The following is a 459081-nucleotide window of genomic DNA, read 5'->3' on the forward strand; positions in this document are numbered from 1 at the left end:
TCGATCGAGCCGCCATAGGCGTCGGTGCGCTTGTTGGTGCCATCCTTGGCGAACTGCTCGAGCAGATAGCCGTTGGCGCCGTGGATCTCGACGCCGTCGAAGCCGGCCTCCAGCGCGTTCTTCGTGGCGCGCTTGAAATCGTCGATGATCCCGGGAATCTCGGAGAGCTCGAGCGCGCGGGGCTCGGAGACGTCGGCGAAGCCGCCGTTCACGAACGTCTTGCCCTTGGCGCGGATCGCGCTCGGCGCGACCGGGGCTGCACCACCCGCCTGCAGATCGACATGCGAGATGCGGCCGACATGCCAGAGCTGGATGTAGATCTTGCCGCCGCGCTCATGGACGCGGTCGGTGACCTTGCGCCAGCCGGCGACCTGGTCCTTGGTGTAGATACCGGGGGTGTCCTGGTAGCCCTGGCCCTGCTGCGAGACCTGGCTCGCTTCGGTGATCAGGAGGCCCGCAGAGGCGCGCTGGGCGTAATAGTCGGCGGCCAGCGGGCTCGGCACGAATGTGCCCGGCGCGGCGCGGTTGCGCGTCAGCGGCGCCATCACCAGTCGGTTGGCCAGCGTGATCGGGCCGAGCTTGTAGGTCTCAAACAATTTGGTCGGGCGGCTCATTGGGGTGCTTCCAGGCGGTGAGAGGTCCGGAACACTTGTGCATTGCGTCAATCGGCGCAAGAGACGAGCCATACGGAAAGTGCAGGCGAGCTACGCGGCGGGGCCCGCGTAGCATAATTCATGTGCGATTTTGGTCACGACAGTGGATTGCGACTACCGCGGCCCTGCAAATCAGTTCGTGCCCATGAAATCTCGCTTGCCGATCTCGACGCCGTTGTGGCGCAAAATGCCGTGGGCGGTCGTGGCATGAAAATAGAAATTCGGCAGCGAGAAAGCGCTCAGGAATTGCTGCCCCTTCATGGTGATGGATTTGTCGGGGCCGGCCGGAAAGGTGACGTCCTTGGTCTCGGCGCCCTCGAACTGCTCGGACTTGAAGGACTTCACATAGTCGATGGTCTTCGCCAGCCGCTGCTTCAATTCCGCAAAGCTGGTCTCGGTGTCGGGCGTCGAGGGCACTTCGCTGTGGGTCAGCCGTGCGCAGCCCTTGGCGGCGAAATCGCTGACCAGCTGGATCTGCCTCGACAGCGGCAGCATGTCCGGAAACAGACGGGAGCCGAGCAGGACGCTGGGGTCGATCTTCTTGGCCGCGCAATGCGCCTCGGCTTTGGTGAGCAGGCCGGTCAGGCTGTTCAGCATCTGCAAATAGGCGGGGACGACGGCGTCGTAGAAGGACATGTGATGCTCGCTCTCGTGTGGGAAATCTCAGGAGAAAACCTGAGCCACTCACATGGGAGCCTCATGGAAAAATACAATCGCCGGATCTGACTGTGCAGTGCGAAAATTCTACCTCACCGTCCCCGCCGGCTGCGCCTGCGCCGTGCCGCCGCGCATGCGGGCGAGCAGCTCGGCGGTCGGCCAGGAATCGGCCGGCAAGCCATGCTTGATCTGGATCGCCTTGATGGCCGCGCGGCTCTGCTGGCCCAGCACGCCGTCGACCTTGCCGACATTGAAGCCGGCGCGCACCAGCAGCTGCTGCAACTCCTTGAGCTCGTGGAACGGCAGTTGCGACACCGGTTGGGCGGGCTTGCGCATGGGGGCGGCGCCCGCAATGCGCGAGGCGAGATAGCCCGCCGTGGTCGAATAGATCAGCGAGTTGTTCCACTCGGTGTAGGCGGCGAAATTCGCATAGGCCATGAAGGCCGGGCCAAAGCGCCCCATCGGCAGCAGCACGGAGGCCGCGAGATTGTCGTTCGGCAAGGGACGGCCGTCGGGATAGGTCACCCCTAACTGCGCCCATGTCGAGCGTGGCTCTCGCACCGTAAGATCGGTCTTATCCCACGGCAGGTTTTGCGGCACCTTGACCTCTTCCAGCCACGGCTCGCCACGCCGCCACTTCAAGCCGTTGGCGATGTAGTTCGCGGTCGAGCCGATCACGTCGGCTGGCGAGCGCAACAGGTCGCGCCGTCCGTCACCGTCATAGTCGACGGCGTAGTTGACGTAATGCACGGGCAGGAACTGGGTCTGGCCGAGCTCGCCGGCCCAGGAGCCGATCATCTCGTCGGGATGTAGATCGCCGCGGTCGATGATCTTCAGCGCGGCGATGGTCTCGCCCACGAACATCTCTGAGCGCCGGCAGTCATAGGCGAGCGACACTAGCGATTTCAGTGTCGGCAGATTGCCCATGTTGGCGCCGAAGTCGCTCTCCAGCCCCCAGAACGCGGCGATCACCGCCGGCGGCACGCCATATTCCTTCTCGGCGCGCGCGAATGCGGCAGCGTATTTCTTGATGTGCTGCTGGCCGTTCTGCATGCGATAGGGCGCGGCCATGCGGCCGGCGAATTCGGTGAAGAGCTGGCCGAACACGCGCTGGCCGCGGTCGCGGTTGACGATGCCCTGGTCGTAGACGAGATAGGGCGAAGCCTCCGCAATCGTCCGCTGCGACACGCCGGCGGTCACGGCCTGTTGCTTCACATCGGCCAGGAAGCGATCGAAGCTCGCGCCATTGTGGCACGACGCCGCGCGCGGCGAGGGTGCGGCCGCCTTGGGAGCAGCGGGGACCGTGGGCCGGCCGGGAGGGGGAACGAGTTGCTGCGCCGATGCTGCGGAGAACGACAAGAAAATTATCGTAAGCGCAGCGATCGCGCATCGGGTCTTGGACATCCAGCTCACCGGTTCGGGGCCATTGGCGATTCGTATGGTAATGCGCCAACCGCCGTCGATAAAGAGGTGGCATATCTACTCCGACGCATGGTCCAGCGTCAGGGCTGAGCGTCGTTCCGAGGTATCTCGGGAGAGGGATGCCTTTCCCCGGCCTTCGTCTAGCCGAACAGCCGCAACAGCAGCGCCTTGCCGACGGGGATGGCCCTGATCCCCCGGTAGGCGCGCACATATTCACCGGCGTAAAAGGCCCTGATCGCATGGACGCGGATATCCATGCTTTCTTCAAAGCGCACTGCAAATCCATTCCTCGTCCGTCGCACCACGACGCTGGCGATCGAACGGCCATAGATTTGGCATTCAAGCTTGCTGCCGATCGCGGGTGGATCGGGGTCGATAAGGCGGGCGCCGCTGATGGATATATCGCCGAGCCGGGCCAGGTACGATTTGCCGCCCTGATGCACTAGAATCGGCTCGTTGCGGTTGAAGCGCTCCGCCTTGCGTTTGCGCGGCTGCTCGATGCAGACGAAGCAGACGACAGTGAGGATAAGGGCGTTGTAGAGGCTCCATGCCAGCGCCAGCCCGCCATAGGCGATGCTTTCGCCGCGCAGATGCAGGATGAAGGCATAGGCGATGGCCGCGAGCGTGATGATGAGAGCCCCTCCATATAGCCGGAGCAGCGGCCACTCCACGAATTTCCGGCCGCGCTCGCCGCCCTTGGCCGTGACCTTGAACTTGTGTCCTTTCGGCTTCAACAGGCCGGTCGCGACCGCCTTGAGCACCGCGGGCGCTGCAACGAGCTGCGAGACATCCGTCATCATCGCAAGCGAACGGCCGCGCGACAGCCAGGCCATGGTGAGCCCATGCCAGACGTAGAACGGCAGGAAGTACCGCAACAGCTCGGAGAGGTCGGCCTGCACCGCCTTGATACCGAAAAGCAGGAACAGCCAGGGCACCACCAGCCCGAACATCTTGGTCCCGTAGACGGCCGTCCAGCTCATAAAGGCATCGACCAGCGACAGCCGGTCGATGAACGGGAGTTTCGAATGACGCGACAGCGGTCCGCTACGGCCGCGCACGATTTGCATGAAGCCGAGGCACCAGCGCCCGCGCTGGGTGATGTATTCCTTGAGCCCCTCCGGCGCGAGGCCGATGGTCAGTCGCTCGTTGAGATAGATGGTGTTGAAGCCGAGCTCTTTCAGCCGCAGCGTGACGAGATAATCCTCGGTCACCGAGTCAGTCGGAAAGCCGCCGATCTGCATCAAGGCGCCGTAACGGATGAGGGACGATGTGCCGCAGCAGAAGGCGACGCCCCAGGCGTCCTTTGCCGGCATCAGGATGTCGAAAAAGAAGCGCTGCTCGTCAGGCCAGACGTCGGTGGCGCCCAGATTGCTTTGGATCGGATCGGGGTTGATGAAATGCTGGGGCGTCTGCACGACTCCAATGCCGGCGTCGTCCATCAGGCTGATGGTCCGACTGAGGAAGTCGGGCCGCGGCACGAAATCGGCGTCGAGAATTGCGATGAAGTCCGGCGGCTGCGGCAGTTCGCTGACATGCCTGAGCGCATGGTTGATGTTACCCGCCTTGGCATGCCGGTTGTCGGTGCGCGCGAGATAGCGGCAGCCGAGCTCCTGCGCGAGGCGCCGCAACCACAGGCGACGTCCGTCGTCGAGCACCCAGACGCGGTAGTTGCCGTACTCCATCCCGGTCGCGCCGATGATCGTCCGCTCCAGGATCGATTTGTCCTCGTTGTAAGTGCAGATGAACATGTCGATCAACGGAGCTGCGGGATCCCTGGCGCGGTTGTCGACCTTCGCCGCGCCCGAACGGTCGATGGTTCGGCTGAGGAAGAGCATCGACAGCGCGACTGCGATCAGAGACGCGGATTCCGCCAGCATGAAGGGAAGGCCGATCAGGAAGTCCGCGGTCAGTCCGGGCGGCGGTACGGTCTCGGTGACGCGCCAATGGAAGTAGCGCAGCAACAGGACGAACGACACGCCGGTCAGCAGCGAACGCGCCGGCGTGTTCTCGCGCCTGAGAAGCGGCACCACCGCCATGAATGCACCGAGCGCAAGAAAGCCGGGCGCCAGCGCCGCCATCATGGCGCCGCCTCGCGCCGGGAGAAGATCACGCGGCCGGTCCGTCCCACCGTGCAGTCGTGCGCGGCGGCGTCGGCAGGCGCCACCGTCACGCGGTAGGGCTCCTTGCCTAGCGCGTCAGGATTGATGGCGAGATTGGCCGGGGCGCCCGCGGCCCCGGTCAGGTTGACGACGGTGCCGGCGATCGGGACCCCGCCGTCGTTCGGCTCGAAAGTGGTGCGATCGCCAAGCTGCAGCCGGTTGTATACGCTCTCGGTGACATTGGCCGTGATCACGGCACCGCTGCAGTCCAGCACCTTGAGCAGGGGCTGGCCGATCTGCACGTCTTCGCCCGGCGAGGTCATCATTTCCCAGACCCGGCCGGTGACCGGGGTTCTGATGCTGGCCTCGGAAATGTCGGCGAAGCGGATCTCTTCGACGATGATCTCGTTGCCGAGCCAGGCGATCTCGGTGTCGGTGTGCACCAGATCGGCCTCCAGGTCCTTGGCGCGCAGGCGCATCTCCTCCTCGCGCTGGACGGAGCTCGGGCGGTCGTTGTAGCTGTCGCCGAGGAACGAGCCGCTCCTTGCCGCACGCAGCTCGACCTGTGCGGCGTCCAGCCGCTTGCGCGTGCCGAGCTCGGTCTGCTGCGCGACCGACAGCTCGCGGGTCAGCCGCGACAACTCGACCGTGGATACGTTGCCGGATTTCGCGAGTGACGACGCCCGATCGACCGCGGCGTTTGCTTCCTCTCGCCGCGCGGCGGCGGCCTCGATCGAGGTCTGGATTTCGGCGATGCGCGCTTCGAGCTGAAGGACGCGTCCGTCCTTGAACAATGCGGCCTGCCGGGCGAGGTCCTGCTGGGCGGCCCGGGGCGGTCTCGAGCTTGGTTGCGAGGCTCGGCCGCTCGTTCTCCAGTCGCGATTTCTGCCGTCGAAGATCGTCGAGTCGCGTGCGATCGCCGCGCGAATTCACGACACGCAGCACAACCATGCCGGCGTCAAGATGTGCCTGGTCCTTCATCGCAGCGGGGGCTGCGGCAACGCGTCCGCCGATCGGCGCACGCAGGGTGACGAGGCGGGAGTTCAGCACGGCCTCGACGCTGGAATTCTGCCACATCGCGCGCAGCGGCAGCCAGCCGAATATGGCGATGACGGCGAGCCCCGCCGCGATCTTCAAGCTCCGCTGCAAGAGGATCCGGCCTTGCGGAGGACCCGTAGGTTCGACCCGGGCGGCAGGCTGCCGTGGGTGCTTCTCATCGGCAAGCAGCTCCTCTTGCAGCGCTTGCTGCAGGCCCTTCGCGTCTGCGGAACCGGCCGCTTCGGATGCATCGTGAACGGGAGCGGCCTGCGACCGGTCCATCATGGCAGTCACCTGGCTGAGGGGAGGTCATGGAACGGACCAATGCGCGAGCCGCGCTCCCGTGCCTGCGTCTGCGGACTTAGTCCGGCGTACGCTTTCCAATGTGCTGGACTCTTGCGTGTAGTTTTATATGAATACGCGTCAAGGTTTAATTATGCGTCGCCGCGACGCAGTCGCAGCCCTTGCAGCGGGGGGCCAACTTCATAACTCAAGCTCGTTCTGAATCCTTGGCTCAAATTGGCAGCTGGGATCGGCTGCACTGGCTTATGCGTCAGCAACGGGATGTCGCCATGAACTACCTTCGTACCGCAATGCTTCTCGCAGGCCTCACCGCCCTGTTCATGGGCGTCGGCTATCTGATCGGCGGCGCCTCCGGTGCCATGATCGCACTCGTCATTGCCGCGGCGACCAATCTCTTCACCTACTGGAACTCCGATCGCATGGTGCTCTCGATGTACGGCGCCCATGAGGTCGATCGTTCGACTGCGCCGGAGCTGGTCGGGCTGGTCGCGGAACTTGCGGGCCGGGCAGGCTTGCCGATGCCGCGTGTGTTCCTGATGGACGAGGCACAGCCGAACGCGTTCGCGACCGGACGAAACCCGCAAAATGCCGCGGTGGCCGTCACCACCGGCCTGATGCGCCAGCTCAGCCGCGAGGAGCTCGCCGGCGTGATCGCGCACGAGCTCGCCCATATCAAGAATCACGACACGCTGCTGATGACGATCACTGCGACCATCGCCGGCGCGATCTCGATGCTGGCGCAGTTCGGCATGTTCTTCGGTCACCGCGACAACAACAACGGCCCGGGCATCGTCGGCTCGATCCTGATGATGATCCTCGCGCCGATTGGCGCCATGCTGGTGCAGATGGCGATCAGCCGCACCCGCGAATATGCCGCCGACGATCTCGGCGCACGCATCGCGGGACAACCGATGTGGCTGGCCTCTGCGCTGGTCAAGATCGAGGGGGCCGCGCATCAGGTGCCGAACTACGAGGCGGAGCGAAACCCTGCGACTGCGCACATGTTCATCATCAATCCGCTGTCGGGCCATGGCGTCGACAATCTGTTCGCCACCCATCCCTCGACGCAGAACCGCATCGCCGCGCTTCAGCAACTCGCGGCCGAACTCGGCGCGCGGGCGGCGCCGTCGCTCGGCGCCAACGAGAATTATCCGCCGCGCAGCCCCTGGGGACGGTCGTCCTCGCGTGGGCCCTGGGGCTGAACCGGAACATGCGGCACTTTTGCGGGCGGCTTTGTGACCTGGCGCACACAGGATCGTCGGAGCCGGTGTTAACACCCGGGCGAGACACTTCCTTCGAAAGGGGATGCGTGACCGGCTCGCTGCCGGCCACCGTCGAAGATGACCAGAGCTGCCGTACCTTTCCTGATCGTCCTGTGCGTGCTTGTCGGCCTGTCCATGCACACGGTCGTCAATTGCGGCGACGAGGACGATCCCGACATTTGCTCGGCCGTGATCGGCTTCTCGCCGCTGCGCGGCGCGCTGATCGCGTTTGCCTATGAGGGACGCGGGCGGATCGCGCTGCGCCATGGCGACTTCAGGCGGGCGATTGCCGATTTCGACGAGGCGATCCACCTCAATCCGAACCGCGCCTCGCTCTATCGCGACCGTGCGCTGGCGCGCCGTCAGAACGGCGATCTGGAGCTCGCCATCGCCGACTATGACGAGGCGATCGCGCATGATCCCAAGCTTGCAGCGCCCTATCACCAGCGCGGTCTCGCGCTTGCCGCCACCGGGGATCTCGATCGCGCCATCCTGAGCTACAACACGGCGGTCCGCCTCGACCCCTCGGATGCGCCCGCCCGCCTCGACCGTGGCCTTGCGTTCCTCGCTCGTGGCCAGGCCGACGACGCCCGCGCCGATTTCGAGGCGGCGCTGGCGCTGCCGGCGGGCAAGGACGGTCGCTCGCACGAGGTCGCACGTGCCAGGCTCGCCGAGCTTTCGAATGTCGAGCCGACCCAAATCGCCGCGCCGAGACAATGAGAAGGGGCCTTTCCTCTCGCCGTTCTTACCGGGAAAGGTGAAGGGCGCCGGCGGCGACTATTTCGCCTTCTTCGCGTTGGCCTTCTTCGCCTTCTTCGCCGGCTTGTCCTTAGCCTTCTTCTCCGCCTTCACTGCAATCGGCGTACTGGCGGCAAGCCGCATCGATCGCGCGTAGCTGTCGGCGACGTTGTCGGCGGACATCTGCAGGCGCTTGGCGGCGGCGGTGGCCTGCTCCATGGTGGCTTTGGCCATCATCTTGAAGCGCTCGGCGGTCTCCTTGCCCTTGGCCTTGGCCGCAAGGCCGTTGAAGCGATCCCGCCGCTCCTTGGCGCGGGTCATCAGGCCCGTATGCAGCTGTCTGGCCAGTTGCCGGATCACGACATCCAGGTCGGCGTCCGCCATGTTGTTCTATCCTCTTCGAAAAACGGTATCGATGCGGGCGGGACTATGCAGATCGGGCCCCGCCTTGGCAATTCCCGCCGAGACGTCATCCGCAGCTTCCGGTCTGCAAAAAACAAAAAAGCCGCGCTAGTTGCGCGGCTTTTCTGATGTCTCCGTGGGGCGCCTCACTTCAGCGAGGCGACCGGGCCATTTGCCGCCGCCGGCTCCGGGTCGAAACCGAACACGCCGACCAGATATTTGTAATAGTCCGGCATCTTCTCCTTGAGCGTCTCGCGGGATTTCGGATCGTGGAATTCGCTCTTTCCGGCCAGGAAGATGCTGGCGGTCACGGCAAAGAATTCCATGGGATTCTTCAACGCATAGGACTCCTTGGGCAGCAGATCCTTGGATTTAGCGAGGGCGAAATAGGCGATCACGCCCTTGTTGGCGTAGCCGTCCGGCAACAGCCGCGCGTGATAGGCGTGCAGGAGTTCATGCAGCAGCACGGCCTCCTTTTCGTACCGCATCATGTCCGGCCGCAGCATGATCACGCCGAGGCCCGAATCGACCGCGAGGTCGACGGCGTTCGGATTGGTCCAGCGCTGCTTGTCGTGGTCCCAGACCGTCAGCGTCCGCGGCACGCGGCGTTCGACGTTGGGGGCGACACGGCCGTAGCAGGCGGTGGCGGCGCCTTCGTCGAGGCAGGCGAGCTCGCTGGCGATGATCGGCACGGTGCGGAAGAAGCGCAGCACGCGCGGCGACAGGCCGGCCGCCTCGACCGAGTCGATCTGGCTCTTCAGATTGGCGGTGAGCTTGTCGACATCCTTGCGGTCGGAGTTCTCCGTGAGGTCGAACATGTAGCCGCGATAGCTCTGGAAGCCCGGCGGCAGCGGCTGCGCTGGGTCGGCATCGAGCGATCCGGCTCGGGATGGATTGGCGAAGAGCGCGCCGACAATGGTTGCGGTCAGCAGCAACGCAATGCGCATGATGAACCCCCTGATGTCACTTCGCTCGGCAGGATAGGCCACCGTTGTTTGCGAAAAGTGAGTGGGGCGAGACTATGGCACCGATGTTGAGGCGTGCTTAATCGTTGGTTGCAGATCGCAAAGGCGGATTAGGAAGGCGTTAACCAGCGCTGGGCGATGAGGCCGCGCGTGGCGCAGCCTCATCTGCAAAAGTCTGCTCAGTAGTCATAGCCCGGACGGCCGGGATAATATTGGCGATTGCAGGTCCTGCGCCCGCGATCATAGGCAGCGGCGTCGCCACGGGAGAGCGCACTGACATATTTCAGACAGCGCACGTAGTTGTCGTTGCCGAGCCAATCGAGACTCCCGGCAGCGGCGGGTGTGAGCTGGGCCGAGCCGCCGAGCGCCGCGATGGCGATGAGAGCGGAGTAGATCGAAAGTGTGCCGGTCTTCATGTCCGTATTCCCTTGCGGCTGCCCGATGCAGCCGGCCTTGACGCAACCATGCATCAAGCGACAGGGAATAACTGTGATGGCCATCACTCATGCTCTCCGCATCGCAAGCGTGCTGGCAAACGATTTTGCCGTCCTCACAACTCCCGCGCATTCGAGAAGGCGAAGCTCGATACCCTTCGCGTCGTCTCGTCCAGGATCAGCGTGCGCGTGATCGGCGGCTCGGCGCGCTGGGCGCAGTTTTCGCGCTCGCAGAGGCGGCAGTTGACGCCGATCGGAGTGCCCTCGGTCTTCTCGAGGTCCATGCCGGCGGCGTAGACGAGGCGTGAGGCGTGGCGGATCTCGCAGCCCAGGCCGATGGCGAAGCGCGGCTGCGGCAGCGGATGCGGTGCCACCGGACGGCGCACCATCTGCGCGATCGAGAAATAGCGCGTGCCGTCGGACAGCTCGATGACCTGCTTGAGCAGGCGATCCGGCGTGTCGAAGGTCGAGTGCACGTTCCAAAGCGGGCAGGTGCCGCCGAATTTCGAGAACGGGAACGTGCCCGAGGAAAACCGCTTCGAGACGTTGCCGGCATTGTCGACGCGCAGCAGGAAGAACGGAATTCCGCGCGCATTCGGCCGCTGCAGCGTGGTGAGGCGATGGCAGACCTGCTCGAAGCCGGAATTGAAGCGCTGCGCCAGCAAATGGATATCGTAGCTCAAGGCCTCGGCCGCGGCCAGGAACGCCGGATAGGGCATCATCACGGCCGCCGCAAAATAGTTGGCGAGCGTAATGCGGAACAGTCGCCGCGGTGCGTCGTCGAGCGGGCCGGCGCGGCCGATGATAGTCTCCAGATGTTGCGCGCATTCGCCGAGGCCGAGCTGGAAGGCGAGCTGGAAGGCGCGGCCGGGCGAGTCGACCAGCTCGGATATCAGCAACTGGCGGCGGTGACGGTCGAAACGCCGCAGCGTCTCGCGCATCACGTCGACGGGCATGACGCGGGTCTGGATCGAATGCTTTTCGCGCAGCCGGGCGGCGAGCGCGGCATAGAGTCCTTCGGCCGGCGCGTTCAGTTCGTCGCGCAAGGTTTCGGCAGCCTGTTCGAGCTCCGGAAAATAGTTGCGGTTGGCCTCGATCAGCTCGCGCACGCGCTCGACCGGATTGGCCTCATAGCGCGTGCCGACATCGCGGTCGGCCATCTGTGCCGCGGCCAGCGTCTCGCCCTGGCGCGCCTCGGTATAGGCCGCGTAGAGCCGCTGCAGCGCGTGGGTCACGCCCGGGCAAAGCTCGGCGAGGTCGCGCAACTCCTGCTTGGGCACATCGATCTGGCGGAACAGCGGATCGGAGAAGATCTCGTTCAGTTCCGCGAAGAAACGGTCCTCGTCGGCTGTGGCGAGGTCACGCAGGTCGAGGTCGTAGGTCTCGGCCAGCCGCAGCAGGATCTGCGCGGTCACCGGGCGCTGGTTGCGCTCGATCAAATTGACGTAGCTCGGCGAGATTCCGAGCCCCTCGGCCATCTGGGTCTGCGACAGCCCCAATTGCTGCCGGATCCTCCGGAAGCGCGGGCCGACGAACAGTTTCTTCCCGGACTCGGCGGCCATTGTCGGGTCTCCAGCAGCGTCAAGGACAGTCTTGCTGTCCTATATTGTTACAAGATTTACAAAATAACATCTATTACATGTTCTGATGTTACATGACATCACCATTCAATTACAAGCCTACTATACGAACTTCCCTTTCTCGCGTTTAGCTCTCGACACGCATCTCGCAATGCACTGTCAAAAATGTCGATGACAAGCCTGTTGCTTTGTCGTCCGCGAAAGGATCAATCACATGAACTACCAGCCCCGCGGCATCAGCACCCTCCAGGGTCCGTCGTCGTATCAGGACGAGGTCAAGGCGGCCCAGGCGCTCCTCGAGACCCAGCCGACCTGGAACGGCGTGTCGGCCGAGGCCGTCGCGCGCATGCGCCTGCAGAACCGCTTCAGGACCGGCCTCGACGTCGCCCGCTACACCGCGGCGCTGATGCGGGCCGACATGGCGGCCTATGACAAGGACCCGACCAAGTACACGCAGTCGCTGGGCTGCTGGCACGGCTTCATCGCCCAGCAGAAGCTGATCTCGGTCAAGAAGCACTTTGGCGGCAAGACCGATCGCACCTACCTGTATCTCTCGGGCTGGATGATCGCGGCGCTGCGCTCCGAGTTCGGGCCGCTGCCCGACCAGTCGATGCACGAGAAGACTTCGGTGCCGGCGCTGATCGAGGAGCTCTATACCTTCCTGCGCCAGGCGGATTCCCGTGAGCTCAACGACATCTTCCGTTTGCTCGACAAGGCCCGCAAGGAAGGCGACAAGACCCGCGAGCAGGAGCTGATCGCGAAGATCGACAACTTCCAGACCCATGTCGTCCCGGTCATCGCCGACATCGACGCCGGCTTCGGCAACGCGGAAGCGACCTATCTGCTCGCCAAGAAGATGATCGAGGCGGGTGCGTGCGCGCTGCAAATCGAGAACCAGGTCTCGGACGAGAAGCAGTGCGGTCACCAGGACGGCAAGGTCACCGTGCCGCATGAGGTCTTCATCGCGAAGATCCGTGCCTGCCGCCACGCCTTCCTCGAGCTCGGCGTCGAAGACGGCGTCATCGTGACCCGCACCGACTCGCTCGGCGCCGGCCTGACCCAGCAGATCGCGGTCAGCCACAAGCCCGGTGACATCGGTGACCAGTACAACAGCTTCCTGGATTGCGAGGAAATCACCGCGGAGAACGCCCGCAACGGCGACGTCATCATCAACCGCAACGGCAAGATGATGCGTCCGAAGCGGCTGCCCTCGAACCTCTACCAGTTCCGTCCCGGCACCGGCGAAGACCGCTGCGTGCTCGACAGCATCACCTCGCTGCAGAACGGCGCCGACCTGCTCTGGATCGAAACCGAGAAGCCTCATATCGAGCAGATCGCCAAGATGGTCGACCGCATCCGCAAGGTGATTCCGAACGCGAAGCTGGCCTACAACAACTCACCGTCGTTCAACTGGACCCTCAACTTCCGTTGGCAGGTCTACGATGCGATGAAGGAAGCCGGCAAGGACGTCAGCAAGTACAACCGCGCCGAGCTGATGAAGCCGGAATACGACGATACGCCGCTGGCGCAGGAAGCCGACGAGCGTATCCGCACCTTCCAGGCGGATTCGGCCAAGCGTGCCGGCATCTTCCATCACCTGATCACGCTGCCGACCTATCACACGGCTGCGCTGTCCACCGACAACCTCGCCAGGGAATATTTCGGCGACCAGGGCATGCTCGGCTACGTCAAGAACGTCCAGCGTCAGGAGATCCGTCAGGGCATCGCCTGCGCCAAGCACCAGAACATGGCCGGCTCCGACATCGGCGACGACCACAAGGAATATTTCGCCGGCGAGGCTGCCCTGAAGGCGGGCGGTGCGCACAACACGATGAACCAGTTCGGCTAACGCATCACGTTATCCAAGAGGAGACTGACAATGACCAAAGGCAGCAATTTCTGGGTGATCGGCGGCGAGTTCGGTTCGATGAACTTCCACAAGCTCGTCGAAGGCTCGGCCCAGGTGCAGGGTCCGTTCAAGACCCGCACGGAAGCCGAGGACGCCTGGCGCACTGTCTCGGAAGAGAACCGCCACAAGGCCGGCGTCCGCTTCTCCATCGTGGAAGAGCCGTCGCGCGTCTCGGCCTGAAGGGCCCGATTGGCGACCTGAATTAAGAAGACGTCCAAGGACGGATGGTCCCATCCAGGCTCTGCCTGGGTGGGACCGTCTGTTTTTGGCACAGGTCAATCGTCTGTGGGTGCCGTAAGTCTCTGGAATTGCGGACCCTTTGCGGAGGGTTTGGTTGCTGATAGGTTAATGGAGAAAAGTCGAGGACGAGGCCGACAATGTCAGAGCCCGAAACCAGCGGGACCCATCCCGGCCAGCCGCGCCCGGTGCGGCTGCGCGACGCGCTGCTGCGCGCGCGGATCGAGGCCGCCGACCGGACCGGCGTCGTCGTCGATCTCAGGGACGCGGAGGTGGCGCGGCTCGAGATCCTCAACGACGCGCTCGATCCCCTGTTCGCGCAGGTGCCCGACAGTATCGACCTGTTCGACCGCGGCATCAGCCAGGGCGATACGCCGAGACTCTGGATCGACGTCGTCGCCCACATCGTGATGGGGCGCGACAAGCGGATGTACCGCTTCGTCCAGGACACCCGCTTCGGCCGCATCGTGCTCGCCGAATCGCATGACACCGTCGTCCTCGTCGAGGCCATCACCGATTATGTCGCGCGCCGCATGGTCGAGCGCGAGCAGGCCATGGTGGTTCCGCCCGAACCGAAGCCCGAGGTCGCGCCGCCGCCCCGCCGCTCGCGCCTGTGGCCGTTCGTGTTCGGCTTCGTGTTCGGTGCCGCCGCCTTGTTCGGCCTCGCCGTGCTCGCGGCCCTGCGGAGCTGGTGACCAGTTGCTCTGTCCTTCCACGCGAAGCATGAGCCCGGAATCCATCGGGCGGAAGCGCATGGCGACGCATGGATTCCGGGCTCGCGCCTGTCGGCGCGCCCGGGAATGACGGCGAACTAAATCAACCTCACATGCTTGATCTGCCCGATCTGAAATTCCGTCCCGAGGCTCCGCACCGTCTGCTCACAGCGCCAGCCGGCATTGTCCTTCTCGATTCTGAACAGGTTATACGCCGCCGCCGGGTAGTGGCCGTGCGCGAGCGCGGAGGCGGAGGGCACGCCGAGCGCGGGAATGTTGCCGTTGGGACCTTCGAACCACATTGTCGAATGAATGTGGTCGTGCCCGTGCAGGATCAGCTCGACGCCGTGGCGCTTGAGCAGCGCCAGCAGTGCGGCCGAATCTGTCATCCGCTTCTGCCGCGCTTCGGACTTGAGGGGATGGTGGACCAGCAGCACGCGAAAGACGTCCTCGGCCGCGAGCCGCTCGAGCACAGTTGCGAGGGCGGCGAGCTGATCGGGTCCGAGCGTGCCCGTCGCCATCAGCGGCAGGGTCGGCACCGCCGTGGACAGGCTGATCAGCGCGAGCGGCCCGCGCCGCCGCACGGATGGGAAGCCGGTGCTGCCGTCGTCGCCGGCGAGATAGGGCGCAAACGTCTCACTGAAGCGATGCGAGGTGGCGCGGACATAGGCGTCGTGATTGCCGGGAATCGTGGTGACGCGGTCGGGCGGGCCGACACCCTCGAGCCAGGCGCGGGCAGGGGCGAACTCGGCTTCCAGCGCGAGGTTGACGAGATCGCCTGTCACCGCGATGTGGTCGGGCGCCTGCGCCTTCATGTCGGTGACCAGCGCGTCGAGCACCTCACGGCGCTGGTACTTGTGGCGGTTGAGCGTCCAGTTGACGTAGCCGAGCACGCGCTTGCCGGCGAGCTCGATCAGCCGCGGCTGCGGCAAGGGCGCTAGATGCGGATCGGACAGATGGGCGAGCGTGAAGGGGGCCGATATGTTGGGAGTCATGGCGCGCGATTGCCTCGCTATTGCTTTGCTGTAATGGCAAGCTCGCGAGGCCAGTGCAAGCGGGGCCGGGACAGCAGCCTCAAGGAAGCCTGATGGGAGATCGTCTGAACCGCGTTCGACGGAAATTCGAGCCGCTGCTGCTGCGATTCTTCCACGCCTATTTCCTCGTCGTCCGCGGCATGACGCTCGGCGTCCGCGCCGTAGTGCTGGATGCCGAGAATCGGGTGTTTCTGGTCAGGCACAGCTACGTCAGCGGCTGGCACCTGCCCGGCGGCGGCGTCGATTTCGGCGAGACCATGGAGCAGGCGATGCGGCGCGAGCTCAAGGAGGAGGGCGATATCGACCTCACCGGCGAGGCCGTGCTGCACGGTATTTTCCTCAACAGCCACGTCTCCCGCCGCGACCATGTCGCCATCTACGTGGTCAGGCAGTTCAGACAGGATCGCGTGCCCGCGCCCAACCGCGAGATCAGCGAATGCGGGTTCTTCGCGGTCACGGCGTTGCCCGAGGACACCACGCGAGGAACGCGGCTGCGGATCGCCGAAGTGCTGGACGGCGGGCCCCTGATTGCGACGTGGCGCTGAGGGTGGCGTGTGCTAGTAAGCAGCCCGAAAGAGCATCACCGGATGAAGATTGCCAAGTTCGCTTTCGGCCTGATCTGCCTTGCGATCCTCGCCAGCAACATCGTCACGATGTCGCGCTGGAGCGAGGCGCGCGGGGTCTATGACGACATCTGCTATCTCAGGCAGGCGCATCTGTTCCAGCGCCTCGGCATCGGTGGGCTCAACACCAATGCCGCGTTGGACTACGATCATTATTTCGAAGGCAAGTTGAAGGAGATCGCGTTCGCCGAATGGCAGGATCCGATCCGCTGGCCGTGCCACAATCCGATGCCGAGCGGCAAGATCGTGATGCAATATCCGCCGGGCACCGGCTTTCTGCTGGCGCTGTTTCCTGAGGGGCACCAGGTGGTGCCGCTCTACGTTGCCGCGAGCCTGATCGTCTGCGGCCTTGCGCTATCAGGCATTGCCATGGCGCGCACGCTGCCGTCGGTCTTCGGCGCGGGCCTGTTCGGCGCGCTCGCAATCTATCTCATGATCAATCCGGCGAAGGCGAGCTATTCGGTCGCGCCGACCATGGCGCTATGCGCCGTCGCGGGCTTCCTCACGGCGCTGTGGCTGACCAGGGATAAACGCAGCGCGCTGTTGATTGCGCTGATCGGCGTTCTCCTGGGCGCGTCCGTCAATTTCAGATTGCCGAATGCGCTGCTCGCGGCCGGCTATTTCATCTATCTCGGCATTGCCTTCCTGAAGGTGCGGACGCCGTCAGCGTTCGTGCAGGGGCTCGGCCTCGGCCTCGGCGTTCTCGTCGGCATGGCCCCGACCTTGGTCGCCCAGGCCGTCAACGCCGGCAGCCCGCTGGCCACGACCTATGGCAGTGCCGACGTGGTCGCGCCGGCCTTCGACTTCGCCGTGTTCGGCCATTATCTGCGCGACATGCAGTTCGTGCTGATCGTGCTGGCGATCGGCTCCGCAGCCTGGCTCTTGAGGGTGGGCGAGGGCAGCGTGCGTCAGGTGGCCATCGTCGTCGCCGGCAATCTCATCGTCAACCTCGTGTTCTTCCTCAGCCATCCGATCTTCACGCCCTATTACATCGTGCCGATTGCGATGCTCTCGCTGTGGAGCGTCTCGTTCGCCTGGCTGATGCAGCCGGCGCAGGCGCAGCAGGCCGCGGCGCTCCGGCGCGAGCCGGCAAGCCTCGGAGTGCCGTCGCGATGACCTCAACGCAACTTCGCATCGCGGTGCTGGTGCCCTGCTACAACGAGGAAGCGGCGGTCGCCACCGTCGTTGCCGATTTCCGCAAGGCGCTGCCGTCGGCAGCGATCTACGTCTATGACAACAATTCCCGCGACCGCACCGCGACCGTCGCGCGCGAAGCGGGCGCGATCGTGCGCAGCGAGCGCCGGCAGGGCAAGGGCCACGTCGTGCGCCGCATGTTCGCCGACGTCGAGGCCGACGTCTACGTGCTGGTCGACGGCGATGCGACCTATGATGCGCCGAGCGCATCTCGCATGATCGACCGGCTGCTCGATGATCATCTCGACATGGTGGTCGGTCTTCGCGTCGATCAGGTCCAGGCCGCCTACCGGCTCGGCCACCGCACCGGCAACCGCATGCTGACCGGCTTTCTGGCGTCGACCTTCGGTCACGCTTTCAAGGACATCCTGTCCGGCTACCGCGTGTTCTCGCGCCGCTTCGTCAAATCCTTCCCCGTCCTCTCCGACGGCTTCGAGATCGAGACCGAGCTCGCGGTCTATGCGCTGGAACTGTCGCTGCCGGTCGCCGAGATCGAGACCCCCTATTACGCGCGCCCCGAAGGCTCGTTCTCCAAGCTCAACACCTGGCGCGACGGATTTCGCATCCTCGGCACCATGGTGAAGCTCTACCGTTCGGAGCGGCCGTTGCGCTTCTTCACGGTGATCGGAGGCCTGTTGGCGCTGGCGGCGGTGATCCTCGCGATCCCGATCGTGATTACCTTCATCGAGACCGGCCTCGTGCCGCGCCTGCCGACCGCCGTGCTGTCGATGGGCTTGATGATCATGGCCCTGCTCTCGGTGTCTTCTGGGCTCGTGCTCGACACGGTGACGCGAGGGCGTCGGGAGATGAAGATGCTGGCCTATCTGTCCCAACCGACCTTGAAAAGCAGCTGAGCGCCGTCGCTGCCCGATGGACCGCGCTGCGTTCAGGTGCTATCCCGCGAATTGACATGACCGATCTCTCACTGACCATCCTCCCTGAAGCCGCCGGCGACGCCCAGTCGATCGAGCGGCTGCACGAACGCACCTTCGGTCCCGGCCGCTTCGTGCTCAGCGCCTACCGGATCCGCGAGCACGTCGACCATGTGCTCGAATTGTCCTTCACGGCCCGCATCGGCACGCTGCTGGTCGGCTCGGTCAGGCAATTGCCGGTGCTGGTCGGCGAGACGCCGGCGCTGCTGCTCGGCCCGCTCACGGTCGAGCCGCCGTTCCGCGGCCGCGGCGTCGGCCGTCTGCTGATGGAGCGCGCGCTCAAGGACGCGAAGGCGAAAGATCACCGCCTCGTGCTGCTGGTCGGCGACGAGCCCTATTACAGCCGCGTCGGCTTCAAGCCGGTCCCGAAGGGCCGCGTCACCATGCCCGGCCCGGTCGACGCCGCCCGTATCCTGGTGTTCGAGCTCGTCGACGGCGCCTTCGAAGGCGTGTCGGGCCCGGTCGGCCCCGACTGGAGCAAGGCGCGGGCAGGGTAGTCCGGTTCGTAGCCCGGATGAGCGAAGCGACATCCGGGACATCTGCGCCGCAGATGCACCGCCCCGGATATCGCTGCGCTCATCCGGGCTACGAGGCATTGTATTTGGAGTACGACAGCGGCTCCGCAAACTCCGTCATTGCGAGCGGAGCGCGCAGCGAAGCAATCCAGAATCTCTCCGCGGAATGATTCTGGATTGCTTCGTCGCAAGAGCTCCTCGCAATGACGGTGTACCGGGGCCCGTAGGCCCCGGCTTGATCACCGTCAAAACTTGAAGTTCGCGAACGCCCTGACGCCGATGCCGGGCATCAACACCTCATCCTTGGTGTAGGATACGGAGTTGCGGATGTTCTCGTTGAGAAGATTGTTGCCGACGATGCCGGCCATCATCTCGCGCGCACCGAACCAGTTGCGGTCGAGCTTGGTCTTGTAGCTCACCTCGGCCTTCAACAAATTATAGCCCGCCGTCGGCGTCTCCGCGATCACAGCAACGTTGTTCTGTGCGAAGGCGTGCAGCAGGTTGACGCGCATCAGCCAGTTGTCGTCGCGCCAGAACACGCCGCCGCCCATCCGCATCGGCGGAATCCGCGGCACGTTGGTGCCGTCGCTGAAGGTGGCGCGGACGAAATCGAACTGGTTTTCGATGCCCCAGATGCCGCCCTGGAACGCGCCGACGTCGAGCTGCGACTGGAACTCGCCGCCGCGGAAATTGGCATTGCGCTGCGAATACACGGCCTGATTCAGCTCCGCGCCCGGATTGCCGCAGGATGCGAAGTCGTCGTCGCAGGACACGCCGGTGAGGCGGCGGTAGATGAAATTGTCGAAATGCGTGTAGTAGACGGTCGCCTCGAAGCGGAACGGCCCCGTCGCCCTGCGCACGCCGAGCTCGACCGATTTGGCGGTCTCGATCGTGAGGTTTGGATTGCCGATGTCGAAGGTCGCAGTCGCATCGTGGCCGCCGCGGGAAAACAGCTCGGCCGCCTTCGGCGCGCGCTCGACATATTGCGCGGTGATGCTGCCGACCATGCCGCCGGGCAGGTCCTGCAACAGGCCGATGCTGCCGCTCTTCGGCGTGAACGACGGATTGCGCGCGATGCCCGCCTGCGGCGTGCCGTCGGGCAAATAATCGGCCGGGAAGTCCGGCGTCGTGCCGTGCAGCTCGACATGCTCGATGCGACCGGCGATCTGCGCCCGCGTCGCCTCGGTAAACTTGAACTCGTTGAAGGCGTAGCCGGCAACGCGGTTGCTGTTGTTCGGATCCCATAGGCCGTTGAACAGCGTGCCGGGATTGTCCGGGCTCGGCGCGCTCAATTCCTGATGGCCGACCTGGAAGCCCAGCGCCGTCGTCACTTCGGCGAAGCGCGCGTTGAACGGCATCAGCTGCACCTCGGTGCGGATCTCCTGCTCCTTGTTGGTGAAGGTCTGCCTGATACCGTCGCTGTTGAGGTCGGCTGGATCGGCAAGCCCGATCTCGTTGTGCCGGTAATCGGTCGCACCGGCCCAGAAGCGCACCGCGTCGATCGCGGCGGCGTCGGGATGGTACTCGCCCTTGACGTTGATCTTGGTCTGGTGGCCGCCGATCCGTGTCTGGTGGTCGGCGCCGTCGATGCCGGGGATGTGGTAGAGCGAGTCGTTCTGGGTGATCGACGCGCCGATATAGCCGCCCTGAAAGAAATAGGAGCCGCCGATCGAGGCGCCGTCCGAGCGCGTTGCCGAGTTCGGCTGGCGGCCGTTCACGGCGCGCGTCTGGTCGTTCAGATAGGGATAGCTCGGGATGGAATAGTCCGAGGTCGTGCGGCCATAGGCGTCGGCGTGGAAGGCGAAATTGCCGCCGCCGGTGTCGAGCAGCACGCCGCTTTCGACGCCGCGGTCTACCGAAGAGAACGCGGTGCGGGTCTCGGCGGTTACGCAAGGCGACGTCGCGGCGCTCGCGAGCGGAGCTTTGGTCGGCAGGCCGTAAGCCTGGAATGACGGCGCGCAGGCAGGTAGCGCGTCCGGAATCCGGTTGTTGGTGGCGCTGACGACGCCGCCGATCGAGGTCGAGCCGTAGCGCAGCGCGGCGGGCCCGCGCACCACTTCGATCTGGTTGGTCGCAAGCGGATCGATCGGAACGAAATGATCCTCGCCGAGATCGGAGGCGCCGCTCGCATTAGTGCCGTTCTCGACGATGCCGACGCGGTTGACGTCGAGACCCCGGATGATCGGCCGGCTCGATGCCCCGGGCGCGAAGCTCGATCCGGTGATGCCGGGCTTGGAGAACAGGAGATCGCCGAGCTGTCCGCCGCCTTCGCGGCGGATCTCATCGTTCGGCACCACCGTGACCGTCGCGAACTGGTTGGTCACGACTGACAGCACGCCCTGCTGGGGCGCGGCGGGCGCGGAGGCTGCCGGCGCTGCTTCCGCCGTTTGCTCGCGGTTGCGCACCCGCGCGGTCCGCGTGCCGCGGCCGGGATTGCGGGACGGCACCACCGCTCTGCGCACGATCGGGCTCGGCGCCGTCACGGTGACGGCGGGAATCTCGGTCGACGATTTGTCTTGCGCAGGCGTTTGGGCGAAAGCGGGCGTGGCGGCGGCACCGAGCAGGAGCAGGCTTGCTCCGCCAAGACGCTGCGCGCGTCGCGATTGAAATGACATGGTCCTGATTCCAGTCAGGCGCCGTCCGCATGATTGTGTGCTGATCGGAGGCGGCCTGCCGTCGCGGCGCGACGGAATTCGACTTCAACGTCTCCCGGGCACTCTGAGCCCGGGCGTGATCAAGCGATGTTGAGAGTCAGGACGCGGGAGGGGCGCGCGGCTGGAACGCGGTGCGGGCCGATTTGAGATGAAGGAATTCGGCATCGGTGGTGCGGTAGAGCAGCTCGATCGCCTGCGGCAGCAGCAGCACGGGCGGCGTTGCCGATATGACGGTGCCCGCCATCGCGACCACGGCGCAGATTGCGCAATTGTCCTCGCCCGGGTGCTCGCGGTCGGGGCCTGAGGGCGATTGTTTCTGGACCGCGGCACGGTCGTTCGCAGCGCCGCTCTTGGCACTGTTCTTAGTGCTGTCCTTGGCGCCGTCGGTCTGCTGGAACGACGCCTGGACAAGCGGCGTGGCCTGGGCGAACCAGTGGCTGTGGCCGAACGTCAGCGCGAACTGCACCAGCAGCGCGAACAACGCGAGCCGGGCGCCGTGCCTGATATTCGACCGGAACCACTTCATCGGAAAACGCCACCCCGCATCGCGAGATATCGCGATGTAACAATATAACATCGCCCGATCGGTCTGCGGATGTCAATCGCACACAGACCGGCCGGCGCCGGTGGCGGGCCGATGTGTCGTTCGAGCAACGGAGCGAGATCAGCGCCCCTCGCGCACCCAGGTCGCGGCGAACGCACCGAGCAGCAGCAATAGCCCGATCAGGCCGGCGAAGATCGGCAGCACGCCGACGCCCTTGACGACGCTGGCGTCGCGCATCCGCACGCCCATCCAGCCGTCGCCGGCAAACACGCTGGCCGAACGCACCGGCAAGATGCGCGGCAGCTCGACGCTGGCGCCATCGACCACGCGCACGGCGTTGCCGCCGGTCGCCTGCGTCAGCGGCTTCAACGTATCGACGGTCGAGGTGACCTCCGAAAACTCCTTCGGGTTGGTCGGGCCAACATTGATCAGCGCCTTCAGCGTGCCGTCGGTGGCCTGCCACAGGCCGAGCTCGCTTGCGGGAAGGCTGGCGCGCCATTCGCCGGGGTCGCCGGGGCTCAGCGTCAGATCCTGCGACACGCCGGACGGCGAGGTCACGCTCACCGGCTGGACGCTGTCGGCCATGGTCTGGCGCACCACGACGAGGTTCTTGCCTTGCACCTGGAGGCGCAGCGCTTCTTCGTCGAGGTCCGGCTGCTTCATCAGCCAGTGCGACATCCGCCGCAGCAGATCCAGATGCGGGCCGCCGCCCTCATAGCCGCGCGCCCACAGCCAGATGTGGTCGGAGAGCAGAAGCGCGACGCGGCCCTCGCCGAAGCGCGAAAGGAACAGCAGCGGCTTGCCGTCGGCTCCCGTCATCACCGGCGGGTTGACGGAATTGCGGGTGTCGACGGTGCGGAAGAAACGGCTCCAGCGCGGCGGCTCGGAGGCCGAGCCTTCCAGCCCACGCGTGACGGGGTGGCGTTTGCCGACATCGGACAGATGCGCATAGAACGGCTTCTCGGTGACGCCGACCGGTTCGGCAGGCAGCACCGAATCCAGCGGCGTACGCCAGATGCTGGTGTTGGAGGCGTAGTCGGGGCCGGCCGAGACCAGCACCGCGCCGCCGCCGCGCACATAGCGCGCGATGTTGTCGAAATAGGCGATCGGCAGCACGCCCTGGCGGGCGTAGCGGTCGAAGATGATCAGCTGGAATTCGTTGATCTTCTGCTGGAACAGCTCGCGGGTCGGAAACGCGATCAGCGACAATTCGTTGATCGGCGTGCCGTCCTGCTTCTCCGGCGGACGCAGAATGGTGAAGTGCACGAGATCGACGCTGGCGTCGGACTTGAGCAGATTGCGCCAGGTGCGCTCGCCCGAATGCGGCTCGCCCGAAACCAGCAGCACGCGCAGCTTGTCGCGGACGCCGTCGATGGCGACGACCGCGCGGTTGTTCACGGCCGTCAGCTCTCTCTCGAGCGGCGAGGCCTCGATCTCGACGATGTTGGGACCGGCATGCTTGATGTCGACGTCAACGCTCGCGGCCTGGCCGCTCGAGAGCGTGCGTTCATTGATGACCTCGCCGTCCCGGCGGATCGTGACCTTGGCGCGCTCGCCCGTAACGCCCTGGTCGTCGAGCCGGTAGCTGATGGTCTGGGTCTGGCCGACGATGCCGAAGCGCGGCGCCGCCGTGATCGCGATGCGCCGGTCGCGCTCGTCCTTCTGGCCGGTGATCAGCGCATGCACCGGCGCCTGGAAGCCGAGCGCGGCGGCGTTCGCCGGAATGTCGTGGACGCGGCCATCGGTGATCAGGAACGCGCCGGCGACGCGGTCGACCGGCACGTCCGACAAGGCTGAGGCGAGGGCGCCGAACAGCTTGGTGCCGTCGGTCTCGCCGTCGGCCTGTGCGGCCTCGACGACGCGCACCTCCAGCCCCTTGATCTTCTTCAGGCCGTCGACCAGCGCTTCCTGCGCTTGCGCAGCTTCGCGATTGCGGTTGCCGAAATTCTGGCTCGGGCTCTTGTCGACGACGACGGCGGCCACCGAGGTGAGGGGATCGCGGTCCTCGCGGGTGAAGGAGGGATTGGCGAGCGCCAGCAGGAACAGCGCCAGCGCGGCCACGCGCACCGCCGCGCCGCGCGCGCGCGCCACCAGCAGCACGATCGCGATGACGACGATCGCGGCGAGCGCGATCCACAGCACGATCGCGGGGACAAGCGGTGTGAACGCGATACCGTAGTTCATATCGATCCTATTGCCCCAGCCGTTCGATCAGCGCGGGAGCATGCACCTGGTCGGCCTTGTAATTGCCGGTCAGCGTGTACATCACGATGTTGGCGCCAGCGCGGTAGGCGAATTCACGCTGGCGCGTGTCTCCGCCGGTCACCGGCAGCATGGCCTGGCCGTCGGGCCGCACCGCCCAGGCGCCGGCAAGGTCGTTCGAGGTGATGATGATCGGCGAGACGCCGTCGCCGCCGCGGGCCGGCCGCTGCGCGTTGTCCTCGTCGTCGTCGCGCGGCAGGGCCTCGACCCAGGTCTGGCCGGTGACGAAGCGGCCGGGGAAGTCGCGCAGCAAATAGAAGGTCTTGGTTAGCACGTGCTCGCGCGGCACCGGCTCCAGCTCGGGCACGTCGAGCGACGACAGGATCTCGCGCAGCGTCTGCATCCCCGGGGTCTGCGCGGCGCCGTTGGCGCCGGGCGGCGCTTCGATCGCGTCGCGGGTGTCGAACAGCACGGTGCCGCCCTGCTTCATGTAGGCGTCGATCTTGTTGATGGCGTCCTGCGGCGGCTTGGGCGCGCCCGGCACGATCGGCCAGTAGATCAGCGGGAAGAAGGCGAGCTCGTCGCGCGCGGGATCGATGCCGACGGGATCGCCGGCTTCGAGTGCGGTGCGCTGCGCCAGGAACAGCGTCAGTCCTGATAGCCCGGCCTTGACGATGGAATCGACGTCGGCATTGCCTGTCACGACATAGGCGAGGCGGGTCTGCGACGTCGCCTTCATCGCGAAATCGTCCGTAGCGCTGTCCGCGCGTGACGGCGCGGGCGAGAGTGAGGCGAACAGCAGGCCGAGGACGATCATCGCGGGCGCCGCACGGCGCCGCAGCAGCGCGGCGATCCCGCCGCCGAGCACCGCGACGATGATGGCGTCGACCAGGAATAGCGCCAGCGCCGTCGACAGCAGCCAGCCGCGCAGGTCCCGCGGCTCGGCATTGGTGTAGGTGGCGTGCCGGGCGCGCAGGCCCGTGGTATTCAGCGCGGCGATGCGGTCGGCGCTGGCAAGCGTGTTCACGGCGAGCGGTCCTTCGGCCGGGCCATAGAAGCCCGGCGGATGATCTGACGTGGCGCGGTCGCGGTAATCCGCGGGCAGCGGCTTTGCGGTGGCCGGCGGCGGCCCGAAGGCGCCGAAGCCGTCGAGGATGTGCAGCGGCGCCACCGTCTCAGCGGTCGCCTCGCCGGCGACGCCTGCGCCGGGCTTGGAGGTGTAGCCGGACATGTCGACCACCCGCCGCAGCATTTCGACGAAGGTGCCTGACATCGGCAGATCCGACCAGCGCATGTCGGCGCTGACGTGGAACAGGCTGACCAGCCCCTTGCCGCGATGCTCGCCGGTCACCAGCGGCGTGCCGTCTTCCAGCGAGGCCCAGCTCTTGGTGGCGAGCACCGCATCGGGCTCGGCCAGCACCTGACGGCTCACGGTCACGTCCTTGGGGACCACGACGCCGGCAAACGGGCCGTCGGCGGCAAAGGAGGCCAGATGCTGCGGCTTCTCCCAGGTCAGGCTGCCGCCGAGCGTGCGGCCGCCCTTGCGCAGCTTGACCGGCACCAGATCGTCTTCGGCCTGCGCCAGCCGGGGGCCCGCGAACCGCACTAGCACGCCGCCCTGATCGATCCAGGCATTGAGGCGCTCGCGCAGCTCCGGCGCGATGGTGCCGACATCGGCGAGGATGATCATCGGCAGCTTCTGGTCCAAGAATTGTGTGATGCCCTGCTGCGGCGAGCCCTTGTCGGCGAGCCTGACGTCGGCGAAGGGCGCCAGCGCGCGGGTGAGGTAGAAGGTCGGCGCCAGCAGCGGTTGCGCGGTCTCGCTGGATGCGCCCGACACGATGCCGATGGCACGACGGCGCCAGCGCTTGTCGAGCAGCTGCACCGCGCCGGCGGAGCGCTCGCCCGAGATCTCGAGCCGCGTAATGTCGTTGCGCAGCTCGACCGGCAGATCGAACGCAGCGTCGGTCTCCTTGTCCTGCGGACCGAATGAATAACGGGCTTCGCCGATTGGCGAAGCCTTCTGGTCCAGCGCGCGCACGGTGCCGGTCGCGATGCCGCTGTCGGTGCGCAGCACCTTCACCGTCATCTTCGCCGCCGCGTTCTCGGCCGCGACCAGCGCCAGCGGCGAGGAGGTGCCGCCTTCGAAGATGGTCAGGCTGCGATCGCCGATGGTCTTGCCGAGGCCGGCAACGAAGTCCTCGCCGCGGCCGGTGTCGACGCCGTCGGACAGCCAGGCGATCTCGCAGTCGCCGGTGGCTTTGAGGAAACGGTCGACCGCGGCCAGCGTCTCGACACGATCGATCGAATAGGGCTTTGGCGCGAGCTGCCGCAGCGCGACGCGCGCGGCGCCCGCCGGCATCAGGGTGATGTCGCGGTTCGGTTCGGACAGCGGCACCAGCGCGATCGCGCGGCGGTCGTTGTCGGCATTGGCGATCAGCTCGTCGGCGGCCCTGATCCTGACGTCCCAGTGCGACGCCGCGCTCCAGCCGTCGTCGAGCATGATCATCAGCGGCGCCTTGCTGTCGGCTGCGCCCGTTTGCGGATTCCAGATCGGGCCGGCGGCCGCGAAGATGACGAGAGCCGCAGCCAGGAGGCGCAATGCGGTCAGCCACCACGGCGTCCGCGAGGGTGTCTCCTCCCGCGGGGCGATGTCGAACAGCAGGCGCGTCGGCGGAAACTCGATGCGGCGCGGCCGCGGCGGCATGACGCGCAACAGCCACCACAGCACAGGCAGGCTGACGAGGCCGATCAGGAGCAGCGGTTCGGTGAAGGCGAGCGGCAGTCCCATCATGCGGCCGGCCCCGCCTTGATCGTCGTGGTGCGGGCGCCCGATTTGCTCACCTGCATGCCGGCATGCAGGAACAGCAGCAGCTCGGCGGCGGAGCGGTCGGTGGCGTGCGTGGTGAACAGCCAGTCCAGCTTGTTGGTCTCGGCGCGAATCTGGTCGCGGTGCAGCGCCAGCCGCGTGGTGTAATCCTGCGCCCAGCTTTCGGCGCGGCCGGCGGTGATGACGCCGAAGCCTTCGGGCTCGACGAACTCGACGCGGCCGGAATAGGGGAACGATTCCTCGGCGGGATCGACGATCTGCACCAGCGTGCCATGCGCGCCGGAGCCTGAGAGGCCTGCGAGCGTCGTCCTGATCTCCGCGATCGGCGACCAGAAGTCCGACAGCACGATCGTCTCGGCCAGCGCCGCCGGCACGAAGGACGGCGGCAGGCTCAGCCGGTCGGCATCGTCATGCAGCATCGCCTGCGCCATCTTGTCGATGATGCTGCGGCTCGTGGTCGGCGCCATCAGGCCGGGAATGCCGACGCGTTCGCCGCCGGCGACGAGCAACTCGGCCAGCGCGAAGGCGACGATCAGCGTGCGCTCGAGCTTTGACTCGCGCGCGGTCTTCGAGGCGAACGCCATCGACGGCGAACGGTCCGGCCAGATCCACACCGTGTGCGAGGCTTCCCATTCGAGCTCGCGGACATAGAGATGGTCGTCGCGCGCCGAGCGGCGCCAATCGACGTTCTGCGCCGGCTCGCCGGAGACGAAGCGGCGGTATTGCCAGAAATTCTCGCCGGAGCCGGCGCGGCGGCGGCCGTGCAGGCCATGGATGACGTTGGCGGCGATGCGGCGGGCTTCGAGCACCAGGCGCGGCAAGGAGGCTGCGAGCGTGCGGCTTTCACCATCGGCACGTCGGATCGCGATGATCTCCTTCGCTGGGTGCCCGTTCTCCGCTGCCATCAACCGATCCGCGTCTTGAGCTGCTTGATCACGTCCGGAATCGTGCGGCCTTCGGCGCGCGCCTGGAACGTCAGCGCCATGCGGTGCTTCAGCACGGGTTCGGCGAGGTCGAGCACGTCGTCGACCGAGGGCGCTAGCCGTCCGTCGATCAGCGCACGCGCACGCACCGCCAGCATCAGCGATTGGCTGGCGCGCGGGCCGGGGCCCCAGGCGATGAACTTGCCGGCTTCGCCGGCGTCCGAACCCGGGCGGGCCGAGCGCACCAGCGACAGGATCGCCTCCACCACGGAATCGCCGACCGGCAGGCGCCGGATCAGCCGCTGCGCGGTGATCAGCGCGTCCGCCGTCATCGATCCCCTCGCCAGCGTTTCCTCGGCGCCGGTGGTCTCGAACAGGATGCGGCGCTCGGCGTCGCGATCGGGATAGTCGACGTCGATCTCCATCAGGAAACGGTCGAGCTGCGCTTCGGGCAGCGGATAGGTGCCCTCCTGCTCCAGCGGGTTCTGCGTCGCGAGCACGTGGAACGGCTTCGGCAGATCGTGGCGCGCGCCGGCCACCGTGATGTGCTGCTCCTGCATCGCCTGCAGCAGCGCTGATTGCGTGCGCGGGCTGGCGCGGTTGATCTCGTCGGCCATCAGAAGCTGCGCGAACACCGGACCCGAGATGAAGCGGAAGGCGCGCTTGCCTGCGGTGCTCTCGTCCAGCACCTCGGCGCCGAGAATGTCCGACGGCATCAGGTCGGGCGTGAACTGGATGCGCTTGGCATCCAGGCCGAGCGTGACGCCGAGCGTCTCGACCAGCTTGGTCTTGGCAAGGCCCGGCACGCCGATCAGCAGCGCATGGCCGCCGGAGAGGATGGTGACCAGCGTGTTCTCGATCACGCGATCCTGGCCGAAGATGACGGACCCGATCGCATCCTTCGCCGCGCGAATCTGGCTCGACACCTGCTCGGCCGAACGAACGATCCCGTCCTCGAGTTTCTCGACACTCTCCGCCATCAGTCTAGCTCCTTCAGCCCGCCATGCTGCTTGCCTGGGCCGTCATGTCATCGCATTTGGTCATCACGTCAGATCATGGCGCCTATGCTAGACTTGCAGGAAGGCCATGTATTCGTTGAATTAACCTATCCCCACCTTATCGGCTTCGGGTTATGTACGGCATCACGAAGTGGCGACCTTGCACACCGGACTAATCCGGGGTGGAACCGTGCACCCGAGTACAACGTAGACCTGCACCAATCGTGCCAAAGGACAAAGTCAGGGCAAACCATGGCGAACCAAGGGCAGAGTGGCGATCGCGGTCTTGAGGGGCTGACTGTTGCCGCCAAAAGTGCTGCCAATAGCGAAGGCGCCAAGAAGGGGCTGCCTCCGGTGCATCTGTGGGATCCGCCGTTTTGCGGCGATCTCGACATCCGAATCGCCTCAGATGGTACTTGGTTCTATTTGGGGACGCCAATCGGGCGTCCCGCTCTGGTCCGGCTGTTCTCGACCGTCCTCAAGCGCGAGGGCGACAAGCATTTCCTGGTCACGCCGGTGGAGAAGGTCGGCATCCGCGTCGACGATGCGCCCTTCATGGCGGTCGAGATGCAGAAGGACGGCGAGGGAGAGCATCGCGTGCTGCGCTTCCGCACCAATGTCGATGACTGGGTCACCTGCGATGCCGCGCATGGCTTGCGTTTCGAGCAGGCCGAGGACGGCGGGCTGACGCCCTACCTGCATGTTCGCGCCGATCTCTGGGCCAAGGTCACACGAGCGCTCTACTACGATCTGGTTGACATGGGCGAGGAGCGGATGGTCGATGGCCAGCCGATGTTCGGCGTCGAATCATCGGGCGAATTCTTCGCCATGGCCGATGCGGAGCAGGTGAGGGCCGCGCTTTGAACAAGCCTATCCCCAGAAGCGATCCCGCCATCATGGGCGCGGCGGATTTCTTCGCCCGCTCGAAGACGAAGCTCGGCTTCGACGTTCCGCTCGGCCTCTACGATCCGAACATCATTCCGGCTTCGGGCGATCCCGGCACCGACAAGATGCTCGAGATCGTCGCGCGCGAGCAGCCGGTGCGCCCCGCGGCGGTCCTGATCGCGGTGGTCGATCATCCCGAGCCGACCATCCTGCTGACACAGCGCTCGGCGCATCTCAACGACCATGCCGGCCAGATCGCTTTCCCCGGCGGCAAGATCGACGCGACCGATTCCTCGCCGCTGGACGCGGCGCTGCGCGAGGCCGAGGAGGAGGTCGGGTTGTCCAGAGACTTCGTCGAGCCGCTCGGCTATCTCGATCTCTACGGCACCGCCTTCGGTTTCCGCATCCTGCCGACGGTCGCGAGGGTCAGGCCCGGCTTCGAGCTCACCATCAACCGTTCCGAGGTTGATGACGCGTTCGAGGTGCCGCTATCCTTCTTGATGAATCCGGTGAACCATCAGGTGCACAGCAAGGAATTCCGCGGGATGGAGCGGTCCTATTACGCGATGCCGTTTGCGGAACGCTACATCTGGGGTGCGACGGCGGGCATGCTGCGTGTGCTGTATGAGCGGATCTATTCATCATGATCCGGCCGGTTCTGACCGAGATCGGAATCTTCCTCGTTCCCTTTGCCGTCTATGCGCTGTTCCTGGCCGCGACGCGCTCCGGCCTGTTCGCGCGATCGTCCTGGCCGGTGACCGTCGTTGCGCGGCTCGTCCTTGCCGCGCTGGTGCTGGTGATCGCGGGGCTGATCGGCTTTGCGCATTTCTCCGGCGCCGCCCCGGATTCGACCTACGTTCCCGCCCATATCGAGAACGGCCGGCTGGTGCCGGGCGTGGAAAAATAGGGGCCGCACGATGAGCGCGGAGCCGATAGTTGCCCCGATTCTTGCCGATGCGCCCTGGCTGACCGCGGGCGGGACCGCGCGCGTCCTGCAATTGCTCAACGCTGACGGCGAGGAGGCGCGGGTGGTCGGCGGCGCCGTGCGCAACGCGCTGCTCGGCCTTCAGCCCGGCGACATCGACATCGCGACCACGGCGCGGCCGGAGGAGGTGATCCGGCGCGCCAAGGCTGCCGGCATCAAGAGCGTGCCGACCGGCATCGACCACGGCACAGTCACGCTGGTCATCGACAGCCACCCCTATGAAGTCACCACGCTGCGCGAGGACACCGAGACCTTCGGCCGCAAGGCCAAGGTCGCGTTCGGCCGCGACTGGGTGAAGGATGCCGAGCGGCGCGATTTCACCATGAACGGCCTCTCGGTCGATGCGCGCGGCGTCGTCTACGACCATGTCGGCGGCATCGCGGATGCCAAAGCGCGCCGCGTGCGCTTCATCGGCGATCCCGACCAGCGCATCGCGGAGGATTATCTGCGTATCCTGCGCTTCTTCCGCATCCACGCCGCCTTCGGTGCCGGCGATCCCGACCGCGACGGCTATCTCGCTTGCATCCGGGGGCGTGCGGGTCTGGCCAACCTCTCGGCCGAGCGGGTGCGGATGGAGATGCTGAAGCTGCTGGTGGCCGGCGGCGCGTCCGCGGCAGTGCTGGCCATGGCCGAGGGCGGATTGCTGCAAGCGCTGACCGGCGGCGTCGCCTATACCGGGCCGTTGTCGGCGATGATCGCGATCGAGCGCGAACTCGGCCTCACTGCGAGCAGCACGCGGCGCCTCGCCGCGCTGACCGTCGCCGTGACCGAAGATGCCAAGCGGGTCGTCGCGCGGCTGCGGCTCTCCAATGCCGAAACCAAGGCACTGGATTCGATGGGCCATCGCTGGTGGCGCTTCGCCACCAAGGACGAGGCCAACGGGCGGCGTCTGCTCTATCGGCTCGGCCCCGAACGTTATCACGATCGTGTGTTGCTGGGCTGGGCGCGGGCCGGCGGCGACGTCACCTCAACGCACTGGCGCGCGCTCGCAGAACTGCCGCAGCGCTGGACTGCGCCGAAATTTCCGCTCAAGGCCGCCGACTTCATCGCGCGCGGTCTGGCGGAGGGACCCGCGCTTGGACACGTGTTGACGCTCGCCGAGGACGCTTGGCTTGCGGCGGATTTTCCACTAGATGATGCCGCGCTCGCTACCATCGCCGATCAAGCTGCGGCCCGCATCAGCCGCGACGAGAGAACGTGACCATCGTCTCAGGCTTCGCCGACATCTCGATCTTTCAGCTCCTGCTGGTCGCGTTGATGGCGTTGTTTGCTTCGATCATCGGTGGTCTCGCCGGCTATGGCACCGGCGCCCTGATGCCGCTGGTGCTGGTGCCGCTGGTCGGCGCCGAGCCCGTGGTGCCGATCATCGCGATCTCCGCGATGTTCACCAATTCGAGCCGTGCACTTGCCTATATTCGTTATGCCGATCGCCGCCGCGCGCTGATCGTGCTCGCCTGCGCAGGCCTGACGACCGCACTCGGCGCCTATGGCTATACCCGCCTCACCAACGCCGGCGCGGCACTGGTGATCGGCTCGATGCTGATCCTCAGCGTGCCGCTGCGCCGCGTGCTCCGCCGCCGAAAGGTCAGGATCGGCGACAGCGGCCTTGCCGCTGGCTCGGTGGGTTACGGCGTGCTGGTCGGCGGTACCTCCGGCTCCGGCGTGATCCTGCTCTCGCTCCTGATGGCCGCGGGCCTCGAAGGCGCCGCCGTGATCGCAACGGACGCCATGATCTCGCTCGGTACCGGCCTGATCAAGATCTCGGTGTTCGGCCTGGCCGGCGCCGTCACCGCGCAGGTGCTCGCCCTCGCGCTGCTGATCGGCGCGATCGCGATCCCCGGCGCGTTCCTGGCAAAAGCTTTTGTGGAGCGGATGCCGCTGCACATCCACACCGCGATCCTCGATGTCGCGGTGATCACCGGCGGGCTGGTGATGATCTCGGCGGCGGCGAGGCAGTTGATCGCGTAGACGACCCGGCTCAGCGCACAGTCGCATCGGGCGCTGCGTTCAACGGCGCTCCCCCGACCGATATCGGGCCGGTCGGGGCCGTTGCGCGCGGTGGCTTCTTTTGCTTCGGGGCGACGCGCGCTGTCGCTGCTGGCGCAACGGGAGGCACTGAAGCCGATGGCATCGCGGCACTGGGGGCAGCCAGCGGAGCCGGTGTGACCGATGCCTGCGGGGCCGGGCTCCTCACTGCGTCAATTTTCGAGCTGAGGTTGGCAAGTTGACTTACGATCGCCTTCAATTGCTCTTGCTGATCGGCGATGGCCCTGTCGATCGCCGCCAGGTCGTCGGCCGTCTTTTGTTGCGCGGCGAGCAGGTCGGTCATGATCGCCTTGTCATTGGATCTGCTGTCGGCGTCCCCATCCTCGCGTCCGGCGGACTGACTGAACAATCCCGGGTTCAGCCAGACGTAACCTGCCCCTGCGCCTGCGAGCGCCAGGACACCGGCCACGAAGAGCGCAAACGGCCATCGGCGACGCGGCGCGGGCACAAAGGGCGGTGGGTCCACAACTGGCCAATTCGGAGGCGATTCGATGCTCATCCGAACGTCCTAGTCAGCCTTTTCGTCCAACGCAATTGGTGCGGCAGCGATCGGCAGCCGTGAGCAAGGGACGCCCGGCAGCACCACGCTGCGGCCGCCGATGCCGATGGACGTGATGTCGGCGCAGCGCTGCCGGATCGGCAAGACGGAGCTTTCGCTTCGGCATTCTTACGCCCGATAACGGCTTGCGCCGCGGTGGCTATTCCTGCCTGCCTGGAGGCATCTCAAGGACCTGTTTGAGCAGCGTCGGATGGCCAAGCACGGCGTGCAGTTCGGATCTGTCGAGCCAGGCAGCGGCATCCTCCTGGCTTTCGCATTGCTCGACCTTGGCGGTTGCGGTCGCAAGAGGCACGTCGACGAGCCCAAATCTGCGCGGGCTGGCAGGCGACAGCGAGCCCAGATGCTCGGCCAGCAATTCAGGGTCCCGGCCGAGCTGGTGTAGAGCCCCGACCATTTCAGTGCGCTCGGATGCGGCGAGCTCGTTCGCGCGCAGCACCACGGCAGGCGAGCTGTTGGTTTCCGGCGTGGCAAAGACTCCGGGCGCGCTCAGCCGCGAAGAGGTGATGATCCCCAACGGGATCGAAAGCAGCAGTCCCAGCACCACAGGCGACATCCAGAGCAGCAGGGGCAAGGAGACCGCATAGGCGCAGAGCGACAGGGCGAGGCCGAACAGTGTCGGTCCGGCGAGCTTTCGATAGACTTCGCCGCGGGCAGGCCGTCCATCGCCTCGGCGCTGCACTTGCCAGCCTGCGTCCCGGCCGGCGAGAATTTCCACGACGGCCTTGGTCTGGAGGATCATCATGCAGGGCGCAAGCAATGCAGCCACGAACGTCTCGCAAACGACACCCGCCAGAGCACGAAAGCTTCCTGCAAATCCGGCTCGTTCGTCACGATCGCTGATCAGAACCAGATAGGCCAGCAGCTTCGGCAGGATCAGAAGCCCCATTGTCGCGGCAAAGACCCAGGCCGCAAGCACCGGGTCCTGTTGCGGCCAGCTGGGAAACAAACTGAAGCCCTTCGGAAAGTATTCGGGCCGGATGAAGTGCGCCTGCAGCGAGATGAGCAGACCGAGCAACAGGAACAGAAGCCAGAGCGGCGCCGTCACGTAGGAGCCGATGCCGGTGAGCAGATGCAGCCTCGAAACCCAGTGCAGCCCGCGCGCCGGCAGAACCGCGAGATGCTGCAGGTTTCCCTGGCACCAGCGACGGTCTCTCCCCGCAAAGTCCAGCAGCGACGGCGGGACCTCTTCGAAGCTGCCGCGAACCGCCGGGACCATATAGATCCCCCAGCCGGCGCGGCGCATCAACGCGGCCTCGACAAAATCATGGCTGAGGATGTGTCCTCCGAAAGGTTTGCGACCGCGGAGTTCGGGCAGTCCGGCCTCCGCAGCGAAGGCCTGTATCCGGATGATGGCGTTGTGGCCCCAATAGTTGCTGTCGCCGCCGTGCCACCAGGCATTGCCCGCTGTGATGAGGGGACCGTACACGCGTCCCGAAAATTGCTGCAGCCTGCTGAACAGGGTGCGCGCGTTGACGATGACAGGCTGCGTCTGCATCAGCGCGCAAGTGGGGTGGCGTTCCATCGCGTGGACGATGCGAACGATCGTGTCGGCCTCCATGAGGCTGTCCGCGTCGAGGACGATCATGTGATCATAGGCCGCGCCAAACCTGGTGACCCAGTCGGCGATGTTTCCGGACTTCCGCGCGGTGTTGTCGGAGCGATGCCGGTAGTACAGCCGATCTCCGCCGCAGGCACGGCGCAGCTGGATGAAGGCCATCTCTTCGCTGATCCAGACGTCCGGGTCGGTCGTATCGCTCAGCAAGAACCAGTCGAATTGTGCGCCATATCCGGTCGCTTCGACGGATTCATACATTGCGCGCAGCCGGGCCATCACATGATGGGGGTCCTCGTTATAGGTCGGCATCAGCATGGCGGTGCGCGTGGTGATGGGAGGCAGCGGGCCTGTCGTGTCGATCGGCAGGCTGACCTGGCCGCGCGTCAGCAGCACGAAAAATCCGGCAAGGGCGGACATGAACGAGAACGCGACCCAGGCGAGCAGCACAAGGAACAGGCCGAGCAGCAGCGCCTCGAGAAAGGTGACACCGCCAATCTTCACCACGTCGTACATGCCGTAGGCGCCTGCAAGCGTCAGCAAGGCCGTACCGGCAAGGATGAAGAGACGGCGAGCCGTCAGGCTAGCGCTCGCCGGCGCTTGCGATTGCCGGACGCCGGCTGCGTGATCCAGCCTGCACGGCAGCATCGTCAGCGGGCTTTCCGGCGGCAGAAACGGGCGGGCGGGGGCGCTTGGCAGTGGCGCCTGCGACCGCTTCAGGGCGTCCATCGATAGATCCATATTTCAGAGACCGGCGCATCGTTCTGCGCGAGGAAAGCGCGCAGTTCGATCGACGGCTGCCCCTTGACCGAGCATTGGAAGCTCAGACGCCATCCGCCAGTCGCGGGATTTGGTTGCGTGACGATGTTGCTGATTTCAGCTTTTTCAGCGGTCACCATGCCTTTGATGGCCTTGGGATCGATGCTTTTGAGGCGATCTCCCATCAGCTCCAGGACGAACAACTTGCTGTCATCGCCACGGCTGCCGATACCCGTGCGCGTGAACCGCGCCAATGCGTCGGCTTTCGGCGCGTCCGGCCCCCAGTGCAGTCGATAGGTAAAGATGTGCTCGCTCTTTGCCGTCAGGGGCTGTTTCGGCTGCCAGAGCGTGGCGATATTGTCGTGGACCTCTTCCTTGGTCGGTATCTCGATCAGTTTCACCGCCCCTTCGCCCCAATCGCCGATCGGCTCGAACCAGAGGCTCGGGCGGGTCTCAAAACTGGATTCCAGATCCTGATAAGCGAGATAATTCCTCTCCCGCTGCATGAGGCCGAAGCCGCCAGGATTGACATCGGCAAAACTGCTGACCTGCAAATCGTGCGGATTGTTGAGCGGCCGCCAGAGCTGCTCACCTCTGCCGTTGAAGATCGAAAGTCCATCCGAGTCGTGAACCGAGGGGCGGAAATCATCGAAGTCCTTCCGATCGTTCGGACCGAAGAAGAACATGCTGGTCATCGGCGCGAGCCCCGCGTGCTCGACGTCGACCCGCGGATAGAGAGCCATCTCGACGTCGAATACCGTGGTTTGGCCCGGCCGTATGGTGAAGCGGTAGCTGGCTGCTGCGCTCTTGCTGTCGAGCAGCGCATGGACCACCATCGAGGAGGAGTTCGGCGCCGGCTTCTCCAGCCAGAACGCCTTGAACACCGGAAACTCTTCGCCTTTGCTCTCGCCTGTATCGATCGCAAGCCCCCGCGCCGACAGACCATAGGTCTGTCCTTTCGCAACGGCCCGGAAGTAGCTTGCGCCAAGGAATACGCAAAGTTCGTCGTAATAATCGGGTTTGTTGATCGGGGTATGGATACGGAAGCCGGCGAACCCGAGGTCCGCATCCGGCCATTGCCCGAGCCCTTCGCCGAACGAAAAGTCGGCGCGCCGATACGACACCGGTGTGACGCTCCTGTTCGCCACCTCGAAGATGTCGACCCTGTTCTTGTAGAAGAAGCCGCGGTGGAAGAACTGCACCTGGAACGGCAGCTTTTCGTCACGCCATAGCGCCTTTTCGGGTGCGAACCGAATGGATCGGTATTGGTCGTAGTTGAGATTCGTCAGTGCGTCCGGAAGCTTCTCGTCCGGCGCCACGAACGGCTTGGCGGCAAGGGCGCGCGCCTGCTCGCGCACGGTGGAAGGGCTGAAGGGCGGGGCGTCGCCGGCCTGAGCGTCCGCAGCCCGTGGCAGTATGGCTGCAGCTGAAACAGCAGCTGATGCGCGAAGAAGGTCTCGGCGGTTCACGCGCGTCTCCCGGTTTTGGAAGAGATGGAAACGGCCAATGTTCCCGGGAGTTCCATTGCTCGGCGTGGCCGTCGCGACATCTAGGGAGGTCAGCTGTTGCACCGTTATGAGCGACGCAACGTCCGGATATTGCCTGCGTCAGCGCGGGCACTCGGCGCCGCTATCGATCCAGGCCTGCACCAGCTCGCCCGCCACCTGCTGGCTGCCCGGAGCCGGCTTGCGGCCTTCGCCGGGATTCCAACCCCACGCGACGAGATCATCCTTGGCGATGTGTTCCTGCAGCGCGGCGAGGTCACGACCGCCATTGAGTTGGACGTCCTTCAGCTGGCGGCAAATGTCGCCCAACGACTTGCCTTCCCACGCCATGGACAGTGGCGCGAAGCCCCATCGCGGATGACCGGGAATGCTTCGATAGGTGGCCGCTTCGTGAAGCGAGAAGTTCTTCCCGCTATGGCATCCGGAGCAGCTGACCTCGTAATGCCCGGTCTCGGCACGCCATATCGGCGGTACATGCTCGTGGCTATCGTCGCCCTGCAACGGATGATCGCCGGCCGGGTGGCAATTCATGCAACGCGGATTGGTGAGCACCTTGCCGATTTCTTCGAACAGCGCGCGCGAGCGATCGGCTTGATTTGAAATCGACGAAAACTCGCCGGCATTCCGCAGTGTTGAGGAAGCAGATGAGGGGTCCGCACCGCTCGGGCGAGAGCCAGCCATCGCTGCGACGAAAGCGATCATCGCAAGGCTTCCGGCCCGAACGGCGAATTGAGGTGCGCGGATCATGACATCCTAATCGACGCATCTTGGTTTGGTTCCCGCGCCGCCAGGATGAGGACCTGGCCGCGCCTATTCTTCGTCTTCGTCGTCTTCTTCATCCTCGTCGTCCTCGTCCAACTCTTCCAGTTGTTCGAGCACGGCGAGCGGTAGGGTCTCGCGAAACAAATCGCCTTCCACGCCCATCCAGAGACAGAGTACGTCGTCGCCCTTCACTTCGGCGACGGTGAGCGGCTGCCCGCCGGATTTCAGCATGACGATGTCGCCGGCTTTCAGTTCCATGGATGGTCCTTTCAGGTTGATTGACTTAAGAAGCTAGCAAGCCGGCATGACACGCCGATCACGGGATGGAGACCCGCGAATGTGTCCGGCTGGCCTCAACTTCCTAAACGCCTATGGCAGAGGTTCGAGTGGGGGATCGCTCGATGGTCACCAAGGGCTGTTCCGTCCCGGGCGCGGCGATGATTGCATCATGCGCCCGTTTTGCTCGACGGGTCAAATGATTTCGTAAAATCAGCAGTTCGTTTTCGGCGTGCCGTAAGCCGTTGTTATTGCAGCAGCCGTCTACTGTGCATGGGGTTGTTTTTCGATATTTTGCTTTTGGTCAGGTCCGGTCCGGCACCAGTTCGGTCAGCGAGCGGATAATGCGGTCGGGTCTGACCGTCGAGCCCTCGGGCAGGCCATCGCCGTGGACGTCGATCCAGATCGCGTAGATGCCGAGGCGCTGCGGCGTCACCACTTCCCATTCCAGATTGTCGCCGATCATCCACGTGTCCGCGGGCGTGACCCCAAGCGCTTCCATCGCGTGCAGATAGGCGCGCTCCTCGGGCTTGCCGAAACCGTGCTCGCCCTCGATCTGGATGTGGTCGAAGCGGTGCGCCAGCTCGAAGCGCTCGACCTTGGCGCGCTGGGTGTCGGCGGCGCCGTTGGTCACCAGCGCGAGCTTGATACCGCGCGCCTTCAATTGATCGATCGCCTCATGCGCGCCGGGGAAGACGAACATCTCCTCCTCGCGATAGGCGGTGAAGCGGTCGGCGAGGCGGACGGCGAGGTCGTCGGGCATGGCGCGATGGCCGGCCGCCGCGAGCGCGGCAAAGCCGCCCTTGACCGTGAGGTGCCGCGCCTCGGCGAGCTTCATCCGCCAAGCGGCTTCGGCGTTCGCCCAGAAGTTTCGCGCGAAAGCGAGGACAGTGGTTGCGACCAGCTCGGGCGGCAGTGGTGCAAGCTCGTCGGCAAATTCCTTCGCGATCGTGTTCCAGGCGATCTCGGGCCGGCCATAGGCCGACAGGATGGTGTCGTCCATGTCGATCAGCATGGCGCGGGGAAGCGGCTTCGAAACAGTCATGGCCACTTCACCTCCGGCGGCATCGACGACAGGATCGAATCGACATTGCCGCCGGTCTTGAGCCCGAAGATGGTGCCGCGATCATAGAGCAGGTTGAATTCGACATAGCGGCCGCGCCGGATCAGCTGCTCCTCGCGGTCGGCAGCAGTCCAGGCGTTCGCGAAATTGCGCCTGACGATCTCGGGGTAGATCTGCAGGAAGGCGCGGCCGACCTCCTTGGTGAAGGCGAGATCGGCGTTCCAGTCGCCGCTGTCATGCCAGTCGTAGAAGATGCCGCCGATGCCGCGCGCCTCTTTGCGGTGCGGCAGGTAGAAATATTCGTCGCACCATGTCTTGTACTTGTCGTAGTCGGCAACCCCGTTCGGCTGCGCACAGGCCTGCTTCATCGCGGCGTGGAAGGCGATGGTGTCCGCATCGTCCTGCGTCCGCCTTCGGTCCAGCACCGGCGTGAGATCGGCGCCGCCGCCGAACCAGGCTTTGGTGGTGACGACGAAGCGGGTGTTCATGTGCACGGCGGGCACGTTCGGATTGCGCATATGCGCGATCAGCGAAATGCCCGAAGCCCAGAATTTGGGATCCTCCGCGGCACCGGGAATCTGGGCGCGAAATTCGGGCGCAAACTCGCCATGCACGGTCGAGCAGTGCACGCCGACCTTCTCGAACAGGCGGCCATGCATCATCGACATCACGCCGCCGCCGCCGGGCGCGCCGGTATGGTCGGTGCGCTGCCAGGGCGTGCGCTTGAAGCGGCCGGCCTCGCCCGGGTAGAGGCTTTGCGGGGCGTCGTCCTCGAGCCGCTCGAAGCTCGCGCAGATGTCGTCGCGCAAGGCTTCGAACCAGCTGCGGGCACGGGTCTTGCGGTCTTCGATCTCCGCCATGTCCATCTGCATCCCGGTCGCGTCCTATCTGATGCCGAGCGATTTGTGCGTCTGCACGCTGAGCCGCCATTGGGGATGGCGCAGGCAGTAGTCGATCGCGCGCGCGGTGTTTTCGATGACCTCGGCCCCGTCCATCGGCTGCAGCGAGAAGCGCTCGAAGGCGAGGTCCTCGAAGGCTTCAGGGGCGGCGAGGGCCTGCGGATAGACCAGCTTCAACTCGTGGCCCTGGCGCAGCACCAGCTCGCTGCCGCCCTTGGGGCTGACGCAGATCCAGTCGAGCCCCTCGGGAGCTGCGATGGTGCCGTTGGTCTCGACGCCGATCTCGAAGCCGCGGGCGTGGAGCGCCTCGATCAGCGCGGCGTCGACCTGGAGCAGCGGCTCGCCGCCGGTCAGCACCACGTAGCGGTTGGCGGCGGTGGCACGCCATTGCGCGGCGATGGTGTCGGCGAGTTCCGCGGCCGAGCCGTAGCGGCCGCCGAGGGTGCCGTCGGTTCCGACGAAATCGGTGTCGCAGAACTTGCAGGTGGCCTCGAGACGGTCCGCCTCGCGGCCGCTCCAGAGGTTGCAGCCGGCAAAACGGCAGAACACGGACGCACGCCCGGCATGGGCGCCTTCGCCTTGCAGGGTCAGGAAGATCTCCTTGACCGCGTAACTCACTCGTCTCTCCTCAATCTGTCAGGCCTGCGGGTTCCGGATCTGCCGCAGCGCCTCGCCAGCGGCCATGGCCGCGGTCATGGCGACATTGAGCGACCGCAGCCCCGCTTTGATCGGGATCACCAGCCGCGCGTCGGCGGCCTCGACCACCGCGTCGGTGACACCGGCGCTCTCGCGCCCGAATAGCAGGATGTCCGACGTCTGGTAACGGAAATCGCGGTAGTCGGTGGCAGCTTTGGTGGTGAACAGCAGCAGGCGGTAGTCATGTGCCGCGCGCCAATCCTCGAATTTCGACCAAGAGTCATGGCGGGTCAGGCTGACATGGTCGAGGTAGTCCATTCCCGCCCGGCGGAACAGGCGGTCGGAGACGGGGAAGCCCGCCGGTTCGATGATGTGGGCGGCGATGCCCAGGCAGGCGCAAAGCCTGAGAATCGTGCCGGTGTTCTGGGCGATGTCGGGTTGGAAAAGCGCAATCTGCATGGGCTGTGCGAGGGCTGTATCAGGGCGATGCGTGCCGGAAATGTCTCACTAAAACACCGCCGGCCGCGGAATTCGTGCATTGCACGCTCCCGCGCCGATAGCGGGCTTGCGCTCGCCCGGCAAGGGTGCCAATAGAACGATTCTGGACTGCTGTTTCATCCGTTTAGAGGTGAATGAGCGAAGTTCTGCCGCCGCGGGGGGCCGCGGGCGCCGGCAGACTGTTCCGGGGACCTTGGGGGCTCCTGGAGCGGTTCCACCGGTGGCATAAGAAGAAAGGGTTGGAATCGTGACGACAGCGTCTTCGGCGGACCATCCGACACGCCGTGATTTCTTATTCGTTGCAACCGGGGCAGCTGCAGCAGTAGGGGGCGCAGCCGCGCTCTGGCCCTTCATCTCCCAAATGAATCCTGACGCGTCGACCATCGCCGCCGGTGCGCCGATCGAGGTCGATCTCAGTCCGGTCGCCGAAGGGCAGGACATCAAGGTGTTCTGGCGTGGCAAGCCGATCTACATCAGCCACCGCACCAAGAAGCAGATCGACGAGGCGCGCGCCGTCAACGTGGCGAGCCTGCCCGATCCGGAGACCGACGAGGCCCGGGTCAAGTCCGGTCACGAACAATGGCTGGTCGTGATCGGCATCTGCACCCATCTCGGCTGCATCCCGATCGCCCATGAAGGCAATTACGACGGGTTCTTCTGCCCCTGCCATGGTTCGCAGTACGATTCGTCCGGCCGCATCCGCCAAGGGCCCGCGCCCTTGAACCTGCCGGTGCCGCCGTACACTTTCGTTTCCGACACCAAAATCCAGATCGGCTGAGCCTCGGACCCGCGTCCGAAGCTTCGCGCCGTCTCGTCGTTTTATTTCCTCAGGATCGCATCATGAGCGGACCATCCGACTACCAGCCGAGCAATCCGGCCCTGCAATGGCTCGAACGGCGCCTGCCGATCCTCGGCCTCATGCACTCCTCGTTCGTCGTCTATCCCACCCCGCGCAACCTGAACTATTGGTGGACCTTCGGCGCCATCCTCTCCTTCATGCTGGGGATGCAGATCCTGACCGGCGTGATCCTGGCGATGCACTATACGCCGCATGCCGATCTTGCCTTTAAGTCGGTCGAACTGATCGTCCGTGACGTGAACTACGGCTGGCTGCTGCGCAACATGCACGCGGTCGGCGCGTCGATGTTCTTTGTCGCCGTCTACGTTCATATGTTCCGCGGCCTTTACTACGGGTCGTACAAGGAGCCGCGCGAGGTGCTGTGGATCCTCGGCGTCATCATCTACCTGCTGATGATGGCGACCGGCTTCATGGGCTACGTGCTGCCGTGGGGCCAGATGAGCTTCTGGGGCGCTACCGTCATCACCAATCTGTTCTCCGCGATTCCCTATGTCGGCGAGAGCATCGTGACGCTGTTGTGGGGCGGCTATTCGGTCGGCAACCCGACGCTGAACCGCTTCTTCTCGCTGCACTACCTGCTGCCGTTCCTGATCGCAGGCGTCGTCGTGCTCCACGTCTGGGCACTCCACGTCGCTGGCCAGAACAATCCTGACGGCGTCGAGCCGAAGACGGAAAAGGACACGGTGCCGTTCACGCCGCATGCCACGATCAAGGACGGCTTCGGCGTCGCCTGCTTCCTGCTGCTCTACGCCTGGTTCATCTTCTACATGCCGAACTATCTCGGCGACGCCGACAACTACATTCCGGCGAACCCGGGCGTGACCCCGCCGCACATCGTGCCGGAATGGTATTACCTGCCGTTCTACGCGATCCTGCGCTCGATCCCGAACAAGCTCGCGGGCGTGGTGGGGATGTTCGGCGCGATCATCATCCTGTGCTTCCTGCCCTGGCTGGACGCAGCGAAGACGAGGTCGTCGAAGTACCGTCCGCTGGCCAAGCAGTTCTTCTGGATCTTTGTCGTGGTCTGCATCCTGCTCGGCTATCTTGGCGCGCAGCCGCCGGAAGGCATCTACGTGATCGCCGGCCGTATCCTCACGGTCTGCTACTTCGCCTACTTCCTGATCGTCCTGCCGCTGCTCTCGCGCATCGAGACGCCGCGGCCGGTGCCGAACTCGATCTCGGAGGCGATTCTGGCCAAGGGCGGCAAGGCGGTGGCCTCGATTGCCATCGCGCTCGTCGCCGCCGGTGCGCTGTTCCTGGGCAGTCTGCAGGACGCACGCGCCTCCGAGGGCAGTGATGTGCCTCCGGGCAACAAATGGTCGTTCTCGGGCCCTTTCGGTAAGTACGACCGCGGTGCGCTTCAGCGCGGTCTGAAAGTCTACAAGGAAGTCTGCGCCAGCTGCCACGGCCTGTCCTACATCGCCTTCCGCAACCTCGGCGATCCCGGCGGTCCCGGTTATTCGGTGGCGCAGGTGGCAGCGTTCGCCTCGGACTACAAGGTCAAGGACGGTCCGAACGATGCCGGCGATATGTTCGAGCGCCCGGGCCGGGCGGCCGACTATTTCCCCTCGCCGTTCCCGAACGAGCAGGCAGCGCGCGCGGCGAACGGCGGAGCTGCGCCGCCCGACCTGTCGCTGATCACCAAGGCCCGCTCCTACAAGCGCGGCTTCCCGATGTTCATCGTCGACTTCTTCAGCCAGTACCAGGAGCAGGGCCCGGACTACGTTTCGGCCGTGCTGCAGGGCTTTGATGACCACGTGCCCGAGGGTGTGACGATTCCGGACGGCTCCTACTACAACAAGTACTTCCCGGGCCACGCCATCAAGATGCCGAAGCCGCTCAGCGACGGCCAGGTGACCTATGACGACGGCTCCCCGGCCACGGTCGCGCAGTACTCGAAGGACGTCACCACCTTCCTGATGTGGACCGCCGAGCCGCACATGGAAGCGCGCAAGCGCCTCGGATTCCAGGTCTTCGTGTTCCTGATCCTGTTCGCCGGTTTGATGTATTTCACCAAGAAGAAGGTCTGGGCCAGCTCGCACTAAGCGGCGCTTGACGAGAAATGAAGAAGCCCCCGCAAGGGGGCTTTTTTTGTCGCCGTCATTCTGGGGGCGATGCGCAGCATCGGGCCCGGGATCCATTGATCGACCGACTCTGCCGCCCCGATGGATTCCGGTTTCGCGCTATCGCGGGCCCCCGGAATGACGAGAGTGTGGATTGCGCCGCGTGCCCGCACCGGCGAAGATACCGCCAACCTCATTCCCAGAAACTCATCGGAGGACACCATGGGAACCGCCATCACCTTCAAGCGCCCGGACGGCAAGGACGCCTCGGGCTATCTCGCCAATGCCGCGCGCGGCAACGCGCCGGGCGTGGTCGTGATTCAGGAATGGTGGGGCCTGTCGGACCAGATCAAGGGCCTGTGCGACCGCTTCGCGCTGGCCGGTTTCGACGCGCTCGCGCCCGATCTCTACAAGGGCAAGGTGGTACCGTATCACGACACCGACAGCGCCAATAAGGAGATGAACTCGCTCGACTTCATGGACGCCACCACGCAGACCGTGCGCGGCGCCGCGCAATATCTGTCGCGCAACGGCGCCAAGGTCGGGCTGACCGGCTTCTGTCTCGGCGGCGCCGTCACCATCATCGGATCGGTGCATGTGCCCGAGCTTGCGGCCGGTGTCGTGTTCTACGGCATCCCGCCGGAGCAGGCGGCCAAGCCCGCCGACGTCAAGATTCCGCTTCAGGCGCATTTCGCCAACAAGGACGATTGGTGCACGCCGGAGCTGGTCAACGGCTTCGAAAAGGCCATGAAGGCCGCCGGCAAGTCGCTGGAGCTGTTCCGCTATGACGCCGAGCACGCCTTCGTCAACGAGCAGCGCCAGGCCGTGCACGACCGCGAAGCCGCCGAACTCGCTTGGGGCCGGGCGGCGGAGTTTTTCCGGAAGCATCTGGGCTGAGGGGTAGGTCGTTTTCGGCCCGTAACTGGTATATGTTCCTCCCATGACCAAGGTCTTGGAAGATGTGATCGAGAAGGTGAGAAGGCTGCCGGAAGATCGGCAGGCCTACGTCGCCGAGGTGCTTGAGCAGATCGTCGCCGAAGACGGCGATCTGTTTGTTGTGCCTGACGAACATCGTTCATCTGTGCTTGAGGGACTTGCGCAGGCCGAACGGGGCGAGTTCGCGACCGATCAGGAAATGGCCGCGCTCTGGAATAAGTGTGGCCTGTGAAGCTCCGGCACGCTTGGCGTGCCCGCACTGATATCGAGTGACTTCACGAATATATCGCGCAGCAGGCCAAGCGTGCTGCCAGCGTTGTCGTGCGACGTACGTCATGGAAGGCGCGATGTGCCGAAGCCGGACGAACTGGCCTGATCCGAAACTCGGTCTCGCTGCCGGCTCGCCCTTTGTACGGGCAGTCGAGGCCGCCCGCCCACCCTTGACGCCGTCCCCGCGCCATGGTGAGTATCCCCGCCATGAGCACCGCAGCCCGCCCATCCCGTCTTTGGTGGCGCACCTCCTAACGAGGTGGCCGGTGCGATTTTCCTTTCCCAAATCGTCTGAGGTCGCCTGCACAGCGCGGCGGCCTTCTCGTTTGTCCTGTGTGGCGTTTCCTCGGCAAGTTTCGTAAGAGGACGACATGAACAGGACCGTCTTTGCCCTCCCGGCCAGAAGCGACTATGTGACCCGCGGGGGTCTAGCGATCACGCGCGTGGCGGAGCAGTTTACCGGCGGCGCCAACAGGCTCGACGACCTCATCAATCTGCTCGACCGCCGCCGCGGCGTGGTGCTGTCCTCGGGCACGACTGTGCCCGGCCGCTACGAGAGCTTTGACCTCGGCTTCTCCGATCCGCCGCTCAAGCTCGAAACCACTGGCGTCAATTTCAGGCTGGAAGCGCTGAACGCGCGCGGGCACGTGCTGATCGCCTTCCTGGCCGATGTGCTGCGTGAGCCCTGCGTCGTCATCTCCGAGAAGACCGCGACGCGCCTTGCCGGCCATATCATCCGCGGCGATGCGCCGGTCGATGAGGACCAGCGCACGCGGCGCGCCAGCGTGATGTCGCTGGTGCGCGATCTCGTCGCCGCCTTCTCCGCCAATGACGACGGGCTGCTCGGCCTGTTCGGCGCCTTCGCCTATGACCTCGTGTTTCAGATCGAGGACCTCGTGCAGAAGCGAGCGCGCGAGCAGGACCAGCGCGACATCGTGCTCTACGTGCCCGATCGCCTGCTGGCTTATGACCGCGCCACCGGCCGAGGCGTCGTGCTGAGTTACGACTTCACCTGGAAGGGTAAATCCACCGCAGGCCTGCCCCGCGAGACCGCCGAGAGTCCCTATTCGAAGACGCCGCGACAGGGTTTTGCCGATCACGCGCCCGGCGAATATCAGGCCACGGTCGAGACCGCGCGCGCGGCCTTCGCCCGCGGCGATTTGTTCGAGGCGGTACCAGGCCAGCTGTTTGCCGAGCCCTGCGACCGCTCACCGGCCGAAGTCTTCCAGCGCCTCTGCGTCATCAACCCCTCGCCATACGGCGCGCTGATGAATCTCGGCGAGGGCGAGTTTCTCGTCTCCGCCTCGCCGGAAATGTTCGTGCGCTCGGACGGGCGCCGCGTCGAGACCTGCCCGATCTCGGGCACGATCGCGCGCGGCACGGATGCAATCGGCGACGCCGAGCAGATCCGCCAGCTCCTGAACTCGGAGAAGGACGAGTTCGAGCTCAACATGTGCACCGACGTCGACCGCAACGACAAGGCGCGCGTCTGCGTGCCAGGCACGATCAAGGTGCTGGCGCGCCGGCAGATCGAGACCTACTCGAAGCTGTTCCACACCGTCGACCATGTCGAAGGCATGCTGCGCCCCGGCTTCGACGCGCTCGATGCCTTCCTCACCCATGCCTGGGCCGTCACCGTGACAGGCGCGCCAAAACTGTGGGCGATGCAGTTCGTCGAGGATCACGAGCGCTCGCCGCGGCGCTGGTATGCCGGCGCGATCGGCGCGGTGAATTTCGACGGCAGCATCAACACCGGCCTGACCATCCGCACCATCCGCATGAAGGATGGTCTTGCGGAAGTGCGCGTCGGCGCGACCTGCCTGTTCGATTCCGATCCTGCAGCAGAGGACCGGGAGTGCCAGGTCAAGGCCGCCGCGCTGTTCCAGGCGCTGCGCGGCGATCCGCCAAAACCGCTGTCGACCTTTGCGCCTGATGCGACCGGCTCGGGCAAGCGGGTGCTGCTGATCGATCACGACGACAGCTTCGTGCACATGCTCGCCGATTATTTCCGCCAAGTCGGCGCCGACGTCACCGTGGTCCGCCATGTCCACGCGCTCGACATGCTCATGCAGAAGAGCTGGGACTTGCTGGTGCTGTCGCCCGGTCCCGGCAGGCCTGAGGATTTCGGGATTAAGAAGACCATCGATGCGGCGCTGGAGAAGAAGCTGCCGGTGTTCGGCGTCTGCCTCGGCGTGCAGGCGATCGGCGAATATTTCGGCGGCGAACTCGGCCAGCTCACCCATCCGGCCCATGGCCGGCCCTCGCGGGTGCAGGTGCGCGGCGGGCGGCTGATGCGCAATCTGCCGAACGAGATCGTCATCGGCCGCTATCACTCGCTCTATGTCGAGCGCGACAGCATGCCGGAGGTTCTGTCCGTCACCGCCAGCACCGAGGACGGCGTCGCCATGGCGCTGGAGCACAAGACGCTGCCGGTCGCCGGCGTGCAATTCCACCCGGAATCGCTGATGTCGCTGGGCAACGAGGTGGGCTTGAAGATTGTCGAGAATGCGTTCCGGCTGGATGCGCGCGTTGATTGAGAGGCACCAATGACCTTTGACCACGATATTAAGGCAAGCGTCCGCACCATCCCCGACTATCCCAAGCCGGGGATCATGTTCCGCGACATCACGACCCTGCTTGCGGACGCGCGCGCCTTCCGCCGCGCGGTCGACGAGCTGGTCAATCCCTGGGCCGGCAACAAGATCGACAAGGTCGCCGGTATGGAAGCGCGCGGCTTCATCATCGGCGGCGCGGTGGCGCACCAGCTTTCGGCCGGCTTTGTGCCGATCCGCAAGAAGGGCAAGCTGCCGCACACCACCGTGCGCATCGCCTACTCACTCGAATACGGCATCGACGAGATGGAGATGCATGTCGACGCCATCTCGCCCGGCGAGCGCGTCATCCTGGTCGACGACCTCATCGCCACCGGCGGCACGGCGGAAGGCGCGGTGAAGCTGCTACGCCAGATCGGCGCTAACGTGGTCGCCGCCTGCTTCATCATCGACCTGCCCGACCTCGGCGGCGCCGCCAAGCTCCGTGCCATGGACGTGCCGGTGCGCACGCTGATGACGTTTGAAGGGCACTGAGAGTCAGATCGCCTCGGCCCTCAGCTCCGCCAGCCAATGCAGCATGCGCTCCTTCAGGAGCGCGTTCCGGACGTAGCTGCTCTCCTCATCCTCGAGACGCTCGCATTCGCCGAAGGTCAGGCCGGCCTCGCCATGCGCATTCCAGGCAGCCTGGAGGTTGCGGGAGGTGTGGCTGCCCTGGCGTAGCGAGAACCAGATGCGGTTCTGGATCGTCTCCAGGTTCGGCGCTTGGCCGACCCAGGCCTCGCCCGACGCCGCACAGCGGACGACGTAAATGCCCGCGACGGTCTTTCGCTCCTTGTAGGCGGCGATCGCTGCTTTCCGGTCGATGCTCACGGTGACGGTCCTTGCTGCGGGGAATACCCATGACCGCCTCAATAAGCCCGCTCCGACCCGCAGTCAATATTATCCGGGTAAAATTATCTATGATCGCTGCAGGATCAGGCTGAGCTCGAGCTCGCGGAAGGCAAAGTAATTCCGCCGGGTCCATTGGTGCAGCTCGGTCGAGGCGTCCTTCTCCTGGCGCAGATAGCCGGTGAAGGAGAAGTTCAGCCGGTCGACATAGGTCTTGAGGAAGCCGGGCAACGCGGGCAGACGGAACAGGCGGCCGCCGGCCATCGCGGCCGGCAGCTCGCCCCGAATGACGTATTCGTTGTCCACCGTGATCAGATTCATCCGCGGGATCCGCTCGCGCAGCATCTCGTGAGCGCGGGCCGAGGCGCGGTCGGTGTCGGCGACGAACAGGATCTGTGGTGCGACATGGCGGCGGGCGGCCTCCTTCAGCAGGCCGATCTCGTCGGCCATCTTGAAGAACTCGTCGAAGGCGTGGAAGCCGAGATCGATCACCTTGGCCATGCCGTCGTCGACGATGACGCGGTCCATCAGCTGCATCTTGCCGTAGGTGTCGATCACGTCGGCGGTCTCCGTGATCTTCGGCAGGTAGTCCAGCAGCGACGGTTCCTTCAGATTGACGTCGAAGGCCGCGACGTTGCCGTTCTTGAGCAGCAGAAATTCGGCGAGCAGCCGCGCCAGCAGCGTCTTGCCGACCTGCGGGCGGGGCGAGCAGATGATGTAGACGGGCGTTGCGGGCATCGGCAGCTATTATCCGAGCGAACTCACCGCCCAATCCAGCCGTATCGGCGCGTCGCCCGCAACTATTTTTCGCTGTTGCGGGTGGCGGGCTTCGAGCCGACGATATCGGTCAGGCGGATCCGGTCGAACTCGCTCCAGACGTTCGCCAGCCAGTGCCGGACATAGCCGCGCAGCACGAACGAATAATTCGCGGCCTCGTCGTTGATGCCCTTGTTGGCAACGAACTTCAGGAACGGGACGGACGAGACTTCGACCTGTTCATAGGCCATTTCGTTGAGCTTTGGGATGGTCAGCTCGGTCGCGTCCTTGATGCGGTTGAAATACGATTGGTAGGTCGCCTGGTCCCACTGGAAGAACTGGGTGTCGTTGATGAAGTTCTTCACCAGGAAATATTTCGCGCCGCCCATGAAGCCCGCGGTCTCCGCGATCTCGTCCAGTGAGGCGATCGAGGGGCCGAGGATGTGGAACACGGCGAAGGTGATCTGGCCGGCCTTGGCGGCGTCCAGGAAGCCGATGTCGCGGAGCGAGGCCAGCGCCGGCGAGAGCAGGCCGGCGCGGACGTCGATCACTGTGACCGACGGGCTTGTCGCGTTGAGCGTGTCGAAGATCTTCATCTGATCGGCCGTCGTCGTCATGTCGACGATCTCGGTGATGTCGGGGTGGAAGCGCTTGAGCGTTCCGCGCGGCGACTCCGTGTCGAACGCGCGCGTCGGCACGTTGTTGGCGGAAAAATAATCGAGCAGGGTGCGCGATACCGTGGTCTTGCCGACCCCGCCCTTGTCCGCGCCCACCACAACCACTGCCGGCTTTGCCATTGCTGTCCCCTAACGCGCCCTCCGATCGCGAGGTCGCAATCGGCCGGGCCCCAAATCGATGTCCCGAGTCTGCTGTTGGGCGCGAACATGGCAGAAACAAGGGAGAATTCAATTCCTCGGCATGCCGATAAGGCAATTCCCGAATTTTTTCCCAGCCCTCGTAAAACCCGGCGCGCGCGGCGGTAAATCACGCACTCAATGGCGTCCCCAGGGACCCATCGGATTGATTGGGCTTCCCGCTGCGGTTCCGGCGGGGCCGGGTGCGGGCACGGGTGGCGGACTGGCCGAGCTACCGGCGTCGTTCCACGGTCCCTTCGCCACCGGCGGCGGCGCGTCGGGCTGGTCGGTTTGCGCCTCCGGCTCGTCAGTCTGGTCCCCGGGCGGCGGCAGCGGGCCGGGATCGCGGCCGCCGGCAAACTTGATCAGCGCGTCGACCCGGGATTGCACGGACGGGTGGGTCGCGAACAGATCGGCAAAGCCCTCGCGAGGATTGTCGACGCAGAGCTCCATCACGGCCGAGGTCGCGCCGGGCAGCTCGCCGCGGTTCTCGATCTTGCGCAGCGCCGAGATCATCGCATCGGGATCTTTCGTCAGCTCGACGGAACCTGCGTCGGCGAGAAATTCGCGCGACCGCGACAGCGCCAGCTTGACCACCTGCGACAGCAGCCAGGCCACCACGATCAGCACGACCGCGATGATGATGACGATCACCGCGCCGCCGCCGGAGTTCTTGTTGTCACTCGACGACGAGGACGACCGCGACGATGAGGAGCCAGAGGACCACGATCCGCCGCTCCAGCTGAAATTGGTGAACAGGCGGAAGAACAATTCGCCGAAGAAGCCGACAACGCCCGCGATGATGACGGCGACGACCATGAGCTGCACGTCGCCGTTCTTGATGTGGGTCAGCTCGTGGCCCAGCACCGCCTCGACCTCCTTGTCATCAAGCGCGCTGAGGAGGCCGGTGGTAACGGTGATGGAATATTGCCTGGGATTGAGGCCGGTCGCGAATGCGTTCAGCGCCGGGCTCTCCATGATCTTCAGCTTCGGCATGGTGATGCCGCGCGAGATGCAGAGGTTTTCCAGCAGATTGTAGAGCCGCGGCTCCTCCTGCCTCGTGACGTCGTGGCCGCCGGTCACCGCGTCGATCATCGACTGGTGGAAGAAATAGGCGATCACGACCCAAACCGCCGCCACGATCGTCGCAACCGGCGCGGCCACGATCAGATCGTGGAGGGCGCGCCTCAGATAATAGACGACGGTCTCATTGCCGTTGATGACGACTTCTGCAACCAGCGCGCCGGCATAGACCAGCACGTAGACCAGCGCGAACAGGCCGGCGATAAGCAGCATCGAACGAAACTTGTTCGAGGCGATGTGCGTGTAGAGTCCATACGCGGCCATGACGCGGGGTGCCCTGCCGGCCTATCGGCTCAATTTCAGAATTTCACCTGCGGCGCGGCCTCGACTTCGGTGCGGCTGGCGCCGAGATCGAAGAAGTCCTTCTTTGTGAAGCCGAACATGCCGGCGAACAGCGCGGCGGGCATCTGCTGGATGCCGGTGTTGTATTCCTGGACGGCGTTGTTGAAGAAGCGGCGGCTGGCCGCGATCTTGTTCTCGAGGTCGGAGAGTTCGGATGCGAGCTGCTGGAAATTGGCGTTGGCCTTGAGGTCAGGATAGGCCTCCGACAGCGCGATCAGCCGGCCGAGCGCGCCGGAGAGCTGGTTCTCGGCTGCGGACACCTGCGCAGGGCCCTGCGCCGACATCGCCGAATTGCGCGCCTTGATGACGTCGTCGAGCGTGCCGCGCTCATGCGAGGCGTAGCCCTTCACGGTCTCGACCAGGTTCGGGATCAGATCGTGGCGCTGCTTGAGCTGCACGTCGATATCGGCAAAGGCCTGGCCGACCCGCTGGCTCAGCGCCACCAGGCGGTTGTAGGCGCTGAACGCCAGGAACACGAGAACGACGACGACGCCGAGAACGATCCAGCCGGTCGACATGGAGAACTCCTGAAGGGGGGAAGAGGCGGGAGCTAGGGTAGACCAAATTGACGCGGAGCGAGAGCCCCTGCGCAGAGGGGGAGGTAGGATTTGGTCGGACCGGGAGCCATCCGAGTTCAAGACAAAAGCGCCGGGCGAGGGTTAACTTTCGGACAGAACAGCGTCACCCCAGCGCCAGCGGCGCGCCCCAGCATAGGCGGCCTTGTCGCGGCGAGGCACCCTCGTGATAGCGACACCGTCCTCGGTGCAGAGCCTGGCCGTGATCTCGGCCTTGCCGACATCCGGTGGCGCCAGCACGCGCGAGGCGCGGCTAGCAGGTGCTGCGCGGGTCAGGGCGACGTAGATGAAGCGCTCGTCCTCGAACGGCACGTCGGCGCCCTTGATCTGCCGATGGGCCTGCGAGCGCGGCAGGCGCTGGCTGAAATGACACCAGTCGGGCGCGGTGAGCGGGCAGGGCTTTTCGTGCGGGCAGGGTGCGGCGACGTAAGCGCCAGCCGCAATCAATTGCTGGCGCAGCGCGAGGATGCGCGCGTAGCCCGCGGGCGTGCCGGGCTCGATCACGATCAGGGCACGGCGCGCCTTGGCCCACATGGCGTCCGCGAGCTTGCGCTGATCGGCCTCGCCGAGCTCGCCGATGACGTAGCTCGCAACGACGAGATCGGCCGCCGCGATCTCGGTGAGGTTGCCGCCGGCATCGCCGGGCAGATACCGGCACTCCGCCAGCCGCGAGCTGTCGCGAGCGAGTTCAAGCGCGAGCCGGCTCAGCGTGGCGTTGGCATCAAGTAGTGTAAAATCCTGCAGCGATGGAAACGCCTCGGCGGCGGCCCAACTCGCGGTGCCCGGGCCCGCGCCGACGTCGAGCAGCGTTTTCGGGACAAGATCAGGCGCGATCTCGGTCAGCGCATTGAGGCTTGCAGCAACGGCCGCGTAGGTCGCCGGCATGCGCGCCAGCGCATAGGCGAGCGCATCGGCGTCCGACTTGATCGTGCCGGAGCCGCCGCCGGCGCGATAGGTTGTCGAGATCCTCTCGGATCGCTGTGCCGCGTCGGTGCGGGAAAAGCCCTGCAGCTTGCCGTCGAGGGCTGCCTTCAGTTCAGGCGGAAGCGTGGGCGAGATCATCTTCGCCCACCTTCATTTCGGAGCCAGAGACGTCACGCCACGTTCTGGTCGAGAATGTCCACCGCCTCGGACAGGCTCACCGACACCAGCTGCGAGACGCCGCGCTCGGCCATGGTGACGCCGAACAGACGGTTCATCCGCGCCATCGTGATCGGATTGTGCGTGATGATGATGAAGCGCGTGTCGGTCGAGCTCGTCATCTCGTGCAGCAGGTTGCAGTACCGTTCGACGTTGTGGTCGTCGAGCGGCGCATCGACTTCGTCCAGCACGCAGATCGGTGAGGGGTTGGTGAGGAACACCGCGAAGATCAGCGCCATCGCGGTCAGCGCCTGCTCGCCGCCCGAGAGCAGCGACAGCGTCTGCGGCTTCTTGCCCGGCGGTTTTGCGATGATTTCGAGGCCGGCTTCGAGCGGGTCGTCGCTCTCGATCAGGTGCAGCGCGGCTTCGCCGCCGCCGAACAGCTCGACGAACAGGCGCTTGAAGTGGTTGTTGACGACCTCGAACGAGGTCAGGAGCCGCTCGCGCGCCTCCTTGTTGAGGCTCTGGATGCCCTGGCGCAGCCGCTTGATGGCTTCGACCAGGTCGTCGCGCTCGGTGACCAGACCGTTATGCTGGGTCTCGACCTCGCGCAGCTCTTCCTCAGCGCGCAGATTGACTGCGCCGAGGCGCTCGCGGTCGCGGCGCATCTTTTCGAGGTCTTCCTCGATGTCGTGCAGCGGCGGCAGCTCCGCGCCGGGCTCGATCTCGGCCAGACCTGCAACGGCCTGCGGCTCGACTTCGAGCATGTCGCGGATCTCGCGCTCGATGTCCTCGAGCCGGCGCCGCGCGCCTTCCATGCGTTCTTCGGCGCGGGCGGTGGCCTCGCGCGAGCTGGAGAGCGCCTCCAGGGTCAACTTGGCGACGCGATCGGTCTCGGCCATCGCGCTCTCCGCGGTGGCAAGCGCGTCGGCGGCCATGCGGCGGTCGTTCTCGGCGTATTCGATCTCGGTGATCAGTGCGCTGCGCTTTTCGGCGAACACGACGGGCGCGTTTTCGAGCTCGCTGCGCTCGATCGTGAGCTCGGCAATGCGGGCCTGGATGGTGTCGATGTGGGAGGCCGCGCTCTCCTTGCGGTTCTGCCACTCCGTGCGTTCGGCCAGGATCGCCTGGACGCGGCGGTCGGCAAGCTCGGCCTCACGGGCCAGCGCCTGCGCCTCGGCGCGGACCTGGGCCGCCATGCGGCGATGGCCTTCGATGTCACTGCGGACCGCGGCGAGGCGGGTTTCGGTGTCCTCGCTCGACGGCAGCTCGGAGATGCCGGCTTCGGCATATTCGTAGGCGGCCTCGGCCTCGGCGCGGTCGGCGGCGAGACGGCTGTGCGCTTCCGACAGCGTCGCCTTGCGCGCGGCATGACGGCTGATCTCGCGCTCGGCGGTGGCGTGGCGCTCGCGCGCGACATTGAGCTCGCGCTGCGCGGCGCGCCAGGCTTCACGGCTGGCGCCTTCGATGCTGGCCGCCATCTGCAGCTCGGACTCGGCGTTCTCCAGCGCCTGACGCTTGATCTGCGCGTCGATGCGGGCCTGCTCCAGCTCGTTCTCGATGTCGACGAGACGGGCGCGCTCGGCGAGGCGCCGCGCGGCACCGGTCGGGGCATGGGCTGCGGCGACGAAGCCGTCCCAGCGCCAGACGTCGCCTTCGGGCGAGACCAGCCGCTGGCCGGTCCTGAGTTGCGACACCAGCTCGGCGCCGCGCTCGCGCGGCACCACGCCGATCTGGGCCAGACGGCGCGTCAGCTCGGCCGGCGCCTGCACATGATTGGCGAGCGGCACGGCGCCTTCGGGCAGCTCCGGATCGCCGTCGGTGTGTCCGACATTGGTCCAGCGCATCGGCGCCGACGGGTCGATTGGCGCATCGAGATCGTCGCCGAGCGCGGCGCCGATCGCCTTCTCGAAACCCTTGTCGACGGTGATGCCGTCGATGATCGGCGGCCACAGATTCTTGGTCTCGCCGTTGAGGATCTTGGAGATCGTGCGCGCCTCGGTTTCGAGCCGCTGCGCGCGCTTGTCGGCTTCGACCAGCGGCGAGCGCGAGGATTCCAGCGTCTGGCGCGCCGCGGCGTGCGCGGCTTCGCTCGCCTGCGCTGCGGCTTCGGAAGCCGCGAGCGTCTCTTCCGCGGTTTCGACCAGAGCGGTCAGCTCGTCGAGGTCGCCGAAGCCGCCGGTCTCGGCGGCGAGCTTCTGCTCTTCGGCCGCAACGTTCGCGATCTCCTGGTCGAGCCGGGCCAGCTTGTCGCGGTGGGTACGGACGTTGGCCTCGAGCTGGTTGCGCTTGGCGGTGAGGTCGGCGAGCGCTGTGGTGAGTTCGGCGAATTGCTGCTCGGTTTCGGTCAGCACCGCCTCGGCTTCGCCGACGCGCTCGTCGACGCCGGAGCGCTTCTCGACGCGCGACTTGATCTCTTCCTTCAGCTCGGAATCTTCAGTGTCGAGCCGCTGCAGCGCGACGTCGGCGTCCATGGTCTGCTGCTGAGCGCGGGAAATGTCGCCTTCGAATTGGGCGAGGCGGCGCTCGAGCTCCGCGACGCGCTCCTTGGCGCGCTCCTCCTCGCGGTCGAGCAGCTCGCGGGCATTGGTGAGACGCTGCAGCCCGGCCGCGGCGCGCGCCTCGGCATCGCGCAGCGCCGGCATTTCGGCGGCGCGAATGGCCTGGATGCGGGCGGCTTCGGCCTGGTGCTGGGTGCGCTCGGCCATCTCGCGCACCGCGAGATCGTGGGTCTGGCCGGATTCGTTGACGTCGGCATGGGCGCCGATCCAGCGCAGATGAAACAGCGTGGCTTCGGCCTTGCGGACCTTGGCCGCGACTTCGCGGTAGCGCACGGCCTGGCGAGCCTGCTTCTTCAGGCCTTCCATTTGTCCTGCGAGCTGGCCGATCACGTCCTCGACGCGGGTGAGGTTGGTTTCAGCCGCCTTCAGCCGCAACTCGGCCTCGTGCCGACGGGCATGCAGACCGGCGACGCCTGCGGCGTCTTCCAGCACGCGGCGGCGCTGCTCGGGCTTGGCCTGGATGATTTCGCCGATCTTGCCCTGGTGGACCAGGGCGGGCGAACGCGCGCCGGTGGCGGCGTCGGCGAACAGGATCTGCACGTCGCGGGCGCGCACGTCGCGGCCGTTGATGCGATAGACCGAGCCGGCCTCGCGCTCGATGCGGCGCGAGATTTCGAGCAGCTGGCTGTCGTTCATCGCCGCCGGCGCGGTGCGATCGGAATTGTCGATCGTCATCGTCACTTCGGCGTGGTTGCGGGCCGGACGGTTGCCGGAGCCGGCGAAGATCACTGCATCCATGTCGGCGGCACGCAGCGACTTGTAGGAGGTCTCGCCCATCGCCCAGCGCAGCGCTTCGACGAGATTCGACTTGCCGCAGCCGTTGGGTCCGACCACGCCGGTCAGTCCGGGCTCGATGACGAAGTCGGTGGCCTCAACGAAGGACTTGAAGCCGTGAAGGCGCAGGCGGGTGATTTTCATAAGCACGCATCTCTGTTGGCAGGCGCGAATCCCCCTGCCGGGACACTACCATGGAAGGCAATGTCGCTATCCGGGCGAGTCGCGCGAGGCGCCTCATGCGGCTGGACAATGGCCGCGGTGCGCCGCGAGGGCAACCGGCGAAAGCCGCTTTTCCCAAGGGATTTATGCCGGGAAAGATACGGCTTTCGAGATGCGAATCAGGATCTTGACGAGCGAATCAGCTCTTCAGCAGCGGATTGATCTTCTTGGCGAACTCCTCGAACGAGGTCTCGCCCTTGATCTTCTCGCCGTTGATGAAGAAGGTCGGCGTCGAATCCACCTTCAGAACGTCGCTGGCATATTTCTGGTCGGCGGCGATCTTGTCGAGCAGCGCCTGATCCTTCAGGCAGGCCTCGACCTGCTGCTGGGTGAGGCCGGCCTGCTTGCCGATGCGCGTCAGGGTCTCGGTGGTGTTCTTCACCACCCAGTCGTTCTGCTGGCGGAACAGCATGTCGGTGACCGCGAAGTATTTCGGCGCATCATCCTTGGCGATGCAGCGCGACAGCATCGAGCCGGCGGCGGCTTTGATATCGAGCGGGAACTCGCGGAAGATGTAACGCACCTTGCCGGTGTCGATGTATTCCTTCTTGATCTTCGGGAACACCTGCTCGTTGAAGGCGGCGCAGTGCGGGCAGGTCATCGAGGCGTATTCGGTGATGGTGACGGCGGCGTCGTTGGGGCCGAGCGCCATGTCGGGCAGCGACACCGGCTTGGCGACGTCGGCGGCCGATTGCGCCATGGCTTCGGATATGAATTGCAGCGGCGAGAGCCCGGCGAGCGCGGCAAGCCCTGTCAGCGACAGCATCGTGGTGAAGGCGCGGCGGGTGATGATCACGGTCGGCTCCCGAATTGGCAAAAATGTCGCCCCAGGGGTCTATCAAGTTCCCGCCCGGGCGGCCTGTCGCTAGCTTGAAACGTAGCTTGAAGCAATGGCGAGCGGTGGAGACGGGTCCAGATTGACCGCGAAATAAGGCTCAATTTCGCTTGATGGCGGCCCCCAGCCGCGCCAGCGCCGTCTTCAGTTGTTCATCTTCGATGTCGCCCAGACTCTCCGCCACTTTGGCCACTGCTTTGGCGTCGGGCGGGGCGGGCCGCTTCCGGGCCTGGGGCCGCGACAGCGGCGCCTGGCGGAAGGCGAGCTTGCCGACCGCGCTCCAGCCGAAGAAACGGTTGACCCGCTCCAGGATGATGTCGGCGGAATGCTGGATTTCCAGCGCCATCGGCCCCTCCACCCGCAGCACCAGGGTCGCCGGCTCCTGCGGCTGGCCCTCCACCGGGCGCGGCCATTGCATCTTCAGGGGCTCGGCATGGGCCGCGATCTCGGGGCCTGCAATCTGCGCCCACCGCGTCACCAGTTCGCGCGCCGCAAAGCCCTGCTTGGCATAGGCCTCGGCAAAGACGTCGTTGAGCAGGGTGCCCAGCGGCTTGGCGCTGATGGGGCCGGGTTTGGGCGGGAATTTGGACATGGGGCCTTATAGCATTTTGGCGCGCTGGCCACAGACCCGCGGCTCGTCATGGCCGCGCTTGTCCCGGCCATCCACGTTCTTCCTGCGAAGAAAGGCGTGGATGCCCGCGACGAGCGCGGGCATGACGTGGAGAGATCGACGGGAGGTCGTTACAGTAAGAACATGAGCCCGAAATCTGCGCGTAAGGCCAAGTCGGAACCAGTTCAGTCGGCAGGTTCGGCTCGCCCCACCTTGCTGCTCCAATGGTACGACCGGCACCGGCGCCGTCTGCCGTGGCGGGCGGCGCCCGGCGAGACGTCGGATCCCTACCGCGTCTGGCTGTCGGAGATCATGCTGCAGCAGACCACGGTGAAGGCGGTTGGGCCTTATTTCGAAAAATTCGTCGCGCGTTGGCCGGATGTCACCGCGCTCGGGCGGGCCTCGCAGGACGACGTGCTGCGGATGTGGGCCGGGCTCGGCTATTACTCGCGTGCGCGTAACCTGTACGCCTGCGCGGTCGCGGTGACGCGCGAGCATGGCGGCAGCTTTCCCGACACCGAGGAGGGGCTGCGTGCCCTGCCGGGCATCGGGCCGTACACCGCGGCGGCGATTGCCGCCATCGCCTTCGATCGCCACACCATGCCGGTCGACGGCAATATCGAGCGCGTGGTGTCGCGGCTCTTTGCGGTTGAAGATGAACTCCCGCAGGCGAAACCTCTGATCCAGCAACTGGCGGCGACGCTGCTTGCAAACTCCCGCGCCGGCGACAGTGCACAGGCGCTGATGGACTTGGGCGCCTCGATCTGCACGCCGAAAAAGCCGGCTTGCTCGTTGTGTCCGCTGAACGAGGATTGCACGGCGCGCCTGCAGGGCACGCAGGAGACCTTTCCGCGCAAGGCGCCCAAGAAGAGCGGAACGTTGCGGCGCGGAGCGGCCTTCGTCGTCACACGCGGCGAGGAGCTGCTGGTCCGCAGCCGGCCAGAAAAGGGCCTGCTCGGCGGCATGACCGAAGTGCCCGGCTCGGACTGGCTGGCCGGCCAGGACGACGCTGCAGCGAAGCTGCAGGCGCCGGACCTCAAGGGCCTGTCGCGCTGGCAGCGCAAGATGGGCGTCGTCACCCACGTCTTCACACATTTTCCACTGGAGCTGGTGGTCTACACGGCGAAGGCCGTGGGCCGCACCCGCGCGCCCGATGGCATGCGCTGGGTGCCGGTCGCCACCCTTGCGGACGAGGCGCTGCCCAATGTCATGCGCAAGGTGATTGCGCACGCGCTGGATTAGGACTGTCAGGCGGCGCGCGCGGCGCGCTCGTCCTCGGCCGGCATCAGGAAGGTGCGGTTGCGTCCGGTTTTCTTGGCGACGTAGAGGCCCTGATCGGCACGCTCGATCACGTCCTGTACGTCGCGGTCGCTTTCGTCGAACATCGCCAGCCCGACGGACACGGTGATGGGGATGACGACATCGCCATGCCGCACCGTCGCGCTCTCGATCGACGCTCTGATGCGGTCGGCGAGCAGCACGGCGGTTTGCTGGTCGATCTCGCGCAGCAGCACCACGAACTCTTCACCGCCGAAGCGGGCTGCCTTGTCGGTGGTCCGGATCGACTGACCGATGATGTCGGCGATGCCCTTGATGGCATCGTCGCCTGCGGCGTGGCCGTGGGTGTCGTTGATCTTCTTGAAATGGTCGATGTCGATCATCAGCGTCGCCATCTGGCGCTTGTAGCGGCGGCAGAACGCGACAGCGTCGTCGGCGACGCTCAGGAAGGACCGGCGGTTCATCAGGCCGGTCATGAAATCGGTTTCGGCGAGCTGGCGCAACCTCAGCATGTCCTCCTGGAACTGCATCGCGTTCTCGGTCGCGCGCAATTCGGCTTCCTTGGTACGCTCCTCGGCAAGGCCGATCCGGCGGAGCAGCGAGCGCAGCGCGCGTGAGAGCTGGACAACTTCGGCGGAGCCGCTCTGCCGCGCCAGCATGGTCGGGCCGTGCGCGCGTCCGATGCGGTCGGCTTCCCGCGTGAGGGCGATGATCGGCGAGGCGATCCGGCGCGAGACCAGCATGGCGAGCGACAGTGCAATCAGTGCGGTGGCGGCGCCGATTGCCAAGATCGTCTGGGCCAAGGACATCGCCGCCGCCAGCGCCACACTCGCCGGCTGGCTCGCGGTGACGATCCAGTTCAGGCCCTGATAATCGCGATGACCCCTGCCGACGTGGAACGCCGTCAGCATCTGCTGTCCGTCATCCGCTTCCCTGAAGGTACCGATGCCGGCTTTCACGATGGCGGCAAGTTCGTCGCCGCCATAACGGATAGTCTCTTTCTGCGGACCAAGCAGCACCATTCCGCCCTTGCTGAGGATAGACAGCCGAGTGTCGGTGTTGCCGTCATTGGCTTCGACATCCTTGATCAGATTGCTGGCCCAGTTCCAGTCCAGATGCCCGCCGAGCACGCCGAGCAGCTTGCCGCCAGCATCGTGCACGGGGACGGCGATGTCGACGAAGCGGTAAGGCTCGTTGTTGGCGCGCTGCGTCAGCAGCGAGGACAGTAGGACTGCCTCATGCACGTCCCCGACGGCAAGCCTGTCGAGACCCTGCTTGAACCACGGGCGCGCGCCCACCGACTTGCCTTGGAGTAGGCCGCCGGTGGAGGCGACGACGTTGCCCTGGACGTCGGCAAAGCCGATCCAGGAGAATTCGGAAAACGATCGCTGGACGTCCTCGAGCGAGCTGCGCAATGCGGCGGGGTCACCCTGCCACTGCGCTTGCATGGGCTGGAGTTCCGCGAACAGCTTCATCTCCTGCTGGCGGGTCGCCATGAATCGGTCGAGCCGGCCGGAGGCGCTGGATGCGATTCCAGCGAGGCTGCTCTCGATCAGAGCCGAGGTGTTCCTGTAGCTGATAAAAGCCGCGCCAACTGCGAGGACGCCGACGAGCACGATGGACATCGCGGCCACCGCCGCCGCGATCTGCGTGCGTACCGTCAGATGGTCTTCGATCGCGTGCAAACGGTCGACAGCTTGCCGTAACAGGGTTTTCATGGAAGGGCTCCGGTGTCACGGTCGCTTCTCCCATGTGGTACCTGCGAACCGATTACCGGCGGTATTTTCGATTCGATCGTATTGAATCGCTGGTGAAACGGGTTTGGTTGAAGTGGCCTTAAATTGCGCTGGGGCGGCTTGGGCCCGCGGAGTTCCCGCGGGGTAGGTTCCGCTGCTGTGCTGACACTATGCTGGCAGCAGGTCTGCGCTAGGTCGGCAACAACGGAGGAGTTTTGCATGATCAAGACCGCGCTCGACAATTTTCCAAGGCCACCCTGTGCCGAATTGCTGGGATGGCGCCTGCTCGATGCCCGCCCTGAGGAGGGCTGGATCAAGCTCGGCTTCGAGGGCAAGCCGGAGTTCTGCAATCCGGCCGGCTTCATCCAGGGCGGCATGCTCTCGGCCATGCTCGACAACACCATGGGCCCGGCGGTGCTGGTGATGAGCGAGGGCCGGCTCTACACCACCACGATCAGCATGACCGTGAATTTCCTCAGCCCCGCAAAACCCGGTCCGATCATCGGCGAGGCCAGGGTGACACAGCTCGGCAGGACCATTGCGTTCGTCGAGGCCAAGCTGATGGCGGAGAACGGGGCGGTGCTCGCGACGGCGAGCGCCAGCGAGCGGCTGCTGGAGGCGGTGCGGGTAGTCAGCAAATAGTCCAACTGCGTACTTCTATTCCCTTCTCCCCTTGTGGGAGAAGGTGGCGCGAAGCGCCGGATGAGGGGTATCTCTCAGCGAATTCGAACGTGAGAGAGGCGCGCGCGGAGACAACCCCTCACCCAAGTGAGCTTGCGTCCACCAGAGGGGCTGCCCTCTCCCACAAGCGGCCAGGGCACCTCATTTGCATCTCGTCCTGACTGCAGGGCTCACACCCCCGCGCGCGCGTCCTTGCTCACGATCGGCGGCTTGGCATTCAGCGCTTCGACCTGAAATCCCGCGACGCGCTTGTAGTTCGCGGCGATGTCTTCCAGCTCCTTTTGCGACAGCACGTCGGTGACGACCTTGTAACCGTCGGGCGCGCGCTCCTCGACCAGCTGCATCACCTGCTCGGGGCCGTTCTTGCGGTTCAGCAGGACGAGGTCGGTGGTCGCGGGGCGACGCTCGGCCTCATAGGCGAGCAGCGCCGCGGTCGTCGGTCCATGCGCGAGAATCTCGCGGGTGATGGTGCGGGCATCGAGGATCGCCTGCGAGGCGCCATTCGAGCCGATTGGGTACATCGGGTGCGCGGCATCGCCCATCAGCGTGACCTTGCCGAAGGTCCATTGTGGGATCGGATCACGGTCGACCAGCGGATATTCATAGGCGTGCGGGCAGTTCCTGATCAGGCCGGGCACGTCGAGCCAGTCGAATTGCCAGTTCTCGAACCAGGGCAAGAACTCTTCCAGCCGCGCGGTGCGGTTATAGTCCTCACGCCGCCACTGATAGGTCGGCGGCATATGGCGTTCGGCAACCCAGTTGATCAGATGGTTGCCCGCCGCGTCCGGCGCCTTGCTGATTGGATAGCAGACGAATTTCAGGATCTCATGGCCGGCCATGATCATGGTGCGGCCGGTCAGGAAGGCCTTGGACGGCGTGACGCCGCGCCAGAGGATGCGGCCGTTCCAGATCGGCGGACCTTCGCCCGGGTACAGCTTTTCGCGCACGGCGGAATGGATGCCGTCGGCGGCGATCAGGATCGCGCCGTCGTAAGTGCCGGCGGCCTTGCCGGTCGCCTTGTCGATGAAGTCGGCGCGCACGCCGTTGGCGGTTTCGGTCCAACCGGTCAGGTGATGGCTGGTCAGGATGTTGCCTCGCCCGAGCCGCTCGATCGCGGTGTCCAGCAGGATCTGCTGGAGGGTGCCGCGATGGATCGAGAATTGCGGCCATTTGTAGCCGGCCTCAAGCCCGCGCGGCTCGCTCCAGATCGGCTTGCCGTGCTTGGAGAAATAGGCGAGCTCGCGCGTCCGCACGCCGCTGGCATCGAGCTTGTCCAGCAGCCCGAGCTCGATCAGCTCGCGGACCGCATGCGGCAGCACGTTGATGCCGACGCCGAGCGGCTTAAGTTCGGCGACGCTCTCGAACACCTTCACGGGAACGCCGATTCCGTGCAGGCTGAGCGCAAGCGTCAAGCCGCCGATGCCGCCACCGGCGATGAGTACCGTCATGACAAAATCCCCCCTCGATTGAAGGCGTCTTCGCACAGCCGGGCGGCCGTGGGCAACTGCGAAGACGTCCCCTATGGACGGCGCGGCTGAGGGCCGTTAACGTCCGATTTTCCCCATGAGGTCCGACATGCTCAAGCTCTACTACGCGACCGGCACCTGCGCGCTCGCCACCTACATCACCCTGGAGGAGGCCGGCGCCGACTACACGGCCGAACGGCTGAGCTTCAAGGACAACCAGCAGAACAGCCCGGATTATCTCAAGATCAACCCGAAGGGCCGCGTGCCGGCGCTGGTGACCGATCGGGGCGTCCTCACCGAGACGCCGGCGATGCTGGCTTACGTCGCCCAGACCTTCCCGAAGGCGAAGCTCGCGCCGCTCGACGATCCCTTCGATTTCGCCCAGGTGCAGTCCCTCAACTCGTATCTGTGCTCGACCGTGCACATCAACCATGCCCACAAGATGCGCGGTGCGCGCTGGGCGGCGCAGGAGAGTTCGTTCGCAGACATGAAGGCGATGGTGCCGAAGACCATGGCGGCTTGCTTTGCCCTGATTGAGCAGAAGATGTTCAGGGGACCCTGGGCGATGGGCGAGCAGTACACGATCTGCGATCCCTATCTCTACACGCTCTCCACCTGGCTCGAAGGCGACAGCGTTGACATCAACGCCACGCCGAAGATTGCCGACCATTTCAAGCGCATGTCGGATCGTCCCGCGGTGGCGAAGGTGATGGCCGCGCAGAAGGCGTGAGAGGGCGGCTCTTGTAGGGTGGGCAAAGGCGCAAAGCGCCGTGCCCACGATCTTTTTTTCGGCGGCGACAGGTGGTGGGCACGCTCCGCTTCGCCCACCTACGAGAGCTTGCGCTTAACCTTCTCCAATTCCTGCCCTGTCTCCAGCATCAGCCGCCGCAGCCAGATCGAGCCCGGGTCCATCTGGGCGCGGGTTGGATAGAACATGAACTGCTCGTCGATCCCGGGGTCGAGCGGCGGCGTCACCGTGACGAGGCCGAGCTGCTTCGACAGCGCTGCGATCAGCCGGCGCGGCACGAAGGCGACGAGGTCGGTGCGGGCGGCGACATGCAGCGCTTCGAGATAGCCCGGCACGACCAGCGAGATGTGCCGCTCGATGCCCTTGCTGCGCAGCCAGGTGTCGATCAAATCCTCAGGCTGGCCACGAATGATCACGCCGACATGGCGCGCGGCCAGGAAGGTTTCGCGCCGCTTCAGCTTCGCAGCCATCGGATGGCCGCGCCGCACCGCCAGCGCGTCGCTGTCGGTGTAGAGCAACTGGCGGTGAAAGCCTTTGAAGGCGTTGCCGATCGAGATCACCAGATCGATCGTGCGTGCGAATTCGGCGTGGAAAATCGCAGGACCCCGCCATGGCACGACGTCGATGCGGACATTGGGCGCCAGCCGCGTCACCTTCTCCATCAAGGGCGGCATCAGAAGCTCGACCGCGAGATCCGGCATCATCAGGCGGAATTGCCGCTCGCTGCGCGCGGCATCGAATTCCTCGGGCACGAACAGCCCGCGTACCTGATCGAGCGCCTGTGCCAGCGGCGCGCGCAGCGCCTGTGCCCGCGGGGTCAGCTCCATGTGCGCACCGGTGCGCACCAGCAGCGGGTCGCCAAAGATGTTGCGCAGGCGCTGGAGCGCGTGGCTCGCGGCCGGCTGTGACAGACCCATTCTCAGGGCGGCGCGGCTGACATTGGCCTCGCGCAGCAGCGCGTCGAGTGCGGTCAGCAGGTTCAGGTCAAGCGAATTCAAATTCATGAGGCGAATAGATATCATATTCGCTATTGATTTGAAGAATGATCATTTTCCCGCGATGATCTCCGTGTTGCCACCAAACGGAGATGCCGCAATGAGCGCGAGCGCCAACAAGAAACTGATGCAGGACATTTTTGCCGCGGCTGCCGATCCGGATCCGGCCGCGCGCGACCGCGCCCTCTTTACCTCAAGCCTTGCCGACGACGCCCGATGGGTCGTGACCGGTCAGTATTCCTGGTCGAGGACCTTTTCGGGCAAGCAGTCGATCCTCAACGATCTGCACGCCTATGTGCGCACCCGCCTGGTCGACCGCACCCGGACTGTCGCCCACCGCTTCATCGCCGATGGCGACGTCGTCGTGGTGGAAGCCAAGGGCGACAACGTCACGCCGGAGGGCGTCCGCTACGACAACGACTACTGTCTGGTGTTTCGTCTCGAGGGCGGCAAGATCAAGGAGATTCGGGAATACTGCGACTCGATCCTGACTGAGAAGGCACTCGGGCCCTTTCCGCAGACACCCGTGAGGGCAGCGCGCTGACCGGATTGAACCGCGTCGCGTCCGCCGGGCGGTCCTGTTCGTCACAGCCGGCGATGGTCATGCGGGCCTGGCGGACGCTTGTGGACATCGTGCGGGTCCGGCGGGAGCGGTCCCGCGCCCGGTTTCAGCTCGCAGCCATGACCGAACGGGAGCTGCTGGACTGCGGCATGACCAGGTCCGAGATCGAGTACGAGTTGAGGAAGCCCCGTCGGCAGCGGTAGGGCGCCGCCGCCGTTTTCCGGCACCGGTGGGAACCTTTGGGTTTCCCCCGGCGTTTCGTCCGCTCCGGGGCAATCGCGCCCTTGGCATCGCGCGCGTTGGGAAATCTATGCTGACTGGGGCTTCGGACGTTTCGACACATGTGGGCCTTAGCTTCCCCGGACTCCGCGAAAAACTAAGAGACGCCACTGCGGTTGCGCACCGGTACCTCGATGCGCAGCTGACGTCGTTGGATCTCGCCACCTTGTCCGGCTACCGTCGTTTTCTGCAAGCCAGTGCGGGCGCGCTTTTGCCGCTCGAGGCGGCGCTCGTCGAGGCCGGCGTTGCCAGAATGTTTCAGGATTGGCCGGAGCGGTCGCGCAGCGCTGCAGTTGCGGCTGATCTCGGCCGGCTTGGGAGCGCCGCGCAATCCACGGTGTCGGTGCGGCCCCTGACACGAAGCGGCGTGCTCGGCACGATGTATGTGCTGGAGGGCTCCCGGCTCGGCGCCAAATTCCTGCTCAAGGCGGTCGCTGACGCTGCAGATCCGCGCATCCGTGAGGCCACGGACTATCTCAGCCATGGTGCGGGCCAGCGGCTCTGGCAGAGCTTTTTGGCGAAGCTTGGAGCCGAAGACGCCTGCGACGACGAAGCGATCGCGGCGGCAGGCGCGGCCTTCGCCGCTTTCGAGCAGGCGGCGGACCGCGCATGAGCGAGGCGGTCAATCTCACCAATTGCGATCGCGAGCCGATCCACATTCCCGGCAGCGTGCAGCCGTTCGGTTTCATGCTCACTGTCCTCTCGGATTTCACGATCTGCATGGCCTCCGACAATGTCGGCAGCTTCCTCGGAAGCGACGTGGCCGATCTGCTCCAGCAGCCATTGTCGAGCGTCATCTCCGAAGCTGCCGTCGAGACCATCCGCCGGCACGTCGACCATTTGAGCGGGCCGGATGCGACCGAGCGCCTGTTCGGCGTCGAGCTCCTGACCGGCAAGCCGCTTTACGATCTCTCGATCCATTTCTCCGGGGTCTATCTCGTCATTGAGGCAGAACCCAGCGTCCACGAGCCCGGCGTCAGTTCCGGTGAGCTCGTCCGCCTGATGCTCGAGCGCATCCGCAAGACGCGCGGCATCAGTGAGCTTGCCCGCGAAGCCGCGCGCCAGCTCAAGGTGCTCTCCGGCTTCGACCGGGTCATGGTCTATCAGTTTCACCCGGACGGGTCGGGCGAGGTCATCGCCGAGACCGCGGAAGCCGGGCTCGAATCCTTCCTCGGCCTGCATTATCCGGCGTCCGACATTCCACGGCAGGCTCGGATCCTCTATCAGCGCAACTGGCTGCGCATCATCGCCGACATCGGCGCCAAGCCCGCTGCCCTGACCTCCATCCCCACGCACAATGCCGGTCTGCTCGACCTCTCGATGAGCGTGCTGCGATCGGTCTCGCCGATCCACATTGAATATCTGCGAAACATGGGCGTCGCTGCGTCGATGTCGGTGTCGATCCTGCGCGACGGCAAGTTGTGGGGCCTGTTCGCCTGCCATCATTACTCGCCGCGCTACATCTCGTTCGAGAAGCGCACCGCGGCCGAGCTGTTCGGACAGATGTTCTCCTGGATCGTCGAGGGACGCGAGCGCGAGGGTGATGTCGCCTATGAGGCGCGAGCTCACCAGGTTCAGGAGCGCTTGATCGAGATCGCGGCCTCACACGAGCACAGCCGGCGCGCGGTCGTCGACTTTCTCAGCGATTACCGCAAGATGATCGCGTGCGACGGCGTCGCGATCTGGTCCGACAACAAGATATCGCTCGAGGGAGACACGCCCACCGAAGACGAGGTGAAGGATCTCGTCGCCTTCATCAACCGGACCTCGCCGGGCCGGATCTTTGCCAGCGCCGAGATCGCCAAGGTCTATGCCGCCGGGCAGGCTTTTCGCGACCGCGCGGCGGGTTTTCTCGCCATTCCCATCTCACGGACACCGCGCGACTGCCTGGTCTTCTTCCGGCGCGAGGTCACGCGTTTCGTGAACTGGGCCAGCGCTCCCGACAAGGTCTACGACGAAGGCCCGAACGGGCCGCGCCTGACGCCGCGCAAGAGCTTCGAGCTCTGGCAGGAGACGGTGGCGGGGCAATCGAAACCGTGGTCGTCTGCCGACATCCGCATCGCCGAGAGCCTGCGCGTCACGCTGCTGGAGGTGATCCTGCAATTGTCCGACCTCGCCGCGCGCGAGCGCCGCGGCGCGCAGGAGCGGCAGGAGCTGATGATCGCCGAGCTCAATCACCGCGTCCGCAACATCCTGAGCCTGGTCCGCGCGCTGGTGGCGCAAAGCAAGGACACGGCGACGAGCGTGGAGGAGTTTGCGAGCGTCCTTGGCGGTCGTATCCAGGCCCTGGCCCGCGCCCACGACCAGATCACCAACCTGAACTGGGCGCCGGTGGCGCTGCGGACCCTGCTCGAATCCGAGGCCGGCGCCTATCTCGGAGCGCGTGCAGGCCGGGTGAAGATGGGCGGGCCGGACGTCGCGCTCGATCCCAAGGCGTTCTCCACGCTGGCTCTCGTCGTCCACGAAATGATGACCAATTCCGCCAAATATGGCGCGCTCGCCGATTCCACCGGCAGTGTCGAGGTGATCTGGCGCCTCGATCCCTCGTCCAGTCTCGTGATCGAATGGAAGGAAAGCGGCGGGCCACCGGTGCAGCCGCCGTCGCGGCGCGGCTTCGGCACCACGATCATCGAGCGCTCAGTGCCGTTCGATCTCAAGGGCGATGCGGAAATCCGCTTCGACCTTCTGGGCGTCCAGGCGACGTTCGTCATTCCCGCCAATTTCGTCGAGCTGATGCCGGCGATAGCAGGAGCCGCCATGCGGCTTGAGGAACAGCAGTCCGACCGTCCGCGAATCTCCGAGACCGCGCTGATCGTCGAGGACAATCTGATCATCGCAATGGCGGCGGAGGTCATTCTGCTCGATCTCGGCGCGCGCCACGTCGACACCGCCGCGACGGTCGACCAGGCGCTGCGTTCGATCGAGCGCACCCGACCGAACTTCGCCATGCTCGATCTCAATCTCGGCAGCGAGAGCAGCATCAAGGTGGCGCAGAAGCTGAAGGAGATTGGCGTGCCCTTCATCTTCGCAACCGGCTATGGCGAGCGTGCGCCGATCCCGGAACAGCTGGCCGACGCGCCGGTCGTTCAGAAGCCCTACACGCTGGAAGTGGTCGAGCACGCGCTCGGCAAATTGCAACAGGCCGGCGCCCTATGAAGGTTGCGTGTCACGCTATGCATGCGGCTGCGGATCCCTGCATGACCTCGCATAGCTGCCGATAAAATCAGCAGCATTTGTACCCGGCCGATTCGACTCGCGCGAAAAATTTGAAGGTTCAATTAAGGAGTGTCCTCCATTGTGCCGCGGTGCAGCGTGGGTCGCAACGATGCGACGCGCGGCTGCCGGGGTGGCTGGTAACGTGACCGGCCGCTCGAAGTGAAATGCATCTTGGTGGACAGTGGGAATGCCGAAGTTTCGTTTGCGGATCAGGGGACGCCTGTACGCAGGCTTCACGGCCTTGGTGGTGGTTGGTCTCGTGATGGCGGTGGTTGCCGTCTGGAATTTGCGGGCGGTGCAGGAGCAGGTTGCAAGACAATCCGCGCTCTCGGACAGCACGGCGCGGGTGTTGGAGATTTCGACCCATCTTCAGGCGATCCAGCGCGCCAATCTGCGATACGTCTACGATGCCGACGAATCCGCGATGAAAGAGGCGCTGGAGCGGGAGAACGCCGCAACCGAGCTGTTGCGAGTCGGTGCGAAGGGAACGGCCTCCGAGGAGCGGCGAGCGCTCTATAGCGGTCTCATCGACGACATCGCCAAGATGCGACGCTTGCGTGACAATCTCGGCGACGCCGTCAACGAGGCGCGAACGGGCAAGGCGACCCTGCTGCCGAGCGGTGAGGAACTGGCCGTCAAGATGGGCAAGCTGGTCGATGCGGCGCGCGCAGCCGTCGACGAAGATACCGCGGCCCTCGTCGCTGACCTCGAATCCAGGACCCTCCTCGTTCGGGTGGCAAACTGGCGCTTCCTGGCGCTGCGCGACGCGCAGGGGCCGGCGAATTTCAGGGCGAGCGTAGACAGGGCGGCGCAGCGGCTCGCAGCTCTCGAAAAGAGCCCGCAGGCGACGGAATTGCGATCCACGCTCGCGCCGGTGAAGACCTCGCTCGGAATCTACAAATCCGCGTTCGAGTCGACCTCCGCCGCGATGCTCCAGGCGGACGAAATCTACCACAAGGACCTCGCGCCCCTCATCGTCGGCAGCATCGGCAGGCTCAAGGCCGCGGAAACGACCCTGAAGAAGGACTATCAGGGCTCGCGCAGTGAAGCCGAAGCCGTTATCGCCGGCACGACGACCATTCAGGAGGTCGCCGGCGGCCTCGCCATCCTGTTCGGCGGCATCGTCGCTTTCCTGATCGCCCGCAGCATCGTCGGTCCTCTGACCTCGATGACGCGCGCGATGGGGCTGATTGCCGGCGGCAATCTCGCGGTCGAGATCCCCGGTCGCGGCAAGGCTGACGAGATCGGCGACATGGCCAAGGCGATCCAGGTGTTCAAGGACAACATGATCGACACCGAACGCATGCGCGCCGAGCAGTCCGAGCTCGAGGCGCGGCAGGCCGAGAGCCGCAAGAAGGACATGGTCAGGCTGGCCGACCAGTTCGAGCAGGCGGTCGGCGAGATCGTGAACACGGTGTCGTCGGCCTCGAACGAGCTCGAGGCCTCCGCCGGCACTCTCACCACGACCGCCTCGCGGGCCCAGGACCTGTCGACGGAGGTCGCCAGCGCCTCGCAGGAGGCTTCGGCCAATGTGCAGGCGGTCGCCTCGGCAACCGAGGAACTCTCCTCCTCGGTGTCGGAGATCGCCCGCCAGGTGCAGGAATCCGCCCGTATCGCGGTTGAGGCCGTCGGTCAGGCGAGCAGGACCAATGACCGCGTCGGCGCGCTCTCCAAGGCCGCCGCGCGGATTGGCGACGTGGTCGAACTGATCAGCACGATCGCCGGCCAGACCAACCTGCTGGCCCTGAACGCCACCATCGAGGCGGCGCGCGCGGGCGATGCAGGCCGCGGCTTTGCCGTGGTCGCCTCCGAGGTCAAGGCGCTCGCCGAGCAGACCGCGAAGGCCACCGGTGAGATCGCTCAGCAGGTTTCCGGCATCCAGGCCGCGACGGCAGAATCGGTCGGGTCCATCAAGGAGATCAGCGGGACCATCGAGCGGCTATCGGAGATTTCGTCGACGGTCGCGGCCGCCGTGGAGCAGCAGGGCGCGGCGACGCAGGAGATTTCCCGCAACGTCCAGCAGGCGGCCCATGGCACGCAGAGGGTATCGTCCAACATCGGCGACGTGCAGCGCGGCGCCTCCGAAACCGGATCGGCCTCATCGCAGGTGTTGTCGGCAGCGCGCTCGCTGTCGGCCGACAGCAACCGGCTGAAGCAGGAAGTGGCCAAGTTCCTGAATTCGGTCCACGCCGCCTGAGTCTCAAACGCAAAAGGCCACGCGCATGCGCGTGGCCTCGAAGACCGGCGCGGTCCGATCAGGCGACCTTGGTCGCCATGTGCTTGAACATGTTGGCGCGCGCCTCGTCGTCCATCTCCGCCTTGAAGCTGAACTTGTCCTTCAGCGCGATCGCACGCGCCGCCGCCGGGCGCGCCGAGATCTCGTCGACCAGCCGCTTCACGTTCGGGTAGCGCGCGAAGGCGTCGTCGCCGAGCTTGAACGGCAGCATCCGCGCCCAGCCCCACAGCGCCATGTCGACGATCGAATAGCTGTCGCCGACCATGTAGCTGCGGCCTTCGAGATGAGCGTCGAGAATCCTGTAGTGGCGATCGGTCTCGTACTGGTAGCGGTTATGGGCGTAGTCGTGGTTCTGGTCCTTCGGAGCAAAGTGCTTGAAGTGCACCGCCTGACCCGAATAGGGCCCGACGCCGGTGGCGATGAACATCAGCCAGGACAGCGTCTCGCCGCGCACGCTGGCGGCGGGCAGGAACTTGCCCGTCTTCTCGGCGAGATAGAGCAGGATGGCGTTCGAGTCGAACACGATGGTGCCATTGTCGTCGATCGCCGGCACCTTGCCGTTCGGATTGACCTTCAGATAGTCGGGCGTGAACTGCTCGCCCTTGCGGGTGTCGACCTTCACGGGCTCGAAGGGCAGGCCGGCCTCTTCCAGGAAAAGCGCGACCTTGGTCGGGTTCGGCGAGCCGTTGAAATAGAATTTGAGCATCGATCTCCCCAGTGTTTGTTACGAGGTGCGAGTACAGCGCGGTTGCCGCACTGCCTCTCTTGCCTGAACCCGTCGGGAGAGCAACCGGCGAGTTTGCCGGGCGGCACCTGCGCGCTGCGCAGATCAGCCGGTGTAACAAAGGCCGATCGCCGCCGTAAGGACCATCACCGCGCCGACGGCTTCCAGGCGCGACGTCCTCGGGAGAGATGCTGGGGCTCGGCGCTTCGCGCCTTTGCCCCCGACGAGAACGGCCCGATTAGCCCGCCGCCATGCCGGCGCGGATTTCGGCGCGGAGTTCGTCGATCAGCTTGAGGCCCTTCTTGGTCTCGACGTGCCAGAAGGTCCAGCCGTTGCAGGCCTGCGCGCCCTGCGCCACGGCGCCGATGCGGTGGATCGAGCCGACCTTGTCGCCGAACATGATGGCGCCATCGGCACGGACCAACGCGCCGAGCTTCTTCTTGGCGTCGAACAGCTTCGTGCCGGGCATGATCATGCCGCGCTCGATCAGTTCGGAGAACGCGACCCGCGGCGCTTCGCGCGCGGTCATGAACGGGGCGAGGCTCGCCTCCGGCAACGGCTCGACCGCGGCGATGCGGGCTTCGGCGGCCTTGGCATAGGTCTTGTCGCGCTCGAAGCCGATATAGGAGCGACCGAGGCGCTTGGCGACGGCGCCGGTGGTGCCGGTGCCGTTGAAGGGATCGATCACGAGGTCGCCGGGCTTCGACGAGGACAGCAGCACGCGCGCGAGCAGGCCTTCGGGCTTCTGTGTCGGATGCACCTTCTTGCCGTCGGCGCCCTTGAGGCGCTCCTCGCCGGTGCAGAGCGGGATCAGCCAGTCGGACCGTGCCTGCACGTCCTCGTTCGCGGCCTTCAGCGCTTCGTAATTGAACGTGTAGCCCTTGGCTTTTTCGTCGCGCGCGGCCCAGATCATGGTCTCGTGCGCGTTGGTGAAGCGGCGGCCGCGGAAATTCGGCATCGGGTTCGACTTGCGCCAGACGATGTCGTTCAGGAGCCAGAAGCCGAGATCCTGCATGATCGCGCCGACGCGGAAGATGTTGTGATAGGAGCCGATCACCCAGATCGTCGCCGACGGCTTCATCGCACGGCGGGCGGCCAGCAGCCAGGCGCGGGTGAAATCGTCATAGGCGGAGAATGAATCGAACTTGTCCCAGTCGTCGTCGACGGCGTCGACGTGGGATTCGTCGGGGCGCTTGAGATCGCCCTTGAGCTGGAGATTGTAGGGCGGATCGGCGAACACGAGGTCGACCGAACCAGCCTGAAGCTTCGACATCTCGGCGACGCAATCGCCGAGAATGATGCGATGCGATGCGGACTCGAAATTTGTGCGGGGCGCCCTTGCAGACGCCCCGCGACGCGACTCTACCATGACTCAAGAACTCTGACTCAGGCGACGCTGTCGGCGACGCGGGACCAAACAACCGACTGACCGTTACATTGAAGCGGCAAAGTAAAAATCGACTTAACCCGCTGTTTTCGTGAGCAGGCCTCGCATCGCGTTCTGCGTGCATGCCGTCGCGCGCAATCGCTGCATTTTACGGGGGATTCTGCGTTTGCGTGGGTCGCTGAAGCAATCATGGCTTCAAAAAGGCCGGAAATTTCTCTCGGAAAAAATTGCTGGATGCCAGGAAAATATTGCTGGCATCGACGGGCTGTCGCACTAGGCAATTTTTGCCGGCCACGATATTGATAAAGGCAACGGAAATTTTACCTGTGTGGCGCGTTGAGCTTTCGCGCTGTTGCGCCCGACGAACTTGAACCAGGGACCCCGAGGGGAAGGCCGCCATGCGTTACGATGATTTCCGCCGCAGCGACGATATCGAGGATCGTCGCGACGATGGTGGCGGCGGCGGTGGCGGAGGCGGGTTTGGCCTGCCGATGGGCGGCGGCGGGCTCGGCATCGGCACCATCATCGTGCTCGGCCTTGTCGGCTATGCGTTCGGCATCGATCCGCGCATCCTGATCGGCGGCGCCGAGATTCTCACCGGCGGCGGCCAGGCGCCTTCCTACCAGACCGATCGCCAGTCGACCTCCGCCAAGCGCGGCGCGCCGACCGACGAGATGGGTAGCATGATCGCCGGCATACTCGGCGAGATCGACGACCGCTGGAGCGAGATCTTCCAGGCCAGCGGCCAGAACTATACCGGTCCGAAGGTCGTGCTGTTCCGCAACGTCACCAATGGCGGCCGCTGCGGCCGGGCAGAGTCGGCGATGGGGCCGTTCTATTGTCCGCCGGATCGCACCATCTTTCTCGACACCTCGTTCTTCCGCGAGGTCGAGACGCGCTTCCGCGGCTGCTCCGGCAAGTCCGCCTGCAATTTCACCACCGCCTACATCATCGCGCATGAAGCCGGCCACCACATCCAAAACCTGCTCGGCATCATTCCGCGCGTGACGCGGCTGCAGAAGCAGGCCGGCTCGAAGGCGGAGGCCAACGCGCTTCAGGTGAAGGTCGAATTGCAGGCCGATTGCCTGTCCGGCGTCTGGGTCAACCGCGAGGCGAAGAAGCGTCCGAACTTCCTCGAGCCCGGCGACATCGATGCCGCGCTGACCACGGCAAGCGCGATCGGCGACGACACGCTGCAGCGCCAGTCCACGGGACGCGTCGTGCCTGACTCCTTCACCCACGGCTCGGCCGCGCAGCGCAAGCAGTGGTTCATGACCGGCTACCAGCAGGGCACGGTCCAGGCCTGCAATACGTTTGGTGGCGGGCAGTAAGGCGGTCACGTGCCCCGGACGCAGCGCAGCGCTTTCTTCAGCGTTGCGCTGCAGAGGCGGGGCCCACAATGCCGGTTTCCCAAACCTCTGAAATGGGGCCCGGCTCTGAGGTGCGGCGCTGATCGCCGCGCCTTGTCCGGTACACGAGAGACGCCATGGCCTCCATCGACGAAGCAAAACAGTTCATCCCGCTCGACATCGCGGTGCTTACCGTGTCCGATACACGTGCGCTCGCGGATGATAAGTCCGGGCAGACGCTCGCCGACCGCCTCGCCGCGGCTGGCCATCGCCTCGCCGCGCGCGAGATCGTTACCGACGATGTCGAGGCGATCCGCGCCATCATTCGCCGCTGGATCGCGGATGGTGGAATCGACGTCATCATCACCACCGGCGGCACCGGTTTTACGGGACGCGACGTCACACCCGAGGCGATCGAGCCGCTGTTCGAAAAGCGCATGGACGGTTTCTCGATCGCCTTCCACATGCTGAGCCACGCCAAGATCGGGACCTCGACGATCCAGAGCCGCGCCACCGCCGGCGTCGCGGGCGCGACCTACATCTTCTGCCTGCCAGGCTCCCCCGGCGCCTGCCGCGACGGCTGGGACGGCATCCTGGCCGCTCAGCTCGACTACCGCACGCGCCCCTGCAATTTCGTCGAGATCATGCCGCGGCTGGATGAGCATCTGCGAAGGCCGAAGGCGCAAGGCGCGACGGTGTGATTGCTTTCTCCCTTCTCCACCTGTGGGAGAAGGTGGCGCGAAGCGCCGGATGAGGGGTATCTCTCGGCACGGAATGCGCCGAGAGATACCCCTCATCCTAGCGAGTTCGTGTCCGCCGGCATTGCTGCCCCCTCCCACAAGGAGCGAGGGCGCTGTCATGCGCATCTCACCCGTGGTGATCAGAGATCGCGCTCCCAGGTCTCTCCGATCAAATCCTGCCCGAAGCTCCGATGCGGCTCGGTCGCCACTAGCTCGAAGCCGGCACTTTTGTAGACGCCGCGTGCAGCCACCAGAATGCTCTGCGTCCACAGCGTCATCCTGCTGTAGCCCCGCTCACGAGCGCCCTGGATGCATTGCTCGACCAGCGCGCGGCCGACGCCGAGACCCCGCGCTTTCTTCTCCACCTGCAACAGGCGGAGCTTGGCGATCTCGTCGGTGGCCTTGACCAGGAAGATCGAGCCGACCGGCTCACCACCCACTTCCGCGATCCAGCAGTGCTCGCGTGCGGCGTCGTAATTCTTGATGAATTGAGCGCAGATCTCGGCGACCAGCGCCTCGTAGCTGATGTCCCAATGGTAGTCCGCGGCATAGGCGGCGGCCTGCTTGGAGATGACCCAGCCCATGTCGCCGACGCGATGGCTGCGCAGCATGACAGCCGCGGGCTGGGTTCGACGTCGCTCCAGCACGGCCTCGATGGTCGCCATCGCCTGCGTCAGCCGCGTTGCATCCTCGGCCGAAAGCTGCACCAGCATCGCGGCGACCTCGCTTTGCGAGCTCAGGTTCAGCTTGGCGTAGGCCTGGCGGCCCTTGGCAGTGAGGCTGAGCTGGTATTGCCTGCGATCTGCGGGCAGAGGCTTTCGCGTGATCAGCCCCTTTTCCTCGAAACTTTGCACGATGCGGCTGAGATAACCGGGGTCGAGGCCAAGCTCGTTTCCGATCTCCTTTGCCGCCAGCTCGTCGCGATGCGCGAGTTCGTAGAGCACGCGGGCCTCGCTGAGCGAAAACGGGCTCTTTCCAAGATGCTGGTCGAGCACGCCGAGCTTGCGGGTATAGAAGCGGTTGAAGGCGCGGACCGCTGCGATGCGATCGTCGGCAACCTGTTCGGTCGCAATGGCTGATGGGGAAGGGCTTGATGGCATGAGGGCACCTCGATATTTGCCATTGTCAATTAATTGCTTGACTTTGGCAAGTATGAGATGGCTTCAGGCGACCATGACGATCCGGCTGCGCAGCATGGTCCGGGACGAGCGGCCGAGCCGCCGGAGCAGCCGTGCCTCGGAGCGGCGGGCCTGCGGCGGGTATCCGCCGATGCGATCGTAATGATCACGCGCAATCAAAAGGCCCTGATCGCCGAAAGGCCCGATCAGCCCGCGCACCACGGCCCGGAGGATGTCGCGCAATCCAGTATCGGCGTAAGGCGAGCGCGCATAGCGGAACACGGCGGCACGGTCCCGTCCGCTGCTCGCGACGACCTGGATGAACTGGGTAGTTTCCTCGATCCAGCCGGTTTCCAGCACGGCGCCGGCAGGCAGGAACATCAGCCAGGGCGAGCGCGCCTGGAGCGCGCCGGCCGCGAGCGCAGCGCCTTGTGAGGAACCCTCGAAGCCGACGAAACGGCAGCCTGCGACGTCGGCAACCCGCTCGATGACGCCGTTGCGGGTGCCGTCGACCAGGAGCACCTCCCGGATGATTCCGGCGGCGGCCCCCGGGACCAGCGCGGCCAATGTCGCCACCGCGGTCTGCTCGACGCCTTCGGTCGGAATGATGACGCTCAGCATGATTGAGGCTTCAATGTCCGCACTTCGGGAGAAGCGTAGCTTATGACGATGTTGTCATAAACACGTGGCGTTGCCGAGTGCAACTTTCCGGCGGCGCTTCGGCGTGCGATGGTAAACCGCAGTCAGTCATCTCAGCCAAATGTGTCATGCGCAGGTTGGCGATGTTGCCGAATGTTTCGGCACAAGCTCGTCCCGAGAGTATTAACCCGGAGTTTCACGGCGACATTGTGCGGCGCGGGGTTGGCTCCTGCAGGAGGGCGCGCCTTGCAAGAAAGGTTCGAACGGCAAATGTGTGACTTTGGTGCCGGCGGAGGCTTCCCATGAATTCCGATCAACTCGCTGTCGGCACGGCGTCGGCGTCGCCGAAGCCGGAGGCTGCGCCGACCTTGCGGATCCGCGCGCTGATGCTGGGCGACCGCATCAACGCCTCCGGCCTCGAGATCGGCACGCTGGTCTCGTCGTCGCCCGCCGCCTTCCGCGTCCATGCCGGTCTTGCCGTGGTCTTCCGCTACGGCGTCGTGGTGCTGATCGGGCTGCTTCCGTCCGAGGAGAAGGTGCTGATCGATGGCCTGAAGCCGCGGGTGGTCGGCGAGCTCAGCCCGTATGAGGAGGAGATCGCGCAGGCACAGCTGTGCAAGGACGAAACCGCCGAGGTGATCCAGCCGGGCGGGCCGATCTGCCTCGCCAAATTCTCCGACGACCGACTGTTGCTGGTTGCGGATGCGCTCGCCAAGAGCACGTCGCTGGCGCGCGACGAGCGCCGCGTCGCCGCGGTGTTCGATGTGATCGAGCCGTTTGCCCGGGAGCTCGCCGAGCACGGCCGCACGCCGCGCCGTCGCAAGGGCATCCTGCGATTGATCGGCAATGCACTGCTGGTGCAGCAGCGCGTCGCCGGCCGCGTCGCGATCGCCGAGAAGCCCGATGTGCTCTGGGAGAAGCCCGAACTCGACCGGCTCTATTCGCGCCTCGAGGACGAGTACGAGCTGAAAGAACGTCTCGACACGCTCGAGCGCAAGCTCTCCGCGGTGTCGGAGACGGCCAACGCGCTGACCGACATCATCGACACCCAGCGCTCGCTCCGCCTGGAGATCGCGGTCGTCGTGCTGATCGTGATCGAGGTCGCGATCGGGTGTTTTCAGATCTTATCAGGGACTCACTGAGCCGCTTGCCGCGCGCGGGCGGCGCTTGTGCAGGTCGGACCGCGAATGCCACGCGGCGATCTCGGCAAGCTCGGCCTCGGGCCGCGTCTCGACCGTCTCGCAGCGTCCGAGATGAAGCTCTCCGGCATCGCCGTCGATCGTGACCCATTCGTCCTCGCACAGCAGGGCACCGGCGAGCTGAGCCCGCCTCGCGACGGGATCGATCTTCAATTCGCGGCAGCCCACCACGCAAGGCTTGCCCATCTGGCGCGCCACCAGCGCTGCATGCGAGGTCCGCGCGCCGACCGCCGTGACGATGCCCGCCGCCAGCGCAAAGCCTGCGACATCGGCAGTGCTGGTATCGGGACGCAGCAGGATGACCGGCTCGCCCGCTGCCGATAGCCGCTGGGCGCTTTCGGAATCGAACGCCGCGCGTCCGATGCCGATGCCGCCGGAGGCTCCGACGCCGGCGGTTGCGGGCTTGCCGGGAGAAACCAGCCTGGTCTCCGTGAGCCCGGCGAGATCAATGTCCTTGATGCGCCTCAGGGCCTCGTCCTCCGCGATCAGACCTTCATGCACGAGGTCAATCGCGATCCTCACCGCGGCGCGCGGGGTGCGCTTGGCGGCCCGGGTCTGGAGGATCCAGAGCTTGCCGTCCTCGACGGTAAATTCGACGTCCTGGACGTCGGTGAACTCGCGCTCGAGCTGCTTCAGAATGTCGGCAAGCTCGGCTTCGGTTCGCGGCAATGCGCGCGCGATCGCGTCGGCCGTATCAGGCGCGCGGCGGCCGGACACGACGTCCTCGCCCTGCGCATCGAGCACGAGATCGATCATCGGGCGTGGTGCTCCCGTCGAAGGATCGCGCGAGAAGGCGACGCCGGCGCCGGAGGCCCGCCCGCCATTGCCGAACACCATCGCCTGTACCGTGACCGCGGTGCCCTGGAGTTCTTCCAGCTGCTGGAGCTTCCGGTAGGTCTGGGCTCGCTCGCTCATCCAGGACCGGTAGACGGCCTGTGCTGCCGCCTCGAGCTGGCCGACCGCATCGTCGAGCCAGCCATCGGCGCGATCCTCGACCAGCACCTGTTCGTCGCCGGCAAGCCGCTCCAGCGCCTCGCTGTCGAGCTCGCGATCGCTGTCGGCGCCTTCGGCTCCGACCAGTTCGGCGATGCGGACGGCGAATGCGTCGGCGTCCAATCCGAGCACGGTTTCGCCGAAACTCTCCAGGAAGCGGCGCCGGCAGTCCCAGGCGAGCCTTGGCCGGCCGGTCGCTCTAATCAGGCCGTGCACGGCATCCGGCGTGCAGCCGACATTGAGGACGGTGTCGAGCATGCCCGGCATCGATCGGGCGGCACCCGAGCGGACCGAGACCAGCAGCGGCTGCCGTCGGTCGCCGAAGCGCTTGCCGGTCGAGTCTTCCAGGAACGCAATTCCTTCCTTGAGCCCGTCGCGCAGACGATGTTCGGCGTGGGCGTGGCGGGAGATGATGTCCGCACACAGCTTGACCGGCAGCACGAAAGCGGGCGGCACCGGCAGGCCCAGCGCGGCCATCCGGGCGAGGTTCGCGGCCTTGGCGCCGATCTCTTCGGCGGAATGCAACGCCGTCGCGCCGGCGCCGATACGCACGATATGCATGGTGTTTCCCCTAAGCTGCGAGATCGATCATGATGTGACGGCGCAACAGGTGGCCGAAGCCGGCGAAACGATCGGTGGCGCGCTCGATCGCACGTGCGAGCTCGAGTACCGAGAGCGAGGTCGCGACGTCGAAGCCGCCGCCGAACACCAGGGCAGTCGTCGCGCGCTCCAGGCTGTCCGCGGCATGTTCGGCATCGATCAGCCGGGTCACCGCGGACAGCGCATCCTCGGAATCCGCGCGCCGTCCTTCCGGCACGTCGGTCGCTGCGGCGATCCCGCTGGCCGCGACCTCGGTCGCGGTCATCGCGACCGCGCAGAGTTCAGCGAGCGCGGTCAGCAGCGACGGGTCCGTCCGATCCGGCATGAGGGAGGCAATGAAGGCCGCCTGTTCCAGCTCGTCGACGGCTTCCTCGGCCCGATCGATCAATTGCCCGATCGTCGGCCGGGCGTTGAGCCGGTCGATCTCCTTGCGGGTTTCGAGCGCGATGCGATCCGCCTTCTGCTCGATCGCGCCGCAGCGTCGCGCCAGCAGCGTCGGATCGGCAGGCCGGCCGACCCGAAGCGCGTCAATATGACGAGAGATCGCCGCGACAACATCATGGGCCAATCCGATCTGGCGCAGCACGGCGGCAAGCAGGGCGCCATCGACGCGCTCCAGGTGTCGCACCAGGTCGGCCTCGATTTGGTCGCGCACCGTCCTGACCGAGCGCCCGGTGAGCAGCGCTGCGGTCGAGGCGCGCAGCGCCGCGTTGAGGAAATCGATTGCTGCGGTACGGCCCAGCGCCTGGTCGAGCCGTTCGCCGAAGCCGATCCGTGCGGGGGCGGCATTGCGGACGGCGGACCCCAGCAACTCGTTGCCGCCGAGCTCGAGGAAGCCGCGATGTCCGATCCGGTGACGCGCCGCCCATTCCAGGATCGTGGCCGCGTCGTCCTTGGCGACCCAGGTACGCAACAGCTTGCGCGCCTTGTTCCAGTCGATCAGGAACACCAGTGCGCCGCCCACGGCCGTGAGGAATTCGTTGCGATCGGCGGCATGAGAGGCCTGGAACTGCCCGGTGACGAGATAGAACGAGTTGTCGTCGCCAAAGCCTGCGGCGGTGTGACGGTCGAGCCCGCTCCAGGTCGCCTCGAATTTGTCGAACAGCGAGATGAAGAACTTGGCCCGCGCCAGGTGGACGTCGGTGTAGGTGACGGTGACCGCGTTCTTCTTGACCGCGATCACCACGACATGGGCATCGGTGGTGCCGATGTCATTCTGGATCAGCAACTTTCCTCCCGAGCGGGTCGCCATGGTGTCGAGGCCGGGATGGTTGAACTTCAGGCCGCGCGTCTCGTTGAGGCCCTTCATGAAGGCCTCGACCGCGCTGCGATCTTCGCCGTGCAGGCCGAACACATGGGCGCCGTCGAGCGTTTCCTCCGCGCAGCTCGACGCGAGCTTGTTCAGGGCCTTGTGCAGATCCATCACCAGGCGATGGAGACTGTCGCCGGCAGCCTCGGTGACGCCGGTGAGACGGGCAATGCGGGCGAGATCGATGTCGTTGGTCGCATCGAGCAGGCCCGCACTGCGCACGGCCGTCAGCCGCGCATTCGCCTTCTCCCCCTCCGAAGGCGCGCCGGCGCCGACGGCCCGGATCATGGCCGCGGCGTCGTCCTGGATTTCCTTCATCAGCTTGGCGAGGTTCGGGGCCGCGAGCCGCGACGGTCCGATCAGATGAGCGCCCCCGATCAGCGTTGCGATCGCCGCAGGCGCGATCCCGGCGGCGTGGCTCTCGACCGCAAGCTCGCTGACCGGACGATCCGGGTTCTGCGCATGGCTCACTGCTGCCTGCAGCGCGCTCATGCGCACCTTGATGCGGTCGTTGGCGGCAAGCCCTTCCGCCACCAAAGCGGGCAGAAGGATGCCGCCCTGTCCGAGCTCTTCGATGATCTGGGTTTTCATGATCCATCCGCACAGCGATTGATGCCGTCTGTATGCCGCGAAGTTGCGGCCGCCTCATTGCGGCAGATCATTCATAAAAATGTCATGCAGTAGGCTGCTTGCGCAGCAGCGCGGCGCTGTGGCGCGCGATGGTGATCTCTTCGTTGGTGGGAATGACGAAGACGTCGACCGCGCTGCCGCTTTGGTTGATGCGCTCGCGCGCTGCGTCGTTGGCCGCTGGATCGATGCGCACGCCGAGCCATGCGAGCCGCTCGCCGATCGCGCTGCGGATTTCCTTGCTGTGCTCGCCGATGCCGCCGGTGAACACGAGGCAGTCCAGCCCTTGAAGGGAGTTCGACATCACGGCGATCTCCTGAGCCGCGCGGAAGGTGAAGAGATCGATCGCCTCGCCCGCAGCGGCCTCGCGGCTTGCAAGCAGCGTGCGCATATCGGACGAAAGCCCGGAGACGCCGAGCAGGCCGGACTCGTGATAGAGCAGGTGCTGCACCGCCTCGGCCGACATCTTCTCGTGCTGTTGCAGATAGAGCAGCACGCCGGGATCGATCGTGCCGCAGCGTGTGCCCATCACGAGGCCATCGAGCGGCGTCAGTCCCATCGTGGTGTCGACGCTGCGGCCATCGCGCAGCGCGCACAGGCTCGCGCCATTGCCGAGATGAGCGATGACCGTGCGGCTGGCTGCGAGGTCCGGCGCGGTTCCGGCAAGGCGGCCCGCGACATATTCAAACGACAGCCCGTGGAAGCCGTAGCGCCGGAGGCCGCGTGCTTCGAAGCGCCGCGGGATGGCGAAGCGGCTCGCGGGCGGCGCGAGGCCGTGATGAAAGGCGGTATCGAAACAGGCGATCTGCGCCAGCGCGGGCTGGATCGCTCGGATGGTGCGGACCGGCGCGAGGCAGCGAGGCTGATGCAACGGCGCCAGCGGCGTCAGTGCCTCCAGCTTCGCGGTGATCTCTTCGGTCAGTGCGACCGGACCCGAGTAGTCCGGACCGCCATGAACGACGCGATGGCCGACGGCACGCAAGCAGCCCTTGCCGAATTGGTCCTCGATGAATCCGAGCACGTCGGCGAACAGGTGGCCACTGTCCGTATCCGACGCTTCTCTCTTCTTCTCGAACAGGACGTGGCCTCCGGTGCTTTTCACAGCGAGCCGGGGCTTGGCCTCGTGCTCGTCGAGCAGGCCGCTGCAGAGCAGGCTGGGTTCAACAGCCGAGATGTCGAACAGGCCGAACTTGATGCTCGACGATCCCGAGTTGAGGACGAGGACTGAGGCCGATGCCGGCATGATGTCAGCCCGTCTTGCCCGGCCAGGCCCAGTCGCGGATCTCAGGCATGTCCTCGCCATGCTCGCGAATGTAGCGCGAATGTTCGATCAGCGCGTCGCGGAACTGCTGCTTCACAGCCGCGGCTTTGGTCGCAAGGCCCGGCACCCGTTCGATCGCCTCGATCGCGAGGTGATAGCGATCGAGTTCGTTGAGCACGACCATGTCGAACGGCGTGGTCGTGGTGCCTTCTTCGATGAAGCCGCGCACGTGCAGGCCGGCATGGTTGGTGCGGTTATAGGTCAGCCGGTGGATCAGGTGGGGATAGCCGTGATAGGCGAACACCACCGGCTTGTCGCGCGTGAACAGGCTGTCGAAGTCGCGATCGGAAAGACCGTGCGGATGCTGCTCCTTGGGCTGAAGCGTCATCAGGTCAACGACGTTGACGACACGGATCTTCAAGTCGGGCAGCGCCTTGCGCAGGAGGTCGACGGCGGCGAGCGTCTCCAGTGTCGGCACGTCGCCTGCGCAGGCCATCACCACGTCGGGCTCGCTGTTCGCGTCCTCCGTGCCGGCCCAGGTCCAGATGCCGATGCCGGCATCGCAATGGGGGGCCGCTGCTTCCATCGACAGCCATTGCGGCGCCGGCTGCTTGCCGGCAACGATCACGTTGATGCGGTTATAGGTGCGCAGGCAGTGGTCGGCGATCCACAGCAGCGTGTTGGCATCCGGCGGGAAGTAGATACGAACGATATCGGCCTTCTTGTTGGCGACGAGATCGACGAAGCCGGGATCCTGATGGCTGAAGCCGTTATGGTCCTGACGCCAGACATGCGAGGTCAGGAGATAGTTGAGCGATGCGATCGGGCGCCGCCACGGCAGGTGCCGCGTCACCTTCAGCCATTTGGCGTGCTGGTTGAACATGGAGTCGACGATATGGATGAAAGCCTCGTAGCAGGAGAAGAAGCCGTGGCGGCCGGTGAGCAGATAGCCTTCGAGCCAGCCCTGGCAGAGATGCTCGCTCAAGACTTCCATGACGCGGCCGTCTTGCGCCAGATGCACGTCGTAAGGCTCGATCGGCTCCATCCAGACCCGCTCGGTCTCCTCGAACACCGCATCCAGCCGGTTTGACGCGGTTTCGTCAGGGCCCACGATGCGGAAGTTGCGTTCCTTTGCGTTGAGGCGGATGACGTCGCGCAGGAATTTGCCGAGCTCGCGCGTCGCTTCCCCAATGGTGCCGCCGGGCCGCGGCACCTCGACGGCGAAGCTGCGGAAGTCCGGCAGCTTCAGCTCCTTCTTCAGCAGCCCGCCATTGGCATGTGGATTGGCGCCCATGCGCCTGACACCTTCGGGCGCGAGCGCCTGGAGTTCTGGAATGAGCGCGCCGCTCTCGTCGAACAGCTTTTCCGGCTCGTAGCTGCGCATCCAGTCTTCGAGAATTTTGAGATGTGCCGGATTCTCGCGGCAGCCGGCAACGGGAACCTGATGTGCGCGCCAAAAACCCTCGACCTTCTTGCCGTCGACCTCCTTCGGTCCTGTCCAGCCCTTGGGGCTGCGCAGCACGATCATCGGCCAGCGCGACCGCTCGACGCTCTTGCGGCCGTCGCGGGCGTGCTGCTGGATCGAGCGGATGCTGGCGAGCGCGACATCGAGCGCATCCGCCATGGCCTGGTGCATCAATTTGGGATCGTCGCCCTCGACAAATAGCGGCTCGTGGCCGAACCCGCGGAACAGATCGCGGATCTCGCTGTCGGGCATCCGCCCGAGCACGGTCGGATTGGCGATCTTGTAGCCGTTCAGGTGCAGGATCGGCAGTACCGCGCCGTCATGGGCGGGGTTGAGGAACTTGTTGGAGTGCCAGGACGCAGCCAGCGGGCCGGTCTCGGCCTCGCCGTCGCCGACCACGCAGGCGACGATCAAATCGGGATTGTCCAGCGCCGCGCCATAGGCGTGCACCAGCGCGTAGCCGAGCTCGCCGCCCTCGTGGATCGAGCCCGGCGTTTCCGGCGCCGCGTGGCTCGGAATGCCGCCGGGGAAGGAGAACTGCCTGAACAGCTTGCGCAATCCGTCCGTGTCGCGGGCAATGTCGGGATAGATCTCGCTGTAACTGCCTTCCAGATAGGTGTTGGCGACCATGCCCGGCCCGCCATGGCCGGGGCCGCAGACATAGAGCACGCTGAGATCGAGTGCACTGATGACACGGTTGAGATGGGCGTAGATGAAGTTCAGGCCGGGCGTCGTGCCCCAATGGCCGAGCAAACGCGGCTTGATGTGCTCGGGGCGCAAGGGCTCGCGCAGCAGCGGATTGTCGAGCAAATAGATTTGCCCGACGGAGAGGTAGTTCGCGGCGCGCCAGTAGCGATCGAGGAGGTCGAGGTTGCTGCTTGCCGCGGCCGATTGTTGTTGATTTGTCATGTTCCTGCTGACCTTCACCCCGGCGATCGTCACCAACATTGTTCCGCGACGATTGATCCCTGGCCGGCATCAAACGAGATCATTGCGACGGGCATGTTGCGTGAGGTCAAACCGCCGAGCCCGAAATTTGGGCGGCTACTGTGCATGGGGTTGTTTTCCCATTTTTTGTTTGTGTTCTTGATTTGTTCCGTTGTCGTGCTATCTTGGCTTCATGAGTCCAGCAGCATCCTTTCATGCTCTCAAGCACCCGCCGGTCAAGGCGCCCTCCGAGCCGGCGGGTGTGGACTCTGACTTTCCAGAACTTGGCGTCGCCATCGACCGCGCGCGCAGGCGAGGGCGGGGTGCGCAGTCCAACGCGAGCGGCCGCTATGAGGTCGAGGCCCGCGTCGCCTTCGACGACGGCTGGCAGAGCCTGGAAGAGCTGCCGCCGTTCAAGACGAGCGTCGCGGTCGACACCTCGCGCAAGGTGATCACCCGCAACGAGAGCCCCGATATCGGCTTCGACCGTTCGATCAATCCCTATCGCGGCTGCGAGCACGGGTGTGTTTATTGCTTCGCGCGGCCGACCCACGCCTATCTCGGCCTGTCTCCGGGGCTCGACTTCGAGTCAAAACTGTTCGTCAAGCCCGAGGCGCCGGCGCTGCTGGAGAAAGAGCTCGCCGCGACCGGCTACGAGCCGCGGATGATCGCGATCGGCACCAACACCGACCCCTATCAGCCGATCGAGCGCGAGCGAAAGATCATGCGCGGCATTCTGGAGGTGCTGGAGCGTGCCGGCCATCCCGTCGGCATCGTCACCAAATCGGCGCTGGTGGTGCGCGATATCGACATTCTCGCGCGGATGGCCAAGCGCAACCTCGCCAAGGTCGCGATCTCGGTCACCTCACTCGATCCGAAGCTGGCGCGCACCATGGAGCCGCGCGCCTCGACGCCGCCGAAGCGGCTGGAGGCGCTGAGGCAGCTCTCGGGCGCCGGAATCCCGACCACCGTGATGGTTGCGCCCGTGATTCCCGCGCTGAACGATTCCGAGATCGAACGCATTCTCGATGCCGCCGCCCATGCCGGCGTCAAGGAAGCTTCCTACGTGCTGCTGCGGCTGCCGCTGGAGGTGCGCGATCTGTTCCGCGAATGGCTGATGGCGAACTATCCGGACCGCTATCGCCACGTCTTCACCCTGATCCGCGACATGCGCGGCGGCCGCGACTACGACGCGAAATGGGGCGAGCGGATGAAGGGCACCGGGCCGATGGCCTGGACCATCGGCCGCCGCTTCGAGATCGCCTGCGAACGGCTTGGTCTCAACAAGCGGCGCTCCAAGCTGACCACGGATCATTTTGCCCGGCCGAAGCGGAACGGCGATCAGCTCAGCCTGTTCTGAACGGGAAGCGGGAGAGGCGTCGCATGAGCAAGCCATTGCAGGACCCGGTGCCGCGGCTCACCGTCATCACGCTCGGCGTCAGCGATATCCGCGCCAGCATCGCGTTTTATGATGCCCTCGGCTTTTCGCGCCGGCTGAAGGCGACCGGCGAGGCGGTGGCGTTCTACGATACCGGCGGTCCGGTGCTCGCGTTGTATCCGTGGGATCAGCTTGCAGCCGACGCCCAACTGCCGGACGATCCAAGGCCGGCGGCCTTCCGGGGTGTGACGCTCGCCTGGAACTGCGCCACGCGTGAAGAGGTGGATGCCGTGCTGGCCTTCGTCCTCAGCAAGGGGGCGAAACTGGTGAAGGCCGCGCACGAGACCGATTACGGCGGTTATTCCGGTTATTTCGCCGACCCCGACGCCATCCCTGGGAGGTCGTGGTCGCACCCGGCATCGAGGTCGGCGAGGACCGGCGAGTGCATCTGGCGGAGTAGGGCAGGCTGAATTGCGGGAATTGCGAGGGGTTCCCGGTTGCGCCGGCCGGGCCGCTTGCGCACGATCCCGGCCATGATTCGGGACAAGTCCGCCAAGACACCGGCCAAAGACGCGCCAAACAAGGACGCTGCGAAGAAGGCAGCGCCCGCCAAGGCCGGCAAAGCGCCTGCGACCAAGGTTTCGGCCGGCAAGAGCCCCGGCAAGAAAGGCATCATCGCGGTCGCTTCCCCGACCTTCCGCCGCGAACGCGCGCTGATCAAGCGCGGCGTCTGGCCGGTCGCCGGCTGCGACGAAGCCGGCCGCGGGCCGCTCGCCGGCCCCGTGGTGGCTGCGGCCGTGATTCTCGACCCCGACCGCATCCCGCGCGGCATCGACGATTCCAAGCGTCTGACCGCGGAGGAGCGCGAAAGACTGTTCGACAAAATCTGCGCCACGGCCCAGGTCTCGGTCGCCGTCGCGTCGCCCTCGCGAATCGACCGCGACAACATATTGCGGGCCTCACTCTGGGCGCTGAAGCGCGCCGTGGTGGCTCTGCCGGAGGCGCCGAGGCACGTCTTCGTCGACGGCCGCAACCGGCTCGACACGCCTTGCGATTGCGAAGCCGTGATCGGCGGCGACGGCATCGTGCTGTCGATCGCCGCGGCCTCCATCGTCGCCAAGGTGACGCGCGACCGCCTGATGTGCGCGCTGGCGCAGGACTGCCCCGGCTACGGCTTCGAGCAGCACAAGGGCTACGGCGTCCCCGAGCACCTCGATGCGCTGAACCGCCTTGGCCCCACCGTCCACCACCGCCGCTTCTTCGCCCCGGTCGCGGCCGCGCGTGCCAAGCACATGCCGTGGACGGTCGAGCCGGTGCAGGATTTGTTTGGGGTCACCGAGGTCCAGGTGGAAGCCAGCGTCGAGGTCGACGCCGGGGCAAATCTCTAAGGATACCGTCGAATAGCTTTCGCATCGTCATGGCCGGGCTTGACCCGGCCATCCACGTCTTGCCCGTGACACGAAAGAACGTGGATGCCCGGGCATGACGGGCAAACCGTCGTTGCCACGACGCGTGACGCCCCTTATCAAAGTATGCGTGAGCGAATAGGGCCGGCTGGACGGGTTGGCTGCATCTTTCGGGCGTTGCATGCGGTTTACCTCCCTGGTCATCGAGCTCATTCGCGCCCGGCCGCGGCTGATCGTCTGGATCGCCGTGCTGCTGCAGGCCGCGATGTGGCTGTTCGTCGCGCTGGTGTTCTATCGCAGCCCGCCCGGCACGCTGGCGACGCTGCTGGCTTTCGGACGCGAATACCAAGTCGGCACCGATCTCGGCCCACCCTTGCCGGTCTGGCTCGCCGACATCGCCTATCGCGCCGCCGGCGGCCACATGTTCGGCGTCTATGTGCTGGCCGAGCTCTGCGAGATCGCGACCTTCATCACGCTCTACTACCTGTCCCGCGCCGTGGTCGGCTCGCAGCAGGCGGTGCTCGCCGTGCTCTTGACCATGACGGTGCTCGCCTTCTCCTCGTCGGCGCTCGACTTCGGCCCCCTCGTCCTGGCCCGGCCGCTCTGGGCGCTGCTGCTGCTGCACTCCTGGCAGATCATCGGCCAGCGTCGCGGCAATGCCTGGTTCGCCTGGTCGATCGAGGCCGGCCTGTTGCTGCTGACGACACCCGCGGCAATCTTCCTGCTGCTGCTGCTCGTCGTCTTCGCGGTGTCAACCGCCGGCGGCCGCCGGACGCTGCGCGCGCTCGATCCGTTGTTCGCGCTGATCGTCGTCGCGGTGCTGGCGCTGCCCTACGCGGTCTGGCTGATGCGCGCGGAGACGCTGGTGATGCCGGCCCTGCCGCAAGTCGCGGAGCTGAAGGCCCGAGCTCTGCATGCGGCCTGGCTGCTCGGCGGCCTCGTGCTCGGTGCGGCCGCGATACCCGCGCTGACCTTCCTCAACACCGGCCTGTTCGCCGGCAAGGGCGAGGAGCCGCCGATCATCTATCGGCCGCCGGTCGAACCGCTCGCTCGCAACTTCGTCTATTTCTTCGCGCTGGCGCCTGCGCTGGGCGCGGTGCTGATCTCCGGGCTGCTCGGGCTCGACTCCGTCGCCGTAGGTGCCGGCGTCGTGCTGGTCATGTCCGGGCTTGCCGTGGTGGTTGCGGCCGGGGATCTCATTGCGATGCGCCGCGCGCGGATGCTGCGCATGGTGTGGGCCGCGGCCGTCGTGGCGCCGGCCGTGGGCGTCGTGCTCGCCGTCCTGCTGCTGCCCTGGACCGGCACCGGCGAGATCGCGACCTCGATGCCGGCGCGAGCGATCTCGGACTTCTTCGACGAGAGCTTTGCCCGCCGCACCAACCATCGCCTGCGCGCGGTCGCCGGCGAGACGTCGCTTGCAAGCCTGATCACGCTGCATTCCGGCCGGCCGCATCTCTTCATCGATGCCGACCCCGCGCGCACGCCGTGGATCAATCAGGCCAAATTCAGCGAGACCGGCGGCGTCGTGGTCTGGCGCGCCTCCGATACCGCCGGCACGCCGCCGCCGGACATCCTGAAGCGCTTTCCCGGCCTCGTGCCGGAGGTGCCGCGCGCCTTCGAATGGCTGGTGACCGGTCGCCAGCAGCTGCTGCGCGTCGGTTGGGCCATCGTGCGGCCGAAGGGGACGTAGCGACAAACGCAGAAATTGTAGGGTGGGCAAAGGCGCATAGCGCCGTGCCCACGTCGGCTCTGTCCGGCGCCACGATAGAGTTGGTGGGCACGCTGCTCTTTGCGCACCCACGAGAGCTCGCTATCCCGCCAGCACCTTGGCGATCGCCCGCAGATCCTGCCAGGCCAGCCGCTTGTAGGACGGCGAGCGCAACAGATAGGCCGGGTGGAACGTCGGCAGCGCGCGGATGGTGCGCGCCCCTGTCTCATAGTCGAACCAGCGGCCGCGCGTGCGCATGATGCCCTCGCGTGTCGACAGCAGCGTCTGCGTCGAGGGATTGCCGAGCGTCACCAGCACGTCGGGATTCACCAGCTCGATCTGGCGCTGGATGAAGGGCAGGCAGATCTGCGTCTCCTGCGGCGTCGGCGTGCGGTTGCCGGGCGGCCGCCAGGGAATCACGTTGGCGATGTAGGCCGTGCTGCGGTTGAGGCCGATGGCTCCCATCATCAGATCGAGCAGCTTGCCGCTGCGTCCGACGAAGGGCAGTCCCTCGATGTCCTCGTCGCGGCCCGGCGCTTCGCCGACGAACATGATGCGCGCCTGCGGATTGCCGTCGGCGAACACCAGCCGCGTCGCGGTGTGCTTCAGCGTGCAGCCCTCGAAGCTTTGCATCAGCTCGCGCAGCGCTTCCAGCGTCGGCGCAGTGCGCGCGGCCTCGCGGGCGGAGGCGATCGCGATGTCGGGCGCCGGTGCGGCCTCGCCGCGCATGGTCGCAGGGGCGGCGACGGGGCGAGGTGCCTCGACCGGAGGCGCCACGCGCGGGGCCGGCGGCGGGGCGTCCAATTCCGCCAGGCGGTCGATCGGTTCCTCCGCAAGCGCACAATCGACCCCGGCCTCCAGATAGAAGGCGAGAAGCTCTCGGACGGTGGGTGCGGGCTCGGGGATCATTTGGAAAGTCAGACTATTAGTTCATCTTAGGCCGCCTTGCATCCCAGCGGAACGCATTTCCGATGTTGTCCTAACCGGAAAAATCGGAAACAAGGGGGCGCAAACGACCAAGGAACCGTCTCAAGGGCTGAGATCAGATGAGCACCGAAGAACTTCCCCCGCGCGAATCCATGGAATTCGACGTCGTCATCGTCGGCGCCGGCCCCTCCGGGTTGTCGGCCGCGATCCGGCTGAAGCAGCTCAATGCCGATCTCAATGTCGTCGTGGTGGAGAAGGGCTCCGAGGTCGGTGCGCACATTCTCTCCGGCGCGGTGATTGATCCTGCCGGCCTCGACAAGCTGATTCCGGACTGGCGCGAGGATTCCGACTGCCCGCTGAAGACCCAGGTGAAGGACGACCGGTTCTACTGGATGACGGCTGGCGGTGCGATCAAGCTGCCGAATTTCATGATGCCGCCGCTGATGGACAACCATCATTGCTACATCGGCTCGCTCGGCAATGTCTGCCGCTGGCTGGCGCGCAAGGCCGAAGCGCTCGGCGTCGAGATCTATCCGGGCTTTGCTGCGGCCGAGGTGCTCTATGACGACGCCGGCAACGTCAAGGGCATTGCCACCGGCGACATGGGCATCGGCCGGGACGGCAAGCCAAAGGACTCTTTTACCCGTGGCATGGAGTTGCTCGGCAAGTACACGCTGTTCGCCGAAGGCGCTCGCGGCAGCCTGACCAAGCAGCTCATCGCCAAGTTCGCGCTCGACTCCAAGTGCGAGCCGGCGAAGTTCGGCATCGGCCTCAAGGAAGTCTGGCAGATCGATCCCGCCAAGCACCAGAAGGGCATGATCCAGCATTCCTTCGGCTGGCCGCTAGATCTGAAGACCGGCGGCGGCTCGTTCCTCTATCATTACGACGACAATCTCGTGGCCGTCGGCTTCGTCGTGCATCTGAACTACGACGATCCCTACCTGTCGCCGTTCGACGAGTTCCAACGCTTCAAGACGCATCCTTCGATCCGCGGCACCTTTGAAGGCGCCAAGCGCCTTGCCTATGGTGCGCGCGCCATCACCGAAGGCGGCTATCAGTCGGTGCCGAGGCTGAGCTTCCCCGGCGGCGCCCTGATCGGCTGCGCGGCTGGCTTCGTCAACGTGCCGCGCATCAAGGGCGTGCACAATGCGATGGGCACCGGCATGCTCGCGGCTGAACATGCCGCGGCGGCGCTCGCCGCCGATCGCGCCAATGACGAACTCGTCGATTACGAAAATGCGTGGCGTTCCTCGTCGGTCGGCAAGGATCTGTTCCTGGTCCGCAACGTCAAGCCGCTGTGGTCGAAGTTCGGCACGGTGCTGGGTGTCGCGTTGGGCGGCATCGACATGTGGTGCAACACGCTGTTCGGTGGCTCGCTGTTCGGCACCCAGGCGCACGCCAAGCCCGATCGCGCCACGCTCGATCCGGCCAAGAGCCACGCGCCCAAGAACTACCCGAAGCCGGACGGCAAGATTTCCTTCGACAAGCTGTCCTCGGTATTCCTGTCCAACACCAACCATGAGGAGGACCAGCCGGTTCATCTCAAGGTCACCGACATGAACCTGCAAAAGACCTCCGAGCACGACGTGTTCGCCGGTCCCTCGAATCGCTATTGCCCGGCCGGCGTCTACGAATGGGTCGAAGAGGGCACGAGCCCGCGTTTCCAGATCAACGCCCAGAACTGCGTCCACTGCAAAACCTGCGACGTGAAGGATCCCAACGGCAACATCACCTGGGTTCCCCCCGAGGGCGGCGGCGGCCCGAACTATGAGGCGATGTAAGAGCCGGCCAAGCAAGCAGACCTGATCACGAGGGTGATCCGGCGCACGTTCGCGTGAGGACACGGCTGCGGCCCCCGGTCGCGGCCACGATAAGGCCATACTGGCAGCGTCTTGGGACTGCTCTTGGCCGATTTAAGGCATGCGGAGGGGATCGTCCGGCCCGAATCCTTGCGGCGAAGCGCCAAAAGCGGCATTGTCGGCCCGACGGTTCCGGGTCCCCATGCCACCGGGCGTGTTCGCTTGCGATACGGCCCTCTGCTGCAAACCAGGCACTACCAACTCAAGGCGAGCCCTGATGTTCTCAAATCGTTTCAACCGCTGGACTGTTGCCGCCATCGCCCTCATGGGCACAGCGCTCGCGACCGTCCCGGGCAGGGTCCTGGCGCAGACGCCGGATCACCCGGAAAACACGGCGGCGCAGTTTCCGACCCGAAACGATCTGAAGTCGCTGACGACCTCCGGCAGTTATCTCGCCGCCCGCCACGCCAGCGTCGAGCGCGACGCGGCTTCCGCCGCCGCCTTCTACCGTTCGGCGCTGCGCACGGATCCCAAGAACAACGAGCTGCTCGACCGCGCCTTCATCTCCTCGGTCGCCGACGGCGACATCGATGAAGCGGTCAAGCTCGCCGAGCGCATCCTCACCATCGACAAGACCAACCGCGTCGCGCGTCTCGTCGTCGGCGTGCATGATCTCAAGGTGAAGAAATACGCAGCCGCGCAGACCAACATCAACCAGTCGATCCGCGGTCCGATCACCGATCTCGTCGCCACGCTGCTGTCGGGTTGGGCCGCCTACGGTGCGGGCGACGCCAAGGGCGGTGTGGCCACCATCGACAAGCTGGCAGGTCCCGAATGGTACCCGCTGTTCAAGGACCTTCACGCCGGCATGATCCTCGAACTCGCCGGCAAGGAAAAGGACGCCGGCACCCGCTTCGAGCGCGCCTACAAGCTGGACGATTCCATGCTGCGCGTGACCGAGGCTTATGCGCGCTGGCTGTCGCGCAACAAGGATTCCGCCGCCGCGACCACCGTCTACCAGGCCTTCGACAAGAAGCTCGCGCGCCATCCGCTGATCCAGGAAGGCCTGCGCGAGACCAAGGCCGGCAAGAAAATGCCGCCGCTGGTCGATTCCGCCCAGGCCGGCGCCGCCGAAGCGCTCTACGGCATCGGCGCCACGCTCACCCGCCGCGGCGGCGAGGACCTGGCGCTGGTCTATCTCCAGCTCTCGCTTTACCTCCAGCCGACCCATCCGCTGGCGCTGCTCTCGCTCGCCGATCTCTACGAGTCGGTGAAGCGGCCGCAGATGGCGATCAAGGTCTATGAGCGCGTGCCGGCGAGCTCGCCGCTCAAACGCAACGCGCAGATCCAGCTTGCCATCGATCTGGATTCCGCCGACCGCACCGACGAGGCGATCAAGATCCTCAAGGGCGTCACATCGGAGGATGCCAAGGACCTCGAAGCGATCATGGCGCTCGGCAATATCGAGCGCGGCCGCAAGAAGTTCGGCGATTGCGGCGCGACCTATTCGCAAGGCATCGACGCGCTGACACCGGGCAACGATAAGGCCAACAGCGTCTGGTACTATTATCGTGGTATCTGCGAGGAACGCTCCAAGCAGTGGGCCAAGGCCGAGGCCGACATGAAGAAGGCGCTCGAGCTGCAGCCCGACCAGCCGCACGTCCTCAACTATCTCGGCTATTCCTGGATCGACCAGGGGATCAACCTCGACGAAGGCATGAAGATGATCAAGCGCGCCGTCGAGCAGCGTCCCGACGACGGCTACATCGTCGATTCACTGGGCTGGGCCTATTACCGCATCGGCAATTACGAAGAAGCAGTGAAGAACCTCGAACGCGCTATCGACCTCAAGCCCGAGGATCCCACCATCAACGACCATCTCGGCGATGCCTATTGGCGGGTCGGCCGCACGCTGGAAGCCAAATTCCAGTGGGCGCACGCGCGCGATCTCAAGCCCGAGCCGGAAGAGCTTCCGAAGATCGAGGCCAAGATCGCTAACGGTCTGGCCGACGACAATTCGAACTCCTCTGCAGCGCAGGCCGAGAAGAAAAAGGATGACGGCAAGGGCGGCTAGTCTGGGTGAAGTTGGGGGCGTGTCGCCGATGCCGGCGTTGATTGAAGAAGGACGGGCGAAGGTCAATCTCAGCCTTCGCGTCGTCGGCCGTCGCGCGGATGGCTATCATGATCTCGAAAGCGTGGTCGCGTTTGCCGACTGCGCCGATCGGCTTACATTGGAGCCGGGCGGCGAGCTGAAGCTCACCGCCACCGGACCGCTTGCCGCGGCTTGCGGCGATACCGCGGACAATCTCGTCTTCAAGGCGGCCAAGCTTCTGACTGACGCGGTGCCGAACCTGAAGCTCGGCGCCTTCGCGCTCGACAAGGTGCTGCCGGTTGCCGCGGGCATCGGCGGCGGCTCGGCTGATGCTGCAGCAGCCCTGCGGCTCCTGGCGCGTCTCAACGATTTGTCGCTCGATGATCCGCGCCTGCAGAGGGTCGCGCTCGCGACCGGCGCCGACGTGCCGGTGTGCCTGTTCTCGCGCGCCTGCGACATGACCGGCGTCGGCGAGCAGCTGCTGCCGCTCGCGCTGCCGAGCATGCCATGCGTGATGGTCAATCCGCGCGTGCCTGTGGCCACCAAGGATGTTTTCCAGGAGCTGGGCCTGCGAAACGGCGAGCTCCTGGTTGGCGCCACCTCGGTTCTCCGTGCTCCGGCCTGGCCGGAGGAGGGAGGGTCGATCGCCGATTGGGTCGACGTTCTCGAAACCGTCGCCAACGATCTCGAAGAGCCTGCGCTGCGTATCGAACCTGTCATCGGCGAGGTGCTGGAGGCCTTGCGTGGCTCCGCCGGCGTCAAGCTCGCCCGCATGTCCGGCTCGGGCGCGACGTGCTTTGCGATCTACGGCTCGCCCGCCGATACGCATGCCGCGGCCGAAAAGATCCGGCGCGATCATCCAGGCTGGTGGGTGCATGCGGGGACGTTGAGCTAGCTCTTTCTCCGGCGACGGTGCCGTAAGGTGGGAAAAGCGCCGCGTGCCCACCAAATTGTTCGTGCAATCCGGATGCATGGTGGGCACGGCGCTGTCGCGCCTTTGCCCACCTGCGGCAGTCGAGCTAGCCGCTGCCTTCCTCAGACAGTCCGAGAAATTGTCGGATCTCGCCCAGCACCTCCTGCGGCTTGTCGTGCTGCAGCCAGTGCCCCGCGCCTGAGATGGTCTCGACCCGCGCGTTCTGGAAATACCGCTCAAGGCCTGCTGCTCTGGCACCGGCGAGAAAGCTCTCGCCGGCGTTGAGCAGCAGGGTCGGGCAAGCGATGCGCGACCACAGCGCGACGTGATCGTCCGGCCAGAGCCGGTGCGGCGCGGAGGCGCGCTGATAGGGATCGAACTTCCAGCTATAGGTGCCGTCCTCGTTCTGCCGCGCGCCGTGCGTGGCGAGATGCAGCGCGAGGTCGCGGGACAGGCGCTTGTTGTGCAGCACCATCTGTTCGGCCGCGTCTTCGAGGGTCGCATAGCGGCGCGGCGTGCGGTCGTGCAGCTTGTCGAGCTGGCCGACCCATTTGCCGATGCGCTCATGCGCCGGCGGCTTCGGCGTGTCCGGCAGCATGGTCACGCCGTCGAGCACGACCAGCTTTGCGACCTGCTCGGGGAATGCGCCCGAAAAGATCAGGCTCACCATGCCGCCCATCGAATGGCCGATGAGAGTCACTTCAGGCGTTGCGATGGTGCGGATGAGCTGGGCGAGATCGTAGACATATTCGGTCAGCGCGTAGCTGCCGCCTCTGGTCCAGTCGGAATCGCCGTGGCCGCGCAAATCGGGCGCGACCACATGAAAATGCGGCTGCAGCGAGCGGGCGATGACGTCCCAGCTCCGGCAGTGATCGCGGCCGCCATGGACCAGGATCAGAGGCGGCGCGCTCTCATTGCCCCAATCGGCGTAATGCAGCCTCAGACCATGAGACTCGTAGAAGCGGCTTTGTGGAGCGAGCATCGGAGCGCTATCCATTCGCCGGTCGCCGCACCAGTGCCAGCGACAGGCCGAGGCCGGCGATGAAGACGCCGGAGCCCTGGGTGAGACGCCGCATCAGATGCGGCCGTCCCATCAGCTGCGTGCGTGTTGCTGAGGCCATCAGCACCACGACGATATCGGCGAGCGTGTTCAACGCCACCGAGATTGCGCCGAGCATGATGAACTGCAGCGTGGGGCTCGATCCCGCGGGATCGAGGAATTGCGGAATGAAGGCGAGGAAAAACGCGGCGGTCTTCGGGTTCAGCGCCTCGACCAATACGCCGTCGCGGAACGCGCGCTTGTCCCCCGCCGGCTCACTCTCGAGCGCCAATGCGCGGCCGGCGCTGCGGAATGTCTTGATGCCGAGCCAGACCAGATAGAGAGCGCCGACGAATTTGACGGCGACGAACAATTCGGCGCTGGCAAGGATGATCGCGGAGATGCCGAGGCTGCCCGCGACGACATGAACCAGCCCGCCCAGCGCCGTGCCCGCGGTCGATGCGAAGCCGCTGGCGCGTCCCTCCGACAGGGTCCGCGCCGCGACGTAGAAGATGCCGGGGCCGGGAACGGCGGCGATGAGACAGGCTGCGGCCAGGAACAGCCAGACATTCGTTTCGATCATCCTGTTTTCGTAACGGAGCGGGCCGCGATTGCAAGTCTTCTGGCACGAGGGGTCCGTCATTTAATCCATGCGGCGGAAGATCACGCTGGCATTCACGCCGCCGAAGCCAAAGCCGTTGGAGATGGCATGCTGCATCGGCATCGGCCGCGCGCTGCCGGCGACGATGTCGATGCCATCGGCGCCCGCATCGGGGTTTTCGAGATTGAGCGTCGGCGGTGCGATCTGATCGCGCAAAGCGAGCACGGTGAATATCGCCTCGAGGCCGCCGGCGGCGCCGAGCAGATGGCCGGTGGCCGATTTGGTCGCGCTGACGGCGATGCCGCGGTTACGGCCGAACAGCGCGGCGATGGCGCCAAGCTCGCTCGCGTCGCCCGCCGGCGTCGATGTCGCGTGCGCATTCAGGTGCTGCAGATCGGCCGGCGCAAGGCTCGCCTGCCGGAGCGCGATCTCCATGGCGCGGCGGGCGCCGTCGCCGTCGGGCGGACCTGATGTCATGTGGTAGGCGTCCGCCGTCGTGCCGTATCCGATCACCTCTGCAATCGGCGTGGCGCCACGCGCGAGCGCATGTTCCAGCTCTTCGATGACGAGAATGCCGGCGCCTTCGCCCATGACGAAGCCATCGCGGTCGCGATCGAACGGGCGTGAGGCGCGTGCGGGTTCGTCGTTGAAGCCGCTCGACAGCGCGCGCGCTGCGGCAAAGCCGCCGAGGCTGACGATGTCGATGCAGGCCTCCGCGCCGCCGCAGATCGCGATGTCGGCTTCGCCCGCGCGGATCATGCGCGCGGCATCGCCGATCGCCTGGACGCCGGCGGCGCAGGCGGTGACCGGTGTGCCCAGCGCGCCCTTGTAGCCGTATTTGATCGAGACGTGGCCGGCGGCGAGATTGGCCAAAAACGAGGGTATCGTGAACGGCGAGAGCCGGCGCACGCCGCGCTGCTCGGCAATGCGCACCGCCTCCGCCATCGCCGGAAAGCCGCCGACGCCGGAGCCAATGATCGTTGCGGTCCGTTCCAGCGCGGCCGTCTCCTGCGGCGTCCATCTGGCCTGCGCAACGGCTTCTGCGGTGGCGAGCAGCGCGAACAGGATGAAGCGGTCCATCTTGCGCTGGTCTTTCGGCGCGGCGGCCTGCGCGGGATCGAAGCCGCCGTCGGCATCGTCGGTCTTGTCGGGCACGAGTCCGGCAATGCGCGCCGGAAGGACTTGTGCCCATTCGGGCAGCGGGCGCAGCCCGCTGTGGCCGGCGAGCAGCCGGCGCCAAGAGGTTTCGACACCGCAGCCGAGCGGTGACACCGCGCCCATTCCCGTCACGACGATACGACGCATGTCAGTCTCCAGCCGGCGCGACGGCCGGGTTCATGGCCTTGAGTGAAGCGAGCCGCTTGCGCATGCCGCGGCTGGCGCGGGGGCCGGCGACGACAACGGTATTGGCAAGCGTGATCGGACGCCTGTTGGCGGCATCGACCACGACCGGATCGAGCGGGCGGCGATCGTTGCGGCTCGCCAGCACGATGGACTCGCCCCTGGTCGCGAGATGCTTGTTACCCCAGGCGAGCAGCGTAGCGATCACCGGGAAGAAATCCCGCGCCTTGTCGGTCAGAACATATTCATAACGCGGCGGCCGCTCCTGATAGCGGCGGCGCTTGAACATGCCTGATGCGGTGAGATGGGCAAGCCGCCGCGACAGGATGTTCGGCGCGATCCCGAGGCTTTGCGAGAATTCGTCAAACCGCGTCGCGCCCTGGAACGCGTCCCGCAGGATCAGGATGCTCCACCATTCGCCAACGGTCTCCACCGCGCGGCCGACCGGGCATTCCTGGATGGACGAGGATTTTGGCTGCATGGCGGGAAGCTAGGGCAGTGACTTGCAAAAAGCAAGTGACTCGGTGACGGGACGAAGCGTGCGGAGCGAGTGAGACCGGGCTGTGGTGGAGAGCTGAAGAGCAGTCGCGCACTGAACCGCTCTCGTGCCCCGGACGCAGCGCAACGCCCCCGGCGATGCGAAGCATCGTCCGGTGCGGAGCGCTGCAGAGCCGGGGCCCATGTCGCAGATGATTGCGGGTGTCGCGTGGCTCTGCGCAGCAGCGTTTAGCGCGTGCGGGACACGGAAGTGAGCGGTGTCGATGCAGTGTCGGCGCTATCTCAGGAGTGCCGTCCCGGCCTGGCAAGCTGCAGGCGCCAGTCCTAATGCGATCGCGCCAGACAGAACGCCACCACCTGCTCCAGCGCGCTCTTCATCGGTGAAGATGGGAACAGCGCCAGCGCATCCACCGCCATGGCGCCGTAGTGCTGGGCGCGGCTCAGCGTGTCCTCGAGCGCGCGGTGCTTATTCATCAGGCCGATGGCGTGATCGAGGTCGCTATCGCCGATCTCGCCGCGCTCCAGCGCCTTGATCCAGAACGCGCGCTCGGTGTCGTTGCCGCGGCGGAAGGCGAGCACCACCGGCAGGGTGATCTTGCCCTCGCGGAAATCGTCGCCGGTGTTCTTGCCGAGCTTGGCGCTCTTGCCGCCATAGTCGAGCACGTCGTCGACGAGCTGGAAGGCGATGCCGAGGTTCATGCCGACCGAGCGGCAGGCGGTTTGCTCCGCCTTCGGGCGGTTGGCGATCACGGGGCCGACCTCGCAAGCTGCGGCGAACAGCTCGGCGGTCTTGCCGCGGATCACGGCGAGATATTCGTCTTCGGTGGTCGCGGTGTTCTTGGCAGCTGCAAGCTGCATCACCTCGCCCTCGGCGATGGTGGCGGCGGCCGCAGAGAGGATGTCGAGCGCGCGGAGCGAGCCGACCTCGACCATCATGCGGAAGGCTTGGCCGAGCAGGAAGTCGCCGACCAGCACGCTCGCCTCGTTGCCCCAGAGCATGCGCGCCGACAGCTTGCCACGCCGCAGCTCGCTCTCGTCGACGACGTCGTCGTGCAGCAGCGTGGCGGTATGCATGAACTCGACGCTAGCCGCCAGCTTGATATGGCCGTCGCCGGCGTAGCCGGCGAGGTTTGCCATGGCGAGCGTCAGCATCGGCCGGAGCCGCTTGCCGCCGGAGGAGATCAGGTGGTTGGCGACCTCCGGGATCATGGTCACGTCCGAACCGGTCCGCGACAGGATCGTGGCGTTGACGCGCTCCATGTCAGGGGCGACAAGGGCAACCAGCTCTTCGATCGACGCGCCGGGAGTTTCGAAAGGTACGATGACGGCCACGCCGGTCTCCAATATTTGCCCCGGAAGGGCTATTCTGACGGAAAGACAATAGAAACTGGCGGCGGATGCGGCAAGGCCCGCGGAACCATTGACATTTGCCGCTTTAGCCCCCTTTCAGGCAAGGAAACCTGCGTTTTGCGTGAACTGGTTCGGACCAACGATATGGTGCTGGTGTCGGCGGTCGGCGCGCTGCTCGACAGCGCCAATATCCATCATCTGGTGCTGGACCAGAACATGAGCATCATCGAGGGCTCGCTCGGCATTTTGCCGCGGCGGATCCTGGTTCATGAGGACGACGCCCAGGAGGCGCGGAAGTTGCTAACCGAGGCAGGTCTCAGTCACGAATTGCGCGGCGATGAGTGAGGCCGTAGATATCACCGAGGACGCTTTTCTCGGCGGCCAGCTGCGCCTGAAGCAGAAGCGGAGTGGCCACCGCGCCGGGCACGACGCCATCCTGCTTGCGGCGGCGACCGAGGCCCGCCGGGGGGACCGCGTGGTCGATTTCGGCGCCGGCATCGGCACGGCCGGGCTGGCGTTGGCCCGGCGCGTCCCCGGCATCGGGCTGAGCCTGGTCGAGATCGATCCGGAGCTGGCCGAGCTGGCGCGCGCCAATGCCGCCGCGAATGCGCTTGCCGCCGAGACCATCGTGCTCGATGTCACGGCTGACGCGCGGGTCTTTGCGGCAAACGGGCTGTCGCCCGACAGCGTCGACGTCGTGCTGATGAATCCGCCGTTCAACGACCCGGCCCGGCATCGGGGCTCGCCGGACCAGGCGCGTCACACCGCGCATGTGGCGACAGAGGAGACCCTGAATGCCTGGGTGCATGCAGCTCGGCGCATCCTCCGATCGAATGGTGTGCTGACCCTGATCTGGCGCGCAGATGGAATCGCCGATGTCCTGGCGGCGCTGTCGCGCGGCTTCGGCAGCATTGCGATCCTACCGGTTCACGGCGAGGCGGGGCAGCCTGCGATCCGCGTGCTGATGCGTGCGGTCAAAGGGAGCCGGGCTCCGACGCGATTGCTGCCGGGTCTCATGCTCAACGACGAGACAGGCGCGTCCAAGAAAGAACTGGTCGAGATTCTGGAGGGGAGAGCGGCCTTGCCGCTGGTGGAACCGTGACGGCTTACTGCGGCAGCGATTCCGGCTGCTGCTCTTGCGGAGACGTCAGGCGGATCGCCATGAACAGCGCACCGATCAGCAGCATCAGCAGATAAATTTTCATGGTGTTCTCCGCTGGCTCATTGCAGCCTCCCAAAGGGAATTCTGCAAAACACGTTCCGGGCACTTCCAATGACAGTCGCGTGATAAGAAATGATTAATCAGAGGTAACGGCATGGCCGAACAGTTGAACGATCGTGAGAGTTCCGGCCTGGCCGACAAGCTCATGCAATATCTGCCGGCGCGCTTCCGCCCCGGCACGGCCGTCGTGCCGGTGGTGCGGCTGTCCGGGGTGATCGGCGCGGTGACGCCGCTGCGCCCGGGCATGACGCTCGCCGGCGTCGCCAAAGTGCTGGAGCGCGCGTTCTCGTATCGGCACGCCAAGGCGGTGGCGCTGGTGATCAACTCGCCCGGCGGCTCGCCGGTGCAGTCGCGCCAGATCTACCTGCGCATCAAGCAGCTCGCGGCGGAGAAGAAACTGCCGGTGCTGGTGTTCGTCGAGGACGTCGCGGCCTCCGGCGGCTACATGATTGCCTGCGCCGGCGACGAGATCATCTGCGATCCGTCTTCGATCCTCGGCTCGATCGGCGTGGTCGGCGGCAGCTTCGGTTTCCAGGAGGCGATCAGACGGCTCGGCATCGAGCGGCGGCTCTACACATCAGGCGAACACAAGGCCATGCTCGATCCGTTCCTGCCGGAGAATCCGGAGGACGTCGCCAAGCTGAAGGCGATCCAGCGCGAGATCCACCAGATATTCATCTCGCTGGTCAAGGACAGCCGTGGCGCGCGGCTGAAAGGGGCGGACGATACGCTGTTCACGGGCGAATACTGGGCCGGCGACAGCGCCGTCGCGCTGGGGCTCGCCGACAGCATCGGCGATCTCCGCTCAACTCTTCGTGCCCGCTATGGCGAGAAGGTTCTCACCCCCGTGATCGCCCAGCCGACCGGGTTGCTCTCCGGCCTTCTGGGCCGGAAATCCCCAGGCGCGGGGCAGCTTTTGGCCGTGGAATCGATGGCCGGCCTGCCGGACGAGTTGATCTCGGCGGTCGAAACGCGGGCGATCTGGGCGAAATTCGGGTTCTAGGCGAGGCCTTCCCGCGCCATTTGGTCCGGCCCGAGCCAATTGCGGCGCGGGCCGGTCTGCGCAAGAATGCGCGTGGGGGCTGAGCACTAGACAAGGAACGACCGATGCCGCCGTTCGTCGCTTTCGCGGGCGTCCTGGGCGGGCTTGCCGTGGTCCGCTGGGCCTACAAGACCGCCGTCAGGATCAACCAGGAGCTGGAGGAGATGCGCCTGTCACGCGTCGCCGAAGCCGCTCACGCCGGGAATATTCCAACGCTCAAGCGTGACCCTGTGACCGGGGCTTACCGGCCGGGCTAGGTCGCGCCACACGTAAGGTGCCGTAGGGTGGGCAAAGGCGCTCTTGCGCCGTGCCCACGATTCCCTTCGGCAATCGTGGCGACGATGGTGGGCACGCTTCGCTTTGCCCACCCTACGGCACCGTCACTCTATGGTGGCAGTTAAGTCCGAATCCGCCCCTTTGCCTTGATTCCCACCCCCGCCGTCGATACGGTCCCGCGCGATTCAAACCCCCGCGAGAGCCCGATCTGACGATGGACGCCTCATTGCCCGCCCATATGCGCCCGGAACGCTCGTTCCAGGGCTTCATCCTCGCGCTCCAGCGGTTCTGGGCCGAGCAGGGCTGCGTGATCCTGCAGCCCTACGACATGGAGATGGGCGCGGGCACCTTCCATCCGGCGACCACGCTGCGCGCGCTCGGGCCAAAGCCCTGGAATGCCGCCTACGTGCAACCCTCGCGCCGGCCCAAGGACGGCCGTTACGGCGAGAATCCGAACCGGATGCAGCACTACTACCAGTTCCAGGTGATCATGAAGCCGTCGCCGCCGAACCTTCAGGAGCTGTACCTGAAGTCGCTCGCCGCGATCGGCATCGATTCCGCCCTGCACGACATCCGCTTCGTCGAGGACGATTGGGAGAGCCCGACGCTGGGCGCCTGGGGCTTGGGGTGGGAATGCTGGTGCGACGGCATGGAAGTCAGCCAGTTCACTTACTTCCAGCAGGTCGCGGGTTTCGAATGCGCGCCGGTGGCGGGCGAGCTCACCTACGGGCTGGAGCGCCTCGCGATGTATGTGCAGGGCGTCGACCGCGTCTACGACCTCAACTTCAACGGCCGCGACGGCGATGCCAAGGTCACCTATGGCGACGTCTTCCTGCAGGCCGAGCGGGAATATTCGAAGCACAATTTTGAAGTTGCCGACACCGCAATGCTGTTCGAGCAGTTCAAGATGGCGGAGCAGGCCTGCAAGAAATATCTCGACGCCGGCTGGAAGGACGGCAAGCGCGAGGCGCATCTGATGGCGCTGCCGGCCTACGACCAGTGCATCAAGGCGAGCCACGTCTTCAACCTGCTCGATGCCCGCGGCGTGATCTCCGTGACGGAGCGGCAGAGCTATATTCTTCGCGTGCGCGAGCTGGCCAAGGCCTGCGGCGAGGCCTGGATCCATACTGAAGCGGGCGGAGCGGCCTGATGCCTGATCTCCTGCTTGAACTGTTCTCGGAAGAGATTCCCGCGCGCATGCAGGCCAAGGCGGCCGAGGATCTGCGCCGCATGGTCACCGACAAGCTCGTCGCCGAAGGCCTCGTCTACGAGGGCGCCAAGGCGTTTTCGACCCCGCGCCGCCTCGCGCTCACCGTGCACGGCATCCCCGCGCGCCAGCCGGACCTGAAGACCGAACGCCGCGGACCGAAGGTCGGCGCGCCCGATGCGGCCGTGCAGGGCTTTCTGAAAGCGACAGGCTTGAAATCGCTGGACGAAGCCAAGATCCAGCGCGACCCCAAGGGTGATTTCTACATCGGCTTGATCGAGAAGCCCGGCCGCGACGCGATCGACGTGCTCGCGGAAATCCTGCCCGTGATCATCCGCACCTTCCCGTGGCCGAAATCGATGCGCTGGGGCGCGCGCTCGGGCAAGCCGGGCTCGCTCAATTGGGTGCGGCCGCTGCATGCGATCACCGCGACGTTCGGGCTCGAGACGGAAGAGCCCGATGTCGTGAAGTTCGAAGTCGACGGTATCGAGACCGGACAGACCACGTACGGCCATCGCTTCATGGCGCCGGACGCGATCAGCGTGCGCCGCTTCGAGGACTACGAAGCGAAGCTGCTCGACGCGAAGGTCGTGCTCGACCCCGAGCGCCGCAAGGACGCGATTCTCACCGACGCCAAGCAGCTCGCGTTTGCGCAAGGCTTCGAGCTCGTCGAGGACCAGAACCTGCTCGACGAGGTCGCCGGCCTCGTCGAATGGCCGGTCGTGCTGATGGGCTCATTCGAGCAGGAGTTTCTGGCGACGCCCGCGGAAGTGATCCGCGCCACCATCCGCAACAACCAGAAGTGCTTTGTGGTGCGCGATCCCAAGACCGGCAAGCTCGCCAACAAGTTCATCCTGGTCGCCAACATCGAGGCAACCGACGGCGGTGCGACCATCATCGCCGGCAACGAGCGCGTCATCCGCGCGCGGTTGTCGGATGCGAAGTTCTTCTACGAGACGGACCTGAAGACCAAGCTCGAGGAACGTCTGCCGAAGTTCGAGCAGATCGTGTTCCACGAGAAGCTCGGGACACAGGCGGAGCGGATCAAGCGCATCGAGCATCTCGCCGCGGAGATTGCGCCGCTGGTCGGGGCCGATGTCGCGAAGGCCACGCGCGCCGCACATCTTGCGAAGGCGGACTTGCTGACGGAGGTCGTCGGCGAGTTCCCCGAAGTGCAGGGCTTGATGGGCAAGTACTACGCGCTGGCGCAAGGCGAGGACGGCTCCGTCGCAGCTGCGTGCGAAGAGCACTACAAGCCGCAAGGGCCTGCGGACCGCGTGCCGACCGATCCGGTCAGCGTGGCGGTCGCGCTCGCCGACAAGCTCGATACGCTCGTCGGCTTCTGGGCCATCGACGAGAAGCCGACCGGGAGCAAGGACCCGTATGCGCTGCGTCGTGCGGCTCTCGGCGTGATTAGACTGATTGCCGAGAACGCGCTTCGGCTGTCGTTGACGAAGGTGGCTGCATCGGCGCTCGCCGGCTTGTCCGTGCAGCCCGCCGATGCGCAGAAGCTCCCCAGCGATCTCCTCGCCTTCTTCGCCGACCGCCTGAAGGTCCAGCTCCGCGAGCAGGGCGCGCGTCACGATCTCGTCGACGCCGTGTTCGCGCTCGGCGGTCAGGACGATCTCCTGATGATCGTCCGCCGCGTCGAAGCGCTCGGAAAATTCCTCGAGACCGACGACGGCAAGAACCTGCTCGCCGGCATCAAGCGTGCCAGTAATATCCTTGGAATCGAGGAAAAGAAGGACAAGCGCAGCTTTGACGGCACGCCCGATGCGGCGCTCTACGGCCTCGGCGAGGAGAAGGCGCTGGCCAAGGCGATCGGCGAGGTGACGGCGGAAGCAAGTGCCGCCGTCGCCAAGGAAGACTTTGCCGCCGCCATGAGCGCGATGGCAAAGCTGCGTCCGCCGGTCGATGCGTTCTTCGAAAAAGTCCGCGTCAACGACGATGATCCGAAAGTGCGCGAGAACCGCCTGAAGCTGCTCAACGAGATCCGCAGCGCCACGCGCGCGGTGGCGGATTTCTCGAAGATCCAGGACTGAGGCGCGCTCGCGGGGCAAACACCGGTGTCATTCCGGGGCGTGCGAAGCACGAGCCCGGAATCCATAACCACGATCATGAGTATGGATTCCGGGCTCGCGCCAGGTGGCGCGCCCCGGAATGACAGCGCAAAAAAATGCCCCGCCCGGCGGGGGGAGGACCGGGCGGGGCCTGATGTCCGCTTAACTGCTCGCGCCAGCCTGATGTGACGCGCCGGACATCGAGTCGAACTGATTTAGTCGACCACCTCGACGATGCGGCGCGAGCGGGGCTCGACCAGCACGGTCTCGCCATTCACGACGGTGTAGCGATAGGTGGTGGCGCCGAAGCGTTGCGGCACGTCATAATAAGTGACGCCTGCCTCGGGTAAGGTGGTGCCGACCACGATACGGTCCGGAATGCTGAAGGCCGGCACACGTTGTTCGACGACATAGTCGCGGAAAGCCGGCCGCTGTTCGACGGCAATCGTCGGGCCGCTGTCGACCACGACGGGCGCGCGTCCGACGGTGACACCGCTTTGCGCCTGCGCCGCAAGAGGCGACGAGCCGATCGCGGCTGCGAGCGCGGCAAGGGCAAGAATCCTGTTCCGCATGGACAACTCCTTCGACGTGATGGTTCGGACGCGCCTAAGGACGCGACCGGTTGGCCAATGCATGCACCCTTGGCAATGTTCCGGGAAAAGCCCTGCCGTATCAGCGGCAATTTCGGGCAGTTTTCGTGGGAGCCGGAACTCGCATCGCACCTTGCGCGTCTCTACTCGCGGAACCGGGAGGGCTATGATCCGCCCGCGATTCGCCCCACTTCCACAGAAAGATAGTTCATGCACATCACCGTCGCCCACATTTCGCCGATCCTGTCGTTGATTGCGGGTGTGCTCATCCTGATCATGCCGCGACTCCTCAATCTGATCGTCGCGATCTTCCTCATTGTGAACGGCGCGATCGGGCTCGGGCTCCTGAAATGGCTCCACCTCTAGGAGTTCACTTTCCGGAACTGTCTGACTTGCGCGGGCCCGTTCAAAATGGTGTAACGCCCGCGAAATCCCATTCCTCTCGCAGGTTGTGTGCAAGCTATGGCCAAAGCCGCCTCGAAGCCCAATAAAGCTGCAGCGAAATCAAAGTCTTCCGCCAAGGCGAAAGCCGCCCCGCCGGCCCGCAAGGCGCTTGCCAAGAGCGCCCCCAAGCCGGTCGCGAAAGCTGCTGCCAAGCCGGCTGCGAAGGCTGTGACCAAGGCGGCTGTGCCGAAGGTCGCTGCGAAGCCTGCGCCAAAGAAGGCCGCTACCGTCAAGGCGTCGCCGGTTGCGGGCAAGGCCGGCAAATGGGTCTACACGTTCGGTGACGGCAAGGCCGAGGGCCGCACGGAGATGCGCGACCTGCTCGGTGGCAAGGGCGCGAACCTCGCCGAGATGGCCAATCTCGGTCTGCCGGTGCCTCCCGGCTTCACCATCCCGACATCGGTCTGCACTTACTTCTACGCTCACGGCAAATCCTATCCGAAGGAATTGCAGGCGCAGGTCGAGAAGGCGCTCGTCCATGTCGGCAAGATCACCGGCAAGGTGTTCGGCGACACCAAGAACCCGCTGCTCGTTTCCGTCCGCTCCGGCGCGCGCGCCTCGATGCCGGGCATGATGGACACCGTGCTGAACCTCGGCCTCAACGACCAGACCGTGGAAGCGCTGTCGGAATTGTCGGGCGATCGCCGCTTCGCCTATGACAGCTATCGCCGCTTCATCACGATGTATTCCGACGTGGTGCTCGGCTTCGAGCATCATCATTTCGAGGAAATCCTCGACACCTTCAAGGACGGCCAGGGCTACAGCCTCGACACCGACCTCACCGCCGACGACTGGGTCGATCTGGTCGGCAAGTACAAGGATGCGGTCGCGCGCGAGACCGGCAAGGACTTCCCGCAGGACCCGCACGACCAGCTCTGGGGCGCGATCGGTGCGGTGTTTTCATCCTGGATGAACGCGCGCGCGGTGACCTACCGCAAGCTGCACGACATTCCGGAATCCTGGGGCACCGCGGTCAACGTGCAGGCCATGGTGTTCGGCAACATGGGCGAGACCTCGGCGACCGGCGTTGCCTTCACCCGCAATCCCTCGACCGGCGAGAGCAAGCTTTACGGCGAATTCCTGATCAACGCGCAGGGCGAGGACGTGGTGGCGGGCATCCGCACGCCGCAGGACATCACCGAGGAAGCGCGTCAGGAATCGGGCTCGGACAAGGCGTCGATGGAAGCGGCGATGCCGGAGGCCTTCAAGGAGCTGACGCGGATCTACACGCTGCTCGAGAAGCACTACCGCGACATGCAGGACATGGAGTTCACGGTCGAGCAGGGCAAGCTGTGGATGCTCCAGACCCGCGGCGGCAAGCGTACCGCCAAGGCGGCGCTGCGCATCGCGGTCGAGCTCGCCAATGAAGGCCTGATCACCAAGAAGGAAGCGGTGATGCGGGTCGATCCCGCTTCGCTCGACCAGCTGCTGCATCCAGCCATCGATCCCGGCGCCAAGCGCGATGTCATCGCGACCGGCCTGCCGGCTTCGCCAGGTGCTGCCTCCGGCGAGATCGTGTTCTCCTCGGACGAGGCGGCCAAGCTTCAGGCCGATGGGCGCAAGGTCATCCTGGTCCGCATCGAGACCAGCCCGGAAGACATCCACGGCATGCACGCCGCCGAAGGCATCTTGACCACCCGCGGCGGAATGACCTCGCACGCGGCGGTCGTCGCGCGCGGCATGGGCAAGCCCTGCGTCTCCGGCTGCGGCACCATCCGTGTCGATTACGGCCGCGGCACCATGAGCATCGGCTCGCGCACCTTCAAGACCGGCGACGTCATCACCATCGACGGCTCGCTCGGCCAGGTGCTCGCCGGCCGCATGCCGATGATCGAGCCGGAGCTGTCCGGCGAGTTCGGCACGCTGATGGCCTGGGCCGACCAGGTTCGCAAGATCGGCGTTCGCGTCAATGGAGATACGCCGGACGACGCGCGCACCGCGATCAAGTTCGGTGCGGAAGGCATCGGCCTGTGCCGCACCGAGCACATGTTCTTCGAAGAGACCCGCATCCGCACGGTGCGCGAGATGATCCTCTCCGAGGACGAGCAGTCGCGCCGCGCCGCGCTCGCAAAGCTCCTGCCGATGCAGCGCGCCGATTTCGTCGAGCTGTTCGAGATCATGAAGGGCCTGCCCGTCACGATCCGCCTGCTGGACCCGCCGCTGCACGAATTCCTGCCGCACACCCATGCCGAGGTCGAGGAAGTGGCGCGCGCCATGAACACCGACCCGCGGCGCCTCGCCGACCGCGCCCGCGAGCTCTCGGAGTTCAATCCGATGCTCGGCTTCCGCGGCTGCCGCATCGCGATCGCTTATCCGGAGATCGCCGAGATGCAGGCCCGCGCGATCTTCGAGGCCGCGGTCGAGGCCGAGAAGCGCACCGGCAAGGCCGTCGGCCTCGAGGTGATGGTGCCGCTGATCGCGACCAAGATGGAGCTCGATCTCGTCAAGGCGCGGATCGACGCCACCGCGCAGGCGGTGATGCGCGACACCAACACCAAGCTGACCTATCAGGTCGGCACCATGATCGAGCTGCCGCGCGCCTGTCTGCTCGCGGCCGAGATCGCGGAGAGCGCCGAGTTCTTCTCGTTCGGCACCAACGATCTGACGCAGACCACTTACGGCATCAGCCGCGACGATGCCGCGAGCTTCCTCGGCACCTACGTGTCCAAGGGCATTCTCCCGATCGATCCCTTCGTCGCGCTCGACCAGGAAGGCGTCGGTGAACTCGTCAAGATCGGCGTCGCGCGCGGCCGCAAGACGCGCCCGAAGCTCAAGGTCGGCATCTGCGGCGAGCACGGCGGCGATCCCGCCTCCGTCGCCTTCTGCCACAATATCGGCCTCGACTACGTCTCCTGCTCGCCCTACCGCGTGCCGATCGCCCGTCTTGCCGCCGCGCAAGCCGCGCTCGGCAAGGCAGTTGCAAGCCAGGCGTAAGCCGAAGCGCAAGATTGAGTTGAGAGAGGCGGGGCCAAACCCCGCCTCTTTCATTTGAGCGATGTTGTTTCCATGTACTCGTTGTCATCGCCCGGCTTGACCGGGCGATCCCGTACGCCGAGACATTAGTGATTGAATCGAGAAGCCGCGGCGTACTGGATGCCCCGCTTTCGCGGAGCATGACACCGGGGGTGTGGCCGCGCGGCGCACACAACGGAACCACAGGCGCGGCCCTATTGATACGCGCCAGCAAGAGTTCCTTCACCATTCGCGTTGACGGGTTGTTTACCGCTTCACGTGACGTCGCGTTTACCACCCTGCGCGATCACCCCGTGAAAACACCTGTGTTCGCTTGAGTGTGCTGCACGCGCAACGCCGATTAACGCCCCGGCAACCTAAATTAGATACTTACGATAAAGATCGAATTGCACGGATGTACTGCGTTTCGATTTTTCTGGCGTAAGCGTAGCGTGAGCGTATCGATGTCTGTGTTGCGTAACCATCCGAAGGGCGCGCGGTTCGCGTCCTTCGGCATCGGTCTCTGCATCTTCGCATTGATGCCGAGAGAGACCGGCTATCAGGATATTGCCTCTCTGCTGGCGCGCCAACCCGGCGTCGCCGAGCGTTGGCAGAAGCAGGTGTTCTCCGCGGCGTCCTCCATCCAGCTTGCCACCTACAGTTTTTCCCGCCCCATCGGCACCTCGGTTCCGCAGAGCGCGATGGTTCGCCTGGCGAGCCTCGATGGCCGCGACGTCACCGGCGCGATCGGCCGCAATCCGGCGCTGCAGGCTGCGCCGCGCTACCAGGCTTCCGACTTTCCCAAGGTCGATCGCTCGATGAAAGGTGATCGCCTCGCCATCGTTGCGCCGACCGAGGCTCCCGAAACGGCGGCGCCGGCTGCGCCACCGGCGCAGCAAGATCCCGCGACGTCGAACAGCTCGGTGTTCGGCGCCAAGACCGCCGCGCTGCCGCAGGCGATGTCGCCGGAATCTGCGGCCGCGCTCGATCCCGAGCTTCAGGAAGCGCTCCGTGCGCCGCCGCTGCCGCAATATTCCAATCCACCGCGGGCCAGCGACGCCGCGCGCGCGCTCGCGACCGCGCCGCTCGAGGCTCTCAAGCGGACCACCGCGCCGACGACGCCCGTGCGCGATCCCTTCAGCGTCAAGACCTCCAACCTGTTCTTCGGCAGTTCGTCGCTCGGCGGCAATCTGGAGAGCATCGAGAGCTGGCAGCCCGGCGCCGAACCGATGATCGTGATGGCGGATCCCGACATGAAGGTAACGGCCTCGCTGTCACCGCCGACGGTGGACATCGCCAGGGATATCGAGAGCGGCGAGAGCGTCGCGCCGAAGGGCGAGGTCAACGCCGACAACCAGCGTGCCAAATCGCCGGCGGAGCGCCTCGCGCTCGACGACAAGTCGCGCGCGAAGTCCGAGAAGTGTCTCGCCGAGGCCGTCTATTTCGAATCGCGCGGCGAGGCCGTGCGCGGCCAGATGGCGGTGGCGCAAGTCGTGATGAACCGCGTGTTCTCCGGCAAATATCCGGAAACCGTGTGCGGCGCGGTCTATCAGAACAAGCACCGCCATCTCGCCTGCCAGTTCACGTTCGCCTGCGACAACAATGCCGACGTGATCCGGGAGCCCGAGATGTGGGAGCGCGCCAGGAAGATCGCAAAGGCCATGCTCGATGGCCAGATCTGGCTGCCCGAGGTCGGCAAGTCCACGCACTATCATGCCTATTGGGTGCACCCGTCCTGGGTCGCCGAGATGAAGAAGATGTACAAGACCGGCGTGCACACCTTCTATCGGCCACGCGCTTGGGGCGACGGCAGCGAGGAACCGAGTTGGGGCACCCCGGCCCAAACCGCCGCGCTGTCGGCCGAGCTCGCGCAGGAAGCGAAGAGTTCCGCCGAGATGGGTGTGATTGAGCGAAGGTAGCGCTTCACGATAGACCGTCATGCCCGGGCTTGTCCCGGGCATCCACGTTGTTCGCGCTGTCCGGCAAGACGTGGATGGCCGGGACAAGCCCGGCCTTGACGTTGTGGAGGCGTCGGTGTTCCAATCACGCCTCGATATCCAGCGCACAGTCGAAATTCGGCGCCGAATGCGTCAGTGCGCCCGCCGAAGCGTAATCAACGCCGGTCGCAGCGATGGCCGCGATCGAGTCCGGCGTGACGCCGCCCGAGGCCTCCAGCTCGAGACGACCCTCGTTGATCCGCACCGCCTCGCGCAATGTTGCAAGGTCCATGTTGTCGAGCAGCACGGCGTCGGCCATTCCGGTGGCCAGCACCTCGCGCAATTGCGCCAGCGTATCGACCTCGATCTCGATCTTGACGAGATGGCCGGCGTGGCTGCGGGCGCGCTCCAGCACCGCACCGACGCCGCCCGCGACCGCGATGTGGTTGTCCTTGATCAGGATCGCGTCGTCGAGGCCGAAGCGGTGGTTGAAGCCGCCGCCGCAGCGCACCGCGTATTTCTCCAGCGCCCTCAGTCCGGGCGTGGTCTTGCGCGTGCAACAGATTCGCATTTTCGTGCCTTCGGTACGTGCGACATAATCGGCCGTGAGCGTTGCGACGCCCGACAGGCGGCCGACGAAATTCAGCGCGGTTCGCTCCGCGGTGAGAATGGCGCGCGCGGGGCCGGAGATCGTCAGCACCTGCTGTCCGCGGGCAACGCGTGCGGCATCGCGGACATGCGCGCGGACCTCGATGTCGGACGAGAGTCTTTGCAATGTTGCCAGCGCCAGCGGCAATCCGGCGATCACGCCGGACTGGCGCGCGACCAGGACGGCTTGCGCCCTGGTCGCTTCCGGGATCGTCGCAAGCGAGGTGATGTCGCCGGCGCGGCCGAGGTCCTCGTCGAGCGCGCGCTGCACAGCCGCGTCGATGGCGAGTGGTGAGAGAAAGGCGTCGGGGTTGAGCAATGAGGTCGGGGCGATCATGGGGGTCTCCATCAGGCGATCATGGGTTGCGCAGCGCGCGGCAGGGAGCTCAGGCTTTCTGCGATCTCGCGCGCCGCCGTGAGCGTGGTCATCGTTCGCTGCGCCAGCGCGGGGATTTCAGCGCGATGGTCGGAGCGGAAATGCGCGCCGCGGCTCTCGCGCCGGCTCCACGCCGAGGCAGCCACGAGCAGAGCCGAAATCGCCATGTTGCGCAGCGCGATGCTCGTCGCCTCGCGTTCGACCGCGGCGAAGTCGCGCACGGCATCCGCGAGACCCTCGCCCTCGCGGATCACGCCGACATGGGCGGCCATCGTTGCGCGCAGCCGCTTCACGCTAGCTGCATCCGGCGGGCTGCGGCGCGGTGCCACCAATGCGTCGGGGAGGCGAGCAGGCGGGGGGATCGCACGGCCGGCGATGTCGTCGGCGATGCGCGCGGCGTAGACCACGGCTTCCAGCAGCGAATTCGAGGCAAGCCGGTTGGCGCCGTGCGCGCCTGTCGACGACACCTCGCCGCCGGCCCATAGCCCGTCGATCGAGCTGCGTCCGCGCGCATCAACGGCGATGCCGCCCATGTGGTAGTGCGCGGCGGGCGCAATCGGGATGATCTGCGTGGCCGGATCGATGCCGGCGGCGATGCAGCTCGCATGCACGGTCGGAAATCTGTCGGCGAAGCGCGCGCCCAGCGCCTGCCGCGCATCGAGGAAGGCGCCGCGCCCGGCCGCGATCTCGGCGAACACGCCGCGCGCCACGATGTCGCGTGGCGCGAGCTCCGCGAGCGGGTGAAGCGCAGCCATGAAACGCTCGCCGGCGCCGTTGGCCAGCGTCGCCCCTTCGCCGCGCAAGGCTTCGGTGGCGAGGGGTGCGGGATCGCGGCCGACCATGATGGCCGTTGGATGGAACTGCACGAATTCCGGGTCGGCGATCACGGCACCGGCATGTGCGGCGATGGCAAGGCCGGAGCCGCTGGCTTCCATTGGATTGGTCGTGACGGCGTAGAGATGTCCGATGCCGCCGGTGGCGAGCACCACCGCGCGCGCGGCGAGCAGGAGCGGCCGTGCCGCAACGTTGCCGGCTTCGCGCAATTGAAGGCCGGCGACGGCACCGCCCTCGGTCAGGAGGGCTTCGGCAACGAGCCCCTCGATCACGCGGATCGACGGCGTACTGCGCGCTGCGTCGCTCAAGGCCGCGATGATCGCGGCACCGGCGCCATCGCCTCGCACATGGACGATGCGCCGGGCCGAATGTGCCGCTTCGCGTCCCACGGCGAGCCTGCCTTCGAGATCGCGATCGAACGGGACGCCATAGCTCAGGAGATCGTGGATGCGCGGCGCGGCCTCGCGCGCGATCCCAAGTGCGACCGCATCGTCGACGAGGCCGCCGCCGACCGCGATCGTGTCGGCGGCGTGCGCTTCCGGCGTATCGCCCTCGGCCATCGCCGCGGCGATACCGCCTTGCGCCCATGCTGAGGATGCGCCCTGTCCGAGCGGCGCGGCCGAGATCAAGGTCACCGGCCGCGGCGCCAGCTTCAGCGCGCAGAACAGCCCGGCAAGGCCGCCGCCGACGATGACGATGTCGTCGGCGCGGGTGAGGTTGTGGATGGTGTCTTGCATGCTGTGCTCTCAATTCTTCAGATTGATCATCCGCTCGACCGAACGCCGCGCACGCACCGCCAGCGCGGGATCGATGGTCACTTCCTCGCCAAGCGTCAGCAGGCTCTCCAGGATATTGGCGAGCGTGATGCGCTTCATGTGCGGGCAGAGATTGCAGGGCCGCAGCATCTCCACGTCGGGCAGCTCGGCCCGTACATTGTCGGCCATCGAGCATTCCGTGATCATCACCAGCCGTCGCGGCCGCTTTTCGCGCACCCAGTTGATCATGTGCGCGGTCGAGCCGGTGAAGTCGGCCTCCGCCAGCACGTCCGGCGGGCACTCCGGATGCGCAATGATCCGGACGGACGGATCGGCCTCGCGTAGGGCGCGCAGCTCTTCGCCCTTGAAACGCTCGTGCACCTCGCAGGCGCCTTTCCAGGCGATGATCTTCACGTCTGTCTTCGAGGCCACGTAAGTGGCGAGATAGCGATCGGGCAGAAAGATCACGCTCGCCGCGTTCAGGCTCTCGACCACCTGCACCGCGTTCGAGGAGGTGCAGCAGATGTCGACCTCGGCCTTCACCTCCGCGGACGTATTGACATAGGCGACGACGGGCACGCCGGGAAATTTTTCGCGGAGCAGGCGAACGTCCGGACCCGTGATGCTGGCGGCAAGCGAGCAGCCGGCGCGCGAGTCGGGGATCAGCACCGTCTTGTCCGGATTGAGCAGCTTTGACGTCTCCGCCATGAAGTGCACGCCGCACTGGACGATGATATCGGCCTCCACCTTTGTGGCTTCGACCGCGAGCTGGAGCGAGTCGCCGCCGATGTCGGCGACGCAGTGGAAGATCTCCGGCGCCTGGTAATTGTGCGCGAGGATCACCGCGCCCCGTGCGCGCTTCAGCTCGTTGATCGCCTTGATCGTCGGCGCCATCAGCGGCCATTCGATCGGCGGGATCACGTGTTTCACGCGGTCATAGAGCGGCGCGGTGGCGCGCTCGACCTCCGGTGTCCATTCCAGCGAGGGCCTCGGCAGCGCGGGCCCTGTTCCCGCCGGCGCGTCCCGGGGCGAGCTGACGACCTGGCCCTGCGGCCGGCTGGCGAGATCGTCGGGACCGTAAATTCCAGTGATCGGCATCGAAGCCTCCTGTGCATGCTATTTATACTCAATATGAGCATAATAGGAGCCTGAGAACTCCGGCCGAGAGGGCCGGGGGTCGTTAGTGATATGCTCAATCTGAGTAAATCGAAGGTATCACGCAGTGCCGCAGGCCGCTAGATGCCGCCGCACACATTTCCGTCAAGTCGCACTTGGCGCGTCAGCCGGGGGCGCCAGAAATGCAATGCTCCCGCCTCAGCCCTTCGCGGAACGCAATTGTTTTCGACTTGGGATTTTCATGCAGATGCATTAAACGAACTGGCTCGCGGCGGCGGTTTGCAAATCCGCCGACGAACATGAGGAAGAGCATGTCGACATCAGTGGGCGAACTCGGTTCGGTCTCCCGTTCCTCCAACTGGCGCACGCCGGCGGTCATCATCCTCTGTGGCTGTGCGATCGGCATGCTCGGCTTCGGTCCGCGATCGGCGCTCGGCTTTTTCGTGCAGCCGATGAGCCACGAATTCTCCTGGGGCCGTGACGTGTTCGGCCTCGCCATTGCCTTTCAGAATCTGCTGTGGGGACTGGGCCAACCGGTCGCCGGCGCGGTCGCCGATCGCTTCGGCCTGTTCCGTGTGATGTGCGTCGGCGCTCTGCTCTATGCCGGCGGCCTGCTGTTGATGCGCTACTCCACGACGCCGTTGTCGCTCGACATCGGTGCGGGCGTCATGGTCGGTTTTGGTCTTGCCGGCTGCTCGTTCAACCTGGTGCTGTCGGCATTCACCAAGCTGCTGCCAGCCGAGAAGCGCGGCCTTGCGCTTGGAGCCGGCACGGCGGCTGGCTCATTCGGCCAGTTTCTGTTCGCACCGATCGGCGTCGCGTTGATCGACAATTTCGGCTGGCAGCAGGCGCTCTCCGTGTTCGGCTTCCTGATGCTGCTTATCATCCCGTTGTCACTTGCGCTCGCGACGCCGCCGGCCGCAAATCCGGCCAATGCGACGCCGGCCGATGAGCAGACCTTCACCAGGGCGCTCGCCGAAGCCTTCGGTCACCGCTCCTATGTGCTGCTGGTGCTGGGCTTCTTCACCTGCGGATTCCAGCTCGCCTTCATCACCGTGCATCTGCCGGCCTTCCTGGTCGATCGCGGCATCTCCACGCAGACCGGCGGCTGGGTGATCGCGGCGATCGGCCTGTTCAACATCATCGGCTCGCTCAGCGTCGGCTATCTCCAGAACTCGCTGCCCAAGCGCTACATCCTCTCCACCATCTACTTCACGCGCGCACTCGCGACCCTCGCCTTCATCTCGTTCCCGATCACGCCGTTCTCGGCGATCGCGTTCGGTGCGGTCTCCGGCCTGACCTGGCTGTCGACGGTGCCGCCGACCTCGGCGCTGGTGGCGCTGATGTTCGGCACGCGCTGGCTTGCCACGCTCTATGGCTTCGCCTTCGTCAGCCATCAGGTCGGCGGCTTCCTCGGCGTCTGGCTCGGGGGCATCGTCTTCGAAAAGTACGGTTCCTACACGCCGATCTGGTGGCTCTCGATTGTGTTCGGCGTGCTCTCGGCGCTGATCAATCTTCCGATCGTGGAAAAACCTGTGGTTAGGGCGTTTGCGCAGCCTGCCTGATCGGCTAAACATCCCCGGCAAACAAGTCAGGGAGTTCAGTCGTGGCCACATTCAAGGCGATCCGGATCGACAAGGCGGACAAGGGCACCACCGCCGCGCTGACGCAGTTCGACGAAGCCGAACTGATGGACGGCGACGTCACCGTCCGCGTGGAATGGTCGACGCTGAACTACAAGGACGGCCTTGCGCTCACCGGCAAGGCGCCGGTGGTGCGCCGCTTCCCGATGATCGCCGGCATCGACTTCGCCGGCACCGTCGAAGCGTCCTCGCATCCGCAGTGGAAGGCGGGCGACAAGGTCGTCTGCACCGGCTGGGGTATGGGCGAGACCCATCTCGGCGCCTATGCCGAGATGGCACGGGTGAAGGGCGACTGGCTGGTGGCCTTGCCGCAAGGCCTGTCGGCGCGCGATGCCATGGCGATCGGCACCGCCGGCTTCACAGCGATGCTCTCGGTGCTGGCATTGGAGAAGCACGGTCTCTCCCCGAAGAGCGGCCCTGTGGTGGTGACGGGTGCCGCCGGCGGCGTCGGCTCGGTCGCGATCGCCGTGCTCTCCAAGCTCGGCTACCACGTCATCGCATCGACCGGCCGCGCCTCGGAGGCCGATTATCTGAAGCAACTGGGAGCAGCCGAAATCATCGACCGCAACGAGTTGTCGGTGCCGGCCAAGCCGATCGCAAAGGAGCGCTGGGCAGGGGGCGTCGACAGCGTCGGCTCGACCACACTGGCCAATCTGCTGTCGATGACGAAATACGGCGGTGCGATCGCGGCCTGCGGCCTGGCCGCCGGAATGGACCTGCCGTCTTCTGTCGCACCCTTCATTTTGCGCGGAGTGTGCCTTCTCGGCATCGATTCCGTGATGTGCCCGATCGAGCCGCGGAAAGCCGCCTGGCAGCGCCTGGCGTCCGATCTGGATCGGACGAAACTATCTGAAATCACTCACGAAATTTCGCTCGACCAGGTTTCGGAATGGGGCGCGAAAATCTTGGCAGGCCAGGTCCGCGGCCGCATCGTGGTAAAAATTGTCTAACGGTGTTCAGACTTTACCAACCAAGCTGCTTCAATGTCGCCATGGTTAGTATGGTAAGCAGCGGGTAAAGAGATAAGGCATCGCCCGCGCTGGGGTTGGTTCGGAGTTGAGCATGCTTGCGCGTATTGTGTTGGGGGTTGTCACGGCGGCAGCAACGTTTGCGCCGGCCCTTGCCGGAAGCATGAACGCCGACGAGGCGCGGCGCTTCGTGGCGGGCAAGGTGTTTGCCTTCACCTGTTTCGACGGCACCCGCGGCGCGGGCCGTATCCTGGAAGATCTCGGTGCCGCCGGCGCGGTGCAGTTCTCCGGCGCGGGCCCGGTCAAACATCTCCGCCTGCCCGGCAATACGCTCCAGATCCGCGGCCAGAACGTCTGCGCCTCGATCAAGGGCATCCCGTTCGAGCCCTGCTTCAACCTGGAAAAGACCGACGATCGCAGCTTCCGCGGCTCGGTGTCGGGGATGGGCTTCGCGTATTGCGACTTCCATCACCAGGGCGGCAACCAGATGCTGATGGCGCGCGCTGCGGCGCGGCCGCGCTCGCTGCACAGGGCAGAGCACACCGGTTCGGTCGGCCCGGCCAACACCGAAGTGGCCGCGCGCGTCGAGACGCCGCGTGTCGAGAGCAGCCGGCTCGAGCCGGTGAAGTCGGAGATCAAGTCGGAGCCCACCAGCAACGAGGGCCCGCTGGAGCTGCGCCGCTCGACCCAGTGAGACGGCCGCGCGGGACGGTCCGCGCACTTTGTCGTTGAAGACGTCCATCGAACATGAAGCCGCCGCGCCGTAGTCATACGGGCGGCGGCTTTCATGCGTTGGTAGCTGTTCGCGTTCCAGTTTGCGTACGGCCGGGGGGCGCGGCCCGATAAAAGGGTTCAACGATGTCGCTGTACTTCTTCCGCATCAGTACCGGTCGCTATTCCGGCGCCGCCGACCAGCCGTACGAGTTCGAGGATCGTGCAGCCGCCTGGACCGAGATGACCGAAGTCTGCGCCAACCTGCTCGGTGGCATCGCGCGCAGCCTGAAGCCGAATGCCGAGTGGTGCATGGAACTGCTCGACGAGAACAAGAAGCCGGTCTTTCGCATCAGCCTCCTCGGCGAGAGCTTACGCTGACGATCGCCGATCGTGCGACCGGCGTTGTCGGCCGCCGATGCGTGCAAATCCGCGAAGTCCAATTTCATCACACGTAAAAGATGCCTGAAACCCGAGCGTTGAGCGCTCCTTCCAGTATTTCTACGGAGGTCGACGAGGCTTTGCTTAACGTTAATGAGGAACCTCGTTGGTAGCCTCCTCGGGTTGTTCACGCGCTTCGGCGCGGCAAATGCATACCCCTGAGGAATACTTTGATGATGTTCATTCAGAACCTGCGAATTGGCACCAAGCTCGCCGTCACTTCGGCGCTGACCATCGGGCTCGTCGCGCTCATGATCTTTCTGCAGATGAGCGGAGATGCCGATGTCCAGAAGCTCGGCAATGCCGCGTCAGGACAGCAGGCGATCGCGCAAAACGCCGCGGAAGCGAAGGCGTCGGTCAGGGGCATGCAGATCGGCATCCGCGACATCCTGACGTCCGCCTCGCCGGCCGAGATGCAGAAGGCGGTCTCCTACTTCAACGACCGGCAGACCGCCGCCAGCAAATTTTCGGGCGAAATGGCGAAGCTTTCGCGCTCGCCGGAAAACCGCAAGCGGATCGATCGCCTGACCGTGTTGATCGGCGAATTCGGCAAGGGCCAGCAGCATGTCGAGGCCATCCGCAGGCAGGAGCTCGCGCTGGAGGGGAAGAAGGATAGCGAAGCGGGGGCGCAGCTCGCCAAGCTCGTGGCCGACGTCGATCACTTTCGCAAGGGAACGCTCGCGCCGATCAACGCAGAGATTTCCGAGTTGACCAACCAGATCACCGATTTCGCCAAGCAGAGGAGCTTCGAGACGCGCGCAGCCGCGGAAGCCGAGGCCACCTCAGTTGCACGGACATCACTCGTCACCGGCGTTCTGGCCGCGCTCGTCTTGATCGGTGCGTGCATCTTCTCCGTCTTCAGCATCGCCCGGCCCATGCGCGCGCTGACGGCGGCGATGGAGAAGCTCGCCGGCGGAGATTTCTCCGTGGCGCTGCCGGGCCTTGGCCGCAAGGACGAGGTCGGCGAGGTCGCTGGTGCCGTCGAAAAATTCAAGGTGGTGTCCGAGCAGAAGGCGCGCGAGGAAGTGGAAGCCAAGGTGCGGCAGGATCAGGTCGCGGCCGAGCAGCGCAAGGCAGAGATGCGCAAGCTCGCGGATACTTTCGAGTCGGCGGTCGGCGAGATCGTCGGCACGGTGTCCTCGGCCTCGACCGAGCTCGAGGCATCCGCCACCACGCTGACCTCGACCGCAGAGCGCACGCAGGAACTCACCACCATGGTTGCTGCCGCCTCCGAGGAGGCGTCCACCAATGTGCAGTCGGTCGCGTCGGCGACCGAGGAGCTGTCGTCGTCGATCACGGAGATCAGCCGCCAGGTGCAGGAATCCGCCCGCGTCGCCGGCGAGGCGGTGAGCCAGGCCCGCACCACGACCGACCGGGTCGGCGAGCTTTCCGCCGCCGCGGCGCGGATCGGCGACGTGGTCGAACTGATCAACACCATCGCCGGCCAGACCAACCTGCTGGCGCTCAATGCAACCATTGAGGCTGCGCGCGCCGGTGAAGCCGGCCGCGGCTTTGCCGTCGTCGCCTCCGAGGTCAAGGCGCTCGCCGAGCAGACTGCGAAGGCGACCGGCGAGATCGGCCAGCAGATCGCCAGCATCCAGACCGCCACCGAGCATTCGGTCGGTGCGATCAAGGACATCAGCCACACCATCGAGAAGCTGTCGGAGATATCCGCGACGATCGCGGCTGCCGTCGAAGAGCAGGGCGCGGCGACGCAGGAGATCTCCCGCAACGTGCAGCAGGCGGCGGAAGGCACCCATCAGGTGTCCTCCAACATCACCGACGTACAGCGTGGCGCGAGCGAAACCGGCTCCGCGTCCTCGCAGGTGCTGTCCGCCGCGCAGATGCTGTCCGGCGACAGCAACCGCCTCAAGATCGAGGTCGGCAGATTTCTCGACACCGTGCGCGCTGCCTGACGGTGGCGGCGTCCTTCGGCAAACCTCGACCTGCAACAGTCGCGCGCGAAAGCGCGGCGGTTGCGCGCGTTCGCATCTCGACGCCGCGCCCCGTTCATGCAGGGTTAACCTTCCGAAAGAGCGACGCAGTCATGGTGCCCGCAATATTCCGGGTGCTGAGTCGCCCTTCGCGCATTGCGTCTCTATCGGTGGAGCACTTTCATGAGCGGCATTTCCATTCGGCAGATGGTTGCGGAACATATAACGGGAGCCATGCCGAATTCCGTAATTCAACGTAGCTTCCTGTTAACGCCTGTTTGCAATTATGGGCGCAATCTTACGAGATAAAAACCAGCCAGCATTGTTGGAATGACCCACACCCTGTCGTCAGTTGTGACGATTGCGGTGCAGGTGACATGTGCGTTGTATGCTTCATCGGGATTTGCGTGATGTCGAAATTGTCGATCGTCTTCAAGCTGCTGACCGTGCTGTCGGTCCTCGTGCTCTCGCTCGCCGGTGTCGGCGTGACGGCGATCGGCACCATGCAGAACATCAACGCACACACGGTCGAGATTGCGGAGAGCTGGCTGCCGAGCGTGCGTGCGCTCGGCTCGATGCGAGCCGACATCAACGAGCTCCGCGTGGTCCTGCGTCTGCACCTGATGCAGGAGAGCATTGAGGGCAAGGAAGCCGCCGAGAAGCGCATGGTGCCGCTACGCGAGCGCATCGAGAAGACGCGCAAGGTCTATGAAGGCCTGATCACGTTGCCTGAGGAGCGCTCGATCTACGAGCGGTGGACCAAGGCTTGGGCCGAATACCTGAATGGCGTTCAGGAGACGATGGCACTGTCGCGTAAGAGCCCCGGCCGCTTCCCGACCGATGCCAACGAGATGTTGCAGACCAAGGTCGCGAAGATGGCCCAGGCCGCGGATCCCTTGCTTCTAAAGAGCATCGAGCTCAACAACCATGGCGCCGAGACGGAGACTAAGCAGGCCGCCGACAGCTATGCCACGATCTTCCGCGTGCTGGTTGGTATCATCGTGGCCTCGGTCGTGATCGCGATCGGCGCCGCCTATTATCTCGTGCATGACGTCTCTCGTGGCATTGCCTCGATCATCCGTCCGATGCAGTCGCTGGGCGAGGGCGACCTTTCGGCCGAGGTGCCGCATCGCGGCGAGAAGACCGAGATCGGCTCGATGGCGGATGCGCTGCAGATCTTCAAGGAGGCGCTGGTCGCCAAGAAGGCCGCCGACGAGGCGGCCGCGCGCGACGCCGAAGCCAAGATCGAACGCGGCCGCCGCGTCGATGCCATCACGCGCAATTTCGAGGTCATGATCGGAGAGGTCGTCGAGACCGTGTCGTCGGCCTCGACCGAGCTCGAAGCCTCCGCCGCCACGCTGAGCGGCACGGCGCAGCGCGGCCAGGAACTCGCAACCGTCGTTGCGGCCGCCTCAGAGGAAGCCTCCACCAACGTCCAGGCGGTCGCGTCCGCCTCGGAAGAGCTGTCGTCCTCGATCACCGAGATCAGCCGCCGCGTGCAGGATTCGGCGCGAATGGCTGCGGAAGCCGTCGAGCAGGCGACGCGGACCAACGACCGCGTCAACGCGCTGTCGCAGGCGGCCTCCCGCATCGGCGACGTCGTCGAGCTCATCAACACCATCGCCGGCCAGACCAATCTGCTGGCGCTGAATGCGACCATCGAGGCGGCCCGCGCCGGCGAGGCCGGCCGTGGCTTTGCCGTCGTCGCCTCCGAGGTCAAGGCGTTGGCCGAGCAGACCGCGAAGGCGACCGGCGAGATCGGCGCGCAAGTCTCGGGAATTCAGGCTGCGACACAGGAATCCGTCAGCGCCATCCAGGAGATCGGCGGAACCATCGAGCGCCTGTCCGAGGTGTCCGCGGCGATTGCCGCCGCCGTCGAGGAGCAGGGCGCCGCGACGCAGGAGATTTCGCGCAACGTCCAGCAGGCCTCGGTCGGCACGCAGGAAGTGTCGTCCAACATCACCAACGTGCAGCGCGGTGCGATCGAGACCGGCGAGGCCTCGGGCGAGGTGCTCTCGGCGGCGAGATCGCTGGCGACCGACAGCACCCGTCTGAAGGTCGAGGTCGCGCAATTCCTGGAATCGGTCCGCGCGGCCTGATCTCTACGCGCCCGTCTGCGGAGCCGGCGGCGGTGCGACCTGCCGCCGGAACAGGATGCGCTGGTACAGCCAGCCGATCGCGACCAGCACGATGCCGAGGCACATGAACGACAGCGCGCGGTAGACGCCGGTCAGCGTCGACATGTCGATGACGAAGGCCTTGAGGATCGTCAGCGCGATGACGGCGGCCGAGGCCAGCCGCGCGCGCTCGGAGTTGACGAGAATGCCGACGCCCAGCAACATCACGCCGAAGGCAAGCCAGCCGATCGAATAGGTGTATTGCTCGGCGCCCGTCGTCGGGCCGGTCGAGAGGATCGGGCCGTGATAGAAGCGGCGGATCTCCAGCGTGACATAGGCGAGGGCGAACAGCAGCGCGCCGCCCGCAATCGTGTTGGCGTAGACCTTGCCCCGTTGGCCGACCACCGCATAGGACAGCAGCAGCATCAGCACCGCCGGCAGCGCATAGCCGAGCAGCAGCAGGTTGAACACCGCGCCGCCGACGTCGGTGCGCCAGATCAGCGGGTTTTCCAGGATCAGGAGGCCGAACACGCTGACGAGCCCGCTGATCGCCGTCAGCACGACCGCGCCGACATTGTGCACGATACTGCGGCTGCGCAGCCGCAGGCGCTCCAGCCCGATCGCCATCGCGAGCGAGACGCAGACCTGCAGCGCGAATTCGAGCAAGGAGGGGGCCGCGGTCATGCGGCCGCCGGTCGCAAAGTGCCGGATCTCCATGAAGGCGAGCAGCGCGGTGAACAGGATCGCGGCGGTCTCGACCATGCGGAGCGGCGCATCGTCGGCGCGGCGGCGCAGGAAGACGCTCGCGCCCCAGAACGAGGCCGCCGGCAGGCCGTAGCCCCACAGCAGCCAGTTGAAGATCGGCGTGGTTCCGACGGCATCGCCGACGATGCGCGGATCGTGGACGATGCGTGCGGTGACGATCGCGGCGAAGATCGCCGCGAGCCGGCGCAGCACCGGGATCGGCCGCTGCAGCGAGATCCATGCGGTGCCGCACGACATTAGCGCCAAGGCAATCGTCAGCCAGCCCTTCTCCAGCGCGAAGGTCAGCGCCAGCGCCAGCGCGCCAAGCGTGCCGGTCGCGAACAGGGCCGTGGAGACCGCGACGCCCGGTTGATCTTCGCGGCGCGAAAGCGCTTCGGTCGCGGCGCCGAAGGCGGCTGCAAGCAGTACCGCCAGGATCGCGAACGGGATCGAGCGGTCGAGATGGGCGATGCGGGCGTAGAGCGCGACGAGGATAGCGATCGGCGTCGCGACAGCCGCCGCCGACCACACCACGGGAATGATTGCCGAATTCGAGCGTCCCTGCGCGAGGAAGCCGGCAACGCCGAAGCCGATGGCGAAGATCGCGGCCATCACCAGATGCAGCGTCACCGAGCTGTCGATCGCGGTCGGGCCGATACCGGACATCGCGCCGCCGGGCAGCACCAGCATATCGGGATTGGCGCGCACCGCCCATTCGGCGAACACGATGAAGACGGTCGCCGCGGCCGCGCCGAGCGCGCCGGTGGCCGCCGGCGCACGCCAGGCGACGAGCAACGTCGCGCCGACGAGAAGCGCGAACGCGATCAGCGCCAGATCCGCATGTGCGCTCGACAGCACGATCAGCATGGCGCCGAACAGGTAGGCGCCGAGCGAGCTCGACGAGACCGGCTCGATCTCGCCGTCTTCGATCTCGGGGCCAAACATGAAGCCGCAGACGACGAGCAGTGCGGCGAGCACGAAGCCTGCGATGGCATGGAAGGCGTGCGGCGCGACCTCCACCTGCTCGGTGTCGAGACCCGGGAAGATCCACAACACGGCGAAAGCGATGGTGGTCACCGCGAGCCAGCGCCACAGCCGGATGCGGGCGAGGCCGAAGCTCGCGGCGGTGACGACGGCAAGATAGATGTAGAGCGCCCAATAGTCCGGCTTGCCGCTGGAGACGAGCAGCGGTGTCACGAAGGCGCCGACCACGCCGAGGCCGGCGAGCGCGGGTCCGTGCAGCAGTGCGGCGGCGAGCGTGCACATGGCCACGATGCCGAGCAGCACGAAGGCGGTCGCGGGCACGAGGAAGCCGTAGAGCGCGTAAGCCGCATAGATGGTCGCGAACGCCACTGCGGTACCGGCGGCGGTGAGGATCGCCGGGATGTTGGCGATCGGGAGCGCATGGATGTTGGAAATGCTTTCCTTGCGACGCGACCACTCGCCGGCCCCGAGCAGCGCAGCTGCGAACAGGCCGCCCAGGAACACGCGCACGCCGGGGCCGAGCAGGCCGGCCTCGATCGAATAGCGCACCATGAAGAAGCCGCCGAGCGCCAGCGCAAGGCCGCCGATCCACACCACCCAGCGGGTGCCGAGCCGCTCCTCGAAGCCGGGCGCCGGCGCGGGCAGCGGCGGCGGTGCGCCGGCCTCGGTGCTGGTTTCGAATGAAGGCGAGGAAGCGTCTTCGGTGACGAGCGGGGGCAGTTGCTCGACTTCCGGGGCAAGCGGCGGCGGCTCGGCGGCAGCCTCCGCCGATACGGGCGCCTCCTCCCAGAAAGGCGTGAGCGGCGGCGGCTGGACCGGCCGTTGGGCGGAAAACCGCTCTTCGAGCACGTTGAATCGCCGGCGCAGCTCGGCCGCCTGGCTGGAGGCTTTGATGGCGATCAGGATGGCGACGATCGCGATGATCAGCGCAAAGACGTCAAACGGGCCGTCGAACATGAAGCCTCCAGGTAACCGGCGCGCAGGGGCCGGTCCCGCGTATCCTTGAAGTTTAGCGCCGGGAGCGCACGCGCAATCCCGGCGCGGGCCGCTCCTGGAGCACGTCGCGGCGGAAGCGGTAGAGCGCCGCCGGCCGTCCGCCCGTCTGTGTCGACATCACCCCGGTCGGTTCGACCAGGGCTTCCATTTCGACCAGGCGGCGGAAATTCTGCTTGTGCAGGTGTCGGCCGGAGATCGCCTCGACCGTATGCTGCAGTTCGGTAAGTGTGAATTCGGGCGGCAAAAGTTCAAACACGACGGGACGATACTTCAGTTTTGCCCGCAGCCGCGCGATCGCGGTAGCGAGAATCCTGCGGTGATCGAACTGCATCGAGGTCCCGAGCGGGGGCAGCGTCTTGCGCGCCAATGCCGCAGGGCGGCCATCGCGCCGCGCTTCCTCGACGAGCCCCGCCTCGTACAGGAGCTCGTAGCGGTCGAGCACGCGCTCTTCGTCCCAGGCCGCCCCGTCGAGGCCGAAATAGAACCGCACGCGATCCTTGCGCGGCAGCGCGCGCGTCGTCTCCGGCGTCTCCTCCGCCGCCCATTCGGTCAGCGCCGGAATGATGTCGCGGGCGATGATCGCAGGCGGCTCCTCGCGCCGGTCTTCCCAGGGGAAGAAGAGATACCATGGCGCGAAGCTCGCCGCATTCGCCGCAAGCTCGCCGTCCACCGCGCGCGTCAATGCGAGATAGCCGATCGACACCATATGGGCTCCGGTGTCGCCGGCCTCGGCATGGCGGCCGCGATCGCCGAACGTGTAGAGCTGTTCGACATAGCCGAGCCGCAAGCCGGTCTGTTCCTCGACCCAGGCGCGCAGGCCGATCTCGAAGGTGCGGTGCGCGAGCGCATCGAACGGGCCGAACGGCAGGCCGGCAAGCCCGTCACTGCCGCGCGCGGTGAGGATCAACGGCTCATGCCCCTCGATCGCGACGATCGCCGCGGTCAGGCCGATCTCGATCGGCGTCAGCAGCGCCTCGCTCATGCGATGACGATCGCAGGTGCTGCCACAAATTCGTCGTGCCCGGGCTTGTCCCGGGCATCCACGTTCTTCGTACCGCGGGAAAGCTCGTGGATGGCCGGGACAAGCCCGGCCATGACGATGCGGAAACATCTGCGCACGAACTTGCTGAGCCGCCATGCTCGATCCGCACCGGCGATGTGGCGTGCTCGCCTCATTCGAGCTCGATCACGAAGGGACGGCCCTCGACCATCATCGCGCCCGGGCCGATCTCGTCGAGCGCGCGCAGCATGCGGCCGTTGCGTCCCAGGGCACGGTCGGCCAGGCTGACGATGCGCCGGTTCGGCGAGGCGATCGGCGAGGCTGTGCGGATCTTCTGCGCGATCTCGAGTTCGTCGCGGTTTGGATTGAGCGCGCAGGCCGCCGCGAACGCGCTCGCGGTGGAGCGGCTGATGCCGGCATAGCAATGCACCACCAGCGGCGCGCCGCGGTCCCAGCCGCGCACGAAGTTCAGCACCTGATCGATATGGATCTCGGACGGTGCGACGAAACCGTCCATCTCCTCGGTGATGTCGTCCATCGACACCTTGAGATGGTTGGCGGGCAGTACGGATACCGGCCGTGCCACCTGTTCGACATTGGCCATCACCGTCAGCACGTGGCTGGCCCCGGTGAGGCGGACGGTTTCGGGAAGCGCAGCGAGGGAACAGACGTGGATCATGGGGGACCTTTTTGTCGGCGATTATAACCGGTGTCGTAGAGTGGGCAAAGCGACATGTCCGCCGTAGCTCGAAGAGCGAAGGCGGAAGCGTGCCCACCACCGTTGTCGCAAACGCGAAAGGACGTGGGCACGGCGCAGGGCGCCTTTGCCCACCCTGCGGCGCCTACGCGAACACCGCGCCGAACCGCTCCAGAAATTGCTTCTCGGCCCGCGCCGCCGTCCAGGGCGTGAGGTAGTCGCGCCGGACGCTGTCGGAGAGGCCGGGATCCTTGCCGAACAGGCGCCGCGCCTCGCTTTCGCTGAAGCCGGCAAGCTCGGTCGCCTCGAGGTAAGCTGCGCCGCGATCGGCGGCCTTGATCGCCAACGTGACCTCCTCGGGCAGCACCGGCGGCAGGCCGAAGCGGATATGGATGGCGCCGAGCAGGCGCATCTCCACCGCCTTGTAATGGCCGTCGAGCACGGCCTTGAACGGCGAGATCATGTCGCCGATGACGTATTCTGGCGCATCGTGCAGCAGCGCTGCGAGCCGCAGGCGCTGGTCGGCGCGCGGCATCTCGTGCCGCAGCACGGTCTCCACCAGCAGCGTGTGCTGTGCGACCGAGAAGATGTGCGCGCCGGTCGTCTGCCCGTTCCAGCGTGCGACGCGCGCCAGCCCATGCGCGATGTCGGCGATCTCGACGTCGAGCGGGGAGGGATCGAGCAGATCGAGCCGCCGTCCCGACAGCATGCGCTGCCAGGCGCGCGACGCCACGTCGCGTGCAGTCTTCTTCGCGCTCATTTGACCTTGAGGCGCGTCTTGCGCTGCGTCTTGCTGCAGCTGGCGTGACAGTGGCAGTCGACGAGGTGGTCGTTGACCATGCCGGTCGCCTGCATGAAGGCATAGACGATGGTCGGGCCGACGAATTTGAAGCCGCGTGAGGACAGCTCCTTCGAGATTTGCACCGACAGCGGCGTCGAGGCCGGGACGCTCGCGGTCGTCTTGAAATGGTTGACGAGCGGCCGCCCGTCCATGAAGTCCCACAGCAGCTTCGAGAAGCCCGGGCCTTTCTCCATGATATCGAGATAGGACTTCGCGCTCGCGATCGTGCCGTCGATCTTGGCGCGGTTGCGCACGATGCCGGCGTCGTTCATCAGCGCGTGCACCTTCTTGGCATTGTAGCGCGCGATCTTCTCCGGCTGGAAATCGTCGAAGGCCTTGCGGAAATTGTCGCGCTTGCGCAGGATCGTGATCCAGGATAGGCCGGCCTGGAAGCCGTCGAGGATCAGCTTCTCGTACAGCGCGCGGTCGTCATACTCCGGCACGCCCCATTCGGTGTCGTGATAGGCGACGTAGAACGGGTCATCGCCCGGCCAGGGGCAGCGAGTCTTTCCGTCGGGATGCAGACGAGGGGCTCGGCTCATGCGATGGGCTGCTTCGCGGGAATACGGACGACGTCGGGTTCTGCCAGCTTCAACGCGAGACCGCCGGCGGTGAGCGGCTGGCCGGCATCGAGCGCCTCCGCGACACGGTCGATGCGCACCAGGGCAATGCCCTTGCCGCCGGACGTCGAGCCGATGGTGCCGACCGGCTTGTCGCCGGCGAGAATGGTCGCGCCGGCTTCGGGCGAGGCACCGTCGAGCAGCACCTTCACGCTGCGGGTGCGTGCGGTGCCCCGATGCTGCATGCGCGAGACGACCTCCTGGCCGACATAGCAACCCTTGTCGAAGTCGACGCCGGCAAGCCGGTCCATGTTGGTCTCGTGCGGAAACGCATCGCTGTACATGAAATCGAGCCCGCCGCGCGGCACGCCGAGCGCGATGCGGTGCGCTTCGTAGTCGGTCGCATCGACCAGCTCGGCCCCGATGAGGTCAGATAGATTCTTCTTGAGATCTTCAGGGATCAGGATGCGAAAGCCGAGCGCAACATTGCGCGGGTCAGCGAAGGCAAGATCGGGCTGAGCCGCGGGCTGGCCGTCCCAGGCGGCGAGCACGCCGAGATCGCCGGAGAGGTTTTCCACCGTGACCTTGGCGCGCAGCTTGTAGAATTTCAGCTTGGTGGCGAGACTTTCGGCGAGCGCCTTCGGGCAGTCGATCAGGAACCCGCCACCGTGCCCCGCGGGTGCTTCCGTGATCAGGAAATCCACGATGATCTTGCCCTGCGGCGTCAGCAGCGCGCCGAATCGCCCCAGGCCCGGTTTCAGCCGGTCGACGTCGGTGGTGACCAGGCCGTTGAGGAAGTTGCGCGCATCCTCGCCCGCGATCTTGACCACGCCCCGGTCGGGAAGAAACGCTGATTTCATGCGAAAATCTCTTGCGACATGTTGCTCCGGAACGTAAGCCCGCGAGGCATAAACGACAAGACCTCAAGCCCTGCGCTTGGGGACGAGAGGGGCCTTCAGCCATGACCCAGCGTTTCGACGTGATCCTCAAGGGCGGCACCGTCGTCAACCAGGACGGCGAGAATGTTCGCGATATCGGCATCGCCGGCGGCCGTATCGCCGAGCTGGGCCCGCTGTCGCAGACCTCGGCCGCGGAGGTGATCGACTGCAAGGGCCTGCACATCCTGCCCGGCGTGATGGACACGCAGGTGCATTTCCGCGAGCCCGGGCTGGAGCAGAAGGAAGACCTCGAGACCGGCTCGCGCAGCGCCGTGATGGGCGGCGTCACCGCCGTGTTCGAGATGCCGAACACCTCTCCCTTGACCGTGACGGAAGCCACCTTCACCGACAAGGTGAAGCGCGCCCATCATCGCATGCACTGCGATTTCGCGTTCTTCATCGGCGGCACCCGCGAGAACGTGCAGGATCTGCCGGTGCTGGAGCGCGCGCCTGGCTGTGCCGGCGTCAAGGTGTTCATCGGCTCCTCGACCGGCGCGCTGCTGGTGGAGGACGACGAGAGCCTGCGCCGCATCTTCCAGGTGATCCGCCGCCGCGCCGCCTTCCATGCCGAGGACGAATACCGCCTCAACGACCGCAAATCGCTGCGCGTCGAGGGCGACCCGCGCTCGCATCCGGTGTGGCGCGACGAGACCGCGGCGCTGATGGCGACGCAGCGCCTCGTCAAGCTCGCGCACGAGACCGGCAAGCGCATCCACGTGCTGCACATCTCGACCAAGGAAGAGATCGAGTTCCTGCGCGACCACAAGGACGTCGCGTCCTGCGAGGCGACGCCGCATCATCTCACGCTGGTGGCGCCCGAATGCTACGAGCGGCTCGGTACGCTGGCGCAGATGAACCCGCCGGTGCGCGGTGCCGATCACCGCGCCGGCATCTGGCGCGGCATCGAGCAGGGCATCATCGACGTGCTCGGCTCCGACCACGCCCCGCATACGCTGGAGGAGAAGCAGAAGACCTATCCGGCCTCGCCCTCCGGCATGACCGGCGTGCAGACGCTGGTGCCGCTGATGCTGGATCACGTCAATGCGGGCCGGCTGTCGCTGGCGCGCTTCGTCGATCTCACCAGTGCCGGCCCCGCGCGCCTCTACAACATGGCCTGCAAAGGCCGCATCGCCGCGGGCTACGATGCCGACTTCACCATCGTCGACTTGAAGCGCAGCGAGACCATCACCAACAAATGGGTGGCGTCGAAAGCCGGCTGGACGCCCTATGACGGATTGCGCGTCACCGGTTGGCCCGTCGGCACCTTCATCCGCGGCCGCCGCGTGATGTGGCAGGGCGAACTGGTGACGCCGTCGCAAGGCGAGCCGGTGCGGTTTCTGGAGACGTTGAAGCAGTAGGCTATTGCCGTTAGGGGAGGCGTGATGTCTCCGCAATGACGAGGGGAGAGGTCTACATTTCCTCTTGAACGGGAGCGCAATCCGATGACCCAAACCCTCATCACCACTGAGCAACTTGCCGCCATGCTCGGCGATCCCAATCTCCGCCTCTACGACTGCACGACCTACAACGAGCCTGTCCCGCCGGGCAGTGACGCACCCTATCGCGCCGTCCCCGGCGATAAGACGTTCTCGGCCGGCCACATCCCTGGCGCCGATTTCCTCGACCTGCAAGGCGAGTTTTCCGACACCTCGTCGCAGCAGTTCTTCATGATGCCGGATGTCGCCCAATTGGAAGCCGCCTTCGGCCGCCACGGCCTCGATGCGAGCAAGACCATCGTGCTCTACAGCATCGGCACGATGATGTGGGCGACGCGGTTCTGGTGGATGTTGCGTTCGCTCGGCGTCGATGTCCATGTGCTCGACGGCGGTTTCGACAAATGGAAGGAGGAGGGGCGGCCGGTCGCAACAGGCGCACCGAAGGGGTATCCCGCCACGACATTCAAGGCCGCGCCGCGCGCCGGCTTCTTCGTCGACAAGAACGTTGCTAAGGCGCGGATCGGCGATCCCTCGACGGTCATCGTCAACGCGCTCGGGCCGCAATTTCATCGCGGCCTCGAGCCGAGCCGCTACGGCCGGCCCGGCCGCGTTCCCGGCAGCGTCAACGTACCGGCCGCTACGCTCGTCAACACCGACAAGACGCTGACCAGCCTTACGGATGCGGAAGCAAAATTCGCCGCTCAGGGCGTCACGCCCGACAAGAACGTGATTCTCTATTGCGGCGGCGGCATCTCGGCGACGATCGACCTGTTCCTGCTGACGCAGCTTGGCTACGACAGACTGACGCTCTACGACGCCTCGATGGGTGAATGGGCGAGGGATCCGGCGCTGCCGATCGAGACGGATGACTAGGCACGTTCCCGAGTGCTGCGGGAACATCTCCCGACCATCGCGAGATTAATGCTTGTCCGCCGAAGGCGGCTTCCGTGCGATAAACGCGGCAGACTTCGCGAAGAATTTCGCAAAGTCATTCATCCGTCGACTGGCCCCGCCCGTGTGGCGGGGTCATTTTCGCTGAAAGCTTACTGCCTCGCGAGCGTGACCGAGAATTCGCCGTTGCGGATGCGGCCGGGAAAGCCCTCGACGAACTTGGCGACCGCGTCCTCGCCATAGGTGCCGACGAGCTCGGCGAAGGCCGCAAACAGGCTGGCCTGCGCCAGGCAGTCGCCGTCGACGCCCTCATGGCGCGCTTCGGCCCAGGCCTCGTTGAGATAGCTCAGTGCGGCCTGCTTCTGCTCGTGATCAGGCAGCGGCGCGCGGTCGGGGGCGTAGGAAATCGGATGGCTCATGAAACTCGATCAGGGCTGGGGCGCGATCCACGGCGATGCGCTGTGCGAGAGGTGTAGCACGCGCATTAACGACCGCTAGGCCACATCTTTAGGAACGGTTAACGGCTGTGAACAAAGTCGATGACAGGGTTCCCGTCGCGCGCTCGCGTCTAGCCGGTCGTCATTCCGGGACGCGACGAAGTCGCGAGCTACGATGCGCAATTGCGCATCTGAGAATCCATCGGGGCACCAACTCTGCGGTTTGATGGATTCCGGGTTCAGCGCGCGCCCCGGAATGACGGCGAGATCAATTTGCGTAGCGCGCCGTCAGATCCCGCGAGATCTTCGAGCCTTCCTCGATATAGCGGCGGATCGCCACGGTCGCGGCCGGCGTGCAGCTGCGATAGGTCTGCTGAAAGCCGTTATAGCCGCGGTTGAAGCCGGCGATCATGCGGGTGCGGCGCTCCCCGGAGGGGGTTTCGGCATCGATCAGCGCCTGCATCTCGTTGCGCCATTTGTTGCCCTCGTTGGAGCCGCAGATGCCGCGCAGGTAGTGCAGGCCGCCGAGAATCTCCGCCAGCCGCTGCAAATCGGCGTCGAACGGCGCCGCCACGTCCTGGGCCCGCGCGGGCACGGAGGCGCAGGCGAGAATCAGGGCAAAAATGGCCAGAAATCGCGTGGACATCGGCGGGGTGTATGCCCCCTCGGGGCGGTGGACGCAAGGCGGAGCGTCAGTGTCCGATCAGCCGCGCGGCGGACTGGATGACCTCTTCCAGTCCTTCGGTCAGCTTGAGGTCGCCGAGGCCAGCCAGGGCGTCGGGGGCGACCCAGCGGTAATCGTCGAGCTCGTCGTTCAGGGAAGGCTCCCTGGCCACCCAGCGGGCGGCAAAGGACATGATCACATAGTGGCCGGCGCCGGGCGCGGTCGGCAGCACCTCGCGCCAGCCGGCAAGGCCGATGATCTCGATCTCGAGTCCGGTTTCCTCGTCGACTTCGCGGCTCAGGGCCTGGTGCAGCGATTCGCCGAATTCGACCCGGCCGCCGGGCAGCGAATAGAAGCCCTTGGCGGGCGAACGGGCACGGCGGGTCAGCAGCACCTTGCCGTCGCGGAAAATCGCGGCGCTGACCGCGATCTGGGGACGGGTGGGCTGGACGATGGCCGACATGTCTTCAGGAATCCCGGCTCAGTTCGCCATGATGGTTTCGACGTCGGCGTCGGCGCCACCATGAATGATGCCGCCGCAGGCCGCGATCAGCGGCTGGACCCAGAGGGTCGCCTGCTCGGCGAGCTTGATGCGGGTCTGATCCTTCTCGACCTCGCGCATGGCCGTGCCGACCGCGGTCAGGATCGAGTGCAGTGTCTGGGTGATGTGGTCGAACCGGGCCCGCACGTTCGGATCGGCCTTCTCATAGGCCTCGATGGCCAGGTCCCGCGCCTTGAAGTTCGATGCCGTGAAATGCTCGGCATAGGACAGCGGCGACCAGGTCAAAAAATCTTCCGCGCATTCCGGCATGTCCGGAATCATTTCCAGCAGCATCACGGCTTCATTGAAATGGTTGAGATAGTCGGTGGCCAGCCCGGTCCGCGGGTTGATATTGGCCACACGCAGCCGTTCCGCCCAGTCGGCGGCCTCGGGGCCCGTCTGTGCATGCGTCCGCGCGGGTTGGGAGGCCGTTGAGCTCATCTGCCGCAGTGTTAACGTTCGGGGTTAAAAGGACCTGAACGGACCCTATATAGACACCCGGGATGTGTGGACGCTTCGTCATAACTTCGGCCCCCGCGGCTTTGCGGCAACTGTTCGGCTATGTCGAGCAGCCGAATTTCCCGCCCCGGTACAATGTGGCTCCGACACAACCGATTCCGGTCGTCTGGATCGAGAACGGCGCGCGCCATTTCCGTCTGATGCGCTGGGGCCTCTTGCCGGGCTGGGTCAAGGACCCCAAAGGGTTCACGCTCCTGATCAATGCCCGCTCCGAAACGGTGCTGGAGAAGCCCGCGTTCAAGCGGGCGATTCGTCGGCGGCGCGGCCTGATCCCGGCCGACGGCTATTACGAATGGAAGATGGAGGACGGCCGCAAGCAGCCTTTCTTCATCCACCGCGCCGACGGTGCGCCGCTCGGCTTCGCTGCCGTGTTCGAGACCTGGGCCGGGCCGAACGGCGAGGAGCTCGACACCGTCGCGATCGTCACGGCCGCGGCGGGCGAGGATCTCGCCGCGCTGCATGACCGTGTGCCCGTCACCATCAGCCCGCGCGATTTCGAGCGCTGGCTCGACATCAGGGGCGACGAGGTCGATGCGATCCTGCCGCTGATGACGGCACCACGCATCGGCGAATTCGCCTGGCACCCGGTCTCCACCCGCGTCAACCGCGTCGCCAATGACGACGATCAGCTGCTGCTGCCGATCAGCGCGGGGGAGATGGCGGCGGAAGCAGAGGCGGCGAAGCCGAAGAAGATGGCGCGGAAGGTTGCGGCCGGGCCGGCCGATGACGGGCAGGGCTCGTTGTTCTAGAGCAGATTCTGATCAGGCGCGATCATAACCTGCCGCGGCGAAGAAGTTCAGGCACTCTTGGGCGGTGAAGGCGGCTGTGGTGAGGGCGATAGCATTGTCCAAAGCCTGGATTGATCTGGCGGCGGCCTTTCGCAGGGCGGCTTTGAGCTTTGCGAAGGCCATTTCGATCGGATTGAGGTCGGGCGAATAAGGCGGGAGATAGAGGAGCTGAGCGCCCGCCGCGTCGATTGCGATGGCGATCTCGGTCCGCTTGTGTGCTGCGAGATTGTCCATCACCACGATGTCGCCGGGCTTGAGTGTCGGTACCAGGACTTGCGTCACGTAAGCCTCGAACGCCGGACCATCCATGGGGCCGTCGAGGACCATCGGCGCGGTCATACCGGTCGCTCTAAGCGCGCCGACGAAGGTCGTCGTCTTCCAATGACCATGCGGGATCGCGGCGACACAGCGCTGGCCGTACGGCGAACGGCCGTAGCGCCGCGCCATTTTGGTCGAAGCCCCCGTCTCGTCGATGAACACCAACCGATGGATGCCGATCTCAGGCTGAGACGCCTTCCACGCTGCGCGTTCAGCGGCCACGTCCGGCCGATCCTGCTCGCTGGCGTGCGATGTTTTTTTTGAACGTGATGTTGCGACGATCGAAGAATCGCCAGATCACGCTCGGCACGAAACGCTCGCCGTGGACTTTGAAGAGATGGTCAGCGATCTCGGCCAGCGTCATGTCAGGCGTAACCTTGACCAGGGAGAGGATCTCCGCAGCGTGACCCTCGATCCGAGCTGAACGCCGGTCTCCGCCCTGCGTTCCCGCCTCACAGGCGCCGGTCCTTCGCCACTCGCCAACCAGTTCGATCGCTGTCGAGGGCGCCACGCCGAACCGAACAGCGGCGCCCCGACGGCTCATGCCTTCATCTTCCACAGCCCGAATAATACGAATGCGAAGGTCCGGCGACAGCGGTTTAGCCATGGGGGCTGGCCTCCATCACCAGCCCTCAGGGTGAATCACAATTTGCCTCGCAAGGGAATCCCCTACCGATTCCGACAGGTTGGAAAATGCTCTAGCCGCGGTGCCGTAGGGTAGGCAAAGGCGCAACGCGCCGTGCCCACCATCCGTCCTATTACTCGATGCGCGATGGTGGGCACGCTTCGCTTTGCCAAACCCACGGCAGCGGAGTTTCAAACAATCTCTGCTGCCCTTAGCCGCGCGATCTCTGCGGCGTCAAACCCCAGCTCGTCCAGCACGGCGTCGGTATCCGCGCCGAGTTCCGGCGCCATCCGGTCCAGCCGGCCGCCGCCATGGGCGAGCTTGAAGCCGCTGCCGGCAAAGCGCAGGCGGCCGTAGGGCGTGTCCAACTGCTGGATGGCTTCGCGAGCCTTGATCTGCGGATGGTCGATCACCTCTTCGACCTTCCAGATGCTGGCGCAGGGCGCGCCGGCGTCCTCCAAAATCGTCTCCCATTCGCGCGCCGGTCTGGCCGCGAGCGCTTCCTCGATGATGGCACGCAGCGCCGGTTCATTCTCGTTGCGGGAAAACCAGTCGACAAAGCGCGGGTCGGCGAGCGTGTCCTCGCGGCCGAGCGCGCTCATCAGCGCGCGGTACTGCTTCTCGTTGTTGACGGCCAGCAGGATGTGGCCGTCGCCGCATTTGAACAAATTCGCCGTGGTCCTGCGGCTCACGGCCTGATTGCCCGAGAGTGTTTGTCGATGGCCGGCAACCGACCAGTCCGCGATCTGCCCCGACAGAAACGCCATCGTCGCCTCCAGCATGGAGACGTCGACGAACTGGCCCTTGCCGGTGCGGTCGCGCTGATACAGCGCGCTCGACACGCCGAACGCGGCGGTGGCGCCCGACAGCACGTCGCAGACCGCAAAGCCCGCGCGCGTCGGTCCCGTCTCGGGATGCCCCGTGATCGCCATGATGCCCGACAGCGCCTGCATCTTGCCGTCATAGCCGGGGCGCAGGCGATCCGGGCCGGTCTGGCCGAAACCCGAGACCGCGCAATAGATCAGTTTTGGATTGATTGCGGATAGCGCTTCATAGCCGATGCCGAGCTTGTCCATCACGCCCGGGCGGAAATTCTCCATGACGACGTCGACGGTCGCTGCGAGCTTCTTCACGATCGCGATCGCCTCAGGCTTCTGCAGATCGAGCGTCAGGCTGCGCTTGTTGCCGTTGACGGCCTGAAACGCCGGCGCGAGGCCGCGATCGGCCCATTCGCGGCTGAGCGGCGTGCGGCGCATGTCCTCGCCCTCGCGCCGCTCGACCTTGACGACGTCGGCCCCCAGCAGTGCGAGCTGATAGCTCGCATAGGGGCCGGCCAGCACTTGCGTGAAATCCAGGATCTTCACGCCCTCGAACGGTCGCGTCACGTCGCTCTCCCCTTTTGATTACTTTATCGGAGGACGTCAGGCGGCGCGGTTGCCGCGCGCGATCTCCTTTTGCTTGTCGAATTCGGCGCGGCGGCGTGCCAGCTCTTCCGGCGAAAGCTGCGCGACATTGTTGTAATCGAGCTTCCAGGACGCGTCCTCGCTCCAGCGCTGCGGCGATTGCATCGTGGTCTGCGGGCCGCTCGCGCTCTCGAGCAGCTCGAGCGCCAGTTCGAGCGTCTGCGCCTGCGAGGCGACGTCGTGCGGCTTGCCGGCGGAATTGCCGAGCGGGAAGTCCGAGAACAGGAAACGCGGCACGGCGGCGTGTTCGATGATGTCCTTGGCGCAGCCCATGATCACGGTCGGGATGCCGTTCCGCTCGAGATGCCGCGCCACCAGCGCGGTGGTCTGGTGGCAGACCGGGCAGTTCGGCACCAGCACCGCGACGTCGACCTTGTCCGCGACGGCCCGCGCAAGAATGTCCGGCGCGTCGGTGTCCAGCGTGACGCGATGGCTGCGGTTGGTCGGCGCGCCGAAGAAGCGTGGCGCGACCTCGCCGATGCGGCCGGCGGCGGACGCCTTCAGGAGTTGCGGCAGCGGAAACCAGGTGCCGTTGTCGGTCGCCGAGGTGTGCTTGCGGTCGTAGCCGATATGCGAGATGCGCAGATCGTGCTGTTTCGAGGTGTCGCCGTCATAGACCTGGTAGAACTTCGCGCCACCATTATACGCGGCGCCCGGCCCCTGGTCGCCCTTGCCGGGATCGTACGGCGCGGCGGTCGTGATGATGGTCACGCGCGACTTTGCCAGTGGCTTCTTCAGCGGCTGGAACGGCGCCTCGGTGTAATGCGCCCAGCGATACGCCGTGGTGTAGCCGATCGCCGCGTAATAATCGCGGGTGCGCTGCATGTAGGGGACGGGGGCATCGTAGTCGGGCGCAAAGCCGAATTCGTCGTCGCGCGGCGTGGACATGGGCGCGTCTCCTGGTTCTTGGTTGGCGACAGACTAGAGATAGTCGGCCATGAGCTCAACAGGCCCCGTCGCCGCGCAGGTCAGAATTGCGGATGCGGTGGCGGCTCCCGAAACACGTGCAGCGCCACATATTGCAGCAGCATGATCGCCTTGGCGTCGATGATCCTCCCGTCCGCGATCATCGCCAGCGCTTCGTCGATCGAGAGCTCCAGGACCTCGATGTCCTCGCCCTCGTGTTCCAGGCCGCCGCCGTCGCTGACGCGCATCGAAGGTTCGTATTCGGCGACGAAGAAATGCAGCTTCTCGGTGATGGCGCCCGGGCTCATGAACGCCTCGAACACCTTGTGGACGTGGTGCAGGCGATAGCCGGTCTCCTCCTCGGCCTCGGCACGGATTCGCACCTCCGGCGAGGCGTCGTCGAGCACGCCTGCCGCCGCTTCGATCAGCAGATCGTCGTAACCGCGGATGAAGGCTGGCAGGCGGAATTGCTTCACCAGGATCACGGTACGCCGTGCGCGATTATACGGCAGCACGGCGGCGGCGTTGTCGCGTTCATAGGTCTCGCGGTGCTGCGTCTGCCACTCGCCGCTCGCGCGCCGGTACTCGAACGTGGTGGTCTTCAGCGTGGTCCAGCCGTCCGAGAGCACGCGGACGTCCTTGATGCGGACGCGGTCGGAAATGGTCATGCTTGATCTCAGCTGCTGGGCGTGGTTTCGCGGCCGTCGAGCCACTTCTGGAACATCACCGAGGTGGATTCCTCGAACCCCAGCGACTGGTAGAACGCATTGGCCTGCGCATTCTCGCGGCGGACCAGGAGCTGCAGCTTCGAAATTCCGGCGGCGCGCAGCCAGTCCTCGGCCGCCGCCATCATGACGCGGCCATGGCCGCGCTTGCGGCCGTCCGGGTCGACCGCGACGTAATAGACCCAGCCGCGGTGGCCGTCATGGCCGACCATCACGGTCGCCACGATGGCGCCGGCGTCGCGGCCGATCAGCACGGTGGAATTGTCGCGCCGGCGCGCCAGGGCGATGTCGGCATGCGGATCGTTCCACGGACGCGTCAAGCCGCAGCGCTGCCACAGCGCGACGACCTTCTCGACATCGGCGTCGGTGATGGCGTCGATTGCGAGCGGAGCAGGCGAGACCGACGCGCTCACAGCACCTTGCCCGGATTCATGATGCCGTGCGGATCGAGCATCGCCTTGATCGCGCGCATCAGCTCGATCGCGGTCTTGTCCTTGACCTCGGGCAGTTCGTCGCGCTTGAGCACGCCGATGCCGTGCTCGGCGGAGATCGAGCCGCCCATGCGAAGCACGATCTCGAACACCACCGCGTTCACATCGTGCCAGCGCGCCAGATAATCGGCGGTGTTGGCCCCGATCGGCTGGCTGACATTGTAATGCAGATTGCCGTCGCCGAGATGGCCGAACGGCACCGGCCGCGCGCCCGGGATCAGCTTCACCACCGCGGCGTTGGCTTCGTCGATGAACGCGGGCACCGCGGCGATCGGCACCGAGATGTCGTGCTTGATCGAGCCGCCCTCGGGCTTCTGCGCCGCCGACATCTCCTCGCGCAGCTTCCAGAAATTGTTGCGTTGGGTGAGGTTGGCCGCGATCACGGCATCGTCGACGATCTCCTCTTCCATGGCGCGGGCCAGGATCGTCTCCAGCGGCGTGCGGGCATCGTCGCCAGGGGAAGACAGCTCCATCAGCACGTACCAGGGATGCTTCTCGCCGAGAGGATCGCGCACATCGATGCCGTGCCGGACCGAGAAATCCACCGCCATCTCGGCCAATAGCTCAAAACTCGTCAGCGTATTGGCGGCCTCGCTTTGCGCGATCGCCAGCAGCTTGAGCGCCGCCTCCGGCGATTTCAGCCCGACATAGGCCGTCTCGATCGCCCGCGGCTTCGGAAACAGTTTCAGGGTCGCCGCCGTGATGATGCCGAGCGTGCCTTCGGCGCCGATGAAGAGATTGTGCAGATTGTAGCCAGTGTTGTCCTTCTTCAGCTTCGAGAGCGTGTTGAGCACGCGCCCGTCGGCGAGCACCACTTCCAGCCCCAGCGCCATCTCGCGCGCGACGCCATAGGCGAGCGCGGCGGTGCCGCCGGCATTGGTGGAGAGATTGCCGCCGATGGTGCAGCTCCCTTCCGCGCCCAGCGACAGCGGAAACAGCCGGTCGACGTCGGATGCCTTCGCTTGCGCGATCTGCAGCACCACGCCGGCCTCACACGTCATGGTGTTGGACGCCGAGTCGACCTCGCGGATCTTGTCGAGCCTGCGCAGCGACACCACCACCTCGCCATTGTGCGGGGTCTGCCCGCCGACCAGCCCGGTGTTGCCGCCCTGCGGCACCAGCGCGATTCTGTGTGCGGAGGCGAGCTTGCAGATTTCGGAGACCTCAGCGGTCGAGCCCGGACGCAGCACCAGCGGCGAGCAGCCGTGGAACAGATTGCGCTCCTCGGTGACGTAAGGCTCGATATCGGCTGCATCGGTGATCGCGTGGCGCTCGCCGACGATCTTGCGGAATTGGTCGAGCAGCTCGGGCGCAAGGGGAGGCGTGGCGGATTGATTGATGTTCATTTTCGTGTCTCTTCTCAAGCTTCTTATCGCATGACCGCAGCCCGGCGCAGCCGGTCGTTGATCGCTTCGCCAAGTCCTTGCTCGGGGATCGCCATCACCGCGATCGCCCGCGGCCCTCTCGCATCGAGGCTGCGAAGATAGCCGAACAGATTGGCGGCGGCTTCATCGAGATCGGCAGTGGGCGACAAATTCATGACGGCGACGGCGCCCTCGACGCCGGGAAGGCGCGCCGGTCCGAACGCCAGCAGCGCTTCATCAGGCGCGACGTCCTGCGCGCCAAGCCGCACCTGGGCGCGCGGCGCGTAATGCGAGGCCAGCATGCCCGGCGCCAGCGGCTGGCTGTCGTCATTCTCGGTCTCCGCCGGCGGTCGCGCCAGGGGCGCGCCCAGCACCGCCTCGATCCGCTCGCGCGACAACCCGCCGGGCCGGAGCAGCATGGGCGCGTCGAGGCAGCCGACGATGGTCGATTCGACGCCGACCGTAACAGGCCCGCCGTCCACGATCAGGTCGATCCGGCCCGCCAGGTCGCTCTCGACATGGGCCGCCAGCGTCGGTGAGACGTGGCCGGAGATATTGGCGGACGGCGCCACCACGGCCCCGCCGAAGGCGCGCAGGATCGCCTGTGCCACCGCGTGGGCGGGAATGCGGATCGCGACCGTATCAAGGCCGGCGGTGGCGAGATCCGCCACCGGGCAGTTGTCCGTTTTCGGCACCACCAGCGTCAGCGGCCCCGGCCAGAACGCTTCCGCGAGCCTCAACGCGCGGGCGTCGAACCGGCCGATCCGGCGCGCGGCCGCAATGTCCGGGACATGGGCGATCAGCGGATTGAAGGCCGGCCGCCCCTTGGCGGCGTAGAGATGGGCGATCGCGGCGGCATTGGCCGCATCCGCCCCGAGCCCGTAGACGGTCTCGGTCGGAAACGCGACCAGCCCTCCGGCGGCCAGCGTGCGGGCCGCAGCCTCGGCGCCGGCGTGGCCTGCCGGTAAAATCAGCGTTTCAAGACCCGTTTTCACAGGGATAAAATTCCTCAGCTCGGCCGCTTGCGGTGCGCCAAACCCGACGCTATAAGCCGGCCTCTTGTCGGAGTGTGGCTCAGCCCGGTAGAGCACTGCGTTCGGGACGCAGGGGTCGCAGGTTCGAATCCTGCCACTCCGACCAGAAATCATTAGGCTTTTTCTTCTGATTTCGATCCTCGGTCAAGTTGACCACCGTTTCGGCCACCGAAACGTACCGGCCCTTTTGGCCAATTGCGGTTGCCGCCCCGTGCAGGTGGTCCGGATGATGATGGCCATAGGTGTCCTGCAGGACCTCGGGCGACATGCCCAGGAACCCGGCCGCCTCCCAGATCGGCACGCCGCGCTGCATCAGCCAGGTCGCAGCGGTGTGGCGTAAGGTGTGCGGGGTCACCCTGCCAGGAAGATGGGCGAGCCCCACAGCCGATTTAAACCCCTTCTTGACCGATGCCACCGGCTTGCCGTTGAACTCGACAAAGCAGTTGGCGATCAACTTGCGGTCCGTCCAACGGCGAAGGTGAGCCAGCAGCCGGGGCGGTATGGGGGCCGGCGTTTGCCGTTTTTTGGTGGCCCTCTTGCCGATAGGCTTACGATAGAAGATGCCGTGCTCAAGATCGACATGAGATCGGCCGGGCTCCGCATAGGGCGACGCTGCGGCAATCGCGCCAGCCCGGGTGCCAGTGTAAAGACCGATCAAAATGAATCTGGCAATGTGTCTCAAAGGCCGGCGGTTTGTGCCTATCGGGTCACCCTTTGAACTTCCGGAATGGATGGTTTGCTTCTCCCGATAGCGCCAACAGTGCCAAATTAGCGCTGCTGCCTCCTTTCGGGTAAGCCACCGGTCGCGGGCCTCACCCTTTGGCGGAAGTGACACGCGCACTACCCCCCGGTGAAATCCTTCCTTCGCATGATGGTTGATTGCGGCGCGAAATGTCTCAAGGTCGCGGCGCGCGCCGCCGCGGTTGCCACGACGTTTGACGTAGGCTGCGCAAGTCTGAGCATTGACCGCCAATAATTTCTTGCCGCCCCAGAACTCGTTGAGCCGTTCGATTCTGGCCTCGATTTCGAATTGCTCGCCGGGCTCACCGATATCAGTCAGGTAAATCGACAGCACGTCAGCGCAATCGATATCCTCGATGTCCTGTCGGCGGCGTTCGGGTTGGTACTTTTGAGCGATGTAGTTCGCTAGGGCTTGCTCTGCTTCTGCAGGCGGCTTTGTTTCAGACGGGCCCGCAACGCATCCTGTGCCGATATGGCGATCTCCGTCCTTGATGATCCAGACGGCCTGGTGAACGAGTTTTCTGCCGCTGTATCGCGCTTTTCGTTTGTACAGTCGGGCTCCTTTGCTTGGACGCGGCATAGTTCTCTCATTCGCTTGATATCATCGAGTGTGGTGAAGTCCTTTCCCGCGATGCGCTCGATGTTCAACCGACCGCGCGCAGCCTCTCTGCGCAGCCCGGACGCCGTCATTGAGCCATCTGGAAAGGCAATTTTTGCGGCCACGGCCAATCGCAACGGATCATCGGCAGAAACGTCTTGGTGGTTAGTGACAGCTTTCATAATAGCACTTTTCGATGTCAAAATCGATCCTCTTGCTATACAAGAGGCAGCAAATGCGCGGACAATAATAGGGTGGGGAAAATGTCCAAGATGGCCAGCACCGCCGATCGGAGAAAGAGCTTTGAAAGCAATTTTGCCGATGAAGTGCGGCGCTTGGTAAGCGTTCGCAAGAGAGTGATCGAGGTTGCCGAGGTTGCTGTTCGGGAGGAGGGTTCAACGAACAACCGAGGCATTGCTGATACTATTGTGAATGCAGGCATCACTAAGCACGCTTTAACTCTAGATGCCCTCGATCCGGCGGATCGTCTTCTGCGCGACGTTTTTGCTTTTTGTGCGCTGGATCCGATTAACCCATGGCATTGGCGCATCTTGTTGGAGGCTACTATTGAAGTGACTTTCAAGAAAAGCGGGGCCCGCGAAAAATGGGATGACGGCGCTCTTTTTGAGCTAATGATGGACGTTCGGGAGCTGAAGCGAATCGATCCATCGGCAACGACTGATGAGAAAGTTGCCGAACTCCTAAAAAAGAGAGAGCCGTTCAAGTCCAAGTACGGAATGAAGTTGAGCTATCTTCGGAAGTTGGTCGGCAAAGCCGAGGACCCTCGTTTCAACCCTATGGCCGGATATAAGGAAGATACCAATTTTCTGGAATTTCTGGCGCAGCGCCGCCGCGAGAAATCTGGCGTATCTGCTGAAATGGCATCATCGTTGATCGAGAAGGTCGTGGAAGATCAGATCGAAGCTAGCCTCGCTGACTTCAAGAGACGCTGGGAAGAGCAAGGCGAGACGTGGACCGATGCCACGCGCGAAGCGTTTCTCCCAGACGTTTCGAAGATCGTTAGAGAGCATCTAACCGGTAAAGCAATTAAATAGGGCCAACGTGGATTTTTTTGGGGGAGTATTCTTGTCCGCGTAACTGGAGATCATTCGCTGCTCCTGCAACACAAAGGAGACTGCGATGACCTCGCTCCCCGATTCTGTGAAAAGATCAACCATCAATACGCTCTCATACGAGGAAGTGCTGTCCAAACTTGAATCCGCAAAACAGGAATTCAAGGAGTTCGAAAAAGGCCAACGGAAAGCATTGTACCAATCCATGCAACGTGCCGCCGAGGCGGCTTCGTTGGTAAAGGCCAACGAGATCATCGAATCTCGATACCGCAAGAAGATGGGAGGGAAGGACGTCCTCTACGCTGCTTTGATCTTCATTTTTGACGCCCAATCTACGGACAAGAAGGAAGCTTCGAAGCGGGCAAGCGCGTTGTGGTACCTAATCGTGAAACAAGGAATTTCTGTCGAGAATATTGCGAAGGCAATCCCCGACCACGGCGGAATCGAGAAGCTCGCGCGGTTGGCTGCTCTATCCCGTGAGGGTGAGGCCGCCGAGGATGAAGACAGCGAGGATGAGCACCAACCTAAGAACGATCCCGAAGAAGCCAACGAAAATCGGGACGATGAAGATGAGGACGACCAGCATCGGGACGAGCCAGCCGGGAAAAACATGCCCGGTAGCAGATTTGGCAAGCAAATCACCGTCGGCCTTTCGCCCAAACTAACCAAGAAGCTCGGTCGGTTTGCCGACCAAACTCGAATCAAGATCATCGGATACGTCCGTATGTCTCCCGATGAATCACCGACAATCGAGGTAAAGAAGATCATCGAGTTGGTAGCCAAGAAAAAAGGCGCCAGACCAAAAACCAAGCGGACAGACAAGAGACGTGATGACGATGGGGGTGATTGGGAATAGTTGAGACCATTGTTCGCTTAAAGCGAAGCAGTCCCAGGCTTTGGACAAACCCCGCCGATTTCTCGGCGGGGTTTTGTTTTGAGGGTATGGACGGCTCCTCGCACAAAAACGAGGGAGACATCATATTGATATACTGTGCGGCTGCGGCAAGTTGGCATTGGCGCGACACGGTCGGCAGACCACGGAAGCGCATAGCCATGAACATGGAGTTGTTTGGCGGTCAGAGATAGAGCGTTCCACCTCTACCTTGCGATGGCTTAGATGCAGCTGCCCCGGGCAAGCGAAGGGGGCTTCATGGCGGTCGCGTGGTTCGGCCCAGAAATGTTGCGCTATCAGACGAACTGTGTTGCGGCTCGATGTGGAGAAAGCCGGTAGTAGCCCAGTGGGCAATGCTACTCATCAGGGCAGCCGGACAATATTTCTTGTTCGGCCTCTACTACTTGCTTGCTGGTACTGCTGCTTGCTTGCTACTTGCTTGAACACACCAATCAACCAACAGACGATCTACAGCGCTCAACTGGGTAATTTGAGCTACCTACAGCCAAAATGGCGTGACGCGACTACTTGTAAAGCATCTCCAGCAGCGGATTGGAGATGAACATGACTTTCTATCGAAACGCGAAGATTGAGTATTGGCAGGCGGTAGAGCAGTGGGCCCTGCGTTTGGCGTTTCAGAAGTCTCGCAAACGCCACACATTATCGCGTGGTGATCGCGAACTGCCGAAAGGCAGTTTTCGGCACGATCTCCTGGCCGTAAATTCCTTCTCTCGTCGGATTTGGGGACGAGCCGTCAGCAACGAATTATCGCGCTTCTTTTGTGACGGCGGGGGTGGCACCACGCACACCCGGGATGTCTATTTCGTATCTCTCATGGACATTACCTGCGCTAGGTCGCGGGAGGACCGACTAACTGAAGCCGACCTGGAATTCATCAAGAACCGGCTCAGGTATGGCCTGCGCGAGTTCTCCTATTTTGGAATGATCGAACCGGCCTATTACGTCAATTTGCAGCACGGAGTTCGGTACGATGGGAAGCAGTGCTTGTTCTGGCACCTGCATGCTCTGGTGTGGGGGGTGTCGCATAAGGAGTTGAAGAAGCGGCTCCGGAAGCTCGTGCAGGCGGGTCACTACGCCGCCATAGCCGACGGTTTGGACGCTACTCATACCCGCAAGATCAAGCAGGGACGGCTGCCCACGCACTCGGCGTATATTCTGAAATCGCCATGCAAAACCTATCGACTGTCGGTGCGGGATCGAAAGGATGAGTTAGGGCGGCCGGTCGTTGACGCGGATGGCGTAGTTCTCCGGCAGTTCAAGCAGGGTAAGACGGATCTCGGGCATGGTGATCGGATTGTCCTCTTCCACGCGATGAAACACCTTCACCTGGACAAGCTCGCCGTAGCGGGCGGCGGCGGTGCAAAGCTTCTTAAGACTGCCAAGCGCATCGCTTTGAGGGACGATACTGCGACACTCAGAAGCTGTATCCCCGGTCCTATTCGACGAAAGAGCAGACGGACAATTGTGGTTCGGCGCAGAATCCGCTGCTGGCTCTCAGCATGACAGCCGCCGTCGTGCCCTCGCTGGGTCTCGGGTATCCGAATTCTAAAGTTTCACTGAGTGGCGGGGCGATTAGCGCGAGGACAGAGGCGCTAACTTGAACTTGTAAACGACCCTTGTCCAGCCGCGACGTCGCGGCCAACAAGGAGAAATTCAATGGACGTTAAGCTCGACGCTATCATTGCTGAAATCGCCCGAACTCTCGATCTCTGTCTACTAATTCACGATCCCGAGTTCGAGATGATACCAAAACCTCAAAGGATGCACTTCATCACGAGGTGCCTCGAAGGTCACGACATCGCGAGGGGCGAAAAGTACGGCGGAAGGAAAGTGCGGCGGTGGCGCCCCTCGCGGAATTTCGAAAAGAGCATTGGTGTGAAGGATCATGGAATACCGGACGAGATCGAGCGGATCGAAGCGCCAGTAGCTATATCGTCCCTTGTCGACGATTTCTCGGAGCTTTTGCAAGCCAACGGAGAAACCATTGATGAGGTGGCTGCTTACGTTCCTCGTCTCTTTGGTATGTATGCGATGGGACTGTTGGAGTATCGTGGGAAAAAAGATGGCCTGTGCCAGTTCGAGAGGTCTTCGAGTCGAATAGACGTAGGGGACGACACCAGAAGTGTGACCGACTTTGTAGAGAAGTATTTGGCCTAATTGGCCACTTCGGTATCTCGGTCGTATAGAGCCGCTACGAGGTTGGCGGATGCGCACGTTGTCGAAAAAAGCGGGCTTTCGAGCCCGCCTTTTTTTTTGATCCAGCGCGCTGGTCGGTCATTCCCGCTCTGAACTGGGGTTTCGAACGACCAATGCGTGGTTAGCCAAACTGGTCTACCATTTGGCTGCGTTCCGCTCCGTCGCCTCTGCAAATGCTTCTGAGTTTTCAAGGCGAAAATTCCGGTATTTATCCGCTAGTCGCCTTAGGCGAACATTTGCGGAAAAGGGGTTGGTAATCGAGCAATTTCGAAACTTGTAAATCTTTCCCAGAGGTCGCCGACGCATGACGCGAACGGGATCCTCCGAGGAGAAAACTATGAGAAAGATGAATGCCAATGATGCTCCGGTCCATGCATGGGCATCTGACTTGCTTGGAAATCTCGTTACCGTTGATGATCAAGTGCTCATGCTCTTGGATCAATTGGTCGCAATGAAGCTATTGCGTGCATGGGAGGACAGAAGCCCCTCCCGGCGTCACTACACCGTAGGAAAGCGTATGAGAGAAATGGCCACAAAGATTTCAAGCGCTGCATCGACACACCCAACTGCATGATATTGGCAAGTCGCGGACGACGGGCTGTGGATTCCACAGCCCGTCGCTATTACCTTCGAGGCAATTGCCGCCAAACTGATTGATAGCGGTCTAGCCGTTCCAATCGCCGCCAGGGCGTCTACGCTTCCAACGAGCTCCGCGTTTCCCGTCGCCCATTGAATATTCCAGCACGGCCCGCCGCGAAGCGATACCTGCACCGAGTTCCCTTGAAATGTCTTCTCAGACGACATCGTCCGCCACTGACGGTGGTGCGTTTAGTCAGCGCTCATGGCGGAAAACGAACTTGTAAAGGATCCCACCGAGACCGGTGTCTCGGGCAGAGCGATGCTCTGAACTTTTGGAGAGTCCTAATGGGTGAAAATTCGAAAATAGAATGGTGCGATCATACGTTCAATCCATGGATTGGCTGCCAAAAAGTGTCGCCCGGTTGTGATAATTGCTACGCCGAAGCAATGATGGATCACCGCTATAAAAAGGTGCAATGGGGCGCACACGGCGAACGCAAACGAACATCAGAGCAAAATTGGAAAAAGCCCATCCAGTGGCACGTGCAAGCCCGCACGTTTAAAAAAGAGAATGGCCATCGACCCCGGGTATTTTGCGCTTCACTCGCCGACGTCTTTGACAATCAGGTTGATGCTTTGTGGCGCAAAGACTTGTTCGAGCTGATCCGCAAATGCAATGCAGTAGATTGGCTGGTACTCACGAAAAGACCAGAGAATATAGAAAAAATGCTGCCGTCCGATTGGCGCGATGGGTATCCCAACGTGTGGCTCGGAACAACAGCCGAAGATCAGACACGGTTTGATTTTCGGTGGAAGCGCCTAAAGAAAGTACCTGCGGTTATTCGCTTCATTTCCTACGAGCCTGCTCTTGGGCCCGTGCGGTTGCCGACCAACGGGCTCTTGCCAGATTGGCTGATATCTGGGGGAGAAAGCGGTGCGGGTGCTCGTATGTTGAAGCCGCATTGGGTTCGCGATGTTATCGCCGATTGCAGCCGCTCTGGTGTTGCGCCATTTCATAAGCAATGGGGATCTTACGACAACAACCCGCTTGTGGTGGAGAAAGGGATGACAGCTCGCGAAGCGCGAGCAATCGACGCAGAAGGAAAAGGTGGCGGGTTGGTCGATGGTAAGCTCGTTCGTGAATTCCCAGGTCGGAATTAAAAGTCCCTAAGGGGATCTGGCGGGCGGCCTGGAAAGCGGATTGTGCCCGGCGTTTATGTCTGCGGTCGCGGTTCAGCGATGCGCGTTGAGGTCACCGACCACAACATGAGAAAGCCCGCCCCGGTGGTCTACCTGGAGCGGGCAACGTCTCACTGGGGTCCGACTTGAAGCCGTGGCGCTCGCAGCTACGGGCGCTCTGCGCGAATTGCCAAGGACGCCTGATCGATTGGCTTCGGCGAGCAATCAGCCTTCACCCATCGCCATCGCTCATAACGCTTATTGCTAATAATGATCCCCGTATTAGCACTCGTTTGCACCTCTCGGCGCGACGTTTTTCAGCAAATTTGCTTCCTTGGCCGCTGAAAATTCGATCGAGATATCAGGTCGGCTTTAGAAGCGAAGTTGAAGAATATCAGCTCTCTTGCAAGACTCAGTGAATGACGAGTGAAATCGCGGCTTCGATCTCTGTTCTCTCCTGGATGGCAGCAACTTGCAGAGCTTCCAATATCTGTTTGTAAAGTCTGCATCCGATGTTCGGGACAAACAGTGTCACTACCTTGCCTTTGCCGAAGACGTGCCCCACGGGCAACTTCATTCCGAGCTTCGACACAGCTTCGGTTTGTCTAATCAGAACGCGGCAATTTAGATCCATTGCCGCGGAGACGATGCTGTCCTTTAGGACGCTGAATCGAGCGCCCCGCGGATGTCCTTTTTCGTCCAGACCCAGGACATAAACCTGCTCGAATGCCGCAGGTGCCGATTTCTGGCCCATAACAAGGTCCTTGTACAAGCAGTCATCGGAGCTCGATGCCTTTGGCGAACTTCTTTGTTTTGACCGCGGAGACAATGGTCTGCATCATGTCTTTCTCCGCAGCCGGATTGTAGCTCAGGTGCCAGCCCATGAAATCGTGTGCAGGTGCGTTCTGTCAATCGGCGTTTGACTGGGACCCCCTATCGGCATCCAAAATGGACCCCTTTGATCGGCGTGCTCTGCTGGTAGCGCTCGGGTCGTCGGAGCTGGTCGGGGTTGCGGAGACGGCGCGAGCGCGGGTTGTTTGAACATCGTCGCGGCTTTTGAATCGCCAGCTGTCGTTGCCGGTCTCGACGATGTCGCAGTGATGGGTCAATCGGTCGAGTAGCGCGGCGGTCATTTTGGCATCGCCGAACACGCTCGGCCATTCGCCGAACGCAAGATTGGTGGTCACGATGACGGAGGCGCGCTCATAGAGCCGGCTGACGAGATGGAACAGAAGCTGGCCACCGGACTGGGCGAAGGGCAAATAGCCGAGTTCATCCAGCACGATGAAGTTCATCCGGGTCAGATGCTCGGCGAGCCGTCCTTGCCGTCCGTTGCGGGTCTCGGTCTCGAGGCGATTGACGAGGTCGACGACGTTGAAGAAGCGGCCGCGGGCACCGGATCGGATGCAGCTTCTTGCAATTGCAATGGCCAGGTGGGTTTTGCCGGTGCCAGTGCCGCCAACCAGCACGACGTTGCGTTGCTGGGCGATGAAGCCGCCGCCAGCGAGATCATTGACGAGAGTCTGATTGATCGGCGTGCCGTCGAACTGAAAGTCGGCGATGTCCTTGGCAAGCGGCAGCTTGGCAATGGTGAGCTGATATTTGATCGACCTGGCTTGCTTCTCGTTGATCTCGGCGTTGAGCAGATCGCCGACAATGCGCTGAGGTTCGTGCTGGCGCTTGACGGCAGTTGCCATGATCTCGTCGAAGGCAGCCTTCATGCCGTAGAGCTTGAGTTCGCCCATGAGGTCGAAGATTTGGGTTCGTTCCATCAGATGGTCCTCCGGAGGTTGTCGTAGCGGGCACAATCGGCGATCGGTGCATGACGGAGCGTCAGTGCGGCCGGTGTCATGATGTTGGCCGGTGGGGCGGGTTCACGTTGACGGGCCAGGATGTTGAGCACCACATCGGCGGAATGGACGCTGTGACTGAGCGCTTCGGCACAGGCCGCTTCCACCGCGGGCAGACCGTCAGTCAGCACCGCGTTGAGGATATCGACCATCTGCCGATTGCCATCGTCGGTGCTGGCAAGCTTGCGCCGGATCCGCTCGATCGCGGCCGGCAACACCCAGTCTTTGAAGGGAGCACCGTTGCGCAAGGCGCCGGGTTTGCGGGCGAGCACCGGCACATAATGCCAGGGGTCGTAAACGGTATCGCCGCGCCCAAAGGATCGCGGGTGCTCGGCAACGATGCGTCCATCCTGACGGATCACGATGCGATCGGCATAGGCTTGAACCTCGACCGGTCGTCCGACTGCGCTGGCTGCGACCGAGTATTTGTTGTTGTCGAAGCGCACCAGGCAGGTCTTCGAGACCGATGCCGTCACCGCATGGAAGCCGTCGAAGCGGCCGGCATAGGGAACGAGTTTGGGGCGTTCGGCTTCGAACACGTCCCAGATCGTCTGATCGACTAGCTCCGGATGGCGATGAGCCTTGGCGTAGGCGATGCATTTGTCGAGCAGCCAAGCGTTTAATTCCTCGAGGTTTTTGAACCGCAGCCGCGGCGTGAAGAAGCGTTCCCTGACCAGCCCGACCTGGTTCTCGACCTGCCCCTTCTCCCAGCCCGACGCTGGCGTGCAGGCGACCGGATCGACCAGATAGTGGCTGCACATCTGCAGGAAGCGACGATTGTAGAGACGCCCTTTGCCGACGAAGATCGTCTCTACGGCGGTCTTCATGTTGTCGTAGATGCCGCGGGTGCAGGTGCCTTTGAACAAGGCGAACGCCCGGTCGTGGGCGTCGAACACCATCTCCTGCGTCTCCCGCGGATAGGCCCGCACGAACAGCATGCGGCTGTGACAGAGCCGGACATGGGCGGCCTTCACCATTACCGTGGTGCCGCTCAACAGGACCACCTCGTGGCTCCAGTCGAACTGGTAGGCTTCGCCTGGGTCAAAGCTCAGCGGGACATAAGCGGCCGCGGTCGATTGCCCGCGTTCCTTGCTCCAGCGCCTGGCGTATCGACGAACCGCATCATAGCCGCCGGCATAACCCAGGCCGCGAAGCTCCTCGAATAGCCGGATCAGTGTCAGCCGTTCCCGCGCCGCCTTGCTCTCATTCCCTGCCAGCAACCGATCAAGCTCGGCACTCCAGGCACCCATCTTCGGGAGCGGCTGCGTCTCGCGCTCGTACCGGAACTCCGTCGCTTGAGAACGAATGACCTTGCGAACCACCTTCCGCGATACGCCAAGTTCTCGGCAGATCGCCTTGATCGGACGACCATCAACAAAGTAGGCGCGACGGATCTTACCAATCGTCTCCACCACCAGCATCCCAACCTCGGCTTCCATGACTCGATGGAAGCCACTGTGGACCCTTATCCCGGGGTCCCGATTGGATGCCGATCACCCCGAAAACGGGGTCCTTATTCCATGCCGAAACACACCATACGCCGCAAAAAAGCTACCGCGCGCAAGCTTACCGTCAAAAAGGCGGTTTCGTCCGGCGGTAAGGCCGAGGCGACCGGCAGCAACTACGAAACGCTCGTCGCGACGTGGTACGCACATGTGGTGTTGCTCGGCGGCACCGCCGATCCGCCCTTCGATCTTCCCGCCGATACGCGGCTGTTGTCGTTGGCATGTCAAACGGAGGCGCCTGTCGACGATGTCAACGCGGTGACCAGCGATCAAGGGATCATCTTCGTCCAAGCCAAGCGCAGCGTCAGTCTGAGTTCGGCCAAGAGCTCGAGCTTCGCGGCGGCGCTCGATCAGTTTGTACGGCAATTTCAGGCCTGCGCGGTGCGAGACGCCAAGCATGCCTGGTCCCGGCCTCTAGATGCGCGGCGCGACCGGCTTGTGCTCGCGACCCGAGGGGCCAGTTCATCGAAGGTGATGATTGCGCTGCCCGAACTTCTTCGCCGCGTCCGCGACGTTGCCGATGTGCAGTCGCTGAAAGAAGTCGCACGGTCAAAGACAGAACGAGAGGTCGCAAAGGCCGTCGAGACCAATCTGAAGCGGTCCTGGAAAGCGGCTTACGGTCGCGCGCCGACTCTTGACCAGTTGAACGCGCTTTTACGCCTCATATGGATCCAGCAGCTCGACGTGGAAAGCGGGCAGAGAGATCGCGCCACCGTTCATAATCAGTTTCGCACCAATTTTCTGAAGCAGCCGTCACAGGCCGGGCTTGCCCTCGCGGAGCTGGTCAAGCTGACAGCCCGGTTGCGCGCCGATCGGTCGGGCTCGGATAGGCCGACGCTTTTGCGTTTGCTGACCGATGCCGGTCTTCAGTTGACCGCGATGCCCGATTTTCGGCCCGATGTCGCGGCCCTGGCTGACTGGACATCCATGCGACTCGGATCAGCACCTCGATATGTCCGATTGCTTGCGGACGATCCGCGGTTGACGATCGAGCGCGAAGCCTGGCCATCCTTTCAGGCCGCCGCCGAGACGCAATCCCTCCTTCTCGTCGGTGAGCCTGGCGCCGGTAAGAGTGGCTTGATGTATCGGTTGGCGTCGGACGCACGAGAAGCGGGCCGGGATGTCGTGTTCGTCCCTGTCGATCTGCTGAATGTCGACACATTTTCCGGGCTCCAGGCTGAGTTGAGCATTGTTCACGGCCTTGCCGAGGTCCTCGCCAACTGGCCCGGGTCCGAACGAGGCTTGCTCGTTCTTGATGCCCTCGATGCCGCGCGCAAACCGGAAACCCAGAAACTTCTCCGCGAGGTGGTGGGGGATGTGTTGCGCCGTCCCGACAGCCGGTGGAATGTCGTGGCTTCGGTACGAAAATACGATTTGCGGCAAGGAACGGAGTGGTCAGCCCTGTATCGGGGAAGGCCGCCGGCGGCTGACTATGCCGATCCCGAATTTCGGAGCGTTCGCCACGTATTGGTCGGGCGGTTGTCCGAGAGCGAGATCTTGCAGATCACGCAGTTGCTTCCGGCGCTTGAAGACCTCCACAGCCGGGCATCACCAAAACTTCGCGATCTCCTTCAAAATATCTTCAATCTGCATTTGCTCGCGGATTTGCTGCATGCTGGTGTGGCGCGATCGGATCTCAGCGATATCACGACCCAGTCGGAGCTGCTCGACAGCTACTGGCAGCACCGCATTCGCCGGGATGACGGAAAGCATGATGCGCGTGAAGTCGCGTTGACCGCGATTGCGGAGAAAATGATCGATGCCCAAGAGCTTCGTGCCTTTCGGACCGATATCCGCTCGAACGTCGATGCCGAGGCTCTGGTTGATCTGGAACGGAACGGCATTCTCCATGCTGAAGACCAGAGCGGAAGGCCGAACGAAGACGTTTTGCTCTTCAATCATCACGTTCTGTTCGATTACGCTGTCGCGCGTCTCGTATTCCTGCGCGGGCGTCAGCCGGATCGTTTGACGGCTTTGTTGCAGGCACGACGCGAGCTATCGCTCATGTTGAGCCCGAGCCTGTCGCTCGCTTTGGCCGACGCCTGGAACGCAAGTCCGGATCACCGGCCATTCTGGCAATTGGCTCTGACGCTCGAGCAGGCTGGGACATTGCCCGGTGTTGCGCAACTGGCGGCACCCATGGTCGCCACCGAACAAACCGCCGTGCTCAGCGATCTTGATCGTCTGTTTGATTACCTTGAAGGCGGTGGTACCGAAAAAGAAGCGGCGGAAAACATTGCACGCAACATGGTCGGCGCGCTTTTCGTTCGCATGCGCTCCGGGGTTCCCCTCGTGGGGTCCGCAGCCGGTCCCTGGATGGAATTTGCTGAAAAGCTCGCGGCAATGGGACAAGATAAGCTGATGCTGGCCGTTCGGGCCCTCATTGCGAATGCGGTCGAAGCACTATGACAGCCACACCAGAGCAAGTGACATCAATCGGCAAGGCCAGCCGCGATCTCCTGCGGTTTGGCTGGCAACGGCTGCCCCGAAGCGAGTTGATGATCGTCAACGGGCTCATCGCCGTCGGGCGAACCATTGCAACCGACCCCCAGGCCTCGGCAGTGTTGCTGAGGGAGGCGATCGAGCCCGAGCACCTCAAGGAGCACGGATACAAGGAATTAAGATGGGTCGCGCAAGAGATCCAGGGGATCGCGAAAGCGGATCCATCGTTGGCTGTCGATATCTATGACGCAGCCTACGGCTTCTCTGAAACGTCGGATCAGACAACCCCGATGGGGAATAGCGTCCTGCTGGCGCTGACGTCGAACCGGCGTCAGGATTATCAGGGTGCCTGGTACCAGTTGTCGGAAGCGATTCCGGCTATACTCGACAACGATCCAGAGACGGGTGTCCGTGCTGTCGTCAGAGGCCTGTATGGGTACGTTCAGCGACAAAATCGCCGCGCACCTAACGGAGACGAGGTGCACGGCGCATCGTTTTCGCTTGGTCCTTATACCGCAAGTTTTGAGACCGACTGGAGTTACTCCTGGTATAACGGCGGCTATCGGTCATCTCAAGACGCACCTGCATTGCTGATCAAATTTGAAGAATTCCTCGGTCGCGTCGCCAACCAAGCCGATGCCGCCGCAACGATCCAGCAAATCGTGGCAACGATCGCACAGGAACCGCACGTTGTGGCTGCGGTTTGGACCAGCTTGCTTGTCGTCGGCACAAAACGGCCTGATCTCTACGCCGCGCCCCTGCTACCTGTGGCCTGCGCGACGCCGGTCATGCACAGTTTTGATAGCCGGTTTCAATTGGGCGGGTTCATTACGGCGGCCTATCCAACACTGACGCCGGAAGATCGTGCCGCTATTGAAGCCTCGATCTTGTCCCTGACCGACGACGATCCGGCAACAAAGGGAAATAAATCTATTCTCGTCGGCTGCATCCCACGGACGCTGATCGCGACGGAAGTAATGCGGGCCTTCGTGCAGACGCTGGAGCAGGCTGGAGAGTTGGCCAACAATGCTCCGGTCATGCGCATGACAACTTCGACGCGAGATTTCGACACCGATGCTTATCTGGAATCTGAAGGTGTGTCGCTCAAGGATCCCGAGAGCGCAACTATTCGCGAGTTGATGCGCGCCGTGGAGGAGCTTAAGGCCCCGGACGGTAGTACGGATCTTTCGCTCGCGTCGGTTCGACGGCAGCTTGCTGTCCTGACGAAGCTCTACAAGCGGCTCAACGCAAAAATACCCCGCAAGGTCTCGGAGACCTTGATTGATCATGCATGTGGCCATCTGGCCGAGGCCGCCGGGCGGCTGGCTCGAGCTAAGCCGCCGGTACTGGCCGCGGCTTCCGTGCATGATCTCTTGCGGGACATCCTGCTGTTCAGCGCCACCAGCAAGAATCCGCGCTTCAACGCTGAGCACGCCAACAATTTCAACGATAGCCCGCATTGGGGCGGTCCTTCCGCGCGCACAGCTGCCGCGCGCGGGCTGCTTGATTTTACGCGGGCGTCGAAAAAACAAGACCCCGAAGTCATGTCGGCGCTTCGCAAGCTCGCCCGAGACCGCATGCCGGAAGTGCGCCTTAATGTTGTCCAGAGCCTGCCGATGCTTCATGTCCTTGACGCGGACTGGATGTGGTCGGAACTGGAATATGCTCTCGCCAAAGATCGTGCGCGTGGTGTGGTCAATGCCGCCATTGAAGCAGTGGCTCGATTGGCCTATCTCGACATTCCGCGTGTAATCAAAGCTGCCAAAGGTGTTTTACGCCGCTATGCGGGCAAGGACGAGCCCGGTATGGCGAGGTGCCGAGCGGATGCTGCAACGCTCATTTTTGATATCCACATCCATGGCAAAAGCGACGAGGCGGATCAATTTGCCGCTAGCCAAATCGACGCCATGCCGCGGGACGCCGACCATCTTACAGCGCTTGTCGCCCGCTATTCGAGTTCTTTACTGAGAGGCAATGTTGAAGATGCCTCCGCCGCTGATAACCTTCCACGGCGCAGGACACTGGCCTTTTATACGGTCGTGATCGAACGCGCCTTTCAGCAAATCGAAGAGCGCGCTACGCGCCTTGACATGCGATCCTTTAACACCTGGCCCTCTGAAGACCAGACTGTCGTTAGTAGTATGTTCGGACTGTTGAACGAAGTGTCTCAGCGTTTGCATTTCGCGACGGGAAACCATCACGGCAATGTGCAACAGATAGAGCTCTCGCCGCAGCTGGTTCGCTTTTATCAGGAAACGAAGCCGATCGTGAGCCGCTTGGCCAACGCAATTGTAGCGCCGATTGCGCACCACCTGATCCAGATGCTTGAGATGTTTATCCAAATCGATCCGGCGGGAGTCTTCGAGCAGATAGCCCAAGCCGTGAGATCAGCCCAGCAAGGTGGTTACAGCGACGAACATATGGCTGCAGAACTAATCGTGCGCATTGTGGAGCTCTATCTGGCCGATTATCGCGCTGTCTTCACCGACCGTGCCCGCCTGGACGATCTTATGGACTGTCTCGATGTCTTTGCGCGAGCCGGCTGGCCTGCTGCGCAGGAACTGACGTTCCGCCTAGGTGAAATCTGGCGTTAACAGTCAGGTTTCCTTCTCATCTCGGGACAAAAGTCTCAGCCGATCCCGCTCGATCGACCGAGCAAGAGGCGACAGGGGCGGTCGCACACCGTGCCAATCGCAGACTGATAAGGAAATTAAGAAAAGCTAGCCAGTCGGAGCTGGCTGGCTTTTCATCGATGAGCTGATCGAAATCCGCAGGGGAAGAGCTTAGATCGTTACGTCAGTGTCGAGCTCATCCAACTTTCCGTTGAGGGGCGGTCGCATCCTCCAACATTGGCACGTCTAGGCTTGGGATCTCAGGCATCGCCTTGCCGGCGATCGCTTGCAAATCGCCGACCATGCCTACTGTAGAGTCGAGTACGGATAGGATTTGCGTTTCTCGCTTAGCCCACTGACGCCCCATGAATTTGCGTTCCTTGTCGAGGTCGTCCCGCATATCGTTGAATTTTTCGACAACGGCATCCACGCGTTGCCTAAACTTCGTGCCGGTCAGATAGTGATAGACTTGCTCCATTTTCGTTTGCTGACCCTGCTGAATCAGTCGTGAGCTACTTACGTCAAGTAGACCCTGGCGGAGGGCCACGGCGACCGGAAGAGCGCAACGAGGATGAGCGACCCAAACGCCGTCGACTAGGTCAAACTGCTCGACATGCTTGGGTAAGGCTTGAGAGACAATTAGGGCCACGTCGGCACCGGATCGCCGCTGGTCGTCCCGCAATTTGGCGAGCCACCCATCACTCCAGGCTTTGGTGCGCTTTGTTTCCCAAAGAATGATGCCGGCAGGTTGGCCGATAGCTCCGTTCACCTGCTGCATCACGTCAGCACCGAGCTCGCCTTTGCCGATTGGATCGATTGAGTCTGTCGGAAAGCGCCCGCGCAAAAGTTCCTCGAGCTCAAGTTCTAGGACCTCGCCTTGTGATTGCTGCGACCCTTGCTCCGCCTTGCGCTTTAGCTCTTCGATAGTGCGTGCCATTGACTCAATGGTTTGATCCTTCTCGGCGACTCGCAACCGAGCCGCGTCGTCAGCCTCTTGGCGAGCTTTGGTCTGGACAGTCTCGAGAGACGCTTGCACACGCTTTTCAATCGTCAGATCTAGCTCGCGCTTCTCGTCATCAAGTGCCCGTTGCTTCCGCATGAGCTCGGCCTGTGCCTGCTGAGCTTCCGCCAGCTTGATGTTATTGCTCTCAAGTGTCTGTTGCAGCTCCGCAACTTCGTTCGCCCGCGCCTGAAGATCTGAAGCCACAGCGTCCCGTGCCTTTTTAGCTTCGGCAGCTACGACTTGCCTGCGTTCGGTCTCCAGCCGTTGCTTGATCTGCTCTTCGACGTTAGCCCTTGCTTTGGCTAGTTCATCTCGCTGTTGTCGCAACTCGTCAGCTTTGCGAGAGCACTCCGTTTCTTTCGCGGCAAGTTTGGCTTGGAAGCCGCGTCGCTCGGCTTCCAACAAAGGTGCCGCAATCGACTCCGTAAGCGGAATTTGGTGCCCGCACTTGGGGCAGGGGACGTGCGGTTCGTGGACGTGTTCAGCCATCAGAAATAATTGTTCCTGTTTTGTTCATTTTGGCTGAGTCCGACCTTTCGGTCAACGCTGAGTTGGATTGATCCCCAAGAAAGCCCCAAGAGGGAAAATAACCCAGTGAAGTTCGATTTTCCTCGCTCGCTCCAATCTCTAGGCGGGTGTGGATTGCCGCGACGTTCGATTCGAGCGGGGCGAGGCGCAAAATAAAAAATTGAAATTGCTTATGTTTTCTTATGAGTTGCGGAAATGAATGGATCGCTCCACGGTTGTGATATTCGCACTTCCACTTTTTCGGGGGCTGCGGCGCTTTCCTTGAGAGACAGCGTTCAACAGCGAGGCTACCGCCAATGGCAGACGAAAGCGAGGACGCCCCCCCGGCCTCCTGGGACCTTGAGGGCTGGCGCTCGGCCGTGGCGCGAGGAAAACTAGGTACTTACCGACCGGAAGTCCTGCTTTGCGCAGTGCAGGACCTGGGCCCAGATGCCGACCCCAGGGTATTAAACTCGATCGCGAAGCATCTGTCAGACGTCATCATGAAGATGGCCCGCAGATACATCGGCACCAACAAGCCTAACAAGGGCGAGGACATCATCCTTCTGGTGCATGGCGGTATCTGGACCTCGTTATTGGACAAGGATTCCGAAGACGGGAGAACGATGCGCAGCGGCCTTGGCGGTATCGTGAAGTTTCGCTGCCTCGATGCAATCGCCCTGGCTAACAAGCACAGCCGCATTCCGCTGGAGCCCAAGCTCCGCGAGGTAAAGAAGAACGAAGACCCGGATGCCGTGCCGACGGACCGGGACAAGGCCCGCGAGGTTTCGCACCTCGTGGTCACACACGACCCGCCGGCGGAAGACGGGTTTCACGGCGACGATGCGATCTCGGCCGGGCCGAGGTCCAACCCGGACCCGGCCTTGCTCGATGCGATGCGGCAGTTGGATGAGCAACTGGATGTGGAGCGGGTGCTGTCGCATATCACGGACGATCGCAAGCGGCTTGCCTTCCGGCTCTTCATGGAAGACGTGCCGAATGGATCGAAACGGACACTGTCGATTGCGCAGGCGGTAGGCATCTCGCCGAAATGGGCTGAGGTGTGGATTGCGGAGATGATCGAGCTCCTGCAGAACTCCGCCGAGTTCAAGGAACTGACAAATAAAAAGGTGAGCTCATGAAAGACGTTCGAGATAAGGAGAGAGATCGGGTGCTGATGGCTTTTCATGAGGCATGCGAAAAGCCGAGCGTTGATCAAATTCTGGAATGGACAGAGCGCTTCCCAAAATATGCCGACGATATCCGGGCGCACGCAGCCGTCGCGCGCGACCTAGCGGCAGTGCGTGTTGAGGAAGCAGAGGACATCAGTGAGTCCGTTCTCAATACCGCGTATAGCAACGCGCTCAATGCGATCTACGCCGCACAGCAGAAAGACGCGCAGCCGGATGTTGCGGCGTCGTTTCACGATATCGCGGCGGCGCGCAACGTTGACGTGATTGAAATGGCGCGCGCGATGGATATCGCGCGTGGCGTTTTAGCCGATCTGTTTGACGGCGCGATGCTGCGTCCGATCCGGAAGCGGCTCATGGATGCTGTTTGCCAGGCGCTTGCTATCACGGCTGGTGCTTTCGATCGGGCGCTCGATCTTGCTTTGGCGAACCCACGTTTGGGTCATGCCAAGTCAACTGGTGCTCCAACGCTGAAACGGCGGACCTGCGACGAGATTATTGCGAACAGCCGCATGTCGCCTGATCGCGTGCGCTATTGGCTTGAGGGAGATTAAGAGTGGATGCCTGGGTCGATATTCGCAGGAAGGCTCGTGCCTGCCACGCGAAAGCGCTGGTGGAAACAAAGGGCGATCGCCACGCCGAGAAAGTTCTTGCTGTCGCGCTCGCGGCGGATAACCTCGAAGTCGAACCCCATGACTTCGCGCCCGGCACCCTGGGGGCGTTGAACCGCGCCTTTCGATTGGTGAGGATTCAGAAAGATCTGGAGCCCGAACTGGAGCGGGTGGTTATCGCGCATGAGATCGGGCACTTCCACCTGCATCATGATCCGCATAACGAAGTGACGGTGCGCCCCGACAGCTTGGGTGGCGACCCCGTCGATAGCGGCGCGGGCAAGGTTGAAGGGTACTCGCCCACTGAGCGGAAGGAGGTGCAAGCCGACATCTTTGCTGGCGAGTTTCTCTGCCCGGGCGATTGGCTTCGTAAGCAATTTATAGACGGAAACCGGCGGCCCGAGAGCGTCGCCAAGGAACTGGGGCTTCCGGTTTCGCTTGTGATGAACCAGATGGTTCGCGCCGTACTCTTGCCGCCTATCGGGCCCGCGCCTGAAATCGCACCGTCGATCGTGCATGATCTCGACGACAGTCAGCAAGCTGCGGTGATGTGGGATGGTGGGCCGCTGCTCGTGGAAGCCGGGCCGGGTACCGGCAAGACGCGAACCTTGGTCCGCCGCATTCAACGGCAACTGGACGAGCACGCAACACCTGCGTCTTTTCTGGCGCTCACCTTCTCTCGCAAGGCGTCGGAAGAAATGCGCGAGCGTATCGCGACCATGAATCCCGACGCCTCGATTGAGATGTGGGTCGGTACGTTTCACCAATTCGGCCTGGAGCTCGTGACCAAATGGCCGCTGCGCTTTGGCCGCACGGTCAACGTGCGCACGCTTGACCAGACGGGACAGCTCGAGCTCCTCGAAGCTAATCTTGAGAAACTGCCGCTGAAGCATTTTCAGAACCTGTACGAGCCCGCCTACGAGCTCGTGCCGGTTCTGAAGGTTATCTCGCGCTGCAAGGATGAAAGAATCTCTGTCGAGGATTACGAAGCCGAGGCGATTGCCTTCAAGAAGGCCGCCCGGACGGAGGAAGAGCGGGAAGACGCAGACCGTGCGCTGGAAGTGGCCGCGATCTACCGCATCTACGAGGAAGAGCTAAAGCGCGCTGATGCGGTTGATTTTGGCGATCTGGTCGTGATGGCCTGCGATCTCATCCAGCACCACCCGGAGGTGCAGGCCTACGTCGCCGGTTTCAAGCACATTCTCGTTGATGAGTTTCAGGACGTGAACTTTGCCAGCGCCGAACTCCTTCGGGCGCTCACCAAGGCTGGCGTCGATGTCTGGGTCGTGGCCGACCCGCGCCAATCGATCTATCGTTTCCGCGGCGCTGAGCCGTCCAATGTCGCGACCTTCGAAAAGACATTTGGCGGGAAGCGCCACGCGCTGGCCAACAATTATCGTTCCCATGCGCCGATTGTGAAGGCATTCGCGCGCTTTAGCGCGTCGATGAGCGGTGGCCGGATGGGAGGCACCTGGACGCCGACGCGCGGGGTAGGAAACCCGGTCACGGTCACGGCCACGCCGTCGCTTTCGGCGGAGGGCGAGGCCATTCAGCGCCGGATCGAGCAATTGCGCACGGCGGGTATTCCGTATGGTGAGCAGGCTATACTTGCCCGCTCGCACCTGACGCTCGGCCGCATCACCGGCATTCTCGAACAACTGGGCGTGCCACTGCTTTATCTTGGCGATCTTTTCGAGCGGTCGGAAGTGCGCGATCTGCTTTCGCTCTTGAGCGTCGATGCGGAACTCGGAGGGCTTGGTCTTCTGCGCGTTGCGGCACTCCCCGACTACGCGGTTCCGAAACCCGACATCCTGGCGTTGATCGCATGGTCGCGCGAGCAGAAAGAGTCGTACTTCGAAGCGCTGAGGCGTGCTGATGAAATCGAAGCGCTCACGCCCACGGGCCGGGCGGGACTGAAGCGTCTTGGCGCGGAGCTCGATGGCCTTCAGCGGGCGTCGCCCTGGGTGCTTCTGAGCACATGGTTGTTTGAGCGAAGCGACTATCTTCGAAAGTTGGCAACCGGCAACAGCACCATCGCGCAGCAGAAGTTGATTGCGATTTACCAGCTCCTGAAAGTCTGCGGTGAATATGGTGCGATGGGGCAGACCAATCGGAAGCGCTTCCTTGATCGGATAAGACGGATCGAGGCGCTTAACGAGGACACCGCGTACCGCGCCATCTCGTCAGAAGCCTCCGATCTTGACGCGGTGCGAGTCATGACCATTCACGGCAGCAAGGGCCTTGAGTTTCGGGGCGTCCATCTACCGGTGATCGCAACGGGATATATGCCGAGCACGCGCGGCGGTGGCCGCATCGAGCCGCCGCCGGCCTTGATCCGTCTTGTCATGCAGCCGGGCGCGCGCGACGCCGAAGAGGAGTGCCTATTCTTCGTCGCCATGTCGCGCGCCCGCGACGTGCTGTCCATCAGCCATGCGCAAAAATATACCGAGAAGCGAAACACAAACCCCTCGAAGTTTCTGGGGTTCTTGAACGGCTTGGTGGCGCCATCAACATTTGCCGGCTCGGGCCGGACGTATACGCCACCACGTGAATTGACGCCGTTCGTCGGAAAAGATGCCTATACCGAGCGCGAACTCGAAATCTACACGCAATGCCCCGCGCGTTACCGCAACGAGTATATAAATGGCTTGCGTGGCGGGCGGGATGAGTCTGCCTATCTGCGTTTCCATCGTTGCGTCTATAAGACCGTGGGGTGGCTGGAGGCGGAGCGCGCCGCGGGCAGGACAAAGACGGTCGCCGAGGGGCTGGCGCAGCTCGCGGCAGTGTGGGCGGAAGACGGCCCGGTCGGCCACGCCTTCGAGAAGTTTCATCGCAATAATGCTGACGGCATGGTTCGCAGGATGGCCGAGGCGATCGCGCTGGAGACGGCCACCTATGACCGGCATGACTGGTCGATACCGGTTGGCCGGCGCCAGGTGCTCATCACGCCGGACCGTGTCTTGATCGGCGCGGACGGCTCGGTCCGGGTCCAGCGTATTCGCACCGGTAAGAAGACAAAGTCGGAGTCCGGCAAACGGATCTACGCGCTTCTGCGGAAGGGCGCGCAGCAGCAGTATCCCGGCCGGCGCATTACGGTCGAGGCCTTCTACCTCGCCACCGGCGAAGTGATGCTGGTTCTGCCCAAGAGCGACGACAAGCTCATCGCGGAATACGCCGAGGCGATCACGGGGATCGAGCGCGGCGCGTTTCACGCGGTGCCCGAGGCGCGCCGCTGCCCGAACTGCCCGAGTTACTTCATCTGCACCGGGGCTTGACGGCACTTCCACTTTTTTGGCCGCCGCGACGCTTTCCTTGAGAGGGGCAATTGGACCCCGGAAAGGAAAGCAATGACACAGAACATCATCTTCATTCAGGTTCACGAGCGTCCCGGCGTTATCGAGGCGCAGGTGATCGAGGCCGCGACGCTCGGCGACGTCCGTAAGGCGATCGAAGCGGCTGGTGTGGTTCTCGAAGCCGAGATGCACATCTTCCTCGACGAGGCGGAAGAGCCACTGCACGGCGATCACGGCCATGTGGTTCACGGTCTTCGCCATGGTTCGCGTGTGCACGTCAGCCGCTGCAAGCGGATCAAGACCACTGTGCACTATCTGGAGCGCACGGCGGAGCACGAGTTCGCGCCCGGCGCACGGGTTCGCGCCGTCAAGGCCTGGGCGGCGCACACCTTCAAGGTGAGCCCGAAGGACGCCGCCGAGCACGTGCTGCAGATCTGCAAGTCGACGGAGCGGCCGGCGGCAGACACGCCGCTGCACGAGCTGGTTCACGGCCACCCGTGCACGCTCTGCTTCGACTTCGTGCCCGAAAAGCGGGTCGAGGGCTAACGATGAACGCGCCCCTGCCTCCCGATCGGGTCCTGTTTGAACTTGATCTCGCCGCACCGGCGTTTCGGTGCGGCGAGCTCGAAGGCCGGTGGCGCCACCTCGCGACCCAGTGGCCGTACGCGATGTTCGCGGTCGCGGCGCCGCCGCTGCCCGGCGCGCCGGAGCAGTTCGAGTTTCGCTTCAATTGTTCGGGCTATCGCGCAACGCCGGCGTCGGCGCAACCGTGGGATCACGCGGCGAACCGGCCCTTGCCGGGAGCGCGGTGGCCGACCGGGCCAAAGATCGTCTCGTCGGTCTTTCGGCCGGATTGGAAGAACGGCCAGTGCCTCTATCTGCCATGTGATCGCATGTCGATCGAAGGGCACCCCAACTGGCGCAACGAACATCCGAGCCGCCTGTGGCAGCCGGATCGCGGAATCATCTGTTACCTGGAGCAGCTTCATGGCCTTTTCTTTGACAGCGACTATTCGGGCGTTCGTAGCGCCTAGCCACCGGCTGCGGTGCGCGCCGAAGCTCTGGCGCAAAATCGTTGCTGAGCTCGAACGGCGCGGTGGCAGACGACACGAAGCCGGCGCCTTCCTCCTTGGCGTCAATGATGGCGATCGCAAGGTTGTTCGTGAAGCCGTCTTTTACGACGAACTCGATCCGCTCGCCTATGCGAGCGGCGTGTGTGTGCTGCACGGCGACGCTTTCTCGAAGCTGTGGTCGATCTGCCGCGAAAAGAACCTGACGGTTGTCGCCGACGCACATACCCATCCGGGTTCGGCATTTCAGAGTGATTCCGACCGGCAAAATCCGATGGTCGCCCGCGAAGGCCACATCGCAATCATCGTGCCGGAGTTCGCGCGCTGGCCGATCGGCCGCGCCGCGCTCGGCGTCTACGAATATGTCGGCGATCACGTCTGGCACAACCGCGGCGGTCGGCGCGCACGTGGGTATTTTTATCGCGGCTTCTGGGCTTAAGGAGGCTCTCCCATGCTTGATTCTTCCACACTCCATCGCGGCGCAAAATATTTCATGGATTCTGGGCGCGCGGCGACGCACGGCGAGGCGATGGCGATCTTGCAGAGCTTCGGCCTCACCATTCTGGTGGGCCCGGACATTGCGACCTCGCGCGATGAGCAGGTGGCGTTGTTGACATTGGTCAATGCGGCGCGCCGGAGCTTTCTCGCCGGCGTGACGGTCGTCGGCGTGCCGAAGGACGCCAAGTCGGTGACGCGGCTGACGCGGCCGGGAAGCCTCACGCGGGCGCTCAAGGAACTGGGCGGGCGTGTGGCCCGACGCCCCAGGCGGGGCTGGCCGATTGCCGTCATCGGTAAGGTGCCGGCTCCGGTCTCGAAGCGGGCGGCGTGGCGATTGGCCTGGTCGGGGTGGCGTGGTGGCGTCGTGCCGGCACGCGCCGGTGATGCGGCAATCGTTGAGGCCGCGGTACCGCTGACGCCGATGCTTGCGGCGGCGTGCTGCGCGGCCGAAGCCTTCGCCTACCATGCCAAGGATCACGCGATGGCCGGGCACCGCACGCTTGGTATGTCTCTTTGGAATCCGGGTTCGGACTGGCTGGCCCAAGACCCGTCCGAACCAGCCTTGAGCTGGCTGCCTTCGCGGCTCTGGTTGATTGGGCTCGGCAATCTTGGGCAGGCCTATGCTTGGGCGTTGGCGGCGTTACCGTACACGGATACCAAGGACGTCAAGCTTGTCCTTCAAGACGATGATCGCCTCGCTACCTCCAACGACAGCACCTCGCTGCTGTCGTTCCTCAAAGATGTCGGGCAACGCAAGGCGCGCAGGATCGCCGCCTGGCTTGACGAGCGCGACTTCGATACGGCCGTGGTTGAAAACCGGTTCGGCCCGTGGACCACGCGCACGCCGGATGACCCCGCCGTCGCCTTGTGCGGTGTCGATAATCCCAACGCGCGGGCCGCGCTTGAACACCCGGGCTTCGGCCTCGTGGTCGAGGCCGGTCTCGGGGCTGGGCCGGAAGCGTTCCGCAGTTTGTCACTCCACACCTTTCCGGGCTCCGAGAGGGCAGAGAACATCTGGGGCGGCGACACGCCTCCGGCCACGCACAGCGTCGAAAACTTGCCGGCCTATGAGGCGCTGCGAGAAGCCGGCGCGGACGCGTGCGGGCTGACGCAACTCGCATCCCGGACAGTCGGCGCTCCGTTTGTTGGCTTGACCGCAGGCGTGATGGTCGTCTCCGAGCTGCTTCGCCGGCTCCACGGTGGCGCGGCTTTCGAAGTGTTGGCCGGGTCGGTGCTGGCGCTTGAGTCCGTTGAAGGTGTGGCCCAACCGGCGCCGCCTTACGCCTTCGGGCACGTCGAGGCCGCAATCGAGAGATGATCATGGGCGCCTTGCACTATATACGGTGGTGCAGGCGGTTCGGTGGGTGAGCTGACAACGGGTGATTTTTGACCCCTGGGGAGGGCGCATGGTTTCGCTGGCGGATATCAAGAAGGATCTTCCGGAATGGCCGGACGATGTCATCGAGCAATGGCTGCTTTACTTCGCCAATGAACCCGATTGCGGTTGGCCGCCGCCGGAGCCGCTTGGTGCCCATCGTTGGGCCGGGCTTCTCGGTGGAAAGCCGCTGTCGTGGTGGAAGCAGGTGACATGGAAGAAGGTGACGACTCGCTGTGGTCTTGACGATCTGGCATCGAAGGCCAAGGCTGATGTCTCGGACATTGTGACCAAATTCAACGCCGGCCAAGCTGACGCGAGTACCAAGAAAAGGGTGGCGCAGCCTTGGATTTACATTCGCGACAACGGGACCTTTCCACGCGCACCCGTCACCATGCAGCGGGCCGACGGCATGAGTCTGATCGACGGGGCGCACCGCATGGCCGCGTTCGTGCTTTTCCAGTCGCTGTCGGACGCTGATCTCGCTAAGATCAACGTAAAAAGGCCTTCGATCAATCAAGCTGTCTGGCGCGGTGAACACTGCAAGGGCGAGCTCCCCGACCACTAAAAACCCACACCGCTCAATCGACGCGGCCTTCTGCGGTGCCCAGAGTTTTCACCCAGAACTTACGCAGATGGAACCGGTCCGCTAACCGATAAGGTCGTTGGCAAATGGAGTAGGTCTGCCAACTGATAGCTTGGTCGCAACTGGAGTCAGTTCTTCAACTGATAAGGTTTCTAACAAAAGCTTATCAGTCCAAGAGCGCGTCTGGCAAAGTTCCTCCGCCCCGACATATTCTTCGTGTCGTGGCGTGCGGTACATCAGCGGTTAGGAGCCTGCTCTGGCGGTCTTTTTCTTTTCCGAGGTTGCAGACGGCTCGGTCCACCCACCAGAAGAGTGGTCTATCCTCGTCAGAAGGGGCCGGAATTTATGAACGTCCACTGTAGGGCTTGTCTCAACCGACTTTTACAACAAAATCGGCCCGAAGCTGACGTTGGCTATGACCCGTTGCTGGCACTGCAACTGCTGTGTAAGCTTGCCTGCATCCCAAAGCAGAGGTGTCTTATGAGCAGGCGTTTTGCACTTGGACTTTTTGTTGCTTCGTTGATTTCAATCTCAGCGCTCCCGACCGACAGTTTCTCCCAAACAAAGTCTCTCAAGGAGCAACTGATCGGCACTTGGATCTACGAGTCCAGCAAAGGCACGCGCGAGGATGGCAGTGCAGTAGAGCGGCCAAAGTCAAAAGGCGCAGTCACCTATACCTCCGATGGTCACTTTCACTTCATTACAGTCCGCTCTGACGCTCCAAAATATGCATCAGGTGACTCTGCGCGCCCGTCCCCTGAGGAAGCTATGGCTATCGCGTCAGGCGTGGTTGCATATACCGGTACGTACACCGTGGAGGAGGGCTCCAAAACTATCCACGTCAACATCGAGACGAGCTCGTTTCCCAACTTGGCGGGAGCACCAAATCAACGTCGGATCGTGACATCAATCAGCGACGACGAGTTGATGTTTACAAACCCACGCACGCCAGCCGGCGTCACGCTGGAACTGGTGTTTAAGCGCGCGAAGTAAAATCCTCAAGCCAGGCTGTCGCCTTTCGCGTTGGTTGGCGCACTGCTTCGGTAGGTCTGGTGTCGGGAGGAGAGCAGAAGTCGTTGTTCGAATGCGAACGCCCCCTTGCCACGATTGCATTTCCTTTAGCCGCCGTGGCGAACAGACGCCGCTAGGGAGACCAGGTCCGCTCACGGAGCATAGCGGGCCAATTCGCCCCATGTCGGCACAGCAATTTTTACCTGTGTTCGAGTGCGCGCAGTAATTTAAGTTAGCGACGCGCTATCGACGTCGATTGCATGATGGGGCGTCGTTGATTCGGGCTTCAAATGACACAGCAAAAAACGGAAGACGCTGATGGTGATAGTCGACGGCTTGTCGACGAGGCCCGTGCCGCGCGAGAGCAGGCGCGGGCGCTTTCAGACGAAGCGGCGATGGCCGTCTACGAACTGCGCCGGTCATTACTGGAGAGCGCTGGCGCGAGAGTCGAGACAAGGGCCCAGCGCGAGGACCGGTCGGTCGGAATGGCGGAGGTTCGGCAGGTAGTGCGGGAATATATCGACCATCAACGTTCGCAGCTGCGCGGCTCCCCAGGGCTGCGTCCATTGAACGAGTCACGCGGCGCTGGACGGAGAACGTAAGATGCGCCGGTATGCCGGGGGGAAGAAGCCAGTCACCATTAATGACCTGAAGTGCGTCGAAGTCGAGTACCTCCCCATGCGCATGCAATACGGGGGTCAATTCGTCTTCACCTTCCAGGATGCACTGCACAATCATGCCGAGGCTACCCATCCAGCATCGCTCGTGCCGCGCCCAATGGAGCTCAGTGAACCGTCTTGTAGGACGTGCGCATTCAAATTCATTGCATTGTGCCACGCACCGCTGACAAAATGGTCGGCATAACCGGGTGGGTGGCGGTCGTGAATTTCCAGGTGTCCATTTTGAAGGTACTTGCTAGTTACCCTAATGGGTTGGCGACGCTTACGGAGATCAAACGCGACCTGGCATTTTTAGCAACCAGCGGCGCTGATTGGGCAAGCTACAGCAAGCGGCTGGGTGCTGCGCTCCCGTCGTTGGACATCTTCTCCTTGGGCTTTGTGCAAAGATATTCGTTCGGTTGGCGGTTGACGGCCAAGGGCGCGGCCGCACTCGAATTTATGGAACAGAAGGTGAGAATTCCCGTCGCTGATGTAGAAGCAGAGGCGGCAACGTCGGACACCTTGCTGGAAAAGTGTACGCCACCTGTAGGGTCCGCTGAAAAGCCTGATCAGCCGAGTAGCTCACCAGTTGATCGGCGCGCGCTGTTCGCGGTCATCGATGGCGGTCGAAGCCAGGCTGCTTAATAGTCACAAACGCGATGCCCTGTGCGGCGCGACTGCGACTGGTCTCAGCGGGGCTGCCCCCATCTAAGCGCGAGGAAGTGCTAGGCGACGTGTGGAATTACTGAAAATCGACGCACCGGCTTGTCGACGAGAAGGCGGGTCGAACGCCTGACTTGCGGCACGTATGAGAATCAAGGTTCGTTCCAGGAACACCGGCGCGCAACAGTGCCTGTATTGTTTCCGCCGACGCACGTCATCTTCCGCCCGTTTCGCGCCGTGAACGTTGCAGTTTGCCCCGTCTTTATGGTCCCTTGACCCATGACAGCGTAGGACTCCTTGGTGGCATCACCCAATCCGAGATTGTCTGCCCGCTGCTTACCAACATCAGCAGACTCTCTATCCACAGCACCGGCAGTCGCTGCGGGCTTGTCGCGGCCTTCGCACGATCCCTCATTTGAAAGCGTCATGCCCGCTCCGCAGGTCTTTGCTACGCACTTACCGCCCGACTCAATCTCCCGGATCGAGCACGTCGGCAAGCAAACTCGACCCGCCTGGCTCTGAATAATGTCCAACAGGTCGGGCCCGGGTTCCTCGTAGTTTTTCGCAATCTTCGCAGCCTTCAGGAATTTTTCCGCCGATGGTTTTGCTGTCGTCCATTCTTCGTCGATCACCCCGGCATAGCAACCGACGCGCTGCAGTTCCTTTTTGATGTCGCGAACTACAGCCTCACGCCCGAATTTCGGACGAGCCGAGAGCTCAACTGACGGAGCTGACTTGGCGGGCTGAGCCTCCGACGTTAGCGAATCCAAATGGCCCTTCGCCAAGGTGGCATAGAGACCGTCCGGATATTGAATCAGAAAAGCGGTCCATATCTCTCTGGTCCCGATCTGTTCTGCCAATTGATAGTCTCGCAACATCAAGGCAAGCGAAGTCGATGAAGTTGCCGGTCCCAGCTTTGCTGCGGGTACAAGTGGAATGTCGTCACCGCCCAGCGAGCCGTACACGTAGGGCTCCTGCTTATAGCCGGTGTTCTTGAGAACGTCGTCGCGCACGAACCCAAAAGCTTTGCGCAGATCAAGCCCTGGTGTCGGCAAGCGCTCGACCAGGGCAGTCGAGAATGGACTGTTCTTGGAGTCGCCGTCCGAAGCGGTCGAGCCCGCTTTGGCGGCGAAGGCGATCATGGTGTTCGGTGTGGTCAGGTCGATCTTGGCAAGACCGCGGCCGAGGGAACGTGATGTCAGCGTACGCTTCATCGTCTTGACAAAGGGATTGTCTCGGCACGCGTCGAGTATTACCAAGCGAAGCTGCTTCGCAGGTTCAATGGCGAACAGCACGCGGTCCAATGGGAAGGTCTCGTCGAAGACGTCGGCATCCGTCTCCAGCGTCGCGTCCGTCGGAACCAAGTAATTGTTGCCGTCCAGCTCGATTCCGTGACCGGCGTAGTAGATCACGGCCACGTCAGCATCTCGCGCCTTTGCGCCAAACTCGCGGAGCGCCCTACGCATCTCAGCAACGCCGAGGTCAAGCTTCGTATCGACCACGTCGAAGCCGGCCTTTGTAAACATGCCTCCGACAAGAGTGGCGTCGTTCACCGGGTTCGCCAGCGGGGGAACGCTCTTATAGGCCGAGTTGCCGATCAAGAGCGCGACCCGGCGTTCGGCGTGAGCAAAGCCGCAGGTTAAGCACAGCGAGAAGAACAATGCCAACCAGCGCAGCACGCCCATCGTCACCTCATGACAAAGCTTCATCATTGCCCAGGAGCAGCAACGGTCACGGTCTCTTCCATGATCTTCGCCACGCCACCGTCTCGGACCACGATTGCAGTATAGTAGCCGTGAAGCAGTTGGTCGCCGAGCTTGGCCTGCCACTCGCCAGCATTGAACACGAAGTTGCCGAAAGACCGCGACACGTTGCGCTCTACTGAGTAGTCGTGCAGGTCCAAGTTGACGACATCCTGCAGATTACGGCGGATCGCTTCTCGGCCTACGAACATACCGCTCGGCGTCACCCTAATGGCGTCGTCGGTGAACGCTGCAGCCATGGCATCGACATCTTTGCGATTGTATGCCTCGGCAAAATTCTTCTGCAGGTCGGCATATTGATCGTCGCTAGCCTGCTGAGCGGCAGCAACATAGGAAGCCGATATCAACAAGAATGCGACAAGCACGACCGCACGCATCATCGGGTTCGCCTTGATCAGGACGATGCGGTGGTCAGAACCACTCGCCCGGCATGTACTTGTCGGCAACGATAATGCTCACCGACATGAGCAAGCCGCCAAAACAGAATAGCGATACCGATAAGAACGCCTCGAAGTCAGCAATCGTCTCGACCGACGCCTTGGGAAAAAAACGGGTAGCCAATGCCGCCATGTTACCCTCCAAATTGCTCTATCGCGGCTGAGCCAACTCGCGCTTAGCCATCCCGGCGCGGAAGTTCGCGCCTATTTCGCAGTTTCGATTCGCAGCATCTCGTCAAGCCGAGCTTGGCAGTACTCTTCATAGAGTGCGTTGATGATTGTCCACATGACGTGAGCTCCCCTATCCACCTGATGAAGGCTAGGGCCGGTCTGTTTCAGGATCGCTTCGTGGGACCTGTCATATGGTTTCGAGCTGACGGCCTTCGGGCATCTTGCAGCGCACAGATTTCGCGGACAAAGCGTGTCACAATCGAAATGCTACGGCGCGAAATCCTTACTTGCGTTAGTAATCCAAGCACGGTCGTGGCCGCCGGGGCCTGATGCAGCTTATCGCTGCTTCTTCAATGCGTCGGAGTGCCCGAGCTATGCGGTCACTTGGGCAGAAAGCTTGAGGTGATCGGCTTGAAGGCTTCCTGTGCAAAAGTCCTGTAAAGCTCGCCGATCTTGGTCGCTTCAGCGAAGAACGTCTCTTGTGCAGACTTGGCGTATTCGGTTGTCAGTTCGGTGAACTTGTCGGGGGACTTCACGGCTGCAAGCTTCTCGAAATAGGCCTTGCTGGCCTCGAACGACGATTTCGCGAAATCGGTCTGGGCCGTTGTAATAGCGGTAAGATGCTGCTGAATGTTGGAAAAATCGGTCATGTTGAATGGTCCTTGGTCGATCAGTCCCGGAGGAGATCTCCGATCCAATTGATCTTATGAAGGTGAGGGTGCCTAAAAAGCAAGCATAATTGGTGCGCCGCAGCAATGACAGTTTGTAGACTGTAGTTTTACGGAGTTCATATTGAAGATAGACGGCTTCAAGTCACAGGCTGCCTCTAACGGCCTAATGGCCCTTCCGGTCGGCGTTTGAGGCTCAGCCGTCCTTGTGGGCTAGCTGCTCAAGAAGCAGGAGAATTGCGCGGCGCGTGCCGCGACTCTTGATCTCTTTGAACCTTTGATCAGGCGAAGCGTGTCGCGATCGATCTTTGGGAATTCCATCGGCGCCCGGCGAGCGAAGGCCACAGCAGGGAGATCCTGCTGCGGCCCCGCGCGGTCAAAAATCCGGGTGGAAAGATCTAAGTGAAATATGGAGCCGGCCCCGGTGCCGATCATACCGGGCCGTCGGGCAAGGGAAATATGATCTAAATCACAAACCGCATTAGTGATTAATCTGAACCATCCATGCTGAGGGAGAGCGCCGCCGAGGCTGGCTAGCTGGCGGGCTCTCGCCCCGAGCACAAGGCCGCGTATGTCCCCCACGGCCCCATCCCAAGCAACAAGCTACGCAGCCGCCGCTAACAATGAGCTGCTGCCGGTTTGATGGACACCAGGTTAAGCTAATCTCACCTTACGCTCGAACTCAACGGGGCTGAGATAGCCGATGGTCGAATGACGCCGGACGGCGTTATAGAACCGCTCGATGTAGTCGAACACATCTGCTCTTGCCTCGTTCCTGGTGCGATAGGTCTTGCGCTCGGTGCGCTCGGTCTTCAACGACGAGAAGAAGCTCTCCATCGCCGCGTTGTCCCACACATTGCCGGATCGGCTCATGCTGCAAACGATCCCGCTGTCGGCCATCAGGCGCTGGAACTGTTCGCTGACGTATTGGCTGCCGCGATCGGAATGATGCATCAAAGCATCCGGGTTGCCGCGGCGCCAGACTGCCATCAACAGGGCATCGGCAACCAATTGCGCTGTCATACTAGAGCTCATCGACCAGCCGACCACACGGCGCGAGAACAGGTCGATCACGGCCGACACGTAGAGCCAGCCCTCGGCGGTCCAGATGTAGGTGAAGTCGGCGATCCACTTCTGGTTCGGCCGCTCAGCCACAAACTGACGATCCAGAAGGTTCGCCGGCACGTTCGCTATCTGCCGGTCGCCTTCGTCCTTCGGCAGGCGCCGGCGCCTTGGTCTCGCCCGCAAGGCCTGCAGGCGCATCAGCCGCTCGATTCGATGCAGGCCGCAGTCGACGCCGTCTGCCAGAAGGTCTCTCCAGACGCGCCGTGCGCCATAGGTCCGGTCGCTGGCAACGAAGCTCGCCTTGACCCTCTGGCCTACCGTCTCGTCGCTTCGGGATCTGGCGCTGGGCGATCGGTTCAGCCAGGCATGGAAGCCCGACCGCGATACGCCCATTGCTTCGCATAGCCATGCCACCGGCCAGATGGTCCGGTGCTTCGCGATGAAGCCGAACTTCATGTCGCTTCCTTCGCGAAGTAGGCAGCGGCCTTTTTTAGGATGTCCCGCTCCGCCTTCAGCTTGGTGACCTCGCGCCGCAGCCGCTCGATCTCCAATTGCTCAGGCTTCATTTGCCCGTGGCCGGGGAAGGCCTGAACGGGATCGGAGCCGAACTCCTTCACCCATTTGCGCAGCACGTTCTCATGAACCCCCAGGTCGCGGCCGGCTTGCGCCACCGACACCCCTCGTTCCCTGACAAGCTTGACCGCCTCGACCTTGAACTCTCGACTGAACTTCCGTCTCTGCATGACCACCTCCGGCTTCATGAAACACCCAATCTCGGTGTCCATCAAACCGGCAGCAGCTCACAAACTGTAAACCTAGTTGCGTTCATATTCGCCGGTCGCAATGGTGAACTCGCTGCGACCTTCGACCGGAAGCCCGCTAGATAACGCACCTGGCGGGCTTTCTTCCTATCTGAAACCAATCCGATGATCCATCAAGCATCGCGTGGATGAAGAGAAACGACAAACCCAAAGAATGGACCGATGCAGAGGTGCAACTTCTGCTCACGCTGTCGCGCGAAGCCGCCGGCGCGGTACAGATTGCGAGTGCGTTGGATAGATACATTTCATCAGTGAAGCGTGTGGCGGAAAACTTCGGCCTTCAACTGCGGGGTTAAGGGCTCCGGTCACGCTGGCCGGCCTAGCACTCCCGGCGCTCTAATCCGCAATTGGATCGGCTGCCGGGAGCATTGGGGGCTGGAAGCCATGCGATGCCACGTTAGCCCCATATCGACAATGCGTACAAAACCGGAATCCGGTAGTTGTCCGGAGTCCATTTTCGGAACGGGGTGTTCTACTGTGAGAACACCGGCGCGATTTAAATACCTACCAATTTCCAGTTGCCCGGGAATGCCGCAGTGGGGCTGGAACCACGCTGCGGCTTTTCCGTGAGAAATAGACTTCCGCGCGCATCGAAATTTTTCGTCAGACGACATTCTTGCGTAGCAATTTGATCCCGAAGTTCATTTGGAGCGCGGGCGAGCACAGTTGGATATGGGCAAGATCGGATTGACAATCATCTTTGCTGCGATTGCGGCATATGCAGTGGATTATCGCTGGAACGATGGCCGCTATACACGAAGCACAGCTACGGTGCTTCGCGTTGTGCAGCATGCGATAGGTTGGTGACCCTCAGGGGCAGCCGTGATCATTGACCCTGTCCAGCTTGCGTCAGCCTCAGTGTGGTTCTAGTGCCCGTTCAACGCCCGCATGATACCGATGCGGGCAAACATGGTCGGCTGCCACCCTCCGCGACCAAAATCAACGGTCCATCGCGGCCTGCCACTCCGGCGCCTGATGCTCCTTCGTCGGCAAAACGCTGATGTACTCGCCGGCGTCAAGCAGCGTCACCAACTTGCCGCCGTTTGGCAGCACGATCGGCTCGTCGAAAAGCGGACGAGGTCATGCCTTCGCCAGCAAATCCTTGCCCGGCGTCAGGAGCCGCACATAGGTGCCACATTCGTGCACATCGAGCCAACCGCGCTCGACTGCAGACTTGATGCCAGCGCCGAACGTATTGCTCCGGGCGGAACCCGAAGCCCAACATCGATTCACACTTCGCAGCAAAAAACATGCTTCGTGACTTGTCTCAACCGACCTTTTTGCAACAAAATCGGCCCTCAGCTGAAGAGCCTAAGCCGGCGTGGTGTCCGCTGTCGCAGGTAAACCGAACACCAAGCTAAACCTGCATCGACTCCAGCTTTTGACCCTGGCTGTGTGAAAACGCCTTGTCTGCTATGATTCCCGCACTGAATCGGCGGGGGCTGGGCATGAGTCGCTTCGTTCAAGGGGCTGATCGCGGGCAATCGACTTTGTTGCCGGAATGCCTGGATGACTGGGTTTTGGATGACAATCCGGTTCGCGTGATCGACGCCTTCGTTGCGGCCCTCGATCTGGCTGAACTTGGGTTCGGTGGCGTTGAGCCTGCCGGCACAGGTAGGCCGTCGTATCATCCGGCCGCGCTCTTGAAGCTCTACATTTATGGTTATCTCAACCGTGTGCATTCGAGCCGCCGCCGTCCCAAGCTTCGTCGGCGTCCCCGGATTGGCAAAATCCTCAGACCTCCGCAGGATAAGCCGAAACGAGGAGTTCCCCACGTTTGCATGCCAGTTGCCAAGCCAACAAGCCTCGCTCTGCACAAACGTTGGATCGACGACGTCCGTGATGTACCAGCCCGAATTAATCTGCCAGTTCGGATCGTTGTTGTAGGCGATCTCGATGAATTTGCCTTCGCCCCAGTGGTTCTTAGCGAAGAACACCTGCCGATTGCGATCGAAGCCGATCAGCAAAAGCACGTGACCTCCGATGTTCGGGGTCTTGTGGAAGACATCGCAAATTACTTCGCGGTCCGAGAGGATAGTATTCTCCAGGGCGGTGATGCTCGGGTTGTTGCCAAGAGACCCCCAACCCGCCGCTCTGTAGCGAGCGTTCACCCGCGCCAGGAGCGGAATGTGTTGTTCACAAAATTCAACGGCGTCGTAGTCCTCTTGGCTCGCCACTGCTTCCACGCCGGCAAATCCCAGCACGGGCAAAATGTCCAACAGTGTCTGTTGGTTTTGCAAGTATGGCGCCGCGTCCTCTGGAGGCGCGGCGTTCTCTGAGATCTTCTTCGCGATATCGCCACTGCCTTGGAAACCGGTCAGCGAGGAGTTGTTTTCTACCGGACGCGCTGCCGCCCCGCGCCGTCTCAGTTCAAAGCAAACGCTTTGCCCATATGGAAGATGTATTCTTCGGACACATCGATGAGCAGACCATACTTGCGTCGATATGCTGCCTCCAACGACGCGGCACCCGCAAAATCCCAGCACGTACCGCGGTCATTCTGGAGCTTGAATCCAGATTGCCATTGCGCCAACGAATAGACGCCGCTGACGGGCTCCCGGAGCGCTCGGCGTCCAAGCACATCCACGCGTCCAAACTTCGTGGAGACTCGCAAGCCTTCGGCCAACGCCTTAGCGTAGGCATGTTTGTCCAAAACCGGTGACGGAGTGACCCTGACGTGCTTCGGTTTTGCGGTCGAGTGCGGGTCATAATGTTCTCTAAGAAGCGCTGCTGTCTCGGATGAATAGTGAAGCATGATACCTCCGACGGTGTTGTCGATGTGGTCGTTTCATCTATCCTTTGTCCCCCAAAGTTGGATAGGCCCGGACGCGCAGAGCGCGTGTGAACTCGCTCACATTGGCAAATGAATATACGAGTTGGTTTGCACCTAGAGATTGGCGGTTGGCCGATTGTCATTAGTGCGGCCCAAGCCTGGTTTCAGCGAGCGTCTCGGATCTAAATCGCTAAGTCCGCTGGAAAGCGTGGATGCTCCAGGTCGATCAGCTTCTGCGACGCTTGGCCAAGGGCGCTCTTTTCACGATGAGTACACCGCCGATGACAATGACGCATGCGACAGACCGTTATTTGGGTAAGACGTTTCAAGAACAGGAGTGGTGTTGGTGCGGCTAGTAAGCCGTAGAACGAACCAAGGTTGCTCGCGGTGCCGCTTGGAAAGCGTGGTGCGTTGATGCGGCGCGCAAAAGCGAAAGCCCCGCCTGGGGGAAGCGGGGCTTTCTGGTGGGGTGAAGCTTAGGGAAGCTTCAATTATAAGACGCTCGCATCGCGAAAAAGGTTCAAAGCTCTCAAAAGCGAACTACGCCAATATCGCAATGATGGGGTGACTGCCAGGCCGAAAAGCACCAAGGTGCAGGTTCATTGCCAGTACTGTCGCTGATCTCCTCAAAAATTATACGCATCGCAGCAGCGGCGGCCAGTTGGCGGCAACGGTGAAGACACCTTAGACCCTGCTTGCGATTTACTTCGCTGTCGCGGGCTGCCTGACCCGTATCGTGATCTTCTCCGACACAATGGGCGGCTCGAACGGATAGTGCTTGGCATCGCCCAGCACGAGCTGAAGCGTGTGCGTCCCGGGCGGAAGTTCGAGCAGCGTTTCGGTTTGTCCCGCCCCGAAATGCAGATGCGACTTGTCCTGCAGGATCGGCTCCTTGGGATCGACGGGGTCGTTGACGTCGATCAGCAAATGATGGTGACCGGCATTCTGGTACTCGTCGCCGGCATGGGTCACTCCCATGTTGCGCAAGCCGAACCGCACCCAGAATCCGCCGCGGACCTTCTGCCCGTCATGCGGGGTGATGAAATAGAGCTTGGCGTCCTTGGGCGCTGCCTTGCCTTGTGAAAAGGCTGCCCCCGGGAGCAATGCGAGCGCCGCCGCCAGCGCGACGCAACGAAATATCTGCATCAAACCACCTCCACCATTTAGGGGCTGAGCGCCACGCGGAATCCGTGCGTCGGATAACGAACATTGGTGTCGTAGCCGTCGCGGTTGGACGGCCGCACATATCTCGAATCGTTCTTCCAGGAGCCCGAGCGCAGGACATGAGCGCTGCAGTCCCCGCTGCTCCATGCCGAGGCGTCGCCGGGCGCGCCCTGATAGGTCTTGTGCCAGCAGTCCTCGACCCACTGATCGACACCGCCGCCCATGTCGTGGAGCCCGAACGGATTCGGCCTGAAGCTGCCGACCTTCGCCGGCTGCTCGGCCGCGAGATCACCGCAATCCTTGCAGCCGGCCATGCCCGGCTGCAGCTTGTCGCCCCACCAATATTTAGTCTGCGTTCCGCCCCGCGCGGCATATTCCCATTCGGCTTCGCTCGGAAGCCGATAAGTCTTCTTCGTCGCCTGAGCGAGATAGGCCGCATATTGCTGCGCGTCGGTCCAGCTCACATTGCTGACCGGCGCATCGTCCTTGCCGATCGCCGTGAAGCCGCACGCCTTTGCAGCGGCGCACTCGTTCCATTCCTGCACGGTCACCGGATATTTTCCGATCGAGAACGGCTTGACCGTCACCTGATGGACAGGACGCTCGGTCGGGTCGTCGTTGCTTCCCATTGCAAAGCTGCCGCCGCGAATGGCGACCATCTCGGGTTCGCGGACGGGAACTGTCGATGGACTTGGCAGCGGAGCGGGCGAGGGAGGCGACGAAGCCGAGGAGGGAGAAGGCTGCGGCCTTTGCGCCGCGCCCTCGCGCGGCGGAGGCTGCGGGCTTGGCGATGCGGCTGGAGAAGAGTTAGGAGAAGCGGCGGGCAGGGCGGCCTGCTCGCTCACCTTGCCCGGCGCCTGCGTCAGCAGGTACCACAGCACGCCGGTGGCAATGACCAGCACCGTGAGGCTCAGGAGGAAGATCAAGATATTCTCGCGCCGGCCCTTGGTCTTGCAGACTGCATCTGCATCCGGCAGCACGCGATAGACGCGCACGGGATCGGTGATGTTCTTGACCTTCCGATCCCCGAGCGACTCGTAACCGCACACCACCTTGTGCTTGATCTGCTCGTAGATCGCGCCCGAGATGTAGACCTGACCAGGCTCCGCAATGCCTTCAATGCGTGAGGCGATGTTGACGCCGTCGCCATAGATATCGTCCGACTCAACGATGACGTCGCCGAGATTGACGCCAATCCGGTACTCGATCCGGGTATCCTTCGGAAGCGAGGCGTTGCGGCCGATGAGGTTTTGCTGGATGACGATGCTGCATCGCACGGCCTCGACCGGGCTGTCGAAAATGGCGATGAAGCCATCGCCCGTCGTCTTCACCAGACTTCCATGGTGCTCGACGATGCTGGGCTGGATGAGAACCCGCTCGATCCGCTTGACGCGGACGTGCGTGCCCTCTTCATCGGCCTGCATCAGGCGGCTGTAGGAAGCGATGTCACCGACGATGATCGCTGCCAGACGACGAGGCCCGACACCATGTGAAGGGGGTTCACCGTTGTTCCCGGATCGGAAGTTGCGAATTTCGCCCATAGCGGACCCACAAAACTGGCGAACGCGACCGCATCATACGATCCCCAAAAGGATCGAATTCCAAAAAATATCACATCGATGAACGCAGACAATATCGAAGCACTCGTCTGTATCGCGTTGCCGATCGAAATGCCATCCCAGATTACCTGCCGGTCGTCGGACGCGGTCTCGCCGCCGATGACTGTCGCGCGCGCGTAGGTATTGGGCGCCGCGATCATGGGGCGGCGTGAGAGCATGTCGGCGGCGAAGAACCGATAGTGCAGCTTAGCAGTGGGTCCCAGAACATTCCGATACCTTTCGGCATCGCATGGAATGCGCAGGTTCTAGTTCACTTTGAAGAAGTCGCCCCCATACTGACCATACGGGCGAAGTCCTCAAGACGACGAGGCTGCCTGCGTCTGCGGCGTGCAGCCGATCTTGGCCGCGATCGACATCACTGCCGCCCAGCGTGACGGGTGCTCGCTGGCGTGATCCAGAACCATCCGAACCGCTCGGGTCCGGACCTCGGGTGAAAACTTGTTTGTCGTCCTGCTCGTCATGGCTCCATCCTCTCAGGAGTTGGAGCCTCCGGCAAACCCGGGGCGGTTCATTCAGACCGAACGGCTTTCTCCGACCAGGACATCGTTCGTTGTTCAAGCCGTGCCCGGTTCGGGGGAAGTGGCGGCTACTTATCTGCGGCTGGGCGTCGAACACATTCTTTTCGGTTTCGATCACCTTTTGTTTGTGCTGGCGCTGGTGATCCTGGTTCGCGACTGGCGGCGCGTCGCCGTCACCGTGACGGCATTCACCATTGCACATAGCATTACGCTTGCTGCGGCGACGCTGGGTTTCGTGAACGTGCCGGGGCCGCCCGCGGAGGCGACCATAGCGCTGAGCATAATGCTGGTGTCTGTCGAGATTCTGAACGCACGCCGCGGAAAGCCGACTTTGACCGCGCGTCTGCCGTGGCTGGTTGCCTTCAGCTTTGGGCTTTTACACGGCTTTGGCTTCGCCGGAGCCTTGGCTGAGGTGGGCTTACCTCAACATGCCATTCCCGTTGCCCTGCTGTTTTTTAACCTCGGCGTGGAGATTGGGCAGCTGGCTTTCGTGGCCGCGATCCTGACGGCGGGCGGCTTGTTCCACACGGCAATGGCGCTTCGCCTGAGACCTCCCCTGTTTCAGCGGGCAGTCAACCGGCTCGACGTCGTCTGCGCCTACGCGATCGGTACAGTTGCGGCGTTTTGGCTAATCGAGAGGACCTTTTCCTTCTTTGCGTGAAGTCCGCGAAGGTCGCTGCACGTCGCGTCTACATGCAGGAAGAAGAACTTGGTTACTCTGTGTAAGGCACATCCATCCGGTTAGGCAGTCCAGCGGCCCTTTCGCGGAGCGAGGGTTCGCATGTCTGTTTCTGAGGCCATTGCAGACGTCGTCGCGCTTGCCTGCGCGTAGCGGTAACTCAGCATGCGCCCAAGTCATCTAAGGGCCCACTTCTTCCATAACAACTGATATCCTAACACTGCGAGCGAGCCGAATTGCTGTGTTATAAGCCAAGCGCCATCTCAGCCCATTTCAACATGCGGTCGCTATTGAGGAAGGCAAGCACCGCCGGCTCCAGTGACGCGGGAGCGCCCGGCCCAACCAAAGCCGTCGCGGCCACCATGTCACAACGTTGATTGTAGGCGAGTGACAGCGCCACGTTCCGATCACCCTCGACGCGATAGGCCCGGCTGCGGCCGCGCATCGGACCGACAATGATCTCGCGGCCGGAACCGATCGGCGTTGCCTTGCCAATCAGCGCCAGGTCGCCCATTTGCTCGAGGTCGCCATCGTCGGCGACGCCGGTGGCGCAATTGCAAAAGCCGAGCTTGGCGCGGACGTAGAGCTGGACCTCACCGCCGCAATCGGCAGCCTTGCAGCGGAACGCCTTTCCTTTCCCCCAGGGATCCGCGCCGAAAGGCCAGTCGGTTTCCGTCCACACCGGGCGGACCTCGCCGGATGCCGCTGTTGCGCGTGCCGGTTCGCCGGATCGCAATTTCCAGACCGCCGCGGCTGCGCAGAGCAGTGCGATGGCAGCGCTGATCGCGACGAATTTGCTTGTAAGGCGCATGAAGCTGCCGCGGCACTTTTGCTAATTCTGAGCCAAGAACTTTCGTGCGGCCACGAGGTCCTCCCGCGAGGAGTCGCCATTGCGCGCCATCTCGACGACTTTGGCGTAGTATTGGCGTGCTTTCACGGCGTCACCCGCTTTCTCGGCAGCGTGAGCGGCGCCGATCGTCGCGCCAAAGCGGTTCGGCTCCTTGCGCATGGTGCTTTCGAACGCGGCCAAGGCCTCCGTTGCTATGCCGCGTTCGAGCAGCATGGTCCCGTAAAGCTCGCGTGCCGGCGCAAGCGGTCCCGGCGTAACGATGGACTTTTCAGTCTTGTCTTCGGCATCCGCGGCAACGCGCATCGCTTCCAGCGCGTCCGCCTGTTTTCCCTGGGCGTTGAGCTGCCAGGCTGTGGCGACCTGCCGCTGAATGTCGACAATCTCGCCCCAATAGGCGTCCTTGTCCTGCTGCAGCTTGTCCCGCAGCTCCGCGAGCTTGGCAATGTCCGCCGAGGCTGCGTCTGCATTGCCGGAGCGCGCGGCGCCAAGGGCGCGGGCGAAATAGGTGATCGCATCAACATAGGCAAACCTGCTCGGCTCGAGCTTCAGGGCGGCAGCGCCCTGCCAATCGCCGCGCTCGACCATATAGCGAGCTTGGCTGGCCGCTATCGCGTAGGGACCCGCTCGGACCGCCGGCGCGTAGCCCGTGGTCGCAACCATGTCCGCAATGACGTCGTGCGCTCGGCTATCCTGCACAAGCTGGAGCAGGGCGTAGACCATATAGTCGTCGGCATGCAGCTGCTCGCTGGGGTCCTTGCCCTCTTTGGCAGCCTTGGCTGAACGGCTATTGGCATCAATGGAATCGTTCCAGTAGCCGACGCGCGTGAAAATGTGCGACGGCATATGCAAAGCGTGCGGCGCCGCCGGCGCGATCTCAGAATAGCGCTTGGCAGCGTCGAGGCCTTGCTCTGCGATCGCCGGATAGTCGTAGAGGTGGATCAGGTAGTGCGCGACGCCAGGGTGCCGCGGTTGGCGCTTGAAGATCGGCTCCAGGATGGCGGCGCCTTTGAGCTGATTGGAATAGGTCTTGTCGTTTGGTGACGCCGTGACATTCAGCGTAATGGCGTAGGCAATCTGCGCCTCGTCGTCATCTGGATAGCGTGCGGCCACGACTTCGGTCGCTTTGAGATAAGCCTGTGCGCGCTGGCCAAATGTCGTCCTTTCGTCGCCCGAATAGAAGGCCAGCAGCGCGTCGATATAGTCGCGTTCGCGTTCGCTCTTGGCGCCAAGTGCCTTGGCCTTTTGCAGCGCGGCGAGACCCTCGGTGAGGTTTTCCTTCGGCGCGGGAAAATGCGGATTGTACAGCAGGCTCAGGGCAATTCCCCAATAGGCGATCGCGCATTCGGGATCAGCCTGCAATGTCTCCTCAAAAATCTCCTTCGCGGGTCGGTACCAGAACGAGTGCTGATAGCGCATCCCGCGGTCAAAGCGGCGCTGCGCCACCTCATTGCAAGAGGTCTGGAAGTGAACCTTGCCAAATTGCTCGTCAGTTCCGTCCTCCGCGCGCGCGGCAGGCGTGCCGGAAATTGAACCCAGGGCAGCGAGGGCGAGAAGTGAGACGGTTCTCAAGGCGAGCGCGCGCATCGGCCCCTCCGTTTCTGTTCAGAATAAATTTGGTCAGATGGCGCCGATAAAACCGAGGGCGCCGAAGTTAGTAGGTTTGAAACTAAGATGGCAATCGCATTGTCAGAAGGATTTGCCCATTCGCAATGCGAGTCAATAGGACCGATCTGCTCTAGGGAAGCAAACCTGTCGTGCCCCGCTCCTTCAAGAGGCGTTCGCTCGAGCTCGTTCGCGTCCTTCGCGACGCCGCTCGCGTCGTTCGCGCCGGCGCTGCGCCCGTTCCGCCCCTGGAGGCAAGGGAGGCACGGGCGAATTGGTCGTATCGAGCCGAGGCGCCTCGAATGGCCTGCCGACCTTCGAGCGAGCTTCCATGAATTCCAGCACGGCTCGGCCTCTAAAGATGATCTTCCAGTCTCCGGCTTGCCGCTCGACGAGACGCCGCGAGAAGATGTCGAGGTCCGACACGCGCGCGGCCAGCCGCCTAGTCCAATCGGCCCAATCCCGGCCACTGGTCGCCAGGATCGCCATGTTGCGCTTGAGATCCTCCATCACGGCGAAGCCGTCCGGATAGCTCACGAGGATTTTCAGCACCGTCACCTGGAAACTCACGCCGGCCTCAACCGATCACTGCCACATCGTAGGCGCATGGGGCAGGGTATCCCGGCCGACTCGCCTGAGCCCCTCGGGGGATACCTCGCCTCTGCTCGCCGCCCCAAGAATCTGCGAGGCGACGTGGGTACGCGCGCCGATCTCGCAATGTGAAACGGTCTCACAAACTTCGTCAAGGATCGCGCGCAAAAGCGCGGTGGTCGCCGTATCGAACATGAATACCCGCCAGACTGGAAAGCCTCACTAGCCAATTTTCGCGCGGCGCGATTCAACAATGTTTATGATTACGGGAGAACCTCGGAACTCGTAAGTCCCTTGTATGGAAGAGCTCGGCCCTTAGGTGATTAGGCTCGCTCCAGGAGTCGCGCAAGCGAGCAGCGTAAACGTTCGCATTTGTCTGTCTACGACCCCAACGTCGAACGAGCGTGCAATGACCTGCGGTCGGGTGCTGCAGACAATGAAACGGCCAGTTCGCGCCTGCCCCGGAATTTCTCAGGCTCGCCGCGATCGGGCGGGACGGTGTGCTGAGACGGATCGAAGAAAAGCTTGGATTGCAGCTCAGCGAGGTCGGTGAAGACGCGGGCCTGTCGGCGCAGCTCGTGGCGATCATCGCCAGTTGGCTGCCGATCGTGAAGATCACGGTGTAGAATGCTCGCAACAGTGTCCCGCGGCTGCTAAATTCCTTCAGCGGGCGCTTGTAAGCGATGTCGAACCGAGGTTTTCGCCCTCACGTAAAGCTTGGCCTCGTTGATGAAGAGCGCGATCTTGTCGGCAGAGGAACATTCAAGTTTTCGCTTCAAGGGAGGCGACGAAACAGTCAGTGCGTTTTTCGATCCATGTCTCTAAGCAGAGCATGGAGAAAGTCGCTGGCATGGTCAAAGTGTGCACTGCCATCGACGATCTGGCGGGTGCGCGGCCTGAGTATGTCACCGACAGTTTCAGAGCCGAGCCGCTGAGTGCGGTCTGACCATAACTCGAGCAAAAAATCAGGAATGTCCTTGGTCGACGCGAACAGCTTCAATAGATGGTTTTCACCCTCGTGCTTGTGGTCGTGGTGAGCCTTCGCTGCGAAGAGAGCAAAAAGGCCACGAAAAGCGTCACGGGAAACAGCTGGCTTCACCATTGCAATGTCTCCAACAACAAATCACAGAAGTTAATTGCACAAGTCTGGATCTCCGCTGAGACAAAAGCCAGTGAAATTTCAGAAGGAAAGAGTCAGCAAAGCTCACGGGTCGTGCGGCCGCGTCTCATGACCGCAGTCCGGTCTCTGTTCGTGCTTACGCCACCCAGGCAGCAACCGGAGGCATTGCTGCGTCGGCTCGGGCTGTAGACCCGACATCGATGGGCATTGCTCCCGCGCGAACGCGGTGAACAAGGTGCTTTGCTGCACCGCATGATTCGGGATTTGGCAAATTGCAAGCGGCTGTCACGCCGGTGCGGCGTCCGCTGTGAGGCAAAATCAAGAGCGGTCCTAGCCGTTATCCGGCTATTGGAACACGTGTATGGCGTAGAACGTCTCTTACGCGAGAGCTTGGATGCGTCCTTCGAGCAACGCTAGTAGGCACTTGGCGATTCTACTGCCGCTCTCTCGGCGGTACCGGGCGTACCGTGGCATCTGGCGCAGCGGAGCCGTCGAGCCCTAACATCCGCGCAGCCTCGGGCCATCGCGGGTCGATTTCGACGCGCTGTCCCGCCGGGACGGCCCCGGACCGCGCAGCTTTGGTGACGAACTCGCCTTCACCGCGCGTCTCAACCAGGTGATAGTAGCAGCCAGTCTGGACCGGTGCGTCGGGGTCACGAGCCATTATGCCGGGGTCATAATAACCGCACGCAAGTCGTTGCAGCGTGGTCTTGCCGCGTCTGGACTGTTCAGGTGGCAAGGTCGATTGGTCCCCGTCCCTTTGCAGGGTCTGAGCGCGCAAACCAACTGTTCGGCTCACCCTGTTGAGAACTTCGGAGATGTCGACGGTAGCTTGCGTTCGGTCAGTGGATACGTATTGCGGCCAGTCATAGCGAAACGACTCGATACTCCCATCGTTTAGAAAGGTAATAGTTACCTTCGAACCTGCGCCTACCACTGGTATTCCATCGATCTCCCTGGTGAACACAATTCTGTTCGCGACGACGGCTGAATAGGAGGAGGTCCCGTCCGCCGCCACCCCGCCTTCCAGACGCGTCGACGTCAGTTCAGGCTCCAGTCTCTCTGCAGGTCCCAGGACGATCGTATTCATCAAGTACCGAGCTATGAAGTCCCGGCCTGCCGCTTGTAACGCTTCAGGCGACATCTTGCGGCCCGGCTCAAGCCTGTTCTCATGCGCCTTGCTCGACGCGGTGAGATTGACGAACTCAGCGGCACTTCCGTCGCCGAAGATAGTCAATCTCCAATCGTTTGTCGAAACAAGGAGGCGACCGCGCTGAGCCTCTCTGGTCGCTCGATCGACGGAGAAGGATTGATCTAGTTTCTTGATAGAGTCGGTCAAAACCGAGAGGGCGGCCTCCGGCGTACGAACGCTGCTCCTCGAAAGAATCGGAAGGGTCCGCTCCCCGAGCGCAGTGGTAAGGGAGCGCCGGGCATTCTCCTCCGCCCGAGCGGTGGCCTCGGCGTTTGCAGGTACGACACCCGCCGTCAGGAGAATGTTGAATACAAGTGCTGCCGTTGTAAATTGATGGCGCATTGCCTCTCTCCTTAGTTCCAGCTGCTCCAGCAAACAAATCCGATTTGCGAATCGCGAAGCACGGGCGTGCCAAATAGAGTCGGTAAGGAGACTTTCATTCGGTTCCAACAATCGTTAGCGTTGGCGCCAGTGGCCATTGCGCTCGGGGCATTGTCGTTGTCGGCGTACCACGTTGATTCCAGCCAGGCTTGGGAGATGGGCTCTCCATCCTGCATTCGACTGGCAAATTCGGTCGCCGATTGGTCGTTGCCTGAGTAGAGGAGGTTGTGCGCGCCGACGGTCATCACCAAGCCACCAGAGAAAGTGCCCAGCCAGCGGGCAAGCACAGCTGCTGCTCCATCGCTGGTTTGCAAGGTCGAGCAGGAAAAGGTTGCAAGCACCATCAGCTGTCGACTGTTGTCGCCCAACCGCATGTTCGACGTGACAGCGTTGCTTCCTTGATCCCACATAGCCCAAAAGGCCGCGGAGCTGTTCACGCCCGAATGCGTGTTCATGTAGAGGATGTCAACGGAGTCCGCGCCACCGCAGCTCTGACCACACCCATCGTTGGCTTTCTCTAGAGGTTGTTTGGCGCCATGCAAGTTGAAATAGAACCTGACGTTGTCCGTCTGGCCTATCTGACTCATGAAATTGCCGCAGCGTCGCCACACGTCACTGTTCCCGACGTCCGTCTGCCAATTGTTCTGGTATTCCTGTTGGCACCGGACGCCCACCTCAGTTGCAGGGTGAAACGGGCGCGCCGACGCAGCAGAGCAAAGGATCAGAATGGCGGAGACTACTTTTGCAATCATAGAACAACAATTCAGTATCTGCTGAAGGGTCTGTTTTGTCTGCATCGGACGCTCCTAGAGCTTCCACGATTTGAATGATGGATCGAGGCCTCTTCGCCAAATGACTCCGACCAACTAGGTCGTGAATGCTTCGGCGTAAGCGCTGAAGTGTAGACCTGTTCCCAACTTGACCTAGTGATTGAGTTCACAACGTCGTTCTATGCTAAACGGAAATGCAATCAGTCCCGCTAACTCCCGTAAGCGGGACTGACGCATAGCGCTGCAATAGGCAGCCTCTTCGAACGAAGGGAGCCTGTCAGATCACGAACGGTCTGATGAGCGCATCTATCTTGGCAGATCAGAATCTATGCGCCGCGGCGAAATTTCGCGGGCAGCTTTCCAATTACGGCGTGACGTGTGCATTCCATAACATCGGATATCCGAACGATCGTGCGGATTGGGGACGCAGACACGCTGATGCCTGCTGGCGTTGTCCGCCCGGAATACAGGAAGGCACTGCACCAGCGCGAATTGGGCGCTTAAGCCCGCAGTCGACAATCGGTCTGCCGCTGCGCAGGACGCGTGCGGTCGTTTATCTCTACGCCAAAGGAATTTTGATCCGGTGTATTTCCATTTTCTGGCCGATGCCCTTCAAGTTTTGGTAGTCACGCGACGATGGGCATCCTTTGACAATGTCACTGACTCCGGGAGCCTCCATCACCATTTCTGTCAGGCATATTTCGTTGACACCGGCTAGACCTTGCACACGGGCGGCGATATTCACGTCCTGTCCGAAGTAGTCAATCCGATCGTTGAGCCTTACGGCTATGGCCCTGCCTCTGTGCACGCCGATTTTGAGGCCAAGCGGCTGCGAAGCGGTTTTGTTGAATCGCGACAGCTCTTCGATCATCTCGACGGATGCAAGAACGGCATCCTGTGGACGCTCGAAGCCGGCCATGACTGCATCACCGATCGTCTTCACAATCGTACCAGATCGCCTCTTAATGATCTTATTCAAGATATCGAAGTGCTGACGAACGAGAAAGTAGGCGTTCACATCGCCGATGCTTTCGTACAGCGGCGTCGAATCCTTTAGATCAGTGAACAGATAGGTGATGTCGGAAACGGCTAGACTATCGCGCTCATTCACCAGTTGGGTCTTATAGAGTTCGCCGAAGCAGGGGGTGAGCAACAATCGCTTACCGGAAAGAAACGGCTCATACTCGACCAGATGGGGCTGGAACTGGGAAGGGTACTGGAGAAACCAGAAGCGGCCTCGATCCTTGGTGCGGTTCTCAACTCGGATAATATGTTTGCCTGGGCTAAGATCGGCCGTCTGTCGAAACGCAAAGCGTCCGTCGCCAAGAATCATATCTCTCGGTTTAGTGGGTCGATCCGTAACTACGAACCGGCCGGATTCCAGCTGGACCAGCGTTTCCAGGCGTTCCGCCGGTTCACCGTTTGCGAAGAAAACCAGAAGAAGCTTATGGCTAAGATCGAGCACCTCGAAACGGCCGGCTGTTACATCGAATTCTAAGCTCAGCCGCTGCCCCGGCTCGATATCGGCAAATCCCCGCGAAAGTGCCGCAACGAGTTGCTCGTGTGTCATTCCGTGCGGGGGCTTGAAGTCTTTGGAGAAGTTGTAACGCAGATAGTAGTCCTGGACGGACAGCATGTCCGGATGACGATATATGATGTCGCGAACCGAACTTGAGACGGTAAAGGTGACCTGGATATAATCGTCAAGGGCCACCTCATTGAGGGCGTTGCAGAATTCGCATTGGAAACGTGGATGAACCTGGTCTAGCTCACGAAAAGTGCCTGCGACCTGCGGGCAATAGGCGCAGATGAGCAGCCATTGCATCTCGAATAGGCCAACCTTCGCGGCGTGCACAAACAGCTCGATTCCTTCGGCGTCACTTAGGCCGTTGGCAGTCGCGTACTGGATAGGATTGACGCGAAAGAGATCATAGTCGCCGGAGGCGCGAATAAAGCCTTCGAGAACCGAAAGGGCCCGCGGCGCCCAGCTCACTATCGACCCGAGCTCTACGAGCCGGTGATTCAGGAGGCCTTCGTTGATCGGGGATGACCCTTGCATATCAGTATGATACCTCGCTCCGATCCGGCGATCCTGGTTGGTCGGCCATTCGACAAGCCACGTGGCAATCGACGCGGACGCTTTTTGCCCAATTGTTTTAGTCGAACCGAGCAGGATAAGAAAAGTCAGCTCTATTGGCCTGTGTCAGCCGGGAATGCGGCACTTTAATCGAATAAGTAATGCCCGGTCTTCGTCCAACATGTTCATGAGAGCGGTGCAGCGCGCTTCTGGAGTTGAGTCTTCCACCGATATTAGGCCCCGCAAACTCCTGGATACCGACTGGTCTGACCATGCCACCGACTGGTCTGACCATGCCACCAAGGCGACCGTAGGATCGATCATGGCACCATGTGTGCCTATACAGCTTTGGCTGTAGCACCAAAGGTAACATTGCTCGACTACGCACATCTAATTGCGCGAGCTCCTGGGGCTCACTCAGTCGGCAGTACGGTCGGTGCCGCTACTCAGGCGCTTGGCAAGGTAATAGACTTCTGGATCATGAACTTACTGGAGGGAGCCGCCGCGAGTTATCGGGCTTTGGTCGTGAGCAACCCTTGAACCATTTTCATCCCTGCTGGGAAGGACTTCCCGCCGGGGCATCCGGGTCGCTATATCGACAATCTCAATCATCCCTTCCATGTGCGGGGATGGATTCTTTTCCAGCCAGGCGCTGATATCGTTTTTGCCACCGGTAACGGGGCTTGCCCTCCCGTTCCAGGGTTCTTGCATGTGTCCGCTGGTTCTATTCGAGGCGCCGCTGCTTATCCTGAGATTCTAGCGGTCGCGGCGTGCGATGTGCATGATTTTCGAGCCGACTGTTCTTCTCAGGGGCCTGCGGTTTTCAATTGCCAGCGGTGCGGCACGTCCTCGGGACGCGCGCCGCTTCCCAGCAACGTACCAGAGTCGACTAATCGGTTCTGAACACGACGCCGATGCGAACATCAGTAGACCAAATGAGACGGCAATCTCTGATGATACGGTCTCTCTCCAGCATCAACTTAAACTTCTCACGGATGAGCTGCTGCCGGTTTGATGGACACCGAGATTGGGTGTTTCATGAAGCCGGAGGTGGTCATGCAGAGACGGAAGTTCAGTCGAGAGTTCAAGGTCGAGGCGGTCAAGCTTGTCAGGGAACGAGGGGTGTCGGTGGCGCAAGCCGGCCGCGACCTGGGGGTTCATGAGAACGTGCTGCGCAAATGGGTGAAGGAGTTCGGCTCCGATCCCGTTCAGGCCTTCCCCGGCCACGGGCAAATGAAGCCTGAGCAATTGGAGATCGAGCGGCTGCGGCGCGAGGTCACCAAGCTGAAGGCGGAGCGGGACATCCTAAAAAAGGCCGCTGCCTACTTCGCGAAGGAAGCGACATGAAGTTCGGCTTCATCGCGAAGCACCGGACCATCTGGCCGGTGGCATGGCTATGCGAAGCAATGGGCGTATCGCGGTCGGGCTTCCATGCCTGGCTGAACCGATCGCCCAGCGCCAGATCCCGAAGCGACGAGACGGTAGGCCAGAGGGTCAAGGCGAGCTTCGTTGCCAGCGACCGGACCTATGGCGCACGGCGCGTCTGGAGAGACCTTCTGGCAGACGGCGTCGACTGCGGCCTGCATCGAATCGAGCGGCTGATGCGCCTGCAGGCCTTGCGGGCGAGACCAAGGCGCCGGCGCCTGCCGAAGGACGAAGGCGACCGGCAGATAGCGAACGTGCCGGCGAACCTTCTGGATCGTCAGTTTGTGGCTGAGCGGCCGAACCAGAAGTGGATCGCCGACTTCACCTACATCTGGACCGCCGAGGGCTGGCTCTACGTGTCGGCCGTGATCGACCTGTTCTCGCGCCGTGTGGTCGGCTGGTCGATGAGCTCTAGTATGACAGCGCAATTGGTTGCCGATGCCCTGTTGATGGCAGTCTGGCGCCGCGGCAACCCGGATGCTTTGATGCATCATTCCGATCGCGGCAGCCAATACGTCAGCGAACAGTTCCAGCGCCTGATGGCCGACAGCGGGATCGTTTGCAGCATGAGCCGATCCGGCAATGTGTGGGACAACGCGGCGATGGAGAGCTTCTTCTCGTCGTTGAAGACCGAGCGCACCGAGCGCAAGACCTATCGCACCAGGAACGAGGCAAGAGCAGATGTGTTCGACTACATCGAGCGGTTCTATAACGCCGTCCGGCGTCATTCGACCATCGGCTATCTCAGCCCCGTTGAGTTCGAGCGTAAGGTGAGATTAGCTTAACCTGGTGTCCATCAAACCGGCAGCAGCTCAGGATGTGCAATTTTGTCGGTAACTCGATGCCGGCCCCGTCCTCCGAGAGGTTGAACACGCGACAACGTTGGCTGCCGCCGTCTCCAAAAATGTAGGCGACCAAGTCGACATCCGAACGCTCGATCTTGCGGCGGTTGGACATTGTTATCCCTGAGATAAAGAGGCCGGGTCGTCTCCTTCACTGACCGACGTTATCTCAAGCAACCTGAACTGCCTCGCGATCCGGGTTGCCAGCTGCGAGCGCTCATTGGCCAACTCTCTCCTATAGTCGGACACGTCATGTCCGTCGTGCTCAAGAACCCCGATTAGAACCGTTCGATCGTGAACATATTTTGACTTGTCTGCGATCTCTCGCGCCAAAGCAGCCAGTTCGTCATCATGGTCTGAGGTCATGACAATCTCGTTTGTACAATCAGCAGGGCCGCGCAAAGGCGTTAGCTTACATGCTTAATACTTACAGATAGTTACGTGTGCGCCAAACGGCGTCACTACGCCTATCCAGTCCGAGCAACTACCGCAGCGTAGCTACAGCGGCGGACGACAACCATGGGTAGGGTACCCCAAAAAGTATAAGGCCTCTGGGGTACTCCAACCGACCGGGTCCTCCGTGCGCACTCCCGCGTTTGCAAACTTTCTGTTTTTCCAAGATTTTCAGGGCGATAAATGGCGCGTCAAAGAACGCCCCTTGCCAAGGCCGAAGCAACAGGCTGCACGCTGCATGATCCGAAGCCCTTCAAAAGCCGGCGAGAGCCTAAGACCGGTGGACCTCTCGGTGGTCCACCTAAGTGGATGAAAAACAAATCTCAGCTTGAGGCTTGGAGGACGTTCGACGGCGAACTCCCCTGGCTAAATCAAAGTCATCGTGGATTGGTGGGGATTGCTTCCGAGATTCGCGGCAAGACATCAACCCAAAGTACCGCATGCCATCTGACATCAAGGCGTGTCTTCCTGGACGATCTCGTGTCCGAAGAAACCCAGCGTGTATCTAAACAGCTCCACGATCTCATGATGTGGAACGGGCACGTGGCTGTCGGTGGGACAGGGCGTGTTGGCGGCGCGCAGTTAGTCGTAGGACACGGGACTGGCGCCCGCATGCAATATGGGGGAATAGCAGGCTCATAATGTGGGAGACTTCCTGTTCAATCGTACCAGGGGCCTCGGGGGCACAACCTCTGTCATAAAAACTATAAGGTTTGCTTCTATAGGATGCTGAAAACCCGATTTTTCGATGATGTCGGCTTCACCGGTTCCTGTGTGCACTAAGGTATGGACGCCTTGTGAACTTGCTGACAGAAAACCGGCACAACCTTTGCTATTAGCTGAGGGAGCTGGGAGGCTTGTATGGAAACGAAACAGTATTTTAAATCTATGTCCGCGTTCTGTAAGCAGCGTGCCAAAATGATAGGTGAGGACGAGCTGTTTTGGCTCACCGAGGCCGAGCTGCTGGAGAGACTGTCAATCAACGCTGAGCGCCAAATGAAGCTTGCCACTCAGCAACTGATCAATTCGTTGGCCGCCCTAAAGGAAACGCCCCCGAAGGGGGCTTACGAATCTTGTGTTAGGCCGACGGTCATGATGCGCTCAGTTTTTGTGGGATCGGCGGGATCTTCGGACCCGCTGGTAAGCGCTTGGTTCATGTAGTCGATCTTGAACCACACCTCGCGGTTAGCTGTTCGCTCGCGTGGCAAGCCGGACTTGGAATGCACATTCGACGACGAATTGACGAACCGGATTCTTCTCGCGCTTCGGTAGGGTACCTTGCCAAGCAACGATCGAAGCTGCGCCGGTGTCTTTGTTAAAAGCCGCTCCTTAGTTCGTGCGGCTTTCTTCTCGCATCTTCTTTTCTATGGGAGCCCGCACGGCGCGTTCGAAACGCTGCAATTCGTCGAGCGAGAGCTTTTCAAGCAGGGATTTTACGCACGAAATACTTGCACTCACGAGAACCGGCCCGCCGCCATACGCGCATTAGACGACAGGGCCGTTCCGGGTGATGGCGCGGTGCGTCACAGACAAACACCCAACCTTGGGATTTGCGAGATGTTCAAAAATTGACAAATCAACTCCGCTTCGTGCAAGCCGTGATGCTTGGGGGGCAGAGCAGATGGGATGGATAGCGAACTGGCTTCGCCGGCCTGATGTCGGGCTACGGCCTCGGGACGGCGCGCAAGTAGACCTTCAACCCTGTCAGAGCGCGGCGGGCGATGGCTGAAGCACAACTTGTTTCGCTTCCCGGGCGCGGTGTGGTCTCGGGAGCGCCGGTGTGTGGAGCTAGCAGAGGGCGACGTGATCGCGCTGCATCTCGTTGTCGAACGGCTGCGGGAGGCCGGGGTGCGGGTGCGCTTTTATGGCCGGCTGCGATGCTGGGATGGCACGTCGCCCGTCTGGAGGTTGCTAGTGCGGGAGAAGCGCTAATCGGGAACTCCGCCCGCGAGGACAACCTGCGTAGTGTTGCGCGGTGAGCACGCAGCCGGATTAATTGCCGCACGCCATTGCCTGCAGTGCTCGACTCTGGCCTCTTCATAAATGGCAATGCTTTCGTGGGGGATAGCGTGTACGGCGAAGCCGGTTGCATAATTTGCTGCCAGCCTAGAGTTCTAAGGGCACTCTTTCCCGTCGCGAAAGGAGTTGAGCTAAAGCTCTACGAATGCGCTAGCTGCGCTAGCAGCATGTGGCTGATCACCAGAGTATCGAGAGTGTCTGCCGCCAAGCTTACCACGATCGACGCGGCACTGAAGGCCGCGAACGATCGGAGTTCAAAGACATCGTAGGCTCGGTTCTAGCGACGTCTTTCCTTTTTCCTCGGCGCAGGGTGCGGGCGCCGGTTCTCCGGCAACTGCGCCATCCACAGCACCCGCGAATCCCGCTACGGGGTCGAAGTAGCTAAATAAGACGCGGTCAAAGCTCCGCGACATTGCTGGATGGGTGCGGCTCTTCACCTCCATCCAATGCCTTTGCCGGCTACCCTGGTAAGGCCGTCACAATGTTTCGAGACCAGCCCTTCTAGCCCCAAGCGGCAGGCGGCCCTGAAAAGCTTCGGCCCGATCTCTCGGCGCTCGAATGGCGCGACGGTGATCCCGTCCGGACGGCGAACCGGCAGCCGCTCCCAGGTTGGTCTTGCGCAGGTGCAGCGGCATCTGCCGGAGGTCATCTCCGCCCATTGCGAGAACGTCAAACGCGTAGAGCTGTAGGTCGTGTTCATGCTTGCGAGAGTGCAGCGCGTTGAGATCCGAAATATCGTCGATGCCTAGGATCACCGCCTCGCCGTCGATGGCGAAATGCTTCTGCCGGTTCCTTCAACGCCGCCTCGGCAATCCCACGGATAGCGCTTTGTCCAATCGGTGCCGTTGCGGGAGAACAGCCGCACGCGCTCGTTCTCCCGGATGACTAGCATCCTGTACCCGTCATGCTTTACTTCATGGATCCGGTCCGGCCCCGAGGGGACCTGCTTGCCGGCGGTCGCCAGGCAGAGCTCGTACGCCATACGCATGTGCGAAAAGATAGGAGACTCGCCGTAATCTGCGAGGCGGGAACAACTGGCAATCGGGAGGCGTTCAATTTCTAGCTCCGGGCACGTCTCGGAGCAGCGTAGCGTAAACTCCGGCCTCAAGGGCTTCATCCCCTGCGGGGCCGGCTTTTTGGTAGCTGCCGCAATGTGCGGCCGGTTCACGGTGTCCGTTTTGCTCTCTTCTAATGAGACGCAACCAAAGCTGCCATGCTGAATGCGACTACGCAGGCAGCTGCCAAGGACCAGAGCGCTATAGTGATCTCTTTGGGCATGGTCGTGTGCTCACGAAAGCCGCTTCACTCTACCTGCCGGACGAGCTTAGAGCGCATGCCGATCACAATCGTGTAGGCCAACCGGCGCCAAATCAGGTTCATTAGGACTAGCATCTGATATCCCTGTATTTAATACAGCCAGCTTTGACCTGCGATGTTTCAAGAAGATTTCGCCGGGGACGAAATGGCTTCGCGCCCCTGGTGGGCTCGTGGCGGCCCGCCGGTTCACGCTGGTGGGACTTGGTTGGCGGAGAGACGGCCCCGGCTTGGGGGCTGGAGGGGACGGTAGGCCGGGACCGCTCCGCCAGCTCACACGGCGAGCCGGCGATGACTCAAATGTCCGCCCGCGCTTAGCGTTCCTTAAATTCCGTCACCCTAAATTATTCCATCGGGCGACTTTGCGTCATTCGTCTTTCGATAGCGGGCCAACTCCGCTCTCGCGAGTGCGCGCGCCTTCTCAAGCGCTTCTCTGCCCCGGTCAACAGGTTCGGCGCGAGCCGCCGTCCCGCGATATCGCCCCAGTAGAAATAGACGCTCGGGCGACCATCGACGAAGCAGACTTCATAGCTGCCGATCTGCGGCACAGCTTCGTGCTTACGGATGCGGACGGGAGCGGTCGCCATCGGTCTGGATAATTTCCTTTTCGGCCTCGGGTTCTTCCTAAGGCGGCTTTTTAGATCGTCGTCGGTTCCCCGGGCATTCTCTCTTCGAGAGAAGCGATCATAAGCGCTTGGCAGCTTGGGCTGGGCCCAGGATGATGTAAGTTTCCGCGCAGAACCCTAATGATTCGGGGATGCCGTGGGTACTTTGCTACTCTTGCTCGCGGCGTGCGTTGTTGGTGCTCTTCTCGTGCTCGCATTCCGCCTATAGGGCCGACAGCGGACGCAATAGTTGCGTTGAAGCCTCACCCCAGCTCCGTATTAAGGTTTCTGGCTGGTTGTTTTTGACTGTGCGCGATTGAGCGCGTTCACTCCACAGCGTGGATGGAGACGAACGTGATCACCTGGCTGTTAGTCATCATCATCGCGGCCAGCGTTGCAATCCTGATTGCCCACGCGATTGACGCCATACGTTCCTGAGGCCCAGCGCATCGGCGCGAGATGCCCACGGTTAGGCAGCGGTGTGCGCGAGTTCATCCGAGAATGTACCTTGACGAAGTGCGCGCCAGAGCGAGTGGCCTCTGGCGCCAGAAAATGCGACGTTAATGGTGCAACGATCCGCATAGTTCCTTCAACATCATTTCGGGCGCTCGACCCGCGATCCGACGAACTGGGTAATCTCTTGAGCGGAATAGATGCCTTGGGGTGTTGGTCCAGGTGGCAGCTTCAGCACCCGCACATAGACGTCTTGTCCCGGCTTAATTACCGTGTCGACGCTGCCGGGCGAGGTCGTCGTGAAAGCTTGATTGCCGAGAACGTTGTATTGCTCGTTCCAGGAGTCACGATTGTCGAGGCCCGACTTGCATCGGCCGCGCTGGTAATCTGAAAGTGCGTGCCGCCAGCGGCTTGCGCGGTCTCTGCGGCTTTCAGAAGGACGTAGTCCTGCACTGTGGCAGAGTTTGTATAGGAATTGCCTCGCGACTGAATGCGCCAGGTGTCCGCAGTCATCTGCTGCGCGGCGACGCCGCTGGTGAATCCCATTTCTTGATATTTTGTGCCGCAGCCGCCCAACGCGAGGCAAACCCCGACGATCACAATCCAACGCATTTTCGCGCCCCCGCGCACCATCCAAGCGCAACGAGGGAGAGAGAGAGATCAATGCGACGTTCGCCGAACTGGTAGAAATACGGAGCAGCGCGAGGCGGTCAGTTAATGGGCCTGGCTCGCCAGCCGTTTTCCTGATGCGGGATGGTGGCAGTGATGTCGACGTCTCTGCCGGCGGACTGGCGCCATGCCGCAACGCCGAAGCACAAGGTTAGCGTCAACGCAGTGCCTAGCAATAGCACGGAAAAAAACTGGCTCAAGCTCAACTCCGAAACCCGAGATACAGGATCAGCGAGCACGGGCGTTTGATTCGGAAAATGCAGGCCGACTGACCTACAGGCAGTTTTCCCCAAGGTTGTAAGACGGTGAATCAGCACCTGCGAGCTTGGACCCGCCGCCGCATGGGCCATCAAAAAGTGCTCAGCCATACGCGCGTTTGGACGAGTCGACGCCCAGGCCACCCATAGGCCGCAGCCAGCTCACGATCGAAAGCAAACGTTGGCTGACTCGCTTCCGGGGCCGTTGCGCTTTCCATCCTGATGTGGTCTGCCTGTTGCGCAATTGAGATACATGGATACTCTCGTAAGCGCCCAAATGCCTAAATATTCGACTTCCGCAGCGCTTGTTTTCCTAGTTTACCTTGCGCCGTGCTTTGCTCAATCTCCTCAGAAGGAAGAATCCTTGAGCTCCTCGTTCGGTGCCGGACCAAACGCCTTTATCGATCTGTTGGCGCTGATGTCCGGGCACTGCAAGACGCTGAAGGTCGACGGGCGCAGCTTCGGTTGCAAGACGGTGGCTTACGCCCACGGCGACAAGGGGCGGGTGAATTTTGCGGTCGCTGTCGACGATCCCGACGATGAGAGCCATGTGGTGTCGTTCTCCGGCGTGAACGGCAAACGGGCCGACGACAATTCCTACCAGCTGCCGATTGATCGCATGCTGCTCAATTCCAAGGATCGGCCCAAGGTTGACGGACTGCCGGTGCCGGCCGAGCAGCCATCAACTGGTACCTGCCGCCAGACTGGCAATTTCGCTGCGAGAAAGGTGACTGATGTCACCTGCTCGGCGACCGACAGTGAAGGGCGGCGATACGAGCTGCTGTTCGTCTCCGACGGCAAGCCGGTGAGCGTGCGCCGCATCAGACAGTCGGCGCCATCGATCCAGGATCCGTTCAACTGAGAGCAGGCGGGGCACGTTGTTGTGCTGAACTTACACGTCGATCTAAGAGCGAGATGGACTGCCACGGCGAGGTGACAATGGCCAAGGTCGGCGCGTTCAATCCAACCTTCGGAGCCGGCAGAGGCCGGGGGCGGCCCGCTAACAGTACGTGTTCATGAGTTGTTCTCGTTGCTATGGCGGCCATGAACATCACCGTCGGAGCTTCACTTGGAATCCGAACGGCAACATGTCAGGTGCCGAGCGGGTCGCGCGATATCGCCAGCCGCAAAGCTCCAGCTGCCAGAAGATCGGTCTGTGACCATCGGTTGGCGCCCGTGCGGAGGAGCTTCAGCACCATACTTAGGGGCCGTGATAGTTGAGGTCGACCTGAAGGGCAGGACCGGTTCGACTGTCGGTCTCGATCGATCAGGTCGAGTAGCACGTCGCGTGCTGTACAGGCGAAGGCTGCAGACGCTTGCGGCGCCCGTCGGCGAGATGTCCGACGCCGAATCAGAAACAAGTGGCTCCGCTGAACGGCTCAACAAAGCAGACAGCTGGCGGGTCGCCACTGACTTAAACTCAGATTTTCTGCGTGAAGCTTCCGCAACTCCCACAATTTGACAGACAGCGGCTGCCGATGGCTGCTTCTCCCGATCGACGAGAGGGCGACCCATGTCCGAGCCACCACTCTATCAAGAATACGAGGTGCTCAAGCGCCTGAAGCTGAGGGCTTCCGAGCTCTTCGACCTCCTCAACGTCGGCATCATCGCGCCGGTCGCGCGCCGAGGTCCCGACGCGATGTACTGGGCGGCGACGATCGATGCTCTCGCGACCAGCTATCATCAGTTGCGAATGGGCTGCGCGATCTGGTGGGACTTCGATTTGGGCCGGCCAAGCTTCCTTCCGGCACATGCCGAATGGTCGCAGCCGCACGTTCCTTTCTACCCATTCGACGATGAGGAGCAGCAAGCCTGGGCTCGTCGGGTTTACAAGCTCAAGAAGGCGTGCGCTCCGGGCCCGTACCCCTACCCCGACCGCCTAGCGCGCCACCGAGGGCGCAGCCGCGGCGCGCTTGCATTGACCGTCGACCGACGAATGCGGAGCGGCTTTGAAGTCGCCCCGCTGCGCGCGACGTGCACTCTGCTTCCGCGTCAAAGGACCGGCCGTGCTTCCGCAGTGCTTCCGGCGGTCCCGGAGCGACGAGCACGAATGATGCTAAGTGATTGATTAGGATGGTGCTGCCGTAGGGCTTCTGTTCGCCGTTCCATAGGCGCCCTGACTGCCAAACCCGCGCCCGGCAAATTGTTCTCCACCCCGGAAGATCGAGAACCGCCATCGGTCGAATTGAGCGCGTCCGCGGGCGCAGCGATCAAACCGGCCTTGACGGAGCTGCGCGAAGACGCCGCGCTCCTGGCCTTCCACCTCGCGCAGTTGCCGCCTTCCCACGCCGTCCGGCCCGACACGATCGACGCAAATCTGGCGGTCGGCCGCGCCAAGGTCGACGCGAGCGATAGTCTCGAGCAGGCGGCTGCCCATCTGTCGTCTCGAGAGATCTTTTCGATCCTGAACGATGGTCCAGCGTTGTCGGCGGCGCTGCAGAAGGGATGAACACGCCGGCATCGTGAAGAGCATGCCGTTCTCTGCCGAGGGCCTTCTCGGCGGGGGGCCCGACGTTCACCAAGTCGGGAAAAATTGGCAATCATCCTGCCGCACATCCGGAACCTTGCCATCATTGGCGGGTTCTCGCAGGCCGTATCCTGCGGGCAGGAGATTTCCATGAAAAAGCTGATGCTGACCTGCGCGGCCGCCGCGCTGATTTCGACCGGCGCGATGGCGCAGTCTACGGTCGTCACCACGACCGGCAACGGTCATGCCGCCGCCGTGCAGATCGAGCCGGAATACCGCACGAAGATCCGCACCTACGTGACCGAACACAAGGTCCGTCCCATCGAGAGCCGCGAGAAGATCGTGGTCGGCTCGCCAGTGCCGCGCGAGGTCGAACTCGAGGCGGTGCCCGCTGAGTGGGGCCCCTCGCTGACGAAGTATCGGTACGTCTACTCCGGCGAGCGCGTGATGCTGGTCGATCCGTCGACGCGCACCGTGGTCCAAGAGGTGGACTAAGTCCTGCGAGGCGGGTCGCCGAGAAAGCGGCCCGCCTCATCTCACGTCGGGCCCCGCCTAATTTCCAGTTTCTCATTCGCGAGCGGCGATCCATGCCGATCATCAGATACTTCATATTCGTGGGCGGGCTGCTGCTGGCCATGCTCTTCGCGGCGGACCGATACCTACCTGCCCCCGTCGAGCGGGCGGCAGCAACCGATCCCGACAGGACGACCATCCGGATCAGCTCGGCGAGAAGCCTTCCGGAGAAGATCGTGTTCGACACGCGACCGCGAGCCCAGGTGCCGAATGTCGCGCAGGCCGATCCGATCCCCGAAGATCCGCAGGAGCAGGTGCGCCAGGCTATGGCCGCCATGCCTGCAGCACCTTCCGCCGGGGTCAAGAAAGAACCGCCCGGACGCATCGCCTCACAGGCGCGCCCGCATCCAAAGCGCTCGACGAAGCCGGCGATGAGAGCGCCCGAACGACGCCTTGCCTTCGAACGGCACGACCCGTTTTCGGGTGGATTGTGGTAAGCGGAAAAGAAAAGGCCTTCGGGTGCGCGGCCTTCGTTGCGATCAGATGGACCGCTCTCACCAGTGGTGGTGATGCCAGCGGTGCCGAACGACCGGGTAGGATCCGCGGTAATAGGCGTATGCAGGTCGCACGACTCGACGGTAGCGGTAGCCGTAGGACACGGGCGCCGTGTAGTAGGTCGTGGTTGCGTACCCGCCACCCCAGAGATACGGCTCGTCATACCCGTAGTCGTAGGCATAGGGTCCGCCGTAATAGCCCGCTCCATAGTAGCCGGGGCCACCGTAGTAGCCATAACCAGGTCCCCATCCGTACGCCGATGAGGCAAGCCCACCGATCACAGCGCCGGCCAACAGGCCGCCGGCGATGCCCGGTCCCCAGCCACCTCGCCAATGAGCCTAGGCAGGAGACGTGGCGGCCACCGAGGACAGACCAAGAGCGCCGACCAGCAGCGCCGACATCGCGATCTTCTTCATCGAGATTCCTTTCACATTGCTCGCGCCCTGCCGATAACGGGAAAAATAGGCAATGGTTGCTGCTGACCCCGGCGGCGATTGGCAATGGATCCTCGCCGCCGGGGCAGCGTCGCTCGACAGGTTCGAGTTCGGACAACAACACGCGAGGCCGCGGCCCACGCTGCGGCGCAAAAGCTTTCGGGAGTTCGCCCCGAACATCCGCCTGATGTCTGCGGGCATTAACAATGTTGATTCCGCCGGGATACGTCTTTGCGGTAGGCTATCTTTTCTAGCGCTGGGGGTTCCCATGTTCGATCCGGTCACGACGGCGCTTTTGCGCGCCGTACTCGACGAGGTCTGCGAAGAGGTTTCGCGTTTCGAAACTGGTGCTCGCACCCATGTCGCTTCGAGGATTCTGGAAGCCGCCGCGAAGGGCAACATCACGCCGGAGAGCCTGAAGCAGGTCGGTCGCGAGGCGCTCCATCAAGCCCCGAGCATCGGGTGATAGCGGAGCGTTGGAGTGAATTTCCAGGTCACAGTGCTCAAGATCCTGGTGAGTTATCCCGACGGATTCGCCGTCATGGCGGACCTCAAGCGCGACATGGCTATCCTGGCGACGAGCGGACCGGATTGGGCCGAGCGGACCAAGCGCTTGGCTGCGCGAGTCGCCGATCTTGACATCTTCTCGCAGGCGCTGATCGAGCGGCTGAACGGCGGCTGGCGCATCACCGACAAAGGGCGCTCGGTCCTCGAGTTCATGGAAGCCAAGCGCCCCGAGCCAGAGACGGCACGCGAAGCGCCAGCGGCGGAGTCGACGGCCGCAGCGCCGACGCCAGCACCCCTCGCAACCAGAAGGTCAGGCCGAAGCCAACGCCTGCAGCGCCACCGTGCGGCACGTGCGCGGGCGCGTGCCAAAGCATCCTGACTCTCCTCCCTTCGTCTACTTCCGGGAAAAACCGGAAACTTTCCAGAGTGCCTTGAGTTGGCAGCGACTGGGTTCGGTCTCCGGAGAGAGAAAGTATGGTCGACGACGTCGTCTTGAAGAACGCCACGGAGACCGCCTGGACGGCGTATCGGGCGCGGCACCCCGAGGTCGATGCGCACGACACCCGGCGCTGCCTGCTGGAGCGCCACCTCCACAGGAGGTCGGAAGCGCGAGAGAGCGATACCGAAGAACTCGCTGGCTTCGGGATAGCCTACCTGCAGCGGCTTCCTCGAGACGAATGTTGACGGTCGTGAAGACGCTCGCAGCGCGCTTGGCCCGCGGAAGTACGAGGCCCAATTGGACGCTGCTCGCGATTTCGTCCCTCATTTCCGCTGGGATCGTGACAGTCCTGCAGTTCGTGTTCGGGGCCTAGCCGATGCGGATTGCCCAGCTTGCTCCGTTGGCCGAGAGCGTTCCTCCAAAGCTCTACGGCGGCACCGAGCGTGTAATCGACTGGCTGGTGAACGAACTGGTCGAATTCGGACACGAGGTCACCCTGTTCGCAAGCGGTGACTCGATGACGAAGGGAAAGCTCCACGCGGTGTGGCCGCGCGCGCTGCGCCTGGGGCGGAAGGGGGCGGATCCGAACGCCGCCTGCGCACTTCTGATCGAGGCCATCGCCGAGCGCTCGCGCGACTTCGACGTGATCCACTCACACGTCGACTGGTTGCCCCTTCCGGTGTTGAGCCGGACCGGCGTGCCTTTCCTGACGACGATGCACGGCCGGCTCGATCTTCCCGGTCTGCCCCAGGTAATCGGTGCCTTTGCGGACGCTCCATTCGTCTCGATTTCCGCCGACCAGCGTCGGCCGCTTCCGGAGGCGAACTGGATCGCGACGATCCAGCACGGACTGCCCAAGGATATGTTTAGGCCCTCCTACGAACCGGGTTCGTACCTGGCCTTTCTGGGGCGGCTGACGGCGGACAAGGGACCGGAGGACGCCATACGCATCGCACGTGCGGCGCGGATGCCGCTGCGGATCGCCGCCAAGATCCCTCGCGCGGAGACGGCCTACTTCAAGAACAAGCTCGAGCCGAACATCGATGGCCGGCAGGTCCAGCTCGTTGGCGAGGTCGACGATGCGAAGAAGCAGCCTTTCCTCGCCAACGCAGCGGGCCTGCTGTTTCCGATCAATTGGCCCGAGCCATTCGGTCTGGTGATGATCGAGGCGATGGCGTGCGGGACGCCCGTGATCGCCTATCGATCAGGTTCGGTGCCGGAAGTCGTGGAGGACGGCGTCACCGGCTTCATCGTCGACGGTGAGGAGCAGGCGATCAGAGCGGTGAAAGAACTGCGCCGGCTGGACAGACGAGTGGTCCGCGCCCGGTTCGAGGAGCGCTTCGTCGCAAGCCGGATGGCGAACGATTACGAGACCCGATATCGCGAGCTGGTCGCCCGCGGAGCGCGCTTTACGTGAGAGATCTATTCCGCGGCTCGCTGGGGGCGCTGGAAAAGCCGGCTGCCTATCGAATCCTTGGCGATCCGTTCCGGGTCGGGAACAAGCGGTAATTGGCGGCGTTGAGGCCGGCATCCGGACGGGTGCGGCTCACGTTGGAGGAGAAAATCTATGAAAAGCTTTCTTGCCGTCGCCTTGCTTGGAACTGCCGTGATCGGGGGCGCTGCTTTCGCGCAATCTACTCAGCCCGTGGATCGCGCCGCGACGGCGGCGACCGCCCAGCCGGCCGATGCGAAGATGGCGCTCAAGGGAAATTGGCGCGCCTCGAAGCTGATGGGCCTGAACGTCTACAACGAGGCCAACGAGAAGCTCGGCGACATCAACGAATTGCTCGTCGACAAGAACGGCAAGATCCACGCGGTGGTCATCGGAGTTGGCGGCTTCCTCGGCATGGGCGAGCACGACATCGCCGTCTCGATGGACAAGCTGAAGTTCGTTGAAGAGCCGGTCCGGACCAGCTCGAGCGGCACGTCGACCACGTCGCGCGACACGACCACGACCGGGACCGCGTCGACAACAACGACGAACCGCACCACGAACGATTGGGTCCCCGACCACGCCGTCATGAGTGGCAACAAGGAGCAATTGAAGGCGCTTCCGCAGTTCAAATACTCGGACTACAACTAGCGCGACGCGTGCTCTCGGCGAATTAGGGCCCCAACTACGGGGCCCTTTTTTTGTGCCCTTGGGAGCCAGTGTACTGACTGCAACGCAAAACGGCCCGCCCAGATCATTGGGCGGGCCGTTCATCCGTGCGGTGTATCCGCTCAGTGCAAGTGAACCAGGAAATAGCCGACGCCGCCAACAACCAGGACGGCGGGAACGGCCCACAAAATCAGTACGGGCATTTCTCCTCCAATCGCTGTCAGAACGCTTCAGACGGCTCTTGACGCCGCCGCGGCTATTATTGCTCGGTGCAGACCTTCGTGGTCTTGACCGCGGACTCCGCCTCGACCTTGGTCTTGTAGACGCCGTCGCCCACGACCGTCGTGGTGGTGGTAGTCGGCTTGCGTACACATGGCCCCCGCGCGAACTGGAAAGGCTTTCTGAGGCTGTCGCTCGTCACGTGCCCCGTCGCGCTCTACCCGGCGACGTCGGAGAGCGAAAAGATCTCCTTCAACCAGCTCAACCGTCAGACCGGCCACCGCATCAAGTACCTCAAAGTCGACGCCGACACCGGCGACGAGGTGCCCAACGAGGACATCGTCAAGGGCTACTGTGTTTCGGCATGGAATAAGGACCCCGTTTTCGGGGTGATCGGCATCCAATCGGGACCCCGGGATAAGGGTCCACAGTGGCTTCCATCGAGTCATGGAAGCCGAGGTTGGGATGCTGGTGGTGGAGACGATTGGTAAGATCCGTCGCGCCTACTTTGTTGATGGTCGTCCGATCAAGGCGATCTGCCGAGAACTTGGCGTATCGCGGAAGGTGGTTCGCAAGGTCATTCGTTCTCAAGCGACGGAGTTCCGGTACGAGCGCGAGACGCAGCCGCTCCCGAAGATGGGTGCCTGGAGTGCCGAGCTTGATCGGTTGCTGGCAGGGAATGAGAGCAAGGCGGCGCGGGAACGGCTGACACTGATCCGGCTATTCGAGGAGCTTCGCGGCCTGGGTTATGCCGGCGGCTATGATGCGGTTCGTCGATACGCCAGGCGCTGGAGCAAGGAACGCGGGCAATCGACCGCGGCCGCTTATGTCCCGCTGAGCTTTGACCCAGGCGAAGCCTACCAGTTCGACTGGAGCCACGAGGTGGTCCTGTTGAGCGGCACCACGGTAATGGTGAAGGCCGCCCATGTCCGGCTCTGTCACAGCCGCATGCTGTTCGTGCGGGCCTATCCGCGGGAGACGCAGGAGATGGTGTTCGACGCCCACGACCGGGCGTTCGCCTTGTTCAAAGGCACCTGCACCCGCGGCATCTACGACAACATGAAGACCGCCGTAGAGACGATCTTCGTCGGCAAAGGGCGTCTCTACAATCGTCGCTTCCTGCAGATGTGCAGCCACTATCTGGTCGATCCGGTCGCCTGCACGCCAGCGTCGGGCTGGGAGAAGGGGCAGGTCGAGAACCAGGTCGGGCTGGTCAGGGAACGCTTCTTCACGCCGCGGCTGCGGTTCAAAAACCTCGAGGAATTAAACGCTTGGCTGCTCGACAAATGCATCGCCTACGCCAAGGCTCATCGCCATCCGGAGCTAGTCGATCAGACGATCTGGGACGTGTTCGAAGCCGAACGCCCCAAACTCGTTCCCTATGCCGGCCGCTTCGACGGCTTCCATGCGGTGACGGCATCGGTCTCGAAGACCTGCCTGGTGCGCTTCGACAACAACAAATACTCGGTCGCAGCCAGCGCAGTCGGACGACCGGTCGAGGTTCAAGCCTATGCCGATCGCATCGTGATCCGTCAGGATGGACGCATCGTTGCCGAGCACCCGCGATCCTTTGGGCGCGGCGATACCGTTTACGACCCCTGGCATTATGTGCCGGTGCTCGCCCGCAAACCCGGCGCCTTGCGCAACGGTGCTCCCTTCAAAGACTGGGTGTTGCCGGCCGCGATCGAGCGGATCCGGCGCAAGCTTGCCAGCACCGACGATGGCAATCGGCAGATGGTCGATATCCTCAACGCGGTGCTGACTGACGGTCTGCCCGCGGTGGAAGCGGCCTGTGCCGAAGCGCTCAGTCACAGCGTCCATTCCGCCGATGTGGTGCTCAACATCCTGGCCCGTCAACGTGAACCCGCCCCACCGGCCAACATCATGACACCGGCCGCACTGACGCTCCGTCATGCACCGATCGCCGATTGTGCCCGCTACGACAACCTCCGGAGGACCATCTGATGGAACGAACCCAAATCTTCGACCTCATGGGCGAACTCAAGCTCTACGGCATGAAGGCTGCCTTCGACGAGATCATGGCAACTGCCGTCAAGCGCCAGCACGAACCTCAGCGCATTGTCGGCGATCTGCTCAACGCCGAGATCAACGAGAAGCAAGCCAGGTCGATCAAATATCAGCTCACCATTGCCAAGCTGCCGCTTGCCAAGGACATCGCCGACTTTCAGTTCGACGGCACGCCGATCAATCAGACTCTCGTCAATGATCTCGCTGGCGGCGGCTTCATCGCCCAGCAACGCAACGTCGTGCTGGTTGGCGGCACTGGCACCGGCAAAACCCACCTGGCCATTGCAATTGCAAGAAGCTGCATCCGATCCGGTGCCCGCGGCCGCTTCTTCAACGTCGTCGACCTCGTCAATCGCCTCGAGACCGAGACCCGCAACGGACGGCAAGGACGGCTCGCCGAGCATCTGACCCGGATGAACTTCATCGTGCTGGATGAACTCGGCTATTTGCCCTTCGCCCAGTCCGGTGGCCAGCTTCTGTTCCATCTCGTCAGCCGGCTCTATGAGCGCGCCTCCGTCATCGTGACCACCAATCTTGCGTTCGGCGAATGGCCGAGCGTGTTCGGCGATGCCAAAATGACCGCCGCGCTACTCGACCGATTGACCCATCACTGCGACATCGTCGAGACCGGCAACGACAGCTGGCGATTCAAAAGCCGCGACGATGTTCAAACAACCCGCGCTCGCGCCGTCTCCGCAACCCCGACCAGCTCCGACGACCCGAGCGCTACCAGCAGAGCACGCCGATCAAAGGGGTCCATTTTGGATGCCGATAGGGGGTCCCAGTCAAACGCCGATTGACAGCATAGCCGCAAAGAAGCCCTGGCGCACACAAGTCTGGTCAATCAGCATCTGTCAGATGGCCGCGAGTGGATGCTTGGCGGCGATGCGCCGACCTTCTCGGACATGACGATGGCGGTCGCGATTGCCTTCTCTAAGTTCCCTGTGAACGCAACGCCCCTCGATGAGCGCTTCGAACACATCGATGCATTCTGGAAGCGCTGGCAGGCTCGACCGTCGTTCCAAGCCGCTTACGCCGACCGTCAGAGCGGCGTCGTTGAGATCGACGAGCGCTGACCTCCTAACGGGATCGCCGGGAACCATCAACAGCCGATCCCGTTCGTTACTGTTTCAGTCTCAATCATCAATCACGGAGATTACCATGCCGTTCGCACGTATCGATCTGATCCAAGGAAAATCTTCCGAGTACCGCGCAGCCGTGGCCGACATTGTCTACAGGGGCATTGTCGATGTCTTGAAAGCACCGGATGGTGACCGCTTCATCGTTATCAATGAACACACCGCCGACAACCTAATCTACGATCCCAAATTCCTCGGATTCGACCGGTCGGCTGACTTCCTCCTGATCCAGGTGACCAGCACGGTCGGAAACAACAAGGATTCCAAGCTCGCTTTCTTCCGGTTCGTGGCTGACGAGCTAAAAGATAAACTGTCCGTCCGCCCCAACGATGTCATGATTAATATGGTCTATGTCGATCGCTCGGACTGGTCATTCGGCAACGGTGACCCGTGGAACTAGTCCTAGGCTGCCATACTCGATGAGTCAGGCGAAGGGTCGCTTCGAGCGACCCTTCGCTTGTTGACGCTCAGGTGCAAAAATCAAAGATTACCAGAAATTCGGTCCAACAATACCGACGGCTTAGCTGGTGCGTAAATTAGTTGCAAATCGCCGAGCATGTCGCAATCTGCCCCATCTCTGACCTTCGCGCCGTCCCCGCGTTGGGCTGCTCTCGGCCGCATACCGGACATACGGCTAACGGGATAAGAAACACCAAGCAGCTCACCGCGACAGCCGGTCTGCTCTCGATGATCTGCGGCAGGCGCGTGAGCTGGTCCTGCTGTTCTGCAAGAGCGAGGAGGCCATCGAGACATTCATCGCGCATTGCGATGTCGCTGCGCGTGATTTGTTGATGCCCTATGGCGATGTTGTGATCGTGCTGTCCACCGTGCTGCGCATCAAGCGCACGCTGGGTGGCGCCGAGATCGATCGGATCATCTGGGACGTGGAGACGCGCAAGGCGTTGGCGAGAGAGCGTCGGCGCCGAGCCGAGTGGCGCAAGGCCGAGGTTGAGGCCGAGCGCTTTCGGGCCGAATGTGATTACCTCAATGGCGCCATTGCCACATCCGACCTTAGTCAGGTATCGTAGTCGGCGATGATTTTGATCGGATGGCGCGGCGGATGTACCCGAGCCTGATGATCTCGAATGGCCCCGACGTTCAATACCGTCGGGGCCGTTTTCGTTTTGGTTGGGTATGGCGTGTAGCTACCGCTGATGACCCAGACCGACACCGAGCGCGAGCGCTTTCTGTCTCAGCGAGCCCACCGACCGCTTCATCAGTTTCGAAAGTTTGGCGACAGGGGTGCGAGCCTTGGAATGCGCTTTGATCAGTTTAACGTCTTCATTCGTGTATTCTTTGCGTTTGGTCTTAGTCGTTTTAGCCACTGATGCTCTCCGAGCCGATTAATGGGGGTGCGTAGTAGCACGCCGAACTGCATCATCAAGAGCAGTCCGAGATTTGTTGATGCTTTACGGCGACATCGTGATGGTGCTGTCCATCGTGTTGCGGATCATACGCACGCTGGATGGTGTTGAGATCGACAAGATCATCTCGGATGTGGAGACTGAAAAGGCGTTGGCGGCCGAGCACAGGTGGCGGGCTGACTGGTGCAAGGCTGAGCTGGCGGCCAAGTCATTCTCGGCGGATGTACTCGAACCAGCGATGCCAAGACCCTCGGAGCTACGTCTCCGGGGGTCTATTTTGTGTCTACCCGACGGTCTCCTTTGCTCCTTCGATCTCGGCTGGAACTTGTACTTCCACATTGCAATGATGGTGAACACCTATTCAATAAAGTTTCGTGGCTGTTCCCGGAACGGCGACATTTCCTACGCGTTTGCCAATCGTAACCAGCGAAGGGAGAAGCACAATGAGGAATTGTTATGTCCTCGCGGCAGTGACGGCACTCAGTGTGGCAACACCGACGCTCGCCAGTGCTCAGGAGTTCGGTTTCCGGATCGGTGGCGACCACGGATACTATCGCGACAGGGACTACGGATATGACCGTGGGTATGATCGCGGATGGCACCACGGGTGGTACAACCATGATCGAGACCGCACGGTAGTTATTAGGCGTCACCATCACTGGAACTACGACGATTAAGGAAAATGGCCCCGACATTCGGGGCCATTTTTTTTTGCTTGCGCTGTCAACCGCGAAGGGCCCGACATGTCCGCCAAAGATTACGCCGATGATCTCAGCGCAACTGTGTACTACGCGCTGGAGACAACCCGTGCCGTCGCGGTCTGTCCGTTCCACTCCGAAGTCACCATCCGCGTAGGCGACGATGCAGCCGAAAGCCACGCCTTCGAGCGCGCCAAGAGGATCGTTAGGAGAGACGGCACGAATTGGGAGACGCAAGACCTCAGGGAAGAAATCGCACGGCAGCTCGGCGAAGCAGCAGACGGGGAGTGCCCACGCTGCGCACAACGTTGAAGGCGCCGCGCCGGGCGGCGCATCCAATGCATCCCCTCAATCGCGAAGTTCAACAGTAATCCTATCGTTCGCCTTAGCGCACAGTTCCAGAATTAACCTGCAACACGAACATCAAGCTTAATTCCAGGCCGTGATTGCGGTCGCGCTCCAGAGGATTAGGTTTGCACACACCGGACATTGCCCTTGTCCGGTCCACCCCAGCGAAGTCGCCGCATCATCATACTCGATGCAGCGACTTCGTCATTGGATAGTCGCGCGAGCTTCATTTGAGAGAGCAGCCGGACCACGAAAAGCTTGATCTCATCGAGATGCGTCGCCAGCTTACGGCGCTCCGTTCGAAACACTCGGGCAACCTTCCAATTACATCGCTTTTGAACCGCTTCCTCGTGAAAATCGCATTTCTGGCGGAGCCAAGAGACCTCGCGCACGAGCAGTATCTTCGGTCGGAATTCGAACGAACGCTGACGAAGGTCAAAGAGATTGCTGCGCGGGCGAAATCTGACTGAAGCCACACCAACGCGTGGCTCTGGACCCGATTGGCCGGGTAAATGTGTCGTGTGCGCGCGTTTTAGTCCGTCGAGTTGATCGCTGCCAGCGAGGCGCGGGGCTATTTCTTCAACAGTATCCCTATCGTTCGCGCCATTCGCCTCACCGAACCGGCGTGACGGCCCAGCTCGGCCGCAATCTTCGATACGCCAGCTCCTGCCCGCGCGAGCTTGGACAATTGCTGGACCTCGCGGTCGGCCCATTGCTTCGGCTTTTGTGTTTTCATGGTGCGGCGCTCCCAACCTGCCGCTCCTGCCTACCAGTGAGGCTAGTTGCCCACACTTGGGAAATTTACGGGTGGTGCCTCCCGCCACGAGGCTCAGCGGTGCGGCGGCTGTGGCGCTCGCGAGATGGGGGTGCGCGGCGTCCCAATTATTGCGCAAACTCTATTTGGGATCGGGACCGCACGGATAGTTGGCGTCGTGGATGTAGGTAGGTCCGCTATCAAGGGTAGATCAGACCTGCCGTATGCGAGCGTCGGACCGCCGCTTTTGACCGCTTATCGGACGTCAGCGGCGCGTTGCGCAAGGACCGCAGTTGACCCAACTCGGACAAGCGGGGCCCTCCCTGCCGGCTGCTAGGATCCATAGGTGGAACGGTAGCCTTACGATACCGCAAATCGTCGCGCTCGAATTGAGTTTCAAGGACGACTGCTCGGCTGGATGAATAACGTGCTATAAATGGAATTCGGAATAAACTCCCTAGTAGCGGGTCCAAAGCTCGGTTAGGCCACCACGCGACTGCAGGAACGGCCATGCACCAGATTGGCGACTGGCTCAGAAAGCTCGGCATGTCCGAGTATACAGAGCGTTTCGCAGAGAACCGTATTGATCTCAGTGTTCTCCCCGACCTAACAGATCAGGACTTGGAGAAGCTCGGGGTCTTACTTGGCGATCGCCGTAAGATGCTCCGCGCGATCCGGGAGGTTGCCCGTTATACCCCGGTCACACCTGACCCCGCGGTAACCGAAGCGAGACCACGGGTCGCCGCGGAACGCCGTCAGCTCACCGTAATGTTCTGCGATCTCGTCGGCTCGACTGTCCTGTCGGCCAGGCTCGATCCCGAGGACCTGCGCGCCATCATCGGTGCCTATCACCACTGCTGTGCCGCGCTAGTCGAACGGAATGGCGGATTCGTTGCCAAGTACATGGGCGACGGGGTGCTCGCCTATTTCGGCTATCCCCAGGCCCACGAGCATGATGCCGAGCGCGCTGTGCGGGCCGGGCTTGCCCTGGTCGAGGCAGTGCCGATGCTCGCTACGGCGGCCGGCTCGCCCTTGCATGTGCGTGTCGGGATCGCAACTGGGCTCGTGGTCGTCGGCGACCTCATTGGCGCGGGTGCAGCCCAGGAGCAGGCGGTTGTAGGTGAGACACCGAATCTTGCCGCCCGTTTGCAAGCCATTGCCGAGCCGGATACCGTGGTTATTGCGGAGAATACGCGAAAGCTTCTCGGCAATCTCTTCGAACTCCAGGATCTCGGGGCCAGGGACCTCAAGGGCATCGCCGGGCCCGCACGTGCGTGGGCAGTACTGCGGACGAGTTTGGTGCAGAGCCGCTTTGACGCCCTGCACACGAACGGGCTGACCCCTCTCGTCGGGCGGGAAGAAGAGTTCGAATTGCTTCTTCGCCGCTGGTCCAAGACAAAGATGGGTGAAGGACAGGTCGTACTCCTGTCCGGCGAGGCAGGTATCGGGAAATCACGGCTCACGGCCGCGGTTCTGGAGCGCCTCGCTACCGAACCACACACGCGCTTGCGCTATTTCTGCTCCCCACAACATACGGGCAGCGCGCTTTACTCTATCATTGGCCAGATGGAGCGCGCCGCCGGACTGGCGCACGACGACAAACCGCAAGCGAAGCTCGACAAGCTCGATTTTGTGCTCGCGCGGACCTCAACCTCTGTCCAGGATGCCGCGCTCTTTGCGGAAATGCTGTCGCTTCCGACTGATGGACGATATCCTGCGCTGGATTTGGCCCCGGAACAGCGCAGACAAAGAACGCTAGAAGCGCTGATGTCGCAACTCGCGGGATTGGCTCGCCAGAATCCTGTGCTGATGATCTTCGAGGATGCGCATTGGGTCGATCCGACGAGCCTGGAAGCGCTCGACCGGGTGGTCGACCGGATCGCAACCCTTCAAGTGCTGCTCGTCGTAACTTTCCGCCCCGAGTTCAACGCGCCGTGGGTGGGACAGTCGCATGTGACAAGCCTGACGCTCAACCGACTTGGGGAGCGTGAGGCGGCCGCAATCATAGCGCGGCTTGTCGAGAACAAGGGGCTGCCGGCGAATGTAATGGCGGAGATCGTGGAGCGCACCGACGGGATTCCCCTGTTCGTGGAGGAGATGACCAAGGCGGTGCTGGAGGCCGAGAGCGAGGCAGCCGCCCGACTGACCGCCGCCACGGTTCCGTCCCTGGCCCAGCTGGTTCCCGCTAGCTTGCACGCGTCGCTGATGGCGCGGCTCGACCGGCTCGGCCCGGCGGCCACGGAGGTAGCGCAGATTGGAGGCGCGATTGGGCGGGGGTTTTCGCAGAGTCTGCTGGCTTCGGTGGCGCGCCAAACCGGGGCGCAGCTAGGATCGGCGCTGGACCGTCTCGTTCAGGCCGGTTTGCTGTTTCGGCAGGGCGAGCCGCCGCATGCCAACTATCTGTTCAAGCACGCACTGGTGCAGGAGGTGGCCTATGGCACGCTGCTCCGCTCAAAGCGAAACGAGCTGCATGCGAGCATAGCAAGTGTCCTTGAGCAGGAGTTTTCGGATGTCTGCGAGACTCAACCTGAAGTTCTTGCTCGACATTACGCTCAGGCCGGATTGCCTGAGCAGGCCATCAATTATTGGCAGCGGGCTGGAGACCACGCAGCAAAGCGGTCGGCCAACAAGGAGGCGGTCGCACATTTTCGAAACGCAATAGAGCTGCTTGAAACGCTGCCCGACAGGGCCGCGCATGCCGAGCAGGAGTTGCAACTGCTGATCGCGTTGGGGCCGGCATTAATGACGACGAGATCGTCGGCGGCACCGGAGATCGAGCGCGTGTACGCTCGGGCTCACGAACTGGCGCATAATGCACAGCGAGTAGCAGATCTTTTTCCAACCGTGTGGGGGGCATGGCTAGTTGCCTTCACGGCTGGTGATTTGGCGACGGCCGGCCGATTGGTGGATGAGCTGTTCGACATGGCAAACACAAGCGGAGATTCCGGGCTTACGCTGCAAGCTCACCACGCAGCATGGCCTGTCTTTTTGGTAACTGGCGCCCTTGCCACGGCACGCCATCATATCGCGGGCGGACTTGCTCTCTACCGACGCGACACGCACGGCGAGCAAGCCCTGCTATATGGGGGCCATGATCCGGGCGTCTGCGGTTACGTGATCGACGCCCTCATTGCTGCAGCAATGGGTTATCCGGACCAAGCCGTTCGGCAAACGCAGAAAGGCCTCGGGCTTGCGCGTGATCTTGACCATGCCCCCACGCTTGCCCAGGCGCTGTGGTCTGCAGCAGAACTGCATCAAATCCGCCGCGAGCCGCAGAAAGTACAAGACACTGTGAGCGTCGCTCTCCCACTGCTCGCGCGCCATGGGTCTGCCGTCGGAGCCGCGAACGCGACCATGTTGCGCGGCTGGGCGCGCGTCATGCAGGGGCACATTGAGGAGGGTCTCGCCCTCATGCGGGAAGGGCTGACTGCGTGGCGTGCAACAGGGTCGAAATTTCACGTTTCGTACCGTCTCGCCCGAGCGGCGGAAGCGCATCTCGTTGGCGGAAAATTTGAGGATGGATTAAGGCTCATACGTGAAGCGACCGACCAGAGCGGTGACTGCTGGTTTGCGCCCGAGCTATATCGACTCAAGGGCGAACTGCTTCTCAAAGCGGGGCGCCGCGATGAGGTGGAAGGATGTCTGGACCAAGCCCTCAAAGCGGCACAACAGCAAGGTGCTCGGCTCCTTGAGCTACGAGCGGCGATGAGCCTCAGCAGAGTCCTGCAAGCTCAGGGCCGACGCAATGAGGCCCAAACTTTGCTTACGCCTATTTATGACTGGTTCACTGAGGGCCTCGATACTGCGGATCTCCAGCAAGCAAAGGCTTTGCTCGACCAGATGGATTGAGAGGGTCGTTTTCACGCGCGGTCGCCTGATGAGTTAGGGCCGGCAATTCCGGATGTGCGCGCTTTGAGGGCAAATGTGTTGGCTGAAGGCCTCATCATCTAAGCATGCAAATGTTTGGACAAGGGCTTCCTGGATTGAGGAGATGACAATGCGCAAGCTGATGTTGGTCCTCGTGCTGTTTCAGGATGCAATGTCGCATAATGGCCCATCTGCGAAGTGGTAGCGCTCTCGTGGAGGTCCGCTTATTGAGGCTCGGCGGACTAGATTTGCTCAGGTTGAGTTCTTCGCATTTTGACCCAACTGAGACATTGCAAAACGCAGCAACCGCTTGGATGCTTAACCGCAAAAAAGCCCCGGCGAGCCGGGGCTTTGGTTTGCGCAGACTAGTGCGATCAGTATCTCGCCGCGATGGGGGCACCAAAGCCGCCGAAGCGATAGTTCAACCGAAGGGTGACCATGTCCACATCCTGGCTAACCCGGTCGCCGAGGAGGGTAACGCCACCTGGCGAGAGCACGCCTGCGCCTGCGAAGGTGCGGTTGTCATTCCCCATCCAGAGGTGGTCGTATTCAACACCGATCGACCAGTTCGGCGTGAAGCCATACTCCCAGCCGACGCCCAAGGCACCGCCCCAGCGCGTGTGGCTTGCCGAGTCCAGACCGACCCCGGTGAGGTTGTTGAAGACATCAAGACGATTGTGGGTCACGGCCGCACCACCCTTCACGTAGAGCAGTGACGCATTCCACGCCCAACCGAGTTGGGCCGTGAAGAGACCGATGCCGTCGGTTTTCCCCGTGGTCGAAAGCAGCGGATCGATCAGGCTGACGCGCGTGTTCTTGATGTCGGCCCAATCGCCCTGCGCTTCCAATCCGAACACAAACTGATTGGATTGCCAGCGATACCCGATCTGTCCGCCGACAAGACCTCCGGAGCGAGAAGCGCAACCACCCGCGACTGTTCCTGCGAGCGTGACGAAATCCACGCAACCGCGGCTTTGGCCCCAGCCGCCGTTGGCGCCGATGTAAAAACCAGTCCAATCATAGATCGGAGCGATCATCGGGGGAGGCGCCTTGGTGTACGGACGCGCCGCCAAATCAGCCGCCGACGCGGGGACGGATAGACTCACGGCCATCATCCCGGCCGCGGCAATCAGAAGCTTTTTCATTGCGAGAAATCTCCCCGAAAGAAGTTCAAAGGGCATGACGCCCACCTGCGTAGTCGATGCTATGCCGTTCGCCGGCAGGTTGATGTAGTTTGGCTGCAACACTCGGCTCGCATGTTTAGCGACGTTTCTTTAGCTTTGTTAACGACTTGCAATGCCCGCCAACGTGCACATTGCGTAAGATGATACCCGCATCGCTGAACATTCGCCGATCTCGCGATTGCGGCCGGCGCGTTTAAATCGCTGCCGTAACGGCTTTCTTGTTCGTGCGCTGACATGTCGCCTTCTGGCCGATTTTGTTGCAAAAGTCGGCTGCAATGGATTTGGCTGTCAATCGGCCCTTTAATTGCGGATTGATGTCAACTCTCTTTTTGAAGCCATTCGGCAAGACGGTAGCGCTCGGCCCGTTGAAGCGGGTCGGGTTGCGGAGACGGGGCGAGCGCGGCTGGTAGATCGATAGCCAGCTCGGTAGTATTGGTCGATTAGCCGTCACCTAAATCTCAACGATCCGCTGCCCGTCGCTGGGGTCATGGTCCTTTCCGAGGTCGCACGCGCCTCATGATGATGTCCGGATCGGGCGCCTCATCGTTTGCAACGGCGTGCGGACGAGCCGCCACCAGCCGATTGACCGAGGTCACCACGACCACTGTCCCAGCGGGACATCGCCGGCCCGGCGGACCGGGCCAGGAGCTTACAAAATAAGGTCAGGCCGGCGTGTGGCCCCAGTCGAACGACGTGCCATCGACCCAAATGCAGTGGAGGATCACTGCGATCTTGCGGGCAATGGCGACCTTTGCCTTTTTCATACCGATCCGCTTCGCGAGCTTCATTCCCCAGGCCTTGAGGGGAGACCATTTTTTGGTCCGATAGAGAAGGACGGTCGCTGCCTCGAACAAGTAAGTTCGGAGAAGCCTGTCGCCCCATCTGGATATCTTGCCACTAGTGTCTGTTTCACCAGACTGGTTGCGCCGAGGTGTGAGACCAAGATATGCGCCGACTGCCGAGGCCGATCGGAAGCGGGACGGGTCATCGATCGTATGGCGAAACGTCAAGGCAGTCACCACGCCAACACCAGGGACCGTCATCAGGCGACGCGTCGTCTCGTCAGACTTCGCCAATCGGCGGACCTCGTCGTCGAATTTGCTCTGCTGCTGGCAGATATGCTCATGAATCGACAGGAGCGGCGCGATCACGTTGAGGAGTTGATGATCTTCGCCCAATAGCTCGCCGACCTGGTTACGGAACTGTTGGCCAATCGCGCGAGGGAAGAGTAACCCACATTCCTTGATCAGACTGCGGACCTGGTTCTCGATATCCCGGCGTATAGATACAAGGCGGAATCGCGCGACAAGGATCGCTCGAACCTTCTGGCTCTCCTCGCTCTTGATTTTGACTTCTCGATACCATCCAACCCGCACCAGTTCGGCAAGGCCCCGAGCATCATTCCGGTCGCTCTTATTCATGCGGACCGACAGTGCTGCGTGTGCATGCCTAGCATCGATGCAAACGACGGGGAGTTCAACCCTCCGAAGCTCGTGCCAAAGCCAGCTTGCCATCGCGCCCGTCTCAAAGCCGATGCGCTCCGCCAATGGCGCATGTTTACGAAGCAGCTTGGACAGATCACCGGGATCAGACTTGGCCTTTCCTTCAAAAATCGGTTGACCAATCTCGTTGACCACGCAGACCGAAGTCTCTCTTTGCGAGACATCCAGGCCGACATATTGCCTCATGACAGCTCCTCCGAATCGCTTGATTGCGAGAGCTTGACGATAACGGAGCTTTCGGGCGTCGCACGCTGACCGCAATTACGTCATCGTTTGCATGGACGCCGATCCCCCGGCTTAGGGGGTCAATATTGCAGGCCGAATGACAACCCCGGGTCCAACGCACAACCGGGCGCTCGCGCACCGCACTTGCTCTCGCTCGCACCGTTTCATTCAGTGCGGGTCGGTGCATTCAAACACCGATCCAAACTCGCAATGACTGCTTATGAACCCGGAAGCGAAGTCGGCGCACGCCTTATCGAGGTCCGATTAGCCGGGCACAGCGGACGAGATTTGCCCACGCTGAGTTCTTCGCATTCTGACGCCGAGCAAACATTTCGAAGGCGCAGAAGAAGCGGATTAAGCATTTGACTGCAACCACTCTGAGAAGGTTCGGATGGTCTTCGCGCGCGGATGGCTTGGCCTACTGACCACATGGAAACTATAGCCAGACAAGCTCAACTTGAACGCTTTCGCGAGCGTACCGGCGGCGAGTTCGTGTGCGACGAGCACATCACTGAAAATCCCGACTCCCTGCCCCGCGATCACCGCCTCGATGGCGTGCAGTTCCTCCCGGAAACTCAAGTGCTGCATATCCTTGAATTGGGGCACTTCGCGCCACCTGCGCTGGGCCACGGCAAACCATCTCTGCCATGTGGGCGGCTCACGATCGGCCGGCGACCAATAGGAGTGAATCAGAACGTGGTTTGCGAGGTCGACTGGTCTCTTCAGGCGTCCCGTTGAAAGCAAACGCGGATTGCAGACGGGCCAGAATGTATCGCTGAAGAGATCATTGACGATCCCGTCCGTCGGCAGTACTCGGCTAGTCGCATAACGAATGGCGACATCGCCATCGCCGGCGTGCAGATCGAGCACGGTGTCCGTGCCGATGACTTCCAGCGGCACATCGGGATGCAACTTCCGCCACGCGGGCAGGCGGGGCACGAGCCAGCGGCTGGCGAAAGCATTCGTTGTCGTCACCCGAAGAGGCTGTTGGTCGGTATCCCGCCTGACGGCCGCGATTGCGGCGGCAAACACCTCAAGGCCGCCGCGAATGGCGGGAAACAGCCGCGCTCCGGCATCGGTGAGCGAAAGAGGTCGCGGTCTGCGGCGAAACAGAGCGCGGCCACAATACTGCTCAAGCAGCACGATTTGATGGCTGATCGCGGTTGGCGTCACGCCGAGTTCTGCCGCGGCCTTCTTGAAGCTCAGATGGCGGGCCGCAGCTTCAAAAGCGCGGAGCTCGATCAGGGGCGGCAGCTTGTGCATGCGGCTAGTCTAGATGAAACCAATTCATCTTCACCTGAATTCTTCGGGTTTGCTCCGAGAGGGCCGCCGATTGAAGATATAGCCGGTTGAATTGAGGAGACCGTGTCATGTCGTCCATCACATCTGTCGCGAGCGCCGCCGCCGACCTTAGCGCCTCCTTCGGAGGACAACTGCTCAAGCCAACGGACGAGGGCTACGAGGAGGCGAGAAAGGTCCACAACGGGTTGGTCGACAAACGGCCAGCGTTGATTGCCAGATGCCGCAGTGTGGCCGACGTCGTGGACGCCGTCGCTCTTGTGATCAAGCTCGGCCTCGAGGTCGCGGTTCGTGGCGGCGGCCATAACGTCGCGGGACGCGCGACCATCGACGGCGGGATAATGATCGACCTGTCCCCAATGAGGGGCGTCCATGTCGATGCTGTCGGCAAAACCGTACGCGCGCAGGGCGGGGCGACTTGGGGCGATGTCAATCGCGAGACGCAACTTCACGGCCTCGCGGTCACCGGAGGTGTGGTCTCGACCACGGGTATCGCCGGATTGACCCTCGGCGGAGGACTCGGCTGGTTGATGGGCAAGTACGGCCTGGCATTGGATAATTTGCGCGCTGTCGAACTCGTCACCGCGGATGGCAAGGTCTTGCAGGTCAGCAAGCAAGAGGAACCCGATCTGTTCTGGGCCATCCGCGGGGGCGGCGGAAACTTCGGGATTGCCACCAGTCTCGAATACGACCTTCATGCAGTGGGGCCAATCATTACCGGCGGCCCCATCGTCTACTCTATCGATCGCTCCCGTGACGTGCTCGAATTCTTCCGGGCCAGCACGCGATCGCTACCGGACGAGCACACGCTGTTCGCAACCCTGACGCATGCGCCCGACGGGTCCGGCGCAGAGGTAGCTGCCTTGGTCACCAGCCATTGCGGTCCGGCAGCGGAAGCCGAACGAGCCGTGCAGCCGCTGAAACAATTCGGGGCTCCGATCTTGGACGCAATCGGGCCGATGCCCTATTGCCAGCTCAACAGCATGCTCGATGCCAACTACCCCAGAGGCGCCCTCAACTATTGGAAGTCCAATTTCCTCAGTGAGCTGAGTGATGGTGCGATTGCGACCATGATCGAATGTTTCGCGCGCTGCCCGACACCCATGGGGCAGCTGCTTCTCGAGCACATCCACGGCGCGGCGGCCCGTGTCGATGCAAGGGATACGGCGTTTCCGCATCGGCAAGAAGGCTACAACTTCCTGGTGCTCGCGCAATGGATGCAGCCGGACGATACGAGGCAATGCATCTCCTGGGCACGCGAAACCTACGAAGGCATGCGACCCTTCTTCTCCTCCGGTCGGTATGTCAACTATCTCGACGATGACGAGGTGGGCGATCCCGTCGCTGCCGCATATGGACCGAACTACCGGCGTCTGCAGCAGATCAAGGCTAAGTATGATCCGAACAATTTCTTCCGCATGAATCAGAACATCCGGCCGCTGGCCTGATCCAGGTGAGGGCATTTCGTCCCTCTCATCTTGGTTCAGGATGTCAGTGGAAGGCCGCTACGCTGCGGCCCGGTTCTATAGTTGGTCTGGCGTGCTGATCCCGAAGGAGGACGCGAATGGCTGTCGTGTGCCGACCCGCTCGCATGGACGACTTAAAGCGAGCCGACGAGATCGTGGTCGCCAGCATCAATGAACTCACTGAACGGCGGGGTTTCGGAAAGATGGCATCCTCTCACCCTCCGAAATTTCAAGGTTTCTCGCTAAGGGACGATACCGAAGGTCTAGCGCCGTGTCATGATAGCAATCTGTGCGAGAAAAGCACGAAACGTCTGCGTTTGGCCCATTTAAGAAGTCCTACGATCTCCGCCATTCAGTCGCGATCAGCAGTACACCGGACATGTCGCAGACACCGTACTACGGCGGCTTTTGATCCAACCAAGTCATGCGGTGATGTCCACTTTCAGCTGATTCAGTGCAGGATTGCGTCCCGAACGACTATGGCTTGAACTGAGCAGTCGGCGTGGAGCGCGATATCTTGAGCTCTTCCTCGTTCATGTCGGCAGAGACATCCGCGAAGAGTGGCGTGCTAAGATAACGTTCACCGGTGTCAGGCAGCATGCAAAGAATATTTGCGCCCTTCTCTGCTTGGGCTGCGACCTTCAGCGCACCCGCCATGGTTGCGCCCGAGGTGATGCCGACAAAGATGCCTTCCTTGGTCGCAAGCTCCTTGCTGCATCGAATAGCATCGGGGCCGGGAATCGGCAGAATCTGATTGATGACCTTCATCATAACGGCGTCCCCGGTCAGCTTCGGAATGAAATCAGGTGTCCAGCCCTGCATTGGATGCGGCTTGAAATCCGGATGTGGCGCCGCCGGCGTGCCATCCGGGTTCCGCTGCTGCTCGATACCGCTGCCCAAGAGCTGCGCTTCTTCGGGCTCGCAGACGATGATCTTGGTTTCGGGGCGCTCCTTAGCGAGCACCCGCGCAACACCCTTCAGTGTGCCGCCGGTTCCGTAACCGGTGACCCAATAGTCCAGTCGTTCTCCTGCGAAATCGTCCAGAATCTCGAGCGCCGTGGTTTTGGAGTGAAAGTCGGGATTGGCTTCGTTCTCGAATTGCCGCGTCATGAACCAGCCGTGCGTTTTGGCAAGCTCGATCGTTTTGTTGATCATTCCAACGGCCCGATCGGCCGCAGGCGTCACGACGACCTTCGCACCCAGAAATCGCATGAGCTTGCGGCGCTCGATGCTGAAAGGCTCGGCCATTGTGACCACCAGCGGGTACCCCTTGGCGGCGCAAACCATCGCAAGTCCGATTCCCGTGTTGCCGCTGGTCGCCTCGATGACGGTTTGACCAGGTTTCAGCTCCCCGGATTTCTCTGCGGCTTCGATCACGCCCAGAGCCAGCCGATCCTTGACCGAGCCGAGCGGATTGAAGGCCTCAACCTTCACGAACAAATTGACTCCCGTGGGAGCGAGACGATTGATCCGCACGACGGGTGTATGGCCGACCGTCTCAAGGATGGTTTGATATCTGTGGCCCATGCTACCTCCTGTGTCGTACTTATTCTGGGAAAAGCAAACTGGCGCGGGTTAACCGGCAAAGCATACCCGAACTGAATTTTCCGGCAATCGGGCAGAGCTTGGATACGGCTTCTTTCGCGGACATCAGGCCGGGCCGGCATCGATTGGGTCGGCGGAAATGACCTGAAACGGCTCGTCACGAGACGACTCAGGCGCCTTTGGCGAAATGCAATACCAAGGCGGCACACATTGGCATTCCCGCCTGACGGGCGCGATTCATGTGTATGGGGGCGATTCTCGACCCCACGCATAGAAGCGAGTGGGATCCGGAAACCCTCCTGAAGGACGGTTCGATCTTGAGCGCGCCGTCCACCGCTTTGAAGAGGCGAACGAAGTTTTTTCAAACAAAAATGGGCGCCACGACGGATAGCCGATTGGCCGCTTTTGGACCCGGAACGGACATTGGGTCGCAGCGTCTGCGATCGATTTGGCTGTCGTTTCTCACCTGCCGCCCGTCGCAAAGTGTTAGGATTGAGGCGTCGAAGAGGTTTCCCTAAGGGGGAATACATGCGACGGCGCGAGTTCATCACGCTATTCGGCGGCACGGCAGCAACGTGGCCACTTGCCGCGCGCGCGCAGCAACCGGCAAGGCGGGTCTACCGGGTGGGATACCTCTCGATCTCGTTTCGGGAGCGAACGATCCGCTATACTGAAGCGTTCGAGCAAGGCCTGCGGAGCCCCGGCTACCACGTCGGCGAGAATGTCATCATCGAGTATCGCTTCGCAAACGGCGATATGGGACGTCTGTCCGGGTTTGCGGCGGAGTTGGTCGGGCTTGGTTTGGACATCATCATGGCCACCGGAGGCAATCCGAGCGTGGTTGCGGCCATGAAGGCGACCACAGCCATTCCAATCGTGATGACCAGCGCTATCGATCCAGTCGCTACCGCGCTTGTCGCCAGCCTGGCGCGCCCCGGCGGCAACGTCACTGGCGTCGTCGCGGATGCGGGCGGCGAGATTTTGGGCAGACGGTTTGAGTTGCTGAAGGAAGCTTTGCCCGACCTCTCGCGTCTGGGCATCCTGTTCAATCCGGACGTTGTGGCTACTCGCAACCGGCAGACGGCGATTAGAGGGGCCGCCGAGGCGCTGGGGTTGACGATTATTCCTACCGAAGCCAGCGGGCCGGACGCATTTGAATCAGCGTTTGCACTAATGGTGAGGAAGCGCGCGCAGGCGTTCGTCATGCAGGGAGATACTGTGCTGTTCAACTATCGCGACCAGATTGCGGACATGGCCATTGAAAATCGGCTGCCAGCCGCCTCTCTCCAGAGAGAGTACGCGGAGGCGGGCTTCTTTCTAACCTACGGAGCCAGTTCCGAAGACTATTATCGTCGGTCCGCCGCCTTCGTCGACAGGATCTTCCATGGCGCGAAGCCTGCCGACCTTCCGGTGGAGCAGCCGACCAAATTCGAATTGGTCATCAACATCAAGACTGCGAAGGCGCTTGGGCTCACTGTGCCGCCCTCGCTCCTCGTCCGCGCGGGCGATGTAATCGAATAGCTCTTCCTGCGGTGCATGAGTCCGTTTGTGGCCCCGAAGTAGACGAAGGCTTGGGAAGGTACACAACAGCCGAACCCCTCGAACTGGGCCAGACACTGACGGGAGCGCAAGGACGTTCGTGGTGAGCTCTTAGCCAGTGTTTCTGACCGCCTCAGCCAGAATGGCGTAAAGCTGCTGCCTGGTGAATTCCTTGGGCTGCTCCCTCTCTGCTGTCCTCAACGACACCTTCTGTGCGACTGAACGGGCGCAGGCTGCCGCCGACGTCGGTCTCAGCTTGGGGGCCGGCCTTATCTTGGGCCGTGCTGTGGGCGACTTGTGGCCGCGCTTCAGGCTCAGTCGGGTCAGCATGCCGCAGACCGCGTTACGACTGCACCCGAGACGGCGCGCAATCTGCGCCGCGCTCTGTCCTGCGGACCAGAGCTTTTTGAGAAGCGCTATGTCTTTCGCATCCCAGCCCATGGCAGATACTATAGCGCCGACTGCCAGACACGGGCTAGTCTAGTCTTCGTCCGGCTCGCGCACGACCGCCGGTTCGTCAGCATCATCTTCCTCATCCTCGTCTTCGTCCTCCTCGTCTTCATCGGGATCCCGGGGCGGCATCGTGGTGCCCACAAGCATGAGCGGTATCCAGCCGATCGCTGTGGCGGAAAATGCTTCGGAGGTGTGTTGCTTCATGTCGTTACTGCTCCTCGAAAAGCACGCCCGTCGAATATTCCCGACGGGCGGCACGCGCATGTCCAGGACGCGAGCGTGCAAACGCGAGGGTGACATCAGGTCGATGACATGAGCAAGGGCAGCACCGCGACGCAACTCGCGACGCTACTTGACGCCCGAAAACCCATCAGACTCTATGTCAACCAAAAGCTCGCCGCTGGTGATTTCGGGAACCCCAAGATCGAGGTCATGCAGACTTGCCTGAACAAACGCCAGTATCTTGGCGTTTGCTACGTTGGCGCTTTCGCGGTCATCGAATATCATCACGGCGACGCCGACACCGTCGCCCGCATCCAGTACATGGTAAGATCTAAATCCCTGCGATTGCCTCAGGATCTCACCGACGCCGCTCTTGGCGCGACGAGCGGCGTCCGCTACCGAACGAACATTCGTGTATTTGCGAATGACCATGTACATGGGTCCACCACGCGCCATACGCTCCCCGCACCAGAGCATATCGGACCCAGTCGGACCAGTGCAACTTCCGGGATAGGCCACAGCGGCCGGTTGGGCGGACCGCGCAACGCGTGTTTTCCAATGAGCCATCCTCGCCCGTAAGGCGAGGTGCTTGAGGCTCGGGTACCTTCGAACTTGAACGAGACATTGAGCTTGGTGCGATAGGCCTCGACTTTTCCCTTGTCGTCCAGTTGCATATCGAGCTTGACCACCTCTGCGATGCGAAGATCCCGGTGGGATTTAGCAGCTTGCTCGACCGCATTGGCAGCCGCCTTCTCCCACAAGTCGGTGCTGGTGCCGACCAGTTCAATGACCTTGTAGACGCTATCGAGCATGTCGTCCTCCTATTCGGGGTGGGGGCGGAAATCTAGCATCTGGATCGCGACGCTGAAACGTGTCGGCGATGTCGCGGAAAGGGTCCGATTGGCTGTCGCTTTTGCTGAAGACTCGGGCGGCCCCGTCGGGAGATGCGTCGCATTCCTAGCCCGAACGGACGCGCACATGGAATCTCCTTCCTGCCAGTAGGCTTCTGAATATAATTTTGCCGGCCGATGTCGTCATTGCGCCAAAGGTTTTGACCCATGAAGCGATGGCACCGCGTCAGCATCAGCAGCATGGTTCGCCGTGGGTCTGGTGTGGGCCGGGGCCCTGGTGATCAGCCGATCGCACGTTCCATCAGAAGCTATAGCTTCATCCGTAACACGTACGCCTGAGCTCATAGAGGTGCGTGGCACCTGCCGGTGGCAGCCACATTCCAAAGACATGTTGATTGGCAATCAAATGGCTCTCGCTGCGGACCTGCCGCTGTTGCGAATACATAGCGGTCTCTTGGCGAGTCGGCGGGGACGGAGGGCAAGGTGTTGGCGGGCACGTGGAGCTGCTGGACAGGCGTATGCATCATGGGTCTCACGCTCGACGAACTGGCCAAAGTCGCCCAGTCCCACACCAGCCGGAAAGTTACGGGCGTCGAGCGGAAGCGGCTGTTCGACGCTGTAAATACCTTCGACGGCGATAAGAAGCAGGGGCTGCTGTTGATAGAATAATATCCCGCATGTCGCCTTTTGGCCCATCGCTTCCGTTCGCGAGGTGTCCGTTGCATGTCGGCTCACAGGGGTAGACCAGAAGTTAGCAGCCTGGCGTCAGTTCGGCGGCTTGTGGACCCAGAGCAGACTTTGGGCTCCCGAGCCCGACTGTCGCATTGACCGCATATGTAACGTGATCAACGTCACAGACCAGCCCCTTGCCTTCCGGAAGGCTCCGAATACTCTGGTCACATTGTGATTTGGGGCTGCCGTGGGCGCGCTTCGGTTCTTGGCATTATTGCTTTTTGCGGCTTCGCTCGGCGCTGCTCCGGCGCAAGCCGAACGCCGCGTCGCGCTGGTGATCGGCAACTCCGCCTACAAGAGCGTGCCCCGGCTCGCCAATCCCGTGAACGATGCCGGCTTGGTCGGGGGCATGTTCAAGAAGGCCGGCTTCGACTTTGTCGATACCAAGCTCGACCTCAGCGTCGTCGACATGCGCAAGGCGCTTCGCGAGTTCGGAGCCAAGGCGCGAGATGCCGATGTCGCCGTCATCTACTATGCCGGTCACGGCATCGAGCTGGACGGCAACAACTACCTGATCCCCATTGACGCGGCGCTGGAGACCGACACCGACGTGTTCGACGAGACGTTCCCGCTCGACCGCGTGCTATTCGCAATCGAACCGGCCAAGCAGCTTCGGCTCGTGATTCTCGATGCCTGCCGTGACAATCCTTTTGCCAAGACAATGAAGCGCACGGTGGCCTCGCGCGCGATCGGACGCGGCCTTGCCAAGATCGAGCCGACCAGCCCGAATACCATGATCGCCTTTGCCGCGAAGGCGGGCTCGACTGCCTCAGACGGCGACTCCAGGAACAGCCCGTTCTCCACCGCACTTGTCGAGCGGCTGCCGACCCCGGGGCTCGACCTGCGCAAGGCCTTCGGCTTCGTCCGCGATGATGTTCTCAAGAACACCGGCTATAAGCAGGAGCCTTATGTTTACGGCTCTCTCGGCGGCGATGACGTTCCTTTGATTCCGGCTAAGCCGACCGCCGTCGGGCCGCAGGCGAACCCGCAAGACGCAATCCGCCGGGACTACGAGCTGGCGCTTCAGCTAGGTTCGCGCGAGGTTTGGACCGCCTTCCTGGCTCAATATCCCGACGGCTTTTACGCCAGCCTCGCCAAGGGGCAGTTGAGCAGAATTGGAGTTGAAGAGGCGCGGGCGGCCGCTGCTGAGAAGGCCAAACAGGCCGAGGACGAAAAGACCCGTCTTGCGACCGAGCGTGCGAACAAGGCCGAGCAGGACAAGGCGGCCGCAGCAGCCAAGGCGGCCGAGAATGCCAAGCTCGCCGCAGAGAAGGCAAGGCAGACCGAGGAGACGAAAGCAGCCGCCGCCGAGCAGAGGCGGAAGGAAGCTGAAGCCGCCGTCGCCAAGGCGTTGGCCGACAAGCTCGCCGCCGAGACGGCCTTCGCCGATAAGATAGCGTCCGACGTGGCCGCGAAACAGGCGGCTGAGAAGAAGGAGCACGGCGGCGAGCAGAAGCTCGCCGCGGTCGCTCCAACTGCTATACAAACCAGCTTGTCGCCGCAGGAGAAAGCCAAGTTGCTCCAATCAGAATTGCGCCGGGTAGGATGTCTGGCAATAGCCGCCGACGGTGACTGGAACGCATCCTCGCAACGCTCGCTGACAATGTTCAACAAGTATGCCAGCACGAATCTCGATACCAAGGTCGCCAGCTTCGACGCGCTGGACGCGGTTAAGAGCAAGCCGGGAAGGGTTTGCCCGCTGACATGCGAGCGCGGCTTCAGGGCCGATGGCAATGCCTGCATTAAGATCGCTTGCCGAATCGGTTTCCGCGTCAATGACGACAACGTTTGTGAGAGAATCCCGGATAGGAAGCCGGTCGGAACGCGAGACGACAGCAAGAAGCGAGACGAGCAGAGAAAGCAGGCCGAAAGCGCGCCCGCAACGCCGCAAGCAACGGGGCAAATCATTTGCGGCATGGCCGGTTGTCGTCCTGTAAAAAAGGGGTGCCGGCTGGTTCGCGGCAATGGCCAGCACACTGGAGGCGCATTGCAAGTTGGCGCTTCAAACATCGAGGTGTGTGACTAATAAGCTATGGCTGACGGCGAGCAAATCCATTCGGCCATGTACCCGGGTTCGTTCGCCGGTGATCGCTTCGCCGAGCAGACACAAGTGAATATCCGCCAACACGCCCTTGAAGCGGGCTGTTTCGTCGTCAACGCAACAGCGTGGCTTGATGGCGAACAGCAAGCGCAGATCATGAAGGACACCGGATGCAGCATTGGCCCGATTTCCGGCGGCTGCTTCTCTGCAATTATTTCACCTGAAGGTGAATTGATCGGTGAACCCTTGCGATCGGGCGAAGGCCACGTGATTGCCGATCTCGATTTCTCGATGATCGATCGCCGCAAGCAGATGATGGACTCGCGCGGCCACTACAGTCGACGGGAACTTCTCAGCCTGGCTATCGACCGCACAGCGGCGGCCCACTTCCATGAACGCGTTACGCGTCCTCTGCCGATCATCGCGGGGCCGGTTGGTGAAGATAGCATCAAGGCGGCATAGTGCTGCTGGCCATTCCGAGAGGGTGCGTTCTTTGGGCCGCAAGTCCGTTGTGCGAAGTTCCCACGCTGAGTTCGGCACCGACGTCCGTTCCTGGCCCTTTTGCGAAGTGGCTTGCCGCCTCATGGATGTCCGCTCAGTGAGGCAGAGCGGACTAGAGTTGCCCACGTTGAGTTCTTCTCATTTTGCCGCAGAGCTGGCGGCAGCGGACTCGTCACGACGAGCTAAGCACACGGCCAAGCAGCATGCTGATCTCAGTCGAGCCCGTCTCAAGCCCACAGGAGTTCTCAATCGCCGCTCGTCCTGAAGCGATGGGGCGCCCACCAGAAAGTGCGGAGTTTCACCCGCGCGTCGACGACACTGCCCGTTCGAACAGCCGGCGCGCCACCGCGAACTGTGCCGTCCGGTTGGTGTCGAGCAGGTGAGGGCAGGCGCTCAGCCAGGGCGAAGCCGGCAGCGACGCGGTTGTCCACGTAGAATTCTGCCAGATCACCGGGGATGTCGACTACATGCTGCACGTCGTGATCCCCGACGTGCAGAGCTAGCCTTGTTCCACAAGAAGCTGATCCACGCCGTGGCGCTCGGGAATATCACCTCGCGCTTCGTCAGCGAAAAGATCAAGGGGATTAAGGCTGCGGTTCTATCACGGAATGTTCTCTGACCCCGAGGTCCGGGATTCGTCACCCCGAGCTGCGGGCCGGCGATTCCCATCGGCTCGACCATGCGATCAGCCCGGGACAACAGAACGTGGTCATGCTCATGCTGTTGCTGAAGCTTGCCGATTTCGCGATCGAACGGGACATCCGCCTACAGGAAAGGATACCCGTGGGCGCATCGCTCATGGGCAATCATGTCGAGGCTATGGCCCTCGGCTAGGTGGTGGAATTCTTCCCGGCCTTAGAAACCGCTTCGATCAGGACCGGGCACTTTTCATATTCCTTAGCATCGCCCGCATCAGTACCGCGAAGCTCCCTGCATTCGCCGCCGTCAAAGAACCACTTGGTGGCGCCAATAGCGACGATCACTTTGCATTTGGGGCACGGCACCTGCATCCGCCCAATATGCACCTACAAGTTGGTCTGTTTCCAGTCAGAAAACGGTAAGTGGGCTGGAAAAAGCGGCGTCAGGAGGCAAGAGGCCTGCGACTAATTTCTTCTTTTGCTTCGGGCCTTACGCGAGAGGAGCCCAAGCCGTTATGCGCTGTAGGCGGCCGGAGATCCTGGACGGAGCCTCCGCTGAGGAACAGGCGAAGCACTCGCGCGGTCCCGGCAGGACAGTCTAGATTTGCGCTAGAATGCACGAAAGGAAAGGCCCCAACCGAGGGCAGAGAACGGCTGGAGCCTTTTGCGGTATCCACGGGGGGATGACAGATACCGAGAGACAAACAGCCCTGCGCGACTAACGTTCCTTGAGTAATCTCCACAGCACCTCAAAACCGGCCTCAGCCCCAAGGCTAGGCTTGGAAGCTGAGGCCGAGGCGCCAGACCGTCGAGGCTTGGCAACGGCCCAGGAAAAGAACATGCGCGCCGAAGCCCCCCGCGGGAAACCGCGCGATGGACTTACCTCCGATTTGCCCAGCGAGGGGCTTCGTGATCACCTACGCTAATGCGGGGATGCCGGTTTTCCCGGACCATGTGCCCTGACTGCCGTGTAGCGTACTGGCGGGTGCGCGGCCGAGCGCTCGCCTCCTGCAGCAAAGACGCTGCGCCTTTGTCAGGGGGTCTCATCGTCTGCAGCGTCCGCCCTGAGAGCCCGCTGCACCCTTGGCGAGTTATGACGGTCGGCCGCTCGGCATACTGTCCTCGCCGAAACGTGTGCCGAGCCTAGCCAGTCTCGCTGATCGAAGTCCCGACCGGCTGATGTCGATGCCGTACTAAATATTTGGTCCTGAAATTTGCCTCGCTTTAACGCTCGCGCATGTTCAACAAAGCTAACTGCGGCCATCTAAATTCCCGCAAACGTGCATTAATGTAGCGTGGCCGCCACACTCCACTGTGTTCCGACTCGGACATGATTTCGGGACTCAACGTCACCGCCAGATTTTGGAAGCTTCGTCGCCAACCGGGCTGGAAGTGATCATTACGTAAACACTCAATTTTCCCGGACAGGCCGCAGGGCCGGGTAGGTCCTGCGGCCTTTTTTCGCGAGCAGTTTGTCGCCGGCACGCCGTGCACGGTCTGCAACGTGTCAGCGACGAAGCTGGCCAAGTTGGCCACCTTCGCTTCTCGGCCGGCCGCCGGCCTTGCCGGGACGGCCGCCCTGTCGCGCCTCCGGATGCACTGCTGCATAAGCCGCCTTGCGCTTCGCGATCAGCTTCGACCGGGTCGCCGGCACCGGGGCGCGGCGGATCAGGTTTTCGTCCAACTCCGGGAGCTAGAGGACCGCCGACTAACAAGAAGGCACAATGAATCTGCCGAGAGCAGGAACACTATTCACCGGGGCGAGGTTTGTTTTTCATCAGGGGCGAGGCATTGCGGAGTTGTCTTCCATGGCTACCCAGATCGTGATGGACCACACAGGCGACAGCAGACATTTCTTTGAGCAAGCCGACCCCAAGCAGCTCGCCGAGGCTGAGCGGCGCTTCAAGAAGCTTACCGGCCGGGGATTTACCGCTGCCACTCGGACGGCGGTCGGCGATCTCAAGGTGATACGTTCGTTTGATCCAACCGCGGACGAAACGCTGTTCTATCCGCACCTGGTCGGCGGTTAGAACGGTCGCAGCACGGATGATGTTTTTGTTCAGACGCAACGGCGTCGCCCGGCGAGCGAGTTTGCATGCCCTGCGTGCGTTCTATCGGAGCTTCAACGAGCAAAATGGCCCGGACGCGTGTGCGCGTCGTCTTTTGCGAGAATGGTTATCTCCTGAGCAACGCGCTCAGTTTGATGCCAATGGTTTTTTCGAAGTCACTGGCTCTCTTACTGGCCGGAGATACCGAATTCATCAGGGCACCATGAGCAATGTTGTGGAGCTGGATGAAGCACTGGAGCCTAAGACGGGGTGGTGCTTCCTTCCTGAACGAGCATTGGCAGTTGGCGATGTGATGCTCGCCCAGAAGATCGCGCTCGAAACCGACGAAGCCGCAGTTCTCGCGATTGCCAAGTCGTTTTCTCCGAGACTACCGGTTGTGCCTCGAGCAGTGCGGCGCGCTCACTAGATCTGATCATGGGCGGTGCCGTCCCTTGTGACGGCGGCGGCCCCTCGCCGCGAACGGACCAGTACGCGAGCCGAGGACGACTTCGCGACTGCATCGAGCATCGGCGCTGGGCCAGATCGACGCAAGAATGTCCGTGCATTAGTATTACTTGGGCTAAAAAACCTCTGATGGCTTTGCGGGTGGGGACCGCGAGGCGATCGCTTCAACCTTTTGTAGCGTTCGTGCGAACTCAGACCGCAGATGTTGGGCGTGCGCGACGTCCCTCGGCTCTGACAGAAACGCGATCTTCACGAGGAAGCGGTTCAACAAAGACGCTATTCGAAGATTGTCGGAGTGTTGCGAACGCAGTGCGGTGAGTTGCCAACGCATCTTGACGAGATCAAGCCGTTCGTGGTCGGGGTGGTTTATCAAACGAAACGGCCTGCAATCAAACGAAGCCGACGCGCCGAATATGATGGCGCGCCGACTTCGCCATGGGTGGTTCCGGACGGGGCAATGTCCGATACGCCAAGGTAATCCGCGGAAGGCTCGCCGCAATCTGAGGTTCAGATTAAGCTTGATATCCAGAGGGGACGTTAATTCGGGGAACCGAGAGGACGCACCGAAGGTGCTGAGCCAGTGAATGCTTCAGAAGGAACGTCTAGGCCAGTTTCGGAATTCCTTGGCTGAGCAACAGCTGCGAAGTTTGATGCGCTGCTATATCTTTACTCTCGACGACTGGGGCAAGACGCTCGATGTGCAGGAGATCGAGTGCGGCAGCGCGGAAGAAGCTCTTCAGCTTGGTTCTGCCGGGGTGGCGAACCAACCGATCGAAGTGTGGTATGGCCCCCGGCGGCTCGGTCGCTTTGAGCCAGAGCGAAGGCAAGGGAGACCGTTGCCGCGCCTCCGCGCACTGTTGACCTTGGCCGAGCGTCGCCTTCATGAAGGCGAGCAACACATCACCCTGCAAGAGACACTGATAAACCGACTCAAGCGCGAGGGACGCGATCTTACTCTCGCGCTTTCCGTCCTTGACACCCTGATTGAGACTCAAAAGGCTCATTTACAGGAGCGGGATTTGATCGTTGCCGAAGTGGCAAAGCGATTTGGATGAAGATGCTCGCAGGAGGCAGCAAAGCTGCTCCAATCGGAATTGCGCCGGGTAGGATGTCTGGCGACGACCGCCGACGGCGACTGGAATGCGTCGTCGCAGCGCTCGGTGACATTGTTTAACAAGTATGCCGGAACCAAGTTCGAGGCAAAAGTTCCGAGCTTCGACACCCTCGATGCGGCGAAGGCTAAGACAGGCCGGGTGTGTCCGCTAATATGCGAGTTCGGATATCGGGCAGATGGCGACCGCTGCATCAAGATCATGTGCCGCGTTGGCTTTCGCCCGACCGACGATGGGAGTTGCGAACGTCAGCGGGAACGGGAGAAGCCGGAGGCGAAGGTGGGGGAAGACCGGTTGAGAAGCCGACACGCTCGACCGAGGGCGTCCAGAGAAATGACCAGGGCAGTGCGGCTTCCGCAGCAGCCGCCGGCGGAGGATGCAGTTACGATGCTTGCACCTCGCGATGTGCAAAGAATGCTGGCGGGCCCGGCCCTGGATGTTCGGTCTACTGCTCCGCAGTCCAGAAAAACTACGCGACCACGGGTCGTTGTGCCCCTTGATTAAGCGTTTGGACGGATCACTAGTCGCGCCGTGCGGTTCCATCTTCCCCTGCATTCCACTGCGCGTTGCGGGAAGTGACAGGCACGAAAGGAAGGCCGGTTGTGGCCCATTTGGGAAGTCGCGCCCGGCCGCTTGACTGTCCGCTCACCGAGGTACGCGGACCAGATTTGCTCAGGTTGAGCTCTTCGGATCTTGACTGGTTGCGGACCTGCCGGTGTGCCGCAGAACACACGAGCTATACAGCCGGACGATGCAGTCCGATCGTTTGGGAAGGTCCACGAGAAATAGCCGGTCAGCGTAGGCCGCCACAGTTGTCGGCCTAACGTTGGACCCAGCTCGGATTGCGGGCTCATCATCGTGTGCTAGAGATACATCTTCATAACTGCGAAGCCTTGGGTCGGAGGCTTCGCGCCTGCAGGATCCCAAACGGATCTTCCCGTCGCGCGAGCCTGCTGTAGGTAGCGAGGTCGTCTTGCTGCAGCGCCGGACCTTCGCCACGGCGCGTGTCCGAGCTGTTTTTCGCTCCAAGCGGGAGAGTAGTGCCGAGACCCGCATATAGATAGCGATCACCAAAAGCTTTCTTCAATGCCGAGAAGGTTGGCTCGCCCGTGCAGTGCCCCGGGGCAACGTTCTCTACCTTGAACGTATCCTTCAGAGCCGTTACCGTCTTTGCGATAACCTCGTCTGGCGCGACAACAAGGTGGAAGCCTCCGGCGATCAGATTAATCCTAGGATTGATGGCTACCGCTGCCTTGACGATCTTCTCGATCCCTGGATGGGAGCAACCCACGACCAACACCAGCCCCTCAGAGGTATTGACGGCCAGAGATAGCTCCTTGAGCTCTCTGGTGCCTGGAACATCCGATACCAATGCGATCAGTGTCACGCCCGGAGCGATTTCGGTGGTCGTATCAATCAATTCGAAATTGGTCCCTCGCCATGCCGCGCCGAACTTCATGGTTTGTGGTGGGGTGCCGCCATAGTACCGCATCTCCGGCGGCAAACTATCGTCCTTGCGGTAGAAGCTCGACGGCAGCGAAGAGCCGTAGATGCCAAACCCTTCTTTAGGTGCGTAGACCTTTACCGCGGAATTTACACTCAAAACATAATTCAAGCCCGCCATGTGGTCCGAATGCCGGTGCGACAGGATAACGAAATCAAGCGTTTTGAGGTCAATTCCCTTCGCCTTCACATTGGTTGCAAATATGTCGGAGTCATTCCCTGTATCGAACAAGATTCTCTTTCCGCCGACCTCAACGAGCGCAGAGAATCCCCAGTCCTTAGACATCGAGGGATCAGTTCCGAAAGCATCGTACAGGATAGTGATTTGAGCTTCGGAGTTGGGCGCAGCGGCACTGGCTGGAGCGGCCATCGAAATGAGGATTGACAGTCCTACTGCTCTTAGAATTGTCAAGCGAAGCTTCATGAGGATACTCCTTACTAGTTTCTCGAAAAACAATAATCGAGCAACCGGTTCGAAATTTTTTGAAGCGCGAAGGCCACAGTACGCCGCCGTCATGGTGATGCCAATCGCCGATCTCAGAGGAGGTTCTTCAGGTGAGAGCTGCTGACCTATGGATGGTGGTGACACTCGGGGCTATTAGCTCGTCTGCTGTTGATGCTGTGGACGGCTCCTCCACGGGCACGCGAGTGCCAAACAATGGGCGCCGTTTAAGGCTCCCACGATTCGGAGGAGCAGCCTATGCAGTCAATTTCAACGATTGGTCTGGATATCGCGAAGTCGGTCTTTCAAGTGCATGGGGTCGATGCAGCCGGCCAAGTGATCATACGCCGTCAGCTCAAGCGCTGTTTCGTGCTGTCCTTCTTTGAGAAGTTGCCGCCGTGCCTCGTGGGGATCGAGGCTTGCGCGTCCTCGCATTATTGGTCGCGCGAGCTGCAGGCGTTGGGGCATACGGTGCGATTATGCCTCCGGCCTATGTGAAGCCCTAGGGCTTCCCGGCTGTTTCAGCATGCGCAGAACTACTTGGATTGCTTGTCAGTCGCAGGGCGCGAGTTTGTCACATCAATTGGTGCAATGTTGGAATGCGACGCGGCCGATAGAGCTGGTCCCGTTTGTCCGAACAGAATCTCCGTCTCGATAAGTGGAGCTTCTGCCGGGGTTAGGCCGCCAAGCGGAATGGCGGCTGGTAGGCTTGATCCGGTGTGGCGTCGCCGATGGCAATGCCGTTGCTGGCGAGTAGGCGCCGGTAAAGTCCGTGTCGGTGAACTGCGAGCCTTGATCGGTGTTGAATATCTCCGGCTTGCCGTGACGCGCCAGAGCATCCTCGAGCGTCTCGACGCAGAAGGCCGCCTCCATCGTGATCGACAGTCCGCCACGACAGAACCCGGCGGGTCGCCCAGTCCAACACCACAGGGGGATAGACAAGCCACCAGCCATCGGGATGTACGTGATGTCCATGGCCCAGAGGTGGTTTGGTCCCGTAATTTGTACTAATCAGCGCCACCGCTCCAATCGTGAAACGCTTTGACATTGCTGCCTCTCGTAGAAGAGACCTCCAACCGGGCGTGTCGGACATCATAGTGTGCTCAGGGATGCGTTGCGGCCGCGTAGTGATATCCACGCAAATGGTCACAGTGAGCAGTAACCAAGACCGGCGACCGGAAAGCAGGATCCAGGCCGCGCTCAAGAAAGAAAAAGAAAGGCCGGCCCGAGGGCGGGTCTACATCGGTCGGGTAAGCGGACTCGAGCCTCGTAACCCGCAATGTTGTGTACGGTCGAACGAGCCAGCACGAGTCAGTTCTGTCTCAGCACGAAGAACTTCGCGGCCCACCGCTGTTCCAACCGCCGTCGGACGTCCAACGGGACGGCGGACATCATACCTCCTCCACACCCCGGGGGTTCGTTCTCAACGCGGGTGGTGCTCCAAGGCTCCCAAAGCCGCCCTTGGGAGCGGCCGCGCGCCGCTTCATTGTGGCGGGCCTCCTGCACGCAGGTGTGATCAGCCTTGAGGAAGCCGTGTGATGTAGTTCACAAGCGGCAAGCGTCGCCAAGGCTAGCGTGCGCGCTTCAGCGGGAGGGAAGCGCCATGAAGATCAATTGGACAATCTCTCGAATGCTCACTTTGGCAGCGGTTATTCTAGTGACGGCTGGTACGACCATAGCGATCGGCACTCCACGCGGAGTCTTTGAACCCATGTTGGGGTCCAATTGGCAATGTAGCCGAACCATGCTGCTCGTGACAACTTGCTCTCATTCGAACGTTAGACCGGAATGAACACGGGGAGTAACCCGCCGCTCGCCAAGCAGGGCCCAGCCATAGTGCACGGCCTAAGACAGGGATGTTAGAGTCCTATCCGAATTCGCAGGAACAACGGAGCGATAGATCCCTGCGGTGTCGGAGTGACCCGCACGGCCCCAGCCGACGCGAGTAGCTGGCCGGGCTTTTCGTCGCGTCTGGTCAGTTACGACCACGGTCATTCGCTAGATTGAAGCGTACGCTTCGGCCAGGACCGAACAGTGTTTGGCCTTTGTCGGTCTGGGAACGCCTGATTGCGCTGCCGCCTTCCTCCATGGAAAGGAGCAGCGCATGATATTCCGGCGCCCGCTCCAACAGGCTCCAAAACAGCGGCTCCGGGGCAATGGGCGGTGAAGCGGGGGCCAATCCGGGTCGCACTTGGGGAAGGGCGTCCGGAAAACTTGGCAATCGGCAAAGCGTTCCCGCCTCCCGGCTGTCAGCGATCCTTATCAGGCTGGGGCTACCGTCACTGCCGCCGTTGCCATAGCCATTGTTGCCATGATGCACGCTGCGACTTTGAGAGGCGTGCGACTCGGTTGAGCGCGAGGATGGAGGCTTGGCAGGCGATGACGCTGTAGAGCTTCCTGGTGGAGAACACCGCGCCGGCCTACTCTATCTCGATCATTCGCTCCTTGGCGGCCGCAAGCTGCGGATATAATAGCCTTGTGCCTGAACGGCTGACTTAATTTCGTCACTGACCTTGAGAACTGTTTTTCTGCCGTTGCGCGACTTATGTGCAGAAAAAGCACGGGTACGGCAGAGCCTGTGCTTAGAACGAGCAATGTCACGCTTGTCATTGCGATATACATCAAACACTTTTGGACCCCGCTGATCATCTTGAACAAAGCAACAAACAGGCTTTGTCGTCACGATGGACGAGCTCAGTTTCTCGAACGGCTGTTCGGATTGTAAATCTGAAACGCCCGCGACTTTTGCTTCACCGCGTTCCGGATCTGGGAGCGAACTGATGCAAACGCAGACCGTCGCCAGATTGGGCGCGCTAGGCAGCTTCTTAAGTGATGCCGTGAGCGGCACGAGATAGGACGACCGGCTTGTAATCCTCCCGTGCGGAGCGAAGATGTCCTGGTGTCGCAACAGCGATGATCAGCTGGACGTGGTTTCGGGAAGGTATACTCTCGGGCAAATTTATGAAACCCGCACTTCAGAGATAAGTCGCGCGATACGATCCGTACACGCCGGCAGCGGCCGCAGCCTCCGCGCCCTAGCTTCGCAACGCCGGGGCTGGACGCGGCGCGAAGCTGGATGCAGTGACTGCGGCCGACCACTCTGCGCGGCCCGCATCGGCTAGCCGTCACCTCCCTCCGTGGTCAGAAGGTTCGTGCGCGCGCAGAAATGCTTCCGTCAGCGAGCGCGAGAGCGCGCTCATCTGCATCAGCCAGCTCCAGCTCGAAGTGGCCGTCAACACCGTGATCGTCTCGATCGAACTGTGGTAAGGCCAGAGCATTCCCATGGCCGACTGCTGGTAGCGACGGTAGCGATCCGTATCGCAATAACGCTGTCGCGTAGACACATGCCGGACGTAACTCGAGCCCAATGGCTGGGCGCACGCGCTGCAGGTGGCGCCGTGGCTGGGTCGTCCATGATTGATGAGCATGAATCTCAAGGTCGTGTCCTCTCCTGCCGGCAGGTGCACCGCCGATCGTCTCGAGCACGTGCCCGCTCAAGACGCCGCTCGCGTACGCCCCTCGATCAACGGCGCAGCTTCGCCATGAAGCGCGTAGCACTCGTAGTCGCAGTAAGGCAGTTGCGTCCTGGCGTCGCGCAGATAACCAGTGCTGATCTGCTCGCAGCACCATAGACAGAACGTCTTGCGGAAAGGGGTTCTGTCGTTCACCAATATGAATCTCACGTGGCACCTCCCAGCGCGAAGCAGTAGACCGTGTCGACCAGAGAGGCGGACGGCGGCGGCGCGCAAAGATGGTTGCGGCCGTCGGGATTGTCTCTGTTTCGCTCGACCTTCTGGAATGGGATGAGGATGTACCCCCCGTCTTCCCGGCGTCGCGCGTAGACCCTGCCGTCGACGTACCGCACCTCGGTCGGATAGCAATCCGCATTGTTGCAGCAGCTGAGCACCGGATTGTCGGGCATACACCAGCTGGAATAGAATTTTCCGCGCAGAAGCTGATCCTGGAGCGGATAATGACGATGTGCACCATCCTGTCCAACCTCGTCGGCCTCGACTCCCGTTATCAACGGAAGCGGCAGCGCGATCATCAAGAGGAGCTTGCAAGCACGGTTCAGCACGCAGCCTCCTGTTCAGAATTGGCGGATGGAGCAGATCGAAGGGCTAATCCTCATGCCGCCTGAAATCGGAACAACCATCGGCGGTCGCGTTCGCGACGCGCCCTGAAGCGATCGAGACATTTTCTGGAGCACAGCGGCGTTCGCCAGGAATAATATCGGATCAGGCCAAACTTGCCGCTACAGACAGCGCAACCTTTTACAGCAGGACCGCGCTCGGAGTGTTCAGGCGTATCGCACATCATACTCTCCCGGCTTCATGGCCGTGGATTCGCTCGTACGCTGACGCAGAGCCATCCACGCTCCGTTCGTGAAATGCAGCCTATTAATGCGGCAAGTCGGGCAACGGACGCAGAGCTTTAAGCGGCACATCGAGCTAATTGCCGGCTTGTGCCTTGCACATCACGTCCCCTCAATTGGTTATGAGACTAATCCGCATGCAACGGACCGCTCAACTGTACGGAGGTAAATGTGCGCTATGACTTGGGATGCGCGAGCTATACGTAAGTTTGTCCCGTGATATCGGACCCCGCCGCACCTTCGCAACGAGACGGCGCAAGGCCGGCAGGCTGCACGGTCACCGCGAATTTTCGGCGCGGAGTTCTAACTTGGTCGGAGGGAATTGCTCCCCTTGCCGCAAAGTGCTCTACTTGCTGCGGCCCCAGCGAGCCGGGACGCCTGCGATGATGCCTGGCCAAATCGCGAAATTCGGGAATTCGGCCGCACAATTGCTGCTCGGCGGCCTCGCGGTACTTCGATCTTTCGGCAACGGCGAGAAGGACAGGCCCGCTGTCGGAGATGACTCGCGGCAAGACATCCTCGATCTACGCGACGCCGTGAAGCAGTGGCGCGAGGTGTTTGAGCACAATCCGGTCATGTACTTCATGGTCGATCGGGCCGGAACGGTGCTCAACGTCAATACATTCGGCGCCGCACAGCTGGGCTACACCGCGGCCGAGCTGATTGGCCAGTCCGTGCTCGACGTCTTCTTCGAGGAGGACCACGACTTTGTTCGCCGATTGGTAGCATTGTCCCTGGAAACCCTGCACCAGTCGCATACTTGGGAGATTCGCAAATTCCGGAAGGATGGATCAGTCCTTTGGGTCCGTGAAAACGCCAAGGCGATGCTGCGCGGCGACGGCACGCCGATCGTGCTGGTCGCCTGCGAAAACATTACCCAGCGCAAGGAGGCGGAGGATGCGCTACGCCAGAGCGAGGCCTACCTCGCCCAGGCCCAGGAACTGAGCCGCACCGGCAGCTTCGGCCTGAACATCGCAACAGGCGCGATCGTCTGGTCAAGGGAAACCTTTCGCATCTTCCAATGCGACCTATCGGTGAAGCCGACCTTGAATTTTGTTGTCCAGCGCATCCATCCGGAAGATCGTGATGCTGTCAGCAAGACCCTCGATCGAGCCGCCCGCCGAGCAGCGGATTTCGACCATGAATATCGCCTGCTGATGCCTGACGGATCAGTCAAATATCTCCATTCGGTAGCACGCGCGGTCAGACATGGATCCGGGCTCATTGAATTTGTCGGGGCTGTCACCGATGTCACGGTTGCAAAGGAGGCGGAACAGAGGCTGCGCCGCAGCGAGGCCTATTTGGCCGAGGCACAGCGGCTCAGCCATACAAGCAGCTGGGCCTGGGATGTGCGTCGTCAGGAGTTTGCCTACCGATCGGCTGAACTCTACCGCCTGTTCGGATTTGACCCGGGCAAGATCGAAGTACCGGCGCGGGCTTTCCAACAACGCATCCTCCCTGAGGATTTCCAACGGATCGTCGAGGTGGAACGTCAGGCCGTCCGACGAAAGGAACCCTTCGAAGTTGACTTTCGCATTGCGCGCCCAGACGGTTCGATTCGACGAGTCCATACCGAGGGACATCCCATCGTCAGTAGCGACGGCGAAGTGACGGAGATAATCGGTACCCACGTGGATGTCACCGAGCAGATCGCTGCAAAAGAAGCGCTGCAAAGGGCATTTGATGAACTCAAGACATCCGAGCAGAGGTTCCGGGACTATGCTGAAACTGCGTCTGACTGGTTTTGGGAGACCGGGCCGGATCACCGCATCACGCAGATATCGGAACACGCCGATACGGCCAGAGCTGCGCCGGCGGGCTTGGTTGGCCTGAGCCGTTGGGACATTCCGCCCGACGCCGAGCTTGAGCCGGGGAAGTGGGAGCAGCATCGCGCGGCGCTCGACGCCCACCTCCCATTCCGCGATTTGGTTTACCGCGGCAGGGATCGCAATGGATCTCCAATTTACGTGCGCACCAGCGGCAAGCCCTTACATGACGCGGACGGCCATTTTCTCGGCTATCGGGGCGTCAGCAGCGATGTGACGGCGGCGATCCGCGCCGAGCAGGCTGAAGAAGCGCTACGCAAAGCGCAAGCCGAGCTCGCCCATGTCACGCGCGTCACGACGCTCGGCGAACTCGCCGCCTCGATAGCCCACGAAATCAGCCAGCCTCTTGCCGCCGTGATCTCTAATGCGGACGCCTGTATCAGCTGGCTCGGTCGCTACCCAGCCAATCTGGATGCTGCGCGACGTTCCGTGGAATGGATTGTCGAGGATGCCAATCGGGCCAGCGAGGTGATCCGCCGGATTCGGGCGCTTGTCAAGAAGACCGAGATCGAGATGGTTCCGCTCGACATCAACCAGGTTGTCAGGGAGGTGATCGCCCTCGTTCGGCGCGAGCTCGCTACCCATGCCGTGTCGGTGCGAATGGAGTTGTCGTCCGGCCTGCCCAAGATCTGCGGCGATCGGATCCAGCTCCAGCAGGTGCTGATCAACCTTGTCGTGAACGGGATCGAAGCCATGCAAGCCAATGTCGACCACCCGCGCGAGCTGGCGATCCGCTCCAGTCAGGCTGGGGAGGGCGGCGACCGCCACCTGCTCCTCACCGTGAGAGATCGCGGTGTCGGCCTTGGCGGCGACGTGACAGACCGCATCTTCACCCCGTTCTTCACCACAAAGTCGGGCGGCCTGGGCATGGGATTATCGATCTGCCGATCGATCATCGAGGCTCACGCGGGCCGGCTTTCGGCCCTTCCCAATGAGGGGAGTGGTGCAACGTTCCAGATTGCACTGCCCTTCCCACACAAGGACACGTCGTGACGGACCACGCCAAGCCGATGCAGGCGCAGGCACAGGCGAGTGCCGACGATCCGATCGTTCTGATCGTCGATGACGATCCGTCGATGCGGCGTGCACTCACCAATCTTTTTCAATCGGTCGGCCTCAGGGTCGAGGCCTTCGGCTCAGCGGCGGCGGTCATGGAATCCAAGCCGCCGGTCGTCCCCAGTTGTCTTGTGCTCGACATCCGCCTGCCGGGCTCGAGCGGCTTCGACCTCCAGACGGACCTCGCGAAGGCCAACATTCACACGCCCATTGTCTTCATCACCGGTCATGGCGATATTCCCATGACCGTCAGGGCCATGAAGAGCGGCGCCATCGATTTTCTGACCAAGCCGGTGCGCGACCAAGACATGCTGGATGCGGTTCAGGCTGCCATCGATCGGGATCGCAGGCGGCGCAATGCCGAGAACTCGGTCGCAGGAGTGCGGTCCCGTTTCGAGGGTCTGACCGCGCGCCAGCGCGACATCCTCGCCCTGGTTGCGTCCGGCCTGATGAACAAGCAAGTCGCCGCCGAGCTTGGATTGGCAGAGATTACCGTCAAGATCTATCGCGGACAGATCATGCGGAAAATGGGCGCCAAGTCATTGGCCGATCTCGTCAGAATGACCGAGGCGCTCGGAATCCCACGCCCAGGGGGAAACGTGCAAACGTAAGTATGCTTTTCAAGCTCGCTCCGAGGGCCCATTTTCCGGTGGGCTGCACCATGATCGGCGGCTCCCCGATCAGGAGCGATCATCTTGTCAGCCCCCTCGGTCATTTCCGTCATTGACGACGATCCATCAGTCCGCCTTGCGACGAATAATCTCCTGACGTCGCGGGGATACGCGGTCTGCATCTTTGGCTCCGCTCGCGAATTTCTCCAATCGGCAGAATTGAAGAGGACGTCCTGCGTGATCGCGGATGTGCAGATGTCGGCCATGGGCGGCGTTGATCTCTTGATGCATATGCGCGGCCTTGGTCACCACACGCCATTCATCTTCGTGACAGCCTTTCCTGACGATGCCGTGCGCGGCCGCGCGCTGAAAGCTGGCGCCATCTGCTTTCTCGCGAAGCCGTTTTCGACGCCGGCTCTGATTCACTGTCTGGAGACCGCTCTGTCCGGGTCCGGTGTAGCCACGAAATAGTGGGCCGCCAGCACTCGGGCGAGAGTGGTTGAGAAGTTTCAAATTATCGAGGCATGAACATAGCAAAACCGCTCTCAGAGCCGGTCGCGTTTGTCTGAACAGAATCTCCGTGTCGATAAGTGGAGCTTCTGCCGGGATTAACGGACCTAGCTGTTGTGGCGATTGACGTTTGCTCTCAGGCGCATAGCGGCGTTGGTTTCAGCGCGGTGCGTTTTCGATCATTCGGAACGGTCGTTGTTGCATTGTTCGGTGGGCTCGAAAGTGGAGTAAGGCCCAAAGCTCTCCAGCAGATCGCCATGGTACGCCCGACCTCGCGCGTCTTGTGATACGCAGAGACTGATGATCGTAATCCGTCTTCATTCAAATTCTCGACTAGTTTTTGGACATTGCCAATGCGCACACCTCTGGATTCCTCAATGGCACGCGCTCGATCGCTGGTCCCAAGGAGTTCATTCAATTGGGCGAACCGCTCTAAGTTCGTTCACGAGATGGGCCGCCTGGACCGCGCATTTCTAGGGAAGTCGAGGCGCGCAGAAAGTTCGCCTTGGCCAAGACGGGGCCACCTGCCGTTCGTCCGTTGGCCTGTACCGCCTTCCTGCAGACAGAATCCGCATTGGGTAGCGACGTTGTGTCGCTCGGCGGTGCGGCGTGACGAGTGGGCAGGAGTGGCTCGGTCGACAAGAGCACATTTGGGTGGTACAAACGCCAGATCGGTCAGCGCGGTAAGTTGTTGGTTTTGCTGTAGTCGATGGATTGATGTCCAGTCCGCCCCTGGGCACTACGTCAAAGCATACCTCACAAGAACGATCGCATTCTGCCGGAGAATGAGACTGCGGCGTTTAAGCCCGCGCTCCTACATGGCTTTGCCAGCCACTCACACGTGTTCACGCGCCGAGTGAGAGCAAGCATCTGACGAATGCCGGGGGCTTTCGCCCGCCTGTCACATTGATTTTTTCGAAGGTTTCGAAGGTGATGACAAAGAGTGTAGGTGCTGCTGAGATCAACGGCGATTCAACGTGAAACCGACCACCGATTGACCACCGAAACCGCGTGCACAAACGGCGATAAAGGTGGTCAATCAGGAACGAACTTGATTGTTCTTGCTGGATTTTTCGATTGCTACTTACGTTCGGGACGCAGGGGTCGCAGGTTCGAATCCTGCCACTCCGACCAAGATTTCCTTAGGTTTTTTCGTCTGATTTCGGTCCTCGGTCAAGCTGACCACCGTTTCGGTCATCGAAACATACCGGCCCCTTGGCCGATGGCAGATGCCGCGCCCTGCAGGTAGCCGGGGTGATGGTGCCGTAGGTGTCCTGCAGCACCTCGGGGGACATCGCAAGGAACCCGGCCGCCTCCCAGATTGGCACGCCACGCTGCATCAGCCAGGTCGCGGCGGTGTGGCGCAAGACGTGCGGGGTGACCTTACCCGGCAGGCAGGCAAGCCCCACGGCCGTCTTGAACCCCTTCTTCACGGATGCAACCGGCTTGCCGTTGAACTCAACGAAGCAGGTGGCGATCAATTTGCGGTCCCGCCAGCGACGCAGGTGAGCGAGCAGCCGGGGCGGTATGGGCGCCGGCGTCTGGCGCTCAGTTGGAACAAGCTATTTCCGTCCCCCAGACATCATGGCCTCATGCCCCTGACGCGTGGATTACCGGCCAGCTATTGCTTTGCCGTAGCGGGGAAAATGAATGATTGATCCTCGATATCCTGGTCCGGGAGTCGATGGACGCCTGCCATAACATGCAGTTCTGCGAGGGATGGCATGGCCGCGGCAGATAGCGCGACTGACTGAGGTTGCCATCTACTGAGGTTGCCATCTAAAGACAACGGTCGAAGCGACAATCACCGCCAGAACGACGAAAGAAGCGACCAAGAAACGGGTCATCAAACGTCTCCCACTTCGCCTATGTGGACAACAGAAAGTTTCAATAAGCAACATTGCCGCTAAACGCGGACACCCGGCTCGGCAAACGCCGTAGCAGCGGACTCTTGCACGAAAGTTTCAAGGACAGCGGCCGCACCGAGCGCGACGACGGCGGCGAAGAAACAGGCAATTGTGAAAACGCGCATGTCGTTGATCCCTGCATTTGCAACGTAACACCTGATTTGTGCATCTCTCGTACAAAACGCCGTGTTCAGCCCGGAAGCGCGAACGCCTCCGCCTCGATATCGATAAACGTCCGTCCGAGCGCGCCAACGGACGCATAGAAACCCGCCGAACTCGCTCGCTCGAGATCAGCGAAAAAACGTCTCATCCAGCGTGAAACATGCTGATCAAAGAAGATCCTCTCGGCGCCCGCTGGCGCTGGAATGCTCCCGCCCGCCAAGCCTGCCATGATCTCACAGAGAAATCCCGCGTGGTCTTCGGGCTCCGTACGCTCCGGAGCCTTTTCGAGGCCGAGATCCCCGAGAGTTTCCCGCAACCGTGCGAGCGGACGGCCATACAGCGTATCGGACAGGTAGTGTGATGCATAAGGCAGCAGTGCCCCCTTGCCCAATCCTGCAAAGAGGGCAAAGAACTCGCGCGACGCCGCCTGCTCATTTGTCCGGCGCGCCGCATCCGCCAGCGCAACGTGCGCGACGCCCATCGGACTGGCATCGCCGCGCAGTGCGGAGATGCGGCTCAGCAGATCTCCGTCCGGGCTGCGCGTCAGCAACGTCGCCAACAGCGCGTATTCCTGCGATCGGGCAAGGTCGAATTCATCGACAGTACGCACTGAAGCGATCCTTGCTGCTAGCGTGGCAATGCACTGCCATGACGTCGTGCTCGCTGTGAGGGCAACATTGTTGTGGCAAGACCGTCAGCCTGCTCGGCGGCATCCCGATCCTCGGCCGTCGGTTTCGCGGCATCATCTGGTAACGATCGAACCGCCGAGGCCGTTGGTTCGAGAACTGGCTGTTCGGAGTTGACGAGGCCTTGCCGTACCGGATCGATCGGCGGTGGTACGTCCGCAAGCACGTCCTGTACCTGTTCCAGGCCTTTCGAAACCTGCGCGACAAGATTGGCCATTTTGTCCGTTGGATCGAGCGGACCGAATCCCGGAATGGCGTTGGGGTCATTAAAATCCCACTGATTCTCTGCGATCCCGATGAAGTCACGAATTGCAGGATCGGTTGCCCAGGCGCGGCGCAATGCTGCCCGGGTCAATTCGGCCGGGACGCCGGTGTTGAGGAAAGCCGCGATATCCGTGTGAGCGGTAATTGACTCGATTGACGGCAGGCTAGCGAGATCGAAGGGACGCTCGGGCGCGACATCTCCGGCCGATGGCTCTGCGGCTTGCGGGACCTCGGCCTGTTCAGCCTCAGCACTTTTCGACGCCTGCTTGAGACGCGCCCAGCGAAGGAAGACGTTATTCTCAGGCACTGTTCTGTCTCGTGTCCTGTGCGGAGGTTGCTAGCGATTGCGTTTCCGTTTGACGAAGGGGCGTTCGAGATGGTGTTCGGCAATGAAGCGGCCGATGATCTCGGAGATGCCAATCGGCATCGGCACGGCTTCAATCAGATTGCTGCCCGCGTCGGTGAAGGCCTCGCCCTCCGCAGGGTCGGCGGTGACAGCGAGTAGCTCATAAGGTGGTTCGGAGCCGGTGGGGCGCAGATTGACCCATAGAGCAGGCGAGCCTGATGTCAGGTTCTCACGATAATTGGTGGTTTCGGTGCGATGCAGTTCGATCACAGCGTCACCTGCATAGAACAACGTGACCTCGCCTTCGCCGCCGATCGGAGTCCACGGCTTCGCGGACGGCTCACCCGCAAAGACAGCCACGGGCCGCCACAGAAAATCGGCCCACGCGCTCTTCGCTTTGCGTCGTTCGATTGCAACACCGACAGCAATGCGTGCAAGACTTGTCGATATCAATTTGCCGTCTCCAGCTGAAGCGCGTCTCCGATACAGGTCGCCTTTTGCGGCGTGGGGAGTATATACTCTGAGGAAGATCCGGCCAGTAGGAGGCCGCTCGATGTTGGGAGCCGCAGGATATCGTGACCGTCGTTCCTGAAACCGGCAGGCGCTTCCTGATCTGCTCATGCGAAGGGTCGATGCCGCTCGATTCCGATGCGATCGGCCGCGGCTGCCACGGCAAAATAACGGCCGCGACGCAGCTCTGCGGTGCCGAGCTTGGGCGATTTAGAGCGATCGCAGCCGAAGATGGTCCGCTTACAGTCGCCTGCACACGGCAGGCGACGCTGTTTTCGCAGGTCGCCGCCGAAAATAATCGTGCGAATTCGATACAGTTTGCCAACATCCGCGAGACCGCCGGATGGTCCGATGACGCCGAGCGCGCGGGGCCGAAGATGGCCGCGCTGCTGGCTGCCGCGACTGAAGTCGCCGCGCCCATGGAAATGGTCCAGCTGGAGAGCAGCGGAGTCATCCTGATCTACGGCCGCGACGAGGCCGCGATCGAGGCCGGCGATTTGCTGAAGGACCATCTCGACGTCACCGTGCTGATTGCGCCGCCAGCCGCGCTCGCGCCGCCGCGTAGCGCCGACTATCCGATCGCCAAGGGACGGATCACGAGCATCAAGGGACATTTGGGCGCGTTCGACGTGGTGGTCGACGACTTTGCCGAGGCGGCGCCGTCCTCACGCCGTGCCCTGGCATTTGGTCCATCGCGCAACAACGCGCGTTCGAGCTGCGACATCGTCCTCGACTTGACCGGCGAGCCGGCGCTGATCCGCGGCGACATGCGCGACGGTTATCTGCGTGCCGATCCCGGTCATCGCTCATCTATCCTCCAGGCCGTGCTGAAGGCGCGCGACCTCGTCGGGACTTTCGAGAAGCCGCGTTACATCACCTTCGACGCCGGGCTTTGCGCCCATTCGCGTTCGAAGCAAACCGGCTGCACCCGCTGCCTCGATTCATGTCCCGCCGGCGCGATCACGCCTGCGGGAAACCATGTCGCAATCGATGCCGACATCTGCGAAGGCTGCGGCCAATGCGCGACGGCCTGTCCGACGGGCGCCGCGTCCTATGCCCTGCCGCCGGAAGACGCGCTGGTCAGGAAGTTTCGTACGATGCTGCTCGCGTACCATCAGGCGGGCGGTGAGCGGGCCGTCATGCTCGTGCACGACGAGGTCCACGGTTCGCCCCTGATCGACGCGCTGGCGCGGTTCGGCGACGGCTTGCCCGCGAACGTGGTGCCGTTTGCCGTCAACGAGGTTACGCAGGTCGGGCTTGAGAGCATCATCGCAGCCTTTGCCTATGGCGTGTCGGCGGTCCACTTTTTGCTGCGCGCCAAGCCGCGCCACGACGTCTCCGGCTTGACGCGAACGATCGCGCTGGCCGATCCAATTCTTGCCGGCCTTGGCTTCGGCGAGGGGCGGCTTTCAGTGAACGCGACCGACGATCCGGACCACCTGATCGAGGCGCTCCGCGCGGCGCCGGCCCACGCACCAGCTCCGCGCCCTGCAAGCTTCCGCCCGGTGGGCGGCAAGCGCGACGTGCTACGCTTTGCGCTAGCCGAACTGCATCGCGCGGCACCTGCCCCCGTCGATGTCGTTCCATTGCCGGACGGGGCGCCGTTCGGATCCGTCGAGGTCGATGCTGCGGGCTGCACACTTTGCCTCTCTTGCGTGTCGGTCTGTCCCACGACGGCGCTGCGCGACGACCCCGAGCGGCCGGCATTGCGTTTTGTCGAAGACTCCTGCGTTCAATGCGGACTGTGCCGGACGACGTGTCCGGAGAAGGTCATCACGCTGGTCCCGCAAATTGACTTTCGTGCGAGCCGGGCACCAACCCGGGTTCTCAAGGAGGAGGAGCCGTTTTGTTGCATCCGCTGCAGCAAGCCGTTCGGCGTCAAGAGCAGCATTGAGCGCGTGATCGCCAAGCTCGAAGGCCAGCACTGGATGTATTCAGGCTCACCGCAGAGGCTGGACGCAATCAAGATGTGCGGCGACTGCCGCGTCAGCTTTGTAGCTGAACAAGGTTTTGAATCTTATGGCGCGCCGGGCCCAGCCGTCCGCACGACGGACGATTATCTGCGCGACCGGAAGACGCAACGAGACCCGGACGGCGGCTCCAACTGAATTGCCCGGTTCAGGGGAGCCCGAGCGCCATCGCTCTATTCAGCCGGCGTGGCCGAAGCTTGCCGGCCTTCCGCTTCGAGCTTCTCGGCGAGCCAGCGGTCGTGATGCTCTCTCGCCCAGTTGATATCGACCTCGCCGGTGCCCATGGATTCGAACGCGCCCTCCATGCCGAGCGTGCCGATATAGATGTGTCCCAGGATCAGTGCGATGAAAAGGATTGCGATGACGGCGTGAGCGACCTGGGCGATCTGCATGTCCGCAATGTCAGTGCCGTAGAAGGGAAACAGCAGCACGAATCCGGACGCGGAGACGGCCAGGCCGGCTGCGACCGACAGCCAATAGACCATCTTTTCACCGAGATTGAAGCGCCCCGCGGGCGCGTGCTTCGACTTGATGAAGCCGCCGCCCTGCTTGACCCAGTCAATATCTATTCTCTTGAAGAGATTGTCCCTGAAGAAAAGCAGCGTGATCAGAACAAGGCCCGCCACGAAGGCGAAGCTCGTGAAATTATGCACATACTTCGCGATCTGGGAGATGTCGGAGAAGGCATCCGGGCCGACGAGCGGTCGCAACAGGATCTTGCCGAAGGTGACGTTCAGGCCGGTCAATCCGAGCAGCACGAAAGAGACCGCCGTCAGCCAATGCGCGAACCGCTCGAAGGCCTTGAAGCGGACGATGGTCTGGCCGGAACGCCCCGCCTCGATGCGAAGCCGGCCCATGATCAGATAAGCGAGCGCCAGCACGGCAAGCATGCCGACGATCACCAGCGCGGCTCCCCAGTGCAGCAGGACCTCGTGGAAATAATCCCAGGTCCGTCCCGCCGGCTGCACCAACACGCCGGCTTTGGCATCGGGAATGTCGATCCGGCCCTGGATGCGCGGCGCTTGCTCGAGAAGCGTCTTCTGGGTGGTCACACTTGCGGTCGGATTGGGTGCCCCATCGGGACCGAGCTTCTGGGCGAGCACAGAAGCTGTCGTGAGACCGAACAGCATCAAGAAGAGCGCTGCGAAGCGAATGCATGCGAAAGCCGTCATCACGGATACCCAATCTTCGTCCCTGATCGTCGTGTTGGCGCAGGTCCTTTACGTCTTGACGTCCTCGTTGTAGGCGGTCGTCCAGCCCCAGGCTCCGGAGCCGTAGCCGCGCTTCTCGACGCGTTCCTCGTAGAGTTGCGCGATGATGTCGCCATCGCCGGCCAGGAGTGACTTGGTCGAGCACATCTCGGCGCACATGGGCAGCTTGCCTTCGCCAAAACGATTCGACCCGTATTTCGCATATTCTTCCGCGCTGCCCGGCGCCTCCGGCCCGCCGCCGCCAGCACAATAGGTGCACTTGTCCATCTTGCCCCGCGAGCCAAAATTTCCGACCTGGGGATATTGCGGCGCTCCGAACGGACAGGCGTAAAAGCAATAGCCGCAGCCGATGCACTGATCCTTGTTGTGCAGGACGATGCCGTCTTCGGTCGGATAGATGCATTTGACCGGACACACCGACGCGCAAGGCGCATCGGTGCAATGCATGCAGGCCATCGAGACCGACCGCTCGCCGGGCTTGCCGTCATTGATGGTGACGACGCGACGTCGATTGATGCCCCAAGGCACCTCGTTCTCGTTCTTGCAGGCAGTCACGCAGGCATTGCAGTCGATGCAACGATCCGCATCACACAGGAATTTCATGCGTGCCATCGGTCTAACCTCTCATGCGGCCCTGATCTGACAAAGTGTGGCTTTCGGCTCCTGCATGCCGGTGGCAGGATCATAGCCATAGGTCGTCAGCGTGTTGACGCTCTCACCGAGCACGATGGGATCCGCTCCCGCCGGATATTTCGCCCGAAGGTCGGCTCCCTCGTACCAGCCGGCGAAATGGAAGGGCATCCACGCAACGCCCTTGCCGACGCGTTCCGTCACCTGCGCCTTCATCCGGGCCCGTGAGCTGTTCTCCGCGCCGGTCACCCAAACCCAGCCGCCATCGACGATGCCGCGCTCGGCGGCGTCCGCCGGATTGATCTCGACGTACATATGCTGCTTCAGTTCGGCGAGCCATTTGTTGGACCGCGTTTCCTCGCCACCGCCTTCGTACTCGACCAGACGGCCCGAACTCAAAATCAGCGGGAACTGCTTCGAGATCGCGCGGTCGACGGCGGCCTTCTGCACGGAGAAGCCGATATTGGGCACGCGAAACTGCTTTGCGTCCGGCAAGGTCGGATAGTCGGCAACGAGGTCGGGACGCGGCGTATAGATCGGCTCGCGATGCACCGGAACCGGGTCAGGCAGATTCCACGCAATCATGCGGGCCTTGGCGTTTCCGTAAGGCGAACACCCGTGTTCGATCGCGACCCGCTGGATGCCGCCGGAGAGATCGGTCGACCATGACACCTTGTCGGGATCGGCCGGATTGATGCGCCCGATCACCTCGCGTTCCTGCGCGGTGAGATCCTTGTCCCAGCCAAGTTTCTTCAGCACGCCCAGAGTGAACTCGGGATACCCGTCCTTTATTTCGGAACCAACGGAGTAGGAGCCTTCTGCGAGGAGATTGTCGTGATCTTCCCGCTCCACTTCCTGCCCGTTCTCCATCACCTTGCGCTTCACCACGCGCTCGACCCCGAACCGCGCGCGGAAGGTGCCGCCGCCTTCCTTCACCGGAAGATTGGTGTTGTAGAGGATCGGGGTGCCCGGATGCTTGAACTCTGGCGTGCCCCAGCACGGCCATGGCAGGCCGTAATATTCTCCGCCAACCTCGGGATCGTCCTTCGGCGCCCGCAGCGTCACCAGGTCGAACTTGTGCTGGTTCCTCATGTGGGCCTTGAGCCGCTCCGGCGACTGCCCGCAATAGCCCGTCGACCATCCACCGCGGTTGATCTCGCGAAGGATATCCTCCGCCGAGACTGCGCCGTTCTCGACCTTGATGTTCTTGAACATCAGGTCGGCAAATCCAAACTTGCGGGCGAACATGTACATCATGTCGTAGTCGTTCTTCGCCTCGAAGACCGGATCGACGATTTTTTCACCCCATTGCAGCGAGCGGTTGGAGTTGGTGCGCGAACCTTCCATCTCGAAGCTCGTGCAGGCCGGCAGCAGGTAAGTGCCGTTCTTGCGCTCCGACAGCACCGACCATGCGGTCGGATAGGGATCGCAGACAACCAGCAGCTCGAGCTTCTCGATGCCTTTCACCGCCTCCGGCATCCGGGTAATGGTGTTGACGCCGTGTCCCATGATGAACATGGCCTGCACCGGATTGGGCTGGCTGATCTGGTCCTTGGGCAACAAGGTTGCGTCGAACCAGCGCGTGCTGGGAATGCCGGGCGTTTCCATCAGCTTCTTGTCGGGGAAACGCGACTTCATCCAGTCGTAATCGACCTCCCACACCCGGCACCAATGCCGCCAGGCCTCTTCGGCGAGACCGTAATACAATGGCAGCGAGGTGACATCGAGACCGAGGTCGGTCGCGCCCTGCACGTTGGTATGGCCGCGGAAGATGTTGGCGCCAGCGCCGGGCTGCCCCATGTTGCCGGTGGCGAGTAGCAACAGGCAGCTGGCGCGGACATTGGCGGTGCCGGTGGTGAACTGGGTCTGCCCCATCGCCCAGATCAGCGTGGCCGGCTTCTGCGTCGCGAACAATTGGGCGACGTGCTTGACCTGAGCCTCCGGCAGGCCGGTCACGCGCTCGACCTCCTTGGGAGGCCACTTGGCAATTTCCTTTCGGACCTCATCCAGGCCGTAAACACGCTGGTTGAGGAATTCCTTGTCCTCCCAGCCGTTCTCGAAAATGTGCCACAGCATGCCGTAGATCGTGGCGATATGCGTGCCGGGCCGAACCCGGACGTACTCGGTCGCGTGCGCAGCGGTCCGCGTCATCCGCGGATCGACCACGATCATGTTGGCGCGGTTGAGCTCCTTGCCTTCAAGAATGTGCTGCAGGGAAACCGGATGAGCCTCGGCGGGATTGCCGCCCATCAATAAAATGGTCTTGGCGTTGCGGATGTCGTTGTAGCTGTTGGTCATCGCGCCGTAGCCCCAGGTATTGGCTACGCCGGTGACCGTGGTCGAGTGACAGATGCGCGCTTGATGGTCGGAATTGTTGGTGCCCCAGAACGCCGCGAGCTTGCGATTGAGATATGCAGCTTCGTTCGTGAACTTGGCCGAGCCGAGCCAGTACACCGAGTCGGGGCCGGCCTTCTGACGGATATCCAGCAGCTTGTCGCCGATCTCGTCGATGGCCGTCTCCCAGGAGATCTTCGTCCACTGTCCGTTGACGAGTTTGACGGGATAGCGCAGACGCCGCTCGTTCAGCACGTCGTCGCGAACTGCGGCACCCTTGCAGCAGTGCGAACCACGATTGATCGGACTGTCATAGTCGGGCTCCTGTCCGATCCACACCCCGTTGGCGACCTTGGCGATCACCGAGCAGCCGACCGAGCAGTGCGTGCAGATATTCTTCCGGATCGTGACCGGTGCGCCGACAGGCGGTGGTGGACCAGCCTCGGCCTTTCGAACGCCGTGCAGCGCAATCTCGCCCACCGCGACCAATGCGCCTGCCGTGATGCCCGAACGCTTCAGGAAAGCTCGCCGGTCCAAACCCGACGAAGGTCGGCCAGCTTCCGCGTTGGAGGGCTTTGCACGCTCCGGACGACGCTCGGACTTCCTGATCAGCACGGAGGTCTCCTATCGAGCGTTGGGATAGCCGTTGACGCGGTAGAAGTTCCTGACTTCCTGCGAGTCAGGTTGATAACGAGCCTTGCGCTTTTGACTCAAGTCGACCGGCTTTGCGGAAACCGGGGAGGGCAACAGCTCGCCGGCGCTCACTACGCCGACGATCGTCAGCTTGAGCAAGTCACGTCGAAGAAGCTTTCGTGGAGGGTCACTCTTCAACGAAGCGTACTCCCGTTTCAGGTTATCCCGTCGATCATTTATCCGAGTTCGGCCTCAGACATCAATCGCAACCCTATATTGCCCTAAGCGCAGGGCGGGTAAGCCGCTAATCTATACCTTAGATAAAGGCACCAAACGGTCGCCGCGGTGCTAGTACCTCGCCAGGCTCCGATAATTGTCGTGCGAATTGGAAATGCGAAGTTGCGCTGAAGAATTGCTCGAGGGCATCTGTCTGCTGGGGCCAACCCTCTGGCTCCGCAGTCCATGTCCGCTATTGTGGTAGCTCGAGCCGAGACAGGCGTGTGCCTGGATGCAGGAACACGAACTGACGGCAGTTACACTAAAACCCATGCGCACCATTCGTTTACCGAAGATCCGATCTGTTCGGTCCATGCAAATTATGGATTGTCTGTTAAAAAGTTGGCCTGCAGTCGATCCGGCCAATCCCTCCGGACGAGGTATCGCTGAAAATCGCGCAAATTGGCGCTCGTAACCCGCCGCGCTGATCGTCTTAATCAGGGTGATCCTCACTGGAGGATACACTTTTTCGCTTAGGTTCTCACGTTTACGCAAGTTGTATTCACAGGCGGATCAAGACCAGCCAGCCAGTCGCCTTGCGCCGATGATTTGTCGCTGCGCGGCAGGCGGAGGCCTGACTACCTTCCAGCCACCAACACCCCCACCAGAAACGCTACTATCAGCGCCGGCAGCGGCGCCTCGCGCACCATGCCGCGCACGATGTCAGGCCAATGCTGCTCCGGGACCAGTCTCGGCGATCGCAGGTTGGGTGCCGCCTCGATATCCCAACTCGAGGCGAGTTCGGCGATCTCGCTTTGCGCCAGCCGCACGCCGCCGCGCACCCTGAGATCGCCGCCTCCTCCTCGCTCGTTTGGTGCGATCGCCATCACCGTCGCGACGGAAGTGCGCAACGTCATCTCGCCGTAGCCTTGCAGCCTCACCGATTCTTCGGGGGCTGACGTCACGCGAAAGCCCTCACAGCGCCAGATCTTCACAGCGCAAAGTGGCGCGCGGGAGCCGAATACCGCCGCCGCGCGCAAGACCGGCGTGGACGCCGCGCCTGCCACGGCGCGAGCGAGACGGGTTGGCGTCCGGTGCAGCGTCTCGGTCGCCCGCGTTGGTAGATTCTTGACGAGGGCGGTGATCCAGCCGTCGCGGCGCTTCGTTCCGTACGGGTCGATCGCAACTGATCGGACGATGGATGCGCGATATCGCGTGCACCCATTGCGTCGGCATGGATGAATCACACCTGGAGAATTTGATGACACCCGCAATTCGTTCGCTCGTGGCCGGAGCGGCCATGGTCGCTGGTCTGCTTGGTCCATCCGTGGCGCGTGCCGCGGACATCGTGGACACGGCGGTTTCAGCCGGTTCGTTCACTACGCTGGTGACAGCCGTGAAAGCTGCCGGTCTTGTGAAGACGCTCAAGGGCAAGGGCCCCTTCACCGTGTTCGCGCCCAACGACGCAGCCTTCGCCAAGCTGCCGCCCGGCACAGTCGAATCGCTGTTGAAGAACAAGGCGAAGCTGGCGGCCGTTCTGAAGTATCACGTCATTCCCGGCCGCGTGAAGGCTGCCGACGTCGCCGGCAAGTCGCTTCAGGTGGCGACCGTTCAAGGCCAGCCCGTCAGCGTCGACGGAAGTTTCGGTGTCCGCGTCAATGACGCGCACGTCATCCAGCCGGACATCGAGGCCTCGAACGGTGTCATTCACGTCATCGACACGGTTCTGCTGCCCCCGGCGCGCGCCAAGAAGATGCACCATTGAGACGACCGACTATTGCGTACCTGGCCGCTGCGGCGGCCAGGTATCGTACTTAACCGGCCAGTTGCCCTTGTTGTTGAGTGATGTTGCTCATCACGCGGATGGCTTTACCGCCGCGCCACCAGCACCCCCACCATGAACGCCACCATCAGCGCCGGCAGCGGCGCTTCGCGCACCATGCCGCGCACGATGTCCGGCCAGTGCCGGTCCGAGGATCGGCCCGGCAATCGCAAATCACCAGTCGGTTCGATGCCCCAGTTCGATGCGAGCTCGGCGATCTCGCTTTGCGCCAGACGCACATCGTCGCGGACGCGGTAGATCGCGGTCCCGGAGCGGTCGCGCGGCGCGAGCAGCATAAGCGTGGTCACGGCCGTGCGCAGCGTCATCTCGCCATAGCCTTGCAGCCGCACCTGCTCCTCGGGATCGGACGTCATGCCAAATTCCTCACTGCGCCGAATTCTCCACAGCGCCAAATCTTCACGACCCAAGATGGCGCGCGAAGGCGAAGGCCGCCGCCGCGCACAGGACCAGCGTGGATACCGCGCCGGCCACGCTGCGCGCGAGATGCGCTCGCGTCAGATGCCTGGTCATGATCGTGCTCCATGCTCTGCATGGCAATGGCGGCGACGGAACTTGGTTCCTTGCGGGCGATGCGAATCGGCGGGCGCGTTCTACTTCCGCAGCAACTCGCTCAATGCCGCCGTCGCCTCGGCGCAGCGGAGGTCGTCGATCTCGCGCGACAGGCTGAGAGCGATCGCTCGCAGCTCTTCCAGCGTCGCGCTATCCGGATCTTGGTTTTCGAGCTGACCGAGACGCTTGTTCAGGTCGTCCAGTCTCGATTGGAGCTGCCCGATGCTGGCATCCCCATTCACTTTCCAAACGCGTTGTGCACGCATCGTCGTTCCCCTGCTAGTCTCACGGCCTTGTGAAAGCGGTTCGTGGCCGGAATGGGAGTTTGTTTTGTCCGGCTTCAGATCGTGGGGAACCGTTGCAGATTGGCAACGAAGTTCCCGAATCTCTCGGGCGCGGCCGCGCCGGCGACGCACGATGATACCCGCAGGCACGGAATTTGATTGTGCCATCATCACGATGATGGGCCGAGCCGGCCTCTGGGCGCGGTGCGCCGCGCGACAGGCTCGGCCGGAGGCACTCCGCAAGACGAAGGAATGACGCGTGACGAGATTTGTGACGATCGCAGCCGGCCAGCTCGGTCCGATTGCCAGGAGCGAGAGCAGGATCGAAGTGGTGACCCGCCTGATGGCTCTGATGCGCGAGGCGAAGGCGTGCGGCTGCGACCTGATCGTGTATCCCGAGCTCGCGCTGACGACGTTTTTTCCGCGCTGGTATTTCGAGGATCAGGCCGAGATCGACAGTTTCTTCGAGCGCGAGATGCCGGGGCCGGAGACGCGAGCCCTGTTCGATCTCGCGCGCGAGCTCGGTCTCGGCTTCTGTCTCGGCTATGCCGAGCTGGCGGTCGAGGACGGAATTGTCCGGCGCTACAACACGTCCATTCTGGTCGACAAAAGCGGCGCGATCGTCGCCCGATATCGCAAGGTTCACCTGCCCGGCCATGCCGAGCACGAGCCGTGGCGGAAATTTCAGCATCTGGAAAAGCGCTATTTCGAGCCGGGCAGCGGCTTCGGCGTCGTCGATGCCTTCGGCGGCGTGATGGGCATGGCGATCTGCAATGACCGCCGCTGGAGCGAGACCTATCGGGTGATGGGCCTGCAGGGGGTCGAGATGGTGATGATCGGCTACAACACGCCCGTGCACAATCCGCCCGCGCCCGAGCATGACGATCTCTCGCTGTTCCACAACCATCTGGTGATGCAGGCCGGCGCCTATCAGAACGGCACCTTCGTGGTCGGCGTCGCCAAGGCCGGCGTCGAGGAGGGTGTCGACCACATCGGCGGCAGCTGCGTCATCGCGCCCTCGGGCGAGATTATCGCGAGATGCACGACCAAGGGCGACGAGATCGCGCTGGCGCGCTGCGATCTCGACCTCTGCAACTCCTACAAGCGGACCACCTTCAATTTCGACGTTCACCGCCAGCCGCAGGCTTACGGGATGATCGTGGAACGGAAGGGCGTGACGACGATGGCGGATGGAACGGCGGTGTTGACGAAGGGGTGAGCGCTTGTAGCCCGGGTGAGCGTAGCGACACCCGGGAAACCCACGCAAAAAGATCCCGGATATCGCTGCGCTCATCCGGGCTACGGGACCGCGCCTGTGTCTGCCTCTGTCAATCCACGCGCGCGAAAATATTCCACTTTACCGAAATTCGGTTTCGGCGTATGTGTCGTCCATCCCGGCTCACCCAAGAGGGGCGACTTGTCGTCGTCATGTTCGCGAGCCGGGCTTGCGGTGGACGCGGCAGCGTCGGCATGAGAGGTGCGGGCAGGGCGGGTAGTCCCTGTGAGCTCGTAACCGCGTGCGGACGACGGCGCTGCTAGGCTTCGTCTCGCTCGTAAGTTTCCGGCTCTGTCGACGGAGCTCGGGAATACTGCGGCGACATGGCGGGCCGTGCGTACGGCAAAACCGTGTGGTCCTGGCCGTCGTTGCCACGGTCAAGTCTTTCGCGAAGGTGCGAGCGAGCCCAACCGGGCAGACTGCATCATCCAAATTCGCGGGGCGAGGGAGGCCAAAAGGAATGGTCGGCTCCCGGGAGATCACGGCATAAGCCGTCCAGCCACTGCGCAGGGAAGGCCGAGTGATCGGCGACACCTGTATGCTGCTGTGCGGTCTTTTTTGCGCGTGCCTTTCGCGCAGCAGACCGCGGGTGCCAGCCGGCACCCGGCCTTCCCTGCGCCCTCTTGGATCGGAGGGTGAAGAGATCAAGCAAAGCTCGGGCGAAACGCGCCGCGAGAACGAGAAGACATGTCTGCAAGCCGCAAGCCGCAAGCCACAAGCTCGATCTCGTAGGGTGGGCAAAGCGAAAGCGTGCCCACGCCCTGTTGCTCATGGAGGGAGATCGCGGGCACGGCGCTTTGCGCCTTTGCCCACCTTGCGGCACCGCCGTTGGGATTTGCACTTGAGCATTGCAATGACGACGTGGAGAGAGCCTACACCAAACTCCGCTCTCGTGCCCCGGACGCGGCGCGGCGCTTCTTCAGCGGTGCGCTGCGGAGCCGGGCCCATCCATCCGCATCGTGCCGCGTCGCGCTGGGTCCCGGCTCTGCTGATACGACACCCGATCCCATCCCATTCACAACGAGGTGTCTTTATTAGGAAACAATCATTCCCTATTATCCCGCAATGCAAAAGGCCGTCCGTCGATCCCGACCCGTTGCCCGTCCGCCCGGCCGCCCCCGGGAGTTCGACATGGACACCGCGCTTGACCGCGCCGTGCGGGTATTTCGCGAGCGTGGCTATCATGCGACCTCCATCGGCGACCTCACCGCGGCGATGCGGCTGGCGACGGGGAGCATCTACAAGGCGTTTCGCGACAAGCATGCGGTGTTTCTGGCTGCCTTCGAGCGCTATACGGCGCTGCGCCAGGAGCAGACCCGCAGCGCCGCCCGGCGCGGCACCAACGGCCGCGATCGGATCCGCAATGTGCTGCTGTCCTATGTCGCGCAGTCGCAAGGGACCGAGGGACGGCGGGGCTGCCTCGTGGTCGGCAGCGCGGTCGAATTGTCGGCGGTCGATTCCGTCGTCGCCGCCCGCGTCGGCGCCCAACTCGAGACCAACGAAGATTTCATCGCCGGCCTCATTCGCGAGGGGCAGGCCGACGGCTCGATTCCCGGCCATGTCGCGGCCGACGACACCGCGCGGCTGATGATCTGTATCACGCAGGGCCTGCGTGTCGTCGGCAAGGCGCGCCTGCCGCTCGACGGAGCCCGCCTCGTCGGCGTCGCGATGAAACTGCTCGCCTGAATTCTTGTCCTGTTAGGGAATGATCGTTCCCGATCTCTCGGAGACCATGCGTCATGACGATGAATGCCACGATCGAGACCGCGCCCGGGCCGGATGCGGTGTCGCGGCGCCTGACCTTCGTGCTCGCCGCGGCCTGTGGCATGATCGCGGCCAACATCTACTACGCGCAGCCGCTGATCGCCCCGATCAGCGCCGCGCTCGGCCTGTCGCATGCGGCGGCCGGGCTGATCGTCACCATGACGCAGATCGGATACGGCACCGGGCTGCTGCTGATCGTGCCGCTCGGCGATCTCGTCGAGAACCGTATCCTGATCTGCTCCGTCATCACGCTCGGCGCGGCGGCCCTGCTCGCCGCCGCGTTCGCCACCCATGCGTTGCCGTTCCTGGTCGCCGCGCTGTTCATCGGCATCGGTTCGGTCGCGGTGCAGATCATCATTCCCTATGCCGCGCATCTGGCGCCGGAAGCCATCCGCGGCCGGGTCGTCGGCAACGTCTCGACCGGACTGATGCTCGGCATCATGCTGGCGCGTCCAGTGTCGAGCCTCGTCACTGCGGCGCTGTCGTGGCACGCGGTGTTCTTCGCCTCCGCCGCGCTGATGATCGTGCTGACGGCGGTGCTCTGGATGACGCTGCCGAACCGCAAGCCGGTGACGCGGATGCATTACGGCGAGCTGTTACTGTCGATGCCGCATCTGGTGCGGGCCACGCCGCTGTTGCGGCGCCGGGCGCTGTACCAGGCCAGCCTGTTCGGCTGCTTCACCTTGTTCTGGACGGTGGCGCCGCTCCAGCTCGCGGACGCATTCGGCTTTACCCAGCGCGGCATCGCGCTGTTCGCGCTGGCCGGTGTGGCCGGCGTGTTCGCAGCGCCGATCGCCGGACGGCTCGCCGATCGCGGCCATAGCCGCGTCGCGACGCTGGTCGCGATGCTGCTCGCGGCCGGGGGCTTCCTCGTGACCTGTCTCGGCGCGTCCGGCTCGATGCTGAACCTGGTCTGTCTGGTCGTGGCGGCGATCGCCATCGATGTCGGTGTCCAGGGCAATGTGGTGCTCGGCTTCCGCGCCATCTTCGCGCTCGGGCACGAGCACCGCAGCCGTCTCAACGGCCTCTACATGGCGACGTTCTTCACCGCGGGCGCGGCCGGCTCCGCGGTCGGCGCCTGGGCTTTCGCGCAAGGCGGCTGGACGCTCGCATCGGCCATCGGCCTCGCTCTGCCCGTCGCGGGCCTGCTCTATGCGGCGACCGAATAGCCGCCGGCCGGGCCCGATTGTGCGATGCGGTCGTTTACCAAGCCCCGGGCCCTAGGCCCCTTGATGCCTGCGGTGGCGCAATTTCGATCTCGCGGTTTGCCTGCGGCTGTAGTACTTTGGTCTCAATTGGGCCCGGTCAACGGGCGGCGGGGGAGGCTGATGAGGCGTGCGGGTTTGTCTGGCGTACCGCGGGTACGGCCATGGTCGTGGCAGGCGTTCCTGCTCGGATTCGTGGTTGTCGCAATATCTGCCGCGCTTCAGGGCATCTGTGTCGCGTTCGGCGCAAAGCTCTATTTCGCGGCGTTCCTGCCCAGCATCTTCGTGGTCGGATTTGTCGCGGGCGCACCCGCGGCGGCGTTCACCGCGCTGCTCACCATTCCGGTGGTGTGGTGGGCGTTCATGCCGCCGTTCTTCAAGTTCAGCGCGCTCTCCAGCGCGAACGCGGATTCCATCAATCTGTTCTTCCTGCTGGCCGTGTTCCTGATCGGCCTCGCCGATCTCTGCCGCGAGACGATGCGGATCACCACGAGCGGTGGGCGGAAGCCTCCGGGAGACAGCGCGGCAACGAATCCGCAATAAATGGTCCACTCACGACCGTGCGCGTTGCCTGCGCGCAACAGTCCGGCAACCATCCGCGAACTCGCCGTGCGCCGCTAACTTTTCGAAAAAGATTTGGCCGCAATTTCTCCCGCGAGAATGACGAGGGAGTTTTCGGACATGAACGGCCAAATCAGCGGTCAGGCCATTTTGGAGAACGTGCGCCGTTATCGCGGCATCGCATCGCTCTATCGGCAGACCGCCGCATTCCGCCCGGGCCAGAGCTGGTCGCTGCTCGAGCAGGCGAGCGATTGGGAGGCGCGGGCGCTGCTGGAGCTGGAAGCCTATTTCGCGACGCGCATGGACTACGCCGCTCCGCTCGCAGCCTGATCGTTAACCATCGCTCACGATATGATCGTGAGATCGGGTGCGGGCACCGCGAATTGTCCGCCCCAGGCGCGAACCTCCGGCAGCTGGGCGATGATCTCGTCCTTCAGACTTCGCCGCCACCTTCGCCTGAAAATCGTGATAGCTCGCGGGCTGGTGAGCCCAGCGACGGCCTCGCGCTGACGCAATTGCGCAAGACCCGTGGCAATTACGGAGTTGTCTCGCTGTCCGCCTGTGCTAGCAACGGGCCGATCGAAATCTCCTTCGCGTCGGCCGGGGCAAGCGATGACCACGTTCAACCGCATCTTCACGACCGAGCGTCTGCTCCAGATCATCGTGATTCTGGCGGCGACCGTCGCCATGAAGCTGATGAGCTGAATGCCGTCCGGTTATCGCGTGCCGAATTCGGGTACGTCGGGCAGATAGTTCGACCCTTCCGAGCCGAGAAAATCGAACATCGCCTGCGCCGGCGGCAGCAGCACCTTGTCGCTGCGTCGGATCACGTACCATTGCCGCACGATCGGCAGGCCGGCGACGTCGAGCACGACGAGGCGGCCCTCGGTGAGCTCATGCGCCACCGTGTGGGCCGAGATGAAGGCGATGCCGAGCCCGGCGATCACAGCCTGCTTGATGGTCTCGTTGCTGCTCATCTCCATGCCGACGATCGGCTCGAGGTCGGACTTCTGGAACATGCCCTCCATCAGCGTCCGCGTGCCCGAGCCGGGCTCACGGGTGAGGAAGGTCTCGTGCACGAGGTCGGTCAGGTTGAGGCCGGAATCCTTCTCCAGCCAGTGCCCCTTGCGCGCGACGATGATGTGCGGATTGCGCCCGAGCTGGCGGACGTCGACGGTGACGTCGGCCGGTGGCCGACCCATCACCGCGAAATCGAGGTCGTAGCCGTGCATGGCCTCGCGGATCTCCTCGCGATTGCCGATGGTGAGCTTGATCTCGATCTTGGGGTACCGCTTGGAGAATGCCGCGATCGCATGCGGCACGAAATATTTCGCGGTCGAGACCGCGCCGAGATGCACGCTGCCGCCGGTCCGCCCCGCGAGCAGGTCGAGCGCGCCTTGGCAGTCCATGATGGCGGCCTCGACCCGTTCGGCCAGCGTCAGCACCTCCTTGCCGGCCTCCGTCAGCAGCATGCCGTCGCCGGTCCGCTGCACCAGCGGCAGGCCGGCGAGGTCCTGAAGCTGCCGCAGCTGCTGAGTTACGGCCGGCTGGGTCAGCCCGAGATGGCCGGACGCCGCCGTCACGCTGCCCTTGGCCGAGAGCGCCGCGAGCGAACGCAGCTGCCGGATCGTCAGGTGCCGGAGCTGGGCGGTCGCGTGGCCGGGGCCATTATAAGAAAAATCTTTGACGCTCATTATGATTAGAAATTTTCCTTATTAAGCTGCCCCTGTCAATCTCCTGATGCCGGGACTGACCGTACCGACCTCCAGAGAGGAGGGAACTGGATACGGCACCGGCAAAGGGGATGGACGCAGATGACCGGGCAACTCAGGCTGGACGACCACCTTCAACGGTATTCCGAGACCGCGCCTCACGCGCTGGCCGTCGCGGCTGCGGTCGATGCCATCGCGACAGCGGCGATCGAGATCGCCGACCTGATCGCCACCGGCGATCTCGCGGACGCCTCCGGCCTGACCACCGGCCGCAACAGCGACGGCGACGTCCAGCGCGATCTCGACGTGCAGGCGGATGCGATCCTGCGCCGCTGCCTCAATAAGCTGCCGATCGCAGCGCTCGCCTCGGAAGAGATGCGCGAGGCCCAGATCTGCGACCGCGAGGGCCGCATCTGCATCGCGATCGATCCGCTCGACGGCTCCTCCAACATCGACATCAACATGACGGTCGGCACGATCTTCTCGATCCTGCCCGCGCCCGATGATCTCGCGCTCGCCTTCCATCAGCCCGGCACCGCGCAGCTTGCGGCGGGCTTCGTCACCTACGGCCCGCAGACCTCCCTGGTGCTGACGCTCGGCGAGGGCGTCGACATCTTCACGCTCGATCGCAAGGCCGGCTGCTTCCGCCTCGCGCGCAGCGGCGCGCAGATCGCCGAGGGCTGCGAGGAGTTCGCGATCAACGCATCGAACCGCCGGCACTGGGATCCGCCTGTGCGCGCCTTCGTCGACGAGTGCCTCGCCGGCGTCGAAGGGCCCGCCAACCACGATTTCAACATGCGCTGGGTCGGCTCGCTGGTCGCCGAGGCCTATCGCATCCTCACCCGCGGCGGCATCTTCCTCTATCCCTCGGACGCGCGCCCCGGCTACGGCGACGGCCGCCTGCGCCTGACTTACGAAGCGCATCCGATGGCCATGATCATCGAGCAGGCCGGCGGCTCCGCCACGACAGGACGCGAGCGCATCCTCGACCTCTCGGCGCAGAACCTGCACCAGCGCGTGCCGCTGATCATGGGTTCGAGCAACGAGGTGCGCCGGGTCGAGGAGTTGCATTGCGATCCGCTGCTGGTTGCCAGCGTCTCAGCGCCGTTGTTCGCGCGGCGCGGTTTCTTCAGGCTGTGAGGAGGGCGTCCGATGTCCAGGAAGCATCCCATCATCTCCATCACCGGCTCCTCCGGCGCGGGCACCACCTCGGTCAAGAAGACCTTCGAGCAGATATTCTTCCGCGAAAAGGTCAACGCGGCCTACATCGAGGGTGACGCGTTCCACCGCTACGACCGCGCCGAGATGCGCGCGCAGATGGCCAAGGAGGCCGATCGCGGCAACAAGCATTTCAGCCATTTCAGCCCCGAGACCAATTTGTTCGAGGAGCTGGAGCGCGCGTTCCGCGACTATGGCGAGACCGGCACCGCGACGACACGGCACTACGTGCATGACGCCGAGGAGTCCGCGCTGCATGGCACGGCGCCCGGTACCTTCACCGATTGGAAGAAGCTGCCTGAGAATTCGGACCTGCTGTTCTACGAGGGCCTGCACGGCGCCGTCGTCACCGACAAGGTCAATGTCGCCCGTTATGCCGACCTGAAGATCGGCGTCGTTCCGGTCATCAATCTCGAATGGATCCAGAAGCTGCACCGCGATCGCAGCGCGCGCGGTTATTCTACCGAGGCGGTCACCGACACCGTCCTGCGGCGGATGCCCGACTACATCCACTACATCTGCCCGCAATTTTCCGAGACCGACATCAACTTCCAGCGCGTGCCGACGGTCGACACCTCCAATCCGTTCGTCGCGCGCTGGATCCCGACGCCGGACGAATCGATGGTCGTGATCCGCTTCAAGAACCCGCGCGGCATCGACTTCCCCTATCTGCTCTCGATGCTGCCGCAAAGCTGGATGTCGCGCGCGAACTCGATCGTGTGTCCGGGCGCAAAGCTCGACCTCGCGATGCAGCTGATCCTGACGCCGCTGATCATGCAGCTGATCGAGCGCAAGCGAAATCTGAAGTGAACGAGGGGAGAATCCGATGAACATCTCCGTCCACGCCGAAGCCGACCTTTACGCGGTCAGCCACAACGATCTCGCCAACGCCGTCCGCTTCCTCGCGGTCGATGCCATCGAGACCTCGCAGTCGGGCCATCCCGGCCTGCCCATGGGCATGGCCGATGTCGCCACCGTGCTGTTCTCGCGCTTCCTGAAGTTCGACTCGGCGAATCCCAGCTGGCCGGATCGCGACCGCTTCGTGCTGTCGGCGGGCCACGGCTCGATGCTGCTCTATGCGCTGCTGCATCTGACGGGCGGCGATGTCAGCCTCGACGACATCAAGGCTTTCAGACAATGGGGCTCGAAGACGCCGGGCCACCCTGAATACGGCCATACGCCGGGCGTCGAGACCACGACGGGGCCGCTGGGGCAGGGCATCGCGACCGCGGTCGGCATGGCGCTGGCCGAGCGGATGGCCAATGCGCGTCATGGCGACGGCCTTATCGATCACTTCACCTACGTGATCGCCGGCGATGGCTGCCTGATGGAGGGCCTCAGCCAGGAGGCGATCTCGCTTGCCGGTCATCTTCAGCTCGGTCGTTTGATCGTGCTGTTCGATGACAACGGCATCTCGATCGACGGGCCAACCTCGCTGGCAACCTCCGACGACCAGCTCGCGCGCTTCGCCGCCTCCGGCTGGTCGGTGCGCAGCATCGACGGACACGATCCCGAAGCGATCGCAAAGGCGATCGCAGAGGAGCGCGAGACCGCAAAGCCGTCGCTGATCGCCTGCCGCACCATCATCGGCTACGGCGCGCCTGATAGACAGGGCACCGAGAAGGCGCACGGTGCACCGCTCGGGACCGAGCAGACAGCGGCCGCGCGCCGGGCTCTCGGCTGGGACTATCAGCCCTTCGTGGTTCCGATACCGATCCTCAAGGCATGGCGGATGATCGGGCAACGCGGGCAGGTCGATCGGCTCGCCTGGCTCGATCGCTATGAAGGAGCGACGCCCGAGCAGCGCGACATGTTCGTCGAAGGCAAGGCGGTTGCCCTGCCTGCCGCCTATGCGCTGGCCGCGGCGAAGTTGCGCGAACGCTTTGCGTCCGAGCGTCCGAAGCTCGCGACCCGGCAAGCCTCGCAACAGGTGCTCGACGGCATCGCCGGGACGATTGCCGGCCTGGTCGGCGGCTCCGCGGACCTGACGCATTCGAACCTCACGCACGCCAAGGTGCAAGTCTCCGTCAAGCGCGGGGCGTTCGCCGGCGACTACATCCACTATGGCATTCGCGAGCACGGCATGGCCGCCGCGATGAACGGCCTCGCACTGCATGGCGGCTTCATCCCCTATGGCGGCACCTTCCTGGCCTTCTCCGACTACAGCCGGCCGGCGATCCGCCTTGCGGCCCTGATGCGGCTGCGCGTCATCCATGTGATGACCCACGATTCCATCGGCCTCGGTGAGGACGGCCCGACGCACCAGCCGGTCGAGCATCTGGTGGCGCTGCGGGTGATCCCGAACCTCCTGGTGTTCCGCCCCGCCGACGCGGTGGAGACGCTGGAGGCCTGGGACTGCGCGCTCAATTCCGAAGACCGCCCCTCTGTGCTGTGCCTCTCGCGTCAGGCGTTGCCGACCTTCCGCAGCGATGCGCGCGGCAAAAACCGTGTCTCTCGCGGCGCCTATCTCGTCGTCTCGCCGGACGGCGGCCGCGACGTGACGCTGATCGCAACCGGCTCGGAGGTGTCGATTGCACTGGAAGCCGCTCGTTTGCTCGCGACCGAGCACATCCGCGCGGCCGTCGTATCCGCGCCTTGCTTCGCCCTGTTCGAGGAACAGCCGGACGAATACCGCGCCACCGTGCTCGGCACCGCGCCGCGCGTCGGGATCGAGGCGGCCGTACAGGGCGACTGGTCGCGCTGGATCGGCGCCGACGGCGAGTTCGTCGGCATGCGCGGCTTCGGCGCCTCGGCGCCGGCACCCGTGCTGTACCGCGAATTCGGCATCACATCGCAAAGCATTGCGGAAACCGCCCGCCGGGCAATCGCCCGCAAGAGGCAATAAGCAAACGACAATAAGGAGGACCACTCGTGGCACGTATCACCCTCAGGCAACTGCTCGACCACGCAGCCGGCCACGGCTACGCGGTGCCGGCGTTCAACATCAACAACATGGAGCAGGGCATCGCGATCATGCAGGCGGCGGCCGAGGTCGATGCGCCCGTCATCATCCAGGCCTCGCGTGGCGCGCGCAGCTATGCCGGCGATCTCATGCTCTCGCACATGATCGACGCGCTGGAGCGGACCTATCCGGACATTCCGCTCTGCATGCATCAGGACCACGGCAACGACGAGGCGACCTGCGCCTCCGCCATCGCCCACGGCTTCACGTCCGTCATGATGGACGGCTCGCTCAAGGCCGATGCCAAGACGGCCGCCGACTATGACTACAACGTCGCGATCACCCGCCGCGTCGTCGACCTCGCCCACTGGGTCGGCGCCTCCGTCGAAGGGGAGCTCGGCGTGCTCGGCTCGCTGGAACATGGCGGCGGCGAGCAGGAGGATGGTCACGGTGTCGAGGGCAAGGTCAGCCACGACCAGCTCCTGACCGACCCTGATCAGGCGGTCGACTTCGTCCGTGCCACCAAGGTCGATGCGCTCGCCATCGCCATGGGCACCTCGCACGGCGCCTACAAGTTCAGCCGCAAGCCGGATGGCGACATACTGGCGATGCGGGTGGTCGAGGAGATCCACCGCCGGCTGCCGAACACGCATCTGGTGATGCACGGCTCCTCGTCGGTGCCGCAGCCTCTCCAGGACATGTTCAATCAGTTCGGCGGCGAGATGCCCCAGACCTGGGGCGTGCCGGTCGGGGAGATCGTTCGCGGCATCAAGAGCGGCGTGCGCAAAGTCAATATCGACACCGACTGCCGCCTCGCAATGACGGCGGTGTTTCGCAAGGTCGCCGCGCAAACGCGTTCCGAGTTCGACCCGCGCAAGTTCCTGAAGCCCGCAATGGACGCGATGCGTGAGCTCTGCCGCGACCGGTTCGAGCAGTTCGGCACGGCGGGCCACGCCAGCAAGATCAAGGTCATTCCCTTGGGCGAGATGGCGCGGCGTTACCGCGCCGGCGAGCTCGATCCACGCGTCGACGCCCGCGAACCGGTCGCGGCCTGATCAATCGGAAAGAGCAGAAAAGACAGCAGGAGAGAGACATGAACGCACATGCAGGCACGGTCCGCGGCAAAGAGCGCTATCGCTCGGGTGTGATGGAATACGCGCGCATGGGCTATTGGGAGCCCGACTACGTGCCAAAGGACACCGACGTCATCGCGCTGTTTCGCGTGACGCCCCAGGAAGGCGTCGATCCGATCGAGGCCTCTGCTGCGGTGGCCGGAGAATCCTCGACCGCGACCTGGACCGTGGTGTGGACCGATCGCCTCACGGCCGCGGAGAAATATCGCGCGAAATGCTACCGCGTCGATCCGGTGCCGGGCACGCCGGGCTCGTATTTCGCCTACATCGCCTATGACCTCGACCTGTTCGAGCCGGGCTCGATTGCAAACCTCTCGGCCTCGATCATCGGCAACGTGTTCGGCTTCAAGCCGCTCAAGGCCCTTCGCCTGGAGGACATGCGCTTCCCGGTCGCCTATGTGAAGACGTTCCAGGGGCCCGCGACCGGCATCGTGGTCGAGCGCGAGCGGCTGGACAAGTTCGGCCGGCCGTTGCTCGGCGCGACGGTGAAGCCGAAGCTCGGGCTGTCGGGGCGCAACTATGGCCGCGTGGTCTACGAGGCGCTGAAGGGCGGACTCGACTTCACCAAGGACGACGAGAACATCAACTCGCAGCCCTTCATGCACTGGCGCGATCGCTTCCTCTACTGCATGGAGGCGGTGAACCGCGCGCAGGCGGCCTCGGGTGAGGCGAAAGGCACGTACCTGAACATCACAGCAGGCACGATGGAGGATATGTACGAGCGTGCCGAGTTCGCCAAGGAGCTCGGGTCCTGCATCGTGATGATCGACCTCGTGATCGGCTACACCGCGATCCAGTCGATGGCCAAATGGGCGCGGCGCAACGACATGATCCTGCATCTGCATCGCGCCGGTCACTCGACTTATACGCGGCAGAAGAGCCACGGCGTGTCGTTCCGCGTCATCGCCAAGTGGATGCGGCTCGCGGGTGTCGACCACATCCATGCCGGGACGGTGGTCGGCAAGCTCGAAGGCGATCCCAACACCACGCGCGGCTATTACGACGTCTGCCGCGAGGATTTCAACCCGACCAAGCTCGAGCACGGCCTGTTCTTCGATCAGTCCTGGGCGAGCCTGAACAAGATGATGCCGGTCGCCTCCGGCGGCATCCATGCCGGCCAGATGCACCAGCTGCTCGATCTGCTCGGCGAAGACGTCGTGCTGCAGTTCGGCGGCGGCACCATCGGTCATCCCATGGGCATTGCGGCCGGCGCGATCGCCAACCGCGTGGCGCTGGAAGCGATGATCCTCGCCCGTAACGAAGGGCGCGACTACGTCCACGAAGGTCCGGAGATCCTGGCCAGGGCGGCCGAGACCTGCACGCCGTTGAAGGCTGCGCTCGAGGTCTGGAAGGACGTGACGTTCAATTATCAATCCACCGACACGCCGGACTTCGTGCCGACCGCGCTCGAAACAGTTTGAGGAGACGCAGCATGAAACTCACTCAGGGTTGCTTTTCGTTCCTGCCCGGTCTCACCGACGACCAGATCTATAAGCAGGTGCAGTATTGCCTTGGAAACGGCTGGGCGGTGAATATCGAGTTCACCGACGATCCTCATCCCCGCAATACCTATTGGGAGATGTGGGGCCTGCCGATGTTCGACCTTCAGGACGCCGCCGGCGTCATGATGGAGCTCGCGGAGTGCCGCAGGGTGTATGGTAACAGTTACATTCGCATCAGCGGATTCGATTCCAGCCATGGCTGGGAGTCGGTGCGGATCTCCTTCATCGTCAACCGGCCGCCGCATGAGGCGGAGTTCGAGCTGGTGCGGCAGGAAGTCGGTGGCCGTGCGATCCGTTACACCACTGTGCGCAAGCCGACCGTGCACGCGTCGACTTGAGCCATCCGCTTCCGCGCGGAGCTCTCCCTGCTCCGCATCCTTGGCGGACCACTGCTTCGCCGCTCCTCCGCGGCGAAGCTCTTTTCTTCGAGGGTAGCCATGCTGGATGTTCCCCACGCAACCACGACCGAGTCCGGCGAAATCCAATTCGATCTCCGCAAGGAAGCCGAAGCGGCCGGGATCACCGACACGCTGCAGCAGCTCGAGGAGGAGCTGATCGGATTGAGGCCGGTGAAGAACCGCGTGCGCCAGATCGCCTCGCTGCTGCTGATCGAGCGCATCAGGCAGCGCGCGGGCCTGGCATCGTCTCCGCCGACGCTGCACATGTCGTTCACCGGCAATCCCGGCACCGGCAAGACCACGGTGGCGCTGCGCATGGCCAGGATCCTGCATGGTCTCGGCTTCGTGCGGCGCGGACAGGTGATATCGGTCACGCGCGACGATCTCGTCGGGCAATATATCGGCCACACCGCGCCGAAGACCAAGGAAATCCTGAAGAAGGCGATGGGCGGCGTGCTGTTCATCGACGAGGCCTACTATCTGCATCGCCCCGATAACGAGCGCGACTACGGCCAGGAGGCCATCGAGATCCTGCTCCAGGTGATGGAGAACCAGCGCGAGGACCTCGTCGTGATCCTCGCCGGCTATGGCGAGCGGATGACGAGCTTCTTCGCCTCCAACCCCGGCTTCCGTTCCCGCATCGCCCACCACATCGACTTTCCGGACTATGCCGAGGACGAGCTACTCGTTATCGCCGAGCTGATGCTGAAGGAGCGGGGTTATCGCTTCTCGGCGGCGGCGCGCGAGGCCTTCGAGAAGTATATCGCGCTGCGCCGGACCCAGCCGTTCTTCTCCAACGCGCGCTCGATCCGCAACGCCGTCGACCGCATCCGGCTGCGGCAAGCCGATCGGCTGGTGTCCGATCTCGACCGCATGCTCGATGTCGCCGATCTCGAAACCGTCGATCCCATGGACGTCCTTGCGAGCCGTGTCTTCAGTGGCGGCACCGAGGCGCGGAGTGCAAAACCATGACCAGAGAGATCATCATCGCTCCCTCGATCCTGGCTGCGGATTTTGCGCGCCTCGGCGAGGAGATCGCGGCAATCGACACGGCCGGCGCCGACTGGATCCATTGCGACGTCATGGACGGACATTTCGTGCCGAACATCAGCTTCGGGGCCGATGTCATCAAGGCGATCAGGCCGTCGACGACAAAGATCTTCGACGTGCATCTCATGATCGCGCCTGTCGATCCCTATCTCGAGGCGTTCGCGAAGGCGGGGGCTGACGTCATCACCGTTCATGCCGAAGCCGGCGCCCATCTCGATCGTTCGCTTCAGACCATCCGCGCGCTCGGCAAGAAGGCCGGTGTCAGCCTGTGCCCGTCAACGCCCGAGAGCGCGATCGAATACGTGCTCGATCGTCTCGACCTCGTACTGGTGATGACGGTCAATCCGGGATTTGGCGGCCAGTCCTTCCTTGAATCCCAGCTCCCCAAGATCGAGCGGATCAAAGCCATGATCGGCGACCGGCCGATCCGGCTCGAGGTTGACGGCGGTGTCACGCGCGACAATGCCGCTGCCGTGGCCGCCGCGGGCGCCGATACGCTGGTGGCGGGTTCCGCGGTGTTTCGCGGCAAGAGCGTTGCCGAATATGCCGCAAATATCGCGACCATTCGGACCGCCGCCGAGACGGGCCGAGTTCCGAAGCGGCAAGATAATGCCGTGCAGCCGATGCGCATCGGCGAAGGCGCGCGCATCCGGTAAATTACGTAGGGCATTGCCAAGCGATTGGGCCGAGGTGTCGGTCGTCTCATCGGTCGCATTTTTCTCCGGGTTCCTACGGAGAATCCAACGCGACTCGGCAATCCCCTTCATGACGGGGTAACCAACGGTACCGAAGCACGCGCGCGATTAACGGGGATGCAATGCGCCGCTCCACAATCTGTGGTTCAAGAGCTGCAGAGAGCGTGGGATGCACATTCAATATATTCACTGGAATGCGACCCATGGCTGGCGCGGAGCGGATGCCCTGCGCGAGCCTCCCCAACTCGTGCTCTATTTCGGCAACCGTGAGCAATTGGCGGACGGCGAACGTTATCGAGAGCTGCGCGGTCTCTATCCCGAAAGCCATATCGTCGGTTGCAGCACCGGCGGACAAATCCATGGCGACGACATCTGCGATGACGAAGTCATCGCGGTCGCCCTTCGCTTCACTCATACGCAAGTGCGACTGGTGCAGGAGGTCGTCGAAACCCGCGATGCGTCGCGGGCTTGCGGCGCGCGCCTTGCCCGCCAGGCGCAGGCGGCGGATCTGGCGGGTCTGTTTGTCCTGTCCGACGGATTGGCGGTGAACGGCGGCGAACTGCTTGCTGGAATCACCGAGGTTCTGGGACCGGATTTGCCTGTTACCGGCGGGCTCGCCGGCGACGGCACCCGGTTTGAACAGACGATCGTCGGAGCCGACGCCGAACCGTCGCCGAACCGCGTCGCCGCAATCGCATTCTACGGCGCCTCGTTCCGTTTCGCGCATGGCTGTGCCGGCGGCTGGGATGTGTTCGGCCCGCGCCGCAGGGTGACGAAGTCGGAAGGATCCGTGGTCGTGGAGCTCGACGGCGAGCCGCCGCTGGACCTCTACACGCGCTATCTCGGCGAGGAAGAAGCCGAGGCGATGCCGGGTTCAGGCCTGGCGTTCCCTTTGCGCATTCACGACGAGGCCGAGCCGGACCGGCAGATCGTACGCTCGGTGTTCGCAGTGGATCGCAATGCCGGCACCCTGACGTTCGCAGCCGACATTCCGGAAGGATGCACTGCGCAATTGATGCGGGCCAATTTCGACAGTCTCGCCGCCGGTGCCGGCGAAGCCGGCAGGCAGGCGCGCAGCGCGCTCGCGGAGGGCGTTGCCGGCGACAAGCTTGCCATCCTGGTGAGCTGTACCGGTCGCCGCAGGGTCATGGGGCAGCGCACACAGGACGAGCTGGACGCCGTTGCCGCCGAGCTCGGCGAGGATTTCGTCCGGATCGGATTCTACTCCTACGGAGAGATCGCCCCACCGGCGGCGTCCGGCCGCTGCGAGCTGCACAACCAGACCATGACCGTTACCGTCATCGCGGAGGCGGCAGCTTGACCATGCACCGGCTGCTCGCAAGACAGATTCGCCAGTCGACGGATGAATCCGGCCAGGTCGACCTGACCAGGCTCGGCGAGCTCGTCAGTGCGGCCTACGAGGAGGGCGATCGAGATCGCCGCCGCACCGACCGTGCGATCAAGCTGATGATCGAGGAACTCGAACAGACGCACAAACGCGCCGAACAGGATCTGCGGCGCGCGCGCGAATTCCTCGACAGCATCATCGAGAACATCCCGATCGCGGTATTCGCCAAGGATGCGAAGGATTCCCGCTACGTCCTGCTCAACCGCGCCGGCGAAGCGTATTACGGCATGCCGCGCGAGGCGATGCTGGGCAAGACTCCACAGCAGATCTTTCCGGACCATATCGCCCGCGTCGTCAACGAGCAGGATCGCCGCGTCGTCGACAGCGGCACGCCGATGTTCCTGGAGGGGCATCTGCTCGAAATCGGCGTGAAGGGCCACGATCGTCTGGTCAATTCGCGCAAGCTGCTGGTCAGGGACGGCAGCGGCGCGCCGCGATATCTGGTCGGCGTGATCGAGGACGTCACCGAGAGGATCACGAACGAGGCGCGGATCAGCCATCTTGCGCATCATGACGCGTTGACCGACCTGCCGAACCGCAGCGCCTTCAACGCCGCACTCGGCGAGCGGTTGGAGCGGGCGCAGGAGGCGGCAAATAGTTTTGCCGTGCTCAGCCTCGATCTCGACCGCTTCAAGGAGGTCAACGACGTGTTCGGCCATCCGGTCGGCGACATGCTGATGCGGGCGGCGGCCGACCGGCTTGCCGCGGAAGCCGACGGCGCCTTCGTCGCTCGTATCGGCGGCGACGAGTTCATGATCCTGATGCCCGACGATATCAGCCGCGATGACGCCCTCGCGCTCGCCGAACGGCTGGTCGAGACGATCGGCAAGGAGCTCGAGGTCGACGATTATCTCCCCCATGTCGGCCTCAGCGTCGGCATCGCGTTTTATCCCGATGACGGCGTGAATGCCGTCACCTTGCTCGCCAACGCCGATTCAGCGCTCTATCGCGCCAAGCGTGAGGGCCGTGGGCGCGTCCGCGTCTTCGAACCCGAGATGGACCAGGAGCTGCGAGACCGCAGGCTGTTGCAGCACGATCTGCGGCAGGCGCTGGAGCTGAACCAGTTCCTGGTCTACTTCCAGCCGCAGGCGCGGGTGGACGGCGAGATCATCGGCTTCGAGGCCCTGCTGCGTTGGAATCATCCGACGCGCGGCTTCGTGCCGCCGGACCAGTTCATTCCGCTGGCCGAGGAGAATGGGCTGATCGTTGAGATCGGCGAATGGGTCTTGCGCGAAGCGTGCCGTGAGGCGGCATCCTGGCCGCGCCCGCTGCAGGTCGCCGTCAATCTCTCGCCGGTCCAGTTCCAGGCCGGTGATCTCGAACGTTCGATCCACCAGATCCTGCTGGAGACCGGGCTTACGCCGACGCGGCTCGAGGTCGAGATCACCGAGGGCGTGCTGATCGGCGATTTCACCCGCGCGCTCAATCTGCTGCGACGGCTGAAAGCGCTCGGCCTCCGCATCGCGATGGACGATTTCGGCACCGGCTATTCCTCGCTGTCCTATCTGCAGTCGTTCCCGTTCGACAAGATCAAGATCGATCGCAGCTTCATCTCCAATCTCGACGCGACGCCGCAATCGGCCGAGATCGTCCGCGCGGTCCTGAGCCTCGCGCACGCCCTGAATATCCCGGTCATCGCCGAGGGGGTGGAGACGGAAGCGCAGCGTGCCTTCCTGGCGCGGGAGGCCTGCGAGGAGATGCAGGGCTATCTGGTCGGCCGGCCCGACCTGATCGAGCGCTATCTCGACCTGGTCGGCGTGACCGTGGAGCGCCGGCTCTACGCCTAGCCGACGGATCCGGGCCTCCGGGCGTCGATCGACACGGGTTTGGAACTTTGGGTCGGACATATATTTCCTAATAGCAAGCCGAGGCCAAGCCCGCGCTGGGCGCAGAAAATCTTTTGCACAACCGCCATCGGCCTGACGCAAATCAGGGCAATAAGCTCAGTAAATGCGAGGGAGGGTCTCATGGAGAACGTACGTCGCTACCGGGCGCTGGCGTCGCTCTGCCGTCAGCAGGCGGCTTACCGGCCGCTTCAGACCTGGGAGCTCCTCGGCCAGGCCGAACATTTCGAACATCTCGCCGAGGTCGAGCTCAAGGCTCATTTCGACGCGTGCAATGTGCCACACAACGAGGACGCCGCCGTGCCCGCGACGTGGGAGACCCCGGTCGCGGCGTGACGGCGCCTGTTGGTCTCAATGCGACATCAGCGTCGGGACCGTCATGGCTTCCAGCATGGCGCGGCTGACGCCGCCGAGAACGCGCTCCTGCAAGCGCGAATGGCCGTAGCCGCCCATCACCAGGAGATCGAGCGCCTCGTCGGCCGCCAGCGACAGGATGGTCGGCTGGATGTCGGCGCGGCTCGCCGACAGGCCGACCGTGCGGGTCGACAATCCGCGCCGGCCGAGATGTCTCGCCAGGTTGCTCGCTGACGCTTCGTCTGACACGGCCTTGGCTTCGTTGATGGTGATGATCACGATCTCGTCGGCGCGCGCCAGGAACGGTGCGGCGTCGTGCACGGCGCGGGCCGCAAGGCGGCTGCCGTCCCAGCAGATCCCGATCCGGCTTGCCTTGAAAGCTCCATGGAAGGTGTAGGGCAGGAACAACACCGGACCGCCTGCCTGGAACAGGATCTCGCGCGGTACGTCGTTGTCGAACGAACCCTGCGCAGGATCAGGCTGGAGCACGACGCTGAGGTCGTGCAGTCGCGCCATCTCGCCGAGCGAGCCGGCTGCATCCGCCGGGATCGCGCCGAGCGCGCGGCAGCCGTAGGAGACGCCGGCGTTCGCCGCTTCGACGCCAAACACCGCGAGCGCGGCCTCGGCCCGCTCCACGGCGCGCTCGCGCTCCAGCTCGAACACGGCTGCCACCGCGGCGCCGCCCTCCATCACGTAAGCGGCACTGGTTGCGACATAGCCGATCGCGACCGCGTCGAGATGGGCGTTGAACTGCGCCGCGAGCGAAATCGAGCCGTCGATCGCCGAGCGCATCGGGCGTTCGGTGGGGATGTGGACGAGAATGTCTTTGTACATGGCGCGCCTCCGAGGGACATCATCCGGTGGCCGCAGTTTTTCACTGTCGGAAGGACGCGCGTTGAGCTGCATCAAATGCGCGGGCGGCGATCTTCCGCGGGGCCGCGCGCGTTCTTTGCCAAGATTTAATCGGACGGACGGGACGTCGTAAGGTGACAGGGACCATGTTGGAGACAAGGCGACACCTTACCAACATGGACATTTCGACATGAACGATCGCGTCAATTCCGACATCCCGACGTCCCGCAGGATCTTGAGGCCGCGCCGGCTGGCGCTGCTCGGCACCGTCGCCGCGCTCGGCGTGGCCGTTCTGGCGGTTTCTCCCGGCTCCTTGCCGTTCGGTCCGAGCTCTTTCATTGCGCCGGCCCAGGCCGCGGAATCCGCAACGACTCCGCCGGGCTTCGGTGATCTGGTCAGCAAGGTCAAGCCCGCCGTCATCTCGGTGCGGGTCAAGATCGACCAGGACAACGACAAGAGCGCGATGCTGCAACAGAACCGGATGGATCAGGACGAGGATTCTCCGTTCGACCAGTTCTCCCGGCAGTTCGGGTTCCGCGGCCCGGGCGGCATGAACGGCATGCCGCGCCAGCGCCATCAGATGATCACGGGCGAAGGCTCCGGCTTCTTCATTTCCGCCGACGGCTACGCCGTCACCAACAACCACGTCGTCGACCACGCCGAGTCGGTGCAGGTGACCCTGGATGACGGCACCAGTTACACCGCCAAGGTGGTCGGCACCGATCCGAAGACCGATCTCGCGCTGATCAAGGTCGACGGCAAGAAGGATTTTCCGTTCGTCAAGTTCTCCGACCAGAAGCCGCGCATCGGCGACTGGGTGGTTGCGGTCGGCAATCCCTTCGGCCTCGGCGGCACCGTGACCGCCGGCATCGTCTCGGCCAGTGGCCGCGACATCGGCAACGGTCCCTATGACGACTTCATCCAGATCGATGCGCCCATCAACAAGGGCAATTCCGGCGGCCCGGCCTTCGACATGAACGGCAACGTGATCGGCGTGAACACCGCGATCTTCTCGCCCTCCGGCGGTTCGGTCGGCATCGGGTTCGACATTCCGGCCTCGACCGCAAAGCTCGTCGTCGCGCAGCTGAAGGACAAGGGCGCGGTGACCCGTGGCTGGCTCGGTGTGCAAGTGCAGCCGGTCACCGCCGAGATCGCCGACAGCCTCGGGCTGAAGGAGGCGCGCGGCGCCATCGTCGACAACCCGCAGGACGGCAGCCCGGCGGCGAAGGCCGGCATCGAGGCGGGTGACGTCATCACCGCCGTCAACGGCAAGGCGGTCAAGGATTCGCGAGACCTTGCCCGCACGATCGCGACCCTTGCGCCCGGCAGCTCGGTGAAGCTCGACGTCTTCCACAAAGGCGACAGCAAAACGGTGACGCTGGCGCTCGGCGAACTGCCAAACGAACGGCAAGCCAAGGCCGATGTTGGCAAGGAACAGTCGGCCCCCGGCACTCCGCGCCTCGGTCTTGCTCTGGCTCCGGCCGGTGACGTCCAGGGCGCCGGCCAGAAGGGCGTCGTCGTCACCGAGGTCGATCCGCAAGGTCCGGCGGCGCAGCGTGGCATCCAGACCGGCGACGTCATCCTCAATGTCGGCGGCCAGGCCGTCGCCAATGTCGGCGATGTCCGCTCCGAGCTGGCGCAGGCCAAATCGTCCGGCAAGCGCAGCGTGCTGTTGCAGGTCAGGAACGCGCAGGCGACCCGGTTCGTCGCGGTACCGCTCGCCTGAGGCGAATGTCGATCGGCATCGAACAAGAAAGGCGGCCCTCATGGCCGCCTTTTCCGTTCGCCTTCAGGCTTGCCGGGATGCGCTCGATAACATTCTCGTCAACGGCAGCGATGATGAGCCGGTTCGTCCGAAAAAGCCGTGTTCGCTCATCAGAGTTCCGAGTCGTGCAAGTCTCTGGAGGCAACGATGCCGCCGGCATGGGTTGCAAGCGTGGAACTTCGAACCTGCCGCCGCTTTGTGGAACTGGCCGCTCGTTCGCATGTGATCGGTGCCGACATGGATCGATTGAAGCTCTCGCTCAGGGGTGCGCTGCTCGTGGCGCCATTCGTGCTCTGGGGCGGAAACGCTCTCGGGCGGGACGACGGCCGCTACGCGGACTCACCCCTGAAGCCATGGTTCGACGGTTTGCGCAGCCACCTCGGTCCGTGCTGCTCGGATGCGGACGGGTTTGCCGTCGCCGATCCCGACTGGGAGTCGCATAACGGGCATTATCGCGTGCGTCTCGACGGCGAGTGGATCGAGGTGCCGGACGAGGCCGTGATCACCGAACCGAACCGGGCCGGCCGCACCATGGTGTGGCCGGTGAAGACCGCGTTCGGGGTTTCGATCCGCTGCTTCATGCCGGGCAGCATGATCTGAGACGGATCGCCGTCAGCGTTTGCTGGATTTGCGCTTCGACGACTTCTTGGTTGTTCTCTTTGTTGTCGTCTTCTTGGTCGTCCTTTTCTTGGACGTTTTCTTCGCCGTTTTCTTGGCAGCCTTCTTCGGAACCTTCTTGCCCTTCTTGCGTGCCTTCGACAGTCCGATTGCGATTGCCTGCTTGCGGCTCTTCACGCGACCGCCACGGCCTTTGCGCCCGCTCTTCGCGGTGCCCTTCTTGTAGCGGCGCATCTCGCTCTCGACATCGCTGCCGGAGCTGGGTGAGTAGCGGCGTTTCTTTGCCTTGCGTGCCATGCATGTTCTCCCTTGGCCGGGGAGAACCAATCGACAGGAGCATGGTTCCGAAAGCGCGCATCCAACGTTGCAGATGCGCGACGCAGACTAGAAGGAATTCGCCAGATCGATCTCGGCTTCCAGCACCTGAATGCGCCGGGCGGCCTCGCTGAACGACAGATCGCGCGCATATTGTGCGGGCTGATACGCCTCTTCGCTCAGCCGTTTCAACCTCAGCCCCTGCGTCCGCGTCATCTGCTCGGTGAGGAAAACCCTGGCGTCGTATCTACCTTGAACCTGCATGTCGCTTCTCCCTCTGAAAATCGTGCCTTGACTATATGTTCTTATTTTGTTCTAACAAGCCATGGACAACAGAATTAATGAAATTCGACGTAAAATCAGCGCCTTGAGGCTCGAAATGGCCGACGTCGAGGCCTTGGTGCGCGAGCTCATCAACGGCGATCGCGATTGCGCCCGGCAGGCCCTGGCGCAGATGGGTCTGCGCCGGAAGGTCGACCTGCTGATCGGCGAATGGAAGGCTGCCGGCGGCGGCGGTGTCCTGCCTGACGTCCGCGACCGGGTGCGCCTTCGTCTTGTAAAGACAGCGGTCAATCCCGAGCGCGCGCGCACCCGGCGCTGAACCTTTGGGGAGTGCACCGTGGAGGAAGACCCGGACACTTACCGGATCTTGAGGTTGCGCGCCGAGATTCTCGAACTGGGCTCTGCCATCCGGCAATTGCAGCGTGCCGGTCTCGATGATGCTGCGGCCCAACTTCTGCTCGGACGCAAGCGGGCGCAGCTCGACCATCTCGTGAAGACGAACTCCACGGGCGGCCTTCAAGACCCGTGACATCCGACGCAGCTAGCGTGCGCGCAAGCGACGCACTGGATCTGCCTCTGCCGCGTACGTTTCAGCAGCCATCGAGGCCAGCCGCACATCCCCGTGAGCTGCGCCAGCGCACGGAACGGAAGCTGGGACGGCCGATTGACCGGGCTCCTGACACAGCAATGGAGCGTTCCATGGATATCAAAGGCAAGACCATTGCCATTCTCGCGACGAATGGTTTCGAGCAGTCGGAACTGGAAGTGCCGCGCGACCGTCTGAAACAGGCTGGTGCTACGGTTCACGTGATCTCGCCCACAGCCGGCGAGATCAAGGGCTGGGACATGAAGGATTGGGGGCGGCCGGTGAAGGTCGACAAGACCCTGGACCAGGCTTCCAGCAGCGACTACGACGCCCTGGTATTGCCGGGTGGACAGATCAACCCCGACCTGCTTCGCCTCGAGCCGAAGGCGTTGTCCTTCATCAAGGACGTCTTCAACGCGAAGAAGATCGTTGCCGCCGTCTGCCATGCGCCGTGGCTCCTGATCGAGACGGGCATCGCCAAGGGCCGCAAGATGACGTCCTACAAGTCCATCAAGACCGATGTCATCAATGCCGGCGCGGCATGGGAAGACTCGGCCGTGGTCGTCGACCAGGGCCTCATCACCTCGCGCAATCCCGGCGACCTGGAAGCGTTCAGCGCCAAGATCATCGAAGAAGTGAAGGAGGGCCGTCACGTGCAGCGCAACGCTGCCTGAGTGGCAGCAGCTCGCCTGCAACGAAAAAGCCCCGCGTCGCCGCGGGGCTTTTGTTTGAGCTGGTCGGTCTGGCCCTACTTGGTATTGCTCATGCCCTTACCGTTCTGGTTCGTCATGGTGCCGCCCTGGTCCGAGCCGGGACCGGAACCGCCCTGGCCGGAGGGATCCTTGGAGGACTTGGTGTTGGCGCCGGTGGTCTGCGATGAGGACATCGATGATCCGTGTTTCGCCTTGTGCGACTTGGCCTGTGCGGCGAGCGGCGTGGCGGCGAGGCCGGTGGCCAATATTGCGGTGAGAACGAGCTTCGTGGTTGTCATGCGGGGAACTCCCTGAGTTAAATTGACGCAGGCAGCCAACCATTATTTACCGAAGGAGTTCCGGCAAACGCATCTCCCGCACGTCACGGACGCTTCAAGATTGCTTGTCCTCCATGAGGATGAACACAGCACCGGTGAGTGTGGCGCCGATCGCGAACGTCGTCACCAATGTCAGAGCGAAGACGAAGGCGGCCTGGCTTCCGCCGTGATCGAGCAGGCTGGCAACGGCGGGATTGGACAGGATCAGCGTGAGGCTGAAGGTGAGGCCGAGGGCTGCGCCCATCAGCGCATGCGTCATCAGCTTGATGAGGCCGGCGGGTGAGATCAAGTCCGAAGATTTTTTTGCGCGCATGGGAACTGCATCCCGAATTGGCATGCAAACGCGGGCGATATTCACCGGTTCCAAACGGATGAAGGAATTGTTGTCACCGGCTTCATCCGACGTTCATGCCGGATTGGCGAGGATGAGCCAGCAAAACGGGAACATTCGAAACGGGAACATTCGATATGGGTAAGGTCGTCTTTCTTTACCGCTCGCTGGCCTATCGCAACGCGGCTGCGGACATGCTGCGAAAGGCCCGCAAACTGCCGCGCGGTGCGGAGCGAAGTGCGGCCCGCCGCTACGCGAGGGCGCTACGCGATCTCGCTCAGACGGAAGCCTGGCTCGAAGGGCGCCTCGCCGAGGAAGCGCGGCCGCAGCGGCAATCGAGGATGGTGGCGTCAGGCTAAGGCATGATCCGGAAAAGTGCGCAGCGGTTCTCCGAAAAGGTCATGCTCAAACACAAACCTGAAGCGCGATGACGCTTCATCCTGACCGCATCGCGCTTCAGCCCGAGGCGCGTTGCAATTCGGACGCACTTGCGACGTCGAATTTTCCGGGTGCGGTCGCCGCCGTCTTGCGTGTCAGCGGCACCTCCAGACGGCACAACAATCCCTCGGCTCGCCAATCGAATTGCGCCTGTCCACCCAGCTGGGACTCGACGCTCGCAAGCAGGCTCCGCGTGCCGAAGCCGCGAGACTTCGGGGGCATGACGAGTGGACCGCCGGTTTCTTCCCAGTTCAGCGTCAGCAATTGGTCCTCGACTTGCCAGCCGATCGCGAGCCGTCCCGACCTGGTCGAGAGGGCGCCGTACTTGGCCGAGTTGGTGAAGAGCTCGTGCAGCGCGAGCGCCAAGGTCTGGGCCGTCGTCGGCATCAACTGGACCTCCGGACCCGCCAACACGATCTGGCCGCCGAGCGAATAGGGCGCAAGCTCCTCGTCGATCAGCCTGGAGAGCTCGGCGCCCTGCCAGCTCGACAGCGACAGGATGGTGTGCACGCGCGCCAGCGCATTGATGCGTCCCTCCACGGCGTTGACATAGGCCTTGACCTCGTCGGCGCGGGTGAGGCGGACGATCGACTGCGCCAGCGCCAGCGCATTCTTGGCGCGATGATCGACTTCCCGGGCCAGCAGATTCTGCCGTTCCTCGGCACGCTTGCGTTCGGTGATGTCCACGGTGACTCCACTCACGCGCACGACGCGACTGCTGTCGTCCACCGTTGCTGCCGCCGTGCCCACGCACCAGCGCACCTCTCCATCGGGCCGCAGGATGCGGAACTCGGTCTCATAGGCCCGCGTGCCCTTGTTGAACTCGGCAACCGCCTTGCGCAACTGATCGACGTCGTCGGGATGCAGCAGCGCCTGAACGTTGGCCGGGTTGACCGCGAAGCTTTCGGGGCTGACGCCAAAGATGCGATATTGCCCCTCGTCCCACATCCAGTCGCCGCTGATCCAGTCCCAATCCCAGGAGCCCATCTTGCCGGCGGCGATCGCCATGCTGCGCCGCTGCTCGCTTTCGCGCAGCCTCGCGGTGGAGTTCTCCAGCTCCGCGGTGCGTGCGCGGACGCGATCCTCGAGCTCCCGGTTCAGCCGTTCCAGCTCGCGGGTCTTGCGGTAGAGCTCGGCAAACACCTTGATCTTGGCGCGCAGCACCTCCGGCACGACCGGTACCGGCACGTAGTCGACCGCGCCCATCTCGTAGCCGCGCAAGCGGTCGATGTCGCTGACCTGGATGGCGGAGATGAAGATCATCGCCGTCTTCTGGAAGCGCGGATGCTCGCGGATCATCGCGGCGAGCTCGAAGCCGTCGAGTTCGGGCATGCAGACGTCGACCAGGATCACCGCGATCTCGGTCTTGAGCAGCACCTCCAGCGCCTCGCGTCCAGACGAGGCGATCACGAGGTTTTCGCCGAGTTCCTTCAATATCACCTCATAGGCGAGCAGCTTTGCGGGCTGGTCGTCGACGAGGAGGATGTTGACCTTTTCGTGGTCCATTCGTGGATCCAAACTCAACGGTGCAGCCACATGCGGATCGCAAGCAGCAATTGATCGGTGTTGACGGGTTTGGCGAGGTAGTCGGACGCGCCGGCCTCCAGGCACTTTTCGCGGTCGCCCTTCATCGCCTTGGCGGTCAGCGCGATGATCGGAAGGCGGGCGAAGGCCGGGTTTTCGCGAATGACACCGATGGTCTGGTAGCCATCCATCTGCGGCATCATGATGTCCATCAGCACGATGGCGATCTCCGGATTGGATTCGACCAGGGTGACGGCTTCACGGCCGGTCGTGGCCGTCAGCACCTTCATGCCGCGCCGTTCCAGCACGCTCGACAGCGCGAAGATATTGCGGGCATCGTCGTCGACGAGCAGGGCGGTCTTGCCAATCAGGTCCTCGTCGGAACTGTTCAGCTTCTCCAGCATGCGCTGCTTCTCGACTGGAAGTTCCGTGATCACGCGGTGCAGGAACAGCGCGGTCTCGTCGAGCAGGCGTTCCGGCGATTCCACGCCCTTGACCACGATGCTGCGCGCCATGGTGTGAAGTTCCGCGTCCTCCTCCGCCGACAGCTCGCGGCCGGTGAAGACGACGACCGGGATGTTCGACAGCGCCTCGTCGTTGCGGATCTGGTCCAGCACCTCGAAGCCGCTCATGTCGGGCAGCCTGAGGTCGAGCACCACGCAATCGCAGGGCTCCTCGCGCAATGTCGAGAGCGCGCCGGCACCGGTGTCGGTGGTCACGATCTCGATGTCGTCGTGATGCAGCAATTCGCGGATCGAGAGCTGCTCGGCCTCGTTGTCCTCGACGATCAGGAGCCGCTTGCGCCTGGGGCGCGCATATTCCTTGATCTGCGTCAGCGCGGCCGAGACGCCCTCAGTCGTCGTCGGCTTGTTGACGAAGGAGAACGCGCCACGCGCCAGCGCATGCTGGCGGTCCTCGTCGAGCGTGATGACCTGCACGGGGATATGGCGGGTCAGCGGATTGTGCTTGAGCTGGCTCAGCACCGTCCAGCCGAGCATGTCGGGCAGGAACACGTCGAGCGAGACCGCACGCGGCTGGTACTGCTTGGCAAGCTCCAGCGCCTCGGCGCCGCGGGCAGCGACCAGAACCTTGAATCCCTTGTCGCGCGCGAGGTCGACCAGCACGCGCGCGTAATGCGGGTCGTCCTCGACGATCAGCAGGATGCTGTCGCCGGGCTCGAGGTTGAGCCGGTCGTCGGGAAGCTGCTCGATGACGCGCTGCTGCTCCGGCGCGGCCGGCTGCAGCGCCGGCGGCTGGTTGTGTGGCTGCGGCGTCGGCGCCGCACGCGGTGCGAGCGTCGGGCCGGAATATTTGAGCGGCAGATACAGCGTGAACGACGAGCCTTTGCCCGGCAAGCTGCGCAGATGGATCTCGCCGCCCAGCAGGCTCGCGAGTTCGCGGCTGATCGCAAGTCCAAGGCCGGTGCCGCCGTATTTCCGGCTGGTGCCGGCGTCGGCCTGCTGGAACGCTTCGAAGATCAGCTTCTGCTTCTCCAGGGGAATGCCGATGCCGGTGTCGGACACTTCGAACGCGATCACGGCCGGGGCTGAGTTCAGCACCGGGTGATCCGTTCCCCAGCCGCCGACCGCGCCGGTGACCTTCAGGCGTACCTCGCCTTCGGCGGTGAACTTGAAGGCGTTGGAGAGCAGGTTCTTTAAAACCTGTTGCAGCCGCTTGGAATCGGTGACGAGGCTGCGCGGCAGGTTCGGATCGATGTCGATCTTGAACGATAGATTGCGGTTGTCCGCCTCGTGCCGGAACGGCCGGCCGACGGTATCGAGCAGGTTCGCCGTCAGGATCTCCTCGGCGTCGACCGTCACCGTGCCGGATTCGATCTTGGACAGATCCAGGATGTCGCTGATGAGATTGAGCAGGTCGGTGCCGGCGCCGTGGATGGTGCGGGCGAATTCGACCTGCTTGGCGGAGAGGTTGCCGTCCGGATTGTCGGTGAGCTGCTGTCCAAGGATCAGGATCGAGTTCAGCGGCGTGCGCAGCTCGTGGCTCATATTGGCGAGGAATTCGGACTTGTATTTCGAGGTCAGGGCAAGCTCGGTCGCCTTTTCCTCCAGCGCGCGGCGGGCCTGCTCGATCTCCTGGTTCTTGCGCTCGACCTCGACGTTGCGCTCGGCGAGCTGCTGGGCCTTCTGCTCGAGCTGGTCGTTGGTCTGCTGCAATTCGCGCTGCTGGGTCTGAAGCTCGCCGGCAAGCTGTTGCGACTGCTTGAGCAGGCCTTCGGTCTGCATCGTCGCTTCGATCGAATTGAGCACGATGCCGATGGAGTCGGTGAGCTGCTCCAGGAACGTCATCTGCGAGGTCGTGAAGGAGACGAGCGAGGCGAGCTCGATCACGGCCTTGACCTGGCCCTCGAACAGCACCGGCAGCACGACGAGATTCTTCGGCGCGACGCGGAACAGCGCCGAGTTGATCGGCACCACGTCGGACGGGATGTCGGCGACCATGCGCGGCCGCTTGTCGAGCGCGCACTGGCCGATCAGGCCGTCGCCGAACTGCAGCACGCGCTGATAGGGATAGATGCCGTCGCTGGCGTAGGAGGCGAGCAGCAGCAGCTGCGGATTGTCCTCGCTCTCGACCTGGTAGATCACGCCGGTATGGGCGTTTACCAGCGGCGACAATTCGGTGAGCAACAAGCGGCCGACGGTGGTCAGGTCGCGCTGGCCCTGGAGCATGTTGGTGAATTTGGCGAGGTTGGTCTTCAGCCAGTCCTGTTCGGTGTTCACGTCCGTCGTGAGACGGAGATTCGTGATCATCGTGTTGATGTTGTCCTTCAGCTCGGCGACTTCGCCGCGGGCATCGACCTGGATCGATCGCGTCAAATCGCCCTTGGTGACGGCGGTCGCGACTTCCGCGATCGCGCGCACCTGCGAGGTGAGGTTGGCCGCGAGCAGGTTGACGTTGCCGGTGAGGTCCTTCCAGGTGCCGGCAGCACCAGGCACGTTGGCTTGCCCTCCGAGGCGGCCTTCGACGCCGACCTCGCGCGCCACCGACGTCACCTGGTCGGCGAAGGTCGCTAGCGTCTCGGTCATGTTGTTGATGGTGTCAGCGAGCGCCGCGACCTCACCCTTCGATTTCACCGTGAGGTTCTGCTTCAGATCGCCATTGGCGACCGCGGTCACGACCTTGACGATGCCACGCACCTGCTCGGTCAGGTTCGCAGCCATGAAATTCACGGTGTCGGTGAGATCCTTCCAGGTGCCGGCGACGCCGGGCACCTGGGCCTGGCCGCCGAGCTTGCCCTCGGTGCCGACCTCGCGCGCCACGCGCGTGACTTCGCCGGCGAAGGCGTTGAGCTGGTCCACCATGGTGTTGATGGTGTTCTTCAGCTCGAGGATTTCGCCCTTCACGTCGACGGTGATCTTGCGGGAGAGGTCGCCGCGGGCGACCGCCGTGGTCACTTCGGCGATGTTGCGGACCTGGGTGGTGAGGTTCGCCGCCAGAAGGTTGACGTTGTCGGTCAGGTCCTTCCACGTGCCGCCGACGCCGGGCACGACGGCCTGACCGCCGAGGCGGCCTTCGGTGCCGACCTCGCGCGCGACGCGCGTCACTTCGGCGGCGAAGGAGCGGAGCTGCTCGACCATGGTGTTCAAGGTGTCCTTGAGCAGCAGAATCTCGCCGCGCACGTCCACTGTGATCTTCTTCGACAAATCGCCGCCGGCGATCGCGGTCGCGACCTCGGCGATGTTGCGGACCTGGGCGGTCAGGTTCGAGGCCATGAAGTTGACGTTGTCGGTGAGGTCCTTCCACGTGCCGGCGACGCCGGGCACCTCGGCCTGGCCGCCGAGCTTGCCTTCGGTGCCGACCTCGCGCGCGACGCGCGTGACTTCGCCGGCGAAGGCGTTGAGCTGGTCGACCATGGTGTTGATGGTGTTCTTGAGCTCGAGGATCTCGCCCTTCACGTCGACGGTGATCTTGCGGGAGAGGTCACCGCGCGCAACCGCAGTGGTCACCTCGGCGATGTTGCGGACCTGGGCGGTGAGGTTACCCGCCATCGAGTTCACGGAGTCGGTGAGGTCTTTCCAGGTGCCGGCGACGCCGGGCACGTTGGCCTGTCCGCCGAGGCGGCCTTCGGTTCCGACCTCGCGCGCCACGCGCGTCACCTCGCCCGCGAAGCGGTTGAGCTGGTCGACCATCGTGTTGAGCGTGTCCTTGAGCTGCAGGATCTCGCCGCGCACGTCCACGGTAATCTTGCGCGAGAGGTCTCCGCCGGCGATTGCGGTTGCGACCTCGGCGATGTTGCGGACCTGGGCGGTGAGGTTGCCCGCCATCGAGTTCACGGAGTCGGTGAGGTCTTTCCAGGTGCCGGCGACGCCGGGCACGCCGGCCTGGCCGCCGAGCTTGCCGTCGGTGCCGACCTCGCGCGCGACGCGCGTGACTTCGCCGGCGAAGGCGTTGAGCTGGTCGACCATGGTGTTGAGCGTTTCCTTCAGCTGAAGGATTTCGCCCGACACGTTCACCGTGATCTTCTTCGACAAATCGCCCTTGGCGACCGCGGTCGCGACCTCGGCGATGTTGCGGACCTGACCGGTGAGGTTCGAGGCCATCGAGTTGACGCTGTCGGTGAGGTCCTTCCAGGTGCCGCCGACGCCGCGCACGACGGCCTGGCCGCCGAGCTTGCCTTCGGTGCCGACCTCGCGCGCTACGCGCGTGACTTCGCCGGCGAAGGCATTGAGCTGGTCCACCATGGTGTTGATGGTGTCTTTCAGCTCCAGGATCTCGCCGCGCACGTCCACGGTGATCTTCTTCGACAAATCGCCGCCGGCGACCGCGGTCGTCACCTCGGCGATGTTGCGGACCTGCGCCGTCAGGTTCGAGGCCATCGAGTTGACGCTCTCGGTCAGGTCCTTCCAGGTGCCGGCGACGCCGAGCACGTTGGCCTGGCCGCCGAGCCGCCCTTCGGTGCCGACCTCGCGCGCGACGCGCGTGACTTCGCCGGCGAACGCGTTGAGCTGGTCGACCATGGTGTTGAGCGTTTCCTTCAGTTGAAGGATTTCGCCCGAGACGTTCACCGTGATTTTCTTCGAGAGGTCGCCGCTTGCGATGGCGGTGGCGACGTCGGCGATGTTGCGGACCTGCGCGGTCAGGTTCGAGGCCATGAAGTTGACGTTGTCGGTGAGGTCCTTCCAGGTACCGGCGACGCCGGAGACCTGGGCCTGGCCGCCGAGCTTGCCCTCGGTGCCGACCTCGCGCGCCACGCGCGTCACCTCCGAGGCGAAGGCGTTGAGCTGGTCCACCATGGTGTTGATGGTGTCCTTCAGCTCCAGGATCTCGCCGCGCACGTCCACCGTGATCTTGCGCGAGAGGTCGCCGCGCGCCACGGCGGTGGTGACGTTGGCGATGTTACGCACCTGTGCGGTCAGGTTGCCGCACATCGCGTTCACGGAGTCCGTCAGGTCCTTCCAGGTGCCGGCGACGCCGGGCACGATCGCCTGGCCGCCGAGCTTGCCGTCAGTGCCGACCTCGCGCGCGACACGCGTCACCTCCGAGGCGAACGAGCGCAACTGGTCCACCATCGTGTTGATGGCTTCCTTGAGCTGAAGGATCTCGCCGCGGACGTCGACGGTGATCTTCTTGGAGAGGTCGCCGTTGGCGACCGCGATCGTCACCTCGGCGATGTTGCGAACCTGGTTGGTCAGGTTGTTCGCCATCGAGTTGACGCTCTCGGTCAAGTCCTTCCAGACGCCGGTCACTTCCGGCACCTGGGCCTGGCCGCCGAGCTTGCCTTCGGTGCCGACCTCGCGCGCCACGCGCGTCACCTCGGAGGTGAACACGCCGAGCTGCTTGATCATGGTGTTGACGATGGTCGCCGACTGCAGGAACTCGCCGCGGAGCGGCCGGCCGTCGACGTCGAGCTTGACGGTCTGGAGCAGGTCGCCTTGCGCGACGGCGGCGACTGCGCGCGTCACCTCGCGCGTCGGCCACAACAGGTCGTCGATCAGTGTGTTGACGGAACCTTCCATGTCGGCCCAGGAGCCCGAGGCGAGGCCGAACTTCACGCGCTGGCGCGTCTTGCCTTCGCGGCCGACCACCTGGCCGACCAGCTCGAGTTGCTGCGCCATTCGCTGGTTGGCGGCGATGATTTCATTGAAAGTGTCGGCGATCTTGCCGTCGATGCCGAGATAGTCGCCGCTCATCCGGACGGAAAAATCGCCGCTGCGCATGGCTTGCAGGGCGAGCAGCAGTTCCGCCCGGGAATCCGGATCGGATACACCATTGGATTTTGGCTTTGGAACGCGACGACCGGACCGTGATGCAGATCCGGGATCGAGGTCGCTCATACTGATTCCCCCGCAGGTGTCGGCCGAATCCAAGGCCAGACGCGATTGGTCGAAATAGAGCGTCAGCCAAATTCGAAATCAAGCGCCAACATAGCGGCGCGAGGAGATGGAACCTGTCTTGCTCAGCCCGATGCCAATAACGGCGAAACGTCGAATTGGTTCCATGTCGTTTGGCGAGAAAGACGACAGGGCACTCCTCGCGCTTCCGTCTCCAGCAACTTCGGAACGGAGCCGAAGTCTCCCGGTTAGCCCGCGAAGAGGGAGAACGCAGATGAAATCAGGACTTGGCGCGATCATCGTCACGCTGTTCACCGGGGTGGCCCTGGCGCAAAAAGGAGCGCCCAGCGGCCGCGGGGCGGTGACCGGCGATCCCGCCGCGAGTTCCGCCAGCCCGAAGGCGGATTCCCCGACTACCGGGGCGTCGTCCCGGTCGAACCCGAGCGGCAGCGGCACGTCATCGTCGGGCGGCAAGGATGACAATGGCGATGCGGGCCGGGACAAGATGCCGGAGAGCAACCGCGCGGTCCGGCCGGAGAGCCAGCAGCATCATCCGAATGACAAATAGCGGTCGCTACTTGTCTGCCATGGTGTGCTCGGCGTCCTTGACCTGCGCGCGCAGCATCGGGAGCTGCTCGCGGGCGAATGCTGCGAGCGCGGTGTTGTCGGGCCCTTTCAGATAGCGGTCGAGAAGTTCGATGGCCGATTCGTATTCGGGAATCTGCGAGGCATAGAAGGTTCGAACGTAAGTCGGTCCGTCCGCGGTTTCGGGCTCCACAAGGCTCGCGCCGACCGACGTCGTCTTGCCTGCACGCGGCTCTGCGCCGATCGCCTCCTGGATCTGCTTCAACGCCTTGTCGCGCTTGGCCGCTTCCTCGGCGCGCAAGGCGGCGAGATTCCTGACCTCGGCGTTGCCCTTGAGGTCGGCGCTCTCCAGTAGGCCTTGCTGGAAGCGGCTGAAATTGTAGAGGCCGGTGATGACATCGCTCGCGCTCGGGGCTCGGTCGCGAGTCCTTTGTTCACCGGCGCTGTCGGCAAGCGCCGCGGTGCTGATGAATGCCAGGATGATCGCGACAAAAATTCGCATCGCGGTCAACCCCGGACGAGAGGCGAAGTTCCCTGAAACATACGATCTGGCAACCGGGTTGCGATGCCGGAGTTCCGTCCCCAATTCTTCTGCATGAAACAGTCTGACATCTTCAGGGACAACGCCGACAATTGTCTTCAGCTCGCGGAGCGCGCCGAGGGACAACCCGCCAACAAGCGTTATTCGCGCATGGCGAGCGCCTGGACGGCGCTCGCTCACGAGCAAGACTGGCTCGATGGCGAAATTCCGCCCGTCACGAGGCGTTTTGCTCAACAGCGGGAGGCGTGAGCGCTCTCCGTTTTCGTGGATCCGCGTGTGAGATCGCTCACGGAATGCAAGCGGCCAATCGGGGATGATCAAGAATAGTCGAACGCGTTGGTTTTCGCTTCCAGAAGGAGATTTTGTGATGGCTCCACGTCTGGCTCTTCTTTCACTGGTTCTCGCCTTTGGTGTCTCGGTCGCGTTTGCGACGGTGACGACGGTGCGCCAGGTTCATCTGGAGAAGGCATCGGCTGCGGTTCACGCGGTGCACAGCTAGCACCGCACCGGAACATTCGACGCCGCAATGCGTAAGCGCTTCGAGACATCAGGAGAGGCGCAGGCATATCATGGCTAATTCCGACCACGGCATCGTCAAGGACAAGCGGGCGGAGGAGCAGCCCCGCGACAAGCAGCGGGCGCAGTCCGCGCACACGACTGACACACCGAACACGGATCCGCAGAAGACGGGTTCGAGCGGCTCGCCGTCGCGAGAGGCGACGCGCGATCCCAAGCTGAACGACAACAGCAAGACGCCGGGCTCGGGGATGACGCCGAACGATTCCGGCGACGCGCCGACCGGCTAGACGCTTTCAATCTGGCGCGAGGAACGAATCCTCGTGCGACGAGTCGACAGATTGCTTCCGGTTGTCATGCCCCCGGTGCGCCGGAAGTAATCTCCAAGGACGGCCCTGGCACCCACCGTGCCGGGGCCGTTCGCTTATGGGAGGCTTCTGAGGGTCAGCCCCCGGTGCCGTTCTCGGGATCTTCCTGGGTGTGTCCGTCGGGTCCGCGGCCGAACACACCGAAGCTGCTCGACTTTACGCCGGCTGCAGCATCGACGTCCGCCGAGGCGAGCCCGAACCTGAGCAGTTCGCGGACCGCGGCCGCCCGCGTGGGCATACGGTGTTTGAACCGGAAATCGTCAACGGCTGCCAGTTCTTCCGGCGAGAGCATGACTTGAAGGCGCTCGGCGCGATGGTCGTTCATGGTCGATCACGCGAATTGAGTGAGTTGAGCCACTTACTCAACAAACCAACTTGGCAAGAGTTCCCCAAGAGAGGGGAAAGTCGCCAAGTGAGTAGAAAATAGCTGTAAAATCAATGGTTTATTATTGAACGACTCGCGCCATGGCGCATTCTCCTCGGGAGGGAGAGAAGCCATGACGGATGAAGTCAGGTTGCCCCGTAAGCCTTCCGAAGAGCCGGAAGCATCCAAACCGGTGCGTCCAAGCCACCAGAAGGTCATCGAGCAAGTCGAGCGCTGGGCCAACAGCCCAGGGCTACAACCACCAAGGACGGAAGATGCGAAGACGGTCTGAGCCACACACATTCGAGCAACGTCTCAAGGTGCAGAAGGAGCGGCTCGAACACGAACTGTCCGGCCTGCCGAACGGCCGCCAGCGTGAAATCGTTCTCGCGCGCATCGATCAGCTTCAGACGGCCGCCGAGATGTATGGTTTTCTGACGACGCTACGAGAAGATCCCGCGCCCCCTCGCTGACGGCCCGAGGCGATCGGTCTGCACGGTGCGGGAGGTGATGCGAAGCTTCCGCCGCAGCCACCATGCCGACACCGACACAGTCACCCATACCAGAATGGCGGCGACGAATGCCCCGATCACGGTCGTCGAAACCACGACGTAAAAAACTGCAGCGAACGCTGCCAGACCGATGCTTCCGAGGCCCGCCCCGGCAGCGTCGAGCGCTGCGGCCTGCTGCCCGCGTCGCCGTCCGCTGAGGCCGGCCTTCTCCTTGGCGCGGCGTTCATGGCTTTCGATCAGCGTTGCGCTGGCGCAGAAGATGGCGGGCAGGGCGAGGAAGAGCCCGCCGACGGCGACGCCGAAACGTGAGCTCACGGCCCCCGCGAGGACCGTCGCCGACCCGCCGAGCAGGAAGCGAACGCCATACTCGTACCACCGCGTCTGTTTCAGCGCCGATGCAGACAGCTTGACCAGCATCAGGCAGCGCCTCCGAAACCCGCGAGCAGAGCGAAGGCGACGACGAGCCATGCGGCGAAAGCCAGGATGGTGGCTGGCAGCGCGGTGAAATGAAACCTCATCAGGAGGTGGCAGACGACGATGCTATAGCAGCCGAGTGCGATGGCGCCGTAGATCATCGTCCAGCTTTCGGCGGCGACGTATTGCGGGCCGTGCTGGACGACGGCGATACCGAGAGTGGCCAGCGCGACCGACGGCGCCGCGCCGAGCAGCCCGGCAAAGCTCTTCGGCCGCAGCATGTCGCCCAGGATCGAGAAGGCAGAGACGATCAGGCCACCGGCGATGAAGCGCAGGACATACTCGGTCATGGCCATTTCCGTGCCGCCTTGGGCCGCCGCTTCGCCAGCGTGAACGGCCTCAACAATCGCTCGACGGCGACGCCGAGCGTAAAGCCCGCCACCACGTCGCTGGCCCAATGCGCCAGCACCACGATTCGCGTCAACGACAGCGCCACGGCAAGCAAGCGGGCCGCCCGGCGCCTAGCAGGCGGCAACAGACCGGCCGCCGAGGCGAGGGCGCCCATATGCACGGCGTGACCGGAGGGAAATGCGTCGCGGGATCGCCCGGAGAAGGGGACGCCGCGCCAGTGGCCTGTGACCGTCAGCCTATCTGGCCTGGTCTGATCGAACACGGATTTCAGAACATGCGGCAGTGCTGCGGTCGCTAGCGAGACCATCAGGATATGATCTGCAACGGGACGCTGCTGCGGATGCCGCAGCCTTGTGTAGAGCCATCCGGCCGCGGCCAGCGCGAACAGCACATGTTCGTCGGCACCCCAGGTCATCGCTCGAGCGGCGTGCTCGAGGCCCGAGTTGGTGTGGTGCGCGATCTCGTTCGCAATCGCGGTATCGATCCGCGTAGGTTTGACTGTTACGAGCGCCATTGGTCCGCGGGCGAGATGTTCTCCATGACAAATTTGTAAAACCGGCAGACAAGGAAGGTTCCCGAGCCCGGCCGCGTCGCATCAGGCCCACGATCGGGAAATTACGGCTGTCCGGATCCGCCGGCGGCGCCATACACCTGGCCCGTCGCGTAGCTGGCGTCGGAGGCCGCAAGCTGCACGTAGATCGAGGCGAGCTCGACCGGCTGGCCGGGGCGTCCGAGCGGCGTCATGCCGCCGAACTTTTCGAGCTTCTCCATCGTGGCACCGCCGGAGACCTGAAGCGGCGTCCAGATCGGCCCCGGCGCCACGCCATTGACGCGGATGCCCTTCGACGCCAGCTGCTTGGCCAGCGCCTTCACATAGTTCATCGTCGCCGCCTTGGTCTGCGCATAGTCATAGAGATCCGGCGAGGGATCGTAGGCCTGCTCGGAAGTCGTGCCAATGATGCAGGAGCCGGGTTTGAGATGCGGCAGCGCCGCTTTGATGATCCAGAACGGCGCGTAGACGTTGGTCTTCATGGTCGCATCGAAATCTTCCGAAGAGACGTCAAGGACGGAGGCGCGGGTCTGCTGCCGTGCCGCGTTGTTGACGACGATGTCGAGACCGCCGAGGCCCTGCACGGCCTGCTCGACGAGCTGCTTGCAGAAGGCTTCGGCTTGGAGGTCGCCGGGGATGGCAAGTCCGGTGCGGCCTTCCTTCTTGATCAGGGCGATCACCTCCTGTGCATCGGGTTCTTCCGCCGGCAGATAATTGATGGCGATGTCGGCGCCTTCGCGCGCATAGGCGATCGCGGCGGCGCGGCCCATGCCGGAATCTCCGCCGGTGATGAGTGCCTTGCGGCCGGCGAGCCGGCCGGAGCCCTTGTAGCTGGTCTCGCCATGGTCCGGTCGCGGCTCCATCTTGCCGGCAAGACCCGGCCAGGGCTGCGATTGCTTCTTGAACGGCGGCTTCGGATAGCGGCTGACGGGATCGACGAGACTGTGCTCGGCCATGGATGTATCTCCTTTCGCTGTGGATGCCAGCGAAGCCGCGAGCGTTGCGCTCGCGGCGTGGACGACGTGCCGGCGGGACAGTGAGGATTTGCTGTGTTTCGACATCTTGCTCTCCGCGATGGTCGAGGCTCAATGCGCGGAGATGGTCGACGTTGCTAAGCAAAGGGCGCCGGCTGCGCCGGCGTCCTTCAGCAATCCGTTACTTCGTCTGGCCGACGCTCGGCGCCTTGCCGAGCTCCTTGGCCATATCGAGATGATGCTTGAGCGCCGGCAGCGTCTTGCCGGCCCAGTCCTTCAGCGCCGAATTGTCGCCGCCCTTGGCGTAGCGCTCGAACAGCGACACGGCATCCTCGTGCGCGCTCACCTGATAGGAATTGTAATCCGAGCTGAAGTCCTTGCCGTTCGCGTTCTTGAGCTTGTCGAGCTTGCTCTGGTGCGAGCTGTCGAGCGCCGTCGGAAGCGTCGCCTGGACCTTCTTGTCGCCGACCAGGCTCTTGAGCTCGGTGCTGGTCTTGGTGTGGTCGGTGATCATCTGCTGCGCGAAGCTCTTCTCCTGCGCGTTGCCCTTCTGCTGGGCGAGCTTGCTCGACTCGATCTCAAACATGTCGCTGATGGCGACTTCCTTGACGAAGTCGGCGGTCGCCGGCGCGACGCCGAGCGCGGAGTTGACGCCGGTCTTCTCGCCGAGCGACTGGGCGAGCGCAGGGCCTGCGAGAAGCACGCAGGCAAGGGCGATGATGGTACGTTTCATGGTTCGGTCCCTCCGAATGGGCGCGCAGCCCCTTGCCGCGCAACGGTTGCGCCGATCAACACGCCGCAGGGGGCGAGGTTCCTAACGATCAATCCGTGGGATTGCGCCCCGTGCGCGGATTGATGGGATCGGTCGGCTGCCGCCGAAGCCGCTCGGGCAGGAACGGCTCGGCGGGGACGGCCGTGGCGTCGGCACGCACGTCGGCATGGCGCTGCGCGCGCTCATGCGGCGTCCTGCTGTCGTTGATCTGCCGCCTTACGTCCAAGCCATCGACGGGATCGTTGACGCCATGCTGGATATCGCGAAAGTCGCTCATGGTCTCACCTCATTCTTTTCCGGGCAGGATCGTTTCGAGCACCTGCCGTGCTGCTCCCTTGATCATCCCGCCTTCGTTGGGATCGCCCTTCAAAAGGGCGAGCGAGAAGTTCTTGGCCTGCTGAAGCGTGATATGCGGCGGCAACGGCGGCACTTCGGGGTCGGTCTTCACCTCCAGCACGACGGGCATCTCGCTTCCCAGCGCCTGCTCCCAGGCCGAGCCGAGCAACTCCGGGCTGTCGACGAAGATGCCGCGCAGGCCGATCAACTCGGCGAAGCGGGAATAGGAGACGTTGGGAATGCGCTGCGAGGCCTCGAATTTGGGATCGCCGTTGATGATGCGCTGCTCCCAGGTCACCTGGTTGAGGTCCTCGTTGTTGAAGACGCAGACGATGAAGCGCGGGTCGCGCCAGCAGCGCCAGTATTTTGCCGCGGTGATCAATTCGGCCATATTGTTCATCTGCATCGCGCCGTCGCCGACCAGCGCGATCACGGGCCGGTCGGGATGGGCGTATTTCGCAGCGATCGCATAGGGCACCGCGGCGCCCATCGAGGCGAGGCCGCCGGACAGCGAGGCGATCATGCCGCGCCGAATCTTCAGGTCGCGCGCGAACCAGTTGGCGCAGGAGCCGGAATCGCTGGTGATGATGGCGCGGTCAGGCAGGCGAGGGGACAACTCCCAGGCGACGAGCTGTGGATTGACCGGCGCGGCGGGCTGATGCGCGCGGTCGTCGAGCGTCTTCCACCATGTCGCGACGTGGTCCTCAATACCCTGTCGCCAGGCGCCGTCGCTCTTGGGCTTCAGCCGCGGCAACAATGCGCGCAGCGTCTCGGCGGCATCGCCGACGAGGCCGACCTCCATCGGAAAACGGATCGACATCATGCCGGCGTCGATGTCGATCTGCACGCCGCGGGCGGCGCCCTCCTTCGGCAGGAACTCGGCATAGGGGAAGGCAGAGCCGACCATCAGCAGCGTGTCGCACTCCGCCATCATGTTGTAGCTGGGCTCGGTGCCGAGCAGGCCGATCGAGCCGGTGACCCAGGGCAGGTCGTCGGGTAGCGCTGCCTTGCCGAGCAGTGCCTTGGCGCAGCCGGCCGACAGGCGGTCGGCAACGGCGATCACCTCGTCGGTGGCGCCAAGCGCGCCGGCGCCGATCAGCATCGCAACCTTCTTGCCGGCATTGAGCACTTCCGCGGCGCGGTCGAGATCGGCCTCGCGCGGCATGATGCTGGGGGCGCTGTAACCGATGCCGGAATGCAGCGTGCCGTGAGCGCGGGGCGGGCTTTCGTAGGGCTCGTCCTGCAAATCATTGGGCAAGATGACCACCGTCGGGGCCCGCCGCGCCAGCGCGATCCGAACCGCACGGTCGATCAGGTGCCGCACCTGTGCAGCCGAGGAGGCCTGCATGACGTAGGCGCCGGCGACGTCCTTGAACATCGAGAGAAGGTCGATCTCCTGCTGATAGTGCCCGCCGAGGGCATTGCGCGCCTGCTGGCCGACGATCGCCAGCACCGGCTGGTGATCGAGCAGCGCATCATAGAGCCCGGTGATGAGATGCGATGCGCCGGGTCCGGAGGTCGCGATGCAAACGCCAAGCTCCCCTGAGAACTTCGCATAGGCACTTGCCATGAACGCCGCCATCTCTTCGTGCCGCGCCTGCACGAAGCCGATCTCGCCTTCCTTGCCTTCGGCCCGGTTCATCGCACCGAACACGCCGTTGATGCCGTCGCCGGGATAGCCGAAGATATGTCGTACGCCCCATTGATGCAGACGCTGGACGATGAAGTCGGAAACGGTCTGGGACATCGCGCGTGGCTCTCGGTTGTGCATGAAGCTCAGAGAACGGCTCGTTCCTTGCGATGTTCCTGACCCGCATCGGGGAACATCGGTGCCGGAACGAACGCTCGCTTGTCCGGTTGAATCCCATTGGCTGAGTGGAGGAACGACAATGCTGAATCAGGGCGAAATGGACCGCGACGAAATGGGCCGGCTGATCGGAAGCGACAAGGTCGAGGGAACATCGGTCTACGGGGCCGATCGAAACAAGATCGGTTCGATCGAGCGCGTGATGATTGACAAGGTCAGCGGCAGGGTGTCCTACGCCGTGCTCGGCTTCGGCGGATTCCTGGGCCTCGGCAACGACCACTACCCGTTGCCGTGGCAGTCGCTGAAATACGACACGGAGCTTGGCGGCTATGTCACCGGCATCACTACCAAGGAACTGGAAGGCGCGCCCAAATACGGCGAACGAAACGACTGGAACTGGGGTGATGACGCCGCGGTACGCGGTATCAACACTTACTACGGCGTTCCCGTCGCGTGACCTTCAAGGAAAGAAAAGCAATGAGCAAGGAACGGCCGAACGACGATCCCCGGCACCAGAGCGACTGGGGTTCGCACCGACAGACCGACAAGCCCTGGGAGGGCAATCCGGAAAAGGAGCAGGGGTCGGACGAGCACAAACCCGATCTCGAGAAATGGCACGAGACGAAGACGCACTGAGACAGGCACGCTTCCGAAAGCTGTCAGAGACGAGCGCGGCACCCAGTGTGCCGCGCTTTCGTTTTGAGCGTGCTGTTTTTGAGCGTACTAGATGTCCTGGTCAAGCCGGGGGATGAGCTGTATTTGGAGCGGCCTATGCGACCGCCTCCGCGCGCCCCGGCCCCGCATGCACATGCACCTGCTTCGCGTGCAACGCCTCGCCGCATTCAGAGCACACCATCACGGGATCGAACAGCTTGCCGCAGGTCTTGTGTTCGTGCAGCAGCGGACGCCCGCGCTCGTCGCCCATGTGGGTGTCGCCCCAATGCACCATCGCCATGATGATCGGGTAGAGGTCGAGGCCCTTCTGCGTGAGGATGTACTCGTAGCGTTTCGGCGCGTCGGAATAGGGGACGCGGCGCAGGATGCCGAAGCGGACCAGCTTCTTCAGCCGCTCCGAGAGCAGGTGCCGCGTGATCTGCAATGAGGACTGAAATCCCTCGAACCGACGCACCCGCAGGAAACATTCGCGCAGGATCAGCAGCGTCCAGCGGTCGCCGACCACGGCCACGGTGCGGGAGAGCGAGCATTGCTCTTCGTCCAACGTGTCCCACTTCATGATCGGTCTCCGGCTAGGCCTTGTCAGTCAGAAAAAGGAACTGACTTGAATATTCGAGACAATTTCAAGATCAAGCTAGCATTTCGCCCGAAAGTTTGACAGTTCTATTTTGGAACGATAGCCTCCGTCTCAATCACACAGCGCTCTCACCGGAGGAGGCGACCTTGCCCAAGCGAAACGCGACAGCCGCCGTGATCGGGGCCGGCGATTTCATCGGCTCCGAAATCGCTAAGAAATTCGCCTCTGAAGGGTTCACGGTTTTCGCCGGACGCCGCAACGGCGACAAGCTGGCGCCGCTGGTGAAAGACATCGAGGCCGCCGGCGGCGAGATCCACGCGCGCTCGCTCGATGCGCGGAAGGAGGAGGAGGTCATCTCCTTCCTCAACGACGCCGACAAGCATGCGCCGCTCGAGGTCTGCATCTTCAACGTCGGCGCCAACGTCAATTTCCCGATCCTCGACACCACCGAGCGCGTGTTTCGCAAGGTCTGGGAGATGGCCTGCTATTCCGGCTTCCTTGCGGGCCGCGAAGCGGCACGGCTGATGCTGCCGCGAGGCGGCGGCAACATCTTCTTCACCGGCGCGACCGCGTCCTTGCGCGGCGGCAGCGGCTTTGCCGCCTTTGCCAGCGCCAAGTTCGGACTTCGTGCGGTGGCGCAGGCGATGGCACGCGAGCTCGGTCCGAAGAACATCCACGTCGCCCATCTCATCATCGATTCCGGCGTCGATACCGAATGGGTGCGGCAGCGCCGGCTCGAGGCGCTCGGGCCCAATGCGCTCGACAATCCCGATCTGCTGATGCCGCCCACGGCGGTCGCGGATGCCTATTGGCAGCTCTACCAGCAGCCGAAGAGTGCCTGGACCTTCGAGATGGAGATCCGCCCGTTCGGAGAGAAATGGTGACCGCGACGCAAGAGTCCGGTTAGGGCAGTCCGGTTAGGGCGTTTTCGAGCGAAATGGATACCGGTTCGCAGGGAGAAAACGCGTCAAAACAAGAATCTAGAGCCCCGTTCCGATTTCATCGGAACGGAAACGGCTCTAGACTGAACCCAATAGCCAGGAAAATTCCGAGAGGTATTTTAGTGAAGACCGCGATCACCGAGCTGTTCGGCATCGAGCACCCCATCATCCAGGGCGGCATGCATTTCGTCGGCTTTGCCGAACTTGCGGCTGCCGTCTCCAACGCCGGCGGGCTCGGCATCATCACCGGCCTCACCCAGAAGACGCCGGAATTGCTCGCCAAGGAAATCGCGCGCTGCCGCGACATGACCGACAAGCCGTTCGGCGTGAACCTCACCTTCCTGCCGACCTTCGCGGCGCCGCCTTATCCGGAATACATCGCCGCCATCGTCGAGGGTGGCATCAAGGCAGTGGAGACGGCGGGCCGCAGTCCCGAACAATACATGCCGGCCCTGAAGGCGGCGGGCATCAAGGTCATCCACAAATGCACCTCGGTGCGTCACTCGCTCAAGGCCGAGCGGATCGGCTGCGACGCCGTCAGCGTCGATGGTTTCGAGTGCGGCGGTCACCCCGGCGAGGACGATATCCCGAACATGATCCTGCTGCCGCGGGCGGCGGAGGAATTGAAGATCCCGTTCGTGGCGTCCGGCGGCATGGCCGACGGGCGAAGCCTCGTCGCGGCGCTGTCGCTGGGCGCGGCCGGCATGAACATGGGCACGCGCTTCATCGCCACCAAGGAAGCGCCTGTGCATCAGAACGTGAAGAACGCGCTGGTCGCTGCGACCGAGCTCGACACCCGCCTGATCATGCGCTCCTTGCGCAACACCGAGCGCGTGCTGAGGAACGCCAATGTCGATCGCCTGATCGAGATCGAGCGCGAGAAGGGCGACACGCTGAAGATCGACGACATCCACGACCAGGTCGCGGGCGTCTATCCCAGGATCATGCTGGAAGGACAGATGGACGCCGGCGCCTGGAGCTGCGGCATGGTTGCCGGGCTGATCCACGACATCCCCTCCTGCAAGGAACTCGTTGATCGCATCATGAGCGAGGCGGAACAGATCATCCGCAGCCGTCTGATGGGGTTCCTCGACGGACCGGGTGCGGCGCGAAAGGTCGCCTGACACCGCCAAACTTGTTAACCACGGCGGCACTTGGCCGCTGGAATTGCGCGCGACGCCTCCTAAATAGAGGTAAATTACCTCTTTCAAAATCAATTTCAGGAGGCGTCCGTGGTCCTGAAGAGCGTCCATTTTGCCGTTGCCCTCGTGCTTGCATGGGGCGGCGTCGCGCGAGCTGACGACTACAAGCCCAACGAATATCTCGGTCTCGATCTCTCCAAGGCCGTGCTGTCGCCGAAACGGCTCGGGCCCGAGACGCAGTTCGCGCCGGTTGCGCTGGAAGCGCGTGGCGGCAACGAGGCGCAGGCGCGCGCCGAGCCGGTCGACGTGCCGAAGAAGGTTGCTGCTGAGCGCGTCCGAATAGCCGAACCGAAGGTCGCGCGTGCGAGGCCCGCCCAGCCGCGCGGCGCGGCCCGTGCAAAGCTCGCGCATCGCCACGGCAACCCGCTCGACGCGCAGGCGATGGATACCCGCATCCAGACCTGGCCGTGCCGCTCCGGTGGCATCTGCGCCTGGAAGCGCTGAGGCATTCTGCTGATGATCGTTCGCCTCTCCCCGCAAGCGGGGTGAGGGAGCAGGCCGTCGCCGCGCCTCATCTCCCCCGTCATCTCCGCGTCGCAAAACCGTAGGCGCGGGGTCAAGAAACCGTAAGCTGGGAGTCAAGGAGCGCAGGCACCTTCCGTCGCGATTCGACGAAGGTTTCCTGAATGGCAACGCTCCGCGCTTCGCGCGCATGGACCCGGCGGCAATTCCTGGTCCGCTCCACCTCCAGCCTCGCCGTCGCCTCGTTCGGCACGCTCGCCGCGCCACATCTCTGCCGCGCAGCCGACCGGCCGCGGATCGCAGGCGGTATTCAATCCGGCGATGTCTCCGGCGACTCCGCCGTGATCTGGGCGCGCGCCGATCGTCCCGCGCGAATGCAGGTGGAATGCTCGACCGTCGAGAGTTTCAAGACCATTATCTCGGCAGCTTCGCGCGATGCTCTGCCCGACGCCGATTGCACCGCAAAGCTCCAGCTCGACGATCTGCCGTCCGGCCAGGATATCTTCTACCGCGTGCGCTTCGACGACATCGCGACCGGCATTGCCGGCGAAAGCCGCGTCGGCCATTTCCGCACCGCGCCGGCCGCTCGCCAATCGATCTCGTTCCTGTGGTCCGGCGATGTCGCGGGGCAGGGCTGGGGCATCGACGTCGCGCGCGGCGGTTATCGCAGCTATCGCACCATGCTCGACAACCACCCGGATTTCTTCATCCACTCAGGCGATCACATCTACGCCGATTGCACGGTCCCATCCGAGCAGAAGCTGCCGAACGGCGAGATTTGGCGCAACCTCGTGACCGAGGAAAAGTCCGAGGTTGCTCACACGCTGGCGCAGTTTCGCGGCAATTACAAATACAACCATCTCGACGAGAATTTTCGCGCCTTCCACGCCGAGGTGCCGATGCTCGCGCAATGGGACGACCACGAGGTCACCAACGACTGGTCGCCTACCGGCAGCCATGACGAGGCCGGTTATGAGGACGACGGCACCCCGCGCCTGGTCGCACGCGCCCGCCGTGCCTTCTTCGACTTCATGCCGATCCGCGACATCGGCGCGCGGCAAGGCCGGGTCTATCGCAAGATCGCCTACGGCCCGCTGCTCGACGTCTTCATGATCGACATGCGCAGCTATCGTGACGACAGCTGGAACAAGGGCGGCGATCACCGCGGCTGGATTTTGGGCGCCGAGCAGCTCGCCTGGCTGAAGCGGGAGCTGGCCGCTTCGCGCGCGACCTGGAAGGTGATCGCCGCCGACCTGCCGATCGGCCTGATCAGCCTGGACGCCGTAGCGCTCGGCGATGGGCCGCCCGACCGGCGCGAGCACGAGATTGCCGACCTTCTGGCCTCCATCAAGCGTGCCGGCGTGCGCAATATCGTCTGGCTCACCGCCGACATGCACTACACCGCCGCGCATTGTTACGATCCCGGCAAGGCGCAGTTTCAGGACTTCGAGCCGTTCTGGGAGTTCGTCTCCGGCCCGCTGCACGCCGGCACCTGGGGCCCGGGCGAGCTCGACGATACCTTCGGTCCGGTCGCGATGTACCAGAACGGCTGCAGCGCGGCGCAGGGCGAGAATTTGGCGCCGTGTTTCGGACTGCAGTTCTTCGGCCGTGTCGACATCGACGGCGCCAGCGGCGTGATGACCGTGACTTTGAAGGATGTGGACGATCGCGACCTCTGGTCGGTCGACATCGTGCCGCAGCCGCAAGCGCGCTCGGCCGTGGTGGCGCAGCATTCGTGAGGGACGGCCGGTTCTCTCCGTCATCATGGTCGGGCTTGACCCGGCCATCCACGACTTGGTTTCCGGCACGAAGAACGTGGATGCCCAGGACAAGCCCGGGCATGACGGCGAGGGAACACCTAACCCGATCTTGATTGGCCGCCACCCGCCTCGCTCGTTATACTTGCCGCTCCCGCCACCTCTTTTCCGCCCCCAAAGAGTCTGTTCCCCGCGGCCTCGCCGCGCGACCGGCGGGATGCAATATGTCAGGAGCCTGTTCATGGACAATCTGAAGACACAGGGCATCAGCCTGCCCAAGCTCGGCCTCGGCACCTTTCGCATGCAGGGCGATGCCTGCCGCGCCGCGGTCGAGAGCGCGCTGTCGATCGGCTATCGCCACATCGACACCGCCGAGATGTATGCCAACGAAGAATCGATCGGCGCTGCCCTTGCCGCGGCTCACCTGCCGCGCAGCGAGCTGCATGTCACGACCAAGGTCTGGCATGAGAACCTCAGTCCCGACGCAATCCGCCGCGCCTTCGATGCCAGCCTGAACAAGCTCAGGCTCGATCATGTCGATCTCTACCTGGTGCACTGGCCGTCGAAGGCTGCCAACTGGGGGGCGGTGTTCGAGACCCTGATGAAGATTAAGCAGGAGGGGCGCACGCGGGCGATTGGCGTTGCCAATTTCACCACCGCGCTGCTCAAGATCGCGGTCGAGGACATCAGGGCGCCGATCGCCTGCAACCAGATCGAATATCACGCCATGCTCGATCAATCGAAGGTGCTGGCCTATCTCGCCGCGAAGTCGATCCCGCTGGTGGCCTATTGCCCGCTTGCGCAAGGGCGCGTTGCCTCGGAACCGGTGCTGGCTGAAATCGGAGTCAAGCACAACGCGACCGCCGCGCAGGTGGCGCTGAAATGGCTGCTCGACCAGCCCGGCGTCGCCGCGATTCCGAAGGCCTCGCGCCGGGAGAGCCAGCAGTCCAATCTCGACGCGCTGAAGATCACGCTCGACGAGGCTGATCGCGCAAAAATCGCCGCGCTGCCGAAGGATAGGCGCTGCGTGAATCCGGGCTTTGCTCCGGCTTGGGACTAGCTTCGTTTCAAACGGGCATGGCAGAAATCTTGGGACGGGCAAAGGCGCACTTGCGCCGTGCCCACCAACTCTCCTCAATTACTATGGAAACGGTGGGCACGCTTCCGCCGTCGCTCTTCGAGCAAGGCGGACAAGTCGATTTTCCCACTCTGCAAGTCCGCGCAAAGAAAATGGCCCCGTGAGGGGCCATTTCCAATTGCGCTTTGCGTTAATCCCAGTGGTGGCGATGGCTGCGCTTGATCACCACGACCCTGTTGCGATTGTGCCCACGATGCCAGCCATGGTCGCGGTGGCCGCGGAATTCGGCGCGAGCGCCGTACGGGGCGTGATGATGGTGATAGCCGCCACGCTTGATGACCACGGTCTCCGCGCTTGCCAGCGTCGGCGCCGCGATCGCGAGAGCACCCAGGGCCGCAACGACATAACCAAGCTTCTTCATGATGTCCTCCTCCAATTGAATGCACATCTAAACCGCGCATTTGGGTGAACGTTCCGGAGGAACCACGGGAGAATTCTGAACGCTTGTTTAGGTGGTTAATCGCAGCGTCGCTGTGCGGGCGTCGGCGCGCCGGTGGCCACGTATTTGCCGTCCCTGATCGTGTACTCGCCGCGCTCGCTGCGATTGTAGATCGCGCGGAGGCTGCCGTCCTTGGCCAGCAGCAGCCCGAACTCTCGCGTCTGATGCAGCGAGGGGAAGTACACCATCACATTGAGCAGGCCCTCGGTGCCGACCGTGGCCGACACCACTTCGTTCTCGTCCTTGGCCTCGCCGAAATCGCGCCGGTACATCACCCTTCCGTCTTTCCGGATTTCGTAAGTCAGAAGCGCGCCCTTGTCGCGGTCGGGCCGGGTCGCGCAGTCGACAGCCCATGAGCCGAGCAGGCCCCATTGCTCGACCGTCGCGGTCAGTGTCCCGGCACCTGCCGTGGAGGTGATCGCCGCCCACAGCATCGCAGCCGCGATCCAGCGGCCCAAACAACGCGTCATGTCCTGAAAGAACCCCGCCTCGAAGACTTCCAATGTAGCATCCCGCCCGCCTCCGTCCATGGCCGTCGCCGATCGCTCGCGAATTTGATCCGCGTCAATGAGGCCGGTCTTTTCCGGGGTAGGATGGCGGTCCCGAAGGCGAACCTGGATAGACCAATGCTGAATCAAGTCATGGATTTTGCGGGCGAAGTGCTGCCGGGGAGCTGTGCCGTGCCGCCTTATTCCGAGACCGCGTTTCTGACCGAGCTGGGCGATCGCTTGAAATCCTCGCGCATGCGCTGCGACCTGTCGCGCCGCGAACTGGCCCGCCGTTCCGGGATTTCCGAGCGCTATATCGCCCAGATCGAGGCCGGCAAGGGCAACGTCTCGATCGTCCTTTTGCTGCGGCTGGCCTCCGCGATCCACGGCAGCCAGCCACAGGCGGCCTGACGCTTCGAGGTGACCGCCATGGGGCAGCTCGTACTCGCGGCCAAGGTCACCCACGTTCCATCGTTGATGCTGTCGGAGCAGCCCGGCAACCCCCTACGCAACGCGCGCGAGCCGGCGGTCAAGTCTTTGCGCGAGCTCGGTCGGCGGGCGAAACAGCGCGGCGTCACCTGCTTCGTGGTGTTCGACACCCACTGGCTCTCCAATTTCGGCTACCACATCAATGCCAATGCGCGGCATCGCGGCTCGTTCACAAGCCATGAGGCGCCGCAAATGATTCAGGATCTGCGCTACGATTTGCCGGGTGATACGCCCCTGGCCGCAGCCATCGCTGCCAGGGCCGGGGACGCCGGCCTGAACGTGATCGCCCATCAGGTGGCCAGCCTCGGGCTCGAATACGGCACCATCGTGCCGATGCAGTACATGAACCCGGACGGTTTCGCGAAGGTCGTCTCGGTCGCCTCGCCGCTCTTCACCTCATTCGAGGAGAGCCGGATTCTCGGTGAAGCGGTCCGACGCGCCATCGATGACTCCGATGAACGGGTCGCGATCCTCGCCAGCGGTTCGCTCTCGCATCGGCTCTGGCCGAACAAGAAGCTAGGCCCCGAGGCCTGGACGTCGGTCGCCAGCGAGTTCAACCGTCAGGTCGACCTGCGCGTGCTCGAGCTGTGGCAGAGCCGCCGCTATCGCGAATTCCTCGACATGCTTCCGGACTACGCCACCAAGTGCAACGGCGAAGGCGGCATGGCCGACACGATCATGCTGTTCGCCGCGCTCGGCTGGTATGATTACAGCGGCGCCGCCGAGCAGCTTTGCGAATATTTTCCTTCGTCCGGCAGCGGCCAGGTCAACGTGGAGTTTCACGTCGAGGCGTGAGGGCGGCCTCAGGCCCGTTTCTCCACATTGGCGCTGCGGGCCGGCACGCCGAATTCCTTGCGGCAGACCTCGGCCAGCACGGCGACGCCCTCGCGGATTTGCTGATGCGTCGGGCTTGCAAAGCACAGCCTGAGGCGCGAGCTGGAATGGCTCTTGTCGGTCGACCATTCCGGTCCCGGATTGATCGAGACGCCGGCGGCGAGCGCGGCCTGATACAGCTTCAGCGTATCGACCTGATCGGGCAGCTTCACCCACAGGAAGATGCCGCCCTTGGGCTCCTCGAACTCGGCGGCGGTGCCGAACTGCTCGTTCAGCGCCTCCATCAGCGTGTCGAGCTTGATGCGCAGCGCCTTGGTCAGGGCCGGCACATGGCTCGCGAAATGCGGCTTGCAATAGGCGGCGAGCACCATCTGCTCCAGCGCGCCGGAGCCGGCATCCGTCTTCAGCGCCAGCATCCGCGACATCACCTCCCATGGCGCCACGATGAAGCCGACGCGCAGCGCCGGCGCGATCGATTTGGAGAACGAGCCGATATGGATCACGCCGCCATTCGGGCTCATCGCATGGATCGCGCGCGGCCGCTGCCCCGACCAGACCAGGTCGGCATAGCAGTCGTCCTCGAAGATCGGCACGCCATACTCGGTCGCGAGCCGTACCAGCTCCGCGCGGCGGCTCTCGGGCATGATGCTGCCGGTCGGATTCTGTACCGTCGGGATGGTGTAGATGTATTTCGGACGGATGCCGCGGCTCTTCAGGTCAGCCAGCGTGGCGGCCAGCGCGTCCATGCGCATGCCGTCCTCGTCGAGGGGGACGCCGACGACGTTGACGCCGAGCCGCGCCAGGCGGGTCAGCGAGCCCTGATAGCTGTCCTGCTCGAAGATCACGGTGTCGCCGCGCGTCAGCAGCGTCGCGTTGACGAGGTCGAGCGCCTGGAGCGAGCCGGACACGATCATGAGATCGTCGACGGTACACGTGATGCCGGCATCGCGCTTGAGTTTCGTCACCAGGAATTCGCGTAGCGGCAGGTAGCCCTGCGGCCCATGCGCCAGTCCGTAGGTGGCGAGTGAGCGGCCTTCGCGTTGCAGCGCGAGGTTGGTCGCCTCGATCAGCCCCTCGAGCGGCAGTTGCTCGGAATCATTGTTGCCGCCCACGAAACTGTACTTGGCAAGGCCCGTCCAGCGCGCAGAAGGGGCCGGCAGCCCTGCCGGAAACAGGGGTGCGAAATCGAAGCTGGACGTCATGGGAGCGTTCCTCGTTTTGTTCTTGTTGAGCGGCCGGCGTTGCGCCGGCCTTACTTTTTGCCGGCCGTCCTGGTCGGACGGCCCTGGCTGATGAAAGCGTAATGCGCGTTGGCGACGCCGCCAACCATCAGGGCCTCGATCGCGGGCTCGGCGATCTCGCCTGTCGCGGCCCAGTCGACCAGGAAATTGGCCCCGGTCCCGCCGCGCACGTCATCGGTCGGAATGAAGATCGAGACGGTGGCCAGCGGCCTCAAGGCCACCGGCGCCTTCAGATAGCTCTCGACCTGCTTGCCTGCGGTGTCGAAATAGGCGATGCGTCTGATCACCAGTGCTTGCGTCTCGGAGGCGTTGTGAACACTCAAGGTCACCGAGAAGTCGACGCGCAGCTTGCCCTGGCTCATGGCGACGCTGGAATAGGCAGGCACGTAGAATCCACCGGAGACGGCGAGTTCCTCCTTCGGCAGCGCGGTGAGGGAATCGGCAAAGTTCTGTTCGATATTGACCTTGGATTGTGCGGCGGCGGGCGCGGCGGAGGCGAGGGGGCATAGCAGCATTGCTGCGAACAGCCCTTTGCGCATGTGACGAATTGCTCGGTTGCCGCGCCGCAACCTGTCTCTAGGGTGCGGCAAAACGGACCAATTTGGTATGCACGAGCTCATTCGCGACATCACTCTCTGTATCCTGTTTGCCTGGATGCTGGGCCTGCTCGCCCATTTCTCCCGGCAACCGCTGATCCTGGCCTATCTTATCGCCGGCTTCTGCATAGGTCCATTCGGCGCCGGCTGGGTCCACTCGCAGGAATCGATCAGCGTCATCTCCGAACTCGGCCTGATCTTCATGCTGTTCATGATCGGGCTGGAGATCGACCTGAAGAAGATCGTGCGGGCGGGAAAGGTGATCCTGTTTGCGGCGGGCGGCCAGCTGCTCGGCGGTTGCCTGCTCGGGGTCCTGTTCTTCGCCGGCATCGGCCTGTCGCTCGGCGGCGGGCGGTTCGATGCGGTCTATCTCTGCGTCGCCTGCGCGCTGTCGAGCACCGTGATCATCGTCAAGGTGCTCTACGAGAAGCGCGAGCTCGACACGCTGCCGGGGCGCATCACGCTCGGCGTGCTGGTGCTCCAGGACATCTTCGCCATCCTGTTCCTGGCGGTGCAGCCGAGCCTTGCCAATCTGGAAGCCAGCGTCATCCTGCTCTCGATCGGCCGCGTCGCGGTGCTGGTTGCCGCCGCGCTGCTGGTCAGCCGCTACGTGCTGCCGCGGCTGTTCCACCAGATCGCCCGCCGGCCCGAGTTGATCCTGCTCGGCGCGCTGGCCTGGTGCTTTCTCGTGGCCGAAACCGCCGAGCGGCTGTCGCTGTCGCGCGAGATGGGCGCCCTGATCGCAGGCGTCTCGCTCTCGACCTTTCCCTATGCGCTCGACGTCACCGCCAAGGTCACCACGCTGCGCGACTTCTTCATCACCCTGTTCTTCGTCGCGCTCGGCATGACCATTCCCGTGCCCGGCCTCTCCGTGATCGGGCTGGCGCTGATGATCGCGGCTTTCACGGTGGTCAGCCGTCTCGTCACCACGTTCACGCCGCTCTATCTGATGAAGCAGGGCCTGCGCGCCAGCCTGTTGCCGGCGCTCAACCTCGCCCAGATCTCCGAATTCTCACTGGTGGTGATCCAGACCGGCATCGCCGCCAACCACATCGCCCCGGAGACGGCCAATGCCGCCTCCTTCGCCTTCGTGGTGCTGGCGGTGCTCTCGACCTTCGCGATGAGCCGCAGCGACGAGATCACCCGCTGGGCGATCGGCCCCCTGAAGCGGATCGGCCTGCGCGATCTCGACCATGGCAACGGCCATGGGGAGGAGGGGCACGAGGGCGGCCATGGCGAGGCTCGCCGCATCGTCATCCTCGGCTTTTTCCGTGCGGCGAGCGCGCTGCTGGCCGAGATCGAACGGCAGACGCCGGTGCTCTTGGAGCAGATCACGGTGATCGACTTCAACCCCAATGTGTACCAGACGTTGTTGTCGCGCGGCCTGCACGTGATCTATGGCGACATCAGCAGTGCGGATACGCTGCTCCATGCCGGGGTCGGCAAGTCCGAGATGATCATCCTCAGCGTGCCGGATTCGCTGCTGAAGGGCGCCAGCAACGAGAAGCTGGTCCGACACGTCCGCACCCTGAACCCCACCGCCATGATCGTTGCCACGGCCGATCTGCTGTCGGACGTGGAGGAGCTCTATGCGGCCGGTGCCAGCTACGTCACCGTGACCCGGCTCAGCGACGCCCGTGAACTGTTTACCGTGATCGAGGCCGCGCAGGCCGGCCTGCTCGCCGACAAGCGCGCCGAGCTCGACCAGCGGCTCGGCGAGCGCCGCGAAGTGCTGCCCTGACGGGCGCCGGAAATCCCTGGTATCTTCGGTGCAAGCCTGTCCCGCCTTGGCAGGCCTGCCCGCGGCATATGCGGTTGCGTCCAGGACACTAGCGTCCCGGCCCAAGTCCGGCTAAGCCTCCCGCTCATAACCGATAGAGATTGGGACATGCCCGATAGCGTCCAGGAAGTCTTGCAGGCCTTTGCCCGGGGTGAGCTCGTCGTCGTCACCGACGACGATGACCGTGAGGGCGAGGGCGACCTCATTGTCGCCGCCTCGCTCTGCACCGCCGAGAAGATGGCGTTCATCATCCGCCACACCTCCGGCATCGTCTGCGCGCCCGTGACCTCCGAGGACGCGCGTCGGCTGCGGCTCGATCCGATGGTCGCCCACAACGATTCCGCGCACACCACGGCGTTCACGGTGTCGATCGACTACAAGCCCGACGGCGGCACTGGCATTTCTGCCGAGGAGCGCGCCTCCTGTTGCCGCGCGCTGTCCAATCCCAATGCCGGTGCCAATGATTTCGCACGCCCCGGCCACATCTTTCCGCTGATCGCCAAGGACGGCGGCGTGCTGCTGCGCTCGGGCCATACCGAGGCCGCCGTCGATCTCTGCAAGCTCTCCGGCCTGCCGCCGGTCGGCGTCATCAGCGAATTGATGAACGACGACGGCAGCGTGATGAAGGGCGAGCAGGTCGCCCGCTTCGCGGCCAAGCACAAGCTCAAGCACGTCACCATCGCGGACATGATCGCCTACCGCCAGGCGCGCGAGAAGCTGATCGAGCGGGTCTCGACCTTCGTCACCGAAAGCCCGATCGGCCCCTTGCAGGGCTATGCCTATCGTTCGCCGTTCGATTCCATCGCCCACGTCGCGTTCGTCTACAACGGCGTCGGCGACGGCAAGAACGTGCTGACGCGCTTTCACAAGCCGAACATCGTCAAGGACATCTTCACCGGCCACAAGCGCATGGCCGCCGTGCTCGAGCAATTCAAGAAGTCCGGCCGTGGCGTGCTGGTCTATTTGCGCGACGGCGCGGCCGGTGTGCCCGTGGCGGCGCTGCCGGACGAGTCTGCGTCGGAAGCCGACCGCAACCGCCAGTGGCGCGAGGTCGGCGTCGGTGCGCAGATCCTGCGCGACCTCGGCGTCACCTCGATCCGGCATCTCACCTCCTCGGTGCACGACTACAAGGGCCTGTCGGGCTTCGGCATCGAGATCGTCGCCAACGAGCAGCTCGAAAGCTGACGACGCCGTTGCCGGGCTCGCGCCGTTGCGCGCCCCGGAATGACCGAAATCAGGATGCAATTGCACTTGTTGCCGCGGCGCTTTAGTTTGTCGGGCAAATTTGACGGAACCAGACGAAAGGACGTTTCATGAGCGTGCGCCCCCAGGCCAAGGACAAGCCGGCTGCGGCTTCTTTCCAGTGGGATGATCCGTTCCTGCTCGACGAGCAGCTGACCGAAGACGAGCGCATGGTGCGCGACACCGCCCGCGCCTACGCCCAGGACAAGCTGCTGCCGCGCGTCACCAAGGCCTATCTCGAGGAGAAGACCGACCGCGAGATCTTCAACGAGATGGGCGAACTCGGCCTGATCGGCATCACGCTGCCGGAGGAATATGGCTGCGCCAACGCGAGCTACGTCGCCTATGGCCTCGTCGCGCGCGAGATCGAGCGGGTCGATTCCGGCTATCGCTCGATGAACTCGGTGCAGTCCTCGCTGGTGATGTACCCGATCTACGCCTATGGCGACGAGAACCAGCGCAAGAAATACCTGCCGAAGCTCGCCAGCGGCGAGTGGGTCGGCTGCTTCGGCCTGACCGAGCCGGATGCCGGCTCGGATCCGGCCGGCATGAAGACGCGTGCCGAGAAGGTCGCGGACGGCTATCGCCTCACCGGCAGCAAGATGTGGATCTCGAACGCGCCGATCGCCGACGTGTTCGTGGTCTGGGCCAAGTCGGCAGCGCACGACAACCAGATCCGCGGCTTCGTGCTGGAGAAGGGCATGAAGGGCCTGTCCGCGCCGAAGATCGGCGGCAAGCTGTCGCTTCGGGCCTCCATCACCGGCGAGGTCGTGATGGACGGCGTCGTCGTTCCGGAAGACGCGCTGCTGCCCAACGTCTCCGGCCTCAAGGGTCCGTTCGGCTGCCTCAACCGCGCCCGCTACGGCATCTCCTGGGGCGTGCTCGGCGCGGCCGAGGATTGCATGCATCGCGCGCGCCAGTACACGCTCGACCGCAAGCAGTTCGGCAGGCCGCTCGCCGCGACCCAGCTGGTGCAGAAGAAGCTTGCCGACATGCAGACCGAGATCGCGCTCGGCCTGCAGGGCTCGCTTCGCGTCGGCCGCCTGATGGACGAGGGCAAGTTCGCGCCCGAGATGATCTCGATCATGAAGCGCAACAATTGCGGCAAGGCCCTCGATATCGCCCGCGTCTCGCGCGACATGCACGGCGGCAACGGCATCTCGATCGAGTACCACGTGATGCGCCACGTCCATAACCTCGAGACGGTCAACACCTACGAGGGCACCCACGACGTCCACGCGCTGATCCTCGGCCGCGCCATCACGGGCATTCAGGCGTTCTTCTGATCCAGCACACCTCGGCATGGGATGCGACTGAACTCGCCAATTGCGTCATGGCCGGGCAGAAGCGCGAAGCGCGTGCTTCGCGCTAGATGTCCCGGCCATCCACGTCTTAAACCACGCGAAGAACGTGGATGCCCGGCACAAGGCCGGGCATGACGAAGTCCGCAAGGAATGAGCAAGCCATGTCCGACAATGACGACGTCCCGTTCAACCGCAACTTTCCACTGAAGGCGGGAATCGTCGAGGAAGTCCGGCCCGGCGTGCGCCGCGTGCTCTGCAACAATCCGAGCCCGTTCACCTTCACCGGCACGGTCAGCTACATCGTAGGTCGGGGCAATGTCGCGATCATCGATCCCGGTCCGGACGACGAGGCCCATGCGGCTGCGCTGCTCGATGCCGTGCGCGGCGAGACCGTGAGCCACATCTTCGTCACCCACACCCACCGGGACCATTCGCCGAACACCGCGCGGATCAAGCAGGCGACCGGCGCGCCCGTTTATGCCGAGGGCCCGCACCGCGCCTCGCGCCCGCGTTTCGAGAGCGAAAAGCACAATCCGGAATCCGGCTCCGACCGCGACTTCGTGCCCGATGTGAGGATCGCTCATGGCGACGTCGTCGAAGGCGATGGCTGGCGTCTGGAGGCCGTGGCGACGCCGGGGCACACCGCCAATCATCTGGCGTTCGCCTGGCCGGAACGAAAGTTCAACTTCGTCGGCGATCACGTGATGGGCTGGTCCACCTCGATCGTGGCGCCGCCCGACGGCTCGATGATCGACTACATGGACTCGCTCGACCGGCTCGCCGCACGCGAGGAGGATCTCTATTTCTCCGGCCACGGCCCCGAGATTCCCGACGGCCAGCGCTTCGTGCGCTTCCTGATCCGCCACCGCAAGGCGCGCGAGGCCTCGATCCTGCACCGCCTCGCCAAGGGCGAGACCGACATCCCCACGATGGTCCGCGCGATCTATATCGGTATCGATCCGAGGCTGACGACGGCGGCAGGCTATTCCGTGCTGGCGCACCTCGAAGATTTGGTCGCCCGCGGCGTGGTCACGACGGATGGTGATCCCGTGATTGGCGGGATGTACCGGATGGCGTAGGAGCGAATGGCGAATAGGGAGTAGCGAATAAGTGCTTTCCACTCGCTATTCGCTACTGCCCATTCGCCAATCTCACTTTTTCACCGTCTTCGCCGGCGCCTTCGGCGCCACCGGGGTCTTCTTCACCGGCTTGAGCGCGTCGGCATCGGCGGCGGTGTTGAGATCATCGATGAATTTCTTGACGCGGGCGGCATTGCTGCCGAGATCCCTGTCGAAATTGCGCGAGGCCGAGCGGATGTCGACACGGGAATCGTCGCCGTCCGCCACGAACCTCATCGAAATGTCCTCGCGAAATCCCATGATCGGCGTGCGCGCCACCGCCTCGATGCGGCCGATGCGGCGCGGCGGCTGCGGTGCGCGCTCGTCGATGACGATCCATTTGCGCTTGTTGACGAGCTGCAGCGCGATCGCATAGGCGCGGTCGACGGAAATCTCGAGCTCGACGGGCTCGATATCAGGGTAGAAGTGGCGCTGCTGCTCCGCCGAATAGAGACCGGCATAGACCGCGGGGTTGTTGCCCTCGCCGGTGCGCAGGCGCGCCAGCGCGTCGAAGCGCGGCGGATCGATCGGGTCGGTGGTGATGTCGTAGATCGGCGGCAGCTTGCGATATTGCAAGGCCAGGTAGGCGGGATAGGCCAGGATCGCCCCGTCGATCAGGAACGCGAGCAGGATGCGCGCCATGCCGCGCGAGCCGTTCTGCCAGATCGCGGCAAAGCCGGCGAGCCCGAACAGGATCGACACGCCTGATATCGCGAGCCCGCCGAAGAAGGTCGCAAGCGCCGGCTTCGGCTCCAGGAAATCGAAGCGGACGATGATGATCGAGACCACCACCGCCACCACCGCGAACACGGCCAGATTGCGCGCCCAGCTCGCGAGGCTGGACACGGGCTCCGACTGATAGGGAGCGGAAAACCTGCGGGCCATCGGGTGAGCTCTGCCGGGGTCTTTTGGGGCGGTGCCGGCCGATTGGCGCGACGATGCGCCGTTGAGACCACGGCCCGGAGGCAAATTCAAGGGAGTCCGGGTTGTTACTGCCCGTCATCCCGGGGGCGATGCAGTCATCGTCCCCGGAATGACGCGTGAGGCAGTTACGCCGCCGCGTTCGGGAAGCGGTAATCCTTGAACTGGTCGCGCAGCGCCGTCTTCAGGATCTTTCCGGTGGCGGTGTGCGGGATGCCGTCGACGAAAGCGATGTCGTCGGGCATCCACCATTTGGCGATCTTGCCGTCCATGTATTTCAGGATGTCCTCGCGACTGGCCTGCTGGCCCTGCTTGAGCTGCACGATCAGCAGCGGCCGCTCGTCCCATTTCGGGTGGTAGACACCGATCACGGCGGCCTCGGCCACGGCGGGGTGGCCGACCGCGAGATTTTCCAGCTCGATCGAGGAAATCCACTCGCCGCCGGACTTGATCACATCCTTGGAGCGGTCGGTGATCCGCATGTAGCCGGCCTCGTCGATTGTCGCGACATCGCCGGTGTCGAAGAAGCCGTCTTCGTCGAGAATGTTGGCGTCGACGCGATAATAGGCCTTGGCGACAGCGGGGCCGGAGACCTTGAGGCGGCCAAACGTCTTGCCATCCCAGGGCAGCTCCTTGCCGGCATCGTCGGTGATCTTCATCTCGACCGCGAAGGGCGCGTAGCCCTGCATCTGCAGCACGTCCAGCCGGGCTTCGCCGGTTGCGTTCTGGAACGGCGGCTTCAGCGCCGCGACGCTGCCGATCGGGCTCATCTCGGTCATGCCCCAGGCGTGGCGCACGTTGGAGCCCATGTCGAGGAAGGCCTTGATCATCGAGCGTGGCATCGCCGAGCCGCCGCAGATCACCATCTTCAGGTCCGGCAGCTTGAGATTGTTGGCGGACATGTGCTGCAGCAGCATCAGCCACACCGTCGGCACGCCTGCGGTGTGCGTCACCTTCTCGGTCGAGAGCAGCTCATAGACCGAGGCACCGTCGAGCTTGGCGCCGGGCATGACCAGCTTGGTGCCCTGCGAGGGGGCGGAGAAGGCGATGCCCCAGCTGTTGGCATGGAACAGGGGAACCACCGGAAGCATTGTCTCGGACGCGCTGGTGCCGAGCGCATCGACATTGTTGGCCATCAGCGCATGCAGCACGTTGGAGCGATGCGAATACAGCACACCTTTCGGATCGCCCGTCGTGCCGGACGTGTAGCACATCGCTGCCGCCGTGTTCTCGTCAAAGTCCTTCCATTTGAATTTGCCGTCGGCCTCCGCAATCCAGTCCTCGTAGGCGACGACGTTCTTCAGCGTGGTCTGCGGCATATGCGCCTTGTCGGTCAGAACGACGTACCGCTCCACGCTCGTCAGCTTGTCGGCGATCTTCTCCAGGACCGGAACGAAGGTGATGTCGGTCATCACGATGCGGTCCTGCGCATGGTTGATGATCCAGGCGATCTGCTCGGGGAAAAGGCGGGGATTGACGGTATGGCAGATGGCGCCGATCCCCATGATGCCGTACCAGACTTCGAGATGGCGCCAGGTGTTCCAGGCGATCGTCGCGACACGGTCGCCGAGCTTGATGCCCTCGCGATCCAGCACCTGCGAGACCTTGAGCGCGCGCTTGTGGATCTCGGCGTAAGTGGTGCGATGGATCGGTCCCTCGACCGAGCGTGTGACCACCTCCTGCTTGCCATGGATTTTGGCAGCGTGTTCGATGATCCGGTGGCAGAGCAGGGGCCAATCTTGCATCAAACCAAGCATTCCGACGTTCCTCCGAGAAGTCGCTGGGCGCGTTGTCGCTCTCAGCGTTGGGCCAAAGATTGCCATGGGTTTTAGCGTGCCGGACTTTCGCCGCAAATGGTCTTGTCGCGGCTATATGTCCGCTGGCGCGGCAATGGTTACCGCTGCGCTCGGGCTGTCGCTGGTGCTCGCCGAGAGGGCAGAGGCGCGAAAATATACATCTCCGCTGGACATCTTCGGTATCGCCGCACCTCGGCCGCGCCCCGCGGTTCATTCCGCCAGGATTCCGCTGCCGAGACCGCGCCCCGAGGAGGCGCCCAAGGCCTTGGACGAGAAGGCCTCGGGCGAGGCCCCGCCGGAGCCGGACGGCAAGCCTCTCGCGGACAAGCTTGGCGCCGACAAGCCCGCCGAGGCTGCGGCACCACCCGAGAAGCCGGTCTCCGCCTGCCGTCTGGCGCTGACCGAGGAGATCGCGATCGCGCCCTCCATACCGGATATCCGCGGCCCCGGCGCCTGCGGCGGCGAGGATCTGGTGCGGCTGGAAGCCATCGTGCTGCCGGACAAGCGCAAGGTGACGGTCAAGCCGGCGGCGATCCTTCGCTGCACCATGGCCTCTGCGATCGCCGATTGGCTGCGCAAGGACATGGCGCCGCTGGCCACCAGCCTTGGCTCGACCATTGGCGAACTCGATAATTTCGACAGCTTCGAGTGCCGCGGTCGCAACCGCGTCGCCGGCGCGCTGCTGTCCGAGCACGGCAAGGCCAACGCCCTCGACGTCCGGGGCATCAAGATGGCCAACGGGCAGTCGATCAGCCTCACCGACCGCACCATATCGCGCGAGGTGCGCGAGCAGGTGCTGCATTCGGTCTGCTCACGATTTTCCACCGTGCTCGGCCCGGGCTCGGATTGGTACCATGAGGACCATGTCCATCTCGATCTCGCGCAGCGGCGCAACGACTACCGGATCTGCCAGTGGAACGTCTGGGATCCCCTGCCGCAAATCGCCCCGCTGCTGCCGGCGGAGCGCCCCGAGGAGGCGCCGCCGCGCGAGGTCGCCGCCAAATCCGAGATCAAGCCCGAGACCAAGCCCGAGAAAGGAGCCGAGGACGGAGCGGCGGAGAAGCCGGCGGCCAATGTCGGCAAGTCCCAGCCGCACAAGCCGGCAACAAAAAAGCGCCGGTGAAACCGGCGCTTTTGGATCTCGGAGATCAGCAGGCGATCAGTAGCTGCCCGCCTGGCCGGTCTGGCTGCCGCCGAGCGCCAGCCGCGAATTGTACGGCGAGTCGCCGTGCTTCGGCTCGAGCACCACGACGAGGGTGCCGACCTTGACGCGATCGTAGAGATCGATCGCGTCCTCGTTGGTCAGGCGGATGCAGCCTGACGAGATCGAGGCGCCGATATATTCCGGCTGGTTGGTGCCGTGGATGCGGAACAAGGTGTCTTTGCCGCCGGAGTAAAGGTAGATCGCGCGAGAGCCCATCGGATTGTCCGGACCGGGTGCGACATAGGTCGGCACGCCCAGGCGCGAAATTTCGCCGGGGGTGGGGTGCCAGGCCGGCCACTCGGTCTTGCTGCCTACCTTGGCGATGCCCGACCAGGCCATGGCCTCTTCGCCGACGGTAATGCCGTAACGGATCGCCTTGCCCCCATCCAGCACGTAATAGAGATAATGGTTGTCGGAATCGACCACGATCGAGCCCGGCGATTCCTTGCGATGGTAATCGACGATGGCGCGGCGGAATGGCTCGGCAACCGGGGTGTTCTCATACCGGACCTTGGCGAGCAGTTCCTTGTCCTTCGGCTTGAAGGCCTTGGTGTCGGTCGCCTCGAAATGCGTGGCCTGCATGCAGCCCGACAGCATCAGGCCGGCGGCCAGAATTCCCAACTTAACTTTCAGCGACGACATGATTTGGTTCCAATCAAAGCAATACCGTGCAGAAGGCCTGAGCTTTAACGCCCAAGTTCCTCGACTCCGTTAATCCCATTATCGTTGAAATCTGCCACAATTCCAGCACTGAAGGGCTTATCCCGCGCTGCGAGACCCCAGCTGTGGCTTTTCTGCCGCAAATTTTGCGGTCCCGTGAAGATTTTTGGGCTGAGGGGGGCCGGACTGTCGATTCCGGGCCACAGATGAGGCATGGCACCGCCACAAATGCCAACGCTCCGCTAATGTGGTTGTCATCGTGAACTTGTCAGAATCGCGCTAAGGGCTGTCATTCTGCCGCAGGTTCTCTGGAGTTGTGCATGTTTTCGGTGTTTGTTCCCTCGGAGTCCGTCCTGAAGAAGGCTGTGATCGAAGATCTCACCGCGTTGCCCGAAAGCGCGGTCTGGATCGATCTCGTCAATCCCACCGCGGCCGAGGACAAGGCGGTGGAGCGGCTTGCAGGCATCGCCATCCCGACCCGGGAAGACATGCAGGAGATCGAGATCTCCAGCCGCCTCTATATCGAGAACGGCGCGCGCTACATGACCGCGACGCTGATGTGCCACTCCGATACCGACATGCCCCGGACCACGGCGGTGACCTTCATCCTCGGCGACCACCGCCTAGTGACGGTACGCTACGAACTGCCGAAACCGTTCGCCCTGGTCGAGGCCAAGCTCGCCCGCTCCTGCACGCCTTCCATCACCGGCGAGATGGTGCTGATGGAGCTGCTGGACGCCGTGATCGACCGCTGCGCCGACATCCTGGAGCGCTGCGGTGCCGAGATCGACCAGGTCAGCCACGACATCTTCGAGCCCGAGAGTGAGCGCCACGGTCACGCCAAGCAATATTCCCAGATCCTGATCTCGATTGGCCGTAAGGGCGACCTGACCTCCAAGGTGCGCGAGAGCCTTGTCTCGATCGGTCGCGTCGTCGCCTTCCTCTCGGCCGTGGTGGAGGGGGTGAAATGGTCGAAGGACATGCGCGAGCAGCTCAAGACCATGCAGCGCGACGTCTCCTCTCTGACCGATCATGCCTCCTATCTCTCCAGCAAGATCACCTTCGTGCTCGACGCCATGCTCGGCGTCGTCAATCTCGAGCAAAACAACATCATCAAGCTGTTTTCGGTCATGGCCGTCGTTCTGATGCCGCCGACGCTGATCGCCTCGATCTACGGCATGAACTTCAGGGCGATGCCCGAGCTCGAATGGGCCCACGGCTATCCGTACGCGCTGGTGTTGATGCTGATCGCCGCGATCGTCCCGTACTGGATCTTCAAGTGGAAGAAGTGGCTCTGATCTGGTCGCGCTTGGAAAATAGTGACCGAGACCTTACACCGGTCGCACAGACACGGTGAATCGTGTCGCAGAATAGATCGGGATTAAGGCCGCGCGGTGATGTGTTCGCCGTGCCGCAATTCCTCCGGTAAAATTTGAGCGGTGGGCTGAACGTTTGCGCGAAACTTGTCTGCGATAAGCAGTGCGTAGCCGCGAGGAACAACCATGGTTGAAAAACACATAACGTCGCCCCGCAACGTCATCGACCTCGCGAACTATCGCCAGGTCCTGGCGAGCGGCAAGGCGTCGTCGATGTCGGCACGCATGTGCCGGCACTGTGGTGCTCCGCTGCTCGACGGTGAGAATGACGACGACTGCTCGACCGCATTCAGCACGGCCGCTCCAATGCCGCGCGACCGGTCACGTCGGATTCGAATCGATTGAGGAACGGAAGGCGAGGGCGATCCAGGTCTTGCGGCGGCGTTGTCTGGATCGCCTTGCTTCCCTTCTTCGGAGTCTCTTCAGGGCAATCGGCTGAGGTCTGACCGGCGGGTGCGCTGGAAACTGACTGAACAGCCCCTCCAGCCAAAAACAGAGCCTGTGTCGCCCCCTGTCAATCCACGCGCGCAAAAATATTTCACTTTACCGAAATTCGGTTTCGGCGTATGTGTCGCTCATCCCGGCTCACCAAGAGGGGCGACTTGTCGTCGTCATGTTCGCGAGCCGGGCTTGCGGTGGACGCGGCAGCGTCGGCATGAGAGGCGCGGGCAGGGCGGGTAGTCCCTGTGAGCCCGAGGCTTCGTGCGGACGACGGCGCTGTCAGGCCTCGTCTCGTTGTAAGTTTCCGGCTCTGTCGACGGAGTCCGGGAATACTGCGGCGACATGGCGGGCCGTGCGTACGGCAAAACCGTGTGGTCCTGGCCGTCGTTGCCACGGTCAAGCTGTTCGAAGATGTGCGCGAGCCCAACCGGGTGGACGGCATCGTCAATTCGAACGGCGAGGGAGGCCAGAAGGAATGGTCGGCTCCCGGGAGATCACGGCATAAGCCGTCCGACCACTGCGCAGGGAAGGCCGAGTGATCGGCGACACCTGTATGCTGCTGTGCGGTCTTTTTTGCGCGTGCCTTTCGCGCAGCAGACCGCGGGTGCCAGCCGGCACCCGGCCTTCCCTGTGCCCTCTTGGATTTAGAGGGTGAAAGATGAAGCAAAGCTCGGGCGAAATGCGCCGCGAGAACGAGAAGTCATGTCTGCTAACCGAACTGCGTGCCACAAGCTCGATCTCGTAGGGTTGGCAAAGCGAAAGCGTGCCCACGCCTTACTGCATATGGAGGAAGATCGTGGACACGGCGCTATGCGCCTTTGCCCGCCCTACGGCACTGCTGCTGGGATCTGCATTTGGAGCATTGCAATGACGATGCGGAAGTAGTGTCGTCCCGGCGATGCGAGGCAGCGCGTCCGCGCCACGAGAGAGACGTTGTCGCCCTTGCTCCATCCCGGCCGCGCAATGACGCGAACCGATCAGACGTGCTGGCCGCCGTTGATGTGGATTTCCGCGCCGTTGACGTAAGAACTGGTGTCCGTGCACAGCACGTAGATGATCTTGGCGACTTCGTCGGGCGTGCCGAGGCGGTGCAGCGGAATCTGCTGTTCGACGATCTTCTCGGTGCCGGGCGACAGGATCGAGGTGTCGATCTCGCCCGGTGCGATCGCGTTGACGCGGACGCCGACGCGGCCGAAATCGGAGGCCATCTCGCGCGTCAGCGATGCGAGCGCGGCCTTCGACGTGGCGTAGGCGGCGCCCGCGAACGGGTGCACGCGCGAGCCCGCAATCGAGGTGACGTTCACGACCGAACCCTTGGCCGCCTTCAATTCCTCGATCAGTCCGCGCGCGATCATAATGGGCGCGAAAAAGTTGACGTGGAAGACGTGCGTCCAGGTGTCGAGATCGGTATCGATCGAGCCGAGCCGAGAGCCGCCCGGGCCCTTCGGCGAGATTGCGGCGTTGTTCACCAGCGCATGCAGCATGCCGCCTTCGAGGCGATCGCGGATATCGGAGATCGCGCGTGTCGTGTCCGCGGGATTGCTGAGATCGACCTGGATGTGGTCCTCAGGGCCGGCATCCCACGGACAATCCTCCGGGAACGGATGCCGCGAGCAGGTGATGACGCGCCAGCCCGCCGAGGAGAAGCGGATCACGGTGGCGTGGCCGATGCCGCGGCTTGCTCCGGTCAGGAGCAGCGTGCGGCGCGGCGCATTGGACGAATGCGGCATGGACATCTTTCAGGTCGGCCTAAAGCTCACGGATACATCCGCGTCTTGGACCACGGTTGGCCGGCCGCGTCACGGCGAAATTCGATGCGGTCGTGCAAGCGGAACGGGCGGTCGTGCCAGAACTCGATCCGCGACGGCGTGATGCGCCAGCCGCTCCAGCCCGGCGGCCGCGGCACCTCGCCGATGATGTGCTTGGCCGCGACCTTCGCGATGGCTTGTTCGAAAGCGAAGCGGCTCTCGAGCTCCTGCGACTGCTTGCTCGCCCAGGCGCCGATCTGCGCCTGCTTCGGTCGCGTCGCGAAATAGGCGTCGGCTTCGGCCTCGGTCACCGGCGTCACGTTGCCGCGGATGCGGACCTGACGGCGCAACGACTTCCAGTGAAAAAGTAACGCTGCCTTAGGATTTGCGGCGAGTTCGCGGCCCTTCTGGCTGGCGATGTGGCTGTAGAAGACAAAACCCTCGGTATCGAAGCCCTTCATCAGCACCATGCGCACATCCGGCAGTCCGTCGGGGTCGACGGTTGCGAGCGCCATGGCGTTCGGATCGTTCGGCTCGCTCTTGATCGCCTCGTTCAACCAGGCCTCGAAAAGAGCAAATGGTTCATCGGCGGCGGTAAAATCACCGGATGTTAAGGGTGTCTGGTGTTTCATCGAGGTCGTGTCGGTCATGTCTGGAGTCCGAGTTGCGTCCCGCGGCCCAAAACGCGTTGTTGTCCGCCGCCGCCCTATATAGGGCATGGGGATGCGTTGGCCTATCGGCGATCCGGCCATCAGGCTTCGTGATGACGATGATTTTGATCGGGCTCGGCACCGGCGGCTGCAGCTTTTCACGCAATGACACCAGCGCCTATGCCAAGGCCGACGACAGCGACCTCACCGGTTCGATCGTGCGGCCGGCGAAGGATGCCCCGCCAACTGAGACCGATCTCGCCTTCGCCCGCAACGCCGCCTCCGACGTCCTCAGCAAGGGCGACAGGGATTCCAGCCAGCATTGGGAGAATCCGGAGACCGGCGCGCGGGGTTCGGTGACGCCGATCGCGCAGTCCTATGCCGCCGAGGACGGCCGCAGATGCCGCGATTTCCTGGCGAGCTACGTCAACGGGGCGACCGAAAGCTGGCTCCAGGGCGCCGGCTGCCAAAGCACCCGTGGCCGTTGGGAGATTCATACGCTAAAGCCGTGGCGGAGCTAGGATTCGGTCTGCAGGCCTAGTTGCAAAAATGCCACTCCACCCCCACATGGATCGCAGGTGGGGCGGGGAGCCCTTTGAACAATTCGATGTCCTGAAGGAGACGTGACGGATGCGCGACCCCTATGAGGTCTTGGGGGTGCCGCGGAGCGCAAGCGCTGCCGCGATCAAGAGCGCCTATCGCAAGCTTGCCAAGAAGCATCATCCCGACAGCAACAAGGACGACCCGAAAGCCGCCGAGCGCTTCTCCGAGATCAACTCGGCGAACGAGATCCTTGGCGACGAGGACAAGCGCAAGCAGTTCGACCGCGGCGAGATCGACGCCGATGGCAAGCCGCGCTTCCAGGGTTTTCCGGGCGGTGGCGGGCCGCGTGGCCGCGCCGGTCCCGGCGGGTTCGAAAGCTATTCGTTCCGCTCCGGCGGCGGTCCCGGACAGGGCGGCGGCGGGTTCGAGGATATCCTCAACAGCATGTTCGGCGGCGGGACGCGTGGCGCCCGGCCCGGGGCCGGCGGCGGCGCCCAGTTTGAATTCGACACCGGCGGCGTCGGGCTCGATCTCGACGTGAACGTTGCCATGTCCGTCTCGCTGGAAGAGGCGGTCAAGGGCGGCGAGAAGCGCGTTCGGCTGCCGACGGGCAAGGAGCTCAACGTCAAGATTCCGGCCGGCGTCACCGAGGCTCAGCAGATCCGGCTTCGGGGGCAGGGCGAGTCCGCGCAGGGCCATCCGCCCGGCGATCTCCTGATCACCCTCAGCATCGCGCCCCACGCCTACTTCAAGATCGAGGGCGCCGATCTGCGGATCGATTTGCCGGTGACGCTCTATGAGGCGGTGCTCGGGGCCAAGGTCCGGGTGCCCACCCTCGGCAATGCCGTGGAGCTCTCGGTTCCGAAAAACACCTCCAGCGGCCGGACCTTCCGTCTCAAGGGCAAGGGCTTGCCAAAGACTGGCGGAACCGGGGATCTCTTCGTCACCATCAGGATTATGCTACCGGACGGGAACGACGCCGAGCTTGAGGCATTGATGGAGAAGTGGCGGGACCAGCACCCCTACAATCCACGTAGCGGGCTTGGTTAGGGCGAGATCCGAATCGAAGGGGTTCTCTAAAGGCCTAGGGCATCGTCGAGGAGATGATGCTCATCCTGGAGCGTGGTAGCGCTTCTATGCTCGACGTGTCGGTTGCCCGGCGGGGCAGCCGATAAAAAGGTGCGGCCTCGAGAGGGGGACCAGCGCGGTACCAAAAACCCCAAACGAGGCCGCCCGCGTCGATCGGCGGATCGAACGCTGCTCATTTTCGCGTGATCATCCGGTGCGATAATGAGACGCGCCGATGTCTTCATTCCAAATTTTCAATGTCGGAATCTGGGCACCGCGTTCGAGCGGTTGTCTAGCTGCCTTTTTTCTCGGCCTGATCATAGACAGCCTGCGCCACCTTGGTCAGTCGGTCGCGATCGCCGCCGCCGCTGACGACGTAGCCGACGCCGTGCTCGGCCCAGAACAATGCGCCGTCCTTGTCCGTGTTGGCGTAACGCATTTGCGTCGCACCATTCTCGGTCTTGGCGGTGTAGATCGTGTAGCGTTCGCCCGAGGCGCCCTCGTACATCAGGAACGAGGCCGGCCCGTTCGGACCCGGCAACAGCCGACCGCCGACGAGCTTCAGCCCGCTCGCCTCCAGGTTCGGCGCGAATACGGTCCAGCCGCAGCGCCGGGTCAGCCAGGCCTGGAGGTGATCGCGCTCGTTGCCGCCGACCTCGACGGGGTGGCGGACCTCGACGACATAGAGCCGGTGGGCGTCGAGCGCATCCGCCGTGAAGCTCTGGAAGGTCGAGGGCGCATTGGCGGCGCCATGCGCGACCCAGCCGGCCGAGCCGCCGGCGACGAACGCAACCAGCACTGCCGCGGCGGCGCCATAGAGCCATTGCCGCGGGCGGCGGTCCAGCCGCTCGAGCTCCAGCCGGGCCGGCACCGGCTCCTGGGCGATGGCGTCGTAGCGGGCGTGCAGCATCTCAGCCATGGCACGCCAGGACTGTACCCTCTCGGCCTCATCAGGGTGGGCGGCAAGCCAGGCCTCGACGTCGGCGCGGCGCTCGGCCGGCAGTTCGCCGTCGACATAGGCGTGCAGTTCGTCCTCGGTCACTGGGATCTTGCGGTCGTTCATATCGATCGTCTCTGGCTCTGTGGCCCTAAATGTCGTTCTAAGCTCAACTTCGCGTAGCTCATCAGGATGCTGGGGGCGGACGACACGCGATGCATCAACCCTGCCATCATTTCACCCGCCTGAGCGTCGGGCGCTCGCCCTCCAGCGAGGCCTTGACGTGGGCGCGGGCGCGGGCGAGGCGCGACATCACGGTGCCGATCGGCACGCCCTGGATGTCGGCGACCTCGCGGTAGCTCATGCCCTCCAGCATGACGAGGAGCAACACCGAGCGTTGCTCCTCGACGAGCGTCGCCAGCGCCCTCTCGATGTCGCGCCCTTCGGCTTCGGTGCCGCTGGCATCCGGATTGTTCTCCGTCAGCTGCATGAACTGCGGCCGCCTCGCCAGCGAGCGCCGCCTGTTCTTGTTGAGGTTGGTCAGGATCGTGTAGAGCCAGCTCCTGACGTCGCCTCCGAGAAACAATCGCTCCGAACGCAGTGCCCGAACCAGCGTGTCTTGCACCAGATCGTCGGCCGCGTCCGCGTCGCGCGTGAGCGCGCGGGCGTAGCGGCGCAACGCCGGGATCATGGCTTCCACACTCTGGCGAAACGCACTCATTGCGGTCTTGACGTCCTGGTATCAGGCGCGAGCGCCTCAACGATCATAACACCCGAACGGAACGACTATTCCGGCGCTCGAAACAGCGTTAACGCGGCGTATTAGGGCTGTACCGCGGGGGAGGGCTGGTGTACCTCCAGACCTCACCAAGAGTTCGACGGGACGTTCAAAAATGGCGCAGAATTCGGGTCTGATGCAAGGCAAGCGCGGAGTGGTCCTCGGCGTTGCCAACAACCGCTCGATCGCCTGGGGCATCGCCAAGGCATGCCACGCCGCCGGCGCCGAGCTCGCCTTCACCTATCAGGGCGATGCGCTGAAAAAGCGCGTCGAGCCGCTTGCAGCCGAGATCGGCGGCCTCGTGCTCGGCCATTGCGACGTCACGGATGCCGCGACCATCGATGCCGCGTTCGCGGTGCTGCAGGAGAAATGGGGCAAGATCGACTTCCTGGTGCATGCGATCGCCTATGGCGAGCAGCTCGACGGCCGTTATGTCGACACCACGCAGGAGAATTTCTCCAAGTCGATGCTGATCTCCTGCTACTCGTTCACGGCCGTGGCGCAGCGCGCCGAGAAGCTGATGACCGACGGCGGCTCGCTGGTCACGCTCAGCTATTACGGCGCCGAGAAGTGGATGCCGCACTACAACGTGATGGGCGTTGCCAAGGCGGCACTCGAAGCCAGCGTGCGCTATCTCGCCGCCGACCTCGGCGAGAAGAACATCCGCGTCAATGCGATCTCGGCAGGTCCGATCAAGACGCTGGCGGCGTCCGGCATCGGCGACTTCCGCTATATCCTGAAGTGGAACGAGGCCAACGCGCCGCTGCGACGCAACGTCTCGACCGAGGACGTCGGCGGCAGCGCGTTGTATCTCCTCTCCGACCTCTCGCGCGGCGTCACCGGCGAGGTGCATCATGTCGATTCCGGCTATCACGTGCTCGGCATGAAGCGGCCTGACGCGCCGGACATTGCGTTCGGTGGCAAGGATTAGCCCTTATCCGGAATGCCCGTGCCCACGATCTACTATCTTCGTCACGGCGAGACCGAGTGGAATGCACTCGGACGCCTCCAGGGCACCAAGGACATTCCGCTGAACGCGCGCGGCCGTAACCAAGCCGTGCAGGCCGGCGGCATATTGGGCGATCTGTTCAAGCGCGAGGGCCGTGACAAGGCGGCGTTGCCCTACGTGTCGAGCCCGCTCGGCCGCGCGCGGCAAACCATGGAGCTCGCCCGCGGCAGGCTCGATCTGCCGGTGGCGGACTATGCGCTGGACGATCGGCTGCGCGAGATCGGGTACGGCAGCTGGGAAGGGCTGACGCTGGCCGAGAGCGAGGCCGCTGATCCCGAAATCTATGCCAGGCGGCTCGTGGACAAATGGACGGTGGGCCCCGCCGGCGGGGAGACCTATGCCGATGTCCAGGTTCGCGTACGCGCCTGGTACGAGCAGCTGCGGACCGACATCGTCGCGGTCGCCCATGGCGGGACCTGCCGGGCCCTGATGGTGTCGCTCGGCCTGGAAACGCCAGCCAGCGCTGCCGAACTCTATATCGAGCAGGGCGCGGTCTACGTGTTCCGCGAGGGGCGGCTGGAGAAGTTCAGTTAAGCCCTCTCGCCGACCACCGTCATGCCCGGGCTTGTCCCGGGCATCCACGGACTGTCTTGGCTGCGACGCCTAAGAACGTGGATGGCCGGGACAAGCCCGGCCATGACGGCTGGGGTGGGATATTTGACCCTTCATCCAGATCGCGTTACGTCACGTTGCAATTCAACATAGGCGTTGCCATTCAACGCTAGGCGACGGTCCGGCATGTCCTTCAACACCTTCGGCCACATGTTCCGCGTCACCACCTTCGGCGAGAGCCATGGGGTGGCGATCGGCTGCGTGGTCGACGGCTGTCCGCCCATGATCCCGCTCACCGAGGCCGACATCCAGGGCGATCTCGATCGCCGCCGGCCGGGCCAGTCGCGCTTCACCACCCAGCGCCAGGAGCTGGATCAGGTCAAGATTCTCTCCGGCGTGATGGCGCATCCGGAGACCGGCGTGCAGGTGACGACGGGCACCCCGATCGGACTCCTGATCGAGAACACCGACCAGCGCTCGAAGGACTATTCGGAGATCAAGGACAAGTTCCGGCCCGGTCACGCCGACTTCACCTATGAGGCCAAATATGGCCTGCGCGATTATCGCGGCGGCGGCCGCTCCTCGGCGCGCGAGACGGCGACGCGCGTCGCCGCCGGTGCGATCGCGCGAAAGGTGCTGCCTGACGTCAGGGTGCGCGGCGCACTGGTGCAGATCGGCCCGCACAAGATCGACCGCGGCAAGTGGGACTGGGACGAGATCGCCAAGAATCCGTTCTTCTGCCCGGACAAGGACAAGGCCGCGTTCTTCGAGACCTATCTCGACGGCATCCGCAAGAGCGGCTCCTCGATCGGCGCGGTGATCGAGGTGGTCGCCGAAGGCGTGCCGGCCGGCCTTGGTGCGCCGATCTACGCCAAGCTCGATTCCGATCTGGCGGGCGCGATGATGACCATTAACGCGGTGAAGGGCGTCGAGATCGGCGCTGGTTTCGGCGCCGCCGAGTTGACCGGCGAAGAGAACGCCGACGAGATGCGCACCGGCAATGACGGCACGCGCTTCCTGTCCAACCATGCGGGCGGCGTGCTGGGCGGCATCTCCACGGGACAGCCGATCGTGGTGCGCTTCGCGGTGAAGCCGACCTCCTCGATCCTGCAGCCGCGTCTCACCGTCGATCGCAAAGGTGCGGACACCGAGATCTTCACCAAGGGCCGCCACGACCCCTGCGTCGGCATCCGCGCCGTCCCCGTCGGCGAAGCCATGATGGCCTGCGTGCTGGCAGATCATTTCCTGCGCCACCGCGGTCAAATCGGCTGACCGCTGCATCTTGACGCTGGCGATACAGCCGGCAATCCGGCACGATGCACCGATGACCACCGTTTCGCATCAGAATGTCGTCGACTGGCTGATCTCGGCCCGGCACCCTGTCGACAACCCCGACTCCTGGATGGTCGAGTGTTGCGAGCGCATGGTCGAGGCCGGACTGCCGCTCTGGCGCGTGGGCGTTTTCATCCGAACGCTGCACCCGGAGGTCTTTGGCCGCAACTTCATCTGGACCCGGGGCGCCCCCGAAATTCAGATAGGCTCGGTCGATTTCGACATTCAGAACACGCCGGAATTCCAGGCGAGCCCCCTGAGCATCCTGTTCAACAACGCCGTCGAGGTGAGGGGCGATCCGAATGGTCCTGATGCCGAGCGCTTTCCCCTTCTGCTCGACCTCAGGAACGAGGGCGCGACCGACTATCTTGCGCTGCCGCTTGGCTTTCTCGACGGCACCGGTCATGCGATGAGCGTGAGCACGCGGCAGCCGGGAGGCTTCAATCCGGATCAGGTCGCGGCACTGCGCGTGATCATCGAACCTCTGGCGCGCATCATCGAGATCATCTCGCAGCGCCGCACCGCCGAGGTGCTGCTCGACACTTATGTCGGCAACCGTGCCGGCGCGCGCATCCTCGGCGGCCAGATCCGCCGCGGCCACAACGACACCATGCAGGCCGCGATCTGGCTGTCGGATCTGCGCGGCTTCACCGCGCTTTCGGACCGGCTGCCGCCCGAGACCGTGGTCGAGATCCTCAATCATTATTTCGACTGCCAGGTCACCGCGATCCGGAGCCGTGGCGGCGAAGTGCTGAAGTTCATGGGCGACGGACTGCTGGCGGTGTTCCCGATCGACGAATATGTCGACGATGCCGCACATGTCTGCGCGCGCGTGCTGGAGGCCGCGCGCGAATCCCGCGCCAGCGTCGAGGCGCTCGCCTTTCCGGTCGGCGACGCCGTCGAGCGCTTCCGCTTCGGCGTCGCGCTGCATGTCGGCAACATCCTCTACGGCAATATCGGCGGCGGCAACCGTCTCGACTTCACCTGCATAGGACCCGCCGTCAATCTCGCGGCACGGCTGGAGAAGATCGCAGGGAGGCTCGGCCGCACCGTCGTGGTCTCGGAAGTCTTTGCGAACGCCTGCCGACACGACTGGCGCGAGCTCGGTGAATTTCCGATCGCGGGATTTTCCAGGGCGCAGCGCGTGTATGGGCTCGCGGAGGAAACGCCGGTGGTGATGGCCTAGCGCATGCTCCTGCCGCCGGAACTAGTCGGCGCGAACATATGATTGTCTCAGTCCGAGCGTCAGGATCGTCAGGGTGATCCACAGCCGCAGCATCGCGAAACTGAAGATGAAGACGAAATAGATCAGGTTCTTGGTGAACTGCGTCGCCGACGAGGTCTGCCAGAAATTCCAGATCGCGATCCGCACGGCTTCCTGTCCATAGGCGAGGGCGACGTTGACGGCGCCGAGCACGATGACGGCAGCGCCGAGCCACAGCCCGCGCCGTGCGAATTCGCCGATCGCGGCGAACAAGGCGACCCTGCCGTCGTCACGCTCGGCGCGGAGGATCATGAGCAGCACGAGTGCGGCGATCCATGCGCTCCAGAATCGACCGGGATGGGTGAACTGGTCGAATGCCATGCCGTCGAGGCCCGCCATCAGATGATACGAAGCCCCGTAGCCGATCGTTGCGCCGCCGAGCGCCGCTGCGATCATCACGAGCATGATCCGCCACAGGATCGAGAAGGAGAGCTTGAACTGCTCGCCCATTGTCAGCGTCCCGAGCGAGGATTGGCCGCCGGCCGCCTCGATCGATTGTCGTGCCGTCGCAAAGAAGGCCAGCAGCACCGAAATGTCGGCAACGATGATGGCCGGCAGCGCCACGCCGCCGCCGCCGAACGCGATCACGCGCATGGCGGCCGCGAGGATCAGCCAGGGCAAAGCGTGCAGCAGCTTGAACGGACCGAACGAGGTTTCGGGGCGGGCTCGCTCGAGTGCGAGCTGTTTGCGCAGTGCGACTGTCATCGCGTTGTGGTGACACAGGAGATTAAACCTGCGGTAGCGCCGATCGCTAAAATTGACCCGAAGGGGACAGACCGTGCCTGTTATTCCTCCGGCTCGGTCGTGAACAGCAGCGGATAGCCCTTGGTGCGGGCCGCGTCAGTGGCGCGCGTGGCCTTGGTTTCGGCGACGTCCTTGGTGAACACGGCGACGACGCAGGCGCCCAGCTTGTGGGCCGTGATCATCACCTTGTAGGCCTGATCCTCGGTCATGCGGAACTCGGCCTTCAGGATCATCGTGACGAACTCGCGCGGCGTGTAGTCGTCGTTGATCAGGATGACCTTGTGCAGCTTCGGCCGTTCGACCTTGGTCCTGGTCCGTGTCTTCGGTTTTGTGGTGGTGCCGCTCATCGTATCCCAAAACGCTCTCGCCCTGATGAGCGAGCAGCCGGCACATCATACTCCAGGATGAGGGGCCTCTCCAAGGCAGGATGGCTTCCGTCATGCCGTCGTGACTGGCAGCGATGCATCGAACGCGCCTGCTCCCGGCTAGGGAAGGGCGCGAACGAGATGGAGCGCGGCGATCAGGGCGCCGACCGACAAGACGACCGATGCGATCATGTAGGCGGCGGATGCCCATGTCTGGCCGCGCTCGATCAGGTACCAGGCATCCAGCGAGAAGGTCGAGAACGTGGTGTAGCCACCGCAAATTCCGACGGTCAGGAAAATCCGCGCGGCCTGCGGCAGGTTCCATCTGGTTGCGAATAGCGCGGTGAAGGTGCCGATCAGGAACGATCCGGTCACGTTGATGATCAGCGTGCCCCATGGAAAATCCGTGCCGAACGCCCGGCCCGAGCCGATCGCGACGAGATAGCGGACGACCGCGCCGAGGGCGCCGCCGGCGGCCACGGCGAGAATGGACTGAATGTTCAAGCTCTCGTTCCCCTGTTTGCGAATTGCATCATTTGTCCTCCGCAGCGAGGCCGTTGCCGACGGCGAGCAGACCCACGAGCGCGATCAATGCGAATCCGAGCCCTGCGAGGAATGTGCCGGCCGGACCATAGGTGTCCCACAGCGCGCCGGCGATCACACTCGCGGCCAGCAAGGCAAGGCCGGTGAACAGGTTGAAATAGCCGAACGCGGTGCCACGCAGGCTGGGCGGCGCGGCGTCGGCGACGAGCGCCGAGAGCAATCCTTGCGTCAGTCCCATATGCAGCCCCCACAGCACGACACCGAGGGCGAGGCCGCCGAGGCTCGGCAGCAGTGCCAGCGCGAGATCGGCCCCGGCGAGGAACACGAGCCCGAGCGCGAGCAGGCCGGTCCGGTTGATCCGGTCCGAGAGCACGCCGGCCGGATAGGCCGACAGCGCATAGACGACGTTCATCAGCACCAGCACCGCCGGCACCCACATCACATTGAGTCCGATGTTCTGTGCGCGCAGGATCAAAAAGGCCTCGCTGAAGCGCGCGAGGGTGAAGACGATTCCGACGGCCACGACGCGCCAATAGACCGCGCCGAGCTGCCGCATCGCGGCGAGATTGAGCGGATTCCCTGCAGGCTCCCGGCCCGGATCCGGATCCGGCTCGCTCACCGCGAACGCGATCAGTCCAAAGGACAGGAATGCCGGCAGCACCGCCACCCAGAACACCGCGGCAAAGTTGTCAGCGGTCCACCACATCATGCCGATCGCCACGAGCGGTCCGACGAAGGCGCCGATGGTGTCGAGCGACTGCCGCAGGCCGAAGCTGGCCCCGCGCAGGCCGCGAGGTGCGATATCGGCGATCAGCGCATCGCGCGGCGCGCCGCGAATGCCCTTGCCGACGCGGTCGACGAAGCGCGCCGCCACCAGCCATCCGATGCTGGGCGCAAGCGGGAATAGCGGCTTGGTGAAGGCCGCGAGGCCATAGCCGAGCGCCGCGAGCAGCTTGCGCTTGCCGAGCCAGTCGGACAATGCGCCGGAAAAGATCTTGGTGATCGAGGCCGTCGCCTCCGCGATGCCCTCGATGAAGCCGACGGTGAGCGTCGAAGCGCCGAGCACGGTGACGAGATAGACCGGCAGCAGCGCGTGGATCATCTCGGAGGAGATGTCCATCAGCATCGAGACGAAGCCGAGCACCCAGATCCCCCTGGGCAGCGCGCGGCGTGCAGCATTCGGTGTCGTCGTCACGTCTTCGCCTTCTCCTGTCCTTTGCCGCCAGACAACAAAAAACCCGCCATTGGCGGGTTTGTCCATGCTCCCGCCGAAGGCAGAGGCGCAAAGAACACCCCTCCTCAAGCAGGAGTCATCAGCCCATCACGGTCAAAGACCGCCGGGCGGTTATCGGGGGACTCCATCCCCATCTGTGCGGCCAACCTAGCACGGAAATCGCTTCGGACAAGTGGGCGAGCGCTCTGTCCCCGGTTCGTCGTTCCGGCTTCGCGCATCGTGAGCCCAATGATGCGAGCGATCCGGCGTGTTCCGGCGGCGCGAGCGCGGCAACACGGTGGCAGCTTTGCGCAAGGCGCGCACATCCCTAAGCCGCAGCTTCTTGGCTCGCAAATCCTTAACTCGCCAATCCTTAACTCGAATGTGAAGCGTGAGCGATCTTCGCCCTTTGCGGCTCGGCGATTGCATGTCACCATCGCGTCATACGACGGGAGACTGCGATGCGCTTGCTGTTCTCGATCGGGGCTGTGCTGGTGGCCGGCATGTTTGCCGGAGGGGACGTCGCGGGCATCGCGGCACCAGGACCGAAATTCGAACCGCCAAAGAACGAGCCGCGGCGGTTTGCGGCCGACAGGGACACGCAGACGGTCGACGTCGAGCTGATCCTCGCCGTCGACGTGTCTTACTCCATGGACATGGACGAACTCGCGATCCAGCGCGAAGGCTACGCGCAGGCGATCCAGTCGAAGGAGTTCCTTCAAGCGCTGAAGCTCGGCCCGAACGGCCGGATCGCGGTGACCTATTTCGAGTGGGCGGCCTCGAGCGACCAGAAGATCATCATCCCCTGGCGGCTGGTCGACGGTCCGGAGACGGCGGATGCGGTCGCCGCCGAGATCATGAAGACGCCGATCCGGCGCGCCTCGCGCACCTCGATCTCCGGCGCGATCACGTTCGCGATGCCGCTGTTCGACGAGGATCCCTATCGGGGCTTGCGCCGCGTCATCGACATTTCCGGCGACGGCCCCAACAACAATGGCGGCCCGGTCACGGTGGCGCGGGATGCCGCGCTGGAGAAGGGCATCGTCATCAACGGCCTGCCGATCATGGTCAAGGAGCCGTCCTATTCGACCATGGATATCGACAATCTCGATCTCTACTACGAGGATTGCGTCACCGGCGGTCCCGGCTCCTTCGTCATCACGATCAAGGACCGCGACAAGTTCAAGGAGGCGATCCGCACCAAGCTGCTGATGGAGGTCGCCGGCCGCACGCCGGACCGTCCAGTGATGCGCGTCGCCGACAAGGAACCGCGCGCCAACTGCCTGATCGGCGAGAAGATCTGGTCGGACCGCTGGGGGCGCTGAAGCTGCCGGCTGAGACCTTTTGTCCATCCAACCGGCACGTGAGTTAATGGCCCGTTAACCGGTGCATGGCCCTAATCAGTCGGTTTCTGTTCGTTTCCAGCCAGCATCCTGATATTGCCGAGGCGAACGAAAGCGGGTTTGTCAGACCTGTCACCGAGCACTCCAATGGCCGTCATCTCATCGAGCACCAACCAGATTTCGCCCGCCAACGAGCGTCTGTACCACCAGAGCGCGCTGGTCGGCGATTGGAAGGGCAATTGGGTGGGCAACGGCAATCAGCCCGTCGGCTTCAAGGTCGTGAACATCCGCGGTGCCCGGGCGCAGGTCGAGTACACCCATAACGGGCATACCGAGCGCGGCTTTGCCGAGGTCCAGGGCACGCTCATCACCTTCGGCGGGGTCACGGTCGGCACCAAGGACGGCAAGAACATGGTGATGCTGTTCTCCTTCGGAGGCGCCGGCAAGCAGACCGCGAACCTCGAGAAGCAAGCCCCACCGGCTTCCGACAGCCGTCTCATGGGAAGCTGGGGCGGTTATTCCAGCGACAACGGCAAGAGCGCGAGCTTCAAGGTGCTCGCGGTCAATGGCAAGGAAGCGCAGGTCAGCGTCACCACCGACGGCATCACGCGCCAGGGCACCGGCTACGTCTACAAGAACGTCATCATGTTCGGGCAGACGCAGATCGCGACCGATGACGGGCAGAACGGCAAGGTCATCTATCAGGTCGGCACCAAATCCTTCATGGTGCCGGTGACGAAATATCCGCCGGCCGACACGTCGTCCACCGTCGACAAGACGGCATAGCTTTCACGGCCGCGGTGCGCCGGATTGCGCCGGTGGCTTTAACTGTCGGTCGCCTCTCTCAGAATCGTGCAGGCCTGTTCGAAGCCGCTAACACGGATCGATCGCCAAGCTGCGGCTGCGACGTTGGCGGGGGGGCTCCGCTGGCATTGGGGATGTTCGAGGCGTATAATTCGCAAAAGTCCTCACGGTAGCCTTCTATGCCCAGCCTCGTCTCATCACGTCATCTTGCAACTCTGCTTTCCGTGCTTTGCCTGACCGCAGCACCCGCCTATGCGCAGGTTGCGCCGCTGCAATATTGGATCCCCGGCGGGCCTTTCGGCCTCGGCGGTGGCGCGGGCCAGAGTTCCGATACTGACGGTAATTTCGCCAGCTTCAATGCCGGCGGTGCGGATTGGCGCAGCGGGTCGAATGGCTTCTTCGTCGGCAGCCAGCGCGGCAATCTCAATTGGAGCGGGTTCAGTCAGACCGGCCTCGGTCAGAACGGACTTGCCGGCAATTTCAGTGCGCTCTCATTTGACAGCACGCAGTTCGGCTACAACACCAAGACGATGGGTGGCATGCCCGTGACATTCTTCGCCGGTTTCGACACGTTGAAATATGGCAATGGCATCGGCAGCTCGGTTGCGCCGTTGACCGGCGCGGCACCCGGCACCAGCGCATTTGCCGGTGTCGAATTCAAGCCGACCTCCAACCTCAGCCTGTCGTTCGGAGCCGGTTTCATCCAGCAGGATTCCGGCCGCATGGATAGCGATATCAGATCGAACATGCTGCCCGGCGAGTCGCCGGCCCTGAGTGGCCTTCGGCGTTAGGATCGCATCACCAGTTCCGGCGGACGCCGCAGCGACTTCGGCAGGTCCGGGCCGTAACCGAAGCGCATCACGATATCAGCGCGCCGCTCGCCGAGCCCGAGCGAGGTCGCAAATTGCGGCCTCAGCGCCGCCACCTCCACCGGCTGGTTGACGAAGGAATATTTCAGTCCCAGCGCGGTCGCCTGCAAGCCGAAGCGCTGGCAGGCACGGCCGACCGCGATCCAGTGTGATTTGTCGCTGCGATCTGCCGCGAGCACGACGACGCCCGCGGAGCTGGCAAGCTGTTCGCGATATTTCTTGTTTTCTCCGCTCTCGGTGAAGAAGAACTTCAGCAGCGGCCGCGCCAGCCATGACGGAAGGGACGGATTTCCCGACGCAGGAGAGAACAACCCGTCCATGGTCGCGAGCGCCTCGGTCTCGTTGAAGCGAAGCCAGCTCACGAGCTCGCGCATGAAGGCCTTGTCGCGCATTTGTGCCGAGTTGCCCTCGAGCACATAGTCGGTGACACCGGCGATCGCGGCGCGCTCGGTCATCAGTATGGCCGTGACGTCAGGTTCGCGACAGGCGTTCTCGAGCTGGCGCAAGATCTCGGGCGCGGCCTGCCTTCCGTCGAACGTGGCGCGGGTGCATTGCCTGGCTGGAATTGCGGCCGCCAACGCCGATGGGGCCGGCGGGGCCTGCTCGAGCGTGATCACGATCCGGTCGCCATCGATGACCGGATCGGCGCGCCAGCCCAGCGTGGATGCGGCGAGGACGAGGTTTTCGGCGGCGCAGCCGAGACTGACGAAGAGGTGATGATCGTCCGGATCGACGGCGGGACAGCGGCGCGCGAAGTCCGGTGCGATCGCGATCTCGTTGCCGCGAGCGGAGAAGATCCATGGCTGGGTGTTGTGGCTGTTGGCGGCGAGGGTGGCAAAGCGCACGAGCTCGCGATCCCGAGGCGCGGCCTGCAGTGCGACGCGTGATGACGTTGCCGCTTCGTCATAGGTCATGGCCGCAGCTGCAGCTGGGCCACCGACGGCTGCAGTAGAAAGTCCTAGCGCTGCCGCGATGAATTGACGTCGGTCAACCACGAAGGTTCGCTCCACGTTGAATTGCGCAGGACGCTTTTAGCGCTGGTGGAAGACGGAGCAATTGACGAGCCTCAAGGTTGGAGAACCCTCGCTCTACCGCGTGAACTTGGCGACGAGCTCCACATGCGGCGTGTGCCGGAACTGGTCGACCGGAACGACGCTGTCGATCTTGTAGCCGCCATCGATCAGCAGCCGCGCGTCGCGGGCAAAGGTGGCGACGTTGCAGGACACCGCGACCACCACCGGTACCTTGCTCGCGGCGAGCTTCAACGCCTGCGCCTGCGCGCCCTGGCGCGGCGGGTCGAACACCACGGCCTCGAAATCGCGCAGCTCCGGCGGCACCAGCGAGCGGCGGAACAGATCGCGCGGCTCGGCCTTGATCGGCTTCAGGCCCGGCGTGCGTGCGGCTTTCGCCAGCGCTGCGATGGCGCCGGCGTCGTTGTCGAAGGCCGTGACGCGCGCCTTCTCCGCGAGGCGCAGAGCGAACGGCCCGACGCCGCAGAAGAGATCGAGAACCTCCTTGGCCTTGCCGATGCGTTCCGCGACGAGCGCGGCCAGCGTCTCCTCGCCCGCGACGGTTGCCTGCAGGAACGAGCCCGGCGGCAGTGTCACCTCAGCGCGGCCCATCTTTATTGTCGGCGCCAGGCGTTGCAGCACCAATTCGCCATGGCGCGTCAGCCGCGCCAGGCGGTGCTGCTCGGCGACGCGCGAGAGCGCGGTGACGAGCGGCGTCGGCAGCGGGCCGGAGCCGCGGACGTCGACATCGAGGCCGTTGGCGGTGGCGGTGACCTGGATGTCGAGCGGCTTGGTCACCGGCATCCTGGACGTCAGCGGCTCCGCCAGTGCCCAGGCGGCATCGAGCGCGCCATTCAGCGCCGGATCGAGGATCGGGCAACGATCGATCGGAATGACGTCGTGCGAGCTTGCCGCCGCAAAACCGACCTTGAGGACGTCATGCGTGCCGAAGCGGCCGTGCAGCGTGATGCGCCTGCGCCCGGCGCCGTGGGCATCGACCAGCGGTGCGACTTCGCAATCGATGCCGGCCTGCGCCAACGTTTCCACCACGATGCCGCGCTTCCAGGCGTGATACGGCTCGGCCGCCCAATGCTGGATGGCGCAGCCGCCGCAGACGCCGAAATGCGGACAGAACGGTTCGATCCGCTCTAGGCTTGCGAGGTCGACCGCGAGCAGCTTGCGCCGGTCGGGATGATTGCCCACGACGTGATCGACCTCGACGGTCTCGCCGCCAAGCGTATAGGGCACGTAGATTGCTTCGCCGGCGTCAAGGCAGACGCCGTCGCCGCGATGGCCGACGTGGTCGATGGTCAGGCGCTCAACCACGACGCGCGCCCAGGAAGAATTCGATATTGCCGTCGCCGCCCGCAATCGAGGAAGGGAACACCTCGATGTCGGTGCAGCCGAGCGAAGCGGCAAAGGCTGCGATGTCGTCGCAGATCTCCCGGTGCACGGCGGCGTCGCGGACGATGCCCTTCTTGTTGTGCTTCCTGTCAGCCTCGAATTGCGGCTTGATCAGCGCCAGCAGGCTCATCGGCGCTGCCGCCAGCGACAGCGCCACCGGCAACACGGTCTTCAGCGAGATGAAGCTGACGTCGATGACGACGACATCCGGCCGCGCCGGCAGCCGCTTGCCCTCATAGCTGCGGATGTCGGTCTCCTCCATCGACACGATCTTGGGATGGCCGCGCAGCGAGGGATGCAACTGGCTGGTGCCGACATCGATGGCGAACACCAGGCTCGCGCCGTTGGCCAGCAGCACCTCGGTGAAGCCGCCGGTGGAGGCGCCGACGTCGAGGCAGACATGGTCCTCGATCTCGATCGGGTAGCGCTCCAGCGCACCGGCGAGCTTGACGCCGCCGCGGGAGACGTAGGGGTGCGCGGGCTCGGCCTGGATCACCGCGTCCTCGGCGATCGTCTCCGACGGCTTTGCCACCTGCCTGTCGTCGGCGGTAACGAGACCCGCCTCGATCGCCGCGCGCGCCCGCGCCCGGCTCTCGAACAGGCCGCGCTCGACCAGCAGAACATCCGCGCGCTTGCGGGCAGGGGACATCGGATCTCCGGAGAAGGGTTCGAACGCTTATGTAGCGATCAATCGCGCGGCCGCCATCCGGACGCAAGCCTCGAACGCGGCCAGATCGTGCCAGAGGTCGATCGGCATCGCGGCCGGCGTTACCAATGGACAGCCGTGCAGCTCCAGCGCATGGATCATCATGAGGTTGTCGACGAGGCCGAAATCCTCGACCGTCAGTCCTTGTGCGTCGACCAGCCGTCCGTCCTCGGATCTGACGTCCACGAAACGACCGACCCGGTCGGCATAATTGGCGCCGTCGTTGGAATAGGCCAGGCAGAATTTGCGGCGCCCGGCCATGTAGCCGAGCTCATAGACCGTGCCCGGATCGGCGCCGGCGCCGCGGAACGGGGTGAGGTTGGCAATGATGGCGTCGGCCGCATCCATCATCGCCTCGTTGCCGCAGAAGATCTGCCGCGCGGCATCGGGCGCGGTGAGGTCGATCGCGTTGTCGAGGGGATAGAGGCCGGTGAGCCCGTAGCGCTCGCAGATCGCGACCTTCTGCCGGCCGATCTCGACCGCATCCGGCAGGAACACGTCGGGGCCTGCCAGATAGATTTTCATGGAGCAAAGCCGAAAAATGGGGTCGAGGTGCGAGCCGCATCGCATGCTCTGCTCCCTCTCCCGCTTGCGGGAGAGGGATGGGGAGAGGGTGTCTCCGCGGGCGAGAACCCCCAAGAGGAGAAAGCCCTCACCCGCGCCTTCGGCGCGACCTCTCCCGCACGCGGGAGAGGTGACTCACACCATCAAGCCAGCTTGACCGTCTCGGCCTTGACGTCCTTGCCGAGCGCCTCGAACACCTTGGCGACGATGCCCTTGGCGTCGAGACCGGCGCGGCCGTACATCGCGGCTGGGGTGTCGTGGTCCTGGAACACGTCGGGCAGCACCATCGTGCGGAACCTGACCATGCCGGTGTCGAGCGCGCCCTGATCGGTCAGGTACTGCGCGACATGCGAGCCGAAGCCGCCGACCGAGCCTTCCTCGACCGTGATCAGCACATCGTGGTCGCGGGCAAGCTTGAGCACCAGCTCGGTATCCAGCGGTTTCATGAAGCGTGCATCGGCGATGGTGGTCGACAGGCCGTGGGCTGCGAGTTCGTCGGCCGCCTTCTCGCATTCGGCGAGGCGCGTGCCGAAGGAAAGCAGGGCGATCTTGCTGCCCTGGCGGACCACGCGACCCTTTCCGATCTCGAGCGGAATGCCGACTTCCGGCATCTCGATGCCGCGGCCTTCGCCGCGCGGATAGCGCAGCGAGCTCGGACGGTCGTTGATGGCGACTTGGGTCGCCACCATGTGCACGAGCTCGGCTTCGTCCGCCGCCGCCATGATCACCATGTTCGGAAGGCAGCCGAGGTAGGCGTTGTCGAACGAGCCGGCATGGGTTGCGCCGTCGGCGCCGACGAGGCCGGCACGGTCGATGGCGAAGCGGACGGGCAGGCTCTGGATCGCGACGTCATGCACGATCTGGTCATAGCCGCGCTGCAGGAAGGTCGAGTAGATCGCGCAGAACGGCTTGTAGCCCTCGGTCGCAAGGCCCGCGGCGAAGGTCACCGCGTGCTGTTCCGCGATGCCGACGTCGAACGTGCGGTCGGGGAAGGCCTTGTTGAAGATGTCGACACCGGTGCCGGACGGCATCGCCGCGGTGATGGCGACGATCTTGTCGTCCTTCTCCGCTTCCTTGACGAGGCTCTGGCCGAACACGTTCTGGTAGGCCGGCGCGTTCGGCTTGGACTTGGCTTGCGTGCCGGTCGCGACGTCGAACTTGACCACGGCGTGGTACTTGTCGGCGGATGCTTCCGCCGGGCCGTAGCCCTTGCCCTTCTGCGTCACGACGTGGACCAGGATCGGGCCGGTCTCCATGTCGCGCACGTTCTTCAGCACGGGCAGCAGATGGTCGAGATTGTGGCCGTCGATCGGGCCGACGTAATAGAAGCCGAGTTCCTCGAACAGCGTGCCGCCGTCCATCATGAAGCCGCGGGAATATTCCTCGACGCGGTTGGCGCGGTTGGCGATGATCTTGGGCAGACGCTGGTTGATCTGCTTGGCGGCCTCTCGCAGCGTGCGATAGGTCTTGCCGGAGTAAAGGCGCGACAGATAGGCGCTCATGGCGCCGACCGGCGGCGCGATCGACATGTCGTTGTCGTTGAGGATGACGATCAGGCGCGAGTTCATCGCACCGGCGTTGTTCATGGCTTCATAGGCCATGCCCGCCGACATCGCGCCGTCACCGATGACCGCGATAACGTTGTTATTGCCGCCGGCGAGGTCGCGTGCCACCGCCATGCCGAGGCCGGCGGAGATCGAGGTCGAGGAGTGCGCTGCGCCGAACGGATCGTAATCGCTCTCGCTGCGTTTGGTGAAGCCCGACAGGCCGCCGCCGGTACGCAGCGTACGGATGCGGTCGCGCCGGCCGGTGAGGATCTTGTGCGGATAGGCCTGATGGCCGACGTCCCAGATCAGCCGGTCGCGCGGCGTGTCGAAGACGTAATGGATCGCGGTGGTGAGCTCGACCACGCCGAGGCCCGCGCCGAAATGGCCGCCGGTCACCGAGACTGCATCGATGGTCTCCTGCCGCAGCTCGTCGGCGACCTGGCGAACCTGCTCGATCTTGAGCTTGCGCAGGTCGTCCGGCGTCCGGATGGTATCGAGAAGCGGCGTTTTACTATATGCGTTCACGGCGATTTCCAATTTGTCAGCGCCGGAAGGTCATTCCGGTGCGCGATGGGTTTGCACAATATCGGCGCAGCGCGAGTCCTCAAACCGTCGGAGCCACCTGCATGGGGCAAGGCCCCGTCTTCAAGCTTAGGTAAGCTTAAGTGCGCTCCGGTTCAGTCTCTGTGATCCCTGTCACTTAGATCGGCTTCGTCCGTCCCAGCCAATTTCATTAGCAGTTTGAAGCGCTTGTCGTCGGAATTCTCTGCCCACGCAAGGCTTGCAAAAAGCCACACTCCGCGCAGCTTTACACCAAAGCTTGGGCCAAAGCCAACCCGCAGGACCGATTAGGGGTATGCAGATGCAACCGGCGGGCCAGAGTGGTTAACCCAGGGCCGGGGCCAGGGGTTCCCGCCTTGCCCGGTTCCTCGGCAGGATTTTCGCCTGAATGAGACCCTTTTTGGTCCTGAGGGACCGATCTCCGCAATGGATGACATCGATCCGGCTGCACGGAACCGCGCTCTTCAGCGGATAACGCCGTGCGATCGTGAAATCAATGTGGGCGGCCACGCGCTCGTGATGAGGTTTCGCGAGGCCAGCCAGAGGCTGGTTGGGAAAGCCTTGGTCTTCCTTACTGCACGTCCAGCGGCGCAGTGCCGGTGGCTTGGCCGCTGGCATCGGTGGTGATCTTGTCGACGCGCGCTTCGGCCTGGCGCAGCAATTCCTCGCAGCGGCGCTTCAGCGCTTCGCCGCGCTCGTAGATCGTCACGGATTCTTCGAGCGGCACCTTGCCGTCCTCGAGCCGCTTCACGATCGTCTCGAGTTCCTCGATCGCGCGCTCGAAGGTGAGCCTGGAGACGTCGACTTGAGTGTTTTCGGCCATATCCGTTTCCGATTGCCCGATTCGCTGCTCTTGCAAAACAGCAGAGTTTTGCGGGCGTAATGTGGCGGGTGCGTCACGCGCCCATCAGGGCGCCGACATGCGCCGTAACAGATTCTTTCAGTCCTTGCAGGTCATAGCCGCCCTCGAGCACCGAAACAACGCGGCCCCCCGCGGTCTTGTCGGCGAGATCCATCAGCTTGCGCGTCACCCAGGCATAATCCTCCGCGCGCAAATTCAGCGAGGCCAGCGGATCGCGGTAATGCGCATCGAAGCCGGCGGAGATGACGAGTAGCTCCGGGCTGAATTTTTCGAGCTGTGGCAGGATCAGATTCTCGAACGCGGAACGGAATTCAGGCCCGCCATCCTCGGAGGCGAGCGGCGCGTTGACGATGGTGTCGTGGTCGCCGCGCTCGCCGGTCGCACCGGTGCCCGGAAACAGCGGCATCTGGTGCGTCGAGCAGTACATCACGGTCGGGTCCGACCAGAAGATGTCCTGCGTGCCGTTGCCGTGATGCACGTCGAAATCGACGATGGCAGCGCGCTTGATGCCGTATTTGCGCTGCGCATGGCGCGCGGCGATGGCGACATTGTCGAAGAAGCAGAAGCCCATCGGCTTGCCGATCTCGGCGTGATGGCCGGGCGGGCGCACCGCGACGAAGGCATTGCGATGCTCGCCATTCATCACTGCTTCGGTGGCAGCCACGGCGCCGCCGACACCGCGCATCACCGCTTCCCATGTGCCCGGCGACATCGAGGTGTCGCCGTCGATATAGACGAGGCCGCTGCTCGGCGCGATGTGGCGCAGCTCGGTGACGTAGTGCTCGTTGTGGCACAGCGTGACGAGATCGAGATCGCCCTCCGGCGCCTGGTCGCGTACCAGAAACTGGAAGCGCTCATGCGACAGCGCTTCCTCGACCGCACGCAGGCGATCCGGCCTTTCAGGGTGTCCCGGCGGCGTGACATGGTCGAGGCAGGCCTTGTGGGAAAGGAGAAGCGTGCTCATCAGGTCGGCCTCATGGATGCGGGCTTTCGACGTCGCTTGGCGCATCCGGCGCCAAAACGCAATGCAAAACCCAATCTATGCGCTTGAACGGGAATGGCAAAGGGTCGTCCCGTTCCGGCCCGTTTGATCCGGATCAATTCACGCGCAGGATGCGGCTCAGCGGCAGCAGGCCGATCGGTCCGTGCGCCCGGAAGAACGCGAACAGCGCGTCCGCGTCGTAGCCGCCATATTGCGGCGCCGTGCCTTGTTTGGCGACGGTAAAACCATCGCCGCCGACCGCGAGGTAATCGTTGAGGGTGACACGATAGCCGCTGGCCTGCTCGATCGGCCTGCCGTTGAGCGTCATCCTGTCGGCCATCACGCGCTCGCCGAATGGCTTCGACGCATCCCAGGCATAGCTGAACCCGTTCGACACCTGGAGGATCCGCGGTCGCTTCGGGTCCAGCCATTGCTGCTCGAGCATGTCCTTGAGCTGGCTGCCCGTCAGCGTCATCGTCACGAGGCGGTTGCGGAACGGCTGGCTGGCGAAAACATCGCCGAAGGTGATCGCGCCGTTCTCCTTCGGGACGATGTCGGTGCGGATGCCGCCGGGATTGGTGAGCGCGATGACAGCGCTGCCATCCTGGGCCGCCCTGGTCGCGGCAAGCTGCGCGTCCGCGATGACGTCGCCAAGCGCGCTTTCGCCGGCCTCGTTCGGCACGCGCGACAGCGTCTGCGTCACCGATCCGGCCGGCCGGTTGGCGATCGGCGCCGACAGCCTGTCATAGGCCTCGATCAGCGCGGTCTGCTCGGCGTCCTTGGCCAGCGAGGCATTGGCGACGATGACGTTCTCGGCTTTGGCGCTGACGATGTCGCGGGTGACAGGATCGAGCTTGAGATCGATCGCGGTGACCAGCGTGCCGTATTTGTCGCCACTGGTGACGAGCCGCCCGTCGATGTCGCAGACGTAGGCGCGGTGGGTGTGGCCGCCGACGACGACGTCGACGGCGCGGTCGAATTTCTTGACGATGTCGACGATCGGCCCGGTAATGGCAGGGCATTCATTGTAGTCGCCGGCGGGCTCGCCGCCCTGGTGGATCAGCACCACGATCGCCTCGACGCCGCGCGCCTTCAGCTGCGGCACCAGCGCGTTCACGGTCGCGGCTTCGTCGCGGAATTCGAGCCCGGCGATGCCCGACGGCGAGACGATGCCTGCGGTCTCCTTCAAGGTCAGCCCGATGAAGGCGACGGGGATGCCGTCGAATTCCCTGATCTCGTAGGGCGGCAGCACGCTGTTGCCCGTTGCGGTCTCGACGGTGGACGCTGCGAGATAATGGAATTTGGCGCCCGTGAACGGATGCGGCCCCTGGCAGCCGTCGACCGGATGACAGCCGCCGTTCTGCATCCTGAGCAGTTCGGTCTTGCCTTCGTCGAATTCGTGATTGCCGACCGAGCTGATCGCAAGCCCCATCAGCGAAAGCGCTTCGACGGAAGGCTCGTCGTGAAACATCGCCGACAGGAACGGGCTCGCGCCGATCAGATCGCCGGCCGCGACGAAGATCGTGTTCTTGTGTCCCTCGCGCAATTGCTTGACCAGCGTCGCCATGTATTCGGCGCCGCCGGCGGCAACCATCACCTTCCTGGCTCCGTCCTCGGGATCGGCGATGCGGATGCCGCCCGGCGGCGGGCGCAGATTGCCGTGAAAATCGTTGATGGCAAGGATGCGCAGCTCGACCGGCGCGGCGGTTTGGGCCGGGGCGGGGAGGGCTGAGGTCAGCGCGAGTGCGGCAAGGATCGATCGAAAGGCGTATCGCATGGAACCAGATTAGTCGGTCCAGGCGAAGATTTCACGAAGGTTCTCGCCGTCATTCCGGGGCGACGCGCAGTATCGTAGGGTGGGCAAAGCGGAGCGTGCCCACCATCTGACCGTGATCGAAGCAAAGTCGTGGGCACGGCGCAAATGCGCCTTTGCCCACCCTACGAGACCGGTCTCGCGTAGACGGTTCTCACTGTCTCATCCCTACCGCTTCTTCCGGCTCGCGAACGCGTTGAATGCCGCCACCGCTTCGTCCGACTTCAGCCGCTCGCCGAACAGATGGCCTTCCTGGTCGATGCGGCGGGTGAGTTCTTCGGCCGGCGCGCGCAGCAATTTGCGGGAGGCTGCGACCGCCTCGGCGGGCAGCCGGCAGATATCGCGCGCCACCTTGCGCGCCTCGACCTCGGTATGTCCCGGCGATACCACGGTGTTGACGAAGCCTGCCGCGTGCGCCTCCGCGGCGGAGAAAGTCCGCCCCATCACCAGCATCGCGAAGGCGCGCTGATATCCCATCGTGTTCGGCATCAGGAGGCTGGCGGCGCCGACCGGCACCAGCCCGAGATGGATGTAGGGCGCGGAGAAGGTCGCAGCGTTCGAAGCCAGCACGTAGTCGCAGTGAAACAGCATCACCGTGCCCATGCCGATCGAGGCGCCGTCGACGGCGGCGATGATCGGCTTGACGTTGAGGGCGAGCGAATAGAGAAACTTGGCGCCCTCCGACAGCGTCTCGGGCCGGGCGGTGTCGGCGTGCAAGAAATCGTCGATGTCGTCGCCGGCGGTGAACACGCCGGAGCCGCCGGTGATGATCATACAGCGGATGTCGGGGTTGTTCTGCGCGGTGTCGATCGCGCGGCTCATTTCCCGATACATGTCCTGGGTGATGGCGTTCTTCTTGCCCGGCCGGCGTAAGTTGATCACGCGCGTTCCGCGTTCCTCGGTGAGGACGACGTTGCCGTTCGGCATGAGAACCCCCTGCGCCCGCCGCGACGCTTCTCGCGAGACTTGCAAGCATCAGCCTACATCATCCCGCAGGCGTGCCAATGTGCTGGGCTCAACCTTTTCGTCGTTGAATTCCGGGAGGGCCGGCGCGTGGCCACGCGCCGCAACAAATGGCTACAATGTTTCATTTGAAAAATCTATGGTTGTGGTGCACGATCCCGCGTGGGTCCATTTGGCCGGTTGCCCGATTGATGAGTGCTGCAGCCAGCGTCGACGAATCCTCGCTGCACTACCGCGGCTGGCGCGTCGTGCTGGCCTGTTTCCTGATGGCCTTCTTCATGTTCGGCTTCGGCCTGTACGGCCAGGGCGTTTATCTCGCCGAGCTGCAGCGCGCCCATGGCTGGCCGGGCACGCTGGTCTCCGCGGCCAGCACGTTCTCGTTCCTCCTGACCTCCGTCCTCGTCATCTTCACCGACGATCTGCTCGCGCGAATCGGCTTGCGGTCGCTGATCCTGTGCGGCCTGGCGGCGCTCGGCGCCTCGACGGTGCTGCTGGCGCTGATGCAGACGCCTTGGCAGCTGTATCTCGCCTATGCGCTGATGTCGGTCGGCTGGACCGGCATGGGCACGGTGGTGATCGCGACGGTGCTGAACTCCTGGTTCGAGCGCCGGCGCGGGCTCGCGCTCAGCCTCGCCTTCAACGGCGCGACCTGCGGCGGCATCATCCTCGTTCCGCTGCTGCTGTCGCTGACCGGCAGCATCGGCTTTCGCGCCGCCATGCTTGCGACCACTACCGCGATGATAGTGCTGGTGCTGCCTGTCGTCGTGATCTTCATGGGCTGGCCCGGCGGGATGTCGCCGGCATCGGTCGGACGCCCCTCCGGCGGCAGCGCGCCCGCGCCAAGCCATTCCCGCAAGACGCTGCTCGCCAACGCGGCGTTCTGGACCATGGTGCTGCCGATCGCGATCGCGGTTCTGGCGCAGATGGGGTTCATCGTTCACCAGGTGAGCTTTCTCGAGCCGCTGATCGGGCGCTCCGCCGCAGGGTTCGCGGTCACCATCATGGCGGGGATGGCGGTGGTCGGCCGCCTGTCGCTCGGCCTGTTCGTCGACCGGCTCGATCCCAGGCTCGCCTGTGCGGCGTCGATGACGAGCCAGGCGGCCGCGCTGTTCGTTCTCGTGCAGAGCGAGAGTCCGACGGTGCTGCTGGTGTGCTGCGCCGTCTACGGCTTCTCGATCGGCAACATGATCACGTTTCCGCCCTTGATCATCCAGCGCGAGATCGGCGCAGGCGCCTTCGCCGCCGCAATGGGATTGGGCACCTCGATCAGCGGACTCGTCAGCGCCTTTGGTCCCGGCATCGTCGGGCTCGTGCAGAGCTTGACGGGCAATTACACCACGGCTTTCGCGATGTGCGTCTTGCTGGACCTGGTGGCGGCGGGAATCGTGCTGTGGCGGCCTGGGAGAAGGGCGGAGCGCTCGCGCGAAGGTGTGTCGATCAGCTGAGAGAGGCTGGAGCGCGCGCAACAATCTCGATGTCGTCCCGGCCCCCGTGCGCAATTGCACACTAGGCCGGGAGGACAGCGAGTTTCCGGCTGGCGGTCCGCTCAACTCACCCCAGCAACACCGCATCGGCCGCCGCGACCGACTCCGCGCTCTCGGTCACGGTGCGCTCGAGCGCGCCGGCCTGCACACTGATGTTCTCGGCGAAGAAGCGTGCCAGCGAGACGTAGCGCGCGGCGTCCGTGTTGCCGTCGGCCTTGGCGGCGAGCGCCTCGGAGGCGAGCAGGCAGCCGCCGAGCGTGGAGCCGAACTGCTGTAGGTACGGCGTCGCACCCGCAAGCGCCTCGTTCGGCGCGGACGTCACGCGCTCCAGCAGCCACTTGCTGGTTCGCGTCAAGGCCTCCAGCGCTTCGCGCAGCTTGACGCCCGTGGTGCCGAAAGCCGGATCGTTGGAGGCTTCGACTTTCTTGACCGTCGCCGTGAGCTCGTCGAGCAGCGCCCACACCGACGCGCCGCCATTGGCCGCGAGCTTGCGCGTGACGAGGTCGATCGCCTGGATGCCGTTGGTGCCTTCGTAGATCGCGGTGATGCGGGCATCGCGATAATGCTGGGCCGCACCGGTCTCCTCGATGAAGCCCATGCCGCCATGCACCTGCACGCCGAGATAGGCGACCTCGTTGCCGATGTCGGTGGAATATCCCTTGGCCATCGGCGTCAGCAGCGCCGCGCGCGCGGCTGCGTCAGCGCGCACCTTCGGGTCCCTGGCGCGCGTCGAGACGTCGAGCGCGACGGCGGTCGCATAGCAGATCGTGCGCGCGGCCGCCGTCTGCGCCCGCATCCGCATCAGCATGCGCTTGACGTCGGGATGCACGAAGATCGCGTCCGAGCCGTCGCCTTTCTTGCCGACCGCACGGCCCTGCTTGCGCTCCTGCGCATACGACAAGGCCTGCTGATAGGCGCGATCGGCGACGCCGACGCCCTCCAGGCCGACGCCGAGGCGGGCCTGGTTCATCATGGTGAACATGCAGCGCATGCCCTGGTTCTCTTCGCCGATCAGGAAGCCGATGGCGCCGCCATGATCGCCCATGGTCATGGTGCAGGTGGGGGAGGCATGCATGCCGAGCTTGTGCTCGACGCCTGAGGCGAAGATGTCGTTGCGCTGCCCCAGCGAGCCGTCTGCATTGACCATGAACTTCGGCACGAGGAACAGCGAGATGCCCTTGGTGCCGGCGGGCGCGTCGGGCAGGCGTGCCAGCACGAAATGCACGATGTTGTCGGTCATGTCGTGCTCGCCATAGGTGATGAAGATCTTCGTCCCCTTGATGCGATAGGTGCCGTCGGCCTGCTTCTCGGCGCGGGTGCGCAGCGCGCCGACGTCGGAGCCGGCCTGCGGCTCGGTGAGCTGCATCGTGCCGGTCCATTCGCCGGAGACGAGCTTTTCGAGATAGATCTTCTTCAGCTCGTCGCTGCCATGCGCGTCCAGCGCCTCGATCGCCGAGGCCGTCAGCAGCGGACAGAGGCCGAAGGCGACGTTCGCGGCGCTCCAGATCTCCGTGCAGGCGGCGTTGATCGCGATCGGCAGGCCCTGGCCGCCGAAATCCTCGGGACCCGAGACCGCGTTCCAGCCGCCCTCGGTCCAGCGCTTGTAGGCGTCCGGCCAGCCCGGGGCCGTCGTCACCTTGCCGTCGCTGAGCTTGATGCCGTGCTCGTCGCCGACCTTGTTGAGCGGCGCCAGCACGTCGGTTGCGAACTTGCCGGCTTCCTCCAGCACGGCCGCGGCAATATCCGCGTCGAAATCGCCGTAATGACCGGCCTCCACGGCGGCCTTGAGGCCGGCGCCGTGATTGAGCGACAGCAGCATGTCAGAGATCGGCGCGCGGTAGGTCATGGCTCACTCCCGTGGACGGATATTGGCGCCGTATTCCCATGAAATGGCGGAGGTCTCAATGGGCGGAAGGCTGCCTCGCCGCAGGGCCTGTGATCCCAAGCCCGGCTCGATATCGGGCGTGGCGCGGCCGATCCCGGGCACCAGCGGTATTTTGCCCCTCCAGGCGGTTGAAATGCCGCGCTGCTCCCTATAGACCGGCTGCGACCGGAGGGAATCTGCGGCGGCCGGCGTCGCCATCCCGTCCGGGTCGTTGGGGCGTAGCCAAGCGGTAAGGCAGCGGATTTTGATTCCGCCATACGGAGGTTCGATCCCTCCCGCCCCAGCCAGAAGCTCCGCTTCCCCTGAAATTGCTGACGAACCGGCCTGGCTGGGGAGCTGCTGCACAGCTCTGCGACACATCACTGCTGCACGGGCGTCGCTCGAAAATGGCTTTCCACATCCTTCGCCGCCAAGCCGTCTACTATTGGTGACGCCGTGGATGCTTGCCGATGGCGCCGACCTGCATCTGGCGCCGTCTCAATCGAGACAATGCTCCCCGCCGTCATTCACGGCCACGTGGCTAAGCTCGATCGGGTGGCCCTCGCCGCCAAGAGCGCACCGGGACTTCGACCCCGCGCAGGCACCAGGTTGACGACAGGAGGGCATACTGGGCCTACGCGCTGCTAGACGCCCAGGGCGTCGCCGCGGTCGTCCGAGCCGAGGATCGCAGGCGCATGGCCGAGGACGGGTTGTCCGAAGCTGGCATCGAGGCGGTACAGCACCACCTCGCCATGTTCCGCGCCAACAAGTTGATCCCGACCAAGCATCACATTCTTCGGACCATGATCGAGAGCGTCGAAGCTGTGCCGACGGCTATGAATATCGCCATGGCCCAGGGATCGTATCTCCGGGGAATGAAGCTCGCGCTGGCCGAGTCCGACCGGCGCTATGGCGGCACGAGGATCGAAGACAACGGTCTGGTGGATCGCTTGCTCCTAGCCAAGAACGATCCACCGAAGCCTCCCTCGACGATCACGGGTATCGCGGTGGATCGTTCCGAGCGATCCAACGACGGCGGGCGCCTCTGCGATCCCGCAATTTGTTCCGATGGCCGACTTCTTGCGATTCGCGGATGGCCTTATCCAGCAGAACGCCGCCGACGATCACTGGGACGAGAAGACGCAGCGGCAGGCCAAGAGTATCTCGAACCTGTTCGTCAAGTTCATGGTCCAGGATCAGTACATTCACGATCTGAATCTCGTGGGCGAGGCGCGAGGAGCTTTGCGGCGCGACGATGGACGACATCATCTTCGATCGCGAAGATTGCCGACCGTACATTCACATTGCCGCGAACGATCAGCGGCGCATCAAGAACGCACAGTCCAAGCGCAACATTCCCATCCATCCCGAGCTGACCCGATTGGGCTTCCTCGATTGCGTCAGGAAGATCAAAGCGCTCGGATACAAGCTGCTCCTCCCGGACCTGTACTCTCCCAGCAGCCGTTCGCCGCTAGGCAATCGCTTTACAAGCAGTTCAAGCCCATTCTCATCGCTGCCGAATCACGGAGGATGGGCTCGGCGCTCATGCTGTGCGGCATCTGTTTGGCGCGCAACTGAAGAAGGAACGGCTGACGAAGGAGGATCGTGCTGATCTCCTGGGGCACGGCGGTGACAGCGAAACCAGTGAGCGCTACTGCGAACCGCATGAACTCGAGACCTTGTTCGAGTTCATGATGAAGCTCGAAGTGATCATTGGCCATCTCAAACCGCATTCTACCAACCTTATCCCTTGGGTCGAGAACAAGGAGGTCGCGCCGTTCTCTCAGCCTTCTCGTGCAAAACGCCGACCTGAGACGATTAGCGGAAGCATCTGATAGGAGCGGGCTTTGGACGCCGCGCCGCTCTTGCTGGTATCGATGGGTGGCAGTTATCGTCGCGCACTAATAAGCATTCTAACAAAGCCTATGCTCGACCCCGCCAGGCACATAGTGAACCAGAAGGCCGGATGCTTCGATCCCGAGAAGTTCGAGGACCATTACGAATCCGCCCTGATCGACCTCATCAAGCAGAAGCGCGCCGGCAAGGTCATCCGGCCGAAAGAGCGGCCGAAGGGTGAGTGTAGACCGGATGGCCGGAGACATATTTCTATTATTTAATTAGTTAACCGCAATAGATTGAATTTAGGTAAAATATATTATATTGGTTGGCTGGAAAGCCAATGCGCTCTGGAAGAAACGACGCCGATGCCCCCTCCGGCCCAGACGCAGAAGGCGCTTTATCCAGTTGCCGGGGGTCTTGAGGATCCGAGATGAACGTTGCCGCTAATCGCTGGACGAGTCAGGAAGACGAGCTCTTCCGAAAATTGGTAAGTTCCCAGACATCAATCAAGGTCAATCGCCAAAACACTGAATAGAACCGAAGATGAGTTGAAGAAGCGAAGTTATCTCCTCGGATTGCCTTTGAAGTGGTTCAGTCAGGCTACGGCCACTAGATTGTGATTCCGATAGCGGAGCCCAAGCGACAAGGGACTGGTTGTTGCCGAGCCGTCGCCCGAAGTCCCAACCGAGAAGAGGTCGTACGGCGCGACAGCTCAAGATAGATATATATACCAACTTCTCTAATGATAATATCGCTTCGCTAAGCAGGGTGTTTGCATGTCGATGCGTTCGCTGACCAGCGCATCTGGTGTCACCCTCGATAGGCGGCTTGAGCAAGCCCCGAATTTACCTTTCATCCCAAGACTTAAGAATACATGCACCGAAAGTCTTCGTTCGCCGAACAAAATCCAACGCGGAACCGAGGATAGGCGACGATTCGACGATTGTCCCAACAATGCGCCATTATCGTAGAGAGATACCAAGTTCGCAGCTAATTTAACTGATGCTTGCACCGCGGCCAGGCACCCCGAGATGGACCGCGGCTGATGCGAAGGCCGTTCGATGCATGACAGCAGCCTTCGCGCCCATGAAACGCAAGCGATGGTGCAGAGCCAAATCGCTTTCGAGACTGGCCAAGACCTGCCAATGCACTTAACGAGACGACAAAGCGGATCCTGATTCCCGATCGAACATATTCGCACTCGCGTCAGCGGTGGAAGATTTAGGATACAGCAGGTGTCGATTACCTTTATGATCGGGCATAAGCCGACGCTGGGAGCAGAACGACTTATTGCCTCGCCATTGGTTATTTAATTTGAGAAACCGTGACTAATTTCGACAGAATGCAACGCCCTTTCTGCGTCGGGGCAGGCCCATAACCTGGAGTCCTGCATGTTCAACCGAATAGTAATTGCGTCAGCTTCGTGTTGGCGACCTCTATTTCTTCGGAAGCGCGCTCTCTGAGCGCCGCTCCACCGCCCGAATGCAATGTGAGTATGCCTTGCGATTTTTCATACTCTGGGCATACCAAGAGATTGATCGGACCAGCCCGGCATCAGCAGCGATACGGCGGACGAAGTCTTCGTATGTCCGTCGCCAGTTCAGATATGTCTGAGACCAGGATCGTCGGTGGTCGGCCGGCTGGTTGCCCCCGATCATTTTGTGGGTGTGGCGCGGCTATACGCGTGTTTGGTCGCATCGTGTCCGAATTGAACCTCGCGGCCAATTGGCTGCGTTTTCCCCGTTCCGCGCCAGCACCGGGAATGGTTGCCGCGCGACGTGGGCACGTCTTCGTCTTGGAGCGGCACGTGGCTGGTGACGTTTGGATGGCGTACGATGCAAACTCAGGCGGGCACGCAACGAGAATCCACGCGCGTTCCCTCAAAGGGTACATCATCGTCAATCCCCGTTTGGCTTAGCCGCGTTGCGTGGCGAAACTTTCCTAGACGAGCGGCTGGTGAGCCTCGGCTCATCAGCCTTCGATCGCATTCGCTCCGCGCCTGCAGCAATTGCGCGATCAGGCACGGGCTGCTCGACCTTGCAAAGCACCGCTTGTGCCAAGCTGCCGTTGATCGGCTCAACATGCTCACCGATGGGATTGGACGGTCAGCACGACCGCGCTGCACCGAACATTTCCCCAGACGGAGCAACTGGCTCCTCGACCCAAGCCTCGCGAGCGAACCAATTGTGATTGGCACGACAGACCGGACAATGCGTGTTGCCGAAAAATACCGCACTTCGCAGAAATGTCTCACGATCCGATGTAATACCAGTGGGAATGACGCGATCGGTTTGGGGACATTTGACCATAACCATACCCATTTGGATCATCCCTGGACATTGCTCATTGGTGAATGAAAGGAAGAAATCAGCTGCAGTGTGAGGGTCGATGCTTGGGGCGCTGCACTGAAGCGCCTCGCCCGATTGGCCGGGCCCGGCGCTCGAGCGTGCTCCTGAAGGCTGCAGTCTTGAAGCAGCTCGTCTGTGGTGCCTCGCAGCTGAATGTCTCCGGGCTGTCCAGAGGAGCCGTCTGGAATGGGGGTACCTTGCCGGACCCGGAAACCCTGACGGGGCACCTGACAGACGTCTCGGCCGACTTGATCACAAGCTCACCCCCCTTCCGCGGGACCGATATTCGAGTATATAAATAATGTTAAAATGGTAAGTCATATTTTTATATCGCGATCTACCTTTTGCCGCGTGCTTATCGAAGCGGCCCGATTGAGTGCCGGTGTAACGTGAGTTCCTGTTTGTCATTTTTCGCGTGCATTTTTGTCTTGAAGGGAGCGCTCTTGGTTCAGCTCGAAAAGCGAAATTTTTTGTTCGTTTTAAATGAAAATGCCGTTGTTAAATCGCGCCGATGACGTAAGCTATTTCGCCTAAATTCGTTTGGTTGGGAGAGAAAAATGCATCAATCAATTTACAGCAAACGCATTTCCACACCCGTTTCGCAGCACCTGGCCAAAATGCGCGAGCAACTCATAAATATCGGTGAGATGGAACGCGTTCTAAGGGAGCGGAGCGCGAGTCTGGAAGTCTACCGGTATCTACTCGATGCTCATCGCTTGGGGTGGCCAAGAGTTCCTGATGATATGTTGGATTTTCCTGCATTTGGCAGAGATGAAAGCAATCGGCTGGCCGTCTGATCGGAAGGCTGCATCTTCGATCCGGACGAGGCGCCGGGAGTGATGGTTCCCCGCGCGGAACACCAGGCCCGCACCGCATCGCAACACCTCCAAGCTGAGGTCGCGGTCCGTGCGATCAAGCGCTGTGAGTAGTGTAACGCGGGGCTCCTCACTTCTGACTCGATATGACGAAGAGGTCGGTTGAAGCCGTGTTGGAAAAATCTTCCTCAGAGGTGGCGCTTAAACCGGCGGCCAATGCAGTCTTCGCGCTGTTCAATGGCCGACCGGTGCTGTTCAGTGAGACAGGACAGAAGATCTATCAGCTGGACCAACTCGGCGGCTTTATCTGGTGCAGATTGGCGCAAGGAGCGTCTTTGGCAGCCGTGTATCACGAGCTGGGCACGCTCGATGTTGCTGAGCCCGTAGCGCGCCAGTTCGTGCGGGAGGCCATAAGCGCTTGGATCGACCGGGGGTTGCTGGACGTCGATCGGCCGATGTCGACCAATTGCGCTCTCTCGGCGATGTTGGGGCGGCACCGCATCAGTGTCCGGACTGAAAATCGTGCGCTCTTGCAGCGGTTGGTTTCGCTGTTCTGTGCTGTGGACAATGTGGACGCTCAAGGCGATATCGCGGTCGAAGCCATGATGCTGGAGGATCAAGTGCTCTTCGGCGGAATTGATGCCGGTATCCATCGGTGCGGGGTCGAGGCGTTTGCACCGATAATCAAAGCTTTTCTCACCGACCGACTTATCCGAAGTGATCGATGGGTCTTCGCCCTCCATGCTGCGTCTCTTGCGAAGAACGGAGCTGGATTGCTCTTGTGCGGCGAAGCGGGAGCCGGCAAGTCGACACTCGCACTACAGTCGGTCGACGCGGGATTTCAGTATTCCGGCGATGATATTGCGTTGATCGACAGTGATGGCACGGCCTGTGGAATCCCGTTTGCCCTCACCCTGAAGGAAGGATCGTGGGACGGGTCGTCGGCATTGCAAAGCAGTTGGAACGGTATCACCCATCGCCGGGCCGACGGCGTCCTGGTGCGGTATTTGCCGGTTTCGAATGTGCATAACGGAAGTCTCCCTGTCAGATGGATCATTTTTTTGAACAGGGTCGCGAACGGTTCGCCGGCGCTAACCGAGGTGGATCCGCTCGATTCGATGAAGCGGCTCATTGGAAGCGCATTCGGCGCCGACGGGCGGCTCTCGCAGGCCGGCTTTCTCGCATTGAAGGGGATCGTTTCTGGTGCCCGATCGCATCTGCTTACCTACTGCGAGGCGGTAAAAGCTCGTGAGCTGTTGGTGGATATGTGCAATGGGAAAGTATAGTTCAGCACTGATGAGCCTCTGCCGCTGCTTGCGAGGCGCGCCGCCAGCCGACGTGGATTGGATGTCCGTGGTCGGCCTTGCGAACCAAACGCTGACGACGCCCGCGCTCATCGACTTCGTTGATGAATATGAAGCGATGTTGCCTGAGGACGTCTGCGCGTATGTACGCCAGATCCATGGTCGAAACGTTCAACGCAACGAGCGGTTGGCGGACCAATTGAAGGAAGCCGTCGTTGCGATGAATGAGCGCGGAGTTACGCCCGTGTTGCTTAAGGGGGCGGCTACACTAGCTGTTACGCCCAACGAGCGGCGAGGTGTTCGGCTGATGTCCGATCTGGATATCATGGTTTTGCCGGGCGAAGGTGAAAGAGCAATTGCAGCTCTTCGCGCAATTGGCTATGAGATACATGATCAAGCTCCGCGCGAAAGTCGGAGATGGTTCGTCGAGTTGATCCGATCAATCGACGTCGGGGCCATCGATCTGCAGCTTGCAGCTCCAGGCCCCGGCCACTTCTACCGCGATCCCGTTCTGAGCCATTGCATTCCTGCGGGGCTTGGGCGGGGAACGGTGCTCATTCCGACGCCCACGTACCGGGCGCTCATGTTGATCATCCACGATCAATTTCAAGACTATGGCTATTGGCTCGGCGACCTAGATCTTCGGCATTTGGTCGAATTGCGCGATTTGAATAGTTCCATCGGGGGTCTCGACTGGCAGGAATTGACCTCCCATATTTCGGGCAAACTCATGAGAAACGCGGTCGAAACCCAGCTGGTTGCCCTCGCTGAGTTGCTTGGAGTCGAAATCCCCCACACGCTGCGCTCCAGACTGATTCCGCGTCTGCACTTCATTCGCCAAGTGATGCAGGCGCGCTTTCCGGGCTCACGCTTACCGTTCCTCGCGATGACTGTCCTGGATCTCAGAAACTATCGGCGAGAATCGTCCGTTGATTATGCGCATAACGCACGCCGTTCGCTGTGGTCGATCCCAAAGGCGGACACCTTGCATTTTCTGTTGAAGGCCGCCGTCGCAGTTCGTGTGGGGAAGGTCTAGCGCGGCAGCAGCTGCGTCGGCTTCTAGACCGGCGGGAGCGCTCCGGCAGCGATTGCAGGGCTAGGAATGCTCCTTACCACGGACATTCCGATCAGAGGGCTTGCCGTTCTCGAGGATTTTGAACTCTTCGAGCGTGTGGCCGGATTGGAGGGCGGCAACCAGCCAACGAGGCTGTTTACCACGTCCTGACCAGGTCTCGGTCGGCTGGAACGGGTTGCAGTATTTTGGCAAGACCTTCGGATACTTGCGGCGCGGCGGCGTCTTGCCAGTTCCGGTTTCGGCCGTACCGCTTTCAGCGTCACTGAATTGGTCCGGCTGGTTCAGCTGCGAGAGTCGTTTTTCCAATTCCCGCTTTTCGGCCGTGATCTTTTCAGCAAGAATCTTCGTAAGCTCCTCATGTAGGAGCCAAAGTTCCTCAAAGTCCATGGCTTCGAGATCCTGCCTCCGCATGGCTTTCTCGTCACCGTTCGATTGATCAGTCATTCATCCACCATCCTCCCTCCATGATTGACTGAAGTCAGCGTTGAAATTGATTCGGGAATTAAAATTATTATATTTGATTTAATAATTATTGCGATGTTTTTTTACGTGAAGGAATGGCTATTGCCGGCCAAGAGGTGGCATAGTGGATTGAATTGATCGAGTACCCACTTTAGCGCCTTCAAGATACGATATGCCCGTTCCTGCCCTCGGCTGCTTCGTTGGACATCCAGGCCTGAAGCCCCAAATTGTGCTCCGCCGGCGTGCGCTAGGGGATATGGAGGTGATACGCTCCCGGTTGCGGTTATTGGACGGCCGAGGGACAACGAGGGTATCTCGACAGTGAAGGGCGGATCCACACACGGTGCATCCGCGTCGAGACTGCAACGCGGCAGGTTATTCCCGCGACTCGCTTAATCTCACCTTTCGATGCGCAACCGTCGCGGGAGCGGGTTCCGCAGTTGCGTCTCAAGCTTGCAACGTGGGCACCTTTCCGCAGTTAAATATGCGGATTGCTTTTTTTTTCAGCTTGATTAGTAAGCGCGACCCAGTTATGTGAGGCGCTAGTTTTTGCAGGGTTCCATCTATTTTTTTTGGAAAATCCGGACTCCCGGCTTGATTAATGTCGATGGAAGCATTGTCAGTTGGCGCAACTACTAGGTATAATATGTCAGCAAAAAAACTCGAGTTTGAGTCCATGTCGCTTGACGATCTCTGGTCGCTGCATGAAGAAATCAGCGGGATCCTGTCCGATCGGATCAAGGCGGAAAAACACGAATTGGAAAAGCGCCTTGCCGCTCTCGGGGGCGGAACGACTGTTTTGGCGGACCTGGGTTCGACAAGCCTGTCTCTTACCGAGAAGCCGCGGCGTAAATATCCGCGCGTGCTGCCGAAATATCGGAACCCTCAGACCGCCGAGACCTGGTCAGGACGTGGCAAGCGTCCACGGTGGCTGGTTGCCGCGATGAAGTCCGGCAAACGGATTGAGGAGTTTCGCATCGGGGAGACTGGGTCGAAGGTTCGTCAGCGGGCCTGATAGATTCCGGTCCTGCCAACAGAATGATCGGGATATGCTCGGCGGCGCAGCCTGGTGGGCCGGGCTGCTAGTAGGCATTGCGCCCCCGCAGCACCTCCACGGGCGTTCGCAGCATGATTGCGAGATCAAGCCGAAGGCTCCAGTTGTCGATGTACCAGAGATCGTATTGTATACGTGTTTCGACCATGACTGCCGTGGGCGTTGGACCGCGGCAGCCATGGACTTGGGCCCACCCGGTCAGTCCTGGCTTGACCCTGCGGCGAAGAGCGTAACTCCGCACGAGCTTGTCAAATTCTCCGTCGTGAGCCAAAGCGTGCGGGCGCGGACCTATCAACGACATGCTGCCATCGAGAATATTCAGCAATTGTGGTAGCTCATCGAAGCTTGTCCGGCGCAACCATTTGCCGACGCGGGTGACGCGTCGGTCGGCGCGATTGGCCTGCGGGACAACGGGGCCATCCTCGAGCACATGCATCGTCCGAAATTTGCGGATCAGGAAGACCCGGCCGTTGAAGCCGCAGCGTTGCTGCCGAAAGAGTATAGGACCGGGAGAATCCAGCTTGATCGCGACCGCCGCCAGAGCAAGCAGCGGGGCAAGTATCGCCAAGGCGAAGCCCGCGCCGATAAGATCGATCAGCCGCTTAATCGCGTATTCCAGCGGGGTAAGGGGACCACGCTGAAGCTCTACGCAAATGGCACTTCCAAGTCTCCGCGTGGGATGTCGCAGCAGCTCGGAAATCGTGCCGACGGGCACGAACATGATCGGAAACGGCAACACTCGCAAATCGGCAACGAAGGCTCGCAGTTCCGGCCATCGTTCCGGGTCAGCTTCCACCACCACCTGGTCAAGCTCACAGTTGCGAATGTAGTCAATTACCCGGGCCGTGAGCTGCTTTCGACGGACGGGAGTGAAGCCAAGCTGAGGCAAGCTGAACCGTCCCGTGACGCAATAACCTTGCATTGAGAGGGTTTCGGACAAACCCGCGTTTTTCGACGGTGGTTGATCGCTGATCAGCACAATATTTGTGGTCGCGAACTTTCTGCCGCTCAGGCCTCTTCCGAGCAGCGCCTTGACCGCCCACCGTTCGGCCAGAAGCAAGCCGAGGGCCAGCACGGCGAAAAGCATAGCTGCCGGCTGGGAAGTCCCCGGACCTACCAGGCCGTACACCCCCCAACTGAAGACCAATAATGACGTCCAGGCCAGACAGACCGCGCGGATCTGGTTTCGGAGGACAAGAAGCTCAACTGGCTGATAAAGCCCGCGGGTCTTCAGCAGACAAACAAGACAAGCTGCACTCACCAGCGCCAGGCCAACAGCGTCACTCAAGTCAGGCGCGGCTTGCCCATTCTGAGCTTGGTACAGAAATGTAGAAACGACGCCGGCAAATAGAACGGTTGCAATATCCGCGCAGAGTGCCACGTGTTGGACAGCGTCATAACGAAGGGGCCATTTGTGCTGGCGGGATACTGACGGCCCGGGACTGACATGATTGGTTAGCTCACGTTCATGGAAATGTCGGTTCACGAAATTCATCGTCGAGCCCTGCAATTTAATATTTAATTATTAATAAATTAACAAAATTTATCAAGCGTAAAATCGCGGTGCACTCAGGCTAATTTCGTCGTGGGACCCGGTCGGGGTATTCATGATCGACCGTCGAGCCGGAGATCGCCGGCTCTTGGGACCTTATCGAGAACCCTGCCGGGAATTCCGCGCGCGCAGCTGGTCGAGGTATGTCGGGTCCTGCTCTGAAATCAGGCCTTCGAGATAGGTCTTACCATCGGCCGATGCGGACCGGTGCGCGCTCACAAGCGCCGGCCTGAGAGCAGGCCGATGCGTAAAGACGAGGCTCACGTCACGTTTGATCAGGTCGCGAAGTTCGGGCTCCCGTACCACGGCATCTGTAGCGAGTGCGATGGATACGCGTAACGGAAGCAAGTCCAGATCATTGGGCGCGGTATAGTACGACATCTTGAGCATCGCTGCCGTGTTAGACCGAGCCGAATCGTGCTTGGACGCCGCCGCGAGCATGAGCCAAATATCGCCGCGGAGCGGGGAATAGCGTAATGCGCGAGCAAGCGCATTCGAAGGGACCGGAGGAGCCGTCTTTGGCTCGTTCGCAGAATGGGCCGCATTCCGGATGGATCTGGATCCCCCTAGGATCCACAAATCTTCACGCGCTGCCGCAATCGAAACCGGTTTCGAGATCCGGTCCAGCCATGCTGCTGCGGTGGACAACGAGGATTGACCACCGCGATACCACTCAGGGAAGACCATCCATAGTGTCTGGATGATCAGCGTGCTCCCTAGCACCATTAAGGTGATGCGGGGCCAAGCGGTGACATACGCTGACGCGAACTTAGAGCGAGGCGCCGGAGCTGGACCGGGAGCCCGGTCGGAACTGTCCTTCGATTCCAAAGACAGGGCGTTGCGGCATGCGCCAGGGACGCTTTGGCCGAACGCCAGCCCGAAAAGCGTCGCGATCGAAAGCGATGCGCCTAAACCCAGAATTCCGTGGTCGGCAAAGGCCAATATCGTCAGCGCAATTGACGCTCCCGCGCCCAAGGCTGGATATACGTAATCGTGGGCCCGCGACAGAGAGCGTCCGATCAGGATACACGCGCCTAGCATTGAAGCAATCAAGAGGGCGCAGAGAAAGGCCCATCCCATGTCTATAACGATCGCGGCGGCGGCGGTTGGCTTCTCCCGCGAGGCGCCGATCTCGGCATCCCGGTAAATCGGCAAGAGGACCGTCGAAGCGCCCGCGCCGGATCCCGCCGGCGCGACGTCCTGCAGCATCCGCTCGGTTGCGATCTGACTGCTCGTCGACAATGCGATCGTGGGATCCGTGTTCGTCCTAAGCGGAATGACCGTTAAGGTGGCTATGAAGATGATGGCGGCGCCTGCAAGAACACCAGCGGTCCCCCACAAGCCCAAGAACCACCTGCGAATAGCGAACACGGACAGCAAGAGCCCTGACCCGAGCAGGGCGGCAACGATGGCGGCAGCATTGGCCCGAATAAGCAGCGCCGCCATGCAGATGAGCATTGCGATGATCGCGGCGGACAGAGCGGGTAGCGGGGCTTGCGCGATTGCTCCGGGTCGACTGTGCCTGCGTAACTGATCGATCGCGCGTATCGCTGTCGCGCAGGAGAGCAAGACGCCGAGCACTGCGATGGTTGAGCCATCGGGGCCGGCGGCGCCAGTCGTTTCCTTGCCGAACCACATAGCCGTAGCAATCGTGGTTATCGAGAGCATTAGATGCAGGACTTGCGCTGCGCGATTTCGGTCAAGCGTGATGACCGCGGTGACGAGGGCTGCGGCGAGCACGGCGCAATATTGCGCGAGCGCCAACATGGTCGCCCCGGTATCGACTGTGATCATCTCGCCGAGCGGCTCGTTCAAGGCCGTTGATGCCGTTGCCCAGATGGGATTGCCGAGTGTGCCCATCGGCATCGGGATGGCCTGGAGGACCATCCAGAGCGCCGGAGCCGCAAGCATAACGACGAGACCAGGTCGGAGCAGCTTGGCGAATCCGAGGGAGGCGGGCGGCGGAAAAAAAGCCACCATCAGCGCCGCTGCTGCAAGTACGAAGGCTGTCAACGCCCAGACTTGCAAGGTGTCTGGCATCGCGAGTGCCGCGGTAATCGCCACTAACTCGGCCAACAAGACAAGCCGGACAATCATGTAAACACCATGTGTGGTGCGGCCACCCCGCTGATCCGCTGGCGGGAAAACGTGCAGGCCGCTATGATAAAGCCTCAGGAGCCAGAAAGGCCATAACGGATGTAATGGCTGTCATGATAGTAGTAGCTCCGATGACCATCATATCGAGCCATTGCTTTGGTATCCGTTTTGCTGAGAACTACCCCAATCAGCAATTCGTGGATGTTGGGGGCCGTGTGCAGTGCGTGTTGCACGACATCGATTTTGGTTCGGCCCCATTCAACGACCAGGACGTAGCAGTCGATGAGAGATGAAGTGGCTCGGACATCGACCAGAGGGGTCAGGGGAGGAAGGTCGACGATGACGTAGTCATATTCGGCCCGCAAACGGTCGAACAGCTTGCTTATCGCGTCGGCGCAAAGAATTTCGCTGGTGTGAAGCAGATGTCCCCGCCGCACGGCAGGCAGAAATGCAAGATTGGTCGTCGGATCCCGCCAGATTGCATCAGTGAACGACCGGCTGCCGTTTGCGACTTCGATGAGGCCGCAGGCCGCTCTGGGCGCAAGGATCGAAGACAGCGAGGGATTCCTGAGGTCGCAATCGACGATGATGACCTTCTTGCCGGTATGTCCGATCAATTGCGCAAGCGAGGCTGCAAGTGTGGTCTTTCCCTCATTGGGTAGGGCCGAGGTAATACCGATGACCTGCGAGGAAATTTTCGCCGGATTGTGGTCGATGGCCAGCTTGATAGAACGAATGGCTTCGGTATATCGAGAAAGTGGCATCCCGACCACGGTCCGATGGATTGCGGTTGGAGACGAAACTATTCGTTGCTGAATATCATCCTCGGATGTCTGTGGTCGAACTGCCGGCTTCGTGGATTTGGGGGTCGGCAACAGCGGGATCATGGATAGACAAGGCAATTCCAGCACGGTTTCGACCTGTGAAGAGGTGCGAAAGACGCGGTCCATGAGGTCTCTGAGGAGCGCCAGGCCGATGCCGAGTGCGAGACCGCCGACAATGCCGAGCGCCAGCACCAATCTTGTCTTTGGCTTGCTTTTGTTCGACGGCGGCGAAGCAGGGAAAATCACCCGCGTTTCCGAGATGGGAAACGTCTCCTGCTGCGCGGAGCTCATGTAGCGCTGCAGGAAGGTCTCATACAGGCTCCGCAAGCCCTTGGCCCGGCTTTCCAGATCCTTGATGGTGAGCTCGGCAGAGTTGACTGAACGAGATTGCGTAACGGCCTTGGACAGCTGTTTTTCGATCTCTTCCTGGCGCTGCTTGGCGAGTTCGAATTCGCTTCGGCTGACTTCGGCAAGTCTCCGGACTTCGTCGAAAATGGAGACGCGAAACTCCCGCGCGCGGTTCCGGACATTGACGACTGCCAAGTGGTCGCGACCGACTCTTGCGGTCAATTCGGCCTCACGTCGGGTGAGTTCGAGATATTGCTGGCGGAGCGCGGTGATGATCGTGCTGTTCAGCCCATCGCTCCCGATAGCATCCAGATCGACCATCGAGGATGCTTTTTTAGGATCGGAGGCAAGGATGGTTTCATAGCGAGACAGCTTGGCCGTGGTCTCAGAGGTCTGGGCGCGTGCGATGGCCAATCGGTTGTTGATCTCCGTGATCTGCTGCTCGTCGATGGTCTTTCCATCCAGGGACACGATGTTGTTCTTGGTCTTGTAGACATCGACGGCACGTTGTGCGGCGAGGGCCTGGTCTCCGAGATCGCGCAGCCTGTCCTGCAGCCAGGTTGTTGCTCTACGATTGGCGTCGAATTTTGCATTGAGTTGATCGGCAACATAGGTCTTGGCTATCGCATTGACGACCTCCGCAGCTCGAGCTGCGGAACTCGAATTGAAACTGATCTCAATGACGGTGCTGTACCCGACACGCTGCGCGGAAAGCCGACTGAGAAATGCGTCTACAATAGAGTCCGATGGTTCGCCATGCCTATCGGATAGCGCCTCCTTCTTCGGTCCAGTGGAGGCCCATGATCGAACTCGTTGCCAGAGCGAGTGTAGGGATGGCCCCGATGCGTTGAAGTCCGGATCGTCGGTCAGTTTCAACTGATCGATGACCGCAACCGCGGTGGCCTTCGATCTCACGAGCTGAATCTGGGTCTCGATCTGATTGAGATCGAAAGGCGGCTCGGCCAGGAGTGACTGCTGCTGGACGAATTGCGCTCTTGGATTGGCCAGCAGGATCTGAACCTGGGCGGTGTAGGTTGGAGATGCCAGCCGGAGATAGAGCAGGCTGACCGCAATCACGAGTGCAGCAGTGACCAGGATTACGAGAAATTGACGCCGTAACAGCCCGATCCCCAGATTGATGACCTCGCTGATCCCTCCGCCGTCGGTCTGGGCGGGTTGGGTCAAGTTCACCGGCAGCCGTAGTCTATCCGCGTCTCTAAGATTGTTCTGGAGCATCACGTACCTGTCTCGACGGTGGAGAACGTTGCGGCTGCGCGCAAGCAGACCACGTTCAAGGAGACCCGCAGGCGGCGATCGATTATGTAGCTGATAAAAATCATATTGCCAAATTAAATAAATCATATATTAATCGGGTTGAGGATGAAAATGACATTGCGGCTATCCGCGGGAGCTAATGTGGATCAAAGTCTATATATTTCAGCGGTCTACGTATAATTGATGGCGTCCGCCTAAATTAATGCGAGCACTCGGGTGTGGTTGGAGGGGTGGAAAGTCAATTCCGTCGTCCTAAGGCCACCGCATCGGAAGCCCGATCGATATTTGGGGGGCAGGAGAATACCAATGCTGGAATTGCGATCCTTGGCGATCCCTGATGTCAAAGTAATTCGGCCAGATCGGTTTTCCGACGCCCGCGGCTATTTCTCTGAGACCTTCCAGCGATCGACTTTCGCGGAGAAGGGCATTCTGCACGACTTTGTTCAGGATAATCAGTCCAGCTCGGATCGTATCGGCACGGTACGCGGCTTGCATTTCCAGCGACCACCTTTCGCCCAGGCGAAGCTGATACGGGTGTTGAGCGGGGCCATTCTCGATATCGCAGTGGATCTGCGGCGTTCATCGCCCACCTTCGGGAAGCACATCGCGATCAAGTTGGATAGTGAAAGCGATGAGCAGGTGTTCATTCCGAAGGGGTTTGCGCACGGCTTCTGTACACTGCAGCCCAAAACCGTCGTCCTGTACAAGGTCGACCAGGTCTACGCCCCAGGCCATGACGGTGGCGTCTACTGGGCTGATCCAGCACTAGAGATTGAATGGCCTGTGACAACCTCAGAGGCTCAGCTGTCGCCGAAGGACCACGTCCTTCCTGCGCTCAACCAGCTTGGTTGCGTTTTCGACTAATGGAGACGAGATAGATGCGTATCTTGGTGACCGGCGGAGCGGGCTTTATCGGATCTGCAGTGTGTCGTCGCTTGGTGTTGCAGACTGGTGCCGCAGTGATCAACGTCGACAAATTGACATATGCAGCCAATCTGGCGTCCCTTGCGAGCATCGAGAGACTGGAGACCTATTCGTTCCTGCAATCCGATATCTGTAATCGCGAGGTCGTTGATCTTGCTTTCGCCGACTACGAGCCGGATGCGATCATCCATCTGGCCGCCGAAAGCCACGTCGATCGCTCGATCAACGGGCCCGATGCTTTCATCAACACCAATATTGTCGGCACCTACACGCTGTTGCAGGCGGCCAGAACCTACTATGAACGCCTGCCACTTCAGAGGCGGAAGCAATTTCGCTTCGTCCATGTGTCGACCGACGAAGTCTACGGTTCGTTGGGGCCAGACGATCTATTTCGCGAGGACACGCCCTACAGACCGAGCTCGCCGTACTCGGCGAGTAAGGCTGCATCGGACCACCTCGCACTTGCGTGGTTTCGAACCTTCGGTTTGCCGGTCATCGTATCGAATTGCTCGAACAACTACGGGCCATACCAGTTCCCAGAAAAGCTCATCCCGCTGACGATTCTCAATGCGATCGACCGGAAGCCTCTACCGGTCTACGGCGACGGCAAAAATGTTCGCGACTGGCTTCACGTCGACGATCATGCCGCCGCTTTGATAAAGCTGCTGCACGAGGGGAAACCGGGCGAGAAGTATAATTTCGGCGGAGATGCGCAGCGATCCAATATGGATGTCATAACCCGAATTTGTGATGAGCTGGATCGAATAATTCCTTGCGCGGGACCAAGGCGATCCCTCATCACGTTCGTGCCGGATCGGCCGGGACATGATGCGCGCTATGCAATCGATGCGTCGAAGGCAAATCGCGAACTCGGCTGGAAGCCGACGAGAACGTTCGAACAGGGGCTGGCCGAAACAGTGAGATGGTATCTCAAAAATCGTACGTGGTGGGAGCGTACCCGCCGCGGCGTCTACGATGGTTCGCGTCTCGGTCTCCTGGCTTCCCAACACTGAGGTGAAGATGACAGTGCGACCCATCCTCATTGCCGGCCGAAACGGCCAGTTGGCAAAGTGCCTTCGCGATCATGCTGCAATGCGCGATCTGCCTGTGGTAGCGCTCGGGCGCCCGGAACTCGACCTGGAGAACCGCGAGGGTATCGACAAGCTCATCGCGTCAATCGCGCCGTCTGCAATCATCAACGCGGCCGCGTATACGGCGGTCGATCAGGCGGAATCTGAGGCAGCGAAGGCGTTCAGCGTCAACCGCGATGGCGCGGCGGCATTGGCGGATAGCGCATGGCAGATGAACATTCCAATCATCCATCTCTCGACCGACTATGTGTTCGACGGCACGAAGTCCGATGCATACGATGAAAGTGACATTCCCGCACCATTGAACGTCTACGGCGCGTCGAAGCTGGCCGGTGAAGCTGCTGTACTGGCCGCTCACCCGCTCGCCACCGTGATCAGATGTTCGTGGATTTACAGCCCCTATGGCAGCAATTTCGTTCGAACGATACTGCGGCTATGCGAGACGCAGCAGACTGTAAGGGTTGTCCGCGACCAGCATGGCAATCCGACCTTCGCATCCGATCTCGCGGAGGCGGTCCTCCGGATCGCAGAGCGGTCGGTAGCGGACGATCGCAGGGCCACGGCCGGTATCTTTCATCTCGCCGGACAGGGCGAGACGACCTGGCACGACTTTGCTCAGGCAATCTTCTGTGAGCGTTCTCGACGTGGAGCGCTGGTTCCGGCGCTCGAGGCGATCACGACCGAAGAGTTTCCGACCGCCGCGCGCCGACCTCGGAACTCGCGTCTGAATTCAATGAAGGCGGAACGTGTGTTCGGGATTCGATTGGCGCCTTGGCGCCATTCACTCAAAGCTTGCCTGGAGCAGCTGGTCGGAGAAGGAGAAACCGATGATGAAGGGAATCGTGCTGGCTGGCGGCAGCGGAACGCGCCTCTATCCGATCACGCGGGTGGTCAGCAAACAGTTGCTTCCGATTTATGACAAGCCAATGATCTATTATCCCCTATCGACGCTGATGTTGGCAGGAATCCGTGAAATTCTGATCATTACAACGCCTCCAGACCGGTATCAGTTCGAGCGGTTGCTGGGTGACGGCAGCCAATGGGGCATTCGGCTCAGCTACGCGGAGCAAACCCGTCCCGCCGGGCTCGCGGACGCCTTCATTGTTGGTGCTGATTTCATCGGAAACGACCGTGTGGCGATGGTACTTGGGGACAATATCTTTTTCGGCGACGGTCTGAGCGAGTTACTTGCCCGAGCGGCAGGACGGGAGGAAGGCGCAACCGTTTTTGCCTATCACGTGCGAGACCCGGAACGATACGGCGTGGTCGCGTTCGACGAGGCGGACCGCCCGGTATCGATCGAGGAGAAACCCAAAAGTCCAGCTTCGAACTGGGCAATTACGGGGTTGTATTTTTTCGACAATCGCGTGGTCCGCTACGCCCGTCGCGTCGAACCATCACCACGCGGCGAGCTCGAGATTACCGATCTTCAGATGCGTTACCTTTCGGCAAATGCGCTCCACGTCGAACGCATGGGTCGCGGATTTGCTTGGTTGGACACCGGCACGGTCGAGTCTCTCATCGATGCAGGGACGTTCGTGCAAACCCTGGAAAAGCGGCAGGGAATGAAGATTGCCTGTCTCGAGGAGGTCGCCTTTAGACTCGGCTTCATCGATCGTGATCAACTTCTCGCGTTGGCGCAGCCGCTGGAGAAGAGCGGCTACGGCAAATATCTGAGCGAAATCACCGCGCTGCCACAGTTTGCTTCGCAATAGCTCGGTTAGCGATAATGGAAAGTTATTTTAAATGTACCTGGGTGTATTTAGTTAAGAAATTGACCGTCCATTTAAAGTTAAATAAAATAGATGGGAATTATCTATCTAGTTGGTGTGGCCATGCTGGATCAAAAGGCGAGCGTCTTCGGCCCGAGTGCACGGGCGGTTTTTCCGGGGGGGATTCCCGTTCTTTGGCAGGATTCGACGCGCTGGAATGCAGGGGCGGACTTTGAGCCGCCGGACCTCTGGGCAAGGCCGTTTGCTGATCCGCCGGCAGGCGGGTCCTCCGCTAAGCCCGGCCTCGTTGGTGACGCCTCATTCTTCCAACACTCGTCTCGTGTCGGCTTGCGTGAACTGTCAGACTTGCGCAGCGGTGTGCCGCGCGGCTCCTCCGCATCTTTTCAGTCGCGATTGGCCGCTCTGCGCTCGAGTTCGGCAAGTCTGGTGGCTCGTCCGAACGAAGGGCGCCGGACGTTCTCAACTGAGGCTGCGCCACTTTTCCGGGTGGAGGGCGGACCTGCCGTCAGTTCTTCGACAAGTTCTTTGTCCGTAACCACGGATAGCGCGGACTACGCGCCCGGCAGTACGGCAACGTTTACGGCCGCCGGCGTCCAGACGGGAGCGTCGGTCGCATTCTATGTTGCCGATCTACTGAGCGCGCCCGGTGCTAACGGCATTGCCGATGTGTATACGCCCTTCACGATCAAGGACGGCGCCATCGGCGACATGGATGGACTGGCTAACGGGACAGTCGTCGCGCAATGGCAGGTGCCGGCCGATGGCCGATCGACCGGAGCGACATTGCAGCTCACGGCGACCTCTGGAGCGCAAACAGGGACTGCGACCTTCACTGACGCGAGCAACAAGATCGTCACGGAGAACCAACTACCGGGCACGCCGAAGAGCACATGGGCAATCCACGGATCGATCGCGAACGAGGGCGACTCGCAGATTGAGGGCTTCGCGACGCAGATCAGCACTAACGCCGGACAAGCCGTCTCTTTCAAGATCGATACAGCTTCGAGTGGTTACACGCTCGATATCTATCGTCTCGGCTATTACGGAGGCAATGGCGCGCGCCTCATCACCAGCATGCACCACACGGGAGCCGCCAACCAACCGACCCCACTTTTCAATGATCCGACCAACACCGTTGATGCCGGAAATTGGTCCGTCACGGATTCTTGGACAGTCCCGGCGGGCGCTGCTTCCGGTGTCTATTTCGCGAAATTGACGACGGACACCGGCAACTTCCAGAACATGGTTCCGTTCATCGTTCGAAACGATGGCACCTTCTCGGACATCGTGTTCCAAACAAGTGACACGACATGGGAGGCTTACAACCCGTGGGGCGGCTATAATCTGTATGAAGGTCCCAACGGGAACAATAGCGATCGTGCCTACGCTGTAAGCTACAACCGTCCGCTCGCAATCAATTCGACCGCTAACCTGGCCGGGCCGCAGGACTTCCTGTTCGGTGAGGAATACGCAGCAATCTACTGGTTGGAGCGGAACGGCTACGACGTCAGCTACATCTCCGGCATCGATGCCGCGACCAATCCGGGACTGTTGCTGAACGCGGGCGCCTATATGGATGCCGGCCATGACGAATACTGGTCGCAATCGCAGTTCGCCAATGTTACTGCCGCGCGCGACGCCGGCGTCGATCTCGCCTTCCTGAGCGGCAACGAGATCTATTGGGACATCGAGCTTGGTACAAGCTTCGACGCGAGCCATACGGCAAACCGGACGATCATCGAGTACAAGAACATCTGGAGCGGCGCGCAACTCGATCCGAATGGCACTGCCAACGGAGGAGCGGGTATATTTCGTGATCCAGTTTATGGACCCGGTACTCCGGAGAACTCTCTTTCCGGTACGATCTTCACCGTGGACGATATCGGTACGCTTGACAACATCAGCGTGCCGGCCAGCATGTCGCAGTTTCGCTTCTGGCGAAACACCAGCATTGCCAGTGGCAACGGAGGAACGCTGACGCGTCTGCTTGGCTACGAGTGGGATAGCGATCAGGACAACGGCTTCCGGCCAGCCGGGTTGGTCGACATGTCGTCGACGACAAGAAACGTCAACACCCTGCTGCTGGACAATGGTTTGACTACCGGTGCAGGGACCGCCACGCATAACCTCACTCTCTACGCTGATCCGGAAAGCAAAGCTCTGGTTTTCGGCGCCGGCACGGTCATGTATGCGTGGGGATTGTCAGACCAGTATGTTCCGTACAAGGGCCTCACCGCGCCAGTCAGTACTGCCGTGCAGCAGTCGATGGTAAATCTCTTGGCTGATATGGGAGTGAATCCCCAGACGTTGCAGGCGGGCCTCGTGAGCGCCCAGGCCTCCACCGACCACACCGCGCCAACGGCCGTCATCACTTCCCCGACAGGGGGAACCAGCGTCAGCCAGGGCCAGACCGTCACGATCACCGGCACAGCCTCGGACGTCGGTGGACTCGTGGCCGGCATCGAAGTGTCGACTGATGGTGGCACGACGTGGCACCCGGTGAGCGGCACGACGAGCTGGAGCTATACCTGGATCGCTTCGGGCTCCGGCACGCAGCTCATCGAAGCTCGCGCGACTGACGACAGTGTCAACATGCAGGCGACACCTGCCACGGTCAGCATCGACGTCACAGGCGGGAGCAGCTCAGGAGGCCTCTTCGCAGCTTCTAACGTGCCTGCTCAGACCAGTTTGAACGATGGGACGCCGCTTGAAGTCGGCCTGAAGTTTATTTCCTCCAAGGCGGGACAGATCACCGCGCTGAAATTCTATCGCAGTCCAAGCGACACCGGGACCGACCTTGTCGACCTCTGGACCTCGACCGGTACCAAGCTTGCCAGCGCGAGCTTCACCAACACCACGGCGAGCGGCTGGCAAACGGTCAATCTGGCGACACCCGTCACGATCAGCGCCAATACGACCTATGTCGCCTCGTATCACACCAATGGCGCCTATGTCGCCACGAACAACTTCTTCGCAAATTCCTTCACGAGCGACAGCTTGACGGCGCCTTCCTCCGCAACGTCCGGGGGGAACGGCGTATATTCGTACGGCGGTACCAGCACGAACGGACTCTTCCCGACGAATACGTTTGCTTCTTCGAACTATTGGGCTGACGTCGTGTTTGTCCCCAGCAATGGCAGCAACGGGCCGCCGACCGCGGTCGCCGATACGGGCGATGCAACCGAGAAGGGCGGGGTGAACAACGGCACCGGCGGTTCGCCCGCCACGGGAAATGTGCTGACCAACGATATCGATCCGGACGCTGGCGACACCAAGACCGTCACCGCGATCAGCTTCGGTTCGACCTCCGGCGCGCTCGGTTCAACGCTGAACGGAGCGCACGGAGGCCTGGTGCTACTTGCTTCAGGTGCTTTCACCTACACCATCAACGAAGCCGATCCTGCGGTGCAGGCCCTGCGGCTTACGACCAACACGCTGACTGAGGTCTTCAACTACACGATGTGTGACACCGCCGGAGCAACATCTTCGACGACGCTCACGGTCACCATTCACGGCGCCAACGATGCGCCGGTGTCGGCGATCCAGACCAGCGACCAAACCGCAACGGTAGCTTCGGCCTTCTCGCTGACGCTGCCGGCCGGCACCTTCACAGACCTCGATTCCGGCGATTCACTCGCCTATACGGCAACAGGGGCCAACGGCTCGGCACTTCCCGGCTGGTTGACCTTCGGCGGATCGACCCGCACTTTCAGCGGCACACCGACGTCCGCAAATGTCGGGACTGTCGGTGTGAGGGTCAACTCGACCGATCTCGGCAGCCTGTTCGCAAGTGAGACGTTCAACATCACCGTGACGACGACCGCAAACGCAGCGCCGACCGCCGTCGCCGATACCGGCGACGCCACGGAGAAGGGTGGCGTGAATAACGCCACCGGTGGCTCGTCCGCCATAGGCAACGTGCTGACCAACGACACCGATCCGGATTCCGGCGATACCAAGACCGTTACGGCCGTCAGCTTTGGCTCAACGTCTGGCACGCTTGGATCTGCCGTCAATGGAGCACGCGGCAGCCTAGTCCTCAATGCCTCGGGTGCGTTCACCTACACGGTCAATGAAACGGATCCGGCCGTGGAGGCATTGCGGCTCACGACTAATACGCTGACTGATGCCTTCAATTACACGATGCGCGACCTCGCCGGGGCGACGTCATCGTCCACGGTCACGATCACGATTCATGGCGCCAACGACGCACCGGTCCTGGCGGTCCAGACCAGCAATCAAACAGCAACGGTCGGTTCGGCCTTCTCGCTGACTTTGCCTGTCGGCACCTTCACCGATGTCGATTCAGGCGATTCGCTCAGCTATGCCGCAACCGCCGCCAATGGCTCGGCGCTCCCTGGCTGGTTGACCTTTAACACTGCGACCCGGACCTTCAGCGGCACTCCGACGTCGGCCGATATCGGCACGCTCGGCGTGAGGGCGGCAGCGACCGATCTCGGCAGCCTGTCCGCGAGCGGGACATTCAATATCGTGGTGAGCACAGCTCCATCGACGTTCAGTCTGTTCTCGTCCTCCGATACGCCCTCGGTGCTATCGTCGTCCGACACGTCACAAGCCAACCTCGGGGTGCGATTCACGTCCTCCGCGGCCGGCACAATCACCGGCATCAGGTATTACAAGAGCTCGAACGACAACGGCATCCATACCGGGTCTCTGTGGAGCAGCACAGGCACGATTCTTGCGAACGCAACCTTTGCCAACGAGACCAGCAGCGGCTGGCAAACAGTCACATTCAGCAGTCCGGTGTCGGTTACGGCCGGCACTACCTACGTCGCGAGCTTCCACAGCAACGGCCGTTATGCCTATACGCCGAGCTACTTCACCACGGCCCGCACCAATGGGCCACTCACGGCGCCCGCGAGCAGCAATGGTGTCTACACCTATGGAACAGGAAACCTGATTCCGACCAGCACGTTCAATGCCGCCAATTACTGGGTGGATGTGGTGTTTAGCACTTCCGGCGGCGGCACGAACCAGCCACCGGTCGCCAACAACGACAGCGACTTCAATGCGACACGAGACGTGCCACTCAGCATTTCCGGGTCGGCACTCCTGACAAATGATACCGATCCGAATGGGGACATTCTGTCGATTACGGGCGTCAGCGGGGCCGTCAACGGCACCGCCAGCTTTAATGCCCAGAACAACACCGTGACCTTTACTCCGGCCAGCGGATACACCGGGGCGGCGTCGTTCAATTACGCGATCTCCGATGGCCGGGGCGGTACCGGTGGCGCGAATGTGGGGGTGACCGTGCGTGCGCCGTCAGCGAGCACCGTAAGTCTGTTCGCCTCGAATCCGACGCCCAGCGTGGTTGCCGTGAACGATCAAAATTCGGTCGAGCTCGGAATAAAATTCCAAGCTTCCACCGCGGGAGACGTCCTTGGCCTGCGCTTCTACAAGGGACCGACCAACACGGGGGCCCATGTTGCGAATCTGTGGAGTAGCACAGGTACCCTGCTGGCCACCGCGACTTTTGCCAATGAAACAGCCAGCGGCTGGCAACAGGTCAATTTCGCGACGCCGGTCACGATCACGGCGGGGGCAACCTATGTCGCCAGCTACCACACTGCAGGCAACTACGCCGCCGATGCTGGCCTCCTGGCCAACGCAATTACCAACGGACCGTTGACGGCTCCATCCTCGGCATCGATCGGCGGCAACGGCGTGTTCGCATACGGGACAGGCAGCCTGTTTCCGACCAACACCTACAACTCAACCAGTTATGGCGTTGACGCTGTTTTTAGGCCGCAGCTAGTAGCATAGGAGACGCAGGATGCACGCCGAACTTTATACCGATGGAATTGAGGAAATCACCGTCAGCGGAACCATCGTCCGTGTCGATCTGGTCAGTCTTTCACCGACGGAGCGCGACTCAAAAAATCTCCCCCAAAAAGTGTTCTCTCAGCGGCTGATCTTTTCGGTCGAAGCCTTCGCCAATTCAGTCGATGTAATGCAGAAAGCGCTCCAGGGCCTGGTTGATGCGGGGGCGGTCCGTAGGAACCCCCCAGCCGAGTCGCGCAACGCCACGTCGGAAGTGCATAGCGCGCTGCCGACTAACACACGGTCGCTGAATGTCTCTTCAAATTTCCGCTGAAATCGACGCCGCGGACGACGCGAACGCTCAGGCTGCGGACGCGCCCGGGCAGGCAACGCAGACGCCATTGGAATGCCTGTCCAAGATATCCGGACATCATGGTATCGACCTGCCGGTCGAGCGCCTGAAGCACGCCTACGCCGTGGCTGCTCCGCCGTCGTTGAATCTTCTGGTGCGCATGGCGAAGGATGCGGGCCTGCGCGCGAGGAGCACGAAACTGGACTGGGGTGGTCTGATCCGTCTCGGAGATGCGTATCCGGCGCTGGCCCGGCTCGCCAATGGCAACTGTGTCGTTGTCCTTGGTGCCGAACGGGAAGCTGGGGGCACAGAGGCGGTCTGCGTCTTCGACCCGCTCGCCGACCGCAAGCATGAAGTCTTGGTTGTCGACCGCGACCGTTTCTGTGCCCAATGGGCCGGTGACACGATCCTGATCAAGCGCGAGCAATCGGCTCTGGATGGCCGGAGGAGCTTCGGCCTCCGGTGGTTCGTACCGGAGCTGCTACGTCAATGGCGACTGTTCAGGGACGTCGCGATTGCCGCCATTCTGCTCTATGCGTTGGGCCTGATCATTCCGATCTTCTTCCAGCTCGTCATCGACAAGGTGCTGGTCCATGAGAGCTTCACGACGCTCTACGTGCTTGCGGCAGGAGCGGCCGTCGCACTCGTCTTTGACGCCATATTCGGCTTTTTGCGGCGCTACCTGCTGCTTTATGCGACCAATAAGGTCGACATCCGCGTCGCTACGAAAACGTTCGCTCATCTCCTCGGGCTACCGGTCACCTTTTTCGAGCGCATGGCCGCCGGCGTGCTGGTCAAGCACATGCAACAGGCGGCGCGGATCCGCGAGTTCCTGACCGGGCGACTGTTTCTGACCACCCTCGACGCGCTCTCGCTATTCGTTTTCCTGCCGGTCCTTGCGCTCTACAGCGTTAAGCTGACGCTCATGGTTCTGGCCTTTACGGCCGCGAGCGGTGCTGTCGTTGGGCTGCTCATGGGTCCTTTCCGACGACGTCTTTACGATCTTTACCAGGCGGAAGGTGCGCGGCAGGCTCTGCTTGTCGAAACAGTTCACGGCATGCGGACCGTGAAGTCGCTCGGGATGGAGCCGGTGCAGGGCGCGATCTGGGATAGCCGCTGTGCGCAGTCCGTGGCCATGCGATTCGGTGTCGAGAGGATTTCCGCAGGCGCCCAGGCGCTCACCGGATTTCTCGAGAAGATCATGACGCTTGGGATCATCGCTGTCGGAGCACTCGATGTCTTCGCTGGCGAAATGACGATCGGCGCGCTGGTCGCTTTCAACATGTTGGCGGGGCGGGTTTCCGGACCGCTGGTTCAGCTCGTGACCATGGTTCACGAATATCAGGAGGTCGCGCTTGCCGTGAAAATGCTCGGCGAGGTGATGAATCAAAAACCCGAACGCGATGGCAGGAAAGACGGTCTGCGGCCCGACTTCTCCGGAAAAATCGAGTTCGACAGCGTGTCTTTTCGTTACGGATCCGAGGGATCGCCGGCACTTGATGATGTGTCCTTTGCTATCGAGCCAGGTTCGATCTTCGGGATCGTGGGCCGGAGCGGCTCCGGCAAGACGACGCTTACGCGGCTGATTTCGGGCATGTATCCGGTGCAGCAGGGGCTGCTGCGTATCGACGGGTATGATTCGAGGGAGCTCGACCTGGCGCATCTGCGCCGAAACCTTGGGATCGTCCTACAGGACAATTTTCTGTTTCGCGGAACGGTCCGTGACAACATCGCCTGCGTGAAACGTGACGCGACCTTTGCTGAGATCGTCGCGGCGGCGCAGCTTGCAGGCGCCGACGAGTTCATCGAGCGACTCCCCCGCGGCTTCGACACCATGCTGGAGGAAGACGCCTCGAACCTGTCCGGCGGCCAGAAGCAGCGGATCGCGATCGCGAGGGCCCTGATCGTCAATCCGCGGATCGTGATTTTCGATGAAGCGACGAGCGCGCTCGACGCCGAAAGCGAACTGATCATCAGGCGCAATCTCCGCCGTTTGGCCGCAGGGCGTACCGTCATCATCGTCTCGCATCGGCTCTCGATGCTCACCGAAGCAAGCCAGATCCTGGTGATGGACCGGGGCCGGATCGTCGACATGGACCGACACGACCACCTCCTGTCGAAATGCACGATCTACAGGCATTTGTGGAACCAACAGATGAAGCAGACTGCATGAAGCAGACGAGGCAATCACGCGCGGATACGAAACCGGACGGTCCGGTCGTGGCCAGAACGGTCGAGCGACGGCGAAAGTTCAGGCCGTTGCCGGGGCGAGCGCGGGTGATCGCCGAATTCCAGTGCGATGCCACGGAGGTGGAGCAGCAGGCGCCGCCGCGGCTGGCGCGTGTCACTCTCTACGGCATTCTTGCACTAATCGCCTTTGCGGTGACCTGGGCCTCCGTCTCGCAAGTGGATATGATCGTCACGGCGCAGGGAAAATTGACCACGACACGCCCCAACCTCGTCGTGCAGCCGTTGGAAACGTCGGTCATCCGCGAGATACACGTCAAGGCCGGTGATCGGGTCAACCGCGGCGACGTTCTGGCGACCCTCGATCCGACTTTCTCGCAGGCGGACTTCGATCAGTTGCGCGGCAGACTGGCTGGATTCGAAGCGTCGATCGATCGCTTGGGCGCCGAACTGAACGGAATGGAATATACGGTCAAGGATCTCACGAACGCGGACCAGATCCTGCAGGGCAAGATGTTCCTGCAGAGGAGGGCCGCCTACGAGGCGCAGATCCAGAACTACGACACGCAGATCGCCTCCGCTCAAGCCAATCTCAGGACGGCGCAGAACGAAGAGGCAGTTCTTCTGCAGCGGCTCGAAACGATGCGTTCAATAGAGGCCATGCGATCCACACTGATGGATAAGGAGGTCGGTTCGAGGCTGAACTTCCTGCTATCTCGCGATGCTCGGCTCGAGGTCGAGAGCAATCTGGCGCGTGTTCGTGGCAATATTGCCGACAGTGCGCATCGGGTGGACAAGGCCAACGCTGACCAGAAGGTCTTCGCCGAGGAATTTCGTCGCACCAGCTATCAGGAGCTGGTGGAAACTCTGCCGAAGCGAAATAGTGCGGCAGAGGAACTGAAGAAAGCCGAGCTTCGCCGACAGTTGATCGTCCTGCAGGCGCCGGCGAATGCCGTAGTGCTGGAAATTGCAAACCGCACGGTTGGCTCTGTGGTTCGTGAGGCGGAAACAATGTTCGTGCTGGTTCCGCGCGACGTGCCTCTTCAGGCGGAGGTCAACGTCGAGGGGCGGGATATAGGTCAGGTGTCGCTCGGACAACCGGTCCGTATCAAGTTCGAAGCGTTTCCCTTCCAGAAGTATGGAACCGCTACGGGAGAAGTCCGGGTCATCAGTCAGGACACGTTCGCTCCGGATCCGAAAGCCGAGGGGGCGCGCCACGCGCCAGCTCCCTATTACCGCGTACTGGTCGATTTGTCCGACACGCACCTTCGGCTGCCGCCTGAGCGTACTCAGCTGATCCCGGGCATGGCGGTGACGGCCGAATTGAAAGTCGGCAAGCGCACGGTGATTTCCTATTTCCTCTATCCATTGCTACGCGGATTGGATGAAGGCATCCGAGAATATTGACCCGGCTTGAGATGGCGATTGATCATGATCATTAGTTCGAATCTTGGGGTGAAGCTCGTGGTGCCCACAGCTGCGAGTAAGCTCTCGCAAAATGCTCCATTGGTGAATTACGCGCTCAACGGGTTGGAACGGTGTTGGTTGCCTGAGCACCGCCGGTGGTCACATATCTACCATCTCGATGGACGTTCTTCGCCTAACGAGTCGGTACCGAGCAGCGATGTATTCTACACCCTCAACGTTCTTCTCGGGATGTCACGCGTTGCCGAAATTCCGGATGGCATCGATATCCCCGAGATATTCCGTCGCAACGTCCTGCAACTCACGAAGCTTCCCGTACGCAGATATGCCTTTGGCATGGCGCTATGGAGTGCCGCCGAGCTGGCTCTGGAAATACCGGATCCGGTCAAAAGCGAGCTGAGAGCCATTCTTGCCGATGAAGGCCAATGGAAAAGCTTCCGTGCGCAGGATCTTGGCATGCTGCTCACGGGAGTCGTTGCCCAGGCGAGGGCAGGCGAGAAAGAATGGTGGCACTACGCCAGGCCGCTCTATCGTTTCCTGACGGATCGCTTTCACAGCGAATCGGGATTGTTCTTCGATGCGCCGTTTGGCCTTCGTCGCCGTTTCTCGTCCTTTGCGACACAGACCTATCTCTCGATCGCCTGTTATCAATATGGCGAATTCGCCGGCGAGGCTTCCGCGCTCGTCATGGCTGATACCTGCGTGCGCAATCTGATGGCGCTTCAAGGCCCGCAAGGCGAATGGCCCTGGTTCTTCGACGCGTCGAGCGGCTGCGTCGTTGATTTCTACGAAGTCTATTCGGTCCATCAGTATGGAATGGCCCCGGCGTTGCTGGAATGGGCCGAGCGCTTCGGGCAGAGGCAGTCGCGGGACGCGCTGATCAAGGGATTCAACTGGGTCCTCGGCCACAACCAGCTGGGCCGGACCATGCTGGTACCTGAACTGAGTCTGTCCCTCCGCTCGCAGGTTCGAAAGGGTGAACTGGCAACAAAAGCTCCGCGCGTATTGCGCGCAGTCAAGAACGCCTGGCTGAGCAACGGGGAGCGGCTGATCGATGGCGCCAATGTGGAGCTGCGGCTTGAGTGCCGCAGCTACGAACTGGGCTGGATCCTGTGGTCGTTCGGCCGGCGTACCGACTTGCCGGAGCTGACCCACAATGCTGTCTTCCGCGGCGCCTGACGGAATATTCGCTTAGCTACCGATTCCAGGCAACCGCTCGCTGGCCTCGTAGATGCGAGAGCATCGTCAGTGCACGGTGCGTCCGGACCGCACACAATACCGAAATAGCCTTGAGGCGGACTCGGGTACCATGCAGGCGTTCGCTGCTCAGCACAGTCACGGCGTTTGGCACAAGCGATGCGAAAACCAGCAACGCCTGGGCGGTCCAGCGCAACTGCCAGGCAGGTCGACCTTCCGCCATCTTGCGATAATGCGCGATGTGCCGATCCCATTTGGCATAGAGCTCCTGGAGAGAGCCACGAGCCGGATGGAAGACGACCATTTCAGGCGCGTACCGAAATCGAAGTCCGGCGCGCAACGCACGCTGTCCCCACTCCATGTCTTCGGCCACGTCAATGCCGGCGAAAGGGCCGACGCGATCGAAGTCTCGGCGAAACACGGCCATATTGCCGGTACCTGAATAGCCGTGGCGCTCGATATAGAGCTTGAAGCGGTAAGCGAACACACTCTCGTAAGCCGCGATGGCGTCAAGCTCTGCATTGTCCGGTCGCCAAATGCGGACGTCGCCCCCGAGAACCGTGCCCGCTGGCGACGAGTAGCACCGCTCCATCACGCTGCTCAACCAGTCTGGATGAGCTCTGCAATCGGCGTCGATGAAGGCGAGGATCTCGCCTTTGGCAGCGGCAACACCTGCGTTTCGCGCCGGGCCCGGACCGGGATGCGGTTCGTATTTCAGGCTTACGTCGGGATGGCCGGCAACGATGTCGATCGGGGAAACGGCGGAGCCGTTGTCCACCACGATGACCTCGAACAAGTCCCGGGCGAGAGTCTGTCCATCCAGACTTTTCAAACAGGCCTCCAGCGCACCGGCCTGGTTGAGGTGGGGAATAATGACCGAAATCATTCGATATGATCCTATTTAATTCAGGCTGGTGTGCTGCGCGCACCAGCGCGGCGCCATCTGTTTCCGCTTTGCGAGAAGTCCAATTTAATCCTTGCAATTAAATATCTGATGATTATTATCGTTATTATAATCTTAAATGCAACTTAAACCAAATTGCATTTTCGGAGTTCGTTTCAAATGCGTGCATCGTTCCTGGCGTGCCCTATTGACCTGCTGACGATGGCAGAGACGGTCGAGTTGGCGCGAAGCGCCATACGTAGCCGCCGACGGCTGCAGCATGTCGCGTTAAACGTCGCCAAGTTCGTCAATATGCGATCCGATCCAGTGCTCGCCGCCGATGTCGCCAGCAGTGACATTGTCGGCATCGACGGCATGGGGATTCTTTGGGGCGCTCGAGCATTGGGGCTGCCAGCGACCTCGCGAGTGGCTGGCGTCGATCTCCTGGTGGAGTTGCTCGCGGTATGTGCGCGGGAAGGCTTTAAACCCTATTTCCTGGGCACCACCCCCGCCGTACTGCAGCAGGCAGTACACCGCGCGCGCGAGCGGCATCCCTCACTCGTCTTCGCAGGCTGGCACGACGGCTACTTCAAACCCGAGCAGGAGAATGACGTCGTTCGGGACATCCAGTCCAGCGCGGCCGATTGTCTCTTCATCGGCATGCCGACACCGCGGAAGGAGCGTTTTCTCGCCGCTCATCGTGACGATCTCGGCGTACCGTTCATTATGGGTGTGGGCGGCGCGTTCGATGTCCTTGCGGGCACCGTTCGGCGCGCACCGGCTCTAATTCAGAGGCTGGGCCTCGAATGGCTGTACCGAATTTATCAGGAGCCCCAGCGGATGTGGCGGCGATACGCCGCGACCAATGCGCTGTTTGCAGGCATCCTGGCGCAAGCGCTCGTCAAGCAGGCGATTCATCCCACGCTTCGTGGACCCGGCACCGTGCCGCCGGGCCCGCGTCGGATTGGAGGGTGAGACGTGCACAAGCATTTCTTCATCCTTCTGGGGACCCGGCCCGAAGCAATCAAGCTCTTCCCTGTCATCAACCGCCTCAAGGCCGAGAAAGGCAAGGACATTTCCCTCACGATCTGTGCGACAGCACAGCATCGACAACTGCTTGATCAGGTCCTCAAGCTCGCCAAAGTGGTCCCGGATTTCGATCTGAACGTCATGACGGCCAATCAGACACTGGATGATCTGACCGCTCGGCTGCTCGGACAAATTGGCGAGCTCCTCGAGAAGGTGAAGCCGACCAGGGTCATCGTCCAGGGCGACACGGCGACCGCCATGGCGGGCGCATTGGCGTCCTACTATCACCGGATACCGGTCTCTCACATCGAGGCGGGACTGCGCAGTGGCGACATCCTTTCCCCATGGCCCGAAGAGGTGAACCGCAAGATCGTCGGCTCGATCGCCGATCAGCATTTTGCTCCCACAGAGCGCGCTGCACGCGCGTTGCGCTCCGAGAACGTCTCGCATGATCGCATCCACGTCACGGGAAACACGGTGGTGGACGCTCTCATCTTCGCGAAAGCCATGGTCGAATCCGATCCCGGACTCTCGTGCCGCTGGGACGGCATCAAGAAGCGCCACGGTAACCGGCGCATCATCCTGGTGACCTGCCATCGTCGGGAGAATTTCGGCGGCGGCGTCGTCAACATCGTGAACGCGTTGGAGACGATCCTGCGCAGGGAAGACGTTGCCGTGGTGCTCCCTGTGCATCCGAATCCGAATGTCCGCGACTTGTTTGCGTCCCGCTTGTCCGATCACCCGAGGGTCGTCCTCATCTCCCCCCAGGAATACACGGACTTCGTGAGCCTGCTCTCGCTATCGCATCTGGTTCTGACCGATTCGGGCGGCGTCCAGGAGGAGGCCCCCACTTTCGGCAAACCGGTCCTGGTGATGCGCGACACGACCGAGCGCCCCGAGGGGGTGGAAGCCGGGACGGCGCGCCTCGTCGGTTCGAACCACGACAAGATCGTTGCCGAGACATTTCGCCTGCTCGACGATGACGAGACCTATGCGGCCATGGCCCGCTCGCACAACCCGTTTGGTGACGGGCACGCGAGCGAGCGTATCGTGAAGGTTCTTCTCGATGCCTGAATTCCAAAAGATCAACGTCATTGGACTTGGTTATATCGGACTGCCGACCGCGGCGCTGATTGCGAGCCGAGGCCTTCAGGTGCTCGGTATCGACACCAACGAGCGCATCGTCGATACGGTTGCATCCGGAAAAATTCACATTGCGGAGCCAGATCTCGATGGCCTCGTGTCCAAGGTCGTGTCGAGCGGTGCCCTGACGACGTCGACCAAACCGCAGCCGGCCGACGTCTTCATCATCGCAGTGCCGACGCCAATCGACCGCGAAAATCATCCAGATCTGTCGAGCGTGAATGCGGCAGTGGACCATATCGTCGATATCCTAGCGCCAGGCAATCTCGTCATCCTCGAATCGACGTCGCCGATCGGGACCACCGAGGCCATCGCAAAGCGGATCATTGAGCGCAGGCCGGATCTGCACATAGGCGTCAACGGCAAGGAAGACGGAGCGATCTACGTCGCCTATTGCCCGGAACGCGTGTTGCCGGGCCGGATCCTCACCGAGCTCATCAACAACGACAGGTGCATCGGGGGAATCACGCCCACCTGCACGCGGCGCGCTCAACGTTTCTACAAGATGTTCGTTCGCGGCGCTTGCGTCGGCACGACGGCGCGTGCGGCCGAACTCGTCAAGCTGACGGAAAACGCTTTTCGCGATACCAACATCGCCTTCGCGAACGAACTCTCGCTGATCTGCGACAGGTTCGACATCAATGTCTGGGAGGTGATCGATATCGCCAACCGCCACCCGCGCGTAAACGTATTGCGTCCCGGACCGGGCGTGGGCGGGCACTGCATTGCCGTCGACCCCTGGTTTATCATCGACTCCGCGCCGGATCTCGCGCGCGTGATGCGAACAAGCCGCGAGGTCAACAACGCCAAGACGCAGAAGATCATCGAGCGCACGGAGGCGCTGATTGACGATCATCCCTATGCAAGCATTGCTTGTTGCGGATTGACCTTCAAGGCCAACGTCGACGACCTGCGTGAAAGCCCTGCCATGGAGATAGCCACGCATCTGGCGGCGAAATACGGAGAGCGGATCAAGGTCGTTGAGCCGAATCTGCGCCGTCTACCGCCTCAGTTGGCCGATCATCGCGTCGCATTCGTGAGCATTGATGAAGCTCTGCGCAGTTGCGAAATCGCGATTCTCCTCGTCGACCATGATGAGTTCAAGATGGTGCCCCTCTCGGATCGTCGGCATCTCGACGTCATTGATACACGGGGCATATGGCAGGACATGCCGGCACGAACCTGATGCCTGGCGTGCGGTGATCGTCGGCGACGGGATAATTGGAAGCGTTCTCTCTGGATTGCATCGAGGTCAGCATGCGAGATAGTCAACTGGGAATCGGCGTTGTGGGTTACGGTTATTGGGGCCCCAATCTCGTTCGCAATTTCTCGGTCAATCCTGCCACTCGTGTCGTCAGCGTCAGCGACCTGAGCCCAGGCAGGCTCGGCGCGATGAAGCAGCTTTACCCGGCGGTGGAAACGACCACTCGCTACGAAGATCTGCTGAAGGACGGCAGCATCGATGCAATCGCCATCGCTACGCCGGTGCATACGCACTATGAGCTGGCGATGGCAGCACTGAGAGCCGGTAAGCATGTGCTGGTCGAGAAGCCCCTTGCGGCGAGTGCCGAGCTCGTGACCCGCCTGATTGACGAGGCGGACCGGCGCGGACTGACGCTCATGGTCGATCATACGTTCCTCTACACGCCGGCGGTCCAGAAGATCCGGGAGCTCCTGCTCAACCGGGAACTCGGTGACATCTACTATTACGACAGTACACGCGCGAGTCTCGGGTTGTTCCAGAAGGACGTCAATGTGATCTGGGACCTGGCCGTGCACGACATCTCGATCATCCACCATATCCTCGATGAAGCGCCGGTTGCCGTCTCGGCAACCGGATCGTGCCATGTCGCCGGCTCGCCGGAGAATATGGCCCACATCACCTTGTTTTTCGCCAACGCGTGCGTGGCCCATGTCAGCGTCAACTGGCTTTCGCCCGTCAAGGTGCGCCAGACGTTCATCGGTGGCAGCAAGAAGATGATCGTCTATGACGATCTCGAGCCGACTGAAAAGATTAAGCTCTATGACAAGGGAATTACGCTCGATGCGCCTCCCGAGGATGCACATCAATTTCGAATCGGATACCGCGCAGGCGACATGTGGGCCCCGCATATCGCACCCACGGAAGCGCTGCAGACGGAGGTGGAACATTTCGTCGATTGCGTACGCACCGGAATCCAGCCGATTTCCGGCGGCATCTCCGCATTGCGCGTGATTGAAGTGCTGGAGGCGGCCTCGCGCTCCATAGCCGCGCAGGGGAAGCCGGTCCTCCTCAAGCAACCGCATCCGGTCCGGGAACGCGCCCGGGTCACGGCCTAGATGTGATGTCGGCGGGCATTGCTAGCAGCCGAAAGGCGATGGTTTCGCGATGAATTCGGTCGAACGTTCCATTCTTTTCTCGGCGGCCGACCGCTATGGCAGTCTCGTCCTGTTCTTTGCCGCCACCGCTGTGCTTTCCCGCTTGTTGTCGCCGGCGGAATTCGGAGTCTTTGCGGTCGTCAACGCCATCTCGCTCGTCATTGCGTCCTCGTTTCAGGAGTTCGGAGGCGGAAACTATCTGATCCAGAAAAGTGATTTGTCGGCCGAGGATGTCCGCTCGGCCTTCACCTTGACGTTCGGCATTTCGGGCGCGATTGCCGCTCTTCTGTTCATCTTCGCTGACAGTCTGTCGCAATTGTTTGCGCAGGACAGCTTGAAGCGAGCCATCGAAGTCTCCGCCCTGAATTTTCTGCTCCTGCCGATCTCTGGAACGATATCAGCCTTGCTGCGAAGGGACATGAAGTTCGGAACGCTGGCCGTGTGCAACTTTGCGTCTGGTGTGGCGGTCGCTCTGGTCTCTATCGGGCTTGCGATGGCAGGATGGAGCTATATGGCCCCGATCTGTGGGGGACTAGCAGGAAACGTGATCCTGACCCTGGCGCTGCTGATAGGCCATCGAAATCCTGGCGTTCTGCGTCCTTCGGTTTCGGCATGCCGCGACATCGTGAGCTTTGGCCTTTATTCCAGCGGGGTCAGCGTCATCAATGTCTTCTACAATTTGGCGCCCCAACTGTTTCTGGCCAGAATTCTCGACTTGGCGTCCGTCGGTCTGTATAGCCGCGCGATAAATTTGACGCAGGTTTTTGACAGGCTTGTCACCCAGGTCCTGAACCCCGTCATCATGCCGGCGATCGTTGCAAAGCGCCAAGCCGGGGACGACTTGAAGGCCGTTTACCTCGACGCGATCCAACTGCTTTCCGTGGCGCAATGGCCTTTCCTGGTGTTCGTGGCCTTGATGGCCCAGCCGATTATTGCGATCTGGCTCGGCCCGACCTGGCTCGAGATCGTTCCACTCGTGCGCCTGTTGTGCATCGCGAACATGGCACTCTTTGCGGCGTGCCTGAGTTTTCCGGTACTCGTAGCCGTTGGAAGCATCCGGGATGCGCTGATCTCCTCCTTCATCTCGCTACCGCCGTCGCTTCTCATCATTCTAGGCGCATCCTTCTTCGGTGTGCAGGCCGTCGCCGCATCCGCACTTTTGACGCTGCCCTTTCAGGCTGCGGTCGCGATCTACTTCATCGGACGGCACCTCCGCTTCGGGCCGAGGGATCTCGTCCGAGCGCTCATGAGGAGCGTACTCGTGACGGCGACAACTGGATTGGGCGTCGCCAGCTGCGTGGCGTTGATGGAGGCTGGATTGCTGACACCCCTCGCCGGGCTCGCCCTGGCAACGTGTGCTGCGGCCCTTTGCTGGTGGCTGGGGCTGCTGGTGACTGGCCACCCCTTGCTCAATCACCTTCATCAGGCGGTCGCCGGTCTTGCCAGCATTGCGCCAAGGTTTCGACTGTCGCGCACGGCCCTGTAAAACCTCGCGGTTATTGTGGAGACGAAGATGCCGATTAGCAATGACGTACGGCTTGGCCGCGATGTCAGAATCTTCCACCCGGAGCTGGTCAATCTCTATGGCTGCACGGTGGGTGACGAGACCCGGATCGGCACTTTCGTCGAGATCCAGGTGGGCGCCACGGTTGGCGCGCGCTGCAAGATCTCCTCCCATAGCTTCATCTGCGAGGGCGTCACGATTGAGGACGAGGTGTTCGTCGGCCATGGGGTCATGTTCACGAATGACAAGTATCCGCGCGCAACCACAGTGGATGGCCGGCCTCAGGGCGCCGCGGATTGGACGTTGCAGCGCACCCGTGTCGGCAGAGGAGCGTCCATCGGCTCGAATGCGACCGTTCTGTGCGGTGTAACGATAGGCGCCGGCGCCTCAGTTGGCGCCGGGGCGGTGGTGACCAAGGACGTCCCGCCGGGCGCGGTCGTGGCGGGAGTGCCGGCGCGGTGTCTGTTCGCTGAAGAACAGCCGGCCTTGCGACGCGAGCGCGGGGCGGGAACGACATAAACCATTTAAAACGATGGAATGCATATTTAGTCTTGAATTAATCTGATAATGATATTTTAATATTTAAATCATAGCGCCGGCCACCCGAAGGTTTTTCACCTTGATACCTTTCCTCGATTTGAAAGCCCAATACAGCCAGATCAAGCCGGAGATCGACGCAGCGGTGGCACGAGTCATCGGAAGCGCGAATTTTATCCTCGGCCCCGAGGTGACGGCGTTCGAGCAACACTTCGCCGAGTATTGCCGGACCGCTCATTGCCGCGCGGTGAACAGTGGCACGTCGGCGCTTCATCTCGCGCTGCTCGCGACCGGCATTGGCCCGGGCGATGAGGTCATCACTGTTTCGATGACGTTCGTTGCGACGACGGCGGCCATTCTCTACAGCGGCGCCAAGCCGGTGTTCGTCGACGTTGATCCCGTTACATGGACGATGAATCCGGCTTTGATCGAGGCTGCGATAACACCACGGACGAAGGCAATCATGCCGGTTCACCTGCATGGACTGATGGCCGACATGGATCCGATCATGTCGATTGCCCGCCGTCATGGTCTGGTCGTCATCGAGGATGCGGCGCAGGCGCACGGTGCGGAATACAAGGGCCGCCGCGCCGGCTCGATCGGCGATCTCGGGTGCTTCAGCTTCTATCCCGGCAAAAATCTCGGCGCGTTTGGCGAGGGTGGGGCAGTCGTCACCGATCAGCCGGACCTCGCCCGCCGCGTGTCGTTGCTGCGGGACTGGGGTCAGGAGGCCAAGTACAAGCACGTTGTTGCCGGCTACAATTACCGCATGGACGGCATCCAGGGCGCGGTGCTTAACGTCAAAATGATTCATATTGAATCCTGGACGGATGCGCGCCGTTCGCTCGCCGAGCGATACGATCGATTGTTGTCGGATCTTCAATTGGCTGGCCCCCAGCCGCCCTGGTACAGCCGCCACGTCTATCACGTCTATGCCGTCATGTTGTCGCGGCGCGACGACGCGATCAGGTCGCTGCGGGAGGCTGGAATCGACACCGGCATTCACTATCCCGTTCCGGTTCATCTGCAAAAGGCTTACGCGGAGCTTGGTTATCGACCTGGCGATCTCCCCGTCACGGAGATGCTCGCCAACGAGTTTCTTTCGCTCCCTATTTATCCGGAGCTGTCGCACGAGCAGGTGGCCGAAGTCGTCTCCACGCTGAAGACCGCCGTGCCGCTGGAGTTCTCGCGGGGTATTGGCCGCGAAGGGGATCATGTTTCAGCAGAGCCCAACAATAGGAGAGCGTCTTGATCGATCTCAAGGGAAAACGCATCTTGGTCACGGGCGGAGCGGGGTTCATCGGCTCCCATATCATCGACCTGCTGTGCGACGAAGGCTGCATCGAGATCGTGGCCCTCGATAACATGGTGCGAGGACGGCCGGCAAACCTCCGGCGAGCGCTCGGGCGCGGCCCGGTGCGGCTGGTCCATGGCGACATACGCGATGGCAAGCTGATGGGAGCGCTGGTCAAGGCGGCCGATATCGTGTTTCACCAGGCCGCGCTGCGTATCACGCACTGCGCAGCTGAGCCACGCCTGGCCAAGGAAGTCATGGTGGACGCCACGTACGACCTCCTTGAGCTGTGCGTCAGGCACGACGTCGAGAAGGTGATCGCAGCGTCTTCCGCATCCGTGTACGGCATGGCGGAGGAGTTTCCCACCACTGAGCGACAGAATCCCTACGACAACCGAACTCTCTATGGCGCCGCGAAGGCGTTCACCGAAGGTCTGTTTCGCACCTTCAACGACATGTACGGTCTCGACTACGTGGCGTTCCGTTACTTCAACGTATACGGCAGCCGTATGGACATTCACGGGCGTTACACCGAGGTGCTGATCCGCTGGATGGAGCGGCTCGAATCCGGTCTGCCACCGGTCATTTTCGGTGATGGCCAACAGACCATGGATTTCGTGCATGTGCGCGACGTTGCCCGTGCAAACATACTGGCAGCTCGGGCCAAGGTGACCGACGAAGTGTTCAACGTGGGAAGCGGTACCGAAACGAGCCTGGTGCAGCTTGCTCAAGTCCTCGCTTCCGTGATGGGGCACCCCAAAATGGCGCCCGAGTTCGCGCCGGAGCGCTCGGTCAATCCGGTGCCGCGCCGGCTGGCTTCGACCGGAAAAGCCGAACGTCTGCTTGGTTTCCGAACCTCCGTCTCGCTTGAGCAGGGACTTACAGACCTCGTGAAATGGTGGCTCGCCGAACGCGAGCTCAGTGCCGTCGACCGGGAACAGGCGGCGGCATCATGATTCCGATTGCAATGCCACTCCTTGCGGAGGAAGAGGCCGATGCGGCGCGAGCGGCCGTCCTCTCCGGCTGGGTGTCGCAGGGTCCGCAAGTGGCGGCCTTCGAGCGTGAATTTGCCGCTTTCGTCGGCGCGCCGTTTGCGTGCGCTGTGTCCAATTGCACGACGGCCCTGCAACTTGCTCTGGCGGCGCTGGACGTCGGACCTGGCGACGAGGTCATCACAGCAAGCCATTCCTTCATTGCAACGGCCAATTCAATCCGAAATCAGGGCGCCGTTCCCATCTTCGTAGACGTCGATCCGGAGACCTACAACATAGACCCCCGCCGGCTGGCGGAGGCGATTACTCCGCGTACCCGCGCGATTATCGCGGTCCATCAAATGGGCATGCCATGCGATTTGGAAGCCCTAACCGCTCTGGCGGACCGCCATGGAATTCCCCTGATCGAGGACGCAGCCTGCGCTGCCGGCAGCGAGATCCAGATCAGGGAGAATTGGGAGCGGATCGGCAAACCGCATGGACGAATCGCCTGTTTTTCCTTTCATCCCCGCAAGGTGATCACGACCGGCGAGGGTGGGATGCTGACCACTGCGGATGCCGAGCTCGACCGCAAGTTTAGGCTCTTGCGCCAGCACGGGATGAGCGTTCCCGACACGGTGCGGCATGGCTCTTCCCAGGTGATCTTCGAAGAGTACCTTGTTTCCGGCTACAATTTCCGGATGACCGACATGCAGGCCGCGATCGGGCGGAAACAGCTGGAGCGGCTTCCGGAACTGGTGGCGCGCCGCCGTGCTGTTGCGGCCAGATACGCCGAACTGCTTGGCAACTTCGAAGGTTTGAGGCTGCCAGCAGAGCCCGAATGGGCCAGGTCCAATTGGCAAAGCTATTGCGTTCGCCTCCCCAACCGTCTCGATCAGCGCGCGGTCATGCAAAGTTTGCTTGACCAGATGATCGCGACGCGCCGCGGCATTATGTGCTCGCATCGCGAGCCGCCTTACGCGAAGACGGCGCAGCGCCATAACCTTCGCCACTCGGAACTCTCACAGGACCGTTCGATCCTGCTGCCGATTTACGCCCAGATGAGCGAGGCAGAGCAGCTTCGCGTCGTAGAGTGCCTTAAAGCGGAACTGGCCCGGGGATAGCTATCGCGGGGGCAGACCTTCGGCAGTCACCTGGTCGGTGTATGCGATTCCGCTTCTTTTACGCGCGGATGAGCCACCGATGACCAGGAAAGACCAGCCAAAGCTCTCATGTCAGAGCTGGTCCGGATAAAGGCCGCCAAAGGGGAGACGTCGCTGCAGCCCGCCTCTTATTTCGCGAGGTCGTCACCACAGGAGAAATCAAAGCGATGGCGAAGTTTGACGTCCTTGTTCCCTGCTACAATTATGGCCGCTTCCTGACGGACTGCGTACGAAGCGTGCTTGATCAATCCATCGCCGACGTTCGCATCCTCATCATCGATGACGCATCCTCAGATTCTTCTGTCGAAATCGCGCGCGACCTCGCGGAGAGAGACTCGCGCGTAAATTTTGTGGCTCACGCGAGCAACAAGGGACATATCGCAACATACAACGAGGGAATCGAATGGGCGGACAGCGACTACTTTCTACTGCTTTCCGCGGATGATCTGCTCGTGCCGGGAGCGTTCGAACGTGCTGCGAAAATCATGGACTCTCGGCCGGAAGTGGGATTGACCTATGGCGAATGCCTGGTGTGGCGTCGGGACACTCCTCGGCCGGTCGTCAACCCTGTCCAGGACTTCCGGTGGACCAAGCAAGATGTGGTGGCGGACATGTGCCGGACCGGCTCTGACTTCGTGGCCACGGCGACAGCGATCGCGCGAACTAGCGTCCAGAAGGCTGTAGGCGGCTATAGACCGTCGCTTCCTCACAGCGGCGATCTGGAGATGTGGCTCCGGTTTGGCGTGCACGCGGAAGTCGCCAAGATCGAGGCGGTGCAGGGGATCTATCGGAAGCACGATTCCGCCATGTCGAACCCCTATCTCGCGGAAATGATGACGGAATATGGACAGAGGAAAGCGGCGTTCGACAGCTTCTTCGAGACCTGTCACGATCAACGCCGGGACATGCGGTTGTTGCAGCGGCAGGTGGCGCACTCGCTCGCCGATCAAGCCTTTGACTCGGGGATCAGTTATATCCGACAGGCGCGCATCGAGAGCGGCTTTACGCTTCTGCGCTGGGCCATGAGCCTCGACTCGCGAATGCGCTACTTTCCACCGGTCTGGCGGCTTCTGCGGATGCCTGGGCCGGAAGGGCGCCAAAGGCTCCTATCCTTGATGGGCAAGTCGAACGCGCGACGGCAAGAGCTGTTGCAGACGCCATCCGCCATTCCCGTTTTAGGCGCGGACAGGGACCGCCAGAGCTAGGTTATGACGAACAAGGTGCTCTTCCTCAGTCATGAGGCGTCGCGGACGGGGGCGCCAATCATGCTCCTCAATATACAGCGCTGGCTTCGGCGCAATGGTTCCATTTCTTTCCGCACCGTGACTGCCAGCCCGGGCAACCTCAGCAGGGAATTCGCCATGCTCGGAAAGGTCGACTCCGTCGAACCTGGCGATCTGCTCTATCGTGCGATGAGGCGCTTCGATGTGCATCATTTCACGCAGTCATATCATCTGACCCGCCTGCAAAAGGATCTTTCCAAGGACCGCTTCGGTCTCGTCTATGTCAATTCGATAGCTTCTGGGCGGTTGCTCGAACGATTGCCCATCGGGGATTGCGAGGTCCTCTGTCACGTCCACGAGCTTGCGGGAGCCATCCGAAGCGTCGGATTGGCCAATCTCGCGGCGCTTGAGCGGCGGCGCCCCCGATATATCGCGGTGTCCGACGCCGTGAGGGATTGCCTGATCGAAGATTTCGACATCGCACCGCACCGGATCGAGGTGGTCGAGCCGTTCATTCCCGAGCTCGAAGGTACTTTCCCCGACGCGGAGGAAGCGCGCCTCAGGCTCGCGCGCGAATTGGACGTCTCGCCTGACGTAAGCATCGTGTGCGGTTGCGGCTCGATCGAGGCGCGCAAGGGCACGGACCTGTTCATAGAGGTCGCTCGCCAGGTCGCCGGTGGCGTCACTGGGCGAAATGTCCAATTCGTGTGGGTGGGCGGCGCCCCGGACAAGGTCAAGACCATGCAGCGCAGGCTCAAGAGCGAGGCGCCGGCCGCGCAGGTGCGCTTCGTTGGGCGAAAGGCCGATGTCGATACGTATTTTGCCGCATCCGACGTTTTTCTCCTCACGTCGCGCGAGGAGGCGTTCGGCCTCGTGGTTCTGGAAGCAGCTCGGCGCAACACGCCCACGATCTGCTTCGACGCAAGCGACGCGGCGCGGAGATTTGTCGAACCGGACGCCGGTTTCAGCGTGGCCGGATTCGATGTTGGGGAGATGAGCAGGAAGGTCATCGAGTTCCTCTCGTCGCCTTCGCTGCGGGAACAAATGGGACGCGCGGCGAAACGCAAATTTGAGACGCGCCATACCCCCGGGCAGGGGGGGCGAGCGATAGCGTCACTCATCCAGGATGCGATGAGACGGAAAAGTGGTGCGACTCCGAGTGAGAACCTCACTAGCTTGTGCGAAACGAGAATGGAATAACAGCAGCGCTATGCCCAGTCCGTCGGCATTTTCCATCCCGCGTCCATTTAGGGGAATCGGCGCCAGTTCTACTCGCAGTTCGCTGCCACCGAGCCGGCAGAGCGCGATGCGGGCTCCCATCAGCGAAATGGCTAGGATCCCGCGCCGAATAAACGACTCTGTCTTTATTCGTCGAAGGCTTGATTGCGGTCCGCCCCAAATTACTGTAATGGCACATTTAATTTTTATTATATGGTGATCTCGCAATGTCCCCGAGTGCTAGCTTCCATGTATATACCTGTGCTCGATCGACGGATGTTGAAATTCTCGATCGTGATCTTCGGCGCTCGCCGGCGATTGCCAGGGGCGACGTCGGGATCACGGTCCTATGGAATCAGCCCAGCGCTTCCAGCGCTTATGCCCGGGCGATCGCAAGTGCGAAGGAGGATATCCTCATCTTCGCCCATTGCGACGTGTTCTTCCCCGAAAACTGGTTTGAGAGGCTGGATTGGGAAATCCGACGGCTCACGCAGCAAGACAGACGGTGGGCCGTGGCGGGCCTGAGCAGCGTCACCGCGGCAGGGGACGTGGTTGGCCGTACGTGGGATGCCTCGCTTGCCCCGTTATTCCCCGAAACTGGGGGGATTCATGGAGGGAAGCTGAAGGTGCCTGTACGAGTGGTCAGCGTCGATGAATTGACGATAATTGTTCGCCGGGACTCGGGCGTGTCCTTCGATCCCTTGCTGCCGGAGTTCCACCTCTACGGGGCAGACATCGTGCTCGAAGCCGAGAGGCTGGGCAGGTCCTGTTACGGACTGGACCTGCCGTTGATCCACAACGCCAAGGCACAGCTATCGTTGGGGCGCGACTACGTTCGAGCCTATCGCTACATGGTACGGAAATGGCGTGATCGCCTTCCCGTCCAGACCACGTGCGCGACGATCTCCCGCAATCCGCTCGTCCTGCCGATGCGTCGCCTGCGGATGCGTCATAAGGCGATGTTCCGGAGGTCAACGTATTCGACGCAGCGGGCGTCGGATCCTAGCGCAATATCTAAGGAATTGGGGATGGACCGGATGCTGGCTACCACTCTGTCGGAGAACGGCTGCTTGACGCCAGCGTGATTCAATCTGCTTTCTTGCGGCGAGCTCGGCTTGGCATTAACGTTCGTGCTTTGAATTTATTTAATTGGCTTGTCGCATTTGATATTATAATGTATCGTGATTTAATACTGCGGCGGTCCACTCGAGAGGACGGTATTCGAGGGACGTCATTTACCCCGCTGAACGGGGAAAGAGGTAGAGATGTTTGCAACAGCTGTGCTGCCGCCGTCTGCGGAGATCAAATCTCTCGATACCAAGTCCTTCCTTCCGTTGGATAAAATGCGCCGCCAGGCCGACGCATGGGCCGAGCAGTACCGGGACAACCAGCCCTTTCCTCACATTGGGATTGATACCTTTTTTGATGACGAGGTCATTAGAAAGGTCGCCGCGGAGTTTCCCGGGGAATTCGAGAGCTCGTGGAATCGGACCTTTCTCGATGCCGGCGCGTATGAGGAGCAGAAGCTCGGACTCGACCGATTTGAGGAATTTCCTCCCTACATTCAGCAATTCGTCAGTTCGCTGAATTCGCGGCTCTTTCTCGATTTTCTCGAACGCATGACTGGCATCGAGGGCCTCATTCCCGATCCTTACCTCGTTGGTGGCGGGATGCACATGATTCCGCGCGGTGGTCGGCTCGCCATTCATGCCGACTTCAACAAGCACAAGAAGCTGAGGCTGGACCGCCGGCTCAATCTGCTGGTCTATCTGAACTATGATTGGAAGCAGGAATGGGGCGGCGCCCTCGAATTGTGGGACAAGGACGTCAAGGCAAAGCAAAAGGCGTATCTGCCGATTGCAAATCGGATCGTTGTATTCTCAACGACCGATACCGCCTATCACGGACATCCCGATCCCCTGACGAGTCCAAAAGGCAAGTATCGCAGATCGATCGCGCTCTACTACTACACCAATGGTCGGCCGGAAGATGAAATGTCCGAAGACCATACGACGATCTTCAAAATGCGGCCGGGCGAGGTCAGAAAGCGAACGACCCTCGAGGTCATCAAGCCTTTCATCCCGCCCATCGTCTGGCAAATTCCGAGAATGTTCAGGCGCTGATCAGCTTTCATTCGACGGCGTCGGCATGGTGAAGAACGTCCCGGGGCAGGGCACTGCGAGTCGACCGGTCAAACAGGTGGGGAGACATTCGTTGAGGAATCGCCTCCCCAACGCTGCGCTAGCCAAGGGCCCGGTGGAGCGGGAGCCTTGGCTGATTGCGAGTGCCGGTGCGGCTCCGCAACGCGCCCATCCATTCGCGACATGGTTGTTTGTTCTTGGGATCGTGTTACCCGGCGACATGAGCTTTCTTATCGGGGGCGCGAAGTTCAATCCTGAACGTCTCATCATCGCTTTGCTCTTGATTCCGGCCTTGTTGTTGTTGCTGCAGAAGGGACGGCGGCTCGTCGTCTGCGATCTGTTCATGTTGCTGGCGTCAGCATGGATGCTGGTCGTATCGGCAGAAAACCGTTCCGCCGAATTGTCGTCGTCGGGCGCGGTGGCGCTCGAACTTTTTGGCGGCTATATCGTCGCGCGCGCATACTTCTTCGGGCATCTGGCGGTCGTCGAGTTCATCAAGGCCTTGAAGGTTGCAGTCGTGATCATCGTCGCAGTCGCGATGGTCGACCACATGTCGGGAAAGCTTATCGTCAACAGTTTTCTCGGGCTGAACAGCGAGCCGGAGTACAGGAACGGCCTGATGAGAGGAGCGTCGGTCTTTCCGCACGCGATCTCCTACGGGACATTCTGCACTGCCGCCGGTGCGATATTCCTGTACTCGGAAGGACGTCGGGTGCCCCAGATTTGCTGGGTTGGGATTGCTTTCCTCGGATGCTTCCTGGCGATGTCTTCAGCCCCCATGCTGATGTTCATGGTGGTCTTGTCTGTCTACAGCTATGATCGGCTCCTGAAATCCTCGCCATGGCGATGGAAAGTATTCGGGACGGCCATCGGAGCCGTGATCGCTTTCATTTACCTGACCACCAACAATCCGACTTCCTGGATCGTCGCGCACCTCACCCTCGATCCCTCGACAGGCTATTTTCGCAAGGCCACATGGGATCGAGCATTGTACAACATCGGTCTTGCTCCCTGGGTCGGTTTTGGATTTGGCGATATTGGCGAAAGCATGGAATTCTTCGACAATGCTTCGGTGGACGCGGTCTGGCTTGTCATCGCGCTCCGGTTTGGCGTCCCGATCGTTGCTTTCTTGCTGCTGGCCAACGTGACCTCCTTCTTCGTCGGGTTTGGACGAAAGACCGTTGGCCCGACGCTGGATGAGTACATGGACAGGATGCGCTCGGGCTTTACGCTTGCGGTCATGACGTTCGTGATGGTCGGATTAACCGTGCACTATTGGAACACCATGTGGATGCTTTGGGGGGCGTATATTGGAATACGGGCTTCGCTCTACGAACATTTTCTGGGAACGCGACACTTCGGCGAGTTGCACTCTGCCTGGCATGGCCCACCGGTCTACGTTCCGGCGACGGCGCGTCGATGGTAGGTGTCCATGCAGTTGTCTTTGAAAACCGCCGTTAGGGACTTGATTGCCCGCTCATTTGCCGCCGCGGTGGCATTACACCCCGCTTGCTCCCTCGCAGGAGCTGCCGAGGACACGGGTGCGCCGCGCGCGCACAGCGAGAAAGGCGATGGCGCCTCCGATGCGCCCCATTGCGATGTTCAATATCCGTCGCTGCTGAGCCGATATCGCGTTCGTCCTTCTTGGCCTGTTGCTGGGGTCGACTATTGTGTGGGTCATCCAGCGGCGATCGGGCTCAAGGATCCTGCTGCAATCTCGATGGCCGGGGTGACGGTCGATCGCAAGATGCGCGTGGTCACCGTGGCGGGAAGCGGAATTACGCTGGATGGCTATGACTTCTCTCTCGATGGCGGCTGGGGCGTCGTGGTCCAGGGAGACAATGCAAAGATCCAAAATTGCAATTTCTTTGTTGGCGCGAATCGCAATCAGCCCGTCCTTGCGGCGGGGTCGTCGTCGAATGTGACAGTTGCCTACTGTACGATTGATGGTCACAACGATCCCAACGTCGGCGGCCTCATTGAACATCGTGGTTCGGGCACTCTGACCGTGCAGTATTGTTGGCTGAAGAATGCCGGCGGCGACATGGTTCAAATGCACAATGGTGGCCGGGAGGCAGGCCTCGCTCTCCAGTACAATCTCATTCAGAACGCCGGTATGGCGCCCGGCGCCCACGGCGACTACACGGAGTTCATTGACGGGCCGTTTACGGTGACCATCGAGTACAATACGACCGCCCAGAGTGGTGGAGCGAGTCAGGGGTTCATGGTTGAGCCTGATATTGGCTCCAATCCCGGCAGGATCATCTCGGGCGAGATCGTCAACAACACCTTCACCGGCACAGTCAACGCATTCACTGGCGTTACGGTCGCCGATATCGTGAACACGTTCACCGTGCGCGACAACTATTTCGATCCTTCGAGGACGTCGTCGGGGCTGGCATTTGGCGGTCTGATCCGCGGCGGACCCAACGACAACAGCGCCAAGTCGATCTATCTACGCAACGTGAACATGCTCACGGGCGCCATTGTGCAGGATGTCAAGACAAGTGGGATATCTCGTCGCTGATCGCCTGAGGTTGAGTGTCGGCTTGGCTCTATCGGTGTCGTGTAGGGTCTGGAATGGGAACCGAGGGAGTGTCCATCAGGTCAACGCCATGAACGAAATCACTGAGCGCCACCAGATCAGGGTTATTAGAACACGCTCCGAGATCGAGTCGCTTCGGGGGTTCTGGAACTCGTGCAATCCCCCTCGAGACGCGGATATCGACTTCTTCCAATTTATCATGGAGATTTATCCGCAGGTTCAGCGGCCGCACATCGTGGTCCTCTACGAGGGAGGGCTTCCCACCGCACTTCTCGTCGGTCGATTGGAGGCGAGCCATGTGCCGGTCAAACTGGGGTATTTTGCTCTTCCGGTTCCCAAGTTGAGAGTCCTGCAGATTGTGCACGGCGGCTGGCTGGGAGAAATCTCCGAGCAAAACGCAAGGATTCTGCTCGAGAGCATCATGAATTCCCTGGCGGCCGGCGAGGCCGATGCAGCCTCATTCCATTCTCCGGACGTCAATTCTCCGCTCGTCAAACATGCCTGCGGTCTTCCGTCCTGGTGGTGCGCCGATAAATTGATCAACCCACAAGCTCATCGGTTGTGCGAACTTCCGGAGAAGGCAGGTTCGTTCCTGGCTGGCCTTCCGAAGAAAGGCCGATACAACCAGCGCAAACGCGCCGAAAGTATTGCTTGTGATTTTGCGGACAGCAGAATCGAGCGATTTGGTTCGCCTGCTGACCTGGAACAGTTGATGCGAGACGCGGAGATCATCGCAGCGAAATCCTATCAGCGGGGGCTGGGTGTAGGGTTCTCGGAAAGCCCCGTCATCCGATCGCGGCTCTGTTTCGAAGCAAGCAAGGGCTGGCTGCGAGGCTACATTCTTTACCTCGGCGGCCAGCCGGTCGCTCTCTGGATCGGCTCGCTACGCAATGGAGTCTTTCTCAGCGAGTATGTCTCCTACGATCCTGCCTACGCGAAGTACGGCCCCGGCCTCCACCTCATTCTAAGCATATTGGAAGAACTACAGTCGTCCTCGAGCCGGCCGGTGCGGCTGGTCGACTTTGGTATCGGCGATGCAACTTACAAGGATTTGCTGGCCAACCTATCGAGGCAGGAGTCGACGGCTTATATCTTTGCCCCGCGAGTCAAGCCGGTCTGCATCAACCTCCTGCGCACCTCCGTCGGCAAGTTGAATCGTCTGGCCAAGAGTTTGCTGGGCAGATCATGGCTTGCGGAAATTAAGCGGAGGTGGCGTGTCGGGGTTAGCAGTCAACCGTCCTATCGAGCGCCTCCGTCATGATTGTGAAGCCCTCCGGATCGCACCGAAACAAGCACGTGCCGGAGGATGTACTTCCCGCAGTTCTTGCGGAAGAACCTGGATGCGCTCATCAGAGGCGGGATCCAGCTTCTGAGCGCGAGGCCGCAATGAGCATCTCGCTAGGCGTGCTGATGCCGCTGCCACTCAACGGAATGGGAGTTGGCTATACCTGCAGTTCGCTCGCAAAGGGCATGGCGAGCGAGAATTTCGATGTCACGATCGTGACGCCGCGGGCGCAGTGGGCGTTCCCACCGGTACAACTCGTCGAGGTGCTGCCGGATTGGGCGCGATACGTCCCGTATCGGTACGTGCGGCGCTGGGTCGGCCGTACGATCGAGCGCGTATTTCTCTCTAGCATCGACGAGTTTCAATCCAAAAGATCAGCTGCCTATCTGTGGCCGGATGCAAGCCTGGACACGATCAAGGAGCTGAAACGGCGCGGAGTGACCGTGTTTCGTGAACAGTTCAATTGCCACACCGGGACGGCAAAGCGGATTCTTGATCATGCGTACGAGCGACTTGGAGTAGAGCCGGCGCATGGGATCACGGTCGAGAAGGTCGATCGTGAGGCTCAAGTCTTGGAGGCGGTGGATCACGTGTTTTGTCCCAGCCCGCTGGTCGAAGCCTCGCTGCTGGAGAATGGCGTGCCTCGATCCAAGTTCTTGAATGCGAGTTACGGCTGGGAGCCGGCACGGCTTTTCGGAAGGAAACCGTTGCTCGACCCTGGCGCAGGCGTCACGGCGGTGTTCGTCGGCGCCATTTGCGTGCGGAAAGGAGCTCATCTGCTTCTGGACTATTGGGCAAAGAGCGGGGTGAAGGGCAGGCTCGTGCTTGCGGGGGAGATGGAGCCGACCATCAAGGAGAACTGCGCCGGCCTTCTTGCCAGGGACGACGTGATCGTACTCGACTATTGCAAGGACGTCGGCGCGCTTTATCGATCGGCCGACCTGTTCATATTTCCCTCATTGGAGGAGGGGAGTCCTTTGGTCATATACGAAGCGTGCGGTGCTGGACTTCCGGTCATCACGACGGAGATGGGGGCGGGTCGGTTCGTGCGCGACGGTCAGGAAGGTTTTGTGCTCGATCCCTACGATGCGCCGCGTTGGGTCGATGCCATTCGTTCGCTGGCTGGCGACCTCGTGCTTCGACGAACAATGTCGGAAGCCGCCGCCGGGCGCGCAAAGCATTTCGTCTGGGCTGAGGTCGCCAGTCAGCGTCGTCAGCAGATCAAGGAATGTCTCAGCCATGGCGTCTGATCGCGCGAAGCTTGCTGTGCTGATCGTCGGGTATCGCAATCCCGACGACATACAGCGCTGTTTGCGGTCGCTCGCAGCGTCCCATTGGCAGGATTTTGAGGTCTTTGTTTGCGAAAATGGCGGGAAAGAAGCGTTCGAGGCGTTAGCGGCTGCGCTTATCTGTCAGGAGCGGATGCTAACACGCCTTCAAGACGAAGATGACGTCTTTGACACGCCCGGCGGACGTTTTAGCTCCGTCATTAAATGTCGATACCAGAATCGGGCCGTTGCTGTTCGACTTGGGCTCGCGACAGATAATCTCGGCTATGGCGGCGGGATAAATGCTTGGCTCGAGCGCCTGCTCGATACGCGCGGCTGGGAAGCTGTACTCGTTCTCAATCCCGATACCGAGGTCCACGAGAGCTGCCTGACGGAATTCATGGCCAAGGCAGATCAGGGCTTTGGAATGATCGGTGGCACCCTTGTTTTCGATCATGCCCCCGAAAGAATCATCAACTATGGACTTCAATGGTCGCCCGTCACGGGCCGTGTTCTCGCAGTGGGCAGGAATTCGGCGGTTGGCACCTCTCCCACGGCGGAGGTGCTTTCACGGATCGATTCCATTAGCGGCGCCTGCGTGCTGGTCACGCGTGCGTTTATCGAGGACGTCGGATTGATGGCCGAAGACTATTTTCTCTATATGGAGGATATCGACTGGGGTCGTCGTCGGGGTAAGCACAGGATTGGCTTTGCGGAACGGGCGATCATACGTCACGTTGGCGGCACCGCTATCGGTTCTGCGATTGATCCCAGACAGCAATCATTCCTTTCGGTCTATCTGTCTGCACGCAACAGCATCCTGTTCGCGCGCCGGTGGGCAGGGCGCCGATGGCTGCTTCACCTCGGATGGGGGTTGCTGCACGCCGTCAGATTCGCCGCTATTGGCGCGCCGTTATCCGCGAAGATTACCCTCATCGGCCTGAAGGACGGCGTACAGGGAAAGTCGGGGAAACCCGGCGCTTCCGTGCGATTGCCTCAGCCCAGGTGAGCGCTGCGTGTTTCCAGCGTCGATCTCTGACGGCGGCTTGTACCTGTATGTCTCGTGTGAGCGAGGATGTCTGCGAATGCGTCAATCGGGTCGCGCTGGTTGGGGTGTTTTGGTAGGGGCCCCGCGCAAAGACGCGGTATTTGAGTCGAGCAGCCCGGGTCGTAGCCACCCGCTCTCCGGAAACTTTGACTGCGAGTAGCTTCGCTAGAGTTGGTCGGGATCGCCCCAAAATTGTGGCGTGGGCTTGGCGTAATGCCTTCGATCAGAACAGTCGATTTACTTCGCCGCATTGATCTCAGTTATGTGCCCACATTAATGTCATTAGCGATTAAATAGTTTAATTGGCGACGCGAATTCCCTGGCGCGAATCTGTCACCGGCAGATTTGACGTCCGGTCCACTTTGTGGTCGGTATTGACGCTGTTTTGCCCATGGATTGAGTCGTAGTACGCGTGCGTTTGCGTAAACAGCGTGTTTAATTCTTTAAAACGCGTGAGTGTGGCGGTCCGACCCGAACATCACCCTAGCACAGCCTAGATGTAGTCCAAAAAAAGCCCGTGGTGCTCGGCCAAGAGTCACCGCAGCCGAGATGATCGGCTTCCAAGGATAGCATGTCGCTTGGGGGACCCTCGTGGTTGAGCGCATGTCTATCGGTGCTAATTAAATCAGGAGAACTGGGTAGATGGCAATTAACGACGGCTCCGCAAATGCTCCAATTGGAACGCCGCAGCTTCCGAATTTGCTCGATTCCTACGGTGCGAACCGGCCCGGATGGAATGTCGCGGGCGTGGATTACCACGTGGGGACGCCTTCGGGATTAGCGCTGAAAAATCCGGCGACGATCTCGATGGCCGGGGTATCGGTGAATACGGCGAACCACACCATCACGGTGACGGGCAGCAACGTTACGCTCGACGGCTATGATTTCTCGCTCAACGGTGGCTGGGGCGTTGTCGTCCAGAGCGCCGGTACAAAGATTCTGAATTCCAACTTCCAGGTCGGGTCCAATGGCCTGAAACCGATCCTGGCGACCGATTCGTCGTCGAATTTGACGGTCATGTACTCCACGCTTGACGGCAACAACAACGGCAGCGTCAGCGGCCTCATCGAAAATCGTGGTTCGGGTACGCTGACCGTGGAGTATTCTTGGCTCAAGAATGCCGGCGGCGACATGATTCAGATGCACAATGGCGGCAAGTCGGCCGGCCTTGTCGTCGAGTACAATCTGCTTCAGAACGCCGGAATGGCATCCGGTGCGCACGGCGACTACACTGAGTTCATGGATGGGCCGTTCACCGCCACCATCATGTACAACACCACCACCCAGAACGGCGGGGCGAGCCAGGGCTTCATGGTGGAGCCTGACATCGGCAGCAGCCCGGGCAAGATTGTTTCCGGCGAAATCGGCAACAACGTATTCACCGGCAGCGTCAACGCCTTCACCGGCGTCACGGTGGCGGATATCCAGAATACGTTCACTGTCCACGACAACTACTTCGATCCGTCCAGCTCGTCGTCGGGACTGGCGTTCGGTGGCGTGCGGGGCGGTCCCAACGACTCCAGTTCCAAGTCGATCTATATCCACAACGTCGACATGAAGACTGGTGCCGTCCTTCAAGACGCAAATGCACCGAGCGCGCCGACAACCCCGTCCGGTTCGACTGCACCCACTATCGCCTCCTTCTCGAACGATAGCGGCACCGCTGGCGATGGCATCACGAACGACAGCACTCTCGAGCTGAAGGGTAAGGCGGCTGCCGGCAGCACGGTCAAGGTTTACGACGGTACGGCCCAGATCGGCTCGACGACCGCGGATTCGAGCGGGAATTGGGACTACATCACGAAGGTCCTGACCGACGCCAAGCATACGCTCACCGCAACGGCGACCAATTCATCGGGGCAGACCAGCGCGGCGTCGGCTGCGTTGGCAGTCACCATTGACACCAAGGCGCCGACTGCGCCGGCCATTGCCAGCAACAAGGTGAACAGCGCCAATCAGGTGGTGATGTCGGGCAACGCGGAAGCGAGCAGCGTGGTCAAGGTGTTCGACGGCGCGACCCAGATCGGGACCGCGACCGCCAACAGCAGCGGCGTATGGGCCTATACGTCCGCAGCCCTTGCGGTCGGTGCGCATAGCCTCACGGCAAAGGCAACGGACGCGGCAGGCAACACCAGCGCGGCGTCAACCGTTGTCACGGCCAGCGTCACCTCCACGTCCCCCACCACGCCAACCCCTCCCACCACCCCGACGTCGCCCACTGCCGGCACGGTGATCGAGTCGGCCGGTGCGACGCGCCTCGTTGAGAGTGGTGACAAATTCTACCTCAACAGCAGCACCGGGACGGGCCCCACGCTGAAGAATCAAGGCGTGGACTTTATCGACGGCTCAGACCACACTTGGGCGCCGATCGGTGCGGAGAAGACGGCGACGGGCTATCAGGTCGTCTGGAAGGAGGCGGCCACCGGTCAGTACACGGCCTGGAACACCGACAACAACGGCAGCTACCTTTCCCACGTAGCTCTGACCGGCTCCACGAAGGATGGCACCGTTTCGGGTACGAGCTCTGCCCTTAAATCGCTCGAGACGACCTTCCACCAGGATTTCAACGGCGACGGGCAGATCGGTGGGTCCAGTACGTCCACTCCGACCTCGCCGACCTCGCCGACCTCGCCGACCTCGCCGACCACACCGACGTCGCCGACTGCCGGCACGGTGATCGAGTCGGCGGGTGCGACGCGTCTCGTCGAGAGCGGCGACAAATACTATCTCAACAGCAGCACCGGGACCGGCCCCTCGCTCAAGTATCACGGCGTGGAGTTTGTGGACGGGTCAGACGGCAGCTGGGCCCCGATTGGTGCAGAGAAGACGGCCACCGGCTATCAGGTCGTCTGGAAGGAGGCGAGCACGGGTCAGTACACGGCGTGGAACACCGACAACAACGGGAACTACGTTTCCCACGTCAGCAGCCTGACCGGCTCCACGTCGGGCGGCACCGTGTCGGGTACGAACTCCGGCCTTAAGTCGCTCGAGACGAGCTTCCATCAGGATCTCAACGGCGATGGGCAGGTTGGTACGTCGAGCGTAGCTACGTCGTCCATGAGCACCACTTCGCTCGCTGCGACTTCGAGCTCGACGAGCAGCAACGTACAGACGAGCACGTCAGGCAATGACGCCTTCGTTGGCACCACCAAGGCCGACACGTTCTCGTTCGCTGAAAATTTCGGCAACGATGTCATCAAGGACTTCACTGCCAGCGGACCTGCTCACGACACGATCCAGTTCAGCAAGAGCGTGTTCGACAGCTTTGCGAGTGTTCTTTCCCACGCGACCCAATCGGGTCAGGACGTCGTCATCGCGACGGGGGGCGATACGCTCACGCTGAAGAACATGAAGGTCGGTTCGTTGACCAGCCAGGACTTCCACTTCGCGTAAAGTGTGGGCAACCACACCAAGTAGTACTCAACAACTGCCTTGGGGATCTCTTGGGGTCTTCAGACTAAAGGCATGGTTCAAGGGCGGCTACCATGATGGACTTTGTACGGCGGGGGGGATTCCCCCCGCCCGCGAATCTCATTCGAATTCCACTTCTTCACCTATCGGAGCTCTGGTCGGCTGGACGTCAGTGGGCGGAGGACGCCGAACTGCGGACACCGCGACCGGTCGCTTGGGCAAAGCGGCCGATTGAAGCCCTGCGGCAACGAATATTCAGTGGTCGTCGCCGGCCGGCGGATCATTATGATGACTCGCAGTCGGAGCTGTCGGCCTTCCTGCGGTCCTGTCGCCGGATTTTCTGGGTTCTCGCGGCCTTTAGCGGGATGAGCAATCTTCTCATGCTCACCGGCTCGTTTTTCATGCTGCAAGTCTATGACCGGGTGCTGCCCGGGCGCAGCATACCGACACTGATCGCCTTGATGATCCTGGCGACGGTGCTTTACGTGTTTCAGGGTGGGCTCGACCTCATCAGGAGCAGGATCAGCGCCCGGGTCGGGCGGTATTTCGATGAAATGCTCGGCGCTCGCATCTTCGACGCGCTTGTTCGCCTGCCTCTCAAGACCAGGGCGGATGGCGACGGCTTGCAGCCGGTGCGGGATCTTGATCAGGTCCGCAGCTTCCTGTCGAGCGGAGGACCGACGGCGCTGTTCGATCTGCCGTGGATGCCGATCTATCTCGGCGTCTGCTTCCTCTTTCACTTCTGGATCGGCGTCACCGCACTGGCCGGCGCGCTGGTGCTGGTCGGCATTACGATGCTTACGGAAACGCGAACCCGAGGGCCGGCAAAGGCGACCTCGCGTTTGGCCATTTCGCGAACGGCCCTTGTGCTCGAGGGCCGGCGAAATGCCGAAGTTCTACAGGCCATGGGCATGCGCCAGCAGGCGGCCTTGCGTTGGCAGGCTGTCAACACGAAGTACCTCGCGGCGCACGAGCGGGCCAGCGATGTCGCCAACGGACTAGGTGGCGCCTCGAAGATCTTCCGAGCGATCCTGCAATCGCTGGTTCTGGCCGTCGGGGCGGTCCTCGTCATCAACCAGGATTCGACCGCCGGCATCATCATTGCCGGATCGATCCTCACCGCGCGTGCACTGGCCCCCGTCGAAATGGCCATTGCGAACTGGAAAGGCTTCGTCGCCGCGCGGCAATCGGGGCAACGGCTCGATCACTTGCTGAAGCTTCTGCCTGAGGAGGAGGAGCGGTTGGCGTTGCCTGCGCCTGTCGAAACCCTCACAGCCGAGCACCTCTATATCGGCGCTCCGAACTCCGAGAGGCCGACCCTTAGCGAAGTGTCATTCCAGCTGCGGGGCGGGCAGGCGGTCGGTATCATTGGTCCGAGCGGCTCCGGCAAATCGACGCTGGCGCGGGCGCTGGTTGGGGTGTGGCCGTGCATGCGCGGCCGGATCCGGCTCGATAAAGCCGCCCTCGATCAATGGTCTTCGGATGCCCTCGGCAAGCACATCGGTTATCTGCCTCAGGACGTCGAATTGTTCGACGGCAGCATTGCCATGAACATTGCAAGATTCGACCCGCAGGCAACCGCCGCTGCGGTTTTGGAAGCTTCACATGCCGCAGGTGCACACGACCTCATCCTTTCCCTTCCAGAGGGCTACAGCACGAAGATCGGCGAGGGAGGTCTGGCGCTGTCGGCGGGGCAGCGGCAGCGTATCGGGCTTGCGCGCGCCTTCTACGGCAAGCCGTTCCTGGTCGTGCTTGATGAACCCTCTTCCAATCTCGATGCCGAGGGCGAGGAGGCCTTGACCGAAGCGATCCTGAACGTGCGTCGCCGCGGAGGAATTGTCGCCGTTGTCGCGCATCGCCCGAAGGCGCTGGAAGCGGTTGACCATGTCTTATGTCTCGGGGAGGGCAGGGTTCAGTCCTTCGGTCAGCGAGAGGAGGTTCTCAAAAAAGTGTTGCGAAATCCGGTGCCGCTCAAAGTCGTCGGGGAAGGTCAAGGAGGTCACCGATGAGCAGTCAGGTCGCGCCGGCGTTGCAATCCATCCAGCGTTACATGATCGTCGGAATGATCATGCTCGCTCTGTTGACCTTCGGGGTCGGCGGCTGGGCAACAACGACCCAATTGTCGGGCGCGGTGATCGCCCAAGGCGTGGTTGTGGTGGATTCGAGCGTCAAGAAGGTTCAGCACGCCACGGGCGGAATCGTGGGAGAGTTGCGCGTGCGGCAGGGCGACCGGGTCAAGGCGGGTGACATTTTGATCCGCCTCGACGAGACCCAGACGCTCGCGAACGCGACAATCGTCACCAACAGCATCGATGAGCTGTTCGCACGGCAGGCCCGTCTCGAGGCCGAGCGCGATGGCGCCGAGCAGGTTTCGTTTCCCAAGGTGCTGCTCGACCGGGCCAAGGAGAGCAACTCCGAGGCAAATCGCGCGATCATTGCCGAGGGCAAGCTGTTCGATCTGCGTCGTCAGGCGAGAAGCGGCCAGAAAGCGCAGTTGCAGGAGAAGAGCGCGCAGCTGGAAAACGAGATCAAGGGCTATATGGGCCAGACCGCGGCCAAGCAGAAGGAAGTTGAATTCATCCGCCAGGAGCTGGAGGGCGTGCGCAGCCTCTGGCAGAAGAACCTGGTGCCGATCACGCGGCTCAATTCCCTCGAGCGCGATTCCGCCCGCATCGAAGGCGAGCGCAGCCAGCTCGCGGGAATGATTGCTCAGTCGAAAGGCAAGATCTCGGAAATCGGACTCCAGACCATTCAGATCGACCAGGACCTGCGGACGGAAGTCGGCAAGGACCTGATCGATACGCGCTCGAAACTTTCCGAGCTGAGCGAGCGCAGGACTGCCGCGGTTGATCAGCTGAATCGGGTCGATATCAGGGCGCCGCAATCAGGCCGAGTCCACGAGCTGAACGTCCACACCGTTGGCGGTGTCATAGCGCCCGGCGAGCAGATCATGCTGATCGTACCCGATGCAGATTCACTTGCGATCGAGCTCAAGATCGCACCGCGCGATATCGACCAGGTCTATGTGGGACAGATCGCGACAATGCGCTTCGCGGCGTTCAATCAGAAGACCACGCCCGAAATCGACGGTGAGGTCAGCATGGTCTCGGCGGACATCACGCAGGATCAGCGCGCCGGCACGAGCTACTACACCGGCCGCGTCCTGCTGAAGCCGGAAGAGGTGGCGAAGCTCGGCTCGGCCAAGCTGCTGCCCGGCATGCCGGTCGAGATCTTCATCAAGACCGCTGGTCGGACCGCGCTGTCATATCTGCTCAAGCCACTGCAGGATCAAGCGGGGCGCGCGTTCAAGGAGCGCTGAGTTTTCCCGGAAACCTTCGGTGCCGGCGCCCTATCCCTGGGGGTCGGCGTTGCGATCAGGGCCCGGAAGGGCGGCCTTGGCGGCGGGCGTGCGCGGCTGACGAAAGGGCATCACGCCCTGGGACGGAGTCTGGGGTCCGGTTTGAGTGCCCCACCGCAGCGCTCTGAGGATGTCGAAGCGCCGCACGAAATTCAGCGTGGCGAACGTCGTGAGATCGCCCCACTTCCTGATCAATCGCAACAGACCGCGGGGCTTTCGACGGATCGACCGTAACGGATGCCTGTTGCGCGTGGGCGAGGCCACCGATCGCTCGAACGAGCGTCCGCTCAGCACGTCCATCCGCCTGGCGTAAAGGGTTATCACCGCTACTGAGGCAAGTATCGTAGCTTCAGCCCCCAGAATGACGAGCAACTCATCTGGCATCTGCACTCTGTCCCTTTCGGCGAAGCGCCGTTTGAACATTTGCCTTGGCGAATAATTAAATCAATAATCTGGATTATATGCGGCGGCAAGATGTCGGGATGGCGCTGGATGCGCGAGGCATTTCCCGCGCTGTCCTTGATGGGCCTCTCCGTCGGAATACACGCCCAGATCAGGACTTCTCGCTCCAATCATCAGTTCGATCCATCCCCTCGGCAGGTTCGTGAACGTCACCCGCGGCTCTCTGCATTTGCCACCCGCATCGATTTAATGTGCAATAAATCATTGCGAGTTAAATTAAATAACATTAATATTTAACTCAATCCAGTTTGCCCGGACCGTTCCCGCGTCCGGACAAGCCGCGCCGAGCGGTGAATCTGGCCTTGTTGGCGTTCTCAGGGGGATCGGCGGATGCAACGAACCTCGGGGCCGGCCGTCGCGGCAGCCATAGCCGTCATGATCGGAGGCGTTCAGTGGGCGGGTGCGGCATTGTTGACCATGCCAACGGCGCTGCCGGCTCCCACGCGCATAGAGCTCGGACGTCCGACGCTTCCGCCTCTCACTTACACGGTATTCTGTCTGCGGTATGAGGCCGAATGTCGCCCGCGGCGCGCCTTTCGCGGCGGTGCGATCCGGTTGACTGAAAGGCGATGGGCGGACCTGCAGGAGATCAATCGCGCCGTTAATCTGGCGATAGAGCCCGCTCGCAATGAGTTCGGTCTTGCTGGCGAGGCGTGGACCATCAACCCAGATCGTGGTGACTGCAACGATTACGCGGTGAGCAAGCGCCACGAGCTGCTTCGACGAGGCTGGCCGGCGCGCGTCCTCCTATTGAGCGAAGTCGTCGTGAGTTCCGGTGAGCATCATCTCGTGCTTCTGGTGCGGACCAGGAGCGGCGATCTCGTCCTGGACAACCTCACGTCACAGGTCAGGCCGTGGTCGCGAACGCCCTACCGCTGGGTTCGCGTGCAGAGCCCGGGCCGTGACAGGCTGTGGGCCACCGTGGGACGAGATGGGGTGTGAGGCATTGGCGCTGTCGCCCTGAGGCGCCCCAGGTCAGACCGGTTGCGCTTGGTCGTGAGCGCATTTGATCTGCTCGAGCGAGGCGAGTCTGTCTTCAAGCGCGGCGATCCGGCGGAGCAGATCGAGGCGCGACAGCCCAAGGGTGGCTCGTGTCGACCCGATGACGGAGGCGGCAGCACATGGTCGCTCGGCGTTAGGAGCGAGAACGCTGAACATGCGCAGGACGCCGTCGCCAGTCAGCACATCCACCCAGCCTTCGGAAGGTGAGCGCCCTACGATCCGGCCGGGCACGCGGCCGACATAGCAGGGAGCATCAGGCTGCGGCGCGGCGTGAGCGATGATGAGTCGCTGTCCGACAAGGTGGGTGAAGGCACCAGGAAATGGCGGCGTCAAGCTGCGGATCAGCCGATCGATGGCGTCGGTAGGCTGCCGCCAGTCTATCTCTCCATCGTCCGGAACACGGGTGCAGCCATAGGAGGCATGATCGGTGTTTTGAGGGGTGCCCTCTTCGCCGGTGATAGCTCGTATCACGGCTCCGCCGAGCTCGCGCTCCTGAATCGCGTTGAGGCGATGGTAGAGAGAGGTGACCGTGTCGCTCGCAACGATCGAAATAGCCTGCTGAAACAATAGATTGCCGCCATCCAGATCCGGGATGACAAGGTGAATGCTGATGCCGGCGGTGGTCTCGCCGTTGATGATTGCCCAATTGACGTTGGCGCGCCCGCGATATTGCGGCAGCAGCGAATAGTGCACGTTGACGAAGCGACACGAGGCAAGGATACGCGGCGGGATGATCCGATCGAACGAGGAGATCACAACAGCCGCCGGTCGCAGGTTTGCGATCAATTTCTGGAGCTGGTTCAACTCCTGCATCTCCGTAACCGGGATGCCGCGTGCTTCCGCAAATGTGCTTAACGCACTCGCCTCGGGTGAGTCCGGTTTTCGGAAGACCTGGACCACGCGGCACCGTGCAGCCAAAGAGCGAAGCGCTGCGAACCCTGTCGGGCCCTCCGCGAGGAGGACGACGTCTGGTTGTAGTGATTCCGTCACGTCATCGCCTGCCACGGTACGAGCTGGGCGAAACCATCCGGTGTCACGGCGCCGCCATGTCGAACCCATTCGGCAGCGCGCAGGCCGCCTGTTTGCAAGCGTACGATCGGCTCGGGACCAATCTCCGATAGCAGAATGCCCATGTGGCCTTGCTTGACGGGACCAGCAGGCCAGACAGCGAAGCCATTTCGCGCCAGCGCCGTTCGATCGATGTCACCCCAGAACTGCACCACTACGGTGCCGGCGTGAGCACATGCGGCCAGGTGCGCAGCCTCCGCCTGACCGACGCGCAGCGTGGTCGCTGGTTGCAAGGCAACGACGAAGGCGTCCCATGCGTCGGGATGGACAGCCGCGACACTGTTGAATGTCTTCACGTTCGCTCCCAAGCTTGTCAACCCGGTGCGCAGGGGAGGAAGAAAGTCGTTGTCGCAGAGCAAGCCGATCCTATTGCCGAGGACGGCCAGGCCACTGTCGTGCAGTTGCTTGACGACGAGGGGGCCTAGGAATGAGAAGACATCGACTGCGGGGTGCCGCTCGTTGACGCCGACCACCGGGATTTTGCGCCGTGCGCACGCTCCGATATCAAGATCCTCGGGACGAAATTCCCACGCCTCGAACATCAGGGCAATCACCGCGTCGTCGCGCAGCTGATCGATCAGCTCAGTCGTGAGAGGTCGCAGGTGGCCACTGTTGGTCACGATGTCGACGCTATGGAGTATCTTAGCGCTGATCTCTTCAAGGATCTCGATGCGGTCAGCGACGCCCAGAAGGGCCGCGAGTTCCATCGTCTCGCGCTTGGTATCGGACACGGTTCCGTGGCGGCCGGGTCTTGTGAACGCAAAGACGTGCTTGGCTCCGGCCATAGCTGCGAGGACTGGGGTTACGACATAAGCGCCAGTTGCGGCTTCGGTCAGCACAGTCATTCCCGACATGTCCAGTCCCGTGTCCGCGACAGCGAGGTTCATCAGCGTTCGTAGTCGAACAGGTGAGAAGCCCGGCCTGCGAAAAGCTCTCGTATCCGCCTCGCCAGATCGCAATCGTGCGATTGTGGTCTCGGTCACAGTCATTGATCTGCCCCGCTGTTGTCCGTGGATGAAGCCGGCTTCATGGTGTTCTTGACCGGAACGTTCTGGATACCCAATTGCGCGCTGCCCGGAACGCGTTGTAGAACGGATCGGGTATTAGCGCGCGCAGGTCGTTCAGCCGATGCAAATTCTCGGAAGCGAACACGAACAACTAGGCTCAGCAGATGCTGAAGGGATAGCCCCTCCGATACCTGCTGCTTCACCAGGCGATCGCTGTTCGTTGTAGTTAGACTGACTCTTGGAGGGCAGTGCATTCGGCCCGCGGGCATGTCCAATGCCTCTTCTGAAAAGACACATCGACGAAAATGTCCGGCCAAGGCGGTGGCGCTTGCGTATTCGGTGTGCAGGGCATCGCTTCGGGCAAAGAGGCCGCTCAACAAGTGAATCTGGAACTCGACCCGCAATTCGCAACCCTCGGCTGGCACGCTTGTGCTGCTCTCATTCCATATATTAAATGATAATATTGAATTCTAAAGCATGGATGTCAAAATAAATATCGGCGTTTCACGCTATTGGCGGGTGGCGGTGCCGGCCCTGACCTGGTTGGTCGTTCGATAATTGGCAAAAAAAATAGATACTACATAACATATTTAATGGCGCCAATGCCGGACTACAGCTATTCTAAAACTGGGCTGGATGATGAGGATTATATCATGGCTCGCCTTGATACCGAGAATGAAGAACGTCGTGAGTTCTTGAAGAGCTGCGGAAAATTTGCCGCCGTCACGCCTCCGGCGATGGTTCTGCTACTTTCGACGTCTCTTACCTCTACCGCTATCGCCAGTTCTGGCGGGCGAAGTGTGCAGGGCAACAATGGCAAGGGCAACGGCGGCTACGACGGCAGCCCTAACGGGAAAGAGGATAATACTCGCTAAAGTGGCGCCCGGCGCAGCCCTGACATCGCGGTCCTAACGACAGTCGGAGGGTCAGCCGGCCCGGCGGCGCCTTTGTCCGGATTTGCGGTCGATCAGGAGATCGTTCAGTTTCTTGCCGGCGCGAAGCTGCGCTTTCAGCCATCGGGGCTGCTTACCACGGCCCGACCAGGTTTCGGACGGGTTCTTGGGGTTCTGATACTTTGGCAGTACTGGCGGGTAAGGGCGGCGTGTACGTTGCTCGTACTGGCCCTCGGTACGCCCCTCGAGCCTGCGAAGCCGCTCTTCGAGCTTGGCTTTTTCCGCTGTCATTCTGCGGCTAAGAACCGCAGTCACTTCATCGTACAGCCGCCACAGCTCCGCCGTACTGGCGGATGTCCAGTCGTCATTATCCATTGGAAGTCGTCCCCAACTACTTCCGGCCTGAAAGCAGAGGGAGGGAAATACCAGTCGAAGCCTCGTCCGGCAAGCACCATCCGTTGGCGGAGCGATCGCCAACGGTTCGTTGGCGCTACCGGTGCGGGTCGACGGTCCGACCCAGTCGACGTCTTCCAAGGACGGCTCGCCGCTTGGTTCGCCTTCTGCCAAACAGCCGTTGCTCGGCATTCAATACGCGAATACGCAGATTCTGCAATTCAGTGAATTGGACGATCAAATTCTGCTGAGTTTGACGCAAAACAGCCGACGAATACATGTGGCCACCTACTCGTTACCGAAGATCACTTGCGACTGCTTAAAAGGTGCCGATCAAATTTGCCGATCAGCGTCCAGCGGTCCCACAAAAATAACTGAGCTTTCTCGTTCGAGAGGCGTCTCGTCCATTTGACCGCCCCCTATTGAAATCATACGCATGAAAGGAATCTTCGCTCTTCATTTGAGCCTCCTCGGCCAACACGGCCAAAATCAAAATCAAAACTACAGATAGCCATTCGTGCTCGATCAGCACCTCCGTCTTGGCGGACGGGACTCTGTTCCTTGCCTCCTCTTTGCTGGCGTGCCAAGGGCGAAATTTCGCGGGATGTTAGGACTGAATTGCGATTGTCGCTATATATCGTCAGTAATAACAGCGTCGGCAGGAGGCGAATGTCGATCTCACTATATCCTGCTAGTATTTATTTTAGTGCAACCATTTAAAATAGTCAAACGGACTTCACTTTTCCAAGGAATCCGTGATTCAGCCTATCCAGCGGGGCCGTACTTATACGGCCATTTTCCAAAGAAGTTACGGTGCCGCAGCCGACAGCCGCCACTGCAGGGGGGGGCTATCCCTTGATGTTGCGTATCGGCTTTATGGTCAACGTGCTCCACGCGGACGCGTAGAAAATTTCCTTGGAATAAACCGCCGCCGTGCGGGTTTTGATTTCGGTCGGCTGAAGGAGATATGCGCCGCATCAGAATTGCCATAGCGAATTGGTACCCGATCGTCTTGCAAGGGATCAGCAGCGTCCTGTGACGCAGAGTGACCTGCGATCGTGGCCTCCTCGGAGATGCAGCAAGCTGCAGTGAGGCAATATGGCTTCTTGTGCCGGATGTTGCCCTGGTTGATGCTGCTAGGCCGAGTATCAGTCTGTCTGGCCTTCTCGCTCTCGCCAGCACCGCGGGCCAGGGCGCCCGGGTGGTTCTCTTCGCGGATCCGGCTGGTATTAGCGAGACGCAAAGCTTGGCGGCGGAGGGCTCCTGCCTCGTTCTCACCAAGGAGGCCAAGCTGGAGACGTTAGTCGCAACCCTGCGGAAGGTGGGCCAGAGCCAACGCTTGGCTTCGCTTCCGCCGAGCAATGGAGAGATCGGCGAGTAGCCTCAGGCGGCAGGCAAGCTCCTTCGGCCTCGGTCAGCGTTTGGGAATGGCGAGCCGCTGATCTTGACTGCTCCGCTGTTCTCGAAAACCGGTCGCCAACTCGCCGGATAGCCCAAGCATCCATGAAAGCAGGATCGGTACGGCTCTCAAGGCTGATCACAAACGAAGGCGCCGCTGCTCGAACAACACCAGATATCGATGTCCTCGGCGGCGGGTCGATGAAATTCCGTTCGCATAGCGACACTGGTCGTGATCGAGGTCAGATCGCAAACGTGCGACTATAAAAATCATTAAATATCGATTCATTTTAGATTTTGCGGTGGTTGCGCCGAATTCACAGATGAGTCAATGGGTTAGCGCGGCTAATGCACGGTACAAGAAGCTGACTGAATAGAAAATGATTGAATGTATATTTAATTTATAATATTATAGGCCAGTTATAGATTTAGGAGGGTGTCGTGACCCGGGACGACGAGAAAGATGACGACCGGAGGATGTTTCTGAAAACCTGCGGAAGATTTGCAGCGGTGACGCCCCCCGTCATGACCCTGCTCCTATCTACCTCCCTGACGTCGAAAGCGATTGCGCGTTCGGGTGGCCTGAACGGAACAGCATCCAGCGACAGGAGCCAGTCCATCTTCGACAATGATCGGTCCTCTGGGGACAGCTCGATGATCTCCAGTGGTGGAGGTGGAGGTGGAGGTGGAGGCGGAGGCGGATTCGGCGGCGGTGGCCGGCCCAATTCACCTCATGCTGCAGCGGCATCCGGCGGGGAAAACGGATTTGGCGGTGGCAAAGGAGGCGGCACCAAGGGGCCGTTCGCCACCGGCACCAACTCTGGCGTTTTGGCTGCGGATGGTGGTGCCGATTGCGCGAATGAGGATGGCCGAAAGAAGGTCGATTGCGACTTTGCTGCTGCTCAGATTCAGAGCGCATATGTATCCAAGCACTAGTCCTGATGACCAGCCGCATTTCTCGCGGGCTGCGATAAGTGAAACTCCTCCGCTGGCGACTACGTTGTGGCTCGTGGGTCGATTCGAGGCTTGCCAGCGCCTGCTCGGCTCTCTCAATCCGACGTTGTCACAACCGGCTTCGTGAGGCCTCCGTTCGCTTCGAGAGATACCGCGAGCATATCCGGTCGACCGCAAAGCTGTGGGCTATTGAGCCTCGTCCCAGTGATCCGTTGTTCATCGCTCAAATGGCCGCCTGCGTCGCATTCTGGACTCGTATCTTGCGGAGGATCGCCTTGACATGAACCTCCACAGTTGCTTCGGCAATATCGACTTTTCGCGCAATATTTTTGTAAGAGTTGCCCTCGATCAGGTAAGACAGCACTGCTCGCTCTCGCGGTGACAGGCGGGCACAATCCCTTACTCCGAAGCAGCGGGAGTGTTGGAACGATCCTCGCTCGCCGGCGTCAGATGAAGCTCGCCGTGATGTGCGATGTCTAGCACGTACGACATAAATGACGGCGGAAATATCGTCTCGCCCATTGTCACGAGGTCGATGGACTTGGTGAAGGCGTCGCATGAATTGACGTCGACAAAAATAGCCGCTCGCCCGCTATTATTGGAGCTGCTTCATTATTGGGAGGCGAATGGACACCCCGAGCCCCTGAGTTCGATTTTCAATTTATAGAACCATATAATCAAATTCAATGTAGAGATTTACCTCCGATCGGCTCTTGGTGAGCAGGTCGTCGCCTTTCACTAGTGGGGACGACACGGACCTGACCACCGGTTGACCACTGAGACGCGGCGAACGAACGAGGATGAAGGCGGTCGACCATGGGCATCGTAAGGCGACGAAGAGCTGTCTGCCCTGCTGAAGCCGGGAGAAGAATGATCAAAAGAAAGCTTTGGAGCACTTGGGGGCTCCGGGCTGTCCGAATTCCCCGGTCACGATCTTGGAGAAGGGAAATTTGCTGTCTGCCCATTTGAGCGGAGGAATAGAGGGATTGCTCTGACGGCCGTCCAACAACAGCCAATGGGCCAGCGCAAGGGCGGTCGCGTTGTAAGCCATTTCGGGCTAATGCGTTTTCTGGTTGTTCTCCGCGAGCCGCACCTTGGCTCTGAGCTCCTCAAGGTCTTCCATGGCCTTAAGCAATCTCACCAGATCGGACACCATGTGTGCCAGAGTGGGCTTGCGCGGCTTCGAGACTCGAGATTTCTGCTTCATCGCGAAACGACTCCCTGCCAGGACCGACGGAGATGCCGCTTGATACGCAAGGACTATGCCAGCGAAGTGCACCGGGGTTTCACGGAGAGCGCTAGTCCTGTGAAAGGGTTATCTGGCCGGCGCCCCTTTCCATCTATACGACTGACGTGCGATCTGGCCAGTGATGTCAATGTCCTTTTGGTCAGAGAGGCGCCATGCCGCCACTCCGAGTCAAATGGTCAGAATACGGCTGTTGTTAGCAGCCGCATCGATAGAAACTGGCTCACGCCTGCACCCTCGAAACGCGCCGTATGTGCGAGCGACCATGGAACGTCGATTCGGAAAATGCAGACCCATTGACCTACCGGCGGAATGTCCCAAGCTTCTGGGAGGCGCATGTTGTTCGATCAAAGCGACCCGACCCGCTGTGGCAATCAGGTATTGGATCGCACGATGTTTCGGAATGACATTTTCTCAGTCCAAATCCCTCTGCACCAGGGATACGACGAGCTCCAATTGAATAGGAGTACATCGATGGTTCGAAAACCGGGCGCTCAAGAAGGCACGCTCGAAATGGACCTTCGCCCTGGGGCCAAGGTGCAGGCGGGAACGTCCGCTGGCGCGAACCGCTCCGAAAGCGTTGCGGGCTTGGCATCCCGCGTTGCAGAAAGAGCGGCCGAAACAAACGATGAAGTTCCGAGCATAGCTAGCGCTATGAGCGCTGCTCCAAAAATTAAACTACGCATGTGAACCTCTCTCAATCGCCTTAGCATCGGACGGTATTGTTTCAGCACCGCTTCGTTTGACCGCCAAACTGGCTTCATGCACACGACCGTGAAGTGTAGATTGCTGTTTTGCCCTAAGCGGCGCCAAGCCAGCCGACCTCAGCCGCCCAGTTGCAGAAGACCAGTGTCGCTTGCATGGTTTGCGTGTTGCTAGCAGGTGTTTGCTTGACAACGCTCCGCGACGTTTGAGTAGTGCCGAAGGTGTCCACCTAAGCTAAGTTCATTGTTTGGCTGAGGGCCAGAAGATCTCGTATGAAGTCCAGCTTGATCGTAAGCGCGGCAAGAGCAGCGCAGAGAATCTGCGCTCTGAGGCTGCAGCTTAGATCACCGCACTTTCTGTCCTGGGTCTCTCAACACGGCGCGAAGAAAATCGCTGGCATGGTCATATTGAACGTTGCCGCTTGTGACCTGATGGGCTTGCGGCTCCATTATGCGGCCCACGGTTTCGGGGCCCAGCAGTTCAACACTGTCCGACCACTGCCGCAGTAGACGATCGGGAACGTCTTTCGCGGATCCGAACAGCCTGAGCAGGTACTGTTCGCCCGCCGTTTTATGGTCGTGATGAGCCTTTGCTGCATAAAATGCGAATGACCCGCGGAACACCGGTTTTCCCATGGCAATGTCCCTGAAAATCAAATTCCCAATGGAAAATAGTCTGACGCCCTCGCACGGGAAAACAGCAAAAAATTACTTGCTAGCGGGTCTTAAGGTCACCGCTTTGGTTGATAAAGTTCACCTAGGTCAATGCTCATGACTTACTTGTCGAAGCGCCTTCACCAAACCCGAGGTCGTTTGTCGTAAATTGAGCTGCTGCCGGTTTGATGGACACCAGGTTAAGCTAATCCCACCTTACGCTCGAACTCAACGGGGCTGAGATAGCCGATGGTCGAATGACGCCGGACGGCGTTATAGAACCGCTCGATGTAGTCGAACACATCTGCTCTTGCCTCGTTCCTGGTGCGATAGGTCTTGCGCTCGGTGCGCTCGGTCTTCAACGACGAGAAGAAGCTCTCCATCGCCGCGTTGTCCCACACATTGCCGGATCGGCTCATGCTGCAAACGATCCCGCTGTCGGCCATCAGGCGCTGGAACTGTTCGCTGACGTATTGGCTGCCGCGATCGGAATGATGCATCAAAGCATCCGGGTTGCCGCGGCGCCAGACTGCCATCAACAGGGCATCGGCAACCAATTGCGCTGTCATACTAGAGCTCATCGACCAGCCGACCACACGGCGCGAGAACAGGTCGATCACGGCCGACACGTAGAGCCAGCCCTCGGCGGTCCAGATGTAGGTGAAGTCGGCGATCCACTTCTGGTTCGGCCGCTCAGCCACAAACTGACGATCCAGAAGGTTCGCCGGCACGTTCGCTATCTGCCGGTCGCCTTCGTCCTTCGGCAGGCGCCGGCGCCTTGGTCTCGCCCGCAAGGCCTGCAGGCGCATCAGCCGCTCGATTCGATGCAGGCCGCAGTCGACGCCGTCTGCCAGAAGGTCTCTCCAGACGCGCCGTGCGCCATAGGTCCGGTCGCTGGCAACGAAGCTCGCCTTGACCCTCTGGCCTACCGTCTCGTCGCTTCGGGATCTGGCGCTGGGCGATCGGTTCAGCCAGGCATGGAAGCCCGACCGCGATACGCCCATTGCTTCGCATAGCCATGCCACCGGCCAGATGGTCCGGTGCTTCGCGATGAAGCCGAACTTCATGTCGCTTCCTTCGCGAAGTAGGCAGCGGCCTTTTTTAGGATGTCCCGCTCCGCCTTCAGCTTGGTGACCTCGCGCCGCAGCCGCTCGATCTCCAATTGCTCAGGCTTCATTTGCCCGTGGCCGGGGAAGGCCTGAACGGGATCGGAGCCGAACTCCTTCACCCATTTGCGCAGCACGTTCTCATGAACCCCCAGGTCGCGGCCGGCTTGCGCCACCGACACCCCTCGTTCCCTGACAAGCTTGACCGCCTCGACCTTGAACTCTCGACTGAACTTCCGTCTCTGCATGACCACCTCCGGCTTCATGAAACACCCAATCTCGGTGTCCATCAAACCGGCAGCAGCTCACTTGCCACGTCCGCCACCATGGTTGCCGATCGAGGCTATGACAGTAACGCCGTGCTCGACCTGATCACGAGCACAGGTGCCCAGCCCAACATCCCAAGCTGCTCGCGGCGGCTCCTGCGGCGCTCCGTCGATCCGGCGATCTACCGCCAGCGTAATCTGATCGAACGCTTCTTTTGCAAGTCAAACAGTTCCGACGGGTAGCAACCCGCTTCAACAAGCTTGCACGCAACTTCCTTGCCGCGGCCTTGCTCGCCTCAATCCGCGCCTGGCTCAGGGCTTTTGAGTCCACGCCCTAGGCGACGACGACCGATTGTGGGTGAACCGCCAATGGCCGGCATCATGGAAACGTCGATGGCGAAATCCATGGCAGCGCCGAGTTTTGGTGTCGCTTAGGCTTGCGAATGCGTCCGGCCTGCGGATCTTGGCGAGATGCGGCACTGAGGTGCTACACATCGCATCGGTGTCGCCTGTTTCGTTAAGCTTTTCAGTCGGTTAATCCCAAGCAGTTTCTGGTTGAGTACCCTCCCGCCCCAGCCAGAAGCTCCGCTTCCTCGAAATCTGGCGGAGCCGGCCTCGTACAGATCCCTTGGCGGGTCCTCGATTACGGCGTTGCGGCGGCCCAGGGCCGCCGCAGCCGCATCGGGACGCCGCCGCCGGGCGGCGGGTCGTCGTCGTCATCGAGCTTGCGCAGCGCACTGAGGATGTCCGCGAGCCGGATCGGCTGATCCATGCCCGGAATCTCGCGCAGCGCCGGGTGGGATTCGACGGCGTACATGTCCGAGGCCCACGACGACAAGATGATCCGCTTCTCCGCTGTCGAAAGCTTGCCGTCGTCGAGGACGGCGCTTGGCGATGCATAATGCGCAGCCGGATGGAACAGCGCGCCGAGACCGCCGGTGGTCGCATTGGCATTGGTCATTTCTTGTCTCCCTCTACACTCCTTTCGAAGGGATGTTCGATCGGCGGATGGCGATCCGGTCGCCATCCGCCATGGTCGTCATTGTCGAATGCGTTCGACGCGCCTAGGCCGCCTTCTTTTGCTCGATCTGCGGTGACGCAGCACCCGCGATCTGGATCCGACGCGGCTTCATGGCTTCCGGAATTTCACGCAGGAGATCGATGACCAGGAGACCGTCCTGGAAAGCGGCCTGCTTGACCTGGACGTAGTCGGCGAGATTGAACACGCGGCGGAACGGACGCGCGGCGATACCCTGATAGAGATATTCGCGCGTGGCGCTGTCCGGCTTTCGGCCCTCGATGGTGAGCGCGTTCTGTTCGGCGGTCACGCTGATGTCGTTGACGCCAAAGCCCGCTACGGCCAGCGTGATCCGGTATTGGTCTTCGCCGGAGCGTTCGATGTTGTAGGGGGGATAATTGTCCTCGCCCGCCTGACGCAGCGTGCTGTCGACGAGATCGGCCAGATGGTCGAAGCCGATGGTGGAGCGCCACAGCGGCGCGAAGTCGAAGGTGGTCCTCATACCAAGTCCTCCAAAGAGCAAGATGGATACGAAGGAGCGCCGTTTAAGGAATCGGAAAACGGATCCGAAGACCCCGGCCCGGCGCCCGCGCCGGACCCGATCGGGCATCCGGCACACCGCTCTCGCGGCGAAAAACGACTTAGAGCGCCGCAAGGAGCTTGCAAGAGGGACGCGCAAGATTTTTTTGTTGGGGCCCCCGGTGTCGTCAAGGAAGCGGCGAGAGAGGGTCTTGACAGGAAAACGGGCCTGAATATTTTTTGCGCCGGAAGATGCTTCTTCCCACACCGTAAATTCGAAAAGGACCGTGAAAGACCGTCAGGAGTGACGACGATGCTCGATCAGGATTTCGCCCGCATCCGCGCGCACCGCAACAACCTCTCTCGTTATCGACGCCTGCTGAAGACTGAGCTGTCGGACATTGAGCGCCAGTTTATCGAACGACGCCTCGCCGAGGAGCAGACTGCGCTCGAGGCTCTTGCCGCCGATGCCTTCCCGGCCGCATTCACCGTTCCGAACACGCCATCGGCCATTGCCGCGACTGGAGCGGAACGATGAGTGACGTCCGTAACCTCCTCATCAACGGCAGCGAGAAAGTGATCGGGCACTATCGCGTGTTGCTGGCCGGCGCCAGAAGCGCGAGCGAACGCGAGCTCTATCGCGCCCGGATCGAGCGCGAGCAGCGCCTGCTTGACGCTCTGCGGGGCGGCCTGCCGGAGCGATCGGCGGCGTGAGGGGAAGAGCTACGCCAGCGCGGCCGACAATTTGCGCATCACCCGGTCGAGCACCGCCACTTCCTCGGCGGTCAGCGCCCCAAGCAGCTTCGTCTCCCGCGCCAGCGCGAGAGGCACGATCTTGCGATAGAGCGCGCGACCGGCCGGGGTCAGCGAGACGATCAGCTCGCGCCGGTCGTCGGGATGGTGCTTGCGGCCGGCGATGCCGCGCGACTCCAGGCCCTGCACGGCGCGGCTGACCTGCATCTTGTCGAGCGTCGTCAGCGGGCCGATCTCCTTGGTCGCAATCTCCGGGCGCATGCCGAGAATGGCGAGCACGCGCCATTCCTGCCGCGTCAACGCAAAGCGCTCGGAATAGACCTCGGCCACCGCCAGCGATACCTGCTCGGCGAGGCGTGCCAGCCGGTACGGAAAATATCGCTGCAGATCCAGCTCGTCGCCACCTTGCGCCGTCGCGGCTTCGGCCGCGTCCCCGCGCGCCACGCTCGAACGTCCCATCAAGCCATTCCCGTCCATCGATCCACCGGAAAATTTCTTCGGAGCCGGTTGATCCAGATCAAGTTCAAAGAATAGTAACATCTGATACCAATTTCGCAACCGTAGATCCAGGGAGCGAAGCGCCATGAAAATCGAGAAGATCCATCACGTCGCCTATCGCTGCGTCGACGCCAAGGCGACCGTCGAGTTCTACAAGACCGTCATGAACATGGACCTTCTCGGCGCCATTGCCGAGGATCGGGTGCCTTCGACCAAGGCGCCCGATCCCTACATGCACATCTTCCTCGACGCCGGGAACGGCAACATCCTCGCCTTCTTCGAGCTGCCGAACTCGCCGCCGATGGGCCGCGATCCCAACACGCCGGAGTGGACCCAGCACATCGCCTTCCAGGTCAAGGACCTCGCCGAGCTCGAAGAGGCCAAGGCGCGCGCGGAGGCTGCCGGCCTCGACGTCGTCGGCGTCACCGACCACACCATCTTCAAGTCGATCTATTTCCGTGATCCCAGCGGTCATCGCCTGGAGATTGCGGCCTGGACCGCGACGCCCGAGCAGATCGACCGCATGAAATCGGTCGCGCACGAAATGGTCGAGGAATGGTCGCGCACCAAGCGCCCGCCGCGCCACACCGCCTGGATGCACGAAAAGGAATTCGCGGACGCGCATTGATCCCGGCACGCGCATCAGGAAGCGAACATGACGAGCTACATCTATCCGAAGTTCGGCTATCGGCGTTCCCAGGAGCAGGCCGAGGGGATCGCGAAGCGGCATCCGGTCGTGGTGATCGGCGCAGGTCCCATCGGCCTGACCGCCGCGCTCGACTGCGCGGCGCGCGGCCAGCCGGTCGTGGTGCTCGACGACAACGACACCGTCTCGATCGGCTCGCGCGCGGTCTGCTACGCCAAGCGTCCGCTCGAGATCTGGGACCGCCTCGGTTGCGCGGCGCCCATGGTCGGGCGCGGCGTCAGCTGGAACGTCGGCAAGGTCTTCTTCCAGGACCAGATGTCCTACCAGTTCGATCTGTTGCCCGAGGCCGGCCACCAATGGCCGGCCATGATCAATCTGCAGCAGTATCATCTGGAAGAAATGCTGGTTGCCAAATGCCGGGCCGACCCGCTGATCGAGCTGCGCTGGAAGCATCGCCTGATCAGCCTCAAGCAGGTGGCCGACCACGCGACGCTGGCGGTGGAGACGCCCGACGGCATCTTCACTATGGAGGCGCAATGGGTGATCGCCTGCGACGGAGCCAATTCCGACGTGCGCAAGATGGTCGGCGCCGAGTTCACGGGACAGTTCTTCCAGGATCGCTTCCTGATCGCCGACGTCGCCATGAAGGCGGATTTCCCGACCGAACGCTGGTTCTGGTTCGATCCGCCGTTCCACCGCGGCCAGTCCGGGCTGCTGCACCGGCAGGCCGACAATTTGTGGCGCATCGACTTCCAGCTCGGCTGGGAGGTTGACCCAGATGAGGAAAAAAGGCCGGAGCGGGTGATTCCGCGCATCCGCGCCATGCTCGGCGAGGACACCGAGTTCGTGCTCGAATGGGTCTCGATCTATCAGTTCGCCTGCCGGCGCATCGACAATTTCCGCCAGGGCCGGGTGCTGTTCGCCGGCGATGCCGCGCACCAGGTCTCACCGTTCGGTGCGCGCGGTGCCAATACCGGCGTCCAGGACATCGACAATCTCGCCTGGAAGCTCGCGATGGTGTTGCGCGGCGAAGCGTCGGAAGCGCTGCTCGACAGCTATCACGAGGAGCGCGCCTATGCCGCCGACGACAACATCCTGAACTCCACGCGCGCCACCGACTTCATCACGCCGAAGACGAAAACGAGCCGCCATTTCCGTGACGCGGTGCTGGAGCTCGCCCGGCATCATGGCTTTACGCGACCTCTGGTCAACAGCGGCCGTCTCTCGACGCCGACGCCCTATGTGACGTCGGCGCTCAATACCCCCGACGACGATTCGATGATGGGCGGCGTGCGGCCCGGCACCAATGCGGCCGATGCGCCGATCACGGCGGATGGCAAGCCCGTCTGGTTCCTCCCTTGTCTCGGCGATGCGTTCACGGTCGTGGCCTTCGGCAAGGAGACCGACAAGACCGAGATCGCGGTGGGTCCCCTCAAAGCGAAGCTCATTGTCGTCGGCCGCGACATCGCCGATCCCGCCGGCCTGCTTGCCGAGCGCTACGGCGCTTCGCCCGGGACCACCTACCTGTTCCGGCCCGATCAATATGTCGCGGCACGCTGGACCGGATTCGACGAGGCGGGGATCGCGGATGCGATGCTGCGGGCCTCCGGACACGACATCGCCGGACGGAAGGAACTGGCGGCATGACGCTCAATTTGTCACCCAACATCAGGGATCCCGACGATTTCTATGCCGAGCTGATCAACAGCCAGCGTGACCTCGACGAGGATCAGGCGCTGCGGATGAACGCCCGGCTGATCCTGCTGCTCGCCAATCACATCGGCGACCGCAAGGTGCTCACGGAGGCGATCAGCTGCGCCCGCGCCGGCGGCGGCTAGGTCGCGCGACGGCCACGTTGATTCAGCTCAAGTGGCAAAGCAGGTTTCGGCGCAGGATCATTCGTATCCAGCCGTGGAAACCAAGCCATGTTTTCAAGCCATGTCGTTTGATCGAATCCTGCGATGGGCTCTGGTCGCGATCGCCATCGCAGGATTGACTGCAGGTAGTCTCGCGCGAGCCGCGGGCCGGCCTGTTGTAGCCGACTTCGCGTGGGCGCTCGGCACGGCGCCGGTGATTGCGGGATTGGCGATCTCGATCGTCAGGGATCTCATGAGCGGCCGCGTCGGAGTGGACGCGATCGCGCTGCTGTCGATGAGTGCGGCCCTCGCGCTCGGACAGCCGCTCGCCGGCGCCGTGGTCGCGCTGATGTATTCCGGTGGCAACGTGCTGGAGGAGATCGCGGTCGCGCGGGCGGAGCATGATCTGCGATCCCTGGTCGATCGGGCGCCACGGCAGGTTCATCGCAAATCCGGCGAGCGGATCGAGGATGCTCCGGTCGAGGACGTCGCGGTCGGCGAAGAGCTTCTGGTCAAGGCCGGCGAAATCGTACCGGTCGACGGTGTCGTTGCGTCGGCCTCGGCCACCATCGACGAATCCACGGTGACCGGCGAGCCGATTCCGGTGGAGAAGACGCGCGGAACCGCCGTTCTCTCCGGTTCTCTGAACGCGGGCGAGACCTTCCAATTGACCGTGACGGCGGTGGCCAGCGAGAGCACTTACGCGGGCATCGTGCGCATGGTGACTGCGGCGCAGACTGCGAAAGCCCCCTTCGTGCGGATGGCCGACCGCTATGCGCTGATCTTTCTGCCGCTGACACTCGTCATCGCCTTCGTGGCATGGCGCATCTCCGGCGACTTGACCCGCAGCCTTGCCGTGCTGGTCGCGGCGACGCCTTGCCCCCTGATTCTGGCCGCACCCGTCGCCTTCATCGCCGGGGTGGCGCAGGCGGCCCGCCGCGGCATCCTGGCCAAGGGCGGGAGCGCGCTGGAGTCGCTGGCCCGTGCGCACACCGTGCTGTTCGACAAGACCGGTACCCTGACGGTGGGCGGAGCGCGGCTGCTGTCCGTCGAAGTCGCGCCGGGCGAGGATCCGGATGAGGTCCTCAGGCTCGGAGCGTCGCTCGAGCAAGCGTCGCATCACGTGCTTGCGAAGGCCGTCGTTGCCGCGGCCCTCGATCGCGGGCTCAAGCTCGAGCCCCCGGAACACGTCAAGGAGATCATGGGTTCCGGCCTCGGCGGCCGGATCGGCGGACGCCACGTCGTGGCGGGCTCGCGAGAGATGCTTCTCTCGCATGCCGAGCTGTCGGCATGGGAGTTGCGGGCGATTCGACGTGCCTCGTGGCGCTCGGCGCTGATCGTCTTTGTCGCGGTGGACGGCCGCCTGACCGGCGCATTGCTGCTGGCCGACGAATTGCGGGCGGACACGCCACGCGCGATCCGGCTGCTGCGGGACGCCGGCATCAAGCGGATGGTGATGGTCACGGGTGATCGTGCCGCAGCGGCGCAGGCCATCGGAGCGGCGCTCGATCTCGATGCCGTGCTGGCCGACCGCGTCCCTGCGGACAAGGTCGAAGCGGTGCGGAGCGAGCAGCGGCTGCATCCGACCATCATGGTCGGCGACGGCATCAATGACGCTCCGGCGCTGGCCATGGCTGATACCGGGATCGCGCTCGGCGCGCGTGGTGCGAGCGCCTCCTCCGAGGCGGCAGATGTGGTGATTCTCACGGACCGGCTGGATCGGGTCGGCGAAGCGATCATCATCGCGCAGCGGACGCGGCGCATTGCCCTGCAGAGCATCTTCGTCGGGATGGGATTGTCGCTGGTCGCCATGGTCGCGGCCGCCGTTGGCTGGCTCGATCCCGTGCCCGCGGCGATCGTCCAGGAGGTGATCGATGTTGCCGTCATTCTGAACGCGCTGCGGGCGCTCAATCCGCCGCTCGTCAGGAGTGGCCCGCGCCTCACCGCGGAGCAGGGGCTGACGTTGCATCATGATCATCAGGCCCTGCTCAGGGATCTCGACCGCTTGCGCCAGATCGTCGATGCGCTCGACGACGCGGCGCCCGAATCCGTCGTCGCCTTGATTGGCGAGGCCCACCGACTGGTCCAGAGCAGCGTCGTGATGCACGAACGCGAGGATGAAGACAGCGTCTATCCGAAGCTCACGGAGGTGCTGCGCGACCGCCACGGACTCTCGGCCATGAGCCGCGCGCATCGCGAGATCCTGCATCTCGCGCGGCTGCTCGCCCGGATCGCGGAGGACCTGCCGTCGGAGAAGATCGACCGTTACCTGATTCGAGACGCCCAGCGCGTGATCGAGGCGATCGAAACGCTGGTGCGCATGCACACGGCCCAGGAGGAGGATATCTACGAGGCCGTGGCTGCATAGGCGATAGCCGTGCCGTCCGCTGAGGGGCTTCGCGGGGAGGCGGCTTGAGTCAGCTCAATGCAACGCGGCGCGATCGGTTCAAGATGGCGTCGTAACGTTGTGAGGCGAGGACGGCATGCAGAAGCTCAAGCCGGTGTTTTGGGGCGGTCTGGCGATTCTCCTCGTGCTGTGGCTGGTTGCGGAGCCCCAGCCATTCGGCCCGGGCTCCTTCTTCCCACTCCGCGAGAGGATGGTGCAGCTGAGCGGCGTCCTGGCAATCGGTTGCATGAGCATGGCGATGATCCTCGCGCTGCGACCGCGTTGGCCGGAAGCTTGGCTGGGCGGTCTCGACAAGATGTACCGCTTGCACAAATGGTTCGGCATCGCAGCCCTTGTGACCGCCGTTGTCCATTGGCTCTGGGCCATTGGTCCGAAATGGGCGGTCGGCTGGGGTTTGCTGACCCGCCCCCAGCGTGGTGCGCGGCCCGTCATCGAAAACCCCATCGAAGCCTTCCTTGACGGCCTTCGTGAAGCCGCGGAGGGAATGGGCGAGTGGGCCTTCTACGGCGCCGTGGTGCTGATTGCCTTGGCGCTCATTCAAATGTTCCCTTATCGCCTCTTCTACAAGACGCATCGGCTGCTCGCCGTCGCCTATCTGGTTCTGGTCTTTCATGCGGTCACGCTGATCAAGTTCAGCTACTGGATGTCGCCGCTCGGCTGGATCGTCGGGGCGCTGCTTGCCTTCGGAACATGGGCGGCGGCCGTTGCGCTGCTGCGGCGCATTGCCGCCCGGCGGCAGGTCCAGGGCAGGATCACCTCGCTCAAATATTATCCCGGCGTCAAAGCCATCGAGACCGAAATCGAGGTGCCGCATAGCTGGCCGGGACATAAACCGGGCCAGTTCGCATTCGCCACGTCCGACGCCTCCGAGGGCGCGCATCCCTACACGATCGCCTCCTGCTGGAACGCTGCGGACCCCACGATCATCTTCATCACCAAGGAACTCGGCGACCACACCAGCAGGCTGCGGGATAAGCTCCGCGTCGGGCAGGAGGTGAAGGTGGAAGGACCCTATGGCTGCTTCACTTTCGACGACGATTGTGCGCATCAGATCTGGATCGGCGGCGGTATCGGCATCACGCCCTTCGTCGCCCGCATGAAACAGGCGGCCATGAAGGATAGTCCCGGTTGCTCTGTCGCGCAGGCGGTCGACCTCTTTCACACCACCGCTGACGTGGACGAGGAAGCTCTCGGAAAGCTTGCCACAGATGCGCACTCGGCGGATGTCCGTCTCCACGTCCTCATCGACGCCCGTGATGGACGCCTGACCGGCGAACGCATTCGCGAAGCCGTACCGCAATGGCGTGAGGCGAGCATCTGGTTCTGTGGCCCGGCGGCGTTCGGGGAGGCGCTCAGACGAGACTTCAGTGCGCAAGGCTTCCCGGTCGGACATCGGTTTCATCAGGAGCTGTTCGCGATGCGATGATGAACGTCGCATGTGCGTCCCACTTCCCAACTTGCCCCGGCGGCCAGTCCCTGTAATCTGCACCAAACAGCAGGGAAGGGTTCGATGGGAGGAGTCTTGGAGGGTGTGCGGGTGCTCGACTTCGGGCGCTATATCGCAGGGCCCTATTGCGCGACCTTGCTGGCCGAATTCGGCGCCGAGGTCATTCGCGTCGAGAAGCGCGAGGGCAGCGAGGATCGCTTCGTGGCGCCGGTCGGCGAAGGCGGCGAGGGCGCGCTGTTCCTTCAGGTCAACCGCAACAAGAAGTGCATCACGCTCGATCCGATGAAGGTCGAGGGGCAGGAGGTGATGCGACGCCTGGTTGCGACCGCGGACGTCGTCGTCGCCAACCTGCCGCCGCAGACGCTGCGCGCGATGAAGCTCGACTACGATTCACTGAAGGCGATCAAGCCCGACATCATCCTGACGACGGCGACCGCGTTCGGCGGGCCGGGGCCATGGTCCGACCGGGTCGGCTTCGACGGCGTCGGGCAGGTCATGTCAGGATCGGTCTACATGACGGGCGCTGGCGACCCGCCGTACCGGGCCGCGGTGAACTGGGTCGATTTCGGCACCGCGCTGCACTGCGCGTTCGGCACGCTCGCAGCCCTGATCGAGCGCGGCAAATCCGGGCGTGGGCAGGTCGTCGAGGGCGCGTTGCTCGCAACCGCGCTGTCCTTCACCAACGCGACGCTGATCGAGCAGGCCGTGATCAACGTCAATCGCGTGCCGACAGGCAATCTCGGCCAGACCGCGGCGCCTGCCGACATCTACCGCACCCGGGACGGCTGGGTGCTGTGCCAGGTCACGGGGCATCCGCTGTTCAAGCGCTGGGCAAGGTTGATGGGCGAGGAGGAGCTGTGGCTGAACGATCCGCGCTTCGCCGACGACATCAGCCGCGGCAACAACGGCCCCGTCATCAGCGAGCGGATGGCGCGCTGGTGCGCTGAGCGCACCACGCAGGACGCCGTCGATGCGCTGGGAGGTGCGATGATCCCGACCGGGCCCGTCCTCTCACCGCAACAGGCGCTGGATCATCCGCACATCCGCGCCGCCGGCTTCATGCAGGACGTCGACTATCCCGGCCTGCCGAAGCCCGCCCCGGTGACGCGTGCTGCGGTCCGGCTGTCGGAAACGCCGGGCGAAATAGCGAGCCGCCCGCCGACGCTCGGGGAACATACCGATTGGGTCCTTGCTGAACTCGGCTATGACGCGGCTGAGATCGCGGCGCTTCGGCAAGGCGGTGTCATCTAGAGCAGCTGCTTCAACGCCTTGGCGTCCGCGGGTGCCGCGCTCTTCTGGTCGTTGTCGAAATAGACATAGACGTCGCAGCCCTGCCGCTTCCAGGACTTGATGCGCTTTGCCCATTGCGCCAGCGCGGCCTTCGTATAGTGCCCGTGATAGTGCCCGCCTGGCCCGTGTCCGCGCACATAGACGAAATCCGCCGTGCGCTTCCATGGCGCCGGCGCGTCGTGGTGGTCGGACAGGCACAGCGAGATGTTCTCATCCGCCAGCATGCGCAGGATGCGCGGCTGATACCAGCTCGGATGACGGAATTCGAAGCTGTAACGCCGTTTCCGCGACAACAGCTTGAAGAAGGCCGCGAGGCGGTCTGCGTCCGCCTGGAATTGCGGCGGCAGCTGGAACAGGATCGGGCCGGCCTTGCCGCCGAGCCGTGAGATGCGGTCCTCCAGCAGCTCGAGGCTGTTGACCGAGCGGTCCGACAGGCGCTTCCAGTGCGTGATGAACTTTGACGCTTTCCAGGCGAAGACGAAATCGCGGCCGGTCTGCTCGCGCCACCCTTTCACCGCTTCGGGCGTCGGCGTGCGGTAGAACACGCCGTTCAGCTCCGTGGTGTCGAACTGTCCGGCATAATAGCTGAGCTGCTGCTTCAGCGTCACGCCTTCAGGAAAGAACGGGCCGCGCCAGGAATCGTAATGCCAGCCGGAGGTCCCGATCAGAACGCGCGCCATGTTTCACGTGCCATCCGTTGGGCGCGGCGGGAGCTGCCGCGCTTTGCAGGAGGAAACGCCGATGCGGGCGATATGTTGCTGTCGGCGCGCGGTCGCTAGTTCGACGCCAGCGCCGTCTTGGCGACCTCAGCCATCCAGCTCGATGCCACCGGCAGGATCGCGTCGTTGAAATCGTAGCGCGGGCCGTGCAGCTCGGCGCCGTCGCGCAATTCGCCGTTGCCGATCCAGACGAAGGCGCCCGGCCGCTGCCGGAGATAATGGGCAAAATCCTCGCCGGCCATGCTGGGCGCGAGGTCGCGCCGCAACTCGGCCTGCACCTTCTCGGCGGCGATCCGCGCAAGGCGCGCCTCATCGGGCGTGTTGACCACGACGCCGACGCCCATCACGATCTCGGGCGTGACCTTGACGCCGAAGCTGGTCGCGATCCCGGCGCAGGTCCGCTCCATGCCGTCGAGGATGATTTCCTTGACCGCCTCGCGATGGTACCGCAGCGTGCCGCGGATGGTGATGCGTCCGGCGATCTGGTTCGGCGCGGTGCCGCCGTCGATGGTGCAGAGCGAGAGCACGGCGGTGTCGAGCGGATCGACGCTGCGCGATGCGATCGATTGCAGCGCCACGATCAGATGGCCGGCCGCCACCACCGGATCGCGCGTCAGATGCGGCATGCCGGCGTGGCCGGCATGGCCCTCGATGGTGATGGTGATGCGGCCGCCGGAGGCCATGACGACGCCGTCGTGCACGGCGATAGTGCCGGCGGCAAGGCCCGGCCAATTGTGGAAGCCGAACACGCGCTCCATCGGAAAGCGGTCGAACAGCCCGGCCGCGACCATCGCGCGCGAGCCGCCGAAGCCTTCCTCCGCCGGCTGGAAGATGAAATCGACCGTGCCGCTCCAGCTGCTGTCAGCGGCGAGCAGCGCGGCGGCACCGAGCAGCGAAGCGGTGTGTCCGTCATGGCCGCAGGCATGCATCACGCCTGATGTCCTGGAAGCGTAGGCAAGCCCGGTGTCCTCGGTGATCGGCAGCGCGTCCATGTCGGCGCGCAGGCCGACGCGACTGCGCGCATGTCCGCGCGTCAGGGTCGCGACGATACCGTGGCCGCCGATGCCCGCCTCGAAGGGAATGCCGAGCTCGGCGAGCTTGTCCTGTACGAAGGCAGCGGTCTCCTTCTCCTGGAGCGACAGCTCCGGGTGCGCATGAAGGTGCCGGCGCCACGCGGTCAGTTTCTGGTGCAGCTCGGGGGGCAAGGTGCTCTCTCGTCAGGTGTCGGTCGCCGCCAGCATAGCGGATTGTTCACCGCATGTATCAGGCGTTCGCGAATGGCTTGTGTGCGGCAAGAGTCCGTTGGTCGTGGGCTCCCACGAACGGAGCCGCGTGTTCCCCTTCACCTCTCCCGCTCTTGTCCGCCGAAGCCTTGGCGAAGGCGGATGCGGGAGAGGCCGGGAGAGGGCTCGATCGGCATTGGGAATCCCTCCGGTGAGACACCCTCTCCCCAACCCTCTCCCGCAAGCGGGAGAGGGGGCGCATCTCGCTCGTAGTCGCCCAATCTAAGCCTTCAGCTTCGCGAGCCCCTTCCAGTCAAACCCGATGCCATGCCCCGGGCGGTCCGGCGCGAGCGCCTTGCCGTCCTGAAGCACCAGCGGGTGCTCGATGTACTTGTCCAGCCCGAATCCGTGCGCCTCCAGATAGGAGCGGTTCGGGCAGGCCGCGAGCAGGTGCACGGTGATGTCGTGCGCGCCGTGGCTGGTGACGGGCAGGTTGAACGCTTCCGCCAGCCGCGCGATCTTCATGAAGGCGCCGACGCCGCCGCAATTGGTGACGTCAGGCTCGGGATAGGACACCGCGCCACTGGCGATGTAATTCTTGAACTCCCAAAGCGAGCGCAGATTCTCGCCGGCCGCGATCGGAACGCCACCGGCCTGCATGATGCGCGCGTGGCCGGCGACGTCGTCGGGGATGATCGGCTCCTCGAGCCAGGTGAGGTCGTAGGGGACGAAAGCGCGGGCCGCACGGATGGCTTCCTCGACGGTCCACTTCATGTTGGCGTCCACCATCAGCGGAAAACCGTCGCCGAGGTGCTGTCGCATCGCGGCGACCTTGGCGACGTCGGATTTCAGGTCGGGCCGGCCGACCTTCATCTTGATGGCACGAAATCCCTTGGCGAGATTGCCGTCGGTCTGCGCGAGCAGCGCCTCGACGGAGAGATCGAGGTCGATGCCGCCGGCATAGCATGGCACGCGCGCATCGAAGCCGCCGAGCAATTGGTACAGCGGCAGCTTGGCGCGCCGCGCCTTCAAATCCCACAGCGCGATGTCGAGCGCGGAGAGCGCCAGCACCACCGGCCCGCCACGGCCGCCATAATGCAGCGCCCACCAGACGTGATGCCAGATCGCTTCGGTATCGTCGGCCTCGCGGCCCTCGATCAGTGGAGGGATCTCGCGCTTCAGAATGTCCGCGACCGCGCCGCCATTGCGGCCCACGGTGTAGGTGTAGCCCACGCCCTCGGCGCCATCGGCATCGCGGATGCGGCAGGTGATCAGCTCGAACGCGGTGATCTCGCCATGCGTGGAGTCGGAGAGCGTGACGGGGAGGGGGATCCGGTAGAGCCCGGTCTCGATATGAGCGATGCGTGGCATGTGGCCTCCCTGCTTCTTCTTTTCTGGTAGGGTGGGTTAGGCGAGCGGATGCGCGTAGCGTATCTGCTCGGCGTAACCCACCACTTCTGTCGCTGCGGATGCCGAAGAGGTGGGTTACGCCGTCGACTGCGCTTCGCGCAGCCGCCAGCTAACCCACCCTACGCACAGCAAATCACCGCATCGTTGCAATCTGCACGGCCAGCGCGCAGGCGCGGTCGTATTCGTCGAGATTGATCCACTCGTCGATCGTGTGCGCCTCGTTCTGGCCGGCGCCGAAGGTCACGGTCGGGATGCCGTGACGAACCATCCAGTTGGCGTCGAGGCCGCCATTGGCGGTGCGGACGTTCGGCGTGCCGCCGACCGCGGACACGGCCTCGACCGCGCGCTTGATCACGGGCTGGCTGTCCTTCATGCGGAACGGAAAATAATCGGTTTCGGCCTTGAACTTGACCTTGCCGGACTTGCCTTGCGCGTTGGTCACTTTCTTGGCCGCCTTCTCGAACGCAGCCTTGTAGGCCTTGGTGATCTCCTTGAAGAATTTTCCGTCATGGCTGCGGCTTTCGCCGCGCACATGCACGTAATCGGTGACGACGTTGGTGGCATCGCCCGCGGGGCGGCCCTCGCCGCCGGTGACGGGACCGACATTGCTGGTGCCCATGCGCGCGCTCGCGCCCTTGCCCTTCACCACCTTGCCGAACCAGCCGCCGGCCTTCACGTCGGCGAGCGCCAGCGCCATGATCATGGTCGAGGAGATGCCGCGCTCGGGTGCAACGCCGGCATGCGAGGCGCGGCCGAAAATTTCGACGGTCCAGCGGTCGGCGCCGACCGCGCCGATGACGACGTTGGAAGCCGAGCCGCCGTCATAGTTGAAGGCCATCACGGGCGAGCCGAGCTCGTCCAGCTTGACGTGGCGCGCGCCATAGAGCCCGCTCTCCTCGCGCACGCAGAACAACAGCGTGATCGGCGGATGGTCGAGCTTGTGCTTCTCGAGCTCGGCCGCCAGCGTCACCAGCACGCCGCAGCCGCAGCGGTTGTCGCCGCCGAGCGCGGTCCTGGCCTCGTTGACGATCTTGCGGCCGGACTTTTTGGGCTTGGCGCCGGCGCAGAGCGGCACGGTGTCCATGTGGGTCATGAACATGATGCGTGGCTGGTTGTGCCGCGCGCCGCGGCCGGGCAGGTCGACGATGAGGTTGCCGGTCTCGGTCGGCACGGGAATGCGCGTGTTGGCGTCGTCGAGCCGGATCGCCTTGGCCGGCACGCCGCTCTCCTTCAGCGCGGCGCTGAGCTCCCGTCCGATCGCCGCCTCCTGCCCGGTCACGCCCTCGACGGCGAGAAAGCGCATGAGGCGGTCGGTGGCGGCTTTGGTGTCGACGGGCATGAATCGGTCCTTTGGTGCACGGGGCCCGTCAGCATCTCCTGCGGCACGTCGCAGCGCAAGGCCTCGGACAATCCTAATGCAGGCCGGACAGATCGGCACTCCGTTGACGAGCGCCTAGATTTCGAGAATCTCCTGCACGGCCTCGAAGATGTCTTCGGCGTTTCCGTCTATCCTGCCTTCCGCCCAGGCCTGGAACGCCCTGGCGTAGACCAATTTTTCCGCATCCTGATCGTTCGTAGGGTTGATCTCCGCCTTGCTCCCGCTGCGCGTGACGGCCTTTGCCTCGATCGCGATCGTCGTAATCGTCGCCAGGCGGCCTTCGTGCTCGTCGTAAACAGTGTTTGCAGTGCTCATGACAGCAGCTCCGTTTCGTCAAGTTGCAACAGGTGCTTGGCATAACGGGCGATGCGGAGATGTTCGGCTTTAGTTCGGGATCACAACATCGTCAAACCCGACGAAAGGCGGTTGCCCGTTCTGGCGTGGCGACACTTGCGGGGCTATCGGGTTGGGGCCTTACAAACCGATCCATGCAGTGCGATGGCACGACCATCGTTTCGGGGAACGACGATGGAACCGCGCTATCAAAAGCACTTGAACGTTGTCATACCTTGCCTTGCCGCCCTCGCTGTCATGTCCGGTCTGGTGGCCTATTCGCCGGTGCTCTACCGTGTATTCTGCGGCGCAACCGGATATGGGGGAACGACGCAACGAGCCTATTCAGAACCGGCGACCAGCTCCAAACGAACGGTGACGGTGGCGTTCGATGCCAATGTCGCGCCCGGGCTGCCATGGCGGTTCGCACCGGAGCAGCGATCCGTGCAGGTTCATCTCGGCGAGCAGAAGCTCGTCTTCTTCAGTGCCGAGAATTTTGGTGACGAGACGACGGTCGGACACGCGACGTTCAACGTCACGCCGGAAACAAGCGGAATCTACTTCAACAAGATTCAGTGCTTCTGCTTCAATGAGGAGCGGCTGGATCCGCATCAGAAGGTGGACATGCCGGTCGTGTTCTACGTCGATCCGGCCTTTGGCAAGGACGCCGACACGGAGCACGTCGACACGATCACGCTGAGCTATACCATGGGCCGCTCTCCGAGCCCATCCGGGGCAAAGAACCTGTCGCGCTTTCTTGCCGGTGCTCCGCCCGATGTCGTCCATGGCCAGGAGCTCTTCGCCCAGCGTTGCAGCGCCTGCCACGCCCTCGAGCGGAACATGACCGGCCCCGAACTGGGCGGGGTGGTGGGCCGCCCGGCGGGCTCTGTCGCAGGGTACGACTATTCGTCGGCGCTCAGGACAGCCCATTTGAGCTGGACTGGTGACAAGTTGGACGACTGGCTGGCCGGCCCGCAAAAAATGTTGCCGGGCGCGAGAATGCCGGTGCGCGTGCTCGACGCGCCGTCGCGCCACGACATCATCGCTTATCTGGCGACTCTCGCCCCCAAGCACGATGCGACCGCGCCTGCGGGCGGACCGGCGCCGGAATACTAGAGCACGGTATCGAATCGAACCGGCGCTCTACCGGGCGCGCGGCGCGGATCAGTCCTCGTAGCTGCCGATGACGGCGTCCGCGATCACGCGCTTGGTGACGATACCGACGATATCGTTGACGCGCGGGCGTGAGCCGCCGCGAAAGACGATCGCCGCACCTGCGCGGTGGCGACGCAGCCTCGCAAGGACGAGACTCAGGAGATCCTCATCCCGGCAAATGACGAGCCGCCGTTCGGCGAAGCGTTCGACGAGAATGTCGGGGTTGGTGTGAGACTCGGCCCACAGGCCCGAACGCGGCGGGATAAGTCCCACGATCCGGCCGTCCCTTTCGACCACGATGGCGCGGGCATCGTCGGTATCTTCCGCAGTCATGGCCTGCTTCAGAGTCGTGCCCGCCCTGGCGACGATGAAACGGTGCTCCATGATGTCCTGGGCCTGCTTGACCAGGTAGAGATTGATGTGTCGTTCCTTCGGAATGCGATGCCCGCGATGGCGCAGCTTGACGGTGTATATCGTCTCGTTGATGAGCGCACGCCGCACGCCGGCAGCCAGCGCGACCGCGACGATCACGGGAACGATGATCGCGTAGTCGCGTGTCATTTCGAACACCATGACGATCGCCGTCATCACGCCACCCGTTCCGGCACCGACGATGGCTGCCATTCCGACGATGGCGGCGGAAGACGGCGTCAGCCCGGAATGCGGAAGGATCGAACTGGTCGCGGCCGCAAAGGCGGCGCCGAGGGTGGCGCCGAGGTAGAGCGACGGTGAGAAGATGCCGCCGGAGGCGCCGCAGCCGAGGCTCACGGTCGTTGCAACCAGCTTGAGTACAAACAGCAGCGCGAGCAGGCCGGCTGCCGTCATCCTGTGGTCGAGGATATCCTGAATGACCGAGTAGCCCACGCCGTCGATGTAGGAGTGTCCGAAGGTGCGGGTGAGGCCGACCATCATCAGGCCGATCACCGCCATGCCGAGAACGTTCTGGACGTACTCATTCTGCGTCAGTCTTGGAAATCCGTCCTCCATGAAGACGAGCACCCGGATGAAGGCCCAGGCCGCCACGCCGCAGATCAATCCGAGCAGGACAAACGCGATCGCCTCCTGAATGTTGAACGAGGCGACCATCGGGAATTGAACGTCGGGCACGGCAAAGGCGGGGTCCGGGCCGATCAGGATGCGCCCGATCGTCGTCGCGGCTCCCGTGGCGACCACGACGGGAAGGAAGGTACGGTTTGATACCTCCGGCAGAAGGATTTCGAGGGCGAACAAAACGCCGCCAAGCGGCGTGTTGAAGGTCGCGGCGATGCCTGCGCCTGCTCCGGCGGACAGCAGCGTGATCTTCTGCCGCGTCGATAGTCCGATCAACTGAGAGAGGGCCGAGCCGAGCGCCGAGCCGATCTGGATGATCGGCCCTTCGCGTCCGACGGCTGCGCCGCTGCCGATCGATATCGCCGAGGCCAGGGCCTTGACCACCGCCACGGTGCCGCGAATGTTGCCGCGCTTGTAGAAGATTGCATCCATCACCTCGGGAACGCCATGGCCCTTGGCCTCCGGGGCAAAGCGCCTCACGAGAAAAACGACGATCAGTCCGCCGATGATCGGCGCAAACAGGACGAGGTCGCCGAAGCGGCTGGCGCCTTCGCTGACATTGGCGTCGTACACCAGGCTCAATCGGCCATTGTAGAACAGGTTGTGCACCAGTCCGATCAGGGCCCGAAACACCACGGCGCCAAGGCCCGTCATCACCCCGATCACCAGCGCAAGGCCGCAGAGCACGAGCAGGCTCACGCGCCACTCCCCGGACAGCGGCTTGCGGCCGCTGGATGCAATCAGCTCTGCTGTTTCGGGCGCAATGGCTGTGGACATTCGGATCCCGAAAAACGAGGGAGGTGAGACTTAATAGCCGGAAATTCTGCCGCTCGAAAGACGAGGTGGCCGCACTTTATGACTAACTGATGAGACTTTTGGTTGTTTCGCGGCAGCGAGGGCCTGTTCAGACGGTTCGCGTGCAGGCCATAAAGATCACCGCGCCCACGAGAAGCGCCGCTGCCATGAAAAGCAGCACCGCCGGCAGCCCCGCGAGTGCCGCCACCGCGCCGGTGACGGACTGCATCAGGGCCGCGCCGAGGAAGAAGGCGAGGTTCACGGCCGCGAGCGCCTTGCCCGCCACTTGCGCATCGACGAGCTGCCGGGACATGCCGAACAGCAGCGGCTGGGCGGAGGTCGCAAGGCCGATCAGCACGAACAGCACGAGGTCGTATTGCGGCGGCATCACGGACACGCCTGATAGAACGGACACCGCGTAATGCGGCGCCCCGAGCGCCATCAGCGCCAGCAGCAATGCCGCGACCATATGCGAGCCGGCCACCAGCGCGCGGCGGCGGCCGAGCCTGCGGTCGATCATGCCGATGCACAATGGCCCCGCGATCATCGCCAGCGTGAACGCACCGAGCTGATTGCCGGCCTCGACCCGCGACAAGCCCTTCACGTCCATCAGCCACGGGCCGCCCCACAGGCCGCGCAGCACCAATGATGTCGCCAGCGACACCAACGCGAGCGCGATCAGCCCGCGCAGGGGACGCGAAAGGCCGAGCCTGAGAACCTCGATCATCTGTGCAAGCGGCGAGGACTCGTCCTTGTGCTCGGCAGGCTGATGCGGCACCAGCGCGAACACCGCGAGCGCGACCGCAATTCCGCCAATCGCCGATATCCAGAACCCGGCGCGCCAGCCGTAGGCGTCGACGACGAAGGCGAGCGGGCTCGACGACAGCAGCATGCCGATATTGCCGATCGAGAGGATCGCGCCCGACCACAGCCCGAACCGCGCTGCCGACAATTGCTTGGCCGCCAGCGTCATCGGGCACATCAGCATGCCCGAGGTGGCAACGCCCAGCATGAACTGCCCGACCGCAAAGCTCGCAGCCCCCGTGGCAAACCCCGATGCCACCGCGCCGAACACGGTTCCGGCGAGCAGGCTCAGCGACACCGGCCGCACGCCAAACCGGTCCATCGCGGCTCCGACCGGGATCTGCGCCGCGGCGAACGCGAAAGGATAGATCGAGGTGAGGCTCGCCAGCGCCTGCGGCTCGATGTGGAAATCCGCGGCCATCAGGTCGAGACTGACCGCCGGAATGGTGCGCAGCAAGGTGGAAAGCATATGGCCGCAGGCGAGCGCGAGCAGCGCGAAGATCAGCGCGCGGGTGGCGGTGCCCGCGTCGTCGGCAGCAGTCTCCATGAGTATTCCGTCCCGGCTGGGTTTTGCGTGGGATTACAGGATTGGGGGCGAGGTGCCAACCTTAAGAGCTCTTGCCAAAATGCAGGGCGGCGTTGATGCCGCAGCCCCGTAGGATGGTGATCTGTCCCGCAACGAGTTCGGTCGCCTCGTCGAGCCCGGGCAAGTATAGCGGCGAGCCTAAGGCGCAACCGCGACCCAGGCAGAGTGCTCATATATGATGGTCCATAAATAGCCCATATGGGCTCATATGGATCGTTAGTGCCTCACTGACGGCACGCTTTTGGACTAACCGGTCGGATCTCTCTGGCTGTCTGCCGCCATCTCGCGCAGCAGCTTCTCCGCGTCATCGAGCAGCTCCCTGATCGCCCGCCGCTCCGCGATCCGCTCCCGCGTGAAGGCGCCATGCTTTTGCGCATTGCGGTTTCTCCACGGCGCGCCCGATCCGGGCGCGCCGCCGTGCATGCGGCAGCGGAGCTTGCCGCGCATCGCGGGCGCCCGGCAGGCGTGGCCTTCGCGCGTGCCGGCGCCGCAGCGCGGGCTCGCCGCCATCGCGCGTGTGTTGCGGGTGTGACCGGCACTCATGCGGCGCCGCCGTTCGAGGCTTTGGCGCGGTGGTGTTCGCGTTGGCCGTCATGCATCGGCATGTCGGTGTCGGCGACCGTCAGATGCGCCTGTTGCGTGACGTTCCCCACGATCGCGCTGCCGCCGTCCTGCACCGACAGGTTCTGCACCGTGATCGGACGCTCGCCGTTGCCGCGGTGGCGGTTGAGGGCCTCCATCTGGGCCGCGAAGGTGCGGGCCAACCGGGTCAATGTGCGCGAAATGCCCTCCTGCTGCGGGGTGCCTTCGGCGAAGGCGAGGCGGCAGGCAAAGCGCATGGTCGCGACGTGGACGGACACCATCTGCGCCGCCAGCATGGTCTCGAGGGAATCCCGCGGTGCGATGCCTTTCATCATCGAGATCATGAAGGCGAGATTGTCCTCATCGGGCTTCTGCAGGATCACGCTGGCTTTCATCAATTGCTTGAGGATGCCATGCAGGGCGTCTTGATCCACGGCACCGAGCGCCTCACCCATCAAGTGCTCGCCGGTCTCCGCGTCCGGATGCTGAATTGCGATCCGTTGTCCGGTGAGCTTGACCTTCGGGGTGGTCCTGCTGCCGTACCTGACGATTGGCGTCGTGCTGTTGCGTGTCATGGCTGTCGTCATGTCGATATCTCCTTCGAGCCCACGGCACGCGCGAGCCGGCCCCTCTGGTGCGAGGCCGACCCTCTCGGTTGCCGTGCGGCGATTGCGTTTTGAAATGTCGATGCTGGGCTTGTTCGCGATCGAAGCGAGGCCCACATGGCCGTGGAGGCCGGGTGGCTGACGCCGATCGCGATGATGGCACTATGCCCCTGTTTTGCCCGACGAGTCAAAATCGATTTCGTAACATCCGAAGCTCGCGGCCTGGCGTAAGTCCTTGTTTCGACAAGGGCCGTCTACTGTGCATGGGGTTGTTTTCGCATTTTTTGCCTGAAGGCGGCGCGCACCTGCCGTGCGGCGGAACGCCGGCGACCAAACCCGATTGCGAAATCCGGCGTGACCGCTATTCATGACCTTCGAATGCGTCGCCCAACAAGCCTGCACAAGCGGCGCTGCTGAAGCCTGGGGAGAGAGACCAATGCAACGAACCGCCCGCCTGCTGGCCGTCATCGCTGGATTGTGCGCCGCTGCGCTGGCGACGGAGGCATCGGCGCAGACCTATCCGGTGCGGCCGGTCAAGGTCATGGTCGGCTTCAGCGCCGGCGGGCCGGTCGATGTCGTCGCGCGCATCATCGGCGACCGCCTGGGCAAAAAGCTCGGGCAGCCCTTCGTGGTCGAGAACCGCGCCGGCGCAAACGGCATGATCGCCGCAGAGGGCGTCGCACGTGCGGACGGCGACGGCTACACCATGCTCGCCTGCAACTCGTCCACCATCACGCTCAACAAGACGCTGTTCAAGGATATCCGCTACGACCCGGAAAAGCACTTCGCGCCGCTCACCACCGTCGTGTCGGCGCCGCTCGTGCTCGTGGTCAATCCCGAGAATCCCAAGACGGCTCATATCAAGACCGTCGCCGATCTCGTCGCGGCGGCGAAGGCCGCACCCGGTGCGCTGGCTTACGGCTCGGGCGGCAACGGCAACCTTGCCCATCTCGCCATGGAGCTGCTCAGCCAAAAGGCCGGCGTCAAGCTGATCCACGTGCCCTATCGCGGCGGCGCGGCTTCCGAGGTCGGCATCCTCGCCCAGGAGGTGCTGGCCGTGTTCGATCCGCTCTCCGCGGTGCCGCTGGTCAACGCCGGCAAGCTGCGCGCGCTCGCGGTGTCGTCGGCCGAGCGGCTGCCGGCGCTGCCCGATGTGCCGACCGTCGCGGAAGCAGGCTTCCCCGGCTTCGACATCTCGTTCTGGGTCGGCTTCTTCATGCCGAAGTCGACGCCGGCGCCGATCCTGGAGACGCTGCACCGGGAGATCGTCGCGGCGGCCAAAGATCCGGTGCTCGCGGACAAGCTCGGCTCGCAGGGCGTCGTCAGCGTGCTGACACCGGCCGAGTATGCCGCGAAGATCGCGAAGGAGACCAAGGAGCTCGCCGAGGTCGTCGCTGCCGCTGACATCAAGGCGGAGTAGGGGCGCGGTCGCGCCGAAGGCGCGGGTGAGGTCGGCGCATCAGCTCGCCGAGCGCTCGCGCTCCGCGATGCGGATGGCGCGAGCCCTGGTGCCCTTCGCCGCACGGACTGCAATCATGCTCCTCGCCTTGCCACGGGGCGGGGCGTTTTTGTGGAGCAGGGATACGAACCGCTTGCGCGCCCGGTTCGTCCTCAAATGCGCGGCAAGATGTTCGGCCTTGCGAATGACGGTCGCGATCGAGGGCGTCAGGTTCACCGGGACCCAGGCGACATCCCTGGCCTTGGAGAGGCTGCCGATGCCTTCGCACGGCGCCTCGCGCGGCAGGTCGATACGGATCGCGAGCGCCTCCGACCGCTCGGTCCAGTCCTCGGCCTTGGTGCCGGTGATGATGCGGACATAGTCGCGGGTCTCGCGCGGCAGCTCGCTCTCCTTGGCGAGCCACTTCTGAACCCGGCCGGGACCGGCATTATAGGCGGCCGCCGCGAGGCCGAGATTGCCGAAATCATCGCGCAGCTTGCGCAGGAACTTTGCCGATGCGGGCAGCGCCTTGATGGGATCGAAGGGGTCGTCGAGCCCGACCTCGGCGGCCGTCTCCGGCATGAATTGAGCGACGCCTTGTGCGCCGGCCGGGCTGACTTCGTCGGACTTGAAGCGGCTCTCCTGCCAGAGCAGGCGGGCAAAGAACGGCACGGGAATGCCGCTGGTCTCGGCGGCCTGTCGAAGCGCATGGCAGAATCGTTCGGTCGATGAAACCGGCGCCTGTGCGGCAGCTTCGACGACGGGCGGCGGCTCGATCACTTGCTCAAAGGCAGCGCGCGCATTGGCGAGCTCGATCGCCTGCACGCTCGCGAGGAACAGCTCGACGACCGGAATGAGCGGGGATGCCTGATTGTCTCCAAGACGGGCGCTGTCGAAAGTCGATGCTTGCCGCGACGCCGCTAGATCGAAGTCGCACATCAAAATGAAGAGCGCGGCACAAGCCGCGACGACAAATCGCATCTCTATGGAAGTCCTCGAACCGTGGGGAACGACCGGCGAGGCGCCGGTGACAAGGACTTCTTAACCGTAATTGCGGCGAAGCTGCGATTCCGCAAAACGACCGGTGTTAGTACGGTGTTCCGCTACGGAAACCCCGCGTTCTCTTCCCCGGAACTTCCGGAGCTGCGAAGATGCCGAATGTTGTCGGCGGACGGCGCGGCTATTCCTTCGGAAAATCCCTGCGCATCGCGATCTCGGCGGCATCGCCGGGCGACAGCACGGTCTGGTCGAAGGTCGCTTGCGGCTTCGTCATGATGTCGTAGAGGGAGATGCCCTTGATCGGCTTGCCCATGAGCTCGCGGACGCAGTCGGCGAGCGTGCCGTTGTAGACGAGATAGGGCGGACCTCGGTCCTTCTGCCGCTCGCCCTTCAGCGACGGCCACTTCTTCAGTTCGGCCGGCGCCTCATAGGCGATCGGCGATCCCTCTTTGAACATTCGCTTGGCCCCGGTGGCTTGGATCGCGAGAGATCCTGGAGCCGCCGGGTAAACACACGTTAAAGAATTGGTTCAAATCAGCCGGCAATGAAGGCGAGCAGGGTGCCGTTGGCCTTGGCCGGCGGCACGCAGATCGCCGACCCACTGCGCACGGCAGCAGATCCCAGCGCCTTCTCGGTCGCCGCCAGATCGCCGCTGACGAGCACCAGCGCCGCGCCGCCGCGCTCAGAAATTCCGGCGAGCGGCACGCCGGGATAGCGCTTTCCGAGTTGCTCCAGCGTGAGATAGACGAAGTCGGCACGATCGCCGCCGGAGCGCACCGTGACCGCGCCATCGGCCTCGGCGGTCGGCTCGCGGTCGATCAGCCGGCCGAGATGCGCGGCCTCGTTCGCGGGCTCGGGTGTTGCGATCAGCGTCTGCCTGATCCGCTTTGCCGCATTGGCGTGTTTCATCAGTTCGGGAATCCAGACCGTCTCGCGCGTCTTGTGCTGGCAGGCAAAGATGCGCACGCCGCCGGGCGCTTCCGCGGTCGGCCACATGAAGGTGCGGAATTTTGCTGCCGAGACCGTTCCGTTCGGCAGCGTGACCGGCCGCTCGAAATCGGTCGGGCCGACCGGCGTGAAGCCTCGTGCGCGGATCTCTTCGGCACCGGCAGCGGAATCGACCGCCGTGAAGGCGATACGCTCGATGCCTTCGCCGCGCTTGTCGAGGAAGGCGCGCGCCGGCGCGTTGTGCTCGGTCGCGGCGAGCACGCCGAGCAGCTCCATATAATCGGGGTCGAACATGATGGTGTAGTTGCCGGTGCCCATATGCGCGCTGTGGGTGCCGCGCGGCGACACGGTGAAGCCGAGCTGCCGATAATTCTCGGCGGCCTCGTCGAGGTCCTTCACCATGACCACGGCGTGGTCGATACCGATGACGTTCTTGAGGGCCACTGTTCTTATCCCCGAATGCAAACTGACTTGAGGCCGCGGGCCGCGGCCGGTCCTGTCTACGCCGGATAGGCGGCCAAGTCAGTTTCAATTCGATGCGAGATACGAAATTTCATTCCGCGAAACGATCCGCCGACGCGCGGCAGCATCAACGGGCCTGCTCGAGATAGGCAGCAAGGATCGCGCGCTCCTCGCTGGTCATCTCGGTGATGTTGCCCGGCGGCATCGCATTGGACCAGGCCGCAACGCGGCCGATCAGGCGGATGTTGCGATGGATGTGCTCGGGCGCATCGAGCAGGATGCCCTTCGGCGCGGTCACGATGCCGGCCCAGACCGGCTCTGTGGCGTGGCACATGCTGCAACGGGACGTCACGATCTCCTCGACAGCGGCAAGGGTCGGCTGCGCCGATAACGCGCCCGTCTTCACCTCGCGCGGGCCGGCCGCGGAAAGGAACAGGATCGCAATCACGCCGATCGCAGCCACGCCCCACACCCACCATGGCGATTTGCGCCCGGCGTGGCGCTCGTTGAAGAAGTGGCGGATCACGGGTCCCAGCGCCAGGATGATGGCGACGATGATCCAGTTGAAACGCGTGGCGTAGAGCAGGGGATAGTGGTTGCTGATCATCAGCACGACCACGGGAAGCGTCAGATAGTTGTTGTGAACCGAGCGCTCCTTGCTGGCCTTGCCGAGCTTCGGATCTGGCGCCTGTCCCGCGATCAGGCTAGCCACGATCTTCTTCTGGTTCGGGATGATCAGCGCAAAGACATTGGCCACCATGATGGTGCCGATGATCGCGCCGATCTGGTTGAAGGCACCACGGCCGCTCAGCACATGGGTGAAGGCATAGGTCAGCGCGACCAGGAACAGATAGCCGCCGATGGCGAACGGCAATTCGCGCTGTGCAAGACCGGAACGGCAGGCGGATTCATAGAGCAGCCACGCCAGCGCGAGGCTGCAAAAGCTGAACAGCCCGGCCTGGAGTGGCGTGAGGTCGAGGATCGACTTGTCGACCAGGAACAAATCGGCCTCGAGATAATAGACCACCACCATCAGCGCGAAGCCGGACAGCCAGGTGGTGTAGGCTTCCCATTTGAACCAGGTCAGCTCGTCAGGCATCTGGGAGGGGGCTACCAGATATTTCATGATCCGGTAGAAGCCGCCGCCATGGACCTGCCAGGCCTCGCCCTGCACGCCATCGGGCAGGTCACTCCTGGATTTGAGGCTGAGGTCGAGCGCGATGAAATAGAAGGAACTGCCGATCCAGGCGATCGCCGCCACCACGTGGAGCCAGCGCAGCAGCAGGCTCGCCCATTCCGATATGATGGATCCCCACATGATCATCCCGTCAAATGCGACAGCGATGCCGCAGCTATGATGACGGCAACCCCCGCCCTTACAATGTGTCGCACCTATCCGCGGTGTTTTCCAGTACGATGGGTTGCAACCGATGCACATCGTGCGGGCATCGGTTGACGTGGGATGCGGCAGCGCTTCGACTTGCCGCGGTGGTGTCGATGTTCGAGATTGCAGGCCGGGAGGACCATTTGAAGAGCAAGATTTTGTCTGTCGCGATATCCGCGGGGCTGCTGGTTGCGACCGGTGCGCAGGCCGAGCCGGTGTTGCAGGGCAAGGACGCTTATGGCGATTGGCAGGCCGACAAGCCGGGCACGATCAGGCTGATCCGGCCGCAGGATCTGGTCAGGCCCGGTGCGACGCGATCGGTTGCGAGCTCGTCGCGCGTGGTGCCGCGTCCGCCGGAGGCCGCGCTCCAGGTGCCGGCGGGATTCAAGGTCGAGCTGTTTGCCGAAGGTCTGCGCGCGCCGCGCATCATCAGGGTTGCGCCGAACGGCGATGTCTTCGTTGCGGAGACGCGGAGCGGCACCATCCGTGTGTTGCGTGCCGGCGAAGGCGGCAAGGTCGCGACCAATGAGGTGTTCGCCAGCGGACTGAGGCAGCCATTCGGCATCGCCTTCTTCCCGAACGGCGACAATCCGCAATGGGTCTACGTCGCCAACACCGACAGCGTCGTTCGCTTTCCCTATCAGGCCGGCGATCTCAAGGCGCGCAGCAAGGCCGAGACGATCGTGCCGAGCCTGCCGCATGACGGCGGCCATTCCACCCGCGACATCGTCTTCACGCCCGACAACAAGCGCATGCTCGTCTCCGTCGGCTCGCTCAGCAACGTCGCGGAAGGTTTGGGCACGCCGCCGGGCGGGATGGAGGCGTGGTCGAAATCGCAGCCGCTCGGTGCGGCCTGGGCGAGCGAGACCGAGCGCGCGGCCGTGCTGGCTTTCAACCCGGACGGCAAGGAGCGGAAGATCTACGCCACCGGCATCCGCAATTGCGTCGGCCTTGCGATCCAGCCGCAGACGGGGCTGCCCTGGTGCTCGACCAACGAGCGCGACGGCCTGGGCGACGATCTCGTGCCCGACTACGTGACCAGCGTGAGGGAAGGCGCGTTCTACGGCTGGCCCTGGTTCTATATCGGCGCCAACGAAGATCCGCGCCATGCCGGCGCGCGGCCCGATATCAAGGACAAGGTGACGGTGCCCGATGTGCTGGTGCAGCCGCACTCGGCCTCGCTCGGCATGGCCTTCTACCAGGGCACGCAGTTTCCGTCCGAGTACCAGGGCGATGCGTTCGCCGCCGAGCACGGCTCGTGGAATCGCTCGAAGCGCACCGGCTACAAGGTGATCCGCATCCGCATGAAGGACGGCAAGCCGACCGGCGAATACGAGGATTTCGTCACGGGCTTTGTCGTCAGCGACACGGAAGTGTGGGGCAGACCGGTTGGCGTCGCCGTCGCAAAGGATGGATCGCTGCTGGTGTCGGAGGATGGCAACGGCACGATCTGGCGGGTGACTAGCATGCGTTGACTTCCCCCTCCAGAAGGGTGAGGAAGTCCGCTACCCCCGTCTCACGCTCGCACCACCATCCACCGGCAGCGTCACGCCGGTAATGAAGTTCGCCTCGTCCGACGCCAGGAACAGCGCGGCGTTCGCGACGTCCCAGCCGGTGCCCATCTTCTTGCGCAGCGGCACCTTGCTGTCGCGTTCGGCTTCGACCTCGGCGCGGGTCTTGTGCCATTCGCGGGCGCGGGTGTCGACGGCCATCGGCGTGTTCATCAGGCCGGGCAGGATGACGTTGGCACGGATGCCGTATTCGGCATTCTGGTAGGCGAGCTGTTCGGTGAAGGCGATCATCGCCGACTTCGTCGCCTTGTAAGCGACGTAAGGATAGGTCGTGATCGCCGCCATCGAGGAGATGTTGATGATGACGCCGCTGCCTTGCGCGCGCATGATCGGGATCACCTCTTTCGCCGCAAGAATGCAGCTCTTCAGGTTGATCGCGACGACGCGGTCGAACGCCTCCTCGGTGATTTGAAGCAGCTCGGCGTCGCCGCCGGACAGACTGACGCCGACATTGTTGTGCAGCACGTCGATCCGGCCCCAGCGCGACTGGGCGTCCTTGACCATCGCCTTGATGTCGGCCGACTTCGTGACGTCGGCCTTGAAGGCTGCCGCGGTGCCCTGCTTCGCCGCGATCATCGCAACCGTTTCCTGCGCCGATTCCAGATGATGATCGACGCACAGGACCTTTGCCCCTTCGCGCGCGAAGGTCAGCGCGGTGGCGCGGCCGTTGCCCATGCCTTCGCCGGGGCTTTGCCCGGCTCCGACGACGATGGCGACCTTGTCCTTCAAGCGCATCTCGGTTCACTCCCTTTTCCGGTAGTTCTCATTATTTTCGTGCAGATTAGCAAATCGTCCCGACCGGAGAGAAGGGCGTTGCTTCTGCGTTCATGTCATTGACATCGCATGGAATTGCATTGTTGCGGCTGGTCAAACGCGCATGGCTGGCCCTTGCGGCTCAGGAACCGTTCCGAGGTGGCAGCGTTTGTTGCGGAGCCTTTCCCGCGCTAGGCTGTGTCCCGGGGCTTCCCAACCGCCAGTGGCTTGCCGATGAATCTGCTCGACCCACAAGGGCCCGTGGCCGCGGGCAACAGCACCATTCTGGTCGATTCCGTCTTCATCATGCTCGTGATCGTGGTGCCGACCATTTTCGCGATCCTCGGCTTTGCATTCTGGTTTCGCGCCTCGAACTCAAAAGCGCGCTACCAGCCTGACTTCGTCTATTCCGGCCGCGTCGAGATGGTGGTGTGGGCAATCCCCGCGCTCACCGTCATTCTGCTCGGAGGGGTCGCCTGGATCGGTTCGCATCGGCTCGATCCCGCGGCGCCCGTGCCGGGCACCGGCAGCCCGGTGCGGATCCAGGCCGTCTCGCTCGACTGGAAATGGCTCTTCATTTATCCGGACCAGCGCATCGCCACCGTCAACACGCTGACGGTGCCGGCCGGGGCCGAGCTGAATTTTCAGCTGACGTCGTCGAGCGTGATGAACACGTTCTTCATTCCGCAGCTCGGCAGCATGATCTACACCATGAACGGCATGGTGACGAAGCTGAACCTGCGCGCCGACAATGAAGGCAAGCTCAAGGGATTGTCGGCGCATTTTTCCGGCGACGGCTTTCCCGACATGATGTTCGACGTCAACGTCATCTCGCCGCTCGCCTTTCCGGATTGGGTGGCGGCGACGGCGAAGTCCGACACCGTGCTGAACGAGGACAGCTACAGGAAGCTGATGCAGCAGGGTATCGAGAAGGGCAAGCCGACCTACCGTCTCGAAGACCCCAGGCTGTTCGACTTGATCGCAAACCAGCACATTCCGCCGGGGCCGGGGCCGGAGCTGATCTCCGATGCCGGACGTCCGCACAGTGGAGGGCACGATGCTCGGTAAGCTCGATTGGTCGGCCATTCCGTTCGATCAGCCTATACCGCTCATCGCCGGTGCGATCGTGCTGGTCGCGATCCTGGGCGTGCTGACCTGGGTCGTGGTGAAGGGGCATCTGCCCTATCTCTGGAGCGAATGGATTACCAGCGTCGATCACAAGCGGATCGGCGTCATGTATATCCTGCTGGCCTCGGTGATGCTGCTGCGAGGCGGCAGCGATGCCATCATGATGAGGATCCAGCAGGCGGTCGCCTACCAGTCGCAGGGCTATCTGCCGCCCGAGCACTACAACCAGATCTTCTCGGCGCACGGCACCATCATGATCTTCTTCGTGGCGATGCCGTTCGTGATCGGGTTGATGAACCTGATCGTGCCGCTGCAGCTCGGTGTGCGCGACGTCGCGTTCCCGACGCTCAATTCGGTAGGGTTCTGGCTGACCGCGACCGGCGCGCTGCTGGTCAATCTCTCGCTCGTGGTCGGCGAGTTCGCGCGCACCGGATGGCTCGCCTTTCCGCCACTGTCGGAGCTGTCCTACTCGCCGGGCGTCGGCGTCGACTATTATGCCTGGTCGCTCCAGATCTCCGGCGTCGGCACGCTGGTGGCCGGCATCAATCTCGTCACCACGGTCCTGAAGCTGCGCACCAAGGGCATGAACTATCTGCGCATGCCGATGTTCTGCTGGACCACGCTGGCTTCCAACCTCCTCATCGTCGCGGCCTTCCCGATCCTCACCGCCACGCTCGCGATGCTGCTGCTCGACCGTTACCTCGGTTTCCATTTCTTCACCAACGAGGCCGGCGGCAACGTCATGATGTTCATGAATTTGATCTGGGCCTGGGGGCATCCGGAGGTCTACATCCTGGTGCTGCCGGCCTTCGGCATCTTCTCCGAGGTGGTGTCGACCTTCTCCGGCAAGGCGCTGTTCGGCTATCGCTCCATGGTGCTCGCGACCATGGCAATCTGCGTCATCTCCTTCATGGTCTGGCTGCACCATTTCTTCACGATGGGGGCGGGGCCCGACGTCAACGCCATCTTCGGCATCGCCAGCATGATCATCGCGGTACCGACGGGCGTGAAGATCTACAATTGGCTGTTCACGATGTATGGCGGCCGCATCCGCTTCGCGACGCCGATGCTGTGGGCGGTCGGCTTCATGGTCACCTTCATCGTCGGTGGATTGACCGGTGTCCTGCTCGCGGTGCCGCCGGCCGACTTCATGCTCCACAACAGCATGTTCCTGGTGGCGCACTTCCACAACGTCATCATCGGCGGCGTGCTGTTCGGCGCCTTCGCCGGCTTCGAATATTGGTTTCCCAAGGCATTTGGCTTCCGCCTCGACGAACGCTGGGGCAAGCTGGCGTTCTGGTTCACTTTCCTCGGCTTCTTCATCACCTTCGTCCCGCTCTACATTGCTGGCATGCTCGGCATGACCCGGCGCATGCAGCATTACGACGTCGCGGCTTGGCGGCCCTGGATGATCGTTGCAGCCATCGGCATGGCCGTGCTGACGATCGGGGTGATCTGCCAGATCGTCCAGATCGTGGTCAGCATCCGCAACCGCGAGGCGCTGCGCGACCGTACCGGCGATCCCTGGGACGGCCGTTCGCTGGAATGGGCGACCTCGTCACCGCCGCCTGTATTCAATTTCGCCTTCAATCCCGACGTGCGCGGCGAGGACGCCTATTGGGACATGAAGGCTCACGCAAAGCAACAATCGCTCGATCGCGACAGGCCGGAATATCAGGACATCGAGATGCCCCGGAATTCCCCGACCGGATTCGTCTGCGCGTTCTTCGCCACCATCATGGGCTTTGCGCTGATCTGGCACATCTGGTGGATGGTGATCCTGGGCGGCTTGGGCGCGTGGGCAACCTTCGTCGTGTTCGCCTGGCGCGACCACGACGAATACGTCATTCCCGCGGGGGAGGTCGCGGCGATCGACCGCGTCAATCTCGAGGAGCGGCGGAACCTCGTCAGCATGGCGGGAGCAGTCTGATGGCGATGACCGCGGCCGCAGGCCACGCGCACGCCGATCCCCATCACATCGGGGTCGTCATCGAGCATCCGGGACCCGCTTCGAAGCGGATCGTGACCGCCTACGGCTTCTGGATATTCCTGCTCTCCGACATCGTGATGTTCTCCTGCTTCTTCGCGGCCTATGCGGTGCTGTCTGGTCAGACTGCCGGCGGCCCGAAGGGTTCGGAGATTTTCGAGCAACGGAATGTCGCGATCGAGACGGTCTGCCTGCTGCTGTCGAGCTTCACCTGCGGCATGGCCAGCATTGCTGCCGATGTGCGCAACCGGTTCTGGTTCTACCTCGGCATGACCGTGACCTGCGTGCTCGGGCTGATCTTCCTCGTCATCGAGTTCCGCGAGTTCGCCGACCTCGTCGCGCGGGGCTATGGTCCCTCGCGCAGCGCTTTCCTGACCGCGTTCTTCTCGCTGGTCGGCTGCCACGGCCTGCATGTTTCGGCCGGCGTGCTGTGGCTGCTCACCATGATGGCCCAGGTGTTCGCGAAGGGCTTTCGCGCCGACGTCCTGCGCCGGATGATGTGCTTCGCGCTGTTCTGGCACGCGCTCGACATCGTCTGGGTCGGGGTGTTCTCCGTCGTCTATTTGCTTGGGAGCGCCGCATGAGCGATCAGAGCCACGCGCGGACCGACCATGACCTCGCGCCGGGCGAGGAAGAGCAACACAGCGTCGGCACCCGGCTCCTCGGCTACGTCGTCGGGCTCGCGCTCGCGCTGCTGCTGACGGCGACGTCGTTCTTCATCGCCGGCACGGATCTGGTCTGGCAGCCCTCCATCCCGGTGGCGTTGATCGTGCTGGCGATCGCGCAGATGGGGGTGCATCTGGTGTTCTTCCTGCACATCACGACCGGCCCCGACAACACCAACAACGTGCTGGCGCTGGCCTTCGGACTGCTGGTGGTCTTCCTGGTCGTGGGCGGCACGGTCTGGATCATGGCGCATCTGAACGCGAACATGCCGCCGATGGACCAGATCATGCGGATGCAGTGACGGAGCCGCCCAAAAAAGAAGAGCCGCTTGTGATGACAAGCGGCCCAAGTCTAGGGAGGAAACGCCCAAGCAAGGCAATCGGGCCGAAGCCGGATTGCTGCCAAGGAAACGCCCGCGCAAGCGCTTGCGTACGCATAGAAATGCGGCAACTCCCGATGAAGTTCAATTCCGGATCAATACGGACCCGGACTACCACTCCCGGCTGCGTGAACGACTTTGCTCATTTCGGCCGGCGGCAATTGTAGGCCTTGCGGAAGCCGGCCGCCTGGGCGTCGTCCTCCGAACAGAACCAGCGGTCAGGCTTGGTGGTCGCCGGGTAGCTCGGGCAGCCCCGCAGATGATAGATGCCGATATTGCCGGTGACGCGGGCGCGCACCGCGAGCTTGCCCTTGATGCTGCAACTCGGCGGCATCGTCAGGTCCTCCGGGAACAGCACGGCACGAATTTCCTTGTCGCGGTCCGGGCGGCAGGCGGCGCCGAGCAGCGCACCGTCCTTCTTGCCGGCGCGGAAGTCTTGCGGTGCAACAAAGCAACCCTTCCAGATTCCGGCCGAGGCCGTCTTGGCTTCGCCCGCCGCCGGCTTGACGTTCGCCTTGATCGGCTCGCGGGCGATGGCAAAGCCGAGCTTGACCAGTTGCTCGTTCAAGGTCGCCTTGTCGCCCTCGGCCGTGCAGATCGCCCGGTGTCGCTTGCCAAAACTCTTCTCCGGCCCGACATCGTCGCAACGCACGGAGCGCTTGTTGATCAGCTTCGCGAGCTGGTCGCGGGCCTCGATACCGCAGGTCCAGGGATCGGCGTGATCGTCGATGCAGACCTGGTCAAGCTCGGGCGCGTCGACGCCGTCGAGCCGATAGGTGACGTCGCCAAGCTGGATGGCGTTGCCGTCCCGGACTGTCGCGGCGGCGGTCAGCGCGGACGCCGGCTCGGAAGACGCCAGAAACCCGGACAAGGCGAAAAACAAAATGAGCGCAAAAGCGCGGGCGGCGGCAAAGACATTTCGGAAGGACATACGATCTCGCTATCGATGGCTCGTGCACCTCGTTCCTAGCATCCGGATGTGGCGATACCAATGGTCTGCACCCTGCGAAGTGCGACATTCCGGCTCCGCGGCTTTACTCCCCGCCCGCTCTGACCCTATCGTTCGCAGGCCTTGCCGACCGTGCAGGCCGAATCGACCGGGAAGCGGCGAGGGCGGGAGGAAAAGATTGCGATGAAAGACCCCGTGGACGTCCTGATCATCGGCGCCGGCGCTTCGGGCGCGGCGGTGGCGTGGTCGCTGGCCGAGACCAAGATGCACATTCTCTGCCTGGAGCAGGGCGGCTGGATGAACCCGGCGGAATATCCCAGCGCCGGCCGCGACTGGGAGGCGAAGTTCTACGGCGAGTGGTCGTCGAGCCCGAACGTGCGCGGCCGTCCCGAGGACTATCCTGTCAACGACGACAATTCGCCGATCAAGGTCGTGAACTACAATGCGGTCGGCGGCTCCACGGTGATGTACACCGCGCACTGGCCACGGCTGCATCCCTCCGATTTCAAGGTGAGGACGCTCGACAGCGTCGCCGACGACTGGCCGATCGACTACGACGCACTGACCCCGTTCTTCGAAGAGAACGACCGGATCATGGGCACGTCCGGCTTGTCAGGCGATCCGCTCTCGCCGTTGACGCACCCGCCGATGCCGCAACAGCCGATGGGATTGTCCGGTGCCATCATCGGCAAGGCCATGAACAAGCTCGGCTGGCACTGGTGGCCGTCGGACACGACGGTCGCGACGATGGACTATGAGGGCCGCGCCCGCTGCATTAATCTCGGCCATTGCACGCCGGCCTGCGCGCAAGGCGCAAAGTCCTCCACCGACATTACCTATTGGCCGCAGGCGATCCGCGCCGGCGTCGAGCTGCGCACTCATTGCCGGGTGCGCGAGATCACCACCGACGAGAACGGCATGGCCTCGGGCGTGGTCTATTACGACAAGGACGGCGTCGAGCAGTTCCAGCCGGCGCATGTCGTCATCATTGCCTGCAATGGCGTCGGCACGCCAAGGCTCTTGCTGAACTCGGCGTCGCCGCGCTTTCCGAACGGTCTTGCCAATTCGTCCGGCCTCGTCGGCAAGAATTTGATGTTCCATCCCTATGCGCAGATCTACGGCTATGTGAAAGAGCCGACTGACTCTAACCGCGCGCCACCGACCTGCCTGTGGAGCAAGCAGTGGTACGACACCGACCTGTCGCGCGGCTTCGTGCGCGGCTACGGCGTGCAGTTCGTGCGCGGCGCAGGTCCCGTCTTCGAGGCGGTCGTCAGCGAGCAGAGGGGCATTCTGCCCTGGGGCGAGGATCATCATCGCGTCTTCCGCAAGCTGAACGGCCATCGGCTCGGATTTTCCGCGATCTGCGAGGATCTGCCGGAGGAGCACAACCGGGTCACGCTGGACCCCGTGCTGAAGGACAGCCACGGCATACCCGCGCCAAAGATCAGCTACACGATCAGCGAGAATAGCCAGAAGATGATGGACTATGCGCTGGCGCGAGGCCGCGAAATTCTGGAGACCGCCGGGGCGACCGACATCTGCGTCAACTCGCCGATCCCGTGGGGCGGCTGGCACCTGCTCGGCACCGCGCGGATGGGCACCGACCCCGAACGCTCCGTGGTCAACGAATGGGGCCGCAGCCACGATGTGAAGAACCTCTTCATCGTCGACGGCAGCATCTTCGTCACTTCGGGCGGTGTGAACCCGACCTCCACCATCCAGGCCCTCGCGCTCTACATCGCCGACCAGATGAAGCAGCGCCTTGCCAATTTGTTTGATTGAGGCACGCCATGTCCGCAGACAATCTCACGCGCATCCAGCGCGACGACCTCCGCACCATCGCCGCGATGATCGTTCCCGCCAGCGACGAGTACAAGGTGCCCGGCGCCGACGACCCCGCGATCCAGGCCGACATGCTGGCAACGCTCGGGCGCGACACCAAATTGGTCGCGGCGGCGCTGGACCATCTGGCGCGGCTGGCAAGTCAGCCGCTCGCCGAGCTCGATGCCGCGAGACGCGATGCGGTGGCGCAGGAGTTTCGCGAGGCCGGCGGCGTCGCTGCCGCGACGCTCGTCCGTGTCGTGCTGCAATGCTACTACCGCGACGACCGCGTGCTGCGCTCGCTGGGGATCGAGCTGCGCGCGCCGTTCCCCAAGGGGCATGTGCTGCCGGATGGCGACTGGTCGCTGCTCGATCCGGTCAAGGCGAGGGGCGGCTCGCTGAGGCAGGTCCCCTAGCCATCCGGGCAGTCCAGCCCTGCGCTCCGGGGCGGGCACCTTGCGCGGCAGTGAGAAGGCCACCATTTGTGTGAGCCTCCAAGGACTCTTGCCATGCTGGATTTCACTTCAGATATCGTCGATGACGCCTCGTCATCGCGAACCACAGCGTCTGCCCCGGCCGATGACCGGGCGTTGCTGGACGCCTATTCCAATGCCGTGATCGACGTGACCGACCGGGTCGGTCCCGCGGTCGTGCGGGTCGAGACCGGGCCGAAAGTGCCTGACAGGCGCGAGCGCAGCGGGCTCGGCTCGGGCATCGTGATCTCGCCCGATGGCCTCGTGCTCACCAACAGCCACGTGGTCGGCACCTCGAAGGAGATCCGGCTGCGCGACGTGGAGGGCCATGTCGGCGATGCCCAGGTGCTCGGCGTCGACCCTGATACGGATCTGGCGTTGCTGCGGGCCAACGGCGCGCGCCATCTGCCCTATGCCGCGCTCGGCAATTCCAAGACCTTGCGCCGCGGCCAGCTCGTGATCGCGATCGGCAATCCGCTCGGCTTCGAATCCACCGTGACCGCCGGCGTGGTCTCGGCGCTCGGCCGTTCGATCCGCTCGGTCAGCGGACGTACCATCGAGGACGTGATCCAGACCGATGCCGCGCTCAACCCCGGCAATTCCGGCGGCCCGCTGCTGTCGTCGAATGCCGAGGTGATCGGCATCAACACCGCCATCATCAACGGCGCGCAGGGCATCTGCTTCGCGGTCGCCAGCAACACCGCGCAATTCGTGCTGTCGGAGATCATCCGTCACGGCTATGTCCGCCGCGCCTATATCGGTGTCGCCGGGCAGACCGCGCCGGTCCCACGGCGGCACGCGGTGCTGGCCGGCATCGAAAACAAGATGGGCGCGCTGCTCGCGCAGATCGAGCCGGATGGTCCGGCAGCGAAGGCGGGCCTGTTGCCCGGCGACGTCGTGATCAAGCTCGACGGGGTCGACATCAATGGCGTGGACGATCTGATCCGCGTGCTCGATCGCGACCGCATCGGCCGGCGGCTCGCCATGGACGTGCTGCGGCTCGGCCGCCTGCGGGCGATCGACATCGATCCGATCGAGCGGAAGCCCGCCCGCTAGCGTTCGATGGGCGGGGCGAGGTATGACTTAGGCATGCCTCGCCTCCGGACACCTGCCGCATGATGCCGGCGAATGAGATCTACGATGTCGTCGTCATCGGCGCCGGTGCCGGCGGCATGACAGCCGCGGCCGTGGCCGCGGCGCAGGGCCTGCGCGTGCTGGTGATCGAGAAGACTGCGTTCGTCGGCGGCACCGCGGCTTGGTCCGGCGGGATGGTCTGGATTCCCGCGAATGCCAGGATGAAGGAGGCCGGGCTCTCCGACAGCGTCGCGGATGCCGTCCAATATCTGTCGGGCACGGTGCCCGAGCCCGCCAATGCCGGCCTGCGCGCCGCCTTCCTCGCGCGCGGGCCCGAGGCGATCGCCTGGCTCGAAGCCAATACGGAAGTTCGCCTTCAGCCGGTGAGGTCTTGTCCGGATTGTTAT

Annotated in this window: 418 protein-coding genes, 2 tRNA genes, 16 pseudogenes and 1 riboswitch (2 of these 437 only partly in view); of the genes and pseudogenes, 229 read left to right on the forward strand and 207 right to left on the reverse strand. The window is 62.8% G+C overall.

The genetic code is table 11. From position 1 onward, the window contains the following. The 5 genes from IVB24_RS12675 to IVB24_RS40195 all read right to left on the reverse strand — a co-directional run. Positions 1–614, reverse strand: the 5' portion of a protein-coding gene (locus IVB24_RS12675) for an alkene reductase (protein WP_166474304.1). The gene continues 487 nt to the left of window position 1, outside the view; 614 of the gene's 1101 nt are visible here — the first part of the coding sequence; the start codon lies at positions 612–614; its stop codon lies off the left edge, out of view. 171 nt (positions 615–785) lie between these two features. Then, positions 786–1289: a DUF1993 domain-containing protein gene (locus tag IVB24_RS12680; protein WP_247773073.1), complete on the reverse strand. Its 504-nt coding sequence runs from the start codon at positions 1287–1289 to the stop codon at positions 786–788. Positions 1290–1397: 108 nt separating this feature from the next. Then, positions 1398–2714, reverse strand: coding sequence for a lytic murein transglycosylase (locus IVB24_RS12685; protein ID WP_247773074.1), 1317 nt, complete (start codon positions 2712–2714; stop codon positions 1398–1400). Positions 2715–2872: 158 nt separating this feature from the next. Then, entirely contained in the window at positions 2873–4813 is a 1941-nt protein-coding gene (locus tag IVB24_RS12690) for a glycosyltransferase (RefSeq protein WP_247773075.1), read from the reverse strand. Then, entirely contained in the window at positions 4810–5625 is an 816-nt protein-coding gene (locus tag IVB24_RS40195; RefSeq protein ID WP_346771371.1) for an HlyD family efflux transporter periplasmic adaptor subunit, read from the reverse strand. The genes IVB24_RS12690 and IVB24_RS40195 overlap by 4 nt, the downstream gene beginning before the upstream one ends. Before the next feature lie 816 nt (positions 5626–6441). On the opposite strand from IVB24_RS40195, the gene htpX reads away from it, so the two are divergent. Both htpX and IVB24_RS12705 read left to right on the forward strand, forming a co-directional pair. After that, positions 6442–7374 carry a zinc metalloprotease HtpX gene (gene htpX, locus IVB24_RS12700; protein ID WP_094975875.1) on the forward strand — a complete coding sequence of 311 codons (933 nt, stop codon included), beginning with the start codon at positions 6442–6444 and terminating at the stop codon, positions 7372–7374. Positions 7375–7512: 138 nt separating this feature from the next. Next, entirely contained in the window at positions 7513–8154 is a 642-nt protein-coding gene (locus tag IVB24_RS12705; protein WP_247773076.1) for a tetratricopeptide repeat protein, read from the forward strand. Between the two features lie 57 nt (positions 8155–8211). Here IVB24_RS12705 and IVB24_RS12710 read toward each other — a convergent pair whose 3' ends face one another. The 4 genes from IVB24_RS12710 to IVB24_RS12725 form a co-directional block, all read right to left on the reverse strand. After that, positions 8212–8556, reverse strand: coding sequence for a hypothetical protein (locus IVB24_RS12710; RefSeq protein WP_140477560.1), 345 nt, complete (start codon positions 8554–8556; stop codon positions 8212–8214). 164 nt (positions 8557–8720) lie between these two features. Continuing rightward, positions 8721–9521 carry a hypothetical protein gene (locus IVB24_RS12715; RefSeq protein ID WP_166466774.1) on the reverse strand — a complete coding sequence of 267 codons (801 nt, stop codon included), beginning with the start codon at positions 9519–9521 and terminating at the stop codon, positions 8721–8723. A gap of 197 nt (positions 9522–9718) precedes the next feature. Then, complete coding sequence (locus IVB24_RS12720) at positions 9719–9955, reverse strand: hypothetical protein (RefSeq protein WP_247773077.1); 237 nt, start codon at positions 9953–9955, stop codon at positions 9719–9721. A gap of 134 nt (positions 9956–10089) precedes the next feature. Continuing rightward, complete coding sequence (locus tag IVB24_RS12725; protein WP_247773078.1) at positions 10090–11535, reverse strand: short-chain fatty acyl-CoA regulator family protein; 1446 nt, start codon at positions 11533–11535, stop codon at positions 10090–10092. A 232-nt stretch (positions 11536–11767) separates the two neighbouring features. Between IVB24_RS12725 and IVB24_RS12730 the strand changes: the two genes are divergently transcribed. From IVB24_RS12730 to IVB24_RS12740, 3 genes are all read left to right on the forward strand, one after another. After that, positions 11768–13402 (forward strand): isocitrate lyase, encoded by a 1635-nt coding sequence (locus tag IVB24_RS12730; RefSeq protein ID WP_140477562.1) that lies wholly within the window; start codon positions 11768–11770, stop codon positions 13400–13402. A gap of 30 nt (positions 13403–13432) precedes the next feature. Then, entirely contained in the window at positions 13433–13642 is a 210-nt protein-coding gene (locus tag IVB24_RS12735) for a hypothetical protein (RefSeq protein WP_094975753.1), read from the forward strand. A 197-nt stretch (positions 13643–13839) separates the two neighbouring features. Further along, on the forward strand, positions 13840–14394 hold the full coding sequence (locus IVB24_RS12740; protein WP_247773079.1) for a hypothetical protein: 555 nt from the start codon (positions 13840–13842) through the stop codon (positions 14392–14394). A 116-nt stretch (positions 14395–14510) separates the two neighbouring features. On the opposite strand, the gene IVB24_RS12745 is transcribed toward IVB24_RS12740, so the two are convergent. Beyond that, positions 14511–15407 carry a metallophosphoesterase gene (locus tag IVB24_RS12745; RefSeq protein WP_247773080.1) on the reverse strand — a complete coding sequence of 299 codons (897 nt, stop codon included), beginning with the start codon at positions 15405–15407 and terminating at the stop codon, positions 14511–14513. 92 nt (positions 15408–15499) lie between these two features. Here IVB24_RS12745 and IVB24_RS12750 point away from each other — a divergent pair, with 92 nt between their 5' ends. The 4 genes from IVB24_RS12750 to IVB24_RS12765 are packed head-to-tail and all read left to right on the forward strand — an operon-like array spanning position 15500 to position 18692. Continuing rightward, positions 15500–15991 (forward strand): NUDIX domain-containing protein, encoded by a 492-nt coding sequence (locus IVB24_RS12750; RefSeq protein WP_247773081.1) that lies wholly within the window; start codon positions 15500–15502, stop codon positions 15989–15991. A gap of 42 nt (positions 15992–16033) precedes the next feature. After that, positions 16034–17185 (forward strand): hypothetical protein, encoded by a 1152-nt coding sequence (locus tag IVB24_RS12755; RefSeq protein ID WP_247773082.1) that lies wholly within the window; start codon positions 16034–16036, stop codon positions 17183–17185. Further along, complete coding sequence (locus IVB24_RS12760; protein WP_094975748.1) at positions 17182–18117, forward strand: glycosyltransferase family 2 protein; 936 nt, start codon at positions 17182–17184, stop codon at positions 18115–18117. The genes IVB24_RS12755 and IVB24_RS12760 overlap by 4 nt, the downstream gene beginning before the upstream one ends. A gap of 56 nt (positions 18118–18173) precedes the next feature. Then, positions 18174–18692 (forward strand): N-acetyltransferase, encoded by a 519-nt coding sequence (locus IVB24_RS12765; RefSeq protein WP_094975747.1) that lies wholly within the window; start codon positions 18174–18176, stop codon positions 18690–18692. A gap of 263 nt (positions 18693–18955) precedes the next feature. On the opposite strand, the gene IVB24_RS12770 is transcribed toward IVB24_RS12765, so the two are convergent. The 6 genes from IVB24_RS12770 to IVB24_RS12795 form a co-directional block, all read right to left on the reverse strand. Next, on the reverse strand, positions 18956–21325 hold the full coding sequence (locus IVB24_RS12770; RefSeq protein WP_247773083.1) for a TonB-dependent receptor: 2370 nt from the start codon (positions 21323–21325) through the stop codon (positions 18956–18958). A 136-nt stretch (positions 21326–21461) separates the two neighbouring features. Further along, on the reverse strand, positions 21462–21890 hold the full coding sequence (locus tag IVB24_RS12775) for a DUF2946 domain-containing protein (protein WP_247773084.1): 429 nt from the start codon (positions 21888–21890) through the stop codon (positions 21462–21464). A gap of 138 nt (positions 21891–22028) precedes the next feature. Then, entirely contained in the window at positions 22029–24092 is a 2064-nt protein-coding gene (locus tag IVB24_RS12780) for a hypothetical protein (protein ID WP_247773085.1), read from the reverse strand. Between the two features lie 7 nt (positions 24093–24099). Continuing rightward, entirely contained in the window at positions 24100–26904 is a 2805-nt protein-coding gene (locus IVB24_RS12785; RefSeq protein ID WP_247773086.1) for a DUF4159 domain-containing protein, read from the reverse strand. Then, a complete protein-coding gene (locus IVB24_RS12790; protein ID WP_094975742.1) occupies positions 26901–27845 on the reverse strand; it encodes a DUF58 domain-containing protein in 945 nt (314 codons plus the stop codon). The genes IVB24_RS12785 and IVB24_RS12790 overlap by 4 nt, the downstream gene beginning before the upstream one ends. Then, positions 27845–28843: a MoxR family ATPase gene (locus IVB24_RS12795; RefSeq protein ID WP_140477570.1), complete on the reverse strand. Its 999-nt coding sequence runs from the start codon at positions 28841–28843 to the stop codon at positions 27845–27847. The genes IVB24_RS12790 and IVB24_RS12795 overlap by 1 nt, the downstream gene beginning before the upstream one ends. Positions 28844–29113: 270 nt before the next feature. On the opposite strand from IVB24_RS12795, the gene IVB24_RS12800 reads away from it, so the two are divergent. From IVB24_RS12800 to IVB24_RS12820, 5 genes are read left to right on the forward strand one after another with little or no spacing between them, the layout of a single operon-like run. Beyond that, entirely contained in the window at positions 29114–29725 is a 612-nt protein-coding gene (locus IVB24_RS12800) for a DUF1285 domain-containing protein (RefSeq protein ID WP_247773087.1), read from the forward strand. Continuing rightward, positions 29722–30393, forward strand: coding sequence for a CoA pyrophosphatase (locus IVB24_RS12805; RefSeq protein ID WP_247773088.1), 672 nt, complete (start codon positions 29722–29724; stop codon positions 30391–30393). Before IVB24_RS12800 ends, IVB24_RS12805 begins: the two co-directional genes overlap by 4 nt. After that, positions 30390–30653 (forward strand): DUF6111 family protein, encoded by a 264-nt coding sequence (locus tag IVB24_RS12810; protein WP_094975738.1) that lies wholly within the window; start codon positions 30390–30392, stop codon positions 30651–30653. Before IVB24_RS12805 ends, IVB24_RS12810 begins: the two co-directional genes overlap by 4 nt. A gap of 10 nt (positions 30654–30663) precedes the next feature. Then, a complete protein-coding gene (locus tag IVB24_RS12815; RefSeq protein ID WP_247773089.1) occupies positions 30664–31932 on the forward strand; it encodes a CCA tRNA nucleotidyltransferase in 1269 nt (422 codons plus the stop codon). Beyond that, positions 31929–32699, forward strand: a complete 771-nt coding sequence (locus tag IVB24_RS12820) for a sulfite exporter TauE/SafE family protein (protein ID WP_094975736.1) — start codon at positions 31929–31931, stop codon at positions 32697–32699. Before IVB24_RS12815 ends, IVB24_RS12820 begins: the two co-directional genes overlap by 4 nt. Before the next feature lie 10 nt (positions 32700–32709). On the opposite strand, the gene IVB24_RS12825 is transcribed toward IVB24_RS12820, so the two are convergent. The 9 genes from IVB24_RS12825 to IVB24_RS12865 all read right to left on the reverse strand — a co-directional run bounded on the left by IVB24_RS12825 (position 32710) and on the right by IVB24_RS12865 (position 41247). Continuing rightward, positions 32710–33276, reverse strand: a complete 567-nt coding sequence (locus IVB24_RS12825) for a hypothetical protein (protein ID WP_247773090.1) — start codon at positions 33274–33276, stop codon at positions 32710–32712. A gap of 199 nt (positions 33277–33475) precedes the next feature. Further along, entirely contained in the window at positions 33476–35617 is a 2142-nt protein-coding gene (gene mdoH / locus IVB24_RS12830; protein WP_247773091.1) for a glucans biosynthesis glucosyltransferase MdoH, read from the reverse strand. Beyond that, the gene (locus IVB24_RS12835; RefSeq protein WP_140483223.1) at positions 35605–37116 is read right to left on the reverse strand and encodes a glucan biosynthesis protein G; all 1512 of its coding nucleotides are present in this window, start codon (positions 37114–37116) and stop codon (positions 35605–35607) included. The genes mdoH and IVB24_RS12835 overlap by 13 nt, the downstream gene beginning before the upstream one ends. A gap of 138 nt (positions 37117–37254) precedes the next feature. Next, entirely contained in the window at positions 37255–37854 is a 600-nt protein-coding gene (locus IVB24_RS12840) for an Isoquinoline 1-oxidoreductase subunit (protein ID WP_247773092.1), read from the reverse strand. A gap of 108 nt (positions 37855–37962) precedes the next feature. After that, on the reverse strand, positions 37963–38172 hold the full coding sequence (locus IVB24_RS12845) for a DUF2158 domain-containing protein (protein ID WP_166474320.1): 210 nt from the start codon (positions 38170–38172) through the stop codon (positions 37963–37965). Positions 38173–38494: 322 nt separating this feature from the next. Next, on the reverse strand, positions 38495–39235 hold the full coding sequence (locus tag IVB24_RS12850) for an HAD family hydrolase (protein WP_247773093.1): 741 nt from the start codon (positions 39233–39235) through the stop codon (positions 38495–38497). Further along, positions 39232–40119, reverse strand: a complete 888-nt coding sequence (gene hemF / locus IVB24_RS12855; RefSeq protein WP_247774082.1) for an oxygen-dependent coproporphyrinogen oxidase — start codon at positions 40117–40119, stop codon at positions 39232–39234. Before hemF ends, IVB24_RS12850 begins: the two co-directional genes overlap by 4 nt. 18 nt (positions 40120–40137) lie before the next feature. After that, a complete protein-coding gene (queE, locus tag IVB24_RS12860) occupies positions 40138–40770 on the reverse strand; it encodes a 7-carboxy-7-deazaguanine synthase (RefSeq protein WP_094975729.1) in 633 nt (210 codons plus the stop codon). An 18-nt stretch (positions 40771–40788) separates the two neighbouring features. Then, positions 40789–41247 carry a tRNA (cytidine(34)-2'-O)-methyltransferase gene (locus IVB24_RS12865; protein WP_094975728.1) on the reverse strand — a complete coding sequence of 153 codons (459 nt, stop codon included), beginning with the start codon at positions 41245–41247 and terminating at the stop codon, positions 40789–40791. Positions 41248–41533: 286 nt separating this feature from the next. Between IVB24_RS12865 and petA the strand changes: the two genes are divergently transcribed. The 6 genes from petA to IVB24_RS12895 all read left to right on the forward strand — a co-directional run bounded on the left by petA (position 41534) and on the right by IVB24_RS12895 (position 48500). Next, positions 41534–42064, forward strand: coding sequence for a ubiquinol-cytochrome c reductase iron-sulfur subunit (gene petA / locus IVB24_RS12870; RefSeq protein WP_166466753.1), 531 nt, complete (start codon positions 41534–41536; stop codon positions 42062–42064). Positions 42065–42126: 62 nt separating this feature from the next. After that, positions 42127–44190 carry a cytochrome b/c1 gene (gene fbcH, locus IVB24_RS12875; protein ID WP_140477580.1) on the forward strand — a complete coding sequence of 688 codons (2064 nt, stop codon included), beginning with the start codon at positions 42127–42129 and terminating at the stop codon, positions 44188–44190. A gap of 240 nt (positions 44191–44430) precedes the next feature. Beyond that, on the forward strand, positions 44431–45105 hold the full coding sequence (locus IVB24_RS12880; RefSeq protein ID WP_140477581.1) for a dienelactone hydrolase family protein: 675 nt from the start codon (positions 44431–44433) through the stop codon (positions 45103–45105). A 43-nt stretch (positions 45106–45148) separates the two neighbouring features. Beyond that, positions 45149–45376, forward strand: coding sequence for a hypothetical protein (locus IVB24_RS12885; protein WP_140477582.1), 228 nt, complete (start codon positions 45149–45151; stop codon positions 45374–45376). A gap of 409 nt (positions 45377–45785) precedes the next feature. Further along, the gene (locus IVB24_RS12890) at positions 45786–47951 is read left to right on the forward strand and encodes an anthranilate synthase component I (RefSeq protein WP_247773094.1); all 2166 of its coding nucleotides are present in this window, start codon (positions 45786–45788) and stop codon (positions 47949–47951) included. Positions 47952–47960: 9 nt separating this feature from the next. Then, entirely contained in the window at positions 47961–48500 is a 540-nt protein-coding gene (locus IVB24_RS12895; RefSeq protein ID WP_094975721.1) for an adenine phosphoribosyltransferase, read from the forward strand. A gap of 3 nt (positions 48501–48503) precedes the next feature. On the opposite strand, the gene IVB24_RS12900 is transcribed toward IVB24_RS12895, so the two are convergent. The 9 genes from IVB24_RS12900 to IVB24_RS12940 all read right to left on the reverse strand — a co-directional run bounded on the left by IVB24_RS12900 (position 48504) and on the right by IVB24_RS12940 (position 58528). Then, the gene (locus tag IVB24_RS12900) at positions 48504–48836 is read right to left on the reverse strand and encodes a GIY-YIG nuclease family protein (protein ID WP_247773095.1); all 333 of its coding nucleotides are present in this window, start codon (positions 48834–48836) and stop codon (positions 48504–48506) included. A gap of 87 nt (positions 48837–48923) precedes the next feature. After that, positions 48924–49592, reverse strand: a complete 669-nt coding sequence (locus IVB24_RS12905; protein WP_094975719.1) for a hypothetical protein — start codon at positions 49590–49592, stop codon at positions 48924–48926. Between the two features lie 62 nt (positions 49593–49654). Further along, positions 49655–50407: a hypothetical protein gene (locus tag IVB24_RS12910; RefSeq protein ID WP_094892673.1), complete on the reverse strand. Its 753-nt coding sequence runs from the start codon at positions 50405–50407 to the stop codon at positions 49655–49657. A gap of 195 nt (positions 50408–50602) precedes the next feature. After that, positions 50603–51811: a M48 family metallopeptidase gene (locus IVB24_RS12915; RefSeq protein WP_247773096.1), complete on the reverse strand. Its 1209-nt coding sequence runs from the start codon at positions 51809–51811 to the stop codon at positions 50603–50605. 35 nt (positions 51812–51846) lie between these two features. After that, positions 51847–52407 carry a LemA family protein gene (locus IVB24_RS12920; protein WP_094975717.1) on the reverse strand — a complete coding sequence of 187 codons (561 nt, stop codon included), beginning with the start codon at positions 52405–52407 and terminating at the stop codon, positions 51847–51849. A gap of 141 nt (positions 52408–52548) precedes the next feature. Next, positions 52549–53526: a small ribosomal subunit Rsm22 family protein gene (locus IVB24_RS12925; protein ID WP_247773097.1), complete on the reverse strand. Its 978-nt coding sequence runs from the start codon at positions 53524–53526 to the stop codon at positions 52549–52551. A gap of 32 nt (positions 53527–53558) precedes the next feature. After that, on the reverse strand, positions 53559–57023 hold the full coding sequence (smc, locus tag IVB24_RS12930) for a chromosome segregation protein SMC (protein WP_247773098.1): 3465 nt from the start codon (positions 57021–57023) through the stop codon (positions 53559–53561). 217 nt (positions 57024–57240) lie between these two features. Further along, positions 57241–57897 carry a DsbA family protein gene (locus IVB24_RS12935; RefSeq protein ID WP_166474327.1) on the reverse strand — a complete coding sequence of 219 codons (657 nt, stop codon included), beginning with the start codon at positions 57895–57897 and terminating at the stop codon, positions 57241–57243. Positions 57898–58036: 139 nt separating this feature from the next. Next, positions 58037–58528 (reverse strand): DciA family protein, encoded by a 492-nt coding sequence (locus tag IVB24_RS12940; RefSeq protein ID WP_247773099.1) that lies wholly within the window; start codon positions 58526–58528, stop codon positions 58037–58039. Between the two features lie 162 nt (positions 58529–58690). Here IVB24_RS12940 and mutY point away from each other — a divergent pair, with 162 nt between their 5' ends. Continuing rightward, the gene (gene mutY / locus IVB24_RS12945) at positions 58691–59788 is read left to right on the forward strand and encodes an A/G-specific adenine glycosylase (RefSeq protein ID WP_247773100.1); all 1098 of its coding nucleotides are present in this window, start codon (positions 58691–58693) and stop codon (positions 59786–59788) included. 5 nt (positions 59789–59793) lie between these two features. Here the strand turns inward: mutY and IVB24_RS12950 are convergent, their stop codons facing one another. Then, positions 59794–61542 carry a sensor domain-containing diguanylate cyclase gene (locus tag IVB24_RS12950; protein WP_247773101.1) on the reverse strand — a complete coding sequence of 583 codons (1749 nt, stop codon included), beginning with the start codon at positions 61540–61542 and terminating at the stop codon, positions 59794–59796. Positions 61543–61779: 237 nt separating this feature from the next. Here IVB24_RS12950 and IVB24_RS12955 point away from each other — a divergent pair, with 237 nt between their 5' ends. Next, positions 61780–62202: a PaaI family thioesterase gene (locus tag IVB24_RS12955; protein ID WP_247773102.1), complete on the forward strand. Its 423-nt coding sequence runs from the start codon at positions 61780–61782 to the stop codon at positions 62200–62202. 209 nt (positions 62203–62411) lie between these two features. Here IVB24_RS12955 and IVB24_RS12960 read toward each other — a convergent pair whose 3' ends face one another. Next, entirely contained in the window at positions 62412–63689 is a 1278-nt protein-coding gene (locus IVB24_RS12960) for a flavin-dependent oxidoreductase (RefSeq protein WP_247773103.1), read from the reverse strand. Between the two features lie 127 nt (positions 63690–63816). On the opposite strand from IVB24_RS12960, the gene IVB24_RS12965 reads away from it, so the two are divergent. Continuing rightward, positions 63817–64437 carry a glutathione S-transferase family protein gene (locus IVB24_RS12965; RefSeq protein ID WP_247774083.1) on the forward strand — a complete coding sequence of 207 codons (621 nt, stop codon included), beginning with the start codon at positions 63817–63819 and terminating at the stop codon, positions 64435–64437. A 98-nt stretch (positions 64438–64535) separates the two neighbouring features. Here the strand turns inward: IVB24_RS12965 and IVB24_RS12970 are convergent, their stop codons facing one another. Next, the gene (locus tag IVB24_RS12970; protein ID WP_247773104.1) at positions 64536–65459 is read right to left on the reverse strand and encodes a LysR family transcriptional regulator; all 924 of its coding nucleotides are present in this window, start codon (positions 65457–65459) and stop codon (positions 64536–64538) included. Between the two features lie 91 nt (positions 65460–65550). Here IVB24_RS12970 and IVB24_RS12975 point away from each other — a divergent pair, with 91 nt between their 5' ends. The 5 genes from IVB24_RS12975 to IVB24_RS12995 all read left to right on the forward strand — a co-directional run bounded on the left by IVB24_RS12975 (position 65551) and on the right by IVB24_RS12995 (position 71704). Then, complete coding sequence (locus tag IVB24_RS12975; RefSeq protein WP_162308417.1) at positions 65551–65994, forward strand: nuclear transport factor 2 family protein; 444 nt, start codon at positions 65551–65553, stop codon at positions 65992–65994. Between the two features lie 59 nt (positions 65995–66053). Next, complete coding sequence (locus tag IVB24_RS12980; protein WP_244607547.1) at positions 66054–66215, forward strand: DUF1127 domain-containing protein; 162 nt, start codon at positions 66054–66056, stop codon at positions 66213–66215. A gap of 107 nt (positions 66216–66322) precedes the next feature. Further along, positions 66323–66904: a biliverdin-producing heme oxygenase gene (locus IVB24_RS12985; protein ID WP_247774084.1), complete on the forward strand. Its 582-nt coding sequence runs from the start codon at positions 66323–66325 to the stop codon at positions 66902–66904. Further along, positions 66901–69447: an HWE histidine kinase domain-containing protein gene (locus IVB24_RS12990; protein ID WP_247773105.1), complete on the forward strand. Its 2547-nt coding sequence runs from the start codon at positions 66901–66903 to the stop codon at positions 69445–69447. Before IVB24_RS12985 ends, IVB24_RS12990 begins: the two co-directional genes overlap by 4 nt. Before the next feature lie 247 nt (positions 69448–69694). Beyond that, complete coding sequence (locus IVB24_RS12995; RefSeq protein ID WP_247773106.1) at positions 69695–71704, forward strand: HAMP domain-containing methyl-accepting chemotaxis protein; 2010 nt, start codon at positions 69695–69697, stop codon at positions 71702–71704. Between the two features lie 58 nt (positions 71705–71762). Here the strand turns inward: IVB24_RS12995 and IVB24_RS13000 are convergent, their stop codons facing one another. The 3 genes from IVB24_RS13000 to IVB24_RS13010 form a co-directional block, all read right to left on the reverse strand. Next, the gene (locus IVB24_RS13000) at positions 71763–72449 is read right to left on the reverse strand and encodes a glutathione S-transferase family protein (protein WP_166474331.1); all 687 of its coding nucleotides are present in this window, start codon (positions 72447–72449) and stop codon (positions 71763–71765) included. A gap of 256 nt (positions 72450–72705) precedes the next feature. Next, entirely contained in the window at positions 72706–73836 is a 1131-nt protein-coding gene (locus IVB24_RS13005) for a site-specific DNA-methyltransferase (RefSeq protein ID WP_140477596.1), read from the reverse strand. Between the two features lie 205 nt (positions 73837–74041). Then, a complete protein-coding gene (locus IVB24_RS13010) occupies positions 74042–74254 on the reverse strand; it encodes a hypothetical protein (RefSeq protein WP_140477597.1) in 213 nt (70 codons plus the stop codon). On the opposite strand from IVB24_RS13010, the gene IVB24_RS13015 reads away from it, so the two are divergent. Together IVB24_RS13015 and moaB are read left to right on the forward strand one after the other, a co-directional pair. Then, positions 74253–75185 (forward strand): neutral zinc metallopeptidase, encoded by a 933-nt coding sequence (locus IVB24_RS13015; protein ID WP_247773107.1) that lies wholly within the window; start codon positions 74253–74255, stop codon positions 75183–75185. The two genes, IVB24_RS13010 and IVB24_RS13015, sit on opposite strands and share 2 nt — an antisense overlap. 155 nt (positions 75186–75340) lie before the next feature. Further along, a complete protein-coding gene (moaB, locus tag IVB24_RS13020; RefSeq protein ID WP_247773108.1) occupies positions 75341–75904 on the forward strand; it encodes a molybdenum cofactor biosynthesis protein B in 564 nt (187 codons plus the stop codon). 179 nt (positions 75905–76083) lie between these two features. Here the strand turns inward: moaB and IVB24_RS13025 are convergent, their stop codons facing one another. Both IVB24_RS13025 and IVB24_RS13030 read right to left on the reverse strand, forming a co-directional pair. Continuing rightward, a complete protein-coding gene (locus IVB24_RS13025; protein WP_247773109.1) occupies positions 76084–77043 on the reverse strand; it encodes a helix-turn-helix domain-containing GNAT family N-acetyltransferase in 960 nt (319 codons plus the stop codon). A 63-nt stretch (positions 77044–77106) separates the two neighbouring features. Beyond that, positions 77107–77682, reverse strand: a complete 576-nt coding sequence (locus IVB24_RS13030; RefSeq protein WP_247773110.1) for a glycosyl transferase — start codon at positions 77680–77682, stop codon at positions 77107–77109. 320 nt (positions 77683–78002) lie between these two features. On the opposite strand from IVB24_RS13030, the gene IVB24_RS13035 reads away from it, so the two are divergent. Continuing rightward, positions 78003–78842 (forward strand): RMD1 family protein, encoded by an 840-nt coding sequence (locus IVB24_RS13035; protein ID WP_247773111.1) that lies wholly within the window; start codon positions 78003–78005, stop codon positions 78840–78842. Here IVB24_RS13035 and IVB24_RS13040 read toward each other — a convergent pair. From IVB24_RS13040 to IVB24_RS13055, 4 genes are all read right to left on the reverse strand, one after another. Continuing rightward, the gene (locus tag IVB24_RS13040; RefSeq protein WP_247773112.1) at positions 78828–80453 is read right to left on the reverse strand and encodes a PEP/pyruvate-binding domain-containing protein; all 1626 of its coding nucleotides are present in this window, start codon (positions 80451–80453) and stop codon (positions 78828–78830) included. The genes IVB24_RS13035 and IVB24_RS13040 overlap by 15 nt on opposite strands. Before the next feature lie 10 nt (positions 80454–80463). Further along, positions 80464–82392 (reverse strand): hypothetical protein, encoded by a 1929-nt coding sequence (locus tag IVB24_RS13045; RefSeq protein WP_247773113.1) that lies wholly within the window; start codon positions 82390–82392, stop codon positions 80464–80466. An 82-nt stretch (positions 82393–82474) separates the two neighbouring features. After that, positions 82475–83671, reverse strand: coding sequence for an acetate/propionate family kinase (locus tag IVB24_RS13050; protein WP_247773114.1), 1197 nt, complete (start codon positions 83669–83671; stop codon positions 82475–82477). Between the two features lie 4 nt (positions 83672–83675). Then, the gene (locus tag IVB24_RS13055; protein ID WP_247773115.1) at positions 83676–86063 is read right to left on the reverse strand and encodes a phosphoketolase family protein; all 2388 of its coding nucleotides are present in this window, start codon (positions 86061–86063) and stop codon (positions 83676–83678) included. A 211-nt stretch (positions 86064–86274) separates the two neighbouring features. On the opposite strand from IVB24_RS13055, the gene IVB24_RS13060 reads away from it, so the two are divergent. The 4 genes and pseudogenes from IVB24_RS13060 to IVB24_RS13075 all read left to right on the forward strand — a co-directional run bounded on the left by IVB24_RS13060 (position 86275) and on the right by IVB24_RS13075 (position 90555). Further along, positions 86275–87441 (forward strand): PA0069 family radical SAM protein, encoded by a 1167-nt coding sequence (locus IVB24_RS13060; RefSeq protein ID WP_247773116.1) that lies wholly within the window; start codon positions 86275–86277, stop codon positions 87439–87441. Between the two features lie 23 nt (positions 87442–87464). After that, positions 87465–87919, forward strand: a pseudogene (locus IVB24_RS13065) (VOC family protein). 73 nt (positions 87920–87992) lie between these two features. Further along, the gene (locus tag IVB24_RS13070; RefSeq protein WP_247773117.1) at positions 87993–88847 is read left to right on the forward strand and encodes a ribonuclease HII; all 855 of its coding nucleotides are present in this window, start codon (positions 87993–87995) and stop codon (positions 88845–88847) included. A gap of 199 nt (positions 88848–89046) precedes the next feature. Further along, entirely contained in the window at positions 89047–90555 is a 1509-nt protein-coding gene (locus IVB24_RS13075) for a glycosyltransferase family 39 protein (protein ID WP_247773118.1), read from the forward strand. 120 nt (positions 90556–90675) lie between these two features. Here the strand turns inward: IVB24_RS13075 and IVB24_RS13080 are convergent, their stop codons facing one another. Beyond that, positions 90676–91482, reverse strand: a complete 807-nt coding sequence (locus tag IVB24_RS13080; RefSeq protein WP_247773119.1) for a uracil-DNA glycosylase — start codon at positions 91480–91482, stop codon at positions 90676–90678. A gap of 137 nt (positions 91483–91619) precedes the next feature. Here IVB24_RS13080 and IVB24_RS13085 point away from each other — a divergent pair, with 137 nt between their 5' ends. The 3 genes from IVB24_RS13085 to IVB24_RS13095 all read left to right on the forward strand — a co-directional run bounded on the left by IVB24_RS13085 (position 91620) and on the right by IVB24_RS13095 (position 96286). Beyond that, positions 91620–93281 carry an electron transfer flavoprotein-ubiquinone oxidoreductase gene (locus tag IVB24_RS13085; protein ID WP_247773120.1) on the forward strand — a complete coding sequence of 554 codons (1662 nt, stop codon included), beginning with the start codon at positions 91620–91622 and terminating at the stop codon, positions 93279–93281. 295 nt (positions 93282–93576) lie between these two features. After that, positions 93577–95373, forward strand: a complete 1797-nt coding sequence (locus tag IVB24_RS13090; RefSeq protein ID WP_094975687.1) for a tetratricopeptide repeat protein — start codon at positions 93577–93579, stop codon at positions 95371–95373. A gap of 28 nt (positions 95374–95401) precedes the next feature. Further along, on the forward strand, positions 95402–96286 hold the full coding sequence (locus IVB24_RS13095) for a 4-(cytidine 5'-diphospho)-2-C-methyl-D-erythritol kinase (RefSeq protein ID WP_247773121.1): 885 nt from the start codon (positions 95402–95404) through the stop codon (positions 96284–96286). A gap of 124 nt (positions 96287–96410) precedes the next feature. Here the strand turns inward: IVB24_RS13095 and IVB24_RS13100 are convergent, their stop codons facing one another. The 5 genes from IVB24_RS13100 to IVB24_RS13120 all read right to left on the reverse strand — a co-directional run bounded on the left by IVB24_RS13100 (position 96411) and on the right by IVB24_RS13120 (position 101115). Beyond that, the gene (locus IVB24_RS13100) at positions 96411–97286 is read right to left on the reverse strand and encodes an alpha/beta hydrolase (RefSeq protein WP_247773122.1); all 876 of its coding nucleotides are present in this window, start codon (positions 97284–97286) and stop codon (positions 96411–96413) included. 7 nt (positions 97287–97293) lie between these two features. Then, positions 97294–97926, reverse strand: a complete 633-nt coding sequence (locus IVB24_RS13105; RefSeq protein ID WP_140477613.1) for a LysE family translocator — start codon at positions 97924–97926, stop codon at positions 97294–97296. 60 nt (positions 97927–97986) lie between these two features. Next, complete coding sequence (gene fabF / locus IVB24_RS13110; protein WP_247773123.1) at positions 97987–99249, reverse strand: beta-ketoacyl-ACP synthase II; 1263 nt, start codon at positions 99247–99249, stop codon at positions 97987–97989. 1 nt (position 99250) lies between these two features. Further along, positions 99251–99766 (reverse strand): helix-turn-helix domain-containing protein, encoded by a 516-nt coding sequence (locus IVB24_RS13115; RefSeq protein ID WP_140477615.1) that lies wholly within the window; start codon positions 99764–99766, stop codon positions 99251–99253. A 341-nt stretch (positions 99767–100107) separates the two neighbouring features. Further along, on the reverse strand, positions 100108–101115 hold the full coding sequence (locus IVB24_RS13120; protein ID WP_094975869.1) for a polyprenyl synthetase family protein: 1008 nt from the start codon (positions 101113–101115) through the stop codon (positions 100108–100110). Between the two features lie 135 nt (positions 101116–101250). Between IVB24_RS13120 and IVB24_RS13125 the strand changes: the two genes are divergently transcribed. The 6 genes from IVB24_RS13125 to glyS all read left to right on the forward strand — a co-directional run bounded on the left by IVB24_RS13125 (position 101251) and on the right by glyS (position 106922). Then, entirely contained in the window at positions 101251–101478 is a 228-nt protein-coding gene (locus tag IVB24_RS13125; RefSeq protein WP_247773124.1) for a DUF2007 domain-containing protein, read from the forward strand. Beyond that, on the forward strand, positions 101471–102235 hold the full coding sequence (locus IVB24_RS13130; protein ID WP_247773125.1) for a methyltransferase: 765 nt from the start codon (positions 101471–101473) through the stop codon (positions 102233–102235). The genes IVB24_RS13125 and IVB24_RS13130 overlap by 8 nt, the downstream gene beginning before the upstream one ends. A gap of 214 nt (positions 102236–102449) precedes the next feature. Next, positions 102450–103358 (forward strand): S49 family peptidase, encoded by a 909-nt coding sequence (locus IVB24_RS13135; protein WP_247773126.1) that lies wholly within the window; start codon positions 102450–102452, stop codon positions 103356–103358. Between the two features lie 104 nt (positions 103359–103462). Next, positions 103463–103654, forward strand: coding sequence for a hypothetical protein (locus IVB24_RS13140; RefSeq protein WP_094975678.1), 192 nt, complete (start codon positions 103463–103465; stop codon positions 103652–103654). 233 nt (positions 103655–103887) lie between these two features. Continuing rightward, entirely contained in the window at positions 103888–104823 is a 936-nt protein-coding gene (locus IVB24_RS13145) for a glycine--tRNA ligase subunit alpha (protein ID WP_094975677.1), read from the forward strand. Then, positions 104823–106922, forward strand: a complete 2100-nt coding sequence (glyS, locus tag IVB24_RS13150; RefSeq protein WP_094975676.1) for a glycine--tRNA ligase subunit beta — start codon at positions 104823–104825, stop codon at positions 106920–106922. The genes IVB24_RS13145 and glyS overlap by 1 nt, the downstream gene beginning before the upstream one ends. A 233-nt stretch (positions 106923–107155) precedes the next feature. On the opposite strand, the gene IVB24_RS13155 is transcribed toward glyS, so the two are convergent. After that, positions 107156–107512 carry a DUF1236 domain-containing protein gene (locus IVB24_RS13155; protein WP_247773127.1) on the reverse strand — a complete coding sequence of 119 codons (357 nt, stop codon included), beginning with the start codon at positions 107510–107512 and terminating at the stop codon, positions 107156–107158. Between the two features lie 228 nt (positions 107513–107740). Here IVB24_RS13155 and IVB24_RS13160 point away from each other — a divergent pair, with 228 nt between their 5' ends. The 3 genes from IVB24_RS13160 (at position 107741) to IVB24_RS13170 (ending at position 112845) form a co-directional block, all read left to right on the forward strand. Further along, positions 107741–107896: a DUF3096 domain-containing protein gene (locus tag IVB24_RS13160; RefSeq protein ID WP_018648785.1), complete on the forward strand. Its 156-nt coding sequence runs from the start codon at positions 107741–107743 to the stop codon at positions 107894–107896. 96 nt (positions 107897–107992) lie between these two features. After that, on the forward strand, positions 107993–110908 hold the full coding sequence (ppdK, locus tag IVB24_RS13165) for a pyruvate, phosphate dikinase (protein WP_247773128.1): 2916 nt from the start codon (positions 107993–107995) through the stop codon (positions 110906–110908). Between the two features lie 482 nt (positions 110909–111390). After that, complete coding sequence (locus tag IVB24_RS13170; protein ID WP_247773129.1) at positions 111391–112845, forward strand: cell wall hydrolase; 1455 nt, start codon at positions 111391–111393, stop codon at positions 112843–112845. Positions 112846–112969: 124 nt separating this feature from the next. On the opposite strand, the gene nadC is transcribed toward IVB24_RS13170, so the two are convergent. From nadC to IVB24_RS13190, 4 genes are all read right to left on the reverse strand, one after another. Next, positions 112970–113848 carry a carboxylating nicotinate-nucleotide diphosphorylase gene (nadC, locus tag IVB24_RS13175; RefSeq protein ID WP_247773130.1) on the reverse strand — a complete coding sequence of 293 codons (879 nt, stop codon included), beginning with the start codon at positions 113846–113848 and terminating at the stop codon, positions 112970–112972. A gap of 11 nt (positions 113849–113859) precedes the next feature. Continuing rightward, positions 113860–115458, reverse strand: a complete 1599-nt coding sequence (locus tag IVB24_RS13180; protein ID WP_247773131.1) for an L-aspartate oxidase — start codon at positions 115456–115458, stop codon at positions 113860–113862. A gap of 9 nt (positions 115459–115467) precedes the next feature. Beyond that, entirely contained in the window at positions 115468–116574 is a 1107-nt protein-coding gene (gene nadA / locus IVB24_RS13185; protein WP_247773132.1) for a quinolinate synthase NadA, read from the reverse strand. A gap of 181 nt (positions 116575–116755) precedes the next feature. After that, the gene (locus IVB24_RS13190) at positions 116756–116905 is read right to left on the reverse strand and encodes a hypothetical protein (protein ID WP_155527924.1); all 150 of its coding nucleotides are present in this window, start codon (positions 116903–116905) and stop codon (positions 116756–116758) included. On the opposite strand from IVB24_RS13190, the gene IVB24_RS13195 reads away from it, so the two are divergent. The 6 genes from IVB24_RS13195 to IVB24_RS13220 all read left to right on the forward strand — a co-directional run bounded on the left by IVB24_RS13195 (position 116904) and on the right by IVB24_RS13220 (position 124388). After that, positions 116904–118157 (forward strand): MFS transporter, encoded by a 1254-nt coding sequence (locus IVB24_RS13195; RefSeq protein ID WP_247773133.1) that lies wholly within the window; start codon positions 116904–116906, stop codon positions 118155–118157. The two genes, IVB24_RS13190 and IVB24_RS13195, sit on opposite strands and share 2 nt — an antisense overlap. Positions 118158–118198: 41 nt before the next feature. Next, the gene (locus tag IVB24_RS13200; RefSeq protein ID WP_166466712.1) at positions 118199–119185 is read left to right on the forward strand and encodes an MDR family oxidoreductase; all 987 of its coding nucleotides are present in this window, start codon (positions 118199–118201) and stop codon (positions 119183–119185) included. A 112-nt stretch (positions 119186–119297) separates the two neighbouring features. Further along, positions 119298–119897 (forward strand): hypothetical protein, encoded by a 600-nt coding sequence (locus IVB24_RS13205; protein WP_247773134.1) that lies wholly within the window; start codon positions 119298–119300, stop codon positions 119895–119897. 164 nt (positions 119898–120061) lie between these two features. After that, positions 120062–120295, forward strand: coding sequence for a hypothetical protein (locus tag IVB24_RS13210; protein ID WP_094975668.1), 234 nt, complete (start codon positions 120062–120064; stop codon positions 120293–120295). Positions 120296–120528: 233 nt separating this feature from the next. Next, positions 120529–122271, forward strand: a complete 1743-nt coding sequence (locus IVB24_RS13215) for a HAMP domain-containing methyl-accepting chemotaxis protein (protein ID WP_166474351.1) — start codon at positions 120529–120531, stop codon at positions 122269–122271. A gap of 428 nt (positions 122272–122699) precedes the next feature. Further along, on the forward strand, positions 122700–124388 hold the full coding sequence (locus IVB24_RS13220; RefSeq protein ID WP_247773135.1) for a methyl-accepting chemotaxis protein: 1689 nt from the start codon (positions 122700–122702) through the stop codon (positions 124386–124388). Positions 124389–124391: 3 nt separating this feature from the next. Here the strand turns inward: IVB24_RS13220 and IVB24_RS13225 are convergent, their stop codons facing one another. The 7 genes from IVB24_RS13225 to IVB24_RS13255 all read right to left on the reverse strand — a co-directional run bounded on the left by IVB24_RS13225 (position 124392) and on the right by IVB24_RS13255 (position 131088). After that, positions 124392–127091: a DUF2339 domain-containing protein gene (locus IVB24_RS13225; RefSeq protein WP_247773136.1), complete on the reverse strand. Its 2700-nt coding sequence runs from the start codon at positions 127089–127091 to the stop codon at positions 124392–124394. A gap of 52 nt (positions 127092–127143) precedes the next feature. After that, the gene (locus tag IVB24_RS13230) at positions 127144–128112 is read right to left on the reverse strand and encodes an NAD regulator (protein WP_247773137.1); all 969 of its coding nucleotides are present in this window, start codon (positions 128110–128112) and stop codon (positions 127144–127146) included. After that, positions 128109–128306, reverse strand: coding sequence for a hypothetical protein (locus IVB24_RS13235; RefSeq protein WP_247773138.1), 198 nt, complete (start codon positions 128304–128306; stop codon positions 128109–128111). Before IVB24_RS13235 ends, IVB24_RS13230 begins: the two co-directional genes overlap by 4 nt. Further along, entirely contained in the window at positions 128303–128809 is a 507-nt protein-coding gene (locus IVB24_RS13240) for a protein tyrosine phosphatase (RefSeq protein WP_094975662.1), read from the reverse strand. Before IVB24_RS13240 ends, IVB24_RS13235 begins: the two co-directional genes overlap by 4 nt. A 163-nt stretch (positions 128810–128972) precedes the next feature. Further along, on the reverse strand, positions 128973–129587 hold the full coding sequence (locus tag IVB24_RS13245) for an HD family hydrolase (RefSeq protein ID WP_247773139.1): 615 nt from the start codon (positions 129585–129587) through the stop codon (positions 128973–128975). Next, positions 129584–130210, reverse strand: a complete 627-nt coding sequence (locus IVB24_RS13250) for a DNA-3-methyladenine glycosylase I (RefSeq protein WP_247773140.1) — start codon at positions 130208–130210, stop codon at positions 129584–129586. The genes IVB24_RS13245 and IVB24_RS13250 overlap by 4 nt, the downstream gene beginning before the upstream one ends. After that, complete coding sequence (locus IVB24_RS13255; RefSeq protein ID WP_247773141.1) at positions 130207–131088, reverse strand: folate-binding protein; 882 nt, start codon at positions 131086–131088, stop codon at positions 130207–130209. The genes IVB24_RS13250 and IVB24_RS13255 overlap by 4 nt, the downstream gene beginning before the upstream one ends. Positions 131089–131189: 101 nt before the next feature. On the opposite strand from IVB24_RS13255, the gene IVB24_RS13260 reads away from it, so the two are divergent. Continuing rightward, the gene (locus IVB24_RS13260) at positions 131190–132524 is read left to right on the forward strand and encodes a dihydroorotase (protein ID WP_140477633.1); all 1335 of its coding nucleotides are present in this window, start codon (positions 131190–131192) and stop codon (positions 132522–132524) included. Between the two features lie 84 nt (positions 132525–132608). Beyond that, on the forward strand, positions 132609–133475 hold the full coding sequence (locus IVB24_RS13265) for a sulfurtransferase (RefSeq protein ID WP_247773142.1): 867 nt from the start codon (positions 132609–132611) through the stop codon (positions 133473–133475). Positions 133476–133645: 170 nt separating this feature from the next. Here the strand turns inward: IVB24_RS13265 and IVB24_RS13270 are convergent, their stop codons facing one another. The 4 genes from IVB24_RS13270 to IVB24_RS13285 all read right to left on the reverse strand — a co-directional run bounded on the left by IVB24_RS13270 (position 133646) and on the right by IVB24_RS13285 (position 135576). Next, positions 133646–133912, reverse strand: a complete 267-nt coding sequence (locus IVB24_RS13270; protein WP_094975656.1) for a hypothetical protein — start codon at positions 133910–133912, stop codon at positions 133646–133648. Positions 133913–134198: 286 nt separating this feature from the next. Continuing rightward, the gene (locus IVB24_RS13275; protein ID WP_094892124.1) at positions 134199–134576 is read right to left on the reverse strand and encodes a TIGR02301 family protein; all 378 of its coding nucleotides are present in this window, start codon (positions 134574–134576) and stop codon (positions 134199–134201) included. A 46-nt stretch (positions 134577–134622) separates the two neighbouring features. After that, positions 134623–135057 (reverse strand): NUDIX hydrolase, encoded by a 435-nt coding sequence (locus IVB24_RS13280; RefSeq protein ID WP_247773143.1) that lies wholly within the window; start codon positions 135055–135057, stop codon positions 134623–134625. Positions 135058–135075: 18 nt separating this feature from the next. Continuing rightward, on the reverse strand, positions 135076–135576 hold the full coding sequence (locus IVB24_RS13285) for a hypothetical protein (protein WP_094975654.1): 501 nt from the start codon (positions 135574–135576) through the stop codon (positions 135076–135078). Positions 135577–135638: 62 nt separating this feature from the next. Here IVB24_RS13285 and IVB24_RS13290 point away from each other — a divergent pair, with 62 nt between their 5' ends. Then, the gene (locus IVB24_RS13290; protein WP_247773144.1) at positions 135639–136403 is read left to right on the forward strand and encodes an SOS response-associated peptidase; all 765 of its coding nucleotides are present in this window, start codon (positions 135639–135641) and stop codon (positions 136401–136403) included. 12 nt (positions 136404–136415) lie between these two features. Here IVB24_RS13290 and IVB24_RS13295 read toward each other — a convergent pair. The 7 genes from IVB24_RS13295 to IVB24_RS13325 all read right to left on the reverse strand — a co-directional run bounded on the left by IVB24_RS13295 (position 136416) and on the right by IVB24_RS13325 (position 143329). Then, a protein-coding gene (locus IVB24_RS13295; RefSeq protein WP_247768038.1) for an IS630 family transposase occupies positions 136416–137367 on the reverse strand; the annotation gives its coding sequence in 2 pieces (ribosomal slippage) (positions 136416–137028 and positions 137027–137367; 954 coding nt in all). A 209-nt stretch (positions 137368–137576) separates the two neighbouring features. Further along, the gene (locus tag IVB24_RS13300) at positions 137577–138770 is read right to left on the reverse strand and encodes a CoA transferase (RefSeq protein ID WP_247773145.1); all 1194 of its coding nucleotides are present in this window, start codon (positions 138768–138770) and stop codon (positions 137577–137579) included. A 36-nt stretch (positions 138771–138806) separates the two neighbouring features. Further along, complete coding sequence (locus IVB24_RS13305) at positions 138807–139736, reverse strand: glycine reductase (RefSeq protein ID WP_247773146.1); 930 nt, start codon at positions 139734–139736, stop codon at positions 138807–138809. An 80-nt stretch (positions 139737–139816) separates the two neighbouring features. Then, positions 139817–140422, reverse strand: coding sequence for an NUDIX domain-containing protein (locus tag IVB24_RS13310; RefSeq protein WP_247773147.1), 606 nt, complete (start codon positions 140420–140422; stop codon positions 139817–139819). An 8-nt stretch (positions 140423–140430) separates the two neighbouring features. Further along, a complete protein-coding gene (locus IVB24_RS13315) occupies positions 140431–140892 on the reverse strand; it encodes a GNAT family acetyltransferase (RefSeq protein WP_247773148.1) in 462 nt (153 codons plus the stop codon). Then, entirely contained in the window at positions 140889–142316 is a 1428-nt protein-coding gene (locus IVB24_RS13320; protein ID WP_247773149.1) for an FAD-binding oxidoreductase, read from the reverse strand. Before IVB24_RS13320 ends, IVB24_RS13315 begins: the two co-directional genes overlap by 4 nt. Before the next feature lie 23 nt (positions 142317–142339). Beyond that, positions 142340–143329 (reverse strand): L-threonylcarbamoyladenylate synthase, encoded by a 990-nt coding sequence (locus IVB24_RS13325; protein WP_247773150.1) that lies wholly within the window; start codon positions 143327–143329, stop codon positions 142340–142342. A 68-nt stretch (positions 143330–143397) separates the two neighbouring features. Here IVB24_RS13325 and IVB24_RS13330 point away from each other — a divergent pair. Further along, positions 143398–143474, forward strand: a tRNA-Pro gene (locus IVB24_RS13330). A gap of 219 nt (positions 143475–143693) precedes the next feature. On the opposite strand, the pseudogene IVB24_RS13335 reads toward IVB24_RS13330, so the two are convergent. Beyond that, positions 143694–144443 (reverse strand): annotated as a pseudogene (locus tag IVB24_RS13335) (site-specific integrase); the annotation flags it as partial. A gap of 71 nt (positions 144444–144514) precedes the next feature. After that, on the reverse strand, positions 144515–144889 hold the full coding sequence (locus IVB24_RS13340; protein WP_247773151.1) for an excisionase: 375 nt from the start codon (positions 144887–144889) through the stop codon (positions 144515–144517). Between the two features lie 90 nt (positions 144890–144979). On the opposite strand from IVB24_RS13340, the gene IVB24_RS13345 reads away from it, so the two are divergent. The 6 genes from IVB24_RS13345 (at position 144980) to IVB24_RS13370 (ending at position 150629) form a co-directional block, all read left to right on the forward strand. Then, positions 144980–145762 carry a hypothetical protein gene (locus tag IVB24_RS13345; RefSeq protein ID WP_247773152.1) on the forward strand — a complete coding sequence of 261 codons (783 nt, stop codon included), beginning with the start codon at positions 144980–144982 and terminating at the stop codon, positions 145760–145762. A gap of 85 nt (positions 145763–145847) precedes the next feature. Next, positions 145848–146636 (forward strand): hypothetical protein, encoded by a 789-nt coding sequence (locus IVB24_RS13350; RefSeq protein WP_247773153.1) that lies wholly within the window; start codon positions 145848–145850, stop codon positions 146634–146636. Positions 146637–147236: 600 nt separating this feature from the next. Next, on the forward strand, positions 147237–148196 hold the full coding sequence (locus IVB24_RS13355; RefSeq protein WP_247773154.1) for a hypothetical protein: 960 nt from the start codon (positions 147237–147239) through the stop codon (positions 148194–148196). A gap of 153 nt (positions 148197–148349) precedes the next feature. Next, complete coding sequence (locus tag IVB24_RS13360; protein ID WP_247773155.1) at positions 148350–148850, forward strand: hypothetical protein; 501 nt, start codon at positions 148350–148352, stop codon at positions 148848–148850. A 376-nt stretch (positions 148851–149226) separates the two neighbouring features. After that, positions 149227–149463: a hypothetical protein gene (locus IVB24_RS13365; RefSeq protein ID WP_247773156.1), complete on the forward strand. Its 237-nt coding sequence runs from the start codon at positions 149227–149229 to the stop codon at positions 149461–149463. Positions 149464–149813: 350 nt separating this feature from the next. Then, the gene (locus tag IVB24_RS13370) at positions 149814–150629 is read left to right on the forward strand and encodes a DUF5131 family protein (RefSeq protein ID WP_247773157.1); all 816 of its coding nucleotides are present in this window, start codon (positions 149814–149816) and stop codon (positions 150627–150629) included. A gap of 430 nt (positions 150630–151059) precedes the next feature. On the opposite strand, the gene IVB24_RS13375 is transcribed toward IVB24_RS13370, so the two are convergent. From IVB24_RS13375 to istA (IVB24_RS13385), 3 genes and pseudogenes are all read right to left on the reverse strand, one after another. Further along, positions 151060–151401 carry a hypothetical protein gene (locus IVB24_RS13375; RefSeq protein WP_247773158.1) on the reverse strand — a complete coding sequence of 114 codons (342 nt, stop codon included), beginning with the start codon at positions 151399–151401 and terminating at the stop codon, positions 151060–151062. Positions 151402–151555: 154 nt separating this feature from the next. Next, positions 151556–152419 (reverse strand): IS21-like element helper ATPase IstB, encoded by an 864-nt coding sequence (istB, locus tag IVB24_RS13380; protein ID WP_346771335.1) that lies wholly within the window; start codon positions 152417–152419, stop codon positions 151556–151558. Between the two features lie 8 nt (positions 152420–152427). Then, positions 152428–153918, reverse strand: a pseudogene (istA, locus tag IVB24_RS13385) (IS21 family transposase); the annotation flags it as partial. Positions 153919–154017: 99 nt separating this feature from the next. On the opposite strand from istA (IVB24_RS13385), the gene IVB24_RS13390 reads away from it, so the two are divergent. Both IVB24_RS13390 and IVB24_RS13395 read left to right on the forward strand, forming a co-directional pair. After that, complete coding sequence (locus tag IVB24_RS13390; RefSeq protein ID WP_247773159.1) at positions 154018–156411, forward strand: hypothetical protein; 2394 nt, start codon at positions 154018–154020, stop codon at positions 156409–156411. Positions 156412–156497: 86 nt separating this feature from the next. Beyond that, positions 156498–159038 (forward strand): hypothetical protein, encoded by a 2541-nt coding sequence (locus IVB24_RS13395; protein WP_247773160.1) that lies wholly within the window; start codon positions 156498–156500, stop codon positions 159036–159038. A 214-nt stretch (positions 159039–159252) separates the two neighbouring features. Here the strand turns inward: IVB24_RS13395 and IVB24_RS13400 are convergent, their stop codons facing one another. After that, positions 159253–160548: a DUF2130 domain-containing protein gene (locus tag IVB24_RS13400; RefSeq protein ID WP_247773161.1), complete on the reverse strand. Its 1296-nt coding sequence runs from the start codon at positions 160546–160548 to the stop codon at positions 159253–159255. Positions 160549–160883: 335 nt separating this feature from the next. On the opposite strand from IVB24_RS13400, the gene IVB24_RS13405 reads away from it, so the two are divergent. The 10 genes from IVB24_RS13405 to IVB24_RS13450 all read left to right on the forward strand — a co-directional run bounded on the left by IVB24_RS13405 (position 160884) and on the right by IVB24_RS13450 (position 171504). Beyond that, on the forward strand, positions 160884–161708 hold the full coding sequence (locus tag IVB24_RS13405) for a hypothetical protein (protein WP_247773162.1): 825 nt from the start codon (positions 160884–160886) through the stop codon (positions 161706–161708). Beyond that, positions 161705–162310, forward strand: coding sequence for a hypothetical protein (locus IVB24_RS13410; RefSeq protein WP_247773163.1), 606 nt, complete (start codon positions 161705–161707; stop codon positions 162308–162310). The genes IVB24_RS13405 and IVB24_RS13410 overlap by 4 nt, the downstream gene beginning before the upstream one ends. A 2-nt stretch (positions 162311–162312) precedes the next feature. Further along, positions 162313–165642 carry an ATP-dependent helicase gene (locus IVB24_RS13415; RefSeq protein WP_247773164.1) on the forward strand — a complete coding sequence of 1110 codons (3330 nt, stop codon included), beginning with the start codon at positions 162313–162315 and terminating at the stop codon, positions 165640–165642. A gap of 72 nt (positions 165643–165714) precedes the next feature. After that, positions 165715–166206, forward strand: coding sequence for a hypothetical protein (locus tag IVB24_RS13420; RefSeq protein ID WP_247773165.1), 492 nt, complete (start codon positions 165715–165717; stop codon positions 166204–166206). Between the two features lie 2 nt (positions 166207–166208). Beyond that, positions 166209–166694, forward strand: coding sequence for a hypothetical protein (locus tag IVB24_RS13425; RefSeq protein WP_247773166.1), 486 nt, complete (start codon positions 166209–166211; stop codon positions 166692–166694). After that, on the forward strand, positions 166648–167169 hold the full coding sequence (locus IVB24_RS13430) for a Mov34/MPN/PAD-1 family protein (RefSeq protein WP_247773167.1): 522 nt from the start codon (positions 166648–166650) through the stop codon (positions 167167–167169). Before IVB24_RS13425 ends, IVB24_RS13430 begins: the two co-directional genes overlap by 47 nt. 12 nt (positions 167170–167181) lie before the next feature. Then, positions 167182–168546 (forward strand): hypothetical protein, encoded by a 1365-nt coding sequence (locus IVB24_RS13435; RefSeq protein WP_247773168.1) that lies wholly within the window; start codon positions 167182–167184, stop codon positions 168544–168546. A gap of 88 nt (positions 168547–168634) precedes the next feature. Beyond that, positions 168635–169171 carry a hypothetical protein gene (locus IVB24_RS13440; protein WP_247773169.1) on the forward strand — a complete coding sequence of 179 codons (537 nt, stop codon included), beginning with the start codon at positions 168635–168637 and terminating at the stop codon, positions 169169–169171. Between the two features lie 498 nt (positions 169172–169669). Continuing rightward, positions 169670–170182: a lipocalin-like domain-containing protein gene (locus tag IVB24_RS13445; RefSeq protein ID WP_247773170.1), complete on the forward strand. Its 513-nt coding sequence runs from the start codon at positions 169670–169672 to the stop codon at positions 170180–170182. 899 nt (positions 170183–171081) lie between these two features. Continuing rightward, complete coding sequence (locus IVB24_RS13450) at positions 171082–171504, forward strand: hypothetical protein (protein ID WP_247773171.1); 423 nt, start codon at positions 171082–171084, stop codon at positions 171502–171504. Positions 171505–171674: 170 nt separating this feature from the next. Here the strand turns inward: IVB24_RS13450 and IVB24_RS13455 are convergent, their stop codons facing one another. From IVB24_RS13455 to IVB24_RS13475, 5 genes are all read right to left on the reverse strand, one after another. Continuing rightward, complete coding sequence (locus IVB24_RS13455; RefSeq protein ID WP_247773172.1) at positions 171675–173207, reverse strand: caspase family protein; 1533 nt, start codon at positions 173205–173207, stop codon at positions 171675–171677. 23 nt (positions 173208–173230) lie between these two features. Then, a complete protein-coding gene (locus IVB24_RS13460; RefSeq protein ID WP_247773173.1) occupies positions 173231–173665 on the reverse strand; it encodes a nuclear transport factor 2 family protein in 435 nt (144 codons plus the stop codon). A 31-nt stretch (positions 173666–173696) separates the two neighbouring features. Continuing rightward, positions 173697–173855, reverse strand: coding sequence for a hypothetical protein (locus tag IVB24_RS13465; RefSeq protein WP_247773174.1), 159 nt, complete (start codon positions 173853–173855; stop codon positions 173697–173699). A 418-nt stretch (positions 173856–174273) separates the two neighbouring features. Further along, the gene (locus IVB24_RS13470) at positions 174274–174543 is read right to left on the reverse strand and encodes a phasin family protein (protein WP_051462794.1); all 270 of its coding nucleotides are present in this window, start codon (positions 174541–174543) and stop codon (positions 174274–174276) included. Between the two features lie 672 nt (positions 174544–175215). Beyond that, positions 175216–176369 (reverse strand): IS3 family transposase gene (locus IVB24_RS13475; RefSeq protein ID WP_247768341.1). Its coding sequence is split into 2 segments (ribosomal slippage): positions 175216–176120 and positions 176120–176369, totalling 1155 coding nucleotides; the frame shifts between segments, so codons are not numbered across the junction. A 206-nt stretch (positions 176370–176575) separates the two neighbouring features. On the opposite strand from IVB24_RS13475, the gene IVB24_RS13480 reads away from it, so the two are divergent. Together IVB24_RS13480 and IVB24_RS13485 are read left to right on the forward strand one after the other, a co-directional pair. Beyond that, entirely contained in the window at positions 176576–176743 is a 168-nt protein-coding gene (locus IVB24_RS13480) for a hypothetical protein (RefSeq protein ID WP_247773175.1), read from the forward strand. A gap of 1152 nt (positions 176744–177895) precedes the next feature. Beyond that, positions 177896–178141: pseudogene (locus tag IVB24_RS13485) on the forward strand (transposase); the annotation flags it as partial. A gap of 671 nt (positions 178142–178812) precedes the next feature. On the opposite strand, the gene IVB24_RS13490 reads toward IVB24_RS13485, so the two are convergent. The 5 genes and pseudogenes from IVB24_RS13490 to IVB24_RS13510 all read right to left on the reverse strand — a co-directional run. Continuing rightward, positions 178813–179202 (reverse strand): hypothetical protein, encoded by a 390-nt coding sequence (locus tag IVB24_RS13490; protein ID WP_247773176.1) that lies wholly within the window; start codon positions 179200–179202, stop codon positions 178813–178815. A 720-nt stretch (positions 179203–179922) separates the two neighbouring features. Continuing rightward, a complete protein-coding gene (locus tag IVB24_RS13495) occupies positions 179923–180366 on the reverse strand; it encodes a DUF4399 domain-containing protein (RefSeq protein ID WP_247773177.1) in 444 nt (147 codons plus the stop codon). 17 nt (positions 180367–180383) lie between these two features. Next, a complete protein-coding gene (locus IVB24_RS13500) occupies positions 180384–181925 on the reverse strand; it encodes an SUMF1/EgtB/PvdO family nonheme iron enzyme (RefSeq protein ID WP_247773178.1) in 1542 nt (513 codons plus the stop codon). Beyond that, complete coding sequence (locus tag IVB24_RS13505; protein ID WP_247774294.1) at positions 181808–182143, reverse strand: hypothetical protein; 336 nt, start codon at positions 182141–182143, stop codon at positions 181808–181810. The genes IVB24_RS13500 and IVB24_RS13505 overlap by 118 nt, the downstream gene beginning before the upstream one ends. Before the next feature lie 177 nt (positions 182144–182320). Continuing rightward, positions 182321–182464, reverse strand: a pseudogene (locus IVB24_RS13510) (IS3 family transposase); the annotation flags it as partial. Between IVB24_RS13510 and IVB24_RS13515 the strand changes: the two are divergent. Beyond that, positions 182442–183182 carry a HupE/UreJ family protein gene (locus IVB24_RS13515; protein WP_247773179.1) on the forward strand — a complete coding sequence of 247 codons (741 nt, stop codon included), beginning with the start codon at positions 182442–182444 and terminating at the stop codon, positions 183180–183182. The pseudogene IVB24_RS13510 and the gene IVB24_RS13515 sit on opposite strands and share 23 nt — an antisense overlap. A 262-nt stretch (positions 183183–183444) precedes the next feature. Here the strand turns inward: IVB24_RS13515 and IVB24_RS13520 are convergent, their stop codons facing one another. The 9 genes and pseudogenes from IVB24_RS13520 to IVB24_RS13560 all read right to left on the reverse strand — a co-directional run bounded on the left by IVB24_RS13520 (position 183445) and on the right by IVB24_RS13560 (position 191699). Beyond that, entirely contained in the window at positions 183445–184011 is a 567-nt protein-coding gene (locus IVB24_RS13520) for a hypothetical protein (protein WP_247773180.1), read from the reverse strand. 21 nt (positions 184012–184032) lie between these two features. Beyond that, positions 184033–185634, reverse strand: coding sequence for a hypothetical protein (locus IVB24_RS13525; protein WP_247773181.1), 1602 nt, complete (start codon positions 185632–185634; stop codon positions 184033–184035). 183 nt (positions 185635–185817) lie between these two features. Continuing rightward, complete coding sequence (locus IVB24_RS13530; protein WP_247773182.1) at positions 185818–186222, reverse strand: hypothetical protein; 405 nt, start codon at positions 186220–186222, stop codon at positions 185818–185820. A gap of 15 nt (positions 186223–186237) precedes the next feature. Beyond that, positions 186238–186438, reverse strand: coding sequence for a hypothetical protein (locus tag IVB24_RS13535; RefSeq protein ID WP_247773183.1), 201 nt, complete (start codon positions 186436–186438; stop codon positions 186238–186240). A gap of 185 nt (positions 186439–186623) precedes the next feature. Then, positions 186624–187022 (reverse strand): annotated as a pseudogene (locus tag IVB24_RS13540) (hypothetical protein). A 17-nt stretch (positions 187023–187039) separates the two neighbouring features. After that, a complete protein-coding gene (locus IVB24_RS13545; RefSeq protein ID WP_247773184.1) occupies positions 187040–187345 on the reverse strand; it encodes a hypothetical protein in 306 nt (101 codons plus the stop codon). A 451-nt stretch (positions 187346–187796) separates the two neighbouring features. After that, positions 187797–188897 (reverse strand): hypothetical protein, encoded by a 1101-nt coding sequence (locus tag IVB24_RS13550; protein ID WP_247773185.1) that lies wholly within the window; start codon positions 188895–188897, stop codon positions 187797–187799. 11 nt (positions 188898–188908) lie between these two features. Beyond that, entirely contained in the window at positions 188909–189733 is an 825-nt protein-coding gene (locus IVB24_RS13555) for a DUF6345 domain-containing protein (protein ID WP_247773186.1), read from the reverse strand. 532 nt (positions 189734–190265) lie between these two features. Next, the gene (locus IVB24_RS13560) at positions 190266–191699 is read right to left on the reverse strand and encodes an adenylate/guanylate cyclase domain-containing protein (RefSeq protein WP_247773187.1); all 1434 of its coding nucleotides are present in this window, start codon (positions 191697–191699) and stop codon (positions 190266–190268) included. A 1140-nt stretch (positions 191700–192839) separates the two neighbouring features. Here IVB24_RS13560 and IVB24_RS13565 point away from each other — a divergent pair. Further along, positions 192840–193993, forward strand: a protein-coding gene (locus IVB24_RS13565) for an IS3 family transposase (protein WP_247768341.1) whose coding sequence is annotated in 2 segments (ribosomal slippage) — positions 192840–193089 and positions 193089–193993 — 1155 coding nt in all. Because the reading frame shifts where the segments join, the coding sequence is not laid out codon by codon here. Here IVB24_RS13565 and IVB24_RS13570 read toward each other — a convergent pair. Further along, a complete protein-coding gene (locus tag IVB24_RS13570; RefSeq protein ID WP_247773188.1) occupies positions 193953–194165 on the reverse strand; it encodes a PilZ domain-containing protein in 213 nt (70 codons plus the stop codon). The two genes, IVB24_RS13565 and IVB24_RS13570, sit on opposite strands and share 41 nt — an antisense overlap. A 1199-nt stretch (positions 194166–195364) precedes the next feature. Here IVB24_RS13570 and IVB24_RS13575 point away from each other — a divergent pair. Continuing rightward, entirely contained in the window at positions 195365–195664 is a 300-nt protein-coding gene (locus IVB24_RS13575; RefSeq protein ID WP_247773189.1) for a hypothetical protein, read from the forward strand. A gap of 2516 nt (positions 195665–198180) precedes the next feature. On the opposite strand, the gene IVB24_RS13580 is transcribed toward IVB24_RS13575, so the two are convergent. Further along, positions 198181–198423 carry a hypothetical protein gene (locus IVB24_RS13580; RefSeq protein WP_247773190.1) on the reverse strand — a complete coding sequence of 81 codons (243 nt, stop codon included), beginning with the start codon at positions 198421–198423 and terminating at the stop codon, positions 198181–198183. A 738-nt stretch (positions 198424–199161) separates the two neighbouring features. Next, a complete protein-coding gene (locus IVB24_RS13585; RefSeq protein WP_247773191.1) occupies positions 199162–199506 on the reverse strand; it encodes a hypothetical protein in 345 nt (114 codons plus the stop codon). 591 nt (positions 199507–200097) lie between these two features. Here IVB24_RS13585 and IVB24_RS13590 point away from each other — a divergent pair. The 10 genes from IVB24_RS13590 (at position 200098) to IVB24_RS13635 (ending at position 206818) form a co-directional block, all read left to right on the forward strand. Continuing rightward, positions 200098–200682 (forward strand): hypothetical protein, encoded by a 585-nt coding sequence (locus tag IVB24_RS13590; protein ID WP_247773192.1) that lies wholly within the window; start codon positions 200098–200100, stop codon positions 200680–200682. A gap of 651 nt (positions 200683–201333) precedes the next feature. Beyond that, a complete protein-coding gene (locus IVB24_RS13595; protein ID WP_247773193.1) occupies positions 201334–201888 on the forward strand; it encodes a hypothetical protein in 555 nt (184 codons plus the stop codon). Between the two features lie 75 nt (positions 201889–201963). After that, positions 201964–202269 (forward strand): hypothetical protein, encoded by a 306-nt coding sequence (locus tag IVB24_RS13600; RefSeq protein WP_247773194.1) that lies wholly within the window; start codon positions 201964–201966, stop codon positions 202267–202269. A gap of 168 nt (positions 202270–202437) precedes the next feature. Next, positions 202438–202782, forward strand: coding sequence for a DUF1236 domain-containing protein (locus tag IVB24_RS13605; protein ID WP_247773195.1), 345 nt, complete (start codon positions 202438–202440; stop codon positions 202780–202782). 92 nt (positions 202783–202874) lie between these two features. Next, positions 202875–203297, forward strand: coding sequence for a hypothetical protein (locus IVB24_RS13610; protein ID WP_247773196.1), 423 nt, complete (start codon positions 202875–202877; stop codon positions 203295–203297). A 760-nt stretch (positions 203298–204057) separates the two neighbouring features. Beyond that, positions 204058–204255: a hypothetical protein gene (locus IVB24_RS13615; protein WP_247774085.1), complete on the forward strand. Its 198-nt coding sequence runs from the start codon at positions 204058–204060 to the stop codon at positions 204253–204255. A 15-nt stretch (positions 204256–204270) separates the two neighbouring features. Next, positions 204271–204675 (forward strand): hypothetical protein, encoded by a 405-nt coding sequence (locus IVB24_RS13620; RefSeq protein ID WP_247773197.1) that lies wholly within the window; start codon positions 204271–204273, stop codon positions 204673–204675. Between the two features lie 95 nt (positions 204676–204770). Continuing rightward, positions 204771–204980: a hypothetical protein gene (locus tag IVB24_RS13625; RefSeq protein WP_247773198.1), complete on the forward strand. Its 210-nt coding sequence runs from the start codon at positions 204771–204773 to the stop codon at positions 204978–204980. Between the two features lie 131 nt (positions 204981–205111). Further along, the gene (locus IVB24_RS13630) at positions 205112–206152 is read left to right on the forward strand and encodes a glycosyltransferase family 4 protein (protein WP_247773199.1); all 1041 of its coding nucleotides are present in this window, start codon (positions 205112–205114) and stop codon (positions 206150–206152) included. Between the two features lie 150 nt (positions 206153–206302). Then, complete coding sequence (locus IVB24_RS13635; RefSeq protein ID WP_247444684.1) at positions 206303–206818, forward strand: PRC-barrel domain-containing protein; 516 nt, start codon at positions 206303–206305, stop codon at positions 206816–206818. 277 nt (positions 206819–207095) lie between these two features. Here IVB24_RS13635 and IVB24_RS13640 read toward each other — a convergent pair whose 3' ends face one another. Then, entirely contained in the window at positions 207096–207257 is a 162-nt protein-coding gene (locus IVB24_RS13640; RefSeq protein ID WP_247774295.1) for a hypothetical protein, read from the reverse strand. On the opposite strand from IVB24_RS13640, the pseudogene IVB24_RS13645 reads away from it, so the two are divergent. From IVB24_RS13645 to IVB24_RS13670, 6 genes and pseudogenes are all read left to right on the forward strand, one after another. Then, positions 207199–207408, forward strand: a pseudogene (locus tag IVB24_RS13645) (Ku protein); the annotation flags it as partial. The gene IVB24_RS13640 and the pseudogene IVB24_RS13645 overlap by 59 nt on opposite strands. 112 nt (positions 207409–207520) lie before the next feature. Then, positions 207521–209011 (forward strand): annotated as a pseudogene (istA, locus tag IVB24_RS13650) (IS21 family transposase); the annotation flags it as partial. Positions 209012–209019: 8 nt separating this feature from the next. Next, a complete protein-coding gene (gene istB, locus IVB24_RS13655; RefSeq protein ID WP_346771335.1) occupies positions 209020–209883 on the forward strand; it encodes an IS21-like element helper ATPase IstB in 864 nt (287 codons plus the stop codon). A 72-nt stretch (positions 209884–209955) separates the two neighbouring features. Continuing rightward, positions 209956–210159 (forward strand): hypothetical protein, encoded by a 204-nt coding sequence (locus IVB24_RS13660; RefSeq protein ID WP_247773200.1) that lies wholly within the window; start codon positions 209956–209958, stop codon positions 210157–210159. 85 nt (positions 210160–210244) lie between these two features. Further along, positions 210245–210622: a tautomerase family protein gene (locus IVB24_RS13665; RefSeq protein ID WP_247773201.1), complete on the forward strand. Its 378-nt coding sequence runs from the start codon at positions 210245–210247 to the stop codon at positions 210620–210622. Between the two features lie 391 nt (positions 210623–211013). Further along, positions 211014–211250 (forward strand): hypothetical protein, encoded by a 237-nt coding sequence (locus IVB24_RS13670; RefSeq protein WP_247773202.1) that lies wholly within the window; start codon positions 211014–211016, stop codon positions 211248–211250. Positions 211251–211367: 117 nt separating this feature from the next. Here IVB24_RS13670 and IVB24_RS13675 read toward each other — a convergent pair whose 3' ends face one another. After that, positions 211368–211547: a hypothetical protein gene (locus tag IVB24_RS13675; RefSeq protein ID WP_247773203.1), complete on the reverse strand. Its 180-nt coding sequence runs from the start codon at positions 211545–211547 to the stop codon at positions 211368–211370. Positions 211548–211626: 79 nt separating this feature from the next. On the opposite strand from IVB24_RS13675, the gene IVB24_RS13680 reads away from it, so the two are divergent. The 3 genes from IVB24_RS13680 to IVB24_RS13695 all read left to right on the forward strand — a co-directional run bounded on the left by IVB24_RS13680 (position 211627) and on the right by IVB24_RS13695 (position 213102). Continuing rightward, positions 211627–212163: a hypothetical protein gene (locus tag IVB24_RS13680; protein WP_247774296.1), complete on the forward strand. Its 537-nt coding sequence runs from the start codon at positions 211627–211629 to the stop codon at positions 212161–212163. A gap of 166 nt (positions 212164–212329) precedes the next feature. Next, positions 212330–212596: a hypothetical protein gene (locus IVB24_RS13690; RefSeq protein ID WP_247773204.1), complete on the forward strand. Its 267-nt coding sequence runs from the start codon at positions 212330–212332 to the stop codon at positions 212594–212596. A 266-nt stretch (positions 212597–212862) separates the two neighbouring features. Further along, positions 212863–213102: a hypothetical protein gene (locus IVB24_RS13695; protein ID WP_247773205.1), complete on the forward strand. Its 240-nt coding sequence runs from the start codon at positions 212863–212865 to the stop codon at positions 213100–213102. Positions 213103–213203: 101 nt separating this feature from the next. Here IVB24_RS13695 and IVB24_RS13700 read toward each other — a convergent pair whose 3' ends face one another. Then, positions 213204–213368, reverse strand: coding sequence for a hypothetical protein (locus tag IVB24_RS13700; protein ID WP_247773206.1), 165 nt, complete (start codon positions 213366–213368; stop codon positions 213204–213206). Between the two features lie 528 nt (positions 213369–213896). Here IVB24_RS13700 and IVB24_RS13705 point away from each other — a divergent pair. Next, positions 213897–217235, forward strand: a complete 3339-nt coding sequence (locus tag IVB24_RS13705; protein ID WP_247773207.1) for an adenylate/guanylate cyclase domain-containing protein — start codon at positions 213897–213899, stop codon at positions 217233–217235. Positions 217236–217627: 392 nt separating this feature from the next. On the opposite strand, the gene IVB24_RS13710 is transcribed toward IVB24_RS13705, so the two are convergent. The 3 genes from IVB24_RS13710 to IVB24_RS13720 all read right to left on the reverse strand — a co-directional run bounded on the left by IVB24_RS13710 (position 217628) and on the right by IVB24_RS13720 (position 221427). Further along, on the reverse strand, positions 217628–218398 hold the full coding sequence (locus IVB24_RS13710) for an outer membrane beta-barrel protein (RefSeq protein ID WP_247773208.1): 771 nt from the start codon (positions 218396–218398) through the stop codon (positions 217628–217630). A gap of 701 nt (positions 218399–219099) precedes the next feature. Continuing rightward, complete coding sequence (locus tag IVB24_RS13715; protein ID WP_247773209.1) at positions 219100–220125, reverse strand: IS110 family transposase; 1026 nt, start codon at positions 220123–220125, stop codon at positions 219100–219102. A gap of 393 nt (positions 220126–220518) precedes the next feature. After that, a complete protein-coding gene (locus tag IVB24_RS13720) occupies positions 220519–221427 on the reverse strand; it encodes a LysR substrate-binding domain-containing protein (protein WP_247773210.1) in 909 nt (302 codons plus the stop codon). Between the two features lie 107 nt (positions 221428–221534). Between IVB24_RS13720 and IVB24_RS13725 the strand changes: the two genes are divergently transcribed. Beyond that, complete coding sequence (locus tag IVB24_RS13725) at positions 221535–222911, forward strand: FAD-binding oxidoreductase (RefSeq protein WP_247410852.1); 1377 nt, start codon at positions 221535–221537, stop codon at positions 222909–222911. A 495-nt stretch (positions 222912–223406) separates the two neighbouring features. Here the strand turns inward: IVB24_RS13725 and cysK are convergent, their stop codons facing one another. Continuing rightward, complete coding sequence (gene cysK / locus IVB24_RS13730; RefSeq protein WP_247369492.1) at positions 223407–224456, reverse strand: cysteine synthase A; 1050 nt, start codon at positions 224454–224456, stop codon at positions 223407–223409. A 546-nt stretch (positions 224457–225002) separates the two neighbouring features. Between cysK and IVB24_RS13735 the strand changes: the two genes are divergently transcribed. Continuing rightward, complete coding sequence (locus IVB24_RS13735) at positions 225003–225995, forward strand: ABC transporter substrate-binding protein (RefSeq protein ID WP_247773211.1); 993 nt, start codon at positions 225003–225005, stop codon at positions 225993–225995. Positions 225996–226124: 129 nt separating this feature from the next. On the opposite strand, the gene IVB24_RS13740 is transcribed toward IVB24_RS13735, so the two are convergent. The 4 genes from IVB24_RS13740 to IVB24_RS40135 form a co-directional block, all read right to left on the reverse strand. Further along, entirely contained in the window at positions 226125–226454 is a 330-nt protein-coding gene (locus IVB24_RS13740; protein WP_247773212.1) for a GcrA family cell cycle regulator, read from the reverse strand. Between the two features lie 39 nt (positions 226455–226493). Next, complete coding sequence (locus tag IVB24_RS13745) at positions 226494–226670, reverse strand: hypothetical protein (protein WP_247773213.1); 177 nt, start codon at positions 226668–226670, stop codon at positions 226494–226496. A 144-nt stretch (positions 226671–226814) separates the two neighbouring features. Further along, positions 226815–227126, reverse strand: coding sequence for a hypothetical protein (locus IVB24_RS13750; protein ID WP_247773214.1), 312 nt, complete (start codon positions 227124–227126; stop codon positions 226815–226817). Next, complete coding sequence (locus IVB24_RS40135) at positions 227084–227500, reverse strand: dodecin domain-containing protein (RefSeq protein ID WP_276578247.1); 417 nt, start codon at positions 227498–227500, stop codon at positions 227084–227086. Before IVB24_RS40135 ends, IVB24_RS13750 begins: the two co-directional genes overlap by 43 nt. A 289-nt stretch (positions 227501–227789) precedes the next feature. Between IVB24_RS40135 and IVB24_RS13760 the strand changes: the two are divergent. The 8 genes and pseudogenes from IVB24_RS13760 to IVB24_RS13790 all read left to right on the forward strand — a co-directional run. Then, positions 227790–228208: pseudogene (locus IVB24_RS13760) on the forward strand (hypothetical protein). Positions 228209–228458: 250 nt separating this feature from the next. Beyond that, on the forward strand, positions 228459–230297 hold the full coding sequence (locus IVB24_RS13765; RefSeq protein ID WP_247773215.1) for a caspase family protein: 1839 nt from the start codon (positions 228459–228461) through the stop codon (positions 230295–230297). A 6-nt stretch (positions 230298–230303) separates the two neighbouring features. Further along, a pseudogene (locus tag IVB24_RS13770) lies at positions 230304–230774 on the forward strand (nitrilase-related carbon-nitrogen hydrolase); the annotation flags it as partial. A gap of 750 nt (positions 230775–231524) precedes the next feature. Then, positions 231525–231647 carry a hypothetical protein gene (locus tag IVB24_RS40045; protein WP_256471594.1) on the forward strand — a complete coding sequence of 41 codons (123 nt, stop codon included), beginning with the start codon at positions 231525–231527 and terminating at the stop codon, positions 231645–231647. A gap of 1612 nt (positions 231648–233259) precedes the next feature. After that, complete coding sequence (locus tag IVB24_RS13775; RefSeq protein ID WP_247773216.1) at positions 233260–233481, forward strand: hypothetical protein; 222 nt, start codon at positions 233260–233262, stop codon at positions 233479–233481. A gap of 19 nt (positions 233482–233500) precedes the next feature. Continuing rightward, positions 233501–233926 carry a hypothetical protein gene (locus IVB24_RS13780; RefSeq protein WP_247774087.1) on the forward strand — a complete coding sequence of 142 codons (426 nt, stop codon included), beginning with the start codon at positions 233501–233503 and terminating at the stop codon, positions 233924–233926. 622 nt (positions 233927–234548) lie between these two features. Beyond that, complete coding sequence (locus IVB24_RS13785; RefSeq protein WP_247773217.1) at positions 234549–235019, forward strand: hypothetical protein; 471 nt, start codon at positions 234549–234551, stop codon at positions 235017–235019. 21 nt (positions 235020–235040) lie between these two features. Further along, a pseudogene (locus IVB24_RS13790) lies at positions 235041–235352 on the forward strand (caspase family protein); the annotation flags it as partial. Positions 235353–235953: 601 nt separating this feature from the next. On the opposite strand, the gene IVB24_RS13795 reads toward IVB24_RS13790, so the two are convergent. Then, the gene (locus IVB24_RS13795) at positions 235954–237003 is read right to left on the reverse strand and encodes an MBL fold metallo-hydrolase (RefSeq protein WP_247773218.1); all 1050 of its coding nucleotides are present in this window, start codon (positions 237001–237003) and stop codon (positions 235954–235956) included. A gap of 276 nt (positions 237004–237279) precedes the next feature. Here IVB24_RS13795 and IVB24_RS13800 point away from each other — a divergent pair. Then, positions 237280–237524 (forward strand): annotated as a pseudogene (locus tag IVB24_RS13800) (IS110 family transposase); the annotation flags it as partial. Positions 237525–237783: 259 nt separating this feature from the next. Here IVB24_RS13800 and IVB24_RS13805 read toward each other — a convergent pair. From IVB24_RS13805 to IVB24_RS13815, 3 genes and pseudogenes are all read right to left on the reverse strand, one after another. Beyond that, a pseudogene (locus IVB24_RS13805) lies at positions 237784–238029 on the reverse strand (DDE-type integrase/transposase/recombinase); the annotation flags it as partial. Positions 238030–239455: 1426 nt separating this feature from the next. Next, positions 239456–239869 carry a hypothetical protein gene (locus IVB24_RS13810; protein WP_247773219.1) on the reverse strand — a complete coding sequence of 138 codons (414 nt, stop codon included), beginning with the start codon at positions 239867–239869 and terminating at the stop codon, positions 239456–239458. Positions 239870–240700: 831 nt separating this feature from the next. Further along, a complete protein-coding gene (locus tag IVB24_RS13815; protein ID WP_247774088.1) occupies positions 240701–241069 on the reverse strand; it encodes a hypothetical protein in 369 nt (122 codons plus the stop codon). 710 nt (positions 241070–241779) lie between these two features. Here IVB24_RS13815 and IVB24_RS13820 point away from each other — a divergent pair. The 3 genes from IVB24_RS13820 (at position 241780) to IVB24_RS13830 (ending at position 245360) form a co-directional block, all read left to right on the forward strand. Further along, positions 241780–244215 (forward strand): PAS domain S-box protein, encoded by a 2436-nt coding sequence (locus tag IVB24_RS13820; RefSeq protein ID WP_247773220.1) that lies wholly within the window; start codon positions 241780–241782, stop codon positions 244213–244215. Then, complete coding sequence (locus IVB24_RS13825) at positions 244212–244889, forward strand: response regulator (protein WP_247773221.1); 678 nt, start codon at positions 244212–244214, stop codon at positions 244887–244889. Before IVB24_RS13820 ends, IVB24_RS13825 begins: the two co-directional genes overlap by 4 nt. 84 nt (positions 244890–244973) lie before the next feature. Continuing rightward, positions 244974–245360 carry a response regulator gene (locus IVB24_RS13830; RefSeq protein ID WP_247773222.1) on the forward strand — a complete coding sequence of 129 codons (387 nt, stop codon included), beginning with the start codon at positions 244974–244976 and terminating at the stop codon, positions 245358–245360. Positions 245361–246541: 1181 nt separating this feature from the next. On the opposite strand, the gene IVB24_RS13835 is transcribed toward IVB24_RS13830, so the two are convergent. From IVB24_RS13835 to IVB24_RS13850, 5 genes are all read right to left on the reverse strand, one after another. Beyond that, positions 246542–246880, reverse strand: coding sequence for a tyrosine-type recombinase/integrase (locus tag IVB24_RS13835; protein WP_247773223.1), 339 nt, complete (start codon positions 246878–246880; stop codon positions 246542–246544). 425 nt (positions 246881–247305) lie between these two features. Beyond that, positions 247306–247431, reverse strand: coding sequence for a hypothetical protein (locus IVB24_RS40050; RefSeq protein ID WP_256471596.1), 126 nt, complete (start codon positions 247429–247431; stop codon positions 247306–247308). 65 nt (positions 247432–247496) lie between these two features. Continuing rightward, positions 247497–248078: a molecular chaperone TorD family protein gene (locus IVB24_RS13840; RefSeq protein WP_247773224.1), complete on the reverse strand. Its 582-nt coding sequence runs from the start codon at positions 248076–248078 to the stop codon at positions 247497–247499. A gap of 17 nt (positions 248079–248095) precedes the next feature. Next, on the reverse strand, positions 248096–248725 hold the full coding sequence (locus IVB24_RS13845; protein ID WP_247773225.1) for a DUF3306 domain-containing protein: 630 nt from the start codon (positions 248723–248725) through the stop codon (positions 248096–248098). A gap of 30 nt (positions 248726–248755) precedes the next feature. Then, the gene (locus tag IVB24_RS13850; RefSeq protein WP_247773226.1) at positions 248756–249217 is read right to left on the reverse strand and encodes a DUF3305 domain-containing protein; all 462 of its coding nucleotides are present in this window, start codon (positions 249215–249217) and stop codon (positions 248756–248758) included. Positions 249218–249396: 179 nt separating this feature from the next. On the opposite strand from IVB24_RS13850, the gene IVB24_RS13855 reads away from it, so the two are divergent. Next, positions 249397–251382 (forward strand): 4Fe-4S binding protein, encoded by a 1986-nt coding sequence (locus tag IVB24_RS13855; RefSeq protein ID WP_247774089.1) that lies wholly within the window; start codon positions 249397–249399, stop codon positions 251380–251382. Between the two features lie 35 nt (positions 251383–251417). On the opposite strand, the gene IVB24_RS13860 is transcribed toward IVB24_RS13855, so the two are convergent. The 5 genes from IVB24_RS13860 to IVB24_RS13880 form a co-directional block, all read right to left on the reverse strand. Beyond that, positions 251418–252416, reverse strand: coding sequence for a formate dehydrogenase subunit gamma (locus IVB24_RS13860; protein WP_247773228.1), 999 nt, complete (start codon positions 252414–252416; stop codon positions 251418–251420). A 48-nt stretch (positions 252417–252464) separates the two neighbouring features. Continuing rightward, positions 252465–253067: a formate dehydrogenase FDH3 subunit beta gene (gene fdh3B / locus IVB24_RS13865; RefSeq protein WP_094975571.1), complete on the reverse strand. Its 603-nt coding sequence runs from the start codon at positions 253065–253067 to the stop codon at positions 252465–252467. Between the two features lie 12 nt (positions 253068–253079). After that, positions 253080–256034, reverse strand: coding sequence for a formate dehydrogenase subunit alpha (locus IVB24_RS13870; RefSeq protein WP_166474365.1), 2955 nt, complete (start codon positions 256032–256034; stop codon positions 253080–253082). Between the two features lie 9 nt (positions 256035–256043). Beyond that, positions 256044–256211, reverse strand: a complete 168-nt coding sequence (locus IVB24_RS13875; protein ID WP_247773230.1) for a hypothetical protein — start codon at positions 256209–256211, stop codon at positions 256044–256046. Between the two features lie 695 nt (positions 256212–256906). Then, a complete protein-coding gene (locus tag IVB24_RS13880; protein ID WP_247773231.1) occupies positions 256907–257233 on the reverse strand; it encodes a hypothetical protein in 327 nt (108 codons plus the stop codon). Positions 257234–257568: 335 nt separating this feature from the next. Between IVB24_RS13880 and IVB24_RS13885 the strand changes: the two genes are divergently transcribed. After that, complete coding sequence (locus IVB24_RS13885) at positions 257569–258033, forward strand: fasciclin domain-containing protein (protein WP_094975860.1); 465 nt, start codon at positions 257569–257571, stop codon at positions 258031–258033. A gap of 104 nt (positions 258034–258137) precedes the next feature. On the opposite strand, the gene IVB24_RS13890 is transcribed toward IVB24_RS13885, so the two are convergent. Further along, complete coding sequence (locus tag IVB24_RS13890; RefSeq protein ID WP_094975569.1) at positions 258138–258464, reverse strand: hypothetical protein; 327 nt, start codon at positions 258462–258464, stop codon at positions 258138–258140. Positions 258465–258701: 237 nt separating this feature from the next. Beyond that, positions 258702–259118 (reverse strand): hypothetical protein, encoded by a 417-nt coding sequence (locus IVB24_RS13895; protein WP_247773233.1) that lies wholly within the window; start codon positions 259116–259118, stop codon positions 258702–258704. A gap of 85 nt (positions 259119–259203) precedes the next feature. Here IVB24_RS13895 and IVB24_RS13900 point away from each other — a divergent pair, with 85 nt between their 5' ends. The 5 genes from IVB24_RS13900 to IVB24_RS13920 all read left to right on the forward strand — a co-directional run bounded on the left by IVB24_RS13900 (position 259204) and on the right by IVB24_RS13920 (position 264080). Continuing rightward, positions 259204–260163, forward strand: a complete 960-nt coding sequence (locus IVB24_RS13900) for an N-carbamoyl-D-amino-acid hydrolase (RefSeq protein ID WP_247773234.1) — start codon at positions 259204–259206, stop codon at positions 260161–260163. 1188 nt (positions 260164–261351) lie between these two features. Further along, positions 261352–261906, forward strand: a complete 555-nt coding sequence (locus IVB24_RS13905) for a TetR/AcrR family transcriptional regulator (RefSeq protein WP_247773235.1) — start codon at positions 261352–261354, stop codon at positions 261904–261906. A gap of 53 nt (positions 261907–261959) precedes the next feature. Then, positions 261960–263153 (forward strand): MFS transporter, encoded by a 1194-nt coding sequence (locus IVB24_RS13910; protein ID WP_247773236.1) that lies wholly within the window; start codon positions 261960–261962, stop codon positions 263151–263153. A 159-nt stretch (positions 263154–263312) separates the two neighbouring features. Beyond that, positions 263313–263732, forward strand: a complete 420-nt coding sequence (locus tag IVB24_RS13915) for a DUF4118 domain-containing protein (RefSeq protein WP_166474369.1) — start codon at positions 263313–263315, stop codon at positions 263730–263732. A 138-nt stretch (positions 263733–263870) separates the two neighbouring features. Continuing rightward, positions 263871–264080, forward strand: coding sequence for a hypothetical protein (locus tag IVB24_RS13920; protein WP_094975562.1), 210 nt, complete (start codon positions 263871–263873; stop codon positions 264078–264080). Between the two features lie 386 nt (positions 264081–264466). Here the strand turns inward: IVB24_RS13920 and IVB24_RS13925 are convergent, their stop codons facing one another. Further along, the gene (locus tag IVB24_RS13925) at positions 264467–265444 is read right to left on the reverse strand and encodes a LysR family transcriptional regulator (protein ID WP_247773237.1); all 978 of its coding nucleotides are present in this window, start codon (positions 265442–265444) and stop codon (positions 264467–264469) included. Positions 265445–265564: 120 nt separating this feature from the next. Between IVB24_RS13925 and IVB24_RS13930 the strand changes: the two genes are divergently transcribed. From IVB24_RS13930 to IVB24_RS13980, 11 genes are all read left to right on the forward strand, one after another. Next, positions 265565–266602, forward strand: a complete 1038-nt coding sequence (locus tag IVB24_RS13930; protein ID WP_247773238.1) for a class 1 fructose-bisphosphatase — start codon at positions 265565–265567, stop codon at positions 266600–266602. Between the two features lie 12 nt (positions 266603–266614). Beyond that, positions 266615–267490 carry a phosphoribulokinase gene (locus IVB24_RS13935; protein WP_094975560.1) on the forward strand — a complete coding sequence of 292 codons (876 nt, stop codon included), beginning with the start codon at positions 266615–266617 and terminating at the stop codon, positions 267488–267490. Positions 267491–267506: 16 nt separating this feature from the next. Further along, complete coding sequence (tkt, locus tag IVB24_RS13940; protein ID WP_247773239.1) at positions 267507–269525, forward strand: transketolase; 2019 nt, start codon at positions 267507–267509, stop codon at positions 269523–269525. A gap of 26 nt (positions 269526–269551) precedes the next feature. Further along, entirely contained in the window at positions 269552–270637 is a 1086-nt protein-coding gene (gene fba, locus IVB24_RS13945) for a class II fructose-bisphosphate aldolase (protein ID WP_247773241.1), read from the forward strand. A 38-nt stretch (positions 270638–270675) separates the two neighbouring features. After that, positions 270676–272136: a form I ribulose bisphosphate carboxylase large subunit gene (locus IVB24_RS13950; RefSeq protein ID WP_094975557.1), complete on the forward strand. Its 1461-nt coding sequence runs from the start codon at positions 270676–270678 to the stop codon at positions 272134–272136. Positions 272137–272147: 11 nt separating this feature from the next. After that, positions 272148–272555 (forward strand): ribulose bisphosphate carboxylase small subunit, encoded by a 408-nt coding sequence (locus tag IVB24_RS13955; RefSeq protein WP_247773243.1) that lies wholly within the window; start codon positions 272148–272150, stop codon positions 272553–272555. Between the two features lie 99 nt (positions 272556–272654). After that, positions 272655–273587, forward strand: coding sequence for a CbbX protein (gene cbbX, locus IVB24_RS13960; protein WP_247773245.1), 933 nt, complete (start codon positions 272655–272657; stop codon positions 273585–273587). After that, the gene (rpe, locus tag IVB24_RS13965; protein WP_247773247.1) at positions 273584–274321 is read left to right on the forward strand and encodes a ribulose-phosphate 3-epimerase; all 738 of its coding nucleotides are present in this window, start codon (positions 273584–273586) and stop codon (positions 274319–274321) included. The genes cbbX and rpe overlap by 4 nt, the downstream gene beginning before the upstream one ends. A 208-nt stretch (positions 274322–274529) precedes the next feature. Next, positions 274530–275681 carry an FIST N-terminal domain-containing protein gene (locus IVB24_RS13970; protein WP_140477657.1) on the forward strand — a complete coding sequence of 384 codons (1152 nt, stop codon included), beginning with the start codon at positions 274530–274532 and terminating at the stop codon, positions 275679–275681. 2 nt (positions 275682–275683) lie between these two features. Next, positions 275684–277555 carry an EAL domain-containing protein gene (locus IVB24_RS13975; protein WP_247774090.1) on the forward strand — a complete coding sequence of 624 codons (1872 nt, stop codon included), beginning with the start codon at positions 275684–275686 and terminating at the stop codon, positions 277553–277555. Between the two features lie 180 nt (positions 277556–277735). Then, the gene (locus IVB24_RS13980) at positions 277736–277948 is read left to right on the forward strand and encodes a hypothetical protein (protein WP_166474375.1); all 213 of its coding nucleotides are present in this window, start codon (positions 277736–277738) and stop codon (positions 277946–277948) included. A gap of 15 nt (positions 277949–277963) precedes the next feature. On the opposite strand, the gene IVB24_RS13985 is transcribed toward IVB24_RS13980, so the two are convergent. After that, entirely contained in the window at positions 277964–278800 is an 837-nt protein-coding gene (locus IVB24_RS13985) for a universal stress protein (protein WP_247773249.1), read from the reverse strand. A 208-nt stretch (positions 278801–279008) separates the two neighbouring features. On the opposite strand from IVB24_RS13985, the gene IVB24_RS13990 reads away from it, so the two are divergent. Further along, the gene (locus tag IVB24_RS13990) at positions 279009–280544 is read left to right on the forward strand and encodes a Do family serine endopeptidase (RefSeq protein ID WP_247773251.1); all 1536 of its coding nucleotides are present in this window, start codon (positions 279009–279011) and stop codon (positions 280542–280544) included. Between the two features lie 276 nt (positions 280545–280820). Further along, positions 280821–281183 carry a hypothetical protein gene (locus tag IVB24_RS13995; protein WP_247773252.1) on the forward strand — a complete coding sequence of 121 codons (363 nt, stop codon included), beginning with the start codon at positions 280821–280823 and terminating at the stop codon, positions 281181–281183. Positions 281184–281195: 12 nt separating this feature from the next. Here IVB24_RS13995 and IVB24_RS14000 read toward each other — a convergent pair whose 3' ends face one another. Continuing rightward, positions 281196–281498, reverse strand: coding sequence for a DUF6496 domain-containing protein (locus tag IVB24_RS14000; RefSeq protein ID WP_094975549.1), 303 nt, complete (start codon positions 281496–281498; stop codon positions 281196–281198). Between the two features lie 87 nt (positions 281499–281585). Further along, complete coding sequence (locus IVB24_RS14005; protein ID WP_094975548.1) at positions 281586–281780, reverse strand: DUF3072 domain-containing protein; 195 nt, start codon at positions 281778–281780, stop codon at positions 281586–281588. Positions 281781–281895: 115 nt separating this feature from the next. Here IVB24_RS14005 and IVB24_RS14010 point away from each other — a divergent pair, with 115 nt between their 5' ends. From IVB24_RS14010 to IVB24_RS14020, 3 genes are all read left to right on the forward strand, one after another. Next, a complete protein-coding gene (locus IVB24_RS14010) occupies positions 281896–282117 on the forward strand; it encodes a hypothetical protein (RefSeq protein ID WP_247773254.1) in 222 nt (73 codons plus the stop codon). Between the two features lie 18 nt (positions 282118–282135). Then, positions 282136–282327: a hypothetical protein gene (locus IVB24_RS14015; RefSeq protein ID WP_247773255.1), complete on the forward strand. Its 192-nt coding sequence runs from the start codon at positions 282136–282138 to the stop codon at positions 282325–282327. Between the two features lie 170 nt (positions 282328–282497). Next, positions 282498–283058 (forward strand): type 1 glutamine amidotransferase domain-containing protein, encoded by a 561-nt coding sequence (locus tag IVB24_RS14020; protein ID WP_140477663.1) that lies wholly within the window; start codon positions 282498–282500, stop codon positions 283056–283058. A 74-nt stretch (positions 283059–283132) separates the two neighbouring features. Here the strand turns inward: IVB24_RS14020 and IVB24_RS14025 are convergent, their stop codons facing one another. Beyond that, complete coding sequence (locus IVB24_RS14025) at positions 283133–283375, reverse strand: hypothetical protein (protein ID WP_247773256.1); 243 nt, start codon at positions 283373–283375, stop codon at positions 283133–283135. A 94-nt stretch (positions 283376–283469) separates the two neighbouring features. Beyond that, complete coding sequence (locus IVB24_RS14030) at positions 283470–283727, reverse strand: hypothetical protein (RefSeq protein ID WP_094975543.1); 258 nt, start codon at positions 283725–283727, stop codon at positions 283470–283472. Positions 283728–283882: 155 nt separating this feature from the next. Between IVB24_RS14030 and IVB24_RS14035 the strand changes: the two genes are divergently transcribed. Continuing rightward, positions 283883–284104 carry a hypothetical protein gene (locus IVB24_RS14035; RefSeq protein ID WP_247773257.1) on the forward strand — a complete coding sequence of 74 codons (222 nt, stop codon included), beginning with the start codon at positions 283883–283885 and terminating at the stop codon, positions 284102–284104. A 97-nt stretch (positions 284105–284201) separates the two neighbouring features. Here the strand turns inward: IVB24_RS14035 and IVB24_RS14040 are convergent, their stop codons facing one another. Both IVB24_RS14040 and IVB24_RS14045 read right to left on the reverse strand, forming a co-directional pair. Continuing rightward, entirely contained in the window at positions 284202–285689 is a 1488-nt protein-coding gene (locus IVB24_RS14040; RefSeq protein WP_166466679.1) for an HWE histidine kinase domain-containing protein, read from the reverse strand. Between the two features lie 14 nt (positions 285690–285703). After that, positions 285704–292000, reverse strand: a complete 6297-nt coding sequence (locus IVB24_RS14045; RefSeq protein ID WP_247773258.1) for a HAMP domain-containing protein — start codon at positions 291998–292000, stop codon at positions 285704–285706. Between the two features lie 271 nt (positions 292001–292271). On the opposite strand from IVB24_RS14045, the gene IVB24_RS14050 reads away from it, so the two are divergent. Beyond that, positions 292272–292565 (forward strand): hypothetical protein, encoded by a 294-nt coding sequence (locus IVB24_RS14050; protein WP_247773259.1) that lies wholly within the window; start codon positions 292272–292274, stop codon positions 292563–292565. A gap of 6 nt (positions 292566–292571) precedes the next feature. On the opposite strand, the gene IVB24_RS14055 is transcribed toward IVB24_RS14050, so the two are convergent. Further along, entirely contained in the window at positions 292572–293084 is a 513-nt protein-coding gene (locus tag IVB24_RS14055) for a DUF4142 domain-containing protein (RefSeq protein WP_247773260.1), read from the reverse strand. 93 nt (positions 293085–293177) lie between these two features. Between IVB24_RS14055 and IVB24_RS14060 the strand changes: the two genes are divergently transcribed. The 3 genes from IVB24_RS14060 (at position 293178) to IVB24_RS14065 (ending at position 293929) form a co-directional block, all read left to right on the forward strand. After that, positions 293178–293372, forward strand: coding sequence for a hypothetical protein (locus IVB24_RS14060; RefSeq protein WP_094975857.1), 195 nt, complete (start codon positions 293178–293180; stop codon positions 293370–293372). Positions 293373–293490: 118 nt separating this feature from the next. Beyond that, the gene (locus IVB24_RS40055) at positions 293491–293622 is read left to right on the forward strand and encodes a hypothetical protein (protein WP_256471597.1); all 132 of its coding nucleotides are present in this window, start codon (positions 293491–293493) and stop codon (positions 293620–293622) included. A 70-nt stretch (positions 293623–293692) separates the two neighbouring features. Next, positions 293693–293929 (forward strand): hypothetical protein, encoded by a 237-nt coding sequence (locus IVB24_RS14065; RefSeq protein WP_094975538.1) that lies wholly within the window; start codon positions 293693–293695, stop codon positions 293927–293929. A gap of 154 nt (positions 293930–294083) precedes the next feature. Here the strand turns inward: IVB24_RS14065 and IVB24_RS14070 are convergent, their stop codons facing one another. Continuing rightward, positions 294084–294332: a hypothetical protein gene (locus IVB24_RS14070; RefSeq protein WP_094975537.1), complete on the reverse strand. Its 249-nt coding sequence runs from the start codon at positions 294330–294332 to the stop codon at positions 294084–294086. A 172-nt stretch (positions 294333–294504) separates the two neighbouring features. Between IVB24_RS14070 and IVB24_RS14075 the strand changes: the two genes are divergently transcribed. Further along, the gene (locus IVB24_RS14075; protein ID WP_247773262.1) at positions 294505–294663 is read left to right on the forward strand and encodes a hypothetical protein; all 159 of its coding nucleotides are present in this window, start codon (positions 294505–294507) and stop codon (positions 294661–294663) included. Positions 294664–294814: 151 nt separating this feature from the next. On the opposite strand, the gene IVB24_RS14080 is transcribed toward IVB24_RS14075, so the two are convergent. From IVB24_RS14080 to IVB24_RS14110, 7 genes are all read right to left on the reverse strand, one after another. Beyond that, the gene (locus IVB24_RS14080; RefSeq protein WP_247773264.1) at positions 294815–295300 is read right to left on the reverse strand and encodes a hypothetical protein; all 486 of its coding nucleotides are present in this window, start codon (positions 295298–295300) and stop codon (positions 294815–294817) included. Next, on the reverse strand, positions 295300–295647 hold the full coding sequence (locus tag IVB24_RS14085) for a DUF3147 family protein (RefSeq protein WP_247773266.1): 348 nt from the start codon (positions 295645–295647) through the stop codon (positions 295300–295302). Before IVB24_RS14085 ends, IVB24_RS14080 begins: the two co-directional genes overlap by 1 nt. Beyond that, a complete protein-coding gene (locus tag IVB24_RS14090) occupies positions 295644–296222 on the reverse strand; it encodes a phosphatase PAP2 family protein (RefSeq protein WP_247773268.1) in 579 nt (192 codons plus the stop codon). The genes IVB24_RS14085 and IVB24_RS14090 overlap by 4 nt, the downstream gene beginning before the upstream one ends. A 101-nt stretch (positions 296223–296323) precedes the next feature. Further along, positions 296324–297214 carry an SDR family oxidoreductase gene (locus IVB24_RS14095; protein ID WP_247773269.1) on the reverse strand — a complete coding sequence of 297 codons (891 nt, stop codon included), beginning with the start codon at positions 297212–297214 and terminating at the stop codon, positions 296324–296326. Between the two features lie 199 nt (positions 297215–297413). Further along, positions 297414–297965: a DUF4142 domain-containing protein gene (locus tag IVB24_RS14100; protein ID WP_247773270.1), complete on the reverse strand. Its 552-nt coding sequence runs from the start codon at positions 297963–297965 to the stop codon at positions 297414–297416. A gap of 88 nt (positions 297966–298053) precedes the next feature. Further along, on the reverse strand, positions 298054–298281 hold the full coding sequence (locus tag IVB24_RS14105) for a hypothetical protein (protein WP_247773271.1): 228 nt from the start codon (positions 298279–298281) through the stop codon (positions 298054–298056). 9 nt (positions 298282–298290) lie between these two features. Next, entirely contained in the window at positions 298291–300087 is a 1797-nt protein-coding gene (locus IVB24_RS14110; RefSeq protein WP_247773272.1) for a thiamine pyrophosphate-requiring protein, read from the reverse strand. A gap of 142 nt (positions 300088–300229) precedes the next feature. Here IVB24_RS14110 and IVB24_RS14115 point away from each other — a divergent pair, with 142 nt between their 5' ends. Together IVB24_RS14115 and IVB24_RS14120 are read left to right on the forward strand one after the other, a co-directional pair. Then, positions 300230–300604 carry a PRC-barrel domain-containing protein gene (locus tag IVB24_RS14115; RefSeq protein WP_140477669.1) on the forward strand — a complete coding sequence of 125 codons (375 nt, stop codon included), beginning with the start codon at positions 300230–300232 and terminating at the stop codon, positions 300602–300604. Positions 300605–300624: 20 nt separating this feature from the next. Continuing rightward, positions 300625–300783: a hypothetical protein gene (locus IVB24_RS14120; RefSeq protein ID WP_162848630.1), complete on the forward strand. Its 159-nt coding sequence runs from the start codon at positions 300625–300627 to the stop codon at positions 300781–300783. A 133-nt stretch (positions 300784–300916) separates the two neighbouring features. On the opposite strand, the gene IVB24_RS14125 is transcribed toward IVB24_RS14120, so the two are convergent. Continuing rightward, the gene (locus IVB24_RS14125) at positions 300917–301381 is read right to left on the reverse strand and encodes a helix-turn-helix domain-containing protein (protein WP_094975531.1); all 465 of its coding nucleotides are present in this window, start codon (positions 301379–301381) and stop codon (positions 300917–300919) included. A gap of 164 nt (positions 301382–301545) precedes the next feature. Between IVB24_RS14125 and IVB24_RS14130 the strand changes: the two genes are divergently transcribed. The 5 genes from IVB24_RS14130 (at position 301546) to IVB24_RS14150 (ending at position 306821) form a co-directional block, all read left to right on the forward strand. After that, the gene (locus IVB24_RS14130; RefSeq protein ID WP_140477671.1) at positions 301546–302283 is read left to right on the forward strand and encodes an SDR family oxidoreductase; all 738 of its coding nucleotides are present in this window, start codon (positions 301546–301548) and stop codon (positions 302281–302283) included. Between the two features lie 179 nt (positions 302284–302462). Continuing rightward, positions 302463–303464 (forward strand): nitronate monooxygenase family protein, encoded by a 1002-nt coding sequence (locus tag IVB24_RS14135; RefSeq protein WP_247773273.1) that lies wholly within the window; start codon positions 302463–302465, stop codon positions 303462–303464. A 108-nt stretch (positions 303465–303572) separates the two neighbouring features. Beyond that, positions 303573–303986, forward strand: coding sequence for a hypothetical protein (locus IVB24_RS14140; protein WP_247773275.1), 414 nt, complete (start codon positions 303573–303575; stop codon positions 303984–303986). A gap of 182 nt (positions 303987–304168) precedes the next feature. Next, positions 304169–305743, forward strand: coding sequence for an alkaline phosphatase D family protein (locus IVB24_RS14145; RefSeq protein WP_247773277.1), 1575 nt, complete (start codon positions 304169–304171; stop codon positions 305741–305743). Positions 305744–306002: 259 nt separating this feature from the next. Next, on the forward strand, positions 306003–306821 hold the full coding sequence (locus IVB24_RS14150) for an aldo/keto reductase (RefSeq protein WP_247773278.1): 819 nt from the start codon (positions 306003–306005) through the stop codon (positions 306819–306821). 208 nt (positions 306822–307029) lie between these two features. On the opposite strand, the gene IVB24_RS14155 is transcribed toward IVB24_RS14150, so the two are convergent. Together IVB24_RS14155 and IVB24_RS14160 are read right to left on the reverse strand one after the other, a co-directional pair. Next, positions 307030–307260: a hypothetical protein gene (locus IVB24_RS14155; RefSeq protein ID WP_247773280.1), complete on the reverse strand. Its 231-nt coding sequence runs from the start codon at positions 307258–307260 to the stop codon at positions 307030–307032. Positions 307261–307355: 95 nt separating this feature from the next. After that, entirely contained in the window at positions 307356–307808 is a 453-nt protein-coding gene (locus tag IVB24_RS14160) for a hypothetical protein (protein ID WP_247773281.1), read from the reverse strand. Positions 307809–307964: 156 nt separating this feature from the next. Here IVB24_RS14160 and IVB24_RS14165 point away from each other — a divergent pair, with 156 nt between their 5' ends. Continuing rightward, entirely contained in the window at positions 307965–308237 is a 273-nt protein-coding gene (locus tag IVB24_RS14165) for a helix-turn-helix domain-containing protein (protein ID WP_140477675.1), read from the forward strand. A gap of 18 nt (positions 308238–308255) precedes the next feature. Next, the gene (hpaD, locus tag IVB24_RS14170; protein WP_247773282.1) at positions 308256–309110 is read left to right on the forward strand and encodes a 3,4-dihydroxyphenylacetate 2,3-dioxygenase; all 855 of its coding nucleotides are present in this window, start codon (positions 308256–308258) and stop codon (positions 309108–309110) included. 8 nt (positions 309111–309118) lie between these two features. On the opposite strand, the gene IVB24_RS14175 is transcribed toward hpaD, so the two are convergent. Both IVB24_RS14175 and IVB24_RS14180 read right to left on the reverse strand, forming a co-directional pair. Beyond that, a complete protein-coding gene (locus tag IVB24_RS14175) occupies positions 309119–310351 on the reverse strand; it encodes a PLP-dependent aminotransferase family protein (RefSeq protein ID WP_247773284.1) in 1233 nt (410 codons plus the stop codon). Between the two features lie 50 nt (positions 310352–310401). Continuing rightward, positions 310402–310929 carry a DUF3124 domain-containing protein gene (locus tag IVB24_RS14180; RefSeq protein WP_247773285.1) on the reverse strand — a complete coding sequence of 176 codons (528 nt, stop codon included), beginning with the start codon at positions 310927–310929 and terminating at the stop codon, positions 310402–310404. A gap of 67 nt (positions 310930–310996) precedes the next feature. Here IVB24_RS14180 and IVB24_RS14185 point away from each other — a divergent pair, with 67 nt between their 5' ends. The 4 genes from IVB24_RS14185 (at position 310997) to IVB24_RS14200 (ending at position 316391) form a co-directional block, all read left to right on the forward strand. Continuing rightward, positions 310997–312727 carry a cation:proton antiporter gene (locus IVB24_RS14185; RefSeq protein WP_166466668.1) on the forward strand — a complete coding sequence of 577 codons (1731 nt, stop codon included), beginning with the start codon at positions 310997–310999 and terminating at the stop codon, positions 312725–312727. A gap of 147 nt (positions 312728–312874) precedes the next feature. Continuing rightward, positions 312875–313951, forward strand: coding sequence for a 3,4-dihydroxy-2-butanone-4-phosphate synthase (ribB, locus tag IVB24_RS14190; RefSeq protein WP_140477679.1), 1077 nt, complete (start codon positions 312875–312877; stop codon positions 313949–313951). A 128-nt stretch (positions 313952–314079) separates the two neighbouring features. Then, positions 314080–315294 carry an acyl-CoA dehydrogenase gene (locus IVB24_RS14195; RefSeq protein WP_094975520.1) on the forward strand — a complete coding sequence of 405 codons (1215 nt, stop codon included), beginning with the start codon at positions 314080–314082 and terminating at the stop codon, positions 315292–315294. A gap of 179 nt (positions 315295–315473) precedes the next feature. Beyond that, positions 315474–316391: an MBL fold metallo-hydrolase gene (locus IVB24_RS14200; protein ID WP_247773286.1), complete on the forward strand. Its 918-nt coding sequence runs from the start codon at positions 315474–315476 to the stop codon at positions 316389–316391. Between the two features lie 72 nt (positions 316392–316463). Here the strand turns inward: IVB24_RS14200 and IVB24_RS14205 are convergent, their stop codons facing one another. Together IVB24_RS14205 and IVB24_RS14210 are read right to left on the reverse strand one after the other, a co-directional pair. Beyond that, on the reverse strand, positions 316464–317315 hold the full coding sequence (locus IVB24_RS14205; RefSeq protein WP_247773288.1) for a DUF1499 domain-containing protein: 852 nt from the start codon (positions 317313–317315) through the stop codon (positions 316464–316466). A 164-nt stretch (positions 317316–317479) separates the two neighbouring features. Next, positions 317480–319108, reverse strand: a complete 1629-nt coding sequence (locus tag IVB24_RS14210) for a fatty-acid--CoA ligase (RefSeq protein ID WP_247773290.1) — start codon at positions 319106–319108, stop codon at positions 317480–317482. A 64-nt stretch (positions 319109–319172) separates the two neighbouring features. On the opposite strand from IVB24_RS14210, the gene IVB24_RS14215 reads away from it, so the two are divergent. After that, complete coding sequence (locus tag IVB24_RS14215) at positions 319173–320270, forward strand: extensin family protein (RefSeq protein WP_247773292.1); 1098 nt, start codon at positions 319173–319175, stop codon at positions 320268–320270. Positions 320271–320306: 36 nt separating this feature from the next. On the opposite strand, the gene IVB24_RS14220 is transcribed toward IVB24_RS14215, so the two are convergent. Beyond that, positions 320307–320993: a L,D-transpeptidase gene (locus tag IVB24_RS14220; protein ID WP_094975515.1), complete on the reverse strand. Its 687-nt coding sequence runs from the start codon at positions 320991–320993 to the stop codon at positions 320307–320309. 338 nt (positions 320994–321331) lie between these two features. Here IVB24_RS14220 and IVB24_RS14225 point away from each other — a divergent pair, with 338 nt between their 5' ends. Both IVB24_RS14225 and IVB24_RS14230 read left to right on the forward strand, forming a co-directional pair. Next, entirely contained in the window at positions 321332–322309 is a 978-nt protein-coding gene (locus IVB24_RS14225; protein WP_247773293.1) for a magnesium transporter CorA family protein, read from the forward strand. Between the two features lie 204 nt (positions 322310–322513). After that, positions 322514–322732, forward strand: a complete 219-nt coding sequence (locus tag IVB24_RS14230) for a hypothetical protein (protein ID WP_094975513.1) — start codon at positions 322514–322516, stop codon at positions 322730–322732. Positions 322733–323805: 1073 nt separating this feature from the next. Here IVB24_RS14230 and IVB24_RS14235 read toward each other — a convergent pair. Next, complete coding sequence (locus IVB24_RS14235) at positions 323806–324558, reverse strand: SDR family oxidoreductase (RefSeq protein WP_094975853.1); 753 nt, start codon at positions 324556–324558, stop codon at positions 323806–323808. A 26-nt stretch (positions 324559–324584) separates the two neighbouring features. Further along, a complete protein-coding gene (gene pdxH / locus IVB24_RS14240; RefSeq protein ID WP_094975512.1) occupies positions 324585–325226 on the reverse strand; it encodes a pyridoxamine 5'-phosphate oxidase in 642 nt (213 codons plus the stop codon). Positions 325227–325339: 113 nt separating this feature from the next. Here pdxH and IVB24_RS14245 point away from each other — a divergent pair, with 113 nt between their 5' ends. Then, complete coding sequence (locus IVB24_RS14245) at positions 325340–325747, forward strand: RT0821/Lpp0805 family surface protein (protein WP_166466665.1); 408 nt, start codon at positions 325340–325342, stop codon at positions 325745–325747. A gap of 109 nt (positions 325748–325856) precedes the next feature. Next, a complete protein-coding gene (locus IVB24_RS14250; RefSeq protein WP_247773295.1) occupies positions 325857–326819 on the forward strand; it encodes a DnaJ C-terminal domain-containing protein in 963 nt (320 codons plus the stop codon). Positions 326820–327129: 310 nt separating this feature from the next. On the opposite strand, the gene IVB24_RS14255 is transcribed toward IVB24_RS14250, so the two are convergent. Beyond that, positions 327130–327900 (reverse strand): anti-sigma factor, encoded by a 771-nt coding sequence (locus tag IVB24_RS14255; RefSeq protein WP_166466663.1) that lies wholly within the window; start codon positions 327898–327900, stop codon positions 327130–327132. A gap of 106 nt (positions 327901–328006) precedes the next feature. Further along, a complete protein-coding gene (locus IVB24_RS14260; RefSeq protein ID WP_028144186.1) occupies positions 328007–328495 on the reverse strand; it encodes an RNA polymerase sigma factor in 489 nt (162 codons plus the stop codon). 172 nt (positions 328496–328667) lie between these two features. On the opposite strand from IVB24_RS14260, the gene fabI reads away from it, so the two are divergent. The 4 genes from fabI to IVB24_RS14280 all read left to right on the forward strand — a co-directional run bounded on the left by fabI (position 328668) and on the right by IVB24_RS14280 (position 332631). Continuing rightward, on the forward strand, positions 328668–329483 hold the full coding sequence (gene fabI / locus IVB24_RS14265) for an enoyl-ACP reductase FabI (RefSeq protein ID WP_247773297.1): 816 nt from the start codon (positions 328668–328670) through the stop codon (positions 329481–329483). A 12-nt stretch (positions 329484–329495) separates the two neighbouring features. Beyond that, a complete protein-coding gene (locus tag IVB24_RS14270) occupies positions 329496–330095 on the forward strand; it encodes a histidine phosphatase family protein (RefSeq protein WP_247773299.1) in 600 nt (199 codons plus the stop codon). 204 nt (positions 330096–330299) lie between these two features. Then, positions 330300–331385 carry a chorismate synthase gene (aroC, locus tag IVB24_RS14275; protein WP_247773300.1) on the forward strand — a complete coding sequence of 362 codons (1086 nt, stop codon included), beginning with the start codon at positions 330300–330302 and terminating at the stop codon, positions 331383–331385. A 52-nt stretch (positions 331386–331437) separates the two neighbouring features. Further along, positions 331438–332631 carry an adenylate/guanylate cyclase domain-containing protein gene (locus IVB24_RS14280; protein ID WP_247773301.1) on the forward strand — a complete coding sequence of 398 codons (1194 nt, stop codon included), beginning with the start codon at positions 331438–331440 and terminating at the stop codon, positions 332629–332631. Positions 332632–332652: 21 nt separating this feature from the next. On the opposite strand, the gene IVB24_RS14285 is transcribed toward IVB24_RS14280, so the two are convergent. The 4 genes from IVB24_RS14285 to IVB24_RS14300 all read right to left on the reverse strand — a co-directional run bounded on the left by IVB24_RS14285 (position 332653) and on the right by IVB24_RS14300 (position 335622). Next, positions 332653–333414, reverse strand: coding sequence for a hypothetical protein (locus IVB24_RS14285; protein WP_247773302.1), 762 nt, complete (start codon positions 333412–333414; stop codon positions 332653–332655). 80 nt (positions 333415–333494) lie between these two features. Beyond that, entirely contained in the window at positions 333495–333800 is a 306-nt protein-coding gene (gene clpS / locus IVB24_RS14290; protein WP_094975505.1) for an ATP-dependent Clp protease adapter ClpS, read from the reverse strand. Between the two features lie 138 nt (positions 333801–333938). Next, positions 333939–334322 (reverse strand): fluoride efflux transporter CrcB, encoded by a 384-nt coding sequence (gene crcB, locus IVB24_RS14295; RefSeq protein ID WP_094975504.1) that lies wholly within the window; start codon positions 334320–334322, stop codon positions 333939–333941. Positions 334323–334350: 28 nt separating this feature from the next. Then, positions 334351–335622: an MFS transporter gene (locus IVB24_RS14300; RefSeq protein ID WP_346771372.1), complete on the reverse strand. Its 1272-nt coding sequence runs from the start codon at positions 335620–335622 to the stop codon at positions 334351–334353. Between the two features lie 36 nt (positions 335623–335658). Then, positions 335659–335736, reverse strand: a riboswitch (Fluoride riboswitch). A gap of 299 nt (positions 335737–336035) precedes the next feature. Here IVB24_RS14300 and IVB24_RS14305 point away from each other — a divergent pair. From IVB24_RS14305 to IVB24_RS14315, 3 genes are all read left to right on the forward strand, one after another. Further along, a complete protein-coding gene (locus tag IVB24_RS14305; protein WP_247773304.1) occupies positions 336036–336899 on the forward strand; it encodes a DUF1194 domain-containing protein in 864 nt (287 codons plus the stop codon). A gap of 165 nt (positions 336900–337064) precedes the next feature. Then, the gene (locus tag IVB24_RS14310; RefSeq protein WP_094975501.1) at positions 337065–337703 is read left to right on the forward strand and encodes a hypothetical protein; all 639 of its coding nucleotides are present in this window, start codon (positions 337065–337067) and stop codon (positions 337701–337703) included. A 197-nt stretch (positions 337704–337900) separates the two neighbouring features. Next, the gene (locus IVB24_RS14315; protein WP_247773305.1) at positions 337901–338512 is read left to right on the forward strand and encodes a hypothetical protein; all 612 of its coding nucleotides are present in this window, start codon (positions 337901–337903) and stop codon (positions 338510–338512) included. On the opposite strand, the gene IVB24_RS14320 is transcribed toward IVB24_RS14315, so the two are convergent. From IVB24_RS14320 to IVB24_RS14360, 9 genes are all read right to left on the reverse strand, one after another. After that, a complete protein-coding gene (locus tag IVB24_RS14320; RefSeq protein WP_247773307.1) occupies positions 338509–339504 on the reverse strand; it encodes a Tat pathway signal protein in 996 nt (331 codons plus the stop codon). The genes IVB24_RS14315 and IVB24_RS14320 overlap by 4 nt on opposite strands. 174 nt (positions 339505–339678) lie before the next feature. Further along, entirely contained in the window at positions 339679–340926 is a 1248-nt protein-coding gene (locus IVB24_RS14325) for a methyltransferase (RefSeq protein ID WP_247773309.1), read from the reverse strand. Beyond that, positions 340919–341653: a TlyA family RNA methyltransferase gene (locus IVB24_RS14330; protein ID WP_140477693.1), complete on the reverse strand. Its 735-nt coding sequence runs from the start codon at positions 341651–341653 to the stop codon at positions 340919–340921. The genes IVB24_RS14325 and IVB24_RS14330 overlap by 8 nt, the downstream gene beginning before the upstream one ends. 27 nt (positions 341654–341680) lie before the next feature. Continuing rightward, the gene (locus IVB24_RS14335; RefSeq protein WP_166474394.1) at positions 341681–342235 is read right to left on the reverse strand and encodes a nucleoside 2-deoxyribosyltransferase; all 555 of its coding nucleotides are present in this window, start codon (positions 342233–342235) and stop codon (positions 341681–341683) included. 182 nt (positions 342236–342417) lie between these two features. Continuing rightward, on the reverse strand, positions 342418–344346 hold the full coding sequence (dxs, locus tag IVB24_RS14340; RefSeq protein WP_094975850.1) for a 1-deoxy-D-xylulose-5-phosphate synthase: 1929 nt from the start codon (positions 344344–344346) through the stop codon (positions 342418–342420). Between the two features lie 607 nt (positions 344347–344953). Then, entirely contained in the window at positions 344954–345205 is a 252-nt protein-coding gene (locus tag IVB24_RS14345; protein ID WP_008132970.1) for an exodeoxyribonuclease VII small subunit, read from the reverse strand. Positions 345206–345278: 73 nt separating this feature from the next. Then, positions 345279–346208 (reverse strand): histone deacetylase family protein, encoded by a 930-nt coding sequence (locus IVB24_RS14350; RefSeq protein ID WP_094975849.1) that lies wholly within the window; start codon positions 346206–346208, stop codon positions 345279–345281. 133 nt (positions 346209–346341) lie between these two features. Then, positions 346342–348003, reverse strand: a complete 1662-nt coding sequence (locus IVB24_RS14355; RefSeq protein ID WP_247773310.1) for a bifunctional metallophosphatase/5'-nucleotidase — start codon at positions 348001–348003, stop codon at positions 346342–346344. Positions 348004–348207: 204 nt separating this feature from the next. Continuing rightward, positions 348208–348966 (reverse strand): enoyl-CoA hydratase-related protein, encoded by a 759-nt coding sequence (locus tag IVB24_RS14360; protein ID WP_247773312.1) that lies wholly within the window; start codon positions 348964–348966, stop codon positions 348208–348210. 227 nt (positions 348967–349193) lie between these two features. On the opposite strand from IVB24_RS14360, the gene IVB24_RS14365 reads away from it, so the two are divergent. After that, entirely contained in the window at positions 349194–350447 is a 1254-nt protein-coding gene (locus tag IVB24_RS14365; protein WP_247773313.1) for an MFS transporter, read from the forward strand. A 106-nt stretch (positions 350448–350553) separates the two neighbouring features. On the opposite strand, the gene IVB24_RS14370 is transcribed toward IVB24_RS14365, so the two are convergent. Then, positions 350554–352332, reverse strand: a complete 1779-nt coding sequence (locus IVB24_RS14370) for an acyl-CoA dehydrogenase (RefSeq protein ID WP_247773314.1) — start codon at positions 352330–352332, stop codon at positions 350554–350556. A gap of 251 nt (positions 352333–352583) precedes the next feature. Between IVB24_RS14370 and IVB24_RS14375 the strand changes: the two genes are divergently transcribed. Next, a tRNA-Gln gene (locus tag IVB24_RS14375) sits at positions 352584–352658 on the forward strand. 336 nt (positions 352659–352994) lie between these two features. On the opposite strand, the gene IVB24_RS14380 is transcribed toward IVB24_RS14375, so the two are convergent. Both IVB24_RS14380 and IVB24_RS14385 read right to left on the reverse strand, forming a co-directional pair. Beyond that, positions 352995–353138 carry a hypothetical protein gene (locus tag IVB24_RS14380; RefSeq protein WP_247773315.1) on the reverse strand — a complete coding sequence of 48 codons (144 nt, stop codon included), beginning with the start codon at positions 353136–353138 and terminating at the stop codon, positions 352995–352997. Between the two features lie 205 nt (positions 353139–353343). Beyond that, entirely contained in the window at positions 353344–353619 is a 276-nt protein-coding gene (locus IVB24_RS14385; protein ID WP_247773316.1) for a hypothetical protein, read from the reverse strand. Between the two features lie 281 nt (positions 353620–353900). Between IVB24_RS14385 and IVB24_RS14390 the strand changes: the two genes are divergently transcribed. Together IVB24_RS14390 and IVB24_RS14395 are read left to right on the forward strand one after the other, a co-directional pair. Next, on the forward strand, positions 353901–354185 hold the full coding sequence (locus IVB24_RS14390) for a hypothetical protein (protein WP_247773317.1): 285 nt from the start codon (positions 353901–353903) through the stop codon (positions 354183–354185). 78 nt (positions 354186–354263) lie between these two features. Beyond that, positions 354264–354428: pseudogene (locus IVB24_RS14395) on the forward strand (Ku protein); the annotation flags it as partial. Positions 354429–356294: 1866 nt separating this feature from the next. On the opposite strand, the gene IVB24_RS14405 reads toward IVB24_RS14395, so the two are convergent. Further along, a complete protein-coding gene (locus IVB24_RS14405) occupies positions 356295–356510 on the reverse strand; it encodes a hypothetical protein (protein WP_247773319.1) in 216 nt (71 codons plus the stop codon). A 584-nt stretch (positions 356511–357094) separates the two neighbouring features. Between IVB24_RS14405 and IVB24_RS14410 the strand changes: the two genes are divergently transcribed. The 3 genes from IVB24_RS14410 (at position 357095) to IVB24_RS14420 (ending at position 359692) form a co-directional block, all read left to right on the forward strand. Next, positions 357095–357334: a hypothetical protein gene (locus IVB24_RS14410; RefSeq protein ID WP_247773320.1), complete on the forward strand. Its 240-nt coding sequence runs from the start codon at positions 357095–357097 to the stop codon at positions 357332–357334. Between the two features lie 164 nt (positions 357335–357498). Continuing rightward, on the forward strand, positions 357499–358638 hold the full coding sequence (locus IVB24_RS14415; RefSeq protein WP_247773322.1) for a PqqD family peptide modification chaperone: 1140 nt from the start codon (positions 357499–357501) through the stop codon (positions 358636–358638). Further along, positions 358625–359692 carry a nucleotidyltransferase family protein gene (locus IVB24_RS14420; protein ID WP_247773323.1) on the forward strand — a complete coding sequence of 356 codons (1068 nt, stop codon included), beginning with the start codon at positions 358625–358627 and terminating at the stop codon, positions 359690–359692. The genes IVB24_RS14415 and IVB24_RS14420 overlap by 14 nt, the downstream gene beginning before the upstream one ends. 60 nt (positions 359693–359752) lie before the next feature. Here the strand turns inward: IVB24_RS14420 and IVB24_RS14425 are convergent, their stop codons facing one another. Continuing rightward, positions 359753–360142, reverse strand: a complete 390-nt coding sequence (locus tag IVB24_RS14425) for an H-NS histone family protein (protein ID WP_247774093.1) — start codon at positions 360140–360142, stop codon at positions 359753–359755. 697 nt (positions 360143–360839) lie between these two features. Between IVB24_RS14425 and IVB24_RS14430 the strand changes: the two genes are divergently transcribed. Further along, positions 360840–361208, forward strand: a complete 369-nt coding sequence (locus tag IVB24_RS14430; protein ID WP_247773325.1) for an H-NS histone family protein — start codon at positions 360840–360842, stop codon at positions 361206–361208. A gap of 67 nt (positions 361209–361275) precedes the next feature. On the opposite strand, the gene IVB24_RS14435 is transcribed toward IVB24_RS14430, so the two are convergent. From IVB24_RS14435 to IVB24_RS14445, 3 genes are all read right to left on the reverse strand, one after another. Then, entirely contained in the window at positions 361276–362742 is a 1467-nt protein-coding gene (locus tag IVB24_RS14435) for an exopolysaccharide biosynthesis polyprenyl glycosylphosphotransferase (protein ID WP_247773326.1), read from the reverse strand. A 153-nt stretch (positions 362743–362895) separates the two neighbouring features. Then, positions 362896–364896, reverse strand: a complete 2001-nt coding sequence (locus IVB24_RS14440; RefSeq protein WP_247773327.1) for a hypothetical protein — start codon at positions 364894–364896, stop codon at positions 362896–362898. A 74-nt stretch (positions 364897–364970) separates the two neighbouring features. Continuing rightward, positions 364971–367304 (reverse strand): AAA family ATPase, encoded by a 2334-nt coding sequence (locus tag IVB24_RS14445; RefSeq protein WP_247774094.1) that lies wholly within the window; start codon positions 367302–367304, stop codon positions 364971–364973. 345 nt (positions 367305–367649) lie between these two features. Here IVB24_RS14445 and rfbC point away from each other — a divergent pair, with 345 nt between their 5' ends. The 9 genes from rfbC to IVB24_RS14490 all read left to right on the forward strand — a co-directional run bounded on the left by rfbC (position 367650) and on the right by IVB24_RS14490 (position 382018). Next, on the forward strand, positions 367650–368207 hold the full coding sequence (gene rfbC, locus IVB24_RS14450; protein WP_247773328.1) for a dTDP-4-dehydrorhamnose 3,5-epimerase: 558 nt from the start codon (positions 367650–367652) through the stop codon (positions 368205–368207). A 14-nt stretch (positions 368208–368221) separates the two neighbouring features. After that, on the forward strand, positions 368222–369280 hold the full coding sequence (gene rfbB / locus IVB24_RS14455) for a dTDP-glucose 4,6-dehydratase (RefSeq protein WP_247773330.1): 1059 nt from the start codon (positions 368222–368224) through the stop codon (positions 369278–369280). 7 nt (positions 369281–369287) lie between these two features. Continuing rightward, positions 369288–370277, forward strand: coding sequence for a dTDP-4-dehydrorhamnose reductase (gene rfbD / locus IVB24_RS14460; RefSeq protein WP_247773331.1), 990 nt, complete (start codon positions 369288–369290; stop codon positions 370275–370277). Next, positions 370189–371073: a glucose-1-phosphate thymidylyltransferase RfbA gene (gene rfbA, locus IVB24_RS14465; protein ID WP_247774095.1), complete on the forward strand. Its 885-nt coding sequence runs from the start codon at positions 370189–370191 to the stop codon at positions 371071–371073. Before rfbD ends, rfbA begins: the two co-directional genes overlap by 89 nt. Positions 371074–371193: 120 nt before the next feature. Further along, positions 371194–376878 (forward strand): DUF4082 domain-containing protein, encoded by a 5685-nt coding sequence (locus IVB24_RS14470; protein WP_247773332.1) that lies wholly within the window; start codon positions 371194–371196, stop codon positions 376876–376878. 10 nt (positions 376879–376888) lie between these two features. Beyond that, positions 376889–377209, forward strand: a complete 321-nt coding sequence (locus tag IVB24_RS14475; protein ID WP_247773333.1) for a hypothetical protein — start codon at positions 376889–376891, stop codon at positions 377207–377209. Next, positions 377187–379400 (forward strand): peptidase domain-containing ABC transporter, encoded by a 2214-nt coding sequence (locus IVB24_RS14480; protein WP_247773335.1) that lies wholly within the window; start codon positions 377187–377189, stop codon positions 379398–379400. The genes IVB24_RS14475 and IVB24_RS14480 overlap by 23 nt, the downstream gene beginning before the upstream one ends. A gap of 104 nt (positions 379401–379504) precedes the next feature. Beyond that, positions 379505–380821, forward strand: a complete 1317-nt coding sequence (locus IVB24_RS14485; protein WP_247773337.1) for an HlyD family type I secretion periplasmic adaptor subunit — start codon at positions 379505–379507, stop codon at positions 380819–380821. Between the two features lie 24 nt (positions 380822–380845). Beyond that, entirely contained in the window at positions 380846–382018 is a 1173-nt protein-coding gene (locus tag IVB24_RS14490) for a hypothetical protein (protein WP_247773338.1), read from the forward strand. A gap of 16 nt (positions 382019–382034) precedes the next feature. Here IVB24_RS14490 and IVB24_RS14495 read toward each other — a convergent pair whose 3' ends face one another. Further along, positions 382035–382922, reverse strand: coding sequence for a glycosyltransferase (locus IVB24_RS14495; protein WP_247773339.1), 888 nt, complete (start codon positions 382920–382922; stop codon positions 382035–382037). Between the two features lie 177 nt (positions 382923–383099). Between IVB24_RS14495 and IVB24_RS14500 the strand changes: the two genes are divergently transcribed. From IVB24_RS14500 to IVB24_RS14600, 21 genes are all read left to right on the forward strand, one after another. After that, positions 383100–383894, forward strand: a complete 795-nt coding sequence (locus tag IVB24_RS14500) for a WecB/TagA/CpsF family glycosyltransferase (RefSeq protein ID WP_247773341.1) — start codon at positions 383100–383102, stop codon at positions 383892–383894. Positions 383895–383897: 3 nt separating this feature from the next. Next, positions 383898–385022, forward strand: a complete 1125-nt coding sequence (wecB, locus tag IVB24_RS14505) for a UDP-N-acetylglucosamine 2-epimerase (non-hydrolyzing) (protein ID WP_247773342.1) — start codon at positions 383898–383900, stop codon at positions 385020–385022. Next, positions 385015–386277: a UDP-N-acetyl-D-mannosamine dehydrogenase gene (wecC, locus tag IVB24_RS14510; protein ID WP_247773344.1), complete on the forward strand. Its 1263-nt coding sequence runs from the start codon at positions 385015–385017 to the stop codon at positions 386275–386277. Before wecB ends, wecC begins: the two co-directional genes overlap by 8 nt. Positions 386278–386348: 71 nt before the next feature. Further along, positions 386349–387410 (forward strand): Gfo/Idh/MocA family oxidoreductase, encoded by a 1062-nt coding sequence (locus IVB24_RS14515; protein ID WP_247774096.1) that lies wholly within the window; start codon positions 386349–386351, stop codon positions 387408–387410. 49 nt (positions 387411–387459) lie between these two features. Beyond that, the gene (locus IVB24_RS14520; protein ID WP_247773345.1) at positions 387460–388935 is read left to right on the forward strand and encodes an oligosaccharide flippase family protein; all 1476 of its coding nucleotides are present in this window, start codon (positions 387460–387462) and stop codon (positions 388933–388935) included. 27 nt (positions 388936–388962) lie between these two features. Continuing rightward, positions 388963–389472, forward strand: a complete 510-nt coding sequence (locus IVB24_RS14525) for an acyltransferase (RefSeq protein ID WP_247773347.1) — start codon at positions 388963–388965, stop codon at positions 389470–389472. A gap of 100 nt (positions 389473–389572) precedes the next feature. Beyond that, positions 389573–390742: a DegT/DnrJ/EryC1/StrS family aminotransferase gene (locus IVB24_RS14530; protein WP_247773349.1), complete on the forward strand. Its 1170-nt coding sequence runs from the start codon at positions 389573–389575 to the stop codon at positions 390740–390742. Continuing rightward, on the forward strand, positions 390739–391740 hold the full coding sequence (locus tag IVB24_RS14535) for an NAD-dependent epimerase/dehydratase family protein (RefSeq protein WP_247773351.1): 1002 nt from the start codon (positions 390739–390741) through the stop codon (positions 391738–391740). Before IVB24_RS14530 ends, IVB24_RS14535 begins: the two co-directional genes overlap by 4 nt. Next, positions 391737–392879 (forward strand): DegT/DnrJ/EryC1/StrS family aminotransferase, encoded by a 1143-nt coding sequence (locus IVB24_RS14540; protein ID WP_247773354.1) that lies wholly within the window; start codon positions 391737–391739, stop codon positions 392877–392879. Before IVB24_RS14535 ends, IVB24_RS14540 begins: the two co-directional genes overlap by 4 nt. Before the next feature lie 206 nt (positions 392880–393085). Next, positions 393086–394123: a glycosyltransferase gene (locus tag IVB24_RS14545; RefSeq protein ID WP_247773356.1), complete on the forward strand. Its 1038-nt coding sequence runs from the start codon at positions 393086–393088 to the stop codon at positions 394121–394123. A 3-nt stretch (positions 394124–394126) separates the two neighbouring features. Then, positions 394127–395341 (forward strand): glycosyltransferase family 4 protein, encoded by a 1215-nt coding sequence (locus tag IVB24_RS14550; RefSeq protein WP_247773358.1) that lies wholly within the window; start codon positions 394127–394129, stop codon positions 395339–395341. Between the two features lie 245 nt (positions 395342–395586). Then, positions 395587–396444, forward strand: coding sequence for a hypothetical protein (locus IVB24_RS14555; protein ID WP_247773360.1), 858 nt, complete (start codon positions 395587–395589; stop codon positions 396442–396444). A 180-nt stretch (positions 396445–396624) separates the two neighbouring features. Then, entirely contained in the window at positions 396625–397482 is an 858-nt protein-coding gene (locus IVB24_RS14560; protein ID WP_247773362.1) for a 2OG-Fe(II) oxygenase, read from the forward strand. A gap of 91 nt (positions 397483–397573) precedes the next feature. Next, positions 397574–398926 carry a hypothetical protein gene (locus IVB24_RS14565; protein WP_247773364.1) on the forward strand — a complete coding sequence of 451 codons (1353 nt, stop codon included), beginning with the start codon at positions 397574–397576 and terminating at the stop codon, positions 398924–398926. 6 nt (positions 398927–398932) lie between these two features. After that, positions 398933–400027: a hypothetical protein gene (locus tag IVB24_RS14570; RefSeq protein WP_247773366.1), complete on the forward strand. Its 1095-nt coding sequence runs from the start codon at positions 398933–398935 to the stop codon at positions 400025–400027. Between the two features lie 88 nt (positions 400028–400115). Further along, positions 400116–401306: a GNAT family N-acetyltransferase gene (locus tag IVB24_RS14575; protein ID WP_247773368.1), complete on the forward strand. Its 1191-nt coding sequence runs from the start codon at positions 400116–400118 to the stop codon at positions 401304–401306. Positions 401307–401431: 125 nt separating this feature from the next. Continuing rightward, positions 401432–402580 carry a glycosyltransferase family 4 protein gene (locus IVB24_RS14580; RefSeq protein WP_247773370.1) on the forward strand — a complete coding sequence of 383 codons (1149 nt, stop codon included), beginning with the start codon at positions 401432–401434 and terminating at the stop codon, positions 402578–402580. Next, positions 402570–403607: a glycosyltransferase family 2 protein gene (locus tag IVB24_RS14585; protein ID WP_247773371.1), complete on the forward strand. Its 1038-nt coding sequence runs from the start codon at positions 402570–402572 to the stop codon at positions 403605–403607. The genes IVB24_RS14580 and IVB24_RS14585 overlap by 11 nt, the downstream gene beginning before the upstream one ends. Positions 403608–404288: 681 nt before the next feature. Continuing rightward, positions 404289–407039 (forward strand): Ig-like domain-containing protein, encoded by a 2751-nt coding sequence (locus tag IVB24_RS14590; RefSeq protein WP_247773373.1) that lies wholly within the window; start codon positions 404289–404291, stop codon positions 407037–407039. 383 nt (positions 407040–407422) lie between these two features. Then, on the forward strand, positions 407423–409066 hold the full coding sequence (locus tag IVB24_RS14595) for a type I secretion system permease/ATPase (RefSeq protein WP_247773375.1): 1644 nt from the start codon (positions 407423–407425) through the stop codon (positions 409064–409066). Continuing rightward, positions 409063–410376 (forward strand): HlyD family type I secretion periplasmic adaptor subunit, encoded by a 1314-nt coding sequence (locus IVB24_RS14600; protein WP_247773376.1) that lies wholly within the window; start codon positions 409063–409065, stop codon positions 410374–410376. The genes IVB24_RS14595 and IVB24_RS14600 overlap by 4 nt, the downstream gene beginning before the upstream one ends. 30 nt (positions 410377–410406) lie before the next feature. Here the strand turns inward: IVB24_RS14600 and IVB24_RS14605 are convergent, their stop codons facing one another. Beyond that, positions 410407–410799 carry a hypothetical protein gene (locus IVB24_RS14605; RefSeq protein ID WP_247773378.1) on the reverse strand — a complete coding sequence of 131 codons (393 nt, stop codon included), beginning with the start codon at positions 410797–410799 and terminating at the stop codon, positions 410407–410409. A 408-nt stretch (positions 410800–411207) separates the two neighbouring features. On the opposite strand from IVB24_RS14605, the gene IVB24_RS14610 reads away from it, so the two are divergent. Beyond that, on the forward strand, positions 411208–411819 hold the full coding sequence (locus IVB24_RS14610) for a transglutaminase-like cysteine peptidase (protein ID WP_247773379.1): 612 nt from the start codon (positions 411208–411210) through the stop codon (positions 411817–411819). Positions 411820–411852: 33 nt separating this feature from the next. Here the strand turns inward: IVB24_RS14610 and IVB24_RS14615 are convergent, their stop codons facing one another. After that, entirely contained in the window at positions 411853–412683 is an 831-nt protein-coding gene (locus IVB24_RS14615) for a formyltransferase family protein (protein WP_247773381.1), read from the reverse strand. A 182-nt stretch (positions 412684–412865) separates the two neighbouring features. Further along, the gene (locus IVB24_RS14620; protein ID WP_247773383.1) at positions 412866–413834 is read right to left on the reverse strand and encodes a hypothetical protein; all 969 of its coding nucleotides are present in this window, start codon (positions 413832–413834) and stop codon (positions 412866–412868) included. 722 nt (positions 413835–414556) lie between these two features. Between IVB24_RS14620 and IVB24_RS14625 the strand changes: the two genes are divergently transcribed. Then, complete coding sequence (locus tag IVB24_RS14625) at positions 414557–414829, forward strand: hypothetical protein (RefSeq protein ID WP_247773384.1); 273 nt, start codon at positions 414557–414559, stop codon at positions 414827–414829. Positions 414830–414880: 51 nt separating this feature from the next. Here the strand turns inward: IVB24_RS14625 and IVB24_RS14630 are convergent, their stop codons facing one another. Continuing rightward, entirely contained in the window at positions 414881–415222 is a 342-nt protein-coding gene (locus IVB24_RS14630) for an H-NS histone family protein (protein WP_247773385.1), read from the reverse strand. 1893 nt (positions 415223–417115) lie between these two features. Here IVB24_RS14630 and IVB24_RS14635 point away from each other — a divergent pair. Then, positions 417116–417394: pseudogene (locus IVB24_RS14635) on the forward strand (hypothetical protein); the annotation flags it as partial. A 421-nt stretch (positions 417395–417815) separates the two neighbouring features. Here IVB24_RS14635 and IVB24_RS14640 read toward each other — a convergent pair. The 4 genes from IVB24_RS14640 to IVB24_RS14655 form a co-directional block, all read right to left on the reverse strand. Continuing rightward, on the reverse strand, positions 417816–417956 hold the full coding sequence (locus IVB24_RS14640; protein WP_247773386.1) for a LuxR C-terminal-related transcriptional regulator: 141 nt from the start codon (positions 417954–417956) through the stop codon (positions 417816–417818). Between the two features lie 693 nt (positions 417957–418649). After that, positions 418650–418799 carry a hypothetical protein gene (locus IVB24_RS14645; RefSeq protein WP_247773387.1) on the reverse strand — a complete coding sequence of 50 codons (150 nt, stop codon included), beginning with the start codon at positions 418797–418799 and terminating at the stop codon, positions 418650–418652. A gap of 1088 nt (positions 418800–419887) precedes the next feature. Beyond that, positions 419888–420178: a hypothetical protein gene (locus IVB24_RS14650; RefSeq protein ID WP_247773389.1), complete on the reverse strand. Its 291-nt coding sequence runs from the start codon at positions 420176–420178 to the stop codon at positions 419888–419890. Positions 420179–420396: 218 nt separating this feature from the next. Next, positions 420397–421550, reverse strand: a protein-coding gene (locus IVB24_RS14655; protein ID WP_247768201.1) for an IS3 family transposase whose coding sequence is annotated in 2 segments (ribosomal slippage) — positions 420397–421301 and positions 421301–421550 — 1155 coding nt in all. Because the reading frame shifts where the segments join, the coding sequence is not laid out codon by codon here. 198 nt (positions 421551–421748) lie between these two features. Here IVB24_RS14655 and IVB24_RS14660 point away from each other — a divergent pair. Then, positions 421749–421906, forward strand: a pseudogene (locus tag IVB24_RS14660) (transposase); the annotation flags it as partial. Positions 421907–422211: 305 nt separating this feature from the next. Here IVB24_RS14660 and IVB24_RS14665 read toward each other — a convergent pair. Next, positions 422212–422529: a hypothetical protein gene (locus tag IVB24_RS14665; RefSeq protein ID WP_247773390.1), complete on the reverse strand. Its 318-nt coding sequence runs from the start codon at positions 422527–422529 to the stop codon at positions 422212–422214. Between the two features lie 103 nt (positions 422530–422632). Next, positions 422633–423088 carry an Hsp20 family protein gene (locus IVB24_RS14670; RefSeq protein WP_018322651.1) on the reverse strand — a complete coding sequence of 152 codons (456 nt, stop codon included), beginning with the start codon at positions 423086–423088 and terminating at the stop codon, positions 422633–422635. 330 nt (positions 423089–423418) lie between these two features. On the opposite strand from IVB24_RS14670, the gene IVB24_RS14675 reads away from it, so the two are divergent. Together IVB24_RS14675 and IVB24_RS14680 are read left to right on the forward strand one after the other, a co-directional pair. Then, complete coding sequence (locus IVB24_RS14675; protein WP_094975490.1) at positions 423419–423643, forward strand: hypothetical protein; 225 nt, start codon at positions 423419–423421, stop codon at positions 423641–423643. Continuing rightward, entirely contained in the window at positions 423640–423819 is a 180-nt protein-coding gene (locus IVB24_RS14680; protein ID WP_166466623.1) for a hypothetical protein, read from the forward strand. Before IVB24_RS14675 ends, IVB24_RS14680 begins: the two co-directional genes overlap by 4 nt. Positions 423820–423828: 9 nt before the next feature. Here the strand turns inward: IVB24_RS14680 and IVB24_RS14685 are convergent, their stop codons facing one another. Beyond that, positions 423829–424317 (reverse strand): MarR family transcriptional regulator, encoded by a 489-nt coding sequence (locus IVB24_RS14685; protein ID WP_247773391.1) that lies wholly within the window; start codon positions 424315–424317, stop codon positions 423829–423831. Positions 424318–424441: 124 nt separating this feature from the next. Here IVB24_RS14685 and IVB24_RS14690 point away from each other — a divergent pair, with 124 nt between their 5' ends. The 6 genes from IVB24_RS14690 to IVB24_RS14715 all read left to right on the forward strand — a co-directional run bounded on the left by IVB24_RS14690 (position 424442) and on the right by IVB24_RS14715 (position 431963). Further along, on the forward strand, positions 424442–424984 hold the full coding sequence (locus IVB24_RS14690; RefSeq protein ID WP_028143158.1) for a VOC family protein: 543 nt from the start codon (positions 424442–424444) through the stop codon (positions 424982–424984). A 27-nt stretch (positions 424985–425011) separates the two neighbouring features. Continuing rightward, positions 425012–426649, forward strand: coding sequence for an FAD-dependent oxidoreductase (locus IVB24_RS14695; protein WP_247773392.1), 1638 nt, complete (start codon positions 425012–425014; stop codon positions 426647–426649). Further along, entirely contained in the window at positions 426646–426840 is a 195-nt protein-coding gene (locus IVB24_RS14700) for a DUF2783 domain-containing protein (protein WP_247773394.1), read from the forward strand. Before IVB24_RS14695 ends, IVB24_RS14700 begins: the two co-directional genes overlap by 4 nt. Positions 426841–426940: 100 nt before the next feature. Next, entirely contained in the window at positions 426941–429226 is a 2286-nt protein-coding gene (locus IVB24_RS14705; RefSeq protein ID WP_247773395.1) for a heavy metal translocating P-type ATPase, read from the forward strand. 115 nt (positions 429227–429341) lie between these two features. Further along, complete coding sequence (locus IVB24_RS14710; protein ID WP_247773396.1) at positions 429342–430691, forward strand: ferric reductase-like transmembrane domain-containing protein; 1350 nt, start codon at positions 429342–429344, stop codon at positions 430689–430691. A gap of 84 nt (positions 430692–430775) precedes the next feature. Beyond that, positions 430776–431963 carry a CoA transferase gene (locus IVB24_RS14715; RefSeq protein ID WP_247773398.1) on the forward strand — a complete coding sequence of 396 codons (1188 nt, stop codon included), beginning with the start codon at positions 430776–430778 and terminating at the stop codon, positions 431961–431963. On the opposite strand, the gene IVB24_RS14720 is transcribed toward IVB24_RS14715, so the two are convergent. From IVB24_RS14720 to IVB24_RS14740, 5 genes are all read right to left on the reverse strand, one after another. Then, positions 431960–432682: a DUF72 domain-containing protein gene (locus IVB24_RS14720; protein ID WP_247773399.1), complete on the reverse strand. Its 723-nt coding sequence runs from the start codon at positions 432680–432682 to the stop codon at positions 431960–431962. The two genes, IVB24_RS14715 and IVB24_RS14720, sit on opposite strands and share 4 nt — an antisense overlap. 95 nt (positions 432683–432777) lie before the next feature. Continuing rightward, complete coding sequence (locus IVB24_RS14725; RefSeq protein WP_247773400.1) at positions 432778–433926, reverse strand: amidohydrolase; 1149 nt, start codon at positions 433924–433926, stop codon at positions 432778–432780. A 300-nt stretch (positions 433927–434226) separates the two neighbouring features. Then, the gene (locus IVB24_RS14730) at positions 434227–435315 is read right to left on the reverse strand and encodes a mandelate racemase/muconate lactonizing enzyme family protein (RefSeq protein WP_247773402.1); all 1089 of its coding nucleotides are present in this window, start codon (positions 435313–435315) and stop codon (positions 434227–434229) included. A 172-nt stretch (positions 435316–435487) separates the two neighbouring features. Continuing rightward, positions 435488–436693, reverse strand: coding sequence for a M20/M25/M40 family metallo-hydrolase (locus IVB24_RS14735; protein ID WP_247773404.1), 1206 nt, complete (start codon positions 436691–436693; stop codon positions 435488–435490). A gap of 114 nt (positions 436694–436807) precedes the next feature. Further along, complete coding sequence (locus tag IVB24_RS14740; RefSeq protein WP_247773405.1) at positions 436808–437047, reverse strand: hypothetical protein; 240 nt, start codon at positions 437045–437047, stop codon at positions 436808–436810. A 213-nt stretch (positions 437048–437260) separates the two neighbouring features. Here IVB24_RS14740 and IVB24_RS14745 point away from each other — a divergent pair, with 213 nt between their 5' ends. Further along, positions 437261–438181: a cytochrome c oxidase assembly protein gene (locus IVB24_RS14745; RefSeq protein WP_247773406.1), complete on the forward strand. Its 921-nt coding sequence runs from the start codon at positions 437261–437263 to the stop codon at positions 438179–438181. A gap of 48 nt (positions 438182–438229) precedes the next feature. On the opposite strand, the gene IVB24_RS14750 is transcribed toward IVB24_RS14745, so the two are convergent. The 4 genes from IVB24_RS14750 to IVB24_RS14765 form a co-directional block, all read right to left on the reverse strand. Beyond that, positions 438230–440047, reverse strand: a complete 1818-nt coding sequence (locus IVB24_RS14750; RefSeq protein ID WP_247773407.1) for a chloride channel protein — start codon at positions 440045–440047, stop codon at positions 438230–438232. 127 nt (positions 440048–440174) lie between these two features. Beyond that, positions 440175–441416, reverse strand: coding sequence for an MFS transporter (locus IVB24_RS14755; RefSeq protein WP_247773408.1), 1242 nt, complete (start codon positions 441414–441416; stop codon positions 440175–440177). 285 nt (positions 441417–441701) lie between these two features. Further along, positions 441702–441998, reverse strand: coding sequence for an HGGxSTG domain-containing protein (locus IVB24_RS14760; RefSeq protein WP_247773409.1), 297 nt, complete (start codon positions 441996–441998; stop codon positions 441702–441704). Further along, positions 441995–442624 (reverse strand): hypothetical protein, encoded by a 630-nt coding sequence (locus IVB24_RS14765; protein WP_247773411.1) that lies wholly within the window; start codon positions 442622–442624, stop codon positions 441995–441997. The genes IVB24_RS14760 and IVB24_RS14765 overlap by 4 nt, the downstream gene beginning before the upstream one ends. 454 nt (positions 442625–443078) lie before the next feature. Between IVB24_RS14765 and IVB24_RS14770 the strand changes: the two genes are divergently transcribed. After that, positions 443079–444062: a tripartite tricarboxylate transporter substrate-binding protein gene (locus IVB24_RS14770; protein ID WP_247773413.1), complete on the forward strand. Its 984-nt coding sequence runs from the start codon at positions 443079–443081 to the stop codon at positions 444060–444062. Between the two features lie 39 nt (positions 444063–444101). On the opposite strand, the gene IVB24_RS14775 is transcribed toward IVB24_RS14770, so the two are convergent. The 4 genes from IVB24_RS14775 to IVB24_RS14790 form a co-directional block, all read right to left on the reverse strand. Beyond that, a complete protein-coding gene (locus IVB24_RS14775) occupies positions 444102–445061 on the reverse strand; it encodes a lytic transglycosylase domain-containing protein (protein ID WP_247773414.1) in 960 nt (319 codons plus the stop codon). A gap of 199 nt (positions 445062–445260) precedes the next feature. Further along, positions 445261–445536 (reverse strand): hypothetical protein, encoded by a 276-nt coding sequence (locus IVB24_RS14780; RefSeq protein WP_247773415.1) that lies wholly within the window; start codon positions 445534–445536, stop codon positions 445261–445263. Between the two features lie 77 nt (positions 445537–445613). Next, positions 445614–446471: a VOC family protein gene (locus IVB24_RS14785; protein WP_247773416.1), complete on the reverse strand. Its 858-nt coding sequence runs from the start codon at positions 446469–446471 to the stop codon at positions 445614–445616. Positions 446472–446616: 145 nt separating this feature from the next. Beyond that, positions 446617–447807, reverse strand: a complete 1191-nt coding sequence (locus tag IVB24_RS14790; protein ID WP_247773418.1) for a urate hydroxylase PuuD — start codon at positions 447805–447807, stop codon at positions 446617–446619. 179 nt (positions 447808–447986) lie between these two features. On the opposite strand from IVB24_RS14790, the gene IVB24_RS14795 reads away from it, so the two are divergent. Further along, positions 447987–449348 (forward strand): sorbosone dehydrogenase family protein, encoded by a 1362-nt coding sequence (locus IVB24_RS14795; RefSeq protein WP_247773419.1) that lies wholly within the window; start codon positions 447987–447989, stop codon positions 449346–449348. A 30-nt stretch (positions 449349–449378) separates the two neighbouring features. Here the strand turns inward: IVB24_RS14795 and IVB24_RS14800 are convergent, their stop codons facing one another. Further along, positions 449379–450179, reverse strand: coding sequence for an SDR family NAD(P)-dependent oxidoreductase (locus tag IVB24_RS14800; protein ID WP_247773420.1), 801 nt, complete (start codon positions 450177–450179; stop codon positions 449379–449381). 252 nt (positions 450180–450431) lie between these two features. Here IVB24_RS14800 and IVB24_RS14805 point away from each other — a divergent pair, with 252 nt between their 5' ends. The 4 genes from IVB24_RS14805 to cyoD are packed head-to-tail and all read left to right on the forward strand — an operon-like array spanning position 450432 to position 454279. Beyond that, on the forward strand, positions 450432–451265 hold the full coding sequence (locus IVB24_RS14805) for a cytochrome ubiquinol oxidase subunit II (RefSeq protein WP_247773422.1): 834 nt from the start codon (positions 450432–450434) through the stop codon (positions 451263–451265). Continuing rightward, positions 451255–453255, forward strand: coding sequence for a cytochrome o ubiquinol oxidase subunit I (gene cyoB / locus IVB24_RS14810; protein ID WP_247773424.1), 2001 nt, complete (start codon positions 451255–451257; stop codon positions 453253–453255). The genes IVB24_RS14805 and cyoB overlap by 11 nt, the downstream gene beginning before the upstream one ends. After that, positions 453255–453896, forward strand: coding sequence for a cytochrome (ubi)quinol oxidase subunit III (locus IVB24_RS14815; protein ID WP_247773425.1), 642 nt, complete (start codon positions 453255–453257; stop codon positions 453894–453896). Before cyoB ends, IVB24_RS14815 begins: the two co-directional genes overlap by 1 nt. Then, positions 453893–454279: a cytochrome o ubiquinol oxidase subunit IV gene (cyoD, locus tag IVB24_RS14820; RefSeq protein WP_247773427.1), complete on the forward strand. Its 387-nt coding sequence runs from the start codon at positions 453893–453895 to the stop codon at positions 454277–454279. The genes IVB24_RS14815 and cyoD overlap by 4 nt, the downstream gene beginning before the upstream one ends. Positions 454280–454499: 220 nt before the next feature. Here cyoD and IVB24_RS14825 read toward each other — a convergent pair whose 3' ends face one another. After that, complete coding sequence (locus IVB24_RS14825; protein WP_140477722.1) at positions 454500–455288, reverse strand: thermonuclease family protein; 789 nt, start codon at positions 455286–455288, stop codon at positions 454500–454502. A 201-nt stretch (positions 455289–455489) separates the two neighbouring features. Here IVB24_RS14825 and IVB24_RS14830 point away from each other — a divergent pair, with 201 nt between their 5' ends. The 4 genes from IVB24_RS14830 to IVB24_RS14845 form a co-directional block, all read left to right on the forward strand. Continuing rightward, a complete protein-coding gene (locus tag IVB24_RS14830; RefSeq protein WP_247773428.1) occupies positions 455490–457088 on the forward strand; it encodes a GMC family oxidoreductase in 1599 nt (532 codons plus the stop codon). Positions 457089–457096: 8 nt separating this feature from the next. Next, positions 457097–457543: a hypothetical protein gene (locus IVB24_RS14835; RefSeq protein WP_247773430.1), complete on the forward strand. Its 447-nt coding sequence runs from the start codon at positions 457097–457099 to the stop codon at positions 457541–457543. Positions 457544–457636: 93 nt separating this feature from the next. Continuing rightward, positions 457637–458656 (forward strand): trypsin-like peptidase domain-containing protein, encoded by a 1020-nt coding sequence (locus tag IVB24_RS14840; protein ID WP_140477725.1) that lies wholly within the window; start codon positions 457637–457639, stop codon positions 458654–458656. A 59-nt stretch (positions 458657–458715) separates the two neighbouring features. Further along, positions 458716–459081: the 5' end (the start) of an FAD-dependent oxidoreductase gene (locus tag IVB24_RS14845; protein WP_276578255.1), read on the forward strand. Its footprint extends 1359 nt past the window's final position; only the first 366 of its 1725 coding nucleotides appear in the window; the start codon lies at positions 458716–458718; its stop codon lies off the right edge, out of view.

Source organism: Bradyrhizobium sp. 192 (assembly GCF_023100965.1).
GTDB classification, from domain to species: domain Bacteria; phylum Pseudomonadota; class Alphaproteobacteria; order Rhizobiales; family Xanthobacteraceae; genus Bradyrhizobium; species Bradyrhizobium symbiodeficiens.

Coding starts and splice junctions, on each gene's coding strand:
- IVB24_RS12680 (WP_247773073.1), bottom strand. CDS start 1,289: ATGTCCTTCTACGACGCCGTCGTCCCCGCCTATTTGCAGATGCTGAAC.
- IVB24_RS12685 (WP_247773074.1), bottom strand. CDS start 2,714: ATGTCCAAGACCCGATGCGCGATCGCTGCGCTTACGATAATTTTCTTG.
- IVB24_RS12690 (WP_247773075.1), bottom strand. CDS start 4,813: ATGATGGCGGCGCTGGCGCCCGGCTTTCTTGCGCTCGGTGCATTCATG.
- htpX (WP_094975875.1), top strand. CDS start 6,442: ATGAACTACCTTCGTACCGCAATGCTTCTCGCAGGCCTCACCGCCCTG.
- IVB24_RS12705 (WP_247773076.1), top strand. CDS start 7,513: ATGACCAGAGCTGCCGTACCTTTCCTGATCGTCCTGTGCGTGCTTGTC.
- IVB24_RS12710 (WP_140477560.1), bottom strand. CDS start 8,556: ATGGCGGACGCCGACCTGGATGTCGTGATCCGGCAACTGGCCAGACAG.
- IVB24_RS12715 (WP_166466774.1), bottom strand. CDS start 9,521: ATGCGCATTGCGTTGCTGCTGACCGCAACCATTGTCGGCGCGCTCTTC.
- IVB24_RS12720 (WP_247773077.1), bottom strand. CDS start 9,955: ATGAAGACCGGCACACTTTCGATCTACTCCGCTCTCATCGCCATCGCG.
- IVB24_RS12725 (WP_247773078.1), bottom strand. CDS start 11,535: ATGGCCGCCGAGTCCGGGAAGAAACTGTTCGTCGGCCCGCGCTTCCGG.
- IVB24_RS12730 (WP_140477562.1), top strand. CDS start 11,768: ATGAACTACCAGCCCCGCGGCATCAGCACCCTCCAGGGTCCGTCGTCG.
- IVB24_RS12735 (WP_094975753.1), top strand. CDS start 13,433: ATGACCAAAGGCAGCAATTTCTGGGTGATCGGCGGCGAGTTCGGTTCG.
- IVB24_RS12740 (WP_247773079.1), top strand. CDS start 13,840: ATGTCAGAGCCCGAAACCAGCGGGACCCATCCCGGCCAGCCGCGCCCG.
- IVB24_RS12745 (WP_247773080.1), bottom strand. CDS start 15,407: ATGACTCCCAACATATCGGCCCCCTTCACGCTCGCCCATCTGTCCGAT.
- IVB24_RS12750 (WP_247773081.1), top strand. CDS start 15,500: ATGGGAGATCGTCTGAACCGCGTTCGACGGAAATTCGAGCCGCTGCTG.
- IVB24_RS12755 (WP_247773082.1), top strand. CDS start 16,034: ATGAAGATTGCCAAGTTCGCTTTCGGCCTGATCTGCCTTGCGATCCTC.
- IVB24_RS12760 (WP_094975748.1), top strand. CDS start 17,182: ATGACCTCAACGCAACTTCGCATCGCGGTGCTGGTGCCCTGCTACAAC.
- IVB24_RS12765 (WP_094975747.1), top strand. CDS start 18,174: ATGACCGATCTCTCACTGACCATCCTCCCTGAAGCCGCCGGCGACGCC.
- IVB24_RS12770 (WP_247773083.1), bottom strand. CDS start 21,325: ATGTCATTTCAATCGCGACGCGCGCAGCGTCTTGGCGGAGCAAGCCTG.
- IVB24_RS12775 (WP_247773084.1), bottom strand. CDS start 21,890: ATGAAGTGGTTCCGGTCGAATATCAGGCACGGCGCCCGGCTCGCGTTG.
- IVB24_RS12780 (WP_247773085.1), bottom strand. CDS start 24,092: ATGAACTACGGTATCGCGTTCACACCGCTTGTCCCCGCGATCGTGCTG.
- IVB24_RS12785 (WP_247773086.1), bottom strand. CDS start 26,904: ATGATGGGACTGCCGCTCGCCTTCACCGAACCGCTGCTCCTGATCGGC.
- IVB24_RS12790 (WP_094975742.1), bottom strand. CDS start 27,845: ATGGCAGCGGAGAACGGGCACCCAGCGAAGGAGATCATCGCGATCCGA.
- IVB24_RS12795 (WP_140477570.1), bottom strand. CDS start 28,843: ATGGCGGAGAGTGTCGAGAAACTCGAGGACGGGATCGTTCGTTCGGCC.
- IVB24_RS12800 (WP_247773087.1), top strand. CDS start 29,114: ATGGCGAACCAAGGGCAGAGTGGCGATCGCGGTCTTGAGGGGCTGACT.
- IVB24_RS12810 (WP_094975738.1), top strand. CDS start 30,390: ATGATCCGGCCGGTTCTGACCGAGATCGGAATCTTCCTCGTTCCCTTT.
- IVB24_RS12815 (WP_247773089.1), top strand. CDS start 30,664: ATGAGCGCGGAGCCGATAGTTGCCCCGATTCTTGCCGATGCGCCCTGG.
- IVB24_RS12825 (WP_247773090.1), bottom strand. CDS start 33,276: ATGAGCATCGAATCGCCTCCGAATTGGCCAGTTGTGGACCCACCGCCC.
- mdoH (WP_247773091.1), bottom strand. CDS start 35,617: ATGGACGCCCTGAAGCGGTCGCAGGCGCCACTGCCAAGCGCCCCCGCC.
- IVB24_RS12840 (WP_247773092.1), bottom strand. CDS start 37,854: ATGATCGCTTTCGTCGCAGCGATGGCTGGCTCTCGCCCGAGCGGTGCG.
- IVB24_RS12845 (WP_166474320.1), bottom strand. CDS start 38,172: ATGGAACTGAAAGCCGGCGACATCGTCATGCTGAAATCCGGCGGGCAG.
- IVB24_RS12850 (WP_247773093.1), bottom strand. CDS start 39,235: ATGACTGTTTCGAAGCCGCTTCCCCGCGCCATGCTGATCGACATGGAC.
- hemF (WP_247774082.1), bottom strand. CDS start 40,119: ATGGACATGGCGGAGATCGAAGACCGCAAGACCCGTGCCCGCAGCTGG.
- IVB24_RS12865 (WP_094975728.1), bottom strand. CDS start 41,247: ATGCAGATTGCGCTTTTCCAACCCGACATCGCCCAGAACACCGGCACG.
- fbcH (WP_140477580.1), top strand. CDS start 42,127: ATGAGCGGACCATCCGACTACCAGCCGAGCAATCCGGCCCTGCAATGG.
- IVB24_RS12880 (WP_140477581.1), top strand. CDS start 44,431: ATGGGAACCGCCATCACCTTCAAGCGCCCGGACGGCAAGGACGCCTCG.
- IVB24_RS12885 (WP_140477582.1), top strand. CDS start 45,149: ATGACCAAGGTCTTGGAAGATGTGATCGAGAAGGTGAGAAGGCTGCCG.
- IVB24_RS12890 (WP_247773094.1), top strand. CDS start 45,786: ATGAACAGGACCGTCTTTGCCCTCCCGGCCAGAAGCGACTATGTGACC.
- IVB24_RS12895 (WP_094975721.1), top strand. CDS start 47,961: ATGACCTTTGACCACGATATTAAGGCAAGCGTCCGCACCATCCCCGAC.
- IVB24_RS12905 (WP_094975719.1), bottom strand. CDS start 49,592: ATGCCCGCAACGCCCGTCTACATCATCTGCTCGCCCCGCCCGCAGGTC.
- IVB24_RS12910 (WP_094892673.1), bottom strand. CDS start 50,407: ATGGCAAAGCCGGCAGTGGTTGTGGTGGGCGCGGACAAGGGCGGGGTC.
- IVB24_RS12915 (WP_247773096.1), bottom strand. CDS start 51,811: ATGGCCGCGTATGGACTCTACACGCACATCGCCTCGAACAAGTTTCGT.
- IVB24_RS12920 (WP_094975717.1), bottom strand. CDS start 52,407: ATGTCGACCGGCTGGATCGTTCTCGGCGTCGTCGTCGTTCTCGTGTTC.
- IVB24_RS12925 (WP_247773097.1), bottom strand. CDS start 53,526: ATGATCTCGCCCACGCTTCCGCCTGAACTGAAGGCAGCCCTCGACGGC.
- smc (WP_247773098.1), bottom strand. CDS start 57,023: ATGAAAATCACCCGCCTGCGCCTTCACGGCTTCAAGTCCTTCGTTGAG.
- IVB24_RS12940 (WP_247773099.1), bottom strand. CDS start 58,528: ATGTCCAAATTCCCGCCCAAACCCGGCCCCATCAGCGCCAAGCCGCTG.
- mutY (WP_247773100.1), top strand. CDS start 58,691: ATGAGCCCGAAATCTGCGCGTAAGGCCAAGTCGGAACCAGTTCAGTCG.
- IVB24_RS12950 (WP_247773101.1), bottom strand. CDS start 61,542: ATGAAAACCCTGTTACGGCAAGCTGTCGACCGTTTGCACGCGATCGAA.
- IVB24_RS12955 (WP_247773102.1), top strand. CDS start 61,780: ATGATCAAGACCGCGCTCGACAATTTTCCAAGGCCACCCTGTGCCGAA.
- IVB24_RS12960 (WP_247773103.1), bottom strand. CDS start 63,689: ATGACGGTACTCATCGCCGGTGGCGGCATCGGCGGCTTGACGCTTGCG.
- IVB24_RS12965 (WP_247774083.1), top strand. CDS start 63,817: ATGCTCAAGCTCTACTACGCGACCGGCACCTGCGCGCTCGCCACCTAC.
- IVB24_RS12970 (WP_247773104.1), bottom strand. CDS start 65,459: ATGAATTTGAATTCGCTTGACCTGAACCTGCTGACCGCACTCGACGCG.
- IVB24_RS12975 (WP_162308417.1), top strand. CDS start 65,551: ATGAGCGCGAGCGCCAACAAGAAACTGATGCAGGACATTTTTGCCGCG.
- IVB24_RS12980 (WP_244607547.1), top strand. CDS start 66,054: ATGCGGGCCTGGCGGACGCTTGTGGACATCGTGCGGGTCCGGCGGGAG.
- IVB24_RS12985 (WP_247774084.1), top strand. CDS start 66,323: ATGCTGACTGGGGCTTCGGACGTTTCGACACATGTGGGCCTTAGCTTC.
- IVB24_RS12990 (WP_247773105.1), top strand. CDS start 66,901: ATGAGCGAGGCGGTCAATCTCACCAATTGCGATCGCGAGCCGATCCAC.
- IVB24_RS12995 (WP_247773106.1), top strand. CDS start 69,695: ATGCCGAAGTTTCGTTTGCGGATCAGGGGACGCCTGTACGCAGGCTTC.
- IVB24_RS13000 (WP_166474331.1), bottom strand. CDS start 72,449: ATGCTCAAATTCTATTTCAACGGCTCGCCGAACCCGACCAAGGTCGCG.
- IVB24_RS13005 (WP_140477596.1), bottom strand. CDS start 73,836: ATGGTAGAGTCGCGTCGCGGGGCGTCTGCAAGGGCGCCCCGCACAAAT.
- IVB24_RS13015 (WP_247773107.1), top strand. CDS start 74,253: ATGCGTTACGATGATTTCCGCCGCAGCGACGATATCGAGGATCGTCGC.
- IVB24_RS13010 (WP_140477597.1), bottom strand. CDS start 74,254: ATGGCGGCCTTCCCCTCGGGGTCCCTGGTTCAAGTTCGTCGGGCGCAA.
- moaB (WP_247773108.1), top strand. CDS start 75,341: ATGGCCTCCATCGACGAAGCAAAACAGTTCATCCCGCTCGACATCGCG.
- IVB24_RS13025 (WP_247773109.1), bottom strand. CDS start 77,043: ATGCCATCAAGCCCTTCCCCATCAGCCATTGCGACCGAACAGGTTGCC.
- IVB24_RS13030 (WP_247773110.1), bottom strand. CDS start 77,682: ATGCTGAGCGTCATCATTCCGACCGAAGGCGTCGAGCAGACCGCGGTG.
- IVB24_RS13035 (WP_247773111.1), top strand. CDS start 78,003: ATGAATTCCGATCAACTCGCTGTCGGCACGGCGTCGGCGTCGCCGAAG.
- IVB24_RS13040 (WP_247773112.1), bottom strand. CDS start 80,453: ATGCATATCGTGCGTATCGGCGCCGGCGCGACGGCGTTGCATTCCGCC.
- IVB24_RS13045 (WP_247773113.1), bottom strand. CDS start 82,392: ATGAAAACCCAGATCATCGAAGAGCTCGGACAGGGCGGCATCCTTCTG.
- IVB24_RS13050 (WP_247773114.1), bottom strand. CDS start 83,671: ATGCCGGCATCGGCCTCAGTCCTCGTCCTCAACTCGGGATCGTCGAGC.
- IVB24_RS13055 (WP_247773115.1), bottom strand. CDS start 86,063: ATGACAAATCAACAACAATCGGCCGCGGCAAGCAGCAACCTCGACCTC.
- IVB24_RS13060 (WP_247773116.1), top strand. CDS start 86,275: ATGAGTCCAGCAGCATCCTTTCATGCTCTCAAGCACCCGCCGGTCAAG.
- IVB24_RS13070 (WP_247773117.1), top strand. CDS start 87,993: ATGATTCGGGACAAGTCCGCCAAGACACCGGCCAAAGACGCGCCAAAC.
- IVB24_RS13075 (WP_247773118.1), top strand. CDS start 89,047: ATGCGGTTTACCTCCCTGGTCATCGAGCTCATTCGCGCCCGGCCGCGG.
- IVB24_RS13080 (WP_247773119.1), bottom strand. CDS start 91,482: ATGATCCCCGAGCCCGCACCCACCGTCCGAGAGCTTCTCGCCTTCTAT.
- IVB24_RS13085 (WP_247773120.1), top strand. CDS start 91,620: ATGAGCACCGAAGAACTTCCCCCGCGCGAATCCATGGAATTCGACGTC.
- IVB24_RS13090 (WP_094975687.1), top strand. CDS start 93,577: ATGTTCTCAAATCGTTTCAACCGCTGGACTGTTGCCGCCATCGCCCTC.
- IVB24_RS13095 (WP_247773121.1), top strand. CDS start 95,402: ATGCCGGCGTTGATTGAAGAAGGACGGGCGAAGGTCAATCTCAGCCTT.
- IVB24_RS13100 (WP_247773122.1), bottom strand. CDS start 97,286: ATGCTCGCTCCACAAAGCCGCTTCTACGAGTCTCATGGTCTGAGGCTG.
- IVB24_RS13105 (WP_140477613.1), bottom strand. CDS start 97,926: ATGATCGAAACGAATGTCTGGCTGTTCCTGGCCGCAGCCTGTCTCATC.
- fabF (WP_247773123.1), bottom strand. CDS start 99,249: ATGCGTCGTATCGTCGTGACGGGAATGGGCGCGGTGTCACCGCTCGGC.
- IVB24_RS13115 (WP_140477615.1), bottom strand. CDS start 99,766: ATGCAGCCAAAATCCTCGTCCATCCAGGAATGCCCGGTCGGCCGCGCG.
- IVB24_RS13130 (WP_247773125.1), top strand. CDS start 101,471: ATGAGTGAGGCCGTAGATATCACCGAGGACGCTTTTCTCGGCGGCCAG.
- IVB24_RS13135 (WP_247773126.1), top strand. CDS start 102,450: ATGGCCGAACAGTTGAACGATCGTGAGAGTTCCGGCCTGGCCGACAAG.
- IVB24_RS13140 (WP_094975678.1), top strand. CDS start 103,463: ATGCCGCCGTTCGTCGCTTTCGCGGGCGTCCTGGGCGGGCTTGCCGTG.
- IVB24_RS13145 (WP_094975677.1), top strand. CDS start 103,888: ATGGACGCCTCATTGCCCGCCCATATGCGCCCGGAACGCTCGTTCCAG.
- glyS (WP_094975676.1), top strand. CDS start 104,823: ATGCCTGATCTCCTGCTTGAACTGTTCTCGGAAGAGATTCCCGCGCGC.
- IVB24_RS13155 (WP_247773127.1), bottom strand. CDS start 107,512: ATGCGGAACAGGATTCTTGCCCTTGCCGCGCTCGCAGCCGCGATCGGC.
- IVB24_RS13160 (WP_018648785.1), top strand. CDS start 107,741: ATGCACATCACCGTCGCCCACATTTCGCCGATCCTGTCGTTGATTGCG.
- ppdK (WP_247773128.1), top strand. CDS start 107,993: ATGGCCAAAGCCGCCTCGAAGCCCAATAAAGCTGCAGCGAAATCAAAG.
- IVB24_RS13170 (WP_247773129.1), top strand. CDS start 111,391: ATGTCTGTGTTGCGTAACCATCCGAAGGGCGCGCGGTTCGCGTCCTTC.
- nadC (WP_247773130.1), bottom strand. CDS start 113,848: ATGATCGCCCCGACCTCATTGCTCAACCCCGACGCCTTTCTCTCACCA.
- IVB24_RS13180 (WP_247773131.1), bottom strand. CDS start 115,458: ATGCAAGACACCATCCACAACCTCACCCGCGCCGACGACATCGTCATC.
- nadA (WP_247773132.1), bottom strand. CDS start 116,574: ATGCCGATCACTGGAATTTACGGTCCCGACGATCTCGCCAGCCGGCCG.
- IVB24_RS13195 (WP_247773133.1), top strand. CDS start 116,904: ATGTCGACATCAGTGGGCGAACTCGGTTCGGTCTCCCGTTCCTCCAAC.
- IVB24_RS13190 (WP_155527924.1), bottom strand. CDS start 116,905: ATGCTCTTCCTCATGTTCGTCGGCGGATTTGCAAACCGCCGCCGCGAG.
- IVB24_RS13205 (WP_247773134.1), top strand. CDS start 119,298: ATGCTTGCGCGTATTGTGTTGGGGGTTGTCACGGCGGCAGCAACGTTT.
- IVB24_RS13210 (WP_094975668.1), top strand. CDS start 120,062: ATGTCGCTGTACTTCTTCCGCATCAGTACCGGTCGCTATTCCGGCGCC.
- IVB24_RS13215 (WP_166474351.1), top strand. CDS start 120,529: ATGATGTTCATTCAGAACCTGCGAATTGGCACCAAGCTCGCCGTCACT.
- IVB24_RS13220 (WP_247773135.1), top strand. CDS start 122,700: ATGTCGAAATTGTCGATCGTCTTCAAGCTGCTGACCGTGCTGTCGGTC.
- IVB24_RS13225 (WP_247773136.1), bottom strand. CDS start 127,091: ATGTTCGACGGCCCGTTTGACGTCTTTGCGCTGATCATCGCGATCGTC.
- IVB24_RS13230 (WP_247773137.1), bottom strand. CDS start 128,112: ATGAGCGAGGCGCTGCTGACGCCGATCGAGATCGGCCTGACCGCGGCG.
- IVB24_RS13235 (WP_247773138.1), bottom strand. CDS start 128,306: ATGAGGCGAGCACGCCACATCGCCGGTGCGGATCGAGCATGGCGGCTC.
- IVB24_RS13240 (WP_094975662.1), bottom strand. CDS start 128,809: ATGATCCACGTCTGTTCCCTCGCTGCGCTTCCCGAAACCGTCCGCCTC.
- IVB24_RS13245 (WP_247773139.1), bottom strand. CDS start 129,587: ATGAGCGCGAAGAAGACTGCACGCGACGTGGCGTCGCGCGCCTGGCAG.
- IVB24_RS13250 (WP_247773140.1), bottom strand. CDS start 130,210: ATGAGCCGAGCCCCTCGTCTGCATCCCGACGGAAAGACTCGCTGCCCC.
- IVB24_RS13255 (WP_247773141.1), bottom strand. CDS start 131,088: ATGAAATCAGCGTTTCTTCCCGACCGGGGCGTGGTCAAGATCGCGGGC.
- IVB24_RS13260 (WP_140477633.1), top strand. CDS start 131,190: ATGACCCAGCGTTTCGACGTGATCCTCAAGGGCGGCACCGTCGTCAAC.
- IVB24_RS13265 (WP_247773142.1), top strand. CDS start 132,609: ATGACCCAAACCCTCATCACCACTGAGCAACTTGCCGCCATGCTCGGC.
- IVB24_RS13270 (WP_094975656.1), bottom strand. CDS start 133,912: ATGAGCCATCCGATTTCCTACGCCCCCGACCGCGCGCCGCTGCCTGAT.
- IVB24_RS13275 (WP_094892124.1), bottom strand. CDS start 134,576: ATGTCCACGCGATTTCTGGCCATTTTTGCCCTGATTCTCGCCTGCGCC.
- IVB24_RS13280 (WP_247773143.1), bottom strand. CDS start 135,057: ATGTCGGCCATCGTCCAGCCCACCCGTCCCCAGATCGCGGTCAGCGCC.
- IVB24_RS13285 (WP_094975654.1), bottom strand. CDS start 135,576: ATGAGCTCAACGGCCTCCCAACCCGCGCGGACGCATGCACAGACGGGC.
- IVB24_RS13290 (WP_247773144.1), top strand. CDS start 135,639: ATGTGTGGACGCTTCGTCATAACTTCGGCCCCCGCGGCTTTGCGGCAA.
- IVB24_RS13305 (WP_247773146.1), bottom strand. CDS start 139,736: ATGTCCACGCCGCGCGACGACGAATTCGGCTTTGCGCCCGACTACGAT.
- IVB24_RS13310 (WP_247773147.1), bottom strand. CDS start 140,422: ATGACCATTTCCGACCGCGTCCGCATCAAGGACGTCCGCGTGCTCTCG.
- IVB24_RS13320 (WP_247773149.1), bottom strand. CDS start 142,316: ATGAACATCAATCAATCCGCCACGCCTCCCCTTGCGCCCGAGCTGCTC.
- IVB24_RS13340 (WP_247773151.1), bottom strand. CDS start 144,889: ATGAAAGCTGTCACTAACCACCAAGACGTTTCTGCCGATGATCCGTTG.
- IVB24_RS13345 (WP_247773152.1), top strand. CDS start 144,980: ATGGCCAGCACCGCCGATCGGAGAAAGAGCTTTGAAAGCAATTTTGCC.
- IVB24_RS13350 (WP_247773153.1), top strand. CDS start 145,848: ATGACCTCGCTCCCCGATTCTGTGAAAAGATCAACCATCAATACGCTC.
- IVB24_RS13355 (WP_247773154.1), top strand. CDS start 147,237: ATGACTTTCTATCGAAACGCGAAGATTGAGTATTGGCAGGCGGTAGAG.
- IVB24_RS13360 (WP_247773155.1), top strand. CDS start 148,350: ATGGACGTTAAGCTCGACGCTATCATTGCTGAAATCGCCCGAACTCTC.
- IVB24_RS13365 (WP_247773156.1), top strand. CDS start 149,227: ATGAGAAAGATGAATGCCAATGATGCTCCGGTCCATGCATGGGCATCT.
- IVB24_RS13370 (WP_247773157.1), top strand. CDS start 149,814: ATGGGTGAAAATTCGAAAATAGAATGGTGCGATCATACGTTCAATCCA.
- IVB24_RS13375 (WP_247773158.1), bottom strand. CDS start 151,401: ATGGGCCAGAAATCGGCACCTGCGGCATTCGAGCAGGTTTATGTCCTG.
- istB (WP_346771335.1), bottom strand. CDS start 152,419: ATGGAACGAACCCAAATCTTCGACCTCATGGGCGAACTCAAGCTCTAC.
- IVB24_RS13390 (WP_247773159.1), top strand. CDS start 154,018: ATGCCGAAACACACCATACGCCGCAAAAAAGCTACCGCGCGCAAGCTT.
- IVB24_RS13400 (WP_247773161.1), bottom strand. CDS start 160,548: ATGGCTGAACACGTCCACGAACCGCACGTCCCCTGCCCCAAGTGCGGG.
- IVB24_RS13405 (WP_247773162.1), top strand. CDS start 160,884: ATGGCAGACGAAAGCGAGGACGCCCCCCCGGCCTCCTGGGACCTTGAG.
- IVB24_RS13410 (WP_247773163.1), top strand. CDS start 161,705: ATGAAAGACGTTCGAGATAAGGAGAGAGATCGGGTGCTGATGGCTTTT.
- IVB24_RS13420 (WP_247773165.1), top strand. CDS start 165,715: ATGACACAGAACATCATCTTCATTCAGGTTCACGAGCGTCCCGGCGTT.
- IVB24_RS13425 (WP_247773166.1), top strand. CDS start 166,209: ATGAACGCGCCCCTGCCTCCCGATCGGGTCCTGTTTGAACTTGATCTC.
- IVB24_RS13430 (WP_247773167.1), top strand. CDS start 166,648: ATGGCCTTTTCTTTGACAGCGACTATTCGGGCGTTCGTAGCGCCTAGC.
- IVB24_RS13435 (WP_247773168.1), top strand. CDS start 167,182: ATGCTTGATTCTTCCACACTCCATCGCGGCGCAAAATATTTCATGGAT.
- IVB24_RS13440 (WP_247773169.1), top strand. CDS start 168,635: ATGGTTTCGCTGGCGGATATCAAGAAGGATCTTCCGGAATGGCCGGAC.
- IVB24_RS13445 (WP_247773170.1), top strand. CDS start 169,670: ATGAGCAGGCGTTTTGCACTTGGACTTTTTGTTGCTTCGTTGATTTCA.
- IVB24_RS13455 (WP_247773172.1), bottom strand. CDS start 173,207: ATGGGCGTGCTGCGCTGGTTGGCATTGTTCTTCTCGCTGTGCTTAACC.
- IVB24_RS13460 (WP_247773173.1), bottom strand. CDS start 173,665: ATGATGCGTGCGGTCGTGCTTGTCGCATTCTTGTTGATATCGGCTTCC.
- IVB24_RS13465 (WP_247773174.1), bottom strand. CDS start 173,855: ATGGCGGCATTGGCTACCCGTTTTTTTCCCAAGGCGTCGGTCGAGACG.
- IVB24_RS13470 (WP_051462794.1), bottom strand. CDS start 174,543: ATGACCGATTTTTCCAACATTCAGCAGCATCTTACCGCTATTACAACG.
- IVB24_RS13480 (WP_247773175.1), top strand. CDS start 176,576: ATGAAGAGAAACGACAAACCCAAAGAATGGACCGATGCAGAGGTGCAA.
- IVB24_RS13490 (WP_247773176.1), bottom strand. CDS start 179,202: ATGCTTCACTATTCATCCGAGACAGCAGCGCTTCTTAGAGAACATTAT.
- IVB24_RS13495 (WP_247773177.1), bottom strand. CDS start 180,366: ATGCAGATATTTCGTTGCGTCGCGCTGGCGGCGGCGCTCGCATTGCTC.
- IVB24_RS13500 (WP_247773178.1), bottom strand. CDS start 181,925: ATGGGCGAAATTCGCAACTTCCGATCCGGGAACAACGGTGAACCCCCT.
- IVB24_RS13505 (WP_247774294.1), bottom strand. CDS start 182,143: ATGATCGCGGCGCCCAATACCTACGCGCGCGCGACAGTCATCGGCGGC.
- IVB24_RS13520 (WP_247773180.1), bottom strand. CDS start 184,011: ATGCGCCTTACAAGCAAATTCGTCGCGATCAGCGCTGCCATCGCACTG.
- IVB24_RS13525 (WP_247773181.1), bottom strand. CDS start 185,634: ATGCGCGCGCTCGCCTTGAGAACCGTCTCACTTCTCGCCCTCGCTGCC.
- IVB24_RS13535 (WP_247773183.1), bottom strand. CDS start 186,438: ATGTTCGATACGGCGACCACCGCGCTTTTGCGCGCGATCCTTGACGAA.
- IVB24_RS13545 (WP_247773184.1), bottom strand. CDS start 187,345: ATGGTGAAGCCAGCTGTTTCCCGTGACGCTTTTCGTGGCCTTTTTGCT.
- IVB24_RS13550 (WP_247773185.1), bottom strand. CDS start 188,897: ATGCGCCATCAATTTACAACGGCAGCACTTGTATTCAACATTCTCCTG.
- IVB24_RS13555 (WP_247773186.1), bottom strand. CDS start 189,733: ATGCAGACAAAACAGACCCTTCAGCAGATACTGAATTGTTGTTCTATG.
- IVB24_RS13570 (WP_247773188.1), bottom strand. CDS start 194,165: ATGTCCAACCGCCGCAAGATCGAGCGTTCGGATGTCGACTTGGTCGCC.
- IVB24_RS13575 (WP_247773189.1), top strand. CDS start 195,365: ATGGAAACGAAACAGTATTTTAAATCTATGTCCGCGTTCTGTAAGCAG.
- IVB24_RS13580 (WP_247773190.1), bottom strand. CDS start 198,423: ATGGCGACCGCTCCCGTCCGCATCCGTAAGCACGAAGCTGTGCCGCAG.
- IVB24_RS13585 (WP_247773191.1), bottom strand. CDS start 199,506: ATGCGTTGGATTGTGATCGTCGGGGTTTGCCTCGCGTTGGGCGGCTGC.
- IVB24_RS13590 (WP_247773192.1), top strand. CDS start 200,098: ATGCCTAAATATTCGACTTCCGCAGCGCTTGTTTTCCTAGTTTACCTT.
- IVB24_RS13595 (WP_247773193.1), top strand. CDS start 201,334: ATGTCCGAGCCACCACTCTATCAAGAATACGAGGTGCTCAAGCGCCTG.
- IVB24_RS13605 (WP_247773195.1), top strand. CDS start 202,438: ATGAAAAAGCTGATGCTGACCTGCGCGGCCGCCGCGCTGATTTCGACC.
- IVB24_RS13610 (WP_247773196.1), top strand. CDS start 202,875: ATGCCGATCATCAGATACTTCATATTCGTGGGCGGGCTGCTGCTGGCC.
- IVB24_RS13615 (WP_247774085.1), top strand. CDS start 204,058: ATGTTCGATCCGGTCACGACGGCGCTTTTGCGCGCCGTACTCGACGAG.
- IVB24_RS13625 (WP_247773198.1), top strand. CDS start 204,771: ATGGTCGACGACGTCGTCTTGAAGAACGCCACGGAGACCGCCTGGACG.
- IVB24_RS13630 (WP_247773199.1), top strand. CDS start 205,112: ATGCGGATTGCCCAGCTTGCTCCGTTGGCCGAGAGCGTTCCTCCAAAG.
- IVB24_RS13635 (WP_247444684.1), top strand. CDS start 206,303: ATGAAAAGCTTTCTTGCCGTCGCCTTGCTTGGAACTGCCGTGATCGGG.
- istB (WP_346771335.1), top strand. CDS start 209,020: ATGGAACGAACCCAAATCTTCGACCTCATGGGCGAACTCAAGCTCTAC.
- IVB24_RS13660 (WP_247773200.1), top strand. CDS start 209,956: ATGCTTGGCGGCGATGCGCCGACCTTCTCGGACATGACGATGGCGGTC.
- IVB24_RS13665 (WP_247773201.1), top strand. CDS start 210,245: ATGCCGTTCGCACGTATCGATCTGATCCAAGGAAAATCTTCCGAGTAC.
- IVB24_RS13670 (WP_247773202.1), top strand. CDS start 211,014: ATGCCCTATGGCGATGTTGTGATCGTGCTGTCCACCGTGCTGCGCATC.
- IVB24_RS13680 (WP_247774296.1), top strand. CDS start 211,627: ATGCTTTACGGCGACATCGTGATGGTGCTGTCCATCGTGTTGCGGATC.
- IVB24_RS13690 (WP_247773204.1), top strand. CDS start 212,330: ATGTCCGCCAAAGATTACGCCGATGATCTCAGCGCAACTGTGTACTAC.
- IVB24_RS13700 (WP_247773206.1), bottom strand. CDS start 213,368: ATGAAAACACAAAAGCCGAAGCAATGGGCCGACCGCGAGGTCCAGCAA.
- IVB24_RS13705 (WP_247773207.1), top strand. CDS start 213,897: ATGCACCAGATTGGCGACTGGCTCAGAAAGCTCGGCATGTCCGAGTAT.
- IVB24_RS13710 (WP_247773208.1), bottom strand. CDS start 218,398: ATGAAAAAGCTTCTGATTGCCGCGGCCGGGATGATGGCCGTGAGTCTA.
- IVB24_RS13715 (WP_247773209.1), bottom strand. CDS start 220,125: ATGAGGCAATATGTCGGCCTGGATGTCTCGCAAAGAGAGACTTCGGTC.
- IVB24_RS13720 (WP_247773210.1), bottom strand. CDS start 221,427: ATGCACAAGCTGCCGCCCCTGATCGAGCTCCGCGCTTTTGAAGCTGCG.
- IVB24_RS13725 (WP_247410852.1), top strand. CDS start 221,535: ATGTCGTCCATCACATCTGTCGCGAGCGCCGCCGCCGACCTTAGCGCC.
- cysK (WP_247369492.1), bottom strand. CDS start 224,456: ATGGGCCACAGATATCAAACCATCCTTGAGACGGTCGGCCATACACCC.
- IVB24_RS13735 (WP_247773211.1), top strand. CDS start 225,003: ATGCGACGGCGCGAGTTCATCACGCTATTCGGCGGCACGGCAGCAACG.
- IVB24_RS13740 (WP_247773212.1), bottom strand. CDS start 226,454: ATGGGCTGGGATGCGAAAGACATAGCGCTTCTCAAAAAGCTCTGGTCC.
- IVB24_RS13745 (WP_247773213.1), bottom strand. CDS start 226,670: ATGAAGCAACACACCTCCGAAGCATTTTCCGCCACAGCGATCGGCTGG.
- IVB24_RS13750 (WP_247773214.1), bottom strand. CDS start 227,126: ATGTACATGGTCATTCGCAAATACACGAATGTTCGTTCGGTAGCGGAC.
- IVB24_RS40135 (WP_276578247.1), bottom strand. CDS start 227,500: ATGCTCGATAGCGTCTACAAGGTCATTGAACTGGTCGGCACCAGCACC.
- IVB24_RS40045 (WP_256471594.1), top strand. CDS start 231,525: ATGCTCATGCTGTTGCTGAAGCTTGCCGATTTCGCGATCGAACGGGAC.
- IVB24_RS13775 (WP_247773216.1), top strand. CDS start 233,260: ATGGCTACCCAGATCGTGATGGACCACACAGGCGACAGCAGACATTTC.
- IVB24_RS13780 (WP_247774087.1), top strand. CDS start 233,501: ATGTTTTTGTTCAGACGCAACGGCGTCGCCCGGCGAGCGAGTTTGCAT.
- IVB24_RS13785 (WP_247773217.1), top strand. CDS start 234,549: ATGCTTCAGAAGGAACGTCTAGGCCAGTTTCGGAATTCCTTGGCTGAG.
- IVB24_RS13795 (WP_247773218.1), bottom strand. CDS start 237,003: ATGAAGCTTCGCTTGACAATTCTAAGAGCAGTAGGACTGTCAATCCTC.
- IVB24_RS13815 (WP_247774088.1), bottom strand. CDS start 241,069: ATGATCGCGCTGCCGCTTCCGTTGATAACGGGAGTCGAGGCCGACGAG.
- IVB24_RS13820 (WP_247773220.1), top strand. CDS start 241,780: ATGATGCCTGGCCAAATCGCGAAATTCGGGAATTCGGCCGCACAATTG.
- IVB24_RS40050 (WP_256471596.1), bottom strand. CDS start 247,431: ATGCGCGTTTTCACAATTGCCTGTTTCTTCGCCGCCGTCGTCGCGCTC.
- IVB24_RS13855 (WP_247774089.1), top strand. CDS start 249,397: ATGCCGCTCGATTCCGATGCGATCGGCCGCGGCTGCCACGGCAAAATA.
- IVB24_RS13860 (WP_247773228.1), bottom strand. CDS start 252,416: ATGACGGCTTTCGCATGCATTCGCTTCGCAGCGCTCTTCTTGATGCTG.
- fdh3B (WP_094975571.1), bottom strand. CDS start 253,067: ATGGCACGCATGAAATTCCTGTGTGATGCGGATCGTTGCATCGACTGC.
- IVB24_RS13885 (WP_094975860.1), top strand. CDS start 257,569: ATGGTCGCTGGTCTGCTTGGTCCATCCGTGGCGCGTGCCGCGGACATC.
- IVB24_RS13890 (WP_094975569.1), bottom strand. CDS start 258,464: ATGACGTCCGATCCCGAGGAGCAGGTGCGGCTGCAAGGCTATGGCGAG.
- IVB24_RS13905 (WP_247773235.1), top strand. CDS start 261,352: ATGGACACCGCGCTTGACCGCGCCGTGCGGGTATTTCGCGAGCGTGGC.
- IVB24_RS13910 (WP_247773236.1), top strand. CDS start 261,960: ATGACGATGAATGCCACGATCGAGACCGCGCCCGGGCCGGATGCGGTG.
- IVB24_RS13915 (WP_166474369.1), top strand. CDS start 263,313: ATGAGGCGTGCGGGTTTGTCTGGCGTACCGCGGGTACGGCCATGGTCG.
- IVB24_RS13920 (WP_094975562.1), top strand. CDS start 263,871: ATGAACGGCCAAATCAGCGGTCAGGCCATTTTGGAGAACGTGCGCCGT.
- IVB24_RS13925 (WP_247773237.1), bottom strand. CDS start 265,444: ATGAGCGTCAAAGATTTTTCTTATAATGGCCCCGGCCACGCGACCGCC.
- IVB24_RS13930 (WP_247773238.1), top strand. CDS start 265,565: ATGACCGGGCAACTCAGGCTGGACGACCACCTTCAACGGTATTCCGAG.
- IVB24_RS13935 (WP_094975560.1), top strand. CDS start 266,615: ATGTCCAGGAAGCATCCCATCATCTCCATCACCGGCTCCTCCGGCGCG.
- tkt (WP_247773239.1), top strand. CDS start 267,507: ATGAACATCTCCGTCCACGCCGAAGCCGACCTTTACGCGGTCAGCCAC.
- IVB24_RS13950 (WP_094975557.1), top strand. CDS start 270,676: ATGAACGCACATGCAGGCACGGTCCGCGGCAAAGAGCGCTATCGCTCG.
- IVB24_RS13955 (WP_247773243.1), top strand. CDS start 272,148: ATGAAACTCACTCAGGGTTGCTTTTCGTTCCTGCCCGGTCTCACCGAC.
- cbbX (WP_247773245.1), top strand. CDS start 272,655: ATGCTGGATGTTCCCCACGCAACCACGACCGAGTCCGGCGAAATCCAA.
- rpe (WP_247773247.1), top strand. CDS start 273,584: ATGACCAGAGAGATCATCATCGCTCCCTCGATCCTGGCTGCGGATTTT.
- IVB24_RS13970 (WP_140477657.1), top strand. CDS start 274,530: ATGCACATTCAATATATTCACTGGAATGCGACCCATGGCTGGCGCGGA.
- IVB24_RS13975 (WP_247774090.1), top strand. CDS start 275,684: ATGCACCGGCTGCTCGCAAGACAGATTCGCCAGTCGACGGATGAATCC.
- IVB24_RS13980 (WP_166474375.1), top strand. CDS start 277,736: ATGGAGAACGTACGTCGCTACCGGGCGCTGGCGTCGCTCTGCCGTCAG.
- IVB24_RS13985 (WP_247773249.1), bottom strand. CDS start 278,800: ATGTACAAAGACATTCTCGTCCACATCCCCACCGAACGCCCGATGCGC.
- IVB24_RS13990 (WP_247773251.1), top strand. CDS start 279,009: ATGAACGATCGCGTCAATTCCGACATCCCGACGTCCCGCAGGATCTTG.
- IVB24_RS13995 (WP_247773252.1), top strand. CDS start 280,821: ATGGATCGATTGAAGCTCTCGCTCAGGGGTGCGCTGCTCGTGGCGCCA.
- IVB24_RS14000 (WP_094975549.1), bottom strand. CDS start 281,498: ATGGCACGCAAGGCAAAGAAACGCCGCTACTCACCCAGCTCCGGCAGC.
- IVB24_RS14005 (WP_094975548.1), bottom strand. CDS start 281,780: ATGCAGGTTCAAGGTAGATACGACGCCAGGGTTTTCCTCACCGAGCAG.
- IVB24_RS14010 (WP_247773254.1), top strand. CDS start 281,896: ATGGCCGACGTCGAGGCCTTGGTGCGCGAGCTCATCAACGGCGATCGC.
- IVB24_RS14020 (WP_140477663.1), top strand. CDS start 282,498: ATGGATATCAAAGGCAAGACCATTGCCATTCTCGCGACGAATGGTTTC.
- IVB24_RS14025 (WP_247773256.1), bottom strand. CDS start 283,375: ATGACAACCACGAAGCTCGTTCTCACCGCAATATTGGCCACCGGCCTC.
- IVB24_RS14030 (WP_094975543.1), bottom strand. CDS start 283,727: ATGCGCGCAAAAAAATCTTCGGACTTGATCTCACCCGCCGGCCTCATC.
- IVB24_RS14035 (WP_247773257.1), top strand. CDS start 283,883: ATGGGTAAGGTCGTCTTTCTTTACCGCTCGCTGGCCTATCGCAACGCG.
- IVB24_RS14040 (WP_166466679.1), bottom strand. CDS start 285,689: ATGGACCACGAAAAGGTCAACATCCTCCTCGTCGACGACCAGCCCGCA.
- IVB24_RS14045 (WP_247773258.1), bottom strand. CDS start 292,000: ATGAGCGACCTCGATCCCGGATCTGCATCACGGTCCGGTCGTCGCGTT.
- IVB24_RS14050 (WP_247773259.1), top strand. CDS start 292,272: ATGAAATCAGGACTTGGCGCGATCATCGTCACGCTGTTCACCGGGGTG.
- IVB24_RS14055 (WP_247773260.1), bottom strand. CDS start 293,084: ATGCGAATTTTTGTCGCGATCATCCTGGCATTCATCAGCACCGCGGCG.
- IVB24_RS14060 (WP_094975857.1), top strand. CDS start 293,178: ATGAAACAGTCTGACATCTTCAGGGACAACGCCGACAATTGTCTTCAG.
- IVB24_RS40055 (WP_256471597.1), top strand. CDS start 293,491: ATGGCTCCACGTCTGGCTCTTCTTTCACTGGTTCTCGCCTTTGGTGTC.
- IVB24_RS14065 (WP_094975538.1), top strand. CDS start 293,693: ATGGCTAATTCCGACCACGGCATCGTCAAGGACAAGCGGGCGGAGGAG.
- IVB24_RS14070 (WP_094975537.1), bottom strand. CDS start 294,332: ATGAACGACCATCGCGCCGAGCGCCTTCAAGTCATGCTCTCGCCGGAA.
- IVB24_RS14075 (WP_247773262.1), top strand. CDS start 294,505: ATGACGGATGAAGTCAGGTTGCCCCGTAAGCCTTCCGAAGAGCCGGAA.
- IVB24_RS14080 (WP_247773264.1), bottom strand. CDS start 295,300: ATGCTGGTCAAGCTGTCTGCATCGGCGCTGAAACAGACGCGGTGGTAC.
- IVB24_RS14085 (WP_247773266.1), bottom strand. CDS start 295,647: ATGACCGAGTATGTCCTGCGCTTCATCGCCGGTGGCCTGATCGTCTCT.
- IVB24_RS14090 (WP_247773268.1), bottom strand. CDS start 296,222: ATGGCGCTCGTAACAGTCAAACCTACGCGGATCGATACCGCGATTGCG.
- IVB24_RS14095 (WP_247773269.1), bottom strand. CDS start 297,214: ATGGCCGAGCACAGTCTCGTCGATCCCGTCAGCCGCTATCCGAAGCCG.
- IVB24_RS14100 (WP_247773270.1), bottom strand. CDS start 297,965: ATGAAACGTACCATCATCGCCCTTGCCTGCGTGCTTCTCGCAGGCCCT.
- IVB24_RS14105 (WP_247773271.1), bottom strand. CDS start 298,281: ATGAGCGACTTTCGCGATATCCAGCATGGCGTCAACGATCCCGTCGAT.
- IVB24_RS14110 (WP_247773272.1), bottom strand. CDS start 300,087: ATGTCCCAGACCGTTTCCGACTTCATCGTCCAGCGTCTGCATCAATGG.
- IVB24_RS14115 (WP_140477669.1), top strand. CDS start 300,230: ATGCTGAATCAGGGCGAAATGGACCGCGACGAAATGGGCCGGCTGATC.
- IVB24_RS14120 (WP_162848630.1), top strand. CDS start 300,625: ATGAGCAAGGAACGGCCGAACGACGATCCCCGGCACCAGAGCGACTGG.
- IVB24_RS14125 (WP_094975531.1), bottom strand. CDS start 301,381: ATGAAGTGGGACACGTTGGACGAAGAGCAATGCTCGCTCTCCCGCACC.
- IVB24_RS14145 (WP_247773277.1), top strand. CDS start 304,169: ATGGCAACGCTCCGCGCTTCGCGCGCATGGACCCGGCGGCAATTCCTG.
- IVB24_RS14150 (WP_247773278.1), top strand. CDS start 306,003: ATGGACAATCTGAAGACACAGGGCATCAGCCTGCCCAAGCTCGGCCTC.
- IVB24_RS14155 (WP_247773280.1), bottom strand. CDS start 307,260: ATGAAGAAGCTTGGTTATGTCGTTGCGGCCCTGGGTGCTCTCGCGATC.
- IVB24_RS14160 (WP_247773281.1), bottom strand. CDS start 307,808: ATGACGCGTTGTTTGGGCCGCTGGATCGCGGCTGCGATGCTGTGGGCG.
- IVB24_RS14165 (WP_140477675.1), top strand. CDS start 307,965: ATGCTGAATCAAGTCATGGATTTTGCGGGCGAAGTGCTGCCGGGGAGC.
- hpaD (WP_247773282.1), top strand. CDS start 308,256: ATGGGGCAGCTCGTACTCGCGGCCAAGGTCACCCACGTTCCATCGTTG.
- IVB24_RS14175 (WP_247773284.1), bottom strand. CDS start 310,351: ATGACGTCCAGCTTCGATTTCGCACCCCTGTTTCCGGCAGGGCTGCCG.
- IVB24_RS14180 (WP_247773285.1), bottom strand. CDS start 310,929: ATGCGCAAAGGGCTGTTCGCAGCAATGCTGCTATGCCCCCTCGCCTCC.
- IVB24_RS14185 (WP_166466668.1), top strand. CDS start 310,997: ATGCACGAGCTCATTCGCGACATCACTCTCTGTATCCTGTTTGCCTGG.
- ribB (WP_140477679.1), top strand. CDS start 312,875: ATGCCCGATAGCGTCCAGGAAGTCTTGCAGGCCTTTGCCCGGGGTGAG.
- IVB24_RS14195 (WP_094975520.1), top strand. CDS start 314,080: ATGAGCGTGCGCCCCCAGGCCAAGGACAAGCCGGCTGCGGCTTCTTTC.
- IVB24_RS14200 (WP_247773286.1), top strand. CDS start 315,474: ATGTCCGACAATGACGACGTCCCGTTCAACCGCAACTTTCCACTGAAG.
- IVB24_RS14205 (WP_247773288.1), bottom strand. CDS start 317,315: ATGGCCCGCAGGTTTTCCGCTCCCTATCAGTCGGAGCCCGTGTCCAGC.
- IVB24_RS14210 (WP_247773290.1), bottom strand. CDS start 319,108: ATGCTTGGTTTGATGCAAGATTGGCCCCTGCTCTGCCACCGGATCATC.
- IVB24_RS14215 (WP_247773292.1), top strand. CDS start 319,173: ATGGGTTTTAGCGTGCCGGACTTTCGCCGCAAATGGTCTTGTCGCGGC.
- IVB24_RS14220 (WP_094975515.1), bottom strand. CDS start 320,993: ATGTCGTCGCTGAAAGTTAAGTTGGGAATTCTGGCCGCCGGCCTGATG.
- IVB24_RS14225 (WP_247773293.1), top strand. CDS start 321,332: ATGTTTTCGGTGTTTGTTCCCTCGGAGTCCGTCCTGAAGAAGGCTGTG.
- IVB24_RS14230 (WP_094975513.1), top strand. CDS start 322,514: ATGGTTGAAAAACACATAACGTCGCCCCGCAACGTCATCGACCTCGCG.
- IVB24_RS14235 (WP_094975853.1), bottom strand. CDS start 324,558: ATGCCGCATTCGTCCAATGCGCCGCGCCGCACGCTGCTCCTGACCGGA.
- pdxH (WP_094975512.1), bottom strand. CDS start 325,226: ATGACCGACACGACCTCGATGAAACACCAGACACCCTTAACATCCGGT.
- IVB24_RS14245 (WP_166466665.1), top strand. CDS start 325,340: ATGACGATGATTTTGATCGGGCTCGGCACCGGCGGCTGCAGCTTTTCA.
- IVB24_RS14250 (WP_247773295.1), top strand. CDS start 325,857: ATGCGCGACCCCTATGAGGTCTTGGGGGTGCCGCGGAGCGCAAGCGCT.
- IVB24_RS14255 (WP_166466663.1), bottom strand. CDS start 327,900: ATGAACGACCGCAAGATCCCAGTGACCGAGGACGAACTGCACGCCTAT.
- IVB24_RS14260 (WP_028144186.1), bottom strand. CDS start 328,495: ATGAGTGCGTTTCGCCAGAGTGTGGAAGCCATGATCCCGGCGTTGCGC.
- fabI (WP_247773297.1), top strand. CDS start 328,668: ATGGCGCAGAATTCGGGTCTGATGCAAGGCAAGCGCGGAGTGGTCCTC.
- IVB24_RS14270 (WP_247773299.1), top strand. CDS start 329,496: ATGCCCGTGCCCACGATCTACTATCTTCGTCACGGCGAGACCGAGTGG.
- aroC (WP_247773300.1), top strand. CDS start 330,300: ATGTCCTTCAACACCTTCGGCCACATGTTCCGCGTCACCACCTTCGGC.
- IVB24_RS14280 (WP_247773301.1), top strand. CDS start 331,438: ATGACCACCGTTTCGCATCAGAATGTCGTCGACTGGCTGATCTCGGCC.
- IVB24_RS14285 (WP_247773302.1), bottom strand. CDS start 333,414: ATGACAGTCGCACTGCGCAAACAGCTCGCACTCGAGCGAGCCCGCCCC.
- clpS (WP_094975505.1), bottom strand. CDS start 333,800: ATGAGCGGCACCACCACAAAACCGAAGACACGGACCAGGACCAAGGTC.
- IVB24_RS14300 (WP_346771372.1), bottom strand. CDS start 335,622: ATGGACAAACCCGCCAATGGCGGGTTTTTTGTTGTCTGGCGGCAAAGG.
- IVB24_RS14305 (WP_247773304.1), top strand. CDS start 336,036: ATGCGCTTGCTGTTCTCGATCGGGGCTGTGCTGGTGGCCGGCATGTTT.
- IVB24_RS14310 (WP_094975501.1), top strand. CDS start 337,065: ATGGCCGTCATCTCATCGAGCACCAACCAGATTTCGCCCGCCAACGAG.
- IVB24_RS14315 (WP_247773305.1), top strand. CDS start 337,901: ATGCCCAGCCTCGTCTCATCACGTCATCTTGCAACTCTGCTTTCCGTG.
- IVB24_RS14320 (WP_247773307.1), bottom strand. CDS start 339,504: ATGACCTATGACGAAGCGGCAACGTCATCACGCGTCGCACTGCAGGCC.
- IVB24_RS14330 (WP_140477693.1), bottom strand. CDS start 341,653: ATGTCCCCTGCCCGCAAGCGCGCGGATGTTCTGCTGGTCGAGCGCGGC.
- IVB24_RS14335 (WP_166474394.1), bottom strand. CDS start 342,235: ATGAAAATCTATCTGGCAGGCCCCGACGTGTTCCTGCCGGATGCGGTC.
- IVB24_RS14345 (WP_008132970.1), bottom strand. CDS start 345,205: ATGGCCGAAAACACTCAAGTCGACGTCTCCAGGCTCACCTTCGAGCGC.
- IVB24_RS14350 (WP_094975849.1), bottom strand. CDS start 346,208: ATGAGCACGCTTCTCCTTTCCCACAAGGCCTGCCTCGACCATGTCACG.
- IVB24_RS14355 (WP_247773310.1), bottom strand. CDS start 348,003: ATGCGATACGCCTTTCGATCGATCCTTGCCGCACTCGCGCTGACCTCA.
- IVB24_RS14360 (WP_247773312.1), bottom strand. CDS start 348,966: ATGCCGAACGGCAACGTCGTCCTCACCGAGGAACGCGGAACGCGCGTG.
- IVB24_RS14365 (WP_247773313.1), top strand. CDS start 349,194: ATGAGTGCTGCAGCCAGCGTCGACGAATCCTCGCTGCACTACCGCGGC.
- IVB24_RS14370 (WP_247773314.1), bottom strand. CDS start 352,332: ATGACCTACCGCGCGCCGATCTCTGACATGCTGCTGTCGCTCAATCAC.
- IVB24_RS14380 (WP_247773315.1), bottom strand. CDS start 353,138: ATGCTTGGTCGGGATCAACTTGTTGGCGCGGAACATGGCGAGGTGGTG.
- IVB24_RS14385 (WP_247773316.1), bottom strand. CDS start 353,619: ATGATGTCGTCCATCGTCGCGCCGCAAAGCTCCTCGCGCCTCGCCCAC.
- IVB24_RS14405 (WP_247773319.1), bottom strand. CDS start 356,510: ATGGGTATGGTTATGGTCAAATGTCCCCAAACCGATCGCGTCATTCCC.
- IVB24_RS14410 (WP_247773320.1), top strand. CDS start 357,095: ATGCATCAATCAATTTACAGCAAACGCATTTCCACACCCGTTTCGCAG.
- IVB24_RS14415 (WP_247773322.1), top strand. CDS start 357,499: ATGACGAAGAGGTCGGTTGAAGCCGTGTTGGAAAAATCTTCCTCAGAG.
- IVB24_RS14420 (WP_247773323.1), top strand. CDS start 358,625: ATGGGAAAGTATAGTTCAGCACTGATGAGCCTCTGCCGCTGCTTGCGA.
- IVB24_RS14425 (WP_247774093.1), bottom strand. CDS start 360,142: ATGCGGAGGCAGGATCTCGAAGCCATGGACTTTGAGGAACTTTGGCTC.
- IVB24_RS14430 (WP_247773325.1), top strand. CDS start 360,840: ATGTCAGCAAAAAAACTCGAGTTTGAGTCCATGTCGCTTGACGATCTC.
- IVB24_RS14435 (WP_247773326.1), bottom strand. CDS start 362,742: ATGAATTTCGTGAACCGACATTTCCATGAACGTGAGCTAACCAATCAT.
- IVB24_RS14440 (WP_247773327.1), bottom strand. CDS start 364,896: ATGATTGTCCGGCTTGTCTTGTTGGCCGAGTTAGTGGCGATTACCGCG.
- IVB24_RS14445 (WP_247774094.1), bottom strand. CDS start 367,304: ATGCTCCAGAACAATCTTAGAGACGCGGATAGACTACGGCTGCCGGTG.
- rfbC (WP_247773328.1), top strand. CDS start 367,650: ATGCTGGAATTGCGATCCTTGGCGATCCCTGATGTCAAAGTAATTCGG.
- rfbB (WP_247773330.1), top strand. CDS start 368,222: ATGCGTATCTTGGTGACCGGCGGAGCGGGCTTTATCGGATCTGCAGTG.
- rfbD (WP_247773331.1), top strand. CDS start 369,288: ATGACAGTGCGACCCATCCTCATTGCCGGCCGAAACGGCCAGTTGGCA.
- rfbA (WP_247774095.1), top strand. CDS start 370,189: ATGAAGGGAATCGTGCTGGCTGGCGGCAGCGGAACGCGCCTCTATCCG.
- IVB24_RS14470 (WP_247773332.1), top strand. CDS start 371,194: ATGCTGGATCAAAAGGCGAGCGTCTTCGGCCCGAGTGCACGGGCGGTT.
- IVB24_RS14475 (WP_247773333.1), top strand. CDS start 376,889: ATGCACGCCGAACTTTATACCGATGGAATTGAGGAAATCACCGTCAGC.
- IVB24_RS14480 (WP_247773335.1), top strand. CDS start 377,187: ATGTCTCTTCAAATTTCCGCTGAAATCGACGCCGCGGACGACGCGAAC.
- IVB24_RS14490 (WP_247773338.1), top strand. CDS start 380,846: ATGATCATTAGTTCGAATCTTGGGGTGAAGCTCGTGGTGCCCACAGCT.
- IVB24_RS14495 (WP_247773339.1), bottom strand. CDS start 382,922: ATGATTTCGGTCATTATTCCCCACCTCAACCAGGCCGGTGCGCTGGAG.
- IVB24_RS14500 (WP_247773341.1), top strand. CDS start 383,100: ATGCGTGCATCGTTCCTGGCGTGCCCTATTGACCTGCTGACGATGGCA.
- wecC (WP_247773344.1), top strand. CDS start 385,015: ATGCCTGAATTCCAAAAGATCAACGTCATTGGACTTGGTTATATCGGA.
- IVB24_RS14515 (WP_247774096.1), top strand. CDS start 386,349: ATGCGAGATAGTCAACTGGGAATCGGCGTTGTGGGTTACGGTTATTGG.
- IVB24_RS14520 (WP_247773345.1), top strand. CDS start 387,460: ATGAATTCGGTCGAACGTTCCATTCTTTTCTCGGCGGCCGACCGCTAT.
- IVB24_RS14525 (WP_247773347.1), top strand. CDS start 388,963: ATGCCGATTAGCAATGACGTACGGCTTGGCCGCGATGTCAGAATCTTC.
- IVB24_RS14540 (WP_247773354.1), top strand. CDS start 391,737: ATGATTCCGATTGCAATGCCACTCCTTGCGGAGGAAGAGGCCGATGCG.
- IVB24_RS14545 (WP_247773356.1), top strand. CDS start 393,086: ATGGCGAAGTTTGACGTCCTTGTTCCCTGCTACAATTATGGCCGCTTC.
- IVB24_RS14550 (WP_247773358.1), top strand. CDS start 394,127: ATGACGAACAAGGTGCTCTTCCTCAGTCATGAGGCGTCGCGGACGGGG.
- IVB24_RS14555 (WP_247773360.1), top strand. CDS start 395,587: ATGTCCCCGAGTGCTAGCTTCCATGTATATACCTGTGCTCGATCGACG.
- IVB24_RS14560 (WP_247773362.1), top strand. CDS start 396,625: ATGTTTGCAACAGCTGTGCTGCCGCCGTCTGCGGAGATCAAATCTCTC.
- IVB24_RS14570 (WP_247773366.1), top strand. CDS start 398,933: ATGCAGTTGTCTTTGAAAACCGCCGTTAGGGACTTGATTGCCCGCTCA.
- IVB24_RS14575 (WP_247773368.1), top strand. CDS start 400,116: ATGAACGAAATCACTGAGCGCCACCAGATCAGGGTTATTAGAACACGC.
- IVB24_RS14580 (WP_247773370.1), top strand. CDS start 401,432: ATGAGCATCTCGCTAGGCGTGCTGATGCCGCTGCCACTCAACGGAATG.
- IVB24_RS14585 (WP_247773371.1), top strand. CDS start 402,570: ATGGCGTCTGATCGCGCGAAGCTTGCTGTGCTGATCGTCGGGTATCGC.
- IVB24_RS14590 (WP_247773373.1), top strand. CDS start 404,289: ATGGCAATTAACGACGGCTCCGCAAATGCTCCAATTGGAACGCCGCAG.
- IVB24_RS14595 (WP_247773375.1), top strand. CDS start 407,423: ATGAGCAATCTTCTCATGCTCACCGGCTCGTTTTTCATGCTGCAAGTC.
- IVB24_RS14600 (WP_247773376.1), top strand. CDS start 409,063: ATGAGCAGTCAGGTCGCGCCGGCGTTGCAATCCATCCAGCGTTACATG.
- IVB24_RS14605 (WP_247773378.1), bottom strand. CDS start 410,799: ATGCCAGATGAGTTGCTCGTCATTCTGGGGGCTGAAGCTACGATACTT.
- IVB24_RS14610 (WP_247773379.1), top strand. CDS start 411,208: ATGCAACGAACCTCGGGGCCGGCCGTCGCGGCAGCCATAGCCGTCATG.
- IVB24_RS14620 (WP_247773383.1), bottom strand. CDS start 413,834: ATGAACCTCGCTGTCGCGGACACGGGACTGGACATGTCGGGAATGACT.
- IVB24_RS14625 (WP_247773384.1), top strand. CDS start 414,557: ATGCCGGACTACAGCTATTCTAAAACTGGGCTGGATGATGAGGATTAT.
- IVB24_RS14630 (WP_247773385.1), bottom strand. CDS start 415,222: ATGGATAATGACGACTGGACATCCGCCAGTACGGCGGAGCTGTGGCGG.
- IVB24_RS14645 (WP_247773387.1), bottom strand. CDS start 418,799: ATGAAGCAGAAATCTCGAGTCTCGAAGCCGCGCAAGCCCACTCTGGCA.
- IVB24_RS14650 (WP_247773389.1), bottom strand. CDS start 420,178: ATGGGAAAACCGGTGTTCCGCGGGTCATTCGCATTTTATGCAGCAAAG.
- IVB24_RS14665 (WP_247773390.1), bottom strand. CDS start 422,529: ATGACCAATGCCAATGCGACCACCGGCGGTCTCGGCGCGCTGTTCCAT.
- IVB24_RS14670 (WP_018322651.1), bottom strand. CDS start 423,088: ATGAGGACCACCTTCGACTTCGCGCCGCTGTGGCGCTCCACCATCGGC.
- IVB24_RS14675 (WP_094975490.1), top strand. CDS start 423,419: ATGCTCGATCAGGATTTCGCCCGCATCCGCGCGCACCGCAACAACCTC.
- IVB24_RS14680 (WP_166466623.1), top strand. CDS start 423,640: ATGAGTGACGTCCGTAACCTCCTCATCAACGGCAGCGAGAAAGTGATC.
- IVB24_RS14685 (WP_247773391.1), bottom strand. CDS start 424,317: ATGGGACGTTCGAGCGTGGCGCGCGGGGACGCGGCCGAAGCCGCGACG.
- IVB24_RS14690 (WP_028143158.1), top strand. CDS start 424,442: ATGAAAATCGAGAAGATCCATCACGTCGCCTATCGCTGCGTCGACGCC.
- IVB24_RS14695 (WP_247773392.1), top strand. CDS start 425,012: ATGACGAGCTACATCTATCCGAAGTTCGGCTATCGGCGTTCCCAGGAG.
- IVB24_RS14700 (WP_247773394.1), top strand. CDS start 426,646: ATGACGCTCAATTTGTCACCCAACATCAGGGATCCCGACGATTTCTAT.
- IVB24_RS14705 (WP_247773395.1), top strand. CDS start 426,941: ATGTCGTTTGATCGAATCCTGCGATGGGCTCTGGTCGCGATCGCCATC.
- IVB24_RS14710 (WP_247773396.1), top strand. CDS start 429,342: ATGCAGAAGCTCAAGCCGGTGTTTTGGGGCGGTCTGGCGATTCTCCTC.
- IVB24_RS14715 (WP_247773398.1), top strand. CDS start 430,776: ATGGGAGGAGTCTTGGAGGGTGTGCGGGTGCTCGACTTCGGGCGCTAT.
- IVB24_RS14720 (WP_247773399.1), bottom strand. CDS start 432,682: ATGGCGCGCGTTCTGATCGGGACCTCCGGCTGGCATTACGATTCCTGG.
- IVB24_RS14730 (WP_247773402.1), bottom strand. CDS start 435,315: ATGCCACGCATCGCTCATATCGAGACCGGGCTCTACCGGATCCCCCTC.
- IVB24_RS14735 (WP_247773404.1), bottom strand. CDS start 436,693: ATGCCCGTCGACACCAAAGCCGCCACCGACCGCCTCATGCGCTTTCTC.
- IVB24_RS14740 (WP_247773405.1), bottom strand. CDS start 437,047: ATGAGCACTGCAAACACTGTTTACGACGAGCACGAAGGCCGCCTGGCG.
- IVB24_RS14745 (WP_247773406.1), top strand. CDS start 437,261: ATGGAACCGCGCTATCAAAAGCACTTGAACGTTGTCATACCTTGCCTT.
- IVB24_RS14750 (WP_247773407.1), bottom strand. CDS start 440,047: ATGTCCACAGCCATTGCGCCCGAAACAGCAGAGCTGATTGCATCCAGC.
- IVB24_RS14755 (WP_247773408.1), bottom strand. CDS start 441,416: ATGGAGACTGCTGCCGACGACGCGGGCACCGCCACCCGCGCGCTGATC.
- IVB24_RS14760 (WP_247773409.1), bottom strand. CDS start 441,998: ATGAGTGCCGGTCACACCCGCAACACACGCGCGATGGCGGCGAGCCCG.
- IVB24_RS14765 (WP_247773411.1), bottom strand. CDS start 442,624: ATGACGACAGCCATGACACGCAACAGCACGACGCCAATCGTCAGGTAC.
- IVB24_RS14770 (WP_247773413.1), top strand. CDS start 443,079: ATGCAACGAACCGCCCGCCTGCTGGCCGTCATCGCTGGATTGTGCGCC.
- IVB24_RS14775 (WP_247773414.1), bottom strand. CDS start 445,061: ATGCGATTTGTCGTCGCGGCTTGTGCCGCGCTCTTCATTTTGATGTGC.
- IVB24_RS14780 (WP_247773415.1), bottom strand. CDS start 445,536: ATGTTCAAAGAGGGATCGCCGATCGCCTATGAGGCGCCGGCCGAACTG.
- IVB24_RS14790 (WP_247773418.1), bottom strand. CDS start 447,807: ATGTGGGGATCCATCATATCGGAATGGGCGAGCCTGCTGCTGCGCTGG.
- IVB24_RS14795 (WP_247773419.1), top strand. CDS start 447,987: ATGTTCGAGATTGCAGGCCGGGAGGACCATTTGAAGAGCAAGATTTTG.
- IVB24_RS14800 (WP_247773420.1), bottom strand. CDS start 450,179: ATGCGCTTGAAGGACAAGGTCGCCATCGTCGTCGGAGCCGGGCAAAGC.
- IVB24_RS14805 (WP_247773422.1), top strand. CDS start 450,432: ATGAATCTGCTCGACCCACAAGGGCCCGTGGCCGCGGGCAACAGCACC.
- cyoB (WP_247773424.1), top strand. CDS start 451,255: ATGCTCGGTAAGCTCGATTGGTCGGCCATTCCGTTCGATCAGCCTATA.
- IVB24_RS14815 (WP_247773425.1), top strand. CDS start 453,255: ATGGCGATGACCGCGGCCGCAGGCCACGCGCACGCCGATCCCCATCAC.
- cyoD (WP_247773427.1), top strand. CDS start 453,893: ATGAGCGATCAGAGCCACGCGCGGACCGACCATGACCTCGCGCCGGGC.
- IVB24_RS14825 (WP_140477722.1), bottom strand. CDS start 455,288: ATGTCCTTCCGAAATGTCTTTGCCGCCGCCCGCGCTTTTGCGCTCATT.
- IVB24_RS14830 (WP_247773428.1), top strand. CDS start 455,490: ATGAAAGACCCCGTGGACGTCCTGATCATCGGCGCCGGCGCTTCGGGC.
- IVB24_RS14835 (WP_247773430.1), top strand. CDS start 457,097: ATGTCCGCAGACAATCTCACGCGCATCCAGCGCGACGACCTCCGCACC.
- IVB24_RS14840 (WP_140477725.1), top strand. CDS start 457,637: ATGCTGGATTTCACTTCAGATATCGTCGATGACGCCTCGTCATCGCGA.